At 63.0% G+C, this 450959-nt stretch carries 429 protein-coding genes, 8 tRNA genes and 1 pseudogene (2 of these 438 cut by a window edge); 231 read left to right on the forward strand and 207 right to left on the reverse strand.

Annotated elements, in window-relative coordinates; all coding sequences use genetic code 11:
• Together ASD76_RS03015 and ASD76_RS03020 are read right to left on the reverse strand one after the other, a co-directional pair.
• A protein-coding gene (locus ASD76_RS03015; RefSeq protein ID WP_055918290.1) for a hypothetical protein crosses the window boundary here: on the reverse strand, positions 1-205 show its 5' portion. 152 nt of this gene lie to the left of the window's left edge; 205 of the gene's 357 nt are visible here — the first part of the coding sequence; it begins with the start codon at positions 203-205; its stop codon lies off the left edge, out of view.
• Positions 202-750 (reverse strand): glycoside hydrolase family 108 protein, encoded by a 549-nt coding sequence (locus ASD76_RS03020; protein WP_055918293.1) that lies wholly within the window; start codon positions 748-750, stop codon positions 202-204. Before ASD76_RS03020 ends, ASD76_RS03015 begins: the two co-directional genes overlap by 4 nt.
• A gap of 118 nt (positions 751-868) precedes the next feature.
• Between ASD76_RS03020 and ASD76_RS03025 the strand changes: the two genes are divergently transcribed.
• On the forward strand, positions 869-1474 hold the full coding sequence (locus ASD76_RS03025) for a helix-turn-helix domain-containing protein (protein WP_156457523.1): 606 nt from the start codon (positions 869-871) through the stop codon (positions 1472-1474).
• 68 nt (positions 1475-1542) lie between these two features.
• On the opposite strand, the gene ASD76_RS03030 is transcribed toward ASD76_RS03025, so the two are convergent.
• A tRNA-Val gene (locus tag ASD76_RS03030) sits at positions 1543-1617 on the reverse strand.
• Positions 1618-1691: 74 nt separating this feature from the next.
• Positions 1692-2075, reverse strand: a complete 384-nt coding sequence (gene cpdR / locus ASD76_RS03035) for a cell cycle two-component system response regulator CpdR (protein WP_055918299.1) — start codon at positions 2073-2075, stop codon at positions 1692-1694.
• A 129-nt stretch (positions 2076-2204) separates the two neighbouring features.
• Here cpdR and ASD76_RS03040 point away from each other — a divergent pair, with 129 nt between their 5' ends.
• Entirely contained in the window at positions 2205-3137 is a 933-nt protein-coding gene (locus tag ASD76_RS03040; protein WP_055918302.1) for an N-formylglutamate amidohydrolase, read from the forward strand.
• 219 nt (positions 3138-3356) lie between these two features.
• Here ASD76_RS03040 and ASD76_RS03045 read toward each other — a convergent pair whose 3' ends face one another.
• On the reverse strand, positions 3357-4124 hold the full coding sequence (locus tag ASD76_RS03045) for a SapC family protein (RefSeq protein WP_055918305.1): 768 nt from the start codon (positions 4122-4124) through the stop codon (positions 3357-3359).
• An 81-nt stretch (positions 4125-4205) separates the two neighbouring features.
• On the reverse strand, positions 4206-5639 hold the full coding sequence (locus tag ASD76_RS03050) for an FAD-binding oxidoreductase (RefSeq protein ID WP_055922868.1): 1434 nt from the start codon (positions 5637-5639) through the stop codon (positions 4206-4208).
• Between the two features lie 138 nt (positions 5640-5777).
• Between ASD76_RS03050 and ASD76_RS03055 the strand changes: the two genes are divergently transcribed.
• Together ASD76_RS03055 and ASD76_RS03060 are read left to right on the forward strand one after the other, a co-directional pair.
• Positions 5778-6353: a hypothetical protein gene (locus ASD76_RS03055; RefSeq protein WP_055918308.1), complete on the forward strand. Its 576-nt coding sequence runs from the start codon at positions 5778-5780 to the stop codon at positions 6351-6353.
• Positions 6354-6487: 134 nt separating this feature from the next.
• Positions 6488-7912 (forward strand): DEAD/DEAH box helicase, encoded by a 1425-nt coding sequence (locus tag ASD76_RS03060; protein ID WP_055918311.1) that lies wholly within the window; start codon positions 6488-6490, stop codon positions 7910-7912.
• Between the two features lie 42 nt (positions 7913-7954).
• On the opposite strand, the gene ASD76_RS03065 is transcribed toward ASD76_RS03060, so the two are convergent.
• Positions 7955-10255, reverse strand: coding sequence for an ATP-dependent helicase (locus ASD76_RS03065; RefSeq protein ID WP_055922871.1), 2301 nt, complete (start codon positions 10253-10255; stop codon positions 7955-7957).
• A 118-nt stretch (positions 10256-10373) separates the two neighbouring features.
• Here ASD76_RS03065 and ASD76_RS03070 point away from each other — a divergent pair, with 118 nt between their 5' ends.
• Both ASD76_RS03070 and ASD76_RS03075 read left to right on the forward strand, forming a co-directional pair.
• Positions 10374-10649, forward strand: a complete 276-nt coding sequence (locus ASD76_RS03070; RefSeq protein WP_156457524.1) for a hypothetical protein — start codon at positions 10374-10376, stop codon at positions 10647-10649.
• A 66-nt stretch (positions 10650-10715) separates the two neighbouring features.
• The gene (locus ASD76_RS03075; RefSeq protein WP_055918317.1) at positions 10716-11984 is read left to right on the forward strand and encodes an MFS transporter; all 1269 of its coding nucleotides are present in this window, start codon (positions 10716-10718) and stop codon (positions 11982-11984) included.
• On the opposite strand, the gene rsmD is transcribed toward ASD76_RS03075, so the two are convergent.
• Positions 11950-12504 carry a 16S rRNA (guanine(966)-N(2))-methyltransferase RsmD gene (rsmD, locus tag ASD76_RS03080; RefSeq protein ID WP_055918319.1) on the reverse strand — a complete coding sequence of 185 codons (555 nt, stop codon included), beginning with the start codon at positions 12502-12504 and terminating at the stop codon, positions 11950-11952. The two genes, ASD76_RS03075 and rsmD, sit on opposite strands and share 35 nt — an antisense overlap.
• A 161-nt stretch (positions 12505-12665) precedes the next feature.
• Positions 12666-13412, reverse strand: a pseudogene (locus ASD76_RS03085) (pseudouridine synthase); the annotation flags it as partial.
• Positions 13413-13772: 360 nt separating this feature from the next.
• Between ASD76_RS03085 and ASD76_RS03090 the strand changes: the two are divergent.
• Both ASD76_RS03090 and ASD76_RS03095 read left to right on the forward strand, forming a co-directional pair.
• Positions 13773-15065: an AmpG family muropeptide MFS transporter gene (locus ASD76_RS03090; RefSeq protein ID WP_414826687.1), complete on the forward strand. Its 1293-nt coding sequence runs from the start codon at positions 13773-13775 to the stop codon at positions 15063-15065.
• Between the two features lie 42 nt (positions 15066-15107).
• A complete protein-coding gene (locus tag ASD76_RS03095; protein WP_055918325.1) occupies positions 15108-15455 on the forward strand; it encodes a PilZ domain-containing protein in 348 nt (115 codons plus the stop codon).
• Positions 15456-15476: 21 nt separating this feature from the next.
• On the opposite strand, the gene ASD76_RS03100 is transcribed toward ASD76_RS03095, so the two are convergent.
• From ASD76_RS03100 to ASD76_RS18130, 5 genes are read right to left on the reverse strand one after another with little or no spacing between them, the layout of a single operon-like run.
• Positions 15477-16772: a bifunctional folylpolyglutamate synthase/dihydrofolate synthase gene (locus ASD76_RS03100; protein WP_055918328.1), complete on the reverse strand. Its 1296-nt coding sequence runs from the start codon at positions 16770-16772 to the stop codon at positions 15477-15479.
• Between the two features lie 15 nt (positions 16773-16787).
• On the reverse strand, positions 16788-17639 hold the full coding sequence (accD, locus tag ASD76_RS03105; RefSeq protein WP_055918331.1) for an acetyl-CoA carboxylase, carboxyltransferase subunit beta: 852 nt from the start codon (positions 17637-17639) through the stop codon (positions 16788-16790).
• Entirely contained in the window at positions 17636-18430 is a 795-nt protein-coding gene (gene trpA / locus ASD76_RS03110) for a tryptophan synthase subunit alpha (RefSeq protein ID WP_055918334.1), read from the reverse strand. The genes accD and trpA overlap by 4 nt, the downstream gene beginning before the upstream one ends.
• Positions 18427-19641: a tryptophan synthase subunit beta gene (trpB, locus tag ASD76_RS03115; RefSeq protein ID WP_055918337.1), complete on the reverse strand. Its 1215-nt coding sequence runs from the start codon at positions 19639-19641 to the stop codon at positions 18427-18429. The genes trpA and trpB overlap by 4 nt, the downstream gene beginning before the upstream one ends.
• The gene (locus ASD76_RS18130) at positions 19638-19898 is read right to left on the reverse strand and encodes a hypothetical protein (RefSeq protein WP_156457525.1); all 261 of its coding nucleotides are present in this window, start codon (positions 19896-19898) and stop codon (positions 19638-19640) included. The genes trpB and ASD76_RS18130 overlap by 4 nt, the downstream gene beginning before the upstream one ends.
• Here ASD76_RS18130 and ASD76_RS03120 point away from each other — a divergent pair.
• Positions 19887-20333, forward strand: a complete 447-nt coding sequence (locus ASD76_RS03120; RefSeq protein WP_055918340.1) for an outer membrane protein — start codon at positions 19887-19889, stop codon at positions 20331-20333. The two genes, ASD76_RS18130 and ASD76_RS03120, sit on opposite strands and share 12 nt — an antisense overlap.
• Before the next feature lie 55 nt (positions 20334-20388).
• Here the strand turns inward: ASD76_RS03120 and ASD76_RS03125 are convergent, their stop codons facing one another.
• The 4 genes from ASD76_RS03125 to purB all read right to left on the reverse strand — a co-directional run bounded on the left by ASD76_RS03125 (position 20389) and on the right by purB (position 23451).
• Positions 20389-21027 (reverse strand): phosphoribosylanthranilate isomerase, encoded by a 639-nt coding sequence (locus tag ASD76_RS03125; protein ID WP_055918343.1) that lies wholly within the window; start codon positions 21025-21027, stop codon positions 20389-20391.
• Positions 21028-21071: 44 nt separating this feature from the next.
• Entirely contained in the window at positions 21072-21746 is a 675-nt protein-coding gene (pyrF, locus tag ASD76_RS03130) for an orotidine-5'-phosphate decarboxylase (RefSeq protein WP_055918346.1), read from the reverse strand.
• Positions 21743-22075, reverse strand: a complete 333-nt coding sequence (locus ASD76_RS03135) for a DUF1049 domain-containing protein (RefSeq protein ID WP_055918349.1) — start codon at positions 22073-22075, stop codon at positions 21743-21745. Before ASD76_RS03135 ends, pyrF begins: the two co-directional genes overlap by 4 nt.
• 65 nt (positions 22076-22140) lie before the next feature.
• A complete protein-coding gene (gene purB / locus ASD76_RS03140) occupies positions 22141-23451 on the reverse strand; it encodes an adenylosuccinate lyase (protein WP_055918352.1) in 1311 nt (436 codons plus the stop codon).
• Positions 23452-23603: 152 nt separating this feature from the next.
• On the opposite strand from purB, the gene ASD76_RS03145 reads away from it, so the two are divergent.
• The gene (locus ASD76_RS03145) at positions 23604-26384 is read left to right on the forward strand and encodes a DUF3857 domain-containing transglutaminase family protein (protein ID WP_162249634.1); all 2781 of its coding nucleotides are present in this window, start codon (positions 23604-23606) and stop codon (positions 26382-26384) included.
• On the opposite strand, the gene radC is transcribed toward ASD76_RS03145, so the two are convergent.
• Complete coding sequence (gene radC, locus ASD76_RS03150; protein WP_321164416.1) at positions 26381-27067, reverse strand: RadC family protein; 687 nt, start codon at positions 27065-27067, stop codon at positions 26381-26383. The genes ASD76_RS03145 and radC overlap by 4 nt on opposite strands.
• 85 nt (positions 27068-27152) lie before the next feature.
• Here radC and ASD76_RS03155 point away from each other — a divergent pair, with 85 nt between their 5' ends.
• The 9 genes from ASD76_RS03155 (at position 27153) to ASD76_RS03195 (ending at position 35670) form a co-directional block, all read left to right on the forward strand.
• Positions 27153-30365, forward strand: coding sequence for a YdbH domain-containing protein (locus ASD76_RS03155; protein ID WP_055918361.1), 3213 nt, complete (start codon positions 27153-27155; stop codon positions 30363-30365).
• A gap of 47 nt (positions 30366-30412) precedes the next feature.
• The gene (locus ASD76_RS03160; protein ID WP_055918364.1) at positions 30413-30607 is read left to right on the forward strand and encodes a YnbE family lipoprotein; all 195 of its coding nucleotides are present in this window, start codon (positions 30413-30415) and stop codon (positions 30605-30607) included.
• Between the two features lies 1 nt (position 30608).
• On the forward strand, positions 30609-31004 hold the full coding sequence (locus ASD76_RS03165) for a YdbL family protein (protein WP_055918367.1): 396 nt from the start codon (positions 30609-30611) through the stop codon (positions 31002-31004).
• Between the two features lie 102 nt (positions 31005-31106).
• A complete protein-coding gene (locus ASD76_RS03170) occupies positions 31107-32996 on the forward strand; it encodes a PAS domain-containing sensor histidine kinase (RefSeq protein ID WP_055918370.1) in 1890 nt (629 codons plus the stop codon).
• 162 nt (positions 32997-33158) lie between these two features.
• Positions 33159-33476, forward strand: a complete 318-nt coding sequence (locus ASD76_RS03175; RefSeq protein ID WP_055918374.1) for an AtpZ/AtpI family protein — start codon at positions 33159-33161, stop codon at positions 33474-33476.
• A 60-nt stretch (positions 33477-33536) separates the two neighbouring features.
• Positions 33537-34322, forward strand: coding sequence for a F0F1 ATP synthase subunit A (locus tag ASD76_RS03180; RefSeq protein ID WP_055918377.1), 786 nt, complete (start codon positions 33537-33539; stop codon positions 34320-34322).
• Positions 34323-34356: 34 nt separating this feature from the next.
• Entirely contained in the window at positions 34357-34584 is a 228-nt protein-coding gene (locus tag ASD76_RS03185) for a F0F1 ATP synthase subunit C (RefSeq protein WP_055918380.1), read from the forward strand.
• Between the two features lie 35 nt (positions 34585-34619).
• On the forward strand, positions 34620-35114 hold the full coding sequence (locus ASD76_RS03190; RefSeq protein ID WP_055918382.1) for an ATPase: 495 nt from the start codon (positions 34620-34622) through the stop codon (positions 35112-35114).
• Positions 35107-35670 (forward strand): ATP synthase subunit B, encoded by a 564-nt coding sequence (locus ASD76_RS03195; protein WP_055918385.1) that lies wholly within the window; start codon positions 35107-35109, stop codon positions 35668-35670. Before ASD76_RS03190 ends, ASD76_RS03195 begins: the two co-directional genes overlap by 8 nt.
• Positions 35671-36555: 885 nt before the next feature.
• Here the strand turns inward: ASD76_RS03195 and gloB are convergent.
• The 5 genes from gloB to ASD76_RS03220 all read right to left on the reverse strand — a co-directional run bounded on the left by gloB (position 36556) and on the right by ASD76_RS03220 (position 41826).
• On the reverse strand, positions 36556-37314 hold the full coding sequence (gloB, locus tag ASD76_RS03200) for a hydroxyacylglutathione hydrolase (protein ID WP_055918388.1): 759 nt from the start codon (positions 37312-37314) through the stop codon (positions 36556-36558).
• A gap of 5 nt (positions 37315-37319) precedes the next feature.
• Entirely contained in the window at positions 37320-37703 is a 384-nt protein-coding gene (locus ASD76_RS03205; protein WP_055918391.1) for a VOC family protein, read from the reverse strand.
• Entirely contained in the window at positions 37700-38116 is a 417-nt protein-coding gene (locus tag ASD76_RS03210) for a GFA family protein (protein WP_055918395.1), read from the reverse strand. The genes ASD76_RS03205 and ASD76_RS03210 overlap by 4 nt, the downstream gene beginning before the upstream one ends.
• A 92-nt stretch (positions 38117-38208) precedes the next feature.
• Entirely contained in the window at positions 38209-39909 is a 1701-nt protein-coding gene (gene rpsA / locus ASD76_RS03215) for a 30S ribosomal protein S1 (protein ID WP_055918398.1), read from the reverse strand.
• A gap of 363 nt (positions 39910-40272) precedes the next feature.
• Entirely contained in the window at positions 40273-41826 is a 1554-nt protein-coding gene (locus tag ASD76_RS03220) for an alpha/beta hydrolase (protein WP_055918401.1), read from the reverse strand.
• A 186-nt stretch (positions 41827-42012) separates the two neighbouring features.
• Here ASD76_RS03220 and ASD76_RS18725 point away from each other — a divergent pair, with 186 nt between their 5' ends.
• The 4 genes from ASD76_RS18725 (at position 42013) to ASD76_RS03235 (ending at position 45137) form a co-directional block, all read left to right on the forward strand.
• Complete coding sequence (locus ASD76_RS18725; RefSeq protein WP_268760303.1) at positions 42013-42141, forward strand: hypothetical protein; 129 nt, start codon at positions 42013-42015, stop codon at positions 42139-42141.
• A gap of 46 nt (positions 42142-42187) precedes the next feature.
• The gene (locus tag ASD76_RS03225) at positions 42188-43099 is read left to right on the forward strand and encodes a diiron oxygenase (protein ID WP_055918404.1); all 912 of its coding nucleotides are present in this window, start codon (positions 42188-42190) and stop codon (positions 43097-43099) included.
• Positions 43100-43124: 25 nt separating this feature from the next.
• Positions 43125-43682 carry an OsmC family protein gene (locus tag ASD76_RS03230; protein ID WP_055918407.1) on the forward strand — a complete coding sequence of 186 codons (558 nt, stop codon included), beginning with the start codon at positions 43125-43127 and terminating at the stop codon, positions 43680-43682.
• A gap of 117 nt (positions 43683-43799) precedes the next feature.
• Positions 43800-45137, forward strand: a complete 1338-nt coding sequence (locus ASD76_RS03235; protein ID WP_156457526.1) for an adenylate/guanylate cyclase domain-containing protein — start codon at positions 43800-43802, stop codon at positions 45135-45137.
• 3 nt (positions 45138-45140) lie between these two features.
• Here ASD76_RS03235 and ASD76_RS03240 read toward each other — a convergent pair whose 3' ends face one another.
• Together ASD76_RS03240 and ASD76_RS03245 are read right to left on the reverse strand one after the other, a co-directional pair.
• Positions 45141-45770 (reverse strand): (d)CMP kinase, encoded by a 630-nt coding sequence (locus tag ASD76_RS03240; RefSeq protein WP_055918413.1) that lies wholly within the window; start codon positions 45768-45770, stop codon positions 45141-45143.
• The gene (locus ASD76_RS03245; RefSeq protein WP_235506491.1) at positions 45767-46030 is read right to left on the reverse strand and encodes a CBU_0592 family membrane protein; all 264 of its coding nucleotides are present in this window, start codon (positions 46028-46030) and stop codon (positions 45767-45769) included. Before ASD76_RS03245 ends, ASD76_RS03240 begins: the two co-directional genes overlap by 4 nt.
• A gap of 148 nt (positions 46031-46178) precedes the next feature.
• On the opposite strand from ASD76_RS03245, the gene ASD76_RS03250 reads away from it, so the two are divergent.
• Positions 46179-46499, forward strand: coding sequence for a DMT family transporter (locus tag ASD76_RS03250; protein WP_055918416.1), 321 nt, complete (start codon positions 46179-46181; stop codon positions 46497-46499).
• Here ASD76_RS03250 and aroA read toward each other — a convergent pair.
• Positions 46496-47776: a 3-phosphoshikimate 1-carboxyvinyltransferase gene (aroA, locus tag ASD76_RS03255; RefSeq protein ID WP_235506492.1), complete on the reverse strand. Its 1281-nt coding sequence runs from the start codon at positions 47774-47776 to the stop codon at positions 46496-46498. The genes ASD76_RS03250 and aroA overlap by 4 nt on opposite strands.
• Positions 47777-48006: 230 nt before the next feature.
• On the opposite strand from aroA, the gene ASD76_RS03260 reads away from it, so the two are divergent.
• The 6 genes from ASD76_RS03260 to ASD76_RS03285 all read left to right on the forward strand — a co-directional run bounded on the left by ASD76_RS03260 (position 48007) and on the right by ASD76_RS03285 (position 51561).
• On the forward strand, positions 48007-48330 hold the full coding sequence (locus ASD76_RS03260) for an FYDLN acid domain-containing protein (protein ID WP_055922879.1): 324 nt from the start codon (positions 48007-48009) through the stop codon (positions 48328-48330).
• A gap of 98 nt (positions 48331-48428) precedes the next feature.
• A tRNA-Ala gene (locus ASD76_RS03265) sits at positions 48429-48504 on the forward strand.
• 128 nt (positions 48505-48632) lie between these two features.
• On the forward strand, positions 48633-50102 hold the full coding sequence (gene ffh, locus ASD76_RS03270; protein WP_055918422.1) for a signal recognition particle protein: 1470 nt from the start codon (positions 48633-48635) through the stop codon (positions 50100-50102).
• A gap of 34 nt (positions 50103-50136) precedes the next feature.
• On the forward strand, positions 50137-50724 hold the full coding sequence (rpsP, locus tag ASD76_RS03275; protein WP_055918425.1) for a 30S ribosomal protein S16: 588 nt from the start codon (positions 50137-50139) through the stop codon (positions 50722-50724).
• Positions 50725-50727: 3 nt separating this feature from the next.
• On the forward strand, positions 50728-51222 hold the full coding sequence (rimM, locus tag ASD76_RS03280; protein WP_055918428.1) for a ribosome maturation factor RimM: 495 nt from the start codon (positions 50728-50730) through the stop codon (positions 51220-51222).
• 3 nt (positions 51223-51225) lie between these two features.
• On the forward strand, positions 51226-51561 hold the full coding sequence (locus tag ASD76_RS03285) for a hypothetical protein (RefSeq protein WP_055918431.1): 336 nt from the start codon (positions 51226-51228) through the stop codon (positions 51559-51561).
• Here the strand turns inward: ASD76_RS03285 and ASD76_RS03290 are convergent, their stop codons facing one another.
• Positions 51562-52470 carry an NAD(P)/FAD-dependent oxidoreductase gene (locus tag ASD76_RS03290; protein WP_055918434.1) on the reverse strand — a complete coding sequence of 303 codons (909 nt, stop codon included), beginning with the start codon at positions 52468-52470 and terminating at the stop codon, positions 51562-51564.
• Between the two features lie 37 nt (positions 52471-52507).
• On the reverse strand, positions 52508-52822 hold the full coding sequence (locus ASD76_RS03295) for a hypothetical protein (RefSeq protein WP_055918437.1): 315 nt from the start codon (positions 52820-52822) through the stop codon (positions 52508-52510).
• Between the two features lie 100 nt (positions 52823-52922).
• Here ASD76_RS03295 and ASD76_RS03300 point away from each other — a divergent pair, with 100 nt between their 5' ends.
• The 6 genes from ASD76_RS03300 (at position 52923) to ASD76_RS03325 (ending at position 57177) form a co-directional block, all read left to right on the forward strand.
• Positions 52923-53834 carry a LysR substrate-binding domain-containing protein gene (locus tag ASD76_RS03300; protein WP_055918440.1) on the forward strand — a complete coding sequence of 304 codons (912 nt, stop codon included), beginning with the start codon at positions 52923-52925 and terminating at the stop codon, positions 53832-53834.
• Positions 53834-54562 (forward strand): tRNA (guanosine(37)-N1)-methyltransferase TrmD, encoded by a 729-nt coding sequence (trmD, locus tag ASD76_RS03305; RefSeq protein ID WP_055918443.1) that lies wholly within the window; start codon positions 53834-53836, stop codon positions 54560-54562. The genes ASD76_RS03300 and trmD overlap by 1 nt, the downstream gene beginning before the upstream one ends.
• An 11-nt stretch (positions 54563-54573) precedes the next feature.
• Positions 54574-54951 carry a 50S ribosomal protein L19 gene (rplS, locus tag ASD76_RS03310; protein ID WP_055918446.1) on the forward strand — a complete coding sequence of 126 codons (378 nt, stop codon included), beginning with the start codon at positions 54574-54576 and terminating at the stop codon, positions 54949-54951.
• A gap of 95 nt (positions 54952-55046) precedes the next feature.
• Positions 55047-56072: an aspartate-semialdehyde dehydrogenase gene (locus tag ASD76_RS03315; protein ID WP_055918449.1), complete on the forward strand. Its 1026-nt coding sequence runs from the start codon at positions 55047-55049 to the stop codon at positions 56070-56072.
• Between the two features lie 2 nt (positions 56073-56074).
• Positions 56075-56512, forward strand: coding sequence for a GNAT family N-acetyltransferase (locus ASD76_RS03320; RefSeq protein WP_055918452.1), 438 nt, complete (start codon positions 56075-56077; stop codon positions 56510-56512).
• An 80-nt stretch (positions 56513-56592) separates the two neighbouring features.
• A complete protein-coding gene (locus ASD76_RS03325; protein WP_055918455.1) occupies positions 56593-57177 on the forward strand; it encodes a hypothetical protein in 585 nt (194 codons plus the stop codon).
• A gap of 9 nt (positions 57178-57186) precedes the next feature.
• Here ASD76_RS03325 and ASD76_RS03330 read toward each other — a convergent pair whose 3' ends face one another.
• Positions 57187-58776, reverse strand: coding sequence for a DHA2 family efflux MFS transporter permease subunit (locus ASD76_RS03330; RefSeq protein WP_055918458.1), 1590 nt, complete (start codon positions 58774-58776; stop codon positions 57187-57189).
• Positions 58777-58778: 2 nt separating this feature from the next.
• A complete protein-coding gene (locus tag ASD76_RS03335) occupies positions 58779-59837 on the reverse strand; it encodes an HlyD family secretion protein (protein WP_055918461.1) in 1059 nt (352 codons plus the stop codon).
• 101 nt (positions 59838-59938) lie between these two features.
• Here ASD76_RS03335 and ASD76_RS03340 point away from each other — a divergent pair, with 101 nt between their 5' ends.
• From ASD76_RS03340 to ASD76_RS03350, 3 genes are all read left to right on the forward strand, one after another.
• A complete protein-coding gene (locus ASD76_RS03340) occupies positions 59939-60379 on the forward strand; it encodes a GFA family protein (protein ID WP_055918464.1) in 441 nt (146 codons plus the stop codon).
• The gene (locus tag ASD76_RS03345) at positions 60376-61131 is read left to right on the forward strand and encodes an alpha/beta fold hydrolase (RefSeq protein ID WP_055918467.1); all 756 of its coding nucleotides are present in this window, start codon (positions 60376-60378) and stop codon (positions 61129-61131) included. Before ASD76_RS03340 ends, ASD76_RS03345 begins: the two co-directional genes overlap by 4 nt.
• Before the next feature lie 67 nt (positions 61132-61198).
• The gene (locus ASD76_RS03350; protein ID WP_055918469.1) at positions 61199-63049 is read left to right on the forward strand and encodes a M2 family metallopeptidase; all 1851 of its coding nucleotides are present in this window, start codon (positions 61199-61201) and stop codon (positions 63047-63049) included.
• Positions 63050-63226: 177 nt separating this feature from the next.
• Here ASD76_RS03350 and ASD76_RS03355 read toward each other — a convergent pair whose 3' ends face one another.
• Positions 63227-63568 (reverse strand): helix-turn-helix transcriptional regulator, encoded by a 342-nt coding sequence (locus ASD76_RS03355; protein ID WP_055918472.1) that lies wholly within the window; start codon positions 63566-63568, stop codon positions 63227-63229.
• Positions 63569-63579: 11 nt separating this feature from the next.
• Complete coding sequence (locus tag ASD76_RS03360) at positions 63580-63849, reverse strand: type II toxin-antitoxin system RelE family toxin (RefSeq protein ID WP_235506493.1); 270 nt, start codon at positions 63847-63849, stop codon at positions 63580-63582.
• A gap of 344 nt (positions 63850-64193) precedes the next feature.
• Here ASD76_RS03360 and ASD76_RS03365 point away from each other — a divergent pair, with 344 nt between their 5' ends.
• Complete coding sequence (locus tag ASD76_RS03365; RefSeq protein ID WP_055918476.1) at positions 64194-64412, forward strand: DUF5818 domain-containing protein; 219 nt, start codon at positions 64194-64196, stop codon at positions 64410-64412.
• Here the strand turns inward: ASD76_RS03365 and ASD76_RS03370 are convergent.
• From ASD76_RS03370 to rpsF, 5 genes are all read right to left on the reverse strand, one after another.
• The gene (locus ASD76_RS03370) at positions 64409-65212 is read right to left on the reverse strand and encodes a hypothetical protein (protein ID WP_055918479.1); all 804 of its coding nucleotides are present in this window, start codon (positions 65210-65212) and stop codon (positions 64409-64411) included. The genes ASD76_RS03365 and ASD76_RS03370 overlap by 4 nt on opposite strands.
• A gap of 88 nt (positions 65213-65300) precedes the next feature.
• Entirely contained in the window at positions 65301-65597 is a 297-nt protein-coding gene (locus ASD76_RS17800) for a hypothetical protein (RefSeq protein WP_082553577.1), read from the reverse strand.
• Positions 65598-65956: 359 nt separating this feature from the next.
• Positions 65957-66568 carry a 50S ribosomal protein L9 gene (gene rplI / locus ASD76_RS03375; RefSeq protein ID WP_055918481.1) on the reverse strand — a complete coding sequence of 204 codons (612 nt, stop codon included), beginning with the start codon at positions 66566-66568 and terminating at the stop codon, positions 65957-65959.
• Positions 66569-66581: 13 nt separating this feature from the next.
• Entirely contained in the window at positions 66582-66806 is a 225-nt protein-coding gene (rpsR, locus tag ASD76_RS03380; RefSeq protein ID WP_055918484.1) for a 30S ribosomal protein S18, read from the reverse strand.
• A complete protein-coding gene (gene rpsF, locus ASD76_RS03385; protein ID WP_055922885.1) occupies positions 66806-67171 on the reverse strand; it encodes a 30S ribosomal protein S6 in 366 nt (121 codons plus the stop codon). Before rpsF ends, rpsR begins: the two co-directional genes overlap by 1 nt.
• A 246-nt stretch (positions 67172-67417) precedes the next feature.
• Between rpsF and ASD76_RS03390 the strand changes: the two genes are divergently transcribed.
• From ASD76_RS03390 to ASD76_RS03410, 5 genes are all read left to right on the forward strand, one after another.
• Positions 67418-67885 carry a hypothetical protein gene (locus tag ASD76_RS03390; RefSeq protein ID WP_156457528.1) on the forward strand — a complete coding sequence of 156 codons (468 nt, stop codon included), beginning with the start codon at positions 67418-67420 and terminating at the stop codon, positions 67883-67885.
• 33 nt (positions 67886-67918) lie between these two features.
• Positions 67919-68425 carry a TVP38/TMEM64 family protein gene (locus ASD76_RS03395; protein ID WP_055918489.1) on the forward strand — a complete coding sequence of 169 codons (507 nt, stop codon included), beginning with the start codon at positions 67919-67921 and terminating at the stop codon, positions 68423-68425.
• Positions 68426-68496: 71 nt separating this feature from the next.
• Positions 68497-68991 (forward strand): DUF3237 domain-containing protein, encoded by a 495-nt coding sequence (locus tag ASD76_RS03400; protein ID WP_082553578.1) that lies wholly within the window; start codon positions 68497-68499, stop codon positions 68989-68991.
• Positions 68992-69088: 97 nt separating this feature from the next.
• Positions 69089-70261: a BamA/TamA family outer membrane protein gene (locus ASD76_RS03405; RefSeq protein ID WP_082553579.1), complete on the forward strand. Its 1173-nt coding sequence runs from the start codon at positions 69089-69091 to the stop codon at positions 70259-70261.
• 307 nt (positions 70262-70568) lie between these two features.
• Complete coding sequence (locus ASD76_RS03410) at positions 70569-71342, forward strand: hypothetical protein (RefSeq protein WP_055918498.1); 774 nt, start codon at positions 70569-70571, stop codon at positions 71340-71342.
• Between the two features lie 199 nt (positions 71343-71541).
• Here ASD76_RS03410 and ASD76_RS03415 read toward each other — a convergent pair whose 3' ends face one another.
• Positions 71542-72963, reverse strand: coding sequence for a glutamate ligase domain-containing protein (locus ASD76_RS03415; protein WP_055918500.1), 1422 nt, complete (start codon positions 72961-72963; stop codon positions 71542-71544).
• A 178-nt stretch (positions 72964-73141) separates the two neighbouring features.
• Here ASD76_RS03415 and ASD76_RS03420 point away from each other — a divergent pair, with 178 nt between their 5' ends.
• The 5 genes from ASD76_RS03420 (at position 73142) to ASD76_RS03440 (ending at position 77597) form a co-directional block, all read left to right on the forward strand.
• Positions 73142-73969, forward strand: a complete 828-nt coding sequence (locus ASD76_RS03420) for an LD-carboxypeptidase (RefSeq protein WP_055918503.1) — start codon at positions 73142-73144, stop codon at positions 73967-73969.
• Positions 73970-74029: 60 nt separating this feature from the next.
• Positions 74030-74965 (forward strand): ACP S-malonyltransferase, encoded by a 936-nt coding sequence (fabD, locus tag ASD76_RS03425; RefSeq protein WP_055918507.1) that lies wholly within the window; start codon positions 74030-74032, stop codon positions 74963-74965.
• Between the two features lie 2 nt (positions 74966-74967).
• Entirely contained in the window at positions 74968-75720 is a 753-nt protein-coding gene (fabG, locus tag ASD76_RS03430; RefSeq protein ID WP_055918511.1) for a 3-oxoacyl-[acyl-carrier-protein] reductase, read from the forward strand.
• A gap of 386 nt (positions 75721-76106) precedes the next feature.
• Positions 76107-77225 carry a DNA polymerase III subunit beta gene (gene dnaN, locus ASD76_RS03435; protein ID WP_055918514.1) on the forward strand — a complete coding sequence of 373 codons (1119 nt, stop codon included), beginning with the start codon at positions 76107-76109 and terminating at the stop codon, positions 77223-77225.
• A 6-nt stretch (positions 77226-77231) separates the two neighbouring features.
• The gene (locus ASD76_RS03440) at positions 77232-77597 is read left to right on the forward strand and encodes a hypothetical protein (RefSeq protein WP_156457529.1); all 366 of its coding nucleotides are present in this window, start codon (positions 77232-77234) and stop codon (positions 77595-77597) included.
• A gap of 16 nt (positions 77598-77613) precedes the next feature.
• Here the strand turns inward: ASD76_RS03440 and ASD76_RS03445 are convergent, their stop codons facing one another.
• Complete coding sequence (locus ASD76_RS03445) at positions 77614-78930, reverse strand: FAD-dependent oxidoreductase (protein ID WP_055918518.1); 1317 nt, start codon at positions 78928-78930, stop codon at positions 77614-77616.
• A gap of 342 nt (positions 78931-79272) precedes the next feature.
• Here ASD76_RS03445 and ASD76_RS03450 point away from each other — a divergent pair, with 342 nt between their 5' ends.
• The 4 genes from ASD76_RS03450 to ASD76_RS03465 all read left to right on the forward strand — a co-directional run bounded on the left by ASD76_RS03450 (position 79273) and on the right by ASD76_RS03465 (position 88033).
• The gene (locus ASD76_RS03450) at positions 79273-81744 is read left to right on the forward strand and encodes an EAL domain-containing protein (protein ID WP_235506494.1); all 2472 of its coding nucleotides are present in this window, start codon (positions 79273-79275) and stop codon (positions 81742-81744) included.
• A 123-nt stretch (positions 81745-81867) separates the two neighbouring features.
• Positions 81868-84069, forward strand: a complete 2202-nt coding sequence (locus ASD76_RS03455) for an EAL domain-containing protein (protein WP_082553581.1) — start codon at positions 81868-81870, stop codon at positions 84067-84069.
• A 38-nt stretch (positions 84070-84107) separates the two neighbouring features.
• The gene (lepA, locus tag ASD76_RS03460; protein WP_055918523.1) at positions 84108-85928 is read left to right on the forward strand and encodes a translation elongation factor 4; all 1821 of its coding nucleotides are present in this window, start codon (positions 84108-84110) and stop codon (positions 85926-85928) included.
• A gap of 590 nt (positions 85929-86518) precedes the next feature.
• Positions 86519-88033: a transferrin-binding protein-like solute binding protein gene (locus ASD76_RS03465; protein WP_055918526.1), complete on the forward strand. Its 1515-nt coding sequence runs from the start codon at positions 86519-86521 to the stop codon at positions 88031-88033.
• 86 nt (positions 88034-88119) lie between these two features.
• On the opposite strand, the gene ASD76_RS03470 is transcribed toward ASD76_RS03465, so the two are convergent.
• On the reverse strand, positions 88120-88452 hold the full coding sequence (locus ASD76_RS03470) for a hypothetical protein (RefSeq protein ID WP_055918529.1): 333 nt from the start codon (positions 88450-88452) through the stop codon (positions 88120-88122).
• Between the two features lie 104 nt (positions 88453-88556).
• Positions 88557-89339 carry a hypothetical protein gene (locus ASD76_RS03475; protein ID WP_055918532.1) on the reverse strand — a complete coding sequence of 261 codons (783 nt, stop codon included), beginning with the start codon at positions 89337-89339 and terminating at the stop codon, positions 88557-88559.
• A 185-nt stretch (positions 89340-89524) separates the two neighbouring features.
• On the opposite strand from ASD76_RS03475, the gene ASD76_RS03480 reads away from it, so the two are divergent.
• The gene (locus tag ASD76_RS03480) at positions 89525-90481 is read left to right on the forward strand and encodes an HWE histidine kinase domain-containing protein (protein ID WP_162249635.1); all 957 of its coding nucleotides are present in this window, start codon (positions 89525-89527) and stop codon (positions 90479-90481) included.
• Between the two features lie 7 nt (positions 90482-90488).
• On the opposite strand, the gene ASD76_RS03485 is transcribed toward ASD76_RS03480, so the two are convergent.
• Complete coding sequence (locus ASD76_RS03485) at positions 90489-91514, reverse strand: methyltransferase (RefSeq protein ID WP_055918537.1); 1026 nt, start codon at positions 91512-91514, stop codon at positions 90489-90491.
• 191 nt (positions 91515-91705) lie between these two features.
• Between ASD76_RS03485 and ASD76_RS03490 the strand changes: the two genes are divergently transcribed.
• The gene (locus tag ASD76_RS03490) at positions 91706-92572 is read left to right on the forward strand and encodes a hypothetical protein (RefSeq protein ID WP_055918540.1); all 867 of its coding nucleotides are present in this window, start codon (positions 91706-91708) and stop codon (positions 92570-92572) included.
• Between the two features lie 4 nt (positions 92573-92576).
• On the opposite strand, the gene ASD76_RS03495 is transcribed toward ASD76_RS03490, so the two are convergent.
• On the reverse strand, positions 92577-93089 hold the full coding sequence (locus ASD76_RS03495; protein WP_055918543.1) for a hypothetical protein: 513 nt from the start codon (positions 93087-93089) through the stop codon (positions 92577-92579).
• Positions 93090-93230: 141 nt separating this feature from the next.
• On the opposite strand from ASD76_RS03495, the gene ASD76_RS03500 reads away from it, so the two are divergent.
• Both ASD76_RS03500 and ASD76_RS03505 read left to right on the forward strand, forming a co-directional pair.
• A complete protein-coding gene (locus ASD76_RS03500) occupies positions 93231-94163 on the forward strand; it encodes a CmcJ/NvfI family oxidoreductase (RefSeq protein ID WP_055918547.1) in 933 nt (310 codons plus the stop codon).
• A 93-nt stretch (positions 94164-94256) separates the two neighbouring features.
• On the forward strand, positions 94257-95789 hold the full coding sequence (locus ASD76_RS03505; RefSeq protein ID WP_082553583.1) for a PQQ-dependent sugar dehydrogenase: 1533 nt from the start codon (positions 94257-94259) through the stop codon (positions 95787-95789).
• A gap of 7 nt (positions 95790-95796) precedes the next feature.
• Here the strand turns inward: ASD76_RS03505 and ASD76_RS03510 are convergent, their stop codons facing one another.
• The 3 genes from ASD76_RS03510 to ASD76_RS03520 all read right to left on the reverse strand — a co-directional run bounded on the left by ASD76_RS03510 (position 95797) and on the right by ASD76_RS03520 (position 99599).
• Positions 95797-96033: a twin-arginine translocase TatA/TatE family subunit gene (locus tag ASD76_RS03510; protein ID WP_055918551.1), complete on the reverse strand. Its 237-nt coding sequence runs from the start codon at positions 96031-96033 to the stop codon at positions 95797-95799.
• Positions 96034-96091: 58 nt separating this feature from the next.
• Entirely contained in the window at positions 96092-96559 is a 468-nt protein-coding gene (locus ASD76_RS03515; protein ID WP_055922891.1) for a hypothetical protein, read from the reverse strand.
• 100 nt (positions 96560-96659) lie between these two features.
• Positions 96660-99599 carry an EAL domain-containing protein gene (locus ASD76_RS03520; RefSeq protein ID WP_055918554.1) on the reverse strand — a complete coding sequence of 980 codons (2940 nt, stop codon included), beginning with the start codon at positions 99597-99599 and terminating at the stop codon, positions 96660-96662.
• Positions 99600-99753: 154 nt separating this feature from the next.
• On the opposite strand from ASD76_RS03520, the gene ASD76_RS03525 reads away from it, so the two are divergent.
• On the forward strand, positions 99754-100557 hold the full coding sequence (locus tag ASD76_RS03525; protein ID WP_055918557.1) for an outer membrane protein assembly factor BamD: 804 nt from the start codon (positions 99754-99756) through the stop codon (positions 100555-100557).
• Positions 100558-100605: 48 nt separating this feature from the next.
• Here ASD76_RS03525 and ASD76_RS03530 read toward each other — a convergent pair whose 3' ends face one another.
• Positions 100606-100944 (reverse strand): PilZ domain-containing protein, encoded by a 339-nt coding sequence (locus tag ASD76_RS03530; protein ID WP_055918560.1) that lies wholly within the window; start codon positions 100942-100944, stop codon positions 100606-100608.
• Between the two features lie 178 nt (positions 100945-101122).
• On the opposite strand from ASD76_RS03530, the gene recN reads away from it, so the two are divergent.
• The 4 genes from recN to ligA are packed head-to-tail and all read left to right on the forward strand — an operon-like array spanning position 101123 to position 106010.
• Positions 101123-102787 carry a DNA repair protein RecN gene (recN, locus tag ASD76_RS03535; protein ID WP_055918564.1) on the forward strand — a complete coding sequence of 555 codons (1665 nt, stop codon included), beginning with the start codon at positions 101123-101125 and terminating at the stop codon, positions 102785-102787.
• The gene (locus ASD76_RS03540; protein WP_055918567.1) at positions 102784-103461 is read left to right on the forward strand and encodes a GNAT family N-acetyltransferase; all 678 of its coding nucleotides are present in this window, start codon (positions 102784-102786) and stop codon (positions 103459-103461) included. Before recN ends, ASD76_RS03540 begins: the two co-directional genes overlap by 4 nt.
• 21 nt (positions 103462-103482) lie before the next feature.
• Positions 103483-103902 (forward strand): hypothetical protein, encoded by a 420-nt coding sequence (locus ASD76_RS03545; RefSeq protein WP_055918570.1) that lies wholly within the window; start codon positions 103483-103485, stop codon positions 103900-103902.
• A 41-nt stretch (positions 103903-103943) separates the two neighbouring features.
• On the forward strand, positions 103944-106010 hold the full coding sequence (ligA, locus tag ASD76_RS03550; RefSeq protein ID WP_414826688.1) for an NAD-dependent DNA ligase LigA: 2067 nt from the start codon (positions 103944-103946) through the stop codon (positions 106008-106010).
• Positions 106011-106022: 12 nt separating this feature from the next.
• Here the strand turns inward: ligA and ASD76_RS03555 are convergent, their stop codons facing one another.
• The 7 genes from ASD76_RS03555 to ASD76_RS03585 all read right to left on the reverse strand — a co-directional run bounded on the left by ASD76_RS03555 (position 106023) and on the right by ASD76_RS03585 (position 112392).
• Complete coding sequence (locus ASD76_RS03555; RefSeq protein WP_055918576.1) at positions 106023-106430, reverse strand: hypothetical protein; 408 nt, start codon at positions 106428-106430, stop codon at positions 106023-106025.
• A 185-nt stretch (positions 106431-106615) separates the two neighbouring features.
• Positions 106616-107878 carry a hypothetical protein gene (locus tag ASD76_RS03560; RefSeq protein WP_055918579.1) on the reverse strand — a complete coding sequence of 421 codons (1263 nt, stop codon included), beginning with the start codon at positions 107876-107878 and terminating at the stop codon, positions 106616-106618.
• Positions 107879-107995: 117 nt separating this feature from the next.
• Complete coding sequence (locus tag ASD76_RS03565) at positions 107996-109168, reverse strand: Gfo/Idh/MocA family protein (protein WP_156457531.1); 1173 nt, start codon at positions 109166-109168, stop codon at positions 107996-107998.
• 60 nt (positions 109169-109228) lie between these two features.
• Positions 109229-109891 (reverse strand): DUF2459 domain-containing protein, encoded by a 663-nt coding sequence (locus ASD76_RS03570; RefSeq protein ID WP_235506495.1) that lies wholly within the window; start codon positions 109889-109891, stop codon positions 109229-109231.
• Positions 109892-109899: 8 nt separating this feature from the next.
• Positions 109900-110802, reverse strand: coding sequence for a 50S ribosomal protein L11 methyltransferase (locus tag ASD76_RS03575; RefSeq protein ID WP_055918585.1), 903 nt, complete (start codon positions 110800-110802; stop codon positions 109900-109902).
• Positions 110799-111692 carry a subclass B3 metallo-beta-lactamase gene (gene bla, locus ASD76_RS03580; protein WP_235506496.1) on the reverse strand — a complete coding sequence of 298 codons (894 nt, stop codon included), beginning with the start codon at positions 111690-111692 and terminating at the stop codon, positions 110799-110801. Before bla ends, ASD76_RS03575 begins: the two co-directional genes overlap by 4 nt.
• The gene (locus ASD76_RS03585; RefSeq protein ID WP_055918590.1) at positions 111682-112392 is read right to left on the reverse strand and encodes an SDR family NAD(P)-dependent oxidoreductase; all 711 of its coding nucleotides are present in this window, start codon (positions 112390-112392) and stop codon (positions 111682-111684) included. The genes bla and ASD76_RS03585 overlap by 11 nt, the downstream gene beginning before the upstream one ends.
• Before the next feature lie 121 nt (positions 112393-112513).
• Between ASD76_RS03585 and sdhC the strand changes: the two genes are divergently transcribed.
• The 4 genes from sdhC to ASD76_RS03605 all read left to right on the forward strand — a co-directional run bounded on the left by sdhC (position 112514) and on the right by ASD76_RS03605 (position 115905).
• Positions 112514-112894, forward strand: coding sequence for a succinate dehydrogenase, cytochrome b556 subunit (sdhC, locus tag ASD76_RS03590; protein WP_055918593.1), 381 nt, complete (start codon positions 112514-112516; stop codon positions 112892-112894).
• Positions 112895-112902: 8 nt separating this feature from the next.
• Positions 112903-113358, forward strand: coding sequence for a succinate dehydrogenase, hydrophobic membrane anchor protein (sdhD, locus tag ASD76_RS03595; protein WP_082553585.1), 456 nt, complete (start codon positions 112903-112905; stop codon positions 113356-113358).
• Positions 113355-115175, forward strand: a complete 1821-nt coding sequence (gene sdhA / locus ASD76_RS03600) for a succinate dehydrogenase flavoprotein subunit (protein WP_055918595.1) — start codon at positions 113355-113357, stop codon at positions 115173-115175. Before sdhD ends, sdhA begins: the two co-directional genes overlap by 4 nt.
• A 205-nt stretch (positions 115176-115380) precedes the next feature.
• Positions 115381-115905 (forward strand): YqhA family protein, encoded by a 525-nt coding sequence (locus tag ASD76_RS03605; RefSeq protein WP_055918598.1) that lies wholly within the window; start codon positions 115381-115383, stop codon positions 115903-115905.
• A gap of 4 nt (positions 115906-115909) precedes the next feature.
• On the opposite strand, the gene ASD76_RS03610 is transcribed toward ASD76_RS03605, so the two are convergent.
• Positions 115910-116521, reverse strand: a complete 612-nt coding sequence (locus tag ASD76_RS03610; protein WP_055918601.1) for a peptidylprolyl isomerase — start codon at positions 116519-116521, stop codon at positions 115910-115912.
• An 85-nt stretch (positions 116522-116606) separates the two neighbouring features.
• On the opposite strand from ASD76_RS03610, the gene ASD76_RS03615 reads away from it, so the two are divergent.
• On the forward strand, positions 116607-117113 hold the full coding sequence (locus ASD76_RS03615; protein ID WP_235506497.1) for a group III truncated hemoglobin: 507 nt from the start codon (positions 116607-116609) through the stop codon (positions 117111-117113).
• On the opposite strand, the gene ASD76_RS03620 is transcribed toward ASD76_RS03615, so the two are convergent.
• Positions 117110-117760, reverse strand: coding sequence for a TetR/AcrR family transcriptional regulator (locus ASD76_RS03620; RefSeq protein WP_055922898.1), 651 nt, complete (start codon positions 117758-117760; stop codon positions 117110-117112). The two genes, ASD76_RS03615 and ASD76_RS03620, sit on opposite strands and share 4 nt — an antisense overlap.
• A 145-nt stretch (positions 117761-117905) precedes the next feature.
• Between ASD76_RS03620 and ASD76_RS03625 the strand changes: the two genes are divergently transcribed.
• Positions 117906-118628 carry a sterol desaturase family protein gene (locus ASD76_RS03625; RefSeq protein WP_055918605.1) on the forward strand — a complete coding sequence of 241 codons (723 nt, stop codon included), beginning with the start codon at positions 117906-117908 and terminating at the stop codon, positions 118626-118628.
• Between the two features lies 1 nt (position 118629).
• On the opposite strand, the gene ASD76_RS03630 is transcribed toward ASD76_RS03625, so the two are convergent.
• On the reverse strand, positions 118630-119805 hold the full coding sequence (locus tag ASD76_RS03630; RefSeq protein WP_055918609.1) for an alpha-hydroxy acid oxidase: 1176 nt from the start codon (positions 119803-119805) through the stop codon (positions 118630-118632).
• Positions 119806-119917: 112 nt separating this feature from the next.
• On the opposite strand from ASD76_RS03630, the gene ASD76_RS03635 reads away from it, so the two are divergent.
• On the forward strand, positions 119918-120307 hold the full coding sequence (locus ASD76_RS03635; protein ID WP_055918611.1) for a BlaI/MecI/CopY family transcriptional regulator: 390 nt from the start codon (positions 119918-119920) through the stop codon (positions 120305-120307).
• A complete protein-coding gene (locus ASD76_RS03640; RefSeq protein WP_055918613.1) occupies positions 120304-121917 on the forward strand; it encodes a M56 family metallopeptidase in 1614 nt (537 codons plus the stop codon). The genes ASD76_RS03635 and ASD76_RS03640 overlap by 4 nt, the downstream gene beginning before the upstream one ends.
• Positions 121918-121985: 68 nt before the next feature.
• Here ASD76_RS03640 and ASD76_RS03645 read toward each other — a convergent pair whose 3' ends face one another.
• Positions 121986-122861 carry a neutral zinc metallopeptidase gene (locus ASD76_RS03645; protein WP_055918616.1) on the reverse strand — a complete coding sequence of 292 codons (876 nt, stop codon included), beginning with the start codon at positions 122859-122861 and terminating at the stop codon, positions 121986-121988.
• Between the two features lie 94 nt (positions 122862-122955).
• Here ASD76_RS03645 and ASD76_RS03650 point away from each other — a divergent pair, with 94 nt between their 5' ends.
• The 4 genes from ASD76_RS03650 to ASD76_RS03665 all read left to right on the forward strand — a co-directional run bounded on the left by ASD76_RS03650 (position 122956) and on the right by ASD76_RS03665 (position 127013).
• Positions 122956-123711, forward strand: coding sequence for a 3-hydroxybutyrate dehydrogenase (locus tag ASD76_RS03650; protein ID WP_055918619.1), 756 nt, complete (start codon positions 122956-122958; stop codon positions 123709-123711).
• Positions 123712-123813: 102 nt separating this feature from the next.
• Complete coding sequence (guaB, locus tag ASD76_RS03655; protein ID WP_055918622.1) at positions 123814-125265, forward strand: IMP dehydrogenase; 1452 nt, start codon at positions 123814-123816, stop codon at positions 125263-125265.
• A gap of 3 nt (positions 125266-125268) precedes the next feature.
• Positions 125269-126450 (forward strand): RsmB/NOP family class I SAM-dependent RNA methyltransferase, encoded by a 1182-nt coding sequence (locus ASD76_RS03660; protein ID WP_055918625.1) that lies wholly within the window; start codon positions 125269-125271, stop codon positions 126448-126450.
• Between the two features lie 59 nt (positions 126451-126509).
• Entirely contained in the window at positions 126510-127013 is a 504-nt protein-coding gene (locus ASD76_RS03665) for a tetratricopeptide repeat protein (RefSeq protein ID WP_156457532.1), read from the forward strand.
• Here the strand turns inward: ASD76_RS03665 and ASD76_RS03670 are convergent, their stop codons facing one another.
• Entirely contained in the window at positions 127014-127496 is a 483-nt protein-coding gene (locus ASD76_RS03670) for an RNA pyrophosphohydrolase (protein WP_055918631.1), read from the reverse strand.
• A 151-nt stretch (positions 127497-127647) separates the two neighbouring features.
• Here ASD76_RS03670 and ASD76_RS03675 point away from each other — a divergent pair, with 151 nt between their 5' ends.
• From ASD76_RS03675 to ASD76_RS03690, 4 genes are all read left to right on the forward strand, one after another.
• Positions 127648-129627, forward strand: coding sequence for a 2-oxoacid:acceptor oxidoreductase subunit alpha (locus ASD76_RS03675; protein WP_055918634.1), 1980 nt, complete (start codon positions 127648-127650; stop codon positions 129625-129627).
• Entirely contained in the window at positions 129627-130658 is a 1032-nt protein-coding gene (locus ASD76_RS03680) for a 2-oxoacid:ferredoxin oxidoreductase subunit beta (protein ID WP_055918637.1), read from the forward strand. Before ASD76_RS03675 ends, ASD76_RS03680 begins: the two co-directional genes overlap by 1 nt.
• Before the next feature lie 397 nt (positions 130659-131055).
• Entirely contained in the window at positions 131056-132072 is a 1017-nt protein-coding gene (locus ASD76_RS03685; protein ID WP_055918640.1) for a metal-dependent hydrolase, read from the forward strand.
• A 1-nt stretch (position 132073) separates the two neighbouring features.
• Positions 132074-133309, forward strand: coding sequence for an SAM-dependent methyltransferase (locus ASD76_RS03690; protein ID WP_055918643.1), 1236 nt, complete (start codon positions 132074-132076; stop codon positions 133307-133309).
• A 3-nt stretch (positions 133310-133312) separates the two neighbouring features.
• Here ASD76_RS03690 and ASD76_RS03695 read toward each other — a convergent pair whose 3' ends face one another.
• Positions 133313-133657, reverse strand: coding sequence for a PilZ domain-containing protein (locus ASD76_RS03695; RefSeq protein ID WP_055918646.1), 345 nt, complete (start codon positions 133655-133657; stop codon positions 133313-133315).
• A gap of 227 nt (positions 133658-133884) precedes the next feature.
• Complete coding sequence (locus tag ASD76_RS03700; RefSeq protein ID WP_156457533.1) at positions 133885-135654, reverse strand: YadA-like family protein; 1770 nt, start codon at positions 135652-135654, stop codon at positions 133885-133887.
• A 374-nt stretch (positions 135655-136028) separates the two neighbouring features.
• On the opposite strand from ASD76_RS03700, the gene ASD76_RS03705 reads away from it, so the two are divergent.
• Positions 136029-137306 (forward strand): sugar transferase, encoded by a 1278-nt coding sequence (locus ASD76_RS03705; protein ID WP_055918652.1) that lies wholly within the window; start codon positions 136029-136031, stop codon positions 137304-137306.
• A gap of 112 nt (positions 137307-137418) precedes the next feature.
• Entirely contained in the window at positions 137419-138834 is a 1416-nt protein-coding gene (locus ASD76_RS03710) for a hypothetical protein (protein WP_055918655.1), read from the forward strand.
• Between the two features lie 63 nt (positions 138835-138897).
• On the opposite strand, the gene ASD76_RS03715 is transcribed toward ASD76_RS03710, so the two are convergent.
• The 24 genes from ASD76_RS03715 to ASD76_RS03830 all read right to left on the reverse strand — a co-directional run bounded on the left by ASD76_RS03715 (position 138898) and on the right by ASD76_RS03830 (position 167175).
• A complete protein-coding gene (locus ASD76_RS03715; RefSeq protein ID WP_055918658.1) occupies positions 138898-140103 on the reverse strand; it encodes a glycosyltransferase family 4 protein in 1206 nt (401 codons plus the stop codon).
• A gap of 7 nt (positions 140104-140110) precedes the next feature.
• Complete coding sequence (gene wecB, locus ASD76_RS03720) at positions 140111-141241, reverse strand: non-hydrolyzing UDP-N-acetylglucosamine 2-epimerase (protein WP_055918660.1); 1131 nt, start codon at positions 141239-141241, stop codon at positions 140111-140113.
• Positions 141242-141278: 37 nt separating this feature from the next.
• Positions 141279-142388 (reverse strand): UDP-2-acetamido-2,6-beta-L-arabino-hexul-4-ose reductase, encoded by a 1110-nt coding sequence (gene wbjC / locus ASD76_RS03725; RefSeq protein ID WP_055918672.1) that lies wholly within the window; start codon positions 142386-142388, stop codon positions 141279-141281.
• A gap of 2 nt (positions 142389-142390) precedes the next feature.
• Positions 142391-143428 carry a polysaccharide biosynthesis protein gene (locus tag ASD76_RS03730; RefSeq protein ID WP_055918675.1) on the reverse strand — a complete coding sequence of 346 codons (1038 nt, stop codon included), beginning with the start codon at positions 143426-143428 and terminating at the stop codon, positions 142391-142393.
• Positions 143418-144560, reverse strand: coding sequence for a glycosyltransferase family 4 protein (locus ASD76_RS03735; protein WP_156457534.1), 1143 nt, complete (start codon positions 144558-144560; stop codon positions 143418-143420). Before ASD76_RS03735 ends, ASD76_RS03730 begins: the two co-directional genes overlap by 11 nt.
• 130 nt (positions 144561-144690) lie before the next feature.
• Complete coding sequence (locus ASD76_RS03740) at positions 144691-146025, reverse strand: O-antigen polymerase (RefSeq protein WP_055918680.1); 1335 nt, start codon at positions 146023-146025, stop codon at positions 144691-144693.
• Between the two features lie 43 nt (positions 146026-146068).
• A complete protein-coding gene (locus ASD76_RS03745) occupies positions 146069-147538 on the reverse strand; it encodes a lipopolysaccharide biosynthesis protein (RefSeq protein ID WP_082553588.1) in 1470 nt (489 codons plus the stop codon).
• Between the two features lie 30 nt (positions 147539-147568).
• On the reverse strand, positions 147569-149158 hold the full coding sequence (locus ASD76_RS03750; RefSeq protein ID WP_055918685.1) for a hypothetical protein: 1590 nt from the start codon (positions 149156-149158) through the stop codon (positions 147569-147571).
• 214 nt (positions 149159-149372) lie between these two features.
• Positions 149373-150161: an AglZ/HisF2 family acetamidino modification protein gene (locus ASD76_RS03755; RefSeq protein ID WP_055918688.1), complete on the reverse strand. Its 789-nt coding sequence runs from the start codon at positions 150159-150161 to the stop codon at positions 149373-149375.
• The gene (hisH, locus tag ASD76_RS03760; protein ID WP_055918692.1) at positions 150155-150769 is read right to left on the reverse strand and encodes an imidazole glycerol phosphate synthase subunit HisH; all 615 of its coding nucleotides are present in this window, start codon (positions 150767-150769) and stop codon (positions 150155-150157) included. The genes ASD76_RS03755 and hisH overlap by 7 nt, the downstream gene beginning before the upstream one ends.
• The gene (locus tag ASD76_RS03765; RefSeq protein WP_055918695.1) at positions 150766-151950 is read right to left on the reverse strand and encodes an N-acetyl sugar amidotransferase; all 1185 of its coding nucleotides are present in this window, start codon (positions 151948-151950) and stop codon (positions 150766-150768) included. The genes hisH and ASD76_RS03765 overlap by 4 nt, the downstream gene beginning before the upstream one ends.
• Before the next feature lie 10 nt (positions 151951-151960).
• Positions 151961-152935, reverse strand: a complete 975-nt coding sequence (locus tag ASD76_RS03770) for a class I SAM-dependent methyltransferase (protein WP_055918698.1) — start codon at positions 152933-152935, stop codon at positions 151961-151963.
• On the reverse strand, positions 152932-153459 hold the full coding sequence (locus ASD76_RS03775; RefSeq protein WP_200943035.1) for an acyltransferase: 528 nt from the start codon (positions 153457-153459) through the stop codon (positions 152932-152934). The genes ASD76_RS03770 and ASD76_RS03775 overlap by 4 nt, the downstream gene beginning before the upstream one ends.
• Entirely contained in the window at positions 153456-155333 is a 1878-nt protein-coding gene (gene asnB / locus ASD76_RS03780) for an asparagine synthase (glutamine-hydrolyzing) (RefSeq protein ID WP_055918704.1), read from the reverse strand. The genes ASD76_RS03775 and asnB overlap by 4 nt, the downstream gene beginning before the upstream one ends.
• Positions 155334-155357: 24 nt before the next feature.
• Positions 155358-156539, reverse strand: a complete 1182-nt coding sequence (locus tag ASD76_RS03785; RefSeq protein ID WP_200943036.1) for a DegT/DnrJ/EryC1/StrS family aminotransferase — start codon at positions 156537-156539, stop codon at positions 155358-155360.
• 14 nt (positions 156540-156553) lie between these two features.
• The gene (locus tag ASD76_RS03790) at positions 156554-157555 is read right to left on the reverse strand and encodes an NAD-dependent epimerase/dehydratase family protein (RefSeq protein ID WP_055918707.1); all 1002 of its coding nucleotides are present in this window, start codon (positions 157553-157555) and stop codon (positions 156554-156556) included.
• 41 nt (positions 157556-157596) lie between these two features.
• The gene (locus tag ASD76_RS03795) at positions 157597-158709 is read right to left on the reverse strand and encodes a DegT/DnrJ/EryC1/StrS family aminotransferase (RefSeq protein WP_200943037.1); all 1113 of its coding nucleotides are present in this window, start codon (positions 158707-158709) and stop codon (positions 157597-157599) included.
• Positions 158706-159293: an acyltransferase gene (locus ASD76_RS03800; RefSeq protein WP_055918709.1), complete on the reverse strand. Its 588-nt coding sequence runs from the start codon at positions 159291-159293 to the stop codon at positions 158706-158708. The genes ASD76_RS03795 and ASD76_RS03800 overlap by 4 nt, the downstream gene beginning before the upstream one ends.
• Positions 159290-160237 carry a Gfo/Idh/MocA family protein gene (locus ASD76_RS03805; RefSeq protein WP_055918711.1) on the reverse strand — a complete coding sequence of 316 codons (948 nt, stop codon included), beginning with the start codon at positions 160235-160237 and terminating at the stop codon, positions 159290-159292. The genes ASD76_RS03800 and ASD76_RS03805 overlap by 4 nt, the downstream gene beginning before the upstream one ends.
• A gap of 128 nt (positions 160238-160365) precedes the next feature.
• On the reverse strand, positions 160366-161496 hold the full coding sequence (locus tag ASD76_RS03810) for an NAD(P)/FAD-dependent oxidoreductase (protein WP_055918714.1): 1131 nt from the start codon (positions 161494-161496) through the stop codon (positions 160366-160368).
• Between the two features lie 14 nt (positions 161497-161510).
• The gene (locus ASD76_RS03815; protein ID WP_235506498.1) at positions 161511-162641 is read right to left on the reverse strand and encodes a hypothetical protein; all 1131 of its coding nucleotides are present in this window, start codon (positions 162639-162641) and stop codon (positions 161511-161513) included.
• A 121-nt stretch (positions 162642-162762) separates the two neighbouring features.
• Positions 162763-164946: a GumC family protein gene (locus ASD76_RS03820; RefSeq protein ID WP_082553589.1), complete on the reverse strand. Its 2184-nt coding sequence runs from the start codon at positions 164944-164946 to the stop codon at positions 162763-162765.
• 31 nt (positions 164947-164977) lie between these two features.
• On the reverse strand, positions 164978-165739 hold the full coding sequence (locus ASD76_RS03825) for a polysaccharide biosynthesis/export family protein (RefSeq protein ID WP_235506499.1): 762 nt from the start codon (positions 165737-165739) through the stop codon (positions 164978-164980).
• A 17-nt stretch (positions 165740-165756) separates the two neighbouring features.
• Positions 165757-167175 (reverse strand): O-antigen ligase family protein, encoded by a 1419-nt coding sequence (locus tag ASD76_RS03830; RefSeq protein WP_156457536.1) that lies wholly within the window; start codon positions 167173-167175, stop codon positions 165757-165759.
• A gap of 258 nt (positions 167176-167433) precedes the next feature.
• Here ASD76_RS03830 and ASD76_RS03835 point away from each other — a divergent pair, with 258 nt between their 5' ends.
• The gene (locus tag ASD76_RS03835) at positions 167434-168678 is read left to right on the forward strand and encodes a nucleotide sugar dehydrogenase (protein ID WP_235506500.1); all 1245 of its coding nucleotides are present in this window, start codon (positions 167434-167436) and stop codon (positions 168676-168678) included.
• 1 nt (position 168679) lies between these two features.
• Positions 168680-169681: an NAD-dependent epimerase/dehydratase family protein gene (locus ASD76_RS03840; RefSeq protein WP_055918724.1), complete on the forward strand. Its 1002-nt coding sequence runs from the start codon at positions 168680-168682 to the stop codon at positions 169679-169681.
• Between the two features lie 2 nt (positions 169682-169683).
• On the opposite strand, the gene ASD76_RS03845 is transcribed toward ASD76_RS03840, so the two are convergent.
• Complete coding sequence (locus ASD76_RS03845) at positions 169684-170400, reverse strand: SDR family NAD(P)-dependent oxidoreductase (RefSeq protein ID WP_055918726.1); 717 nt, start codon at positions 170398-170400, stop codon at positions 169684-169686.
• The gene (gene purF / locus ASD76_RS03850; RefSeq protein WP_055918728.1) at positions 170400-171872 is read right to left on the reverse strand and encodes an amidophosphoribosyltransferase; all 1473 of its coding nucleotides are present in this window, start codon (positions 171870-171872) and stop codon (positions 170400-170402) included. The genes ASD76_RS03845 and purF overlap by 1 nt, the downstream gene beginning before the upstream one ends.
• A gap of 384 nt (positions 171873-172256) precedes the next feature.
• Between purF and ASD76_RS03855 the strand changes: the two genes are divergently transcribed.
• Positions 172257-174050, forward strand: coding sequence for a YadA-like family protein (locus tag ASD76_RS03855; RefSeq protein ID WP_082553591.1), 1794 nt, complete (start codon positions 172257-172259; stop codon positions 174048-174050).
• A gap of 251 nt (positions 174051-174301) precedes the next feature.
• On the opposite strand, the gene ASD76_RS03860 is transcribed toward ASD76_RS03855, so the two are convergent.
• Positions 174302-174378: transfer RNA gene (locus ASD76_RS03860), tRNA-Pro, on the reverse strand.
• Between the two features lie 102 nt (positions 174379-174480).
• Between ASD76_RS03860 and thyA the strand changes: the two genes are divergently transcribed.
• The 4 genes from thyA (at position 174481) to ASD76_RS03880 (ending at position 179155) form a co-directional block, all read left to right on the forward strand.
• Positions 174481-175425 (forward strand): thymidylate synthase, encoded by a 945-nt coding sequence (gene thyA / locus ASD76_RS03865; protein ID WP_055918734.1) that lies wholly within the window; start codon positions 174481-174483, stop codon positions 175423-175425.
• An 81-nt stretch (positions 175426-175506) separates the two neighbouring features.
• Entirely contained in the window at positions 175507-176787 is a 1281-nt protein-coding gene (locus tag ASD76_RS03870; RefSeq protein WP_055918738.1) for a 3-methyl-2-oxobutanoate dehydrogenase (2-methylpropanoyl-transferring) subunit alpha, read from the forward strand.
• A complete protein-coding gene (locus ASD76_RS03875) occupies positions 176775-177839 on the forward strand; it encodes an alpha-ketoacid dehydrogenase subunit beta (protein WP_055918741.1) in 1065 nt (354 codons plus the stop codon). Before ASD76_RS03870 ends, ASD76_RS03875 begins: the two co-directional genes overlap by 13 nt.
• A gap of 2 nt (positions 177840-177841) precedes the next feature.
• Positions 177842-179155 carry a dihydrolipoamide acetyltransferase family protein gene (locus ASD76_RS03880; protein WP_055918744.1) on the forward strand — a complete coding sequence of 438 codons (1314 nt, stop codon included), beginning with the start codon at positions 177842-177844 and terminating at the stop codon, positions 179153-179155.
• Positions 179156-179161: 6 nt separating this feature from the next.
• Here the strand turns inward: ASD76_RS03880 and ASD76_RS03885 are convergent, their stop codons facing one another.
• Complete coding sequence (locus tag ASD76_RS03885) at positions 179162-179551, reverse strand: hypothetical protein (RefSeq protein ID WP_055918747.1); 390 nt, start codon at positions 179549-179551, stop codon at positions 179162-179164.
• Positions 179552-179743: 192 nt separating this feature from the next.
• Between ASD76_RS03885 and ASD76_RS03890 the strand changes: the two genes are divergently transcribed.
• Positions 179744-179820: transfer RNA gene (locus ASD76_RS03890), tRNA-Asp, on the forward strand.
• Between the two features lie 36 nt (positions 179821-179856).
• Here ASD76_RS03890 and ASD76_RS03895 read toward each other — a convergent pair.
• The 4 genes from ASD76_RS03895 to ASD76_RS03910 all read right to left on the reverse strand — a co-directional run bounded on the left by ASD76_RS03895 (position 179857) and on the right by ASD76_RS03910 (position 181422).
• The gene (locus ASD76_RS03895; RefSeq protein ID WP_055918751.1) at positions 179857-180069 is read right to left on the reverse strand and encodes a DUF2842 domain-containing protein; all 213 of its coding nucleotides are present in this window, start codon (positions 180067-180069) and stop codon (positions 179857-179859) included.
• Entirely contained in the window at positions 180069-180653 is a 585-nt protein-coding gene (locus ASD76_RS03900; RefSeq protein ID WP_055918754.1) for a 5-formyltetrahydrofolate cyclo-ligase, read from the reverse strand. Before ASD76_RS03900 ends, ASD76_RS03895 begins: the two co-directional genes overlap by 1 nt.
• Positions 180654-180913: 260 nt before the next feature.
• Positions 180914-181231: a cell division protein ZapA gene (locus ASD76_RS03905; RefSeq protein ID WP_055918757.1), complete on the reverse strand. Its 318-nt coding sequence runs from the start codon at positions 181229-181231 to the stop codon at positions 180914-180916.
• Positions 181228-181422, reverse strand: a complete 195-nt coding sequence (locus ASD76_RS03910; RefSeq protein ID WP_055918760.1) for a hypothetical protein — start codon at positions 181420-181422, stop codon at positions 181228-181230. Before ASD76_RS03910 ends, ASD76_RS03905 begins: the two co-directional genes overlap by 4 nt.
• Before the next feature lie 197 nt (positions 181423-181619).
• On the opposite strand from ASD76_RS03910, the gene tkt reads away from it, so the two are divergent.
• The 4 genes from tkt to ASD76_RS03930 are packed head-to-tail and all read left to right on the forward strand — an operon-like array spanning position 181620 to position 186347.
• A complete protein-coding gene (gene tkt / locus ASD76_RS03915) occupies positions 181620-183602 on the forward strand; it encodes a transketolase (protein WP_055918763.1) in 1983 nt (660 codons plus the stop codon).
• 14 nt (positions 183603-183616) lie between these two features.
• Positions 183617-184624 (forward strand): type I glyceraldehyde-3-phosphate dehydrogenase, encoded by a 1008-nt coding sequence (gene gap, locus ASD76_RS03920; protein ID WP_055918766.1) that lies wholly within the window; start codon positions 183617-183619, stop codon positions 184622-184624.
• Between the two features lie 59 nt (positions 184625-184683).
• Positions 184684-185145, forward strand: coding sequence for an MOSC domain-containing protein (locus ASD76_RS03925; protein WP_055918769.1), 462 nt, complete (start codon positions 184684-184686; stop codon positions 185143-185145).
• Positions 185145-186347: a phosphoglycerate kinase gene (locus tag ASD76_RS03930; protein ID WP_055918772.1), complete on the forward strand. Its 1203-nt coding sequence runs from the start codon at positions 185145-185147 to the stop codon at positions 186345-186347. Before ASD76_RS03925 ends, ASD76_RS03930 begins: the two co-directional genes overlap by 1 nt.
• Here the strand turns inward: ASD76_RS03930 and ASD76_RS03935 are convergent.
• Positions 186344-186733 (reverse strand): hypothetical protein, encoded by a 390-nt coding sequence (locus ASD76_RS03935; protein ID WP_156457537.1) that lies wholly within the window; start codon positions 186731-186733, stop codon positions 186344-186346. The two genes, ASD76_RS03930 and ASD76_RS03935, sit on opposite strands and share 4 nt — an antisense overlap.
• Positions 186734-186872: 139 nt before the next feature.
• Between ASD76_RS03935 and ASD76_RS03940 the strand changes: the two genes are divergently transcribed.
• The gene (locus ASD76_RS03940) at positions 186873-187790 is read left to right on the forward strand and encodes a fructose bisphosphate aldolase (RefSeq protein WP_055918775.1); all 918 of its coding nucleotides are present in this window, start codon (positions 186873-186875) and stop codon (positions 187788-187790) included.
• Here ASD76_RS03940 and ASD76_RS03945 read toward each other — a convergent pair.
• Positions 187768-188163 (reverse strand): hypothetical protein, encoded by a 396-nt coding sequence (locus ASD76_RS03945; RefSeq protein WP_055918777.1) that lies wholly within the window; start codon positions 188161-188163, stop codon positions 187768-187770. The two genes, ASD76_RS03940 and ASD76_RS03945, sit on opposite strands and share 23 nt — an antisense overlap.
• Positions 188164-188239: 76 nt before the next feature.
• On the opposite strand from ASD76_RS03945, the gene thiE reads away from it, so the two are divergent.
• Together thiE and ASD76_RS03955 are read left to right on the forward strand one after the other, a co-directional pair.
• On the forward strand, positions 188240-188857 hold the full coding sequence (gene thiE / locus ASD76_RS03950) for a thiamine phosphate synthase (protein ID WP_082553592.1): 618 nt from the start codon (positions 188240-188242) through the stop codon (positions 188855-188857).
• 186 nt (positions 188858-189043) lie between these two features.
• Positions 189044-189274, forward strand: a complete 231-nt coding sequence (locus ASD76_RS03955; RefSeq protein WP_055918780.1) for a hypothetical protein — start codon at positions 189044-189046, stop codon at positions 189272-189274.
• Positions 189275-189428: 154 nt separating this feature from the next.
• Here ASD76_RS03955 and ASD76_RS03960 read toward each other — a convergent pair whose 3' ends face one another.
• Positions 189429-189899, reverse strand: coding sequence for a hypothetical protein (locus ASD76_RS03960; RefSeq protein ID WP_156457538.1), 471 nt, complete (start codon positions 189897-189899; stop codon positions 189429-189431).
• Here ASD76_RS03960 and efp point away from each other — a divergent pair.
• From efp to ASD76_RS04010, 10 genes are all read left to right on the forward strand, one after another.
• Entirely contained in the window at positions 189877-190440 is a 564-nt protein-coding gene (efp, locus tag ASD76_RS03965) for an elongation factor P (RefSeq protein ID WP_055918785.1), read from the forward strand. The genes ASD76_RS03960 and efp overlap by 23 nt on opposite strands.
• Before the next feature lies 1 nt (position 190441).
• Positions 190442-190786, forward strand: coding sequence for a hypothetical protein (locus ASD76_RS03970; RefSeq protein WP_055918789.1), 345 nt, complete (start codon positions 190442-190444; stop codon positions 190784-190786).
• Positions 190787-190804: 18 nt separating this feature from the next.
• Positions 190805-191626 carry an inositol monophosphatase family protein gene (locus tag ASD76_RS03975; protein ID WP_055918792.1) on the forward strand — a complete coding sequence of 274 codons (822 nt, stop codon included), beginning with the start codon at positions 190805-190807 and terminating at the stop codon, positions 191624-191626.
• A gap of 58 nt (positions 191627-191684) precedes the next feature.
• A tRNA-Leu gene (locus ASD76_RS03980) sits at positions 191685-191768 on the forward strand.
• A 107-nt stretch (positions 191769-191875) separates the two neighbouring features.
• Entirely contained in the window at positions 191876-192154 is a 279-nt protein-coding gene (locus ASD76_RS03985) for a hypothetical protein (protein ID WP_055918795.1), read from the forward strand.
• 106 nt (positions 192155-192260) lie between these two features.
• Positions 192261-193646, forward strand: a complete 1386-nt coding sequence (locus tag ASD76_RS03990) for a TIGR03013 family XrtA/PEP-CTERM system glycosyltransferase (RefSeq protein ID WP_055918798.1) — start codon at positions 192261-192263, stop codon at positions 193644-193646.
• Positions 193646-195754, forward strand: a complete 2109-nt coding sequence (gene prsK, locus ASD76_RS03995) for an XrtA/PEP-CTERM system histidine kinase PrsK (protein WP_055918800.1) — start codon at positions 193646-193648, stop codon at positions 195752-195754. Before ASD76_RS03990 ends, prsK begins: the two co-directional genes overlap by 1 nt.
• Complete coding sequence (gene prsR / locus ASD76_RS04000; RefSeq protein WP_055918802.1) at positions 195751-197115, forward strand: PEP-CTERM-box response regulator transcription factor; 1365 nt, start codon at positions 195751-195753, stop codon at positions 197113-197115. Before prsK ends, prsR begins: the two co-directional genes overlap by 4 nt.
• On the forward strand, positions 197099-198871 hold the full coding sequence (locus tag ASD76_RS04005; RefSeq protein WP_055918806.1) for a tetratricopeptide repeat protein: 1773 nt from the start codon (positions 197099-197101) through the stop codon (positions 198869-198871). The genes prsR and ASD76_RS04005 overlap by 17 nt, the downstream gene beginning before the upstream one ends.
• Before the next feature lie 53 nt (positions 198872-198924).
• The gene (locus ASD76_RS04010; protein ID WP_055918809.1) at positions 198925-199905 is read left to right on the forward strand and encodes a bile acid:sodium symporter family protein; all 981 of its coding nucleotides are present in this window, start codon (positions 198925-198927) and stop codon (positions 199903-199905) included.
• Here the strand turns inward: ASD76_RS04010 and ASD76_RS04015 are convergent.
• Complete coding sequence (locus ASD76_RS04015; protein ID WP_055918812.1) at positions 199877-200941, reverse strand: DUF475 domain-containing protein; 1065 nt, start codon at positions 200939-200941, stop codon at positions 199877-199879. The two genes, ASD76_RS04010 and ASD76_RS04015, sit on opposite strands and share 29 nt — an antisense overlap.
• Positions 200942-201031: 90 nt before the next feature.
• Positions 201032-201898 carry a 3-methyl-2-oxobutanoate hydroxymethyltransferase gene (gene panB / locus ASD76_RS04020; RefSeq protein ID WP_055918815.1) on the reverse strand — a complete coding sequence of 289 codons (867 nt, stop codon included), beginning with the start codon at positions 201896-201898 and terminating at the stop codon, positions 201032-201034.
• 134 nt (positions 201899-202032) lie between these two features.
• Between panB and ASD76_RS04025 the strand changes: the two genes are divergently transcribed.
• A complete protein-coding gene (locus ASD76_RS04025) occupies positions 202033-203616 on the forward strand; it encodes an amino acid permease (protein WP_055922915.1) in 1584 nt (527 codons plus the stop codon).
• Positions 203617-203658: 42 nt separating this feature from the next.
• On the opposite strand, the gene ASD76_RS04030 is transcribed toward ASD76_RS04025, so the two are convergent.
• A complete protein-coding gene (locus tag ASD76_RS04030; RefSeq protein ID WP_055918818.1) occupies positions 203659-204129 on the reverse strand; it encodes a pyridoxamine 5'-phosphate oxidase family protein in 471 nt (156 codons plus the stop codon).
• Between the two features lie 103 nt (positions 204130-204232).
• Here ASD76_RS04030 and ASD76_RS04035 point away from each other — a divergent pair, with 103 nt between their 5' ends.
• The 5 genes from ASD76_RS04035 to ASD76_RS04055 all read left to right on the forward strand — a co-directional run bounded on the left by ASD76_RS04035 (position 204233) and on the right by ASD76_RS04055 (position 210786).
• Positions 204233-204955: an ImuA family protein gene (locus ASD76_RS04035; protein WP_156457539.1), complete on the forward strand. Its 723-nt coding sequence runs from the start codon at positions 204233-204235 to the stop codon at positions 204953-204955.
• On the forward strand, positions 204858-206435 hold the full coding sequence (locus tag ASD76_RS04040) for a Y-family DNA polymerase (RefSeq protein WP_055918821.1): 1578 nt from the start codon (positions 204858-204860) through the stop codon (positions 206433-206435). The genes ASD76_RS04035 and ASD76_RS04040 overlap by 98 nt, the downstream gene beginning before the upstream one ends.
• A gap of 44 nt (positions 206436-206479) precedes the next feature.
• Positions 206480-206794, forward strand: a complete 315-nt coding sequence (locus tag ASD76_RS04045; RefSeq protein ID WP_055918824.1) for a hypothetical protein — start codon at positions 206480-206482, stop codon at positions 206792-206794.
• A gap of 123 nt (positions 206795-206917) precedes the next feature.
• Positions 206918-210334 carry an error-prone DNA polymerase gene (locus tag ASD76_RS04050; protein ID WP_055918827.1) on the forward strand — a complete coding sequence of 1139 codons (3417 nt, stop codon included), beginning with the start codon at positions 206918-206920 and terminating at the stop codon, positions 210332-210334.
• A 107-nt stretch (positions 210335-210441) separates the two neighbouring features.
• Positions 210442-210786, forward strand: a complete 345-nt coding sequence (locus ASD76_RS04055; protein ID WP_055918830.1) for a RidA family protein — start codon at positions 210442-210444, stop codon at positions 210784-210786.
• Positions 210787-210833: 47 nt separating this feature from the next.
• Here ASD76_RS04055 and ASD76_RS04060 read toward each other — a convergent pair whose 3' ends face one another.
• Positions 210834-211322, reverse strand: a complete 489-nt coding sequence (locus tag ASD76_RS04060; protein WP_235506501.1) for a MarR family winged helix-turn-helix transcriptional regulator — start codon at positions 211320-211322, stop codon at positions 210834-210836.
• 158 nt (positions 211323-211480) lie between these two features.
• Between ASD76_RS04060 and ASD76_RS04065 the strand changes: the two genes are divergently transcribed.
• Positions 211481-214387, forward strand: coding sequence for a TonB-dependent receptor domain-containing protein (locus tag ASD76_RS04065; protein ID WP_082553595.1), 2907 nt, complete (start codon positions 211481-211483; stop codon positions 214385-214387).
• Between the two features lie 65 nt (positions 214388-214452).
• Here ASD76_RS04065 and ASD76_RS04070 read toward each other — a convergent pair whose 3' ends face one another.
• Genes ASD76_RS04070 through ASD76_RS04080 form a run of 3 tightly spaced genes read right to left on the reverse strand, consistent with a single transcriptional unit; the run spans position 214453 to position 218684 of the window.
• Positions 214453-215226, reverse strand: coding sequence for a phosphodiester glycosidase family protein (locus ASD76_RS04070; protein WP_055918839.1), 774 nt, complete (start codon positions 215224-215226; stop codon positions 214453-214455).
• A complete protein-coding gene (locus tag ASD76_RS04075; RefSeq protein ID WP_055918842.1) occupies positions 215223-216728 on the reverse strand; it encodes an anthranilate synthase component I family protein in 1506 nt (501 codons plus the stop codon). The genes ASD76_RS04070 and ASD76_RS04075 overlap by 4 nt, the downstream gene beginning before the upstream one ends.
• Positions 216729-216746: 18 nt before the next feature.
• Positions 216747-218684, reverse strand: coding sequence for a peptidyl-prolyl cis-trans isomerase (locus tag ASD76_RS04080; protein WP_055918845.1), 1938 nt, complete (start codon positions 218682-218684; stop codon positions 216747-216749).
• Positions 218685-218917: 233 nt separating this feature from the next.
• Between ASD76_RS04080 and tpiA the strand changes: the two genes are divergently transcribed.
• The 3 genes from tpiA to ASD76_RS04095 all read left to right on the forward strand — a co-directional run bounded on the left by tpiA (position 218918) and on the right by ASD76_RS04095 (position 221891).
• Positions 218918-219673, forward strand: coding sequence for a triose-phosphate isomerase (gene tpiA / locus ASD76_RS04085; protein WP_055918848.1), 756 nt, complete (start codon positions 218918-218920; stop codon positions 219671-219673).
• Between the two features lie 71 nt (positions 219674-219744).
• Complete coding sequence (gene secG, locus ASD76_RS04090) at positions 219745-220152, forward strand: preprotein translocase subunit SecG (protein WP_200943038.1); 408 nt, start codon at positions 219745-219747, stop codon at positions 220150-220152.
• Between the two features lie 104 nt (positions 220153-220256).
• Positions 220257-221891: a CTP synthase gene (locus ASD76_RS04095; protein WP_055918852.1), complete on the forward strand. Its 1635-nt coding sequence runs from the start codon at positions 220257-220259 to the stop codon at positions 221889-221891.
• A 306-nt stretch (positions 221892-222197) separates the two neighbouring features.
• Here the strand turns inward: ASD76_RS04095 and ASD76_RS04100 are convergent, their stop codons facing one another.
• Positions 222198-222665, reverse strand: coding sequence for an Hsp20 family protein (locus ASD76_RS04100; RefSeq protein WP_055918855.1), 468 nt, complete (start codon positions 222663-222665; stop codon positions 222198-222200).
• Positions 222666-222819: 154 nt separating this feature from the next.
• On the opposite strand from ASD76_RS04100, the gene grxC reads away from it, so the two are divergent.
• The 4 genes from grxC to ASD76_RS04120 all read left to right on the forward strand — a co-directional run bounded on the left by grxC (position 222820) and on the right by ASD76_RS04120 (position 224519).
• The gene (grxC, locus tag ASD76_RS04105; RefSeq protein ID WP_055918858.1) at positions 222820-223083 is read left to right on the forward strand and encodes a glutaredoxin 3; all 264 of its coding nucleotides are present in this window, start codon (positions 222820-222822) and stop codon (positions 223081-223083) included.
• A 21-nt stretch (positions 223084-223104) separates the two neighbouring features.
• The gene (locus ASD76_RS04110) at positions 223105-223932 is read left to right on the forward strand and encodes a carbon-nitrogen hydrolase family protein (protein ID WP_055918861.1); all 828 of its coding nucleotides are present in this window, start codon (positions 223105-223107) and stop codon (positions 223930-223932) included.
• On the forward strand, positions 223929-224393 hold the full coding sequence (locus tag ASD76_RS04115) for a DUF1178 family protein (protein ID WP_055918864.1): 465 nt from the start codon (positions 223929-223931) through the stop codon (positions 224391-224393). The genes ASD76_RS04110 and ASD76_RS04115 overlap by 4 nt, the downstream gene beginning before the upstream one ends.
• A 49-nt stretch (positions 224394-224442) precedes the next feature.
• Positions 224443-224519 (forward strand) — tRNA-Arg (locus ASD76_RS04120).
• Between the two features lie 46 nt (positions 224520-224565).
• Here the strand turns inward: ASD76_RS04120 and ASD76_RS04125 are convergent.
• From ASD76_RS04125 to ASD76_RS04135, 3 genes are read right to left on the reverse strand one after another with little or no spacing between them, the layout of a single operon-like run.
• A complete protein-coding gene (locus ASD76_RS04125) occupies positions 224566-225483 on the reverse strand; it encodes a TIR domain-containing protein (protein WP_055918867.1) in 918 nt (305 codons plus the stop codon).
• 24 nt (positions 225484-225507) lie between these two features.
• On the reverse strand, positions 225508-226104 hold the full coding sequence (locus ASD76_RS04130) for a glutathione S-transferase C-terminal domain-containing protein (protein ID WP_055918870.1): 597 nt from the start codon (positions 226102-226104) through the stop codon (positions 225508-225510).
• Positions 226105-226158: 54 nt separating this feature from the next.
• Entirely contained in the window at positions 226159-227040 is an 882-nt protein-coding gene (locus ASD76_RS04135; RefSeq protein ID WP_055918872.1) for an alpha/beta fold hydrolase, read from the reverse strand.
• Between the two features lie 345 nt (positions 227041-227385).
• Between ASD76_RS04135 and ASD76_RS04140 the strand changes: the two genes are divergently transcribed.
• A complete protein-coding gene (locus ASD76_RS04140; protein WP_082553596.1) occupies positions 227386-228744 on the forward strand; it encodes a metal-dependent hydrolase family protein in 1359 nt (452 codons plus the stop codon).
• A gap of 99 nt (positions 228745-228843) precedes the next feature.
• Here the strand turns inward: ASD76_RS04140 and ASD76_RS04145 are convergent, their stop codons facing one another.
• From ASD76_RS04145 to ASD76_RS04155, 3 genes are all read right to left on the reverse strand, one after another.
• Positions 228844-229833, reverse strand: a complete 990-nt coding sequence (locus ASD76_RS04145) for a zinc-dependent alcohol dehydrogenase family protein (RefSeq protein ID WP_055918878.1) — start codon at positions 229831-229833, stop codon at positions 228844-228846.
• A gap of 190 nt (positions 229834-230023) precedes the next feature.
• Positions 230024-230257, reverse strand: coding sequence for a hypothetical protein (locus tag ASD76_RS04150; protein WP_055918883.1), 234 nt, complete (start codon positions 230255-230257; stop codon positions 230024-230026).
• Between the two features lie 196 nt (positions 230258-230453).
• Entirely contained in the window at positions 230454-233912 is a 3459-nt protein-coding gene (locus ASD76_RS04155; RefSeq protein WP_156457540.1) for a TonB-dependent receptor domain-containing protein, read from the reverse strand.
• Between the two features lie 613 nt (positions 233913-234525).
• Here ASD76_RS04155 and ASD76_RS04160 point away from each other — a divergent pair.
• Complete coding sequence (locus ASD76_RS04160) at positions 234526-235839, forward strand: MarR family winged helix-turn-helix transcriptional regulator (protein ID WP_055918889.1); 1314 nt, start codon at positions 234526-234528, stop codon at positions 235837-235839.
• A 1-nt stretch (position 235840) separates the two neighbouring features.
• Here the strand turns inward: ASD76_RS04160 and ASD76_RS04165 are convergent, their stop codons facing one another.
• On the reverse strand, positions 235841-236389 hold the full coding sequence (locus tag ASD76_RS04165) for a hypothetical protein (RefSeq protein ID WP_055918892.1): 549 nt from the start codon (positions 236387-236389) through the stop codon (positions 235841-235843).
• A gap of 100 nt (positions 236390-236489) precedes the next feature.
• The gene (gene hppD, locus ASD76_RS04170; RefSeq protein WP_055918895.1) at positions 236490-237569 is read right to left on the reverse strand and encodes a 4-hydroxyphenylpyruvate dioxygenase; all 1080 of its coding nucleotides are present in this window, start codon (positions 237567-237569) and stop codon (positions 236490-236492) included.
• 125 nt (positions 237570-237694) lie between these two features.
• On the opposite strand from hppD, the gene ASD76_RS04175 reads away from it, so the two are divergent.
• The 3 genes from ASD76_RS04175 to ASD76_RS04185 all read left to right on the forward strand — a co-directional run bounded on the left by ASD76_RS04175 (position 237695) and on the right by ASD76_RS04185 (position 240627).
• Complete coding sequence (locus ASD76_RS04175; RefSeq protein ID WP_055918898.1) at positions 237695-238024, forward strand: FtsB family cell division protein; 330 nt, start codon at positions 237695-237697, stop codon at positions 238022-238024.
• A gap of 162 nt (positions 238025-238186) precedes the next feature.
• On the forward strand, positions 238187-239263 hold the full coding sequence (gene pdhA / locus ASD76_RS04180; RefSeq protein WP_055918901.1) for a pyruvate dehydrogenase (acetyl-transferring) E1 component subunit alpha: 1077 nt from the start codon (positions 238187-238189) through the stop codon (positions 239261-239263).
• 2 nt (positions 239264-239265) lie between these two features.
• A complete protein-coding gene (locus ASD76_RS04185) occupies positions 239266-240627 on the forward strand; it encodes a pyruvate dehydrogenase complex E1 component subunit beta (protein WP_055918904.1) in 1362 nt (453 codons plus the stop codon).
• A 24-nt stretch (positions 240628-240651) separates the two neighbouring features.
• Here the strand turns inward: ASD76_RS04185 and ASD76_RS04190 are convergent, their stop codons facing one another.
• The 6 genes from ASD76_RS04190 to ASD76_RS04215 all read right to left on the reverse strand — a co-directional run bounded on the left by ASD76_RS04190 (position 240652) and on the right by ASD76_RS04215 (position 247785).
• Entirely contained in the window at positions 240652-241353 is a 702-nt protein-coding gene (locus tag ASD76_RS04190; RefSeq protein ID WP_055918907.1) for a TadE/TadG family type IV pilus assembly protein, read from the reverse strand.
• Positions 241338-241970, reverse strand: coding sequence for a TadE/TadG family type IV pilus assembly protein (locus ASD76_RS04195; RefSeq protein ID WP_055918910.1), 633 nt, complete (start codon positions 241968-241970; stop codon positions 241338-241340). Before ASD76_RS04195 ends, ASD76_RS04190 begins: the two co-directional genes overlap by 16 nt.
• Entirely contained in the window at positions 241967-243958 is a 1992-nt protein-coding gene (locus ASD76_RS04200) for a Tad domain-containing protein (protein ID WP_162249636.1), read from the reverse strand. The genes ASD76_RS04195 and ASD76_RS04200 overlap by 4 nt, the downstream gene beginning before the upstream one ends.
• A gap of 370 nt (positions 243959-244328) precedes the next feature.
• Positions 244329-244976 carry a TadE/TadG family type IV pilus assembly protein gene (locus tag ASD76_RS04205; protein ID WP_235506502.1) on the reverse strand — a complete coding sequence of 216 codons (648 nt, stop codon included), beginning with the start codon at positions 244974-244976 and terminating at the stop codon, positions 244329-244331.
• 8 nt (positions 244977-244984) lie between these two features.
• On the reverse strand, positions 244985-245554 hold the full coding sequence (locus tag ASD76_RS04210) for a TadE/TadG family type IV pilus assembly protein (RefSeq protein ID WP_235506504.1): 570 nt from the start codon (positions 245552-245554) through the stop codon (positions 244985-244987).
• Positions 245555-245607: 53 nt separating this feature from the next.
• Complete coding sequence (locus ASD76_RS04215; RefSeq protein ID WP_055918919.1) at positions 245608-247785, reverse strand: TadE/TadG family type IV pilus assembly protein; 2178 nt, start codon at positions 247783-247785, stop codon at positions 245608-245610.
• A gap of 271 nt (positions 247786-248056) precedes the next feature.
• On the opposite strand from ASD76_RS04215, the gene ASD76_RS04220 reads away from it, so the two are divergent.
• Together ASD76_RS04220 and ASD76_RS04225 are read left to right on the forward strand one after the other, a co-directional pair.
• A complete protein-coding gene (locus ASD76_RS04220) occupies positions 248057-248590 on the forward strand; it encodes a hypothetical protein (RefSeq protein WP_055918922.1) in 534 nt (177 codons plus the stop codon).
• A 28-nt stretch (positions 248591-248618) separates the two neighbouring features.
• Positions 248619-249071, forward strand: coding sequence for a hypothetical protein (locus ASD76_RS04225; protein WP_055918925.1), 453 nt, complete (start codon positions 248619-248621; stop codon positions 249069-249071).
• Between the two features lie 12 nt (positions 249072-249083).
• Here the strand turns inward: ASD76_RS04225 and trmFO are convergent, their stop codons facing one another.
• A complete protein-coding gene (gene trmFO, locus ASD76_RS04230) occupies positions 249084-250415 on the reverse strand; it encodes a methylenetetrahydrofolate--tRNA-(uracil(54)-C(5))-methyltransferase (FADH(2)-oxidizing) TrmFO (RefSeq protein ID WP_055918929.1) in 1332 nt (443 codons plus the stop codon).
• Positions 250416-250460: 45 nt separating this feature from the next.
• Here trmFO and ASD76_RS04235 point away from each other — a divergent pair, with 45 nt between their 5' ends.
• Positions 250461-251147 carry a lysoplasmalogenase family protein gene (locus ASD76_RS04235; RefSeq protein ID WP_055918933.1) on the forward strand — a complete coding sequence of 229 codons (687 nt, stop codon included), beginning with the start codon at positions 250461-250463 and terminating at the stop codon, positions 251145-251147.
• Here ASD76_RS04235 and ASD76_RS04240 read toward each other — a convergent pair.
• On the reverse strand, positions 251144-251917 hold the full coding sequence (locus ASD76_RS04240) for a MerR family transcriptional regulator (protein ID WP_055918936.1): 774 nt from the start codon (positions 251915-251917) through the stop codon (positions 251144-251146). The genes ASD76_RS04235 and ASD76_RS04240 overlap by 4 nt on opposite strands.
• Before the next feature lie 70 nt (positions 251918-251987).
• Complete coding sequence (gyrA, locus tag ASD76_RS04245) at positions 251988-254765, reverse strand: DNA gyrase subunit A (RefSeq protein ID WP_055918938.1); 2778 nt, start codon at positions 254763-254765, stop codon at positions 251988-251990.
• A 311-nt stretch (positions 254766-255076) separates the two neighbouring features.
• On the opposite strand from gyrA, the gene ASD76_RS04250 reads away from it, so the two are divergent.
• A complete protein-coding gene (locus tag ASD76_RS04250; protein WP_055918942.1) occupies positions 255077-256336 on the forward strand; it encodes a hypothetical protein in 1260 nt (419 codons plus the stop codon).
• Between the two features lie 63 nt (positions 256337-256399).
• Here the strand turns inward: ASD76_RS04250 and ychF are convergent, their stop codons facing one another.
• The 7 genes from ychF to ASD76_RS04285 all read right to left on the reverse strand — a co-directional run bounded on the left by ychF (position 256400) and on the right by ASD76_RS04285 (position 262424).
• Entirely contained in the window at positions 256400-257500 is a 1101-nt protein-coding gene (ychF, locus tag ASD76_RS04255; RefSeq protein WP_055918945.1) for a redox-regulated ATPase YchF, read from the reverse strand.
• Between the two features lie 80 nt (positions 257501-257580).
• Complete coding sequence (locus tag ASD76_RS04260; RefSeq protein WP_055918947.1) at positions 257581-258636, reverse strand: magnesium transporter; 1056 nt, start codon at positions 258634-258636, stop codon at positions 257581-257583.
• 72 nt (positions 258637-258708) lie between these two features.
• Positions 258709-259251 carry a hypothetical protein gene (locus tag ASD76_RS04265; protein ID WP_055918951.1) on the reverse strand — a complete coding sequence of 181 codons (543 nt, stop codon included), beginning with the start codon at positions 259249-259251 and terminating at the stop codon, positions 258709-258711.
• A 4-nt stretch (positions 259252-259255) separates the two neighbouring features.
• The gene (gene pth, locus ASD76_RS04270) at positions 259256-259825 is read right to left on the reverse strand and encodes an aminoacyl-tRNA hydrolase (RefSeq protein WP_055918953.1); all 570 of its coding nucleotides are present in this window, start codon (positions 259823-259825) and stop codon (positions 259256-259258) included.
• A gap of 75 nt (positions 259826-259900) precedes the next feature.
• Complete coding sequence (locus ASD76_RS04275) at positions 259901-260548, reverse strand: 50S ribosomal protein L25/general stress protein Ctc (RefSeq protein ID WP_055918956.1); 648 nt, start codon at positions 260546-260548, stop codon at positions 259901-259903.
• 119 nt (positions 260549-260667) lie between these two features.
• Entirely contained in the window at positions 260668-261537 is an 870-nt protein-coding gene (locus ASD76_RS04280; RefSeq protein WP_055918959.1) for a TraB/GumN family protein, read from the reverse strand.
• Positions 261537-262424, reverse strand: a complete 888-nt coding sequence (locus tag ASD76_RS04285; protein ID WP_055918962.1) for a TraB/GumN family protein — start codon at positions 262422-262424, stop codon at positions 261537-261539. Before ASD76_RS04285 ends, ASD76_RS04280 begins: the two co-directional genes overlap by 1 nt.
• A gap of 128 nt (positions 262425-262552) precedes the next feature.
• Here ASD76_RS04285 and ASD76_RS04290 point away from each other — a divergent pair, with 128 nt between their 5' ends.
• Genes ASD76_RS04290 through ppdK form a run of 3 tightly spaced genes read left to right on the forward strand, consistent with a single transcriptional unit; the run spans position 262553 to position 268461 of the window.
• Positions 262553-263452 carry a glycine--tRNA ligase subunit alpha gene (locus tag ASD76_RS04290; RefSeq protein ID WP_055918965.1) on the forward strand — a complete coding sequence of 300 codons (900 nt, stop codon included), beginning with the start codon at positions 262553-262555 and terminating at the stop codon, positions 263450-263452.
• A complete protein-coding gene (gene glyS, locus ASD76_RS04295) occupies positions 263449-265725 on the forward strand; it encodes a glycine--tRNA ligase subunit beta (RefSeq protein WP_055922923.1) in 2277 nt (758 codons plus the stop codon). The genes ASD76_RS04290 and glyS overlap by 4 nt, the downstream gene beginning before the upstream one ends.
• 60 nt (positions 265726-265785) lie before the next feature.
• Positions 265786-268461 carry a pyruvate, phosphate dikinase gene (gene ppdK / locus ASD76_RS04300; RefSeq protein ID WP_055918971.1) on the forward strand — a complete coding sequence of 892 codons (2676 nt, stop codon included), beginning with the start codon at positions 265786-265788 and terminating at the stop codon, positions 268459-268461.
• On the opposite strand, the gene ASD76_RS04305 is transcribed toward ppdK, so the two are convergent.
• Positions 268458-269231 (reverse strand): methyltransferase domain-containing protein, encoded by a 774-nt coding sequence (locus ASD76_RS04305; RefSeq protein WP_055922925.1) that lies wholly within the window; start codon positions 269229-269231, stop codon positions 268458-268460. The two genes, ppdK and ASD76_RS04305, sit on opposite strands and share 4 nt — an antisense overlap.
• Before the next feature lie 47 nt (positions 269232-269278).
• On the opposite strand from ASD76_RS04305, the gene ASD76_RS04310 reads away from it, so the two are divergent.
• The 3 genes from ASD76_RS04310 (at position 269279) to ASD76_RS04320 (ending at position 272509) form a co-directional block, all read left to right on the forward strand.
• Entirely contained in the window at positions 269279-270013 is a 735-nt protein-coding gene (locus ASD76_RS04310; protein ID WP_055918975.1) for a ComF family protein, read from the forward strand.
• A 341-nt stretch (positions 270014-270354) separates the two neighbouring features.
• Complete coding sequence (gene hisI / locus ASD76_RS04315; protein WP_055922926.1) at positions 270355-270735, forward strand: phosphoribosyl-AMP cyclohydrolase; 381 nt, start codon at positions 270355-270357, stop codon at positions 270733-270735.
• 19 nt (positions 270736-270754) lie between these two features.
• Positions 270755-272509, forward strand: coding sequence for an acyl-CoA dehydrogenase C-terminal domain-containing protein (locus ASD76_RS04320; RefSeq protein ID WP_055918979.1), 1755 nt, complete (start codon positions 270755-270757; stop codon positions 272507-272509).
• A 53-nt stretch (positions 272510-272562) separates the two neighbouring features.
• Here ASD76_RS04320 and ASD76_RS04325 read toward each other — a convergent pair whose 3' ends face one another.
• Positions 272563-273261 carry a dienelactone hydrolase family protein gene (locus tag ASD76_RS04325; RefSeq protein WP_055918983.1) on the reverse strand — a complete coding sequence of 233 codons (699 nt, stop codon included), beginning with the start codon at positions 273259-273261 and terminating at the stop codon, positions 272563-272565.
• A gap of 103 nt (positions 273262-273364) precedes the next feature.
• On the opposite strand from ASD76_RS04325, the gene ASD76_RS04330 reads away from it, so the two are divergent.
• Entirely contained in the window at positions 273365-273742 is a 378-nt protein-coding gene (locus tag ASD76_RS04330) for a hypothetical protein (RefSeq protein ID WP_055918986.1), read from the forward strand.
• 9 nt (positions 273743-273751) lie between these two features.
• Here ASD76_RS04330 and cysK read toward each other — a convergent pair whose 3' ends face one another.
• The 4 genes from cysK to tyrS all read right to left on the reverse strand — a co-directional run bounded on the left by cysK (position 273752) and on the right by tyrS (position 277722).
• A complete protein-coding gene (gene cysK / locus ASD76_RS04335) occupies positions 273752-274672 on the reverse strand; it encodes a cysteine synthase A (RefSeq protein WP_055918989.1) in 921 nt (306 codons plus the stop codon).
• Positions 274669-275961 carry an MFS transporter gene (locus ASD76_RS04340; protein ID WP_055918992.1) on the reverse strand — a complete coding sequence of 431 codons (1293 nt, stop codon included), beginning with the start codon at positions 275959-275961 and terminating at the stop codon, positions 274669-274671. The genes cysK and ASD76_RS04340 overlap by 4 nt, the downstream gene beginning before the upstream one ends.
• A gap of 85 nt (positions 275962-276046) precedes the next feature.
• The gene (locus tag ASD76_RS04345) at positions 276047-276397 is read right to left on the reverse strand and encodes a PilZ domain-containing protein (protein ID WP_055918994.1); all 351 of its coding nucleotides are present in this window, start codon (positions 276395-276397) and stop codon (positions 276047-276049) included.
• Between the two features lie 92 nt (positions 276398-276489).
• A complete protein-coding gene (gene tyrS, locus ASD76_RS04350; protein ID WP_055922928.1) occupies positions 276490-277722 on the reverse strand; it encodes a tyrosine--tRNA ligase in 1233 nt (410 codons plus the stop codon).
• 102 nt (positions 277723-277824) lie between these two features.
• On the opposite strand from tyrS, the gene ASD76_RS04355 reads away from it, so the two are divergent.
• Complete coding sequence (locus tag ASD76_RS04355; RefSeq protein ID WP_082553759.1) at positions 277825-278310, forward strand: DOMON-like domain-containing protein; 486 nt, start codon at positions 277825-277827, stop codon at positions 278308-278310.
• On the forward strand, positions 278307-279506 hold the full coding sequence (locus ASD76_RS04360; protein WP_055919001.1) for an exo-beta-N-acetylmuramidase NamZ domain-containing protein: 1200 nt from the start codon (positions 278307-278309) through the stop codon (positions 279504-279506). The genes ASD76_RS04355 and ASD76_RS04360 overlap by 4 nt, the downstream gene beginning before the upstream one ends.
• A gap of 13 nt (positions 279507-279519) precedes the next feature.
• Here the strand turns inward: ASD76_RS04360 and ASD76_RS04365 are convergent, their stop codons facing one another.
• Positions 279520-279846, reverse strand: a complete 327-nt coding sequence (locus ASD76_RS04365; protein WP_055919004.1) for a hypothetical protein — start codon at positions 279844-279846, stop codon at positions 279520-279522.
• Between the two features lie 96 nt (positions 279847-279942).
• On the opposite strand from ASD76_RS04365, the gene ASD76_RS04370 reads away from it, so the two are divergent.
• The 3 genes from ASD76_RS04370 (at position 279943) to ASD76_RS04380 (ending at position 283401) form a co-directional block, all read left to right on the forward strand.
• Positions 279943-280683 (forward strand): glutathione S-transferase family protein, encoded by a 741-nt coding sequence (locus ASD76_RS04370; RefSeq protein WP_055919008.1) that lies wholly within the window; start codon positions 279943-279945, stop codon positions 280681-280683.
• A 58-nt stretch (positions 280684-280741) separates the two neighbouring features.
• Positions 280742-281938 carry a glycosyltransferase family 87 protein gene (locus ASD76_RS04375; protein ID WP_055919011.1) on the forward strand — a complete coding sequence of 399 codons (1197 nt, stop codon included), beginning with the start codon at positions 280742-280744 and terminating at the stop codon, positions 281936-281938.
• 65 nt (positions 281939-282003) lie between these two features.
• A complete protein-coding gene (locus tag ASD76_RS04380) occupies positions 282004-283401 on the forward strand; it encodes a methyl-accepting chemotaxis protein (protein WP_055919014.1) in 1398 nt (465 codons plus the stop codon).
• Here ASD76_RS04380 and ASD76_RS04385 read toward each other — a convergent pair.
• Positions 283389-284258, reverse strand: coding sequence for a DUF817 domain-containing protein (locus ASD76_RS04385; RefSeq protein ID WP_055922930.1), 870 nt, complete (start codon positions 284256-284258; stop codon positions 283389-283391). The two genes, ASD76_RS04380 and ASD76_RS04385, sit on opposite strands and share 13 nt — an antisense overlap.
• A gap of 141 nt (positions 284259-284399) precedes the next feature.
• On the opposite strand from ASD76_RS04385, the gene ASD76_RS04390 reads away from it, so the two are divergent.
• Positions 284400-285806: a methyl-accepting chemotaxis protein gene (locus ASD76_RS04390; RefSeq protein WP_055919018.1), complete on the forward strand. Its 1407-nt coding sequence runs from the start codon at positions 284400-284402 to the stop codon at positions 285804-285806.
• A gap of 8 nt (positions 285807-285814) precedes the next feature.
• Here the strand turns inward: ASD76_RS04390 and parE are convergent, their stop codons facing one another.
• Both parE and ASD76_RS04400 read right to left on the reverse strand, forming a co-directional pair.
• Positions 285815-287791: a DNA topoisomerase IV subunit B gene (parE, locus tag ASD76_RS04395; RefSeq protein WP_055919021.1), complete on the reverse strand. Its 1977-nt coding sequence runs from the start codon at positions 287789-287791 to the stop codon at positions 285815-285817.
• 81 nt (positions 287792-287872) lie between these two features.
• Positions 287873-289012: a penicillin-binding protein activator gene (locus ASD76_RS04400; protein ID WP_082553760.1), complete on the reverse strand. Its 1140-nt coding sequence runs from the start codon at positions 289010-289012 to the stop codon at positions 287873-287875.
• A 47-nt stretch (positions 289013-289059) separates the two neighbouring features.
• On the opposite strand from ASD76_RS04400, the gene rsmI reads away from it, so the two are divergent.
• From rsmI to ASD76_RS04420, 4 genes are all read left to right on the forward strand, one after another.
• Positions 289060-289908 carry a 16S rRNA (cytidine(1402)-2'-O)-methyltransferase gene (gene rsmI / locus ASD76_RS04405; protein ID WP_055922932.1) on the forward strand — a complete coding sequence of 283 codons (849 nt, stop codon included), beginning with the start codon at positions 289060-289062 and terminating at the stop codon, positions 289906-289908.
• A complete protein-coding gene (locus ASD76_RS04410) occupies positions 289905-290255 on the forward strand; it encodes a YraN family protein (protein WP_055919029.1) in 351 nt (116 codons plus the stop codon). The genes rsmI and ASD76_RS04410 overlap by 4 nt, the downstream gene beginning before the upstream one ends.
• 10 nt (positions 290256-290265) lie before the next feature.
• Positions 290266-291216: a glutathione synthase gene (gene gshB / locus ASD76_RS04415; protein WP_055919032.1), complete on the forward strand. Its 951-nt coding sequence runs from the start codon at positions 290266-290268 to the stop codon at positions 291214-291216.
• A gap of 131 nt (positions 291217-291347) precedes the next feature.
• Entirely contained in the window at positions 291348-291953 is a 606-nt protein-coding gene (locus tag ASD76_RS04420) for a DedA family protein (RefSeq protein WP_055919035.1), read from the forward strand.
• On the opposite strand, the gene ASD76_RS04425 is transcribed toward ASD76_RS04420, so the two are convergent.
• The 4 genes from ASD76_RS04425 to rph are packed head-to-tail and all read right to left on the reverse strand — an operon-like array spanning position 291950 to position 295346.
• Complete coding sequence (locus tag ASD76_RS04425) at positions 291950-292846, reverse strand: tyrosine recombinase XerC (RefSeq protein ID WP_055919037.1); 897 nt, start codon at positions 292844-292846, stop codon at positions 291950-291952. The genes ASD76_RS04420 and ASD76_RS04425 overlap by 4 nt on opposite strands.
• The gene (gene hemW, locus ASD76_RS04430) at positions 292843-293994 is read right to left on the reverse strand and encodes a radical SAM family heme chaperone HemW (RefSeq protein ID WP_055919040.1); all 1152 of its coding nucleotides are present in this window, start codon (positions 293992-293994) and stop codon (positions 292843-292845) included. Before hemW ends, ASD76_RS04425 begins: the two co-directional genes overlap by 4 nt.
• 9 nt (positions 293995-294003) lie before the next feature.
• A complete protein-coding gene (gene rdgB, locus ASD76_RS04435; protein WP_055919048.1) occupies positions 294004-294633 on the reverse strand; it encodes an RdgB/HAM1 family non-canonical purine NTP pyrophosphatase in 630 nt (209 codons plus the stop codon).
• Entirely contained in the window at positions 294630-295346 is a 717-nt protein-coding gene (gene rph / locus ASD76_RS04440) for a ribonuclease PH (protein ID WP_055922934.1), read from the reverse strand. Before rph ends, rdgB begins: the two co-directional genes overlap by 4 nt.
• A gap of 66 nt (positions 295347-295412) precedes the next feature.
• Here rph and hrcA point away from each other — a divergent pair, with 66 nt between their 5' ends.
• Positions 295413-296456, forward strand: a complete 1044-nt coding sequence (hrcA, locus tag ASD76_RS04445; RefSeq protein ID WP_055919050.1) for a heat-inducible transcriptional repressor HrcA — start codon at positions 295413-295415, stop codon at positions 296454-296456.
• A gap of 11 nt (positions 296457-296467) precedes the next feature.
• Complete coding sequence (locus ASD76_RS04450) at positions 296468-297061, forward strand: nucleotide exchange factor GrpE (RefSeq protein WP_055919053.1); 594 nt, start codon at positions 296468-296470, stop codon at positions 297059-297061.
• A gap of 12 nt (positions 297062-297073) precedes the next feature.
• Here ASD76_RS04450 and ASD76_RS04455 read toward each other — a convergent pair whose 3' ends face one another.
• The 4 genes from ASD76_RS04455 to ASD76_RS04470 form a co-directional block, all read right to left on the reverse strand.
• Positions 297074-297580 (reverse strand): PH domain-containing protein, encoded by a 507-nt coding sequence (locus ASD76_RS04455; RefSeq protein WP_055919056.1) that lies wholly within the window; start codon positions 297578-297580, stop codon positions 297074-297076.
• Positions 297581-297633: 53 nt separating this feature from the next.
• Complete coding sequence (nhaC, locus tag ASD76_RS04460) at positions 297634-299145, reverse strand: Na+/H+ antiporter NhaC (RefSeq protein WP_055919059.1); 1512 nt, start codon at positions 299143-299145, stop codon at positions 297634-297636.
• Positions 299146-299263: 118 nt separating this feature from the next.
• Entirely contained in the window at positions 299264-299707 is a 444-nt protein-coding gene (locus tag ASD76_RS04465) for a hypothetical protein (RefSeq protein WP_055919064.1), read from the reverse strand.
• Between the two features lie 74 nt (positions 299708-299781).
• On the reverse strand, positions 299782-300249 hold the full coding sequence (locus ASD76_RS04470; protein ID WP_082553600.1) for a copper chaperone PCu(A)C: 468 nt from the start codon (positions 300247-300249) through the stop codon (positions 299782-299784).
• Between the two features lie 170 nt (positions 300250-300419).
• Between ASD76_RS04470 and dnaK the strand changes: the two genes are divergently transcribed.
• The 12 genes from dnaK (at position 300420) to rnr (ending at position 315577) form a co-directional block, all read left to right on the forward strand.
• Positions 300420-302345 carry a molecular chaperone DnaK gene (dnaK, locus tag ASD76_RS04475; RefSeq protein WP_055919070.1) on the forward strand — a complete coding sequence of 642 codons (1926 nt, stop codon included), beginning with the start codon at positions 300420-300422 and terminating at the stop codon, positions 302343-302345.
• An 82-nt stretch (positions 302346-302427) separates the two neighbouring features.
• On the forward strand, positions 302428-303534 hold the full coding sequence (gene dnaJ, locus ASD76_RS04480) for a molecular chaperone DnaJ (protein WP_200943039.1): 1107 nt from the start codon (positions 302428-302430) through the stop codon (positions 303532-303534).
• 49 nt (positions 303535-303583) lie between these two features.
• The gene (locus tag ASD76_RS04485; RefSeq protein ID WP_055919076.1) at positions 303584-304495 is read left to right on the forward strand and encodes an MBL fold metallo-hydrolase; all 912 of its coding nucleotides are present in this window, start codon (positions 303584-303586) and stop codon (positions 304493-304495) included.
• Positions 304496-304551: 56 nt separating this feature from the next.
• The gene (gene radA / locus ASD76_RS04490) at positions 304552-305919 is read left to right on the forward strand and encodes a DNA repair protein RadA (RefSeq protein WP_055919078.1); all 1368 of its coding nucleotides are present in this window, start codon (positions 304552-304554) and stop codon (positions 305917-305919) included.
• An 11-nt stretch (positions 305920-305930) separates the two neighbouring features.
• Positions 305931-306464, forward strand: coding sequence for a CvpA family protein (locus tag ASD76_RS04495; RefSeq protein WP_055919080.1), 534 nt, complete (start codon positions 305931-305933; stop codon positions 306462-306464).
• Between the two features lie 5 nt (positions 306465-306469).
• Positions 306470-306901, forward strand: coding sequence for an iron-sulfur cluster assembly scaffold protein (locus ASD76_RS04500; protein ID WP_055919084.1), 432 nt, complete (start codon positions 306470-306472; stop codon positions 306899-306901).
• A gap of 30 nt (positions 306902-306931) precedes the next feature.
• The gene (locus ASD76_RS04505) at positions 306932-308563 is read left to right on the forward strand and encodes an MFS transporter (protein ID WP_055919087.1); all 1632 of its coding nucleotides are present in this window, start codon (positions 306932-306934) and stop codon (positions 308561-308563) included.
• Positions 308550-309599, forward strand: coding sequence for an alanine racemase (gene alr, locus ASD76_RS04510; RefSeq protein ID WP_055919091.1), 1050 nt, complete (start codon positions 308550-308552; stop codon positions 309597-309599). Before ASD76_RS04505 ends, alr begins: the two co-directional genes overlap by 14 nt.
• 75 nt (positions 309600-309674) lie before the next feature.
• Positions 309675-310250: a polyhydroxyalkanoate synthesis repressor PhaR gene (phaR, locus tag ASD76_RS04515; protein ID WP_055919094.1), complete on the forward strand. Its 576-nt coding sequence runs from the start codon at positions 309675-309677 to the stop codon at positions 310248-310250.
• A 107-nt stretch (positions 310251-310357) separates the two neighbouring features.
• Positions 310358-311899 (forward strand): proline--tRNA ligase, encoded by a 1542-nt coding sequence (gene proS, locus ASD76_RS04520; RefSeq protein ID WP_055919097.1) that lies wholly within the window; start codon positions 310358-310360, stop codon positions 311897-311899.
• Between the two features lie 72 nt (positions 311900-311971).
• A complete protein-coding gene (locus tag ASD76_RS04525; RefSeq protein ID WP_055919099.1) occupies positions 311972-313291 on the forward strand; it encodes a M28 family peptidase in 1320 nt (439 codons plus the stop codon).
• A 21-nt stretch (positions 313292-313312) separates the two neighbouring features.
• Positions 313313-315577 (forward strand): ribonuclease R, encoded by a 2265-nt coding sequence (gene rnr, locus ASD76_RS04530; protein WP_055919101.1) that lies wholly within the window; start codon positions 313313-313315, stop codon positions 315575-315577.
• A 35-nt stretch (positions 315578-315612) separates the two neighbouring features.
• Here rnr and ASD76_RS04535 read toward each other — a convergent pair whose 3' ends face one another.
• The gene (locus ASD76_RS04535) at positions 315613-316065 is read right to left on the reverse strand and encodes a universal stress protein (protein ID WP_055919105.1); all 453 of its coding nucleotides are present in this window, start codon (positions 316063-316065) and stop codon (positions 315613-315615) included.
• A 127-nt stretch (positions 316066-316192) separates the two neighbouring features.
• On the opposite strand from ASD76_RS04535, the gene ASD76_RS04540 reads away from it, so the two are divergent.
• The 4 genes from ASD76_RS04540 to ASD76_RS18135 all read left to right on the forward strand — a co-directional run bounded on the left by ASD76_RS04540 (position 316193) and on the right by ASD76_RS18135 (position 319533).
• The gene (locus ASD76_RS04540; RefSeq protein ID WP_055919109.1) at positions 316193-317452 is read left to right on the forward strand and encodes a pyruvate dehydrogenase complex dihydrolipoamide acetyltransferase; all 1260 of its coding nucleotides are present in this window, start codon (positions 316193-316195) and stop codon (positions 317450-317452) included.
• Positions 317453-317476: 24 nt separating this feature from the next.
• On the forward strand, positions 317477-317848 hold the full coding sequence (locus ASD76_RS04545) for an acyl-CoA thioesterase (protein WP_055919112.1): 372 nt from the start codon (positions 317477-317479) through the stop codon (positions 317846-317848).
• Positions 317849-317860: 12 nt separating this feature from the next.
• Positions 317861-319270, forward strand: a complete 1410-nt coding sequence (gene lpdA, locus ASD76_RS04550; RefSeq protein ID WP_055919114.1) for a dihydrolipoyl dehydrogenase — start codon at positions 317861-317863, stop codon at positions 319268-319270.
• Positions 319271-319356: 86 nt separating this feature from the next.
• Entirely contained in the window at positions 319357-319533 is a 177-nt protein-coding gene (locus ASD76_RS18135) for a hypothetical protein (protein ID WP_156457542.1), read from the forward strand.
• A gap of 5 nt (positions 319534-319538) precedes the next feature.
• Here ASD76_RS18135 and phoB read toward each other — a convergent pair whose 3' ends face one another.
• The 9 genes from phoB to ASD76_RS04595 all read right to left on the reverse strand — a co-directional run bounded on the left by phoB (position 319539) and on the right by ASD76_RS04595 (position 330024).
• Entirely contained in the window at positions 319539-320228 is a 690-nt protein-coding gene (gene phoB, locus ASD76_RS04555; protein WP_055919116.1) for a phosphate regulon transcriptional regulator PhoB, read from the reverse strand.
• A gap of 42 nt (positions 320229-320270) precedes the next feature.
• Positions 320271-320936: a phosphate signaling complex protein PhoU gene (gene phoU / locus ASD76_RS04560; protein WP_055919119.1), complete on the reverse strand. Its 666-nt coding sequence runs from the start codon at positions 320934-320936 to the stop codon at positions 320271-320273.
• Positions 320936-321718 (reverse strand): phosphate ABC transporter ATP-binding protein PstB, encoded by a 783-nt coding sequence (pstB, locus tag ASD76_RS04565; protein ID WP_055919122.1) that lies wholly within the window; start codon positions 321716-321718, stop codon positions 320936-320938. The genes phoU and pstB overlap by 1 nt, the downstream gene beginning before the upstream one ends.
• Positions 321712-322962, reverse strand: a complete 1251-nt coding sequence (gene pstA / locus ASD76_RS04570; protein ID WP_055919125.1) for a phosphate ABC transporter permease PstA — start codon at positions 322960-322962, stop codon at positions 321712-321714. Before pstA ends, pstB begins: the two co-directional genes overlap by 7 nt.
• Complete coding sequence (gene pstC, locus ASD76_RS04575) at positions 322955-324340, reverse strand: phosphate ABC transporter permease subunit PstC (RefSeq protein ID WP_055919128.1); 1386 nt, start codon at positions 324338-324340, stop codon at positions 322955-322957. Before pstC ends, pstA begins: the two co-directional genes overlap by 8 nt.
• A gap of 14 nt (positions 324341-324354) precedes the next feature.
• Complete coding sequence (locus ASD76_RS04580) at positions 324355-325395, reverse strand: substrate-binding domain-containing protein (RefSeq protein ID WP_055919131.1); 1041 nt, start codon at positions 325393-325395, stop codon at positions 324355-324357.
• A 90-nt stretch (positions 325396-325485) separates the two neighbouring features.
• Entirely contained in the window at positions 325486-326871 is a 1386-nt protein-coding gene (locus ASD76_RS04585; protein ID WP_055919134.1) for a porin, read from the reverse strand.
• Between the two features lie 100 nt (positions 326872-326971).
• Positions 326972-328177, reverse strand: coding sequence for a sensor histidine kinase (locus ASD76_RS04590; protein WP_055919137.1), 1206 nt, complete (start codon positions 328175-328177; stop codon positions 326972-326974).
• A 95-nt stretch (positions 328178-328272) separates the two neighbouring features.
• Positions 328273-330024 carry a SulP family inorganic anion transporter gene (locus ASD76_RS04595; RefSeq protein WP_055919139.1) on the reverse strand — a complete coding sequence of 584 codons (1752 nt, stop codon included), beginning with the start codon at positions 330022-330024 and terminating at the stop codon, positions 328273-328275.
• Between the two features lie 216 nt (positions 330025-330240).
• Here ASD76_RS04595 and ppk2 point away from each other — a divergent pair, with 216 nt between their 5' ends.
• Positions 330241-331119, forward strand: coding sequence for a polyphosphate kinase 2 (ppk2, locus tag ASD76_RS04600; RefSeq protein ID WP_082553761.1), 879 nt, complete (start codon positions 330241-330243; stop codon positions 331117-331119).
• On the opposite strand, the gene pflA is transcribed toward ppk2, so the two are convergent.
• From pflA to ASD76_RS04620, 4 genes are read right to left on the reverse strand one after another with little or no spacing between them, the layout of a single operon-like run.
• Positions 331113-331952 carry a pyruvate formate-lyase-activating protein gene (gene pflA, locus ASD76_RS04605; RefSeq protein ID WP_055919142.1) on the reverse strand — a complete coding sequence of 280 codons (840 nt, stop codon included), beginning with the start codon at positions 331950-331952 and terminating at the stop codon, positions 331113-331115. The genes ppk2 and pflA overlap by 7 nt on opposite strands.
• 1 nt (position 331953) lies before the next feature.
• The gene (pflB, locus tag ASD76_RS04610; protein ID WP_055919143.1) at positions 331954-334209 is read right to left on the reverse strand and encodes a formate C-acetyltransferase; all 2256 of its coding nucleotides are present in this window, start codon (positions 334207-334209) and stop codon (positions 331954-331956) included.
• 17 nt (positions 334210-334226) lie between these two features.
• Positions 334227-335525 carry an MFS transporter gene (locus ASD76_RS04615; RefSeq protein WP_055919147.1) on the reverse strand — a complete coding sequence of 433 codons (1299 nt, stop codon included), beginning with the start codon at positions 335523-335525 and terminating at the stop codon, positions 334227-334229.
• Positions 335526-335535: 10 nt separating this feature from the next.
• Complete coding sequence (locus ASD76_RS04620; RefSeq protein WP_055919151.1) at positions 335536-337140, reverse strand: L-serine ammonia-lyase; 1605 nt, start codon at positions 337138-337140, stop codon at positions 335536-335538.
• A 424-nt stretch (positions 337141-337564) separates the two neighbouring features.
• Between ASD76_RS04620 and ASD76_RS04625 the strand changes: the two genes are divergently transcribed.
• From ASD76_RS04625 to ASD76_RS04650, 6 genes are read left to right on the forward strand one after another with little or no spacing between them, the layout of a single operon-like run.
• The gene (locus ASD76_RS04625) at positions 337565-338662 is read left to right on the forward strand and encodes an HlyD family secretion protein (RefSeq protein WP_055919153.1); all 1098 of its coding nucleotides are present in this window, start codon (positions 337565-337567) and stop codon (positions 338660-338662) included.
• A 2-nt stretch (positions 338663-338664) separates the two neighbouring features.
• A complete protein-coding gene (rbbA, locus tag ASD76_RS04630) occupies positions 338665-341427 on the forward strand; it encodes a ribosome-associated ATPase/putative transporter RbbA (RefSeq protein ID WP_082553601.1) in 2763 nt (920 codons plus the stop codon).
• 3 nt (positions 341428-341430) lie between these two features.
• Positions 341431-342558 (forward strand): ABC transporter permease, encoded by a 1128-nt coding sequence (locus tag ASD76_RS04635; RefSeq protein WP_055919156.1) that lies wholly within the window; start codon positions 341431-341433, stop codon positions 342556-342558.
• A gap of 13 nt (positions 342559-342571) precedes the next feature.
• Entirely contained in the window at positions 342572-343996 is a 1425-nt protein-coding gene (locus tag ASD76_RS04640) for an efflux transporter outer membrane subunit (RefSeq protein WP_055919158.1), read from the forward strand.
• Positions 343997-344021: 25 nt separating this feature from the next.
• Positions 344022-344993 carry a phosphate acetyltransferase gene (locus tag ASD76_RS04645; RefSeq protein ID WP_055919160.1) on the forward strand — a complete coding sequence of 324 codons (972 nt, stop codon included), beginning with the start codon at positions 344022-344024 and terminating at the stop codon, positions 344991-344993.
• A 31-nt stretch (positions 344994-345024) separates the two neighbouring features.
• Complete coding sequence (locus ASD76_RS04650; RefSeq protein WP_055919162.1) at positions 345025-346197, forward strand: acetate/propionate family kinase; 1173 nt, start codon at positions 345025-345027, stop codon at positions 346195-346197.
• Between the two features lie 140 nt (positions 346198-346337).
• Here the strand turns inward: ASD76_RS04650 and ASD76_RS04655 are convergent, their stop codons facing one another.
• On the reverse strand, positions 346338-347843 hold the full coding sequence (locus ASD76_RS04655; RefSeq protein WP_055919165.1) for an arylsulfatase: 1506 nt from the start codon (positions 347841-347843) through the stop codon (positions 346338-346340).
• A gap of 158 nt (positions 347844-348001) precedes the next feature.
• Here ASD76_RS04655 and ASD76_RS18730 point away from each other — a divergent pair, with 158 nt between their 5' ends.
• Entirely contained in the window at positions 348002-348136 is a 135-nt protein-coding gene (locus ASD76_RS18730) for a hypothetical protein (protein WP_268760305.1), read from the forward strand.
• Positions 348137-348752: 616 nt separating this feature from the next.
• On the opposite strand, the gene ASD76_RS04660 is transcribed toward ASD76_RS18730, so the two are convergent.
• Positions 348753-349223, reverse strand: coding sequence for a copper chaperone PCu(A)C (locus tag ASD76_RS04660; RefSeq protein WP_082553602.1), 471 nt, complete (start codon positions 349221-349223; stop codon positions 348753-348755).
• Between the two features lie 292 nt (positions 349224-349515).
• On the opposite strand from ASD76_RS04660, the gene ASD76_RS04665 reads away from it, so the two are divergent.
• Genes ASD76_RS04665 through ASD76_RS04685 form a run of 5 tightly spaced genes read left to right on the forward strand, consistent with a single transcriptional unit; the run spans position 349516 to position 353173 of the window.
• The gene (locus ASD76_RS04665) at positions 349516-350580 is read left to right on the forward strand and encodes an ABC transporter substrate-binding protein (protein WP_055919171.1); all 1065 of its coding nucleotides are present in this window, start codon (positions 349516-349518) and stop codon (positions 350578-350580) included.
• Positions 350581-350624: 44 nt separating this feature from the next.
• Entirely contained in the window at positions 350625-351185 is a 561-nt protein-coding gene (locus ASD76_RS04670) for an SCO family protein (protein WP_200943040.1), read from the forward strand.
• Between the two features lie 35 nt (positions 351186-351220).
• Positions 351221-351634: a hypothetical protein gene (locus ASD76_RS04675; protein ID WP_055919173.1), complete on the forward strand. Its 414-nt coding sequence runs from the start codon at positions 351221-351223 to the stop codon at positions 351632-351634.
• A 56-nt stretch (positions 351635-351690) separates the two neighbouring features.
• Positions 351691-352452 carry an ABC transporter permease gene (locus tag ASD76_RS04680; protein ID WP_055919177.1) on the forward strand — a complete coding sequence of 254 codons (762 nt, stop codon included), beginning with the start codon at positions 351691-351693 and terminating at the stop codon, positions 352450-352452.
• Positions 352442-353173 (forward strand): ABC transporter ATP-binding protein, encoded by a 732-nt coding sequence (locus ASD76_RS04685; protein ID WP_055919178.1) that lies wholly within the window; start codon positions 352442-352444, stop codon positions 353171-353173. Before ASD76_RS04680 ends, ASD76_RS04685 begins: the two co-directional genes overlap by 11 nt.
• A 54-nt stretch (positions 353174-353227) precedes the next feature.
• Here the strand turns inward: ASD76_RS04685 and ASD76_RS04690 are convergent, their stop codons facing one another.
• The 3 genes from ASD76_RS04690 to ASD76_RS04700 form a co-directional block, all read right to left on the reverse strand.
• Positions 353228-354244, reverse strand: coding sequence for an alpha/beta fold hydrolase (locus ASD76_RS04690; protein ID WP_055919182.1), 1017 nt, complete (start codon positions 354242-354244; stop codon positions 353228-353230).
• A 48-nt stretch (positions 354245-354292) separates the two neighbouring features.
• Positions 354293-355585: an epoxide hydrolase family protein gene (locus ASD76_RS04695; protein WP_055919184.1), complete on the reverse strand. Its 1293-nt coding sequence runs from the start codon at positions 355583-355585 to the stop codon at positions 354293-354295.
• 413 nt (positions 355586-355998) lie between these two features.
• Positions 355999-356742 carry an SDR family oxidoreductase gene (locus tag ASD76_RS04700; RefSeq protein ID WP_055919185.1) on the reverse strand — a complete coding sequence of 248 codons (744 nt, stop codon included), beginning with the start codon at positions 356740-356742 and terminating at the stop codon, positions 355999-356001.
• Between the two features lie 194 nt (positions 356743-356936).
• On the opposite strand from ASD76_RS04700, the gene ASD76_RS04705 reads away from it, so the two are divergent.
• Positions 356937-358370: an MFS transporter gene (locus tag ASD76_RS04705; protein WP_055919188.1), complete on the forward strand. Its 1434-nt coding sequence runs from the start codon at positions 356937-356939 to the stop codon at positions 358368-358370.
• A gap of 6 nt (positions 358371-358376) precedes the next feature.
• On the opposite strand, the gene ASD76_RS04710 is transcribed toward ASD76_RS04705, so the two are convergent.
• Positions 358377-359327: a PepSY-associated TM helix domain-containing protein gene (locus tag ASD76_RS04710; protein WP_055919191.1), complete on the reverse strand. Its 951-nt coding sequence runs from the start codon at positions 359325-359327 to the stop codon at positions 358377-358379.
• 611 nt (positions 359328-359938) lie between these two features.
• On the opposite strand from ASD76_RS04710, the gene ASD76_RS04715 reads away from it, so the two are divergent.
• On the forward strand, positions 359939-361699 hold the full coding sequence (locus ASD76_RS04715) for an ATP-binding protein (RefSeq protein WP_162249637.1): 1761 nt from the start codon (positions 359939-359941) through the stop codon (positions 361697-361699).
• Positions 361700-361788: 89 nt separating this feature from the next.
• On the opposite strand, the gene ASD76_RS04720 is transcribed toward ASD76_RS04715, so the two are convergent.
• The 4 genes from ASD76_RS04720 to ASD76_RS04730 all read right to left on the reverse strand — a co-directional run bounded on the left by ASD76_RS04720 (position 361789) and on the right by ASD76_RS04730 (position 364904).
• Positions 361789-363225 carry a L,D-transpeptidase family protein gene (locus ASD76_RS04720; protein ID WP_055922942.1) on the reverse strand — a complete coding sequence of 479 codons (1437 nt, stop codon included), beginning with the start codon at positions 363223-363225 and terminating at the stop codon, positions 361789-361791.
• Positions 363226-363350: 125 nt separating this feature from the next.
• Positions 363351-364034, reverse strand: a complete 684-nt coding sequence (locus ASD76_RS04725) for a murein L,D-transpeptidase catalytic domain family protein (protein WP_055919195.1) — start codon at positions 364032-364034, stop codon at positions 363351-363353.
• A gap of 105 nt (positions 364035-364139) precedes the next feature.
• Positions 364140-364292, reverse strand: coding sequence for a hypothetical protein (locus ASD76_RS18140; protein ID WP_156457543.1), 153 nt, complete (start codon positions 364290-364292; stop codon positions 364140-364142).
• A gap of 522 nt (positions 364293-364814) precedes the next feature.
• Positions 364815-364904, reverse strand: a tRNA-Ser gene (locus tag ASD76_RS04730).
• 127 nt (positions 364905-365031) lie between these two features.
• On the opposite strand from ASD76_RS04730, the gene ASD76_RS04735 reads away from it, so the two are divergent.
• The 10 genes from ASD76_RS04735 (at position 365032) to mazG (ending at position 374037) form a co-directional block, all read left to right on the forward strand.
• Positions 365032-365928, forward strand: a complete 897-nt coding sequence (locus tag ASD76_RS04735) for a hypothetical protein (protein WP_055919196.1) — start codon at positions 365032-365034, stop codon at positions 365926-365928.
• Positions 365929-366023: 95 nt separating this feature from the next.
• The gene (locus tag ASD76_RS04740; RefSeq protein ID WP_055919197.1) at positions 366024-367046 is read left to right on the forward strand and encodes a lytic transglycosylase domain-containing protein; all 1023 of its coding nucleotides are present in this window, start codon (positions 366024-366026) and stop codon (positions 367044-367046) included.
• 148 nt (positions 367047-367194) lie between these two features.
• The gene (locus tag ASD76_RS04745) at positions 367195-368382 is read left to right on the forward strand and encodes a D-alanyl-D-alanine carboxypeptidase family protein (RefSeq protein ID WP_235506507.1); all 1188 of its coding nucleotides are present in this window, start codon (positions 367195-367197) and stop codon (positions 368380-368382) included.
• Positions 368379-369017, forward strand: coding sequence for a dTMP kinase (tmk, locus tag ASD76_RS04750; protein WP_055919198.1), 639 nt, complete (start codon positions 368379-368381; stop codon positions 369015-369017). Before ASD76_RS04745 ends, tmk begins: the two co-directional genes overlap by 4 nt.
• A complete protein-coding gene (locus ASD76_RS04755; protein WP_321164417.1) occupies positions 369014-369976 on the forward strand; it encodes a DNA polymerase III subunit delta' in 963 nt (320 codons plus the stop codon). The genes tmk and ASD76_RS04755 overlap by 4 nt, the downstream gene beginning before the upstream one ends.
• A complete protein-coding gene (gene metG / locus ASD76_RS04760) occupies positions 369969-371519 on the forward strand; it encodes a methionine--tRNA ligase (RefSeq protein ID WP_055919205.1) in 1551 nt (516 codons plus the stop codon). Before ASD76_RS04755 ends, metG begins: the two co-directional genes overlap by 8 nt.
• A complete protein-coding gene (locus ASD76_RS04765; RefSeq protein WP_055919208.1) occupies positions 371519-372295 on the forward strand; it encodes a TatD family hydrolase in 777 nt (258 codons plus the stop codon). Before metG ends, ASD76_RS04765 begins: the two co-directional genes overlap by 1 nt.
• Entirely contained in the window at positions 372292-373059 is a 768-nt protein-coding gene (locus ASD76_RS04770; RefSeq protein ID WP_055919211.1) for an MBL fold metallo-hydrolase, read from the forward strand. The genes ASD76_RS04765 and ASD76_RS04770 overlap by 4 nt, the downstream gene beginning before the upstream one ends.
• Entirely contained in the window at positions 373056-373226 is a 171-nt protein-coding gene (locus ASD76_RS18145) for a hypothetical protein (protein WP_156457544.1), read from the forward strand. The genes ASD76_RS04770 and ASD76_RS18145 overlap by 4 nt, the downstream gene beginning before the upstream one ends.
• Positions 373227-373278: 52 nt before the next feature.
• A complete protein-coding gene (gene mazG / locus ASD76_RS04775) occupies positions 373279-374037 on the forward strand; it encodes a nucleoside triphosphate pyrophosphohydrolase (protein ID WP_055919213.1) in 759 nt (252 codons plus the stop codon).
• Here the strand turns inward: mazG and ASD76_RS04780 are convergent.
• From ASD76_RS04780 to dusB, 8 genes are all read right to left on the reverse strand, one after another.
• Positions 374034-374789, reverse strand: coding sequence for a Stf0 family sulfotransferase (locus ASD76_RS04780; protein ID WP_055919216.1), 756 nt, complete (start codon positions 374787-374789; stop codon positions 374034-374036). The genes mazG and ASD76_RS04780 overlap by 4 nt on opposite strands.
• The gene (gene hflX, locus ASD76_RS04785) at positions 374786-376060 is read right to left on the reverse strand and encodes a GTPase HflX (protein WP_082553606.1); all 1275 of its coding nucleotides are present in this window, start codon (positions 376058-376060) and stop codon (positions 374786-374788) included. Before hflX ends, ASD76_RS04780 begins: the two co-directional genes overlap by 4 nt.
• Positions 376061-376135: 75 nt before the next feature.
• On the reverse strand, positions 376136-376699 hold the full coding sequence (gene hfq / locus ASD76_RS04790; RefSeq protein WP_082553607.1) for an RNA chaperone Hfq: 564 nt from the start codon (positions 376697-376699) through the stop codon (positions 376136-376138).
• A gap of 148 nt (positions 376700-376847) precedes the next feature.
• Positions 376848-378230 carry a sigma-54-dependent transcriptional regulator gene (locus ASD76_RS04795; protein WP_055919224.1) on the reverse strand — a complete coding sequence of 461 codons (1383 nt, stop codon included), beginning with the start codon at positions 378228-378230 and terminating at the stop codon, positions 376848-376850.
• A 22-nt stretch (positions 378231-378252) separates the two neighbouring features.
• On the reverse strand, positions 378253-380481 hold the full coding sequence (locus tag ASD76_RS04800) for an ATP-binding protein (protein ID WP_082553608.1): 2229 nt from the start codon (positions 380479-380481) through the stop codon (positions 378253-378255).
• Positions 380482-380543: 62 nt separating this feature from the next.
• Entirely contained in the window at positions 380544-381953 is a 1410-nt protein-coding gene (locus ASD76_RS04805; protein WP_055922946.1) for a sigma-54-dependent transcriptional regulator, read from the reverse strand.
• A gap of 13 nt (positions 381954-381966) precedes the next feature.
• On the reverse strand, positions 381967-383031 hold the full coding sequence (locus ASD76_RS04810) for a two-component system sensor histidine kinase NtrB (protein ID WP_055919229.1): 1065 nt from the start codon (positions 383029-383031) through the stop codon (positions 381967-381969).
• On the reverse strand, positions 383028-384044 hold the full coding sequence (gene dusB, locus ASD76_RS04815; protein ID WP_055919232.1) for a tRNA dihydrouridine synthase DusB: 1017 nt from the start codon (positions 384042-384044) through the stop codon (positions 383028-383030). Before dusB ends, ASD76_RS04810 begins: the two co-directional genes overlap by 4 nt.
• 81 nt (positions 384045-384125) lie before the next feature.
• Here dusB and ASD76_RS04820 point away from each other — a divergent pair, with 81 nt between their 5' ends.
• From ASD76_RS04820 to ASD76_RS04830, 3 genes are read left to right on the forward strand one after another with little or no spacing between them, the layout of a single operon-like run.
• The gene (locus ASD76_RS04820) at positions 384126-385280 is read left to right on the forward strand and encodes a bifunctional 2-C-methyl-D-erythritol 4-phosphate cytidylyltransferase/2-C-methyl-D-erythritol 2,4-cyclodiphosphate synthase (RefSeq protein ID WP_055919234.1); all 1155 of its coding nucleotides are present in this window, start codon (positions 384126-384128) and stop codon (positions 385278-385280) included.
• A gap of 5 nt (positions 385281-385285) precedes the next feature.
• The gene (locus ASD76_RS04825) at positions 385286-385819 is read left to right on the forward strand and encodes a hypothetical protein (RefSeq protein ID WP_055919237.1); all 534 of its coding nucleotides are present in this window, start codon (positions 385286-385288) and stop codon (positions 385817-385819) included.
• The gene (locus tag ASD76_RS04830; RefSeq protein WP_055919239.1) at positions 385816-386313 is read left to right on the forward strand and encodes a CinA family protein; all 498 of its coding nucleotides are present in this window, start codon (positions 385816-385818) and stop codon (positions 386311-386313) included. The genes ASD76_RS04825 and ASD76_RS04830 overlap by 4 nt, the downstream gene beginning before the upstream one ends.
• Here the strand turns inward: ASD76_RS04830 and ASD76_RS04835 are convergent.
• Complete coding sequence (locus ASD76_RS04835) at positions 386274-386735, reverse strand: type II toxin-antitoxin system RatA family toxin (RefSeq protein WP_055919242.1); 462 nt, start codon at positions 386733-386735, stop codon at positions 386274-386276. The genes ASD76_RS04830 and ASD76_RS04835 overlap by 40 nt on opposite strands.
• Positions 386735-387661 carry a lipoyl synthase gene (gene lipA / locus ASD76_RS04840; protein ID WP_055919244.1) on the reverse strand — a complete coding sequence of 309 codons (927 nt, stop codon included), beginning with the start codon at positions 387659-387661 and terminating at the stop codon, positions 386735-386737. The genes ASD76_RS04835 and lipA overlap by 1 nt, the downstream gene beginning before the upstream one ends.
• Positions 387662-387720: 59 nt before the next feature.
• On the opposite strand from lipA, the gene ASD76_RS04845 reads away from it, so the two are divergent.
• A complete protein-coding gene (locus ASD76_RS04845) occupies positions 387721-388368 on the forward strand; it encodes a carbonic anhydrase (RefSeq protein WP_055919247.1) in 648 nt (215 codons plus the stop codon).
• Between the two features lie 36 nt (positions 388369-388404).
• Positions 388405-389121: an NYN domain-containing protein gene (locus ASD76_RS04850; protein ID WP_055919251.1), complete on the forward strand. Its 717-nt coding sequence runs from the start codon at positions 388405-388407 to the stop codon at positions 389119-389121.
• On the opposite strand, the gene ASD76_RS04855 is transcribed toward ASD76_RS04850, so the two are convergent.
• Positions 389118-389621, reverse strand: coding sequence for a hypothetical protein (locus ASD76_RS04855; RefSeq protein WP_156457545.1), 504 nt, complete (start codon positions 389619-389621; stop codon positions 389118-389120). The genes ASD76_RS04850 and ASD76_RS04855 overlap by 4 nt on opposite strands.
• Entirely contained in the window at positions 389621-391420 is a 1800-nt protein-coding gene (gene mutL, locus ASD76_RS04860; protein WP_055919255.1) for a DNA mismatch repair endonuclease MutL, read from the reverse strand. Before mutL ends, ASD76_RS04855 begins: the two co-directional genes overlap by 1 nt.
• Positions 391421-391606: 186 nt before the next feature.
• Here mutL and ASD76_RS04865 point away from each other — a divergent pair, with 186 nt between their 5' ends.
• The 6 genes from ASD76_RS04865 to ASD76_RS04890 all read left to right on the forward strand — a co-directional run bounded on the left by ASD76_RS04865 (position 391607) and on the right by ASD76_RS04890 (position 397461).
• Positions 391607-392656 (forward strand): rod shape-determining protein, encoded by a 1050-nt coding sequence (locus ASD76_RS04865; protein ID WP_055919259.1) that lies wholly within the window; start codon positions 391607-391609, stop codon positions 392654-392656.
• Positions 392657-392688: 32 nt separating this feature from the next.
• The gene (gene mreC / locus ASD76_RS04870; RefSeq protein WP_055922948.1) at positions 392689-393582 is read left to right on the forward strand and encodes a rod shape-determining protein MreC; all 894 of its coding nucleotides are present in this window, start codon (positions 392689-392691) and stop codon (positions 393580-393582) included.
• A complete protein-coding gene (gene mreD, locus ASD76_RS04875; RefSeq protein WP_055919261.1) occupies positions 393582-394136 on the forward strand; it encodes a rod shape-determining protein MreD in 555 nt (184 codons plus the stop codon). The genes mreC and mreD overlap by 1 nt, the downstream gene beginning before the upstream one ends.
• 3 nt (positions 394137-394139) lie before the next feature.
• Complete coding sequence (gene mrdA, locus ASD76_RS04880) at positions 394140-396170, forward strand: penicillin-binding protein 2 (RefSeq protein ID WP_055919263.1); 2031 nt, start codon at positions 394140-394142, stop codon at positions 396168-396170.
• Positions 396167-397285, forward strand: a complete 1119-nt coding sequence (gene rodA, locus ASD76_RS04885) for a rod shape-determining protein RodA (RefSeq protein ID WP_055919265.1) — start codon at positions 396167-396169, stop codon at positions 397283-397285. The genes mrdA and rodA overlap by 4 nt, the downstream gene beginning before the upstream one ends.
• A 100-nt stretch (positions 397286-397385) precedes the next feature.
• Positions 397386-397461: transfer RNA gene (locus ASD76_RS04890), tRNA-Lys, on the forward strand.
• A 76-nt stretch (positions 397462-397537) separates the two neighbouring features.
• Here ASD76_RS04890 and ASD76_RS04895 read toward each other — a convergent pair.
• Positions 397538-399565 carry an elongation factor G gene (locus ASD76_RS04895; RefSeq protein ID WP_055919267.1) on the reverse strand — a complete coding sequence of 676 codons (2028 nt, stop codon included), beginning with the start codon at positions 399563-399565 and terminating at the stop codon, positions 397538-397540.
• A gap of 165 nt (positions 399566-399730) precedes the next feature.
• Between ASD76_RS04895 and ASD76_RS04900 the strand changes: the two genes are divergently transcribed.
• The 3 genes from ASD76_RS04900 to ASD76_RS04910 are packed head-to-tail and all read left to right on the forward strand — an operon-like array spanning position 399731 to position 402586.
• A complete protein-coding gene (locus ASD76_RS04900; RefSeq protein ID WP_055919277.1) occupies positions 399731-400459 on the forward strand; it encodes an SDR family oxidoreductase in 729 nt (242 codons plus the stop codon).
• A 7-nt stretch (positions 400460-400466) separates the two neighbouring features.
• The gene (locus ASD76_RS04905; protein ID WP_055919281.1) at positions 400467-401612 is read left to right on the forward strand and encodes an alpha-hydroxy acid oxidase; all 1146 of its coding nucleotides are present in this window, start codon (positions 400467-400469) and stop codon (positions 401610-401612) included.
• Between the two features lie 8 nt (positions 401613-401620).
• Positions 401621-402586: a M48 family metallopeptidase gene (locus ASD76_RS04910; RefSeq protein ID WP_162249638.1), complete on the forward strand. Its 966-nt coding sequence runs from the start codon at positions 401621-401623 to the stop codon at positions 402584-402586.
• Between the two features lie 180 nt (positions 402587-402766).
• Here the strand turns inward: ASD76_RS04910 and ASD76_RS04915 are convergent, their stop codons facing one another.
• On the reverse strand, positions 402767-403291 hold the full coding sequence (locus ASD76_RS04915; RefSeq protein WP_055919290.1) for a flavin reductase family protein: 525 nt from the start codon (positions 403289-403291) through the stop codon (positions 402767-402769).
• A gap of 192 nt (positions 403292-403483) precedes the next feature.
• Between ASD76_RS04915 and ribB the strand changes: the two genes are divergently transcribed.
• From ribB to ASD76_RS04945, 6 genes are all read left to right on the forward strand, one after another.
• A complete protein-coding gene (ribB, locus tag ASD76_RS04920; RefSeq protein ID WP_055919293.1) occupies positions 403484-404785 on the forward strand; it encodes a 3,4-dihydroxy-2-butanone-4-phosphate synthase in 1302 nt (433 codons plus the stop codon).
• Positions 404782-405306: a hypothetical protein gene (locus tag ASD76_RS04925; protein ID WP_235506509.1), complete on the forward strand. Its 525-nt coding sequence runs from the start codon at positions 404782-404784 to the stop codon at positions 405304-405306. Before ribB ends, ASD76_RS04925 begins: the two co-directional genes overlap by 4 nt.
• Before the next feature lie 2 nt (positions 405307-405308).
• Positions 405309-405728, forward strand: a complete 420-nt coding sequence (ribH, locus tag ASD76_RS04930) for a 6,7-dimethyl-8-ribityllumazine synthase (protein ID WP_055919296.1) — start codon at positions 405309-405311, stop codon at positions 405726-405728.
• Positions 405725-406651 carry an aldo/keto reductase gene (locus ASD76_RS04935; protein WP_055919298.1) on the forward strand — a complete coding sequence of 309 codons (927 nt, stop codon included), beginning with the start codon at positions 405725-405727 and terminating at the stop codon, positions 406649-406651. The genes ribH and ASD76_RS04935 overlap by 4 nt, the downstream gene beginning before the upstream one ends.
• Before the next feature lie 196 nt (positions 406652-406847).
• On the forward strand, positions 406848-407906 hold the full coding sequence (locus ASD76_RS04940) for a DUF47 family protein (RefSeq protein ID WP_055922952.1): 1059 nt from the start codon (positions 406848-406850) through the stop codon (positions 407904-407906).
• A 14-nt stretch (positions 407907-407920) separates the two neighbouring features.
• Positions 407921-408934: an inorganic phosphate transporter gene (locus ASD76_RS04945; RefSeq protein WP_055919301.1), complete on the forward strand. Its 1014-nt coding sequence runs from the start codon at positions 407921-407923 to the stop codon at positions 408932-408934.
• 6 nt (positions 408935-408940) lie between these two features.
• Here the strand turns inward: ASD76_RS04945 and ASD76_RS04950 are convergent, their stop codons facing one another.
• The 4 genes from ASD76_RS04950 to eno form a co-directional block, all read right to left on the reverse strand.
• The gene (locus ASD76_RS04950) at positions 408941-410548 is read right to left on the reverse strand and encodes a phospholipase D family protein (RefSeq protein WP_055922954.1); all 1608 of its coding nucleotides are present in this window, start codon (positions 410546-410548) and stop codon (positions 408941-408943) included.
• Positions 410549-410718: 170 nt separating this feature from the next.
• Positions 410719-412800 (reverse strand): M13 family metallopeptidase, encoded by a 2082-nt coding sequence (locus tag ASD76_RS04955; RefSeq protein WP_055922956.1) that lies wholly within the window; start codon positions 412798-412800, stop codon positions 410719-410721.
• Positions 412801-412921: 121 nt separating this feature from the next.
• Positions 412922-414487, reverse strand: a complete 1566-nt coding sequence (locus ASD76_RS04960; protein WP_055919304.1) for an AbgT family transporter — start codon at positions 414485-414487, stop codon at positions 412922-412924.
• Positions 414488-414545: 58 nt separating this feature from the next.
• Positions 414546-415832, reverse strand: a complete 1287-nt coding sequence (eno, locus tag ASD76_RS04965) for a phosphopyruvate hydratase (protein WP_055919307.1) — start codon at positions 415830-415832, stop codon at positions 414546-414548.
• 188 nt (positions 415833-416020) lie between these two features.
• Here eno and ASD76_RS04970 point away from each other — a divergent pair, with 188 nt between their 5' ends.
• The 5 genes from ASD76_RS04970 to ASD76_RS04990 all read left to right on the forward strand — a co-directional run bounded on the left by ASD76_RS04970 (position 416021) and on the right by ASD76_RS04990 (position 418154).
• The gene (locus ASD76_RS04970) at positions 416021-416554 is read left to right on the forward strand and encodes a DUF883 C-terminal domain-containing protein (RefSeq protein WP_082553609.1); all 534 of its coding nucleotides are present in this window, start codon (positions 416021-416023) and stop codon (positions 416552-416554) included.
• Entirely contained in the window at positions 416551-417000 is a 450-nt protein-coding gene (locus ASD76_RS04975; protein WP_055919312.1) for a hypothetical protein, read from the forward strand. Before ASD76_RS04970 ends, ASD76_RS04975 begins: the two co-directional genes overlap by 4 nt.
• Complete coding sequence (locus ASD76_RS04980) at positions 416997-417329, forward strand: hypothetical protein (RefSeq protein WP_055919315.1); 333 nt, start codon at positions 416997-416999, stop codon at positions 417327-417329. Before ASD76_RS04975 ends, ASD76_RS04980 begins: the two co-directional genes overlap by 4 nt.
• A gap of 28 nt (positions 417330-417357) precedes the next feature.
• Complete coding sequence (locus ASD76_RS04985; protein ID WP_055919318.1) at positions 417358-417855, forward strand: hypothetical protein; 498 nt, start codon at positions 417358-417360, stop codon at positions 417853-417855.
• Between the two features lie 74 nt (positions 417856-417929).
• The gene (locus ASD76_RS04990; protein WP_055919321.1) at positions 417930-418154 is read left to right on the forward strand and encodes a DUF4170 domain-containing protein; all 225 of its coding nucleotides are present in this window, start codon (positions 417930-417932) and stop codon (positions 418152-418154) included.
• 27 nt (positions 418155-418181) lie between these two features.
• Here ASD76_RS04990 and ASD76_RS04995 read toward each other — a convergent pair whose 3' ends face one another.
• From ASD76_RS04995 to carA, 4 genes are all read right to left on the reverse strand, one after another.
• Positions 418182-418820, reverse strand: coding sequence for an FMN-binding negative transcriptional regulator (locus tag ASD76_RS04995; protein WP_055919323.1), 639 nt, complete (start codon positions 418818-418820; stop codon positions 418182-418184).
• A gap of 22 nt (positions 418821-418842) precedes the next feature.
• Complete coding sequence (gene greA / locus ASD76_RS05000; protein WP_055919326.1) at positions 418843-419310, reverse strand: transcription elongation factor GreA; 468 nt, start codon at positions 419308-419310, stop codon at positions 418843-418845.
• Between the two features lie 91 nt (positions 419311-419401).
• Positions 419402-422725: a carbamoyl-phosphate synthase large subunit gene (carB, locus tag ASD76_RS05005; RefSeq protein ID WP_055919329.1), complete on the reverse strand. Its 3324-nt coding sequence runs from the start codon at positions 422723-422725 to the stop codon at positions 419402-419404.
• 58 nt (positions 422726-422783) lie between these two features.
• Entirely contained in the window at positions 422784-423956 is a 1173-nt protein-coding gene (carA, locus tag ASD76_RS05010; protein WP_055919333.1) for a glutamine-hydrolyzing carbamoyl-phosphate synthase small subunit, read from the reverse strand.
• 144 nt (positions 423957-424100) lie between these two features.
• Here carA and ASD76_RS05015 point away from each other — a divergent pair, with 144 nt between their 5' ends.
• The 3 genes from ASD76_RS05015 to rpoD all read left to right on the forward strand — a co-directional run bounded on the left by ASD76_RS05015 (position 424101) and on the right by rpoD (position 428553).
• On the forward strand, positions 424101-424553 hold the full coding sequence (locus ASD76_RS05015) for a GatB/YqeY domain-containing protein (RefSeq protein WP_055919336.1): 453 nt from the start codon (positions 424101-424103) through the stop codon (positions 424551-424553).
• Positions 424554-424627: 74 nt separating this feature from the next.
• Positions 424628-426520, forward strand: coding sequence for a DNA primase (dnaG, locus tag ASD76_RS05020; RefSeq protein ID WP_055919338.1), 1893 nt, complete (start codon positions 424628-424630; stop codon positions 426518-426520).
• An 11-nt stretch (positions 426521-426531) separates the two neighbouring features.
• Positions 426532-428553 carry an RNA polymerase sigma factor RpoD gene (gene rpoD / locus ASD76_RS05025; protein WP_055922958.1) on the forward strand — a complete coding sequence of 674 codons (2022 nt, stop codon included), beginning with the start codon at positions 426532-426534 and terminating at the stop codon, positions 428551-428553.
• Between the two features lie 52 nt (positions 428554-428605).
• Here the strand turns inward: rpoD and ASD76_RS05030 are convergent, their stop codons facing one another.
• Positions 428606-429025, reverse strand: a complete 420-nt coding sequence (locus tag ASD76_RS05030; RefSeq protein ID WP_055919341.1) for a GNAT family acetyltransferase — start codon at positions 429023-429025, stop codon at positions 428606-428608.
• 168 nt (positions 429026-429193) lie between these two features.
• On the reverse strand, positions 429194-429601 hold the full coding sequence (locus tag ASD76_RS05035; protein WP_055919343.1) for a nuclear transport factor 2 family protein: 408 nt from the start codon (positions 429599-429601) through the stop codon (positions 429194-429196).
• 83 nt (positions 429602-429684) lie between these two features.
• On the opposite strand from ASD76_RS05035, the gene rpiB reads away from it, so the two are divergent.
• The 8 genes from rpiB to ASD76_RS17815 all read left to right on the forward strand — a co-directional run bounded on the left by rpiB (position 429685) and on the right by ASD76_RS17815 (position 434287).
• On the forward strand, positions 429685-430128 hold the full coding sequence (gene rpiB, locus ASD76_RS05040) for a ribose 5-phosphate isomerase B (protein ID WP_055922960.1): 444 nt from the start codon (positions 429685-429687) through the stop codon (positions 430126-430128).
• A 3-nt stretch (positions 430129-430131) separates the two neighbouring features.
• Positions 430132-431445, forward strand: a complete 1314-nt coding sequence (gene glyA / locus ASD76_RS05045) for a serine hydroxymethyltransferase (protein ID WP_055919346.1) — start codon at positions 430132-430134, stop codon at positions 431443-431445.
• A gap of 3 nt (positions 431446-431448) precedes the next feature.
• Positions 431449-431673 (forward strand): hypothetical protein, encoded by a 225-nt coding sequence (locus ASD76_RS05050; protein ID WP_055919350.1) that lies wholly within the window; start codon positions 431449-431451, stop codon positions 431671-431673.
• Complete coding sequence (gene nrdR, locus ASD76_RS05055; protein ID WP_055919353.1) at positions 431674-432135, forward strand: transcriptional regulator NrdR; 462 nt, start codon at positions 431674-431676, stop codon at positions 432133-432135.
• Positions 432119-432847, forward strand: a complete 729-nt coding sequence (locus ASD76_RS05060) for an RNA methyltransferase (RefSeq protein ID WP_055919356.1) — start codon at positions 432119-432121, stop codon at positions 432845-432847. Before nrdR ends, ASD76_RS05060 begins: the two co-directional genes overlap by 17 nt.
• A gap of 98 nt (positions 432848-432945) precedes the next feature.
• On the forward strand, positions 432946-433212 hold the full coding sequence (locus ASD76_RS05065; RefSeq protein WP_055919360.1) for a hypothetical protein: 267 nt from the start codon (positions 432946-432948) through the stop codon (positions 433210-433212).
• 164 nt (positions 433213-433376) lie between these two features.
• Positions 433377-433991 carry a 30S ribosomal protein S4 gene (gene rpsD / locus ASD76_RS05070; RefSeq protein WP_055919363.1) on the forward strand — a complete coding sequence of 205 codons (615 nt, stop codon included), beginning with the start codon at positions 433377-433379 and terminating at the stop codon, positions 433989-433991.
• A gap of 116 nt (positions 433992-434107) precedes the next feature.
• Positions 434108-434287, forward strand: a complete 180-nt coding sequence (locus ASD76_RS17815) for a hypothetical protein (protein ID WP_082553610.1) — start codon at positions 434108-434110, stop codon at positions 434285-434287.
• Here the strand turns inward: ASD76_RS17815 and tgt are convergent.
• From tgt to ASD76_RS05125, 11 genes are all read right to left on the reverse strand, one after another.
• A complete protein-coding gene (gene tgt / locus ASD76_RS05075) occupies positions 434272-435408 on the reverse strand; it encodes a tRNA guanosine(34) transglycosylase Tgt (RefSeq protein ID WP_055919366.1) in 1137 nt (378 codons plus the stop codon). The genes ASD76_RS17815 and tgt overlap by 16 nt on opposite strands.
• Positions 435398-436258 carry a YdiY family protein gene (locus tag ASD76_RS05080; RefSeq protein WP_235506511.1) on the reverse strand — a complete coding sequence of 287 codons (861 nt, stop codon included), beginning with the start codon at positions 436256-436258 and terminating at the stop codon, positions 435398-435400. Before ASD76_RS05080 ends, tgt begins: the two co-directional genes overlap by 11 nt.
• 170 nt (positions 436259-436428) lie before the next feature.
• Positions 436429-437358 (reverse strand): YdiY family protein, encoded by a 930-nt coding sequence (locus tag ASD76_RS05085; RefSeq protein WP_055919372.1) that lies wholly within the window; start codon positions 437356-437358, stop codon positions 436429-436431.
• 81 nt (positions 437359-437439) lie between these two features.
• Complete coding sequence (locus ASD76_RS05090; protein WP_055919375.1) at positions 437440-438201, reverse strand: ABC transporter permease; 762 nt, start codon at positions 438199-438201, stop codon at positions 437440-437442.
• A complete protein-coding gene (locus ASD76_RS05095; protein WP_055919378.1) occupies positions 438198-439142 on the reverse strand; it encodes an ABC transporter ATP-binding protein in 945 nt (314 codons plus the stop codon). The genes ASD76_RS05090 and ASD76_RS05095 overlap by 4 nt, the downstream gene beginning before the upstream one ends.
• A gap of 47 nt (positions 439143-439189) precedes the next feature.
• Positions 439190-440227, reverse strand: coding sequence for a tRNA preQ1(34) S-adenosylmethionine ribosyltransferase-isomerase QueA (queA, locus tag ASD76_RS05100; protein ID WP_055919381.1), 1038 nt, complete (start codon positions 440225-440227; stop codon positions 439190-439192).
• A 39-nt stretch (positions 440228-440266) separates the two neighbouring features.
• Positions 440267-440959 carry a peptidylprolyl isomerase gene (locus ASD76_RS05105; protein ID WP_055919384.1) on the reverse strand — a complete coding sequence of 231 codons (693 nt, stop codon included), beginning with the start codon at positions 440957-440959 and terminating at the stop codon, positions 440267-440269.
• A 73-nt stretch (positions 440960-441032) separates the two neighbouring features.
• Positions 441033-441545, reverse strand: coding sequence for a pantetheine-phosphate adenylyltransferase (gene coaD, locus ASD76_RS05110; RefSeq protein WP_055919387.1), 513 nt, complete (start codon positions 441543-441545; stop codon positions 441033-441035).
• Positions 441542-442447: a polyprenyl synthetase family protein gene (locus tag ASD76_RS05115; protein ID WP_055919390.1), complete on the reverse strand. Its 906-nt coding sequence runs from the start codon at positions 442445-442447 to the stop codon at positions 441542-441544. The genes coaD and ASD76_RS05115 overlap by 4 nt, the downstream gene beginning before the upstream one ends.
• Before the next feature lie 14 nt (positions 442448-442461).
• The gene (locus ASD76_RS05120) at positions 442462-442710 is read right to left on the reverse strand and encodes an exodeoxyribonuclease VII small subunit (protein WP_055919393.1); all 249 of its coding nucleotides are present in this window, start codon (positions 442708-442710) and stop codon (positions 442462-442464) included.
• 31 nt (positions 442711-442741) lie between these two features.
• The gene (locus tag ASD76_RS05125) at positions 442742-443212 is read right to left on the reverse strand and encodes a YbjN domain-containing protein (RefSeq protein WP_055919396.1); all 471 of its coding nucleotides are present in this window, start codon (positions 443210-443212) and stop codon (positions 442742-442744) included.
• Between the two features lie 200 nt (positions 443213-443412).
• Here ASD76_RS05125 and purL point away from each other — a divergent pair, with 200 nt between their 5' ends.
• The gene (gene purL / locus ASD76_RS05130; protein WP_055919399.1) at positions 443413-445650 is read left to right on the forward strand and encodes a phosphoribosylformylglycinamidine synthase subunit PurL; all 2238 of its coding nucleotides are present in this window, start codon (positions 443413-443415) and stop codon (positions 445648-445650) included.
• An 83-nt stretch (positions 445651-445733) separates the two neighbouring features.
• Positions 445734-446057, forward strand: a complete 324-nt coding sequence (locus ASD76_RS05135; protein ID WP_200943042.1) for a DUF3052 family protein — start codon at positions 445734-445736, stop codon at positions 446055-446057.
• On the opposite strand, the gene serB is transcribed toward ASD76_RS05135, so the two are convergent.
• On the reverse strand, positions 446054-446938 hold the full coding sequence (serB, locus tag ASD76_RS05140; RefSeq protein WP_055919404.1) for a phosphoserine phosphatase SerB: 885 nt from the start codon (positions 446936-446938) through the stop codon (positions 446054-446056). The two genes, ASD76_RS05135 and serB, sit on opposite strands and share 4 nt — an antisense overlap.
• Between serB and miaA the strand changes: the two genes are divergently transcribed.
• The 4 genes from miaA to ilvC all read left to right on the forward strand — a co-directional run.
• Positions 446931-447890, forward strand: coding sequence for a tRNA (adenosine(37)-N6)-dimethylallyltransferase MiaA (gene miaA, locus ASD76_RS05145; protein WP_055919407.1), 960 nt, complete (start codon positions 446931-446933; stop codon positions 447888-447890). The two genes, serB and miaA, sit on opposite strands and share 8 nt — an antisense overlap.
• A 139-nt stretch (positions 447891-448029) precedes the next feature.
• Positions 448030-449772, forward strand: a complete 1743-nt coding sequence (gene ilvB / locus ASD76_RS05150; protein ID WP_055919410.1) for a biosynthetic-type acetolactate synthase large subunit — start codon at positions 448030-448032, stop codon at positions 449770-449772.
• A gap of 94 nt (positions 449773-449866) precedes the next feature.
• The gene (ilvN, locus tag ASD76_RS05155) at positions 449867-450382 is read left to right on the forward strand and encodes an acetolactate synthase small subunit (protein WP_055919418.1); all 516 of its coding nucleotides are present in this window, start codon (positions 449867-449869) and stop codon (positions 450380-450382) included.
• A 73-nt stretch (positions 450383-450455) separates the two neighbouring features.
• Positions 450456-450959: the 5' portion of a ketol-acid reductoisomerase gene (gene ilvC, locus ASD76_RS05160; RefSeq protein ID WP_268760325.1), read on the forward strand. 555 nt of this gene lie beyond the right edge of the window; only the first 504 of its 1059 coding nucleotides appear in the window; its start codon is at positions 450456-450458; its stop codon lies beyond the right edge, outside the window.

The raw sequence follows: 450959 nt of genomic DNA on the forward strand, positions 1-450959 counted from the left end.
CGAGCGCTTCGACTTGCCGCTGAAGCAGCGCGAAACATTCGCCCATCGCGAGTTCCGGGCGGGTTTCGAACCCGAGGGCGCGGCTGCACCAATCCGGCGCGGCGATGATGCCGATCAGTCGCCAGGCGAAGTAGATCAGCGCGGCGCTGGTCACGGCGACGGCGATGAGGGCCCAGGTGCGGATCATGTTGCGCGGCCCGCTCATGCTGCACCTACCCGGTTGTCGAGCCAGCCGGCCATGAAGTCTTCGAACCGGGCGTTGCCTCGGGCGAGTGCAAAGTAGTGCGCGAACTGCAGGCCGTTGAGCGCCTTGAGCATGAGCTCGCGCGCCTCGGCTTCACCGCGTCGTCGGCGAAGGGCGCGGAAGGCGCCGAGCGTTGCCGGCCCGATGGCCCCGTCCTCGCTGATGTCGGCATAGTCCTGTCCGCGCCGGTTGAGCAGGTTGAGGGCCTGCTGAAACCACAGCTTGGCACGCTTGGGGCCGACGTTCACGCCGCTGTCGATCACCTCTTCGGCGACGTGCGGATCGATCTCGGCGATACCGAGCAGGCCAGGCTTTTCGACGTATTCTCGTCGATAGATATCTCGCGCCAGGGCGATCGGAAAATCGCGCATCGGGCCCGAATAGCCATTCGCCCGGGCGACTCTCTGCGTGATCCCGTACTTCGTCGCGCCGCCGGGATCGGAGGGGTGATCGACGTAGCCGCCTTCGCGCACGAGTGTTCCTTCGATCAACTGATCTATCGTCATGGTTCGGTTCTCTTCGAATGCTGGGGGTGACCTGCATATATGCGCATACGCATATTTTGTCAAGTGAATTATGCGTTAGGGGGTAGCGTTGGAAGGTCGCCGGTATTATGCTGGCGCCATGAGTGGAAGCCTCGCAACCCGTATCAAAGCCATCCGGCAGACTGCCGGGCTGAACCAGACGGAATTCGCCAATCGCCTGGGAACCACCCAGTCGACCGTGGCGCGGTGGGAGAAGGGCGCGGAGCCCAGCGGGCCCATGCTGCACGCCATCGCGAGGGTGGCGAGCACGACGGTTGAGAGGCTGATGGGAACCGACGACCTAGCCTCGGCGGCAGCGGACCAGATCCCGGTCGTCGGCTACGTCGGCGCCGGCGCGGCCGTGACCCCCTTCGACGACTACGCGCCCGGCGACGGCATGGCCTTCGTCGAACGGCCGCCGTTTGTCTCGGGGCGGGCGGTTGCGGTCGAAGTGAAGGGCGACAGCCTGCTACCTGTGGCCGAGGACGGCTGGCGCTTGGTCTACACCGGCGAACAGACGATCGTAGAGGACCAGGTCCTCAACAAGCTCTGCGTCGTCCAGTTGAGCGACGGGAGGCTGCTGGTGAAGCGCCTGATGCGCGGATCGAAGCCCCAGCGCTACCACCTGGTCTCGACCAACGCGCCGATCATGGAGGACATCGAGATCGAATGGGCAGCGCCTGTGCGGGCGATCATCCCGCAGTGAGGGCGGCCTCGGCCTGCATCAGGCAATAAAAAACCCGCCATTACAGCGGGTTTTCTGCCTCGACCGGATGGTGGGCGTAGGAAGGATTGAACTTCCGACCCCTGCGATGTCAACACAGTGCTCTACCACTGAGCTATACGCCCGTACCCATCCGGTCGATCGGCAGGCGGGCCATCTAGCGCCGGGCAATCGTTATGACAAGGGCTGCTTTGGGTCTTCAGGGTCGAAAGGACGCTTCGGTCTTTTCGTCCTCGAAAATGCGTTCGACTTCGAGCACCAGATCCTTGAGGTGGAACGGCTTGGAGAGCATTTTCGCCTTCGGCGCTTCGCGGCTGGCCCGCAAGGTGACCGCGGCAAAGCCGGTGATGAACATCACGCGGGTGCCCGGGCAAATCTCGGCACAACGCTGCGCCAGTTCGATTCCGTCCATTTCCGGCATCACGATGTCGGACAGGAGCAGATCGTATTGCTGCGATTCGAGCAGGGGGATGGCTTCCGTGCCGCGATCGACCGAATCGACCGAGTAGCCGGCCTGTTCGAGCGCCCGCGCCAAGTAGGTGCGCATCGCCTCGTCGTCTTCTGCCAGCAGGATGCGGATCATCAAGGCCCCCTTGTCAGGTCTGTGCGTTGCGATCCCTTATCCGCGACCAATTTAAGAATCTTCTAGATTGTCGCGGCTGCCCAGCTTTGACACATATCGGAAACGCGGTCAGCTTAGAATTTTGCGGAGATGGGCCCAGTGGCACGAGAATCGCGCAACTTGCGCGGCGGAAGCATTCCGGGAACGGCCGCCCATCCGGCGTTTACCCTGACCCAGAGAATTGCGCCCCCGGTTCCGGTCATCATTGCCGTGCCGCATGCGGGCCGAGTCTATCCGGCCGAGTTCGCCGAAAACTTCCGCCATTCTTCACAGGCCAGCTTGAGGCTGGAAGACCGCTTTGCGGACCTGGTGGCAGAGGCCGTCGCGCGGGAGACCGGTGCGTCGCTGCTGGTGGCCCACGCGCCTCGGGCGATGATCGACCTCAACCGCGCGCCCGACGACATCGACTGGGACATGGTCGAAGGCGAAGCTCCGGTTAGCCGTACCCGCCACGCAGCCGGCCGGCGCGCTCGCAGCGGGCTGGGGCTGGTGCCGCGGCGTCTTCCGGGGCTGGGTGAGCTGTGGAAGCAGGGCATGACGTGCGAGGAACTGGCTGCGCGGATCGAGCAAGTGCACCAGCCCTATCATGCGGCTTTGTCGCGCGGGCTTGAGAGCTTGCGCGACCGGTGGGGGGCGGCGTTGCTGATCGACCTCCACTCGATGCCGCCGCTCGGCCCGAAGCGCGGTTCGGATGCCGCAGTCGATTTCGTGATTGGCGACCGATTCGGCGCTTCGGCGAGCAGCAGTCTGTCGGCCGCCGCGTTCGATCACTTTACCTCGATCGGCCGTCGCGCGGCGCATAACCGGCCCTATGCCGGCGGGTACGTGCTCGACAGGCACGCGTCGCCTTCGCGCGGGTTGCACGCGTTGCAGCTTGAAATTTGCCGGGCGACCTATCTCGACAGCGAGCTGCGCGAGCCGGGACCGGGACTCGAAGCGATAACCAACGCTGTGTCGGGGCTGATTCGCCGTCTGTCGGGAGAATTGATTGGCGGCTGGGGTTTACCGCAAGCCGCGGAATAGCCTTCAGCAGGCTCTGCCCATGAAAAAACCACCTCGTGCACAATGGCACGAGGTGGCCAAGGTTCAGGGAGGAGGTACGCCGAGGCGTACCTATCCAGCCGAGCCATGAGGGAAGCGTCGGCCGGACATCGCGTATTTAGACCTTATTGGCTGCGCTTCAAGGGGGTGGCAGATCGAAAGGTTCGATCCGCCTTGAAGCCACCACGTCTAGTCCGCGGATCAGTTGGCTGCGCCGGGACCCTTGCCCTGCTGCACCTGCTTGGCGAAAATGATCCGCATCAGGTCGAGCGAGAACAGGTGGGCAAAGACCAGCGGCAGGAGCCCGATCTCGTTCCACTGCTTGAGCTTCTCGCCATCGAGCGTCCGCAGCTTTTCCTGGTTCACCATCTTGAAGCCCCGATAAATGAAGGGCTGGTCAGGCTTGTCGCCCTGCTGGATCGCCACTTCGCCGTCCATCAACAGGTCGGCCTTGGCCAATTCTTCCATGAAGGCCTGGGTGCGGGCGCCGGCTTCTTCGAACTTCTGGCAGAAGTCGAGCAGGCCCTTGGTGTGGTCGCTCGGCTGGCCGTCTACGAACAGGGCATGGCCCTCTTCGAAATCGCCCATCAGCTCGGCCGACGGGTCGAAGCAGAGGGACATCTCTTCGGCGTTCGGGGTCAGCTTGGCGAGGAGCATCGGATAGCGGCGAATATAAGCCGGGACGTAGACGTCTTCGGCCAGCTGACCGTCGCTGTCGAAATAGACGTTCACACCCTCGTTAAGACCCAGCAGGGCGAGGGGAACGGAGCTGTCGCCCGACGAAAAGACGATCGGAAAATAACGCTGAGCTTGCGCGAATTCGTCCACCGTGAGGGGAATCGCGTGCTGGGTGCCGACCCAAGTGGCTTTGTCCACCGAGCGCGCTTTCCAGGTGCCGTGGTCACGGCTGTTGAGCGGCATCAGGTCATTGTAGAACAGGGGCAATTGAGGTTGCGGCGCGCTGGCCATTATGTCTCTCCGGAATGGCTGGTTATCAAGGCCCGATGCGGGGTCCCGCACTCGAATGGGGGGCTTTAAAGCCGCCGGGCATCAGGTGCAAGGCGGGACGAGTTTGCCGGGATTGAGCAGGTTGGCCGGATCGAGCGCATGCTTGACCGCGCGCATCATCGCAAGCTGCACCGGATCGCCAAGCCGGCCCAGTTCGTCTCGCTTGAGTTGGCCGATGCCATGTTCGGCGCTGATCGAGCCGCCCCATTGGGTCACGAGGTCATGGACGAAGGCGCTGATCGCCTTGCCATCGCCCGCTTCCCACTCGCCACGAACGGCGCCAGCGGGGGCGAGCACGTGAAAATGGACGTTGCCATCGCCCAGGTGGCCGAACGCGACGGCCCGGGTCGAAGGGAACCGTGCCTCGACGTCCGGCACCGCAGCGGAAACGAAATCCGCCATGCGGGCGACCGGGACCGAAATGTCGTGCTGCACTGCCGGGCCCAGGGCGCGCTCGGCCGGAGCGATCTCGTCGCGCAGCAGCCAGAACTGTTCCGCTTGGGCTTCGTTTGCGGCGATGGTCGCATCCTCGACCAGGCCGGCTTCGAACGCCGTTTCGAGCAGCGTCTGCGCGAGAGCAGGCAAGGCGTCCGCCCCGGCCGCATCGGCAGCCAGTTCGATCAGCACATTCCATTCGTGCTGTCCCTGCAGCGGCGAGCGTGAGCCGGGCACATGGGCCAGCACGGCCTCAAGACTGTGACGCGGCATGATCTCGAAGCCCTCGAGCGCGTCGCCGGCGATTGTCTCGCTATGCAGCAGCAAGGCGCGCGCAGCGGTCACCGATTCCAGGCCAGCCCACAGAACGGCACGGTCCGCGAGCGCCGGAAGCAGACGCAGCGTGGCGGCGGTGACGATGCCCAGCGTACCCTCGGACCCAATCAGCAGCTGCTTGAGATCGAACCCGCGATTGTCCTTCTTCAGCGGGACGAGCGCGTCGAACACTTTGCCGTCGGCCAGCACGGCTTCGATGCCGAGCACTTGCGTGCGCATCGAGCCGTGACGCAGGACCTGCGTGCCTCCGGCGTTGGTGGAAATCAGGCCGCCGACAGTCGCCGAGCCCTTGCCGCCCAGGGTCAGCGGGAAGCGCAAGTGTTCCGCCGCCGCTGCCTCGTGAAGGGTCTGCAGGATGACGCCGGCCTCACAGGTGATTTCGCGCGCCGTGGGGTCGAAATGGCGGATTGCGTTCATCCGCCGCAGCGAGAGCAGCATCGCGTGGCCGGTCTCGTCAGGAGTCGCTCCGCCCGACATGCCGCTGTTTCCGCCTTGCGGCACCACCGGCACTCCAAACTCGGCGCACAGCTTCATCAAGGCGGAGACCTCGGCCGTTGAAGCGGGCGATGCGAGGGCCATCGCGCGACCGCTGAAACGGCCGCGCCAATCGGTCAGCCAAGGCTGCAACAGCTCCGGATCGCGGGTCAGGCCGCGCTCGCCCAGAAGCTCACCCGCCGCTGCGAGAAATTGTTCCTGATCGGTCATGATCGGCATTTGCCAGCGCCGAGAGAGCGTTGCAAAGGCCAATTCCTGGGTTAAGCCGGTATTCAATCAGTCGGTCTAGAAGGCTCCGCTAACCGCCGCCCACTTCCGGTAACCCAATACCGAGCACCGCATCCCTTCATGAACAGCTTTGCTTTCCTCCTTGCCCCGCTCGCCTTGCTGTTGCCAGCGGTGGCCGCTGGCCTGCCGGATGCATCGACGCCGCAGAGCGAGACGGCTCGTGCCACGCCCGAAGCCGAAAGTGCGCCTGTAGGCCTTGAGAGCCCCGCTGCAGCGCCATTCCGGGTGCTCGATAACGCTCGGAAGACGCCGACTGAAAACCAGGTCAGAATCGAACAGCGGGTCATCGTCCGAATTGCGCCGAGTTCACCGCGGACGGTTGCCAGGTCGATGGACAGAATCGCGGAAGATACCGACAGGTTCGAGGAAGAGCGGGTCGGCGACTGCGTGCCAATCGGTGCGATCGCCGCGGTGCAACCGGCGAACAACAACCGGCTCTTGTTCTTCATGCGCGACAGGCGAGTGCTTAGCGCCGCGCTGGAGCGATCCTGCAACTCCGAGGACTATTACCTCGGTTTTTACGTCGAACGCAGTGGCGATGGACAGCTTTGCTCGCGGCGCGACAAGCTTCAGTCGCGTGCCGGTGCCAGTTGCCGCTTCACCAAGCTGAGCCGATTGGTCGCCGAACGCGACTGACCTTCCCGTGTCCAGCACGGGGGAATCCTTGACTTTCTCCTTGGGCGCTGCATAGGCGCTGGCCCGGCGGTGCGCTTGCGTGCGCGGCCGATTTTGCGGCGGGATAACCGCCCTGTTCCGGACAATGAACCCCTATGAAGTTCGCCGATCTCGGCCTAACCGATGAATTGCTGAAGGCGGTCGAAGCCGCTGGATACAGCGAACCTACGCCCATCCAGGCGCAGGCGATCCCGCAGGTCCAGATGATGCGCGACATCATCGCCATCGCCCAGACCGGCACCGGCAAGACCGCCAGCTTCGTGCTGCCGATGATAGACATTCTCCATCACGGCCGCCGCCGCGCGCGGATGCCGCGCTCGCTGATCCTGGAACCGACGCGCGAACTCGCGGTGCAGGTGGCGGAGAACTTCGAGAAGTACGGCGTCAACCACGACCTGAAGATGGCGCTGCTGATCGGCGGCGTGCAGATGGGCGACCAGGTTAAGGCGCTCGACGAAGGCGTTGACGTGCTGATCGCCACGCCGGGCCGGCTGATGGACCTGTTCCAGCGCGGGAAGATCCTGCTTACCGGCTGTGAGCTGTTGGTCATCGACGAAGCCGACCGCATGCTCGACATGGGTTTCATCCCCGATATCGAGTTCATCTGCGAAAAGCTGCCGACCACCCGGCAGACCTTGCTGTTCTCGGCGACGATGCCGCCGCCGATCAAGAAGCTGGCCGACCGCTTCCTCAGCAATCCGAAATATATCGAGGTGGCCCGGCCGGCCTCGACCAACACCAACATCGCCCAGCACAAGGTCTTCACCAGCGTCCGCGGCAAGCGCGAGACGCTGCGCGAGCTGCTGCGTACCGATGACGTGCACAGCGCGCTGATCTTCGCCAATCGCAAGACCACCGTGCGGGAGCTCAACAAGAGCCTGCAACGGTACGGCTTCGCTTCGGGCGAGATTCACGGCGACATGGATCAGTCGAGCCGGATTGCGGAACTCGACCGGTTCAAGAGGGGCGATATCAACATCCTCGTCGCCTCTGACGTCGCGGCACGCGGTCTCGACATCAAGGGCGTGAGCCACGTGTTCAACTTCGACACGCCGTGGCACCCCGACGACTACGTCCACCGCGTTGGCCGGACCGGCCGCGCAGGGGCCAAGGGCCGGGCTTTCACGCTCGTCGCGCCCGAGGATGCCGAAGCGATCGCCAACGTCGAGAAGCTGACAGGCGCTGCCTTGCCGGTGTTTGCCCTGGCTGGCGCGAAGGAAGCCCCGGAACCTAGGGAAGCCAAGGAACCCAAGGAACCCAAGGCTGAAAAGGCTCCGCGCGAGAAGTCCGAACGGAGCAGGCCGAAGCGCGAACCGCGCGAGGCCGAGGCCCGCCGGAAGCCCGCTCAGGCAGAACCGCGCGAGGCAGAGCCGCGTGAGGCAGAGGCTCCTCGGAAACCGGCCCAGGCAGAGCCGCGTCGCTCCGAGCGTCGCCGGCCCGATCCGGAAGACGAACGTCCGACCGAACCGGGTGAATGGAACGGTCCGGTTCCGGGCTTCCTCAACCTCTCGGCACTTTAAGGTCTGTTTTCCCCTCTCCCCCTGGGAGAGGGAGGAGCGCCGTCAGGCGGGCTTGACGAAGCTGTCGATCACTCGCTTGCGGCCGCTGGCCTCGAATTCGATCTCCAGCTTGTTGCCTTCCTGATCGACTACCTCGCCGTAACCGAACTTGTCGTGGAACACGCGTGCGCCGATCGCGATGTCGGTGCGCGGCTTGGCGGCAAAGCTCGCGGCGCTGCGGCTGGGTTCCGGCAGGCGCTTGGGCAGACGGTCATAGCCTGTCGATAGGGCACGCTGCCATCCCGGGCCTCGCGCTTGGCTGCGGTCGGGGCGGGCCTCACTGACATGTGCAAAGGGATCATCCTGCTCGCTCCAGTTGGCGCGCCAGAGCGAGGCGCCGCCGGTGAGCGTCGTTTCCTGGGCGATGTGCTCCGCTGGAAGCTCGGCGATGAAGCGCGAGGGGATCGAGCTGGTCCATTGCCCGTAAATACGCCGGTTCGCCGCATGCATGATCGTGCACCGCCGCTTGGCGCGGGTAATGGCGACGTAAGCGAGGCGGCGCTCCTCCTCCAGCGAAGCCAGCCCGCCTTCGTCGAGCGCGCGCTGGCTCGGGAACACACCTTCCTCCCAGCCGGGCAGGAACACGTGGTCGAACTCCAGCCCTTTGGCCGCGTGGATGGTCATGATGGTGACCTTCTCGGTGTCGTCGGCCGCATCGTTGTCCATCACCAGGCTGACGTGTTCGAGGAAGTCGCCGAGCGTGTCGTACTCCTCCATCGCCCGGGCTAGCTCGACAAGGTTGTCCTGCCGCCCGGCGCTTTCCGAGGTGCGCTCCGCCTTGAGCATGGCGTCGTAGCCGCTTTCCTCCAGCACGCGGCGGAGCAGTTCGGCGGGGCTCTCTTGTTCGGCCAGCTCGCGCCAGCGCAGGAACGAGGACATCAGGCCAGCGATCGTCCCCCGAGCGCGAGCGGGCAGCTCGTCGCTGTCGGCGATCTCCAGGGCAGCGGCCGCCAGCGGAATGTCCTGCCGACGGGCATGCTGGTGCATCTTCTCGAGCGCCTTGGCGCCCAAGCCGCGCTTCGGCTGGTTGTGGATGCGTTCGAACGCCAGGTCGTCCGCCGGCTGGGCGATGACCCGGAGGTAAGCCAGCGCATCGCGGATCTCGGCACGTTCGTAGAACCGGAAGCCGCCGACGATGCGGTAGTTGAGGCCGATCTGGATGAAGCGGTCTTCGAACTCGCGGGTCTGGTACTGCGCGCGTACCAGGATCGCCACGCCTTCCAGCGGGGCGCCTTCGCGTTCGAGCCGTTCGATCTCTTCACCGAGGCGGCGCGCTTCCTCTGGCGCGTCCCATACCCCGATCACCCGGACCTTCTCGCCGCCGCCGCGCTCGGTCCACAGCGTCTTGCCGAGGCGTGAGCTGTTGGCCTCGATCAGGCCGCTGGCCGCCGCGAGGATCTGCGGGGTCGAGCGGTAGTTCTGCTCCAGCTTGATAACCGCGGCGCCGGGAAAATCCTTTTCGAACCGCAGGATATTGGCGACTTCTGCGCCGCGCCATGAATAGATCGACTGGTCGTCGTCCCCCACCACGCAGATGTTCTTGCGCGTCTGGGCGAGCAGCCGCAGCCACAAGTACTGAACGGCGTTGGTGTCCTGGTATTCGTCCACCAGCACGTACTTGAACCGCTGCTGGTAGCTCTCGAGAATATCCCGCTCGCGCCGGAACACGTTGAGCATGTGCAGCAGCAAGTCGCCGAAGTCGCAGGCGTTGAGCGCCTTCAGCCGCGCCTGGTAGAGCGCGTACATCTTCTGGCCCTTGCCGTTGGCGTAGGCCTCGTTCTCGACCGCATCGAGGTCTTCGGGGTTGAGGCCGCGGTTCTTCCAGCGGTCGATCAACCCAGCGAGCTGGCGCGCGGGCCAACGCTTTTCGTCGAGGTCGTTTTCCTGGATCAACTGTTTGAGCAAACGTAGCTGATCGTCGGTGTCGATGATGGTGTAGTTGCTCTGTAACCCGACCAGTTCGGCGTGGCGGCGGAGCATCTTCGCGCAGATCGAGTGGAAGGTGCCAAGCCAGGGCATCCCTTCCACTGCATCGCCAATGAGCTGGCCAACGCGGTGGCGCATCTCGCGCGCCGCCTTGTTGGTGAAGGTCACGCAGAGGATCTCGCTCGGCCAGGCGCGGCGAGTGCGGATCAGGTAAGCGAGGCGCGCGGTAAGCGCGGCGGTCTTCCCGGTCCCGGCACCCGCCAGCATCAGCACCGGACCTTCAGTGGTCAGGACGGCCTGTTTCTGCGGCGCGTTCAGCCCATCGAGCCACGCGGGGACTTCGGCAGGTTCAGTGGCGGGGAGGGGGGTATCGGTCACCGCGAACAACTAGGGAACGAAAACGGCGGGCGCAACCCGGCGAAACGCTGTCTTCCAAGGCGGAACTTGATCTATGTTTTGCCGTTGTATCGGCGTCCTGCTGCAGCGGAGGTGGAATATGCGCGCCATACTTGTAGCCAGCACTGTTGTTTTGTCCCTCATCGCCGTCGCCCAGCCGGCGCTCGCGCAAGGTCAATCGACCAAGCCGAAGGCCGAGGTCCTCGAACGCGACGCCCGCGGCAAGGCGACCAAGGTCAAGATCGGTGACACCGTCTACGACGTATGCCGCGAGGGTAAGTACGACAACTGCATCAACCCGCGCGAAGCGGGGCTCGCATTCGGCAACGTCCCGCTCGACCACTGGCCGAAGAACCGTTCGAACCCCCAAAACTGACAGGTCCAATCTTGACTTGATGCCGCTTCCGCCCCAGCCCGCCAGCAGGGGGCAGGGGTAGGAACGTTGACATCACCGCTTAAAACGCATCGCAGGGTGCTCGCTGCCTCGCTCGTCGGCACGGCGGTCGAGTTCTACGATTTCTACGTCTACGCCACCGCGGCGGCACTGGTGTTCGGCCAGCTGTTCTTTCCTGCCGAAAGCACTGCCGCGCAACAGATGTTCAGCTTCATGAGCTTCGGCCTGGCCTTCGTGGCGAGGCCCGTCGGGGCGATTGCGTTCGGGCACTTCGGCGACCGGCTCGGCCGCAAGTCCACGCTGGTGAGCTCGCTCCTGCTCATGGGCATCTCGACCTTGCTCATCGCATTCCTGCCGACTTACGCGATGGTCGGCTGGGTCGCCCCCTTGCTGTTGTGCATCCTGCGGTTCGGGCAGGGCTTTGGCCTCGGCGGCGAGTGGGGCGGGGCAACCTTGCTGGCGGTCGAGAACGCGCCCAAGGGCTGGGAAGCCCGGTTCGGTTCGGCACCGCAACTTGGCGCGCCTGTCGGCTTCCTCGCAGCGAACGGCCTGTTCCTGTTGCTCGGGCTGGGCCTGTCCGACCAGGCCTTCACCGCCTGGGGCTGGCGAGTGCCCTTCCTGCTGAGCGCGCTGCTGGTGGGGATCGGTCTATGGGTGCGGCTGAGCATCGGCGAAACGCCCGCCTTCAAGGAAGCGTTGGAGAAAGCTCCGCCGCCCAAGGTTCCGCTCGGCATGGTGCTGCGATACCACTGGGGATCGGTCCTGGCGGCGAGCGCCGGCGTGGTCTCGGCCTTTGCGATCTTCTACCTCGCGACCGCCTTCACCCTCAGCCACATGACGCTCGAGCGCGGCGCGGAACGCGAGGTCATCCTCGGCCTGCAACTTGGCGCAAACCTGTTCCTGGCGCTCGGCATCGTCCTCGCGGCGGTGGGCTCGGACCGGTTCGGGTCGAGCAAGATGCTCGGCTGGGGCGCCGGAGCGACAATCCTGCTGGGCGCGGTCTTCGGTCAGGTCCTGACCGAGGGATCGCTGCCCGTGCTGTTCGTGACCATCGCCGCGGCCTTGCTGGTGATGGGCTTCGTCTACGGTCCGCTCGGCGGCTGGATGCCGGGGCTGTTCCCGGTGACGGTGCGCTACACCGGGATGTCGATCGCCTTCAACGCCGGGGGCATCGTCGGCGGAGCCGTCGCGCCGATCGCGGCGCAGAACCTGAGCGCGGCGGGAGCCACTCCGTTGATCGGATTGCTGCTGAGCGTCGCCGGCGTAATGACCCTGGCGGGTGTTATCCTTGCGCGGCCGGTAGGCGCAGAAGAGTAAGCTTCGCCTTGCCGACTTTGCGTTCGCTTTCGATCTCGAGCGACTTAACCTGAACCTTTTCGTCTTGCGCTGTTTCGAGCGCGATCCAGGTCGCTTCATTGATCCAGCCATGACGGAACAGCTTGTCGAGCGCCACCGCGCCCGCGCCGCTGCCATAGGGCGGATCGAGCAGTATCAGGTCCACCGGGGCCTTGGCCGGCCCGAGCTGCAACACCGAAGTGGCGCGTACGTCGCATTGCTGCTGAGCCCGCAGCGCCGCAATGTTCGCGCGCAAGGCGCGGATCGCGGCGGGATCGTTCTCGACGAACAGGCAACTCGCTGCACCGCGCGACAAGGCCTCCAGGCCGAGCGCGCCCGACCCTGCGAACAGATCGGCTACCGCCAGGCCCTCGAAGCTGCCGAGCCTGCTGAGCAACATCGCGAACAGCGTTTCCCGTGTGCGGTCTGCGGTAGGGCGAGTGTCATCGCCCGGCGGCGCCTTCAGCAGTCGGCGGCGCCATTCACCAGCGATGATTCTCACTTAGGTCCTCCGCGCGAGGGTGTCCGAGAGGGAGCGCGGGACGGGGATCCGCGTCGCGGCCCGCCTGGTGCGGATGGCCCCCTCGGCTTGCGCGGTGCGTGCGGACGATCGCCGCCGCCCTCTGGCGGACCGCTGCCGCTTTCGCGCTGCGGGGAGGAATGCTTGAGCGAGCTCCGGAACCGCTCCAGCTCTTCCTTGCGAATTTCGACCGTGGCGCCCTTGGCGAGATCGCCGAGCGAGAAGGGGCCATAAGCCGTGCGGATCAGGCGCGAGACCTTGAGGCCGAGGTGTTCGAGCACTCGGCGGACTTCGCGGTTCTTGCCCTCGGTCAGGGTCAGTTCGACCCACTGGTTGCGGCCGGTGCGGCGTTCGAGGTTGGCGTCGATCGGGCCGTAGCGGACGCCCTCGATCTCGATGCCGTCCATCAGGTCTTCGAGTTGAGCTTGCGAGATGTCGCCAAAGGTGCGGGCGCGATAAGTGCGCGGCACGCCGGTTGCTGGGAGCTCCAACTGGCGCTTGAACTCGCCATCGTTGGTCAGCAGCAGCAGGCCCTCGGTGTTGAGGTCGAGCCGCCCGACCGGCATCATTCGCGGCGTCCCCTTGGGGAGCGCGTTGCGCAAGGCGGCGTAGATCGTCGGCCGTCCGGCCGCATCGCGCTCGGCGGTGATCAGGCCTTCGGGCTTGTTGAAGCGGAACAGCCGCGTCGGTTCGGCGCTGGCAACGGGATTGCCGTCAACCGTGACGCCGCGCAGGTGCTCCAGGACGGTTGCGGGGGTTTCGATCACCACCCCGTCCTTGGCGATGCGGCGATCGGCGATCATCCGTTCGATCTCGCGGCGGCTTGCTACGCCCGCACGGGCAAGTAGCTTGGCGATTCTCTCGCCATTGGGGTTCCAGGGGTCGGCCATGGTGGGCCCATAGCTGCGATGGCCGCTGGCTCCAAATCCTCCCTTTGGCGGCGAAGCCGTCACGGGGAGGGGCTGAGGATGGTGCTTCGACAAGCTCAGCACGAACGGAACTTAAGCTCAGCACCAACGGAACCTGGGAAATTCAAACCTCCGTTCGTCCTGAGCTTGTCGAAGGACGCCATCGCTGCGCGACAGTGAGGATTAAGCAGGGGTCCGTCAGAAGCCTGTTTATCACCGGCAGGGCGGGGCTTCCCCTATGCCCAAACCGCGCTACGGTCTGACTGAGTTGAGAGGGAGGCCTTAGTGGCGGAAGCCGTAGACCAATTCGCTGCACCCGAAGGGCGTTCGCTCTGGAAGTCGGTGCTGCCTTACCTGGAGAAGGAATCGCTTGCGGCCTTCTTCCTCGGCATCTCCTCGGGCTTTCCGTTCGCGATGATCGCTGCCACGCTGACCACGCGGTTGGCGCAGAGCGGGATCGACAAGTCCACCATCACTGCCTTCACTCTGGCCTTCCTGGTCTACAACCTGAAGCCGCTGTGGGCTTGGGTTGTCGACGGCGTGCATATCCCGATCCTGGGTCGGCTGGGCCAGCGCGTATCGTGGATGCTGCTTGCAGGCACCGCCGTGATTGCCGCAATCATCAATCTAGCTCTCGTCGATCCTGCCCAGAGCATTGCGGCGACGGCCACTGCGGCGGTCCTTGTGGGACTTGCCGGAGCGACGTTCGACATCGTGATCGACGCCTATCGGATCGAGACGCTGCAGCCTTACCAGCTCGGTGTGGGCTCGGGCATGAGCCAGTACGGCTGGCGCATCGGTTCGGCAGGCGCGGCCTCGCTCGCGCTGGTCGTGGCTGCCCGCTACGGCTGGAGCGCCGCCTATATCGCCTGCGCCGGGCTGGCGCTGCCGGCGATGATAACCGCTTTCGTTTTGGGTGAGCCGAAGCGCCGTCGGGTGCCTGTTGCCCGGAAGGGATTTGCCGAGATCTGGGCCTCGATCATCGGTCCGTTCGTGGAGTTCTTCCAGCGTCGCGGCGCCTTGCTCGTCATTCTGTTCATCCTGCTGCACAAGATTGGCGACACACTCGGCCAGCTCGTCCTGCGCCTGCTGCTCGATGACCTTGGCTACAGCAATGACGAGATCGCGCTCTACGACGTCGGTGTCGGCTTCTGGGCCTATCTGATCGGCATCTTCGTGGGCGGCGTGCTCTACGCCAAGATGGGCATGAAGCGGTCGGTGCTGCTTTCGCTGATCCTCATGGGCGTTTCGAACGCCAGCTACGCCGCGCTCGCGGCCGCCGGACATTCCGGCATTGGCCTGGCGCTTACCCAGGGGTTCGAGAACTTCGCCAGCGGTATCGGCGGTGTCGTCATCGTCGCCTACTTCTCGGCGCTGTGCGACTTGCGCTTTACCGCCGCGCAATATGCGCTGATTTCCGCTGCGACGAGCATCGTGGGCCGGGTGCTGACCGGCACTACCGCCGGCGCCCTGGTGGAATCGATGGGCTATGTGAACTTCTACCTGCTCACCACCGTGGCGGCGCTGCCCGGCATCCTGCTGTTCTGGTGGATGATGCGTGCGGGGCTGGTCGACTCGGCCATCGGCACCGCGGGCTCGGTCGGCGAAGGGGATGCACGCGCCGACGCGGGTTGAGGCTTAACAGGACGATAACCCCCGCATGCGAAAGTGCGAGGCATGGCAAGGCTCAATGTATTCGGAGGCGCGGACCCGCGCCGCACGCACTCGCGTCTCGGGGTGAATTTCGTCGCCCGGTTGAAGACGGTGAGCGGGCTGCAGGATGTCCAACTGCTCGACCTTTCGCGGGGCGGGGCGCACTTTGTCCTGAGCCGGCCTGAGAAGGTTCGCGACGGTATCCTCACCTGGTTGCAGTACGAAGCCTTCGGTGGCGCCGTGTGGCAGAAGGGCGATCGCGTGGGGCTGGAATTCGACCGGCCGCTGCCGCTCCCCTATCTCGTGGAAACTCGCAAATTGGCGCCGTCCGTGGTGCGCGAGGACGCTTTGGGTGAAGCGACCGAAGACTAGAGTTCGGTCGCCAGTCCTGGCCTAGTCCGGGATCTCGTCGTTCGCCGCCAGGACCTTGCCCGCGAGGTAGAGCGACCCTGCAATCAGGACGGGCAGGCCGTCATCCGGCAAGTTCTGCAACGCCGTCGCCACGTCGGGTGCCCAGTCCGCGCGTCCGCCGTAGGCCGCCTCGCCATGGGAATCACTACCGTCGATCGGCACCGCGGTGACGCTTGCCAGCTGCCCTTCGAGCGGATCGATAATCGTCTGCGGGTAGCGGTTGGCGAGCATGCCGATGACGAGGTGCAGGCGTTGCCCGGCGAAGTGCCGGCCGATGGCGAGACCGGCGTCGGCGTTGTGCCCGCCGTCGAGCCAGACCTCACGGTTCGGAGTGAGCGCCGTGAGCGGGCCTTGCGCGAGTAACTGCAAGCGTGCCGGCCAGCGAGCGGAGCGAATGCCCTCCGCCATAGCCTCCGCCGAGACCTCGACCTTGTCCTGATGGCGGATCATCGCGACCGCGAGGGCCGCGTTGTCGCCCTGGTGCTTGCCGGGAAGCTGCGGAAGGGGAAGGGTGAGCGTGCCGCGGTTGTCGCGGTATTCGATGGTGTCGCCGACTTCGGCCGACCACTCGTGGCCGCGCCGGAACAGCGGGGCGCCAGCCAGGTCCGCAATGCGCGCGATCTCGGCTTCGAGCGGCTCGGCATAGCTTTGCGTGACCAGCGGCGATCCAGCGCGGGCGATGCCCGACTTCTCGAACGCGATGCGCACCATTGGTTCGGTGGGCACGCCTTCTTCAGGCACCAGCAGGAAAGCTTCGTGGTCGATGCCCAGCGTGGCGATGCCGCACGCGGCCGGCTGCTCCATGACGTTGGTTGCGTCGAACCGGCCGCCGAGACCGACTTCGATCACGCAGGCGTCCGCCGGATGGCGCGCGAAGGCGAGGAAGGTGGCTGCGGTGGTTACCTCGAAGAAGCTCGGGCCGAGGCCTTCGCCGATGTCGAGCACTTCCTTGAGCAGCGAGGCGAGTTCCTCGTCCGAGACCAGCTGGCCGGCGATGCGGATACGCTCGTTGTAGCGCACCAGGTGCGGCTTGATCGCCGAGTGGACCGTAAGGCCCTGCGCTTCCAAGATCGAGCGCAGATAGGCGCAGGTCGAGCCTTTGCCGTTGGTGCCGGCAACGTGGAACACTGGCGGCAGGCGCTTCTGAGGATCGCCGAGCAGGGCCAGCAGATCGCGGATCACTTCCAGGCCAAGGCGGCCCTGGGGCAGCGAAAGCGCGGCCAGCCGGTCAAGCTGCGCCTGGACCGCCGGATTTTCGGAGGCTGCAAAGTCTTTCATGGGGACGGTTTGGGCTCAGGCGGCGGCTTCGGCCGGCGCCAGGTAGTCGATGAGGTTGGCGAGCGTTGCACGCAACTGGTGACGCGGGACGACCATGTCGACCATGCCGTGCTTGTGCAGGTACTCGGCGCGCTGGAACCCTTCGGGCAGCTGTGCGCGGATCGTGTCCTGGATCACGCGCTGGCCGGCAAAGCCGATCAGGGCGCCCGGCTCGGCAATGTGGACGTCGCCCAGCATGGCATAGCTGGCGGTGACGCCGCCGGTGGTCGGATCGGACAGCACGACGATGTAGGGCAGGCCCGCTTCCTTGAGCCGCCGGGTCATTACCGTGGCCTTGGGCATCTGCATCAGGCTGAGAATGCCTTCCTGCATGCGCGCGCCGCCAGCGGCCGTCACCACGACATAGGCGCAGCGCTCTTGCAGTGCCTTGGCAGCAGCGGCGCAAAAGGCATCGCCCACGGCCATGCCCATCGAACCGGCCATGAAGCCGAAGTCCTGCACCCCGACGACTGCGGGCAAGCCCTCGATCCGTCCATAAGCGGCAGTGAAAGCATCCTCGTGCGGATTGGCCGCGCGCGCCGCCTTGAGGCGGTCTGAATAGCGCTTGGTGTCGCGGAACTTGAGCGGATCCTCGCGCACTTGCGGCGCTGGGAGCAGCTCGTAACCTTCGTCAAGCAACTGGCCGAGCCGCGCATCGGCGCCGATGCGGCCGTGATACTCGCAGCGCGGGCAGACGTAGAGGTTCGCCTCGTATTCCTTGCTGAAGAGCATGTCGTGACAGCGTGGGCATTTGACCCACAGGTTGTCAGGTGTTTCGCGCTTGTTGCTGAAGGGCAGCGCGTTGCGGACACGGGTTAGCCAGCTCATGCGGCCTCCCTTGCAGCCGAATGGACCGCCGCTGCAAGCTCTGATGTCAGTTTACGGATGTGTTCGGGAGCGTTTTCCCCATGCTCGCCGACCAGTTCGACCAGCGCGGAGCCCACGACTACGCCATCTGCCACGCGCGCGATGGCGGCGGCCTGGTCCGGCGTACGGACGCCGAAGCCGACGACTACCGGGAGATCGGTCGCCTGCTTTAGACGGGCCACGTTCTCTTCGATCGAGCCCATCGCCGCCTGCTGTTTGCCGGTGATCCCGGCGACGGACACGTAATAGATGAAGCCCGACGAACCCTCGAGCACCGCCGGCAGCCGCTTGGCGTCGGTCGTTGGCGTAGCGAGGCGGATCGGGGCGATACCCTTTTCACGCAGGGCCGGACCCAACGCATCGTCTTCCTCTGGCGGGATGTCGACGCAGATCACGCCGTCAACGCCGCAGCCGTGCGCCTCGCCGGCGAACCATTCCGGCCCGCGGCGGACCATCGGGTTGGCATAGCCCATCAGCACCAGCGGCACGTCCGGGTGACGTTCGCGGAACTCGTCGGCGATAAGCAGCACTTCGCGCGTGGTCGTGCCCTTGCCGAGGCTGCGCAAGTTGGCCGCCTGGATTGCGGGGCCGTCGGCCATCGGGTCGGTGAACGGCATGCCCAGCTCGATCACGTCCGCGCCGCCTTCGACGAGCGCGTCGAGGTTGGCGGCGGTGTCGCCGTCACCGGCGGTGATGAAGCAGACGAGGGCGGGGCGCCCCTTGGCGAAGGCGGCAGTGAGGCGGCTCGTCACAGCTTCACCCCCAAGTGCTCGGCCACGGTGAAGATGTCCTTGTCTCCTCGGCCAGAGACGTTGACCAGGATCCGCTGATCCTTGCGGTATTCCTTCGCCATCTTGGGCAGCGCGGCGAGGGCGTGGGCGCTTTCGAGGGCGGGGATGATCCCTTCGAGCTTGCAGCATAGCTGGAACGCTTCCAGCGCCTCGTTGTCGGTAATCGGCAGGTACTTCACCCGGCCGCTTTCGTGCAGCCAGGAGTGCTCCGGCCCGATGCCCGGATAGTCGAGACCTGCGCTGATCGAGTGGGCTTCGGTGATCTGGCCGTCCTCGTCCTGCAGCAGGTAGGTCTTGTTGCCGTGGAGGATCCCGGGGGATCCGCCGGTCAGGCTGGCGGCGTGCTGGCCGCTCTCGATTCCGTGGCCCGCGGCTTCGATGCCGAGCATGGCCACATCCGGATCGTCGAGGAACGGGTGGAACAGGCCGATCGCGTTCGATCCGCCACCCACCGCTGCGATCAGCAGGTCAGGCAGGACACCGGTACGCTTGAGCATTTGCTCGCGCGCCTCGCGCCCGATCACGCTCTGGAAGTCGCGCACGAGCTCGGGATAGGGATGGGGGCCGGCGGCGGTGCCGATGATGTAGAACGTGTCGTGGACGTTCGCGACCCAGTCGCGCAGCGCCTCGTTCATCGCGTCCTTGAGCGTCTTGGCTCCGCTTTCAACCGGGATAACCTCAGCGCCGAGCAGCTTCATGCGGAACACGTTGGGCTGCTGCCGGGCGACGTCCGTCGAGCCCATGTAGATCACGCAGGGCAGGCCGAACCGTGCGCAGACCGTGGCCGTGGCCACGCCATGCTGGCCGGCGCCGGTCTCGGCGATGATCCGCGTCTTGCCCATGCGAATGGCGAGCAGGATCTGGCCGATGCAGTTGTTGATCTTGTGTGCGCCGGTGTGGTTCAGCTCTTCGCGCTTGAACCAGATTTCGGCCCCGCCGAAGTGTTCGGTCAGGCGCTCAGCGAAATAGAGCGGGCTCGGACGGCCGACGTAGTGTTCGAGCAAATCCTCGAACTGCGCCTTGAATGCCGGGTCGGCCTTGGCCGCGCGATATTCGCTCTCGAGATCGAGGATCAGCGGCATCAGCGTTTCGGCGACGTAGCGTCCGCCAAACTGGCCGAAGTGCCCGCGCTCGTCAGGCTGGTTGCGGAAGGAGTTGGGTTGATCGGTCATGACTGTCGAGCCGCTTGGCAGAGCCTCGCGGCCTTGTCCAGAAACAGCGTGTTGAACGCTTGTTGGGCAACAATGCCACACTGCTGATGCGCAATGGCAACATATTCTAACAAACTGGAATCGCCTTGGTTTTGTAAATGGCAATCGACGCGCTTGCCGTTAGAGGCCCGCTCCGCCGCCGAGGGGTGCGGCACATCGGCGGCTCGACGCAACAACGCGGCGATCCGCTCGAAGGAGAAAAATAAGTGAAGATTCAAGCTGCCTTGATCGCTGCCGCTTCCGCTCTGGTTGTTGCTACTCCGGCTGCCGCGAATGAATGGCGCCTCGAAGCCCGGGGCGGTGTCGCCTGGGCGAATGGTGTCGAGAAGGCCATTGCCGGTGCCGCGCTCGGATATGACGCTGACCTCGGTGAAACCGCTTTCGCCGGCATCGAGACCTCGATCGACAAGATCCTCGACGGCGATGCCAGCCTGACTTTCGGTGCCACTGCGCGCGCTGGTGCCAAGATCGGCCAGGGCAAGCTCTACGCAACCGGCGGCTACAGCTTCGGTGAAGGCGAGGACACCTGGACCGCGGGCGCCGGATATCAGCACAAGGTTGGTTCGAACGCCTACCTCAAGGCAGAATATCGCCGCTTCTTCTCGGTCGTCGACATTAACGTCGTCGCGGCTGGCGTTGGTGTGGCTTTCTGATCGATTAGATCGAAGTGACTTCGAAGGGGCGGTCCGTTAGCGGGCCGCCCCTTTTTCATGCGTCCAGGGCTGCGCGGCAAAAGGCCGCGATCTTGGCCATATCCTTGATCCCCGGCGCGCTTTCGAGACCGGTAGAGGCATCGACCAAGGGAGCGCCCGTCAGGCGGATGGCTTCTGCCACGTTGTCAGGACCAAGCCCGCCAGCGAGGCCCCACGGCATTTCGTGCTTGAAGCCGCCCAGCAACGACCAGTCGAAGGCCAGGCCCTGTCCACCGGGGAGCTTCTTCGCAGGAGCGTCGTAGAGCACCATGTCGGCCGCATCGCGATAGCGCTGCGCCCGCTCCAGGCTGCCGGCATCGCTGACGCCCACAGCCTTCCACAAGGCCAGGCCACGGCTGTATTGCCGCACCAGTGACAGCCATTCGGGCGCTTCGCGGCCATGGAACTGAATGACATCCGGGCGCACGGCCTGGACCGCCTCGACCAGAGCCTGCGGCTGTGTGTCGACCAGCAGCAGCACCACTTTCATTTCCACGGGCACACGAGCCCGCAGGGCAGCGGCTTGCTGCAGCGTGACGTGGCGTGGGCTCGGTTCGTAATGGACAAGGCCGATGTGCGTCGCACGCGCGGCCACGGCTGCATCGATCGCTTCGGGCGTCGAAAGCCCGCAAATCTTTATCTGAGGTTCGGACATGCACGCGCCCTAAGGCAAGACGGGCGTGTACGAAAGACCCGAGGTTAGAGCGTCGCCGCGATCGCTCTGGCCGCCGCTACCGGATCTTCCGCCCGACTGATCGGGCGCCCGATCACCAGCACGCTCGCGCCGTCATCACGAGCTTGCCGCGGTGTCACCACGCGCTTCTGGTCTCCCGCTCCGCTCCCAGCCGGACGCAGGCCGGGGACGACGAAATAGCCGTCCCGCCATTGCCGATGCACCGCGTCGACCTCGTGGCCGGAGCACACGATGCCATCGAGCCCGGCGACTTCCGCCAGTTCGGCCAGCCGCAGGACCTGGTCGTGCGGCGTTCCGTCGACGCCCATCCGCTTCAGGTCGCGCTCGTCCAGGCTGGTCAGCATGGTCACCGCCACGACTTTGGTATTGGCGGACGCTGCGGCCTTGGCATCTTCCATCATCGACCGCCCGCCACTTGCGTGAATGGTGACGATGGCGGGCTCGAGAACATGGATTGCCTGCATGGCACCCGCAACAGTGTTGGGGATGTCGTGCAGCTTGAGGTCGAGAAAGATCGGCAGGCCGACGTGGGCGATCTCGTGCACGCCGTGGTGGCCATGGGCGCAGAAGAATTCGAGCCCGAGCTTGAGCCCACCGACGTGATCCTTCACCTTTTCGGCCAGCGCACGCGCCGCATCGAGTTGCGGCAGGTCGAGCGCGAGATAAACGGGATTGCTCACGGGGCTAACGACTTGTTCTCGTCTTCGACGATCGGTTCAGCAATCGGGTCGGCAACAGGGGCCGGCGGCGGAGTTGTAGCCATCGCGGCAGTCTTGGCTGCGTTCTCGAGCGAATTGATTCGCCGTTGATAGTTCCAGGTGCTGGCGCGATGAAGCAGCCACATCGGGACGAAGCCGATCAGGAAGGAAACCACCACTAGAGCGGGGATCTTCGTTTCGACGACCAGGTTCTCCCAGATCTTCACGACTATCGGGTCCCAGTTGTTGATCGAGAAGATCAACAGGGCGACTACCAACAAGACCCACACGATCGTGCGAACGATTTTCATGCCCACGCTCCTTCGCTGGCCATTGGCCTAATGCGAATGAGCAAGGAAGGGAAGTCCACGGCCAATCAACCGAACACCCGTTCGAAGATTCTATCGACCTGCTTGAAGTGGTATTCGAGGTCGAACTTCTCTTCGAGCTCGCTGGCGGAAAGCGCGGATGAGACCTCGGGATCGGCCTTGAGCAGTTCGAGCAGCGAAAGCTGGCCGTCCGATTCCCACACCTTCATCGCGTTGCGCTGGACCAGGCGGTAGGCGTCGTCACGGCTGAGGCCAGCCTGAGTCAGGGCCAGCAATACGCGCTGCGAGTGGACCAGGCCGCCCATGCGGTCGAGGTTCTTCTGCATCCGTTCCGGATAGACCAACAGCTTGTCGACCACGCTGGTGAGGCGGGCGAGGGCGAAGTCGAGCGTGATCGTGGCGTCGGGCCCGATGAAGCGCTCGACCGAAGAATGCGAAATGTCCCGCTCGTGCCACAACGCGACGTTCTCCATCGCCGGGGTGACGGCGCTGCGGACCACGCGGGCGAGGCCGGTGAGGTTCTCGGTCAGGACCGGATTGCGCTTGTGCGGCATTGCGCTCGAACCCTTCTGCCCGGGCGAGAAGTATTCCTCCGCCTCGAGCACTTCGGTGCGCTGCAGGTGACGGACTTCGATCGAAACCCGCTCGATCGAGCTGGCGATGACGCCGAGGGTAGCGAAGTACATCGCGTGCCGATCGCGCGGGATGACCTGGGTCGAGATCGGCTCCGGTGCGAGGCCGAGGCGTTCGGCGACATGCTCTTCCACTTCGGGGGCGATATTGGCGAAAGTGCCAACCGCGCCGCTCACCGCGCAAGTCGCGATCTCGGTCCGCGCCGCTTCGAGGCGGGTGCGGCAGCGGCTGAATTCGGCGTAGGCCTGTGCGAGCTTGAGACCGAAAGTCACCGGCTCTGCGTGAATGCCGTGGCTGCGGCCGATGGTCGGGGTGTACTTGTGCTCTTCGGCGCGGCGCTTGAGCGCGGCCAGGAGCAGGTCGATATCTTCGAGCAGAATGTCGGAGGCGCGGGCCAGCTGAACTGCCAGCGTCGTGTCGAGCACGTCCGAGCTGGTCATGCCCTGGTGCATGAAGCGGGCTTCCGGCCCGACTTGCTCGGCCACCCAGTCGAGGAACGCGATCACGTCGTGCTTGAGGATCGCTTCTTTGGCGTCGATCGCTTCGACGTCGATCTTCGGGTTGGTCTTCCACCAATCCCACAGCGCGGTGGCTGCGCTTTCCGGCACCACACCGAGCTCGCCGAGCTTTTCGGTCGCATGAGCCTCGATCTCGAACCAGATGCGGTAGCGGGCTTCGGGCTCCCAGATCGCGGTCATGGCGGGGCGGGCGTAGCGGGGGACCATCTTCAACTCCGAATACTAGCTTTGCGGCGCGGCTAAGCCGCGACTGAAGGAATGGCAAGGGTAAGGGGCCACCCCAATTGCATTCGGGTCGGCGTCATGGTGATATCTTCACGAATCCGTCCTCCAAGGGGGCGAAGGGGGAAATGCGGCACGTGACTGGGCGAAGTGTAGCTGGCTTGCTGGTAGTGACGGCCTTGGCGTGGGCAAATCCCGCGCTTGCCGGACAAGAAGTACTCTATCAGCCGGCGCCTGACTGGGTCGTTGAAGCCAGCCTGCCCGATGTTCGGCCGGGTCCGCCGCTGTTGATCTTCGACGACCAGCGGCGGATCGACGAGGGTCGGCTGTGGACTTACGCCGACCGTGCGGTCCGGATCGACAATCCGCAGATGCTTACGGCTCTTGGTACGGTCCAGGCCGGATGGCTGCCGGACAAGGGCGATCTCATTGTCCATCGCGTTTCCATCATTCGCGACGGGCAGGTGATCGACCTGCTTGGCCAGGGCACCAAGTTTGAGATCCTGCGGCGTGAACGCCAGCTCGAACAGCGGATGATCGACGGTTCGCGAACCGCCACTCTGGCCGTGCCGGGCTTGCGGGTGGGTGACGTGCTGCGAGTCAGTTACACCGTGAGCCTCTCGGACCAGGCGCTCGACAAGGAGGTCCAGGCGACGGCGGTGTTGCCCTCTGCGCCGTCCGAGGCGAAGTTTGGACGCGTCAGGATATCCTGGCCCGCCGATGCGGACATAAAGTGGGGCGCGACCAAGAGCGTTGCCGTATCTGAACCCGTGGTGCGTGACGGGTTTGCCACCCTGGAACTGAAAGTGCCGCTGGCCGAGGCGCCTCCGATGCCGGAAGACGCTCCGCTCCGTTATCGCATGCCGCCGTTGCTCCAGGTCGGCACTTTCGCGGACTGGCCAGAGGTGAGCCGGGTCATGGCGCCGCTGTTCGCGACCGAGGGCACGATCGCTGCTGGCAGTCCGATCGCGCGTGAGGTCGAACGGATCGAAGCGGCCCATAGACAGCCCCTGGAGCGCGCCGTGGCCGCCTTGCGGCTGGTCCAGGACGAGATCGCTTACATGCTCAACGGCATGGAAGGCGGCAACTACATCCCGCAATCGCCCCAGCAGACCTGGGACATGCGCTACGGCGACTGCAAGGCGAAGACCCTGCTGTTGCTCGCCATGCTGCGCGAGATGGGGATCGAGGCGGAGGCGGTGACGGTCTCGTCTTCGATCGGCGATGCTGTTCCCGGCATGCTGCCGATGCCCGGCGCATTCGATCACGTGATCGTCCACGCCGTGATCGACGGCGAGGATTTCTGGCTCGACGGCACCAGCTACGGCGCCAGCATGGATGTCGTGCGCGAGGTTCCTCCGTTCCACTACGCCTTGCCCTTGCGGCTGGCTGGAGCTGACCTGATGCCGATGGCGCAGCGGCCTCAGCAATCCTTTGACCAGATGGGCAAGATTACCTTCGATCATCGCGCCGGCCTCGACGTGCCGGCGTTGTTCGATGCCGAATGGACTCTCACCGGCGCCTACGCTGCGCGGTATCGGGCGGTAATTGGCCAGACGGCCGAAGACCAGTTGCAAGACTACATCCAGGACTTCGCCACCGGAGAGCTGGGTGACGGTCAGGTCTATGACGGCCAGCTAACCTATGACGAAGGCAGCAACACGGCGACGCTGAAGGTGAAGGGCTTGATGACCTCGCCGTGGCAGTGGGACCGCGGCGTTGGTACCCGCCTGTTCAGCTTGCCGACCCAATCGGTCCAGTTCCGTCCGGACCGCGCCCGCGCAGCCTGGCGCGACATCCCTGTGGCGGTGCCGGGGCCCTATTCCGAAGATAGCGAGATAACCGTCCTGCTGCCGGAAAGCGCCCAGCCTTACGCGTTGGAGGGCAAGTCGGCATTCGACGCCGAGATTGCGAAGATACGCCTACACCGCGCCGCGGCGCTCTCGGGCGGCCGGTTGACCATTTCGGACCAGACATCGTGGCCGGGCGGCGAGATCGCTCCCGCGGAAGTGGCGGCTGAACGCCAGAAGGCGGCGCGATTTGGAAACTCGCAACTGGTGTTGCGGGCACCTGCCGACGCACGGCGCCGCTATGAAGCCGCCTCCCGGCAGGACCGCAAGCGCTTCGCCCCGATCGAGGCGGCCTATGCCAAGTTGATCGAACGCGATCCCGACGATCTCGACATCTACCGCGGCAGGGCCCAATTCCGCGCGGCGACCTGGGACTGGCAAGGCGCGATGACGGACCTCGACACGGTGATCGACCGCGAAGGCAGTGCCGACGATTACCTCATGCGCGCAGCGTTGCGGACCGAGGTGGGAACACTCGAAGACGCGCTCGCCGACGCCGAAAAGGCGTGGGAACTCGAACCGTCGCTATCGGCGGCGATCGCGCTGGCCGACATCCTCCCCTATTTCGACCGCGTGGACGAGGCGATCTCGCTGCTGGAGGAACAGGCCGGCAATGCCGAGCAGCAGCGTGCCATCGCCATCAGCGAATTGGAAGCCCAGGCGGGCCGCAAGGAAGAAGGGCTCGAACGCATCGACGGCCTTCTGGCCCAGCGCCCCAACGACCCCGACATGCTCAACGCCAAGTGCTGGTACCAGGCGACCTGGAATTTCCGCGCCGAGGAACTGGCGGATTTGTGCACGCAAGCCGTCGAGAAGGCGGTGTTCTCGCCCCCGGTGCTCGATAGCCGCGCCATGGGCTACTACCGCCTGGGTCGCTTCACCGACGCGCTCAAGGATCTCGAGGCGGCGCTATCGGTCAATCCGGAGCTGACGCCGGCCCTGTTCATGCGCGGCGTGGTCAAGCGCGAGCTGGGCGATCGCGGCGGTGAAAAGGACATTCGCGAAGCCCTCGCACGGCAGCCCTCGCTTGAACGCCATTACGCGCGTTACGGGATCAAGGCCGACTAGATCAGCCCTTTGGCGCGCAGCGAAGCGTGGCCGTCGCGTCCGATGATCAGGTGATCGTGGACGACGATACCGAGATGGCGGCCTGCCTCGGCGATCTTCTGCGTTAGCAGGATGTCCGCCCGGCTTGGTTCCGGATTGCCGCTCGGGTGGTTGTGGACGAGGATCAGGGCCGCGGCCCCGATATCGAGCCCACGCCGGATGACTTCGCGTGGATGAACCGAGGCTTCGTCGAGCGAACCGTCGCCGACATGGTGATCGAGGATCAGCCGGTTCTGCGTGTTGAGATAGAGCACCCGGACTCGCTCGACCGTCAGGTGCGCCATGTCGATGGTCAGGTAATCGAGCAACGCCTGCCAGCTTCCAAGAACCGGTTTCTCCCTCACTTCGCTACGAGCCATGCGCCGGGCTATCAGTGCGGCAATCTTGAGCGCCCCGGCACCGGCATCGCTGATGCCCTTGACCTGCTTGAGGGCATTCGGCTCCGCATCCAGCACACCGGCCAGCGAGCCGAACCGGGCCAGCAGGTCCTTGGCCATCGGCTTGGTATCGACGCGGGGAATCGCGGTGGCCAGGAGGTATTCGAGAACTTCGTAATCGGCGAGCGCCTCGGCCCCGCCTTCCAGCAGCCGCTGCCGCAAACGCGCACGATGGCCGGCGCTGTCTTTAGGCGCTTTCGGCTTCAAATCAGTCTCTTCGCCGGACAACTGCAACCCTCATGCAAGCTTCCTGCATTGCCTTTACGGAGCCTAGCGCGCAAGTGTGCCGGCAATGGCGACGCAAGCCGAGACTGAAGACCCGATACCCGAGCGCCCGCGTCGCCGCGTCGGCCGTTGGGTGCTGCTCGTCGTCGTGGCCCTCCTGGCTCTGGGCGTTTCGATCGTCTGGATTAGCCGGGAAGAGCTGGCTGACAGCCTGATCTCAAGCGAACTGGCCAAGCGCGGAATCCAGGCAAGCTACGAGATAGAGAGCATCGGCGGACACCGCGAAGTGCTTCGCAACGTGGTGGTCGGTGATCCGAAACGTCCGGACCTGACGATTGAGCGTGCGGAAGTGACGATCGGATACGGGCTTTGGCTTCCCCGTATCGAGAGCATTCGGCTGGTTCGCCCGCGCCTGTTCGGCACTTACATCGACGGCAAGCTCAGCTTCGGTGCGCTCGATCCGTTGCTGTTCGAAGGCGAAAAACGCGCGTTCGAGTTTCCCGACATGCGGCTCACCTTGGTTGACGGGCGTGCGCTGGTCGAAGGTGACTACGGCCCGGTCGGGGTCAAGATCGATGGCAAGGGCCACCTGCAGGACGGCTTCAAAGGTGAACTGGCCGCCATTGCTCCCCGGCTCGCCGTTCCGGGTTGCCAGCCTATGCGGGCTACGGTCTACGGAAGTGTGGCGATCAAAGGTCGGCGCCCTGGGTTCGCTGGGCCACTTCGCCTGGGTGCGATTTCGTGCCCGGACCAACAGGTGCAAATGGCGCGGGCGGCTTTCCAGGTCGACGCCCGGGCTGACGAAGCGCTCAAGGTTTTCGAGGGTGAGCTTGGCGTCGATGTCGACACGATGCGCCTTACAGGCACGCAGCTTGCGGGTCTTGCCGGAGCCACCCGCTTTACCTGGCGCGACAACGGGCTGACCGCTCGTTACGAGCTTGCCGGAACCGATCTCACCACGAACCAGGTTGTCGCCGCGCGCCTCGCTCTTGACGGGTCGCTGCGGGCCCGGCGGAATTTCGAGCGCGTCGAGATCGATACCAAGGTTGATGGCACTGGCGTGGGCTTGGGTAGCGGGCTCGACGGGGTTCTGGCCGATGCCGCAAAATCCACCGGCGATACGTTGCTTGGCCCGATTCTCACGCAGATCCGGCGCCAACTCGAAGGCCAACAGGACGGCAACCGGCTTGTGGCCGATGTCACGCTCCGCCGCACCGGGGAGCGTACCAGCCTAGTGGTTCCCGACGCCTTCTTGCGTGGGCGAAACGGGGCGACCTTGCTGGCGCTGTCGCGTTTCCGGTTCGCTACTGGCGGAACCGAAGCCGCGGGGCTGTCGGGGAACTTTTCAACCGGTGGCGATGGGCTTCCCCGCATTGCCGGCCGGATCGAGCAGAGCGCGGACCGCGCGTTGCAGGTGCGCTTCAGCATGGCCGAATACGCCGTGGCATCGTCGCGACTGGAGATCCCCGAACTTGCCTTGGTCCGCCGGAGCGACGGGTTGCTCGGCTTTGCCGGCCAGATCAGGGCGAGTGGCGCGCTTCCCGGTGGACGGGCGGAGAACTTGTTGTTGCCGGTTTCAGGCAACTGGAGCCCCTCGACGGGTCTCGCGCTATGGCGTGATTGCACCGAGCTACGGTTCGATGCCCTGCAGGTCGCCAATCTCTCGTTCGGCCGCCATCGCCTCACCCTGTGTCCGGCTCGTGGGTCACCGATCGTTCGGTTCGGCAGCAACGGGTTGCGCGTAGCCGCAGGTGCGCCGTCTCTGCAGCTTGTGGGGCACCTGGGTGAAACGCCAATCGCGCTTCGCACCGGGGCCATCGGTTTTGCCTATCCTGGCGCTGTTTCCGCCAAGCAGGTGCTGGTTTCGCTTGGGCCGCCCGACACTGCCTCGACATTCGCGATCAGCGATCTTTCGGCGCAAGTAAGTGATGACATCGCCGGGAAGTTCACTGGCGCCGATATTCGGCTCAGCGCTGTCCAGCTCGACCTTATCGGAGCAGAAGGCGACTGGCGCTATGCCGATGGCCGCATGACCATCGGTCATGCCCGGTTCCAACTCGTGGATCGAATTGATCCCGCTCGGTTCGAGCCTCTGTCGGCCGAAGACGCGGGTCTGGCGCTAATCGACAACCGCATCACTGCCGAGGCCCTTCTCCGCGAACCGAAGAGCGGCCGCGAAGTGGCCCGGGTGGATATCGTTCACAACCTCACCTCGGGCCGTGGCAATGCCGAATTGGCGGTCGCGAGACTCGTGTTCGACAGCACCCTGCAACCGCTCGATCTGACGCGCCGTGCCGAAGGCGTCATCGCTCTCGCCAAGGGCACTGTCGTCGGGACCGGGCGGATCGACTGGGACGAGCAGGGCATAACCAGCAGTGGTCGTTTCTCGAGCGAATCCCTCGATTTCGCGGCGGCATTTGGTCCGGTGAAGGGGGCTTCCGGCACGGTCGTATTCACCGACCTGCTTGGCCTTACCACGGCGCCCAACCAGAGCCTGAAGCTCGCCTCGATCAATCCGGGTATTGAAATCAACGACGGAGAAATCCGGTTCGCAATCCGCAACGGGGAAGTCCTCGCCGTGGAAGGCGGGTCATGGCCGTTCCTGGGTGGAATCTTGAGACTGCAGCCGGTCGAGATCCGGTTCGGGGTTCCCGAGGAGCGGCGCTATGTCCTTGAGATCGAAGGCCTCGATGCCGGGCGCTTTGTCGAGCGCATGGAGCTCAACAACATGGCGGCCACCGGCATCTTCGACGGCACGGTACCGCTGGTGTTCGATACCCTGGGCAATGGCCGGGTAGAGGGCGGATTGCTGACCTCGCGGCCGCCGGGCGGGAATGTCTCTTATGTCGGCGAGCTCACTTACGAGGACCTCGGCGCGGTGGCGAACCTCGCCTTCGATGCGCTGCGTTCGCTCGATTATCGCCAGATGCGGGTGCAGATGGATGGCTCCCTGACCGGCGAAATAGTCACTCGCGTGCGGCTCGACGGGGTCAGCCAGGGCGTGGGAGCCAAGAAAAATCTCATTACCAACGCCATCGCCGGATTGCCGGTGAGGGTGGACGTCAACATTCGCGCGCCGTTCTACCAACTGATCGGGGTGTCGCGCTCTCTCTACGACCCAGCGGCCATTCGCGACCCGCGGGAAATCGGCCTGATCGATGACCAGGGCAATCCGATCATCCCCAAGACAGGCGGTACGCCGTCCGTCCCGGCACCGTCGAAAGACCCAATCGCAGATGAAGCCGTCATTCAGCGCCGCGAAAGCGAGGAAATGCCATGAGAATTGCGAAATTGACCAAGCCCGCTGGCGCGGCGCATAAGCCCCCGATGACGGGGAAGCGCAGGGCAATAGCGGGTGTGGTGGCGGTGCTGGGTTCGGCGCTGGCTGGAGGGTGCATCACAGTCGATGCGCCCGACAAGCCGATCGTGATCGAACTCAACATCAACATCACGCAGGAAGTGATTTACCGGCTGGCGACTGACGTCCAGCAGAACATTGACGATAACCCGGAGATTTTCTGACATGGCCTCCTATCCGCAAACCCTCGCCAAGACGCTGTTGGCAGGCCTGCTCGCGGCCGGTCTTGCCTTGCCGGCCCCGGCCTTCGCCCAGCGCGATCCCGCTTACGAGGCCGCGCGCCAGGCAGGCCAGGTGGGCGAAAAGACCGACGGTTATCTCGGCGTGGTCGGTGATCAGCCGGCGGCGATCCAGAAGATGGTCGCGGACCTCAACATCAAGCGCCGCGCGAACTATGCAGAGCGGGCCCAGGCCCAGAACGCCACGCTGGAGGCCTATGCGCTGACCCAGGGATGCGTCCTCATCAGCCGCACTCAGCCCGGCGAAAAGTATCAGGCGCCTAGCGGGGCTTGGCAAACGCGGGGTGCGGGCCCTCCTGAACGCGATCCGCGCTGTCCGTAAGGTTCCGCCCCCAACGGGGCGTACCTGAATTTGCGCGACCTTTCGAAGGAACGATCCGTTAACTGAGGCTTTCTGCTCCCGTAAGGGGGCGGTGGGCTAAGAATGTCAGTTAAATCATTAAATTCGGGTCGCGCCGATCTCCTGGTCCAGAGCATTACGGACTACGCGATATACATGCTCGATCCTTCGGGCATTGTGAGCAGCTGGAATGCTGGCGCCGAACGGCTCAAGGGCTATCGTCCGTCTGAAATCATCGGACAGCACTTCGCGCAGTTCTACACCGAGGAAGACCTCGCCAGCGGCATCCCCGCGAAAGCCTTGAAGACCTCGCTCGAGGAAGGCCGCTTCGAAGCTGAAGGCTGGCGACTTCGCAAGGACGGGTCGCGCTTTTGGGCCAATGTCGTCATCGACCCGATCCGCGACGAGCAAGGCACACACGTCGGTTTCGCCAAGATCACCCGCGACTTGACGGAGCACAGAGCGTCCGAAGAAGCGCTACGCCAGAGCGAGGAGCGTTTTCGGCTGCTGGTCCAGTCGGTCACCGACTACGCGATCTACATGCTCGACCCCGACGGCAAAGTGTCGAGCTGGAATGCGGGTGCCCAGCGCTTCAAGGGCTATCAAGAGTGCGAAATCATTGGCGAGCATTTCTCGCGCTTCTATCTGCCGGAAGACCGCGCCGCGGGCATACCTGATCGCGCTCTCAAGACCGCCGCGGGCGAAGGGCGATTCGAAGCCGAAGGCTGGCGCTTGCGAAAGGACGGCTCGCGTTTCTGGGCCCATGTCGTGATCGATCCGATCCACGATGGCGGAGCGACATTGATCGGCTTCACCAAGATCACTCGCGACCTGACCGAACGGAAGCGCGCTCAGGAGGCTCTGCAGAAGTCGCAGGAACAGTTCTTCCAGGCCCAGAAGATGGAAGCCATCGGCAAGCTGACCGGGGGCGTGGCGCATGACTTCAACAATATCCTCGCCGCGATCCTGGGGAGCCTCAGCCTGGCAAAACGGCGACTTGCGGATGGCGCTGACATCGACCGCTTCCTCGAGAACGCGATGACTGCTGCCGAACGGGGCGCTACTTTGAGCCAGCGGATGCTTGCCTTTGCGCGCAAGCAGGAGCTCTCGCTGGAGGCGGTCGACCTTCAAGACGCCGTCCGCAGCATGGCGGAGATTTTACAACGGACGATCGGGCCGGGGATCACCATCAGGACCGACTTTCCCCTGAGCCTGCCTCCGGCGCTGGCCGATCGCACGCAGCTCGAACTGGCGGTGATGAACCTCGTCGTCAACGCGCGCGACGCCTTGCCCGAAGGGGGTGAGGTGATCATTTCGGCTGAGGAAGCGTTTCTGCCCGACACTGTCGGTGCCTACGTCCGTCTGTCGGTTATCGATCCGGGCGATGGCATGAGTGCGGGCACCTTGGCTCGCGCAACCGAGCCGTTCTTCACCACCAAGGGAGTGGGGAAGGGCACCGGTCTGGGCCTGTCGATGGTCCAGGGCATGGTGGAACAATGTGGCGGTCGGCTGCTCATTGAGAGCGTCCCGGGCAAGGGCACGAAGGTCGAGATTCTGTTGCCGGTCGCTGAAGTTTCCGCGGCAACCGCGGTTACGCCCGAGGCGGATGGGGAACAGGCCTCTCCAACCGGGGCGCTGCGAATCCTGGCGGTCGACGATGACGAGATCGTGCTCCTCAATACCGCGACCATGTTGTCTGACATGGGGCATCAGGTCCTGCAGGCCGATTCCGGGCCGAGCGCCCTGAGGGTCATTGCCAGCGAGGATCTCGATCTCATGGTCACCGATTACGCCATGCCCGACATGTCCGGCGGCGAACTGGTGGAAAAAGCGCGCGAGATTCGGCCCGATCTCAAGGTCATCGTCGTTTCGGGCTTTGCGGATCTGCCCGATGGCGAGGAGCTCGGCCTTCCGCGTTTGTCCAAGCCGTTTACGGAGGTCGAGCTGGCCAAGACGATCTCACAGATTGCTTGAATCGTTAGGAGATTCCTTCCTCTGACGGTGGGGAGGTTCACGAGGCGGGGCGCTAGATGACTTCCATCGGTTGACTCGGGCGGACCCCCTTTCTAAAGGGGCGGCGCCCTCGGCGGGCAGGTCTTTGCCTGTGTCGGAAACTCCATATTAGCGGAGCCCAGCATGAGCGACGAAACGCCCGAACGGGACCCCATCGGCGAGGATGCGCGGATCGACGCGCTCGGGGAGCGGCTGAAAGCTGCACGCGAGCGGGAAAATCAGCGCAACCGGCCGCAAGTGCAGGGCGCGGACGCCAGCTATAAGCTGGGCAACCGCGTGCTGGCGGAATTGCTGGGGGGGATGCTCGGTGGTGCGGTGATTGGTTGGGTAATCGACCATTTCGCCGGTACATCGCCTTGGGGTCTGTTGGTAATGCTGTTCCTCGGGATAGTCGTTGCCTTCAGGAACATAATCCGGATTTCCAGCCGGCGTCCCGACTGATCCTGCAATTGGGTCGGCCAGTGGGCGCCGCGTTCGCAATGTTAAGGGACACGTAGACAAGTGGCAGCCGAAGCCAAAGTCGATCCGATGCACCAGTTCACCATCGAGCCGCTGTTCGGCTCGGGGCACTGGGAAGTTGCGGGCTACAACATTGCCTTCACCAACAGCGCGTTGTGGATGGCGATTTCGGCTGTCGCACTGTGGATCTTCGTTGCCGGCGGCATGAAGCGTCAACTGGTGCCGGGCCGCTGGCAGATGGCTGTCGAGACCTTCACCGGCTTCATCGACGACCTGCTCGCCGCCAACGTCGGCAAGGCCGGCAAGAAGTACGTCCCGTACATCTTCTCGCTGTTCATGTTCATCCTGTTCGCGAACATGCTCGGCCTCTTGCCGCTGGGCGTGGTCGGGCTGCACGCCTTCACCTTCACCAGCCACTTCACCGTGACCGGTATCCTGGCGATCATCAGCTTCGCGATCGTGCTGATCGTCGGCTTTTGGCGCCACGGCCTGCACTTCTTCTCGCTGTTCGTGCCGCACGGCACGCCGATCTGGCTGCTGTGGCTGATCCCGGTGATCGAGCTGATCTCGTTCATGGTTCGCCCGTTCAGCCTCGGCCTGCGACTGTTCGTGGCTATGATGGCCGGGCACGTGCTGCTCGAAGTGCTGTCGAGCTTCGTCATCGACAGCAGCAATGCCGGCGCCGGTTGGGGCGTGTTCATCGGCATCCCGAGTTTCATCCTGATGGTGGCGATCTGCGCACTCGAAGTGCTGGTCGCGGGCATCCAGGCTTACGTCTTCGCGTTGTTGACCTCGCTGTACATCAACGATGCCGAAAATCTTCACTGAGTGATTTCAACGAGTTTCGAAAAGGAGTTTTGACATGGACATGGAAGCAGCCAAGCTGGTCGGCGCCGGCCTCGCGGCAATCGGTGCGGGCATGGCCGCCATCGGTGTGGGTAACGTCTTCGGATCGTTCCTCGAAGGCGCGCTGCGCAACCCCGGCGCTGCCGACGGCCAGCAGGGCCGCCTCTTCATCGGTTTCGCCGCGGCGGAACTGCTGGGCCTGCTCGCGTTCGTCGTCTCGATGATCCTGATCTTCGTCGCCTGACAAACAGACGACCTGACTGACTGCCGGAAGCTCCGATGCCACAGATAGCGCAACTTGCCGAAACCTACTCCAGCCAGATCTTCTGGTTGCTGATCATCTTCGGCCTGGTGTTCTTCATCGTGGGTCGGGGCATGGTGCCCAAAGTGATGGACACCGTCGCTCAACGCGACCGGCAGATTTCGGACGACCTCGCCGCGGCGCAAGCCTCGCGCGATGCGGCCGACGAACAGGAAGCGGCCTGGCGTCAACGCGAGAATGAAAATCGCGCCGAAGCTCAGGCTCTGGTCGCCAAGGCCAAGGCCGAGGCGGCTGCCAAGACTGAAAAGAAGCTGGCGACTGCGCAGAACAAGATCGACGCGCGGCTGGCCGAGGCTGATGAGCGGATTTCCGCCGCTCGCAGCGCGGCTACTGCCGAGATCGAAGCTGTCGCCAGCGAAGCGGCGCAGGACATCGTTACCCGTCTTGCCGGAGTGAAGGTCACCAAGACCTCCGCCTCCGCCGCTGTTAAGAAGGCCCTTGCCAATGGCTAATCCCTCGGCCGAGCACGAACTCAACGCCACTGTCGAGCACGATGCCGGCGGTCATGGCGGCGAGCATGTCGAACCCGTTGCTTTCGGGTTCGTCGGTCCCGGCGCCTGGGTCAGCCTAGCGATGCTGGTGTTCATCGGCATTCTCGTCTGGAAGGGCGTGCCCAAGCTGATCACCGGTGGGCTCGATGCCAAGATCGCCGCCATTCGCGAACAGCTCGACGAAGCGAAGAAGCTTCGTGCCGAAGCTGAGGCGCTGCGCGGTGAATATGCCGCCAAGATCGCCAATGCCGAGAAGGACGCGGCGGCGATGATCGAGCATGCGAAGACTGAGTCCGAGGCGATCGTCGCCAAGGCCGAAGCCGACGCCAAGGCCGTGATCGGTCGGCGCGAGCGCATGGCCGAAGACAAGATCGCCGGTGCCGAGCGCGCTGCGGTCGACGAAGTTCGCGCCAAGGCAGCTCTTGCAGCTACCGAAGCTGCGCGCGGGCTGATTGCTGCGAAGCACGATGCCGACGCCGACCGCAAGCTGGTCGACGAGGCGATTTCCTCCCTGTGATTTGATCCCGCGGCTTGGCCGTGGGATTTCCTCAAATTCTCGCGATCCTCCCTGTGAGCGTAGCTCATGGGGAGGGGGACCGTCCGCGAAGCGGATGGTGGAGGGGCTGGCGCCACGCCCCTAGCCCCTCCGTCAGCCGCCTGACGGCGTCTGCCACCTCCCCATCGCTGCGCGACAGGGAGGATTTTTGGTCACGCAAAGGCGCAAAGCCGCGAAGATCAAACTCCACCCTTCGTCATCCCCGCGAACGCGGGGACCCAGTCGGCTCTCTGGCGCTGTTCCGCCCTAGGTTCCCGCGTTCGCGGGAATGACGAATAGGGGAGAGGTGTTGAGGTACGTCTTTGCGTCTTTGCGCCTTTGCGTGAGATCCTATGTGCCGCAGGCACACCCCATCACCCGCTGGCGAGCGCGGGTCTAACGCCGGAATGAAAAACGCGGACGGGCAAAGGCCGGCGCGTCCTGGGCGTCACAGGATTGCCTTGCGCGAGCATGGCTGCGAACGGCGGCGAGGGCTGCGACCAAAACTCGCTGCTCGGCCCTGTCGGATAGGAGGCGCTGGCGGTTAGGGCTCGCAGGTCCCGCCAACGGTTGTCATCCTCGTATCCTACGCTGGACACCCTCTGACGATGTCGGAAGGGCGCCGGCCTTAGCTGCGGGAGAGGGCTCGCAGGTCCCGCCAACGGTTGTCATCCTCGTATCCTACGCTGGACACCCTCTGACGATGTCGGAAGGGCGCCGGCCTTAGCTGCGGGAGTGAAAGCGAAGCGCTACACGCTCCCGCACCCGTCGCTTGTCAGGTGTCAACTGACGGCGGGGCATATAACCTATTTGGTTATAAATGTCAATAGCGGGCAGTTTGGGATGGGCCATCCGTCCCGATGTCGCTCAGAAGCTGTCCTTGGCCGCACGCAGGCGGGCAAACGTCTCGACCGGATCGAGACCGCCCCAGCGGTTGCGCATGTCCTCCGCATCGGCCCGCAGGAACGGGTTGGTAGCCAATTCCCGCGTCAGTTGCGTCGGCACGGTCGGCTCTCCGCGGGAGCGACGTTCGTCGATTTCGCGGGCATAGAGTTGCAGCTCTACGTTGTCCGGATCGGCATGGAGTGCGAAGCGGGCGTTGGACTGAGTGTACTCGTGAGCGCAGTAGAGCGCAGTCTCCGGCGGCAAGTCCTTGAGGCGCGAGAGGCTCGTCCAGAATTGCTGAGGTGTGCCTTCGAACATCCGCCCGCAGCCAAGCGCGAACAGCGAATCTCCGACGAAAGCGACCCCTGCTTCCGGCAGATGGTAGGCGATATGGCCGAGTGTGTGGCCGCCAACGTCGATGACTTTGGCGACCCACTTGCCGAGTTCGACCTTGTCGCCGTTCGCCACAGTGCGATCGACCCCGGCAATCTTGGACGCATCAACGCGAGGCGCGACGATGGTGCAATCCGTGGCCGCCTTGATCGCCTCGTTGCCGCCAGCGTGGTCCGGGTGCCAATGAGTGTTCCAGATCTGCGTGATCCGCCAACCTTTCGCCGCTGCCTCGCGCAGATAGGCCTCGGCGTCCGGCGTATCGATGCACGCGGTTTCGCCGCTCTCTGGATCGTGCAGGAGGAAGCCGTAGTTGTCGGAGAGGCAGGGGAACTGGTGGATTTCGAGCATGGGTCTCACTTCAGGTTCAATTGCCAACTCACCCCAAATCGGTCGGCGAGCCAGGTGAACAGGCTGCTGAAGCCGTAATTGCCGATTGGCATCATGACGCCACCGCCTTCGCCCAGCGTTTCTGCAAGGGCGCGCAATTGGGCTTCATCGTCGCACTCGATGAAGATGGAGGTGGCGGGGGTGAATGTGAAGGCGTGCACCGGCGGGCTGTCGTAAAGCATGATCTCGAGCCCCCCGACGCGGATGCGGGCCATCGCAACCTGGCCGGCTTGCGGACCTTCGGGGTGTTCTTGCAGCAACAGTTCTTCGAAGTCAGCGAAGGCCGCGCGGTAGAGAGCCAGCGCGCCCGCCGCGTCACCCTGGAACATCAGGAAAGGAGTCGCCTTCATCGGCTTCGTTCTCCGTCGCGTCCGCGGGCGAAGCCCGGCATGGTCTCGGGCAGGGCCAACCAGCCATGGCGGCTCTGCTCATAGACCGAGCGGGCAGGGGGCGGGAACGCAGGGTCGGCGATAGTGCCGACAGTTACGCCGGTTATCCCGGGATACTTGCTGGCGCGGCCGTAGAGAGTGCTGCCGCAGGCCGGGCAGAAGCCTGTGGTGAAGCTATTCCCCTCGTCGGTCGGGCGTGAGTATTCGCGCGCCTCGCCGGTCACCGTCACGTTTGCGTCGGGGAAGTAGGCCATCACGCCAAAGGGCGATCCGCTGCGTTTCTGGCACTCGCGGCAATGGCACAGCACGGTCATCGGCTCGGCGCCGTCATCGATCGTGGCGCTCAGGTTTCCGCATTGGCAGCTGGCTTCCATCGGGCGAGTCTAGAAACCCCGGCCCAAATAGGAAAGGCCCGCCCGCTCGGTTGAGCGGACGGGCCTTTCTCAAAGGCTATTGCCGTTGAAGCTTACTGCTTCTTCAGCGCTTCGCCGAGGATGTCGCCGAGCGAAGCACCCGAGTCCGACGAACCGTACTGTTCGACAGCCTGCTTCTCTTCGGCGATCTGGCGCGCCTTGACCGAGAAGTTTGGCTTCTTCGAACGGTCGAAGCCGATGACCATGGCATCGAGCTTCTGGCCGGTCTGGAAGCGATCCGGACGCTGCTCGTCACGGTCGCGGCCGAGGTCCGAACGCTTGATGAAGCCAGTCGCGCCATCGTCGCCAGCCTGCACTTCGAGGCCACCATCGCGGACTTCGAGCACGGTCACGGTGACCACGTCGTTCTTCTTCAGGCCACCACCGGTGCTGACACCGCCGGCTGCCGGAGCGCCCTTTTCGAGCTGCTTCATGCCGAGGCTGATGCGCTCCTTCTCGACGTCGACGTCGAGAACGATCGCGTTAACCTGCTCGCCCTTGCGGTGCAGAGCCAGCGCGTCTTCGCCCGAGATGCCCCAAGCGATGTCCGACATGTGGACCATGCCGTCGACGTCGCCCGGAAGGCCGATGAACAGGCCGAACTCGGTGGCGTTCTTGACTTCGCCTTCGACGGTCGAGCCAACCGGGTGCTTGTCGGCGAACTCTTCCCACGGATTGCCCTGAGCCTGCTTGAGGCCGAGCGAGATGCGGCGCTTGTCGGAATCGACTTCGAGCACGACAACTTCGACTTCCTGGCTGGTCGAGACGATCTTGCCCGGGTGGACGTTCTTCTTGGTCCAGCTCATTTCCGAAACGTGGACCAGGCCTTCGATGCCGGCTTCGAGCTCAACGAACGCACCGTATTCGGTGATGTTCGTGACCACGCCCGAAACCTTGGCGCCGACCGGGTACTTGGCGGCAACGCCTTCCCACGGATCGCTCTCGAGCTGCTTCATGCCGAGGCTGATGCGCTGCGTGTCGGCGTTGATGCGGATGATCTGCACCTTCACCGTGTCGCCAATGGCGATCACTTCGCTCGGGTGGTTGACGCGCTTGTAGCTCATGTCGGTGACATGGAGCAGGCCGTCGATGCCGCCGAGGTCGACGAACGCACCGTAGTCGGTGATGTTCTTGACCACGCCGTCGATCACCTGGCCTTCGGCCAGACGGTCGATCAGCTCGCTGCGCTGTTCGGCGCGGGTCTCTTCGAGAACCGCACGGCGCGAGACGACGATGTTGCCGCGGCGGCGGTCCATCTTGAGGATCTGGAACGGCTGCGGCATGTCCATCAGCGGGGTCACATCGCGCACCGGGCGGATGTCGACCTGGCTGCCCGGAAGGAAGGCCACGGCGCCGTCGAGGTCGACAGTGAAGCCACCCTTGACGCGGCCGAAGATGCGGCCTTCGACGCGCTTGCCTTCGCCAAATTCGCTTTCCAGCTTGTCCCACGCGGCTTCGCGGCGAGCGCGGTCGCGGCTCAGCATCGCTTCGCCTTCGGAATTTTCTACGCGGTCAACGAAGACTTCGACTTCGTCACCGACGTTGAGGGACTGGTCGTCTTCGCCACGGGCGAATTCGCGCAGCGAGACGCGGCCTTCGCTCTTCAGGCCGACGTCGATCACGGCCATGCCGTTTTCGATGGCGGTGATGGTGCCCTTGACCACGCGGCCTTCAAAGCCGCCTTCGGCACCGCCGAGTTGTTCATCGAGGAGTTTCGCGAAATCGTCGCGAGTCGGATTGGCGGTAGATGCCATATCGATCAGTATCCTAGTTCACGTTTTTTCCGGCCAGGCGGTTGTATCCGCCGGTCTTGATGGCCGAACCGCCTGCGAGGCCGAATGCCAGCGCAAGCATCTTCCGAAGCTTCCTCCGGTCCGCGAGTGAAAAGCGGGACAGTGGCGAGGCTTGCCCGCCGCCGTTCGTTCCGCCTGTCTTGAGGAGCCGTCTGCTGCGGCCCTGCACCCGCGACCGGGCTGAAAAGCCCCGTCGGACGGGCGCGCGGATAGGCGAGCGAGGCGCAAATGGCAAGCAAAAGCGTCGCTTGCCTGAACGACGGAGTGACGGGGTAAAGCGTCAACTTGGAAGGCCGTCACTCCCCTCAGTCGTTGCGCCGCCGCCTAGGCGTGGGGGTTCGCCAGGAATTCCCTGATGTGCGCAATCATCTCCGGCCAGGCGGGTTCCTGGGCTAGGACCAAGTGGTTGGAGCTGTCTAGCGGCACGAACCGGGCGCCCTCGATGAAGCGAGCAAGGATGCGGCCGGCTTCGAAGGGGACCACGGAATCGTTGCGGCTATGCAGGATCAAGGTCGGCACCTTGACCTTGCGGAGGAGGTGACGGACGTCGATCACGCCCAGGGCGCGCTGCAACCGCTGGGCGCCTTCTGGTGAGGCGGAGATGCGTTGCAGTTCATTGAACCACTGTGCCTGCTCGTCGGTCGCTTCGGGGAAGTAGAGCGTGGTGAACATCTGGCGAAAGGCCGGGTTGCCCTGGCCCCAGCCAACCCCGGTCAAGGTCACCATCGCCTCCCGCCGGGCGAGTTCCTCCGGATCGTTGCGCGACTTCCAGCCTTGCGAGTAGCCGCCATAGAGGATCATCGAGCGCACCCGCTCCGGGTGGCGCACCGCATAGGCGATCGAGACGGCGCAGCCTTGCGAAATACCCAAGAGGTCGAACTGGTCGACGCCCGCTGCGTCGACCACCGTTTCCAGATCCTGGACGAAGGCTTCGAACGACAAGTCCGCGACTTTCCAGTCGGACAGGCCGTTGCCGCGCTCGTCATAGCGAACCAGCCTGTGATCGCGCGAGAGCGCCTCGATCCAATGGCTCCAGATCGGGCTTTCCCATTCGAACTCGAGGTGGTTGAGCCAGTTGGCGGTCTTGACCAGCGGGGGCCCATTTCCGACGCAGCTATAAGCAAGGCCAGTGCCGTCTGGAGCGGTGCAGAACTCGACGCGCTGGCGGATGACGGGCTTGCCCTGTTCGTGCGGCACGGAAGGAGTCGCGGCGGCAGGTGTGGGCTTGACCGGCCGGGCGAGGGCCATCTCTGCTCCAATTCCAGCAGCCTCCAGGGTGCGGATCGCTACCCCGCGCTGGGCCTCTGCTTCGTCACCTCGCCCGGAGGCGGAAAGCAGCGTGACCAGCGTAACCCAGCCATCCTCGCCCAGCGGGTCCGCCTCGACAACGCTGCGGGCAAACGGCAGCGCTCGCTCGGGCTCGCCTTCCAGTAAGCCGATCAGCTTGCGCCAAACCTGCAACTGGCGCTGGCGCACGTCCTCGCGCGTGGCGAGCAGCCAGGATTCGAACTCCTCGCAGCCCCGCAAATTGAGGCCTGGGGCGAACTCGCCGCGAATTGACGCGGCCGTTTCAAGCGTGCCGATATCGTCGCTGGCCGCGGCCTCTTCAATCCGGGCAAAGTCGCAGTTCGACCCCGTCATCTCTAGGCGGACAGTCTCCCGGTCGGCGACGAGATGCTGCGTGTCGGGCTCGTCCACGGCCTGGCGCAGTTTGCTCAGGCTCCAGCGCAAGGCGCCCTTGGGGTCGTCGGGCACGTTCCAGAATAGCGAACAGAGCGCGTCGCGGCGATGCTCCTTGCCGGTGACCGCCAGATAGGCGAGCAGGGCGCGCGTCTTCGCCGACGCCGGCAGGGCGACCTCTTGCGCGTCACGGCGCACGGCGATCTCGCCGATGAGCGAGAGATTAAGCAGCCCCGCCTCCTTTGGAGAAGCGACCCACCGTGGAAACTACGGTGCGGGCCGCGCAGCGTCAAATTCCACGGTTCTTCCCACGCTCGCTCTCACGTTGCGGTTCCATTGGGCCGCCAGCGCCGCACGACGCGACGCGCAATTGAGGAAGAGACGATGAAGACGACGAGCCCATCGCGGCCCCAGTCAGCTTTTGCCGGTCTTGCCGCGGCGTTCGCCTGCAGCGGCCTCTGGCTCGGCTTCGGGCTGTTCATGTTTGCCATGCAGGGCGGGACGGTCACCTGACCTCCCTCCCAGGCACAATTCCATCTGACCCCCCAAGGAATTCGACATGTTTCAAGAGTTCAATTTCGCTAGCGTGCTTTCCGCCTCCGCCCGTGCGGCCTGGCAAATCGAGGACGTCCTGCCCGAAGGCGCGGCGCTCGATTTCTCCCGCCCGTTCATGCCCGAGAACCTCGCCCGAACCGACGTGCCAGAGGGCCTGTCGGAGGCGGAGCGGCGCGTTCTCAACCAGGTCCGCGGCCACGAGTACCTCGTGATCTTCGGTCTGGTCGAAGAGTTCATTCTTCCGTTCGTGCTCGATCACGCCCGGCCGCAGCTGAACGGCAACGATGCCCGAGTGCGGGCTCTGCTCAACTTCGCGGGCGAGGAAGCCAAGCACATTGAACTGTTCAAGCGCTTCCATGCCACGTTCGTGCGCGATTTCGGTAGCGAGTGCGCCGTGATCGGCCCACCCGAGGCGATAGGCGCCGAAGTCCTGCGCCATGATCCGCTCGCGGTGGCGCTGGCCATCCTGCAGATCGAATGGATGACGCAGCGGCACTATGTCGACAGCGTCCGCGACGACAGCGGCTTAGATCCGCTGTTCAAGAGCCTGCTCAAGCACCACTGGATGGAAGAGGCGCAGCACGCCAAGCTCGACACACTCATGGTCGAGGCACTGGCCGAAGGCCGCGACGAGGCTTCGATCCAAAGCGCCCTCGACGAGTATCTCGAGATCGGGATGTTCCTCGACGGTGGGCTGAAGACGCAGGCCGAGCTCAACCTCGATGCCTTCGAGAAGGCCGTCGGCCGCCAGCTCGGTGAAGACGAACGCGGCGCGCTGATAGCTCAGCAGCACCAGGCGCTGCGCTGGACCTACCTCGGCTCCGGCATGACCCACCCCAAGTTCGTGGCCACGCTGGCCGCGATTTCCCCCGCCGCCCGCGACCGCATCGCCGAAGTCGCACCGGCCTTTTGCTGACCCCCCACGACAAAGGAGATTTGAAATGCTCGATATTGCTCAGAAGAATACCGTCAACGGCATCGATCTCGACGCGCTTACCGAAGCCACCGAAGCGATCAAGCAGGATCCGGCCAATGGCATGGTCGCCTTCCGCGTCCGCACCGAATGGACCGGCCAAACCCGCTCCGAGACTACCGTCGACAGCGTCACCATGGGCGGCGAACGCATCGCCCGGCGCCACAAGATTGTCGCCGACGAGCCTTACGAACTGCTCGGCACCGATAGCGCCCCCAATCCGCAGGAACTGCTGATGAGCGCGATCAATGCCTGCATGACCGTGGGCTACGTGGCCCAGGCCGCGGTCCGCGGGATCACGCTTTCAGCGTGCCGCATCGAAATGGCCGGCGAACTGGACTTGCGCGGCTTCCTCGGCCTCGATGCGAGCGTTCCCAACGGTTACCGCAAGCTCGACTACGTCGTCACGCTCGAGGGCGACGGTACGCGCGAGCAATACGAAGAGATTCACCAGGCGGTGAAGGCAACCTCACCCAACTTCTACAACATCAATCGGGCGATCGAAATGAACGGCCGCCTGGCCTGACCCCCCGCATCCGCCCCGGCCACCTCCGGACCCCCCGCCCGCCGGGGCGGATGCATACCTCCGATACTGCTTGTACCCGTGAGTAACCGAGTGCAGGGCCTCGACACTGGGGTTTTCATGAAGGTAGACGGGATGCGGGCCTGGGTTTCCAGGATGGGGTGGGGTGTGCAGCAGCCAGGCGTATTCAGCCGGTTCGCCGACAGTGAGACCGAAGAACGCTACAGCGCCACGGCGCGGGCGCTGCGGATGCCGTTCGTGCGGCTCTACTGCGTGATCTTCATGATCGTGTCGCTCGCCTACCTGATCACCAATCCCAACCTCGTGTCGCAGGCGCAGAACGCCGAACTCGCGATTTATCTCGGCGCAAGCCTGGCGGTCGCGGGCGGCTATATCTGCGTGACCTTCTGGGACGCCTATGTGCGTCACCCGATCATCGACTTCATCGCCTTGCTGCTGCTCTCGCTGCTGGTTGGGCGAGCGAACTATGTGCTGTTCGAATACCTCGCCGGCGCGGACGCCGGTCTGCACGTGGTGGCGGTCATCAACCGACTGGTCCTCGCCGCCTTTGCCGCAGTCACCCTGGCCGGCAGGCCGCGCCTGTTCGTGATCTGGCTGGTGGCGGACATGCTGGCTTGGTTCGGCTCGGCCCTGAACGACCTTGACCAGCCAGCCTTCATCTTTGCCGCGCTCAGCTACTTCGGCGGCTCGGCAGTGATGTTCGCGATTTGCCTCGCGGTGGGCCGCACGAGCCGCTCCGCATTCATCCTCGCCGACGGGCTCGACAACGAGCGGCGCAAGAACGAGGAGCTGGTGCACAACATGCTCCCGCCAGCGGCAGTCCAGCGCATCCGCGACGGGCGGGTGGTGGCAGACTCCTATGCCGACGCGAGCGTGATCTTCATCGACATGGTCGGCTTCTCGATGCTGGCGCGGCGGATCTCGCCCGGACACCTGGTCGAGCTGCTCAACAGCTTCTTCAACCAGGCCGACAACCTCGCCGCCGTGCATCACATCGAAAAGGTCAAGACGGTCGGCGATTCCTACCTCGCCATCGCGGGCGGCAACATTGAGAGCGTCAACAGCGCGGATTCGGCGATTGCCTTTGCTCGCGCCGTGATCGGTTGCGTCCACGAACTGCGCCAGGTCGCGGGCGTTGACACGGTGGGCCTGCGCGTCGGCATCCATAGCGGCCCTGTGGTGGGCGGTGTGATCGGCGCGACGCGGATGGCCTACGACTATTGGGGTGACACGGTGAACATCGCGGCGCGGCTGCAAGGCGCTGCGCCATTCAACGGTATCGCCATTTCGGAAAGCACCTGGCTGCGGGCCAGGTCGCGGGACGATTTCGGCACGCCGGAAACGATGACGCTGAAGGGCGTGGGCGACTTGACGGTCTACCATGCCAGCATCGGTCCGGGAGAGGGCGAAGCGACCGTGGAGCCGGTCGCCGCCTGAGCCTCAACGCTGAAGGGCCAGCTGCCTTTCGACCAGTGCGATAGCGGCTGCGATAGCTTCGTCTCGGCCCAGATCCGAGGTATCGAGCACCACCGCATCGTCAGCGGCGCGCAGTGGGGCTTCGGCTCGGTTGCGGTCGCGTTCGTCGCGGAGGCGGAGGTCCTCTTCGATCTCGGCCAGGGTCCGGTCGTTCCCGCGTTCCTGCATTTCTTTCCACCGACGCAGCGCGCGAGCTTCGACGCTGGCGACGACGAACAGCTTCACCTCCGCTTCGGGTGCGATCACCGTGCCGACGTCGCGCCCGTCGAGTACTGCGCCGCCCGGCTGCAGCGCGAAACTGCGCTGACGTTCGAACAGTGCCTCGCGCACCGAGCGGTGGACCGAGACGCGACTGGCTAGGCCCCCAGTATCTTCGGTACGCAGTTCAGGATCGAGCAGCAGGCCATCCGGAAAGGCGCAGCCGCTCAGCGCGTCACCGGCACTGTCCGGATCACCGCCATCGAGAAATACCTGCCGCCCCACCGCGCGATAGAGCAGGCCGGTGTCGAGGTGCGGAAGGCGGTAGTGCTGGGCGAGCGCCTTGGCGATGGTGCCCTTGCCCGAAGCGGTCGGGCCGTCGACGGCGATGATCATTCGGGCTTCTTCCGCATTTTTACGCGGATCGCCATGACGAGGCCCGCTGCCGCGATCAAGCCCCACGCTGTCTCCAGCACGAAAGCCGCGAGGTTGAAGTTCACAGACAGCGAAATAAGCAGCAGGATCGAGCCAATCATGTTGGCCAGGTTGAACCCCAACTTGTTCAGCGTCTTGGTCAGGTTGGCGTAGGCAAAGGCGCCGATGAACAGCGCGCTGCCGATGAGGCCGATGACGTCGGCTGTGAAGGAGTCGATCACGGCGTCATTCCCTAGTCGGCAATTGCAACCTTGAGAACCGCAATCGAAATCCCTATCTGGCCCCCGGCGAAGGCCACGTCCTTTGTGTTCCAAGTGAACGTTCAAGACCGGGACGGCCCGGCAGCTAACCCTTTCTTAGGAGGCTGCTGTGGCGTGGGTTATTCTGTTCGTTGCCGGTATTCTTGAAGTCGTGTGGGCTTACTCGATGAAGCTGTCGGACGGCTTCTCGAAGCTTGGCCCGTCAGCCGTGACTCTAGGCGCGATGTTTCTCAGCTTTGGCTTGCTGGCGGTGGCGATGAAGTCGCTGCCGCTCGGAACGGCCTATACCGTGTGGACGGGCATCGGCGCTGTGGGCGCGTTCGTGGTCGGCATTGTCGTGCTTGGCGAGACTGTCAGCGCGATGCGGATCTTCGCCGCTCTGCTGATCGTCTCGGGCCTGGTGCTGATGAAGGTGTCGAGCCCGGCCTAAACTGCACTCGCGCCGTCGAGCAGGGCTTCGAACACAGGGAAGCTAGTTGCGATCGGCCTGGTGTCGTCGACTTCGACGCCATCGCGGCTGGCGTGACCGGCGACGGCCATCGACATGGCGATGCGATGGTCGAGGTGGGTGGCGATCGGGCCGCCCCCGGTAAGCGGATCGCCGCCGGTGCCTTCGATCACCAGACCATCCTCGCGTTCCTCGATCCGCGCGCCTGCACTCCGCAGCGCCTCGGCCATGACCGCGAGCCGGTCGCTCTCCTTGACCCGCAATTCATCGAGCCCGCTGGTGACCGTGCGGCCTTGCGCCAGCGAGGCGGCGACGAACAGGACGGGGAATTCGTCGATCATGCTCGGCGCGATGGCCGGGTCGACCTCGATGCCGGTGAGCACCGAATGGCGCACGCGTAAGTCCGCCACCGGCTCACCACCGACGAGGCGTCTGTCCAATTCCTCGATCGAGCCGCCCATCTGGCGCAGCACTTCGAACAGGCCGGCGCGAGTGGGATTGAGGCCGACGTTCTCGATGACCAAGTCGCTGCCCGGCACGACCAGCGCCGCCACGGCGAAAAACGCCGCGGAGGAGGGATCACCCGGCACCTCGATAGTCTGGGGCCGCAGTTCGGCCTCGCCACGCAGGCGAATCACGCGATGGCCGGCTTCTTCCTCGACCCACAGCTCTGCGCCGAAGCCCTTGAGCATACGCTCGGTATGATCGCGCGTCGGCACCGGCTCGATCACGCTGGTTATGCCGGCAGTGTTGAGTGCCGCGAGCAGCACCGCGCTCTTCACCTGAGCGCTGGCGACAGGGAGGCGGTAAGTGATCGGCACGGCGGGGCTCAGGCCTCGCTCCATCAACGGCAGGGTGCCGCCGGGGCTGGCCGTGAAGTCCGCGCCCATCAGGGAGAGCGGCTCGATCACCCGGCCCATCGGGCGCTTGGACAAGCTGGCATCGCCGGTGAAGGTGGCCACGATCGGATGGCTGGCGACCAGGCCCATCAGCAGGCGCGTCGAGGTGCCGGAGTTGCCCATGTCGAGCGCGCTCTCGGGCTGCAACAGCCCGCCGACGCCCACTCCATGGATCGACCAGGTGCCTTCGTCCTCGCGCACGATCGTCGCGCCCATCGCCCGCAGCGCGGCAGCCGTGGCCATGACGTCCTCGCCCTCGAGCAGGCCAGTCACGCGCGTCTCGCCCACGGCCAAAGCACCGAACATCAACGAGCGGTGGCTGATCGACTTGTCGCCCGGCACACGGATCCTGCCGGTCAAAGGCCCCGCGGAAACGAAGCGGCGTGGGCGGGGGGCAGTGTCAGGGTTGACGGACAAGAGGCTATCTCAGCTATGGGCAGTGGGAACGCGCGGGCTTTTGACAGCGCTGGGGGGCTGTGGCAAGGCGCCCCCCGCTCTTGATGCTGGCTCTTGATTATGGTCGGGGCCGCTACCATCAAGTCACAGTAATTCAGGCCTGCTGCGGCAGCGGGCAGACTAAGGACACATTCATGGTCAAGCCAGAGTGGGGCGCCAAGCGTAGCTGCCCCAAATGCGGTGAACGCTTCTACGATCTCCAGAAGGACGAACCGGTCGTCTGCATCGAATGCGGCAACCAGTGGTATCCCGAGCCGGTGCTCAAGTCGAAGCAGCCGATTCCGTTCGAGGAAGTGGCGAAGGTCGAAAAGGTCGAGGAAGCCGATTCGGATCTCGCTGACGAGGATCTGGAAGATATCGACGAGGGCGAGGACTCGCCGGACAACGATGTCGACCTTGGCGGCGACGACGATCTCGGCGTTCCCGGCGCTGGTGATGGCGAAGACGACGAAAACTGATAAATTGGGGCTTGCGAAGCGGAGGAGTCGCTCATAAAGGGCCCTCCTCCCGCAAGGGATGGCGCACCACCCAGGATGCGCTAAAGACGAAATGGCACGGGGCCTTAGCTCAGCTGGGAGAGCGCTACAATGGCATTGTAGAGGTCAGCGGTTCGATCCCGCTAGGCTCCACCATTCGTCGCTAAAGTATTGAAATAGGCCATGCCTTTTGCATGGTTCCAGTACCTGATTTGCACGCTGGCTGACGAGGTTTCGTCCGCCGGCGTTTTTGGCTTTCGGGCCAGTTTGGAGTGAAGCTAGGCATGTTCGACACACTGTCAGATCGCCTGACTGGAGTCTTCGATCGCCTGCGCGGTCGCGGCGCTCTGAACGAAGCCGACGTGCGCGAAGCGATGCGCGAAGTTCGCATCGCCCTGCTCGAAGCCGACGTCGCCCTGCCCGTAGCGCGCAAGTTCATCGACGCGGTGACCGAGAAGGCCGTTGGCCATCAGGTGCTGCGTTCGGTCACGCCGGGCCAGCAAGTGGTCAAGATCGTCAATGACGAGCTGGTCGCGATGCTCGGCGGGGAAGAGTCCTCGCCGCTCACGCTCGAAGCCAAGCCGCCGGTCGTGATCATGATGGTCGGTCTCCAGGGCTCGGGTAAGACCACTACGACTGCCAAGCTCGCCAAGCTGCTCAAGGAAAAGCACGGCAAGAAGGCGCTGATGGCGTCGCTCGACGTCAACCGCCCGGCCGCGCAGGAACAGCTCAAGGTGCTCGGCGATCAGGTCGATGTCCTGACGCTCCCGATCATCACCGGCCAGCAGCCGGTCGACATCGCCCGCCGCGCGCTCGAATCGGCCAGGCTGCAGGCGATTGACGTGCTGCTGCTCGATACCGCGGGCCGCCTCCACGTCGACGAAGCGCTGATGGCCGAGATGAAAGCCGTCGCCGGCGTCGCGACGCCGACCGAGGTTCTCCTCGTGGTCGACTCGCTGACCGGCCAGGACGCGGTCAACGTCGCGCAGAGCTTCTCCGACGAAGTGCCGCTGACCGGCGTTATCCTTACCCGCATGGACGGCGATGCCCGCGGCGGTGCGGCGCTGTCGATGCGTGCGGTCACCGGCAAGCCGATCAAGTTTGCCGGCACGGGCGAAAAGCTCGACGCGATCGAGCCGTTCCATCCGGGCCGCGTGGCCGGGCGCATCCTCGGCATGGGCGACATCGTCTCGATCGTCGAGAAGGCCGCCCAGGTCATCGACAAGGAAGATGCCGACAAGCTCGCCGAGCGCATGCTCAAGGGCCAGTTCGACATGAACGACCTGCGCACCCAACTGCGGCAGATGCAGCAGATGGGCGGCCTTGGCATGCTCGCCGGCATGATGCCGGGCATGAAGAAGGCCAAGCAGGCGATGGCCGCCAGCGGCATGGACGACAAGCTGCTGGTCCACATGGATGCGATCATCGGCTCGATGACGCAGAAGGAACGCCAGCGCCCGGAGCTGCTCAACGCCAAGCGCAAGAAGCGCGTCGCGGCCGGTTCGGGGACAGAGGTTCAGGACGTCAACAAGCTGCTCAAGATGCACCAGGAGATGGGCCGCGCGATGAAGCAGATCAAAAAGATGGGCGGGCTCAAGGGCCTCGGCGCGCTGTTCGGTGGTGGCGGCGGGATGGGTGGTCCCGGCGGTGCCGGAGCGGCTGCCCTCGGCGGCCCTGGCGGCGGATTACCGGGTCTTGGTGGAGGGGCGGGTCAACTGCCCTCCAACCTGCAGGACCTGCTCAAGAAGAATTGAAATTCAACAGTTTGAATCAGAAAGGTAAGTAACCATGGCAGTAGCACTGAGGCTCTCGCGGGGCGGCAACAAGAAGCGCCCCTACTATCGTATCGTCGTTGCCGACACGCGCAGCTCGCGCGACGGCAAGTACCTCGAGCAGGTCGGCACCTACAACCCGCTGCTCGCCAAGGACGACGCCAACCGCGTGGTCCTGAACGAGGATCGCGCCCGCTACTGGCTGGGCGTCGGCGCCCAGGCGACCGACCGCGTTGCTCGCTTCCTCGATGCCGCCGGCATCAAGGAGCGCGCTGCTCGCAACAACCCGAACAAGGCCGAGCCGGGCGAAAAGGCCAAGGAACGCGTTGAAGAGCGCGCTGCCAAGGCTGCTGCCGCCGAGGAAGCCGCCAAGGCTGCCAAGGAAGAAGCCGCTGCTCCGGCCGCCGAGGAAGTGACCGAGGAAGTCGCTGCCGAAGCTCCGGCTGAAGAGGTTGTTGCTGCTGAAGCGCCGGCTGAAGAAGCTGCCGCCGAGGAAGCTCCGGCTGCTGAAGAAGCTCCGGTTGCCGAAGAAGCCCCGGCTGAAGAAGCTGCCGCTGAAGAGGCTCCGGCCGCTGAAGCGGGCGAGGAAAAGGCTGAGGGCTGATCCTTGGCTGAAGACAAACCCGTCACGCTCGCCGCCATCACCGGCGCGCACGGCGTGACGGGTGAAGTCCGTCTCAAGTTGTTTGGCGAAGGGCTCGGGGGTTTCTCCGCCCATCGCCAATTCAACGACGGCGCGCTGACGCTCAAGAAGCTGCGCGACGATGGCAAGGGCGGCGCTATCGCCCGCTTTGCCGAGGTGGACGACCGGACCGCAGCCGAGAAACTGCGCGGCACCACTCTGAGCGTTCCGCGCTCGGCGCTCCCCGCCCTCGATGAGGGCGAATACTACCATGCGGATCTGATCGGCCTTCCGGCCATGTCCGAGGCTGGTGAGCCGCTCGGTACGGTGATCGCGGTCGAGAACTACGGTGCGACCGATGTGCTCGAAGTCGAGCGACCTGACGGCAAGCGCTTCATGGTACCGATGCGGATCGAAGCCGTGCCGGCGTGGAATGACCAGAGGCTTGTTGTCAGTATGGATTTCGTCGATCAGGCTTGATCGATGCAGATCATCTACAGCGTATGGATAATACTCGTCGTTGCCGTCGGTCTTAACGGGTTCGCGGCGGGCGTAGCGGCGGCCTTGTCTGTCTGGGGCCCCGCTTGGAAGCGTCCTTCCAGGATATTAGTTGCGGCGGCCTCTGCGGGCTTTCTTCCCTTCGGAGTCTTGATCCCGGCCACCTTTTTAGAGTTGAGCTCGGGCATGAAGGAATCGACTTACCTCGCTCTCGGGTTTGGTGTGATGTTTGTGATCGCAACGGTGGTTTCATTGCCGGGTGCGATCGTAGTATCGCGGAAGCTCGAAAGGCCGAGCGACGATTTTCTAGCCTTCGAATGACTAACGCCTCAGAGGCTCCAACTCAGCCAGATAATTCCTGATCGCCGTCGCAGCGACACCGCCTTCGCCCATGGCGTGGCTTATCTGGTCGAGCCCTTTCACCACGTCACCCGCCGCGAACAGGCCGGGAATGCTGGTGCTTTGATGGGGATCGACCACCAGGCAGCCATCCTTGCTGATCTGCGCCCCGACTTCGGCTGCGAGGTCCGAGCGCACTCGCGAGCCTAGCGCGGGATAGACGCTGTCGAACTGCATTCTTCCGTGGGTGGTGTCGAATGCCAGGAGGTCACCCTCAATCGCGTAGTTGCCGCAGGGGCCATCTATTCGGGTGACGCCGGCGCGATCGAGTTCGGCGGCGCAGCTTGGATCGAGATCATGTTCGGCGTCGGGTGAAATCAAGGTCACATCTGCGGTATAGCCGCGCAGGAAGAGCGCTTCAGCGGTGCCGTGGCTACCGGTGCCGATGACGGCGATGCGTTTGTCGGTCACTTCGTAGCCGTCGCAGATTGGGCAATAGCGCAGCAGGCCTTCTGCGAGCGCCTGGGTGTGAAGCGCATCGTCGATCCCTGAGGGGCGATTGTTGACCACTCCGGTCGCCATGAGCACGGTTCGGGCGCGGAAGTCGCGTCCCTCGACGCTCACGGTGAAGCTCTCGCCTTCGGGTGAGATCTTGGTCACCCGCGCCAGTTCACGCTCGGCGCCAAATCGCTCGGCCTGCTCCGCCATGCGCCGCAGTAACTCGAGGCCGGAGACGCCTTCGGGAAAGCCGGCGTGGTTATGGGTGCAGGGGATCAGTGCCGCGCGGCTGGTGCCGCAGTCGAACAGCCGGATCGAGAGGTGGAAGCGCGCGAGATAGATCGCCGCTGTGAGTCCAGCCGGGCCAGCGCCGACGATGATGCAATCTTCCATCGGCGCTGCAACCCGGATGGGCTGGGTATGGTTCCGCTCATGCGAGTTCGGGAGCGGTCACTTCAGCTTGGACCAGACCTGGAAAGACAGGCTGAGGCGCAGTTACGGTAGCCACGCCGCCGGTGAAGATCACCGCCGTGATGACGGCCGCCGCTAGTCCACTCAGCAAGGCCTGTGTCGTTTGCGAGGTCTGGTGATCGCGCCGGGCAGGCGACCTTCTTGCATAAGCGGTGTCTATTGTGGTCGGGCGCCGGGCAAAGCGCTCGCGGATGCGGGCAACCAACCGGTCAACGCCTTGCGATAGGGCCATGTGGTGCTCGTTCCACTGGCGCATGTAAGCTTCGTCTTGCATTTCATTTCCCCTTCGATTGCTTGGTGAAATGCACCCGCTGGCCTCCCAATTCCAACAAAAGGGTTGGGTTAGACTATAAGGCTGGTTTATAGAGTTGGGCATGGACAGGCTTCCCTCCCTCCCGGCCATCCGCGCCTTCGAGGCCGCGGGCCGGCACGAAAACTTCTCTCGCGCCGGGGAGGAACTGGGGATGAGCCAGGCAGCGATCAGCTATCAGATCCGCCATCTCGAAGACTGGGTCGGGCGTCAGTTGTTCGTGCGGGAAAAAGGCAGGGTACGGCTGACGGACACGGGGAAGCGGCTCTTGCCGGCGGTGTCTTCCAGCTTTGCCAGCATGATTGATGCCTTTGCCGGCGTGCGGGAAGAGGACGAGGACGTCCTTGAGATCAACACGGCAGTATCGTTCGGCGGCACCTGGCTCAGCTCGCGGATTGGGCGCTTCCAGGTGCGGTACCCTGATTTGGCGGTCCGCATCTCGCTGTCGAACGAAGTCGTCGACCTCGCGCGCGGAGGCATCGACGCGGCTATTCGTGGCGGAGACGGTCGGTGGGAGGGATTGCGCAGCGATTTCCTCGTGCGGACGCACTTCACGCCGATCTGCACCCCCGCTTTCCTCCGGGAAAACAACATCACCAAGCCCGAAGACCTGCTGCACGTCGAACGCTTCGCACCTAACGATTCGCTGTGGGCTGGGTGGTTCGCGAAAGCCGGTATCGGCGCTCCGCCGCCCATGCAGGGCCTCGTGCTCGACAGCCAGCTTCAGGAGGCGACGGCCATGTTCGGCGGCTCGGGCATCTCGATGATGACGCCGATGTTCTGGAAAGCCGACCTCGACAGCGGACGGCTGGTGCAGCCGTTCGACATCATCTACCTGTCCGGCTCTTCGCACTGGCTGGTCCATCCGGCCAATCGCGTGGGGGTGCGCAAGATCGAGCGGTTCCGCGAATGGCTCCAAGAGGAGCTGGCGGCTGACCGCGACGGGAGCCTGCCGGAAATCTGGGAACCGCTTTGATGACTTTCGCCGCCACCGTCCTGACGCTTTACCCGGAGATGTTCCCCGGGCCGCTTGGCGTGTCCCTTGCGGGTCGCGCCTTGGCTGAAGGAGGTTGGTCGCTGGAGACGGTGCAGATCCGTGACTTCGCCACCGACAAGCACCGCACGGTCGACGATACGCCGGCCGGAGGTGGAGCAGGGATGGTGCTCAAGGCGGACGTGCTCGCTGCCGCGATCGACCACGGGCGGTCGCTCCAGCCCGCATGCCCGGTGTTGGCGATGACCCCCCGTGGAAAGCCGATTACACAAGAGCGCATTCGCGAGTTGGCAGCAGGTCCTGGCGTGACGATCTTGTGCGGACGGTTCGAAGGATTTGACGAGCGGATTTTCGAGGGCAGGGAGGTCGAAGAGGTCAGCCTCGCCGACATCGTGCTGTCCGGTGGAGAGCCCGCCGCGCTGGCCATTCTCGACGCTTGCATTCGCCTGCTTCCCGGCGTAATGGGCGCGGCCTCAAGTGGGGCCGAGGAATCCTTCGAGGAAGGGTTGCTCGAATATCCGCAATATACCCGACCTGTTGAATGGGAAGGGCGCACGATCCCTGAAGTGCTGCGATCGGGGGATCATGCGAAGATCGCTGCATGGCGCAAGGCCATGAGCGAATCTGATACACGGTTACGCAGGCCGGACCTTTGGGAGCGCCACGGTGGTGCTCGGGCCCAGTCTGCCTCTGGCGCGCGCAAAGATTAGAGGAACCCAACATGGGTCTGATCCAAGAGCTCGAGGCTGAGGCCATCGCAGCATTCAACGAGGGGAAGACGATCCCCGAATTCCGCCCCGGCGATACGCTGCGCGTTGGCGTGCGCGTCGTTGAAGGCGAACGCACCCGCGTTCAGAACTACGAAGGCGTGTGCATCGCCCGTTCGAACCGCGGCATCAACAGCAATTTCACCGTCCGCAAGATGAGCTTCGGCGAAGGCGTAGAGCGCGTTTTCCCGCTGTACTCGCCGAACATCGACAGCATCGAAGTGGTGCGTCGCGGTGTCGTGCGTCGTGCGAAGCTGTACTACCTGCGCGGCCGGACCGGCAAACGGGCTCGTATTGCGGAGCGCAAGCAGACCGTAAGCCAGGAGGGCTGAGGCCCTACCGCCGAAACAAACAAGTTTCACAAAGGCGTCCTGGCTCTACAGCCAGGGCGCCTTTTTCTTGAGCGATTTGATCGAAGGTAAGTCAGATGGGTTATCGGGTAGTTGTAGTTGGTGCGACGGGGAATGTCGGGCGCGAGATGCTCGCGATCCTCGCCGAACGAGATTTTCCGATGGACGAAGTGGCGGCTGTCGCCAGCTCGCGCTCGCAGGGCCTCGAAGTCGAGGTCGGCGACACCGGCAAGATGATCAAGTGCCAGAACATCGAGCATTTCGACTGGTCGGGCTGGGACATCGCCCTGTTCGCGGCCGGCTCCGGCCCGGCGCAGGAATATGCCCCGAAGGCCGCGGCTGCGGGTTGCGTCGTGATCGACAACTCGTCGCTCTACCGCATGGACCCCGACGTGCCGCTGATCGTGCCCGAGGTGAACCCCGACGCGATCGACGGCTACAAGAAGCGCAACATCATCGCCAACCCGAACTGCTCGACTGCGCAGCTGGTCGTGGCGCTCAAGCCGCTGCACGATGCGGCTACGATCAAGCGCGTGGTGGTCAGCACCTACCAGTCGGTTTCCGGCGCTGGCAAAGCGGGCATGGATGAGCTGTTCGAACAGAGCCGCGGAATCTTTGTCGGCGACCAGGTGACCGTCAACAAGTTCACCAAGCAGATCGCCTTCAACGTGATCCCGCACATCGACGTGTTTCTCGACGATGGGTCCACAAAGGAAGAGTGGAAGATGGTGGTCGAGACCAAGAAGATCCTCGACCCGAAGATCAAGCTCAACGCCACTTGCGTGCGCGTGCCGGTGTTCGTCGGCCACTCCGAAGCGATCAACATCGAGTTCGAGAACGAAATCACGGCCGAACAGGCTCAGGATATCCTGCGCGAGGCGCCGGGCGTCATGCTCGTCGACAAGCGTGAGGACGGTGGATACGTCACCCCGATCGAGTGCGCCGGCGACGGCGCGACTTACGTCAGTCGCGTGCGCGAGGACCCGACGGTCGAAAACGGCCTGACGATCTGGTGCGTGTCCGACAACCTGCGCAAGGGCGCTGCACTCAACGCGGTGCAAATCGCCGAACTGCTCGGCCGGCGTCACCTGAAGAAGGGCTGACCTTGGCCGCTGGTCTCCGTTTTGCCCCGCTCGAACCGGATCCGATCCTGTTCGATCCGGAGCAAACCGGAGACTTCGCCAAGGAGCTCGCCGAAGAGGCTTCCAAGGAACAAGTCCCGCCCTGGTGCAGCTGGATCGGCTGGCTCGGTGGCACTCCGGTGACGATGGGCGGCTTCACCGGGCCGCCGACCGAGGATGGGACCGTCGAAATAGGCTATCTCACCTTCGCTACCCAGCAAGGGCAGGGCCATGCCACGGCACTGGCCGGTTTCCTGGTCGCCACGGCACGAGAAGCCGGTGTCTCCTCGATCATCGCCCACACCCTGCCAGAACCCAACGCGTCGACGCGCGTGCTGGAGAAGAACGGCTTCGTTCGTGATGGTGAGGCTCATGATCCCGATGCCGGCGTGGTATGGCGCTGGCGCGCAGCTAACGGCTGATCGACGGGAACCAGGTAGCGAGGTGGATTGACCACTACCTCCCCGCTGTCGCACAATCCCGGCTAGCCAGGGAGTGAACGATGTCCGGTGAAGGCCACATCGAGTTCTACCTCCATATCCGGGTTCTGATCAGCCTCGTGCTGGGCCTGGGGCTGACGCGCCTGCTCACCGGGATATCGAAGCTGATCCAGCACCCTGATCGGCAGAAGATCTATCCGACGCACCTGATCTGGGTGGCGATCCTCATCCTCACCATCATGAACTTCTGGTGGTGGGAGTTCGCGCTTATCCGGCTCAACTGGAACTTCGCGCTGTTCGCGTTCGTGCTGCTCTACGCGTTTCTGTTCTTCCTGCTAGCCAGCCTGCTGTTTCCCGAAGACATGACGGACTACTCCGGCTTCGAGGACTATTTCCTTTCACGCCGGCGCTGGTTCTTCGGGCTCCTGGGCCTGACTCTGGTCGCCGACTTCATCGACACGGCGGTCAAGGGAGGCCCGTACCTGGAGGCGCTTGGCATCGAGTACATGGTCCGGATCCCGGTCGCGATCATACTGTGCGTCACCGCAGCGGTGATCGAGAATCGCCGCTTCCAGCTGGCCTTTGCGTTGCTTTACCTCGCCTACACGATCAGTTGGATCGTTCGCGTCTATTGGCAGGTCAACTGAGCCGGGATGTCAGTGTGACGGCGGCTCGGGTCGAGCGGCCGGGCCGGAGCTGCGCCGCATCAGTAGCACCAATGGCACCGAGGCAAGGCTCAGCCACATCATCAGCCAGTAATCGTTGACGTAGGCGATCATCGCCGCCTGGCGCGTGACTTCGGCATCGAGCACCCCAAGCGCGGCCTCTCCGTACTGGTGGAAGCGCTCTAGTGACGAGAGGTCGATCATGCCGGTGACCGCGGGGGTAATGTGCGCAGCAAGATCGCTGTGACTGGTCTGCGCGTTGTGCGTCAGCAGCGTCACCATGACCGAGATACCGATCGACGAGCCGACCGAACGGGTCAGGTTGAGCAAGCTCGATCCGTCGGTGCGCAAGCGGGGTGAGAGCGTGGCGAAAGCGGTCGCCTGCAAGGGAATGAACACGAGGCCGATGCCGAGGCCCTGGAGCAGCCCCGAAAGCACGATGTGGTAGCGATCGACGCCGAGCGACCAACCCGCCATCTGGTAGAGTGACCAGGCGCCGATCATGAAGCCGATCGAGACCATCCACCTAGCGTCTACGCCCTTGCGCATGAGCAGGCCCGACAATTGCATCGAGATCAGCACGCCGACACCGCGCGGCATCAGGACCATGCCGGTATCGACCACGTCGTAACCGAACAGGCCCTGCAGCATCGGCGGCAATAGAGCCATGGTCGCGAACATGACCGCGCCGATAACCACCATGAAGACCAGGGCGACGACGAAGTTGACGTTGGCGAACAGCTGACGGTCGAACAGCGGCTGCTCCGCCGTGGCGAAGTGGATCACGGCGATCCAAGAGCAGGACACGATCAGGAACAGGTAGATCCAGCTTTCGAGCGATGAAAACCAGTCGAGCTGGGCTCCGCGGTCGAGCAATAGCTGGAGTGAGCTCAAGGTCAGCGCGATCATGGCAAAGCCGAACAAGTCGAAGCGCCGCTTGACCACTTCGCGCGAAGGCAATTGCGCCAGCAGGATAACCAGGCACAGCACGCCGACCGGGACGTTGACGTAGAACACCCAGCGCCAGCTCCAGTTCTCGGTGATCCATCCACCGAGGACCGGGCCCAGGATCGGGCCGATCATCACTCCCATGCCCCAAAGGGCAATCATCTGGGACTGACGGCTAGGCTTGGTCGTGTCGAGCAGCGAGCTCTGGCTGAGTGGGGCGATGAAGGCACCCGCGACGCCCTGTAGCGCGCGGAAGATGACCATCTCTTCGAGGTTCTGCGCCATCCCGCACAACATCGAGGCAACCACGAAGCCAGCGACCGACCAGATGAACAGCCGCCGCGATCCGACGCGGTCGGCGAGCCAGCCGGTAATCGGCATGGCGACCGCTGAGGCGATGATATAGCTCGTCAGCACCCAGGTGACGGTGTCGGGCGTTGCCCCGAGCGAGGATTGCATGTGCGGGATCGCGACGTTGGCGATCGTCGTGTCGAGCACCTGGATCAGCGAGGCCGTCATGATGCCGATGACCAGCAGGAACTGGTTCTCGACCGGAAGATGCGCGACGTCGTCGATCTGCTCGGGGGAGGCGCCTTGGCCTCCAGCAGGGGCACGAGCGGCCTTGGTGGCCATCGTTAGCGGTTACGGCCGGTGTGGACCGTCACTTCGGCAGAGAGGCCGGCAATCAGCGGACGCGGGCTCTTGTCGTCGAGCCTGATACGGACCGGGACGCGCTGGGTCACCTTGACCCAGTTGCCGGTGGCGTTCTGCGCCGGCAGCACCGAGAACTCCGAGCCGGTTCCGGCGCCGATCGAGGCGACATGGCCTTTAAGGGTGAGATCCGGATAGGCATCGAAGCGGACTTCCGCGACCTGCCCGACGCTCATCCGGTTGAGGTCGGTCTCTTTGAAGTTCGCCTCAACGTAAGAGCTGGTGTCGGCCACGATGGTGAGCATCGGCAGGCTGGTGACGGCCTGTTGGCCGATCTGCAGCCTGTCGGCCTGCGCTACGCGGCCGGCAATCGGTGCGCGAATTTCGGTCCGGCGCAAAGCGAGGTCGGATTCGGCGCGCCGAGCCTCGGCAGCGGCGATTTGCGGGTTCTGACCTGGAACGGCCGGACCCTGGGCCAGCTTGGCCCGCGCCTCGCGCTGATTCGCCTCAGCCAGGCGCAGCTGTTCGCGGGCTTGGGCCACAGCGTGCTGCGCGGCTTCGTAATCGGCCTTGGTGGTGAAGCCGCGCTGCCACAGCGCTTCCTGACGATCGAGCGTGGCTTGTGCGAAAGCAATGTTCTCGCGGGCGGCAGCGATGTCGGCGCCGGAGAATTCGCTGGCATTCGCGAGGGCCGTGACGTTGGCTTGAGCCGTGGCAATCGAAGCTTCGGCTTCGGCCATCTGCAGGCGGTACGGCTCCGGATCGACGCGGAACAGCAAGTCGCCCGCCTTGACCTCCTGGCCTTCCTTCACCGCCACTTCGACGATCTTGCCGACGATTTCGGCGCTGACACCGACCATATCCTGCTTGAGGTAGGCGTTGTCAGTGGTGACCTTGCCCTGCAGGCCCTGCCAATAGACGAATGCACCGATCAGGAAAGCGAGCGGTACCACAATCATTAGGGCAATCTTGCCCCATCGCCGACGCGGCTTGGCGCTTTCGACGAGATCGCTCTCTAGTAATTGCGGATCAGCTTCCGCCATCGGCTTTCAACTCGCGTGTAATCGTTCGAAACGGTCAGATAGGCTAACAGGCTTTGCCTAACAACTGACAGACAGGCAAATTATTGGCAAAGGACGTCAAAATGCGTGAACAGACAGGCGGTTGCCAGTGCGGACGCGTGCGTTACGCAGTCAAAGTCCACAGTGACGAGGCCTACCTGTGCCATTGCCGCATGTGCCAACGGGCGACCGGTGGCGTGTCGATCGCCTTCAAGAACGTCGCCCAGGCCGACATCGTGTGGGAGCATGAACCGGACTGGTATGCTTCGTCTCCCATGGCGCGGCGTCCGTTCTGTCGGGAATGCGGCACACCGCTCGGCTTTACCTACAACGAAAGCGAAAAGATGGACCTGACGGTTGGGTCGTTCGACGACCCCACGCATTTCTACCCGACCAGCAACTTCGGCGTCGAAAGCAAGCATGCCGCCTGGGAGGACACCAGCCACCTGCCGGGCGTGAAGGTCACCGAATACGCTCCCGCGGTGAAGCGGTGGGCCGACGCCGGGCTCGAGGTGCCGGAGTGAGCGACGTCCGTACCGAGATGGTCGAAAGTTTCGACGGCGCGCCGCTGGCGGTTCACAGGCTGGGGGCGGGCAGGCCGGTGCTCATGCTGCACGGCCTGTTTTCCAGCGCGCAGATGAACTGGATTCGCTTCGGCCACGCCGCGCGGCTGGCAGAGGCGGGGTTCGAGGCGATCATGCCGGACTTGCGCGCCCACGGCCAAAGCGCTGCGCCGCACGAGCCCTCATCTTTTCCTCGTGACGTGCTGGTGCGGGATGTCAGGGCGGTGGTCGACGCTGCCGGCCTCGAAGACTTCGACCTCGTCGGCTTCTCGCTCGGTGCAAGGACTGCGGCCCGGGCCGTGATCTCGGGCCTGGCGCCGCGCAAGCTGGTGCTCGCGGGCATGGGGCTGGAAGGCCTCGCCGGGTGGGAAGGGCGCGCGGCCTTCTTCATCGACGCCATCGACCGCTTTGCCGAGGTCAAGCAGGGCGATCCCGCCTACATGGCGGTGCAGTTCATGAAGACCATGAAGATCGACCGGGTCGCCGCCCGATTGCTGCTCCAGTCCGTCGACGACACGAGCAAGGAGGACCTCGTCGCGATCACCATGCCGACCCTGGTCCTGTGCGGAGACAAGGACCGCGACAACGGCTCTCCACAAAAGTTGGCAGAGGCCTTGCCGAACGGTCGCTTCGAGGAGATTCCCGGCACGCACATGGGCTCGGTGACCGAACCCGATCTCGGCCTGGCGATTACGCGCTATCTGGCGGGTTGATTTGACCGCATAGCCAGTCCAGACCGGTTCCCATTGAAACTGGTTCCAGGGAATGAGGTTGGTCCGAATGAAGTTCAAGGTTCTCGCATCCGCTGCCGCACTGGCGCTCGCCACCGGCCTGGCTGTCCCCGCCGTGGCGCAGGACGCTCCGGCGGGCCAGGCCGTCGCCGCTTTCCCGAAGACCCCGCAGGGCGCGGCGGACTTCCTCAAGGCGGTTGAGAAGGATCTGTTCGACTACTCGGTCGACGCGGGCCGGATGAACTGGGTCAACGCCACGTTCGTGAACTTCGACACCGACACGCTGACCGCGGCGATCAACGCGGTCGGGACGGAGAAGTCGGTCCGCTACGCGCTCGAAGCGGCGCAGTTTGCCCAGGTTCCGGGCCTCGATCCCGTGGTCGAACGCAAGCTGACCATCCTGCGCACCGGCATCGTGCTACCGGCACCGACCCGCGAAGGCGCGGCGACCGAGCTCAACGAGATCGCCACCGACCTCTCCTCGCAATATGCCAGGGGCAAGGGCACCCTGAATGGCCAGCCGATCTCGGGCTCCGATATCGAGGCCGAGATGGGCAACCTCGAGCGCACTCCGGCCGAATTCGCCGAGATGTGGACCAGCTGGCATGACAACGTCGGCGCCCCGATGCGCGACGACTACGCCCGCATGGTCACCATCGCCAACGAAGGCGCGGAAGAGCTCGGCTTTGCCGACACCGGCGCGATGTGGCGCTCCAACTACGACATGCCGCCCGCTGAGTTCGCCGCGCTGACCGACAAGATCTGGGGCGACCTCAAGCCGCTCTACCTGGCGCTGCACACTTACGTCCGCACCAAGCTCAGTGAGAAGTACGGCGAGGCGGTGCAACCCGCCAAGGGCCCGATCCGTGCCGACCTGCTCGGCAATATGTGGGCGCAGGAGTGGGGCAACATCTACCCGATCGTGGCCCCTGCGGGTGCCGGCGACCTCGGCTATGACCTGACCAAGCTCATCGAAGCCAAGGGCATGAACGAGCTCGACATGGTCCGCGCGGGCGAGAACTTCTTCTCCTCGCTCGGCTTCGCTGCTCTGCCGGAAACGTTCTGGGAACGCTCGCTGTTCGTGAAGCCGGCCGACCGCGAGGTGCAGTGCCACGCCAGCGCCTGGAACATCGACAACAAGGACGACCTGCGCATCAAGATGTGCATCAAGCGCAATGGGGACGACTTCAAGGTCATCCACCACGAGCTGGGCCACAACTACTACCAGCGCGCCTACAACCAGCACGACTACCTGCACCTCAACGGCGCCAACGACGGCTTCCACGAAGCGATCGGCGACATGGTCGCGCTCTCGATCACGCCGGAATACCTGGTGCAGATCGGCCTGCTCGACCGGGCGGATGTGCCGAGCGCGGACAAGGACATCGGCTTGCTGCTGCGCGAGGCGCTCGACAAGGTGGCGTTCCTGCCGTTCGGCCTGCTGGTCGACAAGTGGCGCTGGGGCGTGTTCGACGGCTCGATCCAGCCGGCCGACTACAACAAGGCTTGGGTCGACCTGAAGCGCGAGTACCAGGGCATTACCCCGCCGGGCGAACGGCCCGCCAACGCCTTCGATCCGGGCGCCAAGTACCATGTCCCGGGCAACACGCCGTACATGCGCTACTTCCTCGCCCGGGTGCTGCAGTTCCAGTTCTACAAGGCTGCCTGCGACGAAGCCGGCTGGAAGGGCCCGCTGCATCGCTGCAGCTTCTACGGCAACAAGGAAGTCGGCAAGAACCTCAACGCCATGCTGGAAATGGGCGCGAGCAAGCCCTGGCCCGACGCGCTCGAGGCCTTCACCGGCACCCGCGAGATGAGCGGCAAGGCGATGGCCGAGTACTTCGCCCCGCTCAAGGCGTGGCTGGATCAGCAGAACAAGGGCAAGACTGCGGGTTGGTAGGGCTTGGCCGGAATTCAATAACTTATTGAATTTGAGGAAAAGTTAGATAATCCTGCGGCAGCAGCGTTTCTTTCACTGACCGCCTTTCTAAGATAGAGCCCCCAATCGCTGCTACGGTTGGGGGCTCACATCATTTTGGGTTACAATGCACCCTTAACGCCCGCAATTCGATGACGATCAGACCGCAAGGTCGTCGAGAGAAGTGTCCAAGGCGTTCGCGAGTTTCGCCAGTGTGGCGATGGAGCCGCTTCGACGGCCAGCCTCGATATCTGCGATCTGCACACGGTTGACGCCCGAGACTTCGGCGAGGCGCATCTGGGTGAGGCCGCGCAGGCCGCGATAGACGCGCACAGGGTTTTCCCCGGCAAACAGCCGATCGGCAAAAGCAGCGGGGATCAACTCGTCCTCGCCGGATTCGATGCGCTGCATCGCTCGGTCATAGGCGCGCAACTCGTCCAGTTCCTCAGCCGCTTCAATCAAGCGGTCATACTCGGCGCGATCGATAGTCACGGTAGCCATACGTTTCACCCTTACTCGTAAACCGAGCCTCTCGGCCCGATCTCCAGAACAGCCAGCACATTCCCGTCATCATCCATGATGACACGCCAGTCCCCGACCCGCAGACGAACGCCCCGACGGCCCTTGAGTGCCCTCACGTTGTTAGCCTGTGAAACGGGGTTCTCAGCATACTGCTCTATCTTGGACCTAATCAGCACCGCCACATTCGAGGGCATCCGGCGCAAGACCCGAATGGCCGAACGGGAATAGCTGATCTGCCTCACGTTTGTGATGTAGCTCATAGCTACAGTGTAGTCAATCGCTACATTCTCGGAGGCCGACACTCCAAAGTGGAGCTAAACCCGTTGCCCCCGGCAACGCTTCGCCCCATAACCGCCCACGGAGCCGCCACGCACGGCTCTGGGGCTTAGTAACCCCGAAACGGATCGGTTGGACTGCACGATGCAGTCCCCACATCCTTGACCCTATGGTCGGGGAGCCTGCGACGTATGTCCAGGGCTCACCAGCCTAAAGGTCGCAGGGGCCGTTATTCGTTTCGGTTTACTAACTCCCCGATCACCAGGGATCATGGTGTGAAGTCGTAGCGGGGGCGCACCGCCATCGACTTTGCGGGAGGGACGCGAAGATGGCGATGGGCGATAAGCACATCGAGACTGGAACCTTGCAGCTCGGGCACTGGGGCTTTTCGCTTGCGCTGGACGATGGCGGCGTCTGGCAGCTGGACATGGCGGTGTGGGGCGCCAGGAAATACCTGGGCCAGCGCGTCACTATCGAAGGCTTCCGGTCGGAGTTTGACCTGATCGACGTCTATCGCATCAGGCCCGGCGTAGAGCGACTAGCCTAGAAGCTGACCCGCTGCATCGCGATGCGTGAGCCCCGCAGCGGCGGGAACACGGTTTCGAGCGGCTTCTTGTCCGGCAGGACGTAGACGATGCCGCCGGTCTTCTCGAAGATCGGCTGGACGCTCTGGGCGTAGAAGTGCGCCGGCACGTTGATGCAACCGTAAGTGATGCGGTTGTCGCTCGTGGTGGGCGAGAGCAGCCTTTCCAGGCGCCGTTCCTTCTTATTGCCCGTCACCACCGCATGCAGAGCCACCGAGGTGTCGTAATCGACCCACAGGACTTTCTGGCCGGTGCTGGCCGGGCCGATACGAGCGACGAAGCGGCCGGCTGGGGTAGTCTTTTCGGCTGGGCCAAGCTCCGCGAGGGTCTTGCTGCCGACGCCGGGGGTGGAGTCGTCGCCATCGGTGATCCCGAGCAACGCCGGCGTCTCGCCGAGCGACTTGCCCTTGGCATCGTAGACGAACACCGTCGCGGCCTTCTTGTCGATGATGATGAAGGGTAGCGAGCCGTTGTCGTTGGTGTCGATGACCCAGCGCGCAACGCGCGTGGTCGCGGCCGACGTTTCGGTCGGTGCGAAGACGGCGACCGGAGGGGTCGCGGGCTGGTTGGTGCTCGGGGTGCGCGACCTGGTCGTGGTCGAGTTGCTCCCGCTTGCTGTCGTACCCGGCTTGCTGGCCTGCGACGGCGGTTGCGGCCGCGAGGTCGCGCGTTCTGGGCCGCGCGGTTGAGCAAGGAGAGCCGGGGGAAGCGTCAGGCTTCCGGCAACGAGGACAGGCAGGATCAATCGAAAAATTTGGCGCATCAGACAGTCATTGAAAGAGACCCGACCGGTTTTACCCGGTCGGGCCCTTGATCTTAGAATTTAGGCATAAACTGCCGCTGAACAAGTATCAGTTCCGCGGAGCTCTGGGCGGCGGAGGCGGCGGGGGCGGCGCATTGAGGCGTGCCTCAACCGCGTCGAGACGCCGGTTCGCGTTCTGTGCGGAGGTATTGGCGGCTTGCGCTTGGGAAAGCGCGGTGTTCGCCGTGTTTTCAGTTTGGACCAGTCTCGACTCCACTCCGTCGATGCGCTGGTTCACCGTCGCGATTTGTTGGTCCACATATTCCGTGGTGGCGCAACCGCCCACACCTGATGCGGACACAACAATAAGGGCGGCGGTGGCTAGTTTACCCTTCAGGTTAGTCATTTAACTATTCCCCTGCTGGAGCTTTCACCTATCACGACTCCGGAAGAGCTTATCGGTTCCCCGATTTGCTCACGGCGGTGGCGCGACTTGCACATTTCGCTTGTTAAGAATTCTAGGGAATAGGGGGAAACCCGAAGTTTGACGGGGAAATTCTGTGGTTCGTTCAGAAATAGGGATTAAGCGAGCCAATCACGGCCAATCGAGCAAATTGGACGACGAATTTCGTCTCATTTGATCTTGGCCGACCAGAAAAACCCCTGAACCGATCGCGCTGCCGGTTCTTTTCTCGGAGCAGAAAAGGAGAAGGGCGCGGTCCTTTCGAACCGCGCCCTTCACTTTGTTCTTTTATTTGAAGGCGATCAGCCCTCGGTAGCTTCGTCGCCGGCTTCCGCGTCTTCGACCGGGGGAAGTTCACCCGGTTCGAGGCTCGGATCGAGGGCTTCGGTGAAGCCTTCGGTCTCGCTGCGGTCGTCTTCGGCGATCTGGCCGATCACGTCGACGCCCTGGCGCTGCAGTTCGGCCTCGTCGTCCGAGCGGGCCACATTGGCCTTCACGGTGACTTGGACTTCCGGGTGCAGAGCGACGCGGACGTCGAACAGGCCGATCGTCTTGATCGGACGCTCGAGGATGATCTGCGCCTTGTTGACGTTGTGGCCGAGAGCCTTGAGCGCATCAGCGACGTCGCGAACGCTGACCGAGCCGTAAAGCTGGCCGGAGTTCGACGAGGCGCGGATCAGCACGAATTCGGCGCCGTCAACGGTCGCACCCGACTTGGCGGCTTCGTCGCGACGTTGGGCGTTCTCGGTTTCGAGACGCTCGCGGTTGGCTTCGAAAACCTTGCGGTTGCCTTCGTTGGCGCGGAGCGCCTTCTTGTTCGGCAGCAGGAAGTTGCGGGCGTAGCCGTCCTTGACGGTTACGACGTCGCCGATCGTGCCGAGCTTCTCGATACGTTCGAGCAGGATGATTTGCATCGGTCTGCCCTCCTTACTTCACGATGTAGGGAAGAAGGCCGAGGTGACGCGCGCGCTTGATCGCACGGGCCAGCTCACGCTGCTTCTTGCCGGAAACGGCGGTGATGCGGCTCGGGACAATCTTGCCACGCTCGGACATGAAGCCCTGCAGCAGACGCGTGTCCTTGAAGTCGATGACCGGAGCATCCTTGACCGAGAACGGGCAGGACTTGCGGCGGCGGAAAAACGGACGTGCCATCAGATGCGCTCCCCATCACGTTCGCGACGCTTACGATCGCGCTCGTTCTTGCGCATCTGCGCAGACGGACCTTCTTCATGCTTGTCGACGGAGACGGTGAGCCAACGGATCACGTCTTCGTTGATGCGGTTCTGGCGCTCGAGCTCGGCCACGACGGGGCCCGGGCACTCGAGGTTCAGGAGCACGAAGTGCGCCTTGCGGTTGCGATCAATCTTGTAGGCGAGGCTCTTGAGGCCCCAGGTTTCGGTCTTGGAAACCTTGCCGCCGCCCTGTTCCACGATTTCCGTGATGTTGGCGGCGAGCGCGTCAACCTGAGCTTGGCTCAAGTCCTGGCGCGCGAGAAAGACATGCTCGTACAGCGGCATGTTCGCGTTCCTTTCATTTCTGCCGATCGCTGGCTTGTCCACCCGAATGGTGGGGCCCCTCCGGCTTTCTTGGGGTTTCCTGGCAGTCACGACCGCCGAGGAAGGCGGGCACATACAGCTTTACGGCTGGAATGCAAGCGATCGGAGGGCGGTGGGGGACATCTTCGCGAAAATTGCCCGTGTCGTTGATTGGGGCTTTACAGATGCGAATGGTTCGCAATAGCATGCGATCAGAAGGAGCCTGACGTGTCCCAAGCACCAGCGATCGGCCCAGTGATCTTCGTCCGCCAGTTCCGCCTGTGGGCGGCTGCCCGTGCGAAGGGAGAGCACCCCTTGCCGCACATGCAGTCTGCGGTGAGCTTGTTCGAGACCGCACCCGAGTTGTCGGTCGCCTGCGCCAGCTTGTTCGACCTGGTCGAAGCTCAGCTGGAAAGGCCCCTCACGCCAGAATGCTGCTGCAGCCCGGCGTTTTCACGCGACGAGCGGGCCTTGCTCGGGATCCTGCGCCATGCTCCCGAGGCGGGGCAGCCGCTGACGAGTTCCGCGGTTCCGCATGGCTTGCCGGGTGCGATCTGCTGGGCGGCCTTCGCCATCCGCCGCGCGCTGGCGGAGACATTCGCCGATCAGTTCGGCACGCCTGAGCCTGGAGCCGGCCAGCCCTCGGCCTGTCCGTTCTCGCAGGAGACCAGACCGATTCTCGTCGCGGTCGCCTAACGCTGCAACGCTTCGTCGCATCGTCAGGAACGAATGGCCCCGTTCCTCGTCCACAGCTTCGTGGATGTTATGACACCGATTATCGGGCAACTCGGCATGCTCGGCCCGCTGCTACAGAGCGAGGTCCTTTTGGGCCTCGCTTTCGTCGTGCTTACCGCGACCTTGATCGGTTCCGGGGTTCCCGGAGTGTTAATGCCGATCTCGTTTTCGTCGGGCGCCTTGCTTGGCGGATGGCTCGGCATCGCTGTGGTCGTTTTGGGCGCGGTTCTTGGAAGCCATGGGCTGTTCCTGCTCGCGCGGCGATCGTTTTCCGAGCGCCTTCGAAAACGCTGGGGCCCTAGGCTGGAGCGGTTCGATCGGGACATCTCCCAGCGCGGCTTCTTCTACCTCCTGGGCCTCAGGCTGCTTGGAATGCCGCATATGCTGGTGACGGCAGCCTGCGCGCTGTCGCCTCTGCGCGCGAGGAGCTTTGCCCTGGCGACCTTGCTTGGTTTCCTCCCGGCGGTGACGCTGGCTGCCATGGCGGGTTCGGCCGTCTAACCGCAATTCCGGGTTGTCCCTACGATCACGGCTGATAGCCTCTTCCCAAACGATAACTCGGGGAGGGGCAGATGAAAGTAACACTGGCATTGGCGGGCCTTGCCTGCGGATTGGTGGCCGTATCGGCCTCGGCGCAGGAAGCGCCGACGCTTGAGTTCGCGTTCGAGGAAATCGTCACTCTCGGCGAGGTCACGGTCCCGGGCGACACGGCGCAGGGCGGCCGCATCATCATTCCGATTACCGGCGGCACCTTTGAAGGACCCGCGATCAAGGGGACGATCGTACCGGGTGGCTGGGACTATCAGCTGCGCCGGGCCGACGGCTGCAACGAGGTCAAGGCCGACTACTTCCTCAAGACCGACGATGGCGTGGTCATCAATGTCGTGAACACCGGGGTCATTTGCATGGAGGGCGGGGCGATGAAGCCGGTCCGCACCCACCCTGTGTTCGAGGCGCCGCGCGGTAAGTACGAGTGGCTCTCGCAAGTGGCGTTCGTCGGCACGCTGGAACCCGCTCCCCCTTCGGCCGGGTCCGCGGTGAAGATTCGCTTTTATCGAGTTCGGTAGAAAGCGGGCCTTACCGCCCGAAAACTCGGGTAACTCCCTATGGCGGCCTGATCTGGCAGGATTAGCGTGGCGGCGCAGCAACCGGCCAAGGTGAGCCATGCCCCGATCATGCCGGCATTCCAAAGCCCTGGCGGTGACCTTCGCGGCCTCCTGTCTCTACGCCCATCCGGCGCTGGCGCAGGTCGAGACCGAATCCGGGCCCCCTGCCGACGCGGCCACATCGGAAGAACTGCCGCCGGAGACGGAGAAGAAAGAGAAGGACGTCGACCTGCTGTTCGCGCCGGTTCCGTTCTCGACCCCGACCACCGGGGCGGGCATCGCCGGCGGGGTGGTGGCGTTCTACAATCCCAATGGCTCGCCCAACCAATGGATGACGGGCGGCGGCATCGTGTGGACCACCCGCGGCAGCAAGGGGATCGGCGCGTTTCACAAGATGTCGTCGGGCGATGACGGCTTCCGCCTCACCGCCAGCGCTTCGTATTTCGACCAGTTCAACAAGTTCTTCGGCATTGGCGCGGACGATGGTGACCGAGGCGATGACCTGATGCTGCGCGACCAGCAGTTCAACATCAAGGCGACCGCCACCCGCCGGGTGTTTCCGCATGGCTATCTCGGTGTGCGCTATCAGCTGGGAACCCATAGCGCGGCGCCGCACGAGGACGAGGACGACGATCAGCCGCCCTCGCTGACCCCACCGCCGCCGGTCGATCAGATGGAGAGCACCCTGTCGGTCGTCGGCCCGGTGTTTCAGTACGACACCACGGACAGCCACACCCAGCCAACCAAAGGCGTGCAGGCCCTCGCGATCTGGGTGTTCGGCTTCGACTGGCTCGGCTCGACCTTCAAGCACAACAAGCTGACGGTCGAGGGGAGCACGTACATGCGTACGGACGACAGCACGGTCGTTGCCGCCAGCGCTATGGTCTGTTCGGCGAACGGAGACGTGCCTTACTACAACCTGTGCCTGTTCGGCGCCGGATCGGACCTGCGCGGCTATGTGACCGGGCGCTACCGTGACCGTGCGGCCTGGTCGATCCAGGGCGAAGTCCGCCACCAGTTCACCACGCGCTGGGGCGGGGTGGCGTTCATGGGGATCGGCGGCATCTCCACCTCGGTTGGCGACCTGTTCAGCGACAGCAATTTCTTGCCCGCCACCGGCCTCGGCGTGCGCTACCTGCCGTTCAAGAACAACGACGTGCACCTGCGGCTCGACCTCGCAGTCGGCAAGAATGACCACGGCGTCTACCTGGGGATTGGCGAGGCGTTTTAGGGTCAGAACCCATACCCAGCGCCTTCGAGGCGGCAGAATGGCGAACATATCGGACGGAAAGGGCTGCCGGGAAGGCTGGATGCCTTTCCAAGGCCGTTTCTGTTCGAGATGGAAGCCATTCTGCCGTCCCTTCGGGATTTGATCAAAATGGCCCATTGCTGCGTCAGGAAGACTGGAAATATCGACATATTCCTGCGCCTTCCTTCCTGGCACTGAGCCATTTTGCTTCAAACCTCGAAGGCGCTGGGTATGGGTTTTGACCCTGATTTGGCCTAACTGACCGGGAGAGAGATTCCCGGGAGTAGGTATGCGTTCGAATTCACTGAAGTGTTTGTGGCTGGCCGCGGCCTTGTCCGGCGTGGCGGCCTCACCGGCCTTGGCGCAGGAAGCTGCCGGCCGGGCGACAGACTACACCGAAGTTACCTCGTGGCCGGACTGGAGCGGCATCTGGTCGCCCGGCGTCTCGGCCGCCTCCCGCACCACCGCCACGCCGCCCAAGCTCACGCCTGAAGGGCAGAAGCTGGTCGATGCCTTTAACGCGGGTAAGGAGCGGGGCGAAAACCTGCAGACCCAGGCTGCGAATTGCGTACCCAACGGCATGCCGGGGATCATGCGGCTGCCCTATCCGATCGAGTTCACTTACTCGCCGGGCCGGGTGAACATCCTGATCGAGACTTACAGCCAGGTTCGCCGTGTTTATGTCGATGGGCGTCCGCTGCCCGAGGATCCGGATCCGGCGTTCAACGGTCACTCGGTCGGTCATTGGGACGGCGACACATTGGTGATCGACACGATCGGGGTGAACCCGGCCGTCAGCGTAGTGTCCGGCATTCATGCGACCGAGAACACTCGCTTCCGCGAACGCATCACTCGCACCGCGCCGGACCACCTGGTCGACGAGATCACCATCACCGATCCCGCGATTTTCGCCGAGCCCTATGTGATGGTGCAGAACTACAAGCTCGAGCCCACCTGGGAGATGCGCGAGTACGTCTGCCAGGAGAACAACCGCGACGGCGCCGATGCTGAAGGGCGGCCGGTCATGGACCTGGGCGATCCGTTCGAAGGGTTGGAGGAGTAATAAATCCTCCCCGAGCTTGCTCGGGGAGGGGGCCACGTCCTTCGACAAACTCAGGACGAACGGACGTTAGAATACATCTGACCCCCTAAACTCCATTCGTGGTGAGCTTGTCGAACCACAGGCGTGCGTCCGCCTACCCCTCCGTCACGCGTCTTCGACGCGCGCCACCTCCCCGAGGTAAGCTCGGGGAGGATCTAAGCTAAGCGAGCCTCGCCAGCACATCCTTCGCGAACACCGTCAGCGTGTCGTCGCGCGCACCCATCACGACGATCCTGTCCCCCGGTCGCGCAATCTCGACGATCCGCGCCCCGCAATCCTCACGGGAGGGGATGTGTTCGGCGCGGCCACCGGCTTCCTCGATCAGCCTGACAATCCGCTCGCTACCTTCCGAGCGATCCACCGTGCCCCCGAAGTAGACCGGGTCGCACAGGATCGTGACATCCTCCGGCCCGAGCTCTTCGGCGAAAGTTTCGGCCAGCTCGTGCCCCATCTGGCGCAACGGACCGTAACCGTGCGGCTGGAAGAATGCGATCACCCGGCCCGGATGCGTTTTTAGCGTGCGCAGGGTCGCGCGGCATTTCTCCGGATTGTGGCCGAAGTCGTCGATCACCGTGATTCCAGAGGCGCTCGTCCCGATGATGTCGAACCGGCGCGCCAGGCCCTTGAAGCTGGCCAGCGCGTTCACGGCATCCTGCACCGCCACGCCCGCAGCGGCCGCTCCGGCAATCGCGGCGAGCGCGTTGGCAAGGTTGTGTCGGCCGGGCATGGCGAAGCTCAGCTGATGGGCCTCGTCGCTTCGGCGATCGACCACGAGTGCGGCGATGCTGGTCGGCGTATCCTCGATCGAACCCGGTTCGATGCCGAGATCGGCCTCTTCATCGTCGATGGCGAACGAGATCAGGTGTTGCGCCCGGTCGGTCAGGAGCCGAGCTTCCTCGTTGTCGATATTGACCGCAGCATGCGGCGCGGTGGCCAGGAAGTCGCCGAACAGGGTGCGCAGTTCCTCGAGGCTCTTGTGGTCGAGGCTGACATTGAGCAGCACCGCTACCTCGGGTCGGTAGAGCGCAATCGAGCCATCGCTTTCGTCGACCTCCGAAACGAAGGCTGGACCGGCGCCCACGCGGGCGCTGGCGAACGGCACGGCGTCGGAGACGAAGTTCTTCATCACCGCGCCATTCATGATGGTCGGGTCGCGGCCCGCTACTTCCATGATCCAGCCGAGCATGCCGGTGACGGTCGATTTCCCGCTGGTGCCGCCGACCGCGATCCCTTGCGGTGCGGCGTTGAACAAGGTCGCGAGCAACTCGGCGCGAGTCATGCGCGGGCAACCTAGCGCGGTGGCACGAACGACCTCGGGCACCGTGTCCTCGATCGCAGCGGAGGCGACGAGGATCTGCTCCGCGCTCGTCACCCCGCTGCCGTCTTGCGGGAACAGCTCGAACCCCTGGCTTTGCAGCCAGGCGCGTTTTTCGGGCGTGCGTCCCTGATCGAAGCTGCGGTCCGAACCGGCGACATGCGCACCGTGGCCGCGCAGGATCGTGGCGAGGGGAAGCATTCCCGATCCGCCGATGCCGCAAAAGAACCAGGGATGGGCGGTGAGATTGGTGGGACTGGAGGTCATTGGCGTGAGTGGCTATTGCGTTGCTCGCGCCTTGGCAACCGTGGCGCGCCCGTCCGTCCTTCGACAAGCTCAGGACGAACGGGGGAGGGGTAGTGCCAGTTCACGCATCGTAATGAGATGGGTGGATTCCAACCTCTCCGTTCGTCCTGAGCTTGTCGAAGGACGAGTCGCGCAACGCATGACCCGCATCGCCATCTGTGCGCCCTCGACGCCGATAACGCCCGACGTGGCGGAGCGCGTGACCACGCTGGCGGCCAGGGAGTTCCCCGGGCTCAAACTGCAGTTCCACGAACAGTGCTTTGTCGAGGACGGGCATTTCGCCGGGCCTGACGCAGTGCGGCTCGCGGCCCTGCTCGATTGCGCCAACGATCCGCAGGTCGATGCCGTGTGGTTCGCCAAGGGCGGGTACGGCGCCAACCGGATTGCGGTGCAGGCGCTGGCTTCGATGAACGGCTCGGCGCGGGAGAAGGTCTACCTCGGTTACTCCGATACCGGTTATCTGCTCGCGGGGCTCTATCGCGCCGGCATTGGGCTGCCGGTTCATGCTCCGATGCCGGTCGATATCCGGCGTGACGGGGGCGAAGACGCGGTCGAGCGGACGCTCACCTGGCTCGCGCACGATACCAGAGGCCTCGAACCCTCGCTCGTCGGCGAACCTTCGGTCGCGTTCAACCTGATGACGCTGGCGATGCTCTGCGGGACCGAGCTGATGCCCGATCTCACCGACCACGTGGTCATGGTCGAGGAAGTAGCCGAGTACCTCTATTCGGTCGACCGCCTGTTCTTCCACGTGACGCAGCACTTGCGCGGCATCGCCGGGCTCAGGCTCGGGCGGATCAGCGCGGTGCCGGAAAACGACCGTCCGTTCGGCACCGGGGCGGAGGAAATCGCCCGTGATTGGTGTGCTCGCGCGGGCATTCCGTTCCTCGGCACGGCCGACATCGGGCATGACGCTGCCAACAGGATCGTGCCCTTCGGGCTTGCCCGGACGCCCGCGCGCTCATAACCGGCGCGCGATACTTCGACACGCCGCCTTGCGGCTGCTGAGTACGATCGGAGATTTGAAGTGACCGCATTCGTATTTCCCGGCCAGGGAAGCCAGAAAGTCGGCATGGGCGTAGAGCTCGCCGAAGCCAGTCTCGCCGCGCGCGAGGTGTTTCAGGAAGTGGACGAGGCGCTCGGCCAGAACCTCTCGCGGATCATGCGCGAAGGGCCCGAGGATGCGCTGACCCTGACCGAGAACGCCCAGCCGGCGATCATGGCCAACGCCATCGCGGTGCTGCGAGTGCTCGAGAAGGAAGCGGGCCTGTCGCTTGCGGCTAAGGGCGAATGTGTCGCGGGCCACTCGCTGGGCGAATATACGGCGCTTTGTGCAGCCGGCGCTTTCTCGCTCGCCGACACGGCGCGGCTGTTGAAGCTGCGCGGGCAGGCCATGCAGGCGGCGGTTCCCGTGGGTGTGGGCGCGATGTGCGCGCTACTCGGCGCTGATCTTGAGAAGGCCCAGGCGCTCGCCGATGCGGCGGCCGAGGGCGAGGTCTGCCAGGTCGCCAACGACAACGACCCCGGCCAGGTGGTCCTCTCGGGCCATCGCGGCGCGATCGAGCGGGCCGTGGCGTTGGCCAAGGACCACGGCATCAAGCGCGGCGTGATCCTCCCGGTCTCGGCGCCGTTCCACTGCTCGCTGATGCAGCCCGCGGCCGATGCCATGGCCGAAGCGCTCGGCAAGACGCCTCCGGGCGCGCTGCGCCTGCCGATCTACGCCAACGTCACCGCCGCCCTGGTCGGCGATGCCGCGACCGAGCAGGACCTGCTCGTCCAGCAAGTCACCGGCCGCGTGCGCTGGCGTGAAAGCGTGCTCGCGATGAAGGATGCGGGTATCGAGCGTTACGTTGAGCTGGGCGGCAAGGTGCTCGGCCCGATGATCGGGCGGACGGTGCAGGATGTGACCGTGACAAGCGTGGTGACGATGGCCGACATCGAAGCCTTGGTTAAGGAGCTTTGAGAATGTTCGACCTAACCGGAATGACCGCCCTCGTGACCGGCGCCAGCGGCGGGATCGGGTCTTCGATCGCTCGCTGTCTCGCTAGGCAGGGCGCGCGGCTGGCGCTGTCGGGTTCGAACAGCTCGAAGCTGCGCTCTTTCCGTGAGGAGCTCGTTGCCGAGTTCGGTCACGATCACGTGGAGATCACCTGCGACCTTTCCGACACCAAGCAAGTCGAGGAGCTGATCCCGGCGACGCTCGATACGCTCGGCCAGATCGACATCCTGGTGAACAACGCCGGCATCACCCGCGACAACCTCGCCATGCGCATGAAGGACGAGGAGTGGGAGCAGGTGATCCGCATCAACCTCGAATCGACCTTCCGCCTGATGCGCGCTGCGGCCAAGCCGATGATGAAGGCGCGCTTCGGGCGCATCATCACCGTGACCAGCGTGGTCGGTGCGACGGGTAATCCGGGGCAGGTGAACTACGCAGCGGCCAAGGCCGGGCTTGTCGGCATGACCAAGAGCTATGCCCAGGAAGTCGCCACGCGCGGAATCACCGCCAACTGTGTCGCGCCGGGCTTCATCCGCACGGCGATGACCGACGTTCTGCCCGAAGCGCAGAAGGAAGCGCTCAACCAGCGCATCCCGATGGGCCGCATGGGCGAGGGCGAGGATATCGGTGCGGCGGTCGCGTTCCTGGCGTCGAAGGAAGCCGGCTACGTCACCGGGCAGACGCTGCACGTGAATGGCGGGATGGCGATGTTCGCCTGAGCGGACAGGCTTCGCGAAAGATATCTCACGCAAAGGCGCAAAGCCGTGAAGAGGGTCTCTCCCTTGATTTCGTCATCCCCGCGAACGCGGGGACCCAGTCGGCCCTTTGCGCTACATCGCCCTGGGTTCCCGCGTTCGCGGGAATGACGAAGGTAGGTGTTGTGCCTCTTCGCGGCTGTGCGCCGTTGCGTGAGATAATTTCGCTTCACCACCTCGGCATCACCGGCCTGACTACCGAGTTTTCCCCAAGCCAATCGGCCTCGGCCCGCATTCTTTCTTGCCGCAAACCGTCGCCCCGCTAAGGGTATTGGGACATATTCCGGCGCTTGCGGGCGATTCCGGCCCCATCCCGAACCGGGACGGCGCGTTAGGGGGTTTGAGTAGCGATGAAGGCCACCATCGAACGCGCAAAATTGCTGCGTTGCCTGTCACACGTCCAGTCGGTGGTTGAACGCCGCAACACGATTCCGATTCTGTCGAACGTGCTGATCGAAGCCTCGGCCGACGGTCGGGTGCGGATCATGGCGACCGACCTCGATCTCCAGGTGGTCGAGAACCTCGAAACGGTTTCTGTCGAGGCTGCCGGTGCGATCACCGTCTCGGCCCACCTGCTGTTCGACATCGCGCGCAAGCTGCCCGACGGGAGCCAGGTGAGCCTGGAGACCGCCGACAACCGCATGACGGTCAAGGCCGGCCGCAGCCGGTTCCAGCTGCCGACTCTGCCGCGGGACGATTTCCCGATGATCGTCGAGGGCGACCTGCCGACCAGCTTCGAACTGCCGGCGCGCCTGTTGGCCGAAATGGTCGACCGCACCCGGTTCGCGATCTCGACCGAAGAAACGCGCTACTACCTCAACGGCATCTTCCTCCACGTCACCGATGGTGACTTGAAGGCCGCGGCGACGGATGGCCACCGCCTGGCTCGCTTCACCTTGGCAAAGCCCGAGGGTGCGGACGGTATGCCCGACGTGATCGTGCCGCGTAAGGCTGTCGCCGAACTGCGCAAGCTGCTCGAAGAAGCGCTCGACGGGAATGTCGAGATCGACCTGTCGGCCAGCAAGATCCGCTTCACCCTCGGCGGTGAGGGCGGGGTGGTGCTGACCAGCAAGCTGATCGACGGTACCTTCCCCGATTATTCGCGCGTCATTCCAACGGGTAACGACAAGCTGTTGAGACTCGATCCGAAGTCCTTCTACGAAGGCGTGGACCGCGTGGCGACGATCGCCACCGAGAAGACCCGCGCGGTGAAGATGGGGCTGGAGACCGACAAGGTCACGCTTTCGGTCACGAGCCCGGACAATGGCACCGCGGCCGAAGAAGTGCCGGCGGACTACTCTTCCGACGCCTTCGAGATCGGCTTTAACGCCAATTACCTGAAGGACATTCTCGGCCAGATCGACGGCGATACCGTTGAACTGCACCTCGCTGATCCCGGCGCGCCGACCTTGATCCGGCAGGACGAGAAGAGCCCGGCGCTCTACGTGCTGATGCCGATGCGGGTCTAGGCCCGCATGCGTCACTTCATTGCGATCGCCGCGTTGGCGGTTTCAACTCCGCTGGCTGCGCAAGCTCCCGCGCCCATTTCCCCTGAGGCAGAGCGCGAGCTGGAATGTGCGATGTGGGCCGCGGTCGTCAGCGGATCGGTGGACGACCCCGACCTCAAGTCGGCATTTGGCTTTGCCCTGTCGTATTGGGTCGGACGCTTCGAGGGGCGGACGGGTAAGAACTTCGATGATTTCGCGACCGTCGAGTTCGTGACCAGCCTGGAACCCAAGGTTGAAGCCCTGAGGCAGCGTTGCGTCCCGGAAATGGAAGCGATGGGCAAGCGCATGCAGGACTGGGGCCAGCGGATGCAGGATACGCCCGCGCCGCAGTAACGGTCAGCCGAGGCTCCTAGCCCTTGGCCCTGATCATCGCTTCGACATCGACGAACTTCTCCCGCGGCGCACCTTCGCGCGCCGCTTTCTCCTCCGCCTCTTCGATCCGCTTCCAGTCGCGGAAGGTCACGACGTCGAGGTCGCGTTCCGCCGCCAGTTCGTCGAAGCCGGCGCGGCCTTGCTTGCGGGCGGGGCCTAGCGTGCCTTCGGCAATGTCCGCGCCGATCAGTTCCACCACGGCGTATCCATCGGGACGGTTGGTGCCGATGGTTCCGGTTGGGCCGCGCCGCGCCCAGCCGACGCAGTAGAGGCCGGGCAGGATCCGCCCCTCATCATTGGCAAACCGACCCTGGCGCTCGTCGAACGGGACGCCGGGAATTGGCGAAGTGCGATAGCCGATGCAGGCGACGACCAGATCGGCAGGGATCCGTTCGATCTCTCCCGTACCCACGGCGCGGCCATGTTCGAGCCGAGTCTTCTCGACCTCAATCGCTTCAACCTTATCATTTCCAATCAAGGCGCTGGGCGATGACATGAAGACGAATTCTATCGCCTTGGGCTTCTCGGCCCGGATGTGTTCGGGCGTGGCCGCGAAAGCGCGCAAGTGGCTCACCGACTTGCGCAAGCCTGGCTCGAGGATCGCGTCGTCGCCCAACTCGGGCAGGTCCGCGTTGGCGACATGGGGAGAGGCACGCTCGAGTTCGCCCAGCTCTCCGAGCTCCTTGGGCGTCATCATGATCTGGTGCGGACCGCGCCGGCCGAGGATCACGATGCGTTCGATCTTTGAGCCTTCGAGGGCCTGCAAGGCGTGGGTGACGATGTCGCTGCCTACGAACTCGCCACGGGTCTTGGAAAGGATTCGCGCGACGTCGAGCGCGACGTTGCCCATGCCGATGACCACCGCGGTCTTGCCCGAAAGGTCCGGAGCCAGGTCGGCGAATTGCGGGTGGCCGTTATACCAGCCGACAAACGCCGCACTGCCAAAGACATTGCCCAGATCTTCGCCAGGGATGCCGAGGTCGCGGTCCTTCGGCGCACCAGTAGCCAGGACAACGGCATCGTAGAGGCCCTGCAACTCCGCGATCGACACGTCCTTGCCGATCATGACGTTGCCGACGAAGCGCACGTTGTCCGACAGGGCCACCTTCTCGTACCGGCGGGACACACCCTTGATCGACTGGTGATCGGGCGCGACGCCGCTTCGGATCAGGCCGTAGGGGACCGGAAGCGTATCGAAAATATCGATCCGGACGTCTTCGCCGAGCGCTTTTTGCGCTGCTTCGGCGGTGTAATATCCGGCCGGTCCTGAGCCGATGATCGCGACATGCCGCATGAATCTGCGCCCTTAGCCACTAACTCTCCGAAACAACCTTAGCCGCGCAATAGCGCTTGGCCACAATCCTACAGGTGCGAAAACTGCGGGTAACTTAACGGTTTCTCAAATTGGCGAGTGCATTGCTGCTTCATGTCGCAGGCCCGCCGTGCACGTTCGACCGCTACTAAGCGCGCCGCAAGGTCCGAGCCTGTGGTGCTGGAGGCCGTCAACCAGCCTGGAGAGCAGCGGCGGGGTTCGCGGCGCAAGCCGCAAACCGACAGGTCCCGGTCGGTACGACCTGGCACTGTCATTTCCGCGCGCAACTGGCTCCCGAACCGTTGGCCCTATTTGATCCTGTCGATGATCGCAGCCATCGGCGCCTGCAGCTTCTGGGTGGGCAGTGCGCCGCACGTCACCGAGGCGATCATGCTGGCGTTGTCGGTCTTCGGGGCGGCTGGCGTTGGGATTGTGCATTCGCTGATCGCGGGCCGCAGGCGTGAGGTCAAAGTGGCAGGCGTGCTCGCCGTGGTGGTCGCGCCGATGTTTCTATTCGGCCTCGCGATTACGCGCTGGAGCGTGTCGGGCCAATTGCCATGGGATTTCGCCATCGCTTCGCTCCTGTGCGTTGCCGGGGCCTCTTCTGCCTACCTCCGCCAGCATCCGGTCGTGTTCTTTGCGGCGAAGTTGTCGATCTGGGCCGCCGCTGTCGCCGCCAACGCCTCACTCGCCGGTGCCTTGACCGTCCTTGCGGCGCTTATCGGCGCGATCCTCGTGAGCCGTGAACTGATGCGCGAACAACGGACCGAGGACGAGCGGATGAGAGCTCGCGAGAGAGTTCAGACCCGCGCCGGAGATATCCTAGCCGACTATGAACAGACCCGGCAGGGCTGGTTCTGGGAGACCGATCGCCGCGGCCAGCTGACCTATGTGTCGGCGCCCGTAGCCGAAGCCGTGGGATGCACGGCCGAGGAACTCGTGGGCCTGCCGCTGGTCACGCTGTTCGACTTGGACGACACGAGCCAGGAAAGTGAGCGCACGCTCCTGTTCCACCTCAACGCCCGCTCGGCTTTTCAGGAACTGACCGTACGGGCTGCGATCAAGGACGAGGAACGGTGGTGGTCGGTCAGCGGCCGTCCGATCCATAACGAGTACGGCAACTTCGTCGGGTTTCGCGGTTCGGGCGTTGATCTAACGGCGAAGAAGCTCAGCGAAGACCATGCCTCGCGGTTGGCGCATTACGATTCCCTCACTGGCCTCGCCAACCGGTTCCAGATGTCCCAGGCGCTCGAAAAGACGCTGACTTCACGGCAGCGGGCCAACAGGGCGTGCTCGGTCATGCTGATCGACCTCGACCGGTTCAAGCAGGTCAACGACACGATGGGCCACCCGGCCGGCGATGCCTTGCTCAAGCAGGTCGCCCGCAGGTTGGAAGCCGCGGTCGACAAGATGGGGCAGGTGGGGCGTCTTGGCGGCGACGAGTTCCAGGTGATCGTGCCCGGCCGCATCGCTCGCAACGATGTCTCCGAACTGGCCTCGCACATCATCCATTCGCTGTCTCAGCCCTATTCGATCGAGGGCCAGCGCGTGGTCATCGGCGCGTCGATCGGGATCGCGGTATCGCCCGAAGATGGCGTGACCAATGACGAAGTGATCCGCAATGCCGACCTGGCGCTCTATGCCGCCAAGGATCTCGGCCGCGGTCGGTTCCACTTCTACGCCAACGACTTGCACGCCGAAGCCGAAGCCCGCTCTCAACTCGAACAGGATTTGCGCGACGCCATCACCGAGGGCCAGCTGCAGCTCTACTACCAACCGGTCGTCTCTTCGGCGACGGAGAAGCTGACCGGTTTCGAGGCGCTGCTGCGGTGGGAGCATCCGCAAAGGGGCTGGGTGCCGACCGACAAGTTCGTCAAGATTGCCGAAGACACCGGCCTGATCGCGCAGATCGGCGAGTGGGCCTTGCGCACGGCCTGTCACGAGCTTGCGCGGTGGCCGGAAGAGGTACGCGTCGCGGTCAATATCTCGCCGCTGCAGTTTGCCAACCCGCAGCTCCCCAGCCTTGTCGCCAATGCCATCGCGCAGGCCGGCGTTCACCCGTCGCGCCTGGAGCTCGAGATCACCGAAAGCGTGTTCCTGAACGACGATACCTGCACGGACACCATGTTCGCGGCGCTAAAGGGCCTTGGGGTCCGTCTGGCGCTCGACGACTTCGGCACCGGCTACTCTTCGCTTGGCTATTTGAAGAAGGCGCCGTTCGACAAGATCAAGATCGACCAGAGCTTCGTGCGCGGCGCCACGCTGCCGGGCAGCCGGAATGGCGCGATCATCGCTTCGATTACGAGCCTGGCGCACGCGCTGGGCATGGATACCACGGCGGAAGGGGTTGAGACGCTCGATGAGCTGGAGCTCGTGCGCATGCATGGTTGCAGCCACATCCAAGGCTTCATCTACGGCAGGCCGCTGAGCGCCACCGATGCCACGGAGCGGGTCAAGGATGGCCTGACAGTCGAGGCGAAGGGCCCGCGGGCGTCGCGCGCGCCCCGCCAGACCATGTTGCGCAAAGTCGTGCTCGATCACGATGGGCAGGTCTACCAGGGCAAGATCCGCAACGTCTCCGACACCGGGGCCCTGATCGAAGGTCTGTGGCATGTTCCGCCGGGAACCACCTTCACGATCGAGATGTCGGACTCGCAAACGGTCAGGGCCACCTCGAAATGGTCGGCAGAGGATCGCATGGGCGTCGAATTCGCGGTGCCGCTGGCGAAGAATTCAAGTCGGGCAAAAGGCGCAAAGAAGGGCCGCCAAGCCCGCTCGGCAGCGGTGTCCTACTAAGTCGGTGTTTGGTTTGAGCGGACCGTCTTAGCGGTTCGGTAAGCCTGTTGCGCTATTGAGAAGCCAATAACCAAATAATCGGGCTGCGCAGTCTCTGGTTTTCGGGGTTGAGTTAACGTGGTCATGCGCAACATGCTGCGGGGTTTGGGTGGCAAGGGAGCCGGTGGTTCTCGTGCGTCCAGTGACGGCGCGCTCCAGGTGCTGGACGCCGCGCAACGCCTGGCGATGCTCGAAGCCTTCGAAGAGGCCGAGATCGGTTGGTTCTGGGCCACCGACAGCGACAATCACCTGATCTACCTGTCCGCTTCTGCGGTGCGCAAATTCGGCGACCAGGCGCAGGTCATCGGAAAGCCGCTGGCATCGCTGGCCGAAGCCGTGACCGCCGATGGTGAGGAACGGTCCGAGCGCCCGCTGTCCTACGTTCTCGGCGCGCGCAGCAACATCAACGGGGTCACCGTCAAGGTCGACGCACCGGATGGGCCGCTGTTCTGGTTGCTCAGCGGCAAGGCCCAATTCGACGAGGCGGGCCGCTTCCAAGGCTATCGCGGCAGTGCGCGGGACGTCTCCGGGCTACGCGAACAGCAACGCGACGCCTCTCGGCTGGCGCAGTTCGATTCGCTTACGGGGCTCGCCAATCGTCACCGGATGATCACCCGGCTGGCGACGATGTTGACGGCGTTCAAGGCGGCAAAGCGCAGCTGCGCCTTGCTGATGCTGGACCTCGACAGGTTCAAGCAGGTCAACGACACCCTTGGCCATCCGGCTGGCGACGAGCTGTTGAAGCAAGTGGCCCAGCGCCTGCAGCGCATTGTCGGCGCACCCGGGGAAATCGGCCGCCTGGGTGGCGACGAGTTCCAGATCATCATCCCTGACATGGACGACCGTGGGCAGCTTGGGGAGATGGCCCAGCGGATCATCCAGATGGTCTCGCAGCCCTATTCGCTCGAGGGGCGGCGGGCGGTTATCGGCACATCGCTCGGCATCGCGATCGCGCCGTACGACGGCATCGAGCCCGAAGAGCTGATCAAGAGCGCCGACCTGGCGCTCTATGCGGCGAAGGGCGGGGGGCGCGGGCAGTACCGCTTCTATTCCAACGACCTCAAGGACTCCGCGCACCAGCGCCGTGAGACGGAAGAGGATCTGCGCGACGCGCTGGCTCGCGGCGAGCTCGAGCTGCACTACCAGCCGGTCGTTCGCACCTCGGATAACATCGTCACCGGGTTCGAGGCGCTGATGCGCTGGAACCATCCGGAGCGGGGGCCGATCAGCCCCGCGGTGTTCATTCCGATCGCCGAGGAATCGAACCTCATCGTCACCCTTGGGGAATGGGCGATCCGGCAGGCCTGCGCGAACGCGGCGAAGTGGCCGGGGGAATTGCGCGTTGCGGTCAACGTTTCGGCGCACCAGTTCACGACCGAGAGCCTGCCGACCACCATCACCAGCGCTCTCGCATCGAGCGGCCTCAAGCCCGAACAGCTCGAGCTGGAGATCACCGAGACCGTCTTCATGGGCGACGTCGAGGCGGTCGAGCAGATGTTCAAGCGGCTCAAGAAGATCGGCGTGAAGCTCTCGCTCGATGACTTCGGGACGGGCTATTCGTCGCTCGGCTATCTGCGCAAGGCGCCGTTCGACAAGATCAAGATCGACCAGAGCTTCGTCCGCGGGTGCACCGAGAAGGACAACACCAACTTCGCCATCATCACCGCCATCGTCAGCTTGGCCACCGCGCTCAAGATGGAGACCACGGCCGAAGGCGTGGAGGCGATGGACGAGCTGGGGCTGATCCGCACCCTCTCGGCCACCAACGTGCAAGGCTTCATTTACTCCCGCGCGGTGCCGCAGGAGCAGGTGCTCGAAAAGCTCGCGACCGGGGACCTGACCTACAAGCCGATGGGCCCGGCCAAGCATCGCGCCGACCGCCGGACCCTGTTCCGCATGGTCGGAATCATCCACGAGGATCACCGCTACGACGCCATGTTGCGCAACATCTCGCGCACCGGGGCGATGATCGAGGGCATGCTCGACGTGCCGGTGGGGACCGACCTCGTGCTCGACCTAGGCGAGGGGCAGCTGGTGGTGGGGACCGTCAGGCGCTCGCAGGACGCGACGCAGGGGCTCGAGTTCGAGACCCCGCTGATCAGCGACGGCGCCGAAGGATTGTGCACTCGCCACCGCGTCTCGCCTTACGCATTGGCCGCCGCCGGCATGCCGCTGCGCGCGCTGCCTCCGGGGAGTTATGGCATGCCCGGCATGTCCCTTAGCGACGGAAGCCGGCCGCGGTTCATGCAGGTTGATCTCTCGGCGCTGTCCTCGCGCGCGGCCTAGCCCTTCCATCCCAACAGGACAGGCTCTAAGGGCGCGGGATGACTGACCTCGCGCGTATCCGCAATTTCTCGATCATCGCCCACATCGACCACGGGAAGAGCACGCTCGCCGACCGGCTGATCCAGGCCACCGGCGGCCTGACCGACCGCGAGATGAGCGAGCAGGTGCTCGACAACATGGATATCGAGCGCGAACGCGGGATCACCATCAAGGCGCAGACCGTGCGCCTGACCTACACCGCCAGCGACGGGCTCGCCTACGAGCTCAACCTGATGGACACCCCCGGCCACGTCGACTTCGCCTACGAAGTCAGCCGCAGCCTGGCCGCCTGCGAAGGCGCGCTGCTCGTCGTCGATGCGGCGCAGGGGGTCGAGGCGCAGACGCTCGCCAACGTCTACCAGTCGATCGAGCACGACCACGAGATCGTCCCGGTCATCAACAAGATCGACCTCCCCGCCGCAGAGCCGGAGAAGGTCCGCCACGAGATCGAGGACGTGATCGGCCTCGACGCCAGCCAGGCAGTGCTAACGAGCGCCAAGTCCGGCATCGGCATTCAGGACGTGCTCGAAGCCGTCGTCGCCCGCATCCCCCCGCCCAAGGGCGACCGCACCGCGCCGCTCAAGGCCATGCTGGTCGATAGCTGGTACGATCCCTACCTCGGCGTGGTGATCCTCGTCCGCGTGATCGACGGGGTCATCAAGAAGGGCCTCAACGTCAAGTTCATGCAGGGTGGCACCGAGCACCTGATCGACCGCGTCGGCTGCTTCACCCCCAAGCGCATCGAGCTGCCCGAGCTCGGTCCGGGCGAGATCGGCTTCATCACCGCGCAGATCAAGGAAGTCGAGCAGGCCAAGGTCGGCGACACCGTGACCACGGTCAAGAACGGCGCCGCCCAGGCGCTCCCCGGCTACAAGGAAGTGCAGCCGGTGGTGTTCTGCGGCCTGTTCCCAGTCGACGCCGCCGACTTCGAGAAGCTGCGCGAATCCATCGCCCGCCTGCGCCTCAACGATGCCAGCTTCTCGTTCGAGACCGAATCCAGCGCCGCGCTCGGCTTCGGCTTTCGCTGCGGCTTCCTCGGCCTGCTGCACCTGGAGATCATCCAGGAACGCCTCACCCGCGAGTTCGACCTCGACCTCATCACCACCGCGCCGAGCGTGGTCTACCGCATCCAGCTCCGCGCCAGCAAAACCGACGACGCGCGCGAGATCATGCTCCACAACCCGGCCGACTACCCCGATCCGAGCCGCATCGAACAGATCGATGAGCCGTGGATCAAGGCGACGATCTATACGCCCGACGAATACCTCGGCTCGATCCTCAAGCTGTGCCAGGATCGGCGCGGCATCCAGACCGGCCTCACCTATGTCGGCGGCCGCGCGCAAGTGCAGTACGAGCTGCCGCTCAACGAAGTGGTGTTCGATTTCTACGACCGCCTGAAATCGATCAGCCGCGGCTATGCCAGCTTCGACTACGAGCAGATCGGCCTGCGCGAAGGCGACCTCGTCAAGATGAGCATCCTGGTCAACAACGAGCCGGTCGACGCCCTCTCCATGATCGTCCACCGCGGCGTAGCCGAGGCCCGCGGCCGCCACATGTGCGAGCGCCTGAAGGACCTGATCCCGCGCCATTTGTTCAAGATCCCGGTCCAGGCCGCGATCGGCGGCAAAGTCATCGCCCGCGAAACCATCGCCGCGATGCGCAAGGACGTGACCGCCAAGTGCTATGGCGGCGACATCAGCCGCAAGAAGAAGCTGCTGGAAAAGCAGAAGAAGGGTAAGGCCAAGATGCGGGAATACGGCAACGTGTCGATCCCGCAGGAGGCGTTTATTGCGGCGCTGCGGATGGGGGATGAGGGGTAGGGCTTCGGCCTAGCCTGGCACACCTCTCTCATCGTCATTGTGAGAACCGAAGGCCCGCGGCATCCAGAGCTTCTCGGGATACGCCCTGGCGTTCTCGCTACGCTCGCAGGGGGACGCATCTCGGTACGAGCTGAGAATAGGGAGAAGTACGTGTCGACGTAGTTCTGCTTCACGGCCAAGGCTCTCGTTCGTCGAGGCGAAGGACGATCGCTGAACGTCCTTCAAATCCTTTGATTGTTTGCTGTCGATCCATTCGGTGGTTGGGGGTTTTCATTATGACTAAGCGTGCTTCCGCCGCGCGGGCTTCGGTCTGCGCCATCGCCTTTGTTCTCGCCGGTTGCGGCGGCGGTGGCGGTGGGGGTGTGAACGGTGCCCCTAACCCGTTGCCTTCTCCCAGCCCCTCACCATCGCCTAGTCCAACTCCCGCGCCTAGTCCGACTCCCGCGCCTAGTCCGACTCCGGCGCCCGCTCCCGTGCCCGCGAGCGGTGTGTCCAGTCGTCCCACGGTCAGCACTACTTTCGCCGCGCAAGCCACTTCCACTAGTGTGAAATTTGACGTTGGGCGGGCGCAGCGTGCCGAAGGTGGTAGAATGGCTGGCGCCACTCTCGAGTATGACTTGCCGAGCGATAGTTATATCATCCGCCTAGGAACGGAGACGTTTGAATTCGGTCCTGGGGATGCAACTAGCGATGCCTGGGGTTTTCTGGCCTTTGAGAAGGAGGTCGGAGAGAGCACGACCAAGCTCGATTTCGAGTGGCGCTACGATACGCCTTGGCTCACGAACACCGAGTATGTCAGGCTTGCACAACTCGTCACTTCTGAGGCCAACATACCCGAAGGCACCAAGACTTTTCGCGCTATTGATCTGGTTTTCGGTGTTCCCAGCGACGCAGCCAACGTGCCGAAGGCTGGAAGCGCAACCTTCGGTCTGTCGCTGTTGGGAAGTCGATCCTCGAATGTGACTGATAGCCCGCTCACCATGTCTGGAGCGGGCAGTGCATTGGTTGATTTCGCTTCAGGACAATTGAACTTCACCGGGGTCACGCACGATTACAATCAGGACCGTCAAGGCGCCTCCAATTGGGGCAGCGAGCTGACCGGCAACGCCGCGCTTACTGCCGGCAAGAATGTCTTTACAGGAACCTTCACCTCTAAAACCGGGACATCAGAGATATACGAAGGCGGCATCACGGGGTCGTTCTACGGTCCTGAGGCGGAAGAAATAGGCGGCACCTTCTACGGGACGTCGGGCCCGCTATACTACAGTTTGGCATTTGCCGGTCTTGAACAGCCGCATATCGCTTCACGGGACACGCTTGCTTCCCTCACCGGTACGAACCGTCTGGACAGCGTGCAGCGGGTTATCCCGCTGCCGGATAGCGATCCCTACTTTGCCGAGTATCCCTTTGGGGAGCACGTCATCTACGACGCGCAAACGAAAACCTATGAGATATCCAGGGTCTCGGCCGGAGCATTCGGGGCGGCCAATCGCACGCCTGCGAAAGACCAGGCGGACATAGTGTCTTACGGGGCTGCCGTCGCTTGGGTCGATGGAAAAATCTCGTACGACATCGGCCGGTTCGATGGCGAAACTGATGGCATGGAATTGACCTACGCGAGCTTCTTTCGCGTCGTCAAAACCCTGACTGATCTCGATGACAAGGTGTTGGAAAAGGAAGTCACCTATCTCGCCTTCGGCAACGCCACGCCCGCTGACCAACTGCCACGGACGGGCACTGCGAGCTATGAGGGCCGGCTGTTCGGTGACGTTAACGACGGAACCAACTTGCTCTCACCTCTTAGAGGCACTGCCGCGCTCAACGTCAATTTCGGTACGCAGGCCTTGGCGGCCAGCCTCTCGCCGCGGGCGACCAATCTAAACGGCGGCGTGGAGAATTTTGGCACATTCAACTTCGCTGGCTCGCTCGACAGCTTTCGCGGTTATTTCGAAGCGTTGCGGATAGGTGGAGGAGATGGCAATTTGGCCGGGCGCTTCTTCGGCGACCGGGCGCAGGAATTCGGCGCAACGTTTGGGATCAACCTCGCCGATCGAGGGCTGATGCTCGAAGGCGTTGCTGTCGGCAAGCAAGTCACCACGCCCTAGCAAAAGAGGGCCCGGCTTTGCGCCGGGCCCTCGTCCGCTGACTGGAATATCTCGACGGCGATTTGTGTTTTCCGGTCCTTAGAAGTTTATCCGTGTGCGTCTGATCTTGCCGCCTCCTCCGGCGCAGGCAGTCCGAGCGTTGCCTCATCACCGCCTCCCTCCTCCTCATCCCAATCCCCCGCCTCCACCGCGGCCTTCAAATCCCTCACCCACTCGGCGTGTTGCGCCTCATACCCCGGCCACTCGCTCCGCACCTGCTCGATGAACTCCGGCAGCAGTTCCGCCGCTCTCGCCGCGAACTCCGGATAAGCCAGCCCCGGGCGCCAGCCGGCGGCTTGGTCGGCGCGGGCCTGGGCGCTGGCGGTTAGCTCGTGCTCGAAAGCGGCGGGGCTGCGGCGGGCGAGGACTTGGGCCTTCATCGCCTTGACCTTGCGTTCGATGCTGGCGTGGATCTCGGCGGCGGGGCGGGCCTGGGCGGCGCGCTCGGACCCCTATTCCGCACACCAAAACAGGTTGGGAGATTTTACCACCCTTCATCCTTCAATGTCCGCACCCTCGGCCCCGCCTCAGGCTCCTCACCCTCATCCCCCGATCCCGCCGGCAGCAGCGCAACCGCACCACCGCCGCTCACCCCCTCATCCTCCTCCCAATCCTCATCCTCCACCATCCAGCCGGTGCCGTCTTCCTTGTCGATCCGCGCGGCTTCATCGTAAGCGGCGCGGGCGCGGGGGCTCATGTTGGCGCGGCGGTTTTGGCGCATGTCGTCGAGGAAACGGTCGATGCTCTCGAAGGTCTCCTGCTCCTCCTCCTGGTCGAGTACGAAGCGTTCGCGCTCCCACTCCTCGCGCCATTCCTTCTTCAGGCGATTGAGCGTCGTCTTGTCGGCGGCGTTGAGGGCGCGGGCGCGGCCGCCGGTGAAGCGGGCGGGGGAGCGGTTCCGGAGCATGAACATCAGCAGGCCGTCGTTGAACTTGATGCGGGTGCCGACGAGCTTGCCGTAGGAATAGACCGGCTCCTCCACGCCGTTGATCGCGCGGTCCATGGCGACGTCCTCGATCTTCTGCACGCCGATATCGAGCGCGGCCTGCCAGGCCTGGCGAAACTCCTCAGCCTCGGGGTGGCGGCGCAGGAGGTAAGCCCCGTGATCTGCCCGGCCGACGCGGCGGCAGGCAGAGATGACGCTGCCGGTCTCTGCCAACGCCTCGATGAAGGCGCGCTGGACTTCGGGGCTCCAGCCGTTGTGGCGCACTTTCTGGCGCGGGACGGGGGTGAAGGCGGGGAGAGTGGTCTTCGGCTTGTCCTGCATGAGTGGTCGGTCCTCTGCGGCTGATTTGCTTTTGCGGGCGAGTCGTGCGACCTTGGAACAAATGGAGAACTGTAGGAAAGTTGTTTCTCAACGGTTTGGCTCAAATCCTTAGCCTTCACGCAGTTTTACCGCGACGATAGGGGCGGATCGGGGTATGCTGCAGCGCGGTCGTAACAGGGGACGTGGTGGAACGAATTCCTGCCATCAGGCGGGCCATCCTTGCGGACATTCCGTTCGGGAAGGCGCTGCTCTGGAGCGCGGTGGCCATTGCCGCGCCTACCGGTTTGCGCTGGGTTATCGACCGGGGCGAAGCGGGGATTCCGTTCGTTACCTACTACCCGTTTGTCGTGGGGGCGGCGCTGCTGCTCGGATGGCGCTGGGGGGCGGCGGTGGCGCTGGTCTCTACGGTGATTGCGAACCGGTTGTTCCGGGCCGAGCCGCTGCTGGATTCGCTCGATGCGAGCAACTGGGCCCTCGGGGTGTTGTTCGTGCTGTCGTGTACGGCGCTGGTGTGGCTGGGTGACGCGGCGCGGCGGCTGGTGCGGGAACAGGAGGCGGCCGAGGCGCGCGAGCGGCATTTGAACCAGGAGCTGATGCACCGGGTCAAGAACATGATGGCCACCGTGAATGCGCTGGTCATGCTGACTTCGCGGCACAGCGATCCGGGCAATTTTACTCAGGCGCTGGCGGGGCGGATGAAGGCGCTCGACCGGGCGACGGGGATGCTCGGGGTCGATGCGGATCGGCAGTGCGACCTGGGCAAGCTGGTCGAAGGGGCGATCGAGCCGTTCAAGGGGGAGGGCAACTTCGTGGCCTCGGGTCCCGCGTGCAGCTTGCCGCGGCAGTCGTGCGTGCCGCTGTCGCTGGCGTTGCATGAGCTTTGTACCAATGCGGCGCGGCATGGGGCGCTGTCGGCTCCCGGCGGGAAGGTGGAGCTGCTGTGGACCTTGCGCGAGGTTGAGGGCGAGGGGGTGCTGACGCTCTACTGGCGCGAGCAGGATGGGCCGCCGGTGGCGCGGGAGCGGCGCACGGGGATGGGCACGCAGCTGCTGCGTGTCCAGGCGGGGATCGACGAGTGCGACCTCGAGTTCGCGCCCGAAGGGGTGAAGTGCCGGATCGCGATCGAGGGGGTCGAGCTCTAGGGCCGGGCTAGGGCTTGGTGGCGCTGACCAGCGAGTAGTAGCCGCCGCCGGTGCGGACCGCCTGCACGTCGGTAAACCCGGCGCTCTCGAGGATCTCGCGAAACTCGGCGAGCGAGTACTGCTTGCCGAGCGTTCCTACGAGCATCAGCAGGCTGAACGATGCGGCATGCCAGGGCCCGGCGCCATCGTCGTCCATCAGGATCTCGTTGAGGAAAATCCGCCCCCCACTAGGCAGCGCGGCAAAGCTCTTGCGGGCGAGGAGCTTGTTGGTCTCGACCGACCAGTCATGAAAAACATTGGAGAAGAAGTGAGCATCGGGTCCGACCGGCCACTCCTCCGTGAACATGTTGACCGCAGCAGTGGAGACCCGCCCCGTAACGCCCTCGCGTTCAACGTAGTGCTCGGCCTCTTCGGCCATTGCTGCGAGGTCGAGTAGGACGACCTCAAGCCGCGGGTGGGCCTTGGCGATCTCGATCCCGTAGACGCCCGAGCCGCAGCCGACGTCCATCAGCTGGTCGACGTCGTTGAACACCCCCTGCGCCGCTGCTCCTCGGGCAGGAGCCATCGAGTGGGCGTGCATGAAGGCGGCAATGCGCTGGGCGGCCTCGGCGCTCATCTCGCCGCGTTCCCACTCCGGGGCGCCCGAGTTGAAGCCTTCGGGCCGCTTGCCGGTCTTCATCGCCTCGAGCAGCTGGGCATGGAGCGGATTGCTCTCGCGGAAACGGTAGAGGAAGCCGCCCCAATATCCCTCGGCATCCGGGTGGAGCCAGGTGCGGGCAGGAGGCAAGGCGCGCCACTTCCCTTCGCGCTTCTCAAGCAGGCCGGAGGAGGCCAGCGCGCCCAGCAGTATGCCCAGCGCATGGGGCGCCAGATCGAGGCGTGCGGCAAGCTCGTCTGTGGTCAGAGGCTCGTTGCCAAGCAGGCGGAACACGCCGGTCTCGTCAGCCACCGTGGCCGCGGGAAGGCGGAACTGTGATTCCCACATGTCCCAGATCACGCGATCGTCGTTAGTCGGCGGCAATTGACCGGTCATGCTTTGCCCTCCCTGTCCGTTTATCGTTCTTGGGCCGAGAGCATAGCCGGCTCCGGGCGGATGTCGACGCCGAGTTCGGCTCGAAAGCGTCAGACCTCCCGATGTTTCCGGTAGCGGAACCGGGGTTCGCCCCGATGGCGCGATTGGCGAAGAGCGGCTGATATCCTCCGGTCTCGCGGGAGGTCACAAGCATGGAGGAACTGGTGGGCCTCAACGCAGCCGAGCGACTGTTCCTGCTCATACCGGTCTACGTCTTCGTGTTCGGCCTATTCGTGCTGCTGATCCTCTCGGCGGTCGGCGGCATTTGGCTCCGGCGGCGCTTCTCCGGGAAGGACGGGACGGGCGGCACGGGCTTCGAGGGCGAGGGTTATGTCGTCACCGCCGCCTCGGGTCTGCTCGCCCTCCTGCTCGGCTTCACCTTTGCCATGGCAGTCGACCGCTTCGACGAGCGCCGCATGCTGGTGATCGACGAGGCGAACGGCATCTATTCGACATACCTCATGGCCCAGACCTTTCCCGAGCCCGACAGCGGCCGCATCAGCGCGACGCTCCTCGCCTACCTCGATCATCGGCTGACGGTGTCTCGCAAGTCGCCGATCGATCAGAAGCCTGGAACGTTGCAGCTCGACCGACAACTGAAAGCTCAGCTCTGGCGTGAATCGCTCGAGGCCACCCGCAACCTGCGTGACGACGTATCCTCGTCCTATCTTCAGTCCGCCGCGCAAACGCTCGAAGTAGGCGCGACCCGGGAAGCGATCAGGTTGGCGCGCATTCCCCCGCTCATCCATGCAGTCCTGTGGATCTTCTCCGCGATTACCGTGATGGCGTTCGGCTTCAGCTACTATGGACGAGCCCGATGGTTGGGCCTTTGCGTGATCGTCGTGCTTCAGACGCTCGCCCTGGCGCTGATCCTCGACCTTGATCGGCCCACGTCAGGGATCATCCGGGAATCGCAATGGGCTATGGAAGACGTGAAGCGGCGCCTTCATGACGCAAGGCCCGCCGATTCCGTTTTGCAGGAGCAGACCTCAACTCAGCAGTCCCCTGGACAACCGTAACCCGTTAGTTCGAGGCGACGGCCCTCTGGGCGCAAGTGCTCAGCCGGGAGACCGCATTCCGCACGCCACCGAGGTCGTAAGCGACGACTAGCTTGCCCTTGTCCATGAACCCCACGCTCCGGCTGGCCGACAGGTCGGCGAGGATCTGCCGCACGTTCCGTTCGCCGCTGAAGCTCGTGGTAAAGCGATAGGCCTGGCCTTCACGCGTGTAGCTGAGCTGGCGTGAACCCCAGGCGTCGTCGAATTTCTCCCCGTTATTGTCGAGGAATACGATCAACCAATCGAGCGAGCCCGAGCCGGGAAGCGTTGTGTCGATCGAATTTGTCGTGGCGAGAGTGACCAGCTGGCGCGAGGCGTCGTAGCTCACTTCCATCGTCGTCGACCCGAATTCGGGATGCGTAAACGTCTGGCGCATGCTGCACGAGCCATCGGTGGTATGGACCGGCCAGGGTCCCGCCTGCGCGTGAGCTGCGCTTGCGGAAACCAGCAAAGCCGAAAGCGCCAAAACTTTTTTCATGCCAACAACTCCCCCAATTCCTCGACGGCAGCTTATCGCAAATACGGAGCGTGTCCCAGCCTCACGTTGGGCACCTGCTTGCACCACCTCCGCAAGAAAGGCATTGTAACGGACGATAGAATTAGTGGAGAGGCGATAAAAATGGCGACAGCCGCACGCAATCTGGGCGCTTCGGCCGAATTTGACGGGGTGGAGGAGAGCGCTCGCCAGGCCGAGACCTCGATCCGATTTGTCGATCCGGGCGATTTCGTCACCCGACGCTACGTTCGCGCCGGAGCTGAAATCAACACCGGGACCTACTCGGACCACCGGGTCACCGTGCGCGACGCCATGCCGATCCGCGACCATTTCCAGCTCGACGTTCACGGCTTCCGCATCGCAACCCAGCCGACCGCGGTTAAGGACTTCCATGACAAGGACGAAGTCGATCGCGTTTATGAGCGGGAAGTCGAGGAGCATATCCGGCAGCTTACCGGGGCCGACAAGGTCGTAGCTCGCGGATGGATGCTGCGCACCAGCGCGGACCTGACCAGCCGTGCCCAGGAAAAGACCGAGAACTACCAGCACACCGGCGGCATCCAGCCCCCCGCGGGCGAGGCGCACGTCGATCTCAACACCGCTACCGCGCACCGCATGGCCGAGTTCACCTACAAGAAGAACTTTCCCGACGGCCCCGGCTACAAGCGCTTCCTCATCTCCAGCTACTGGCGCACCTTTTCGCCGCCGCCGCAGGATGTGCCGCTGGCCCTGTGCGATGGCCGCTCCAGCTTTGCTGGCGAGGAGAAATCGAACACGCTGTTCGTGGTCGACGAATTCCCCGTGGGCGACGCGCTGACGGCGCCGGTCGAGGGTGAGGAGGTCATGATGGCCGCCTCGATCTTCAGCCACTCGCCAGCGATGCGCTGGTGGTACTTCTCGAACATGACACGCGACGATGCGTTGCTGTTCAAGTTCCACGACAGCGATCACTCGCACACCTGGCGCTGTCCGCACACTGCGTTCCACGATCCCAGCTTCCCCGATGCAAACGTTCGCGAGAGCATCGAGGTGCGCTCGGTCGCTTTCTGGGAATAACCTGCCCGGCGGTGCCCACCGCCGGTTCTTTTGCCTTCGCTCTCACGGTACGGTGGCCAGACCTCATGCAAGAGGAGGCCACCGGCTGAGCCTATGAGACAGGCAGCACTGCGTGTGATCCCGTTGTCGCTTGGCGCGATCCTGGCGGCTTGTGGCGGCGGGGGAGGAAGCGGGGGTGGCGGTGGTGGTACCGCCAATTCAGCGCCAGCGTTCACTTCCGCGGGGACGGCCTCTGTGGCCGAGAACAGCGCCGGTACGGTCTACACTGCCACGGCGAGCGACGCTAACGGCGACGCCGTCACCTTCTCGATCTCGGGCGGGGCCGACGCGGCCTTATTCCAAGTGACTGGAGCAGGCGCGCTGTCGTTCCGCGTGCCACCTGATTTCGAGGCGCCCACGGACGCCAACGGTGACAACGTCTACGAAGTCACGCTCGCGGCCAGCGACGGGCGAGCGAGTTCGTCGCTCGCACTGCGGATCACGGTGACCGACGCCACCACCGGCAGCTTCGTTGTCCGACGCGTGGGCACGGGCTTTGCCGGGCCGGTGTTTGTGACGGCCATGCCCGACAACAGTGGGCGTGTGATCGTCGTCGAGCGGGGCGGGCGCATTCTGCTCCTCAATCCCTCTACCGGTGCAATTGCCGCAACCCCGATGCTCGATATCAGCGGCCAAGTTTCGACCGACGGGGAAAGGGGGCTGCTGGCGGTAGCGCTTGCTCCCGACTATGCCACGAGCGGGCGAGCCTATGTCTATCTCACCGCACTCGACGGTTCGATCCAAGTGCGCCGCTACACCTCATCGGCAGGCAATCGCGATGTGCTCGACAGCGCCAGCGGCGACGTCCTGCTGTCGATCCCTCATCCGAGGAACAACCACAACGGTGGCTGGCTAGGCTTTGGCGCCGACGGGTTGCTCTACGTGGCGACCGGGGATGGCGGGGGTGCCAACGATCCCGACGGCAACGGTCAGAACCGCTCGACTTTGCTCGGCAAGATGCTGCGCATAGATGTTTCGCGGGACGATTTCCCGAATGACACTGCGCGCGACTACGGAATTCCAGCCGCCAATCCTTTTGCCGCAGGCGGAGGTGCGGGAGAAGTCTGGCTCTACGGTCTCCGCAATCCGTTCCGAAACAGTTTCGATCGCGCCACCGGCGAGCTCTGGATTGCCGACGTGGGCCAAGGCGCAGTCGAGGAAGTGGACCGCGTCCGAACCAGCCAATCGGGCCTCAACATGGGATGGCCCCTGTTCGAGGGAAGCCAGCCCCTGTTGGGTTCCAATCCCGCCGGGCTCACCATGCCCGTCACGGAGTATGGCCACGGCAGCGGCCCGGCCCAGGGCAATTCGATCACCGGAGGCTTCGTCTATCGCGGGCCGGTGGAGCCGCTACAGGGCCTCTATGTGTTTGCCGACTTCGTCAGCAACAACATCTGGACCGTACCCATAGCGGGCCTCACCCCCGGCACCACTACGCCCAGCACCGCCTTCACCAATCGCAATGCCGCCTTCGTCCCCAATGCAGGGAGCCTGGCGGGCATTGTCGGTTTTGGCGAGGATCAGGCTGGCAACCTCTATATCGTCAGCATCAACGGATCGATCTTCGCGATCCTGCCTTCGATCTGAGGCGGGATCAGGCTTCGCGCGATTCCGGTGCCTTGGCGGCCGAGTCCTGGCCGACTGCGGGCGGGGCGATCTGCGAGGGCGGCGCAGGGGGCGGTGTCGGACGATCTTCTTCCGCCATGCCCTTGCGGAAGCTCTTGATACCCTTGCCGAAGTCACCCATCGTTTCGGAAATCTTGCCACGCCCGAACAGCACCAGAACCACCAGTGCGACCACGATCCAGTGCGTGATGGTAAAAGAACCCATCGTAATTCTCCTTGTCCCCGCACAGATAGCAGCGGGTGATGACAGATAAAAGCGCTGCTCAGACCTTAAAGTAGGTTTGCAGCGCCGCGATGCTCTGCCTGGCGCTCTTGTGATGAACGAAGATGCCGCCGACCTCTTCCCACAAGTGCCGATGCCGGTCCTGGTCGTCGACGAGCACGTCTCCTTCCTTGGCATGGTCGCGCTTGTCTCGGGCCATGGTGGTGATGATGCGGGTTCCGGGGAAATACTTGGCTGCCCAGCGCACCTTCTGATCGGCCGCCCAGTTACCGACCGGCAAGCCGGTGAGGATGATCGGTTCGAGGTGGCGAACCGCGTCGAACAACTCCATCGCATCATCCATCAACGGCAGACCGAAGTAGAAGTCCGGCGCCTGGGTCAGCTTCTGCCAAAAGCGACCGAGCCCGTGGCGCTCCTCGAACGCTTTTGGCGGCAGGCCGAGTATTGCGGTGGCGCCCTTGTTGAAATCGGCGAGCACACCGTCACAGTCCAGATAGAGCTGTCTCATGCCTTGATCGCCATCGGCCACAGGTCCTTCAACGCCAACTGGCGCTCGTTTCAGTTCTGCGTCAATAACTTGAAGCGGGAAGCCGATGCTCCTGAGCCGTTCAATCTCGGTTCGCGACCAGGCGCAAATCCCGCCCCCGGATAGCTCCGGTCGGCACGACTGGCTGCAGGAAGCATCCCGCCACAAGCGTCGGCACGCGACCTGCCGGAACAGCGCGGCTGAACAAGTAGCCCTGACCGAAGTCGCACGAGAGCTCGATAAGACGGCGAGCCTGGCCTTGGCTTTCGATGCCTTCGGCCACGACTTTGATGCCCAGGCTTCGACCGAGGTTGATCACAGCACGAATGATCGCCTCGTCACCGGGATCTTCCATCATGTCGCGGACGAAGCTCTGGTCGATCTTGATCGTATCGACCGGGAACTGCTTGAGATGCCGCAACGAGGCGTAGCCGGTGCCGAAGTCGTCGAGGGCGATCTTTACCCCGCGCAGGCTCAGCAGGGCGAGGGCACGATGAACGTATTCGGCGCCGCGGCCGAGGAACACGGTTTCGGTCACTTCGAGCTGGAAACAGCGCGTCGGGACTTCTGCCCGTTGCAGTTGCTCGAGCAGCCGCTCGGCGAAATTGTCGCGCCGGAACTCGGCGGCGGACGCGTTGACGGCGACGTGACGAAATTCGACACCCCGGTCGAGCCAGGAGCGGACGTCCCTGATCACCCGGTCGATCATCCGATCACTGATCTGCGCCGCGACTTCGGCATCTTCGAAAGCCGCCTCGAGCGCTGCGGGATGGCCGATCCGTCCGTTCGGCATGCGCCAGCGGAGCAAAGCCTCGAACCCGACGAGGGCGCCGGTCGCGAGGTCCAGCTTTGGTTGGTAGTAGGGAATGACCCGGTCCGTACTGAGTGCGTTGCGGGCCAGGTCGACCATCGAATTGCGGCGTTTGACGTCCTCGCCCATCTGCGGCTCGAACACCTTGACGATGCCGCGGCCTGCGGCCTTCGCGGCGTAGAGCGCGAGGTCCGCGTTCTTGAGCAAGGCGTCGGGCGTCCGGCCATGATCGGGGAACAGGCTGGCACCGATGCTGACTCGGCAATCGATGATCCGTCCGGTGTGAATGAACGGTTCGCGCAGGCGCTGCTGGATCGCGCGAGCAACGTGCAGCAGCGTGTGCTCTCCGTCCAGTTCGGGCATCACCACCGCGAACTCATCGCCACCGAAGCGCGCCACGGTATCGCAATGCCGGACCACGCCGCGCAGGCGCTTGGCAAACATCTTGAGCAGCATGTCGCCGACGTCGTGACCAAGCGAGTCGTTGATCTGCTTGAAATGGTCCATGTCGAGCAGCAGCAAGCCGACCGCGCGACCGCTGGCTGACGCGCTCTGGATGGCCGCGTCGAGCTTCTCCTGGAACAGGCTTCGGTTGGCGAGACGGGTGAGGGCGTCGTGGCTGGCACTCCAGCGCACGCGTTCCTCGGCGGTCTTTTCCTCGGTGACATCGCGCACGGTCATGATGATCCGGCGCAGGCCCTGGTCGGCCTTGCTCGTGCGCCAACCGTTGATGGCGATCCACCGCTCGGCTCGATCGGACGCACGGCGGATGCGGAAGGACTCTTCGAACCGGTTCGCCTGGCCGCTGCGCAGCGCTTCGACGTGTTCGCGGAATTTTGCCTGGTCGCCCGGATGGACGCATTTCTCCGCCGCGGCGAACCCGGGCTGGACGCCTTCTCCAAGGCCGAAGATCTCGCGCAGTCGCTCGGACCATTCTCGCTTGTGAAGCGAGGCGTCGTAGTCCCACACCCCGAGGCCAGCGGCCTCCGCGGCGAGGCGGAAGCGCTCTTCGCTTTCGCGCAGGGCTTCTTCGACCAGCTTGCGCTCGGTGATGTCTAGATGCGCGCCGATGCTGGAGACGGTTTTTCCCGAAGCGTCGCGGTGCCGTTTGGTGCGGCTATAGATCCAGCGGACCTCGCCGTTGTCGGGCCGCACGATGCGATATTCGCACTGCACGGTATCGTCCCGATAGACGGTTTCCTTGATCATCTGGCCGAACAGCTCGCGGTCGGCGGGGTGGACGATCTCCATCCAATCGGCAGCGCTGAGGGATTTTGTTCCCGCCGGGAGGCCAGCCTGTTTGACGAAGTACTCGGACATCCGGGAGATCATGCCCGGAGTCGTTTCGAAATCTGCGAGGCCGGTGGCCTCTTGCACTAGCCGAAGCCGTTCCTCGCTGTGCACGAGCGCGTCCAGGGTCTGCTGTCGCTCGTTGACGTCGCGCGAGATGCACATGTGCACCTTGGACCCGTCGGGCATCAGGAACGGCACGGCGTGAGCTTCGACATGCCGCCGGCGCCCGAGCAATCCGATGACCTCGTAAGTCCACACCACCGATTCGCCGGCCATGACACGCCGATGCACATCGAGGCAGGACTCGAAATATTCCGGGGGGACCGGGATGTAGCCGGGCGTAGTGAGGCTGGCGAGGTCGGGTGCCTGGAGCAGTTCCAGGCCTCTCGGGTTGATGTGGATCAGCTGAGCGGATTCGTCGAAGATCTTCACGCAGTCCGGCATCGCGTCGAAGATGGCCTTCAACCTGGCCTCGCTGTCGCGAAGCGCACTTTGCACTTCGACCAGGGCCGTGATGTCCTCGCAGGTGGTCACCGAAAGGCCTTGCTCGGTGTCGCGGTTCTTGATCGCGTAGGTCTTGTCGCCGCGAGTCATCGTGCCGAACGGATAGCTACCCGATCGAAGCTGTTCGCGAATGTCGGCCCGAATTTGTTCGACGGACTTTCCGGCCGGGTAATGGCCGGCTTCGATCCCGAGTGCGATCAACTCGGTGCTTGTCATCCCCGGACGAAGCGAACCGGCGGGGACATGCAGAATTTCAGAGTAACGCCGGTTGAGGAGGGTGATGCGGCCCTCTGCATCGAACATGCAAAGTCCCTGGTGCATGTGCTCCAGCGCGTCGCGGTGCAGCGCCAGCTGCTCCTCGAGCCATGCATTGCGTTCTTCAAGCTCGGCCAGGCTTCGGGCCTGCTCTGACATATTGACTGATCCCACCCTCGAATGGGTGGTTTGCCAGAGAGTTGATAACGCAAACAAAGGGGTGGCTAAGGGATCGCGCGTAGTGCGCATATGGCTGGGAGCAACCATGGCGACTTCACTTGGCGTTCACGAACCCGCTGGCTATAGGCTGGGCATGACTGCTCGCTCACCCCGCAAAATCGCCCTCATTGCCGCTGCCTGCGCGGTGGTCCCGCTCACTGCGGGTTGCTCCATGTTCAGCGGAAAGGGCGGAGATCGGGATACGGCCTACATCGCGCGCGACGTCGAATCGCTCTACGCCGCCGCAAAGGACCGGCTCGACAGGGGCGATGTCAGGGTAGCGGCGGCTCTGTTTGACGAAGTCGAGCGGCAGCATCCCTACTCGCCCTGGGCCCGTCGCGCGCAGTTGATGAGCGCGTTCTCCTATTACCTGATGCAGGACTACACCAAGGCGATCGACTCGGCTCAGCGGTTCCTGTCGATCCACCCGGGTAACAAGGACGCGCCCTACGCCTATTACCTGATCGCGCTCAGCTACTACGAGCAGATCAGCGACGTCGACCGCGACCAGTCGATCACGCAGCAGGCCCTCACGGCACTCACCGACATCCAGCGGCGCTATCCCAACAGCGAATATGCCGCCGATGCCCGGCTGAAGGTCGACCTCGTGTACGATCACCTTGCCGGCAAAGAGATGCAGATTGGCCGCTTCTACGAGAAGACCGGCCAGTGGCTTGCGGCGCAGATGCGGTTCCAGAACGTGGTCGAGACCTATCAGACCACAAGTCATGCGGCCGAGGCGCTCTACCGTCTGACTGAGACTAGCCTCGCGCTCGGGCTACCCGGCGAAGCGAAAAAGTACGCCGCCGTGCTGGGGGCAAACTACCCCGGCAGCGAGTGGTACGAGAAGGCTTTCGCGCTGATGCAGGAAAACGCACCGCAGCAAGCCGGCGGCTGAGTTTCACAGAGTTTCGGGTACTTTCCGGAACTCTGACCAGTCGGCTAGCTAGCCTGAGGTGCCGTAGCGGCGGGTTTCGCCTGGGCCTTCACCGCGGCAATGGGCGATCAGTCCGCTAAGTTCACCGTTGAACAGAGCCTGGTCGAATCGCACGCCAGCGATTCCGTCATGGAACCAGCGAATGTGGCCATTGAGGCGCTGTTCGTTGACTTCCAGGGAGACCGCTTCGCCGACGACAAAGCCCGCGCGGCCGAGGCTGCTAATGCGGCACCCTTCCGACGACAGCTCGATCATGAGCCCGTCGACAGGCTTTTGGCCCGCCTTCGCGAGCTGCATTAATTGGCGTACAGCATGGCGCTTGTATGAGCGGATCGCCAGCACGGTCATCGAACCAACCCCCCATCTCAAATCGGTCAATTCGAAGTAAACAATATCTTTATTAACAAATTCTTCCACAGGTATTTTTGCGTAGCTATTTTGCCGCCTGTTTTGCGGGCAATTCCGTGGGCAGGTGCGGGCTCGCCGTTGCGCGGTGGTATGGGCTACCTTAAGACCTGAACGCGCTATGCTGACCTCGCTCGCGATCCGAAATATCGTCCTGATCGAGGCGTTAGATCTCGCCTTCGGACCGGGTCTTGGCGTGCTCACGGGCGAGACCGGGGCGGGCAAGTCGATCCTGCTCGACGCGCTCGGATTGGTACTCGGCAATCGGGCTGAGACCGGACTGGTGCGAAGCGGCGAAGATCAGGCAAGCGTTACCGCAACGTTTGAATTCGCCGAGCTTCCCGATGCGATCCGCCTGACTTTGGCTGAGGCTGAGGTGGAGCTCGAACCGGGAGAGCCCCTGATCCTGAGGCGCCGGGTTAAGACTGACGGCGCGTCCAAGGCCTGGATCAACGATCAACCAGTCGGTGCTGCCCTGCTGCGGGACCTGGCCCCCGCGCTAGTCGAACTGCACGGCCAGCACGATGATCGCGGACTGGTTAACCCACGCGGGCATCGTGCCCTGCTTGATCGCTACGCCGGCGGCGATGTCGCTGGGGTTGAGGACGCGTGGGCAAAGTGGCGGGCGGCCGAAGCGCGGCTCGATGCTGCGCGGGCTGCGATTGCCCAGGCCAGCGCCGACCAGGACTTGCTGCTCGCACATCTCGCGGAACTGGCCGGCATCGCGCCGGAAGAAGGTGAGGAAGAGCGCTTGGCGCTGTCGCGGGCGGACATGCAGAAGGGGGAGAAGCTCTCGGGGGATCTCGAAGCGCTGCGGTTGGTGTGGGACGGATCGGATTCTGCGCTAGCCCAGTTGCGTGGCGCAGCGCGGCGGCTTGATCGGATCGGCAGCGAACACCCGCTCCTGGCCGAAGCGCTTGCTTCCCTCGATCGCGCGGTGATCGAAGCGGGGGAGGCCGAAGCCAAACTTGAGGCGGCGGCAGAGGCACTGACATTCGATCCTGCCGAACTCGACCGGATCGAGACGCGCCTGTTCGAACTTCGCGCGCTGGCCCGCAAACACAATTGCCAGCCCGACGATCTACCGGCCGCGATGCGCGATCTTCGCTCGAAGCTGGACGCGATTGAGGCGGGCGATGCCGAGATCGGTGAATTGGAGCGCGCTGCGCAGGAAGCTGCCCAAGTCTATCGCGCCCGTGCCGAAGCTCTGCACGCCACGCGCGTCGCGGCCGCGGTGCGGCTCGATGGGGCCGTGGCGGGCGAATTGGCTCCGCTCAAGCTCGACGCCGCCCGGTTCAAGACTTCGGTCAGCGAATTGCCGGAGGAGCGGTGGGGACCCCAGGGCCTCGATGCGGTCGAGTTCCTCATCGCCACCAATCCCGGCGCCCCCTTCGCCCCGCTCAACAAGATCGCCAGCGGCGGCGAACTCTCACGCTTCATCCTGGCGCTGAAGGTCGCCCTGGCCGAGCAAGGCGGGGCGGCGACGGTGATCTTCGACGAGATCGATCGCGGCGTCGGCGGCGCGGTGGCCAGCGCGATCGGCGAACGTCTCGCGCGATTGGCCGAGGGTGGGCAATTGCTGGCGGTGACCCATTCTCCGCAAGTGGCGGCGAGGGGCGGTATGCACTACCTTATCGCCAAGTCGAGCGAAGGCACGGTCACGCGGACCTCTGTGTCGTTGCTGGACCAGGCTGGGCGGCAAGAGGAGATCGCTCGGATGCTCTCGGGTGCGGAGATTACCAACGAGGCCAGGGCGCAGGCGGATCGGCTGCTGGAGGGCGTGTGACCCATCCACTCGACCGCCCAATCTGGAATGCCCTGACCACGCGGCAGGCGGATCTCGCGGCCGTTAGCGGGGCTGCGGTCCGCATTGATCCCGCCTACGGCCCTTTTGCCGCAGCACGCGACACGAGCGACGAAGCGCAAGCGGCGCTCGTCGCCACCCTGCGCGGACCGGACGATCGGATCGGCGTTGTCGAGCGCGAGGCCTGGCCGGCTCCACCTGGCACGCAAGTCCTTGGCGGGGGTGACCTTGTGCAGATGGTGTTCGAAGGCTCTGCGCCCGAGATCGATCCGCGCATCGAACTGCTCACTGATGCCGACGCGCAGCAGATGGCTGAACTGGCTTTCGCGACCGAACCGGGGCCTTGGGCCGAAGCAACCCACCGCTACGGCGACTACTTCGGCATTCGAATCGACGGCCGCCTCGCGGCGATGGCTGGCGAACGCCTGCGGGTGCCGGGGATGGCGGAACTTAGCGGCGTTTCGACCTGGCCCGAGTTCAGGGGGCAGGGCCTGGCAGGAGCGCTGGTGCGCCGGGTCGTGCGCGGCTTCCTCGACCGTGGCGATACGCCTTTCCTGCATTGCTACGCCGCCAACGCCGGGGCGATCGGGCTCTACGAGGCGCTCGGCTTCCGTACGCGGGCGCAGCTGACCTTCACGATACTGGCGCTCGCCTGACGAGGCGCTAGGAAGAAGTCGATGTTCCGCTGGGTTCCCTTGTTCGCGGTCGCGCCACTTGCCGCTTGCGTTTCGGCCGCCGGCCCCTTGCCAAAGTTGTCGGGCGATATCGAGCAGCCGGAATTGGCGTTGTTCGAGCACGTTCTGACGGGACACTTTGCCGGGGCATCGGGCGGACCTCGCACTTGCGCTGCTCTGCTGCCCAAGCCGCTGACGGCGAAGCAGGAGAAGGCACTCGTCGAACGGTTCGTGCGACTGGCACCAGCCTCTCAATGCGGCGAGGGCGAGGGGGTGGTGCAGGTCTACGAGTTCGCCTGTGCGAGCGAGGGCGTTTGCAGCGGTTGGGTGGCCCGACCCGGCGCGCCGGCGACGCGCTATACGATGCGGTTCGACGGCGGTAGCTGGCGGTTTGACGGGGATTTGCGGGTGATTGCCAAGTGAGCGTGGATGCCATTTCCGAGGCCGAAGCCGCCAACGAGTTGATGCGGCTGGCAAAGGCGATTGCGCACCACAACCGCCTCTATCACGCCGAGGATTCGCCGGAGGTCTCCGACGCGGAGTACGATGCTCTGGTGCGTCGGAATGCCGAACTCGAGACGGCGTTTCCGCACCTGATCCGTCCTGACAGTCCGTCGCAGAAAGTCGGGCACGAGGTCTCGGCCTCGCCGCTATCCAAGGTCACCCACGAGGTTCGTATGATGAGCCTCGACAATGCCTTCTCCGATGAGGAGGTCGCAGATTTCGTGGGGCGCGTGCGGCGCTACCTGAACCTGCCCGAGAACGAGCCCGTCGCGATCACCGCCGAGGACAAGATCGACGGCCTCTCGTGCTCGCTGCGTTACGAGAACGGCGTGCTGGTCCGCGCGGCTACCCGGGGTGACGGACAGGTAGGCGAGGACGTGACCGCCAACGTCGCGCACATCTCCGATATCCCGCAGAAGCTGCGCGGAGAGGCTCCGGCCCTGTTTGAAGTTCGCGGCGAAGTTTATATGGGGAAACAGGCTTTTGCCGCGCTCAATTCGCGCTTGATGGACGAAGCGAAGGCACGGGCTGAATCAAAGGGGGAGGTGTTCGATCCCTCGACCGTTCGCCAGTTCGCCAACCCGCGCAATGCCGCGGCGGGCTCTTTGCGGCAGAAGGATCCGGCTGTCACCGCCTCGCGCCCGCTGCGGTTTTGGGCGCACGGTTGGGGAGCGGCAAGCGACGTCCCCGGGGCGACACAGCACGAGGTCATGCGGCGCATCGCCGACTGGGGCCTGCCGATTTCTCCCGAACTCAAGCTGTGCCGATCGGTGGAGGACATGCTGGCGGCCTATCGCGCGATCGCGGCCGGTCGTGCGGCGCTTCCCTACGAGATCGACGGGGTGGTCTACAAAGTGGACCGGCTCGACTGGCAGCAACGGCTCGGCTTTGTCGCCAAGGCCCCGCGTTGGGGCATGGCGCACAAATTCCCGGCCGAGCGGGCTGAGACGGTGCTGGAAGCGATCGACATTCAGGTCGGCCGCACCGGCAAGCTAACCCCGGTCGGGCGGCTCAAGCCGGTCCTTGTCGGCGGCGTCACCGTGACCAATGTGACACTTCACAACCGGGACGAGATCGCCCGGCTGGGCCTCAGGGTCGGGGACCACGTGGTTCTCCAGCGGGCGGGAGACGTGATCCCGCAAGTGGTCGAGAACCTGACGCGCGAGGAACCGCGCGAGGCCTTCGTCTTTCCGGATCATTGCCCGGTCTGCAGCAGCGAGGCCGTAGCGGAAGAGGGCGAGGTCGACATTCGCTGCACCGGCGGACTGGTCTGCCGCGCGCAACAGTTCGAACGCCTGCGCCACTTCGCCAGCCGGGCGGCGCTCGACATCGAGGGGTTGGGTGAAAAGTCGATAGCCGAGTTCATGGAACTGGGCTGGCTCACCCATGGGCCGGCTGACATCTTTCGGCTCCATCGCCGTCGCGGCGACTTGGTCGGGCGCGAGGGGTGGCAGGACAAGTCGGTGGATAACCTGTTGGCTTCGATCGAGGCCAAGCGCAGCCCTGACGCTGCGCGGTTGCTGTTCGGCCTCGGCATTCGCCACGTCGGTGCGGTGACTGCGCGCGATCTGCTGAAGCACTTCCACACCCTTCCGGCTTTGCGGGAAACGGCAGAACGAGCGCACTCCGGCGATGTCGAGGCTGTGGGCGAGTTGACTGCCATCGACGGTGTCGGCCCGGTGGTGGTCGAGGCCTTGGGCGACTTCTTCCATGAAGAGCACAATCGCGCCGTGTGGGACGACCTGCTCAGTGAACTCGACGTGCCGCGATACGAGGTGGAGACCAAGGCCAGTGCCGTTTCGGGCAAGACCGTGGTGTTCACCGGCAAGCTCGAAACCATGAGCCGCGACGAGGCCAAGGCGCAGGCCGAACGGTTGGGTGCCAAGGCAGCAGGTTCGGTCAGCCCAAAGACCGACCTCCTGGTCGCTGGGCCCGGTGCAGGGAGCAAGCTCAAGAAGGCTGCCGAACTGGGTATCGAAGTAATTGACGAGGCCGCCTGGGCGGAGATCGTCAAAGCGGCCGGCTGATCCCGCGCGGTATCAGCCCTCGTGCAACTTGCGGCCGACCCACCATGTGGTGAGAGCTCCAGCCGCTCCACAAAGCGCATAGGGCAGGATCGTGTGCGTCATGAGATGCGCGCGGACCTGATCGGTAGTCGGATTTGTCAGCAGCAGGAGGGTGGCGGTGAAGATGAAGCCGAGGGCCGCCGCACCGGCTGGACCCTCCTGGTCGAGCTTGCACAGGATCATCCAGACCGGCACGCAGATCGCGGCGATGGCGGCCCCGTAGAACACCATGACCACTAGCAGGCCGCCAAACACCAGAGGTTCGCCGAACGCGCTGTAGACATAGGCTGACGCCAACAAGGCCCCGCAAGCGACGCCCGCGGCGAGAGCCAGCAGGTTGCGCCAGAGCGCTCCTGCGACGCGCGCTTTTTCGAGTGGCATCCGACCAGAATATGGTCTCGCCGGATCGGCGGCAAGCGCACCACCCTTGCATCTGCGGCGGGCCGACGCGGCGCGAAGCCGGACCGTCAGAGTCGTGCGGGTTCTGCGGTAACCGGTTCGATTTGCGCCACGCTTTGACGGGGTCGAGCGCGCTTTAGCGGGTCCTTGAACGGCAACATGCTGGTTTACGGCGCGGCGAAGCGAGCCTCGTGTTCGAAGAACTCCTCGTAGCCCGGCCAGGGGATGTGTCCCTCGGTGTGCTGGTACCAGCCGAGCTTGTACTTCGCGTCGTCGTCGGTTCCGGGCTTGGGCATTGCGGCGGTCGGCACGGTCGAGCCGAACACGAGCCACGCGGGCTGCGCCGCCCGCTCCGCCTGCCACATGCCGGTGGGATCGACCCAGGCATCGCCTTTCTCGGCCACGCCGCTGGTGATGAAGAGTGGACGCGGAGCTCGCAGCGCGATCAACGTATGCGCGTCGATCGGCAGGTTGGCCGTTGTCCGGTCACCCCGGGCGTAGTCCATGATGTTGGGCGTGAACCAGTGGAACGCGCCCGAGCTTGCCATGTTCTCCCACCGTTCGCCGAAATCGCGCCGCATCAGCTTGGCGCCGCCCGCGCCCGAGCTGGAGACGTTGGCGTCGGCGAAGGCGTGATCGAAGGCAGCTGCTACGAGCACGCCCTTGCCGAAGCGCGAGTGGCCCTGGAGCGAGATACGCTCGCCGTTGATGCGGGGGTCGCGGGCCATTTCCTCGCGTAGCTGGCTCGCACCCCAGGCCCAGGCGCGCAACGCGCCCCAGTCGGTCTTCTCGCGCGGCCAGCGGGCGAGGCCAATGACACCCTGCTGCATTTGCGCGGCGCTATCGGCCTGGAGCATCTGCGGCCGAAAAGCGACGTGGGTAAAACCGCGCGACAAGGCCATCGCCACGCCGTCGGGCGGGGGAGGGCCGCCGAAGTTGGGAGTGCGTCCGCCGGGCCAGATGTAGGTGTAGTCGATCAGGGCGGGGGTGTTCGCGGCTTTCGCGGGAAAGGTCAGGATCGCATCGATCGTCGGGCCCATGCGTCCATCAGGCGCGATAACCTGGCCGATCCATTGTTCGGCCGTCGCGCCACGTCGGCCTTCGACCTGTTCCTTGCGCCAGACAATTTTGAATTGCGACACGACCTCGGGGATCCGCCCGACCCAATTGTCCTCGACCAATCGGACGAGTTCCGCGCGGCGCTGTCCCCATTGTTCCGGGGTGGGGGGCGTCGAGCCGGCGAACAGCGGCGGGAGCGCGAACTGGCCGACTTTGGCCTCTTCGGAGTTGGCCGCGTTGGCATCGGTCGGCGTACCGCTCGCCCCACGACGCAGTTCACCAAAGCCGAAGCGGGAGCGTTCGGAAGCGTGGACGTCCTCAGCTGTCTGAGCTGATGCCGCCGTACCTGAAACAAGTGCCAGCAGAGCCATTGCCCCGGCAAGACATCGAAACATCGAGAAACCCCCAACCCATCGTGCGCAACCCGATCCCGCGGGTTTTCGACCTGACTTCAATCCTCTAGCGGCACATTACGTCCACACTATGGCCTAGACCTTTACGACCGCTCCCCCGGCGTCGGCGCTGCGGTACATAGCCTCGATCAGACGCAAGTCGCGCAAGCCCATCTCACCAGTTGTCCGGTGAGGAGTGTTGGCGCGCGCGGCGTCGGAGAAGCCATCGATCTGCGCCGCGAACTGCCCGAGCGGGTTGCCCGCGCCGACATCGATGCGGGCATTGCCCTGCAGGATGAGGTTGTTGTCGTCATAGGTCGTGGCCGGCTGCATCTCGATCGAGGCTTGCGAGCCGAAGTATCGCTGCCGCGAGATGTAGGGGCTGTAGCAATACGAGCTGGAGCCCTGCACGCTGATCCCGCTGGCCAGGCGCAGGCGCCAGTCGATCCCGCCTTCGACTTCCGCAAAGCGGGTATCGTCGCGCGGATAAGAGTAGACCGCGGAGACTTCGACAGGCGCATCCCCTTCCGTCATCATCAGGGAGGTGTTGAGCCCGTAGATGCCGATGTCGAACATCGATCCTCCGCCGGCGAGCGCCTTCTCCAGCCGCCACTTGTGGGGCGGGAATTGCGGGTTGGCGTTGAAGCCGTGGTCGCACTGGACATGGCGCATGGTGCCGAGTTCACCCGCCTTGATACGGCGCTGAGCTTCGAGATTGGTCGGTTCGAAATGGACCCGGTAAGCAACGCCGAGTTGGCGGTTATTGGCCTTGGCCGCCGCGACCATCGCCTCGCATTCCGCCGACGTCGAGGCCATCGGTTTCTCGCACAGAACGTGCTTGCCGGCCTTGAGAGCGCGTATCGTGTACTCGGCGTGAAGCCCGACCGGCAGCACGATGTAGACGCAGTCGATTTCCTCGTTCCGCGCGATCTCGTCGAAGTTGTCGTAGCCGTAGAACTTTGAGACGCCGAACCTTGCGCCGAGGTCGCGTGCCTTGTCGGGGTTGCCGGAGACGAACGCCGTCATGCGCGAACGCTGGGCGTCACCGAAGCCGGGGATGACCTGGCCGATGGCGAAGCTGCCGAGCCCGACTATGGCCCAGCGCATCTGGTTGGCCGGCGGTTCCGGCAGCACTGCGCCTTGCGGGAGCGGTTGGCCGCGCGATTCCTGCGCGAAGGCCCGGCCTGCGCTGAAAGCGAGCGGGGCAAGTCCTGCTGCGACCAGCAGCTTGCGGCGGTCGAGGTCGGTTTCGTTTTCGGAATGGCTCATGGCGCTCTCTCCCATCCGTTCTTTGACGGTAGCGCTAACATGCATGAAATCGAAGCTATGTCACGTCCCGGCTTCGGGCACCCATTTGGTCACGCCCCCAGCAAACGGTGTCCACCAACCGGTGCGCACGCCGGCCTTGGCGAGCATGTCGCTGGTCCATTGGTTGCAGGTGTTCGAGGCCGTGTATTCTCCAGGCGCGTCGTAGAACACGTCCTGCGGACCATAGCCGTCGTGTCGAACCTTCTGGCCTTGAGGCAGCGACTGCTCGATGGCCGCTACAAGGCGGCGATACTCCTCGCGGCTTATGGTGAGCGGACGGACATATTCGGAGGGCGCGGGCCGAACGTAATGCGCCACATGCAGCAGACCTTCGCCGCCCACGCCGATGATACGCAGGACAGTTCCCGGCGAAAGATCCCACCAGGTGGGCGTGTTTAAGAAGACCTCGCGCTCACCCCAGCTGATCGAGACGTGGGTGTAGGGTTCGCCCGATTGAGCAACATCGCTCACCGGGAAATCGACGCGCCAGTCCTTCTCAGGCGTCACGAGTGGCAGGATCAACGCGGTGTGGACGCCGTTGGTCTCGACCATGATCTCGACGCCGTCGTCCGGTTCCACCCACCCAGAGTTGCGGGGGATCGAGGAGCCGATCCAACCAGCCACAGCAAAGAGCAAGATAGCTAAAATGACGCCAAGCAGCAGCGCCGCGAGGGCGCGGCCCATGTGCCTCGTCAAATGGGCCGCCGTCGCAGCCACAGGATCGACCAATCGCCGTTCACCAGGCGCGCGGCCAGTCGGAAACCGGCCGTGCGATAGGCGGCCCGGACAGCTGGCTCCTGCGTCTCCAGTAGGCCTGCCAGCAGAACGCTGCCGTGCGGCGCGACAGCATCGCCGAAATCGCCGGCAAGCTCGATCAAAGGACCGGCGAGAATGTTGGCGATGACGAGGTCATAGGGCGCGCGGCCCGCCAATAGGGCGTCATCCATGCCTTCCGCCACGACCATAGCCAGAGTGCCCGGCGCCGTTCCGAGCGGTACGGAGTTCAACAGGGCGTTCTCGACGACCACCGGTTCGCAGATCGGGTCAACGTCGCTGGCGATGGCCTTGGCGCCTGGCCACAGCGCCATAGCGGCAAAGGCCAGCAGTCCCGTGCCGGTACCGATGTCCGCCAGGTTGCGCACCACGACGCCGCGCCGTTTCATGGCGTCGAGCATTTCGAGGCAGCCCGCCGTGGTGGAGTGTTGGCCGGTGCCGAACGCCTGTGCCGCTGGAATCGAGAAGTCGATCACGTCCTCCGACCAATCGGGCTCGTGATCGGGCGTGTGGACATAGAACCGGCCGGCGCGGATCGGTTCGATCTGCTTTTGGGTTTCGGAAACCCAATCGGTGTCAGGTAGCTCTTCTGCGACGAGCTTGGGCGCACCATCGGCGAACAGGCCCGCGATCAACGTCAGATCAGCCTTGCGCGGCTTGTGTTCGAAATAGGCTTCCAGCACCCAATCGTTGGGCCGCTCGTCGGTTATTTCGCCGCCGGTGATGATTACTTCGGGATCCCACTCGTCGATCGCCTCATGCGTGGCGAGGGCCGCCTGGACTATGGGCTTGGGGGCGAAGGCGACTAACTTCCAACTCATCGGTTCTGCTCTGATTTGAGCCGGGCATCGAGACGTTCGCGTCCGAAGTCGGCATAGTTGCGGCAGGCGCCGGGGAGCACCAATGGAGCATCGCCCGCGAGGCGTTCGTAAAGTGTGCTGGCGGCGGGATGCGGGGTAATCAGTATATCGCAATCGAGCGCAGCGATCTTGTCGAGCGAACTGCGGAACGCGGCGACGTACTCCGGGTGGTCGGAGAAGCGATAGCTGTCGGATGAGACGGCGCTGATGCTGTCGGCAAAGACAACCGCGCGGCAGTCGCTTCCTTCACATGAGCGCCAGGACCAACTAGTCGAACCCGGCGCATGGCCGGGCGTGGCGTGCAAGGTCAGGGCAAGATTGCCGAGCGTGAGCTTTTCGCCGTCAGCCATGATCCTGTCGACGTGAGCGGGCGGGAGTGGATCGAGCGCGCCTGCCTGTGGATCGCCTGCGCCGATCTTGCCGGATTCGAGCGCGAAACGTTGTTCTTCGCGCACCGCGAGCTTTGCACCGGTGAGCTTCTGCAATTCCGCCACTCCACCGGCGTGGTCGAAATGCTCGTGGCTGACTACGATCCACTTTACCTCGTCGAGCTTGAACCCGAGCCGCTGAATGTTCGCGGCGATCAGCGGCGCGGCCTCGCTCGTCGCTCCGTCGAGCAGGACGTGTCCTTCGCTTCCGACGACCAGCAGCGAGACGATCCCACAGGTCCCGACATCGTAGACGTTGCCGAAGAGCCGAACTGGCGGCGCGGGATCGCTCCAGCCGTCCTTGTCCTGACATTGGGCCAGGAATTGCTCGATCGTAACGCCTTCAGGACGCGGAGAGTCGGCCGAGGCCGGTGCGCAGGAAGCCACAAGCACTGCCGCGAGCGCGGCCATTCTAACGAACATAACTGGCTCCGTTGGCGTCGATCACCGCACCCGTCATGCTCGCGGGCGCGTCGAGCGCGCAGAAAGTGGCGATGCGGGCGATTTCCTCGGGCTCGGCCACGCGGCCGAGCGGAATGTCGGCGAGGAGGCCAGCGCCGCCCCGGCTGGCGAGATAGTCGTCCGCCATCGATGTGTCGGTGAACCCAGGCGCGATGGCGAAACTCAGAATGCCCTGGCTGGCGTAGGCCCGGGCAATGGTCTTGTGCATGGCCAGCATACCGCCCTTCGAGGCAGCGTAATGCCAATGAGCTGGCGAATCTCCGCGATGGCCGGCCCGGCTGGCGATGTGGACGAGTCGGCCTTCACGCCCGCTGTCGAGCCAGTGCCGCACCGCGAACCGGCTCAACTGCGCTGCTGCTGTGAGGTTGATCCGCAGAGTGTCCTCCCAGGCATCAAGCCAAGCGATGTCGGACGAATCGATTGAATTAGCAACGAAAATTCCCGCATTGTTGATCAATGCGTCGATCCGGCCACCGGCGCGATCGAGGGCTTCTTCCCAGACCAATTGCGGCGCGGGCGGATCGGCGAAGTCGGCTGCGATGGTGTCGGCGTCCCGCGCCGCCGTCGCCTGCCCGATTACGCGAACGCCCCGCGCCTGGAGGGCTTCGCAGGTTGCCTGGCCGATTCCGCGGCTCGAGCCGGTGACGAGGATCGTTGGCATCGGGAATCCCTAGCCGCCACAGAGGCGTTGGGGAAGCATGGGGGGAAGCGCGCGGCACCCGGCTTGCCTCACGGGCCGCATCCGCTAAGGGAGACCCACACTCACGATTACCGGATTTGCCATGGCCGAACGCCCGCTTTCTCCGCACCTGTCGATCTGGAAATGGGGGCCGGCCATGCTCGTCTCCATTCTGCACCGCGCCACTGGGGACGCGATGGCTCTTATCGGCCTTCCGATCCTGCTCTGGTGGCTGGCGGCGCTAGCGAGCGGTCCGGAAGCCTATGGCTTTTTCGCGAATCTCGCCGACTCCTGGGTTGGCTATATCGTCCTCGTCGGCATCAGCTGGTCGTTCTTCAACCACTTCGCTTCGGGCATCCGCCACTTCGTGATGGATATCGGCGCGGGGTACGAGGTCGATTCCAACAATCGCTGGTCGGTGGTCACCACTGTCAGCGGACTTGTCCTTACCGCGGCCTTCTGGGCCGTGATCGTGCTGCGATAGGATCTGACATGGGCAACGGAACTCCCATCGGACGCGTGCGGGGCCACGGCTCGGCGCATCATGGCGCCGCGCATTGGCTGCAGCAGCGCTATACCGCGGCGGGCAACCTGATCGTCGTCGGATACCTGGTCTTCTCGATCTTGCTGTTGCCGGACATGTCTTACGCCACTTTGCGTGAGTGGATGTCGGGCCTGGTGCCGCCGGTCATGATCGCGCTGCTGATCGTCAGCGTGTTCTGGCATGCCCGGCTGGGGCTGCAGGTGCTCGTCGAGGATTACCTCCATCACCGCGGTGCTCGTTTCGGGGCGCTCCTCACTTTGAACCTCGCGGCCTTTTCGGGAGCCGCATTTGGGCTGTTCTGCCTCGCACGGATTGTCATGAGCATTGAGACCGAAGGCGCGCTTCAAGCGGCCATGGCGGCGGCCGCCGCCGCATCTGCCGCAGCCCAGGGAGGCGGGATGTGAGCGACGCTTCCACTCAGGCCGCCTACAAGATCGTCGACCACACTTATGACGTCATCGTGGTTGGAGCCGGCGGCTCCGGCCTGCGCGCCACGATGGGCAGCGCCGAGGCGGGCCTCAAGACGGCTTGCATCACCAAGGTCTTCCCGACCCGCAGCCACACCGTGGCCGCGCAGGGCGGCATCGCCGCGAGCCTCGGCAACAACTCGCCCGACCACTGGACCTGGCACATGTACGACACCGTCAAGGGGTCGGACTGGCTGGGAGACCAGGACGCGATCGAATACATGGTGCGCGAAGCGCCGAACGCGGTCTACGAGCTGGAGCACGCCGGCGTGCCTTTCAGCCGCAATGCCAACGGCACGATCTACCAGCGCCCGTTCGGCGGCCACATGCAGAACATGGGCGAAGGCCCGCCGGTCCAGCGCACCGCCGCCGCGGCCGACCGCACCGGTCACGCGATGCTTCATGCGCTCTACCAGCAGAGCCTGAAGTACGACGCGGACTTCTTCATCGAATACTTCGCCATCGACCTGATCATGAGCGGCGGCAAATGCGTCGGCGTGATCGCGCTGTGCCTCGACGATGGCTCGATCCACCGCTTCCGCGCCCAGGCCGTGGTGCTGGCGACGGGCGGCTATGGCCGCTGCTACTTCACCGCGACCAGCGCCCACACCTGCACCGGCGACGGTGGCGGCATGGTGCTGCGCGCGGGCCTGCCGCTGCAGGACATGGAGTTCGTCCAGTTCCACCCGACCGGCATCTACGGCGCCGGCGTGCTCATCACCGAGGGCGCGCGGGGCGAGGGCGGGTACCTGACCAACTCCGAAGGCGAGCGCTTCATGGAACGCTACGCCCCGAGCGCGAAGGACCTCGCCAGCCGCGACGTCGTCTCCCGCTCGATGGCGCTGGAGATCCGCGAGGGACGCGGCGTGGGCCCGAACAAGGACCACATCTACCTCCACCTCGATCACATCGACCCGAAGGTGCTGGCCGAACGGCTGCCGGGGATCACCGAGAGCGGCAAGATTTTCGCCGGCGTCGATCTGACCCGCCAGCCGCTGCCGGTGGTGCCGACCGTGCACTACAACATGGGCGGCATCCCGACGAACTACCACGGCGAAGTCATGACCATCGACGCGGCCGGCAATCCCGAAGCGGTCGTACCGGGTCTATTCGCCGTCGGTGAAGCAGCGTGCGTTTCGGTCCACGGCGCGAACCGCCTCGGCTCGAACTCGCTGATCGACCTTGTGGTGTTCGGCCGTGCCACCGGGCATCGGCTCAAGGAACTGCTCAAGCCGAATGCTGCGCAGGACGAGTTGCCGAAGGACAGCGCCGACTTGGCCCTGACCCGCCTCGACCACTTCCGCAACGCCAAGGGCAGCACCCCGACCGCGGCGATCCGCACCGACATGCAGCGCTGCATGAGCCAGCACGCCGCGGTGTTCCGCACCGACGAACTGATGGCAGAGGGCAAGGCGCAGCTCGGCGAGATCTACCAGCGGATGCAGGACGTTTCGGTCACCGACCGTTCGCTGATCTGGAACTCGGACCTCGTCGAGACGCTCGAGCTCGACAACCTGATCAGCCAGGCGACCGTGACGCTGCACGGCGCGCACAACCGCAAGGAAAGCCGCGGCGCCCATGCGCACGAGGACTTCCCGGAGCGCGACGACAAGAACTGGATGAAACACACGGCCGCGTGGTTCGACGGTTGGGGCGGCAAGGGCGGCGCGGTGAAGATCGATTACCGCCCGGTCCACGAATACACGCTCACCGACGACGTCGAATACATCAAGCCGAAGAAGCGGGTGTACTAAGCGCGGCGGCGCCCACTTTCATGTGGGCGCGCCGTCGGCATCGATTTCAGCGCAGACTTGCGTTCGCATTCATGCGTTCGTGTGGAGAGCTGAGAGCAAGCCGCGCTAGTCGCTTGTCTCCTGCCTGAGGGAGGGGAAATCCCGATGTGCGCCCCTGGGGGACGCTGATAGCCAACCTACGGGTAACACCGGGGGACGGCGCCTGATGGAAAAGTTCGAACATGCCTTCGAAAAGACCCTGTTCGCGGCTCGATGGCTGGCGGCGCCGATCTATGTCGGGCTGATCTTCTGCCTCCTCATGCTGCTGGTGGTCCTGGTCAAATATCTGTGGCTGATCTCCACCCGCCTGCTGACGATCACCGTCCATGATGCCGTTGTGGCGACGCTGTCGTTCATCGACCTGGCGCTGATCGCGAACCTGATCCTGATCGTGCTCTACACCGGCTACGTGAGCTTCGTTTCGCGGATCAACCTCGATGAACACACCGACCGGCCGGCCTGGTTGGGCAAGGTCGATTTCAACGGGCTCAAGATCAAGCTTTTCGCCTCGATCGTGGCCATCACCGGGATCGAGTTGCTCAAGGCCTTCATGGACTTGCGCGAGACCGGCCACGTCAACGAGGCCGCCCTCCGTTGGCTCGTGATAATCCACGCCGTCTTCCTGGTGACGACGGTTGCGTCTGCCCTGAGCCAACTCCTGTCGGAGAAGGCCGAGCACGGGTCCGACTAAGCCGTTACTGGGTAGCGGCTTCCACGCGCCGAGCCGAGATGATCTTCACCGGTTGGGCGATCATCTGGCCCTTCATCCAGCCTTGGCCTTTCTCTGGATCGAGCGGGGCGTTGTAGATGGCGAGGACGACATCCATCCCTTGCGTGACATGGCCGAAGGCGGCGTAGCCTTCGCGGAAGGTCTCGTCCTCGCTGGCTGGATCGGCGTCGAGGCCGTGCTGCGGGGTGACCATGATCGAGAAGTCCCCGGTGGCCGTGCCGGGCTCGTAGCGCGCCATGGAGATCGCGCCGATCGTGTGCTTCACACCGGTGGCGCTGGTGCGTTCGTGGGCGATCGGGGGCAGGATGCGTTCCGGATCGAACTGTGTGCCGCCCTGGATAAGGCCGTCGGGCTCGTCCTTGCTGAGCCGCATCGAGCGGTAGAACACCGTCCCGTCGAGCCGCTTTTCGTCGACGTAGCGGAGGAAGTTGGCCGCCGTGATCGGGGCGCGTTCGGTTTCAAGCGCGATGACGATGTCGCCCTGATCGGTAGTCAGAACGATGTCTGTGGTGGCCTGGGCGAAAGCGGAAACCGGGGTGAGGGCCAGGGCAGTGGCCATGACGAATCGATGCAACATGAGCGGACTATCGGCACAAGCGACAGCGCTTGCCAGCCAAGAAAAATTCGCGGGTTATCCGCGCGGGAATACTTATCTTGCGGGCATGGCTAACTCAGCGAACAACGAGCAGCAGGTCCCCAGCGCCGCCGAACGGCGTGCTCACATCGAGGCGCTGCGCGAACGCAAACGGACAGAGGCCGAAGCGATCGGCGTCGATGCCGAGTACATCTCGAGCTTCGTCGAACGGTTCTACGGCAAGATCCGCAAGGACGAACTGCTCGGGCCGATCTTCGCCGAGCGGATCGGAGACTGGGCGAAGCATCTTGATCGGATGAAGGGCTTCTGGCGCTCGGTCCTCCATGCCAGCGGCGAGTTCGCCGGCAATCCCATGATCAAGCACATCGCCATCCCAGGATTGGAAGAGCGCCACTTCGCCCATTGGCTACAGCTGTTCTACGCCACCTTGCGCGAGGAAGAGCCGCAAACCGAAGCGACGCAGGAAGTGGCGAACCGGGCGCGGATGATTGCCGACAGCCTGCTCACTGGGATCGCCACGCAGCGCAAAGGTCTCGCCGGTGCGCGGGCAGGCGAGAAACTGCCTAAGCTCTAGGCGACGCCGTAAGTCGTCTTGACCATGTCGCGGAACAATCGGAGCTGACGCCCCATCAGCGCGCGGTCGTCGAGCGCCTTGGCGAGCACGATGGCGCCTTCGACAATGGCGCTGAGGGCATCGGCCAGCGCCAGGCGGTCCAAGGGCGTGACCGGCTGATGCTTGCGGTCGATCGCTTCGAGCCAGGCCAGGAATCGCTCGCGCCACCGCATGACGGCCTCGCTGTTCAGCCGGCGGACCTCGGCGTCGAACACCTGTTCCTGATAGACCACCGCCGCCACCAGGCATCCCGGATGGAGCGCGTCCATCTCGTCGACCAGCTCGGCATAGAGGTTGAGGAACAGCAGGAACTGCTGGAGCGGATCGTCCACGAGCTGTTCGGCGCGCGCCTTGAGGCTGTCGATGACCGCGTCGTCTTCGGCCAGGAAGCGTACGAGCAGCTGGCGCGCGAGGTCGCTCTTGTCGCGGAAGTGATAGAAGAACCCGCTCTTGGTAATGCCGGTCGCTTCGACCAGTTCGTCGATCGAGGTGCCGGCGAAGCCCTTCTGGATGATCGAGTCATAGGCCGCGTCCAGGATGCGCGCTTTGGTGCGCTCTCCCTTGCTGGAAGCCGGTGACTGTACTTGTGGTACGGTTTCGAGATTCATCGCCAACCCCTGCGGCATTCAAAGCCACGCCAACCCGCAGAAATCCTATACTCTCGGGGGCAAAATGAAAACCGACCGCGTTGCTCCTATTCGGGTGAGGGGGAGGGGAGTAAACAGGCACCAATTCCATTGGGGGAATTGAACGATGCTCGGTACCTATCACCTGATCGCCGCCGCCATGTTCGTAACCTTCATCGCACTCGACATGATCGGGCGAGCGCGCAGCTTCCCGGACGTGCCTTACTGGCGGGCCAAAGGCATCTTCTTCACCCTGGCCTACTTCGCGGTGGCGACATACTCGCCGCTGCTGTGGGATACCTTCCTCGGCCAGTACCAGCTCCTGAATGGATCGGCCTGGCCCTTCGCCGTGCAAGTGGCGGTCGGGTTCCTGTTCTACGAGTTCCTGATCTACGCCTGGCATCGCACGATGCACAACGTTCAGCCGTTGTGGCGCTGGCTCCACCAGATGCACCATAGCGCCGAGCGCGTGGACATCTGGGGCGCGTTCTTCTTCCACCCGTTCGACATGATCGGCTGGGCCCTGCTCGGTAGCTTCGCGCTGGTGCTCGGTATCGGTTTGTCACCGGAAGCCACGCTGGTGGTGGTGGTCGCAGCGACCTTCTGCACCATGTTCCAGCACACCAACGTCCGCACCCCGCGCTGGATCGGGTACTTCGTCACCCGGCCGGAGAGCCACTCGGTCCACCACCAGCGCGGAGTGCACGCCTACAACTACGGAGACATCCCGATCTTCGACATCCTGTTCGGCACCTTCCGCAACCCGCGCGAATGGCAGGAAGAGGCGGGCTTCTTCGACGGTTCCTCGCGCAAGATGGGCGCGATGCTGGTGGGCAAGGAGATCGCCTGAGCTAGCGGCGCGGGCGCAGGTTCTCGCGATTGAGCTGGTCGATCCGGGTCACGCCCATCAGCTTCATGTCGCGGACGATCTCGGCTTCGAGCAGGCCGAGCGCGCGTTCGACGCCCGCCTGGCCCGCTGCCGCAAGCGCGTAGAGGTAGAGGCGACCACCCGACACCGCCGTCGCACCTAGGCTCAGCGCCTTGAGAACGTGGCTACCGCGCCGGACGCCGCCGTCGAGGATGACCTCCATCCTGTCGCCAACAGCGTCGACGATTTCGGCAAGCTGATCGAACGGCGCGCGGCTACCGTCGAGTTGGCGGCCGCCGTGGTTCGAGATCATGATCGCGTCGACGCCCATGTTCGCCGCTCGACGAGCGTCGGCGACCGACATTACGCCCTTGAGGCAGAACTTCCCGCCCCACTCGTCGCGCAGCTTCTCGGCCGCCGCCCAGTCCATCGTCTGGTCGAGCATCGAGTTGAAATACTCCGCGACCGATAGCGCGAAGTTGCTGCCTTCCTTCACGTGGTCCTTGAGATTGGAGAGTTCGAACTTCTCGCGGAACAGATAGTCGAGTGTCCAGCGCGGCTTGGCCGCATAGGACAAGGCACTCGCGGCGGTGATGCGCGGAGGGCTGGTGAAGCCGGTGCGCAGGCAGCGCTCGCGATTGCCGCCGACGATCGTGTCGACCGTAAGCGTGATCGCGTCGAACTTGGCCGCGCGCGCCTTCTCCAGCAGAGCCGCGTTCAGCCCCTTGTCCTTGTGGTAGTAATACTGGAGCATCTTGGGGCCGGTGTAGTTGGCCCCGATCTCCCCGATGCCGACGCTGGCGAGGCTCGAGATGCCGAACCACAGCCCGAACTTCTCCGCCGCCGCGGCTACCGCCCGCTCACCCTGCCAGTGAAACAGACGCTGGAGCGCGGTGGGGGAGAGCATTAGCGGCAGGCGCGAGGTCTTGCCGAGCACGGTCACCGAAGGATCGACCTGCTCCACCCCGGCAAGGACGTTGGGCACCAGGTCCACGTCTTCGAATGCGGCGGTGTTGCGGTCCTTGGTCCGCTCGTCGTCGGCGGCCCCGTCGATGTAGTGGAACACCGGGAAGGGCAGTCTGCGCTTCGCCAGGGTGCGGAAATCGTCGATCTTGTGGCAGTCCGACAGGCGGCGGACCCCGTAGCGCAAATCACTCATGGGCGCGGACCCTAGCGTCCGCCGCTTTCCTTTCAAGTTGTTCATCTACGCTTCATGTTTACAGACGTAGTCGATGCGTCTACAAAGGTGATCGTTCAACAGGGAGAGCGATGTGACCGAAGCCAGTGAACCAACTGCCGAACGGATCAGCGACGCCGAACACGCGGTGATGGAAGCGTTGTGGGAAAAGAGCCCGCAGACCGCCGTCGAAGTGTGCGATTCCGTTTGCGAACAGCGCGGTTGGACAATGCCCACGGTTAAGACGCTGCTGTCGCGGCTGGTCGTCAAGGGCGCCGTCGCCACCGAGCCTGATGGCCGCCGGTTCCTCTACACTCCATTGATAGAACGCGCCGAATATGTCGGCGGTGAATCGCGCCGCCTGGTGGATCGCCTGTTCGGCGGCCGCGCGGCGCCGCTGTTTGCGCAACTGGCGGAAGCCGAAGCGCTGTCCGATGACGATATCAACGAGATCGAGCGACTCCTGAAGGAGATGCGGAAATGAGTGGCTGGTTGATCGACACCCTCATCTACACTGGGCTCCTGATAGCCCTGGTGCTCGTCTTGCGGCGTCCGGTGGGACGGACGTTCGGGCCGCAGCTCGCCTATTGCCTGTGGGCCTTGCCATTCCTGCGGCTGCTTCTCCCACCGATCGTGCTGCCCGCCAGCTTCCGGCCCGAGGTCGAGGCAGTGCCCGTTCCCGCCGCCGACGTGCAGTGGGTCGACTACGTGCAGTCGGTCGAGGTCGTGACCCTGCCAGCGCCTGTCACCGAGGTTGTGCCATCCGCGCCGGTTGCGGTGGTGTGGGAATGGCCGACGCTTGGCGAAGCCGTCCTGGCGGTCTGGCTCGGCGGAGCGCTCGCTTTCCTCGCCTGGCGGATCGTGATGTACCGCAAGATGCGGCGCGAGGTGCTGGCGGATGCGCGTCCAGTGGGTGAGATCGGCAAGATCAGGCTCATCGAAACGCCGATGATCACGGCTCCGGTTGCATTCGGTGTGCTCGACAAGGTTATCGCGCTTCCGCCGTTGTTCATGGCCCAGCCTGACCTGCCGGCCCGCGACCTGGCGATCGAGCACGAGCTTTCGCACCATCGCGCCAATGACCTCCTGGCCAATTTCGCGGCCCAGGCGTTGCTGGCGATGCACTGGTTCAACCCGCTTGCCTGGCTTGGCTGGCGTGCGATGCGCCGCGATCAAGAAGCGGCTTGCGATGCCCGTGTACTCAACGGCCGTGGTCGCGAAGAACGTGTGCTCTATGCCGCGCTCATTGCCGACATCGCCGCCGGACCGAGGCTGGCGCTGGCCGCGCCGATGGCCTGCCCGGTACTTGGCGAACGGTCGATCGTTCACCGGCTGCGGAGCCTCTCGATGGGCGATATCAGCGAGCGGCGGCGTTGGCTTGGGCGCGGGTTGATCGCGACCAGCGCACTTGCTCTGCCGCTGACTGCCTCGTTCAGCTACGCCGCCGGTGCGCAAGAACCTGAGGCGCCTGTTCCGCCTGAGGCTCCCGCGGCCGTCGAACCACCCGTTCCACCTGAAGCGCCGGTCGCGCCAGACGCCCCCCTACCGCCTGAAGCACCGCAAGCTGGTCAGGCGCAAGTCCAGCACTTTGAGCTTCGCCGCGAGGGCCCCGACGGTACGCCCCAGGTGCAACAGTTCACCTTGCGCCGCGGGCCAGGCCCCCAGGGTAACCTACCCGACATGCCGCAGATGCCGCGCGCGGAATTCCACGCCTGGGGCAACCCGACCGATCCTGACTTCGGCGCCAAGATGGAAGCCTGGGGCAAGGAAATGGAAAAGTGGGGCGAGGAATGGGGCGAGAAGTACGCCGAGCAGATGGAGAAGCAGGCAGAGCAATGGGCTGAAGCCGGCCGCCGCGCCGAGCCTGAAGTCGTCGAGAGCTGCAATCCTAACGAACGCCGCCGGACCACAACTTCGGATGGTCGGCAGCGGATCGTAATCTGCGAGCGCGATTACCAGGTGGCTGCTGCATCAGGCCTGCGCCAGGCGCGTGCGTCGATCGCCCGGAACCCACAGATCAGCGAAGAGGTGCGGCGCGAAGTGCTGGAGGATCTCGACGACGAGATCCGTCGCATCGAAAGCGGGCGGGAGTAATCCTGCCCTCGGCTTGAGCCGGGATCGTCGGGCTGCTCCCTGCGCGATCCCGGCTCAAGCGTTTCTTCTCAAGTCCGTTGCATGATCTTGTCGCACTGGACGTCGTCGCCGGATTCCAGTCCCAGACGCAACGCCTGCATTCGCTGCGCGCTGCTGCCGTGAGTGAAGTTCTCCGGGGACACTCTCTGCCCCGCACCACGCATCAGCGCGTCGTCACCGATGGCGCTGGCCGCGGTCATCCCTTCCTCGAAATCGCCGGGATCGATCGCGTTGCGGTTCTTGCCGGCCCAGGCGCCCGCGTAACAGTCGGCCTGTAGTTCCATGAGGACCTGTAGCTGGTTCGCCGCACCGGGGTTCTGCTGCTGAGCGCTGCGGACCTGGTTCGCGATCCCGGTCAGAGCCTGGATGTGATGGCCGTATTCGTGCGCGATCACGTAGTAGCGCGCGAAGTCGCCCGCAGCGCCGAGTTCGCGGTCGAGCTGATCATAGAAGCTGGTGTCGATGTAGATCGTCTGATCTGCAGGACAGTAGAACGGCCCCATCGCACTCGAAGCTTGACCGCAGCCGGTGCTCTCCACGCCACCCGAAAGAAACTCCAGCGTCGGCTGCTGGAACTCGATGCCCGCTTGCTGAAAAGCCGGCTCCCAAGTCTGGTTGAGCGAGGCGAGTGCGTTGCACGCCTCCGTCGCGTAGGCACTGTCATCGCAGATCTCGGCCGCTGTCTCACCGCCGGGTTGCTGTTGTTGCTGCGGCGATTGGGTCTGCTGCAGATCGTCCATCGTGCCGAGCATCTGACCGGGATCGACGCCGAACACCACGGCCGCGATCAATGCAATTACGATGGCGCCGCAGCCGAGCCGCCCTCCGCCGCCACCGGGGAAACCGCCACCGCCTCCGCCGCGACGAACGTTGATGCTGTCAGGATTGAATGGATTGAGCCTCATCCGGCCTCCCTGCTGCACGTGCGAAATAAGGCTGGACCTGCCTCGCTGTTCGCGCTTTGACTGTCCTTCAACTGGCAATCACAGGGAAGCCCATATGTTCCTGCAGGGCAAGCGTGCACTCGTTACCGGATCGACCTCGGGCATCGGCCTCGCGATCGCTCGATCGTTGTCTGAAGCCGGGGCGAAGGTCGTGCTCAACGGCTTCGGCGCGGCAGAGGAAATCGACCGGCTCTGTGGCGAACTGGGCGCTCTTTACGTTGCCGCCGACCTCACGACCACAGCAGGCGTGACCGAATTGATGGAAGGCGCCGGGCCGGTCGACATCCTCGTCAACAACGCCGGAATGCAGCACGTCGCGCCGGTCGAGGATTTCCCGCCCGAAAAGTGGGATGCGATCATCGCCCTCAACCTTTCGGCCGCTTTCCACACCTCGCGCCTCGCCGTGCCGCACATGAAGGAGCAGGGCTGGGGGCGGATCATCTCCACCGCCAGCGCCCACTCGCTTGCGGCGAGCCCGTTCAAGAGCGCTTACGTCGCGGCCAAGCACGGCATTGCCGGATTGACCAAGGTTCTCGCCCTGGAACTGGCCGAACACGGCGTTACCGCCAATTGCATCAGCCCGGGCTACGTCTGGACGCCGCTGGTCGAAAACCAGATCCCCGATACGATGGCCGCGCGCGGCATGACGCGGGAGCAGGTGCTGAACGATGTGCTGCTGGCCAAGCAGCCGACCCGGAAGTTCGTTCAGCCCGAGGAAGTGGCCGCGCTCGCAGTGTTTCTGTGCCGCAACGAGGCGCAGAACATCAACGGCGCGAACTACACGATCGATGGCGGATGGACGGCGGAATAGGGCGCGCACGATCGTTCGGATTGAACGCCCCCTAGCGATTGTCGCAAACCGCGTTTACATGGGCCGCCACGAATCGCTCCGCGCAAGGTAAAAGTGGCACTCATGGAAATTCAAACCGGCCTCACATTCGACGACGTCCTCCTGAGGCCGGCTGAGAGCGATATTCTGCCTTCGCAGACCAACACGAGAACGCGCCTCACGCGCGAAATCGGGTTGAACATTCCGATCATCTCCTCGGCGATGGACACCGTGACCGAAGCGCAGATGGCGATCGTCCTGGCGCAGCTCGGCGGCATTGGCGTGCTCCACCGCAACCTGACGATCGAGGAACAGTGCGACGCCGTCCGCACCGTCAAGCGCTTCGAAAGCGGGATGGTGATCAACCCAATCACGATTTCGCCTGAGGCCACGCTGGGCGAAGCGCAGGCGCTCATGCTGCACAACCGCATCAGCGGCATTCCGGTTACGGACGCCGCTGGCAAACTCTGCGGCATCCTGACCAACCGCGACGTTCGTTTTGCCGCCAATCCGCAGCAGCCCGTGCGCGAACTGATGACGCATGAGAACCTCGCCACGGTGAGCGAAGGCGTCAGCCAGGAAGAAGCGCGCAAGCTGCTTCATCACCGGCGGATCGAAAAGCTGCTGGTGGTCGACGACGCCTATCGCTGCATTGGCCTCATCACCGTGAAGGATATGGAAAAGGCGGTCCTCAACCCCGACGCCACCAAGGATGAAGGCGGTCGCTTGCGCGTCGCGGCGGCGACCACCGTGGGCGACAAGGGTTTCGAACGGACCGAGGCGCTGGTCGATGCCGGGTGCGACGTGATCATCATCGACACCGCGCACGGTCACAACAAGGAAGTCTCGCGCGCGGTTGAGCGGGTGAAGCGGCTTTCGAACGCGGTCCAGGTCGTCGCCGGCAACGTCGCTACGGCGGAAGCGACCAAGGCTTTGGTCGATGCGGGCGCGGATGCGGTCAAGGTCGGTATCGGACCGGGCTCGATCTGCACCACGCGCATCGTCGCTGGTGTCGGCGTGCCGCAGCTGACCGCGATCATGGAAGCCGTGAGCGCCGCGGGCGACGTGCCGATCATCGCCGATGGCGGACTGCGCACTTCGGGTGACGCGGCCAAGGCGCTTGCCGCCGGGGCCTCGACCGTGATGATCGGTTCGCTTCTGGCGGGAACCGAGGAAGCGCCTGGCGAAACGTTCCTCTACCAGGGGCGCGCCTACAAGGCCTATCGCGGCATGGGTTCGGTCGGCGCGATGGCGCGCGGATCGGCCGACCGTTACTTCCAGCAGGACATCAAGGACCAGATGAAGCTGGTTCCCGAAGGGATCGAAGGCCAGGTGCCCTACAAGGGTCCGGCCAGGGACGTGATCCACCAGCTGGTCGGCGGCATCAAGGCGGCGATGGGCTATACCGGGGCGGCGACGATCGCCGACTTGCGCACTCGCGGAAAGTTCATCCGCATCACCAACGCGGGTCTCTCCGAAAGCCATGTCCACGACGTCTCGATCACTCGCGAGGCGCCGAACTATCCCACACGCTAGGCCATGACACCCGCCGCACGAGTTCAGGCGGCGATCGGGCTGCTCGACCAGATCATTACCGCCGCGCGTGCCAAGGGCGCGCCGGCAGACCGGATCCTGGCGGACTGGTTCCGCATCAGCCGGTTCGCCGGATCAAAGGACCGGCGGGCGATCCGCGAACTGGTCTATGCCGCGATCCGGGCTTGCGGGCCGATCCCTCAGTCGGGGCGGGCAGCCATGCTGACCCTCGCCGAAGCCGATCCTGCGCTGCTGCAGCAATTCGATGGCTCGGGCTATGGTCCTCCTCTCGTAGAGGAAGGGGAAGTCGCGGCCGAACGCGGTATCGCGCCTGCCTGGCTCGCAGCGCGACTGGCGGCGTCGGATATCGCCGGAGCCGAAGCGGAGGCGCTGCTCGCGCGCGCTCCGCTGGACATCCGTATCAACGCGCTCAAGGCCGATCGGGCCTCGCTGGAGCTGCCTGAGCAGGGCGAGCTCCTGCCGACCGCGCAGGGTTTGCGGTTACCGTTCGGCACCCAAGTCGAACAATGGCCTGAGTATCGCGAAGGCCTGATCGAAGTGCAGGACTGCGGGAGCCAGCTCGCATGCGAGGCGGTCATGGCCCAGCCGGGCGAGACCGTGATCGACTTGTGCGCCGGCGCCGGCGGCAAGACGCTAGCCCTCGCTGCCGCGATGCGCGGCGAAGGCACGCTGATCGCGGCGGACGTCGACCGGGGACGCCTGTCGCGGCTCGGGCCGCGCGCGGAGCGGGCGGGGGCCTTGGTCAGCCAGACAGTGCTGCTCAACCCCGGTCGCGAGGTGGAGATGCTGTCGGACTGGCATGGCAAGGCCGATGTGGTCCTGATCGATGCGCCGTGTTCCGGCACCGGCACATGGCGGCGTAATCCCGAAGCGCGTTGGCGACTCGATGAGAGCAGTCTCGCACGCTTGGTGACGCTGCAGCGCCAGATTCTCGGTGTCGCGTCCGGCCTCGTGCGGCCTGGCGGTAGGCTGATCTACGTCACCTGCTCGCTGCTCGACGAGGAAGGGGCGGGACAGATCGAAAACTTCCTTGGCACGCATGGAGAATGGAATGCCGATCCACTCTCGCTATCACTGGGTGCATCGCGGGGGCCGGGAATCCGGCTCACACCGCACCAGGACGGGACGGACGGATTTTTCATCGCACGTCTAGGAAAGAGATGTTAGCTATTGCGTTTATGGCTGACGGACCCTCTCCTCGCCGACCCGCGCTCAAGGAGTTTGTGATGCGCTATACCCCTGTCGCTGCTGCCCTTTCTTTGCTGGTCATGGTTACGGCCAGTGTGAGTTACGGGGCCGGGCGAGAGGCGGACCCTCGTGCCGCCGCGCTGATTGCCGAAGGCCGGAGTGAGCTGGCATCGGGTCAAGTGCAGTCGGCGATCGACAGCTTTGAAGCGGCCCTGGCAATCGATCCGGGCTACACTCCAATCTACATCGACCTCGCCGATGCGGCTCGCAAGGACGGCCTTCAGGGCAAGGCGATCCACTACTACCGCGAGGCGCTGAAGCGCGAGCCGGAAAACCTTGCCGCCATCTCGGGCGAGGGCGAAGCGCTGCTTGAAAAGGGCGCGGTCGAGAAGGCCCGTCGCAACCTTGCGCGGCTTGAGTCGATGTGTGGTGGTGAATGCAACGAAGCCCGGGAGCTCTCGGCAGCGATCCAGCGCGGACCGCAGCCGCAAGTGCTCACGGCCGAGGCGGTGACGCCTGAGACCGTGGTCACCAAGAACTAATCAGACCTGACCCCGAAACCCCGCGACGATCGTGGCGTAAACCTCGCGTTTGAACGGCACGATCAGTTCGGGCAGCAGTTCGGGGTCGACCCACCTCCACTCGCAGAACTCGGGGTGCTTGTCGGCTTCCAGGTCGATGTCGTCGTCGGTCCCGGTGAACCGGACGAGGTACCAGGTTTGGCGCTGGCCCTTGTATTTGCCGCCCCATAGCTTGCCCTGCAGCTCTTCTGGCAAGTCGTAGAACAGCTCCTGCGGCAGGCGCCCGGCGATCTCGACATGGCGCGCCTTCACGCCGATCTCCTCGCCGAGTTCGCGCAGCATGGCCGCGTCGAGGTCTTCACCCTCGTCGACGCCGCCTTGCGGCATTTGCCACCAGTCGCCTTCACGGTTGTCGATACGCTTGCCAACGAAGGCCAGGCCTTCGGCGTTAATGAGCATGACGCCCACGCACGGGCGATACTTTCGGGGTTCTGCTGCGTTCATGTTGTAGGGAATAGGGAAGGACAGTGGGTAATTCCATCCGCGCCGTTGATCGCGCGACAGAAAAACTTGATTGCGGGCACGCGGGCAGGAACCTAGGTCGCAGCCCCATACTGGCAGGATAGCAGTGCTGACTGCACAACAGGATTTGACCATGGCAACCCAGGCGGCCGATCGTCCGGCCCAAACCCCGCTCGAGACGGGGACACCCGAAGCAGTCGTAGTCCGTTTCGCGGGCGATAGCGGCGATGGCATGCAGCTTACCGGCGGCCAGTTTACGCTGTCCACCGCGCTCGCCGGCAATGACCTCGCCACTTTCCCGGACTTCCCGGCCGAAATCCGCGCGCCGCAAGGTACGCTGTTCGGCGTCTCGGCATTCCAAATTAACTTCGGCTCGACCCAGATCGAAACAGCGGGTGATGCGCCTGACGTGCTCGTGGCGATGAACCCGGCGGCGTTGAAGGTGAACCTGGCCGCGCTCAAGCCCGGCGGCCTGATCATCGCCGACACCGGCGAGTTCAATAAGCGCAACCTCGAAAAGGCGAAGTACGAGACCAATCCGCTCGAGGATGGCTCGCTCGCCAAGTGGGACCTGCTGGCGTTCGACATCAGCGCGCTGACGATTGAAGCGGTGAAGCCCTTCGGTCTCGGCAACAAGGATGCGCTGCGGTCCAAGAACATGTGGACCCTCGGCCTGGCGCTGTGGATGTTCGACCGTGACCGCCAGCCGATCGTCGATTGGCTCAAGGGCAAGTTCAAGGGCAAGCCCGAGATCGCCGACGCGAACATCGCCGCGCTCAATGCCGGCCATGCCTATGGCGAAACGGCCGAGCTTTCGGGTCCGCTGAAGAAGCTGACTATTGCCCCTGTCGAAAGCGAACCAGGGCTTTACCGCACTATTACGGGTGCAGAGGCCGTAAGCCTTGGTCTCGTAGCCGGTGCTCAGTTGGCCGACTTGCCGATGTTCTTCGGCGGCTATCCGATCACCCCGGCTTCCGCGATCCTGCATTACCTGGCGCGGATGAAGGAATTCGGCGTCACCACTTTCCAGGCAGAAGACGAGATCGCCGCGGTCTGCGCCGCGATCGGCGCGTCCTATGCCGGACAGCTTGGCGTCACCAGCTCTTCGGGACCGGGCATTGCGCTCAAGGGTGAAGCGATGGGCCTGGCGATCATGACCGAGCTGCCGCTGGTCATCGTCAACAGCCAGCGCGGCGGTCCGTCCACGGGCCTGCCGACCAAGACTGAGCAGAGCGATCTCTACCAGGCCGTCTATGGCCGCAACGGCGATGCGCCGATGCCGGTGATCTCCGCCCGCAGCCCGGCCGACGCGTTCGAAGTCGCGATCGAGGCCTGCCGCATCGCGGTGCAGTACATGACCCCGGTCATGCTGCTGACTGACGGCTATATCGCGAACGCCGCCGAACCGTGGAAAGTGCCGGACCCGGCGGGCTACGCGCCGTTCCCGGCCAAGTTCCTCGAAGAGAAGAACGACGGCGACAGGCTGCTGCCCTACAAGCGCGACGAAAAGGGCGCGCGTCCCTGGATCAAGCCGGGCACGCCGGGCCTGATGCACCGCATCGGCGGCATCGAAAAGCACGTCGACACGGGCAACATCGATTACTCGCCGGCCAACCACCAGGCGATGACCGACGCCCGCAAGGCCAAGATCGACAACATCGCCGTGCCCGACCAGGAGGTGGCGCTGGGTGACACCACTGGCCGCCTCGCCGTGGTCGGCTGGGGCAGCACCTTTGGTCCGATCCACCAGGCTGTACGCCGTGCGCGCAAGAACGGTCTGTCGGTCAGCCACATCCACGTCCGCCACGTATGGCCTTTGCCGCAGAACCTCGGCGAGTTGCTCGGTGGCTTCGACCAGGTGCTGGTGCCGGAAATGAACACCGGCCAGTTCAAGACCGTGCTGCGCGACCAGTTGTTCATCGATGCGAAGAGCCTGACCAAGACCAGCGGTCAGCCGTTCTCGATCGCCGAACTCGAAGCAGCCATCGGCAAGTTCTTCTACAGCACGCCGGGCGACGAGGGCGGCGAAGTGCTGCCCAACGTTGGCCAGTTGCCAGAGCCGGAGTCCGGTTATGACGATGGCTCTCGCAAGCGCCCGAAGGGGGTGAACTGATGAACGACATGACCCCCATCCAGACCACGCTCAAGGACTGGGAAAGCGACCAGGAGGTACGCTGGTGCCCGGGTTGCGGCGACTACGCGATCCTCAAGGCCGTGCAGCGCACTTTGCCGCAGCTCGGAGCGGATCCCAAGAACACCGTGTTCGTCAGCGGCATCGGCTGCTCGAGCCGGTTCCCGTATTACGTCGAGAGCTACGGCTTCCACACGATCCACGGCCGTGCGCCGGCGTTCGCGACCGGCATCAAGCTCGCCAATCCGAACCTCGACGTGTGGATGGTGACGGGTGATGGCGATGGCCTGTCCATCGGCGGCAACCACCTGATGCACATCCTGCGCAGGAACGTGAACCTGCAGATCCTGCTGTTCAACAACGAGATCTATGGCCTCACCAAGGGCCAGGCCTCGCCGACCAGCCGGATCGGTACGACCACCCCCTCGACTCCGATGGGATCGGTTGACCGCCCGGCTGCGCCCTGCGCTTTCGCGCTCGGTTCGGGCGCGCGCTTCGTTGCCCGTGGGTTCGACGTCTCGAAGAACCTGCCTGACGTGCTGATGGCCGCACACCGCCACCAGGGCGCGGCGTTCATCGAGATCTTCCAGAACTGCATCGTCTACAACAAGGACGTGTTCAACGACTTCGCCGCGCCCAAGGGTGCGGAAGAGCGCCAGCTGTGGCTGACCGATGGCGAGCCGATGTTGTTTGCCAATGGCACCAAGGGCATCAAGCTCGATATCGACACGCTCTCGCTGCAAGTCGTCGACGTGGTCGATGGTGACTGGCAGTCGGCCGGAGTGATCGTTCACAACGTCAAGAACCGTGCCGTCGCCCACATGCTGGTCGAGCTGCCGTTCGGCCCGTTCCCGATGGCGCTCGGCGTGCTCTACGACGATCCGCGCCCGACTTTCGAGAGCGCGGTGATCGAACAGAATGCCAAGGCCAGCGAAGGCCGCGAGGCGAACCTCGCCAAGCTGCTGGCCAAGGGCCAGACCTGGACGGTCGAAGCTCCGGCAGACCCGGCCTAAGTTGAGATCCTCCCCGAGCTTGCTCGGGGAGGGGGACCATCCGCAAAGCGGACGGTGGAGGGGTGTAGCGCTTTTCCGCCTACCGCTCCGTCACGCGCCTGCAGCGCGCGTCACCTCCCCGAGACAAGCTCGGGGAGGATTGAAGCAGGGGCTTCTCCAGCACCTCCGCCCATCTCCCTGAAATCACTTTCCTACATCGCCCTGACCTGCTTTTGTAAGTGAACAGGGCGTCGCCGATGCCCGTTCACATTGGCGTGAGAGGGGAGAAAGTCGACGTGAACGGAAGGCTGCACTCAGGCCAGGCGAAGGGTGCCGCAAACCCTCGGTTTTCTGAGCGAAAGCCTTCAAGGCCGCAGTTCTTCAAAACCCCGAGTTGCGTCACCCATGAGGGTCACAAATGGACAACCTGACGCATAGCCTCGTTGGCTGGGCGCTTGGCCAGGCGGGGCTCAAACGCAAGACCCGCAAGGGCCTCGCGGCGTTGATCCTGGGCGCCAACATGCCCGACATCGACGTGTTCTTCGGTTGGGTGCCCTGGGTCCCGCTCGCGACCCATCGCGGTTTTACTCATGGTCTGCTCGGCGGTGTGCTCCTGATGCCGCCGATGCTGGCCGGCCTGCTGTGGCTGCTCGACCGATGGCAAGTCAGGCGAGGGACCTCGTTCATCAGCGGGCTCGAGATGCGCTTCGGCTGGCTGCTTGCCCTGAGTTACCTCGGCGCGTTGACGCATCCGTTGCTCGATTGGCAGACCGTCTATGCCATCCAGCTGCTCTCGCCGTTCAACAACCACTGGTACCACACCGACGGGCTGTTCATCATCGACCTGTGGATCCTGCTGACGCTTGGCGGAGCGATTGCACTGTCGATCCGGCGCGAGAACCGTGAGCTGCCCAACTGGCGCCGACCGCCCATCGTCGCGCTTGCGGTTGTCGCTGTCTACATCGTCGTGAACGCGGGCATCAGCGTGGCCGCCAAGCGAGCGCTCGCCTCGAATCCTCCGTACCCACGAGCCGATGTCGCCGTGGCGAGCCCGCCGCCGGTGTTCTTCTGGCGACGCGAATTGGTCTGGAGGGAAGAGCGTAACATTGCCCGTGGGGCTTACGATCCGGCCCTTTCCCTCGCGCATCTGCAGAGCCAGACCGCGCCAGTACCTGACGGAATGGACCACCCACTCGCGAGACGGGCCCTCACCGCGACGCCGGAAGTGGTCCGCTTCATGCGCTGGTCGATCCTGCCGATGGCTCAGGTCAAGGTTGAGGGATGCCAGGCCCAGGTGAATTACAACGACGCCCGATTTTCCGATGGCCTCTCGCGCAATAGGTTCTGGATTTCCGCGACCATTCCAACCGGAGATCCGGCTTGCACTTCAGCATCCGGCTTGAACGATGAACCTCATCGTCCCATAAAGTTATGACATGAAGGGGGAGAGTGCACAGCGGGGTGGAGTGCTGCTCGATGCGGGGCAGCGGTTCGGCTTTTCGCCGGGCTTTTTCGCGCGGCTGTTTGCGCCCGGATTTCACAAGCTGCTCGACCTCATCGATCGTGGGATCGAGCACGGTGTCATTATCGGGCGCCTGCCGGATGGCGCCACGCGCACGCTTGGTGGCCGCAACCCTGGCTTCGAGGGTGAAGTCCATATTCGCGATTGGCGCGCACTCCTGCGCCTCGCCACGGGCGGATCGGTGGGCTGGTACCAGGCCTGGGAAGCCGGCGAGTGGTTCAGTTCCGATCCGGTTTCGCTGTTCGCCGTGTTCATGGCCAACTCTCACAAGCTCGGCGATATCGGCCGGGCCAAGGGGCCGTGGCGCTGGGGGGTGAGGGCGCTTCACTGGCTCAACCGCAACACTCGCGAACAGGCCGAGAAGAACATTCACGCGCACTACGATCTCGGCAACGACTTCTACGGTGCCTGGCTCGATCCGACGATGAGCTATTCGAGCGCCTACCGGCTCAAACGCGACGGGCTGGAGGCCGGCCAAAAGCGGAAGTGGGACAGGCTATCGGAGCGGCTTGGTGAGCCAAAGACCCTGCTCGAAATCGGGTGCGGGTGGGGCGCCCTGGCGAACCACTTCGCCACCCGCGGCAGCCAGGTTACTGCGATCAGCCTGTCGGATGAGCAGCTTGCCTGGGCGCGAGAGCGCCACACCGACGTCGAATTTCTCAAGCAGGACTATCGCGACACCAGCGGGCAATTCGACGGGATCGTGAGCGTCGAGATGGTTGAGGCGCTGGGGCGCGAATACTGGCCTGAATTCATGGACTGCGTTGCCCGAAACCTCCGGCCGGGCGGGAGAGCAGCGATCCAGTACATCGCCATGCGCGACGAGCTGTTCGACGCCTATGCCGGCAATGCCGATTTCATTCAGGCGTACATCTTCCCCGGCGGGCTGCTGATCAAGGCCAGCGAGTTCCGCCGCCTGGCCGCCGAACGCGGTCTTTCATGGGAAGATCAGGAAGACTTCGGGTTCGACTATGCCGAAACCCTCAAGGCGTGGCGGACAACCTTTGACGAAGCGGCTGCAAAGGGCGGCCTCCCGGACGGTTTTGACCACCAGTTCTGCGATCTGTGGCGCTTTTACCTGATGTATTGCGAGGGCGGGTTCCGCAGCGGCGCGATTACCGTCAGCCAGGTTACTCTAGTCAAATCCTGACGGTCAGGCGCCCGGATTGCCCTGATGATACCGGCTCAGGATGTTGTCGTGCACAATCGGGCTGAGCAGGTTGGTAAAAGCGCAGCCGCACAGGTTGTTTTCCCACCACACCACTTCGGCCTGCAAGGATTCGAGACCGGGTAGGGTCAGCCAGCAGACCGATCCGGGGTGCATCCGAGTGATCGCGGTGGCGGAAAAGCCGGACAGCGAAAGATCGTTCACGACCGTCTGAAACGCTCGTGCACCCGACGCGCGCAACTGTGCGGGAATCGCGATTTTGGTGCGGATTGCAGACCGGTCTTCCTGGGCGGCAATATGATAGCGCCCGAGCGTGTTCTGGAGGCTCATCGGTGCTTATCCTCGATTCGCGCGATGCCGTGGGGACATTACTTGGCGAATATGAGGCGGGGGTGGTTACCAGGACCTATGCAAAGATGATTAATGCCTGGGACCGCCGTGCAGTTGGGCAACGGCGCGGAACGGCTGCCGCGCAGACCAACTTGGAACGCTCCTAGAACTTCGCAGGGGCTTTCCGAATCCCGGCTAATAGAGCAGCGGTCGAGCTCGGATTTGGTCTAAAATTCGCCGGCGACACCAGCTCGTAACGCCGTGTTCTTGCCTCCTCCGTAGCTGATTGAGGCCGAGACTGCGAAGTCACGGTCAAAGCGATGCATCAGTCCTGCCGAAACACCAACCTGCCCCCGATAGTAGCCAATGTTAGACGCGTAACTGGTCTTTCCGATCTCGCTCGGGAAATGAGGCTGAGCGAGTGCTGTCACTGTTGCGATGCCCTGTCGTGTTTCCTTCTGTTGAGACGCTGCGACATCGAAAAGCTCATCTACCTGTCCCGCGATTCCATCAACGCGACCGCTAAGTTCGTCAAACTGAGTGTCGGAAATAGCCAGCGCTCCGATCATTGATGCGCTGACAGCGTTGAACTGGACGGTGGTGACAACTGATTGCCTTCCCAGCGTGCCACTGTCGTCAACAGTGACCACCTCCACCGGCCCAACCTGTGCCGCAGTGGATGCTTCGAGATCTCCGATGCGGACAGACGTGCCGGCGCCGCCAAGTGCAACTTCGTTTTCCGCGGTAGTCTTCGCGCCGGCTCCAATCGCCGTAGAGCCTTGGTGGAGCGCCCGCGAGTTTGCACCGATCGCCGTCGCGTTGCTTGCAACTGCCGAGGCCTGGTATCCGGCAACTGTCGCGGCTTCGCCCTCAGCCAAAGATCCTGCGCCCAGGGCCAGGCCGTTCTTGCGGATAGCATTAGCTGCTTCGCCGACTGCCACTGCAGATTGAGTAGTCGACACACTTCGAGAGCCCAGAGCAATGGCACCCTCACCGGATGCTACTGTGGCGTCGCCGAGCGAGATCGCGGACGTACCGTTCGCTCGCGCTCCATTGCCGATGGATAAGGCATTGCTTCCGGTCGCCGTGGTGTCGTTACCGATGGCGGTGGAATTGGCGCTCGTCGATCTCGAACCGGCTCCAAGCGCGAGGGAGTTGGGGCCCGCCGCACTTCCGAACATCGCTGCAATCCCTGCCAGGTTGGCACTTATGGCTGCGGGTTGCCCAATGATCTGATCCGCTCCCACGAACAGTCTGCCCGAAACATGGACGTCGCCGTTACCTTGCACAGAGAACTTCACGCTTCCGGAGCCCGCGCCGGATGAACCTGCAAATAGGTAGTCCGCTGCAGTCTCACCGGTTGTGTGCGTTCTCAGCGCATAGCTGGGTCCCTGCGCCGCGCGAGCGGCGATGATGACGCCCCATTCGTTCTCGTTGGTGTTGACGAATAACTTCGGGGAACCAAGCGTTGCCGGCCCGCTATACCTTGTGCCATCGAGTGCCCCTATTTCCAGCATGCCATTCGACCTGAGTTCCATTGGGAAAAACACATCGCCTCCGTTGGAAACTGCGAACCGCATTTTGGACGTGGGGAGGCTGCCGTTGTTGAAGGGAGACAGGCCGTCCACGACCATGTCGAGAGATCCGGCATTCCAGAATTGTGTTCCGGAATATCCTCGGAAGTCGATGTAACCGAGTTGAGTGCCCGGAGTGATAACCCTCGGTGCCGACGGGGTGCCGAGATACCTTCTAAATGCAATGCCGGGCGGAAAGTTGGATCCGCTATCGATCGTGATCGCATCTGCGCTTTGAACTGTGTTGCCAATATAGATTTGTCCAATGTCAGCTGGAACGGGGTGTCCGTCCAGATTTGTATCGACGGATTGGGTGGCTGTACTGCCGACGATCACTGTGTTCACGGGCCCGACTGTCTGTGCAAAGGCAGGTGTCAATCCGAGAATAAGCACCAAAGCTGGAATGGGGGTGAATCTGTTCATGTTCAATTCCTTAGGCAAGCCAAGCGGAATGAACGTGCCAAGCTGCCGGGCAGTTTGGAGGCTCGGTCGCGTTGTCGCGTGGCGTGGCCTTTAACTCGAACATGGTGCGAGCGGCTGACGGCAGCCCCGCACATTTTCAACGACTTCAGGGGCAAAGTGTGCCGCAGACTCATGTGGTTGGGCTGATAGTTGGCTCGGTTCAGCAACCAAATTGGTGCAATTGCGTTTGAAGATCGTCATCTCGACCTTAAGCTAGCTTCACGGGCTGCCGGTTCGGTTGGGCGTAATGTGAGATTGCGATGGCTCGCAGTTCGGGATAGCTGCTATCGCGCGACTTGAGGCATTTCCGACTTGGGTGAGGGCGCCGGAATTCAATGGTTTTTTCGAATTTTCGCCTGCGGAGCTCAAGCCCCTGGCTGAGCATCTGGTGGATTTACGCAGGCGCGATCCTGGTTTGTGTTGGCCTGCCTTACATCGTCATGGTGCTTCTAAATCGCACGGTTTCTCAAGCTGAGGAGTTGACGAACTCAGCTATTGCTGGTGCGGTCGCAGTCACTTTTGGCGCTTGGCTATATCGCAACGTGACCTCGCTCCCCGGGGTTCGCAGTCATGCCGGCATTTTGCCAAGCTTTGCTCTTTCCTTTGCAACCGTGGCGTTGGTCATTCTGCTGTGGAGGATAGGTTACTCTCGTAGTCTATTCTTCATTTGTATGTTTCTTACTATGATCTGGCATTACATATTCTATTTCGTCGCGCAGAAGCGGATCAGGTTGACCATCGGTATCGTCGAAGGGGGGCGCGCGGCGGAACTCGAAGGGAACGTACGTTACGACGTGCGCCGCCTGTCGTTGGAAGAGGACCCCATCGACTGCCACGTAATCGCTGCTGATCTCCGCTTCGATCACTCTCCGGCGTGGGAAGCACGGCTGGCAGACTACGTGCTCAAGGGCTATCCAGTCTATCATTGCAAAGATCTGTTGGAATCCCTGTCCGGTCGAACCGACCTTGAACATATGTCGGAGAACACGTTCGGGAAGCTCGGACCGATACCTGCCTTTCAAGTCATCAAATCAATCGTAGATCGGCTGATGGCCTTGCCGGCCTTCATAATCCTGTTCCCCTTTCTTGTGATTATCGGAGTTGCGATCAGGCTTGATTCGGCTGGGCCGGCCCTGTTCTGGCAGCGACGGATCGGTTACCGGGGCAAGGAATTCGAAGTAGTGAAGTTCCGCACCATGCGAGTACGGAACCACGATGTCGTTTTTGATGAGCGTCGCGACCTGATCACTCAGGAGGATGACGAGCGAATAACCAAGTTGGGGCGGTTTCTGCGCCGTTCGCGCATCGACGAGTTGCCTCAAATCTATAACATCCTAGCCGGGCAGATGAGCTGGATCGGGCCACGGCCAGAGGTGCGCGCCCTGTCAGAGTGGTATGAGAAAGAGCTTCCGTTCTACAGATATCGGCACGTTGTCGTGCCCGGCATTACCGGGTGGGCACAGGTCAACCAAGGGCACGTCGCCGAAATCGAGCAGGTTCGGGAGAAGCTGCAGTTCGATTTCTACTACATCCGCAATTTCTCTTTCTGGTTGGATTTGCTGATCATCCTAAGAACGATAAGGACGATGCTTACCGGATTTGGGTCACGTTAAGTCGGGTGGACAAAGTTCGAGCGAGTGGTGAAAGGTACCATCTGATGGACAAGAGGGTCGCAGGCCGATGACAATCTCCCGGCGCGATCTTGCCAGAGGAAGTATCCCCCTGATGGCTGGCTTCGGCGGTGGGTACGGCTTTGCCGCGGTGCTAGATGGCCCTGCAGTCTCCGGCCCGCGGCCTTCGGGCAATAGGCTCGAATTCCAGACCTTTGAAGACTTTGGTGCGGTTGGCGATTTCGACATGTCATCAGGTCGGGGCACCGACGACACGGCAGCCATTCAACGCGCGATTGACTGGGCATACGGAGAAGGCAAGTCCGCTGCACGAGCGATCCTGATGTCGCCCAAGCTATTCCTTTGTGGCCCAATCACGACTTATCCCACGACGACGATAGTGGGGACTGGCCGACAAACCTCAGCCTTCTGCTGTCGTGATGGAACCGTAGGCGCCTGGTGGAGTGATCGCGGGAAGGGGGCACAGAAGCTCATGCTCTCGGGCATCACTTGGTATGGGCGCCATCAACCGGGGCTCACCCATATCTGTGTTTTCGGAAAGGATGGCGTCCAATTCGGGACTGAGGGCATCTTGCAGGGCCTATGGACGCGGGATGCGCCAAACGCCGTAGGTTTGTGGATCAACGGCAACGTCGGCATCGTTCGAGACTTGACCACACAGCGCTGTGCCACGGGAATCGAGGTCCTTGGAAACGCTAACCATCTGGAGAACATCTTCGTGATGGAGTGTTCCCAGGGTGCTCGGCTTCACGGGTGTTTCGTGCGAGGGTTGCATATAGAAGCCACGGATTCCGGGGGGCTTCCGTTATGGTTGTACGGCGACAGTCACGTTACCGATCTGCTTCAGTCGAATGCCAAGGAGACTGAGTTCGACGAACTCATCGTCGTTGATACGGGAACCTACGATGAGTGGTCCTTATCCAACGTCCAGTTTCTCGGGCGCAACTATCGCGTGAAACGCGGCCTAATTCGGATCGGAGACCGCTTTGTCGGCGGTACCGAACCGCGTGCCTTGTCCGGTGCGACGTTTCTGCCTGCGCTCCACTTGCCTCGCAACAAGCTAACGATGGGCGGACAAAGATGGCATAGCTTCGCGGTTGAATTGCGCATGGGGCCGAGTGGATTGGTGCATCGGATCGGTGCGAGTGGGGATCCGGGCCTACCGTCTGGATCGGCCCCCGATATGCGGTCTGCGTCCTCGGAATACCAACTGACTGGAGTTACAGAGTCGCTGGAACTCGAGCAGTCAACCTCGTTGAAGCTTGTTGGCCGCGACCAATCGTCCGTTCTCTTCAACCTTCCTATGTCGGGCGATCCGTCTACGCAGGCAGTGACCTGCGCGGTTGCTCGCAACAGTTCCGGCGTTCCAGTGGTAGCTTGGGCGAAGGTATCGCAATCAGGCCTTCTTCTGATCGAGTTGTCACAGCAGGGAACGGGAGACCCGTTTTCGCCGCGAGACATGCGAGTAGGTTCGACTTTGGTGATTACAGTCGCTGGCTGGGCAGGGTAGCGAGAGGCCGGTACTGGCGGCTCGCCCGTTCCGGATTGACCGGAGCAGGCAGGCTCTATTTGCTCAAGGTCGCCGGGAAGCTCGTTGTAACGCTTCTTCGATCTGATGTGCGGCTGTCTTGGCCGTAAACATGCGGGCAGCAAGGTCTCTACATCGGACCGGCAGGCCCGGATCCTGGATGCACTGGTCAACCAAAGAAAGGGCAAGCGATCGCAGATCCGATCCATCGCTGCTCGTCGAAACCTCACCGACCTCTTCTTCGTTGATCAGTTTGGCAAGATCATTGCCTGGATTGATCGTCGCCAGAACAGGTAGGCCTGCGTGCATGTAGGAAATGAACTTCCCCGGGATGTTATGCGTCTTATGTTCGTGGGCCAGGGACACCAGCCCAACGTGAGCTTGCGCATAAACTGCAGGGATTTCGTCAGGCTCGATCTCATCAAAGAAGGCGACGTTTTCAAGAGATAATCGTTTCGCTTCCTCATGCAGGCTATTCATATACAAGCCACGACCTATGAAGACAAAGCCGATACGAGAATTGTGCTGCAGGTCGATAGCCAGGTTAAGCAACTTCTCGATGCCTTGGGCCACCCCCATGTTGCCTGCGTATACGAAAATGATCCTACCAACCAAGCCGGTTTCGGAAAGGTTGATCGAGCATTGCGACGCGGTTGGAGGGCAAAGCCAGTTTTGAAGAACTTCGACGTCCTTATTTTCGGCCTCAATACTCTCTTTGAAGAAGACAAGATTGGCCGGAGTCTGAACACCAATCACATCCGCGGCCGCGTACTGGCGATTTGCGACTAACGTGAGTAGACGAAATCGAAGTCCCTTATTCAACAGGCCAACATCAAGTGCCCATTGAGGAAAGATATCACGCAGTATCAAGTATGCCGGGCACTGACTTCGTTTTTTCAGATACCTGACAATCGGACCCAAGAATATTGTCGGCGAATACCAGACGATACCGTCGAATTTTCGCGAGTTGACGGGTGACTTACGAAGATGCCTGATCATGTGGAATGGCATCGCCAACTCGCTGAACGCCCTGAGAACATAGCTCCGGTCGCGCGACGGCGATGCTCTCAGGCGAAGGACTTCGACGCCGTCAAAGTCCTCGAGCACCCATGGCTGAGATTGGGCGTGGCCCGGCACGATCATAGTGACTTCATGGCCCTGTCGCACCAACTCGCGAGTCAAGTCCCGCATCTGGACGGCGCCCGAAGAACGCATGGGCGAAAATACATCAGCGATAAGGGCCAGCTTCATCTGCGACCTAGTAGTTCTTCCACACGGTCCGGTTCACATAGTCGGTGTAGCTATGGACTATGCGGACGATCTTATCCGACACGTTGGGCATCGAATAGTCGCTGGGCAAGCGGATGAGGCGCTCTTCCCCTCGCGGCTGATCAGCAAGAATTGCCAAGCCCTGGAGGATTCGCTCGAGGTTAAAGCCGACCAGCATCACGGCTCCCTCTTCCATGCCCTCGGGTCTCTCGTGGGCCTCACGAAGATTAAGTGCCGGAAAGTTAAGAATAGATGCCTCTTCGTTGATCGTTCCGCTGTCGGAGAGCACTGCCTTGGCATGCAGCTGAAGCTTGTTGTAGTCAGTGAAGCTGAGTGGTTTTAATAGCCTCACCCTCTCCGACAAGGTAACCCCAGCCTGATCAATTCGTTTCTTAGTTCTCGGATGTGTTGAGACCACAATCGGTATCTCGTACGTATTTGCGACTGCGTTCAACACCTCTACCAGGCGATGAAAGCTATCGTCTGGTTCTATGTTTTCTTCCCTGTGAGTGCTTACAAGAAAGTACTTTTTGGAATCCAGTCCGAGAGAATCGAGGATCGTGGAGGATGCAATTGATTCTCCATAATGCTCTAGAACTTCGAACATGGGGCTTCCAGTTTTGATAATCAGATCCGGAGGCAGCCCTTCACACAAAAGATATTCCCGTGCGATATCGCTGTAGGTCAAATTGATGTCGGCAGTATGATCAACTATACGTCGATTGATTTCTTCAGGGACTCGTTGATCGAAACAGCGATTGCCGGCCTCCATGTGAAAAGTCGGGATCTTTCTGCGCTTGGCGGGAAGTACGGCCATGCAGCTATTTGTATCGCCCAGTACGAGCAACGCGTCTGGGGAACTTTCCGCCAAGAGACGATCGACTTCCAAGATCACCCTGCCGATGGTCTCCGATCCCGTTGCCCCAGCAGCGCCGAGGTAGTGATCGGGATGACGAACGCCTAGATCCTGAAAAAATATCTCGTTGAGTTCGAAATCATAGTTTTGCCCGGTGTGGACAAGAGTGTGATCGCAGTACTCATCAAGCTTCGATATGACTCTGGATAAGCGAATAATTTCCGGTCGTGTTCCCAACACGGTCATTATTTTTAGCTTGCGCACTTAGGTCAATTCCTTGCAGGTAGTCAGCCGACGCAGTCTAAGGTTGAAGTGCGACAGTGTCCGGCTTTTGTTTGTCAAAGATCTCATTGGCCCACAACATTACAATGAGCTCTTCATCGCCAACATTGGTGATATCGTGACTCCAGCCGGGCGAAGTATCCACAATCCTCGGCTCTTCGCTCGAAGTCACAAGCTCGTAAAAGTCGTTCGTCACGATGTTGCGAAACTTAAATCTGGCCTTTCCCTTCACTACGAGGAACTTCTCAGTTTTCGTGTGATGGTAATGCCCGCCTCTAGTGACTCCTGGGTGGGCGGTAAAAAAAGCCACTTGTCCAGAATCGCGAGTACGTAACATCTCTATGAAGGTGCCGCGCGAATCTGAGTGCTGGACAAGTGGATAGGAAAATTGGTCAGGCTGAAGGTAGCTCACATAAGTTGCATAGAGCGCTCTAGTTAATCCCGTTCCAACATCTCGAACGGTCAAATCGTGAGGAATGTGGGCATAAGACTGAATTTCTTCTGCGAGTTGACCAACCGTTGTCGTGTAGGTGGGCTCCACTGACCTCCAGAGAATTTCTTCCGAATGATTGGTCGTATTTAGCCAATCCACGATTTCCGCCACAACATCGTCAATGTAGACCAGATTGAGCGAATGGGTGGGATCCTGAACTGGAAGTTCCAACCCGCGAGTAGCATTGTAACAGAAGGTGGCGACGACTGAATTGTATGCTGGCCGGCACCACTTTCCGAAAATATTTGGGAAGCGATAGATCGCGCAAGGATTTCCGCGATCGGCCAATTCCCGTATTGCCTCTTCGCCCTTGCGCTTGCTAACCCCATAGGCGTTGTCCCGATCTGCCTGAATGGACGACGCAAAAAGAAGCGGAATCTCCCGCCCGCTTTCAGCGATCCAACTGACGAGATTCTCGGTAAACCCCCGATTTACGTCGTCAAATTCTTGCTCGACAACCGGCCGATTAGCTCCCGCAAGGTGAACAATCCGATCAGCCGCAGCGACACGTTGGCCAAGCGTGGCAATGTCATCGCTTCGGCCGAACGGATCGACTTCGAAGTTGCCAAGCTCTCCGAGGCGCACGGTCAGGTTCTTTCCAACGAAGCCGTAAGCGCCTGTCACTAGCACGCGCATATCTATTGACCGACTGCCTCGGTCTCTTGACCGCTCAGTTCCCGGATCAACTCAAGGCGAAGCAGAAGCTCCTCCAGTTCATCGCGATTAAGCCTATGAGTGTTGTGAGAGTTGTAGTCTTCGGCCCGCGATATTTGAACTTCGCCTTGCTCAACGAACTTGCCGTAGTTCAAATCCCTGAGATCAGGAGGTACTCTGTAGTACATGCCCAGGTCTTCAGCGGCAGTCATTTCCTCACGGCTTAGCAGGACCTCGAACAGCTTCTCACCATGGCGAGTACCGATTTCCCGGATCGGGTGGTCCGGCTTTCCCGCGAGGCGACAAATTGATTGGGCCAACTCACCGACGGTTGCGGCTGGGGCCTTCTGAACAAAAATGTCACCCGGCTGTGCATTTTCGAACGCGTACAGCACTAGGTTAACCGCGTCCTCGAGCGTCATCATGAAGCGGGTCATTTTCGGGTCGGTTACGGTGATCGGTTTGCCCGCCAGAACTTGGTCTATGAACAGCGGGATTACGGATCCGCGAGAGGCCATGACGTTGCCGTAGCGCGTCACACAGATGCTGGTCTGCGCCGCATTGCGCGACTTTGCGACCGCCACTTTCTCCATCATTGCTTTGGAGATTCCCATGGCGTTGATCGGGTAAACGGCCTTGTCGGTGCTGAGGCAGACGACTCTTTCAACCGAGTTTGCGATTGCGGCATCGAGAACGTTTGCAGTTCCAAGTATGTTTGTTTGCACAGCTTCAAGCGGGTGGAATTCGCAAGAAGGCACTTGTTTCAGCGCCGCTGCGTGAAATACAAAATCCACACCCCGCAAAGCTTCATGTATCGATGAATGGTTGCGAACGTCTCCGATATAGAACTTGAGCTTTTCGTTCTGATAGCGGTTCCGCATATCGTCCTGTTTCTTTTCGTCCCTGCTGAAGATACGTATCTCTTTCAGCTGGGAATGCAGAAACTTTTCTAAAACGGCGTTTCCGAAAGATCCGGTTCCGCCAGTAATTAGTAATGTTCGACCAGAAAACTCAGATGTCATGCCTAATCTCTACGGTCTGTGCCAAGTTGTATAGAGCTCGCCAAGTTGACTCAGCAGTAACTGCCCAGTTGTATCTTTGGCTACGTTCCTTGCTAGCTAACGCCAGTTTTGCGGCATAGGCTTGGTCAGTCAGTACCTGCTGCAGTTGGGGCCGAAGGGTTTCTGGCTCGTACGGTGAGAAGTAGGCGATGTCTAGGCCGCCGAATTCCGGCATCGGCATCACGTTGGAGGCCAGGAGCGGGCGTCCTGATCCCATGGCCTCAAGCATGATGTTGGGGCAGTTTTCGCAAGAGGAGGCGAAAACGATGGCCCTCGCATTTCGGTAAAAGGCGGGGAGTCGATCGTAAGAGATCTTTCCTGTGAAGATGACTCGATCGGTGAGCCCCTTGGCTGCTACGAACTCGATCGCCTGGCTCCCTTCTGCATAGTCGTTTTCGCCGACCAGCAGGAGTTTCACCTCGCGTTGGAGGTTTGCCGGGAGCATGCCGTAAGCCTCAATAACCTCCCGGTGATGTTTGTAGGCCTCGAAACGTGAAACATAGAGAATGTAATCCCCACCTGCCGTCTCCGCAGGACGCTCGATCTCCTGATCGTGAGTTAGGAACTGTTCCGGTATGCCGTGAGGAATTGTCTCCGAGTTCGGCACCGCCGTGCGGGCTTGAATGAACTCGCGCGCGTAGTCGGAGATGAAGATCGTTAGATCGGCCTTGCGCATGCTGCGAAGCATGAGGTGGCGCAGGATCAGGTTTCTCAGCTTTTGCAGGCCCCAGGGTAACCGTTTCAGTGCTTTCCGGTCGAAAGGCAGCATGTTGCGAAACATTGTTGCGGACCTGCAGCCGGGTGGAGGATTGATCGAGACTAGACCTCCGGGGCAGAAGAGCACATTGATGCTGTTCTGCTTAAGATATGGCCGCAGAACAATGCGTTCCCAAGCGGCACGCGCGATGGGATTGGCTACTGGCCACGCTGTCTGCATCCGGCTGATCCGACTATCCGGCTTGAAGGGAAGATCCGGCGGCGCAAAAAGCCGGATATCAAGGCTTGGATCGTCAGGAAGATTGCTCAACAGATTGGTAAGGTAGGTTCTTCCGCCTCCGAGGCGAGCGGCGAAGGCGTTTACGACAATCTTCACGTTACCAATCCACGCATGAGCGACGGGCTGCGAGTGTGGGAAGCGCAGTCACCGATTGACGCATGCCTCCGAAGGGTTTCGGGCCCCGGCGGTATTGACCCAAGCCGCGAAGGGAACTCATTCAGGCAGTTCATTGGCGCGTGAAGCTGGATGTCATTGAGCCTGGAAACGGAGTGGCCGACCGAGTTCCTCCGCCCTTTTGCCGCTCCACATAAAGCAGCACAAAACGGAGCGCCAAGAGTGGTAGGAGCTGTGTCAGCACGTGACCGAGCACTACGTTCGTTAGCTCACCTGGCATGAGTCCAACGGTCATCCAGAGAACGTGCACGTATATTGCCAAATCCAACGCAAATTTCAGGTCCCTGGGGCGGTCTGGATTTCGCAGTAGCCGCACGTACCATCGGCCCATCGAATGGAGCAGCAATCCATAGCTCAAGAAGAACCCTATGATCCCAACAACCCAGCCAAAGTTGATGATCCACTCTCCGAGGAAGGTTGGAGTAAGGTTGGAGTATCCTTCCCAGGCATTTCCCGCGTAATGTTTGGTGAGAAACACGCCGCCAGTATCGGGCTTGTCAGGATAGATAGAACGAGGGATCGAGTTCGTTAGCAGTGAAAGAAACGTACTTCCGTGTGCCAGATCCAACTTCGGCATGGCTGCAATCAATGAAAGCGGTTCGATGCCGTAGAAGAAGGAGTTGAAGCTGAAACTCTCTGCGGAGGTGGCGTAACCGGTGGTCAATTCGCCATTGTTCAGTTTGAAGCCACTCCGCGCCACCCCCAGAACTGAGGACGCGCCAACCAGAGCTAACACCATCAGAAAAGCTGGCAGTAACCTGACGTTGCGGCGTTGATAGTGGAAGCAAAGCAGCAAGAGGGCGAAAATGTTGAGCAGTCCGCTGCGCGAGCCGGATAGCAGTCCGATCAGTAGGACAAACGCGAAATGCAGTGCAAAGATGCCCCACCAGATGACGTCGCGCTTCTTCAGCAGGCCAACGGCGAAAAAGGCGACGTTGAGGGGGGTGGTCGTCAAGATCAGAACGCGCGCCCAGCCAAAGCCACTCCAGTCGGCCACCCGGGTATTCACTGACGCGATATAGCCATCCAGCCCGCCGAGCTCCCGAATCATGTAGAGTTGGCTCAAAAGGGCCGGCATTGTCATTAGCCATAGCACCAGAGGGACGGTGTAATCCGTGCGCGCCGCGCCGCGAACAGGCTTGATCAATTCCGTTGTGGCCGGCTTATACTGGGTGGCGACAGCTTCGTTGACGACGAGGAGTAGGCCCAGCGCGAGCGGGATAGCGATGAGGCCCAGGACGATTGGCTGCGGCGGATCGTACACGGCACCCACGTGGAAGATGACATAGAAGGCGAGCAGGAACTTTGCCGGCGAAAACGTATCCGAGTTCGAGGTCACCGCAATTATGCCGCCGATCAACAGAAACAGGGCTATTAGTGCGAGCATAGGAACTTTCGCGGAGTGTTGGTTTGGCGGTTGGTCGGATCAATTATTGCGGCGACTGGTCACTCGCGAATCTGCTACGCACGGACCGACCTAGGTCGGCAAATTCGGTCATCATGGCGGCCCGACGTGCCGCTGAAATACCGAATATGGCGAGGGAAACAAGCCCAACCAAAAGTCCGATCACTAACAAGGGGTCCGGCCAAAGGGTCTCGCCGAAGGAAGGGCGAAGGTAGGCCAGAGCACCAACTGCAAGTGTCACGATTGCTGATACCGAAAGCAATCGCCAGGAGAATCCCACATTGAAATGATGGTTGCTGAACCATGCGCCTGCGAAGGCCCCGACGATCGTGCTGAGCAAGAGTGCCAATGCCGTCACCTCAACCCCAAGGCGCTGCGAAAGCAGCGCGAGCAATGCGAGATGAGCAGACGCCGCAAGAACGTATACGTAGGTCAGTCGGGAGGTCACCCGCGCTCCGTGTATCCCGATTGTGGTAACCATCCCCACACCAAGCCAAAAATGCATCAGGACAAATGCCGGTACAAGGCCTGTCGCTTCCCGATATTCTGCAGGGGCAAAGATTGCGACTGTCAGGGGTGAGGCCAAGATTGCGGCGCCCGCTGTCACGAATAGTCCCAGGACCGATAGCTCAAGCATTCGCGCGTACCTGCTTCGATCCCCTTCGTCGCCGTCGAGAAGTCGGAAAGCTTGCGGTTCCCATGCAAGCCGGAAACTGTAGACAACCAGACCGAACAGCGATGCGGCTCGGATGCCGACGCCTCCGATTGCAACTGCTCCGATTGGTAAGAAAAAGGCCCAAATCACCCGGGTGCCGATGGTTTGTAACCAGTTCAGTATCACTGCCGGCATCGTGGGTAGGGAATAGGCCAGCATTCCACGCATCCGCCGTAGTCCTCCGATCGGCGATGGCTCACTGCCGAAACTCACCGGCCAAGCAGCAACGACCGTAAGTAGTTTGCCGGTCGCCAGTCCCGCGAGGGCTCCTGAGATGCCCCAGTTCAGAAAGACGATAAAGTAGACACTTGATAGTGTTGTAGCGATAAAGTCTGAAAGGCTAAGTACGCTATATAGCAATGGTCTCCCGCTGAAACGAATAAAGACAAGTTGAACTCCTAGAAGGTGTGTGGGCAAGCTGAGAGCCAGCAAATATGGCAAATAGTGACCGACATTATTTGGCGCAGTCCAGGCCGCATGAGCCGCTACCACTAAAAGCGCCGTCACCGCGGTGCCAAGAGCAACGATCCAGATGGCGCCCCAAACAAGCTCCGGCAGCCAATTTTGTTCGTTGGCCCGGTAGTAGTCTCGAGCTACTGCTGACTCGCCCTGAAGACCGATCATGAGCACTAGCAACATGTGGACGGCCAATAGTATCTCTAATTGCCCGTATTCAGGAACTGAAAGAGATCGCGTGTAGATTGGGACCAACAATAGGGCAGCTAGTCGGCTAACCGCGCCAGTCACCCCGTAAATAAAGAATTGCTTCCCAAAACTCACGGTTCAATAACCTTGCCAATATAACATCGACTATTCGCCAGCCCAGTTAAGCGATAGCACCGTCAGGCCTGGGGAGGCATAGACGAGATTGATGGAGTGCAAGTCACTCGGGCGTTCTTCGAATAGAGTATCGAATTGACTGCGATCAAGAACTACGGTGTTTATTCGGTAGTCTATCGCTATTTTCTCGACGGCCTTCTTGGTGAGGTGCGGAAATCGACTGAATGCTTCCGATATTGCCATACCGCAATAATCTTCACCAACTGCTATACAGTAAGAAAATTGCCATTCGTTTTTGAGAAATAACTTAGTTAGATGTTCGTTGTTGGAGCAGATGCGTACCTTCTTGTGCCCCTTTAGTTGGATTGCGTCCTCCGCTGCATCGATGTTGATCGGGCTGGATGCTGTGTGGCGCTGGAGCATGGATGAGATGCAAAGTTGGCAAATGTTCAATGCTGCGAATACGCAGATCAAAATCCAAAATGTGCTCAAACCGAATGTTAGGGCCGCGTAGAGGCCTCCCGCGATCACGCACCACGGTGTTACTGCCTCGACGTATCTCTCTGGCTCGCCCAAAAATCGAGTCAAACGCAGTGACGTGAGCAACATCGCCAGCACCCCAGCGATTGCTAGATCGCATGCGATGTCGACTGCGTGCCAGCGACCATAGTACTCGCTAAACCGAAAGGCCGCGGAAGCGACGGACAAGGGATTGAGTAAGATGGAGATGAGCACCGAATTTTCGTAGGCGTAGCGAAAGCCATTCTCGGGCGAGCGAACAAGGCGCACCCAAATATCCCATACCAGATCCCGCCAGATGCTCGCGCGGCGGCCCAGAATGTAGATCGGAGCGAGTTCGTGAGCGTAAGCGCGGATGAAACGGAGCGTGTGACCGAGATATGCGAGCGAATAGCGGGGATGAATGGCCACGAAGACCACAAGTCCACTGGCAATACCTCCCCAATGGGCAAAGCGGATTGAAACGAGCGAGAGTATTGCCGAGAGGATGAAAAGCGCCTGCATCGCAAAGGTGTTGAATGCAAAAATTAGATAAGCGCTCAAAATCATGGCGACCCACCCCAGCCATGACGGGCCCATCGAGGCTGCAACCCAGACAAAGCCCGCATAGAAAGCCGTTAGCAGCATCAAGCCGATCCCGCGCGAACTGAGACCAAAGTTCCGTGCGCTGAGGGCGTGGAAGAACTGGGGAGTGAGGGCATAAATCGCCGCCATCGGGAATGCCAATTGGCCCTCGAACCCTGCAGACTTCAATATTAACATCGCGATTGCTGCGACGAGCAGTACGTGGATCAAGTTTATGAGTGGGTTAAGCCAAGCCTCGACTAGCGGGACGAAGCGTGCGGGAAGTTTCGAAAACAACCAATGGAGATAGAGAGGAAGTGCGCCGCACCCCGGATTATTCAACAAAGACGGGATACGAGTAAATAGTCGCCCATTGTTGTTCCGAATTTGACGAATGAGAAAGTCATGGACGGCCCGATCCGTCCCAACTCTCAGCCCCATGCGCACTTGCACGAGTGAAAGTCCGAACGCGATTGCGACGCCTAAAAGGGAAAAGGCCTGTAGTTCCACGGTCAATATGCCATTGAAGTTGGGCATTGAGCGCCTTCATTGGCGCGGTTTTGTCGAATGGTCCGTCCAGAAATGTTCGCGACAAATACCGAAATGCCGACATCACGCCAGTTAACAGGCATGCGATTGGGGCATTTCCCAGGCCTTTTCTTTTCGGAGTAGGTTTGGGCGGAGGCGCCTCTGTGCGAAGTGATTAGGGCGGCGCAGTATTTGGTTGCAGCGCATTCGATGCTGGACGGATTCATATTTGCTCGTCTCTCGACCTCACCAGGTTGAAGGCCTGTTCCAAGGTGGATTGCTCGGGGAAGTTGACCAACACGCCGAAGCCTTTCTTTTGAAACACGACCATGGCGCCAACCGCGACTGACGAGGCACCACCCTCGCGAACGGCTTCCACTAGGTCCGGTACGCCGCCTGCTCCGCCCTGTGCAATCACAGGAATATCGACATTCGCCGACACCCGCTTGGTCAGATCGAGATCGAAGCCCTGCCATGTCCCTTCTCTGTCGACGGAGGTGAGCAGGATCTCCCCCGCACCGCGGCGCTCCATCTCCATGGCCCAAGACTCCGGGTTCGGCGCTTGTACTCTCCGCCCGCCATGGGACACGACGCGCTCGCGGCCCAATAGATTGCGTTTCACATCGATCGAGACCACGACGGCTTGAGTGCCGTACACTCGGGCGATTTCTGAGATGAATTCGGGCCTTTCGTAGGCGTAACTGTTGATGACGACCTTCTCGAAGCCGATATCGAACACCCGCTTCACATCATCCAGGCGGCACAAGCCTCCACCGTATGATAGAGGCATGAAACACTCCGAGGCGATTTCAGCCAGAAGCTCGAAATTTGGGCCGCGCCTCGCGCGGGTGGCCGTTATGTCGAGAAACGCGAGTTCATCGACCTCGAGCTCGTTGAAGATTCTCACGGTGTTCGCAGGATCGCCAATGTAACGGAAGCGCCGAAAGCGTTCGGTTTTTACCAAACTTTGTTCATGCAGCAGCAGGGCCGGAATGATGCGGGTCCTCAGCATGGCATCTGCGCGAATGATCTGAGCAAGGCCATGCCATACTTGTGGCTCTTCTCCGGATGGAATTGCGCGCCGAAGACGTTTTCCTTCTGAATAGCGGCATCGAAGCGCACGCCGTACTCAGCAGTCAGAATGCTGTGGCGCGGATCATTCACCTGCACATGATAGCTGTGTACGAAATAGAAACGGCTCCCAGGGTCTAGCTGGGCGGTCAGTTCGCTTGGAGTGGACTTCTGGACCACGTTCCAACCCATGTGTGGCACTTTCAACCCTGCGATACGGGGAAACCTGTGGGCGCGAGCTGGGATAATGCCGAGCCCTGGCAAGTTTCCTTCCTCACTGCCGTCGGTAAGAAGCTGCATGCCCAGGCATATTCCCAGAATGGGGACGCCGGCATCGGCCCGTCCGCGGATCGCATCTGCCAAATCAAGGTTGTTGATGCATTCCATAGCCGCGTCGAACGCGCCGACGCCTGGCAGGAGCAGCTTACCCGCTCGCTCGATGGAGCCCGCGTCGGCGGCGACGGAAATGTCCGCACCGACGCGGCGGAACATGTTCCGCAAGGAGCCTATGTTCCCCATTCCGTAGTCTATGATGACGATGGGTTTCATGCGTCGACCGTCTTCGAGGGGAAACAGTATTTTAGATAGAACGATCGGGTCACGAGATTCGCGTCTGCCAGCAATCGAAACAGCGGGCGGAAACGCTCGAAACGCTTCTTGTACGTCGGGAATTCCCACCAGGATCGAGGTGGAGCTTCCATGATGGCCTGATATTCGTTCTCGGAAAGGTCGAGGCGCTTCTGGAAATAGCTGACAAGCTCATCTTCGACATGCGGTGGCTCGTTGTAGCGGCGCCAGGCCTCATCTCGCGACAGCTCACCTTGGCGAACCAGGGCAGAAAGCGTGTTGTTGCGGAAGTCGCTGTCGAATTTCTTCGGTGCGTACACGCTGTGGAAGAAGGCAGTCATCCGGTTCTCGAGATGATGGCCCCCATAATACTCCCACCCATACTCGCGCTCGAGCAGCTCTCTGGCTGCTTCTTTCGAATAGGCCATGTACCAGAACGGTCGGATCTTCCGAATCCGGGCAGCCACGCTCCAGAACAGCATCCGCTCGAAGGTCATCAGCGGATATGACGACATCTTGCGCTGGCCGTAGCGCCGATGGATCGACCGGATGTACTGCCCGTCGAAGTAGTTTCTCCCGACCGGGGTGATCCCCTCGGTCACGAAGCTGTGACCCTCGATCACGTAGCGCACACCATGTTTGAATGCGGCGCGGTTCATCACTTCGGCGAGTGCAAGATCGGTTGCTGCTTCTATTTCCGCCACGCCCGCGCGGAAGAAGGCGAGGAAGATATCGTCGATCTCCGTGTTATCGACGACGTGGGTGTAGAGGTCCACGTTGAGCGCAGTGAGGACGCGTCGAATGTTCTGCGTCGCGACGGCGGTATTCCAGGTATTGTCGTAGTGAACGGCAAGCGGCCGAAGGCCCCACTCCTTCACGGCGAGGTGGACAAGATAGCTGCTGTCCGTCCCCCCGCTCACGCCGATGACGCAATCGTATTTCTTGCCCTTGCCGGCGGCTTTGATCTGTTCGATCAGCCTGGCGAGCTCAACTTCGCCGGCTGGCGATCCGGTGCCGTACTGTTCGACCAGCGAGTCAACCTGCCGACAGTAATTGCAGACCCCCTGCTCGTCGAACGTGATACTCGCCACGCGCTCATCGTAGATGCAGCGCGAACAGACTTTCAAAGCCGTATCGGACAGAAGGGAAGGGGAGCCTTGCACTGGAATTCGCTTACCGCTGGTGCAGGAAGCGACCGGAATGCGCCGCTTCCTCCGAGTGGAAATGCACCACCATCATGCGGTTTGCACTGACGATATCGTGCACTTCGTCGCTGCTGAACCGGCGGGCGTTGCTCGGGCTATACCAATCAAAGTTGGTCACCACCGATGTGTCGTGCCCGAGGCTTTCGTTCCAGAAACACTTCAGGAAATTCCAGTAGATGAACCGCTGAATGTCCATCTGGCCGCCCTTGATGCCCAATAGCGGAATCTCGGGCACGTCGATGCTAACCTGTAACTCACTCAGGCGTTTGCCCAGGTCGGTCAGCTGTTCCGACATTTCCCACAGCTGCTCGGTTGTCACCTCCTTGCAGTGAATGCGGAAATAGTCGTCGAGCAGCTCGCGGGGCAGGGCCTTCTTCGCGTAGAAGTAGCAGGCAAACTGGCCATTCGCGGGCTCGGTAATTCTCGCGAGCTCTGCAAACGTCGCCAACGGGTCTTCGGTATGCATGATGACCTGATCGCAGCTGACATAGTCGACCGCACCGTCGCGAAACGGAGTCTTGGCTATGTCTCCTCGGATGAAGACCAGGTTTTCGATATTGGCAAAGAGCTCGGCGGCTTGCGCGGCGGCCGCGGAAAAATCCATTCCCACGACAAGCGCGTGCGGTGCCAGCTTGGCGAACCACGCCGCCTTGTAACCCAAGCCACAACCGGCATCGAGAATGACCCTGCAACTGGCCAAATGCTGGCGCAAGGCGTCTTCGTCCGCAAAGCCGTAGAGCTTGAGGTACCAATCCCTCTGGAACTGGTAGAACGTCTCAAGCTCGTCGGTAGAGGCGTATCTGTCCCACTTTTCCGAGAAAATCTCGTTCGTCTGCTGCTGGTTCTCAGCCTGCGACGTCTCATCGATCGCAGTGTATCCGTTTACGAAAGCAAGATCCTTGGTGAATACTTGGGCCACCAGTTCGGCTGAAGGTCGGGTCATTCGCGGTCGTGGTCCTTAGAGCTTGCGGGTCGGGCAGGGGACCCAAAAACGGTCACGCCTGAAGGAATGTCATTGAGAACAAGGCTATTTGCACCGACGATGGCGCCATCACCGATCGTCACTCCTTTGGCAATCACGGAGTTCGGTCCGATGTAGCAGTTATTCCCGATCGTGGTGGCCGCGTAGACGTATGACTCCTTGCCGCCCGAGGTCGCCCAGGCCACCGTGTCATGCGAGTAGATTTGCACCCCGGCGGAAATCGAGCAATGGTCACCTACGAGCAGCCCTCCCGTACCATCCAGTATGGTGAACGGGCCGATCCAGGTGTTGCTGCCCACCCGCACGTCGCCGAAGACGTGCGCGCTATCGTAGATTGACGTGCCTTCACCGAAGCCAAGGCTTTGCGCCTTTTCCCAGCGGTCGGAGACATAATCTCCAAAAGGAAGCGTGCGGTTGAAGCTCGCTGAGACCTCTTGCCTTCGTAAGCTGAGAAAGTCCCTCAAAGCTTCCAACAACGATGTCACAGCACCTGCTCCATCCATTCGTTGACGTTGAGCAGCGACCAAATCAGGAGCCGGCGATTTTCCTTGCCGTCGAGATGCTCTGAAATCAGCTCCTGCGTGGCCGACCTGTCCAGCACGTCGTAAATGCGGGCTCCGTTGCTGCAAAGCCGATTGCGCACGAAATCGATGCTCTCTCCCTTGAACCAGCTGGCGTCCGGCGACGAGAAGCCCTGTTTCTGCGCCTTGGTGATTTCCTCCGGGATGTAGTGCGCCATCATGTCGCGCAGTATCTGTTTGCCGTCGTTGGTCTTCTGGAAGTATGCACCCTGCTTGTCGCCCGGCTCATTCTCATTGATCCGGATTACATCCTGCAGGCGGTTAAGTTTGAGCGAAACCGGGCACTGCATGGCGAAGTCCACGAGATCGTTGTCCATGAACGGCACGCGCGTTTCCAGGCCGTGTGCCATGGACAGCTTATCTTCGACCACAAACAGTCCGTGCAAGAAGGTCTTTGCCTCCAGATACAGAGAGTGGTTGATGTAATCTTCCGGTCGTTCGAGCTGGTTGGCATGACTATCGAACACATCGCGGAAGATATCCCGGGTCCAGATTCCTTCCACCTTGTCCGCCACCGGCGCAAACATGCGCTTCAGCCAGCTGTTGTCTACCAAGCGCTGCCAATAGCCGTAGTATTGGTCGATATAGTGCTCAAAATCGTCGCTCACGGCGGCACGATAATAGCGCCAAGGGTATCCGCCAAACAGCTCGTCGCCTCCGGCGCCTGACAGGACGACCTTGACGAAGCGGCTGGCCAACTGCGCCGCGTAGTAGTTGGGGTAGCTCTGCCCAACGCGCGGTTCTTCCAGGTGGAATGCGAGTTGGGGCAGGCAGCGTTCCATGTCGCCCGCCTTAAGCACCATCTCATAGTGCTCAGTCTTGAAACGCGCCGACATCGCTTCTGCCTTCACGCGTTCGTCGAATGAGAGCTCGATGCCGGAAGCTGAGCTTAGATCGAATCCACAGGTAAAGGTCTTCAGGTTTGGAAAGTGGGTGGCAGCAATCGCCGTGATGGATCCAGAATCCATCCCGCCCGAAAGATAGCTACCGAGCTCGACGTCGCTGACAAGCTGGCGCTTCACGGCCTGGCTGAAAAGGCGATCCAACTCCTCCCGATACTCCGCGTCGGTGGCACGCGTGTCAGGTTCGCGGAACCGGTAATCCCAGTATTGCGTCTTCTTTAGGTCAAAGCCGTCTTGGCGAAGGTCCAGCGTTGCGAAATGGCCCGCCGGAAAAAGCTCCATGTCCTTTAGAAGGGTCTTGGACGTAAACAGGTTCTGGAATGTGAAGTATTCCAGCAGCGCGCCTTCGTCGAGATGACGGCGAAAGTCGGGATTTGCGAGAATGCCCTTTTGTTCTGAGCTGAAGTAGAACCGTCCGCCTTGGTGCGCGACATAGAGCGGCTTGATCCCATAGCGATCGCGCGCCAGGAGCAGCGTCTTCTCCTTGCGATCCCAAAGGGCGAATGCGAACATTCCATTCAGGCGCTGGAGGGCTTCGGTGCCCCAATGCGCGAGCGCGACCAACAACACTTCAGTGTCGCTATCCGAGCGGAACCAGTACCCCGCCTGTTCCAGTTCGCGGCGGAGTTCACGGAAGTTATAGATCTCGCCATTGTAAACGAGCACGTACCGGTGCTCGAGACTGACCATCGGCTGGGCGGCCTGTGGGCTAAGATCGATGATCGCTAACCGGCGGTGTCCCAGCCCCACCGGGCCCTCGGTCCAGTAGCCTTCTCCGTCCGGACCCCGATGGGCGATGGCGTCAGCCATTCGAGTGACTTCGTGTGAAGTCGCCGCGGCGCCATCAAGATTTATGTAACCAACAATTCCGCACATGGCATTACTCGCACTCTGGGGGCCTCACGCCGGCGGTTGCCGGACGAGAGCTATCACGTGCTCTTGTTCGGCTTCGGTCATGCCGTGGAACAAGGGAAGCGAAACTGAACAGTCGTTTGCCGCCCTTGCGCGCGGAAATGCATCCTTCGCCAAAGCGTACTTCTCGGCGTAGAAACTGAGCATATGCACGGCATGGGTGGCCGGCCGGGTCGAGACACCGTTCTGCTGCAGGAAATCCATCCAATTGTTGCGTCGCTCGTTCACGAAGGCGATTTCACCCTTGGCAACCTGTTCGGGCATGAACAGGCACGCATAGCTCTGATAGCCATGTTCGAAGCCATCTGGCGAGGCCGGCGGGCGGAGCCACTCGATGTCGGAAAGGGCCTGATCGTAACGCGCTGCCAAGCGGCGGCGCTCTTGGATTATGGCGTCCGCGCGATCCATCTGCGCCGAACCTAAGGCGGCTTGGATATCGGTCATGCGCTGATTGAAGCCCGCGAGGGTGTGGTCGGCCAGCAGATAGGGGCGGGGGCCGTGGTGCCGCTGAAGGTCGGAAATCACCGCGCCGTGATCACGTAGACGTCGAACCGTTTCCGCCAAGTCTGCGTCATTCGTGGTGACCATGCCGCCCTCGCCGGTGGTAATCGCTTTACGAGGGTGAAAGCTGAACACGCCGGCATCTCCCAAGGTCCCCACATGGGAGCCCTTGTACTTCGCGCCAAAGCCGCATGCCGCATCTTCGATAACCCATAGGCCATGACTGCGCGCAATCGCGCTAATTTCGTCCATGTTCGCCGCCAGGCCGAAAAGATGCACCGGGACCACGCCGCGGGTCCGCTCGGTGATCGCAGCTTCGAAGGCGACCGGATCGATATTGAAGGTCTCTAGATCAATGTCGCAGAACACGACTTTGGCCTGCTGGTGCTCGACGATGTTTGCCGTGGCGATCCAGGTGAAAGCCGGAACAATGACCTCGTCTCCAGGCTTCAGGCCCAACGCGACTGCAGCAAGGTGCAGCCCCGTGGTGCAGGAAGTGACGGCGAGCGAATGGTCTGCGCCGGTGAAACGAGACCACTTTTCCTCGAACTCACGGACCTTCGGACCCTGCACGAGCCAGCCGCTTTCAAGCGGGCCGAGGACGCTGTTGATCTCAGCCTCGGTCAGTGAAGTTCGAGCAATGGGCACATTCATGATGGGATCGGTCATTCTTCCAGCTCTTGTTACTTGGTCAGACCCACCGCGAGGCGGCGCGCGTCGACTTCGGCTTTGTGCTGCGCACGCCACTCGATCAGCCTTCGTAGACCTTCGTCTAGGTCGAGAGTGGCGGCATATTGGATATCATTCTTCGCTTTTTCCGGGCTGCCGATCCGATTCCGGACAAGCGTGGCCTGGCTCCGCGGCGCGTACTGGATTTCCTTGTTGCAGCCCGTCAAATTGAGCAGGCGCTCCGCCAGCTCCTTGAGGCTCGTCCGAATGCCGGTTCCGACATTGTAGAAATCATCGGTTGCGCTGGCCTGCATCGCGCAAACGTTGGCTCGTGCGCAATCCTCCACGGCAACGAAATCGAAGGCCTCGGAGCCATCGCCCAGGATCGTTGGAGCCTCGCCGCGATCAATGGCATCGAGCATCTTCATGATCACCGCGATGTAGGCGCCATGATAGTCCTGCCGCGGGCCGTAGACGTTCATGTAGCGCAGACCGACATAGTCCAGACCGTAGCGATGGTGATAAGCGCGCAGCATCGCCTCTCCGCAGATCTTCGTCGCGCCGTAGAAGTTCTGGTTGTTGAAGGGGTGATCCTCTTCCATGGGCTCCGTCACGGCATCTCCGTAGACCGAAGCGGAGGAGGAATAGACCAAGCGGCTCACGCCATTGCGAACACAGGCGTCCATCACGTTGAAGGTGCCCCCAACGTTCACGTTAAATGCGGTCCGGGGATATTCGTGGCATTGTAGTAGCCACAGAGCAGCAAAGTGGAAGACGCCGTCCATTCCCTTCATCGCATCGTCAAGGACGTCAGCCTGAAGAATGTCACCGCCGGCTTCGAAGATCTTCGCCCGCGGATCGCTCAGCGCGTTGTCGAGGTTCTCACGACGACCCCGGGCGAAATTGTCGTAGATCACTACTTGCGCGACATCATGCCCCAAGAGGTTGTCGACGGTGTGTGAGCCGATCAGTCCGGCGCCGCCGATCACGAGCAATTTCTTGCCTTGCAAATCCATCTAAAAAGTCTCCGATTTGGCCAGATGAGCCAGGACGTAATTCAAACAGCCGGTTCGACCGCGGCTATAGCGGCCGCAACGCTCGAGGCTACTCGCTCTACGTCGGGCTTAGTCATGTAAGGATGCATGGGAAGGCTGAGCACTTCCCTGGCGGCGCTCGAGCTGTGCGGCAATGCTGCACTATCGGGATCCGCAACCGCGGGTTGTTGAGCGAGCGGCAAGGGGTAGTGGACAGCCGTTGGAATGCCTGCTGCTGTTAGTGCTGCCTGCACCGCCTCGCGCTGCGGAACGCGGATCGTGTATTGCGCCCACGCGCTGGAATTGCCTTCAATGACGTGCGGCAGCGCCAACACGCCGGCGCCGGCAAGGGCCCTCGCGTAAAGCCCTGCAACCTCCTCGCGGCGTTCGATTTCGTCGTTCAAGATTTCGAGCTTTGGGAGGAGAATGGCCGCCTGGAGCGTGTCCAATCGGCTGTTCACGCCAATTCGAATGTGATGATATCGACGATCCTGCCCGTGGCGCGCAATCTGCCGCATGCGGGTTGCGAGTTCGGGATCCGAGCAAAAGATCGCGCCGCCGTCTCCGTAACAGCCGAGGGGCTTGGACGGAAAGAAGCTGGTGCAACCCACTGTAGTGAGGGAACCTGAGCGTCGACCGCGATAATGAGCGCCAAAACTCTGCGCCCCGTCCTCGATTACAGGTATCCCGTGCCTTTTGGCGATCGCATTGATCGGATCGAAATCCGCGCACTGGCCGTAGAGCGATACCGGAATGATGGCTTTCGTACGGTCCGTGATGACTGCTTCGAGCTTCGCCGGATCAAGGTTGTACGTCAGCGGATCGATGTCGACATAAACAGGGCGCGCGCCAAGCAGGGCTGCAGCTTCGGCCGTAGCGATATAGCTGAAGCTAGGCATGACGACTTCATCGCCTGCGCCGACCTCAAGAGCCATAAGCGCGATCTGCAGCGCATCGGTGCCGTTGGCGCAGGAGATGCAGAACGGCACGCCGGAGAATTCTGCCAGCCTCTCTTCGAGCTCGCCGACCTCTGGGCCGAGGATGTACTTGCCGTGGGCAAGAACCCGGTTGATGGCTCCCTCGATCTCGGTGCGTATCCGGTCCTGCTGGGCCGCAAGGTCAACGAACGGCATCATCGTTCGAGCACCATCCTTACTTCGTCATTTTCGAGCACGTATTCTTCGCCGGAAGCGGGGCAAATCGCGGATCCAGAGCCCGACATTGGGAGGTCGAGCCGCGTCCCATGCGCGCTCATCCATCCGATCGGCCGCGCCGGCACTCCCGCAACCAGGCAGTAATCGGGAACGTCTCGCGTCACCACGGCACCGGCCGCGACGAACGCGTAACGACCAATCGTGACGCCGCAGACGATGGTGCAGTTGGCGCCAAGGCTGGCCCCCTCGCGCACCAGGGTATCCCGGTACTCGTTCTTTCGTTCGACACGGGCGCGTGGGTTATGCACGTTGGTGAAGACAGCGCTCGGCCCACAGAAGACCCCGTCTTCGAGTGTCACGTTATCGTAGACCGAGACGTTGTTCTGAACCTTGCAGCCGTCGCCGATGCTCACCCGGTTCCCCACATAGACGCCTTGGCCCAGTGAAACGTCGCGTCCGATCTTGGCGCCTGCGCATACATGGACAAAATGCCATATCCGTGACCCGGAGCCAATCTGGGCCCCTTCATCGACTATCGCGCTTGGGTGTATGGTTAGGTCGTTCATCTAAGGGCTATCGCCGGATGCCGCTCGCCATTTCCTGGCTGTGGCGTCGCGTTTCGGATGCCTGAAACGATTTCTATAGCGCACCGATTGTCTTCCAGACCGAAACCGCGCCCCGCCAGGATTTCCTCGTAACTGCGCGTATGCAGATCCGTGAACCCGCCTGAAAACTCGATTTCCTTCCCGTCACATGTGATCGAGCGATAGGTTCGGGCTCCCTTGGTTCGCTCGGCAACGGGTACGTCCTCGACGTCAAGTGAGAGAAACCAGCGGACACGCGCGTGCTCAAATTCCAGATAGCCGGCGGCCTTGTCTGGTTCTGAAACGTGCACGATGTTCTGTTGCACTGCTCCAAACAGGTGATGGAGCATGTCGAAGAAATGCACCCCGATGTTCGTGGCAATTCCTCCAGACTTGCGTTCGTCCCCCTTCCAGCTCTGCTGATACCAACGGCCTCGTGATGTGACATATGTCAGGTCGATTTCATGCTTCGTGGCACTCGGCTGAGAGGTGACGTTTTCCCGCAACGCAACGATCGCAGGATGCAATCGAAGTTGCAGGATCGTGTGGGTCTTGCGGCCGCAATCACGCTCTACTTCTGAGAGGGCGTCGATGTTCCAGGGGTTGAGAACGAGAGGCTTTTCGCAGATCGCATCTGCCCCGGAACGCAAGGCGAACCTTATGTGGGAGTCGTGAAGATAGTTCGGAGAACATATCGAGACAAACTCGATCTGCTCCCGAGCCGCCGAGCGTCGGAGTTTATCGACGTATCTGTCGAAGCGCTCAAACTCGGTGAAAAAGTGAGCGTTCGGGAAATAGCTGTCGATGATCCCAACCGAATCGTTGGGGTCGAGCGCGGCGTCCAGGCGGTTTCCCGTGTCCCGGATGGCGGCCATGTGCCTGGGGGCGATGTAGCCGGCAGCGCCGATCAGTGCGAAGTTAGTCATGCTGGGTGGGTCAATGTCTATGATTTGTCGAGCGAAGCATGGCAGCGTGGAGCACATACAGGCGAAGAATGGGAGTGAAAAGTCTCACTAGGCCTGGCCTTCGTGGCCAGAAATCGGAAGTGCCACGGTCACGACTTGCATGCCAGCGGTTGCGACAGCTTCTCGACCGCCAACTCCGCCAGCGAGAGTGATGCCGTGAGCCCTGGGCTTTCGATACCGTAGAAATTGACCAGGTCGGGAACTCCATGATCGGCGGGGCCTTCCACCACGAAATCAGCAGCCGTTCCGCCAGGCGGCGACAGTTTCGGGCGGATTCCGGCGTATCCTGGCTCCAATCGATCAGGGTCTACGCCTGGCCAGAATTGGGCCACGCGCTCGGCGAACTGCGTCTTAGCTTCAGGGGCCACGTCGTAGTTGAGTTCTTCGATCCATTCGACGTCCGGCCCGAAGCGGGCCGAATTTGCGAGATCGAGGGTAAGATGGGTCCCAAGACCGCCGGGTTCGGGAATTGGGTAGATTAGGCGCCGGAACGACGTCGCTCCTGAATAGCTGAAATAGCTTCCTTTCGCATAATGCACCTGCAGTACACGCTCCGTTGGATAGCCTTCGATTTGTTGGGAGACGTGGCCGGCCCAAAGGCCTGCAGCATTCACAATGGCTCTGGCGTTCAGGACCGGCTCGCGATCTCCCCTGATGCAAACGCTCCATCCGTTGTGTCCCGGAAAGATCGAGCCCACTTCCGTTCGCGCTACGAACTGGGTCCCTTGCGTCTCGGCCGCACCCAACAACGCCAGCATGTATTCGTGGGAATCGATAATGCCTGTCGAAGGGGAAAGCAGACCGCCGGCTGCACGGATGTCTGGCTCCAAATTGGCGATCTCCGCGGATGACAAGCGAACCAAGTCATCCACTCCAGACATGCGAGCATTCTGTTGAATCTTATCGAGTTCGTGCAACTGGTCATGTCCAGTTGCGACGATGAGTTTTCCGCATTTGCGGAACGGAACCTCGTTTTCCAGGCAGAAGGCGTAGAGCTTTTCCCGGCCATCGACGCAAGTGACAGCCTTCAGCGAGCCTGGGGGATAGTAGATCCCCGCGTGGATGACCTCGCTGTTTCGGGAGCTGGTTTCACTACCGAACTTGTCGTTGCGCTCGGCGAGCAGGACCTTCATTCCGGCTTGAGAAGCTTTGTAAGCAACGGCAAGCCCAACTACGCCAGCGCCAATTACCAATAGGTCGAAATCGGGCGAGTCTGACAAGCGCAGAGAGCCGATTAGTTTGCGCGGGTTAGGGCAAACTGATCGATCACAATCTCGAAGCCTCGCGTGGAATCGCCGCCATAGACTTGCAGTTCCAGCACTTGCGCCTTGCAGTCGGCAGGGATCAGGGGGCCAGGGGCGGAGCGAACCGTGTACGCGAGTTGCTTGGGGCCAGACCAGATCAAGCGACGGCCGTTCTTGTCATCCGGGCAATAGAGATTCCATTGGGCGGATGCGCGGTCGGCCGCGATTGCCAATTGCCGGGTTTCATTCAGGGTGTACCGGCCAGGCTTCAAAAATAGCGTCCGGTGCAAGGCGACGCCTCGTTCACTTTGACCGGCGTAGACCGTGGCCGTCATCCGCCCGTTCTCGCCAACGTCGAGATCGGCGCCAAGCGAAGCGTTTGTCGAGGGCGTCCAGCCGAGCCATCCTAGATCTTTGTTGGCAGTCGCTGCATCGAACGTGGCCAGTTGGGACAAGTCCTTGCCCGTACCCCGAGTGCGATCGTAAGTACGGCGAAGCAGGTCATACTCACCGTATGTAGCCAGCATTCCCAGCAGGTCGCCGCCAATCTTCTTTTGAATATCGGCGGTATTCTTCGGATCTGCGCGAAGCACGAGCTGAGCTGCTGCTCGGGGTCCCTCAGCTCCATCGCTAACCAAATGCCCGAGGAACCCAGGCATCCACAGGACATCGTCACGCACGTAGGGTTGCAACATGTCGAGAAATATCTGCTGCCGTGTCATTTGGCTCATCGCGGCAAAGATCTGCTGCCGCCCGGAGGCTGTCGTTGAAAGCGCCGTGTTCAAATGCTCCATTGTGCGATCGGCGTCGCCCGCCTGGGCCGCCGCGCCTGCAAGCAGTAGCTGAATGGGGCGGTCACGCCGGGTCGCCTCTCCGCCGAGCTGGGCAAATTGCACCGCCTTCTTGGGATTCTTGAGGGCGTCGTAGTGGAGTGCCAACGCTCTAAGGGCCACCGCGTCGAGGGGATTCCTTCGAAGTGCCTTGCGGGCATCGTTGACGATCTCAGTGTCCCTGAGCTCCTTGGGGTCGGACAGACCCAGCTGAACTTGAAGCTTCAGCTTTGTGGTCTCGTCGCCCATCCGGATGGCGATGGGAGGATTGCTGTCCCGCGCGACGAACAACAGCGCTTGCACTGCTGCCTGCCACGCAATGACAACGCCAATCAAGATGATCAGCGCGGCGACCCACCAAGGCCGCCCGCCAAATAGACGGCCCCAGTTTGCGCGGCCCTTTTGCGCCCGCTTAGGCTTCGGTTTGATTGCCGTAGCCATAGCCATATCCGTATCCGTATCCGTATCCCGCGCTCTTGTGATCCAGCTTCGTCACGATCGCTCCGTAGATGCGTGCATTTGCCTGCCGCAGGCGATTTACAGCCGAACGTAGCCCGCGCACTGCGACGCCTTCGGCTTCGATGACAAATGCGCACCCTTCGACGGCGCGGGAAATGAGCGGCGCGTCGGCGAGCCCGAGGATCGGGGGGCTATCAACCACCACATGATCGAATTCAGTCAACGCCTTCTGCACCAAGTCTTTCAGGCGATCGCCAGTGTAGAGTTCAGCTGCGCTCGGCGGCGTCGGACCTGCCGTCATGAGGCTGAGGCCTCGCAGATCGGTCGGTAGGACTAGGGCCGACCAATCTTCAGATCCGGTCAGGAAGTTGCTGAGGCCGGCGTCGTTCGGGAGTTCGAAGTACTGATGGCACGATGGGGACCGCATGTCCGCATCGATGAGCAGAACGCGCTTGCCGGTCCGGCCGATTGCCGCAGCCAGGGCGACGCTCGAGGTGGTCTTGCCCTCGGCCGGACGGGAACTCGTCAACATGAGCGACCTCGGGAATCCGTGATCGGTGGCGAACGACAAGTTCGATTGCACGCTGAAGTACGCTTCCGAAAGCTCCGACTTGACGTCCTTCAAAGCCTCTTCCGCTTCGACATCGTCCATCCTTGGCACGCTGCCGAGAAGGGCGACGTCGAGCTCGCGGCCAATTTGCGAAGGATCGCGCACGCCTTCGTCGATCTGCTCGAGGCCGAGCACGACAAGGAAGGCAAGGCCAAGTCCGGCTATCGATGCGAGGGCAAGGTTGAGCAGCAGGTCCGGCGAGGTCGGGGAATCTGGAACTTGAGCCCCATCCACGATCGCAATGTTGCTGATGGACACGCCTGCGACGCCGATTTCCTTGTAGCGCTGGAGGAGGCTGTCGTAGAGTTGGCGGTTGGTATCCGCTTCGCGCTGATAGATGTTGTACTGGATCGAAGCTCTTTGCTGCGTGTTCAGCTGAGCTTTCAGGTCAGCCACGCGCCGGCGAAGATCGCTCTCGCGAGTGGCGACATTGCGGAACTCGGCGGTACGGCTGTTGACGATCCGGGCGTCTTCGCGAGCGATGGCGCTATCCAAAGATGCAATCTGCTCCTGCAGAGCCTGTGCCGCGGGATAGCCAGGTTCGAACTGCACCATCAGCTTGGCGTAATCGGCAGCAGCCTGCGCGCGCCTGTCGCGCAAGGCCACGATCGTCGGATTGGTAATGCTCAGTTCCGACGGTCCCGCGGTGCGGGCACGGCTTTCGGCGGCAACTCGTTCGGCAGTCGCTTGGGCGAGGGCCGTGTTCAGCGCTTCCAGGTCCGACGAGGTCAGCGTCCGATCCACGAGAGTGCGGCCGTCGGGCGTGATCGTACGGCCAAGGAGAACGATGTCGTTGCGGGCAGCATAGTTGACGGCAAGCCGCTCCGATTCCTCGAGCCGCTGTGCGAGCTCGGCGAGCCTTCCTTCGAGGAACTTTCGGGCGTCTGCGGTGGAGGAGAAGCGACGATCAAGGCTGGAAGCAACGAATTGCTGGGCCCACGTATTGGCAATGGTCGCCGAGAGATCGGCAGATCCGCTGGTGTAGCCGATGTCGACAAGCCGAGAGCGCGTAATCGGGGAGATCGTGACGTGCGAAAGGAGCAAGTCGACAGCCAGCTTTTCTCGTCCGGCGCGGTCTTCCGAAGATGAAGCGGCCGAGCTGTCGTCCAATTCTTCGAAATCGAAGCCATGAGCTGCGAAAAACGTGGGGCTGCTCGCAAGGCGAAGCTCTCGGGCGACGCGCTCGGCTAGCGAGCGTGCTTCGAGGTTGGAATATTGGGTTTGATAGAACTCGTCGTCCTGGCTGGCCTGCGGAGACTCGATGCCCTGGACGTTGGCGATGTTCTGCTGTTCGCGGCTAATTTCGATCCGCGCGGTGGCCGTGTATTGTGGGGTCGTGAGAAGGGTGACGACTAAGCCAACCGCGATTGCCGCCACGATTACCGACGCGATGACCCACTTCCAGCGCAGCAGCGTGGTCCAGTACTGCAACAGAATTGGCGGCTCGGCGGCTCGAACGCCTTCATGGCCCTGTACAGGGCCAAGGTCCGACGCCTGGTTGGTAAGGCCGATAACTTGCTGATTCATAATAATTCCAAGTGTCGCGCTACGCCTAGCGTCAAATAATGGTAACGAGGAGCGGCGCAAGAATCGCCGGCGCCGCGCCGATCAGGTCGCGCATAAGGCGCCGTTGAGGTGAATCGCCCACCACTACAATGTCGTTCGCGTAGATCTCAGGATCGTCATAGTTGCCGCGCTCAATGCCGCGAAGGTCGTAAATGGCGGCCATCTTTTGACCGCCTACATCGCGGAACACAATCACCTCGGTGACCTTCGCAAAATCATCCATACCTCGCGCGGTGGCGACGGCCTGCTGCAAAGTCATTTTGCCTACAACTGGATAGAGACCCGGTTGGACTACCTGACCGGAAACAGTGACCACCTGGCTGACCGTTTCCGCCAGGTTGACCGTGACCTGCGGGTCCCGAATGAAGCGTCCACGCAGGCGATTGGCAATTTCCTGCTCGAGCTCTGCGGGGGTTAACCCGGCGGCTTCAACTGTGCCGGCAAGTGGGAACGAGACCCGGCCGCTCGCGTCGGCCCGGTATTCCCTGCGCTGGAGGTCTTCAACGCCAAAGACGCTTATTTCCAGGCGATCGAAAGGCCCAATCCGGTAGGGACGATAGCCCCTAAACAGATCAACTTCCGTAGGTGGTGGAAGTTGGGTTCCGTAGACAAGTTGTACGTTTGAAGTCGGCCCGGAAGTGGTTTGGAGGGGGCCATACGGACCAGTTGAGCCGCATCCCGCCAGGATGGAGCAGCCAGCCAACAGAATCAAAACGTTACGCATGAAGTTCATTTCCTTGCCGATGTGATGCACCGGCCAATGGTCAGCGGCTAACGGAAAGCTTGGGGAACTTCCAGCCTATTTGAAACCTCTGCCTCGCTTTGTCGAATCCCGCTTTTTAGCCACACTGCGGCGAGAATAAGCAGACAAGCCAGGGAAGGCGTGCGGACGGGGTAATCGACGGTGCTTGCGAGAAGAAACTGACCGATGATTACAAAGCCCATGCGAGCGATCCTCGTGTCATCGGAACCGGTCTTGAATGGGCGCCAAACGCGCAGCCCGGCAATCAGCCAAGCTGCGATCGCAACTGCCAGCAGGAGTAGTGCCAGCACTCCACCCGTAAGTGCGATCTCCATGAAGTCATTGTGCGCGTGATTGAAGTATTCCGGCTTCAGAAGTGAAGCAGGCTCATCGCGTTGATAAGCTTCGACGAAACTGCCCAGTCCCGATCCGAACGGAAAGTAGCGCCAGGCCATATCCAACATCGGCATGAACGCCTGGAAGCGTAGATCTTCCGCCTGTTCCGAACCAGTGATCCGCGTCAGGGCTTCGGCGCGCGAAAAAAGTAGAGCCAGGAGCGCCACGAGAGTCACGCCTGCGATCCCAAGGACAACGGGAACGATGGGAAAAGCGGCAGCCTTGCGACGCTGGGGGTCGTCAGTTGCAGGGCGACGAAACAGAAACGGAACTGAGGCGAGGCCGATCAGCCCCAGAACCAGCCCCGCGCGAGAGCCCGTTACCAGCAACAACGGCACAAGCACGGCACCTGCAGCGGCGCAGACCATCGCGCGCAGCCTGAACCGCTGTGTCGTCCGGACCTGTAGCGAGGCATAGACCGCCAGCATCGGGAAGAGCGAAGCAAGGAGCATCGCCTGATGATTTCGGTTGGAAAATAGGCCCACAGCAGCACGGTCGTTGTGAATGGAATAGAAGTAGAGCGGGCTACCTTCGCCACCCGTGATCTGCAGAAGGCCAACGAATCCGGACAGCAATCCGATGCAGATCACGGGCAAAAGCAAAGCCCGCAACTGGCCTCGATCGAAGCGCGCCAGCAGGAGGAACACGGAAAGGGGCACGAACAGGGAAAACAACGCATTCCACGTCCGTTGCGGGGCGATCGTAAGGGGGCGCCAGACATCGGCCAGGCCAGTGGCGCCATCTATTTCGACGATCAGGTCGCGATGTGGCAGCATCTGCCAAACCGCCGGAGGAAGTGGGAGAAGGTGAGCCAGAATCAGCAGGAACGTCGCCGCGATCAGAGCAGCAATCGTACGATATCTAACCAGGTCTTCCGCACGCAAATGCAGGATCGCGAGCGCGCATACCACAACTGATATCGGACGCAGGATGACGAGGGACTGAATGTCGTCTCTCGAACCTCCCCCGGTCAAGAATATGAAGCCAATGTAGGCCACGACGAGCCACCAACCGGCCGTGACGTGCGCCGAGGTACGATGCGCTGTCGTCAACTAACTTTCCCCTCGATGACCCGTTGTCTCTGGTCTTTTCCAAAACGATCCGGACCGGTCGCCTCCTAGCAAAATGCGATTGGTGTTCAAGTGGCTATGCGGCGGCTTGGAAGTGGGCTGCCGCAAACCGAACTACCCGATCTGCCAGTTGATCGGCGCAGAGAGCATTATATAGAGGCCCGCTCGCTCTGCGATCCACTCCAGCAACCTTGCACAAGGTCTTCCACAATCGTGACTAAATCACTTCCGCAAGTAACCGTGATCGGCCTGGGCTATGTGGGACTGCCGCTCGCGGTCGCGCTCGCTGGAAAGTTTCCCACAACTGGCTTCGACATCGACGTGAAGCGAATTTCGGAATTGCAGAACGGAACCGATCGTACCGGCGAAGTGGAATACGAAAGGCTGCGGAGCAGCAGTCTCCTTACCACGAGCAGTGCGGAAGATTGCCCGGCCTCGGACTTCTACATCGTGACCGTTCCGACACCGATCGACGAGCGGAATAAACCGGACCTTTCGATCGTGGAGGCCGCGTCGCGCACCGTTGCACGGATGTTGAAGTCGGCTCTGAAGGAAGGACGTCGGCCCATCGTCATCTACGAAAGCACGGTCTATCCGGGCGTGACGGAAGAGATTTGCGGGCCGATCCTGGAGGACGGATCCAATGCCGTATGTGGAAAGGACTTCTTCCTCGCGTACAGTCCTGAACGGATCAATCCCGGCGACCGAGAGCATACGATCGACAAGATCACGAAAGTCGTTTCCGGGCAGACTCTTGAGGTACTGGATAAGGTTTCGGCCCTGTACGAGGCGGTGACCACTGGCGGAGTCTACCGTGCCGCGTCGATTAGGACTGCAGAGGCGGCCAAGGTCATCGAAAACGCCCAACGCGACATCAATATCGCTTTCATGAATGAGATCGCGCAGATCTTTCGAAAGATGGACATTTCCATTTGGGACGTCCTGGCCGCGGCCGGCACCAAGTGGAACTTTCTCCCTTTTGCGCCGGGTCTTGTGGGTGGTCACTGCATTGGGGTGGACCCGTACTATTTGTCGCATCGCGCGGAGCAGCTCGGACACGACCCGCGGGTGATCCTGGCGGGACGCGGCGTGAACGATGGGATGGCGCCCTGGCTCGCTGAGGAACTGCACAAGGTACTGGACGGACCCGGCAAGCGGGTTCTCGTTCTCGGCCTCACGTTCAAGGAAAACGTGCCCGACTTGCGCAATAGCAAGGTGGCCGACCTTGTTTCCGCATTGAGCGGCCTCGGACACGATGTCGTAGTCCACGACCCACTAGCCGACGCGGAAGAAGCGTTGCATGAGTACGGGGTCGTATTGGATGCAGACGCGCTCGACAGGCGCTATGACTTGGTCGTGCTGGCAGTGCCTCACAGGGCCTATTTGGAAAAAGGACGTGAGGAGTTGCGCGCTATGATCGCGGAAGGTGGAATTCTCGCTGACCTGAAGGGCGCGCTCGGTTCGGCCGCGGATTGGACGCTCTGAGATGGCGCGCGTTTTGATTACCGGCGCCGCCGGATTTATCGGATCCACGTTGGCTCATCGCCTCATTCAAAGGGGCGACAGCGTTGTCGGCGTCGATAATCTGAACGATTACTATCCTGTCTCGCTGAAGGAGGATCGGATAGCGCGCTTGAACCAGTACGGGAGTGAACGCTTCCATCTGGTCCGGCAGGATTTCTCCGACACGGCGGCACTCGAAACTGCGCTCGTAAAGGACGATTTCGACAGTATCGTTCATCTCGGGGCCCAGGCGGGAGTTCGCTACTCGATCGAGAATCCGCACGCGTACGTTCAGGCTAATCTCGTCGGTCATTTGAACATGTTGGAGATCGCCCGGCACCGTGGCGTGCAGCACATGGTCTACGCCAGCTCGAGTTCGGTTTATGGCGGCAATACCAAGCTGCCCTTCGCCGTCGAAGATCGAGTGGACCATCCACTATCTTTGTACGCAGCGACGAAAAAGGCCGATGAATTGATGAGCGAGACGTATGCTCATCTCTATCGTTTACCGCTAACGGGACTCCGCTTTTTCACGGTCTATGGGCCTTGGGGGCGCCCGGACATGATGATGTGGATCTTCACGAAGAAGATCCTCGCCGGTGAAGCGATACCGGTTTTCAATCATGGGGAAATGTGGCGAGATTTTACCTATGTCGACGACATAGTTTCTGGCGTCGTCGCTTGTCTTGATCGAGCGCCCAAGGACGATGCTGCCGAAAAGTCGGGCGGAAGCCATGCCCCGCACGCGTTGTACAACATCGGCAACCACCGCTCAGAGCATCTGATGAAAGTCATCGGGATTCTCGAACAGGAATGTGGACGCGAGGCAAAGATCGAAATGCTGCCAATGCAGGATGGGGATGTGCCGCGGACTTATGCCGATATCGCGGCCCTTCAGCGGGATGTCGGCTATCAGCCGAGCACTCCGGTTGAGATTGGGATTCCGCAGTTCGTCCGTTGGTACCGCGAATACCACGGCCTCTAATTTCAGGGGGAAATTCGTTCCCGGTGCGAAGTCAGGAAATCCGCGGTAAGCAGTTCCCGGATGCGCTCACCCACTACTTCAGGCGCCTTCACAGTCTGCGGATCTTCGCCCGGATAGGCTCTGGCGCGCATCTGGGTTCGCGAGGCGCCAGGGTCCAGGATGGCGACGCGGGTCTCGGAGATCCGCTCCACTTCCTGAGCGTAGCAGGATAGCAGCGTGTCGAACGCCGCCTTCGTCGCGCCATAGGCACCCCAGTAGGCGCGCGGCTCGGCGCCGACACTGCTGGTGAGGCCAATTACTCGTCCCCTGCCGCTACGCTTCAGCAGGGGGTCGAAGGATGCAAGCAGGACTTGCGTCGCGAGAACGTTCAGAGTGAGCGCCTGATTGAACGCCTTCTGTTCGATTTGCGTCACTGGCGAGAGCTGCGGCAGGATCGCCGCATTTATCACCAAGATATCTAGCTTGTCCCACCTTTCGGTCACGGCCGTGGCGAGACGAGCGATGGAATCGCTTTCAGTCAGGTCCATCGGCGCGATCGTGGCTGCGCCACCGGCTTGGTGGATGGCTTCTTCGACGTCCTCCAGATCGCGTGCTTTGCGAGCTGTTATGACAACGTGCGCGCCGGCTGCGGCGAGGGCCTTGGCGGTTGCGGCGCCGATACCGCGGCTCGCGCCAGTGACGAGCGCGACGCGCCCGGCGAGCGGCTTTTCTGCGGACATCAGGCTACCTTGTCGACTTGCAGCGGGAGCTGGGTGTCGTCGTGATGACGTTCGGCGAGGTCGGTCAGCCGCGTGGGGTAGTCCCCGGTGAAGCAGGCATCGCAATACTGCGGTCTGTTGGCATTCCGGGCTTCGTGTCCGACCGCGCGATAGAGGCCATTGATCGACACGAACGCCAGGCTGTCGGCCTGAATGAAGTCGCACATCGCGGCGACATCCATCCGCCCGGCAAGCAGCTTCGAGCGCTCCGGAGTGTCCACGCCGTAATAACAGCCATGCCCGGTCGGCGGGCTGGCGACGCGGAAGTGAACTTCCTTGGCGCCGGCATCGCGCATGATCTGCACGATCTTGAGCGACGTCGTGCCGCGCACGATCGAATCGTCGATCAGGACGATGCGCTTGCCTTCGACGAGCTTGCGGTTGGCGTTGTGCTTGCGCTTGACGCTCGCATGGCGCGCGCCGTCCGAGGGTTGGATGAAGGTCCGCCCGACGTAGTGCGAACGAATGATGCCGAGCTCGAACGGGATGCCCGATTGCTGCGAATAGCCGATCGCCGCCGGCACGCCGCTGTCCGGCACCGGAACTACCAAGTCGGCCTCTACGGGCGCTTCCTTGGCCAGCTCGACGCCGATTTGCTTGCGGGATTCATAGACCGAGCGGTCATTGAACACCGAATCCGGCCGGCTGAAATAGACGTGTTCAAAAATGCAGGGGCGGGCCTGGACGTCGCCGAATGGCTTGTGACTGCGGATCGTCCCATCGAAATCCACTTCGACGAACTCGCCGGGCTCGACCTGGCGGACGAACTCCGCGCCCACGACATCGAGTGCCACTGTCTCACTGGCGAAGACCACAGCGTCACCGAGCTTGCCCATAACGAGCGGACGAATGCCGAGCGGATCGCGGCAAGCCGCCATGCCGCGCGGAGTCATCACGATCAGCGAGTAGGCCCCTTCCACCAGGCGAAGCGCATCGACCAGCTTGTCGAGCATCGACTTGAAGCGGCTCGTCGCGACGAGGTGGATGATGACCTCGGTGTCGGATGTCGACTGGAAGATCGCACCGCGCTGCACGAGATCGCGCTTGAGGTGTCCCGCGTTCGAGATGTTGCCGTTGTGCGCCACGGCAAAGCCGCCACTCGCCAGATCGGCATAGAGCGGCTGGACGTTGCGCAAGCCGGCGCCCCCGGTCGTCGAATAGCGCACGTGCCCGCCGGCCATCATGCCGGGGAGCTCGGCAATCGATTCGCCGCTCGAGAAGTTGTCCGCCACGTGGCCGAGCCCGCGTCGAGTGAAGAACTCGGCGCCGTCAAAGCTGGTGATGCCAACGGCCTCTTGGCCGCGATGCTGCAGAGCGTGAAGGCCAAGTGCGCAAACGGCCGCCGCGTCGGTTGCACCGATCACGCCAAAGATGCCGCATTCTTCGCGCAGCTTGTCGCCGTGCTCGTCAAGGTATGGATGGGTAAGGTTCATGTATCCCACAAAGGGTCGTCAACCGCGGGGTTCCCAATGGCGACGTCGCGGCTCGATTACAAGTCGTTTGGCCACTTTGCTCCCCTAATATGAAGCGTCGGCGGGAAACCGACGGGATCTTCCCGGCGAAGTTGGTCGACGCGCGCCTTGATGGACCCCTGCAGGAGCAACGCCACCTTCCCAACTCCCAGGCGCGGCTGATCGATTCGCTCGCTCATCGAGCCCTTCGGAGCGGGACGTATGACGGGTGCCGGTACCTGGTCGTGACCTCGTCACAGCACCTGAAGGGCGTCCCAGCTTCATGGCCCGCCAGCGCTAGGCACCGATTTGACTCCCCCAGGCCCGTCGTCAATCGGGTCAAATCAGAATCAGACGGAGGGTTTAATGAGGAATATCAGGGTCGCAGCTGTGTTCTTGCTTGCTGGATCGGGGCCGCTCGCGGCCGAAACCACCACCGCGCCTGTCGAAGAGCTCGTTATCGGCAACACCGATACACAGGGTATCGCTACCAACCTTGACGGGTCGCCGGTTCCGGCCGACATCGGACAAATCTACATCGGCAACACGACACAGAGCGCCGACGCCATCACCATCGATAGCGGGGCGAACTTTCCGCCAGGAGTCGCCTTCCGCAGATATCTGGGCGATTCGACCGCTCCGACAGTTGTGATGCCCGGCACTCAGCTCGGGTATCTTGATTTCCGGGGATATTCTGGAAACCAGTTCTGGAATGCCGCCTCGCTCGACGTTGTCGTTGATGGCGCAATCCCCTTCAGCGACGGATCACTGCCCCCGACAAAAATGCGCTTCGCGGTTTCTGACGGTAGCCGAGTGTATAGCGCGATGGAACTCACAGCCGATGGCCGGCTTGAGATCGGGGCCAACAACGGCTCGACGTACACCGGACCCGGTCTGCTCGGCAGCCCAAACCTTTACGTCAACGCCGACGACAACAAGTGGGGCGCGATCTTCTCGGCGAGTTCCACGTCGGGCGCGAGCTACGCGATGCGGGTCCACACTGGTGGCGAAACGGTCGACGACTACCTGATCGGTGCCTCATCGGGCGTGGGCACCGGCTCGTTCAAGTTCTCCGTCCGGGGGAACGGCGACACTTACGTCGGCGGCAAACTTTACGTCGGCACGACTGACATTGGCGCGAAGATCATCAGCATGGATGCCGATATCGCGACGATTTATTCGATGCTCGGCACCTCGGCCGGATCTGGCGCCATTGCATTTGGCGTAGGCTCGCAAGCGACCAGCCCCAATTCAACCGTCATAGGAAACAACGCAACGTCCACTGGGGCTAACGCCATTGCGATCGGCAGCGGAGCGCGCGGCAACGGTGTCTCAGCGATCTCGGTCGGGGACGCGACGGTGGCGTCGGGGGCGGGCGCCATTGCGGTCGGGTCCAGTAGCGTCGCGACGACGCAGTCCGCAGTCGCGGTGGGCTTCAAGGCCAACGCCCTTCGGACAAACAGCCTGGCGTTAGGCTCAGGCGCGTTGGCCGAGGGCGAGTCCGCTACGGTCATTGGCTATAATGCCGTCGCGACAGCCGCGAACGCGACGGCGATCGGCACGAACTCCCGAGCCTTGCATGCGGGTTCGACGGCAGTGGGCGCCGGTGCAGTGACGACTGCAGCGAACCAGGTAGCTCTTGGCGGTGCAGGCACAGCCGTGAAGGTTGGGGATATTGCAGCTTCTACCGCGGCCCAGGTAGGGCCGGTCGATGTTGTCACGGTCGACAAGAACGGCACGCTCGGCCGCCAGCAAGTGGTGACCACCGCGCAACTTGAGATGGCCACCGCGACCATGATGCAGGCCGTAAGCTCGGGCCATATCGGCGCTGTCGCTGTGTCCGACGTCCAGTTCAGCGAGTTGCAGGGCCGGGTCGAAGGGATCGAGGGGCAGGTTAGCAAGCTCTTCGATCTTGCTGCGTTGCAGTCGAAAGAAACAAAGCGCGGCATCGCGGCGGTCACTGCGCTCGCGCAGCCGCATTTCCCGAGCGAAGCGGGTAAGACCAGCTATGCGTCGAATATCGGCTACTACCGCGGCGAGGTGGGTGTTTCCGCCGGCGCCATGCATCGGTTCGAGGGCGACTTCGGCGTGCTGGCCGGGATCTCGTATTCTGGCGGCAAGAACACCGCGGCCCGAGTTGGCGTGGCGGGCGAGTTCTGATTTGAGCGATCGGCGTGCGGGCAATCAGCTCGCGCGCCGGGAGCAACTAGGCGGCGTGCTGGCGCCCAGCCTACCGGAAAAGCTCGACGCCCCGCCTCGACGCCCCATGTAGGTAGTTCCTGAGGTGGGGCGCGAAATCCCCTTTGGCTTTTGGGCCTCGACGAGCCAGCCAGGCACTGTGCCGGAAGACCAAACCGGGGCGTAAGCCCCGCCTGACCTGGCGAAAGGTGGCTGATACTCAAAGCGTAAAATGGTCGGGGAGAGAGGATTCGAACCTCCGGCCCCTGCCTCCCGAAGACAGTGCTCTACCAGGCTGAGCTACTCCCCGACCGGCGCTCCGGATCGAAACCCGGGGCGAGGCAGAGGCGGCCCTATAGGCAGGAGGTCTCGGGCTGGCAAGCGGGCATTTCGGGTGGTAGCGAATGAAGTGATGAACACCATGGCTCCTCCCGAAAACCGCCATTGGGAATGGCAATATCTCGATCTCATGCGGCGTATCTGGGAACGAGGAGACGAACGGATCGACCGTACGGGAATCGGTACGCGTTCGATCTTCGGGCCGCAGTTGCGCTTCGATCTAAGCGGTGGCCATGTTCCGCTGCTGACCACGAAGCGAGTCTTCTGGAAGGCCGCCGCGCGCGAAATGCTGTGGTTCCTTACCGGGGAGACCAACATTCGCCCGCTGCTTCAGCAGGGCGTGACCATCTGGAGTGACTGGCCGCTCGCAAAATACCGCAAGGCGACCGGCACGGACATCTCGCAGGAAGCGTTCGAGGCGCGAATCGTCGAAGACGAGGGCTTCGCTGCAATTTGGGGCGACCTAGGCCCGGTCTACGGCAAGCAATGGGTCGACTGGCCGACATTTGAACCGGCGGGTGAGGGGCTCTATCGCTCGGGACCGGGAATCAACCAAGTCGCGCAATTGATCGAAGGCCTGAAGAACAATCCTGGCGGCCGGCGCCACATCGTCGAGGGTTGGAACGTCGCTGAGCTCGATCGGATGGCCCTGCCGCCGTGCCACAAGACCTACCAGTTCCATGTCTCGGGCGATCGGCTCAACTGCCAGCTTTACCAGCGCAGCTGCGACGTGGCGCTGGGCCTGCCGTTCAACCTGTTCGGGGCCGCGCTGCTGACGCGCATGGTCGCTGCCCAAGCTGGTTTTGAACCGGGCGAGCTGATCTGGACCGGTGGCGACACGCACCTCTATCTCAATCACGAGGAACTGGTGACCGAGCAATTGGTACGGATTCCAGAAGGGCAGCCTCGGCTGGTCATCGCTCGCAAACCGGATTCGATCTTCGATTACCGGTTCGAGGATTTTGAGGTTGTCGACTACGCGCCGCAAGGACGACTGAGCGCCCCCGTAGCCGTCTGATGCACCGTTGACCGATCGAGCGCGGAATAATAAAGTGTCTCTGTAGTGGAATAAAGTTACGCGACGTCACCGGAGGTGAGGATGGTTAGGAAGAGGGCAGATGCCGGAGCCAACCGCCCCCGCTTGTCGCTGCACGTGCCTGAGCCGAAATTCCGACCGGGCGACGCGGTAAACTATTCCCATCTCACGATTCCCGAAGCCGGCGCGCAGCCGCGTCCTGACGAGACCGGACCGGCGTCGGACACTTACGCACTTTGCAACGACATGATCCGCGTGCTGGGGAGCGACAATAAGGCCCACGGTCCGTGGGATCCGCGCCTCTCGCCCGACGCAGTGCGGCAGATTCTCCGCGACATGGCGCTGGTGCGGACGTTCGACAATCGGATGTACCGCGCCCAGCGGCAGGGCAAGACCAGCTTCTATCTCAAGTGCACGGGTGAGGAGGCGACGTCGGTCGCGGCCACTCGCGCGCTCGACTACGAAGACATGATCTTTCCCTCGTATCGCCAGCAAGGCTGCCTGATCGCCCGCGACTATCCGATCCTGGAGATGGTCAACCAGATCTACTCCAACCGCGCCGACCGGTTGAAAGGGCGGCAGCTGCCGATTCTCTATTCGGCGCGTTCGGCGAACTTCTTCACCATCTCGGGCAATCTCGCGACCCAGCTTCCGCAAGCGACCGGCTTTGCCATGGCCAGTGCGATCAAGGGCGACAGCAAGATCGCGGCCGGCTGGGTGGGGGAGGGCTCCACGGCCGAAGGGGACTTCCATTCCGCGCTGACTTTCGCCGCGGTCTACAATGCGCCGGTGATCTTCAATGTGATCAACAACCAGTGGGCGATCTCGAGCTTCTCGGGCATCGCCGGGGCCGAGCGCGCGACCTTTGCGGCACGGGCCATCGGCTATGGCATCGCCGGCCTTCGAGTGGACGGAAATGACGCCTTGGCGGTCTACGCAGCCGAGCGTTGGGCCGCCGACCGGGCCCGATCGAACGCCGGTCCGACACTGATCGAGTTCTTCACCTATCGCGGGGAGGGGCATTCGACCTCCGACGATCCCAATGTCTACCGCAGCGCGCACGAGCGTGAGCAATGGCCGCTTGGCGATCCCATCGAGCGATTGAAGGCTCACCTCATTGCCATTGGCGAGTGGTCGGACGAACAGAACGACGCGCTTGAGCGCGAGCTCGACGAGGAGGTCAAGGTAGCCCAGCGCGAGGCCGAGAAGAACGGCATCCTCGGCCACGGCCTCCACCATCCGTTCCACACCATGTTCGAGGACGTGTTCGAGGAACTGCCCTGGCATCTCGAAGAGCAGGCCGAACAGGCGATCAAGGAAAGGCAGATCAAATGGCCCGACTGACCGTCCACGACGAACCTGTCACCTTGTCCGAGGCCCCCGCCCGCAGCCTGACCATGATCGAGGCGATCAACGACGCGCTCGACACCATGCTCGAGCGCGATCCCGACGTGATCCTGATGGGCGAGGACATCGGTTACTTCGGCGGCGTGTTCCGTTGCACCGCGGGCCTGCAGGAGAAGTACGGGCACACGCGGGTGTTCGATACGCCGATCAGCGAATGCGGCATTATCGGCGTGGCGGTAGGGATGGGGGCCTATGGCTTGCGGCCGGTGCCGGAGATCCAGTTCGCCGACTACATCTATCCGGGCCTCGACCAGTTGATCAGCGAAGCCGCCCGGCTGCGCTATCGTTCGGCCGGTGAGTTCATTGCTCCCCTGACTGTGCGCAGCCCCTTTGGCGGCGGTATCTTCGGGGGGCAGACGCATAGCCAGAGCCCGGAGGCGCTGTTCACGCACGTCGCAGGGCTCAAGACAGTGGTGCCGAGCACGCCGCACGACGCCAAGGGTCTGCTGATTGCGGCGATCGAGGATAACGACCCGGTCGTCTTCTTCGAGCCCAAGCGGATCTACAACGGTCCCTTCGATGGCTACTACGACCGTCCGACGCGGCCGTGGAAGGATCATCCGGACGCGCGGGTGCCCGAAGGCTATTACTCGATCCCGCTCGGCAAGGCCCGGATCGTACGCGAAGGTTCGGCGCTGACGGTGCTGGCTTATGGCACGATGGTTCACGTGGCTGAGGGGGTCTGCCGCGAGAAGGGCGTCGATGCCGAAATCATCGACTTGCGGACCCTGGTTCCGCTCGACATCGAGGCTGTGGAAAACTCAGTGGAAAAGACCGGCAAATGCCTCGTGTTGCACGAGGCCACGCGCACCTCGGGCTTCGGCGCCGAACTGGCTGCACTGGTGCAGGAGCGGTGCTTCTATCACCTCGAAGCGCCGGTCGAGCGCGTGACCGGGTTCGACACGCCGTATCCGCATAGCCTTGAGTGGGCCTACTTCCCCGGGCCGATCCGCGTGGGCGAAGCAATCGACAAGTTGTTGGAGGCGTAAGGATGGGGCGCTTCACTTTCAGGCTGCCGGATATCGGCGAGGGCATTGCCGAGGCCGAGATCGTCGCCTGGCACGTCAAAGTCGGCGACCGTGTCGAAGAGGATGGGCGCCTGGCCGATCTGATGACCGACAAGGCGACCGTCGAGATGGAGAGCCCGCGCGCGGGTGTCGTGCTCGAAGTCGCGGGGGAAGTTGGCGATGTGATCGCGATTGGTTCGCCTCTGGTGGTGCTGGAGGTCGAAGGCGAGGTTGATGAGCGTCCTTCGACAGGCTCAGGACGGACGGAGGCAGTGGCTGTCGTTGCCCCACCACCGCCACCGCCACCGCCTTCGCCTACAGCATCTCCGTCGCCGCCTCCCGCTCCTCCCGAACCCGTTCGTGCTGAGCCTGTCGAAGGACCCGCACCAAGCCGGGCGCCTGTAAGCAAAGCAACCAAGGCAGCCGCCAAAGTCCTCGCCAGCCCGGCCGTTCGCGCTCGCGCCAAGGAACTCGGCATAGAACTCTCCGAGGTCCGCCCGGCCGAAGGCGAGCGGATCCGGCACGCCGATCTCGACGCCTTCATCGCCTATGGCGGCGCCAGCGGCTACGCACCGGCCGGGGTTGCCGGGCAGGACCAGGTAATCAAGATCGTCGGCCTGCGCCGCCGCATCGCCGAGAACATGGCCGCCTCGAAGCGCAACATCCCGCACTTCACTTACGTTGAGGAATGCGATGTCACAGCGCTCGAGAAGGTGCGCAGTGATCTGAACGACAATCGTGGCGCCAGGCCCAAGCTCACGCTGCTGCCGCTGCTGATCGTCGCAGTCTGCCGCGCGCTACCGAAGTTCCCGATGCTCAATGCCCGCTATGACGACGAGGCGGGCGTGGTTACCCGGCATGGCGCGGTGCACTTGGGCATGGCGACGATGACCGAGGCTGGCCTGATGGTCCCGATCATTCTTGACGCTCAGGCGCTGAACCTGTGGCAACTCGCCGGCGAGATCGTGCGCTTGTCCGAAGCGGCAAGGGACGGGAAGGCCAAGTCGGACGAGCTCTCGGGTTCGACCTTTACGCTGACCTCGCTCGGTCCGCTTGGGGGGATTGCTTCGACGCCGGTGATCAATCGACCCGAAGTGGCGATCCTCGCGCCGAACCGCATCGTCGAGCGGCCGATGTTCGTGGCCGACGGGATGGGTGGCGAGCGCGTCGAGAAGCGCAAGCTGATGAACCTGTCGATCAGCTGCGATCACCGGGTGGTGGACGGCTACGACGCGGCGGCCTTCGTGCAGGAAGTGAAGCGCCTGATCGAAACGCCCGTGCTCCTGCTGGCTAACTAGGCGGCGTTAGCGGACCACCGAACGGTAGCTAAGCCGGCCCCCGCTGCCTTCCAGGCGCCAGCGCAAGTGGGTGATCCCTGCCGGAATGTGCTGCGGATCGGCCAGTCGCTGCCATGAGCGGCCGCCATCGCTGGATATCTCGACATTTGGATGACTGGCGCTCTGCACCGTCAAGCCGGCGGGTACCGGGCTGACGACCGTGTACGATCCGTCCTGCGGCGCGTCCCAGCTGAGAATCGTCACCACGCGGTCTCCGCGCAGCAGTTGCGTGGCGGGCTCGACCTGCATCGCACCGCCGACCGAGCGTTCGCGGTAGACCGAGCGGTCGATCGCGATTCGTTGCGCGCTAAGAGGAGTTGCGGCGACCAGAGCCGCCATCGCTATCGCCCAACGCATGGTGGTCCCCACTCTCCCACGCGGCAGTCGCCGCAACGGCGGGGAGTTGGTCCTCAAGTCGCAAAAATATGGTTAACGAGGACGCAATTTGTGCGGTCCGCGCCAAGCTCGCGATATGTTTGCGTCGGGCTGTTGACAGCCCCGAAGCGCTTCTCTAGTGGCGCGGCTCCCAAGCGGTGCAAGCCCAAATACGCGGGTGTAGCTCAGTTGGTTAGAGCGCCGGCCTGTCACGCCGGAGGTCGCGGGTTCAAGTCCCGTCACTCGCGCCACTTGGGACTTTTCGGCAATGCGATTGAGTGGGCTTTTCAGCCCCAGCGGCCGGTTTCCATCCAGATCAGGAAGCGCCTCAACGGCAGCAGCCAGATGAGACCCAGCGTCAGGTAGACCGCGGCCTGCAGCAGCGTATGCATCTGCTCGATCCATTGCGAGGCCCAGACGACAGCCGCGGCATAGAGCGCCAGGCAGAATGTCAGGCCCAACACGCCGAGCGGGATTCGCAAGGTGGGCTTGTCACGCATCAGAACGGCCCCAAGACCCGCGTGGGGGTGACGATCGCGCTCAACCGCATGTCGTGCAGTTCGATCGGCAACTCCGGCAACTCCTGCACGTCCCACGCCATGCCGATGGCGATGGTCTGGGGGTGGGCAGCAAGGTAGCGGTCGTAATAGCCCCCACCTTGGCCCAGGCGGTCGCCCTCGGCGGTGAAGCCGACCAGCGGCATGAACAGCACTTCGGGCACGACCACTGGCGCATCCAGGCCTGGCTGGCGCAGGCCCCAGACGCCGCTTTCGAGGTCGTTTTCCTCGTAGGGATCGGTGTGCAGGCGAAATTCCATCGGTTTGTCGAGGGTGGTCACCCGCGGCAGCGCGATTCGATTGCCGCGCTCGAAGAAGAACCGGATGTAGCCGCGCGAGGGCGCTTCGCCGATGTCCGAGCGATAGAGCCCGATCGTCGCACCCTCCGGCACGAACTCAAGCACTTGTCCCGGTGGGCGGTTGAACACCAGTGCGCTGACCTCAGGTGGGAGGGCTTCCGCGTGTTCACGGCGCTTGCGGCGGAGCTCGGTCCGCAGCTGCTTCTTCAGATCGATGACGTCGGACATGGGCCCGACTCTGCCGTTCGTTCATGGCAGAGTCGAGAAACGAAGAGTTTGCCCGAGAGAAGCGGGCGGGCGGGGGAAGTGACGGAACCACCATGGGTCGTTGCCGAGAAATCCTCTGACGCCTCAACGTCAGGTGGGCGCCATGTGCACCGAACCCCGGGACGAACCCGTGATCCGGGCAGGGACAGCTCCCATGGATTGCTTATAGCCTCAGGGATTTTCAATAACGGCTCGTGCCGGGCAGTCCCGCCGATCCCTACTTAGGCGTTCGGCGTGGCGTTCTCAAGGCGTTCCGCAAGTCCTTCGAGTTTTTCGGCCAGAGTTTCCAACGCCTCGGCAGTTTGCGCGTCATTCGCCGGCGCTGCAGCGGGCGCACCCGGCTGCAATTCGTGCAGTTCATCCGCCAGCAGCAAGGCCGCGAACAAAAGCGTGCGGGACTCGGCCTGCCCGGCGAGGTTGGGAATGTCCTTGAGCTTGCTGTCGATCGAACGGGCGAGCCGGCTGATGTGCCCTTCCTGGCCCGGATCGCACGCGACGGTGTAGCTACGTCCGGCGATGGAGACAGTGACGTTGCTCATGTCTCCAGCGTCCCGATCAGGCGATCGAGTTCAGCCAGCGCACCATTGGCTTCGCTACGGAGCGCGTCATACTTTCTCTGAAGGTCCGGATCGCCGCCGCTTCCGCCCGCCGAACTTCGCACCGCGGCCTCTATCCGAATTGCCGCGGCGTCGATTCGGGCCAGTGCTTGCGCAATGCGATCTCCCGCCATGCTTGCCGATTTAGTGGAAAGTCCCTTTAGGGGCAAAGCGTTGCCCGCAAGACCTGTGAATAAACCTAGGCAGCGCCACACAGGTCGGGCGGGAGGGGCCGCGCTTGACCGGGGGCGGGGCGTATCCCAATGAGCGCGGCAATCGAGTCGGGGGTCGAATCGGACCCTTGGTTCCCACGTTTGTCCGGAGCACCTGAATGAGCCTTGATTCCGCCCGTCTCGCGCCGATGGCGAACGCCATCCGTGCTCTTTCGATGGACGCGGTCCAGGCGGCCAACATCGGTCACCCGGGCATGCCTATGGGTATGGCCGACGTCGCCACCGTGCTGTGGTCGGAGTTTCTCAGTTTCGATCCGGCCGATCCGCACTGGCCGGATCGTGACCGTTTCGTGCTTTCGGCCGGACACGGCTCGATGCTGATCTACGCGCTGCTTCACCTCACCGGGTACGAGCGGCCGACGATGGACGACATCCGCAACTTCCGTCAGCTCGGCAGCCCTTGCGCCGGCCACCCGGAAAACTTCCTCATCGACGGCGTCGAAGCGACCACTGGTCCGCTGGGCCAGGGCCTGGCCATGGGTGTCGGCATGGCTATTGCCGAACGTCACCTCAACGCGAAGTTCGGCAACGAGCTGGTCGACCACTATACCTGGGTGATCGCCGGTGACGGTTGCCTGATGGAAGGCATCAACCACGAGGCGATCGGCCTTGCCGGGCACCTGGGCCTTGGCCACCTGATCGTGCTGTGGGACGACAACGACGTCACCATCGACGGTCACACCGACCTTTCGACCAGCGAAGACATTCCCGCCCGTTATCGCGCCACCGGCTGGCACACCGTCGCCTGCGACGGTCACGATCCGGCCGATATTCGCCGCGCCCTGGCCGAAGCCAAGGCCGATCCGCGTCCGTCGCTGGTCGCCTGCAAGACGGTGATCGGCAAGGGTGCCCCCAACAAGCAGGGCACATCGGCTGTCCACGGCAACCCACTGGGCGCCGACGAGATCGCCGCGGCGCGCGTCTACCTCGGTTGGGATGCTCCGGCGTTCGAGATTCCGGCCGACATCATGGCCGACTGGCGCTCGCTTGGTGCCAAGGGCGCCGAAGCCAACCGCGCCTGGCAGGGCCGCCTCGGCAGCAGCGCAAGCAAGGGCGAATTCGAAGCCCAGTTCAGCGAAGTCGCAAGCCTCGCCGGACCGATCCTCGAACCGCACATTGCCGCGCTCGCCAAGGATCCGCCCAAGGTCGCCTCGCGCAAGGCTTCGGAGATGGCGCTTGAGCCGTTGACCCAGCAGCTGCCGCAGCTGATCGGCGGCTCGGCTGACCTCACCGGTTCGAACAACACCAAAACTTCGGCAACCAAGCCGTTCTCAAAGAACGATTATTCGGGCCGCTACCTCTATTACGGCATTCGCGAATTCGGCATGGCCGCGGCGATGAACGGCATGGCGCTGCACGGCGGCGTGGTGCCTTACGGCGGTACCTTCCTGGTGTTCTCCGACTATTGCCGCAACGCGATCCGCCTCTCGGCACTCCAGCAGGTGCGCGTGGTCTATGTCCTGACCCACGATTCGATCGGCCTCGGCGAAGACGGCCCGACCCACCAGCCGGTCGAGCATGTGATGAGCCTGCGCCTGATCCCGAACCTCAACGTGTTCCGCCCGGCGGACGCGATCGAGACGGCCGAGTGCTGGGCCCTGGCGCTCGGTACGCCCAAGACGCCGTCGGTGCTCTCGCTGACCCGCCAGAACCTGCCCCCGGTACGCGACGACGCTGGCGCCGAGAACCGCTCTGCGCGCGGCGCCTACCGCCTTCGGGCCGCAACGGCCGAGCGCAAGGTCGTACTCGTTGCCACCGGCTCTGAAGTTCACGTCGCTGTGGCCTGTGCCGAGCAGCTCGAAAGCGAAGGCATCGGTGCGGACGTGGTCTCGATGCCATGCATGGAACTGTTCCAGGCGCAGGACGAAGCCTATCGCCGCGACGTGTTGCCCGCCGACGTCCTCAAGGTTTCGGTCGAAGCCGGCGTGACGCTGGGCTGGGAACGCTTCATCGGTAATGACGGCCTTGCGATCGGGCTCGACCGCTTCGGCGCCTCGGCCCCGGCTGAAGTGCTGTTCCGCCATTTCGGCTTCTCGGCAGAAGCCATCGTCCCTAAAATCAAAGCGAAGTTAACAGCTTAACAGGAGTATTTGGCATGGCGACTAAGGTTGCGATCAACGGTTTCGGGCGCATTGGACGGCTGGTTGCCCGCGCCATTCTCGAGCGCACCGACCACGATCTCGACCTGGTCGCGATCAACGACCTGGCCGACGCCAAGGCCAATGCCCTCCTGTTTGCGCACGATTCCACTCATGGCCGCTTTCCCGGCACGGTGACATCGGACGGTGACAGCATCACCGTGAACGGCAAGCGCATCGCGGTCACCAAGGAACGCGACCCGGGCAAGCTGCCGCACAAGGAAATGGGCGTTGAGCTGGTGCTCGAATGCACCGGCTTCTTCCAGTCCGACGAAGCGAGCCGTCCGCATCTGGCCGCTGGTGCCAAGCGCGTGCTGATCTCGGCCCCGGCGACGGGTGTGTCCAAGACCATCGTGTACGGCGTCAACCAGGACACCCTGACCGCTGACGACGTGATCGTCTCGAACGCCAGCTGCACCACCAACTGCCTGGCGCCGGTCGCCAAGGTGCTCAACGACTTGGTCGGTATCGAACGCGGCTTCATGACCACGGTCCACAGCTACACCAACGACCAGCGCATGCTCGACCAGATCCACTCGGACTTGCGCCGCGCGCGGGCCGGGGCGGTGAACATGATCCCGACCACCACCGGCGCTGCTCGTGCAGTTGGCCTGGTGCTGCCGGAGCTCAAGGGCAAGCTCGACGGGTCTTCGGTCCGCGTGCCGACGCCCAACGTCAGCCTGATCGACCTCGTGTTCACGCCGGGTCGCGATACCACGGTGGAAGAGATCAACGCCGCGCTCAAGGCGGCGGCCGAGGGTCCGATGAAGGGCGTGCTCGACTATACCGACCTGCCGCTCGTCAGCAGCGACTTCAACCACCAGCCGGCCAGCTCGACGGTCGACAGCCTTGAGACCGCGGTTCTCGAGGGCAAACTCGCTCGCGTTGTTTCGTGGTACGACAACGAATGGGGCTTCTCGAACCGGATGATCGACACCGCTGGGGTGATGATCAAGTTCCTGTGATCCCGATCTCGTCATCCCCGCATAGCCAGGGATGACGAATACGGCTGAGGTGGCGTGCGATGACGACGGGTAAACTCGCAGGAATCGCGCGCCACGCGCAGCCCAAGGGGCCGATGGAAACGCTCGGCTCGGTTTCGGTGACCATATCTGAGGGCTTGCAAGGGGACAGCCGGAGTGCGCGCGCAACCTTGAAGCCTGGACGTGAGCGTCAGGTCTCGTTGATCGAAACGGCTTGCTGGCGATCGGCGTTGGCCGAAGCGGCTGCCTCGGTCGATTGGTGGCAGTCCCGCCGCAATCTGCTCGTCGATGGCCTGCGCATTCCGCGAGAGCTCGGCGCCAGGGTGCAAATCGGCCAATCGCTAGTGCTCGAAGTGACGGCCGAATGCGATCCGTGTCTCCGGATGGACGCGCTTCATGAAGGTCTGAAAGCGGCGATGATGCCGGATTGGCGCGGTGGTTTCCTGGCCCGCGTTATCGAAGATGGTGAGGTCGCGGTCGGCGACGAGGTAAGGATTTTCTGATGGCTACATTCCGCACGCTCGACGATCTCGGCGACGTCAACGGCAAGGTCGCGCTCGTTCGCGTCGATCTTAACCTGCCGATGAGCGATGGACGCGCCACTGATCTTACGCGGGCTCGTGCCGTGGCCCCGACAATCCTTGAACTCGCTGACGCCGGTGCGAAAGTGCTGCTGCTCGCCCATTTCGGACGGCCGAAGGGCGAACGCCATTCGACCCTGTCGACCAGCCTGATCCAGGGCGCCCTTGGAGGGGTGCTGGGGCGTGAGATCATGTTCATCCCGGAAGTGGCCGGGCCAGTCGTGGCGCAATCGGTCGGCATCCTGCGGCCGGGCGACATCGGCCTGCTCGAGAACACCCGCTTCTGGCCGGGTGAAGAGAAGAACGATCGCGAGTTCGCGCAGGCCATTGCCGACAACGGCGATTTCTACGTCAACGACGCCTTCTCCGCCTCGCACCGCGCTCACGCTACGACAGAGGGCCTGGCGCATCTGCTGCCGGCCTACGCGGGCCGCGCGATGCAGGCAGAGCTCGAAGCGCTCGGGAAGGCGCTGGGCAGCCCTGAGAAGCCCGTGGCGGCGGTTGTCGGTGGGGCCAAGGTCTCGACCAAGCTCGCCGTGCTGGAACACCTCGTCAGCCGCGTCGATCACCTGATCATCGGTGGCGGCATGGCCAACACCTTCCTGGCAGCGCGCGGGATCGATGTGGGCAAGAGCCTGTGCGAACATGACCTCGCCGCCAAGGCTGAGGCGATCCTCGAGGCGGCCGATGCGGCCGGCTGCACGGTGCATCTGCCCTATGACGTCGTGGTGGCGAAGGAGTTTGCCGCCAATCCGCCGAGCTTGCGCATCTGCAATGTCCATGAGGTCGCGCCGGACGAGATGATCCTCGATGTCGGGCCGCAGGCTGTCGAAGCTTTGGGCGATGCGTTGAAGACCTGCCGCACCCTGGTGTGGAACGGACCGCTCGGTGCGTTCGAGACGCCGCCGTTCGACGCTGCGACCGTGTCGCTGGCGAAGACCGCTGCGGCGCTTACGCGGGAGGGGTCGCTGATCTCGGTCGCCGGCGGTGGGGACACCGTGGCGGCACTCAATCACGCCGGCGTGGCGGAGCAGTTCACCTATGTCTCCACGGCAGGCGGGGCCTTCCTCGAATGGATGGAAGGTCGCGACCTGCCAGGCGTGGCGGCGCTCGAGAGGGCTTAGAGCCCTCCGGCGAACCTGAAGCCGAAGCGATAGGGCTTTTGCGGCCCGGCCTGTTCGCCCGCCATAAGGTCGGGCTGCACTTCGACCAGCGAGAGCTGCCCGTCGGCCACCTGGACCGGCTTGTCGGTCGATAGCTCGTGCGTTTCGCTGCGTGAACCGAGGTCGACCCTGACCGATAGCCGCGTCCTTCCCGCCCAGATGCAACGCGCGTTCATCGGGCAGCGGCTGTCTTCCAGCACCGCGAGCGGGGTGACGTAGGGCCCGTCGACATAGACCCGTTCGTTGAGCCCGGCGCGAGCGATGCCGTCCTGCGGATCGGCGGGGGCGGACGCGGTGGCGCACGCCGTCAGGGCAAGGGGGGCGGCGAGGGTAAGTACAAGCTTCATCGGTCAATTTTCCTCCGCCGCAACTGAACCGCTCCGGAACCGTCTGTAAGGCTTGCCCTTCCTACAGCGCGGCAACTGTGTCAGCTTCCCTGCAGTCATGCCGAACGCCTGAGTACGTCACTAGCTCCGGGGGCCCGCTATGAACCGAGAGGAAATGTCCGCCAGGATCGCCGCAGGGCATGGCTTCATCGCCGCGCTCGACCAGTCCGGCGGTTCGACGCCCAAGGCGTTGCGGGCCTACGGAATCGCCGACAGCGAGTGGAACGGCGACGACGAAATGTTCGCCTTAATCCACGAGATGCGCAGCCGGATAATTCGCTCCCCGGCCTTTTCAGGGTCCAAAGTCGTCGGAGCGATCCTGTTCGAGAAGACCATGAACGGTTCCGTTGATGGCACGCCGGTACCCGCGGCTCTCATCGCCAAGGGCGTGGTGCCGTTCCTCAAGATCGACAGGGGTCTGGAGGACGAGGTCGACGGAGCTCAACTCATGAAACCCATCCCCGAGCTGGGCGACCTGCTCGAGCGGGCAAAGGCCTTGGGTGTGTTCGGAACCAAGGAGCGGTCGGTGATCAACTCGGCGAATGTGTCGGGCATCGCTGGTGTGGTGCGGCAACAGTTCGAGTTGGCAGCGCAAGTGCTCAGTCACGGCATGATGCCGATTCTCGAACCGGAATACTCGATCAAAGCTGCGGATCGCGCTGAGGGAGAAGCGATCCTTCGCGAGGAAATCCTGCATGGCCTGGATGCGCTTCCGGCCGGGGAGCAAGTCATGCTCAAGCTGTCGCTGCCGGTGACGGCCAATTTCTACCGAGCGCTCGTCGAGCATCCCAAAGTGCTGAAAGTCGTCGCCTTGTCGGGAGGCTATTCCCGCGATGAGGCCTGCGCAGCGCTCGAAAGGAACGACGGCATGATCGCAAGCTTCAGCCGCGCGCTGCTGGACGGATTGCGCGCATCTATGAGCGAGACTGAGTTCGACGCCGAGTTGGGCGAGGCGATCGACGCAATCGATCGGGCCAGCACCATGAAAACCGCGCCTAGTGCGTCCTCGGCACCGTGAAGCGGAAAGTGAAGCGGTAATCCGAGCCTACGGGACGCACGCCTTCGACCGGCTGCGGGCGCGCTTCCTCCAATATCAGCGTTCCCCCGCTCACGAGCTCCGGTCGTCCGAGGACAAGCGTTCGCTGGTGCGGGCCCTGGGGCGGCTGGACCGTCACTCTGACGCGGAGTTGACCGGGCGAGGCGCACTGCGTTCCCGCCGGGCACCGGCTATCCTCGATCAGCTGCAGCGGGACCACGCGAATGGTCCCGAGGGCCGCAGACTGACCGATGCCGACGCGTGCGACGTTCGAGTTCGGTGCCATCGACCCGACGCAGGCGCCGAGCAGAAGTGGCACGCCGATGGCGGCGGCCGGTTTGATGAGCGATCGCATGTCTTTATCCTGCCGGGATGATTCCGGCTCGTCCAGAGTCTTGGCGCGCGGCGATGGCGAGGGTAGGGCGTTGCGGATGTCTGATTGCCAACTCTACCTAATCTCCCCGCTCGACGTTTCAGCAGGCTTTCCTCAGCGGCTTGAACGCGCGCTCGACGCCGGACCGGTCGCGGCGTTTCAGTTTCGCGTGAAGGGTGTCGATCAACACCAAGCGGCCCGCCTGGCCGAACCGCTCCTGGCCATTTGCCGTGCGCGGGATGTCGCGTTCATCGTCAACGACAGTGTTTCGTTGGCCAAGCGCCTGGGCGCGGATGGGGTGCACCTTGGACAGGGTGACGGATACATTCGCGAAGCGAGGGATGTATTGGGCCGCGACGCGCAGATCGGCATCACCTGCCATGCGAGCAGGCACCTGGCGATGGAAGCGGGAGATGCCGGGGCCGACTATGTTGCCTTCGGATCGTTCTATCCCAGCACGACCAAATCGACTGAGGATCGGCCCGAACTTGAGATCCTCTCCTGGTGGCAGAACCTGTTCGAGATCCCCTGCGTGGCGATTGGCGGGATTACCCCGAGCAACTGCAGCCCCTTGATTGAGGCAGGAGCGGATTTCCTCGCCGTAAGCGGCGCCGTCTGGAATGGCGATGAATTTCAGGCGGTAGAGGAGTTCGCCAAGATTATCCGGGCTCAATAGGCCACTTGTTGCCAACGGTTTCAGGCCTCTCGGGAACCTTGACCAGAGTTGTTCGTATTATCCAGCTACGAGGCAATTTGGGTCAGGGTTTTCCCGCATAAGGCACTGTCAATATGTCTAAACCCGCATTGTCCTCGTATTGAAGCTGTGACAAAAAGGGTTCGAATCAGTGAAGGGGTTCAGGTTATGAAGTTGAGTAAAGCTCTGGTTGCTGCGGTGGCGACATCGCTCATCACTGCACCAATTGCCGCCCAGGCTGCTACTTCGCCGTTCGGCGCGGCCCGTGACGGTTCAGAAATCGAGGGTGAAGCGCTCGGCGGCGGCGGATTTATCATTCCGCTGCTCGCAGCTGTTGCGGTAATCCTCGGCATTGTGGCCGCTACCGGTGGCAGCAACGACCGTCCGACCAGCCCCTAACCGGAGCTAGCACAGCCGGCCAAATACCCGGACGGGTGGCTGGCAGTGCGGTCCATATGGTAGTCTGCGACCGTGTGCTTTACGCGCACGGTCGTTTTCGTTTGTCAGTGCGATGAATCCGTTCGGCTTGATTGATGGGCCGAATCGCGAGGCGTCAACGGCTTGAGCGGACGCAGCGCAGCCGCCCAGGCTTTCCGTCCTCGGCCAAGCGCATGAAATTCGGGCTAAGGATGATGAAGCTTTCGCCTTGGCGGGGGCCACTGGTGAAAGTCAGGACATCGCCCCGACGAAGGTAAGCGCCGCGCCCCTTTTGGGTGGAATAGCGCGAAGCACTTTTGATCGTGAAGTTCAGATCCGGTTGGGCGATGCCTGCGCTGCTTGAAGCATCGCCCGGGAGTTCACATACATATTTGCCCCGTTGAACTACGCCGATGGCACCCTGCGCATGGGCTGGCGCGGTGATAATCGCCGCCAGGGCGATCAAAGCAGGGACGAATTTCATCGCAGCGCGCCTACCGCGAAACGGCTTGCATTGCCATGAACGCGGTAAATCGCTAGGGGCCGCCCACATTTTCCCATTCCCGTTTGAAAGCTTACCTGCGATGAAGATCAGCGGCGTGGACATCCGTCCCGGCAACATTCTCGAATACGAACGCGGTATCTGGAAAGTTGCCAAGATTCAACATACCCAGCCCGGCAAGGGTGGGGCCTATATGCAGGTCGAAATGAAGAACCTGCAGGATGGCCGTAAGACGAACGTGCGTTTCCGCAGTGCGGATACCATCGAACGTGTTCGTCTCGACACGAAGGACTTCCAGTATCTCTATGCCGAGGGCGATATGCTCGTCTTCATGGACAAGGATACTTACGACCAGATCCAGCTTCCCGCCGATTTGATCGGCGATGCGGCGGCGTTCCTTGAGGACGGCATGGAAGTCATGCTGGAACTGTGGGAAGAACGCCCCATCAGCGTCCAGCTGCCGGACCAGGTAGAAGCCACGATCGTTGAGGCCGACGCTGTGGTAAAGGGCCAGACGGCTTCATCCAGCTACAAGCCCGCCGTTCTAGAAAATGGCGTACGCGTGATGGTGCCACCGCATATTGAAAGTGGTACGCGGATCGTCGTGGATGTTTACGAACGGACTTATGTTGGCAAAGCTGGATGATATGAGCGGCATCAGCGATCCACGTTTCAATGGCATCGATTTCGAGAACAGCTATCTCACGGGCGTCATCTATGACGACGAGTCGCTGACCCTCGAAATGGATTTCAACTTGTCGGAGAAGCATCCGCAATTCGCGCTGCCGCAGGACGGTGACGACAGTTGCTACCGCGGCGGTTATATCCGCTTCGCCGACATTGAAGATTTGCAGATCGAGAAGGCGCCTGAGCAGGCCGACGATTACTCGATCGTATACTCCGTCTCCGGGGATGGACGGCGCTTCGAATTCTCCAGCGGATGGGGCCAGGTCAAAGTGACCGCAGGCTCGGTCCGTCTCGCGCTCGACTGACCACGAAGGAACGAAAAATTGGCCGCAGTTTCCGGATTAATCCGCGTGATGGAGCGCGCCGCTCGTAAGGCGGGCAGCCGCTTGCGGCGCGACTTTGGCGAGATCGAACATCTTCAGGTCAGCCGCAAGGGCCCCTCGGACTTCGTGTCCAAGGCGGACCAGGCTGCTGAACGCACCCTGTGGGACGAACTACGTCAGGCGCGCCCTGATTGGGGCTTCGTGCTGGAGGAAGGCGGAATTATCGAAGGTGCGCCGGACAAGCCGCGCTGGATCGTCGATCCGCTCGATGGGACCAGCAACTTCCTCCACGGCATCCCGCACTTCGCCATTTCCATTGCCGTGCAAGAGCCCAAGCTCGACGGGAGCGGCTGGGGGGACGTGGTTGCTGGCGTGGTATACCAGCCCGTCACCGACGAGACCTATTGGGCCGAAAAGACCCGCGGCGCCTGGCTACAGGATGCGCGCCTGCGCGTATCCTCTCGCCGGAGTCTGTCCGATGCGCTCGTCGCCACGGGCATTCCCTACCAGGGCCATGGCGACTTCGGCGAATGGATCAACATCCTCAAGGCCGTGGGACCGCAAGTGGCCGGCATCCGCCGGTTCGGTTCGGCCGCGCTCGATCTCGCGTGGGTGGCCGCGGGCCGCTACGATGCGTTCTGGGAGAGCGATCTCAGTCCTTGGGATACAGCGGCAGGTTGTCTGCTGGTGCGAGAAGCCGGCGGTTTCGTCACCGACTATCGCGGCCGTTCGCTTCCGGTCTGTGACCAGCAGATCATCGCCGGTAACGACACGGTTCACTCGCGCCTGCACAAGCTTATTGCGGCAGCGATAAAGGCCTGACACGAGTATCGGCCTTGAACCCATTCGATTGCGCGGCTAACCCGCGCGCCTGATGGGAGCCCCTGTGGCGGAATGGTAGACGCGATCGACTCAAAATCGATTGTCGAGAGACGTGCCCGTTCGAGTCGGGCCAGGGGCACCAACCGCATTTATCGGCTGATCGCAGCCTGATCCCCTTCACGCCGTTCCCGTTGCGGAACCCTCGTTTCCCGCGACCGTTCATTCGGCCATGGTGAAGGAGGCAAAACCATGGCTGAAGAACGCATTACTCAAGTAGATAGTCCCTCGGGAACCACTCACACCACCGTCATAAGCGATGGCGCTCGCGGCGGTGGTGGCGGTGCCCTGTGGGTGATCGTGTTGCTGCTGGTTCTCCTGGCGGGTGCAGCAATCTGGTTCCTTGCCGGCGCGAACAGTTCTGAGGTTGCGAAGGACAACGCCGTGGCCGAAGCGGCCGGCGATGTCGGCAATGCCGCCAGCCAAGTCGGCGACGCGGCGCAGAAGGCTGCTGACAAGGTCGGCAACTGATAGCGACCTTGCGTCGATCCACGAGTGTAAAGTTTACCGACATTTCACTTCTCGTCGCTAACCGGTCGTAGTCCACCAAATTGCGTGGACGCGGCCGGTTGGAACGATGGTTCGTCTCTTCAAGCATTATGTACCGCATGCCGTCCTGCTTCTGGGCTTGATCGACTGCGGACTCTTGCTGCTTTCGGCAAATTTGGCCTGGTCGCTGCGGGCGACGCAGATCGGGATGGACCCAGGCCTACTCGCCGATCGGCTCGCCATGCTCGCCGGCTTCACGTTCGTCGTGATGGCCGCGATGATCTCGGTTGGCGTTTACGGCAGCGATGCGTTGCGCTCGTTCCGTTTTGCCGCCGCCCGATTGCTGGTCGCGGTCAGCCTGGGTCTGATCGCCCTCGCGCTGCTCGACTTCGTGTTGCCGGGTCACACCTTCTGGCGATCCACCCTTCTCTACGCGATGGGCCTGTCGATCCTGTTCCTCATGCTCAACCGCGTCGTCGTTGGCGGCATACTCGGGGCAAGCGCCTTTCGCCGGCGGGTCCTGGTGTTGGGGGCAGGGGTCAGGGCAGGACGTCTCAAGGCACTAAGTGAAGACCCGGGTAGCGGCCTCAGCATCGTCGGCTATGTCGACATGAACGAGGGGCGGCCCTTGATAGCAGAGGCGGTCGCCCGATCGGCGATCTCGGATCTCTCTGCCTTCGTGGCCAATCTCGGCGCCAGCGAAGTGGTCCTTGCGCTAGAGGAGCGACGCAATGCCCTGCCGCTCAAGGACTTGCTTCGGATCAAGACGGCGGGTGTCCATGTGAATGACTTTTCGAGCTTCATGGAGCGCGAGACGGGCCGGGTGGATCTCGATACGCTCAATCCCAGCTGGTTGATCTTCTCCGATGGGTTCTCGGCAGGGCGTGCGGTTTCAAGCGCGGCCAAGCGTCTGTTCGACATTGGGGCTAGCAGTTTGCTTCTGGCCTTGTCGTTTCCGGTGGTGGCGCTGTTCGCCTTGCTCGTGAAGCTCGACAGCAGAGGACCCGCGCTGTTCAGGCAGACCCGTGTTGGGTTGTACGGTCAGCCGTTCACTATCCTCAAGCTACGTTCGATGCGTATCGATGCCGAAGCGGGCGGTGCGAAATGGGCGGAGAAGGACGATCCGCGTGTCACCCGCGTCGGGCGCCTGATCCGCAAGATTCGTGTCGACGAACTGCCGCAAGTCTGGACGGTTTTGACCGGCAAGATGAGCTTCGTCGGACCGCGGCCTGAGGTGCCGACGTTCGTCGACGATCTTGAGGACCGGCTACCGTTCTACGCCGAACGGCACATGGTGAAGCCCGGCATCACCGGTTGGGCCCAGATCAACTATCCCTACGGCGCATCGATCGAAGATGCGCGGCGCAAGCTCGAGTACGATCTGTACTACGCGAAGAACTACACGCCCTTCCTCGATCTGCTGATCCTGCTGCAGACCCTGCGCGTGGTCATCTGGCCGGAGGGCTCACGCTAATGCACACGCTGTGGTCCTTCATCGCGCTGTTGCTGTACCTGCTTTGCGCCGGCTCGGCGCTGGCGCTTGCGGGCTGGCTGCTGACGCCACGCAAGGATCGTGGTCCTGCCGCACGAGCAGAGGCCACGGCCCTGATCCTGACGGCTGGCTGGGCCTTGAGCTTCATCGGTCTCGGCACTTCCGCAACCGGCACGGCTGTACTGCTTAGTTTCGCCAACATTGCCTGGTTCTGGGGGCTCTATCGGTTCTTCGCGCATGACGGGCGCGATCGGATCGGTGCAATTCGGTCCGTGCTGCTGGTGCTGGCGTTTGTCGAGCTTCTCCAGATCGCACTGCTGGCGCTGCAATTGCCCTATTCGGGAAGCGCGTCGATCGCCCAGAGTTTCCTGGGGTTTGAGGCGACGCTGCGAGCCTTGGCCAGCATTGGCGGCCTCGTCCTCGTCCACAATCTTTACGCCGGCGCGTCCAATGCTGCGCGCGAGCCGCTTCGATGGCCCGCGGCCGGTTTGACGGTCCTGTGGCTCTACGATCTCAACACGGCGACTGTTACCTATCTCAGTGGGACCCACCCGGACACTTTGCAGATGCTGCGGGTGGTGCCGGCGATCGCGACGACGGCGCTATTGGCGATCGGTTCATTGCGGGACGGCGCCAATCTGAGGTTCGGCCCTTCGCGCTACGTTGCATTCCGGTCGTTCTCGCTGCTGATCATCGGCGGGTATCTGCTCGCAATGGTGCTGGTGGCCCAGGGGCTTGCCTACGCCGGCGGAGAGTTCGCACGGCTGATGCAGTTGGGCTTTATCGCGCTGGCAGCCGCGGCGGCACTGCTGGTGATGCCATCAAGCCGGCTTCGCGGCTGGTTGCGCGTGATCCTTTCCAAGCACTTGTTCCAGCATCGCTACGACTACCGGGCCGAGTGGCTTCGGTTCACCGACACCATGGGACGTGCCGGTCCCGGGGCTTTGCCGCTGCGCGAACGTATCGTTCAGGCGGTGGCCGACGTAACCGACAGCCCCTCGGGCCTGCTGCTCGTTCCGCGCGAGGACGGAGGGCTCACGCTCGACACCCGCTGGCAGTGGTCCCAGGTCGAGGTCCCGACCGAAGCCCTTTCGACCGCCGGAGTGCGCTTTTTCGAAGCCAGCCGGTTCATAATCGACCTCGATGACTTGCGCGCCGGCCGCGTGGAGGCGATCCCGGCAGCTGCCCATCCGTCGTGGCTGATGGACGAGCTTTCCGCGTGGGCGATGGTGCCGCTGGTCCACTACGACAGGCTTGTCGGCATCGTCGTGCTGGCCAGGCCGCCCATCACCCGGCGGCTCGACTGGGAAGACTTCGATTTGCTTGGCGTCGTTGGCCGTCAGCTGGCGAGCTATCTTGCCGAACAGGCCAGCCAGGACGCACTCGGCGAGGCGCTGCGGTTCGACGAGTTCAACCGCCGCATCGCCTTCGTGATGCATGACATCAAAAACCTGGCGAGCCAGCTGTCGCTGTTGGCGCGCAATACGGAAAGACATGCCGACAAGCCGGAGTTCCGGGCCGACATGCTGATTACCCTGCGCAACAGCGCGGACAAATTGCAGGCTCTGCTCGCGCGCCTGGGTCGCTATGGCGCGCAAGGCAACGAGGCGCTGCAGACGATCGCTATCGAAGATGTCATCGCCCGACTGGCCGAGCGTTATCGCGGCCAGCACGAGGTTGCCCTTATCGACCTGACGCCGTGCATGGTGCGAGTTGACCGGGAAGGCCTGGAGCAGGCGCTTGTCCATCTGGTCCAGAATGCCATTGAGGCCAGCGACGAACTCTCCCCGGTCATCCTGCGTCAAAGCTGCGAGGAAGGCCGTGCCGTGCTGGAGATCATCGATTCCGGTTGCGGGATGAGCGCCGAATTCGTCCGTACCCGGCTGTTCAAGCCGTTCCACTCGTCCAAGCCTGGGGGCTTCGGCATCGGCGCGTTCGAGGCCCGAGAGCTCATTCGCGGCATGGGCGGGCAGCTCGATGTCGAATCTCGCGAGGGATTGGGCACCCGTTTCCGCATCGTGTTGCCCCTGGCCGGGACGGTCGAGCAACTCCGTTCACTCAAGACAACCAAGACTGAGGTGGCACAATGACCGTCACGAAACCCAAGCTCCTGATCGTCGAGGACGATCAGGGCCTGCAGGCCCAGCTCAAATGGGCGTACGAGGATTTCGAGGTGGTGATCGCGGGCGACCGCGCCAGCGCCATCGCGGCGTTGCGAGCGGACGAACCCGCCGTCGTGACGCTCGACCTCGGATTGCCGCCAGATCCCGATGGAACCACCGAAGGGTTTGCCGTGCTCAACGAGATCATGGCGCTTAAGCCTGACACCAAAGTCATCGTCGCTACCGGCCACGGCGCTCGCGAAAGCGCGCTCAATGCCATCGAATGCGGGGCCTACGATTTCTACCAGAAGCCGGTGGACATCGAGCAGCTCGGCCTGATCGTTCGGCGCGCGCTCAACCTGCATCGGATCGAAGCCGAAAACCGCGCGCTGGCCGAGCGGGCTGGCGATGAAAACACTGTTCTGGGCGGCCTTATCACCGCTGCTCCCGAGATGGTTCGCGTGGCCCGCACGATCGAGCGCGTCGCCAATGCCAATGTCTCGGTCATGCTGCTCGGTGCCAGCGGTACCGGCAAGGAACTCTTGGCGAAGGGCCTGCACCAGGTCAGTGACCGGAAAAGCGGCGCGTTCGTCGCCATCAATTGCGCGGCGATTCCCGAGAACCTGCTCGAGAGCGAGCTGTTCGGGCACGAGAAGGGAGCCTTCACCGGCGCGGTCAAGACGACCGAGGGCAAGATCGAGCTCGCCAATGGCGGCACACTGTTCCTCGACGAAGTGGGCGACATCCCGCTGCCGCTTCAGGTGAAACTGCTGCGGTTCCTGCAAGAGCGCCAGATCGAGCGCGTCGGCGGCCGCAAGGCGATCGATGTCGACACCCGTATCGTCTGCGCCACGCACCAGGACCTCGAGGCGATGATTGCCGATGGGCGCTTCCGCGAGGACTTGTTCTACCGCCTGGCAGAGGTGGTGGTGAAAATACCGTCGCTGGCCGAACGGCCCGGCGATGCCGCGCTGCTGGCAAAAGCTTTTCTCAAGCGCTTCGCGCGCGAGATGAACCCTCAGATCAGCGGTTTCTCGCCCGACGCGCTGGCGGCCATCGATGCCTGGGGCTGGCCAGGCAACGTGCGGGAGTTGGAGAACCGGGTGAAGCGGGCGGTCATCATGGCCGACGGCAAGCTCGTCACCGCTGGCGATCTCGATCTGCAGCAGGGTGGGGAGGACGATCCCGATGTCCTCAACCTCAAGAGCGCTCGCGAGCGGGCGGACCGTAAGGTCATTCGCCACGCGCTGGCGCGGAGCGAGGGCAATATCTCCAGCACGGCGCGCCTGCTCGGGATCAGCCGGCCAACCCTCTATGACTTGCTGAAGCAGTATGGGCTGCAGGCCTAACCTGCGTGTCTGCCTGATCGCTGCGGTTGTTCTCGCAGCCAGCCCGGCGGCGGTAGCCGCTCCGGGGCGCGATCTCGTATCCGAAGCGGAGGCCGCCCTCGATCGGGGTGACGGTATCGCGGCGGAACTCGCAGCGAAGCGCGCGCTCGATGCGGGTGTATCGAGCGCGCAGATTTCCGCCGTCGCGGGAGAAGCAGAGTTGCTGCAGGGCGATCTGGCAGCGGCCCGCAAGTGGCTGGGAACCGAGAACTTCTCGGACGCCACGCAAGAGCGGGGCTTGCGAGCGCTCGCTCGGCTGGAGATCGAAGAAGGCGACTTCAGTGCTGCTACGCGGGCCTATGACCGCGCCCTGGCGGATGGTCATGGGTCGGCACAGCTTTGGGTCGATGTCGGACGGTTCCGCTATCGGTCAGGACAACACCACATGGCGCTCGAGGCGGCCAGAACGGCCCTTGAGGCCGACGGGAATGATCCCCGTGCTCTCGAATTCCGCGGACAGCTGGCGCGCGACGCCGTCGGCCCGGTCGCCGCGCTGCCGTGGTTCGAGAAGGGCCTGGAACGGGCGCCGGACGACCTCTCCCAACTCGGTGAGTATGCTGCGACTTTGGCGGAGGCCGGGCGCAACGTGGATATGCTGCGCGTGGCTCGCCGAATGGTGGCGATCGATCCGCGCGATCCGCGCGCGTATTTCCTCCAGGCCGTGCTGGCGGCAAGAGCCGGGCACGCGGGGCTTGCGCGTAGGCTGCTGGATCGAACCAACGGGGCCTATGACGACACGCCTGCCGCGCAGCTTCTTTCCGGAATACTCGAACTGCGCAATGGGAGTGCCAAGCTCGCCGCCGAGCAGCTTGAGACGCTGACACAAGCCCAGCCCGACAACGGCAACGCGGCGATGCTGCTCGCAAGGGCGTTGCTTTCCAGCGGCGACGCCGAGGGGGTTGTGGCGCGCTTTCGCGCAGCTGCCGACCGTCCGGATGCCTCGCCGTACCTGCTGACCATGGTTGGACGGGCCTATGAGCAAATGGGCCTGCGTCTGGAAGCGGCGCGCTACCTCGATCGCGCCGCGCGCCCAAGGCCGGCGATGATGGCGGTGCTTCCCGTTACTGCGGGTAGTTCGAGCGGGCCGGAGGCTCAGTCAGCCGTACGGCTATTGCGGCAGATGCTGGCGCAGGGACGCAGGGCGGAAGCGATCGCGACGGCCAACCGGGTAGGTCTCGAATATGCCGGTTCGGCCGACGTGGAGATCCTTGGAGGCGACGTGGCCCTGCTGGCGGGCAATCCCCGGGCAGCGCTCGGTGTCTATTCGCGGGCGGCGCAAGTCCGCCGGGATTTCTCGCTGGTCGAGCGAATGGTGGCGGCGCAGCGAATGATGGGGCGGGAACAGGACGCCAGGCGATTGCTGGCAGAGTATCTCACCCACAACCCGCGATCCGTCCCTGCGGCGGCGCTGCTGGGCAGGATAGAAGGGCAGGGAGGCAACCTGTCGGAAGCCGTGGCGCTGCTCGGCTTTGCCAATGACTCTACCGGCCGACAGGATCCGCTCTTGCTGGCCGATCTGTCCGAGATTGGCGCCCGACGAGGTGACCTGGCGACTGAGACGGCGCAACGCGCCTATCAGTTGCAGCGAAGCAACCCGCGCATCGCAGCGACGCTTGCGAGGCTGTTAGAGGCCGATGGCGCCGGCGGAACCCAGGCGAACGCGCTTCTCGCCAAAGTGCAGCGGACTGCGAGCGGGACCTTACTCGCCCAGCAGTAGCGAAACGCGCCGGCCATCTGGACAGCGGGGCCTGGTACGGGCAGTTCGCGAGCATGGCACTAGCCCGTATTGCAGGCGGCATCGACCCGCTCGTTCGCCTCCTGTTGCTGGCGATTCTGCTCGCCACCTTCCTGCCCGTGTCTGCCGAGTACCGGCCGCTTGCCCAAGGGGTCTCCAACGGGGCGATCTTCGTCCTGTTCCTGCTCAACGGACTGCGTCTCCCGCGGGCAGAAGTGCTGCGCGGGATGCGGCATCTCCGGCTGTTGTTGCCGCTGGCGATCTGGTGCTTTGCGGTGATGGGCCTCGCAGGATGGGGCCTGGCGAAGGCGGGTGCCGCACTGGCCCTGCCACCGCAGGTCGCGCTGGGCTTGTTGTTCCTCGGCGTCTTGCCTTCGACAGTGCAGTCGGCGACGGCCTACTCATCGCTCGCCGGCGGCAATGTCGCCGTTTCTGTCGTGGCTGCGGCGTTCCTCAACATCCTCGGCGTGTTCCTGAGCGCGCCGCTGTTCTCTCTCGTGGCGGGGAGCAAGGCTGCTGGCTTCGACATCGACTCGCTTGAACGGGTGGCCCTGATCCTGCTCGTCCCCTTCATCATCGGCCAGATCGCGCAAGGCAGGGTCGGGCACCTGGTGAAGGAGCATCGCCAGCTCGCGACGTGGATGGATCGCACCTCGATCGCGATTGCCGTCTATGTGGCGTTCTCAGGGGCCGTGGAGCAGGGTCTGTGGCAAAAGGTCGACCTGGCCGCCTGGGCCTCGCTCATCGCGCTGGTTGGCCTGTTTCTGGTCATCGGCTTTGCCGGATCCTGGCTGCTTGGTGGGGCGATCAAGCTGAGACGGGACGATCGCATCGCGTTCCTGTTCGCCGGAGCGCAGAAGAGCATCGCCCTGGGCGCCCCGTTGGCGAGCCTGCTGTTCCCTCCGGCTGTGGCGGGGCTGCTGCTCTTGCCGGTGCTGACTTACCACCTGCTACAGCTGGTGATCTCGGCCCCGCTGGCCAACCGGTTCAGTCGCCGCGCAGAGCTTCCTCGATAGGATCGGGATGGCTCCGGTTGTGGCGGACGGACCACCACAGCGAAATACCGATCAGCGTGGCGCCGATCAGGCCGGTGATGGTCTCCGGAATGTGGAAGTGGGCCGACAGCAGCATGATCGCGCCCAGGGCAATGATCGCCCAGAACGCCCCGTGCTCGAGATAGCGGTACTCCGAGAGGGTTCCCTTCTGCACCAGCATAATCGTCATCGAACGGACGAACATCGCGCCGATCGAAAGCCCGAGGGCGATCACGATCATGTTGTTGGACAGGGCGAAGGCGCCGATCACGCCGTCGAAGCTGAACGAGGCGTCGAGCACGTTGAGGTAGATGAACCCGCCGAGGCCCGATCGCACGACCACGCCCGTTGCCGCACGAGCTTCCTCTTTGAGCTCGAGGATCTTACCCACGGCCTCGACGCCAATGAAAGTGACCAGGCCGAGCAGGCCGGCGGTGAGGAACGTCAACGCGTCCTCTTCGGGCAGCAGCAGCGAAATGAAGTAGAGCGTGACCAGCAGGAACGCGATCTCAACCGCTTCGATGCGCGAGAACTTAGCCAGCTTTTCCTCGACGACCGAAATCCAGTGCACGTCTTTATCAGCGTCGAAGAAGAACTTCAGGCCCACCATGGCCAGGAACGCGCCGCCGAACCCGGCGATGCCGACGTGAGCGCTCGACACGATTTCCTCGTAGCGCACCGGGTCGTTTAGTGAGAGATGGATAGTCTCTAGCGGGCCGAGACCCGCGGCTATTGCGACGATCGCCAGCGGAAAGACGATCCGCATGCCGAACACCGCGAAGACCATGCCCCAGGTAAGGAACCGGCGCTGCCAGACCTTGTCCATCTCGTCGAGGACGGTGGCGTTGACCACCGCGTTGTCGAACGAGAGCGAGATCTCCAGCACCGAGAGCACGATCACGATCCACAGCATCGAAAGCGTGCCCGATGCCGTCCCTGTCAGCTCCCAGCCGTACCACACCGCCAGGGCGAGGCAGACCAGAGTGAAGACGATCGATCCCTTGTAGTAGCGCAGCACGTCGGTTTCCTATCGGACTTGCGCGCGCCATAGCGGGCGCGGCATTGAACGCAAGCGACCCTCGTTCATGATCTCCACCGGTCGAACCTGCTAGCCGGGCTGATAGGTCTGCGCTTCGCCCGGAAAGGTCCGGGCTTTCACTTCCGCGGCGTAGGCCTCTGCAGCGGCCGAGATGCGGCTGGCGAGGTCGTCATAGCGCTTCACGAACCGCGGCACCCGCTCGAACATGCCGAGCATGTCGTCGGTCACCAGGACCTGGCCGTCGCACTGGGCGGAGCCGCCGATGCCGATGACGGGGCAGGGCACCGCCTTGGTAACCTCGACCGCCAGAGGTTCGACCACGCCTTCGACCACGATGGCAAAAGCGCCGGCGTTGGCGAGGCTCCGCGCGTCGCTGATGATCTTTCCGGCCTCGACATCGCCTCGTCCGCGCGCGCCGTAGCCGCCGAGGACGTTGACCGCCTGCGGCGTCAGGCCGACGTGGCCCATTACCGGGATGCCGCGCTTGATCAGGAATTCGACCGTCTCGGCCATGGCTTCGCCGCCTTCGAGCTTGACCGCTGCGGCCCCGCTCGCCTTGAGCAGGTAGGAAGCGCTTTCGAAGGCCTGTGCGGGCGAGGCTTCGTAGGAGCCGAACGGCATGTCGACTACCACCACCGCGTGATAGCTGCCGCGCACCACCGCAGCGGTGTGATTGGCCATCATCTCCTGCGTGACCGGAACGGTGGACTCCAGCCCGTAAATTACCTGGCCAAGGGAATCGCCCACCAGCAGCACATCGCAATGGGCATCGAGTAACTGCGCCTGCCGCGCCGTGTAGGCGGTGAGCATGACGATAGGCTCGGCCGTAACGCCATCCTGCTTGCGCTTGCGGATGGCCGGGACGGTCAGGCGCCGCATCGGCTGCGGTGTCGGATGAGCGCGGCTGGTCGAGGTGTCGAGCTGGAACGTGGACATGAACGGCTTGTAGAGCCCTTGCGGTCGCTGTGCAAAGGACCAGCAACGCGCTTGCCTTGCGCACGAATGCGGTTAGCTTCGCAACCAATCGAGGGGTCGGTGCCGTTCCAAGTGTGCCGAAGTGGGAGAACCGCATGTTCGGTCGTGTCAAACCGTTGGACGCCATTTTGGCGACGGCAGAAAAGAAATCGCTGCATCGCTCGCTTGGCTGGTTCCAGCTGACGCTGTTTGGCATCGGCTCGGTTATCGGTACCGGGATCTTCGTGCTCACTGCGGCCGGAGCTCAGAAGGCAGGGCCAGGCTTGATGCTGGCCTTCGCCATCGCTGGTCTGGTCTGCATTGTTGCGGCGCTCTGCTACGCCGAGATCGCGTCGATGATCCCCGTCGCCGGAAGCGCCTATACCTACAGCTACGCCACGATTGGCGAGATCCTGGCCTGGACAGTCGGCTGGGCCCTGATCATGGAATACGCGATTGCCGCAGCTGCGGTGTCGGTCGGATGGTCGGGTTACTTTTCCGGGACCATACTCCATCAATTTTTCGGCATAAGTCTGCCACCATGGCTCGCAGCGGGTCCGCTCGCCCTAGGCGGCGCTGAGGGCGGGTTTATCAACTTCCCGGCGTTTGTGATTGCCTTGCTTGTAACCGGCCTGCTGATTGTCGGCACGAGTGAGAGCGCCAAGTTCAACGCCGTGCTGGTTGCCATCAAGGTCGTGGCTCTGACGATCTTCATCGCCTTGACCTTTACCAGTCCCGAATTCGACACCGCCAAGTTCAACCCTTTCCTGCCGGCCGGAGTGTTCGGAGGATTTGGTACCGGTGTCGGTGCGGTGGGTGCGGCAGCGACAATCTTCTTCGCCTATGTCGGCTTCGATTCGGTCTCGACCGCCGCCGAGGAGACCAAGAATCCGCAGCGCAACGTCCCGATCGGGCTGATCGGATCGCTGCTGTTCTGCACGGTATTCTACATTCTCGTCGCGGCCGGCGCGATCGGTACGCTCGGCGGCCAACCGATCATGGGGCCGAACGGCATTCCGTTCCCCGCCGGTTCGGAGGAACTGGCCCGCCAGTGCGCACTGGCACAGTACGCGCAGGAACTGGTTTGCTCTGACGAGGCGCTGGCCCACGTGCTTCGGTCGATCGGCTTCTCGACCGTCGGCAACATGCTCGGCGTCGCGGCGTTCCTTGCGCTACCTTCGGTTATTCTCGTGCTGCTGTTCGGTCAGACGCGCATCTTCTTCGTGATGAGCCGTGACGGATTGCTGCCCGAAAAGCTCAGCAAGGTGCATCCGAAGTTCCGTACGCCTTATGTCGTGACGGCTCTTACCGGCGGCGCCGTGGCGATTGCTGCCGCGTTCTTCCCGGTGGGGCAGTTGGCCGACATTTCCAACGCGGGAACGCTTTACGCCTTCCTCATGGTCGCCATCGCAGTCTTGGTGCTGCGAAAGAAGGATGCCGGTCGCAAGCGCCATTTCAGGGTTCCCGGCGTATGGATCGTTGCGCCGGTGACGATGCTGGGCTGCACGTTCCTTTTCTTCAACCTGCCAGTTCAAGCCATGCTTTTCCTGCCGATCTGGGGCGCGCTCGGACTGGTGATCTATTTCTTCTACGGCCGCTCGCACAGCCACTTGGGTCGCGGCATCGTGGAAGTACACGAGCCTGAAATCGCCGATATCGAACCCGATATCCCGGGCGTTCCCGATCGCGGACGTCCCTGACGTACAAAGGGCCGCTTTCCTCCTGGAGAGCGGCCTTTTCCGTTATAGCTTAGTCTGGACGTGCTGGCCGGCCGCGGTTTCGCGGATGTCGTAACCGAGCATCATCTTGGCGGTGTTGATCAAACCATAGTCGAGGTTCCAGATCTCGGCGTCCTCGATCTCCATGCGCAGCATCAGCAGATTGGGATCGTCCTTCCCGCCGGGAAACCAGGCCTGGACCGCGGGACTCCATTCCAGATCGAAGCGGGCAGCGTCGGTTTCCTCGATCAGGGTGCCGGAGAAGCGGGCGAACAGGTCGTGGCCTTTACCGGTGAACGTCGCCGTGGCTTTGCCACCTTGAGCGAAGGGGCCTCTACGGCTGGTGAAGAACCAGATCGTGCTGTGAGCCTCGCTGTCGAGCTGCGCCATCATCGGCACTGCGGTTTGGGGATCGTCACCGACCTGCAGGAACACGAACGGGCTATCCGCAAGCGTGGTCCAGAATTTGTGCTTGAGGGTCGTGGCCTTGTCCATGCGAGTTTCTCCGCTTTTCCGAACAACCCCGCAAGGCCGGGCACAGTTCCGTTGCCATTCCCTCCAAGTGGGAACATAAAGTGAACATTGGAGTCGATTCGCCGTGAACTTGTCCGCCTTCCCAACTGCCGCGCAGTTATCACTGCCGGGCGAACGCGCTTCCCGCTGGCGGGAGGGCTTGCCCTGCGCGCCGCATAGCGAGGTTTTCGCCAATGGGGACGAAGGTAGCGGGACGGCCGCGGCGCTGGCCCTGGCGCTCGATGGATTGCGCGGACAGGGCGGGGAGGGGCGCAGCTTGCTGTGGGTGCAGGACAACGCCTCGCTTCGCCTCAATGGGCGGCCTTATCGCGCAGGCTTGCCGCCTGCGCTGCGTAGCCGGGTGATCCATGTCCTCGCTCCCAAACCGGAAGACGCGCTGTTCGCGCTGGAGGAAGGAATACGCTGCCGCGACATGGCCTGCGTGATCGGAGAGATCGTGGGTAATCCCAAGGTGCTCGACTTCACGGCCTCGCGACGTCTGACGCTGGCGGCCGAACGGTACGGCGTTCCGTTGTTCCTGGTCCGTCACGACGCGCAGCAGGACCTGTCTTCGGCACGGATGCGTTGGCAGGTTCGCTCGGCCGCGTCGCTGCCACCGCAATGGAATGTTGCTGCTCCCGGCACACCCGCCTGGCATGCCGAGCTGTTTCGCGCCCGCAATCTTGCCACCGGAGAATGGATATTGCGCGATGACGGAAAAGGTCTCGCCGCCGAACGCCCTTCCGCCGCGCCGGATCATGGCGATCTGGCTGCCGCGGCTGGCGGTCGATCGCTGGCGGCAAGCTGAAGGCTGCGGCCGGGGGCAGGGCGCGGATGCCGAACCCTACGCGCTGATCGCCGAAACCGCCCACGGACTCCGTATCGAAGCGGTCAACGACACCGGCCTCGCCGCCGGCGCGCGGCCGGGCATGGCGGTAGCCGATGCCCGGGCCGTGTGTCCGGCGCTCAAGGTTGCGCCTTCGGACCCGCTGGGCGACCTCGCGTTTCTCGAACGCCTGGCGGCTTGGGCGCATCGCTGGGGGCCGTGGGCGGCGCTCGATCCGCCTGACGGTTTGCTGGTCGACATCAGCGCCGTTGCTCACCTGTTCGGTGGAGAGGAGCAGTTGCTGGCCGAGGTGCAAACCCGCTTTGCCGCGCAAGGCCTTGCTGCACGTGCAGCCATCGCGCCGACGGCCGGGGCGGCTTGGGCGATTGCCCATTATGGAAACGGCTCGCTGATCCTTACGCCCCAGGACAGTACCGAAGCTCTCGCCGGGCTGCCGGTGGCGGCCTTGAGGCTCGACGGCGAAGTGTTGCTGGTGCTGCGGCGGCTGGGGCTCAAACGCATCGGCGATCTGGCCGGGGTCGGGCGCGACGCGCTCAAGCGCCGGTTTCGGCATCGGTCACCGGCCGCCAATCCTTTGCTGAGGATGGACCAGTTGCTGGGCCGAGCACCGGAGCCCTTACTGCCGGTGGTTCCCGTGAGCACGGCCCTGGTCCAGCGCGGATTGCTCGAACCGATCCGCCACAGCGAGTTGCTCGCTCGCGTCGTGGCGGACCTTGCCGCCGACATGGCGCGCGAACTCGAAGCACGGGGGGAGGGCGCGCGGCGGCTCGAGCTCGGGCTGTGGCGAGTGGATGGCGACGTGGTGCAGCGCTCGCTCGAACTGGCCGCGGCCACGCGCGAAGCAGCGCACATCGCTCGCCTGTTTGCCGGTCGGCTCGACGATATCGATGCCGGTTTCGGGATCGAGCTGGTGCGGATGCGCGCGCTCTGGGTAGAGCCGCTCGCGGTGGTCCAAAGGGGCCTTGGCGCCCAGGCCGAGGATGCCGGCACTTCGCTGGCGGCCTGCATCGACCGGCTGACCATGCGGCTCGGCACGTCCGCCGTCCGCCGTCCCGTTCCTTATGCGAGCCACATTCCCGAGCGCGCGCAGCGTTGGCAGCCCCCGCTCGAACCCGAACCGGTCTCGCAGGAGGAATTGACGTTCCATGCCCGTCCGCTGAAGCTGCTCGACCGGGCGGAGCCGATAGCCGTGCTCTATGCGACGCCCGATGGTCATCCCCGTCAGTTCCGCTGGCGCGGTGGCTTGCATGAGGTCGTGCGCGTTGAAGGGCCCGAACGGATCGCACCCGAATGGTGGCGCGAAAGGGGCGGTACGCGGCTGAGGGACTATTACCGCATCGAGGACAGCGAAGGTCGCCGCTACTGGATTTACCGCGCGGGTCTGGCGGGAGACGGACGTGGCGGTGCGCCCGATTGGTTTCTTCAGGGGCTGTACAGCTAAACCATGGCTGGACGCGGCAATCCGAACCAACCTAGGGGCCTTCGATGCAAGCAGTGATCGAATCTCTCGTCACCGGTTATCGGTCGGCAAAGCAATATCTGTCGACCGTCACCGGTGCTTCCGAGGACCTGCTGCACGTTCACACCGGACTGCTGATCTTTGTCCTGGCTGCCCTGATCCTGCGCAAAAAGATGCGCTCTCCGATACCCCTCGCTCTGGTCGTCTTCTTTGCCACGCTGAATGAAGTGGTGGATTGGTATTCAGGCACTCCGCAAGCGCCCTTCGAACACTACATCGATTTTGCCAACACGGTGTTCTGGCCGACCGTGCTGTTCCTGCTCGCGCGGCGCTGGCGCTAGGCCAGCCGACCGAAAAAGAGCCGAGGGTTAAGACCGGGGTCTTGAAAGGAACAAATAGCGAACATAAATATGGATCGTAGCGATCTTTGCCTGCGCGTTTGAAAGCCAGACGGCTAAGGTGCCATGCCCGAATCCTCACTCACTCCCGGCAAGCGCCGGACCCAGGTCGATCCCGACACGATAACCCCGCCCCCACGGGCGGCGTTCGTCGAACTCGGGCTCATTTCCTGCTTTTCGTTTCTGCGCGGGGCATCGGACGCGGTCGACCTGGTGAATGCCGCCTCGGCGCTGGGTTACGATGCGGTCGGTATTGCCGATGTCAATTCGATGGCCGGGGTGGTGCGTATCCACACAGAGGCCCGAACCTTGAAGCTCAGGCCCCTCATCGGTTGCCGGATCGAGACGGTCGAAGGTCTCGCCTTCCTCGCCTACCCGACTGACCGAGCCGCCTATGGCCGCTTGTGCCGGCTGATCTCGGCCGGGCGGATGAGCACGCTTGAGGGGGAATGGCAGGAGAAGGGCGTCTGCGATATCTCGTTGCGGCTGCTGGCTGAGCACGCCGAGGGCGTGCAGCTGATCCTATTGCCGCCTCGGGATATCGATGCCGAACTCACCGTAGAGATCGAAAGCAACGTCATCCCCCTACCGCTTGCGGGAGGGGCTGAAACGTCACCTGAGCAGGACCGCAGTTCGCTAACTGCTCGGTTTCTCGAGATCCTTCCCCATCTCGCCCAACAACTCCCCACGCTGCGTCACCTCGCCGCGAGCTATCTCTATCGGGGTGACGACGTGGCCCGGATCGACCGGCTCGACACCTTGGCCAAGGTGAACGGCCTGGCTCTCCTCGCCACCAACGACGTTCATTACCACGCGCCCGACCGCCGGCCGCTGCATGATGTGATGACGGCAATCCGGCACAAGACCACTGTCGCCAAGGCGGGGCACCGGCTCCACGCCAATGCGGAACGGCATCTCAAGAGCCCCGACGACATGCTCGCACTGTTCGCGCGATGGCCGCACGCCATCGTGGCGTCGCGCGAAGTGGCCGATGCCTGCCAGTTCAGCCTCGACGAGTTGAAATACGAGTACCCGAAGAAGGCCTATCCTGATGGCATGACGTCACAGGAGTATCTCGAACAGCAGACGTGGGAAGGCACTAAATGGCGTTATCCCAAGGGCTTGTCTGACACTATCAAGAAAACACTTGAGCGTGAGCTGGAATTGATCCGCAAGCTTCGGCTTGCGCCCTATTTCCTGACCATCAAGGAGATCGTCGACTACGCCCGCAGCCGGGAACCGCCGATCCTGTGCCAGGGCCGCGGCTCGGCAGCCAATTCGGCGGTCTGCTTCTGCCTCGGGATCACCTCGGTCGATCCGGCCGAGCACCAGTTGCTGTTCGACCGCTTCATTTCCGAAGAGCGGAGCGAACCGCCCGATATCGATGTCGATTTCGAACACGAACGGCGCGAGGAGGTGATCCAGCACATCTACGAAGAATACGGCCGCTCTCACGCCGGGCTTTGCGCCACGGTGATCCACTACCGCCCGCGCATGGCGATCCGCGAAGTCGGTAAGGTCATGGGGCTGTCCGAGGACGTAACCTCGTCGCTCGCCCGCACAGTCTGGGGTGGCCATGGGAATGAGATCGACGAAGACCATGTCCTGAGGGAAACGGGCCTCGACTTGTCCGATCCGCACTTGAGACGGGTTCTGAAGTTGACCCAGCAAATGATCGGCATGCCCCGGCATCTGAGCCAGCACGTCGGAGGCTTCATCCTCACCGACAGCCTGCTGACCGAGACCGTGCCGATCGGGAATGGCGCGATGCCCGAGCGGAGCTTCATCGAATGGGACAAGGACGACATCGACGACCTCGGCATCTTCAAGGTCGACGTTCTCGCACTCGGCATGCTGACGTGTATCAGGAAGGGCTTCGATCTCCTTGAAAAACATCATGATCGCAGCCTGACTCTCGCGACTTTGCCCCAGGAAGATCCGGCAGTTTACGACATGCTCTGCAAGGGGGACTCACTCGGGGTCTTCCAGGTGGAGAGCCGGGCGCAGATGAACATGCTCCCACGCCTCAGGCCGCGTCGGTTCTACGATCTGGTGGTCGAAGTGGCGATCGTGCGTCCGGGGCCGATCCAGGGGGACATGGTCCATCCCTACCTCAAGCAGCGCAAGGCGGAGCGCGAAGGGAAGACCAGCTTCCACCTGCCAGGCCCCGCACCGGAACATGGCCCCGCCGATGAGCTGTCCTCAATTCTCGGGCGCACTTACGGCGTGCCGATCTTCCAGGAGCAGGCAATGAAGATCGCGCTCGATGCAGCAAAGTTCACGCCGGCCGAAGCGAACCGGCTGCGCAAGGCCATGGCGACGTTCCGTTCGCGCGGTATGGTTCATGAGCTGGAGGACCTCATGGTCGGCCGCATGGTCGGGCGCGGCTACGATCCGGAGTTCGCCCAGCGCTGCTTCAACCAGATCAAGGGATTCGGCGAGTACGGCTTTCCCGAAAGCCACGCGGCGAGCTTTGCGCACCTGGTCTATGTCTCGAGCTGGCTGAAATGCCACTACCCGGCCGCCTTTGCCGCCGCGTTGCTCAATTCCCAGCCGATGGGCTTCTATGCCCCCGCGCAGATCGTCCGCGACGCGGCGGAGCACGGGGTCACGGTCCTGCCAATCGACGTTAATCATTCGGACTGGGATTGCACCTTGGAGGAGCGAGGGCACGGCGTCGCGCTCCGCCTTGGCCTGCGGCAGGTCGATGGGCTCCCCGAACATGTCGCAGCGAAACTGGTGGCAAGGCGGCAGGCGGCAGGGCCTTATCGCGACGTGACCGAACTGCGCGACCTGGCCAAGGTCCCGCCCGCTCATATCGAGCGCCTCGCCTCGGCCGATTGTTTCGGTTCGCTCGCCCTGCCGCGGCGGCAGGCCTTGTGGGATGCGCGGAGCCTGACGGCGGGATCTGAGCTGCCGCTGTTCCGCTATGCCGAGGAACGCGAAGAGGGGGCGGAGCGCGCGATCACGAGCTTGCCCGCTATGCCTCTGTCGGAGGAGGTGATCGCCGACTACCAGACCCACCGCCTATCGCTGAAAGCCCATCCGATGAGCTTCCTGCGCGCTTCTCTGACCGAGCGCGGCTTTCTGCGGGCCAGTGACTTGCGCAGCCGCAAGCACCGCGCGATGGTCAATGTCGCCGGCGTCGTGCTGATCCGCCAGCGGCCGGGTTCGGCCAAGGGCGTGGTGTTCATCACGCTCGAGGACGAGACCGGGGTCGCCAACCTGGTCGTGTGGCCGGACACGATGGAGCGATATCGCAAGGTGGTGATGGGCGCGCGGCTGATCGAGGTCCGCGGCCGTGTCGAATATGACGAGGACGTGATCCACGTGATCGCCGCGCATCTCACCGACGCGACGGAACAACTGCACCGCTTGTCCGACGACATGCTCAAGCCGGCCCTGGCCTATGGCGACCACGGCGGAAACCATCGTCACCCGCGCAATGTCAGGGTCATTCCCAAGTCACGGGACTTCCACTGACGAGGTACCTGCGCCGGAATACCGGCGCTTTCCGTCGAACGCAGCTTTGCCTGCACAGTTCGTCGCCCTAGGACAGTGGACTACGAATCCACCAAAGAGAGGAAATCATGAGCATTCGTCGCATCGAACCGGGCCCGCGGATGAGCCAGGCAGCAGTTCACAACGGTATCGCCTACCTTGCCGGACAAGTCGGTGCGCCGGGTGAAAGTGTCGCCACCCAGACCACCGCGGTCCTGGCGCAGATCGACAGGCTGCTGGCCGAGGCGGGCTCCGACAAGTCGCGCATCCTCACCGCCACGATCTGGCTCGCCGACATGGCCGACTTCGCGGAAATGAACTCGGTCTGGGACGTGTGGGTCGACAAGGACAACCCGCCCGCCCGCGCCACCGGCGAAGCGAAGCTTGCTACCCCGGACTACCGGGTCGAGATCATCATCACTGCGGTTTGCTGATGAAGCGTTGTGGGTGGGGGACGGGTCGCTCCTCACCTACCGTGCGACTAATCCAAACGGTCGAGCAAGCGTGATAGCAGGCCGGCAAAGGTCTGCATCTCTTCCTCGGAGAAGCCCTCCAGCACCGCCTTTCGGGTTGGATCGACCACCGGCTGAACCCGGGCCAGGACCTGCGATCCGGCGTTTGTGATCTCTATCAGCCGCGACCGGCGGTCGTCCGGGTTTTCGTTCCGCACGATCAAGCCGTCGGCCTCGAGCGAGTTCAATGTCCGGACCAGCGCGGGCCATTTTACGCCCATCCGCTCGGCGAGCTCGATGGTTGTCGCCCGGCCACCCTGGAAAGCGATGGCGAACAAGGTTTGCCATTGCGGTCGTGCGTAGCCGGTGGACTTGCTGACCTTGCTGTCGATCAACGCCATCCAACGGCGAGATGACAGAATGAGCAGGCGTGACAGGCGGAACTCCAGGTTGGATCGACTGCCCTTCGGATAGAAGCGCCCGAACTCCGTTGCCCAGCGGCCAAAATCGTCGCCCAAGATCTGCCCCTCCCCGTATTTCGCCCCACTGATCGGTAGGCCGGCGCCCGTCATTTGCCAAGCGATCGGGCGATGCCTTGACATATATGTAACAAGGTACGTACCAATATACGCAAGAAAGCCGCGTCATAACAGCGGCTTGGAACTGGGAGAGAGACATGGCCTCTACGGCTTGGCGCGTGCGTTGCGCGATTGGACTGGCAACTGCGTTGACGCCGATTTCGATCGCAAGCGCGCAGGACGCGACGACCGATCAGATCTCGAACCCAGTAGAGGCTTCGACTGAGACCGAGCCTGCCGAAGGCGAAATTGTCGTCACCGGTTCACGCCTCGGTTCCGGCCTCAGCAGCGGCTTCACTTCGCCGACTCCGGTCACGGTGCTCGACAGCCAGCGGGTAGAAGCGCTGGCCATCACCAACGTGGGCGATGCGCTCAACCAGTTGCCGAGCTTTCGCGCCACGAGCGGACCGGCGACCCAAGCTAACCAGGGTGGCAATATCGGCGCCCGCGTGCTCGATCTTCGCGGGCTAGGTTCGCCCCGAACTCTGGTCCTGGTCGACGGCCATCGCTTCGTTCCCAGCACGTCGCAGGGCACGGTCGACGTAAACCTCATCCCTTCGGCTTTGGTGAGCCGGACTGAGGTCGTGACTGGCGGCGCCTCTGCAGCCTATGGCTCCGACGCCGTCGCGGGGGTGGTGAACTTCATCCTCAATCGCCGCTTCGAAGGCATCCGAGCCGAGGCAATCGGCGGTATATCCCAGCTGGGCGACGATGAGAGCCAATACCTCAGCCTCACGGCCGGCAGCCGCATCGGCGACCGGCTGCACGTCGCCATTTCGGGGGAGTACGAGAACAACGAAGGCCTCGGCACATGCTATTCTCGATCCTGGTGCGCGACTGAGACGCTGATCTTCGGCAATACCCCAGCAGGAACGGGCGGTCTTCCCGGCAACCTCATCATCGGCAACGTGCACACTTCGACTGTGGCGCCCGGGGGCCTCATCAACCGTTCCTACGATGCTGCGGGCAGCCCCATCGGCACCATGGCCGGCGATCCGCTGCGCGGTACCACCTTTACTCCCGACGGAACCCCGCGCGCCTTCGAATATGGCTCGTCGGTGGGGTCGCTGTTCATGGTCGGGGGGGAGGGCTACGGCCGCAATTCGTTCTTCTACCCGCTGCTGCTCAAGGTGCCGGTCGAGCGCTATTCGCTCTACGGCATCGCCACACTCGACGTGACCGACACCATCCGCGCGAGCCTCGACGTTTCGTACGGCAAGGTCAGCGGCACAGTGGTGTCGAACGTACTGCGCGATCCCAGCGGCTCGCTGATGGGGCGCATCCAGCGCGACAATCCGTTCATTCCACGGGCGATCGCGGAACAGATGGATGCGAATGGCGTCGCGGCCATTCAACTCGGCAAGGCGGACTTCAGCCTCGGACCCGCTTACGCCACCTCAGATACCGAAACCTGGCGAACGGTTGCCGGACTGGAGGGCGAGTTCGGCGCAGGTTGGACCTGGGATGTCGGCTATCAGTACGGGCGCACCCATTTTCGTCAGAACACCTACAACGCGATCAATCTCGTCAACCTGCAGCGCGCCGTCGATGCCGTTGAGGGACCGCAGGGTGCGATCGTTTGCCGGGTCAATGCCGACGCCGATCCGGCCAATGACGATCCAGCCTGTGCGCCTTACAATCCCTTTGGCGAGGGGCTCTTTTCGCAAGCCGCCGACGGCTACATCACCGGCAACGGCTTTCAGGATACGATCAACGATCAGCATATGGTCGCCGCGAACTTGCGTGGCAGCCTGTTCGATCTGCCGGCAGGGTCGGTGGCCCTGGCCATCGGTGCTGATTATCGGCGCGACGAAATCGAGGGGACTACCGATCCGGTCTCGATGCAGAACGGCTTCTGGACGCTGAACGGCTCGGCCCTTTCCGGGGCAGTCGAGGTGAAAGAGGCTTATGCCGAGTTAGCGGTGCCGGTCTTCGAGGACTCCGCGCTTGGCTACGCGCTCGATCTCAACGGCGCGCTCCGTCGCACCGACTATAGCACGACGGGGGCGGTCACGACTTGGAAGGCCGGTGTGGTCTATCAGCCCGTGGATGGGATCCGGCTGCGCGCCACCCGATCGCGCGATATCCGGGCGCCCAACCTGGTCGAACTGGTTGGCCCTCGAACCAAGCGGTCGATCGGCTTCACAGATCCAGACACCGGACAGCAATCCAGCCCCACAGTGATCACGGGCTCCAATCCCGATCTTCGCGTCGAGCGAGCGGACAGCTGGACCATCGGCGGGGTGATTTCGCCGACCGGCAGCGGACCGCTCAGCCGCCTGCGTCTTTCGGTCGACTACTACGATATCAGCGTGAAGGATGCGATCGGCATACTAGGCGCGCAGACCCTGGCCAATCGCTGTTCGGAAGGTGTCAGTGAATTCTGCGCGCTCATTACGCGCGATCCTCAAACCAATGCGATCGTGCAGATCGATGATCTGTTCCTCAATTCCAACGAGCTGCGAGCGCGAGGGTTCGACATCGAGTTCCGATATCGCCAGCCCCTCGGCACAGCCGGTGACCTCGACTTGTCGGTGCTGGCGAACATCGCTTCGGAACTTACCACGGTCGATGTTGCCGGGGCGATCGACCGGGCTGGGCAGACGGGCTGGCGGACCGGCACCGTGCCGGGCGTGCCGGACTACGCGATCGACGGCATGGCGACGTGGACGCTCGACCAGTTCCAGCTCACTGCCCATGGCCGATACATCCCTTCGGGCATCTTCTGGACCAATTTCGTCGGGCCGGACCAGGAAGGCTATTCGATCACTTTGCCGAACAGCGTCGACAACAACCGTGTCCAGAGCCGCTTCTATCTCGACCTTGCGTTTCAGTGGCGTGTGGAAGCCGGCGATCGGGAGTTCGAATTTTTCACCGCAGTGAACAACGTGTTCGATCGCGATCCTCCCATTGCACCTGGCAGCATGGGGACGACCAACCAGCTGCTGTTTGAGCCTGTAGGGAGGGCGTTTCGCGCGGGTGTGCGTGTCCGCCTCGGCGCCTGAGGGCGGTCGCCTCGCACGATTCAGGTCTGCACGGATACTCTTGGCCGCATCATTGCGGGCGTCGGCTAACGCTTCCCAACCGACGCGGGGTCCACTTGTCTTTCGATCAGGATAAAGGGACCAAGCGGTACGCCTTCGTCCATTCGGTGATGCCCAGGATCCCAGAGCTGCGATACGCTGCCGTCCAGGAACAGGGCATTGGGCGTCTTCAACCGGTCCCGGAAATAGCGGGCGAGCTTGCCGAAGCTGACCGGCGTCTCGCTGATCACGAAATGGGCGCGGCCCTGTGCGTCGATGCCAACGGCGTTGCGGATCTTCCTCGATTGGCCGTTTTCATCGAAGCCGGGATGAAGCTTGCCGCCGATGACTAGCATCGGGCCGGATTGGGTGGCGAACTCCGGTCGATCGCTGACATTGGCGGCGAAATCGTCCGTGCTGCGTATCTGCCAGACGCCGCCGGAGCCGTAGAACACGCCATTTGGCTTCAGGTGGAAGTTGCCCGCACCATCGTTGCGGTTGAGCGTGTGCCGCCGCTCTCCGTGCTCGACATAGTAGCCGATCGGATTGCCGTCTTCATCGTACATCCCGGCGTTCATCGCGAACGCAAGCTGTCCGGGGTCTGGCAGACTTTCCGCGAGTACGGCGAAGGAGCGCGCCGGCTTGCCATCCCGTCCGTCGAGGGCCGTGCGGATGACGTGCTTCGTCGGATCGGCAATGCAGTGGGTGAGGGCGGCGTCCTCGAAGATGACCGCTGCACAATCCCGTTGCGGTTCAGCTTGAGGCTCTTCCGCCCCGCATGCGGCAATGGCGAACGCAAGCAGCGCCGCCGCGCGCTTCACTGTCCGAACCCTGCCTCGCCTGCAACCCGTGCCGCTTCCTTCGCCGCAGCGATAAGAGCGCCGGCCTTGTGGCGGCACTCGGCGGCCTCGTAGGCGGGGTCGCTATCGGCGACGATCCCGGCGCCGGCTTGGACGTGCATCACGCCGTCCTTCACCACCGCGGTCCGCAGGACGATGCAGGAGTCGACCGATCCGTCGGGCGCGAAGTAGCCAACGCCGCCGGCGTAAGGGCCGCGTGTTTCGGGTTCTAGCTCGGCGATCACCTGGCAAGCGCGGATCTTGGGTGCGCCCGAGACTGTGCCGGCAGGGAAGCCCGCGAACAACGCGTCCAGGGCGTCCTTCGAAGGATCGAGACGGCCCACCACGTTGCTGACGATGTGCATCACGTGGCTGTAGCGTTCGATGGTGAAGCTCGCGGTGACCTTGACGCTATCGGCGGCCGCGACCCGACCCACGTCATTGCGGCCGAGATCGAGCAGCATCAGGTGTTCGGCGCATTCCTTGGGATCGGCCAGGAGGCTGCGTTCGGCCTCGATATCGTCTTCCTCGGTCGTGCCGCGCGGGCGGGTGCCGGCGATCGGCCTGATGGTGACTTCGCCGTTGCGGACGCGCACCAGGATCTCGGGGCTCGAACCAACAACGGCAAAGCCGGGGAGGTCGAGGAAGTAGAGGAACGGTGACGGGTTAACTCGCCGCAGCGCGCGATAGAGCGCGAATGGCGGCAGCGGAAACGGACAAGTGAAGCGCTGCGCCAGCACGACCTGGAAGATGTCGCCCGCGGTGATGTATTCCTTCGCCTTGAGGACCATCGCCTCATAGTCTTCGGCGGGCATGACCGGTTCGAGCGCCATCTCGGGTAGGCCGAGATCGCGATGAGGTGCAGGCGAGGCCGCACTGAGGCGGGCGAGGGCGGCGTCGATCCGCTCACCGGCGAGTTCGACGGCGCGCTGTGGTTCGCTGCCGTCGGCCCACAGCGGCGCGATGGCGAACAGAGCGTCGCTGAGCCCGTCGAACACGAGGATCAGGGTCGGCCGCGCGAACAGCACGTCGGGGACCGCCAGCTCGCTTTGCGGAGCCCTCGGCAGGTTTTCGACCAGGCCGATCGTCTCGTAGCCGAAATAGCCCACCAGGCAGGCGAGGGCCGGGGGAAGGCCTTTGGGCACGTCGATCCGGCAGCTGTCGGCAAGCTGGCGCAGTTCGGCCAGGCTATCGCCCGGCAGCGGCTCGAAAGCTTCGCGGTCGAGCTTCCAACTACGGTTCACTTCGCACGAATGGCCAGTGGCGCGGAAGACGAGGTCCGGGTCGAGGCCGAGCAGGCTGTAGCGCCCGCGAACCTCGCCGCCTTCGACCGATTCCAGCAGGAAGTCCCCGCGACCGGGCTCGATCAGCTTGAGCGCCGCGCCGACCGGTGTTTCGGTATCGGCGACGAGCTGGCGCCAGACGAGTGCCGGCTCACCAGCGGCAAGCCGGGAGCGAGCCGCCTCGGCGTTCTCGGGGAGCATGGCTGGCAAGGCCGCGCCTCAGTCGGCTTGGGTGCCGGTGAGGGACGCCACCACGGCATCGATCGCCGTCTGGTTGCGTTCCACGCCCACGTCGTCTTGCGCTGCGTTGACGAACTGCTCGACGTATTCCTCCGCGGTGATGCGGCCCAGCTGGTTCAGCGTCGTGGTAAGGATCGGGTCGTTGGCCGGCACTGCGCCTGCCTCGATCTTGTCGAGCTTGACGATGAACCAACCCTCGTCCTGCGGAGCCTCGAGCTTCTTCACCGTGCCTGCGGCCATGCTGAAAAACAGCGCGAGCGACGACGGGACACGGCCGATGCGGGCCATTTCCTGGCGGTCGATGTTGAGTGTTTGCGGTGCGGGGATGGCCTTCTTTTCGGCAGCCACGGCGGCCGCGAGATCAGTCCCTTGAGCGAGGCGCTGCATCACACGTTCAGACGCTGCCTTGGCGGCCTTGGAGCCCTCGTCGCGGCGCCAAAGGGCGATCACGTCAGGCTTGATCTCGGCCAAAGGCGCCGTGGCCGAAGGGGTGATCTCGGTGACCTCGTAGACCAGGACGGTTTGACCCGCGACGATCTCCGTCAGCTGTGGCTGTCCTTCCTCCATGTCGAACGCGACCTTGAGCACTGGGGCCAGCATTTGCGGCAGGGTCTCGGTAGGATTGCCATAGAGCCGGCCGTCGGCCGTTGCCGGAGCGGTGGTGGCGAGCGTGAGCTTGAGTTCCTGGGCCACTTCGCCAAGGCTGCGGCCACCTTCAATCTCTTCTTCGATGCGCGCAGTCATATCGGCAAACGCCGTGCGACGCTGCTCTTCGGCGAGCTCGGCGACGATTTCGCCGCGAGCCTGTTCGAGAGTCCGGCCGGGCACGCGGTCGATCTGGTCGACACGCAGCACGTACCAGCCAAGGCCGCCGCGAGCCGGGGCTGCGAGAGCGCCACGCTCAGTCGCAAAGGCCGCCTGGGCGACTGAGGGCGAGGCCGAAGCGGCGAATTCTGCGCGGGTCGACGGGCCGATGGAGGCCGTGGCCAGGCCCTTCGACCGGGCGGCGGCATCGAGCGCCTTGCCACCTTGGACCTCGGCGACGAGGGCATTGGCGGCGGCCTGCGTCGGGACGATGACCTGAGTAAAGGTGCGGCGCTCTGTCGGTGCGAATTTGGCCTGGTCGCGCTTGAAGCGAGCGGCAATCTGCGCCTCGGTGGGCGCCGGGCGGTTACCCAATGCCTCTTCGCCGAACGTGGCGTAACGGATCACTCGGCGTTCCGGACGCACGAAATTGTTGCGGTTCGCGGTGTAGAATGCCTGCAGTTGGGCTGCCGTCGGATCGCCTTGCGGGGCGAAGGCCGCGCTGGGGATCAAGGCAACGGTGCCATGGCGCCGCTCGCGCAGCAGCGATGCATACTGCTGCACCGCGCTGTGGGGCATGACTGGGCTGAATGTGATCGGCGTGATCAGCTGGCGTGCGAGCAGGCCCATCCCGAGGTCGTTCCGAACCATCGTTTCGCTGAGGCCCTGCTGCGCGATGGCAGCGCGGAATGCGTTTTCGTCAAAGCTTCCGTCGGCGCCCTGGAAGGCTGCGATCTGCACGATCTGGCTGTCGACGAGTCGGTTCCCCGCGCGCATGCCGTGATTCTCTCCGAACACGGCGAGCGAAGTGCGCTGCAGCAACTGCTTCAGCGTCGATTCGAGCCCGCCTGCATTCAGGAACGTCTGCATCGTGAGTGTCGGCTGCTGCTGGCGCTCCCGTTCGAGCGAGGCCGTCAGGTTTTCCTTCAAGTCGGCAGCATCTATCCGCCGGTCGCCCACAACGGCGACGCGATCACCCCCGGAGACTCCGCCGAACACACTGGTGTTCGCGACGTCAGAGCTGGCGAATGCGAGGGCGATCAGGGCGAGAAAGCCCAGCGTGACGACGACGCCGATCTTCGATTTGAAGAAGTTGCGGAAGAACTGGAGCATGAAGAGAGGGGTTTCTCGGCTGATTGCGGTGTTGGCGTAAGACCAAGGAGATAGGGCCCACGCGTTCGAAGGGCGGCTTTATCCCGCATGCGATTTTGCCGCAACAGTCGAACGGGGGTTTCCAGCAGCTGTCAAAAGCTGTTTTGACAACTGAGGCTCGCCGGACTAGCGCGCAGCCGATTCCGGCGCCTGTCGCACCGGGAAAATTCACTTGATATTTAACAGGACCCTTGATGGCCCAGCGCCCTTATATCGTCGGCAATTGGAAGATGCATGGCACGCGTGCCATGCTGTCGGAAGCGCGTGCGATCGATCGTGCCGCCGAACGGCTCTTGAAAGCCGAAGTTGCGATCGCCCCGCCGTTCACCCTCATCCATGCTTCGCGCAAGGAAGCCTCGTTGATCGGTATCGGCGCGCAGGACTGCCATGCGGCCGAAGGCGGCGCGCACACCGGCGACATTTCCGCGGCCATGCTCAAGGATTCGGGCGCAGGTTTCGTGATCGTCGGCCATAGCGAGCGCCGTGCCGACCACGGAGAAACTGACGCTGCGGTAAAGGCGAAGGCTGAAGCGGGTCTCGCCGCAGGCCTGAGCGTGATCGTTTGTGTCGGCGAAACCGAAGCGCAGCGCGACAGCGGCGAGGCTGAAGCTGTCGTAGCTACGCAGCTCGATGGCTCGCTCCCGCGTGGCGAAGGCGTGGCCGAACGCGTCACAGTGGCTTACGAGCCGGTCTGGGCCATCGGCACGGGCCGTACCCCGACGATCGAAGACATCGCCGCCATGCACCGCTCGATCCGCGCTCGCCTCGGCGAGATCTACGGCGAGGCCGGTGCTCAGGTGCGGATCCTCTACGGCGGATCGGTCAAGCCGGAGAACGCCTCGGAAATCCTGGCCACTGAAGAAGTCGGCGGTGCCCTTGTCGGTGGCGCCAGCCTTACAGCGGAGAGCTTCGTCGGCATCATCGTCGCCGCGACAGAACGCGCCGAGTAAGTCCCGCGCTGCCCTTGCGCCCATGTACGGGCGCGCCTAAATGGCCGCGCACGCTAGATTGAGATTTTTCCATGTCGCTGTTCCTCTTCCTCACAGTTATCCAGGCGATCATCGCCGCGGCGCTCGTCGGCATCGTGCTGATGCAGCGTTCCGAAGGCGGCGGCCTCGGTATCGGTGGGGGCGGTAGCCCGGGCGGGCTGATGAACGCGCGCGGCGCGGCTGACTTCATGACTCGCGCCACCAAGTGGCTCGCGATTTGTTTTGTGACTCTGGCGATCGTTCTTGCGGCCCTTGCTGTCGACACGACGACGGGCCGTGACATCGACACTTCGCTCGATCGTAGCGTTGCCCCGGTCCAGGATCCCCTGGCACCGGTGACTCAGACCGGACCGGGGCTCGACCAGCCCGTTGGCGGTGCAGCGACTCCGGCCCAAACGGCGCCGGCGACCAAGGATCCGCTCGCCGGTACGGCCGAGTAACTTCACTTCTCACGCCAACTTGCGGGCATTTGGCCCGTAACCTGTTAAATTCCCCCAGTCGGCCCTTGCGCCGAGTGCATGGGGGCGCTTAAGGCTCGTCTCCCATGGCGCGGTATATTTTCATCACCGGCGGCGTGGTCTCATCGCTTGGTAAGGGACTGATGGCGGCAAGCCTTGCTGCCCTCCTGCAAGCGCGCGGCTACAAGGTCCGCATTCGTAAGTTCGACCCCTATCTAAATGTCGATCCGGGCACGATGAGTCCGTATCAGCATGGTGAGGTCTACGTCACCGATGACGGGGCGGAGACCGACCTCGATCTCGGGCATTACGAACGCTTCACCGGCGTATCCGCGCGACAGAGCGACAACGTCACTTCGGGGCGCATCTATCAGCAGATCATCGCTCGGGAACGGCGCGGGGATTATCTGGGCGCGACCGTCCAGGTCATTCCGCACGTGACCGACGCGATCAAGGAATTCGCGCTCGCGGAAACCGACGACCTCGATTTCGTGCTGTGCGAGATCGGCGGAACCGTCGGCGACATCGAAAGCTTGCCGTTCATCGAGGCGATTCGCCAACTGCGCAACGAGCTTGGGCGCGATAACACCTGCGTGGTCCATGTGACCCTGGTGCCGTACATCTCTGCCGCCGGCGAACTGAAGACCAAGCCTACCCAGCATTCGGTCCGCGAGCTCACCAGCCTGGGCGTCCAGCCTGATTTGCTGCTGTGCCGTTGCGAACACCCCCTGCCGCCGAGCGAACGGGCCAAGATCGCGCTGTTCTGCAACGTCCGCCCGGAAGCGGTGATCCAGGCGCTCGACGCCTCGAGCATCTATGCCGTGCCGCTGCAGTACCACGCCGAAGGCCTCGACGAGCAGGTGCTCAGCCATTTCAGCCTTGAGACTTCGGCTCCAAACCTGTCGCGCTGGACTGACATTGTCGACCGGTACGAGAATCCTGAAGGCGAAGTGACCATCGCGGTGGTCGGCAAATACGTTGGCCTTCCTGACGCTTACAAATCGCTCAACGAAGCCCTGGTGCATGGCGGAATGGCCAACCGGGTACGGGTGAAGATCAAGTGGATCGACGCCGAGATTTTCGAGCAAGCCGATTCGGACATCGCCGCTCAGCTCGAGCCGATGCACGCGATCCTTGTGCCTGGCGGGTTCGGGACACGGGGCTCCGAGGGCAAGATCGCCAGCGTGCGGTTCGCGCGTGAGCGCAATGTGCCGTTCTTCGGTATCTGTCTCGGCATGCAAATGGCCTGCATCGAAGGCGCCCGAAACACTGCCGGGATCTCCGATGCGTCGTCGACCGAATTCGGCGAAACCTCGGAACCCGTCGTTGGCATCATTACCGAATGGATGGGTGCCGAAGGGCTGCAGACACGGTCCGCGGAAGGCGACATGGGCGGAACCATGCGCCTCGGGGCTTATGAGGCGGTTCTTGCCGGGAACAGTCACGTTTCAACGATTTACGGTGGAACGACCAATATCTCCGAACGCCATCGCCACAGGTACGAAGTGAACTCGGCTTACAAGGAACCGCTCGAGAAGGGCGGCTTGGTCTTTTCAGGAATGTCGCCCGACGGGCTGCTGCCGGAGATCGTGGAACGGCCGGATCATCCGTGGTTCGTTGGCGTCCAGTTCCATCCGGAACTCAAGAGTAAGCCGTTCGACCCGCACCCGCTGTTTGCCGGCTTCATTGCCGCCGCGGTGCGCCAGTCCCGACTCGTGTAACTGTCCCGCAACGCAACATAGTTAAAAAACCGATTGCTCATCCTGCCCGATGAGGCGTAGATTGTTGCATGGGGAAGCAGGCTGCCAAACGGGGGTTTTGGTGGCCACTATTACGTACACGGCTGCCCACAAACCAGAACGGCCTTCAGGGCTTGGTCGTTTCTGCACGGTTTAGTCTTGCCCGATGGTTTGGCCGTCTTTTGCGACCCGGACGGTCATTTCGAAAGGCAGGTCGGCGCCTAAGCGTCGAGGGGGCGGACACCACTAGGTTCCGCCCCCAACTCTTTTCCAATCGATATTTAGGGATCAGGCCGCGTCGGCTTGCTTGCCGTCCTTGACCACTTCGAGGTTCGGTTGACCGCCAATGGCGATCTTCTTCGGCTTCATCGCATCGGGCACTTCACGCACCAGATCGATCACCAGCAGGCCGTCGGCCAGGTCGGCGCGCTCGACGCGGACGTAGTCGGCCAGTTCGAACCGGCGTTCGAAGCCGCGATTGGCGATACCGACGTGAAGCATGTCCGCTTCGACATTCTCGTCGCGCTTGCGGCCTTGGACCACCAGCAGATTCTGTTCGGCCGTTATGTCGAGGTCTCCCGGGCGGAAGCCCGCGATCGCCAGTGTAATGCGATAGCTGTCCTCACTGCGGCGTTCGATATTGAAAGGGGGGTAGTTGTCGCCAGCGGTGTTGCGAGCCTGGCTTTCAAGCAAGTTGAACAACCGGTCGAAACCGACTGTGGACCGGCGGTAAGGGGTAAGATCAAAACGATTCATCGAAACAAATCCTCCAAAGAGCAATTTGACTGACGGGGCCCGCTGCCGCGGCACCCCTCTGCCGATCACCCTCGCGGCGTGATACGGCAGGTGTTAGATACGTTCGCCTTGCCCCTGTTCAAGGGGCGCAGGGCGGCATTGCAAGGGGTGACGCGTGAGCCAACCAACTGTCGAGATCTATACCAAGGCCTTTTGCGGATACTGCTTTCGCGCCAAGCGGTTGCTCGAAAGCAAAGGTGTCGAATTTACCGAATACGACATTACCTTTGGCGGCGAAAAGAAGGCCGAGATGCTTGAGCGTAAGCCCGACGCCAGCACCGTGCCGCAGATATTCATCGGCGGTGCGGCCGTGGGCGGCTCCGACGATCTCGCGAGGCTGGACCAGGAAGGCAAGCTTGACGCCTTGCTTGGGCTCTAAGAACCGCTAGGCGACCAATCCATGACCCGTATCGCGATCCTGCAAATGACGTCGGGCATCGACCCGGACGAAAATGCCGCAACGCTCGTTCAGGCCGTGACCGAGGCCGCGCAAGGCGGGGCAGCCATGTTATTCACGCCAGAGATGTCGGGCCTGCTCGATCGCGATCGCGAGCGCGCTGGCCCGCACATTGTCAGCGAGCAGGAAAATCCTGTGCTGGCCGCGGTTCGTTCGGCAGCAGCGGCGCATGGTATCTGGGTTGCGCTCGGCTCGCTCGCCATTTTGCGCGAGGATCGTCGGTGGGCGAACCGCTCGTTTTTGCTCGGGCCCGACGGCGAGGTCGTTGCTCAATACGACAAAATCCACATGTTCGACGTCGAACTCGCCAGTGGCGAGACGTGGCGCGAATCCGCCGCCTATGCGCCTGGCGAAACGGTGGTGAGCGCGGAGACTCCGGTAGGTAAACTCGGCCTCGCGATATGCTACGATGTGCGCTTCCCGGCCTTGTTCGAGGCGCTCGGGCAACTGCGCTGCGACGTGATCGCCGTTCCCGCCGCGTTTACCGTCCCGACTGGCAAGGCCCACTGGCACCTTCTGCAGCGGGCCCGAGCGGTGGAAGCCAGCGCCTATATCGTTGCCGCGGCGCAGGTCGGTGAGCACGCCGATGGGCGGCGGACATACGGTCATTCGCTGGTGATCGACCCCTGGGGAGAGATCGCGCTCGACATGGGGGGCGATGCGCCCGGCATCGGTTTCGCGGAGATAGATCCGAAGCGGATCAAGGAGGTTCGACAGCAGCTGCCGAGCCTTGCTAACCGCCGCCACTTGCCTACATCGAATACGATATGATCGTGTTCGACCTCACCTGCGACGGCGGCCATCGTTTCGAAGGCTGGTTCGGCTCGTCAGAAGATTTTTCCGGGCAAATGGCCCGCGGCCTCGTCACTTGTCCGCAGTGCGGGTCTGATGCGGTCGAAAAGGCGCCGATGGCACCAGCGGTGTCGAAGAAGGGGAATCAGCGCTCTCCTGACCAAGGCGATGCGAAGAAGGTGCTGACACACGGCCCACTTCCCGTGGAAGTCACTGAAGCACTGGGGAAACTGGCCGAGGCTCAGGCTCAGGCACTCGCCAGTTCTCGTTGGGTAGGCGACGGTTTCGCCGAACATTCGCGGGCGATGCATTATGGCGAGCGCGATGCAGAAGCGATCCACGGCCGCGCGTCGGCCGAAGAGGCGAGGGCGTTGATCGACGAAGGTATTCCGGTGGCCCCGCTGCCTTTCCCGGTGGCTCCTCCAGAAGAGCTCAACTGATTTCAGGACATTGCCTTGCCGCGCCGGGCCACCTAAACGACCTCGGCGTGCGCCCGTAGCTCAGCAGGATAGAGCATCAGATTCCTAATCTGGGGGCCACAGGTTCGAATCCTGTCGGGCGCACCAAAAACAAGCACTTAGGTGACAATCTTACGGCGCCACCACGTTGCGCTCAGGCGTTTACGACACCTCTCCAGTCGCGCAGCCGTTCGGCGAGCAGTCTTGCGCGCTGTTCGTCGTTACCGTCGTCCAGGATGCGAATGTCATCAGCATCGGCGCGCACGTAGACCCCGGCGGTGCGGGCATTTACCTCAGGCTGAGTGTCGGAACGGGTGGTGAAATAGCCTGACGCGCGGTCGGCTGATTCCAGACGGATCTCTCCCGTGCCATGGAGTTGGGGTGCGTCGGCAGACAGAGGCCGCTCGCCCTTCCAATAGTAGAAAAGGCCGGCGGGTTCGCGCTTCTCTTTCGCTGCCTCGCTCCAGTACCTCGCAGAGAGTTTCCCATCCTCTCGCCAGGAATTGCCCGTCAGTTCCAGTGCACCGTCGCGGCCCCGCGAAATCCGCAGCAGGCCTAAGGCCGAGGGCTCCCGTTCGGTGCGTTCGGTAAGGGAATATTGCCACCAGCCCCCTTGCATCCGCGATAGGTGCCCTTCGCTCTCGATCGCCTGCCGGAGCTTCTGGTTGATGTTTCTGGTCTCCGCCGGAGTTATGACGTCCTCGTATCGTACGCAGGTGAGGCCAAGCAGATCTGTCGGTAGCTTCGAACCGCGCGCGTGAAGGATAAATGTCCGGCGCATGCCAAGTACCCCGCCGAACAGGCCGGCTTCGAAGACGACATTGTCCCTCGGAGAAGCCTGGCCACTTTCAGGCTCTACAGCAGTGCTCGTCCAATCGTCCTGGGCGAAAATGAACGCGGCGAAATCGACCTCGCGAGTTAGTTCGATGAGGCGCTCAAGGGTCGTCGTTCCTGGGCTGAAACTGGTTGTCCAGGGCTCGACTTGCGCCACGTCTTCGAGGCCGCGGGTCAATGCCGCGAGCAATTTGGCCTGTTTGCCCGACGAACCCAAGAATAGACGCGGTTTGCCCATTCAAATCCTCCCATTCGCCGGCGATCAATCGTTCAGAGCAGGCTCCGCCTCTTCGGCCAAGGCCTGCTGGACCGCGCTCCGCTCGGAGACCAGCTCGAACGCGTTTAGCAGGCGGGGCGGGATGGTTAGACCAAAGGCCTGGGCCCAGCGGAGCATGACGAAGAGATAAGCGTCAGCCACTGTGAAATCCGAACCGAACAGATAGGGTTCGACAATGCGGCTTTCGAGCAAATCCAAGCGTTTGGCCACCGCCTCAGCGGCTTCGCGCCTCTCCGTCCCACCGGCTGCATGCCAGAATGGCTTGAAGGCGATGTGCAACTCGGTCGAGAGGAAGGATAGCATCTCGATCAGACGCGTGCGCCCCAACGGGCCTCCGACACCCAGCTTCGGTTCGCGATTGGCGATGAGATCGAGAACGGCGACGTTTTCTGTGATCGCTGCGCCATCGTCGAGCACGAGCATAGGAACCGAGCCGGCGGGATTTATCGCGGTGTAGTCGCGCCCTGTTTCGGTGATCTTGGCCCTGAGGTCGACGCGCTCGAACTCGGCCGCGATCCCGGCTTCGTGCAGCGAAATGCGGGTGGCGAGGCTGCAGGCACCCGGAGAATAATAGAGTTTCATCGACCTACTCCTTGGGACTGGCCCGGCCAGTGGGGCCGGGCCAGCAATTCGACCTCAACCAGCCACAGGCTGTGCGTCCGCCTCCTGTCGCTCGGCTTGTAGGTCTTCGCCACGGAGGAAGGCCAGGATATCCGCGTTCACGATCTCGGGATGGGTTTGGCACAGCCCGTGAGGCAGGTCCTTGTAGGTCTTGAGCGTGCCGTTCTTCAGCAGCTTTACCGTAAGGGGTGCCGAGTCCGCGTAGGGCACGATCTGATCGTCCTCGCTGTGAATGACCAATACGGGCACATCGATCACCTTGAGATCCTCGGTGAAGTCGGTTTCGGAAAAGGCCTTGATGCATTCGTATCCGGCCTTGGCGCTACCCATCATCCCCTGGCGCCACCAGTTGCGAATGAGCCCTTCGGAGACTTTCGCGCCCGGCCTGTTGAAGCCGTAAAACGGGCCGGTCGGGATATCGAGGTAGAGCTGCGCGCGGTTGGCTGCGAGCGCGGCCCGGAAGCCATCGAACACTTCGATCGGCGTGCCGCCCGGGTTCGTGTCCTTCTTGACCATCACCGGTGGGACCGCGTCGATCAGGATAGCCTTGGCGACACGTCCCGGTTCGGCGCCCGCGACGTAGCGCGTTACTTCGCCGCCACCCGTCGAATGGCCAATGTGGATCGCATTGCGGAGATCGAGTTCGGCGACCAGCGTGGCGACGTCGGAGGCGTAAGTATCCATGTCGTTGCCTTCGCTCGTCTGGCTCGACCGACCATGGCCGCGGCGATCGTGGGCGATCACGCGATAGCCTAACGCACCAAAGAACAGCATCTGATTGTCCCAGTCGTCGGCACTAAGCGGCCAGCCATGGTGAAACACGATCGGCTGTGCATCTCTCGGCCCCCAGTCCTTGTAGAAAATGCGGGTGCCATCAGAGGTCGTGACATGAGTCATGGGAGAAGATCCCTTACCAAAATGCCGGCCTGCAGGACCGGCGCTGCTGAACCGAGATCGAGACCTCGGGCAATGGAGACACGATCCAGGTCGGGTCGAATCTGACGGAAAGAGTCCGGGCTGCAAGCACTAGTATCAATCGGGGTTAAACCCGAGCGCACGGCGACCTGTCGCTCAGCAGCCTCTTCTCGCCAGCGCGGGAACCACGTGACCCACGAGAGAGTTTAGGCTTCTGGGGGATTGTTCTGCTTGTCACTCATCGAGCCTTGAAAACAAGAATGCGGAGCGGATCACGCTTCGCGCAAAACTGCCTGCACCGGAGATCGAACATCAGGGAGTAGCTCTATGAAAGTGTTGTTTCGACCGTATGTACTGGCGACGCTTCTGGCTCTTGCGGCGGCGCCATTGCCAAGTGCTCACGCACAAGATCCTGCACCGGTAAGCGACACCACGTTATTCCAGAATGTCCGCATTTTTGACGGCACCGGCTCGTCACTATCTGGCCCGTCCAACGTCCTCGTCCGGGGCCACACAATCGAGCGCATCTCTACCGGAGCCATCGAGGCCGAGCCGGGGGCCACGGTGATCGACGGCGGAGGGCGAACCTTGATGCCGGGCCTGATCGACGCCCATTGGCATACGATGCTGATCCGGGGGAACCCGATCCAGATGATGGCCGACGACGTCGGCTACACCAATATCGTCGCGGCCGACGAGGCGACGGATACCCTGATGCGCGGCTTTACGACTGTGCGCGATGTCGGCGGCCCGGCCTTCTCACTCAAGCGCGCCATTGACGAAGGACTCATCGACGGTCCGCGCATCTATCCATCGGGTGCCATGATCACGGTCACCAGCGGTCATGGCGACTTCCGCCAGCTAGTCGACCTGCCGCGCGTGCCCGGCAAGCTCTCCAGGATCGAAGAAATTGGCGGTGCCGCGATCGTCGATAGCCCGGACGAAATGCGGATGCGGGTGCGTGAACAGCTGATGCGGGGCGCATCCCAGATCAAACTTACTGCTGGAGGTGGCGTGTCGTCACCATTCAGTCCGGTGGACGTTTCGACGTTCACTGAAGCGGAGATACGTGCTGCGACTGAGGCGGCAACCAACTGGGGGACCTACGTCACCGCGCATGCATTTACCGATGATGCCATCAGGACGTCGATCAACGCAGGCGTCAAAGTGATCGAGCATGGCTTCCTGATGACTGAACCAACGGCGCAACTCATTGCGCAAAAGGGCATTTGGCTGAGTTTGCAGCCGCTACCAGAGGCGCTTCGCGAGGGATTTCCCGTCGGATCCGTCCAGCGGCAGGGAGCTGACGAGGTCTGGCCTGGAATCGATAAGACCTACCAGTTGGCCAGAAAGTACCATCTCAAGGTCGCCTGGGGCACCGACGTGTTGTTCTCGCGCGCGCTCGCGCAGCAGCAAGGGGCGATCCTGGCCTCACTGACCCGCTGGTATACCCCGGCCGAGGCGCTTGCGATGGCGACGGGCACGAACGCTGAGCTCCTGCAGCTGTCTGGCAGGCGCAATCCCTATCCCGGTAAGCTAGGCGTCGTGGAGCAGGGGGCGTTTGCGGACCTACTGCTGGTGGATGGCAATCCACTGGAGAACATCAACCTGATCGCCGATCCGGAGCGCAATTTCCTGATCATCATGAAAGACGGCAAGATCTACAAGAACACTCTTGCCCACTGAGGCTTCGCCGTGGTCACAATGGGCGGCCGTCAAAGCCGCCTATTGATGTCCTGAGTCCGCACGGATTGCCAAGTTTGTGCGGTAAATGATTATTCCAGATTAGAATTTCACGACGACTTTGCCGACCTGCTGGTTCGACTCCAGGAACTCGTTCGCGGCTAAGATCTGGTCGAGCCCGTGGAATTCCTTGGCGATAACGGGCTTTAGGTGACCGCTCGCAAGGCCGGTAAGGATCTTCTCCTGTGCCGTCTTGTAGCGATGTGGGTGGTTCCAGATCTCGCTCGCGACCCATCCACGTACCGAGAGGCCTTTGTAGGCGCACGGCCAGTGGGGGTAGGGCGTGGCTTCGCCACTCAGGCCGCCATAGATGAAAAGGATCCCACGTGGGGCGAGCGCATTTGCCAGCGTTTCGACGTAGGGGCCGCCCACTGGATCGAAAGCGGTGCGGGCACCTTTCCCGCCGGTGATCTCCATCACCCGAGCGACCAGGTCCTCCTCATCGGTTGCAACTACGTGCGCGGCGCCCTGATCGAGCAGAGCCTGGGCCTTGTCTGAAGTCCGAGTACAGGCGATCGAGATCGAGCCCGCCCAGTTGGCCAGTTGGATGGCCGCGATGCCGACACTTGAGGAGGCGGCGCGGATGATCACACCATCACCGATGCCAATCTCGGCCACCTCGATAAGGGCGTAGGCGGTCATATACTGCATCCAAATCGATGCGGCTTCGCTGGGTGTTAGGCCCGGAGGCGCGGGCAGGAGAATGCGGGTCGGAACGATCGCCTCCTCCGCCCAGATGCCGTATTGTCCCTGATGGATCATCGGCAGGACGCAAACCCGATCGCCGACCTTGAAGTCATCCACATCCGGACCGAGTTGTTCGATCACACCAACACCTTCGTAGCCGATAAGGCTGGGCAGTTTTGGTGCGATTGGATAGCGGCCGGCGCGATACATGGCTTCTGCGCGATTTAAGCCGACGGCCTCTACCCGGATGCGGACTTCGCCAGCTCCGGGCGTACCGATATCGAAGTCCTCGATCTTCAGGACCTCAGGGCCACCGAGGCTGTGGATACGAACGACCTTTGACATCTCGCTATTCTCCCTCTTTGCGATCGAAAGTGGGCCAGCGTGCCAACGGTTGTCCAGCGCTAACGACTTGTCGCCGGACAAATAAAAAGGACCCTCCCGCAAAGGAGGGTCCCGGGTTTTGGCTGTTGCCGCTTCGACTAGAAATGGGCTTTGGCAGCCGGGAAGAAGCGGGCATTGCTAGATGGAAGCCTCAGCAGCCTCCTGGGCCGGCATACTGATAGAACAAAATGCCGTACTGCACGCCCCATGAATAACATAGGTTGCCGCCGTCACCGTAGAAGGCGCCACCTACGTTCGTTCCGCCGACATAGTCGGACCAATAGGTCACGTAATAGCCTGCCTGGGCTGGAGTGGCTGCCGCCATTGACAGTGCGCCAATGCTCGCGGCCGCTAGAACCTTTCGTGCGAGTTTGAACTTGAACATAGTCCTCTCCTATCGGTCGTGAGCGAGTTGCTCACCGTCGTAAGGTCTAGCTCTGCGTTATCACGGTCAATTGTGTGAGAACCGTATGTCGTTGTTTGACATACGGCTTTTTGCTGCGCCGCCTCAGAGGCCCGCACAAATAAAAAGGGCCCTCCTGTGAGGGAGGGCCCTAGAGTTTCGGCTGTTGCCGTTTCGATTAGAAGCGGGCGTTGGCGCCCAGGTAGAAGCGACGGCCGTTGGTGTCGTGTGCACCAAGGAAGCTGCCGCCCTGAAGCGTGCCGTTGGTGGCCGCAGTCGCGTCCGTCACGGCAGTGTTGATGTTCCCAAGCGGCGGACGCTTGTTGAACAGGTTGTCGATACCAAAGCGGAGACCGATGTCGTCCGTCAGCTGGTAGCTCGTGTTCAGGCTGAACAGGTTGTAGCTCGGCCAGCCACTCTGGTTCGGAGTGCCGCCCGGAACAGTGGCTTCGCCACCGTCCTCGAGACCCGGGTAGTACTGCCACTGCAGGGCAACCCGTGCCGGACCCCAGCTGTATCCGACCGTCGTGAAGATACGGTACTCGAACACGTTGGGGTTCAGACCGTTCTCACCCGAGCCCGTCGTGCCGACATAGTCGACAAGCGGGAGAGCCGGGTAGAGAGCGGAGCTCTCGAAGTCCATCTGGTAGTTGAACACGGTGTTCAGCGTGAAGGTACCCGGACCGATGTCGTAGCCCCAGTCGAGCTGAGCATCGATACCCGAGAGATGCACCCGACCATCGTTGGTGTAGGTGATCTTCACGTTGCCGAGCTGACCGGTGCCGTTGCGCGGTACCAGTTGGCAGAACGCGTTGTTGGCAGCAGCGTTGGCAGCCGTCGTGGAGGCCGAAGCACCAGTGACGAGCGGGTTGAACTGCGGATCGAAGCACTGTTGCAGCACTGCGCCCACCGTCTGAGCACCGATCGCGTCCTTCACGGTGATGTCATACCAGTCGACCGAAAGGCGCAGACGCGACAGGAGTCCGCTGTCCATCGGAGACTGGATAACCAAACCGGCAGTCCACGTGTCGGCCGTTTCCGGGCTCAGGTTCGGGTTACCGATCAGAGTCGGGAACGCGAAGCCGAAGCTGCCGGGTGCCTGGTTCGTGGTCGGCGTCTGGCCGAGCGCAACACCGCCACCGTAGTAAAGCGCCGCTGCGTCAGGACCAGCCTGGGCCATCAGTGCACGGCAGACTGCTTCGACGTCCAAAGCGCCCGCCGCACCACCGGAGTTACCGGCACCGTTAATGGGGTTCGAGCCATTGTTAGCCGAGAACGCGTTCGGGTTCGCAGTCGAGCAGACGTCACCACGGTTGTTGATGCCGAAAGTCTGCTGGGCCGAGAGGAACAGCTCGCCAATGTTCGGCGCACGTTCAGCGCGGTTGTAGCCGCCACGGAAACGCAGCCAGTCGTTGACCGACCAGTCAGCCAGCAGCTTGTACGTCCAGCTGGTGCCAGTGGTGTTGTAGTTCGACATACGGCCGCCGAGTTCCAGGTTGAACGCCTGGATGAACGGAATGTCGGCCAGAACCGGAACCAGCAACTCGCCGTAGACTTCACGGACGTTGATGCTGCCGAAGGCGTCACCGCTCGGGTAGATGCCGAGAGCCTGGTCGAGGAACGAACGGCCCTGGGTGGTCAGCGTGTCGTTGATGAATTCGTATTCCATCTCACGATAGCTGGCACCGATAGCGCCGCGGAGTTCACCAGCCGGAAGGTTGATGAGCGAGCCCTGGGCGTTAACTTCGGCAATCGTCTGGCGGAACTTCGAACGGTTCTTCAGGTCCGCACGCATGGCTTCGAGGCAGTCCTCGCTGAAGCCACCCGACGGCGGGCTGAAGAAGTTCAGGCCGGTGGTGCACTTACCGGTCGAGGCGCCGAAGAAGTTCGACTCCGAGTTACCGGTGGAGCTGAAGCCCTGACCAAAGTTCGGCGAGCTCAGGACCGTCTGAACGCGTTCGAGCGAGTAGATGCCGGTCTGACGGGCGAAGGTGTGCGATTCGCCGTGGCTGACGAAAGCTTCCCAGGTCCAATCGGTGTCCGGCACGGAGCCCTGAAGGCCGGTCGTCATGTTGTAAGTCAGGACGTCCGTGAAGGTCTCACGATCGTCCGGCATGTAGGTAGCGAGCTGGAACGGTGCGTTCGGATTCGAACGGTTGTTCAGCAGCGTCTGCAGATCAGCCGGCAAGAACTGGCCGGTCACCTGGTTGTTGGTACAACCGCCAATGGCCTGCGTGGCGCACGCAAACTGGTTGCGATAGAGCGCAGTGAACGCCGGGTTGGTCGGGTTGTCCGCCAGGTTGTTCGGTGTCGCGTCAATATACGGCGTGAAACCGTTCAACTGACCGTTCAGGATGACCGAGCTGATGTTGCCGGTGCCCAGAACCTGGCCGTTGCTCTGCGGAGCCTGGCTGCCAACGTACACGCCGGTACCGTAAGGAATGAACGCGTCCCAGCCGTTGGTGATCGGGCCCGGTTCGTTACGGGTGTAGGTGCTGACCGAGCTGAAGTTAGCCTGGCCGAACACACCGATCCAGTCGTTGATCTCGTAGTTGCCGCGAGCGAGCGCGTTGTAACGAGTCAGCGGCAGGATCAGGTACAGGTTGGTGTTGTTGAAGCCGATGTTGCCAGCGGCCGTCTGCTTCCAGGGTTGGCCGTCAAGCGCACCAGAGTTGAAGCCCTGCGTACCGCGACGCTGGGCAAAGTTGTTGCCGGTCCAGGCGGAGCCGTCCGGGTTGAAGAAGATGTTGTAGCCTGCGCCGCCGAGAGCCGGTCCGACGGAAGCATCCGGGAACAGCGTGTTGTTCACGAAGGCTTGGCCGCCCGCAGTAAGCGGATTGCCGAACGACAGGATCACGCCCGGCGACGGGTTGAAGAACGCCGAGCCAGGAACCTGCGGGTTGTTGTACAGGTCCGAGTACCAATCGCGGTCGCGCTGGTAGTTGGCTTCGCGAGTGTTCATCGAGAGCGCGAGGCTGATGTTGCCGCGGCCGTCTTCGAAGTCGGTGCCCATGATGCCCGACAGCTGGTATTCGAAGCCGTCACCTTCCTGGGTGATGCCGGCCTGAGCGTCGAGTTCGAGGCCCTGGACGTTCTTCTTCAGGATGAAGTTGGTGACACCGGCGACGGCGTCAGCGCCGTAAGTCGCCGAAGCACCGCCCGAGATGATTTCGACGCGTTCAATGGCGGCCGACGGGATGGTGCTGATGTCGGTGACGCCCGAAGCGTTCGACGGGGTCGAACGACGGCCGTCGACGAGGACGAGCGTGCGGTTCGAACCGATACCACGGAGCGACACGGTCGCGGCGCCCGGGGTGTTGGTCGCGGTCGGCTGAATGTCGCCGCCCAGAGTCGGGGTCTGCGCCGGAACGAACTGCGGCAGCTTGTTCAGGTTCGATTCCACCGCGGTGGTCGAGGAGTTCTGCAGCAGCGCTTCGTCAGCGGTGATGGTCGGGCTGGTCGACTCGAAGTCCTGGCGCTGAATGCGCGAACCCGTGACGATGATCGCGTCGTTGGCGACAGCGCAAGCCGGATTGTCCGGAGTGGCATCGCAATCAACGTCTTGCGCGTAGGCTGGCATCGCCAGCGAAACGGTACCCGCGCATCCTGCCAATAGCAGGGCCTTATATACCCCCATGTTTTGTAGACTCCTCACGTCGTGCTCCCTTCACAAAGATGGCCCGAGCTGTTGAGCCTGGGCCGGTGTTCGAATTTATAGTTGGGGGTGTGCAAATGCGCCGGCAGCCGAAAGCATCGGCGAGCCAGAGGCGCGTGTCTGCAAAAATGTCGTGGACATTGTCACCTCCCCTTGTGCGGCCTCGCTCTTCGGAATCGGCAAGAGGTCCGCTTACGGGGAACACATATTGACAGGTATCGGCGGTGTCTAGCGAAGGAATCCCCCAACGCCGCTGAAAGTGTCTCAATTCCGGGACTTCGGGCAGCATTGTTGCGCAGGGTCGGGGAAATCCCCGAGAGGCCGATGATTAGCTAAGTCAACGTTTTTGGCGGATTTCTGCTGTTTTTGAGCCGTTCTGGCTCCTTGCTCGAACGGCATGTGTTGCCAAGGTGCATCGCTTCTCAACTCGATGTCCGAGGGACAGTTTTCAGGGGGATAGCAAGGTTAATCGCTTCGGCCGGGCTGGCGTCGCCGGCAATCGAATCCGCAACTCGAGCGGGTCGTCTGTTCATTCCCGGAATAACGGTTATACGTTCCAATCTAAGGGAAGAAACGGTCGGGAGAGACCGCACTAATGGACACGCGGCACGCGCCGCCGGAAGGCACTTTCGTGAACAGCGGGCTCGATGGGCCGATCGTAGAGGCGGCTGATTGGCGGTTGCTTCTGCGCTCCCATGCCGAAGCCGTTTGGCGGGCCGGGACCGGAAAGGCACCGATTGGCAAGATCGGACACTCTGTCCTGGCGCGGGCAATTGGGCCCTCGGTCGACGATGCACTCAGAGTGGTCGAGGCTTACGCCACGGGAGCCCGGCAATGGGCTCGGCCGGAGAATACTCCAGCACGATTTTCAAGCGGCCTCGATCTGATCATCAAGGGGATCGAAGTTGCCACGCGCGCGTCGGTCCCGTCCGCTGCGGCGGACGTGGGCGCTCAGCCTCACGTTATTCAGAGTGAGCTGTGGCAGGTCCTGCATAAGGTCCGTGAAAGCGCTGAACTCTCTTACTCTCGCGAACAGTATCTGATCGAACTCGACAGGAGACTGCTTTTCCTGCTGCAGAGCGCTGGCGCGTTGGTGCCGGCGGACATCTCCAGTGCTGTCGGAGTCGATAAAGCGCAGGTCAGCCGCTCGGTGAAGCGGCTGCTTGAAATGCGGCTCGTCGAAAGAGAGCAGATCCGTGCGCCGCTTCGTCTGACGCGCGATGGCGAGCGGCTTGGAAAACGCCTTTCGCGAATGGCGGAACTGCGCAATCGCGAACTGACCATAGACATTTCCGAGGCTGAACTTTCGGAGTTCTTCGAGGCCATCGAGATCCTGCTCGACCGCGCGATCGCACTCTATGATCAGGAGCGGGCGTTGGTGCAGGGCGGAAAGCCGGCCGATTCTACTGACCGAGAGGATGAGGAGAGGCAGGTCGAAAAGGTCGTGATCGACCGTTCGCGCATCATCTCGCCGCTGATGACGCTAAGTGCGTACTTCAGTCGTAGCGGCGCCCTGGCATTCAAGCGACTTACTGGACTTTCGACTTTCGAGGCGTTCGTGCTCTCTGAGATCGGCATGAATCCGCCGATCGAATGGAGCGCTCTCGTGGCGGCCCTGGCGCGGGACCACAGCCAGGCCGCGCGGACGGTCAACGCGCTTGTCGAGCGAGGCCTCGTCGCACGCGAAGGGAAGCCCGGCCGTCGGCACGGCCGCTTCTATCCGAGCGCCGAAGGGCAAGAGCTCGTCGAGGTGATCCAGGAAGCGGGCCGGCAGCGCAGCACCTTCCTGCTCGCGCCTTTGGAACCGGGCCACAGGGCCAGGTTCCTCGCGACTTTCGACAAGGTGCGCCGAAACGCAGTCGCTCAGCTCGCCCGCGAACGGGCCTTTGCCGAGATCGACCGGGCCTAGCTTAGCGCATGCGCCGGACGGGGACCGGTTTCTGGCCCTCAATGCGCATTAGGTAACCGCCCATCGCTCCGCGCTCGATCTCGATCGTCTGTCCGCGTCTCGGCGGACGGTAGGCGTAATCAACACCCTCAGAAAAGAGCCACTGTGCGCCGTCAGACAAGGTGACCAGATAGACTCCCGGTTCACGCTGCACCGCCGCGCTGACGGTTGCGGAGACCTGCTGTTGGGATGGAGCCACCGGGGTGAAACGCTCTTCGCGCTGCTTTACGCTCTCAAAGCCGAAACCCTGGGGTCCTGGCTGAGCGGCCGGCGCACCACCGCCAACTCCCGCTCTGGTCGAGGGCGGCGGCATCGGCGCGCCCGGATCGATATTGCGGACGTTGTTGTCATAGCAGGCGAGACGAGCCGTAGGATCGCCGATCTTGGAGCATTCGACCATGATGTTGGCCGCGGTGCGTTGATCAATCTGGGCCAAGGCAGGACCGCTTGCCACTACCAGCGATCCGGCCGCAGCAGCCATGATCGTTGCGCGGTACCTGATGATCAACATTGAAACTCCCCTCTCATTCCTTGCCGCGCTTAGTGGCGGGAACCCGGATAGCGCGCAATAGGCTTGCGCCTGACTGAACGGGGAAAACCTCGCCAAGGCGCTAGTCTGAGCCCAAGACGCCTCGCTCAAGCTGGTCGTCTTCCATCGACTTGAACAGCGCGCTGATGTTGCCTTCGCCAAAACCTTCGTCGCCCTTGCGCTGGATAAATTCGAAGAAGACCGGGCCGATCATCAGCCGGCTGAAGATCTGCATCAACAGCCGAGGGTCCCCTCCTTCAGTCGTGCCATCGACAAGGATGCCGCGTTTCCGGAGCTCATCGAGGGGCTCCCCATGGCTGGGCAAGCGTCCATCGAGTTGGCGATAGTAGGCCTCGGGAGGTGGAGGGGCGAACGCCATTTCGCGCAAGGCAAGGTTGTCGAGCGAGGCATAGAGATCGTCGCTGGCCAACGCGATGTGCTGGATGCCTTCGCCATTATAGGCACGAAGGTATTCGGCAATCTGGCCTTTGCCGCCGGCGCCACCTTCCTCGTTGAGCGGAATGCGGATCTTGCCGTCCGGTGCCATCATGACCTTGGTGTTCAGCCCGGAATACTCACCGGTCACGTCGAATTGGCGGAACTCGCGGAAGCCGAAGATGCGCGAGTAGAAGTCCTCCCAGTGGCTGGCTCTGCCGCTGTAAACATTGTGCGTCAGGTGATCGATAGTGTGAAAGCCTGCGCCGATCGGATAGCGTTCGACGCCTTCCAGATAGGTAAAGTCGATATCGTAGATGTTCAGGTCGTCGTCGTAGCGATCGATGAGATAGATCAGAGAACGCCCGATGCCCCTGATTGCAGGGATGTTGAGCTCCATCGCGCCGGTTTTGACCTCGGCCGGCTCGGCCCCTCGCTCGACAGCCAAGGCATAAGCGCGGCCAGCATCTCGTACCCGGAAACCCATGCCACAGGCCGATGGGCCGTGCTCGGCCGCAAAGTAGGCCGCGGGGCTGCGCGGTTCGTAATTGGCGATGAGGTTGATATGCCCCTGGCGCCAGAGCTGCACATCCTTGCTGCGATGGCGTGCGACCTGGCTGAAGCCCATGCGTTCAAACGCCGGTTCCAGCACGCCCTTTTGTGGTGCCGAGAACTCGAGGAATTCGAAGCCATCGAGGCCGAGCGGATTATCGAACAAGTCTGACATGGTTGCGACTGTAACCGCTTTGGGGCGACCGGACAATGACACTCAGCGGGGGGGCGGTTGCGGATAAGTCGAAGAATCCGACGAAAGCGCTTGAAATGCGGAGGTGACTGTGATTCTCTCAACTCATGAATTCGGTGGTAACCAAGCGCGAAATTGTCAGGGAGAAGGTCGCCCGGTTCGGTGCACTGGGTGTGCTGCTTGTGCTTGGCGCTCTCACCTTCGTCGGTCCCTACGGTGTGCTGGCCTGGGGGGAGAACTTGGCTTTGCTCCAGCAGAGGCAGGAGCGGATCGCTAAGCTTCAGGCCGAACGAGACGAGCTTGAAAACCTGGTGGATCGGCTCGATCCCAACCACGTCGATCCGGATTTGGCGACGGAATTGCTGCGCAAGAATCTCAACGTCGCGCATCCTGACGAATACGTCGTCGAACTCGACAAGGCCGATCAGGTCAACTGAGAGGCGTAGCCTCCGGCTACTGCAAAAATAGCGACAATCGGGGCGTTGCCAGCGACGCGATCTATTGCCTATAGGCGAGGCTCATCCTGCGCCATCACGGCGCCATCAGGGGAAGAGGCCTTGGCACGAGCCGCCAGTTCAAGTTCCGGCAAGACCAAACGAGTGCCGGCAAAGAAGCCCGCTGCAGAAGCCGCTGCAAATGCCGGAAATTCGGGCGATAATTTCGCCTTGCACAGCCTTCAGGAAACCTTCGAAGGGGACCGGCGCTTTCACGCGACCACCGAAGAGCTCCTGACGTTTTACGAAAGAATGCTGCTGATCCGCCGCTTCGAGGAAAAGGCCGGCCAGCTTTACGGCCTGGGCCTGATCGGCGGCTTCTGTCACCTCTACATCGGTCAGGAAGCTGTCGCTGTCGGTCTGCAGGACGCTCTGCAGGGCGGTAAGGACAGCGTCATCACCGGCTATCGCGATCATGGACACATGCTCGCCTATGGCATCGACCCCAAGATAATCATGGCCGAACTGACCGGGCGCCAGGCTGGTATCAGCCATGGCAAGGGCGGTTCGATGCACATGTTCTCGACCGAGCACGCCTTCTACGGCGGGCACGGCATTGTCGGCGCGCAGGTGCCGCTGGGTGCAGGTCTGGCCTTTGCGCACAAATATCGTGGCGACGGCGGGGTCTGCATGGCCTATTTCGGCGACGGCGCGTCGAACCAGGGGCAGGTCTACGAGACCTTCAACATGGCCAGCTTGTGGAAGCTGCCGATCGTGTTCGTCATCGAAAACAACCAGTACGCCATGGGCACTTCGGTCAAGCGCAGCTCGGCCGAGACCGAATTCTATCGCCGCGGGACGGCGTTTCGCATTCCGGGCATGAAAGTGAACGGCATGGACGTACTCGAAGTCCGCAAGGCCGCAGAGATCGCCGTCGCCCACGTGCGCGAAGGCAATGGGCCGGTACTGATGGAGCTCAACACCTATCGCTATCGCGGCCATTCGATGTCGGACCCGGCCAAGTACCGCACTCGTGAAGAGGTGCAGGGCGTGCGCGACCACAGCGATCCGATCGAGGGCGCCAAGGCGGACCTGATCAAGATGGGCATGGACGAAGAAAAGCTGAAGGACCTCGACAAGCGCATTCGCGCGCAAGTGGCTGAGGCGGCCGATTTCGCGGAAAGCTCTCCCGAACCTGCGCCCGCTGAGCTCTATACCGACGTCCTGGTGGAGACTTACTGACCATGGCGATCGAGTTGAAAATGCCAGCCCTTTCACCGACGATGGAAGAGGGCACCCTTGCCAAGTGGTTGGTCAAGGAAGGTGATTCTGTTTCCGCTGGCGACGTGCTCGCGGAAATCGAAACTGACAAGGCGACGATGGAATTTGAATCGATCGATGAGGGAACTGTCGGCAAGATCCTCGTGCCTGAAGGTACTGAAAACGTTGCAGTAGGGACTGTGATTGCGGTTCTGGCGGGCGAGGGTGAAGACGCTATGGTGTCGGCACCGGCTCCCACCGCGCCAGAGCCCAAGGTCGAAGCTCCGGTCGTGGCCGCGGCCGTCGATCGGCCGGTTGCCAAGTCGCAACCCGCTGCCGATCCGGACATTCCCGCGGGCACCAATATGGTCAAGCTGACCGTGCGCGAGGCTCTGCGCGATGCCATGGCGGAAGAGATGCGCCTGGACGATCGCGTGTTCGTGATGGGCGAAGAAGTCGCCGAGTATCAGGGTGCCTACAAGGTCACCCAGGGATTGCTCGAAGAGTTCGGCCCGCAACGGGTGATCGATACCCCGATCACCGAATATGGCTTCGCCGGCATTGGTACGGGCGCTGCAATGGGCGGCCTGAGGCCGGTCGTCGAGTTCATGACGTTCAACTTCGCCATGCAGGCGATCGACCACATCATCAACTCGGCTGCCAAGACCAACTACATGTCGGGCGGGCAAATGCGCTGTCCGATCGTGTTCCGCGGCCCGAACGGCGCCGCGAGCCGTGTCGGTGCTCAGCACAGCCAGAACTACGCACCGTGGTACGCCAGCGTGCCCGGCTTGATCGTGATCGCGCCGTATGATTCCTCCGATGCCAAAGGCCTGATGAAGGCGGCGATCCGGTGCGAGGACCCAGTAGTCTTCCTCGAAAACGAGCTGGTCTACGGGCGGAGCTTCGAGGTCGCTCAACTCGATGACCACGTCTTGCCGATCGGCAAGGCCCGCGTGGTCCGCGAGGGAAGCGACGTGACGATTGTGTCTTACTCGATTGCCGTCGGACTGGCGCTAGAGGCGGCTGACGCGCTGGCAGCCGAAGGCATCGAAGCCGAAGTGATCGACCTGCGCACCCTGCGTCCGCTCGACAAGGAAACCGTCTTGGCGAGCCTCGCCAAGACCAATCGCCTTATCGTCGCGGAAGAAGGCTGGCCGGGTTGCTCGATCGCCTCGGAGATCATCGCGATCTGCATGGAAGAAGGCTTCGACGATCTCGACGCCCCGGTTCTGCGGGTCTGCAACGAGGACGTGCCGCTGCCTTACGCGGCCAATCTCGAAGCACTGGCGCTGATTAACACCGACAAGATCGCTGTCGCCGTTCGGTCGATCGTCGGCCGCTAACGGCCGACGTCCGCCTTCAGGGGCTTAGAACGTCGAGTCCAGCTTGTTGCAGGTTGAGGCCGAAGCCGTCGGCGAGGGATTGTAGATCTGTGTCAGATCGCGATCGTCGCGGACGTAGAAGGCCGCTTCGCGACGTAGACGGATCTTGCCAAGCACCCAGTCGCCGAAGACAGGCTTATAGTCATAGCTGACTTCGGCGAAGATAATGGCGCTGTTCGCTTCCGCTTGAACACGGTTGGAACCGGCGCCCATACCTTGGAAACCAGAGGTCCCGGACGAAGGTTGCGTGGCGCCCTGCGCCCCGTAGCTTGAAGGGGCGTTTAGCTTACCTTTGCAGCGCTGCCAGGTGATTGTCTGCAGGCCGGAGGCATTCCGCTGCAGGCTCGAGACAACGATCCGGCCCTTCTCGAGGATCTCCAAGCTACCGCCACCTTGAATCCGCGCACCGAGCAGTGCGTCGTTGATGTCGACTTCGCGAAGCTGGGGCAGGCCGAGTGGTACCGACTGCTTGGCGCGAGACAGGTTGTCGGCGACGGTCATGGCGATCTGGTTCACGCGCATGTTGGCGATAGCTAGGCCTGCCACTTCCACGCCCGTGAAGCCGAGCGCCATGAAGATGGGCAATGCGAAGCCGAATTCGATGAAGGCCATGCCTTCCTCGTCGCCTTTAAGGCGGCCGAGAAATGCGCGCGTCTCCTTGATGGCGGTGGTTATGTTGCCGGACATATCTTGACCCCCACCCGAGCGGCTTGAGCGGAAAATGGCTGGTTGCGAAGGTAGGTCGACGCCATGATCGTATGGGTCTGTGAATCACCCAGCATCGCCCAAAGCGGGAAGATCCGCGTGTAGGTTACCTGGGCGCTGATCGAGAGGACGTCCTGCGCACCACCGCGCCCGGCCATGCCGACGTCGGTGTCATAGGTTCCGTTGCCATTTCGGTCGACGAAACACTCGTTCGCATCCCACTGGTTATTGCTATTCTTGTCGGTGAAATCTTCCGGCAGCATGATGTCGTTGTAGTTGGCATAGTACTGCGGATCGAACGTGAACTGGATATCCGTCGATGCATCACCGACCGGAAGAACGGCCACGACCTGACTATTCACGCGTTTCTTGATGGAGCTCCATTCGGTATTCTCCAGTGACGCCGAACGTGCGCCTTCCTCGACCGCGCCCTGGAGCACCGCTTTGGCGTAAATGAGAAAGCCAAAGTCGAAGACGGCCATCAGCATCAACAGGAAGACCGGGGCGAGGATCGCGAACTCGATGATTGTCGAGCCGGTTTCGTCGGTCAGGACCTTCCGCAAGGTTTTGAGGCTTGCTCTCGTAAAGCGCTCGATCATTGGACAAGCCTCAGGTCTGCGACTTCCTGCGCAATGCTCCTGAAAGCGTTGCGGAGTTCGGTCGTGTTGTTGGCCTGGTAGGCGCGTCCGGGATCGGCGCAGCTCGACAGGTTGCCGCCCACCGCCGTTCCGAAGGCGATCGCCCAGATGCTGACCGCGCCGCGCTGCGCATCGCACAAGGCCTGGAACCGGCGAGCGTGCAGAGTCGCAAGCCCCGTGCCCGTGGTACCCGCAACGCGCTTGGAGACATCCTCGACACCGTATGCGGTATAGGAGGATGAAGCTTCCGCCGGTTCACCATCGGTCAGGAAGATGATGTGACGGCTGATTTGACCGCCATTCGGGCCGGTAAGGTTGCGGCTCGCGAACATCCCTTGCGGGTTGATCAGGCGAAGGCCCCAGATCATGCCGACGTCGAGATAGGTGTTACCGCCCGGAGACAGCCCGTCGATGTAGGTATCGAACTCGGTCTTGGTCATGACATTGAGGTTGCGGATCCGCGCCGTCGGGCAGGTGTATCCTGGGTTGGGATAATTGCTCAGATCGCTGGTGTTGACCGTGCGCTGAGCCGTTTGCTTCCGATTCCACGTGATGTCGCGCAGGACCGGACGCCACCTGAGCGTGTCGCTTGTGCCACCATCGACGTAGTTCAGGTCCTTCGCGGCAGCCGGAATGGGCGCGAAGGTGGACACCGCCGTTGTCGTGCGTTCTTCGATGCAACCATCCCAAGTTGTGCTCTTGCCCGTAAGACCCGCCAGCTGACGCAGGGCGACCATGTCGAACGATCCAGCCGTGTCGACACTGAAATCAGTGGGCAGAGTGCTCGGGTCAGAGAGGTAGTTGATCGCCGTTCCTGACTTGAACGCAGATACGTCAAGATTCAACGGCTTCAACGTCCAGTTCGTGAGTTTATATTTGGTCTGCTTGATGTACTTTGTTTTCGTTACCTGCCTCGTGCAGCTATATTTGTTCCCATCGCTCCAGGGATTTGTAACGCGCGAGAAGGTCAATTTGTAGTAGTAGGCAGACGCGTCAGTGGGCTCGCTGGTTAGCCAGCTTCCCGAGCCGTCCTTCTGGTAGAGAACGGAATCCCCCTGGGCCTCCCCGCCCGGCCAGGACGTGCGCGGATACAGCCACACGTTAGGGGAGCTATCGATCGTGAAGCTGAGGTTGGACCCGTACTGATCGCAGTCATAGGTCGAGACATTCGACCCGGTCCCACTCTGCGCCAGGAACGGCTCTTTCGTCGCGGCGGTATCTTTGTTGAAGATCTGCGTGAGTGTTGTCGGCGTTGAACTCGAATCCGGAGCCCATTCGGTCACGGCCGTATTGAAGTTCGCAACACGGGATTCGACTTCCATGCTGTCGATCAGATTGCTGAGCGGAGCCTCGCCCTTCAAAGTGTTGGGGCTGCTCTTGAACAGGTCCTTCACGTTCACGGCCTGGCTATATGGCACGAACCCATATCGCAGCTGCGACTGGGTATTGCCGACCATCGCGGTTTGCAGCGTGGTGTAGAAGTCCTTCGCGGCAGACTTCAGCGCGTCGATCTTCTTCGTCCCACTGATCGACTCGTCCATCGAACCGGTAACGTCGAGCACCAGCACGACGTCGATGTTCGGGACCTGGACGTCGGCGCTGCAGTTGACCGTAAGTTTGTACGGCTTTGCCCCGAACATTCCCATGATAACCATTGGAAGCGTGGTCTTGGCCGTTCCGCTGACCTTGCCCGCGACATCCGCAGAGGTCACGAAACTCGTGGTGTTGGTTCCGTAGTCTGCGTCTTGGAAGTTGAAGTTGAACATGCTTCTGGCGCGGGCCTTCGCCGCGTCGGTGTATATGGCCGCGGGCATAGCCTTGCGGCCCGCCAGAACAGCTGAGTCACATGCAGCCTGAATGCGGCTCTTCGTGAGATATACACGGCTGATGTCGACCGCGCCGCCGATCACGGCAAGCATGGGCAGCGTGGCGGCAGCAGTCAAAGCCATGATGTTACCGGCTTCGTTGCGCAATAGCTGCTGGAGCACGCCTTTTCGGCTGCTCCTGCTAGGATTCCGCGATGCGTTTTGCTTGGCATCAAGCATGGAACTGACCCCGAATAACTCGACCCAGTTCCAGCCATTACAGTTTTACGGTGACCGGACCCTCAAAGAGGAGGGTTAACAATGTGTTTCGAGACCCCTGTCCAGAATCCACGGCCTGACATCTGCCGGGGAAAGGCATCATGACGCTTTATCACCTTATAAATCAATGATTTATAGAGTGTTGAAATTAGTCGGCGCAGCAGCGGTCCGATCTCCGCTGGGTTGCGTTACCTCGGGTGCATCAACCCATGCTGTGGCCAACGATCGTACCGCGCTAATCGCACTTGGAAGGCGTTGCGTTCAGCGTTGGGGGTTCTGTCAGGTCGCGATCGTCCCGGATGTTGAACGCGGCGAATTCCCTGATTTCGCCGAGGGGCAGGCCCATGACCGGCATCAGCCGTTGGTATCGATAGACGACCTCTACGACCATCACCGCGGTGTTGGGTGCCGCGGTCACTTCGGCTCCGGCCGGTCCCATTCCGCTCGCGATCGTGGCCCCTTCCACGCCGTAAGCCGATGCATCATCCTGTTCGCCGAAACAGCGCTGCCAGACTATCTTTTGACTGCCGTCGTCGTCTCGTTGCAGGCTCGACAGGATGATGCGCGCGTTCTTGTCGATGTCGAGAGGGCCGGCTTGCAGATCCGCGCCGATGAACACGTCGTTGATGTCGGCTTCGCTGATGGGTTTGTTTCTGAGCCCAGATTGTGATCCCATGCGTGAGGCGTTGTCGGACACCATAGCGGCCAATTCACCGATCTGCTTGGTGGCGATCACGTAGTTGGCAAGCTCAAGTCCCGATCCCATGAGAATTAGGAGTAGCGGCAACGACAGCGCGAATTCGACGAAAGCCACGCCCCGCTGGTCTCGGCGCAGTTGCCCATAGGAGTGCAGCCTGCGGAATTTCGCAAATGGTGCGATCAAAGCGGTCCTCACGACGAGCAATGCAATTCTTGAGGTTCGGCCTGCGTGCCGAACGGCTGATTGCGAAGGATCGTGCTAGCCGTGAGCCTCGCTTGCGGATTCCAGCCAAGCAGGCCGGCGAGTGGGAACCAACGGTTGTAGGTGAGGTTCGCCGTGTAGATCACGACGTCATTGGCGTTTCCACCACCTCTTACTCCGGCATCCGCATCCCACTGACCGTTGCCGTTTGCGTCGATATACAGTTCATTATTGTCGCAGACGCCGTTGCCGCTCGAAGCGCCGCCGCCTGTGTCATTGAAGGCTTCGGCCCGGTTCTGGGCACCCCCATAGGATCTGTAGGCGATGTACGTAAACTCCAGGTCCCCATTGGGGACGATCCTTTGGACCTGGCTCTCGATACGGGCATCCATTGCCGCACGGGTCGCATCAGTCGCGGTTTCAAGCGTCGAGGAACGCCCCGCCGCGTTGATTTCCCCTGCAAGGACCGAGCGAACGTAGAGATAGTGCCCGAGGTCGAACACAAACATCAGCATTCCCAGAAAGATCGGTACGACAAGGGCGAATTCGACGACGGTCACACCCCGACAGTCATGCAACAGGCGCCGAACCGATCGAAGCAAGCCGGAGCTCTTCATCCGGTGATCCGTAGGGCGGCGATCTGCGAGGCGATGTCGGCGAAGGTCTTGTTCAACGCGGCAGCATTTTTGGCCGGATAATACCGGCCGGTCGAAGCGCAATCTCCAAGCATTTTAAGGGTGGCATTGTTCTTGAGGACTTCGTCGCCGAAGGCGATGGTCCACACCGTGATGTTCATGCCGCCCTTCGCCTGCGCGCATAGTTCACCCAGGCGTGCTTCAGTGACCTCATTGTCGAGAGCATTGTTAGTGAACGCGGAATCCTTCTTGATGCGCAGCCGGTCCATCGCGGACACACCCCAGGCGGTGTAGGCGCCGAATTTCGTCTGGATTTCTCCGTCTGTCATGAAGATCAGATGGCGGTTGACCCGGCCATTTGCCTCCGCGAGTTCATGTTCGGTCTTGAAAAGCCCGATTGGTGACATGAGGCGCAGGCCCCACATGAACCCGATGTCGTGATAGGTGTAGCCTTCCATGCGCAGCGCATCGACATAGGCCTTAACCGCGGCGACATCTTCTTCTCCCGAGGTGAACTTGCGCGCGGGGCTCGGGCACGAGACGTACAGCGCATCTGGCGCGTAACGGAATGCGTCATTAGTAGTCCGATTCCTCGGATCATTCGGATCGTCAGTGTAATTCCATGAACTGGGGTTCGATTGCGCGGGACTTGCAAAGCGGGCGAAAACGAGCCTTGGAAGGTAAGGCTTCCACTGGGTCTTGGGATCCGAAGTGGGTATCAGGTTAACGTCCATGTCATACCTGATCCCGCTTTCGCCTGGGCGAAGCGTGGCGCGCTCTTCGATGCATCCCGAGGTCGGGTCATCAACAGGCTGGTCTCCGGCCCTCGCGCCAGGCTTCTGTATCCACCAAAAGGATTCGGCCACCGTGTCGTTGCGCGAGGTTGTCGGAGTGTCTCTAAACTTAGCGTAACTCAGAGTATTTATGTCTATTTTGCCGCCCGCTGTCCCACCTCTTCCGTCAGGCTTCTTCAAGCCGTCGATGGAAAAGGGGATCTTTCCGTAATTGTAGAAATATGAATAAACATCAACTTCAGTTTCCGGATAAAATTCCGTCTGTCCGGCTTTGGGATGTCTAGAAATTTCATAGAAATATGTGACTACAAGATTTTTGAATTCAGTTTTTAATATTTCACACTTACCATTAACCATTCGGCTTCCGTAGTAATAGCCATCTCTTGTAATGACTCTCTGAAATCTACGCGGGAGTGCAGGTGCTGCTGGCACTGGATCAGTTGACTTGTCCGTAGTGACATCGGTATTTTTGTAGCCAGAAGGAACTGTGCAATCTTCTGGATTTCCGTAACCTACGATTACGGGATTCAATGCTTCGCCGGTAGATGTCTGTCCCAAGAGATTTTGGACCGTCAAGGCCTCGGGATAAGTGTAGCTGCCTCCGCCGCTTTTGACCTTCTGCTTCGTCGCCTCGTAGGTCATGCGGGAATTGTATTCAGGCTTGTCCTGGATCCATTCCGGCTTGAGCAGTCTTCCGACGTTGACTGTGGATGAATAGGGTACAAAGCCATACCGGATCGTGCTGCCGTCGGGCTTCACATCTTCCAGCGTGTCGATGAACGATTTGACCGCCTCCTTCATGGCCCTTTCACGAGATGTGCTTTCACCCGGATCGGTCTGGGTCATCGACAATGTCGTATCGAGCACGAACATCACGTCGGTATTGGGTAAGTGCAGGTCAGCCGTACACGTAACGGCCACGTCACTTTCTTTGACGTCGAACATCGCCATCAGAGTCATCGGCACAGGAACACTGGCAGTGCCTTTAACTGCACCGCTGTCCTTGCTTTCCTTAGCCTTACCGAAATTGAATTCGATGGTGCCAGTCCCGTACCGACCCTCGGGGAAGTTGGCCTTGAAGAACTGGTTCGCGATCGCTTCGCTGTCTTTTGTCCAGGTTACCCCGTTCATCGATTTGCGCGCCGCCAGCGCGCCGGCGTCGCAGGCCTGCTGGAGGCGGGTCTTGGTCAGGTAGATGCGGCTTAGGTCGACACCCCCGCCCACCAGAGCGATCAGAGGAACGAGAGCCGCCGCCGTGATGGCAATGACGTTGCCGCTCTCGCTATAACGCAGCCGGCGCAACAGGCCGCGGTTGCCATCGGCTTTCGGCTTCTGCAGTTGACGCGGAGTGGTGTCATGCATGGAGAGGTTCCCGGGATTGCCCGACCGATCCCCACCGAGGCACCTTAACGAAGATAAACTTTTCGAAGGGCGGAGCGGCAATGGTCAAGTCTCGATCGAAGTTCAGATTCTTGCCGCCCGGACGCCAGCCTTTCCCCAGTAGGAAGGCGTAATGATGGCGGCTGAGGCGACTTTGCTTGACGGTCTACTAGAACCAGAAAGGCTCGCTTTTCACTACGTAGATGGCCGTAGTCGCAAGGAGTGGTTAACCATATTGGCGCTCGACCAGCGCATGACCGCGATCCTTCGTTTGCGCCGTGAACCGCTCATGGCGCAGGTCCGCCTGGCCTGGTGGCGAGAGACGCTCGGGCGCGATCCAGCGCGGTGGCCGCTGGGCGAACCGGTGCTCGAGGCGTTGCGCGAATGGCGTGATCCCTCCGGCCTCGCGGCGCTGGCTTCGGGCTGGGAGGCGCTGCTTTCGGAAGACCTCACATCCGACGTAATCGCTGAATTCATCGCGGGGCGGGGGGCGGCGTTTACCTGCCTTGCGCGCGAGTTGGGAGTGGAGGCGACCGAGGACGCGCGTGCGGCCGCCGAAGTGTGGGCGCTGGCGGACTTGGCGGCCAACATCTCGAACGATGCGGAGCGGGCCCGAGTGGTGGGCTACCGAAAGGACCTGAGCGTCCCGCGCTTGCCGCGCTCGCTTCGGCCGCTGGCTGTGCTGGCGGGATTGGGAGCGGCAGCGCTGCGGAAGGGAGGGGCGCCCCTGCTCTCCGGCAGGGCAAGTGCGCTTCTGGTCTTGCGGATCGGGCTTATCGGGCGGTAGTTAAGTCCCTGAAATTAAAGGGGGCTCTGTGAATCGCATTGTGCTGGGCGCGTTTGGCGCGCTCGTGTTCGCCGGCATCGGCTTGTTCTGGCTACAGGGCAGGGCGGAGGTGGAAAAGGCCGCGCCGCCACCCACCGTCCCGGAGGCGGCTCCGACGGGGCTTCCCAGCGCCGACATCGCCGGACTGAAAGGTCCGGCCCCGCCTGAAGCGAGCGAGCTCAACCAGGAGCAGCGTCGGTTCTTCCGCTACGATCGCAACCGCGACCTGGCGATCACCCGCGAGGAAATGCTCTCGACCCGCACCGGGGCCTTTCGCGACCTGGACGTCGACGGGAACAACCTGCTGACGTTCGAGGAGTGGGCCGTGACCACCGTGAAGCGCTTCGAAAGCGCGGATGCGGATGGCAACCGCTCGCTCACCCAGAAGGAGTTTGCAGCGACGGCGCCCAAGCCAACAAGCACCCCGCGTTGTAGCTGTTGAGGCCCCAGCCCGTCAGGCGGGGACCTTTTCGGTGGAAGCGAGCCATTCGCCAAAGTCGGCCTTGGCGCGTTCGGTGTAGGCTTCTTTCCGCTGCTTCTTCTTCACGTCGTGCAGCGGTGGGAAAAGGCCGAAGTTCACGTTCATCGGCTGGTAGTTTTCAGCCTCGGCATCTCCGGTGATATGCGCGAGGAGGGCGCCCATCGCGCTCGTACGGGGAGGGGAGGTCCAATCGTGCCCAGCCACTTCCGCCGCGGTCATCAAGCCGGTGAGGAGACCGACCGCCGAGCTTTCGACATAGCCCTCGCAGCCGGTGATCTGCCCGGCGAAGCGAATGTGCGGAGCGCTTTTCAGGCGCAGCTGGCGGTCGAGCAGGGTGGGGGAGTTCAGGAACGTGTTGCGATGGAGCCCGCCGAGCCGGGCGAATTCGGCATTCTCCAGGCCCGGGATCGTGCGGAACAGCCGGACTTGTTCGGCATGGCGGAGCTTGGTCTGGAACCCGACCATGTTCCACAAGGTGCCGAGCTTGTTGTCCTGCCGCAGCTGCACCACGGCATAAGGCCAGCGGCCGGTGCGGGGATCGTCGAGCCCGACCGGCTTCATAGGTCCATAGCGCAGTGTGTCGACGCCGCGCTCGGCCATGACTTCGATCGGCATGCAGCCTTCGAAGTAGGGAGTGTTCTCCTCCCACTCCTTGAAGGTGGTCTTCTCGCCGTCGATCAGGCCCTGGTGGAAGGCTAGGTACTGCTCCTTGTCCATCGGGCAGTTGATGTAATCCTTGCCGTCGCCCTTGTTCCACCGCGACTGCATCCAGCACACCGACATGTCGACGCTCTCGTGGTGGACGATGGGCGCGATGGCATCGAAGAAGGCCAGGCTGTCGCTACCGGTGGCGCGACCGATGCTCTCGGCGAGCGAGGCTGCGGTCAGGGGGCCGGTGGAGCAGATGGTCAGGCCGCTTTCGGGGAGTGCGTCGACCTTTTCGCGCACGATCTCGATGTTCGGATGGCTCTCGAGGGCTTTCTGGACTTCCCCCGAGAACACGTCGCGGTCGACGGCCAGAGCCGAACCTGCGGGTACACGCGCGACTTCGCCAGCGCGCATGATGAGCGAGTCCAGGCGCCGCATCTCGTGATGAAGCAGGCCGACGGCGTTGCGCTCATCGTCGTCGGAGCGGAAGCTGTTCGAGCAGACGAGCTCGGCCAGCCCGTCGGTCTGGTGAGCGGGCGTCGACCCGCCGCCGCCGCGCATTTCCGAAAGCCGAACTTTTACGCCGCGACGGGCGAGTTGCCACGCGGCTTCGCTGCCGGCGAGGCCGCCGCCGATGATATGGACCTGGTACGTCATGCAACGGGCGCTTGCTCCCGGGCGCCCGCCGCGTCAAGGAAAGGCATGTCCCGACGCGCGCTAGCCGAGAAACGTCCGCTCATCCTGGCCAGCATCGTCGCGGCCCTGGCGTTCTACTACTTGCGTTGGGGGCCATTGCCCGAACTCTACCTCATCCCGATCAAAGGCGCGGCCGTCGGGTTGCTCGCCGCGTACCTGTGGCTGCGTCATTCAAGTCCCGACGCGAGGCTGATGGCCTGGGCCTTTGGGGCAGCTGCGCTTGGTGACGTGGCGTTGGAGGTTAGCGCGGAACGGACGATCGGCGGGCTGCTGTTCTTTGCCTACCACGTGATGGCGATGGGCGTTTACCTGCGAAACCGGCGCGAAGAACTTTCGCCGAGCCAGAAGGCCGCGGTCGTGGCGATGTTGATCCTCACGCCACTGATCGCCTGGATGATGCCTGCGGATCGCGCCCAGGCGTTGAACATGGGCCTATATGGCCTGGCACTCGGCGCCATGTGCGCCAGCGCCTGGGCCAGCGATTTCCCCCGCTATCGGGTTGGGGCGGGGGCAGCGCTGTTCCTGGTCTCCGACTTGCTGCTGTTCGCCGAGATGGGGCCGTTGCAGGGCAGCGTGGTGCCGCTCGTGCTTGTCTGGCCGGTCTACTACCTCGGGCAACTCCTGATCGCGACCGGGCTCGTAAGCACGTTGCGCAAGCGCGATCCGGAGCTGCGCCTGGTCAAGAACGGCTAGGCTTCGAGTCGAGAGGCATGCGTCTTCATCGCGGTTGCCAGCCACTCGGTGAACCCATTGCCGTGCGCCTCATATCGGGCGCGAAAGCCCGGGTGCGAGAGGTATAGGTCAGCGAGACCTCCATAGGCTTGGGGCGGACATTCACGACCCCACATCGTCGAAACCCAATCGCGGTGACGGTTCAATGCCGGAGAGAGACTGGCATCGACTGCAGGGGCGCCCGCGCGGAAGCGTTCCACCAGCGCCATTTCCGCGGCATCGCCTTCCTCCAAGGCTGCACGCATCTTCTCTGGTCCGGCTTCGCCCCAGTGCGCTTTGCTGGCTTCGATCCCCTTGCGGGCGTCTTGGCCTAAGTGGTCGACTAGTTGCGCCTCGTAGTCCGCTTGTTTTTCCGGCGCGAAGCCGTGGTAGAGGTCTTTGTCTTTCATCGTGCCTTCTCCGTTCAGTTCCGCGATCGTGCGGTCGATCGTGCGGAGGAGTTGGCGAGAACGCTCGACCCGGTTGGCCAGAATGGACCGGTGTTCCGAGAGAATGGCTACGCGGTTGCGCCCTTCGCTTGCCAGGAGCCGTGCGATTTCCTGCAGCGGCACGCCTAGCTCACGATGGAACAGGATGTCCTGCAGGCGCAGCAGTTCCTCGCGCCCGTAGTAGCGATAGCGGTTCTCGCCGATGAACGCCGGCCGGAGCAGCCCGATTTCGTCGTAGTGATGAAGCGTGCGCACCGAGACTCCGGAGAGCCTGGCGAGCTGCTTGACGGTGTAAGTGCCCATGTCGTCGTCCTTCCGCAGGGCGACTCAATAGTCCCTCACGCCACGTGAGGGTCAAGGCCGAAGAGTGCGATTACTCTTCGGCCCCGTTTTCGTCTCCGTCGGGTGTCGGTTCGGGTGCGGGTTCGGAGCTATCCACTTCGACCCCGTCCTCAGCCACCAACTCTTCCACGTCCTCGTCCGGCTCGTCGAGGCGAACGGCGCTGACCACGTGCTCGTCGTCGGCGACGTTGAACAGTCGCACGCCCGCCGAGCCACGCCCGATCACGCGCAAGGACTCGAGCCCGATGCGGATCAGCTTGGCCTGGTCGGTCACCAGCATGAGCTGGTCGGCCTTGGTCGCGGTGAAGCTCGCCACCACCGCGCCATTGCGGGCGATGTTGTCGATGTTGGTGATGCCCTGGCCACCGCGGCCGGTGCGACGGTACTCGTAAGCCGAGGACAGCTTGCCGTAGCCGTTGGCGCAGACCGTGAGGATGAACTGTTCCCTTTCAGCCAATTCCGCAAAGCGGTCGGCAGACAAGTTCGGTTCGCCTTCCTTTTCGGCCTTCCAGGGTGCGAAGCGCAGATAGTCGTCACGCTCGTCCTGGTCCCTCACGCCGACGCGGTGGAGGATCGAGAGCGAGACGACTTCGTCCTTGCCCTTCAGGTTCATGCCGCGAACGCCAGTCGACGTACGCGACTGGAACTCACGAATGTCGTCGGCAGCGAAGCGGATCGCCTTGCCGTCGCTGCTCGCCAAGAGCACGTCATCGCCGGAATCGAGCAATGCGACCCCGATCAGGCGATCGTCGCTTCCATCCTCGAAGCGCATGGCGAACTTGCCGTTCGTTGGAATGTTCGCAAACGCGTCCATCGAGTTGCGCCGGACGTTGCCCTTGGCCGTAGCGAAGACGACGCTGAGGGCGCCCCAGCTATCCTCATCCTCAGGCAATGGAAGAACGGCGGCGATGGCTTCGCCCTGGTCCAGCGCCGGCAACAGGTTGACGATCGGACGTCCGCGCGTGGCCGGGCCGCCTTCGGGCAGCTTCCAGACCTTGAGGCGGTAGACCTTGCCGGCGGTGGAGAAGAACAGCACCGGGTTATGGGTGCTGGTGACGAACATCTCCGAAACCGCATCCTCTTCCTTCGTCGCCATGCCGGCGCGGCCTTTGCCGCCGCGGTTCTGGGCGCGGAAGGTGGAGAGGGGCGTGCGCTTGATGTAGCCGTCGAGCGTGACGGTCACGACCATCTCGCCGCGTTCGATCAAGTCCTCGTCGTCGATGCCGTCCCAGGCCGGTGCGATCTCGCTGACGCGTGGCGTGGCGTACTGTTCGTGAATCTCGGTCAGTTCCTGCCGCATGACTTCGTAGAGTCGACGGCGGTCGCCGAGAATCGAGAGGTATTCCTCGATCGCAATCGCGAGCTCCTTGAGCTCGTCGCCGATTTCGTCGCGGCCAAGCGCGGTCAGGCGATGCAGGCGCAAATCGAGGATCGCCTTCACCTGCATTTCCGACAGACGATAAGTACCATCGGCCCCACCCAGGTCGGGCTCGACCGCCTCTACCAGCGTCAGGTACTGGGTGATCTCAGCAGTCGGCCATTCCTTGGCCAGCAACTTGGTGCGCGCGTCTGCCGGGTTCGAAGATCCGCGGATCAACGCCACGACTTCATCGAGGTGCGACACCGCGACAACCAGGCCGAGCAACAAGTGCGCCCTGTCGCGCGCCTTGTTCAGTTCGAACTTGGTGCGCCGAGTGATGACTTGTTCGCGGAACTGGATGAACGCGTGAATGATTTCGCGCAGCGCCAGCGTTTCGGGACGCCCACCGCGGATCGCCAGCATGTTCGCCGGGAAGCTCGACTGCGCGGGGGTGTGGCGCCACAGCTGGTTGAGTACGACATCTGCGGTCGCGTCGCGCTTGAGGTCGATGACCACGCGCACGCCCTGGCGGTTGGATTCGTCGCGGATGTCCGAAATGCCTTCGATCCGCTTGTCCTTGGCGGCCTCGGCGATCTTTTCGACCAGTCCGGCCTTGCCGACCTGGTAGGGCATGCTCGTCAGCACTATCGATTGCCTGTCGCCGCGGCCCTCTTCGATCGAGTGACGGCAACGCTGGAGGATGGAGCCGCGGCCGGTGGTATAGGCAGCTCGGCTGCCTGCGCTGCCGAGAATAAGCGGGGCGGTCGGGAAATCGGGGCCGGGGATGTATTCGATCAGTTCCTCGGTCGTGATGCCGGGATTTTCGATCATCGCCAGGCAGCCGTCGATCACTTCGCCCAGGTTGTGCGGCGGGATGTTGGTTGCCATGCCGACCGCGATGCCGCCCGTGCCGTTGACCAGCAAGTTCGGGAAGCGCGCCGGAAGCACCGAAGGCTCGTTGCGCGAGGCGTCATAGTTGGGAACGAAATCAACGGTATCCTTGTCGAGATCGTCGAGCAGCGCGTTCGCCACCCGTGCCAGGCGCGATTCCGTGTAACGCATCGCCGCCGGCGGATCCGGGTCCATCGAGCCGAAGTTGCCCTGGCCGTCGATCAGCGGCACGCGCAGCGACCACGGCTGCACCATGCGGGCGAGCGCGTCGTAGATCGCGCTGTCGCCGTGCGGGTGGTACTTACCCATCACGTCACCGACGATGTTGGCCGATTTGCGATAGGGACGTCCGGCGACGTAGCCGCCTTCCTGGGCGGCGTAGAGAATACGGCGGTGAACCGGCTTGAGGCCGTCGCGCACGTCGGGCAGCGCACGGCTGACGATCACGCTCATCGCGTAATCGAGGTATGAAGTCTTCATCTCATCGACGATGTCGATGCGTTCGAAGTCACCCGGTTGGGACACCGGTGGCTCGGGGGTATCGGTAATGTCGTTCACCTGCGCGGTTAGCCCGTCTTGCTGTCGTTTCGTCTTGTCTCAAAGGCCCTAGGCCAAAGGGCACTATCAGGCCAGTCGAAGGGTATAGGGTGCATGGCAGTCTGGCTCTTTATCCACACTTGCCGCCGCTACTGGAGTGAACCTCTGAACGGACTGTCCGGAGGGGAGGTCTGCAAGTGGTTAAATGGGCGTTCATACCGCGATTCCTAGGATGAATTGCAAATTTCGGAGTTTCCCGGCAGTAGCGCGCGCACTATTTGCTATGGCCCGCCACGAACCGGTTCAAGCCCCCCAAAGGAGAGTTTCGAAACATGTTCCCCAAGACAGGTAATGCATGCCGCAAGTCTCGCGGCGGACTGAGTTCCGCCCTTGCGCTGGCGCTCGCCCTGACGGGCGGTGCCGTCGTCGGCACGGCAATGACTGCGTCCCCCGCATTTGCGCAGAATTCGAAAGGTTTTGCCGCAGCTTACAAGCCGGTGGCGGACATCACGAACGCGCCCGGTGGTGATCTTGCAGCAGCCAAGGCGCAGCTTCCCGGCGTCATCGCTGCGGCTGAGACCCCGGACGATAAGAACATCGCCGGCAATCTCTCGCTGATCCTGGGCAACAAGCTCAACGATCCCGTGTTGCAGCGGCAGGGCCTCGAGTTGATGCTCGCCAGCGGCAAGGTCGATCCGGCCCAGGTCGGCGAACTCCAATTCCTCGTCGGCAACCTGGCCTATAACGCCAAGGATTTCCCGGCCGCGCGCACAGCTCTTCTGGCGGCTGTTGCTGCGGGTCGTACCGCGGACAATCCTGAAGGCCTGATTGCCGAGTCCTATTTCGGTGAAGGGCAGAACGCCCAAGGGCTCGATTATCTACAGAGCCAGATCGAAAAGCGCGTCGCCGCCGGCCAGCCCGTTCCCGACCAGTGGCTGGTGCGCGGTCTGCAGGTTGCCTACAACGCCAAGCTCGACGACAAGACGCTTGAGTGGTCGACCCTGCTCGTGACTCATGGCACGTCCGACAAGAAGTGGCTCCAGGCCCTCCAGGTGGTCAACTCGCTGACCACGACGGATAAGCAGGCCCAACTCGACTTGCTGCGTCTCATGGCGCTGACCAACGCGATGAGCGACCGGCGCGAATACGTCACCTACATCGAGACGGCCGATCCGCGCGTCATGTCTAACGAAGTCGGGCGCGTGCTCGATGCAGCCGTTCAGGCCGGCGTGATGACGACGGGCGACCAGTACTACAGTGAAGTCAAGCGCGTGGTCGATGAGCGCGCGGCAGCCGACCGCAAGGATGCGCCGCAGCTTGCCGCCGATGCCCGCAAGTCGGGTTCCGGCCGCGACGCGCAGGTCGCTGGCGACGTGTTCCTCTCGATCGGCTCCTATGCCGAGGCCGAAGAGATGTTCAAGCTGGCGTTGGAGAAGGGCGGCGTCGATCGCGACCAGACTCTGACCCGGCTCGGCATCGCGCAAGTGCACCAGAACAGGTACAGCGACGCCCAGGCGACATTTGGCCAGGTGACCGGCGCCCGTGCGACGGTGGCCCGGATGTGGGCGGCCTACGCAGACTCCCGCGCCTGATAGCGCGGCAAAGCTGGCAAGAAATGCGGCGCGGAGGGCAAGGCCTTCCGCGCCGTTTTCGTATCAGACGTTGAACTTGAACAGCATGACGTCGCCGTCTTGCACCACGTATTCCTTGCCTTCCTGGCGCAGCTTGCCGGCCTCACGAGCGCGAGCCTCCCCGCCGAGCGTGACGAAATCGTCGAACGCAATCGTCTCGGCGCGGATGAAGCCCTTTTCGAAGTCGGTGTGGATTTCACCTGCCGCCTGCGGGGCTTTGGCTCCGTTGTGGAACGTCCAGGCGCGCGCTTCCTTGGGGCCGGCGGTGAAGAAGGTCTTGAGGCCGAGCAGATCGTAACCAGCGCGGATGACGCGGGCGAGCCCGGTTTCCTTGAGCCCCAGCTCGCTTAGGAATTCACCGCGGTCTTCGGGATCCATGGCGACCAGTTCAGCCTCGATGGCTGCTGAAACCACGACGGCCTGCGCGCCTTCGGCCTTGGCCTTGGCGAAGACCTGTTCGGACAAGGCGTTACCGCTCGCGGCGTCCGCTTCGGCGACGTTGCACACGTAGAGGACCGGCTTGGCGGTGAGGAGCTGGGCCTGGGCGAAGACGCGAGCTTCTTCCTCGTCCTTCGGCTCGGTCAGCCGGGCGGGCTTGCCTTCGCGCAGCAGGTCCAGCGCCTGGCCGAGCACGCTGGCGGCGAGCTTGCTTTCCTTGTCGCCGCTCGTGGCGCGCTTCTGTGCAGCGGGAACCCGCTTTTCGAGGCTCTCAAGGTCCGACAGCATCAACTCGGTTTCGACCACTTCGGCGTCGGTCAGCGGATCGATCTTGTTCGCGACGTGCTGGATGTCGTCGTCCTCGAAGCAGCGCAGCACGTGGACGATCGCGTCCACTTCGCGGATGTTGCCGAGGAACTGGTTGCCGAGACCTTCGCCCTTGCTCGCACCTTTCACGAGGCCGGCGATGTCGACGAAAGCCAACTGCGTCGGCACGATCTTGGCCGAACCGGCGATCGCAGCGATCTTGTCGAGCCGTTCGTCAGGCACGGAGACCTGGCCGACATTCGGTTCGATCGTGCAGAACGGATAGTTGGCCGCCTGGGCAGCCTGCGTTTCGGTAAGCGCGTTGAACAGGGTCGATTTGCCCACGTTGGGCAGGCCGACGATCCCGCAGCGGAATCCCATGAAAAGTGTCCTCTGGTCTGGTGTGCGGCGCGCCTTAGCGGGGCTTGACCCGAAAGGCCAGCCAAGCGCTGCTCAGAGCGCTAGGTCAGCAGAACCGTAGCCAGCGAAAGGAAGATGCCCATGCTCGCCACATCGCTCGCGGTGGTAAGGAAGATGCTTGAGGCGGTGGCCGGATCGGCACCCAGCTTCTTCAGCGTCAACGGGATCAGCGCGCCCGCGATACTGGCGACCGTACAGGCGACGATCATCGACACGGCTACGACAGACCCAAGGACCCAGGGCTCGGCTTCTCCCTGCATGGTGGCGTAAATGATCATGCCAATGCCTGCGGTCGCCCCGACGAGTAGGCCGTTGCAGAAGCCGAGCGTGCCTTCCTTGATTACCAGGCTTCGCTCCGACCCCGGCTTGAGGTCGCCGAGCGTCATGCCCCGCAGTGTGACCGCCAGGGCCTGACAGCCCGTGTTGCCGGTCTGTCCGGCCATGACCGGCAGGAACACGGCGAGGATCACGAGTTTGCTCAGGGTGCCTTCGAAGATGCCGACGACCGCGGCGGCAACGAAGGCCGTGAGCAGGTTGATCTGCAGCCAGGGATGGCGGAGCATCAGACTGCGCCGGAGCGGTGTTTCGAGGCGTTCTTCCTTCTCGACACCGACCATGCTTCCCGCCTGGCCGCTGATGGCGATGGCCCGGTTGGCGAACAGCGTTTCGCCGCGCACCAGTCCAGCCAGCGTGCCGTTGGCGTCGATCACCGGATAGACCGGATAGTGCCGCACGAGCGCGGACTTCAGCGCTTCGTCTAGCGGCATGTCTTCCTGCAGCGTGAAGGGATCGCGCAGCATGATGTCGGACAGCTTGTCTTCGGGCTTGGCCAACAGCATGTCGCGCATGACCACCAGGCCTTCGAGGCGGTTGTCCTCGTCGGTGATGTAGCAATAGGTGATGAAGGCGGTGCGGGTGGCTTCCCTCAGCGCTTCGGTCGTTTCCGCCACCGTGGCGTTGCCGCGATAGACGCCGACGGGCGGCGCCATGATGTCGCGTACGCGCGCGTTGCGCTCCTGCGCCTTGGCTGAGATTACGGCTGCGGGCGGTACCGGCGCCTTGCTGGAAACGGTCTCTTCCGTAAGAACCTGGTCCATGAGCCCCCCAGATCTGTGTTGCCCGAGGATAAGTGCGAACTGCCGATCGGCAAAGCACAATATCGGGGAAGACTAGTTCTTGCGAGGTAGTGCCGGATTCCAGGAGTCCATCGTTTCAGTGCTTTGCACCAGCCAGTCCCGAGCTTCGCGTGGACTGCGGAGTGCTATCACCGGGACGCCGGATTCTGCGATCCTCGCCGCCCGCCGTGGTTCCACGTCGATGCGGTAGCGCCAGGTATAACGCCAGAACTCCAGGTCGAAGCGCTCGTCGCAGCCGGGAGCCACGTCTGGGCGGGTGCGGCCCCAGTTCTTGAGCAAGCGCCAGATCATCCGGGGGAAGAACACCCGGCGCGGATAGTCGAGGTTCACAACCAGGTCCGCGCGTTGCAGCCGGCGCGCCAGCGAACTGCCGTAGTTGCCGTCCATGACCCAGCGCGGTCGGGCAATCAGCTCCTCGACTTTGGCCTCCCATTCCTCGCGCGGCGGCTCGATCCAGCCCGCTCGCCAGTATTCAGCATCGAGATGGATGACCGGCAGGTCGAGGCGCTTGCCAAGCTCGGCGGCCAGGGTGCTCTTGCCTGCGCCACAAGGGCCGAGCACCAGGATCCGATCCATCGCCTCAGTCCTGTTGGCGTAGTGCCACGTCGTTCATGAACCGCACTTCGTCTTCCTGTGCGAGCCATTCCGCCTCGGAGCCGATCGCCCCAAGCATGCCTGCGAGCGGGTCCATTTCGGTCTTCGTGTAGTTGCCGAGGACGTAGCCCGTGACGCGGTCCTTGTGACCCGGGTGGCCGATGCCGATCCGCACGCGCCGGAAATCGGGGCCGAGGTGCTGGTCGATCGAGCGCAGCCCATTGTGCCCAGCGGTGCCGCCGCCGTGCTTCACCTTGACCTTGAAGGGGGCGAGGTCGAGCTCGTCATGGAATACGGTCAGGGCACTGATATCGAGCTTGTAGAAGCGCAGCGCCTCGCCAACCGCGCGGCCGCTTTCGTTCATGAAGGTGGCCGGCTTGAGCAGGAGGACGCGAATGCCCGCGATCCTTCCTTCCTGGAGCCAACCCTGGAATTTCTTCTGCACCGGACCGAACGAATGCATGTCGGCCAGCACGTCGAGCGCCATGAAGCCGACGTTGTGCCGCTGCATCGCGTATTGTGGACCGGGATTTCCGAGGCCAACCCAGAGCTGCATCGCGGTTCCCTAAAAGCAAAACGCCGGCCTTGCTAGGCAAGGCCGGCGCTTCGTAGTTCGTTTCGTCGGGCTGGATCAGCCTTCGGAAGCTTCCTCGGCGGCTTCGCCAGCTTCCTCTGCGCCTTCTTCAGCAGCAGCGGCTGCGCTCTGCTTCAGGGCCGACGGAGCAACGATCGTGGCGATCGTGAAATCACGGTCGGTGATCGCGCTTTCCGAACCTTGCGGCAGGGCGACGTTGCTGATGTGGATCGAATCGCCAATGTCGAGCCCGGTCACGTCCAGCTGGACTTCGCTCGGGATCTTGTCGGCTTCGCAGACCAGTTCGAGGTCGTGACGAACGACGTTGAGCACACCGCCCTTCTTGAGGCCGGGGCTGGCGTCTTCGTTCACGAACACGACCGGGACCGCGACTTCGACCTTGGCGTTCTTCGTCAGGCGGAAGAAGTCGACGTGCAGCGGACGGTCGGAGACCGGGTGAAGCGCAACGTCCTTGGGCAGGGTGCGCACGGTCTTGCCGCCGATCTCGAGCATGACGATCGAGTTCATGAAGTGACCGGTGTTGAGCTGGCGGGAAAGCACCCGCTCTTCAACGTGAATTGCAATGGGTTCGTCCTTGCCGCCGTAGATCACAGCGGGGACACGACCGTCGCGACGCAGTGCACGGGAGGCTCCCTTGCCAGCCCGTTCGCGTAGCTCGGCCGGCAGGGTCAGAGCATCGCTCATGTCATTTGCCTTTCGAAAGCGTTTGATACAACTTCCCGCCACGCCTCCAGGGATGACCATGGCCAGGAAGGGCGCGCCCTTACGGGCAAAGGCCCCGCGATGCAAGCGGAAGCGGCTCGCTACTGGATCCGTTTGACCTCGTACCCACGCTTGGCAAGCAGCGCCGGCAGTCCGTCCGAACGCAGCATGTGCGCCGCGCCTACGGCCACGAACGGCTTGCGGCCCTGTTCGAGCGTGGCCGCGACTTTGGCCGCGAACAGGTGGTTGCGGTCGGTCAGCAGCGCTTTTCGCAGCGCGGGGCTCATCAGGTAGCCTTGGTTCATCTGGGTTTCGAGGGCGGCGATGTCGCCCGTGAGCCAGGCCTCGATCCGCTCGTCGGTCTGGTCCTGCGCGGCCTCGTGGGCGATCCCGGCGAGCAGGTCGCGCTGTTGCAGCGGGCTGAGGCCATCGAACCGGCCGAACTGACCCGAAAAGGTCTCGAGCCCTTCGACGGGTTTCCCGGCCTCGAGCAACGCTCGGTCGACCCCATTGCCCGCCTCGCTATCGCGGACGGCGTTGGCCAGCATTAGCGCGGCGGCCCAGGTTTTCACGTCCCAGAAGTCGTCGTCCGACATCCCGGCCCGCTGCATGAGCGCGGCGAGGGCAGCTTGGTCGGCCGCGGCGACCCGAGTGCTGAGCTTGGGTTGCGGAGAGGTCTTGGCGAAGGCCTGGAAGGCATCGGCTGCCTCCTGCGCGTCACCGAGGTTGCCGATTTCGACCACGAGCAAGTCGGACTCGGCAAAGGCTTTCTCGAACGCGGGCGTCCGCCATTCGGCGCCATCAGGCAAGGCGTGGATCGTGCCGAACAGCCAGGCCTGCTCGCCATTCCGGCCGGTCACATGCCACAGTGCAGGCGAGGGGGAGGGCCACTCGCGGGCGGGCTTCGGGGGCTCGCTCTGGCACCCGGCCAGTGCGAGTGCACCGAGCACCGCCAACAGGAAACGCAGCATCACCAGATACGCCGGACCTTGAGTCCGCGCTTGCGCAACTGGTCCTGCACGCTGCCTTTGCCGGCGAGGTGTCCAGCGCCGACGGCGATGAACACCGTTCCCGGCTGCTCAAGACGCTGCACGATCCAGCCCGCCCAGTTGGCGTTGCGCGAAGTCAGCAGCCGCTCGTAAAGCGCCGGATCGCTCATCTCTGAATTCATCAGCGCCGCGAGTTGCTTGGCATCGCCTTCGAGCCATTCGGCCACCATCGCATCGAGCGAGTTGGTCGAGCTCGGCACGGCTTCGACCGTCTGGTCGAGGAACGCCAGCTGCGCTTCGAGCGGCATGCCGTCGAACAAGGCGATCTGCTGGTCGATTGTTTCAAGCGCGTCGCGCTTCTTGCTCTCGCCGGCGAAGCCACCCAGCGCCTTCTCGACCCCCGCTTCGGTATCGTATCCGGAGCGCAGGACGGGCAGCAGCGAAAGCGTCATCGCGGCGAACCAGGGCTCAATCTTGTCGAGCGCCTCGACCGGTAGGCCGAGCGATACCAGGGCCGCTTCGTACTCCTGGCGATTCTCCGGCGTCATCATGTCGCGCAGGGACTTGCCTTCGGGCAGCATTCCCGCGGCCTGGAGCGCGCTGGTCGAGCCCGAAACGTCAGTCAGGTCGACTTCGGTTACCAGTTCGTCCGATGCGTTGAACGCTTTCTCGATACGCCCATCGAACCAGTTCTTGTCTTTTGGCAAGGCGTGCACGGTGCCGAACAGGTAGATCGTCGTATCGGCATCCGAGACGGCCCACAGCGCCGGACCCGGCACTGCGCCGGACGGCGGAGTCTCGACAGTCGCGCAGCCGGATAGTCCGAGCGCAAGGGCGGCAACGCTGGCAACGAGACGTTTGAACGACATTGGGATGAAGGCCCCTGGAAATTCAGCCTCATTTAGAGACTCGCCCGCGCGTTCGCCACTAGTTCCCTCATTCTTCTAAGCGGGTGTGATATTGACGCTACTGTGACCGTCCGCCATGGCCGCGCGCAATGAACCGCGACCCGTCCAAGAGCTTCCAGGACATGATCCTCGCGCTCCACGATTTCTGGAGTGCCCAGGGCTGCCTGATCCTGCAACCCTACGACATGCGCATGGGGGCAGGCACTTTCCACACCGCGACGACGCTGCGCGCGCTAGGGCCGGAGCCGTGGAACGCCGCCTTCGTGCAGCCCTGCCGCCGTCCCACCGACGGGCGCTACGGCGAAAATCCCAACCGGCTGCAGCACTATTACCAGTACCAGGTGATCCTCAAGCCGAGCCCGCCGGACCTGCAGGAGCTCTACCTCAAGAGCCTCGAGGTCATCGGCATCGACCCGCTCAAGCACGATATCCGCTTTGTGGAAGACGATTGGGAAAGTCCGACACTCGGCGCCTGGGGCTTGGGCTGGGAAGTCTGGTGCGACGGGATGGAAGTGACGCAGTTCACTTACTTCCAGCAAATGGGCGGCTTCGACTGCAAGCCGGTCTCGGGCGAGCTGACTTACGGTCTCGAGCGCCTGGCGATGTATATCCAGAACAAGGACAACGTGTTCGACCTGGACTTCAACGGTCGCGGCGTGACGTATGGTGACGTGTTCCTGGAGAACGAGAAGCAGATGTCGAAGTGGAACTTCGAGGTCGCTAACACGGATGCACTGTTCGACTTGTTCGCCAAGGCGGAGGCTGAGTGCCGCAACGCTCTGGCGAATGGCGTTCCGATCGCTGCTTATGAACAGGCGGTCGAGGCGAGCCATGTGTTCAACCTGCTCCAGGCGCGCGGCGTGATCAGCGTGCAGGAGCGGGCTAGCTACATGGGCCGGGTGCGTGATCTCGCGCGTGGGTCCTGCGAGGCGCACATGGCCAAGGAAGCGGACCGTTGGGCCCGCGACTACGCGGGGTGGACGGCATGACCGACTTCCTGCTCGAACTTCGCTGCGAGGAAATCCCCGCCCGGATGCAAGCCGGCGCACGCGCCGATCTCGAGAAGCTGTTCCGCAAGGAGCTGGAAACGGCGGGTGTCACCCCTGGCCAGATCACAGTGTGGTCGACGCCGCGGCGCCTGGCGCTGATCGCGCGTGACTTGCCCGAAGCGACCGAGGCCGTGCGTGAGGAGACCAAGGGGCCCCGCGTCGGTGCGCCGCCTCAGGCCCTCGAAGGCTTCCTGCGCAAGAGCGGCTTGACGCAGGATCGGCTCGAAGAGCGTGACGGCGTGTTGTTCGCGGTGGTCGAGAAGCCGGGCAGGGCGGTCAAGGTCGTGCTGGCCGACGCCATTCCCGTCATCGCGCGCGCTTTCCCGTGGCCCAAGTCGATGCGTTGGGGTGCAGCTTCGCTCACCACCGACAGCCCGCGCTGGGTGCGTCCGCTTTCGGGCATCGTGGCGATCTTCGGCGAGGACCTGGTCGAGTGCTCCGTCGGCGATGTCGCCAGCGGCTACATGACGCTCGGCCATCGTTTCCATCACGCCGGCCCGATCACCATCGGCGGCGCGGCGGACTACCAGGAAAAGCTGCGCGCCTGCCACGTAATCGTCGATCACGAGGAGCGGCAGAACCTTATCCGTTCCGGCGCAGCTAAGGCTGCGGCCGATGCCGGGCTGGCGTTGATCGAGGATGAGGGCCTGGTGATCGAGAACGCCGGCCTCACCGAATGGCCGGTGCCCTTGCTCGGCCGGTTCGATGAGGCGTTTCTTGAGGTTCCGCCTGAGGTCATCCAGCTAACCGCCCGTATCAACCAGAAGTATTTCGTCTGCGAGCAAGGCGGCAAGCTCGCCAATGCCTTCGTCTGCACCGCCAATATCGAGGCGAAAGACGGCGGCGCGGCGATTGTCGATGGCAACCGCAAGGTCCTGGCCGCGCGCCTGAGCGATGCGCGGTTCTTCTGGCAGCAGGATCGTAAGACCCCACTGGTCGAGCAGGCGAAGAAGCTCTCGCGGATCACCTTCCACGAGAAGCTTGGCACTGTGGCCGACAAGGTCGAGCGGGTGGCCAAGCTGGCCGAGTGGCTGGCGGCTGAGGGCATCGTCCCGAACTGCGATCCGAAGCTGGCGCGCCAGGCTGCGGAACTGTGCAAGGCAGACCTCGTCACCGACATGGTCGGCGAGTTCCCCGAACTGCAAGGCCTGATGGGCGGCTACTACGCCCGCGCCGAGGGGCTGCCGGATGCCGTCGCTGATGCCATCCGCGATCACTACAAGCCGGTCGGGCAGGGTGACGAAGTACCCACCGCGCCGGTGACCGTGGCGGTGAGCTTGGCGGACAAGCTCGATACGCTCGGGTGTTTTTGGGCCGCTGACGAGAAGCCCACCGGTTCTAAGGATCCGTTCGCATTGCGTCGCGCGGCACTGGCAGTTCAGAGTTTGATTCTGAGGAACGGGCTGCGGCTCGGACTTATTCCGACGCTCGATAAGGCAACCCAAGCGGGTGGTGTCGCTATGAAGGCGGCCCAAGATGCAGCAGTTCGTAGGAAGATGGAGGCGCTAAGAGCTGACGGCATCGGGAGCGAGGCCGTCATGAGCATGCTCGGTGTGGGCCTAAAGCCCTTTGGGGCATACTCCGCCAGCTTTGACGTCAGGGCACACGATCTCCTCGAGTTCTTTGCCGACCGCCTCAAAGTCCAGCAACGCGAGGCCGGCGTCCGTCACGATCTGATCGACGCGGTGTTCGCGCTCGGCAGCGAAGACGACCTCGTCCGCCTGCTCGCCCGTGTCCGCGCCCTCCAATCCTTCGTCGGCACCGAGGACGGCACCAACCTGCTCGCCGGCTACAAACGCGCCGCCAACATCCTCAAGAAGGAAGACTGGCGCGGGATCGAGGGTGAGATTGCCCGCACTGGCGAGGAAGATCCCCTGGCGTTGGTCGACGATCCCGACCTTGCCCCGGTGATCGCCGCCAAAATGGCCGAGCGGCATGGCAAAGAACTCTCCTACACGCCTGAACCCGCGGAAAAGGCCCTGATCGACGCGCTCGACCTAGCCGAGCCCAAGGCCAGCGCCGCCATTGATGCCGAGGCGTTCGAAGGCGCCATGGCCGCGCTCGCTTCGCTCCGCGCACCGATCGACCGGTTCTTTGACGAGGTGACGGTGAACGACGAGAATTCAGACAAGCGCGCCGCCCGTCTGGACCTGCTTGCACGGTTCCGTGGTGCGGTGCACAACGTGGCGGATTTCTCGCGCATCGAAGGGTAAGTTTACAATTCGGGGTACCGTGTCACCCCGTCACCCCCAGACAGAAAACCGGGAGTTAAGATGAGCAAGACGGTCTATACCTTTGGCGGCGGCGCGGTTCACGAGGACCCGCGGGCCAAGGACAAGACCGTCACCGGCGGCAAGGGTGCTAACCTCGCCGAGATGGCCGGGATCGGTCTGCCGGTCCCTCCGGGTTTCACCATCACCACCGAGGAATGCCTCGCCTACAACGCTGGCGGGCAGACCTTGCAAGCCACGCTTTCGGACGAGATCCGGACCGGCATCGCTCACATCGAACAAGCCACCGGCTGTCGCTTCGGCGTTCCGGGTTCGGGCGTGCCGCTGCTGGTCTCGGTCCGCTCGGGCGCCCGGGTCTCGATGCCGGGCATGATGGACACTGTGCTCAACCTCGGCCTCGACGAGCAGGCTGTGGAGAGCCTTGCACGGTCGAGCGGCGACGAGCGCTTCGCCTGGGATAGCTACCGCCGCTTCATCCAGATGTACGCTGACGTTGTCATGGGCGCCGATCACGGCCTGTTCGAAGAAGCGCTCGAGATCGCCAAGGAAGACCAGGGCGTCCTGCTCGATACCGAACTCGGCGTTGCAGACCTCAAGGCGCTGACCCAGCGCTACAAGGCCATCGTTCGCGAAGAGAGCGGGCGCGAGTTTCCCGACGATCCGTGGGACCAGCTCCACGGCGCCATCGCCGCGGTGTTCGACAGCTGGGAGTCCGACCGCGCCAAAGTCTACCGGCGCCTCAACGACATTCCGGGCGATTGGGGCACGGCGGTCAATGTTCAGGCGATGGTGTTCGGCAACATGGGCGAGACCAGCGCGACCGGCGTCGCGTTCACTCGCGATCCTTCGACTGGCGAGCGGGCCTACTACGGCGAATGGCTGGTCAACGCCCAGGGCGAGGACGTCGTCGCCGGCATCCGCACGCCGCAGTACCTGACCAAGTCTGCCCGCGAACGCGCCGGAGCTTCGGCGCTGTCGATGGAAGAGGCGATGCCCGAGGCCTATGCCGAACTCTCCCGCGTGTTCGATCTGCTCGAGCGGCACTACCGCGACATGCAGGACATCGAGTTCACCGTGCAGCAGGGCAAGCTGTGGATGCTCCAGACCCGCAGCGGCAAGCGCACAGCCAAGGCGGCGCTCAAGATGGCGGTCGACATGGTCGATGAGGGCCTGATCGACGAGAAGACCGCGATCCTGCGCGTCGACCCGATGGCGCTCGACCAGCTGCTCCACCCGACGCTTGATCCCGATGCGCCGCGCGACGTGCTGACCAAGGGCTTGCCTGCCAGCCCCGGCGCCGCGAGCGGCAAGATCGTGCTCGATGCCGATACAGCCGAGGCGTGGCGCGCCCGCGGTGAGAAAGTCATCCTCGCCCGTGTCGAAACCAGCCCGGAAGACATCCACGGGATGCACGCGGCCCAAGGCGTACTGACCGCTCGCGGGGGCATGACCAGCCACGCGGCTGTGGTGGCGCGCGGAATGGGCAGGCCGTGCGTCTCCGGCGCGTCGGCGGTGTCGATCGACCTGGCAAACCGCAAGCTGCGCATCGGCAGCCGCGAGTTGGTGGAGGGCGACACGCTCACCATCGATGGCGCGACTGGTGAGGTCATGGCCGGCGAAGTGGCGACGATCGAGCCTGAACTGGCGGGCGACTTTGGCACCTTGATGGAATGGGCCGACCGTCACCGTCGGATGAAGGTCCGCACCAACGCCGAAACGCCACTCGATTGCCGCATGGCGCGCCAGTTCGGTGCCGAGGGCATTGGCCTGTGCCGTACGGAACACATGTTCTTCGATGCCGACCGCATCAGCGCCGTCAGGCAGATGATCCTCGCAGACGACGAAGCCGGCCGCCGCCGCGCCCTGGCCAAGCTGCTGCCTGAACAGCGGGCCGACTTCACCAAGATATTCCAGTCGATGGCGGGCCTGCCGTGCACGATCCGCCTGCTCGATCCGCCGCTGCACGAGTTCTTGCCGCAGGAAGAGCACGACTTTGCCGACCTCGCCGAAGCGACCGGCATCGGCATCGACCACCTCAAGCGCCGGGCCGAGGAACTGCATGAGTTCAACCCGATGCTTGGCCATCGTGGCTGCCGGCTCGGCATCACGTTCCCCGAGATCTACGAAATGCAGGCGCGGGCGATCTTCGAGGCGGCCTGTGAGGTCGCCGAAGCAAGCGGCGAAGCTGTGGTGCCTGAGGTGATGATCCCGCTGGTGGCCACGAAGAAGGAACTGGCGATCCTCAAGGCACTGGTCGACGAGACGGCCGCCAAGGTCTTCGCCGAGAAGAGCCGTACGCTTGACTACACGGTCGGCACGATGATCGAGCTGCCGCGCGCCGCACTCATGGCGGGCGAGATTGCGGAGGAAGCGAAGTTCTTCTCGTTCGGCACCAACGACCTGACCCAGACCACGCTGGGTGTCAGTCGCGACGATGCTGGGCGGTTCCTCGAGGTCTACGTGGCGCAAGGCATCTATCCGCGCGATCCGTTCGTTAGCCTTGATGTCGAAGGGGTAGGGGAACTGGTGAAGCTGGCTGCCGAACGAGGTAGGGCGACCCGACCCGACCTCAAGCTCGGCATTTGCGGCGAGCACGGTGGCGATCCGGCCAGCATCGCCTTTTGCGAAGCCGTCGGCCTCGATTACGTCAGCGCTTCGCCATACCGGGTGCCGATTGCGCGGCTTGCCGCTGCGCAGGCTGCTCTGAAAGGCAGCTAGTCGGGGTTCTTCGAAGGATGCCGGCCGCTGAGCGTGACGATTTCAAAGGTCTCGACCACGCGGCCACGCTCGTCCATCGCGGCTGTGAAGGCCGCACGAGCCCGCTCCAGCCCGGCCTTGCCCAAAGGTGGCGTGCGCGACGCAAGGACATTGCCGAGACCCTGCGCCCGCAGGTCAGCGGCCAATTGTTCGAGCGAGCGATAGGACACGGCCAGCGTTCGACTGTCGGCCACGGGATCCGCCCAACCGGCACGCTGGAGCAATTGCGCCCCTGCGCGCACATCGACTTGTGGATGAAGCCGCGCCGCCGGCCGGTCGCCGTCGGCCCTCAGCATGATCTGGCGAAGCGCGGGCAAGCTGCCCGCTCCAACAAAGCTGGCGATGGCCCGGCCGCCAGGGGCCAACGCTTTGCGGATGTGGATCAGGGCGCCGGGGAGGTCGTTCACCGTGTCGAGCGACGAGACACTCGCTACGAAATCGAAGCTTCCTGCGGCGAAGGGCTGTTCTTCATCGAAGCCATCGGCAGCGTCGGCCTCGTGAACCTCGGCACGCTGCTGCCGAAGGCAGCGCGCCAGTTCACCGGTCCAGTCCCCAACCACAAGCGCCTGCTTGGGCCCATGCCGCAGGAAGGCAAGCCGCTCCAGCATGTCGCTGACGATATCCTCGACCACGAAGCGCGCCGCGTTCGTCCGCCGCTGCAATTGGGGGATGCGACGGCGCGCCGCGATCCGCCGAGTGGTCGAGAAGATGGTCGGCGGCGCGCTGGACATGTGCGGCTCCTGCATTGCGCGGCCGCATCGCGCAAGGCCAGGCGCGGATGAAGCTTGCCGAGGCCCTAAGCCCGCTCGTGGATCTGATCTATCCGCCAAGGTGTCCTTCGTGCGGAGATGGGATCACCCGGCAAGACGGCCTGTGCCCTAACTGCTGGGGTGAACTCGTGATACCCGGAGAGCCTGGCTGCACCATGTGTCAGCGCCCCTTCGACATCGGTACGGTGGTGGTCGGCTCGGTCTGCGCCCCGTGTCTGGCGCAGCCGCCTCGTCACGACGGCATTGCCGCCGGTGCTTTGTACAACGATGCCTCGCGCAAGTTGGTGCTGGCCTTCAAGCACGGGCGGCGGATCGCCTTGGCATCGATGCTGGCGCGCATGGCGGCCGCGCGGCTTCCTGAGCTTGACGGCGCCTGGCAGGTCATCCCGGTTCCGCTGCATCGTTGGCGGCTGTGGCGGCGCGGTTTCAATCAATCCGCACTACTGGCGCGGGAAGTCGCTCGCCTGCGTGATCAGGAGCTCGTCGTGGACGGTTTGGTGCGCCGAAAGCCCACGCCTTCGCTAGGCGGGCTTGGACGTGGCGCAAGAGCGCGAGCTTTGTCGGGTGCCATCGCGGTCAACGCCAGTCGCCAGGCCCGCTTGAAGGGCGCAAATGTGGTGCTCGTCGACGATGTGATCACCAGTGGTGCCACAACCGACGCCTGCGTCCGCACGCTCAAGCGAGCCGGCGCCGACAAGGTGATCATCGCGTGCTTTGCGAGGGTGCTCAACGAAGCGCTTTAGCCATACGCAAAACGCCCGGGGGTTAGCCCCGGGCGTTCGCGTGACGAAGTTCGCTGGACCGGTTCCCGCATCGCCCCCCAGCGGATGCGTCGGTCCAATCCCTCATGTTCTCGGCCCGCCCTTCGGGCTGTTGCCGAGACCCCCCTTCCTTGGCCCGTTTCACCGGCCTCCGGTCGGTTGCGGCCCGTCAAAGCCGCGGCGACATTCATCCCATCGAAAGGTTCTGATACAAAGGGCCATCGCGGCGCAGCATGGATTTTGGGCCACGTCTGTGGTTATCGTGCAACAAGGGTCGTGGGCACGTGCCAGTTTTTTCCCTTAAGGTCAGAAGGATAGGTCCGATTTCGAAGTCAGATAACGCCACCGACATTGAACAGGGGAGTGTCTTCCAGCCCAAGTTTGACGCGAATGGTCTGTTGAGCGCCATCGTCCAGGACGCCGCAAGCGGGGAAATCCTCATGTTTGCCTTCATGGATCGCGAGGCGCTTGAGCAAACCCGCGTGACTGGGAAGGCTCACTTTCATTCGCGCAGCCGCGGGCGGCTATGGATGAAGGGCGAATCGTCGGGCCATATCCTCAGTGTCGAAGCGATTCTGGTCGACTGCGACCAGGATGCATTGGTGCTCAAGGTGCGTCCTGCTGGCCCGGCATGCCACACTGGTGCGCGGAGTTGTTTCTATCGAACGCTCGAGGGTGAAAGCCTGACTCGCATCGCAGACTGACCGGCGCTAGGCGGCACTCATGTCCAGCTACACACCGCCCATCCGCGACGTCCGTTTCGTCCTCACCAACCTCCTCGACATCGAGAGCTACTCTTCACTGCCGGCCTTTGCGGCAGTTGACGGAGACCTGATCGATTCGATCATCGAAGAAGCCGGTCGCTTCTGCGCAGAGGTCATCGCGCCGATTAACGAGGTGGGCGATCGCGAGGGTTGTACGCGGCATCCGGACGGTACCGTGACTACGCCGCAAGGATTCCCCGATGCCTATGCCCAGTATCGCGACGCAGGTTGGGGGGCGCTGGCGATGCCGGAGGAATTCGGCGGGCAGGGTCTGCCGCATGTCCTTGGCACAGCCGTAGAGGAGTTCCTCAACTCCTCTTGCCATGCTTTCAACATGTACACCGGTTCGATCATCGGTGCGGTGTTGACGCTGGCGGCAAAGGGCTCCGACGAGATCAAGGCCGAATGGCTGCCCAAGATCGTGTCGGGTGAATGGCTGGCGACGATGGCCCTGACCGAGGCACAGGCTGGCACAGACCTCGGCCTGCTCCGCACGAAGGCGGAGCGGTGCGACGATGACACCTTTGCCATTACCGGCGAGAAGATCTTCTGTTCAGGCGGAGAGCACGACCTGACGGACAACATCGTCCACTTGGTTCTCGCCAAGTTGCCGGACGCTCCGGAAGGATCGCGTGGGATCTCGCTGTTCCTGGTCCCGAAAGTGATGCCAGACGGCTCACGCAATTCGCTGAGTTGCGGAGCCATCGAACACAAGATGGGCATCCGCGCCAGCGCGACATGCGTCATGAACTTCGATGGCGCCAAGGGCTGGTTGGTCGGGGCGGAGAACGAAGGTCTGGCGGCCATGTTCATCATGATGAACGCCACTCGCCTTAGCTGCGGCAACCAGGGCCTCGGTCACGCGGAACATGCCTATCAGAAGGCGGCGAGCTATGCGCTTGAGCGCAAGCAGGGCCGGGCGCCCGGGAGCCGAGCAATCGCGGACCCGCTAGTGGTTCACCCAGATGTGCGCCGCATGCTGATGGATGCCCGAGCTTTTACCGAGGGCTTCAGGGCGCTGGTGTTATGGACGGCCCTGCAGATCGACCTTTCGCACGGCGCGGCCACCGAAACCGAACGGGGAGAGGCCGACGCGTTGGTCGGGCTGCTTACGCCGGTCATCAAGGCATTCGGCACCGACCGGGGCTTCGAGACGGCCGTGGCGATGCAGCAGATCTTCGGTGGTCACGGCTATATCGCTGAGTGGGGCATCGAACAGATCGTCCGGGATGCCCGCGTCGCGATGCTTTATGAGGGCGCGAATGGTGTTCAGGCGCTCGATCTCGCCGGCCGCAAGGTCGTGCGCGATGGGGGCGCTGTCCTCGAGCAGTTTCTCGCGATGGTCGAGAGCGATTGTGGTGATGCTGACGAGGCGCTGGCCTTCATCTCGGCGCCGCTGAGCGAAGGGGCTCGGGAAGTTCGGGAGGCCGCTCGCACGATGATGGCGATGGCCAAGGCTGACCCGAACAATCTCGGCGCAGGATCCTACGCGTTTCTCCAGATGATGGGTGTGACTGCAATCGGATGGATGTGGCTGCGACTGGCGAAAGCGGCCTTGCCGGATCGGGATGAGGCCTTTTGCGCCGCGAAACTCGTTACCGCACGGCACTATGCGCTGCACGCGTTGCCGCAAGTTGCGATGTTGCGCCAAAAGGTCGAGGCCGGCGCTGAGGTACTTATGGCACTTCTTGCCGAGGAATTCTTGCGAGGCTAATCCGGCGCTGCTGCCGTCCTAATGCTCGAAGGTGGGCGCCCACGCGCGCCCTGCTAATCGAATACCTCGTCAAATAGCTCCAACATGGCAGCCCAGCTCTGCCGGTCGGCGCTGGCGTCGTAGGCCGTGGCGGGGTTGTCGTTAGGGGCAGGGTTGGTGAACCCGTGCTTCACACCGCTGTAGGAATGGAAATGCCAGTTGGCCTGGGCATGATCCATCTCCTCCCAGAATGCGATTACCTGACTGCGCGGAACCATTGGGTCGGCATCACCGTGGCAAACCAGGATACGCGCGCTGATCCCGCCCGGTTCGGCCGGGAGCCCGGTGTCGAGCAGGCCGTGAAAGCTCACCGCCGCCCTCAGTGGGGCCCCGTCGCGCGCGAGTTCCAGCGCCGCCTGGCCGCCCATGCAAAAGCCAATGCCGGCAAGCGGAAGTCCGCGAGCCTCGGGCTGCGTAGCAAGCGCCTTCAAGCCGGCTTTGAGGCGGCGGCGATAAGTGAGGGGGTCAGGACGAATCTCCGCCGCTGCGGACCGCGCCTCGTCGAAGTTCCTTGGTTGCCTGCCGTAGAAGTCGGCGATCAGCGCGAGGTAGCCGGCTTCAGCCAAAGCTACTGCCTTCGCTTCCACTGCGGGCGTCGAATTCATGATTGTCGGGAAGACGAGAATGGCAGCCCGCGGCGTCGCGGCGGGGTGGACGACACAGCCCGCAAGCTGCGTCGTGCCATCGAAGTACGTGAAGGGTTCAAGGCTCATCGTTAACCAATAGCCAGAGAGTAATAGCGGCGGAAGGCCGGATAGCGCGCCCGCTTAGATCAGAACATTTGTTGGAGGGCGAGAGATTTGGTAGACTAACCCGATGCAAATCACGGGCCTTCTAACTCTGGCCGCGGCTGCTGCGACCTCGATTGTATCTTCGCCGTCGATGGACCGAACCGGCGAGTGGTGGATTCGGTTTTCTGCGCCGGTGATCGAGTTGAGTGAAGGCGCCTCAGAATCAGTCGCCAAGATCCCGCTCAATCTCGAAGCATTCCCCGGCTCCTCCTTGATCCTTTGCTCGACGAAGTCTGTGGCTGATCTCGGGGAGGCACGCCGGGCAGAGGTCTCTGACGCCCTTGCCACGGCTGGTGTGCCTCGGGCGCAAATTCACGACGCCGGAGATTGCGGATTCGAAGGCGATTCTCGGTCGTTCGACAACGCCGAGTCGGTGCTGATCATCATGCAACGCGTCGGCTAAGGCCGAGCTTTACTCTGTAGGCAGGAAGTCCGGCACCGAGAGGTAGCGCTCGCCTGTGTCGTAGTTGAAGCCGAGCACCCGCGTTCCTGCGGGATACTCGGCCAGCTTCTGCTGGATAGCCGCCAGCGTAGCGCCAGAGCTGATCCCGACGAGGAGGCCTTCCTCCCGCGCGCACCTGCGGGCCATTTCCTTGGCGTCCTCCGGCTCGACCTGAATCGCACCGTCAATCGCCTGAGTGTGGAGGTTGGCCGGGATGAAGCCGGCCCCGATGCCCTGGATGGGGTGCGGACCGGGCTGGCCGCCCGAGATGACCGGTGAAAGTGTCGGTTCGACCGCGTAGGCTTTGAGCTCCGGCCAGGCTTTCTTGAGTTGCTCGGCGCAGGCGGTGAGATGGCCACCGGTGCCAACGCCGGTGATGACGAGCGCGGGTGGGGTATCGGCAAAGTCCCTGAGAATTTCCTGTGCCGTCGTCTCGGCGTGAACTTTGACGTTCGCAGGGTTCTCGAACTGTTGCGGCATCCACGCGCCAGGTGTTTCGTCGACGATCTGTTGCGCCCGCTCGAGCGCGCCCTTCATGCCCTTTTCCTTGGGCGTGAGATCGAACTTCGCGCCATAGGCCAGCATCAGCCGCCGCCGTTCGAGCGACATCGATTCGGGCATGACCAGGATCAACTTGTAGCCCTTGACCGCGGCCACCATGGCGAGGCCGATGCCGGTGTTGCCGCTGGTCGGCTCGACGATCGTACCGTCGGGCTGCAAGGCGCCTGACTTCTCGGCATCTTCGACCATGGCGAGGGCGATGCGATCCTTGATAGACCCACCGGGATTGGCCCGTTCGCTCTTCACCCAGACTTCGTGGTCCGGGAACAGCCGCAAGAGGCGGATGTGCGGGGTGTTGCCGATGGTTGCGAGGACGTTGTCTGCTTTCATGTGGCGGGTTCCTTGCCGGTCTCTTCGTGCAGAAATGTTGGGGCGAACGTCCTTGCTTTACGCAGCTCAGGAAAGATCCAGGCCCAGATTACGGTAATTACTATCGCACCGACACCGCCAAAGGCAACCGCGCCGGCGGCACCAAGGACTGCGGCGGCCAAGCCCGACTGCAACTCGCCCAGTTCGTTGCTGGCGGACACCGCCAGGCCGGAAATGGCCGAGACCCGACCACGCATGGTGTCGGGCGTGTTGAGTTGGACCAGTGAGTTGCGGATGAACACGGAGATCATGTCCGCCGCACCGAGCACCGCGAGGATGCCCATCGAAAGTAAGAAATTACGCGACAGAGCGAACGCGATCGTCGCGGCGCCGAATACGACCACCGCCCAGAGCATCTTGACGCCAACGTTGTTCGCCAACGGCCGCCACGAGAGCCAGGCTGCCACCAAGGCCGCTCCAACAGCCGGTGCCCCGCGCATCAGGCCAAGCCCTTCGGGTCCGACATGAAGAATATCGCGCGCGAACACGGGTAGCATCGCTGTCGCACCACCCAGCAGGACGGCGAACAAGTCCAGCGTGATGCAGCCGAGCAAGAACCGCTCGCGACGTACAAACGCGAAGCCATCGAGAATTTGGCGCAGCGGGTGGGCCGGCGGTCCCTGGTGCACTGCGCGAACTGGGCGAACGCTCGAAATGAGCAAGCCCGAGATCAGGAGCAGTCCGGCGGCGATAAAGTACGGCAGGGCAGGCGTATGAGCGAACAGGAAGCCGCCCACTGCGGGCCCGGCCACTGTCGCGACTTGCCAGGCAATCGAGCTCAGCGCGATGGCTTTCGGCAGCAGGGCCGGTGGAACGATGTTTGGCGCGATCGCGCTCAGTGCCGGTCCGTTGAACACTCGGGCAGATCCGTGCGCGGCCGCAAGCCCGAACAACAGCGGCAGGCTCAGGGCATCAGCGGCCGTCGAGAGAGCAAGGGTTATGGCAATGCCGCAGTCGATCACGTTGGCAAACAGGACCACGCGGCGTCGGTCGAAGCGGTCGGCCGCCACGCCGGCGACCGGGGTCAGGAGGAACAGCGGCACGAACTGCGCTGCACCCAGCAAGCCAAGCATGAACGCCGCATCGCGGACGCTCATTCCATAGTCGGCGCGGGCAACGTCGTAAGTCTGGTAGCCAATCAGGACCACCATCGACAGGGTGGCGAAGACGGCGAGAAAGCGGGCCATCCAGAAGCGCCGATAGTCGGCGATCTGAAGCGGAGAGGTGGGCTCGACGAGAGAAGCGGTCACTCGCGCCCCATGACAGGTGAGCGCGAGGGCGCCAAGATATTAGCTCTTATCAGCGCTCAAGCGGTCGTTGCCCCGCAGAGACGGCTCAGCCGCGGCGGCGAAGGCGCGAGTTGGGTTGGATCTGTTCGATCATGCCTACGAAATCGTCGAGCCGCAGAATGCGCTCGAACTGGAATCCCGCGCGATCTTCAGTGCGCCAGATGCAGTAGGCTTCGATTCGCCCGATTAGGGGCAGCCGCACGATAACGCGGTCGCCGCGGACCGGCGGGGCGGTGTCAGTCTCGATCGCATCGACCATGAAGCCATGAGCCGAAACGTTGCTGATGTGCAGCTTTATGTCGCCAACGGTCCGATGCTCTCCGATCGTTGGAAAATCGACCGGATGGCGCGCCGCGCGACGCATCTCTGGAACAGAAAGCTGGGCTCCGCCTGCCATACCGCTCACTAACCCCTCAATCAGTTGCAACCCCAAGGAAGCAAATGCCAGCAAATGCTGGACAAAGGGTAAAGGCGGAGTGCGAGAGTTGCCTAGGCGCCCCGCAGGATGGCGTGGCGCTTGCGTCCGAGACTGAGTTTGCGCTCCTCGCCCGCGGCCAGTTCGATCAGCAGGCCCGGATCGGATTGCGCGACGTCGTCGAGTCGCACGGCACCCTCAGCGATCTTGCGCTTCGCCTCGCCGTTAGACGCGGTGAAGCCGAGCGCAGTGCAGGCTGCGCCGAGGCGAATGCCCTCTGAAGTGACTTCGAGAACTGGTAAGTCCTGCCCCAGTCCACCGCCGGCGAAGGTCTCCGCTGCGGTCGCTTCGGCCGTGTTCGCGGCGTTTTCACCTCGGACAAGCTTTGTCACTTCGTTGGCGAGGACGATCTTGGCCTGATTGATCTCAGCCCCTTCCAGAGCCTCAAGTCGGGTAATTTCATCCAGCGGCAGGTCGGTGAAAAGACGCAGGAACCGACCGACATCGCGATCGTCAGCGTTGCGCCAGTACTGCCAGAAATCGTAGCTCGGCAGTTGGTCCTCGTTGAGCCAGACGGCACCTGCCGCGCTCTTGCCCATTTTCGCACCATCGGCGGTGGTCAGCAGCGGAGTGGTGATTCCGAACACCTCAATGCCGTCCATGCGGCGGGTGAGTTCCACGCCGTTGACGATGTTGCCCCACTGGTCAGAGCCGCCCATCTGCAGGCGCACCGCCTGATCCTTGCACAAGTGGCGGAAGTCGTAGCCTTGCAGGATCATGTAGTTGAATTCGAGGAAGGTCATCGGCTGCTCGCGCTCGAGCCGCAGACGGACCGAATCGAAGCTGAGCATGCGGTTGACGGTGAAGTGCGTGCCGACTTCCTGCAGCAGCTGGATGTAGCCGAGCTGGCCGAGCCAATCGTGGTTGTTGACCATGATCGCGTCGGTCGGGCCGTCGCCGAACCTGAGCAGCTTGGCAAAGACGGTGCGGATCGAGGCGATGTTCTCCTCAATGGTCGCGTCGCTCAGCATCTTGCGGCTCTCGTCACGCCCGGTCGGATCGCCGATACGGGTGGTGCCACCGCCCATGAGGACGACGGGCTTGTGTCCAGCCTGCTGCAGGCGCCGCAGCATCATGATCTGCACCAGGCTGCCGATATGGAGCGATGGCGCTGTGGCGTCGAAGCCGATATAGCCCGGGACGACCTGCTTCGCCGCGAGGGCATCGAGCGCCTCCGCGTCCGTCATCTGGTGGATGTAGCCACGCTCGTCGAGCAGGCGGAGAAGGTCGGACTTGTACTGGCTCATAGCGCTTCCTTGATCGGGGCGGGCGCGTAGCACGGGGTTGAACGCTTGCAAACGCATCTGCTGACCCCGCATCTTGATCATCCTGCTTCAGAAGTGAGCCGTATTGAGGCTCGCGTGATAGGTTCCGACGCCAACTGGCTTCGCGTGCGCTGGCGTATCGAGGGCTCCCAACAGCTCGTGGTGCCGCCTTTCGGAGGGAAGGGCAGGGCGGACGGGTTGTGGGAAACCACCTGCTTCGAACTGTTCCTCAAGCCTGAGGGGCACAGCGCTTACGTCGAACTGAACCTCTCGCCTTCCGAACGCTGGAATGCCTACGACTTCGAAGCTTATCGCTGGGGCATGACGGAGCGCCCGTTCCCGCGCGAGCCTGAATGCACCATGCGCCAGGGAAGCAGCTTCGCCATTTTCGACGCCGCGATCCCCATCGGCGGTCTTCCCCTCGTCGATTGCGCCATGGGAATGAGCGCCGTCCTCGAAGAACAAGGCGGCGTGAAGAGCTACTGGGCGCTCGCTCATCCCGACGGGGCACCCGACTTCCACTCACCCGCTTGCTTCACCGCCACGCTTCCGGCACCGGGAGCGGCATGAAATTCGGGATCGACCGCCTGCTCGCGGAGCAGGAACTGAGAGCACCTCTGGAAGGCAAGCGAGTCGCGTTGGTCGCGCATCCTGCCTCGGTGACCGCCAACCTGACCCATTCGCTCGACGCGCTTGTCGCGGCCGGGATCAACGTGACCGCGGCCTTTGGCCCGCAGCACGGGATCAAGGGCGACAAGCAGGACAACATGGTCGAGAGCGTAGACGAAACCGACGCCCGCTACGGCATCCCATTGTTCAGCCTCTACGGTGAGGTTCGCCGCCCGACCGAGCTGATGATGAGCTCTGCCGACGTGTTCCTGTTCGACCTGCAGGACCTCGGCTGCCGCATCTACACCTTCTGCACCACGCTGCTCTACCTGCTCGAAGAGGCTGCGAGGTACGGCAAGGAAGTCTGGGTGCTCGACCGCCCGAACCCAGCGGGCCGGCCGGTCGAAGGTACGCTGCTCATTCCCGGGCACGAGAGCTTCGTCGGCGCCGGCCCCATGCCGATGCGCCACGGGCTGACCATGGGTGAGATGGGGCATTGGTTCATCCATAGCTTCGGCCTCGACGTGGCCTATCGCGTGATCGAGATGCACGACTGGCTCCCCGAAGCAGGCCCGGGCTTCGGCTGGCCGGAAAGCCGCATCTGGATCAACCCGAGCCCCAACGCGGCCAGCCTCAACATGGCGCGGGCCTATGCGGGCACGGTCATGCTCGAAGGCACGACGCTGAGCGAGGGCCGCGGCACCACCCGTCCGCTCGAAGTGCTGTTCGGCGCACCGGATGTCGACGCTGGGGCCGTGCTGGCAGAGATGCACCGCGTGGCGCCGGATTGGCTGGCTGGCTGCGCGATCCGCGAATGCTGGTTCACGCCGACCTTCCACAAGTACGCAGGAGAGCTTTGCAACGCCTTGATGATCCACGCCGAAGGCGGGTTCTACAAGCACGAGGCGTTCCGGCCGTGGCGGCTGCAGGCCTTGGCCTTCAAGGCCATTCGCAACCTTTATTCCGACTACGAGATCTGGCGGGACTTTCCCTACGAGTACGAGTTCGAGCGCCTGGCGATCGACGTGATCAACGGCGGTGATGTGCTAAGGGAATGGGTTGATGATGCTGCGGCCAAGCCGGGCGATCTCGACACGCTGACGAGCGCGGACGAGACCGAATGGCGCGAGGATGTGAAAGACCTGCTGCTCTATTGAGCGGCAACCTGGTCTAACGAAGCGGGCGTACCTGCGCCGGTTCGTCGATCGTCGGCACCGGACGGATGTCGCTGGTGTCGTTGCGCATGACCAGGACCGAACAGCCGTCGACTTTATGGTCGACCGCGGCGATCAGCAGCCCTTCTTCGGTCTTGGCGTCCCGCTGGAGCGCTGGTTGGCCCCGTTCCTGACGGACCAGTTCTATACGGCCAATGCAACTATCGGCCTTTGTGATGGCCAGGGCGTGCTTAGCGCCGGGCGCCGGCGCCAGCGGGACTTCCTGCGGCGCGGTGGCGCCGGTGGTGAGTGCAAGTGCGATAAGGGCAATGGCAGTACGCAACAGGTCCTCTCCTTTTGACCGCCTTGTATCACGATTCCACCATCTTCAAAATCCCGCACCCGCTGCTAAGCCTTGGCCAAACACAAGGAGAGACGGATGCTCAAGCTGTACAGCTTCGGACCAGGTGCAAACTCGCTGAAGCCCATGCTCACGCTGTTCGAGAAGGGCCTCGAGTATGAGCAGCACCAGCTCAACCCGGCGAAGTTTGAGCACCATTCGGACTGGTACAAGGCGGTCAATCCGCGCGGGCAGGTCCCGGCGCTCGACGACAATGGGCGCATCGTCACCGAAAGCACGGTGATCTGCGAGTATCTCGAAGACGCGCACCCGACCGCGGTGAAACTGCGTCCTGACGATCCCTATGACCGCGCCCAGATGCGTGTCTGGACCAAGTGGGTCGACGAATACTTCTGCTGGTGCGTCTCCACCATCGGCTGGCACCGCGGCGTAAGGTTCATGGCCCAGCAACTGTCCGATGCCGAGTTCGAGGAGCACCTGAAGAAGATCCCGATCCCCGAGCAGCAGGTAAAATGGCGCCGGGCACGCGAGGGCTTTCCGCAGGACCTTCTGGACGAGGAAATGCGCAAGATCGGGGTCTCGGTGCGCAAGCTTGACGACCACCTGGCCGACAACGAATGGCTCGCCGGCGGCATGTTTTCGCTCGCGGATATCTGCAACTTCGCCATCGCCAATGGAATGGAGGTCGGTTTCGCCGACCAGGTGAACAAGCAGGACACGCCGCACCTCGTCCGCTGGATCGAGCAGATCAACGCCCGCCCGAAAGTGCAGGAGATGTTCGCGGCGGTGCCTCGCGAACGGTTGGGCCCGCCGAAGTAGAGCTGAGGGCCGTCCCGCGGTAACGGAGTGGCAAGGGCTTCGTGGTTAATGGCTAGCCATGAAGTGGGACTTCTTCCGCAAGGCAGACTGGCTGGATAGGTCGCGGGCTACCGTTTACCTGGGCCTCTTCGCGGCGATCAACATCGCATCGCTGGTGGTGTTGGTGGCGACGTCGCACGGGGGCGTCGATCGCAACGGCTCCTTGCTGGGTTCCGATTTTCTGAGCTTCTGGGCGGCGGGGCAGATGCTCCACCACGGCGCGCCGGTTTACGATGCGGCCGCCCACATTGCCGCACAGCGGGCGTTCTACGCACCGGAAGAGGGCTACATGGCCTTCTTCTACCCTCCGTCGTTCCTGCCGTTCTGCTGGCCACTGGGGCTCCTTGGCTATTTTCCGGCACTTGTTGGCTGGCTGGTGGCGACGGGCACGTTCTATGTTTTCGTAGTGCGTAAATGGCTCGATGAGCTGGAGGTCGATCGATCGATCTGGCTTCTCCTCGCAGCATCTCCTCCAGTCCTGCTGACCATCACGCACGGACAGACCTCGTTCTTGCTGGCCGGAATGCTCGGCCTTGGCGCAATTCTGGTGCCTCGGGCGCCGATACTGGCCGGAGCGTTGTTCGGCTTGGCGACGATCAAGCCGCAGTTCGGGCTGCTCCTTCCCTTGGCCTTGCTCATGACTCGCGAATGGCGCGTCATCATGGCCGCCGGGGTTACTGCCTTGGCTCTGGCCGCAATCAGCACCCTGGTGTTCGGCTTGAACATCTGGGGCGATTGGTACCTGGCGAGCGATCGGGCTCAATCGGCGCTGGTTGCGGGCGAAGTAGCCTACGCCAAGATGATGAGCCCGTTGGCGGCTTTGAAGCTGCTGGGAGCGCCGAATAGCGTGGCCTTCGCGGTGCAAGGCATCGTTGCACTCTCCGTGGCGGGTGCCGTGGCATGGGCTGCCTGGGGCAAGCGCTGGAATATCGGACTTGCAGCCCTGGTCCTGGCAGGTGCGCCGTTGGCCACCCCATTTGTGCTCGACTACGACATGGTCCTGCTGGCGTTTCCTTTGATCTACCTGGCCGCCACCGGATTTCGCGATTGGGAAAGACTGGCCCTGGCATTCGGCTTTGTTGGAGCGGCGATCGCACGGCCCCTGGCCTTGCATGCAGGCGTGCCGGTTATGACGTTGATTACTGGATTGCTCTTCGTGGTCCTGACTCGCCGGATGCTTGTTGGAGCCCCTGTCCCTTTGAGGGCGGCCAAATAGCCTTAACGTCTCGCTAACCAAACTAATGGTACCGCTAACTCCACAAGATAAGGGTGGGGGTTAGAATGCTGCAAGAGTCCATTCGCGTTCCCGATGGGGACGCGATTGAAGGCATTTCGGAGGCGTGTGGCGAGGTCACCGTTGGCTGTTCCGACGTTTCCGGCCTGATCCAATCGGTCATCGCCTCGTCCGAACGGCTGCGTGCCGAACATTCCGCGCTGCTCGGCACGGTCGAGACTCTCAACTCCGATCAGGATCAAGTTGCACAGGCCTGCGATGAATCGCGCCTGCTGTCGCAGCGAGCCATCGACCAGTTGGGCGAAGGCACCGGTCACATCCGCTCGTCGCTGGCCGAGATCGGCAACCTGCTTCAGCTCGTCGACAAACTCACCCATCACGTGACCGGTTTTGCGGCGGCGATGGAGCAGGTGCGTCGCTGTTCACAGGACATCGACAAGCTCGCCCAGACCACCAACATTCTCGCGCTCAACGCGACGATCGAAGCAGCTCGCGCCGGTGCGGCCGGCCGCACTTTTGCGGTTGTCGCGGGTGAGGTGAAGAGCCTGGCAAACGATACGCGCCTTGCTACCGACGAGATCATGCGCACGATCGACGCCCTTGGTGTCGAAGCCGAGCAAGTCATCGTCGAAATCGAGAAGGGTGTGAAGGTTCGCGACGGTGCCCGCAATTCGGTCGCTCGGATCGAGGACACGCTGATCAGTGTCAGCGAAGTCGTGACCGAGGTCGATCGGCAGAACGACCAGATTTCGCGCGCCACCGGCGCCATTAGCGGCCATGTCGAGCAGCTCCAGCAAGTGCTGGCGTCGTTCAACGAGGCGGCGAAGGACAACGAGGGCAAGCTGAGCAGTGCGCAGCATTGCATGGGCGATCTCGAGGAAATGGCGAGCGTGATGTTCGACCGGATCGTCCACGCGGGCCTTGCCCCGAAGGACAGCGAGATGGTCGAGCGTGCCCAGGCCGCTGCCGACGAAGTTGTCACTCTCGCCAAGGAAGCGATCTCGAGTGGCAAGCTCAGCGAAGCCGCCTTGTTCGACGACAACTACGTCGAGGTTGTCGGGACCAACCCGCAGCTCTTCCGCAACAAGTTCTGCGATTGGGCCGATGCCAACTGGCGTCCCGTGCTCGATCGGATCAAGGCCTCCGACACGCGCATCGTTGCCACAGTCTGCGACGACCGCAACGGCTTCCTGCCGACGCATCTGTCGGACCGTTCGCGCAAGCCGACGGGCGATTACCAGCACGATCTGCAGTTCTGCCGCAACGGCCGCATCATCTTCAACGCCATCGACAGGCGCATCAAGAAGAGCGCCGCGAGCTTCTCGATGGCGGTCTATCGCTACGAAGGCGACGGCAAGCAGTACCGCGTCGTCCGCCTGGCCAGCGTGCCGATCGTGATCAACGGCCGGCGCTGGGGCGACTACGAGATATCTTACGCGCTTTGATCGACGGGTTCGGGTCGCGGCTCCTTGCGGTGCAAGGTCGCGACCAGGACGTACGAGATGTACATCAGCAGATACCAGGCGCCGAGCTTCGCGGGCGAAACCATGGACCAACCGTCTTTCTGATCGGGATAGGCCCAGGCGCGGGCGAGCGTGCCCAGGTTCTCCGCAAACCAGATGAACAGCGCGATCAGGAACCAACCGACGAGCAATGGCATCCAGCGCTGTTCGCGCCATACGGTGAAATAGGCCCGCGTGCGCCAGAACAGCAGGCCCATCGCGACAAACAGGACGAGGCGGATGTCGGGCAGCCAGTGGTGGGCAAAGAAATTGACGTAGACGGCAACGGCCAGAAGCTGCGTCCATAAGGTTCGAGGATAGGGTTCGAAGCGCATGTCGAAGATGCGCCAGATACGCGCGAGATAGCTACCGACGGCGGCGTACATGAACCCTGAGAACAGCGGCACCTCGCCAATCCGCAGCAGCGCGGGTTCGGGATAAATCCATGAGCCCGCCGAGGTCTTGAACAGTTCCATCGCGGTTCCGACCACGTGGAAGGCGAAGATGACCTTGGCCTCTTCGAGAGTCTCGAGCCTGAGAGCCAGCATCGCCAATTGGATCGCTAAGGCTGCGAGTGTCAGGAAGTCGTAACGCGCCAAGGGAGCGGTAGCGGGATAGAAGAGGTGGGTCGCCAGGAGCAGCCCGAGCATCAGGCCGCCGAACAGGCAGGCCCATCCTTGCTTGAACCCGAACAAGCCGAATTCGTAGAGCCAACTCGGCCAACCTGGGGGTGGGGAGTAAGCCTCGAGGCGGGACCTGACGCGCGCGAAGCGGGTATGCGACCTGTCAATCTGCGGCATCTGGTCCCCCTCCACCATGCTTGTCGGGGAAGGTGACTTTCACCGCGATGAACTGCAAGCGGCCAGGCGTTCAACCTTTGATTTCTGCGTTGCAGCATTGTTGTTGCAATGCACGATATCGTGCGGCATCGTCTGTGTCCTATGGGGGAATTAGCAGTTTCGATCCGACCTGAGATCGAGGATCTTCTCGCGCAGCTGGGCGAGCAGGCCGGGGACATTTCGGTCCAATGCAGCGACACCGGCGGTATCGTCGGCAAGCTCAATCGCCAGATCTCGGCTGAAGCTGTCCGGCTGGACCAACTCGTCGAGGCGATGGCCTCGCTTAACGCCAGCCAGGCGGAAAGCCGCGGGGCGACCGAGGAACTGCTGCAGACTGCCACCGTCGCATTCGACGTGCTCGAGCGCGGCAACAAGGTCGCGCAGGTCTCTCTCAACGAAGTTTCGAAGCTGGTGAGCGATGTCACCGGCATCGACGGCCAGCTCCAGGGCTTCCTCGAAACGCTGGGCACGATCGGCGACGTGACGCGGACGCTCAACCAGTTGGCCGAGCAGACCGAACTGCTCAGCTTCAACGCCCGGATCGAGGCGGCGCGGGGCGGGGAAGCGACGCGGCCGTTCGAGGTCCTGGCGACGGAGATACGCCGACTGGCGCACACCACTTCGGACTCCTCGACCCAAGTGGGACGCAGCATCACCCGGCTGGAACAATCCGCCGGGACATTGATCGGCTCGCTGAAGGCCAATATCGCCAGCGGCCGGGAAACGACCCGTCATATTGAGGCGCTGAGCGATTCCCTGTCCGAGATGGCAGCACTGGTGCACCAGTTTCGCGACCGCTCGCTGGCGATCGCGGCCAGCAACAAACGCGCCGAGGTCGACGTTGCGACGCTTGACGCAGGGCTCGTCGAATTCGGTGAGGTCGCGGCGGAAAGCACGCTCAAGGCCAAGCAAGCAGGCGAACAGCTCGATGACCTGGAAACCCGGGCCAACGACATGCTCAACCAGGTCGCCCATGGCGGCATCGAGACGCGCAACACACCGCTGATCGAGTTTGCACTGGAGGGCGCGCGCGAGGTCACTTCGTTGATCGAACGACACCTTGGGGGCCCGGAGTTGCGCGAAGCCGCGCTGTTCGACACCAACTACATTCCCCGGCCTGGCACCGATCCGGTCCAGTACGATAACGCCTTCGCCGACTTCGCCGACAAGCACATTCGGCCTTTGCTCGACAATCACACTCGGCTCCAGCGCGCGGTGGTCGGCTGCTGCCTGATCGACATGAACGGCTACCTGCCGACCCACATTACCGAGCGCAGCCAGGGCCAGATTCCGGGCCAGCGCCTGCGCAACCTGGAGTTCGCCCGCAACCGCCAGATCTTCATGGACAACCAGACGCGTCGCGCGCTCGATGGGGAGGGGGAGTTCTTCCTGTTCGCCTATCGCCAGGACCTGGGCGATGGACGGTTTCGCGCGTTGCGCAGCGTGTTCGTGCCGCTTACCTTCGCGGGACATCGCTGGGGTCTCTACGAGGTCGGCTTCCTGCTCTAGGCGCCTGCTCAGGCGTCAATCATGTCGCGGTCCAGTTCGCCGGCGCGGTTCTGGATGAAGTTGAAGCGATGCTCCGGATTGCGGCCCATCAGCTGGTCGACGAGCTCTTTCACCGCAAAGCGCTGCTCGTGCTCGGCCGGCAGGGTGATGCGCGTCATCGTGCGCGTCTCCACGCTCATGGTCGTCTCGCGCAGCTGCTGCGGGTTCATCTCGCCGAGCCCCTTGAAGCGGCTGACCTCGATCTTTCTGCCCTTGAACACGGTCTCCTCCAGCTCTTTCCGATGGGCGTCATCGCGGGCGTAGCGGCTCTCCTTGCCGGCCGTGAGGCGGTAGAGCGGAGGCTGGGCCAGGAACAGGTGACCGTTCTTCACGATCTCGGTCATTTCCTGGAAGAAGAAGGTCATCAGCAGTGTGGCGATGTGCGCACCGTCGACGTCGGCGTCAGTCATGATGACGACCCGGTCATAGCGCAGCTGGTCCGGGTTGCAGTCCTTGCGCACGCCGCAGCCGAGGGCGAGGATCAGGTCGGCGATTTCGCTATTGGCGCGGATCTTGTCGGCCGTGGCGCTCGCCACGTTGAGGATCTTGCCGCGGATCGGCAGGATCGCCTGGGTCTTGCGATCGCGCGCCTGCTTGGCGCTGCCACCGGCGGAATCGCCTTCGACGATGAATATCTCGGTTTCGGCATCGCCTTCGCCCGAACAGTCGGTGAGCTTGCCCGGCAGGCGCAGCTTGCGGGCGTTGGTCGCAGTCTTGCGCTTGATTTCGCGCTCAGCCTTGCGGCGCAGGCGCTCGTCCATCCGCTCCATCACCGAACCGAGCAGCGCGCGCCCGCGCTCCATGTTGTCGGCAAGGAAATGGTCGAAGTGATCGCGCACTGCGTTCTCGACCAGGCGCGCGGCCTCGGGGCTGGTCAGGCGGTCCTTGGTCTGGCTCTGGAACTGCGGCTCACGGATGAACACCGAAAGCATGATCTCGCTGCCGGTGATGATGTCATCGGCCGAGATGTCCTTGGCCTTCTTTTGCCCGACCAGCTCGCCGAATGCGCGAATGCCCTTGGCGAGAGCCGAACGCAGGCCCTGTTCGTGCGTCCCGCCATCGGGGGTGGGAACGGTGTTGCAATACCAGCTGGTTGAGCCGTCCGACCACAGCGGCCAGGCGACAGCCCATTCGACGCGGCCCTGTTCTTCGGGGAAGTCCTGCCGCCCGGTGAAGAACTCGCTGGTGACGCACTCGCGCGTGCCGACCTGTTCGGTGAGGTGGTCGGCGAGACCGCCGGGGAACTGGAACACCGCCTCCTCGGGAACGCCGTCAACGGCGAGCGAGGGATCGCAATTCCAGCGGATCTCGACCCCGGCGTAGAGGTAGGCCTTCGACCGCGCGAGCTTGAACAGGCGCATCGGCTTGAACTGCCGGTCGCCAAAGATCTCCTGATCGGGAGTGAAGGCTACGGTCGTGCCGCGCCGGTTGGGCGTGCTGCCGATACGCGTGAGCGGGCCCGTGGGGTGCCCTCGCGAGAACTCTTGCGCGAAGACTTCCTTGTTGCGCGCAACTTCGACCCGCACGTTTTCGCTCAGCGCATTGACCACGCTCACGCCAACGCCGTGCAGGCCGCCGCTCGTCGCATAGGCCTTGCCCGAAAACTTGCCGCCCGAGTGAAGCGTGGTGAGGATCACCTCCAGCGCCGACTTGCCGGGAAATTTCGGATGCTCGTCGATCGGCATGCCGCGACCGTTGTCACTGATCGTCAGCCGGTTGCCGACATCGAGCGTGACCTCGATACGGTTGGCGTGGCCCGCCACCGCTTCGTCCATCGAGTTGTCGAGCACTTCGGCGGCGAGATGGTGCAGCGCGCGCTCGTCCGTGCCGCCGATGTACATGCCGGGACGGCGACGTACCGGTTCCAGCCCTTCGAGGACTTCGATCGCGGAGGAGTCATAATCCCCGCCACCGGCGGGCAACTTGTCGAACAGGTCTTCGGACATGATCAGGCTATAGGGTGCCGCTTTGCGCGGGTTCAAGCGACAGGCGAGAAGTTATCCGCTCCCGCCTGTCGCAAAAGGTCTTCAGAACCGAGTCGGAGCGGGATCGAGGACAGAAACCGTCCCATTCCCGACCTGCCGCACTTCCATGGCCCGTTCGCCGATGCCGGTGCTCCGGAAGCGGAATGGTCCGTCGAGGCCGAGGAAACCGTCGTCGCCGAGCATTTGCCCGGTCGGGAAAGGACGGCCAGGTTGCCAGTCGCGGGCAATGCGCAAGGTCAGCAGCACCGCGTCATAACCCAGCGTAGCTACGCGGAAGGGCTGCTCGCCAAAGCGCGTTTGATAGCTGGTGGCGAACTGGCGGTAGCGGGTGTCGGACACCGAAGAGTACCAGGCGCCGCGCATCGCCGGTGCGTTGGCAATGCTGGCTTCGCTGCTCCACAGCTCGGTGCCCAGCAAGCGGAGGGCGCCCCCATCCTTCAGCGCATCTGCAGCCATGATCGAAAGCCGGGCGCCCTCGGCAATGAGCACCGCGTCAAACCCACCGCGAGCCTTCAGCCGCTCTGCAGCGCTGACAATCGAGGTATTTCCGCGATCGAAGCGCTCCGTGGCGACAACCGTGCCCCCTGCGGCCTGGACTGCCGCAGTCAAAGCTTCGCCGGAGCGACGCCCGTAGTCGCCATTAGGCAGCAAGGCCGCGAAATTGCGGACACCTTGAGCTCGTGCGTAAGCGATTGTGCGAGCAATCGACTGCTCGGGAACATGTCCCATCACGAACACGTCGGGCTGCGCCACGGAGGTGTCGTTCGAAAACGAGACCAACGGCACGTTGGCCGGGCGAGCGCGGGCGAGTACCGGCTCCACGTCCTCGCGCAGCAAGGGCCCAAGGATGAGCTTGTTGCCGTCGCGAATGGCGTTGGCCGCAGCCGAGCCGGCCCCGGTGGCCGTATCGTACGTGGTGATGCGCAGGTTCTGGGCGCTGGTGTCGAGCAGAGCCATGGTCGTCGCGTTGGCGATCGACCGGCCGACAGCTGCGTTTTCCCCGGACAAGGGCACGAGCAACGCAACGCGATGGCGCGCCGTGTCGGTGGGAAGAACATCCTCGCTCGGTCCCGGTGCCGTAGTCGGCCCAGGCGCCGGCCCAGGACGGCCGCTGTCCGGCACGACCTTACAGGCTGCGAGGAGAACGGTGAGCAAACCAACGGCGAGAACTCGCCTGGTCATTGCCAACATGCTTGCGGCTCCAACTTGAACTGGGCCACAAGCATCGTGTGAACGATACCGACCGACCCGAACCTCTCTCGCACGGCCTCTATATTGTTGCCACCCCGATTGGCAATCTCGGTGACATTACCTTGAGGGCAAAGGACACTCTAGCGCGCTGCGATGCCGTGGCGTGCGAGGATACCCGTGTCACGGGCAAGCTCCTGCATCACCTCGAGATATCGAAACCCCTGTGGCGATATGACGATCATGCCGGGGAGCGGGACCGAATGCGCCTCCTCGAAGCCATGCGCACGCAGGCTGTCGTCCTGGTCAGCGACGCGGGGACGCCCTTGATCTCAGATCCGGGCTATCGCCTGGTCAGCGAGGCAAGAGCGGCGGGCATTCCGGTCACCAGCCTTCCAGGGCCCAGTGCGCCCATCATGGCGCTTACGTTGTCCGGGCTCCCTAGCGACCGGTTCCTGTTCGCGGGCTTCCTTCCGAATAAGGAGAAGGCTCGCCGCGACGTGCTGGAGGAACTGGCGGCAGTTCGGACCACGCTGGTGTTCTTCGAGACAGCCCCGCGACTGGGCAAGGCGCTGGAGGCGATCGGAGAGGTGCTGCCCGGCCGCGAAGTGGCGGTCGCGCGTGAGCTCACCAAGCTTTACGAGGAGTGCCGCGTGGGCAGTCCGGCCGAGCTAGCACTGCACTATGAGACAAACCCGCCGCGCGGCGAGATCGTGCTTCTGGTTGGTCCTCCAGCGGCCGAAGTGGTAAGCGAGGCCGATGCCGACGCTCTCCTTCGCGAGGCGCTGGAGACGCTGAAGACATCACAGGCGGCGGCGCAGGTGGCGAAGCTGACCGGCCTCGACCGCAAGGCGCTCTATGCGCGGGCGATGGAACTGCGCGGCGAGTGAAGCGTGAGATTGCCGAGCGGAAGGGCCGGCGCGGCGAAGGCTTTGCCGCGTGGTGGTTGCGTCTCCAGGGCTGGCGTATCGTCGGTCGCCGCGTGAAGACGCCACGGGGCGAAATCGACCTCATCGCCAGGCGAGGTCGCACTGTGGCTTTTGTCGAAGTCAAATGGCGCGCAGGCGACGTGGGCCTCGCAACCGCTATCGATGGCTACCGCCTGAAACGGGTCGCGGCCGCCGCCGAAGCCGTTGCGCACAGATATTCTTCTCCGGGAGAGAATATTCGCATCGACGTGCTCCTGCTTGCGCCGCGCCGCTGGCCGCGCCACATCGTCAACGCCTGGCAGCCCTGAGGGGGATCAAATGAGTTTGCGTGTCGCGGTCCAGATGGATCCGCTTGAGAGCATCAACATTGCGGGAGATTCGAGTTTCGCGCTGATGCTCGCGGCGCAGGCGCGCGGGCATCGGTTGTGGCACTACGACGTGCGCTCGCTCGCGTGGGAAAACGGCAGGGTCACTGCCTGGGCGCGTCAGGTGCGGGTCCAACGCGTCGAAGGGCAGCACTTCGGATTCGAAGGCGACGAGGCCAAGATCGACCTCGGGTCCGATATCGATGTGGTCCTGATGCGCCAGGATCCACCATTTGACCTTGGCTACATCAGCGCGGCCTTGCTGCTAGACCGGCTCAAGGGCGAAACGCTGGTGGTCAACGACCCGAGCAGCGTGATCAACGCGCCCGAGAAGATGTTCGTGCTCGACTATGCCCGCTTTATGCCGCCGACGCTCGTCGCGCGGCGGATCGAGGACGTGCGGGCCTTCCAGCAGCAGCACGGCGCGGTCGTAGTGAAACCGCTTCATGGCAATGGCGGCAAGGCGATCTTCAAGCTCGAGGCCGATGGGACCAATCTTTCGGCCATCACCGAGCTGTTCGGCCAGGTTTGGCCCGAGCCCTTTATGGTCCAACCCTTCCTCCCCGAAGTGGCCGACGGCGACAAGCGCATCGTCCTGGTCGATGGCGAGTTCGCGGGGGCCATCAATCGCAAGCCTGGCGAGGGCGAGTTCCGCTCGAACCTTGCCCAGGGCGGCTACGCCGAGGCTACCGAACTGACTGCGCGGGAAGAGGAAATCTGCGCTGCAATGGGGCCGGAGCTCAAGCGGCGCGGCCTGGTCTTCGTCGGGATCGACGTGATCGGCGGCAAGTGGCTGACCGAGATCAACGTCACATCACCGACCGGGATCGTTGCTATCGACAAGTTCAACGGCACCGATACTGCGGCCTTGATCTGGGATGCGATCGAGGCGCGGTTGCGCTGAAGTCCTTCGACAGGCTCAGGACGAACGGTTCTTGGGCTATGGGTCCGGTTATCTAACTCAAATCCGTTCGTGCTGAGCTTGTCGAAGCACCGCTCCGAACCCATCCCTTAAGTTCGAACATTGTAAGCCCCATGCACGAATTCATCATCGATGCCATCGCGTTAGGTGGATACTGGGGGATCGCCTTGCTGATGGCGATCGAGAACATTTTCCCGCCCATCCCGTCCGAAGTGATCATGGGCATTGGCGGCCTGCTGGTCGGGCGGGGGGAGATGGAGTTCTGGCCCCTGCTTATCGCCGGGACCGTGGGCTCTACCGCCGGCAACTACGTGTGGTTCTGGCTCGGCGACAAATGGGGCTATCGCCGCCTTGCCCCGCTGATCGAGAGGTATGGCCGCTGGCTGACCCTCGAATGGGAAGACATTGAGAACGCCACCCGCTTCTTCCAGCGGCACGGACAATGGATCGTGCTGGTCCTGCGCTTCTCGCCGTTCCTGCGTACGATGATTTCGCTGCCGGCCGGACTGTCGCACATGAAGGCGTGGAAGTTCCTGCTGTTCACCTTCATCGGGGCCGGAATCTGGAACGTGCTGCTGATCTACGGCGGCCAGTGGCTCGGCCGCTACTTCGAGGAGTCGCAGGACGTGCTGGCGTGGATCGTGCTCGGGGCCTTCGGTCTGGCGATCGTGGCCTATGCCTGGCGGGTATTCACCTGGAAGCCGCGCTCGGAACGCTAGGCCTTTTCCCGCGGGTGGGCTGAGCGGTAGGCCTCGAGCATCGTTGCCGCGTCGACCCGGGTGTAGATCTGCGTCGATCCCAGGCTCGCATGTCCGAGCAGTTCCTGCAGGCTGCGCAAGTCCGCGCCGGCCCCGAGCAGGTGTGTCGCAAAGCTATGCCGTAGGGCGTGAGGGGTTGCCGTGGCGGGCAGGCCAAGCGCGATGCGTGCCCGAGCCATGGCCTTCTGCACCATGCCTTGGCTCAACTGTCCGCCCTTCGCTCCACGGAACAGGGGCTGCGAGGACTCCAGCGGGAAGGGGCAGCGCTTCACGTAGTCCGCCACCGCCGCTCGGACCAAGGGCAGGATCGGCACGACGCGCTGCTTGTTGCCCTTGCCCGTCACCACCAGCGTTTCGCTCAAGGGAGCATCCGAACCCTTGAGCGACAGCGCCTCGGCGATCCGTAGCCCGGCGCCATAGAGCAACAACAACACCGCCCGATCACGCGCACCGATCCAGTCTTCGGCTGAGGTTTCCTTCACCGTCTCGGCAAGGTTCGCCGCCTCGTCGGGAGTGACCGGGCGCGGCAGGCCCTTCTTGATCCGTGGACCGCGGAGCCGGGGAGGGGCGGCGTCCACGAACCCGGCTTGCTCCCTGGCATAGGCGAGAAATGCCTTCAGCGCCGACAACTCGCGGGCGGCGGAAACGTTGCTCAGTCCTTCGGCGCGCCGCAGGGCCAGCTGCATCCGCAAGTCCGCCGGACCTAGCCGGGCAAGCGTTCCCCAATCGGCCGCGTCGATCCGCTCCAGCCAGCGTTCTGCAGTTGCGACGTAAGCCCGGACAGTGTGCGGTGACCGCCGTCGCCCCATCGCGAGGTGCTCCCGCCATTGGTTGAGGAGCACGCCTTCACTCATGCGGCAGCCAGACTCCCCGGCACCAATTCGCCCAGGAGCGCATCGAGCACTGGCATCCCTTGCCCGGTCACACCGGCCCGCCCGTCGGCGCTCCACACGAGGCCGAGCGTCTCGATGAACACCAGCTTCTTCCGGTCGAGCAGTTCGGCCTCGGCTAAGCCAAAGCGCTTCGCCAAGTCCGCGATGCCTATGCCCTCGCGCAGCCTGAGCCCCATGAGCAGCGCCTCAGCTGCCTGCTCACGCGGATCGAGCAGGCGCTCCTCTACGAGCCCGTGACCGTTGCGCTCCACTGCGGCGAGGAAGTTCTCCGGCTTCTTGTGCCGCTGTGTTGCCATGCCCGATCGCCGGCCGTGGGCGCCTGGACCGATCCCGGCGTAGTCGTTGTAGCGCCAGTAAGTGAGGTTATGGCGACTCTCCTCGCCGGGACGAGCATGGTTGCTGACCTCGTAGGCCGGAAGTCCCGCCGCCTCGGTAAGCTCCCGCGTGAGCGCGAACAGGTCCGCTGCCGGGTCGTCTTCCATCGGCTCGAATATTCCCCGACGGACGTCGGTGGCGAAGCGCGTGTTGGCCTCGATCGTCAGCTGGTAGAGCGAGAGATGCCCGGTGCCAAAACCGAGCGCTCGCTCCAGTTCCGCACGCCATTGCTCCGGCGTTTGCCCGGGACGCGCGTAGATCAAATCGAAACTGACCCGCCCGAAGTGCCGCTGGGCGACTTCGAGCGCCGCGAGGCTCTCTTCGACGTTGTGGAGGCGTCCAAGAAATTGCAGCGTTTCGTCATCGAGGGCCTGCAAGCCGAGCGATACCCGGTTCACGCCCACCGTCGCCAGCGAAGCAAAGTTCGCCGCCTCAACGGAGGAGGGATTGGCCTCAAGGGTGATTTCGATCTCCGGCCCGAAGCCCCACAGCCGTTCGGCTTCCTCAAGCAGAGCGCCCACAAGTGCAGGCGGCATGAGCGAGGGTGTCCCCCCACCGAAGAAGATCGACTCGAGCGGCTCTCCTGCGGCGAGTTCGGCTTCGTGGCGCATGTCCGCCAGCAACGCCGCGCGCCAGGCGTCGTTTTCCACCTGCTCCCGGACATGCGAGTTGAAGTCGCAATAGGGGCACTTCTTCAGGCAGAAGGGCCAATGAATGTAGAGCGCGCGAGCCACGCGGCTATCCTACTGGGCGAACTGGTCCGCGACCAGCTTGGCAAACGCATCCGCGCGGTGGCTGATGCGGTGTTTCTCTGCCGGATCGAGTTCGGCGAATGTCACGTCGTAGCCGTTCGGCACGAAGACCGGGTCATATCCGAACCCCATTGTCCCGCGCGGCGGCCAGGTCAGGGTGCCGTTGGCGCGGCCTTCGTAGACCACGTGGTCGCCGTCGGGCCAGGCGAGGGCGAGAACGCAGGAGAACCAAGCCTCGCGATTGGCCTCGGGACCCTTGGCCTGAACCATGCCCTCGAGTTTACCCATCGCCATGTACCAATCCCGGCCCGGCTCGCCTTCGAACCACTGGCGTTCGGCCCAGTCCGCGGTGTAGACCCCAGGCCGTCCGTCGAGAGCCGCCGCCGACAGCCCGCTGTCATCGGCCAGCGCGACGAGGCCGGAGCTCTCCGCCGCCGCACGGGCCTTGATCAGCGCGTTGTCGACAAACGTCCGCCCGGTCTCGTCCGGCTCCGGCAGGCCGAGGGAGCCCGCCGAGATGCATTCGAGCCCATAGGGCGCGAGCAACGCGGCGATTTCCTTCAACTTGCCCGCGTTATGCGTGGCAATGACCAGCTTGCCGGAGCCGAGCTTTCTGCTCACCGGCCGACAGCAGCCGCCTGCGCGGCAAAGATCTGCTCACAGCCGATACGAGCGAGGCGGAGAAGGCGCAGCAGGCCTTCCTCGTCATAGCAGGCACCTTCGGCCGTGGCCTGGGCCTCGGCGATCTTGCCGCCTTCGAGCAGCACGAAGTTGGCGTCGGCATCGGCCGAGCTGTCTTCGAGATAATCGAGATCGAGAACCGGCGTACCTTCGTGGATACCGCAGCTCACCGCGGCGACCTTGTGGAGGATCGGGTCCTCGCTGATCGCTCCGGATGCGAGCAGCTTGTCGACTGCAATGCGCAGGGCCACCCACGCGCCGGAAATGGCGGCGGTGCGGGTGCCGCCATCGGCCTGGATCACGTCGCAATCGAGCACGATCTGGCGCTCGCCAAGCTTCTTGAGATCTACCACCGCGCGCAAGGAACGCCCGATAAGACGCTGGATTTCCTGCGTCCGGCCGCTCTGCTTGCCCTTGGCGGCTTCACGGCTGCCACGAGTGTGGGTTGCGCGGGGAAGCATCGAGTACTCGGCGGTGACCCAACCCTGGCCCTTGTTGCGCAGGAACGGCGGCACCTTGTCTTCGACGCTCGCGGTGACGAGCACGCGGGTGTCACCGAAGGAAACCAGCACCGAACCTTCGGCGTGTTTGGTGAATCCAGTCTGGATGTCGATAACGCGCATTTCGTCGGGCGCGCGGCCGGAAGGTCGCATGAGATACTCCATTGCCGGGGGTTCGGCTTTTCTGCAGCCGCCGTAGCGACTAGATAGCCGCCTGTCATGCCCACACCCCCGCTTACCGAACTCAGCGAACGCGCACGGGAAATCTTCCGCCTGGTGGTGGAGGGTTACCTGGAAAGCGGCATTCCTGTCGGGTCGAGAACCCTGGCGAGCGAGGGGGTGCTCAATCTCTCACCCGCGTCGATCCGTTCGGTCCTGAGCGAGCTCGAGGCGAGGGGCCTGTTGGCTGCTCCTCATACCAGCGCCGGGCGCATGCCCACGGAAACGGGGCTGCGGCTGTTTGTCGACGGCATGATGCAAGTTGCACAGCCTAGCGCGGAAGAACGGGCCGCGATCGAGCGCCGCTTGGCACAGCCCGGCCCCATCGAGGCGGCAATCGAGGCGACCAGCGCGGTGCTCTCGGAGATTTCCGGCGCCGCCGGCATGGTCATGGTCCCGCGGCGCGATTCCCGGTTGGCGCAGATGAACCTGGTGGCTCTCGATCAAGGGCGTGCGCTGGCGGTGCTGGTGGGACAGGACGGTTCGGTTGAGAACCGCCTCCTGCACTTGCCCGCCGGAACCGGAGCGTCCTCGCTCCAGGAGGCGTCGAATTACATTTCCGCCCACCTGGTTGGTCGTACCTTGTCGGAGGCGGCGCTGGGGATGAAGACCGAGATCGCCTCGGGCCGGTCGGCGCTCGATTCTGCCAGCCGCGACCTTGTTGAGCGCGGCCTGGCGATCTGGAGCGAAGATGCGGCGCGGCGCCCAGTGTTGATCGTGCGCGGGCAAGCAAAGCTGCTCGATGATACGGCGCTGGGGGATATCGACCGGGTCCGATCGCTGATCGACGATTTGGAGAACAAGCAGTCGGTCGCCGAACTTCTCGACAGTGCGCGCGAGGCGGAAGCGACTCGGATATTCATCGGCAGCGAGAATCGGCTGTTCGCTTTGTCGGGCTCGTCGGTAATCGCTGCGCCATATCGCGATCGCGACGGTCGGGTCGTCGGTGTGCTCGGTGTGATCGGCCCCACGCGGTTGAATTACGCGCGTATCGTGCCCATGGTGGATTTCACTGCCCGATCTCTGGGCAGACGCATTGGCTGAAACCGGAAATTATGACGAACGAAAACGAAAATCCGCGCGATGAGGCGGTCGAGAAGGAATTGGCCGGGGTGCCTGACGCACTGCTCGATAAGGGCGCTGAAGGGGCCGACGAAGGCCAGGCCGGTCATTCGCTTGAGAACGCTCTCTCTTCGCTGAGAGGCGATCTAGAACAGGCGCAGCAGGACATGCTCTACGCCCGTGCGGAAGTGCAGAACGTGCGCCGGCGGATGGAGAAGGACGTCCAGGACGCGCGTGCCTACGCTGCGACGGGCTTTGCCCGGGACATCCTTTCCGTGGCGGACAACCTCGCCCGCGCCATCGACCATTTCCCTGCCGAAATGCGCGAAGACGAGAAGCTCAAGAACTTCTTCGCCGGCATTGAAGCCACCCAGCGCGAGCTCGACAAGGTGTTCGGCGTGCACGGCATTACCCGCATCGCGTCGAAGGGCTTGCCGCTCGATCCGAACCAGCACCAGGCGATGCTGGAGATTCCCACCAACGATGCCGAGCCCGGCACGGTCGTGCAGGAAATGCAGGCCGGTTACATGATCAAGGACCGCTTGCTGCGGCCCGCGATGGTTGGGGTGGCGAAGAAGCCGGACTAAGTCCGGCTCACCTCACAGATCTTCGTGAACCATGTCGATTTCGCGCACGCCGCGCTGGCGGCGTGCCGAATCGACCAGGCGGCGCAGGTTCTCGCGCCGCGCCTGAGCTTCGCCGATGTGGCGCATCTTCAGTTCGTTGATTCGGGTGGTCTCATCGCTTGAGGTGATGGTGACCGTGCCGATGCCGACCCACTGGTTGAGCAGGGTGAAATCGATCCGCACGTCCTTGATGCGGTAGAGCTCGATCTCGTCGATGCTCTTGAAGATGATCCCGCGGCGGACGATCAGCCGCTCGCTGGTCAGTTCGTACTTAGCCGCCATGGTCTGCAGCCACTTGGCGAAGACGATCACCAACGCAAGAAGCGTCAGCAACAGCGGCCAGGCGCCCCAGTTGCCGGCCTTGGCGATCAGGATGGCAAATCCCGCGATGCCAAGGAGGATCGTCCCGAGACCGACAGCCGTGCCTCTTAGCCAACCGCTCAGCGAAGAGCGGTAGCTGTCGAGCAACGGTTCGGTCATGGCCTCATCCCCCAAAAGTCAGGGCCGAATTGTTAGCAGGCTTTCGCTGTCGCTCAAACGTCGCCGGGTGAGATATCAGCCGTCTGCGCGGCCTCCTCCTCGGTGATCCTTGCGATCTTGAAGCCGGTGAAACCGTAGAGCATGTCGATCAGCGGGCTCATGTAATTGAAGATCGCATAGGGCAAATAAGCGAAGGTCGGGACGCCGAGTACGGCAGCCATATAGGCACCGCACGAGTTCCACGGCACCAGCGGCGCGGTAACGATACCGCCGTTGGACACCGCGCGGGACAGGTTGGTGCTGGCGAGGCCGCGCTTCTGGAACTCGACCCTGAACAGGCGCGTCGGGAGAACCACGGCGACGTACTGGTCCGCGGTGATCACGTTGAGGCCGATCGCGGTCCCGACCGAAGTGGCGATCAGGCTGCCGGTCTGCTTGGCGCGGGTCAGCAACGGGGTCACCAACTTTGAAAGGAAGCCGAACTCATCGAGGATTGAGCCGAAGGCCAGGGCGGCTACAATCAGCCAGATGGTGAGCAGCATGCTGGCCATGCCCCCGCGCGAGAGCAGGTCGTCTACCGGGCCGATGCCGCTGTTTGCCTGATAACCGGTGGCAATTACCTGCCAGACAGCTTTGATATTGCCTTCCAAGGTTCCGACAAGGTCCGGGTCCATCATCATCTGCACGGCTTGCGGCTGGGTGAAGCAGGCCAGCACTCCGGCAAACAGGGACGACCAAGTGAGCGCCAGTGAAGCAGGAACCTTGCGGAGCGACATGATGATCAGGAGCAACAGCGGCAGCAAGTTGATCGGCGTGATCCAGAACAATTGGTCGAGCGCGCCCAGCTCCGAGTTGATAAGCGCTTCACCTGCAGCGGGCGTAGGTGCGGCAAAGCCGAGCACGGAGAGCCCGATCGCTGCTACGAGAAAGGCCGGGACGCTTACCCACGCCTGGTGCCTGAGGTGCACGTAGAGATCATTGTTGGTCAGCTGGGCGGCTAGGATGGTTGTCTCCGACAGCGGGGACAGCTTGTCTCCGGTATAGGCCCCAGAGACGATCGCCCCCGCGGTGATCACCGGGGAGACGCCCGCCAACCATGCCAGTCCCATCAGGCCCACGCCGATCGTACCGACAGTGGTCCACGAACTTCCAATCCCGAGCGAAATCAAGGCGCAGACTATGAGGCTGGCGGCGTAGAACCAGTTCGGATCGATGATGGCGAGGCCGTAATAGACCAGCGTCGGAATCGTCCCGGCCATGTTCCAGGTGCCGATCAGTCCGCCGACGGCCAGCAGGATGAAGATCGCGCTGACCACCGACCCGACGCCTCGACGGCTGGCATCCGATACGGCTTCCCAGGAATGCCCCTTGCGCAGGACGATGATCGCGGCGGTCATGCCCGACAGCAGCATGGCCACCTGCAGCGGCCCCTCCATGGCGTCGAGCCCGAACAAGGCCACCGATCCGCCAACGAGGATGGTCAGCACGATAAGCGGCAGCACCGCTTCGAAATACGAGGGTTGTTTGTCCGGAGGGACGGTCGCGGCGACGTCGGCAACGCTCATGGCCGCAGTATCCTGCGCGGAAGTTGGGGGTCGGTCTTCAAAAGGACCATTTGCGCCATCGCTCTCCTTGGCAAGGAGCATATGCGAAGGCCGCTACGCCGCTAATTGGGATAAACCCTCAAGCCAGCGATGAACCACCTGAGCCCGTAGGCTTAGAGAACGGCAAGGTTCGCTCTAACTGGGCCAGATCAACGACCCCGGTCGGCCTCACGCTATGTCGCTGGAGAAAGGCGTGACGCACGATCTCCGCCTGCTGCTCGATTCCATAGCGGTCGAAGGAACGGGCCGGATCGAAGGTGTATGCGTATCGGCAGAACGGATGCCGCATTAGCGGCAGGTACCATTTGCCCTTTCGCTGGGCCTGCCACACGTGAGTCATCTCGTGGACGAACAGCCCCTGAAGGCCGAGGTGAGCGTGGGAGTAGTCGTCGCTCCAGTTCGGGCTTTGCGGATGGACCCAGATATGGCCATCGGGCGCCATGACGATCCGCTTGGGTTGGAACGGCCACCACTTGCGCCGGTGGATGCGGACCGCATCATAGTCGATCGCGCTGCCGAACATGCTTGAGGCGAGGGCGACCTCCCCGTTTGTTAGCCGACGATTGCCGCCGGCCGGACAGGTCGCCCTCGTTTCCGTCAGCGCTCGTCGCCTGCCGCGCGGATCTCAGCCGGGAAGGTGACCTTGTCGCCACCGACGAAGGTCAGCGTCACATCGGTCTTGGTCCCCGCCTTGGCGGTGTCAGGAAGCCCGTCCACCATCAGGTGGAGGCCGCCGGGTTCGAACTTCACGGTTTCGCCACCCTTGACCATCACCTGCAGCGTTTCCTGCATCGCTCCGTCCTGAGTGACATGCATGGTCGCGCCCTTGGCCCCTTGCACCGAGGCCGCGCGGATCATCCAATCGTGGTCTCCGGCGTTGGTTACATCGAAATAGGCAGCCGCGGGATTGCCCGAGACTGCCGACAGCATGACCCTGCCATTGCCGGCGCTGATTCCTGCCGGCCCGACCGGCTTTGCTTCGGCTTCTGTGGGTTGTTCGCCACACCCAGCCAGCCCGAACGCCATCACTGCCAGAGCCAGCGCGGCCCAAACTCTTCTTTTCATTTCGCTCTCCCCCTCATGAACCCCTTTGAGGAAGCTATACCCGCGGCGCTCTTGTGCCAAGCCAAACCCCACCTATATCCGCCGCGTAATCGAGCTGCCGAGTGGCCTCGCCCAGAACCGGGGAGGCCGATGGGCGGCGTCCAAGTCTTAAGAGGATGTGGGGAACATCTATGGCCAAAGTAATCGGTATCGACCTCGGCACGACCAACAGCTGCGTTGCAGTGATGGATGGCGGCAAGCCCAAGGTAATTGAAAATGCAGAAGGCGCGCGGACCACTCCGTCGATCGTCGCCTTCACCAAGGATGGGGAACGTCTGATCGGTCAGCCGGCCAAGCGCCAGGCAGTGACCAACCCCGACAACACGATTTTCGCGGTGAAGCGCCTGATCGGCCGCCGCTACGACGACCCGGTGACCAAGAAGGACACCGAGCTGGTCCCGTACACCATTGCCAAGGGCAAGAACGGCGACGCCTGGGTCAAGGCCGGCGGCGAAGACTATTCGCCCAGTCAGATCTCTGCGTTCATCCTGCAAAAGATGAAGGAAACCGCCGAGAGCTATCTCGGTGAGACCGTCACGCAGGCCGTCATCACGGTCCCGGCCTACTTCAACGACGCCCAGCGCCAGGCGACCAAGGACGCCGGCCAGATCGCGGGCCTCGAAGTCCTGCGCATCATCAACGAGCCGACTGCGGCTGCGCTGGCCTATGGCCTCGAGAAGAACGACGGCAAGACCATCGCGGTTTATGACCTTGGCGGCGGCACCTTCGACGTCTCGATCCTCGAGATCGGCGACGGCGTGTTCGAGGTGAAGTCGACCAACGGCGACACCTTCCTCGGCGGTGAAGACTTTGACTCCAAGCTGGTCGAATGGCTGGCCGACAGGTTCAAAGCCAAGGAAAACATGGACCTGAAGACCGACAAGCTCGCTCTTCAGCGCCTGAAGGAAGCGGCTGAGAAGGCCAAGATCGAGCTTTCGAGCACGGCCACGACCGAAATCAACCTGCCCTTCATCACCGCTCGCATGGAAGGCGGCAGCACCACTCCGCTGCACCTCGTCGAAACGGTGACCCGTGCCGACCTCGAAAAGATGGTCGCTGGGCTGATCGAGCGCACCAAGGAACCGATGAAGAAGGCGCTCGCCGACGCCGGCCTCAAGGCCAGCGACATCGACGATGTGGTCATGGTCGGCGGCATGACGCGCATGCCCAAGGTTCGCGAGACGGTGAAGGAATTCTTCGGCAAGGAACCGCATGTCGGCGTGAACCCGGACGAAGTCGTGGCCATGGGCGCCGCGATCCAGGCCGGCGTGCTTCAAGGCGACGTCAAGGACGTGCTGCTGCTCGACGTGACCCCGCTTTCGCTGGGTATCGAAACGCTGGGCGGCATCATGACCAAGATGATCGACCGCAACACCACGATCCCGACCAAGAAGAGCCAGGTCTACTCGACTGCCGAGGACAACCAGCAGGCGGTGACGATCCGCGTGTTCCAGGGCGAGCGCGAGATGGCGGGCGACAACAAGTTGCTCGGCCAGTTTGACCTCGTCGGCATTCCTTCGGCCCCGCGTGGCGTGCCGCAGATCGAAGTCACGTTCGACATCGACGCCAACGGCATCGTCAACGTCAGTGCCAAGGACAAGGGCACCGGCAAGGAACAGCAGATCCGCATCCAGGCTTCGGGCGGTCTCAGCGATTCCGACATCGACCAGATGGTCCAGGACGCGGAGAAGTTCGCCGAAGAGGACAAGAAGCGGCGCGAATCGGCGGAAGCCAAGAACAACGCCGACAGCCTGGTTCACGCAACCGAGAAGCAGCTTGAGGAACACGGCGACAAGATCGACGGTGGCCTCAAGTCAGAGATCGAGGCGGCACTCGCCGAAACCAAGACGGCCATCGATGGTGGTGACGTCGAGGCCATCAAGGCCAAGGCTCAAGCGCTGACCGATCTAGCAATGAAGATGGGACAGCAGATCTACGAGAAGGAGCAGGCTTCCGCAGCCTCTCCGTCGGCAGACGCTCCGAGTGACGGCGATGCCGGCGGCGAGGAAGTTGTGGACGCCGAGTTCTCGGAAGTAGACGAAGACAACAAGGGCTGATGTCCTGATGGACGCCTCATTCGCCACCGACGCACTCCGCGCCGGTGGCGGATAAGGCCTGGGGGTTTTGGACGTGCCTTCGATGGAAGTCGATTATTACGAAGTGCTTGGCGTCAGCCGTGACGCGGACGATCGCACGATCAAGTCCGCCTACCGGCGGTTGGCCATGGAATTCCACCCGGACCGTAATGGCGGGTGCAAGGACAACGAAGCCAAATTCAAGTCGATCAGCGTCGCTTACGACTGCCTCAAGGATCCGCAGAAGCGGGCGGCCTACGACAAGTATGGCCACGCCGCGTTCCAGCAGGGCATGGGCGGCGGTGGTCCGCAGGCGGACTTCGGCGATCTTGGCGATATTTTCGAGACGATCTTCGGGAGCGCCTTCGGCGGCGGCGGACGCACTCGGCCGCGTCGCGGCGCGGACCTGCGCTTTGATCTTGAGGTAAACCTCGAAGACGCATTTCACGGCAAGACGACCGAGATCAAGATGGAAGTCTCGGTCACTTGCGAGCCGTGCAAAGGCTCGGGCGCTGCCCCGGGCACCGCGCGGCGCGGCTGCGAATTATGCGCCGGACGGGGCAAGGTCCGCGCGCACCAGGGCCTGTTCGTGATCGAACGCCCGTGCCCCAACTGCCATGGCAGCGGCGAAGTCATCGAAAGCCCTTGCCGCGAATGCCGCGGCGAAGGACGGGTCGACAAGGTTCAAGCGCTTGCGGTGGAAGTCCCACCTGGCGTCGACAACGGCACCCGCATCCGCCTTACCGGCAAAGGCGAGGCCGGGCCAATGGGCGCGCCTCCGGGCGATCTCTACATCTTCGTGCACATCAAGCCGCACGCCGTGTTTGAGCGCGAAGGAACCGCACTGTTCACCCGCGCGCCCATCAGCTTCTCAACCGCGGCGCTCGGCGGCACGATCGATATTCCGGGCCTCGACGGAGAGGTCCACGCGATCGAAATCCCCGCCGGTATCCAGTCCACCCGCCAGTTGCGTAAGCGCGGCGCGGGCATGCCGGTGCTGCAAGGGCGGGGCCGGGGTGACCTGGTCGTGGAAATTCAAGTCGAGACTCCGACCAAGCTCAGCGCTCGTCAAAAGGAGCTGCTGCGCGAGTTCCAGGAGACCGAGACCGGCGAGGAATGTCCTGAAAGCGCAGGCTTCTTTGCCAAGCTGAAGAGCGCCCTGAAGGGCTGATCGACAGGCGCCCCCCTTTCCGGTTACGATCGGGCAAGGGGGACTCGCCATGAACTACCGGCCGATTGTCTTCATTTCCGCTATCGCGCTGTCGCTGGCGGGCGCCGCCATTGCGCAGCAACAGGAGCCTGACTGGGACGCGATCCAGGTCGCGGCGATCCCGATCAAGCCCGGCATCGCCGTGATCACCGGCAACGGCGGCAATATCGGCGTGAGCTATGGTGAAGACGGCACGATCATCGTCGATGACCAGTTTGCGCCGCTGACCGAGAAGATTCAGGCCACCATCGCGGGGCTCGGCGCAACGCCGGTCCGATACCTGGTCAACACGCACTGGCATTTCGACCACGCAGGTGGGAATGAGAACTTCGGCAAGGCCGGGGCGCTGATCGTCGCGCAAAACAACGTGCGGACGCGTCTCGCCGCCGGAGGTCTGGTGGCAGGCAACACCTCGCCCCCTGCGCCGAAAGCGGCCTTGCCGGTCGTGACTTACGATCGCGGGCTGACCTTCCACCTCAATGGCGACACGATCGACGTGTTCCACACCGGCGGCGGGCATACTGACGGCGATAGCGTGATCTATTGGCGCAAGGCCAACGTGCTCCACACTGGCGACATGATGATGAATGGCGCGGGCTTTCCGTTCATCGACCTGAGCTCGGGCGGAAATGCGCTGAACTTGGTCCGCTCGCTCGATCAGGCGATCGCCATTACTAACGCCGACACGGTTATCATTCCCGGACACGGACCATTGGCCAGGAAGGACGATCTGATTGCCTGGCGGGGAATGATTGCAACCTCCATCGATCGGGTCAAAGGGCTGAAGGAAGCCGGCCGATCGCTTGAGGATGCCAAGGCCGCAAAGCCGCTGGCGGGCCTCTCCAACAACCCCAACGGGTTCGTCGCGGAAGATGCCTTTGTCGAGTCGATCTGGCGAAGCCTTGAGGCGCAGCGCACCTGAGGGACAAGTTCCAGGGGACACTTGCGTTCCCTTTACGTTCCCCTTAGACGAGGGCCATGGCCAAGCCCAAACGCCGTTATGTTTGCACCGAATGCGGCAGTGTCGCGACACGCTGGCAGGGCCAGTGCGTCGACTGCTCGCAATGGAACACCCTGGTTGAAGAAGTGCCCGGAACCGTCTTCTCGGTGAGGCATGATCTGTCGACAGGTGGGCGGCCGGTCGTGCTCGAATCGCTCAACGCTCCGTCGGAGCCGTTAGTTAGGCGGACCACTGGCCTGGCGGAGTTCGATCGGGCGCTTGGCGGCGGGATTGTTCCTGGCTCGGCGATTTTGATGGGCGGCGAACCGGGGATCGGTAAGTCGACGTTGCTGCTCCAGGCGGCCGCCGCGATGGCCCAGTCTGGTGCTCCGACCGTCTACATCAGCGGAGAGGAAGCGACGGGGCAGGTGCGGTTGCGCGCGGCGCGACTGGGTCTGGCTGGCGCACCGCTCGGCCTCGCCGCTGCCACTTCGGTGCGTGACATCCTGACGACACTCAACTCGGCGCCGCCACCGGCGTTGCTGGTCGTCGATTCGATCCAGACGATGCACTCGGACACGATCGAAGGAGCCCCAGGTTCGGTGAGCCAGGTGCGGGCCAGCGCGTTCGAGCTGATCCGTTATGCCAAGGAAAACGGTGTCGCGCTGGTGCTCGTCGGTCATGTCACCAAGGACGGCACGATCGCGGGTCCGCGCGTGCTCGAACACATGGTCGACGTCGTCATGAGTTTTGAGGGTGAGCGCAGCCACCAGTACCGTATCCTGCGCGCGCTCAAGAACCGCTTCGGCGCGGTCGAGGAAATCGGCGTGTTCGCGATGGAAGGGCAAGGGCTCGCCGAGGTATCGAACCCCTCGATGCTGTTTCTGTCGGGACGGGAACAGCCGCTGGCGGGAAGTTCGGTCTTTCCGGCGCTGGAGGGGACGAGGCCGGTTCTTGTCGAAGTCCAGGCGCTCATCGTTCGGCTGCAATCGGGCGCTACACCGCGGCGTGCAGTGGTCGGGTGGGACAGCGGCCGACTTGCCATGCTGCTTGCCGTGCTAGAGGCGCGCTGCGGGTTGAGTTTTTCGTCGGCCGAGGTCTACCTCAACGTCGCTGGCGGTTATCGCCTGACCGATCCCGCGGCCGACCTTGCGGTCGCGGCGGCGCTCGTCTCCGCCCTTGCCGACAAGCCGCTGCCCTTGCGCGCGATCTGGTTCGGCGAAGTATCGCTTTCCGGAGAGGTTCGCCCGGTCGCGCATGCCGGTCTGCGCCTGCGTGAAGCGGCCAAGCTGGGATTCGATACCGGCTGCGGACCGGCGGACGGCCTTAAGGACCTCGCGGGATTGCGCTATTTCGGGTTGGAAAGCCTGCCCAAGCTCGTTGACCGAATACTCGCCTCGGCCTAGATTTCGAACCGATGACGGGTTTCGATATTTTGGTCCTGCTGATCGTTGGCGTGGGGGCGGTTGGCGGCTTCATGCGCGGCTTCGTGCAGGAAGTCCTTTCGCTTGGGGCGTGGATCCTGGCAGTGATTGCCATCCGCTTCCTTCATACCGACCTTACGAGTGCGCTCTACGGGTTCATCGGCACGCCTTCGGGTGCGGCGGTCCTGGCGTTCGTGCTCTTGCTGCTTGTCCCCTATACCGTAGTCCGGCTCATCGCCGGGCGGATCGGCCGGGCGAGCCGGAATTCGGTACTGGGGCCATTCGATCGTGTGCTCGGTTTCGGGTTCGGAGCGGTGAAGGGCGTGGTGATCGTGATCATGGCGTTCTCGCTTCTTGTCCTAGGCTACGATTCGATCTGGGGCGTCGCCGGCCGGCCAACATGGATGACCACTGCCCGAACTTATCCCTTCGTCAGTGCTAGCGCGGATGCGATGGTAAAACTGATCCAGGAGCGCGAGGAAGCACTCCTCGGGTCCGGGCACGACGTGGAGGAAAGCCGGGATTGAGCGCCATGAGTTCCGTGCGCCTCTATACGCCCGAGTTGCTGGCCCTTGCTGTCGAGTTGAGCACCTGGCCTCCCCTGGAAAACGCCGCGTTGCACGGTGAGGCGAGGTCGCCGACCTGCGGAAGCACGCTCGCGATGGATGTCTCGCTCGACGGTAACGGCGCGATTGGCCGGCTAGGGATGCGCGTTCGGGCCTGCGCCATAGGCCAGGCTTCCGCCGCCATTTTTGCCCGCCATGCTCCAGGCCGTGACGCTGATCGCCTGACCACAGATCTTCGTCTGCTCGAGGCTTGGGTTGAAGGCGAAGGCGCCGAGCCCGAATGGCCCGACCTCGCCCTGATTGACGCGGCGCGGGCCTATCCCGCCCGGCATGGGGCGATCTTGCTGCCGTGGAGGGCTGCCCTGGCTGCCCTTTCCAGCACTCCAGACGCAGGCTAACAAACCCCTCGGGAGTAGGTAGGGGTAGTAATGGCCAGTATTTCGGCAGCGTCGCCGGTCGTAGAACCAGACCGTAGGGAAATGCATCTCGTCATCGGTGCTTCGTCAATCGGCACTGTGTTCGAGTGGTACGACTTCTTCATCTACGGCACGCTTGCGGCCTACATCAGCCATGCGTTCTTTCCCGCCGATAACGAGACCTTGTCGCTCCTGCTCACCTGGGCCGGATTTGCCGTAGGGTTCGGTTTCAGGCCGCTCGGGGCGATTCTGTTCGGTTATCTCGGGGACAAGCTCGGCCGGAAGTACACCTTCCTGGTTACTGTGACGCTCATGGGTGTGGCCACGGCGGGCGTTGGCATGGTGCCGAGCGCCGAGACGATCGGGCTCGCAGCTCCACTTATCGTGCTGTTCCTGCGCATTCTCCAGGGCTTGGCCCTGGGTGGCGAATACGGTGGCGCGGCCATCTATGTCGCCGAGCATTCGCCTCCGGGGCGTCGGGGTTTCTTTACCAGCTTCATCCAGGCGAGCGTGATCGGTGGCTTCGTGCTGAGCCTGCTCGTGGTGCTCGCCTGCCGCTTTCTGATCCCCGAGGACGCGTTCAAGGAATGGGGCTGGCGAGTGCCTTTCCTGCTCTCGATCGCCCTGCTCGCCGTTTCGCTGTGGATGCGTCTGAAGCTCAATGAGAGCCCGGTGTTCAAGGCGATGAAGGCCGAGGGCAAGACTTCGCGCAACCCCTTCATCGAGAGCTTCACCTACCCCGGTAACAAAAAGCGCATCTTCGTGGCGCTATTCGGCGTGGCCTGCGGGCTGACGATCATCTTCTACACCGCGCTGTTCTCGGCGCTGTCGTTCCTCAAGGGGCCAATGCGGGTGGACGATACCGTCGCGGAACTCCTGGTCGGCACGGCCTCGCTCGTGGCGGTGGTGTTCTTCGTCTATTTCGGATGGCTGTCGGACAAGGTCGGGCGCAAGAAGCCGATCGTGTGGGGCTACTTCGTTACCCTGATTGCCCTGTTCCCGGCGTTCTGGGGTATCGCCGCCCTGGCCAATCCGCAACTAGCCGAAAGCGCGCGCTACGCCCCGGTGGTCATCTCCGGCCCGCAGTGCGACTTCAATCCTTTCGCCTCCAAGCAAGCCACCCAGTGCGGCCAGTTGCTTGAGGATCTGACTGCGATCGGCATCGCCTATGACGTGGTCGCCGCGCCAAACCTACAGCTGTCGGCCGGCCAGTCGGTCTTCGCGCTCGACCAGGAGAACTGGTCCGACCGAGACGCGCGCCGCGGCGCCATGCGCGAGTGGCTGACGCAGAACGGCTACAACCTGGAAAAGCAGGTGCCGCCCATGATGAACATGATCGGCATCTGGGTGATTCTCGTGGGACTGGGATCGCTCTCCGGGGCGACGTTCGGTCCGGTTGCCTCGTTGCTGTCGGAGATGTTCCCTCCGCAGATCCGCTACAGCTCGATGTCGATCCCTTACCATATCGGCACTGGCTACTTCGGCGGTTTCCTGCCCTTGATCGCCGGATCGATCGTGGCGCTCACCGGGAATATCTTTTCCGGGCTTTGGTACACTTGGGTCTTGCTGGTAGTCGCGCTAGTGGTCGCTGCATGGGGTCTCCCTTCCGGTCCACCACGCGATTTTTCCGATGAACTCACCTGACCTGCCGCCTCCGACACTTCGCCTCCAACTCGACAGCGATGCCCTGACCGCCAATTGGCGCGCCCTGGACAAGCTCTCCGGCTCCGCAAGGGCCGGGGCGGCGGTCAAGGCCAATGCCTATGGTTTGGGAGTCGACAAGGTCGCTCCTGTTCTACGTGAGGCTGGTGCGGCCGACTTCTTCGTCGCCCACTGGAGCGAAGTACCGGAGGTGCTGCGCCACGTCTCGCCGGGCTCGGTCGCCGTGCTGCATGGGCCGATCCGTTCTGAAGATGCCCGGTTCGCTCGCGCGACCGGGGTTCGCCCCGTAATCAACAGCCTTCACCAGGCGCGACTGTGGATCGACAGCGGTGGCGGCGCCTGCGACCTGATGGTCGACACCGGCATCAACCGGCTCGGACTGCCGCTTGAAGCTCTTGCAGAGCCCTTGGTGGCGCAGCTGGAGGTCAATGCACTACTGTCGCACCTCGCTTCGGCCGACGAGGACGTGGCACAGAACGCCCGCCAGCTCGCCGCATTCGAAGAGGTCTCAAGGCATATCCCCGCCAAGTCGCGTAGCCTCGCCAACAGTGCTGGGATCGCCCTTGGAAACGACTACGCGTTTGACCTGACCCGTCCCGGAATCGCCCTTTACGGCGGCATTCCGCGACCCGAACTCGACGGCGTGATCAGGCAGGTGGTGCATCCGCAGGCGGCAGTGTTGCAGGTGCGTGATCTCTCCGCCGGGGACAGCGTCGGCTACAACGCCACCTTCACCGCGAACGAACCGATGCGGGTGGCGACCGTATCTCTCGGTTATGCTGATGGATTCTTGCGCTGCTGGTCCGGTCGCGGCCGCTTGCGCTTCCAGGGCTCGGACCTGCCATTGCTTGGCCGGGTATCGATGGACATGGTCGTGGTCGATTGCCGCACTGCACCTAATATTTGTGAAGGTGACTGGCTGGACGTCCCATTTAGTCTTCCCGAAGCGTCAGCGATCACGGGACTTTCGCAATATGAATTACTTACGACGCTGGGCCGCCGCTACCTGCGCGAATAATTATGGGTAGTCCCGTTGCACAATTCTTGTTGCAAGTGCAAACTGCCATGATCGGGGGCAGAATGGAGAAGATTGATGGACGAAGCGGCGGCCGGCGCAGAACCCGTCATTATCAAGAAGTATGCCAACAGGCGGCTCTACAATACCCAGTCATCGAGCTACATTACGCTTGACGACCTCTCGCGGATGACGCGCAACGGCATCGATTTTCAGGTGCTCGACGCAAAGACAGGCGCAGACATCACGCACGCGATCCTGACTCAGATCATCATGGAAGAAGAAGCTAGCGGAGAGCAAATGCTCCCCATCAGCTTCCTGCGCCAGTTGATCGCGATGTACGGCAATTCCATGCAGTCGTTGATGCCGCACTATCTCGAAGCGACGATGGACAACTTCCGCAATAACCAGCGCAAGATCCAGGAAACCTGGACCACCAGCATGGGGCCTGATGCACTGGCCAAGCTCGCCGAGAGCAACATGGCGATGTTCAAGGCCGCGGCCGGAGCATTCATACCAGGCAACAACGCCGGTGCTGCCCCTGCGCAACCGCAGGCGGCACCCAAGCCCGCTGCAACCTCCGGTGACGAGTTGGAGGCGTTGAAGGCGCAGATGGCGGCGATGCAGAAGAAGCTCGACGAACTGGGCAAATAGTCGCTCAACTCAAGTGGCGATTACCGGCGGTCCACTGCCGCCGAAAGCTTCCATCCTGGCGGGATAGGCTCTAGGGGCCGGGCGAACATTCCACTGCAGGTAGTCCCATGTCCGCCATTCGCCACGCCCTGACCATCAAGCGCGAAGACGATTTCGCCCAGTGGTACCAGGAAGTCATTTCAGCCGCCGACATGGCCGAGGAATCGGGCGTGCGTGGATGCATGGTGATCAAGCCCTGGGGCTACGGCATCTGGGAGCGGATGCAGCGCCTGCTCGATGACCGGATCAAGGCGGCCGGGGTGCAGAACGCCTATTTCCCGCTGTTCATTCCGCTCGGCAATTTCGTGCGAGAAGCCGCGCATGTCGAAGGGTTCGCCAAGGAAATGGCGGTCGTCACTCATCACCGTCTGATCTCGGACGGAAAGGGTGGCCTGATTCCAGATCCCGAAGCCAAGCTCGAAGAGCCGCTCGTGGTCCGGCCGACTTCGGAGACGATCATCGGCGATGCCATGAGCCGCTGGATCCAGTCCTGGCGCGACCTGCCGCTGCTGCTCAACCAATGGGCCAACGTCGTCCGCTGGGAGATGCGCACTCGCATGTTCCTGCGCACCAGCGAGTTCCTCTGGCAGGAGGGGCACACGGCCCACGAAAGTCGCGAGGATGCCAAGCGCGAAACGATGCGCGCGCTGGAGATGTACCGCGAGTTCGCCGAGCAGCAGCTGGCCCTGCCCGTGATTGCGGGTGAAAAGCCGGAGAACGAACGTTTCCCGGGCGCGGTCGAGACATGGTCGATCGAGGCCATGATGCAGGACGGCAAGGCGCTGCAGGCCGGTACCTCGCACTATCTCGGCACCAGCTTCGCCGATGCGGCCAACATTCGCTTCCAGGACCGTGAAGGTGGGCAGCAGCTCGCCCACACCACCAGCTGGGGCGTTTCGACCCGCATGATTGGCGGCGTGATCATGACGCATGGCGACGATGACGGGCTGCGTGTGCCGCCGGCGATCGCGCCGTTCCAGGTCGTGATCCTGCCGATGCTGCGCGACAATGAAGGTGACGCGGCCCTGCTCGACTATTGCGATGCCTTGCGCGCTTCGATCGCGTCGCAGAACGCGCTCGACGAAAAGATCCGCGTCCAGCTCGATTCTCGCCCCGGCAAAGCCGCGGCCAAGCGGTGGGACTGGGTGCGCAAGGGCGCCCCGGTAATCATCGAGGTAGGCCCGCGTGACATGGAAGCCGAGACGGTGAGCCTGCTGCGCCGCGATGCCCTGTGGGGCGCGGACGGCAAGCCGGCGTTCCAGGCACCGTCCAGGGATGCCGTTGGAGAGGCGATTGGCGGCTTGCTCGAGGAAATCCAGCAAGCCTTGCTGGCCGAGGCGACCGAACGGCGCGAGGCGAATATCGTCCGCGACGTCGAAAGCTTCGAGGCCCTTGCTGCGTACTTCGGTGAAGACCGTAAGTACCCCGGGTGGGTCGAAGTCCAATGGTCCAAACCGACGGGCGAAGCGCTCGACAAAGCTGTCGAGCGGCTCAAGGCCTTGAAGTTGACGTTCCGCAACGTTCCGCTCGATGCCGCGCCAGCGAACGGCAAGTGCCTGTTTACCGGCGAATCTGCGGTTGAACGGATCTACGTCGCTCGCTCCTATTAAACGCGCCCAGGAGTCTGTGGGCTCGCGGCACTTTCTCTTGCCGCGCGGGCGGTAGGCCGGAATAAGAGGCGGATGCGTCTTCTCGTCCTGCTTTCCGCCGCCGCCGTTCTCGCAGTTCCCGCCCAGGCCCAAGAGGAGGCGGTGTCGGAAGCGCGCCTGCGCTCGGATGTTGAGGCGCTGGTCGGGTTCGGAACGCGGCATACGCTCTCGGTGCAGGACGATCCCAAGCGAGGGATCGGGGCAGCCCGTCGCTGGGGTGAGCAACAGTTTCGCGAGGCGAGCAAGGCTTGCGACGATTGCCTCGAGGTCGTGCTGCCCGAGCGCATGGTGACGGGGACGCGGGTGCCTGAGCCAACCCGGCTCGTAAACGTCGTGGCTATCCAGCGCGGCACCGAGCGTCCCAACGAGGTGGTCATTGTACAGGGCCATATCGACAGCCGCGTGACCGACGTGATGGACGCCGCGAGCGATGCTCCTGGGGCGAACGATGACGGATCAGGAACGGCGCTGGTGATCGAAGCAGCGCGGGTTCTGTCGCGGCACAAGTATCCCACGACGATCGTCTACGCGCTGCTCTCAGGCGAGGAGCAGGGCCTCTACGGCGGGCAACTGCTGGCGGACTATGCGGCGGAGCAGGGTTGGACCGTGAAGGCGGTGCTCAACAACGATATCGTCGGCGGCTCGTGCGGATCGGATGGCTTTTGTGACGCGGCGCATGTTCGCGTGTTCTCCGAAGGCCCGCGCGGCGATGTGAACCAAGAGACGCTCGATGCCATGGCTCGCTTCGGTGGCGAGAACGATAGCCCTGGGCGCAATCTATCGCGCTACATTGCCGGTCTCGCCGAAGGAAACGACCTGGCGGTCCGGCAGGTTTGGCGCACCGACCGGATGGGACGGGGCGGCGACCAGCTGCCGTTCCTGGATAAAGGCTATCCAGCAGTCCGCTTTTCGGTTGCGGTCGAAGACTACGATCACCAGCACCAGGACCTGCGGGTCGAGAACGGCGTGACTTATGGTGACACCATCGACGAGATGGATTTTCCCTATCTCGCCAAGGTCACGCGCCTCAACGTGCGCACGTTGGACGCACTCGCCAAGGCGCCGCTCCCCCCTTCTTCGACGGCCGAGGCGGCAGTGCAGACATTTACCACTGTGCGTTGGAAGCCAGTGTCTGGGGCGGTTTCGTATAATATCTGGCGTCGGCGGACGGATGCACCAAGTTGGGAAGCGGAGCCTGTCGTTGCTCGCACTACGCAGAGCGAAGCCAAGCTTGAAGGCATTCGTGGCGATGACTGGCTCTTCGGGGTCAGTTCGATCGCCCCTGACGGTTCGGAAAGCCCGATTGCGAGCGCTGTCCCCGGCGGCGCGTTCGCTCCGCTTGTGGGTAGCTGAGGCTACGCCCATATAGCGGCGATGCCGCGCAAAATTGTCCCCGGCTTGCCTTCGCGCGAGCAGATCCTCGAATTCATCCAAACGTCCGATACTCCGGCGGGTAAGCGGGAGATCGGCAAGGCCTTTGGTCTCAAGGGCCAGGAGCGGATCGCGCTCAAGCGCCTGCTCAAGGATATGGCCGAAGATGGCCTGATCGATGGCAAGAAGACCGCGTTTCACCGCATGGGCGGGGTGCCCAAGGTAACCGTGCTGCGCGTGGTCGATGTCGACGATGGGGAGGCGATTGCCGTTCCCGATGCCTGGCATCCAGACGATGCCACCCCACCGCCGCGTTTGCGAGTGATCGAAGGCAAGAAACAGGCCGCGCTCAAGGTCGGCGACCGCGTTCTTGCCCGGACTGAAGAAACCGGCAGCGGTTGGACTGCCCATTCGATGAAGAAGCTGCCCGCCCGCGACGATGCGATCCTCGGGGTGGTCGAGCTCGATGGGTCGGGCAAGGGCTGGCTCGCGCCAGTGGACAAGCGGGTACGTAACTCCTCGCCGATCGCTGACCTCGGTGGAGCGGAAGCTGGTCAGCTCGTGCTGGCTGAAGCCGCCGGTCGGTCACCGCGCGCGGGTGTCAAAGTGGTGGAAGTGCTGGGCGATCCGCTCGCGCCGCGTTCTTACAGCCTGATCGCGATCCACAAGTACGGGATCCCGCACACCTTCCGCGAAGAAGCGCTGGCCGAGGCCGAAGTGGCGGCCAAGTTGCCGTTTAGCGAGGAACAGCGCGAGGACCTGCGGCACTTGCCGATCGTCGCCATCGACCCCGCTGACGCGCGCGACCACGATGACGCGATCTGGGCCGAGCCCGACGGGGAGGGTGGGTTCAACGCCGTCGTCGCGATCGCCGATGTGAGCTTCTACGTGCGCCCTGGCGGCATGGTGGATCGCGAGGCGCGCAGGCGCGGCAATTCAGCCTATTTCCCCGACCGCGTCGTGCCGATGCTGCCTGAAGTGCTCAGCGCGGACGTTTGTTCGCTCAAGGAAGGCGCCGACCGCGCCGCGATGGCTTGCCACCTGCATATCGATTCACATGGCCGGGTGAAGGACTGGCGCTTTACCCGCGCGCTGGTGCGCATTTCAGAGGTCATGGCTTACGAGGATGCCCAGGCCCGGATCGATTCCGGAGAGGCTGGCGAAAACCTGCGGAATCTCTGGGCCGCCTGGCGTGTGCTGTTCAAGGCCCGTGAGGCGCGCGATCCGCTTGAGCTTGAACTGCCCGAACGCCGTGTCATCCTAGACGAGAGGGGACGCATCGCCGAGATCGCCATTCGCGAGCGGCTCGACGCGCACCGCGTGGTCGAGGATTTCATGATCGCCGCCAACGTCGCCGCCGCCAAGGCGCTCGAGAGCAAGGCTTCGCCTGTGGTCTATCGCGTCCACGAGCCACCGAGCCGCGAAAAGCTGATCGCGCTACGGGACTACTTCGCCAGCATCGGCAAGAAGCTCGCGCTCGGCCAGGTCATTACGCCCAGCCTGTTCAACCGCATGATCAAGGACATCGCGGACGAAGGCGAAAAAGCGTTGGTGATGGAAGCTGTGCTGCGGAGCCAGACCCAGGCCTACTATGGCCCCCAGAATGCCGGGCACTTCGGCTTGTCGCTGGGCAGCTACGCCCACTTCACCTCGCCGATCCGCCGCTATGCCGACTTGCTGGTACACCGTGCACTGGTCGATTCTTTCCACCTCGAGCAGCCTAAGCCGAAGGGCAATCTGCCGCCGGCCAGTGGGCTTTCCGAAAAGGACCGCGAGGACCTTTCCAAGGTCACCGAAGCGATCAGCCAGACCGAACGACGGGCGATGGAGGCCGAACGCGACACGATCGACCGATATGTCGCTGCCTGGTTGTCAGGACGGGTAGGCGAGACGTTCAAGACGCGGATCACGGGCGTGCAGAGCTTCGGCTTCTTCGCCACGATCGTCGGCCTTGGCGGCGATGGACTGGTCCCGGTTTCGTCGCTGGGACGCGAGTATTTCCGCTACGACGAAGCGGCGAGGGCGCTTGTCGGAGAAGACACAGGCACCCGCTTCGCTGTTGGCGACATGATCGAACTTCGTCTGGGAGAGGCCAATCCTCTGACCGGCGCACTCAAGTTCGAGCGCATCGACGGCGAGGGCGGTCAGCGGATCGAACCGCGCGGCGCGAGGCCTGAGGCGAAGAAGAAGCCACCCTTCAAGAAACCGCAAGGGCCGCGCGGCCGTCCGGGTAATATCCGTCACCAGGGCAGGGGGCGGAAGAAGTGAGCGAAAGCCCTCTCCCACAGGAAGAGGGGTAAGTTTCAGCTCAGGCGGTCGATTTCTTCTTCGCTGAGCCCGCCGGGCACGATGAATAGCGGGCAGGTCAGATTTCCGGCTCCGGCGGAGAAGTGCGCCACCAACGGCCCCGGCCCACCTTCCGCGGCTGCACCCAGCACCAGCGCGGCTACCTCCGGATGCTCCTGGAGGTACTGGTTGATAACCGTGGTCGCATCGCCGACCCGTACGGCGATTTGCGGCATGATGCCGCTTTCGCTCATCAATTCGCCGCCGGCGCTGTTCGCCAGTACCTCGGCGCGGTCGCGCGCTTCTTCCTCGATCGTCGCCTGGACCTGACCGAAAGCACTGAATTCCTGCTTGGGAACGAGGGCGAGCAAGTGCACGGTGCCATTGGTGTCGGCCGCGCGCCGCGCCGCGAAACGCAACGCGCTGTGCGCTTCCTGCGTGTCGTCAATGATCACCAGATAGACGCGCATTGCCTTACATCCCCCTGCGGCGCGATATCCGATGAAACCCCTGACCGCGCAAGGTCCTTGCTCCCGCCACACAAATTGGCTTTAGACGAAATCGCTTTAGCCCTCCGGAAGGATACCGCGAACCGCCATGCCGATCGCCATCAAGATGCCCGCCCTCTCGCCAACCATGGAAGAGGGCACGCTCGCCAAGTGGCTGGTCAAAGTTGGCGATAAAGTCAGCTCCGGCGACATCATGGCCGAAATCGAGACCGACAAGGCCACGATGGAATTCGAGGCCGTCGATGAAGGCATCATCGCGGAGATATCTGTGCCCGAGGGTACCGAGGGCGTGAAGGTCGGAACCGTGATCGCCACCTTGGCCGAAGAAGGCGAGGACCTGTCGAAAGCCAAGGCGCCTGCTGCTGAGGTAGCCAAAACGGCTCCAGCTCCGGTGGCGGCCCCAGCGCCAGCTAGTACACCCGCTCCTGCAAAGGCCGCTCCGGCGACCGTTGCCAAGAGTGCGGGTGATCGCGTGATCGCGTCCCCACTCGCCAAGCGCATCGCCGCGGAGAGGGGTGTCGACCTCGCGGGCATCAAGGGCTCAGGCCCGAACGGACGCATCGTCAGGGCGGACGTCGAAGGCGCCAAGCCTGGTGCTGTGCCCGCGGGCGCTTCGGCTGTGGCAGCACATGCTCCGGCTGCGGCTCAGGACTTCGGCATTCCGCACGTCGAGGAAAAGCTCAGCGGCATGCGCAAGACCATCGCGCGCCGTCTGACCGAATCGAAGCAGCAGGTTCCGCACATCTACCTGACGGTGGACATCCGTCTCGATGCGCTGCTCAAGCTGCGCGCCGAACTCAATTCCGCGCTCGAGGCGCGTGGCGTGAAGCTCTCGGTCAACGACATGCTGATCAAGGCGCTGGCCCAGGCGCTGCTTCAGGTCCCCAGCTGCAACGTCCAGTTCACCGGCGACACGCTGCTCAAGTTCAGCCGCGCTGATATCTCGGTTGCGGTCTCGATCCCGGGCGGCCTGATTACGCCGATCGTGGCCGATGCCGGCAACAAGTCCATCAGCACCATCGCCAGTGAGATGAAGGACCTCGCCGCCCGCGCTCGCGAAGGCAAGCTGGCGCCGCACGAATACCAGGGCGGAACCGCCTCGCTCAGCAACATGGGCATGTACGGGATCAAGCAGTTCGAAGCGATCATCAACCCGCCCCAGGCCATGATCATGGCCATCGGTGCGGGCGAAAAGCGGCCCTACGTGATCGACGATTCGCTGCAGATCGCCACCGTGATGAGCGCCACCGGCAGCTTCGACCACCGCGCCATCGACGGCGCCGACGGGGCCGCGTTCATGAAGGCGTTCAAGGAACTGGTCGAAAAGCCGCTCGGGTTGGTTGCCTAAGCGCTGTCTTACGAAAGCCTGGGCATGACCCAACATCGCGATCCCGCCATCCGTGTCACCGCCATGCCAGCGGACACCAACGCCTATGGCGACATCTTTGGCGGGTGGCTGCTCAGCGTAATGGACAGCGCCGCCGGCCTCACCGCCGCGCGCCGGGCCAAGGGCAGGGCAGTCACCGTGGCGATGGACGGCATGGTGTTCCACCAGCCCGTGAAAGTGGGCGACGAGGTCTCGGTCTATACCGAGATCGAACGCGTCGGCCGCACCAGCTTGACCATTGGCGTCGAGGCATGGCGGCGTGAACGAACGGGCGAGGAAGCCATGAAAGTGACGGAGGCGAAGTTCACCTTCGTCGCCATCGACGACAACGGGCACCCGCGCCCGGTAGACGGTTAGGAGCAAGCCGAAGTGGCTGAGAATTACGATGTTATCGTTCTGGGTTCCGGTCCTGGCGGCTATGTCGCAGCGATCCGCGCGGCGCAGCTGGGGCTGAAGACCGCGATCGTCGAGCGCGAACTGCTCGGCGGCATCTGCCTCAACTGGGGCTGCATCCCCACCAAGGCGCTGCTGCGCTCGGCCGAGATCTATCACTACATGCAGCACGCCAAGGATTATGGCCTGGTTGCCAAGGGGATAGAGGCCGACATTGAAGCCGTGGTGAAACGTAGCCGCGGCGTTGCCAAGCAGCTTAATCAGGGCGTCACGCACCTGATGAAGAAGAACAAGATCGCGGTTCACTTCGGCACTGGCAGCTTCAAGAGCGCCAACACGCTGGAAGTGAAGGGTGAGAAGGGCGTCGAAACGCTCACCGCCAAGCACATCATCGTCGCCACTGGCGCACGGGCGCGCGACCTGCCGTTCGCTCCGGCCGACGGCAAGCGCGTGTGGACCTATCGCCACGCGATGACGCCGAGCGAGATGCCGACGAAGCTGCTGGTGATCGGTTCGGGTGCGATCGGGATCGAGTTCGCCAGTTTCTACAACGACATGGGCGCCGAGGTAACGGTCGTCGAAATGCTCGACCGCGTCGTGCCGGTCGAGGATGCTGACGTTTCAGCTTTCCTCGAAAAGTCGCTCACCAAGCAGGGCATGACGATCAAGACCGGCGCTGCGCTGGAAGAGCTCAAGGTCGGCCCGAATGGCGTCTCGGCCAAGGTGAAGGGCAAGGACGGCAAGGTCGAAAGCGGCGAGTACAGCCACGTCATCGTCGCTATCGGGATCGTGCCGAACACCGAGAACATCGGGCTCGACAAGCTGGTCGAGATGGACCGCGGGTTCATCCAGATCGATCCCTATGGCCGGACCAAGACCAAGGGCATCTGGGCGATCGGCGACTGCGCTCCCGGTCCGTGGCTGGCGCACAAGGCGAGCCATGAGGGCGTGACCGCCGTCGAGGCGATTGCGCAGGAACTCGGCAACAAGGACGTCCACCCGCACCCGCTCGATCGCAATGCGATCCCGGGCTGCACTTACTGCCACCCGCAAATCGCCAGTGTCGGCATGACCGAAGCCAAGGCGAAGGAAGCGGGCTACACCGTCAAGGCGGGCACGTTCCCGTTCATCGGCAACGGCAAGGCCATCGCTCTGGGCGAGGCCGAGGGCTTCGTGAAAACCGTGTTCGACGCCAAGACCGGCGAATTGCTCGGCGCGCACATGGTCGGCGCTGAAGTGACCGAGATGATCCAGGGCTACACCATCGGCAAGGTACTAGAGACCACCGAGGCGGAGCTCATGAACACGATCTTCCCGCACCCGACGATCTCGGAGTCGATGCACGAATCCGTGCTCGCAGCTTACGGTCGCGCGGTACACATCTAGGGCGCGGGAAACCGTTCGTCGCATTTGCTTTCTTCACCCGGAACACCCCATTTTGCGGGGCGTTCTCTGGGTGAGGAGAGCACCCGATGGAATACGAGATTGAATCGGAAGAGGGGCTGTTCGATGCCAGCACCAATCCGAGCCTCAGACACGGTCGGCGCGTCCACAAACGCCCGCCGATAGCTCGCCAGGGCGACCCCAAATATAGCTATATGCGTCAGCGCGCTGAGCAGATCCCCGAAGAAGAGGATCAGCTGACCTAGAGCGGCTAGACCGGCTCCATCGCGTAGCCGGCCGAGCGCACTGTCCGGATCGGATCGGCTAGACCTGGAACCGAGACCGCCAGACGCAGACGGCGGATATGCACGTCAACCGTGCGTTCCTCGATGTCGCTGTCGTTACCCCACACTGCATCGAGCAGTTGCCCGCGCGAGAACACCCGTCGCGGGTGCTCCATTAGAAACTTGAGTAGCCGGTATTCGGTCGGCCCCAAACGCAGCTGACGGCCGCGGCGTTCGACGCGGTGGGCGACTGGATCGAGTTGCAGATCGCCAACGCGGATTGTCTCGCCCGCCAGTGCCGGCCGCACCCGCCGCAGGACAGCGGCCACACGGGCCAGGAGTTCGCGGGGGGAGAAGGGTTTGGTGAGATAGTCGTCCGCACCCGTTTCCAGGCCGCGGACCCTGTCGTCCTCGCCCTCGCGGGCGGTGAGCATGATGATCGGTACATGCGCGGTCGATTGTTGGCGCCGCAGGCGGCGGCACACTTCGATGCCGCTCGTCCCTTCGATCATCCAGTCGAGGATCACGAGATCGGGCAAGGCCTCGGACGCCAAGACCAGGGCATCGTCACCGTCTGCGGTCGTGCGGACGTTGTAGCCTTCGGCCTTGAAGCGATATTCGAGGAGTTCTGCGAGGGCGGCATCGTCCTCGACAAGCAGGAGCTTTGGTTCTGACATTGATCCGTCCTAAAGCCCCTCAATATTACCGGCTTATGACAACTATCCCCGATCCGGAGGATAAGTGCCAAGCGCAGCAAAATGCACCATTTCTGCAACATTCGTCGCATGGTCGCCGATCCGTTCGATGTTGCGAGCAACGAACAGGAGTTGGGCGGCCGAACTGATGGTCGATGGGTTTTCGACCATGTAGCTCACGAAGTTGCGGAAGATGCTGTCGTAGAAAGCATCGACCTTGGCGTCGCGCTCGATCACTTCTCGCGCCAGCACCGGGTCGCGGGCGGCAAAGGCGGTCAGCACGTCGTGGACCATCTCCGCGGCGACTTCGTTCATGGCTGGCAGCAGTGTCAGCGGCTCGAAGCGATTGCGACCTTCGATCTTGCCGACCCGCTTGGCAATGTTCTTCGCGTAATCGCCGATCCGCTCGAGCACGCCGGCGATCTTCAGCGCCGCGATGATCTCGCGCAAGTCGTCGGCCATCGGTGCGCGCAAGGCGAGCGTGCGCACCGCCAGGGTATCGACTTCGCTCTCCAGCGCGTCGAGCTTCTGGTCACGTTCAACCACGGCGCGTCCCAGTTCTTCGTCACCGCTGAGGAGAGCCTGCATGGCCTCTGCAATCGCGAGCTCGGCAATTCCGCCCATCTCGGCAATCAAGCCGCGCAAGCGGGTAATGTCGTCGTCGAACGCCTTGACCGTATGCTCTGCCATTAGCCGTACCTACCTGTGATGTAGTCCTTGGTCCGCTCTTCCGTCGGATTGGTGAAGATGTCCGAGGTGTGTCCGTATTCGACCATTCGGCCGAGGTGGAAGAACGCTGTCCGCTGCGAGACGCGCGCGGCCTGCTGCATCGAGTGGGTGACGATTACGATGGCATAGCGGCCGCGCAGTTCGTCGATCAGTTCCTCGATCTTGGCGGTGGCAATCGGGTCGAGCGCTGAACAGGGCTCGTCCATCAGGATCACTTCGGGTTGCACGGCGATCGCTCGGGCGATGCAGAGCCGCTGCTGCTGCCCGCCCGAAAGCGCGGTACCTGACTCTTCGAGCCGATCCTTGACCTCGTCCCACAAGCCGGCGCGGCGAAGGGATTTCTCGACGATCTCCTGGAGCTCGATCTTGCCTTCAGCCAGGCCGTGAATGCGCGGACCGTAGGCGACGTTCTCGAAGATCGACTTCGGGAACGGGTTGGGCTTCTGGAACACCATGCCGACGCGCGCGCGGAGCTGAACCACGTCCATCGAGGAGTGGTAGATGTCCTCCCCGTCTAGCTCGATAATGCCATCGACGCGGGCGCTGGCGATCGTGTCGTTCATGCGATTGAGTGCGCGCAAGAACGTCGACTTGCCGCAACCTGACGGACCGATGAACGCGGTCACGAACTCGGTCGGAACATCGATCGAGACCGAATCCACGGCTTTCTTGTCGCCGTAGAACACGGAGACGTCGCGGGTTCGCATCTTGGGCTCGGTGGAGAGTTTTTCCTGGATCACCATCTCTTCTCGAAGCGATTGCGCAGATAGATGGCGAGGCCATTCATCAGCAGCAGGAACAGCAATAGCACGATAATCGCAGCGCTGGTGCGCTCGACAAATCCGCGGTCGATCTCGTCGGACCAAAGGAAGATCTGCACCGGCAGGACCGTCGCCGGATCGGTGAAGCCGTGCGGCGGTGTAGCAACGAAGGCGCGCATGCCGATCATCAGCAGCGGGGCCGTTTCGCCAAGTGCGCGGGCCATGCCAATGATCGTTCCGGTCATGATACCCGGAAGCGCCAGGGGCAGGACGTGGTGGAACACGACTTGGATCGGCGAGGCACCCAGTGCCATCGCGCCGTCGCGGATCGAGGGTGGCACCGCGGTGATCGCGTTGCGGCCGGAGATGACGATCACCGGCATCGTCATCAGCGCCAGCGTCAGGCCGCCGATCAGCGGCGCGGAACGCATGTTGGGGAACATCGTCAGGAACACCGCGAGACCCAGCAGGCCGAAGATGATCGAGGGCACCGCGGCCAAGTTGTTGATCGATACCTCGATAAGGTCGGTCCAGCGGTTCCGCGGCGCGTATTCCTCAAGGTAGAGGGCTGCCAGAACACCGATCGGAAACGCCACCACGAGCGTGACCAGCATGGTCAGCATCGACCCCTTGAGCGCGGCCCAGATGCCGACTTGCTGCGGGTCGGTGGCGTCTGAGCGGGTCAGGAAACCGATGTCGAAGGCCTTGGTCAAGCTTCCCTCGGCTGCCAGCTTCTTCGCCAACACCTGCATTTCGGGCGAACCTTCGCCGGCAAAGCCTGCGGCGAGGTTCTTGCCTACCGGCAAGGCGAACTCGGCCTTCCTGCTTAACAAGCTTGGATCGGCGACAACACGCTCGGCCACGACGCGCCAGGCATCGTTGCTGACCTGCTTGGCGACATCTTCGCCAAAAGCGTTCTCTGCGCTGAAGCGCACGAGATCGGGCAGCCCCTGGCTTTCGAGTGCGCGGATCGCCGTATTCCGGTCCATCTGCCCCGGCGGCATGCTCAGGCCGACGGTGGTGAAGTCGACCGGCGTCGTCAGCACGGTGCGTTGGAAGCCGCCGATGCCGTTGATCAACATCGATCCCAGCAGGAACACCAGCACGGCCACCGACAATAGGATGGCGCTGAGGCCGGCTAAGCGGAACCGCCGCTCGGCGGCATAGCGCTTCTTCAGCCGTGCCTCGAATGCCGGCGTACGCGTGGGGGAGAGGCGCTCAGTCATAAGCTTCCCGGAACCGCTTCACCACGCGCAGGGCGATGAAGTTGAGGGCCAGCGTAACCATGAACAGCACGAAGCCCAGCGCAAAGGCGCTCAGGGTGGCAGGATGATCGAAACTGCCTTCGCCGGTCAGCATGGCGACGATTTGGAAGGTCACCGTGGTCATAGCCTCGAACGGATTGACCGTGAGGTTTGCTGCGGCGCCCGCGGCCATCACCACGATCATCGTCTCGCCGATCGCGCGGCTGATGGCGAGCATTACGCCGGCGACGATGCCGGGCAGGGCGGCCGGGATCAGGACCCGGCGGATCGTCTCGTTGGTGGTCGCGCCCATGGCCAGACTGCCGTCGCGCATGGCCTGGGGAACTGCGGCAATGGAATCGTCAGCCATCGACGAGACGAAGGGGATAATCATCACCCCCATCACCAGGCCCGCCGCGAGAGCGCTTTCGCTTGAAGCGTTGGCAATGCCCACGGACCGCGCCACGTCGCGCACAAAGGGAGCCACGGTCAGGGCGGCGAAATAGCCGTAGACCACGGTCGGCACGCCAGCGAGCAGCTCCAGCGACGGCTTGAGTACCTTCCTCCACCTGGGAGAGGCGTATTGCGTGAGGTAGACCGCGCACATCATCCCCAGCGGAATGGCCACCAGCATGGCGATGATCGCGCCGATATAGATCGTTCCCCAGAACAGCGGAAGCGCGCCATAGCGTGAGGGGTCGGGATTGGCCGCGCTGCTCATCGGGTCCGGGCCCCAATGGGTTCCGAACAGGAAATCGCCCGGACTTATCATCCCGAAGAAGCGCGTGGTCTCGACGACCAGGCTAAGGAAGATGCCAAACGTGGTCAGGATCGCCACGAGCGAGGCGAGCAATAGGACGACCATGACCATGCGCTCGACCCGGGTGCGGGCGGCGAAGTCAGGTTTCAGTCGGAGGAAGGCCCAGACACCCGTGCCGAATGCAAGGATCAGGGTCACGGCCAGACCGATGAGGTTGTAGCGGGTTAGGGCTTCGCGGAACGGTTCGACCAGGGCGCGAGCACCGGGATTGAACACCGCAGGAGCAGCACCGGAGGCCACGTTGCGTGCCTCTGCCAGCATCGTTTCGCGCTGCATGCCGAACGGCGGCAGATCGGCCGCGGCCGGACTTGCCAGCACCGCCTGGTTGACGAGCTGGGGCGAGGCGACATTCCAGACCAGCGCGAACAGCAGCACCGGCACCACCACCCACAGCGCGACGTACCAGGCGTGATACGAAGGGAGGGCTGCCAACCGGACGCCAGGCTCGGCGCGGCGGAAGCTCCAGGCGCGTGCGCGCGCCGCCAGCCAACCGGCCAGACCAAGCCCGAGGGCCAGGAGGAGCAGGAGGCTGGGCGGCATCGCTGGGTCGAACCTTACTTCAGCTCGGACGGGTTGAGGGCGGTGAACGCCGTGGACGCGGCCTGGCTGCGCGCGGCGACATCGTCAGGGTTGGAAACCAGACCGATCGCCGTCAGCGGACCATCGCGGCCCCATGACTTGGCCCATTCGGCCACGAACTCACGCAAGCCGCGGATCGCATCGAGGTGGGCGTTCTTGACGTAGATGAACAGCGGACGAGCGCCTGGATACTCGAAGCTCGCGATGTTCGCGTAAGTCGGTTCGACACCGTTCATGCGCAGCCCATGGACCTTGTCCAGGTTCTCCTCAAGATATGAGAAGCCGAACACACCGATGGCGTCGGGATTGCCCTCGATCTTCTGCACGATCAGGTTGTCTTGCTCGCCCTGGTCGACATAGGCGCCATCCGAACGCACTTCGGTGCAAAGCTGTTCGTGCTTGTCCTTGTCGCTATCCTTGAGCGCCTTCATCTCGGCGTTGTTGTCGCAACCAGGGATCAGGATCAACTCCTTGAGCGCGTCACGCGTCCCCGAGGTGGAGGGAGGACCGTAAACAAGGATCGGCTTGTCCGGCAGCGACGGATCGACATCGTGCCAGGTGCGCGCCGTCTGTTCCTTGCCGAACGGCTTGGCGGCCAGAGCGCGATAGACGATCTCGGGCGTCAGGTTCATGTCGATGCCACCCTTTGCCGAAGCGAAGGCGAGACCGTCGAGGCCGACCTGGATCTCGGTGATCTCGTTCACGCCATTCGCCTTACAAGTGGCAAACTCGCTGGCCTTCATGCGGCGCGAAGCGTTGGCGATGTCGGGCGTGTTGGCGCCTACGCCGGCGCAGAACAGGCTGATGCCGCCACCAGTGCCGGTGGATTCGATGATCGGCGACTTGAAGTCGGTGTTCGAGCGGGCGAAATTTTCCGCGACCAGCTTGGCGAACGGATAGACGGTCGAGGAACCAACGGCACGGACTGAATCGCGTGTATCGCTCGCCCCGCCGCTACATGCAGCAAGAGAGGCCGCGCACAGAGTGGCGACCGAAAAGCGCCATTTATTCGTCATGATAAGTCCCTTCCAAGATCGGCGGGTGGCTACGGCTTGGGTGTTACAGCTTTAAGACAAGAACCGGTCATATCCCGGACATTTTTGGCGTCAGAAGTCGAACTGCGCACGCATCCCGAAGGTGTCGACCTGGTAGTCCTGATCGGTGCCGGCGGGGATCGCCGCGTCGCTGACCCACAAGTGCCCGTAGTTGAGGATGAAGCGCACATAGTCCTCGGGGATCCAGATCGCCGACAGGCCGGCAGCCTTTTGCAGTCCACCCACGATATCCTCGTCGGTGAGGTCAATCCGGTCATAGCGCGCGTTCACCTGGATCGCGCCGATGCCGCCCTTGGACAACGGATTTACCGGGCGAATGCGATCGTAGATGCCGCCCTTGTAGGCTGTCGTGTCGCCACCCGTCACAAGCATGCCGAGTTCCGCATACCCGCCGCGAAAGGTCGGGTTGCTCAGGTCAGGACGAAGAGCCGTGACTTGGTGGCCTTCGATCGTCGCGTGAAAGGGCCCCTGCACGTAAGCCAGTTCCGCGCCGAAGCTGCGTTCACCGGTGGCGGGGATATTGCCCGTGTCCACCAGGCGTACGTCGGTCGTGTGGAAGAAGGGGCGAGCGCGGTAGCGAACCGATGTCGCCGCGTCGTTGAGGTCGCGGAAGTGCGCCGAGCCGCCGATATGCAGGCGACCCTCACCGATTTTCGGAGCGTAAACGATCCGGCCGTCGAAACTGTAGCTATTGGTCTCGTCGGCAGTGAGGTCCTCGGCATTGGCGGTGAACGCCCCGAGCTGCACCAGAAGGTCTTTGTTCGAATAGGCGCCGCTGAGCCCGATGCGCCGTTCGAAATTGAACGCGGAGTTGAACGCGCCGCGCTCGAGCATCGACGTGAACAGGTCGCTGGTCAGCTCCTCCAGGCCCCAGAAGGCCTTCTGGTGGCCGAGAGTGAAGGTCAGCTTGTCCGTCGGCTTAAAGGTGAGGAACACGTCGGTCAGTTCCACTGACGACGACGCGACGTCGACTTCCATCCGGTATCCAAAGTTGCCGGGCAGAGTGCCCTCAACGCCAAGAAAGGCGCGGCGGACTTCGGTGCCGAAGCCAAGGCCGTCACCAGCATCGACCGATGCAGGCGCGTCGATCACCGCGGTGTCGAGCTGCAGCCGACCGCGCGGCTTGAACGACCAACCGCCGGGTGCCGAAACTTCGGGGCCTCCCTTCCATGAAACGCGCGTCGCATCCGGTGCCGGAGCGGGCGCTGGAGTGGTAGTCGGAGCGGAAGCCTGGGCAGCCTGTGCGGTTTCTGGGGCCGTATCTCGGGTCTGCTCCCGAGCCTGAAGCTCCTCCACCTTTCCGGCAAGGCGAGCGATCTCTGCCTGCATCGCGGCGATCTGCTGCTGAAGGTCGGCGACCTCCTTCGACTGGGCGAGTGCAGGCCCAGGTGCGATTAGGGCGGAACCGGCGAGGAGGACCGGCAGTAATGAGCGCATTGCGGTGAAGTCCGTTTACAAACGTGTCTGTTGCGTAACCGCGCTATGACCGGACTATTACAGTACGATGACACCCCTTATCGTTGTCCACAGCCCTGTATCATTGCGCCTGCGTGGAGTCATTTCCGTCCGCGACGGGCAGTGACACGGTAACCGTCGTCCCCTCGCCGACACGACTGGCGATGTCGAGGCGGCCGCGGTGCCGTTCGACGATATGCTTCACGATTGCCAGCCCAAGGCCCGTGCCGCCGGCAGCTCTGCTGCGGCCTGGGTCGGTTCGGTAAAATCGCCGGGTGAGGTGCGGGATATGTTCAGCCGGGATACCTTCGCCGCGGTCGCGAACAGTCAGCACGGCCATGTCGCGTTCCCCGCGCTCGATGGCTACCGAAACCGGTGTTCCCGCTTCACCGTACTTGAGCGCATTGTCGACGAGGTTGCGGACCAGCTGTTCGAGCTGCTTCTCATCGCCGCGTACGAGGATCTCTCCATCGAGCTCTGCCAGATCGAGGCGCTCAAGACGGTCGTGCCCGGCACCGTCGCGCGCCGAGCGCTGGGCGAGCCCGACGAAATCGAGTTTTTCCCGTGGGTGATCGTGCTTCTCGGCCTCGACTCGTGACAGCGACATGAGGTCGCTGACTAGGCTCTGCAAGCGCTTGGCTTCGCGCAGGACCGTCGCGTGAAACCGGTTGGCCTGTTCCGGCGGAAGATCCGCTCCCTCGTCGACCAGGGTTTCGACGTAGCCGATGATTGAGGCGAGCGGGGTGCGCAGCTCGTGGCTGGCATTGGCCACGAAATCGGTGTGCGCGCGGCTGACATCGATTTCGGCCGTGCGGTTGACCAGTTCGATCAGGGAGTAGCGTCCGTCGATCAATTGACGCGACATCTGCCAACTGCTGCCGGGCCCAGTCAGTCCTTCGATTGTCGCGCTGCCGCCGTTCGGCTCCGACAAGAGCTCCACCGCTGTGGGATGGCGGAACAGTACGCGCGCATCCTGGCCAAGTGTATGCGAACCCACAGCCTCCCTCGCAGCGGCGTTCGCCACGACGATCCGCTCGCCATCGAGCATGAACATGGGCAGGCCCGAGTGCTCGATAAGGTCAGCCATGCCCGTTGCCGTGAGCTGCACGCCTTCGCGTGACTGAGGTATTGCCGTCGGTGGAGGAGTTGCAACCAGCCAGAACGAAGCGATCCAGACAAGCATCGCTGCGAGAACGAGCAGGATATTGGTACCTGCAAAGGCCATGACCGCCCCGGTCAGGAGCGCAATCACTATCCCAGCGACGGGAACGCTTCGACGATCGGTCATTGGCTCCCGCCTTTATCGGCAGGATATGATAGGTACTAGTCGGATTGATGACCGATCGGAGAAATGGCGCACTGGGTGGCCGTCAGTTCGATGGCTCAAATCCCGCTTTCACTTGCCGGCCGCTCCCCGTCCCGCATCGCCTCCGCCGCCATTAGCGCCTCTTCCGGGGTCGTGAAGATGTGATCCAGGCCAACCATCTCGGCCAGGCCCGAACGGTAGAGAATCTCCCGGAAGCGACCGTGTCCTCCACCGATCAGGAGCACGATACCGCGCTCATCAAGCTCCTCGATCAGCGAGGTAAACACGGCCACTGCCATGCTGTCGGCATGCATCATTACCGAGGTGTCGAGGACAAGGTAGCGCGTTCGCGGCGCGGCTTTGAGCGCAAGGCGCACGCGGTCACCGAAGTAGTCCGCGTTGACGAAGAACGGCGAGGACTCGAACAGATAGACCAAGATCTGATCAGATTGCAGCGCCGCCGGATCACGCCGCAACGTAACGAGCGATCGGCTTCCCGGCGCGCGACCCATGACGCTGTCACGCGGGCGGGCCGCCATAATTACCAGGTGCGCTAGCGTGGCCCCAACCGCGATCACCACGCCTTCGAGCACCCCGATCCAGATCACCCCGATTACCGCGACGAGAGCGAGCACCAGTTCATGACGATTGATCCGCGCGAGATCGCGAAAGCCTTGGATATCGACGAGGTCGACCGCGGCCGAAGCGAGGATGGCGGCGAGTGCTGCACTAGGTAGCAGGGCGATCGGGCCAACCAGGAACATCGCGACCAGCCCGACGAATGCGGCCGCCGCCACTCCGACCAGCGCCGACCGACCGCCCGAGCTGACCGCGGCCGCGGTCCGAGAGTCCGAACCGGTGACCACAAAACCCTGGAAGAAGGCCGCCGCCAGATTGGCGACGCCAAATCCGGCGAGTTCCTGGTTGGGCCGGCTGCGAGCCCCGACGTATTCGCCGAACGCCCGAGCGGTGATGATCCCGCTCGAAGCGCTTACAACCATGATCCCCACCGCGGCCTTCACCAAGCCGGTCCAGTTGCCGGGGTTCTCGGGAATGCGGAAGCGGGGGAGTCCGGATGGCACCTCACCGACCAGCGCTACGCCCAGCCGGCCGAAGTCGAACCACCACGAGGCTGCAATGGCGAGAACTAGCACGACAATCGGACCCGGGATCGGCCGAAGGTATCGCTTCACGAGGCGCAGGACCACAAACAGCGCGAGCCCCAAGCCTACGGTCAGCCAGTGAATTTCCGCCGCGCGATTGGCCAACTCTACCAAAGGACGGACCAAACCAGGTGATTCCAGCTCGACGCCCGTCAATGGACTAAGCTGGTCGAACAGCAGTGTCGCGGCAACGCCGGCCAGGTAGCCGAGCAGGACCGGGCGCGAGATCAGCGTGCAGATGAGGCCGAGGCGCGCAAAATAGGCGATGAGGCACATCACCGCTACCATCACAGTCAGTATGGCGATCAGGTCCATTCGGGCATCGGGGCCGACAGCGCGGAAAGCCGTCGCGCTCGCCGCGAGTAGCATGCAGGTAGCGGTATCGGGCCCAACGACCATGAAGCGGGAGGACGGTCCGACAAGGGCGTAGACGAGCGCCGGGACGATGCAGGCATAAAGACCGACTTGCGCTGGCACTCCCATAAGCTGTGCCATCGCCAGGCCGCCGGGCACGGCGATTGCGGCCACGCTCATGCCAACGACGATTTCGGTCGGGATCAGGCTCCGTGGGAGGCTGACAATGCTGGCCAGGCCGGGCGCAAATTTCCAGAGGCGCGATGCATGGCCGCTCGCCCTTTCCGGGCCCTCGGTGTTTCCCGATCCCATCGGTGCAGGAGAAGGCTTCAGCGATGTTCGGGCAATCAAGGGTTCCCCGCAATTCGCCCCGACAAAACCCTAATACGGACCTGGGGGAGGGAGTGCGCCAAACCAACGAGTTGCTGGCGGTAGACACGGATAACCTCAGGGATTCCCGTCGGGATATCTCCTGATACCTTTACGCGTCGCGCCGTGGTCCAGTTCCTTTTCGCCGGAGGGCCGGACATGACAGCGCAAGTGCACAGGCCGTTTGAAGAAAACGCCAAGAACGTCGCCAAGCCGAAGAAGGGCAAGAAGCCTGCCGGGAAAGACAAGGCGAAGCCGGAGAAGCTCTCTCGCAAGGTCTATGAAGACGAACTGACCAAACTGCAGGTCGAGCTATGTCACCTGCAGGAATGGGTCAAAGATCGCGGCGAGCGGGTGATCATCATCCTCGAAGGGCGCGATGCGGCCGGGAAAAGCGGCCTTATCCGAGTGATAAAGGAGCGGGTCAGTCCCCGCGTCTTTCGCGTTGTCGCACTTAGCTCGCCCAAGGACGAGAAGCGGTCCAAACTTTTCTTGCAGCGCTATATCGAACAGTTCCCGGTCTCCGGCGAAGTCGTGATCTACGATCGCAGCTGGTACAACCGGGCGGGCGTGGAGCGGGTGCTGGGTTTCGCCAGCGACAAGCAGGTCAGCCGCTTTCTCATGGACGTCCCGATCTTCGAGCGCTGGGCGACCGATGCCGGTATAATCCTCATCAAACTATGGCTTGAGATCAGCAAGGAAGAGCAGGAACGCCGTTTGCGCCAGCGGATCAACGACCCGCTTCGTCAGTGGAAGTTCAGCCCGTTGGACCTCAAGTCCTTTACGAAATGGTACGATTACTCGCACGCTCGGGATGAGATGTTCGAGGCCAGCGACCTGGAGATAGCGCCGTGGTACGTCCTGCCGAGCGACGATAAGAAGCGCGCTCGCCTGAATGGAATCAGACACATCCTTTCGCGAGTTCCCTACGAGCCGATCAAGCACGAGAAGCCCAAGCTGCCGAAGCGTTCGAACAAGAACCGCTACGACGACAAGCTCGATCCTGAAAAGGTGAGGTTCGTCTCTCAGGTCTATTGAGGGAGGCCGGCGGCCGCGAAGATCGCGGTCGCGTGGTCGATGGACTCTTGAGTGGGCGGCTCGGTGCCTTCGAGCTGGTAGGTGAGACCCAGCCTCTCCCACTTGTATCGGCCGAGCTGGTGGAAGGGCAGGACCTCGGCTCGCTCCACCACGCCAAGCAACGCGGCGAACTCCGCCAGTCGTTTCATCTCCTCGTCGACGTCGGTCAGTCCCGGCACCAGTACATAGCGCAGCCACATCGGTCGCTGCAGCGCCGCGAGGCGGCGGGCGAAGTCCATCACCGGCTCGTTGCTCAAGCCACCCGTCACCCGTTTGTGCTGCTCCAAGGTGAACCCCTTCATGTCGAGGATCACGAGATCGACGTTTGCCCACTCCTCATCGGATAGCCGCTCACCGTAGTAGCCGTTGGTTTCGAGCGCGGTGTGAACACCCATCTGGCTCGTCGCGGCAAGCAGGCGCGAGGCGAACCGGTCTTGCATCAGCGGCTCCCCTCCTGAGAGGGTAAAGCCGCCCCGCATGAGCTTCAGGCTGTTCGCGTATCGCTGGATCTCAGCGATCGCGCGATCGAGCGCGACCGGGATCCCGTTCGCCAAGGTCCAGGTGTCGGGGTTGTGGCAGAACTGGCAGCGGAACATGCAAGCGGTCGTCCACGCGACCAGGCGGATGCCCGGTCCATCCACGGCAGAGCCCGTGGTGAACGAGTGCAGGAAGCCCATGTCGCCGGTCTTGAGGGCAGACCGCACATCCGTTTCCGGCACTTTCTCGCCCAGCTTGACCCGCATCTCGAACGGGTTCTTGGCCTCGAGCGATACGGGCGCGTCGGTCTGCGGCATGTTACTCGCCGTGGAACGTGCGGTTGATCACGTCCATCTGCTGCTCACGCGTCAGCCGCACGAAGTTGACCGCATAGCCCGACACCCGGATCGTTAGGCTCGGGTAGTTCTCCGGATGGTCCATGGCGTCGAGCAGGGTCTCGCGGTTCAGCACGTTGACGTTCATGTGATAGCCGGTGACGCCGAAATAGGCGTCGAGGATCGCGGTGAGATTGGTGATGCGCTCATTCTCGTCCTTGCCGAGACCAGTTGGGACCAGGGTGGTCGTGAGCGAAATGCCGTCTGCCGCGTCGCGGTAGGGTATCTTGGCCACCGAGGCCGCGGAGGCGTGGATGCCATGGCTGTCGCGGCCGTGCATCGGGTTGGCGCCCGGTGCGAAAGGCTCGCCCTTGCGCCTGCCATCGGGGGTGTTCCCGGTCGCCTTGCCGTAGACGACGTTCGAAGTGATCGTCAGCACCGACTGGGTGTGAAGCGCGTTGCGGTAGGTCGGGTACTTGCGCAGCTTCGACATAAACGTGCTGACCAGCCACGTCGCCAGGTGGTCGACCCGGTTGTCGTTGTTGCCGAACTTGGGAAAATCGCCCTCGGTCTCGTAGTCGACGATCAGCCCGGTATCGTCGCGGATGACCTTCACCTTGGCGTATTTGATCGCCGAGAGACTGTCAGCCACGACGGACATGCCGGCGATACCGAAGGCCATGGTGCGCAGTGGCCCGTAGTCGTGCAGCGCCATCTCGATCCGCTCGTAGGCGTACTTGTCGTGCATGTAGTGGATCGCGTTCATTGCGCTGACGTAAGTGCCGGCGAGCCAGTCCATCATCGCTTCAAGGCGTTCAAGCACGTCGTCGAAGTCGAGATAGTCGCCCTGCACCGGATCTGACGGCGGCGCGATCTGCTCCCCGCTGATCTCGTCGCGCCCGCCGTTGATGGCGTAGAGCATGCACTTGGCGATGTTGGAGCGGGCACCGAAGAACTGCATCTGCTTGCCGACGCCCATCGGCGAGACGCAACAGGCGATCGCGCCATCGTCACCCCAGGCGTTGCGCATGATCTCGTCGTTCTCGAACTGGATCGAGCTGGTGTCGATCGCCGCCTTGGCCGTGAACCGGCGAAACGGTTCGGGGAGTAGCGGTGTGTACCAGATGGTCAGGTTAGGTTCGGGCGCGGGTCCGAGGTTGTAGAGCGTCTGCAGGAAGCGGAAGCTGGTCTTGGTGACCAAGGGCCTGAGGTCGTCGCTCATACCCGCTATGGATTCGGTCACCCAGGTGGGATCGCCCGCGAACAGGGCGTCGTATTCCGGGGTGCGCAGGAAGCGCACGATGCGCAGCTTGATCACGAAATCGTCGATGATCTCCTGCGCTTGCTCCTCGGTCAGCAGCCCGGCCTTGAGGTCACGTTCGAAATAGATGTCGAGGAAGGTGGAGACACGCCCGAGCGACATCGCCGCGCCGTTCTGTTCCTTCACGCTCGCGAGATAGGCGAAGTAGAGCCACTGCACGGCCTCGCGGGCTGTGGTCGCCGGGCCAGAGATGTCGAAGCCGTACTTGGCCGCCATCTCCTTGAGTTCGCCGAGAGAGCGGATCTGCTCGCTCAACTCCTCACGGTCGCGGATGATGTCCTGGGTCGTCCACTCGCGGTCGAGTGCGGCCTTTTCCTCCTTCTTGCGGTCAATCAGGCGGTCGACGCCGTAGAGTGCCACCCGGCGGTAGTCGCCGATGATACGGCCGCGTCCGTAGGCATCGGGAAGTCCGGTCAAGACGTGCGAGCGGCGGCAACGGCGGACGTCTTCGGTGTAGGCATCGAACACGCCGTCGTTGTGGGTCTTGCGGTACTTGGTGAAGATCTCGACGACTTGCGGATCGGGCTCGTAGCCGAAGGCCTCAAGCGAGATCGTGACCATCCTCAACCCGCCGTTCGGCATGATCGCACGCCTGAGCGGAGCTTCGGTTTGCAGACCGACGATGATCTCGCGGTCCTTGTCGATGTAGCCGGCCTCGTGGGCGGTGATGGAGCTCGGAATCTGCGAGACGTCGAGCACGCCCTTCTTGCGCTCCTCGACGAACAGGTCCTGGAGTATTTTCCAGATGGCCAGCGTGCGTTCGGTGGGTCCCGCCAGGAAGGATTCATCGCCGTAGTAGGGCGTGAAGTTCTCCTGGATGAAGTCGCGGACGTTGACTTCCTTGGTCCACAATCCTGCGCTGAAGGCCTCCTCGACACCGGCTTTCGCGGCTGCGGGCTCTAGCTCTGTGGTCGACATAAGAACTCCCTAGGGGGTCAGGGTTGGGTTTGCGGGGTCGATGGGGGCGGGGCGGTTGTCGTCGGGCGCGCAGCGGATCCGGTTTCGCGCAGCAGCAGGGTCAGCACGATGGCCAGCGCCACGCCCCAGAGCATCGGCTGGAAAGTCGCCTGGTAGTGCTCAAGCTCGCGCGCTCCGCCCCCGCTGGAACGGATCAACAAGCCGGCGAACACCGGGCCGAGCAGCGCCGAGATCGAGAAGTTGATGAAGTTGATCACACCCGTCGCCGTCCCGCCGTGTTCCGGCCGGTTTGCTTCCTTGATCACGGTGTACGGGATCATCGCCGCGCCCGAAGCAATGCCTGCGATCAGGCCGAGGCTGTAGGCTGGAAGCAAGCCGGGAGGGCCGTAGAGGATCAGCGCCAGGCAAATGAACAGCACGACTGCGGCGCCAGCGATCACGGGCTTGCGTCGACCCAGGCGGTCGGACAGCCAGCCGAGCAGCGGACAGCCGATGATCCACCCAAAAGGCACCGATGCTGATCGGAGCACGGCCATCGAGTAAGGCATGTCATGCGCTTCTTCGAGAAAGCGGACGCCCCAGACCATGTCGAACACGGTCGTCGGAATGAACAGCAAACCTGCGATCACGCCGCACAGGATCGACTGCGGGTTGATGAACACCGTCTTCATCGCGCGGCCCGCTTGCTGGAGGCGCCCCTCTCCGGCCTCGGCCGCGACCGGCTTGGGCGACTGCGAGGGAATGAGCAGGAACAGCACGACCGCCAGAGGCAAGCCTATCAGGCCCATCATCAGCCAGAAGCGGTCCCATTCGAGGCCGCCCGCGATGGCTGGCCCAACCAGGAATTGCCCCGCCGAACCGCCGGCCATGCCAAACATCTGGGTCGCACCGATAAGCGTCGCAGCCCGTGCTGCCGGTAGATAGTTGCTAGCGATCGTGACCGCGCCGATCAGCGCGAAGACGCCGCCCGCGCCTTGGAGGAAGCGCCCAATGCCGGCCAAGGTGGCGTCGCCAGTCGAAAACAGCAAAGCGCCAATGGCGACCGTGGCCGCGCCAAGTGGCACGACTTTGCGTGGGCTGAACTGATCGAGAGCCACGCCCGCGACGAGGCTGAAGGGCGCGTAGGCGTAGTAGAACAGCCCAAGCAGCGAGGCGACGCCGACTGGCGTCAGGCCGAAGCCGAGCGATATCTCCGGCACCATGACCGAAGGCGCCGAACGCAGGATGTACTGGTAGAAGTAGAAGATCGACGTAACGAGCCAGGCCGCGGCGACCATGCCTAGGGCCGTACGGCCCGGCTGCGCGGCCCGGTTCATCTCGCCAGCGTCAGCAGAGTACCAGCGAGACGGCCATGCCGCCTTCGGAGGTCTCTTTGTACTTCGAGTTCATCTCCTTGGCGGTCAGCGCCATCGCCGTGATCACGGTATCGAGGTCGACGCGCCGATTGGCCGGAATCTCATTCTGCGCCATCAGGAACCCAGTCCAAGACTTGACCGCGCCGAACGCGCAACGTTCGATGCAGGGTATCTGCACGAAGCCCGCAACAGGGTCGCAAGTCATGCCGAGGTGATGCTCAAGGGCGGCGCCGGCACCGTTCGCCATGACCTGGTTGGACGTATCCTGGGCCTGGGCGAGCGCAGCAGCGCCCATTGCCGAGGCCACGCCGATCTCGGCCTGGCAACCGCCCTCGGCGGCAGAGAGCGTCGCGTTGTGCTTGCACAGGTATCCGACCAAGCCCGCAGTGAGCAGGGCTTCGCGAATCTTCTGGTCCGATACCTTCGCGCCGTCGGGCCCAAGCGAGTAAACGATGGCCGGCATGACGCCTGCCGATCCACCGGTTGGTGCGGTGATCACCAAGTGGCCTCGAGCATTCTCCTCGGAGCCAGCCAGGGCCGCGGCAGAAACGACACCAATGCCGCGCCGGGCCGGAGACTCCTGCTTGAGCGCGTTCCGGTACACGTCGCCGGCTTTGGTCTTGAGCTTGATCGGTCCCGGCAGCACGGCCGTCGGGGCTTCGAGGCCCGTCTTCACCGTGGCCCGCATCGCCGCGATGATCTTGTCGAGGAAGGCGTTGATCTCGGCTTCGCTGCGACCGGAGATGCTAGTCTCATTGGCCATCATCAGTTGGGCCAGGGTGAGGTTGTCGCGCTCCGCGTGCGCCAGCGCTTCGGCCATCGTGGAATAGGGATACTTGGGCGGATTCTTCTTGGGCGGTTCGTATCCCTTCCATTCGATGAAGCCGCCGCCGACCGAGTAGTATTCCTGCTCCAACAACGGCTTGTCGCCGGCCAGCAAAGCGACCCGCATGGTGTTCGGGTGAGGGAAATCGCCCTTGGTCTCGTCGTAGATGACGTCGGCCAACGAGACGGGAATTTCCTTCGAGCCAAGCTTCACCTTGAAGCTCTGCGTGGGGTCTGCGGCCAGTCCGTCCAGGAACGCCGGATCAGTCGTCGCGGGCTCCATGCCGATGAGGCCGGCCAGCGCGGCGCGTTCGGTGCCGTGACCTTTGCCCGTGGCGCTCAGGCTGCCGAATAGATTGACCCTGAGGGCCGTGGCCTGGTCCAGCTGTGCCTGGGGCAGCTTGCTGGCGCGCTGATAGAAATCATAGGTGATCCGCATCGGACCGATCGTGTGCGAGGAGGACGGTCCGGGACCGACTTTGTAGAACTCGTCGATCAGCGTCATCACCGGCCCCTTCGTTCGTTGAACGACATTGAGGCTGGGATCGACGCCGACATTGACGATCGGGGCCAGTGCCGGGGTCTGAGCGAAAGCCGCCAGCGGCCGGCCGGTCAGCACTACAACCGCGGTCGCCAACGCGCTGCGCATCATGAACGCGCGGCGGTCAGATCCTAGCGGGGGTTCGGAAAAGTCGAGTTCGGGAAGGGCCGACTCGGCACTCCCGTTAACCTCTGGAGTCAGACAATCCATGGCCGAAGCCCTCCTGTCGACCCGCGCCCCGTCAATCGCGACATTGCCGCCTAGTCGGGCACGAGGGAGTGAAGGGAGTCGCGGCCCATGAAACCCTTCTACTTTAGGTATTCCTGTCGGGCTGGTTCAGTGAATAGGGTTAAACCCTCAATCGATGATCTTAAACTTCAATGGGATATTCTCTAGGCTTTCTGGGGATGAGCTCCTTTCTATACAAATAGTTAGCGAAATGATGCGCTGTTACATTTGTGTAAAATCACGAATGTTAATCATTGTGATTCAAGGGGTTACACCCCTTTTAAGGCACTTAAGTAAAAAGTTTCTGAATTCATCAGGATAAGTCCCGATGCAATGCACGCCAGATGAGTCGTAGCCAGACTCGTTGGCTCGGGGGGCCACATCAGCAACTCTCGGAGATGCTTGGATGTCGAAGCGCAACATGCTGCTGGCCGCCGTCGGGATCGTCGTGGTCGGACTCATCGCTTGGCTGTACTTCTCAGGCGACGACGTGCCTGATGGGTTCGCCCGTGGAAACGGAAGGCTCGAGGCCAACGAGATCTACATCTCGGCCAAGTATCCGGGCCGGATCGCCGAGGTCCTCGTCAATGAAGGCGATACGGTGAAGGCGGGGCAAGTGGTCGCCCGGCTCGACACCTCCGAGCTCGAAGCCCAGCTCCGGCAGGCGTTGGCCGTAATGACCGAGGCACAGCAGAGCGAACGAGTCGCTCGCGCCGATGTCGGCACCAAGGCCGCCCTGATCTCGGCACGCCGCGCTGAGATCGACGCCAAGCAAGCCGACTATCAGTTCGCTCAGCAGCAGTTCTCCCGGTCGAAGGACCTGGTCAAGACTGGCGCCGTTAGCGAACAGGAAGCCGAACTCGATGCCTCGCGGATGAACTCGACTCGCGCGCAGGTAGCGGGATCTCGCGCCGACCTCGCTGCAGCGTCGGCTGACCTGACCGGCTCGCAGGCCCTCGTTGGCCGCTCGTCCTCGACCATCGCTGCGGCTGCGGCCGAAGCCGACAGGATCCGCGCGCAGATCAAGGACTCCGTGCTTGTCGCTCCGATCCGCGGACGTGTCGAACGGCGGCTTGCCGAAGTCGGCGAAGTCGTCGGCGCGGGCGGGCGCGTCTTTTCGATGGTCGATCTGAGCGACGTCTACATGTACGTCTTCCTGCCTGAAACTGTGGTCGGCAGGCTCCAGGTCGGGTCCGAAGCGCGGATCGTGCTCGACTCCGCGCCGCAGTACCCCATCAAGGCGATAGTCTCCTACATCTCGCCGACCGCGCAGTTCACGCCGAAGACGGTCGAGACGCAGGAAGAGCGGCACAACCTGACCTTCAGGGTCAAGCTGCAGATCCCGAAGGACCGCTTGCAGCAGTACGAGGCGCTCGTGAAAGCCGGTGTCCCTGGCGTCGGCTATGTGCGGTTCGACAATGGCGCGCAGTGGCCAGCTGAGTTGCAGCCGCCCGCCAAGATGCCAGCGAACCTGTTCCAGGCTCCCGAAAATGCCGGCCGCTGAACGTGGACTCCGCCCAGCTTGAAATTGCCGCGAGCGTTCGCAACGTCACGCACCGATACCGCGATGTAGTCGCGCTCAATAACGTCAGCATCGACATCCCGGCCAACAAGATGATCGGCCTGATCGGACCGGACGGCGTGGGCAAGTCCACGCTGCTCGGCCTGCTCGCCGGGGTGCGCAAGATGCAGGAGGGCGAGGTCAACGTCCTTGGCGGCGACATGGGCGATCCCCGGTTCCGCACGCTAGTGGCCGAGCGCATCGCCTACTTGCCGCAAGGCCTGGGCAAGAACCTCTACCCGACCCTTTCGATCTTCGAGAACGCCGACTTCTTCGGCCGCCTGTTTGGACAGTCGAAGGAAGAGCGCGAATGGCGCATCGCCGACTTGTTCCATAGCACTGACCTTTCGCCCTTCCGCGACAGGCCGGCGGGCAAGCTGTCGGGCGGCATGAAGCAGAAGCTGGGGCTGTGCTGCTCGCTGATCCACGACCCTGACCTGCTGATCCTCGACGAACCGACCACGGGCGTGGACCCGCTCGCGCGGCGACAGTTCTGGGAACTGATCGACCGTATCCGCGAGCGACGCCCGCAGATGAGCGTGCTCGTCGCCACGGCCTACATGGACGAGGCCGAGGGCTTCGACTGGCTGATGGTGATGAACGCGGGCGAGGTGCTGGATACCGGCACGCCCGAAGAGGTGCGGCAGAAGACCAATTCGAGCACACTCGAGGAGGCCTTCATCGCCTTGCTGCCTCCCGAGGCCAAGGCCGGCCATCGCGAACCGGTCATCACCCCGCTCGTGTCATCCGGAGGCCCGCCGGCGATCGAGGCCCATGGCCTGACCCAGCGGTTCGGCGACTTCACTGCCGTCGATCATGTCAACTTCAAGATCGAGAAGGGCGAGATCTTCGGTTTTCTCGGCTCGAACGGCTGCGGCAAGACCACCACCATGAAAATGCTGACCGGCCTGCTCGAGCCCACCGAAGGCAGCGCGCTGTTGTTCGGCAAGGAGATGAAGGGCGGCGACATCGACGCCCGCCGCAAGGTCGGCTTCATGTCGCAGGCCTTTTCGCTCTACACCGAGCTGACCGTCCGTCAGAACCTGATCCTGCACGCCCGACTGTTCGATCTGCCGCCACAGAAGGGCAAGGAGAGAGTCGAGGAACTCATCGGGAAGTTCGGCCTTGGGCCGGTCGCCGATACACTCGCCGAAGACATTCCGCTCGGCATTCGTCAGCGCCTCTCGCTCGCTGTCGCGGTGTTGCACGAACCCGAGGTCCTGATCCTCGACGAGCCGACGTCAGGCGTGGACCCGGTGGCGCGCGACGGGTTCTGGGAGTTGCTCATCAAGCTGTCGCGTGAGGATGGGGTGACGATCTTCCTCTCCACGCACTTCATGAACGAAGCCGCGCGCTGCGATCGCATGTCCATGATGCACCAGGGCAGAGTGCTGGCGCAGGACAAGCCGGCCGAACTGGTGAAGCAACGCCAAGCCCCGAGCCTCGAAGCCGCCTTCATCGGCTATCTCGAAGACGAGGCCGCGGATGCCAAGGCGAGGGTCCAGGCGGAGACCGGAGCCGAGGAGGTTCCCGTCCAGGCTCAGGAGGAGATCGAGTTCGCCAAGCATGGCGCCGAGCCTGGCAAGTTCAGCTGGTCACGTGTCTGGGCCTTTGCCCGCCGCGAGGCGATTGAGCTGCGCCATGACAGCGTGCGCTTGATCTTCGCGATCCTCGGTCCGCTCTTCCTGATGGTGGTTTTCGGCTACGGCATTTCGCTCGACGTTGAAAACCTCACTTATGCCGTGCTCGACAACGACCAGACGGTCGAGAGCCGCGCCTATGCGGATTCCTATCGAGGTTCGATCTACTACGATGAGCGAGCGCCGATCCTGAGCGATCAGGACCTCGACCGGCGCTTGCGCAATGGAGAGTTGCGCTTCGCCCTCGATATCCCAGCGGGCTTCCAGGAAGACGTCGAGCAAGGCCGGCGTCCTGAGGTGGCACTGTACGTCGACGGTGCGGTGCCGTTCAGGGCGGAAACGACCCGCGGCTATGTCGAAACAACGCACAAGGCCTACGAAGCCACGCTTCGCCGGGACAAGGGCACTCCGGCGATCAGGATGCCGGTGAACATCGAGGCCCGGGCGCTTTACAATCAGTCGTTCGAAAGCGTCTACGCCATGGTGCCAGGCGACATCATGCTGCTGCTGATGTTGATCCCGAGCATGCTCACCGCGCTCAGTGTCGTGCGCGAGAAAGAACTCGGTTCGATCGCCAACTTCTACGCCGCCCCAGCGACGAAGGCCGAGTTCCTGTTCGGCAAACAGCTGCCCTACATCGGTGTGGCGCTGATCCAGTTCGTGTCGCTCGTCTTGCTGGCGGTGATTCTGTTCCAGGTTCCGATCAAGGGCAGCGTGCCTGTGCTCCTGATCGGTGGACTGGTCTTCGTTCTGGCGAGCACCGGGTTCGGCCTGTTGATCTCCGTTTTCGCTTCGACACAGACCGCGGCGATCTTTGCTGCCGCGATCATCGCCATCCTGCCGGCCGTGCAGTTCTCCGGCATGTTCGTGCCGTCGTCATCCCTGACCGGAGGGGCCTGGGGGGCATCGCTGATCTTCCCCAGTACCTACTTCCAATCGATCAGCGTCGGCACTTTCACCAAGGCGCTAGGTATCCAGGCGCTCTGGCCCAGCCTGCTGGCGCTGGCGATCATCGCCCTGGTCTATTTCTCGGTCTCTGTGGCCCTGCTCAAGAAGCAGGAGGCCTGAGCCGTGCGCGAAGTCTGGCACATCTTTCACCTCGGCATAAAGGAGCTGATCAGCCTGTCGCGCGATCCGGTGCTGATCTTCCTGATCCTCTATACCTTCACCTTTTCGATCTACACGCCGTCGAAGAGCGCGGTCATGGACGTCGTCAACGCCTCCATCGCCATCGTGGACGAGGACAGCAGCGAAGCTTCGCGGTCCGTCCATGACGCCATGCTGCCGCCACTGTTCCTGCCGCCGCGCCTCATCGACTTCGCCGAGATCAATCCGGACATGGATCGGGGGCGCTATACCTTCGTGATCAACATTCCGCCGGAGTTCCAGGACGAGCTGGCCGAAGACGGCTTCCCCGACGTGCAGATCATCACCGACGCGACGGCGATGAGCCAGGCCGGCCGCGGCCCGGGCTACATCTCGGCCATCATCAACAGCACGGTCGAACCGTACTGGTCGGGACGTGGCAACCCCGACAACCAACCGCTCGTAGGCTTGCAGACACGGGCCCGGTTCAACCCGAACATGCTGCAAGGCTGGTTCGTGGCGATCAACCAGTTGATCAACAACATCTCGGTGCTGGCGATCTTCCTCTGCGGTGCGGCCGTCCTGCGCGAGCGCGAGCATGGCAATATCGAGCACCTCTTGGTCATGCCCTTGCGGCCCTACGAGCTGATGTTCGCCAAGATCTGGGCTAACGGTCTGGTGGTGATCGTCGCGGCGATGGCCTCGCTGTTCCTGGTGGTCAAAGGCTTGATCGGCGTACCGATCTCCGGCTCGATCCCGCTCTTCGCCTTTGGCCTGATGGTCTACCTGTTCTCGGTCACCGCGCTTGGCATCATGCTTTCGACCATGGTCCGCTCGATGCCGCAATTCGGCCTGCTGGCTTTCCCGACCTTCATTGTCATGAGCTTGCTGTCCGGCGGGCAAACTCCGCTCGAGAGCATGCCGGTGCTGCTGCAGAAGGTCATGCAGTTCGTGCCCTCAACCCATTTCGTGAGCTTCTCGCAAGCCGTGCTGTTCCGCGATGCGACGCCCGCGATGGTCTGGCCCTTGCTGGCGAAGATGTTCGTCATAGGCATGGCCTACACATTTTTCACGCTCACCCGGTTCAGGAAGATGCTCGCTGCGATCCAGTGATTTGGAGGCGAATATGCGGATTGTTCATTGGCCACGCCTGGCAGTCGCCCTGGTTCCGCTGATGCTGGCGGGCTGCGTGATGGGGCCCGACTACGCCCGGCCAGATGTGGTGCAACCGGGCGAGTTCCGGTCGCAGATAACGCCGGCCGATGCGAACTCGCTGGCCGACCGTTCCTGGTGGGAGGTGTTCGACGATCCTGCCCTGCAGAATCTGATCTCGCAGACGCTGCAGAACAACAACGACCTGTCGGTCGCCGTCGCCCGCATCGAACAGGCTCGTGCCCAGGTGGGTGTAGCCAAGTCCGAGGGTCTCCCGCAGATCGGCGTCGATGGCTTCGCCGGCGGCCAGGAGAGTTTCCTCCCGACGCCCGACGAGATCGGCACGGCGGAGTTCGCCTCGGTCGGCGGCGTGATCGAAGCCGCGTGGGAGTTCGACATCTGGGGCCGCATCGCCCGTCAGACCGAAGCGGCGCGGGCCAACCTCTACGCCCAGGAAGAAGTCCGGCGGGGGATCATGCTGGCCTTGGTCAGCGACACAGCGAGCGGCTACTTCCGCTTGCTCCAACTCGACCGCGAGCTGGCCATCGCGGAGGAGAGCCAGGCGGTCTTCAAGAAGACTCACGAACTGTTCACGCTACGCTTCGAAGCCGGTCGTGATAGCCGCTTGCCCGTAGAGCGAGCCAAGGCCGCGCTCGATTCCACCGGCGCTCGCATTGCCGACCTCAAGCGCCAGATCGCCGAGCAGGAGAACGCCTTGAGCGTACTTGCCGGCGGGTATCCGCACGCCATCGAACGCGGCCAGCCGCTGACTGCGCAGCGCATGCCGGAAACCCCGGTCGGCCTGACGACTGACCTCGTTCGGCGCCGGCCTGACATCCGACGGGCGGAGCAGGACATGATCCGGGCCAACGCCCAGATCGGCGCGGCGATCGCCGATTTCTATCCGCGCATTGGCCTTTCGACACTGGCGGGCGTCATCGGGGTGAACGGGCAGGGCGGTCTCGATGGCACGTTCGGCCTCTGGCAGGCGGGCATAGGGCTCGCCGGGCCCCTGTTCACCGGCGGCCGGCTTGAATCGATTTACGACGAGCGCAAGGCGTTCTGGGATGAGAGCGTCGCCCAGTACCGGCAGACGATCCTGGTCGCCTTCCGCGAGACCTCGGACGCGCTCACCGCCCAGCAGACTCTCGTCGATCGCCGCGCCTCGCTCGAATCTCAAGTGGCAGCGATGCGCCAGTCAGTCGAACTGGCCGACACCCGCTACCGCGCCGGCCGTGCGAGCTATTTCGAGGTGATCGAAGCGCAGCAACAGCTCTTCCCGGCGGAAGCCGAGCTTGCCCGGGTCCAGCAGGCCCAGCTGGTGGCTGTGGTTAGCCTCTACAAGGCGCTCGGAGGCGGATGGAAGCTGGACGACGCCCAGTGGAACCGACCCGGCTGAGGCTCAGCCCGAGTGGAGACCGATCATGCCGACCCTCGAAGCGAGTTCCTCAACCGCCAGCGACAATCACGAGAAATTCAGGCGACTGGTCGAGCGGGCTCAACGCGAAGGGCCTGCCGTCACCGCCATCGTGCATCCGTGCGACAAGGTCTCGCTGGAGAGTGCCGTGGAAGCGGCGCACCTCAAACTCATCACGCCCATACTTGTCGGCCCACGCGAGAAGATCGAACACGCCGCGAGGGACGCCGGGATCGACACTAGCGGCCTGGAGATTGTCGACGCAGCACACAGCCATGACGCGGCGGCAAAGGCCGTGGAACTCGTGCGCGAAGGGCGTGCCGAAGCCCTGATGAAAGGCAGCCTGCACACCGACGAGTTGATGTCCGCCGTCGTCGCCCGCGAGACTGGCCTGCGGACGGGGCGCCGCATCAGCCATTGCTTCATCATGGACGTTCCAGGCCATCCGGACGCGCTCATCATCACCGACGCGGCGGTTAACATCGCCCCCGATCTCAAGGTGAAGGTCGACATCGTGCAGAATGCGATCGACCTGGCCCACGCCATGGGCGTGGCAGAGCCGCGCGTGGCGATTTTGAGTGCGATGGAAACGATCAATCCCGACGTCGCGTCCACTCTCGAAGCCGCAGCGCTGTGCAAGATGGCTGACCGGGGCCAGATCACCGGCGGAGTCCTCGATGGGCCGCTCGCGCTGGACAACGCCATCAGCATGGAAGCGGCGGCGGTGAAGAAGATCGTCTCACCGGTTGCGGGGCAGGCCAATGTGCTGGTGGTGCCGGACCTCGAGGCCGGGAACATGCTGGCCAAGAGCCTGTCGTTCCTCGCAGGCGCAGACGCAGCCGGGATCGTGCTGGGTGCACGGGTTCCGATCATCCTGACCAGTCGAGCGGACTTGCTTCTGACCCGCCTCGCATCCTGCGCGGTGGCGTTGCTCCTTGTTGCCGCGCGTCGAACGAGTGCCGCCGGAGCAATCCCGTGAAGCCCGCCTTCGCTCATCACGGACGCAAGAAATGAGTGAGCCGATCGCCGTCATCAACGCGGGCTCGTCGAGCATCAAGTTTGCGGTCTACGCCGATGGAGGCGCCGACGAGCTGTTGTTCCGCGGACAGGTTGAGAAACTGGGTACCGCGCCTCGCCTGCGCGTCACTGATGCAGGGGGTGAGGCGCTGCTTGATCGCGATTGGGCACCCGGGGAAATCGACCACCGCGAGGCGGTCAACGTAATCCTGCACTCCTCGCTCGACCTTCTCGGCGGCAGGAAGGTAGCCGGGGTTGGCCATAGAGTGGTTCACGGCGGGACCAGGTACAGCGAACCCGTTCGCGTCGACCCCTCGGTCCTAGGTGAATTGAGGGCGCTCAGTCCGTTGGCGCCCCTGCATCAACCTCACAATCTCGCGGCAATCGAGGCCATTGCGACAGCCGCTCCCGATATGCCGCAGGTGGCGTGCTTCGACACGGCGTTCCACCACACGCAGCCCGAATTGGCCCAGCTCTACGCCTTGCCCAAAGAACTGACCGATGAAGGGATCAGGCGTTACGGATTCCATGGTCTGTCGTACGAACACGTCACCGGTCGGTTACGTGAAGTCGCTCCCTGGCTTGCGAACGGTCGGGCAATCATCGCCCACCTTGGCAATGGATCCAGCCTGTGTGCGATCCGTAAGGGGGAGAGTGTGGCAACGACGATGGGATTCACTGCCGTCGAAGGGCTGATGATGGGGACCCGCTGCGGCTCAATTGACCCCGGTGTCTTGATCTACCTGATGGACCAGCATGGAATGGATGCGCGCGCTCTCGAAGAGTTGGTCTATAAAAAATCCGGCCTTCTGGGCGTGTCAGGTGTCTCATCCGATATGCGCGAGCTTAAAGCATCGACCGAGCCTCGCGCGTCGCTTGCCATCGATCTCTTCATTTATCGCATTGCCCGGGAAATTGGCTCTCTCGTTGCGGCACTGGGAGGACTTGATGGCCTCATATTTGCCGGAGGTATCGGGGAAAACGACGATGATCTTCGACTCCGCGTCGCAAAACGCTGCTCCTGGCTTGGCGTCGACATTGTTCAGTCTGGTGGTGTCGGCGAACGAAGACTCAGTCGCAGCGACGCGGCCGTGGATGTTTGGGTCATCCCAACTGACGAGGAACGAATGATCGCCCGCCATACCCGTGAGGTCCTTTCGGGCTGACCCCGGAACGGTCGACCTGACGCACAATGGGGCCGGAACCCGGCGATCTCCGCCAATCCCATTTGCGCAGCAAGTGAGGCGAGCCCAGGGGCATCCTCCGTTTCCCCCGAGCCCGCTAGGCCTATTCCTGTCCGATGCGCCTAGGAACCGCCGGAAGACGCCTCGGTCATCTTCGCAATCACCTGGTCGAGACTGAAGCTCGCCGCCTTCTGCCGCGGCGGGAACTCCTTGAACGTGGCCAGGAATTCGCCGACGATCGCCTGCGCCGGGACCAGCAGGTAGATGTGGCGGAACATCCAGTCGTAAAACGTGTTCGAGGTGATCTGTGCGCGCTCGTAGGGGTCCATCCGCAGATTGAAGATGTACGGCGTGCGTAGGGTCACGAACGGTTCCTGCCAGATCTTCAGGGTTCCTGGGACACGCTGTTCCATGAACAGCATCTTCCAGTGGTCATAGCGCAGCGCGGCCACGTCGCCTTCATCGGTGAAGTAGATGAAGCCCTTGCGCGGTCCCTTGTCTTCCTTGCCGGTGAGGTAGGGGACAAAGTTGTAGCCATCGAGGTGGACCTTGAAGGTCTTGCTGCCGATCTTGTGGCCCTTCTTGAGCTTCTCGGCGATGTCGGGCTCGCCGGCGATAGCCAGGATGGTGGGGAACCAATCCAGGTGGCTGATAATCTCGTTCGACTCCTTCCCGGCTTCGATCTTGCCGGGGAAGCGAACGACCAGGGGCACGCGATAAGCGCCTTCCCAGCTTGAGTTCTTCTCGTTGCGGAAGGGGGTCGTGCCGGCATCGGGCCAGGTGTTCATATGGGGGCCGTTGTCGGTGCTGTATTGCACGAAAGTGTCGTCAGCGATGCCGAGCTTGTCGATGAAGTCGAGCATCTCGCCGATGCACTTGTCGTGGTCGATCATCACGTCGTGGTATTCGGATTGCCAACGGCCGGACTGGCCTCTGCTCTCGGGCTTCACGTGCGTCCAGGCGTGCATGTGCGTGGTGTTGAACCACACGAAGAACGGCTCGCCGGCGTCGTGCGCAGCTTGGATGAACTTCTTGGCCGCGGCTAGGAACTCGTCGTCGCAGGTCTCCATCCGCTTCCTGGTGAGCGGTCCGGTGTTCTCGATCTTCTGGCCACCCTTGCCGTCGGCCCAGCAGTGCAGCACGCCGCGCGGCCCGAACTTCTTCTTGAAGTTGGGAAAGTCCTTCTCGCTCGGATAGTCTTCTTCCTCGGGCTCTTCCTCGGCGTTGAGGTGGTAGAGGTTGCCGAAGAACTCGTCGAAACCATGCGCGGTCGGCAGGTGCTCGTCACGGTCGCCCAGGTGGTTCTTGCCGAACTGCCCGGTGCGATAGCCGAGCGGCTTGAGCGCCTCGGCAATGGTGATGTCCTCCGCCTTGAGACCTAGCTCGGCGCCCGGAAGACCCACCTTGGTGCAGCCCGTGCGCAGTCCGCACTGTCCTGTGATGAACGAGGCGCGGCCAGCGGTGCAGCTTTGCTCCGCATAGGCGTCGGTGAAGATCATGCCTTCCTTGGCGATGCGGTCGATGTTGGGCGTGCGATAGCCCATCATGCCCTTGCTGTAGCAGCTGAGGTTCGACTGACCGATGTCGTCGCCCCACATGACGAGGATATTGGGTTTACCTTTGGGCATTGGAATTTCCTCTCTGGGTCCGGTTCAGGGGGGACGGTCGCAAATGAGGGATGGAGTCGACATTGGGGTAAACACCGAGATCGGACGATTGGACTTCGAAGTGGGGCGAGTGTTTTCGTACCGTCGGCGATACGGGGGATTTTGCCGAGCGAGGCTCAATGGACGTGGATAATCTCTTCGATGTGCGCGGGAACCGCTTCGCCTTCGGCAGTCCGTTCGGTCTTGAAGCGCGCAACCAGCTGACCCCGCTTCGCCCACGCACCGTTCGCGTTGGCATCGATGTCGCATTCTGAGAGCTCGACGGCATCGGTGGATGCCTACGTGGATTTCCTGTCGGCCGACCTGGAACGCGCCCTGAGCGCTGGGACGGCCAAATAGCCGCGGTCGCCGTAAGTGCGGGTCTTTTCAGATCGCACCGTCTCACGAGAAATTGTGAGGAGCAATCCATTGGTCACGACTCCACCCCAATCGCCCGCCCGCTACGAAGACGGGCCCGTCGGCAACAGCCGTGCCGGTTCGCTATTTCCTCGCCCGGCCCAACTGACACCCGTCACATCCGAGCGTGGTTGCTTGGTGGCAAGTTCATTGCCTTCGGCCAAGAGCGGCTGACCCGGGAAGAACTCCAGCACCTTCGTTCGGGACGGCCCAACACGTCCACCTTGGCACATCGATGTCGCCCGGGGCGACCACCTCGCCACCATCAGCTGTCGCTGCTGGTGGGTCGCCGTACTCGAAAATGGACTGTCGGCTTTTGCTCGCGTAGCGCCGAAAGCGGTCGGTCCGCTGCCGGCCAGATGCTGCCGGTCTGACTCGCGCCCATCTTCGTCGTTGAGCGTCGCGGCGAGTCATTCTGAAAATTGCCGTTCGTTTAGCAAGGAGACCAGCGCCAGTTACGCCTGGAACACCGCCTTACATCGGGATCCCAGACATGGGAGGCGTGGCAGCCGGTTCGATTATGGACACGACGACCTGGTGCTTGCCCGCTTTCTCGAATTCGAGGACCATCGGGAAGGTTTGCCCGGCTTTGAGCGGCTCGTCCAAGTCCGCGAGCCAGACGTGCAGTCCACTTGGATCGAGGCTCACTGGCTTGTCGGCCGGGATGGCGATTTCCTCAAGATATTTCATCTCCATCGCGCCGCCGTCTGAGTGCATTGTCATCAGGTCCGTCCTCCCTGCAATCGGCGTCGAAGCGCCGACGAGCCGGTCGCCGGCCTGCGCGGTGATGGTCATGTACACTGCCGCGGTCGCCTTCGTGCCGGCGGTGTCGCGCGCCCACGCGTCCTTCACCTCGATCTGAGCTTGTGGTGATTGGGATTGTGGTTGCTGCCCGCAGGCGGCGAGCGGAACTAGTAGACATAAAGCGAAGGCCAACTGGCGCATGATAATCTACCCCCCAACGTTGCGGACAGCTGCGATCCGCCTCGCGCTTCGACCAAGCCCTTAAGGATCGTTCGCCAACAACGGCGAAAATCAAGGCTGTTGGACCACATCTATAGTGGGACAAAAAAGCGATGCAAATTATGCGCGTGAACCGCCCGCCTCAAAGAAGCGCTAAGTATCAACATATTACGGTTCGATATTGGTCAAACGTCGCGCTACGTGACTGAGCGGACCTTGTGCGGGTAGGTACCACTTGGTAGCGCTAGCAGGGGGTATGGGGAGCGGGCCCTCAATGGATTCATCTGGTACCGGTTTCGTCCGCAACATTGATCGCCGGCTTCTGCTGCGCGGCGCGCTTGGTGTCGGTGTAGCTGCCGCAGTCGCGCTCCCAGCTCGCAGACTGTTGTCGCCGGCGACGGTCACCGAGCCTCTTACGGTTGGCGGACTGGCGGTGACCTGCAACCTGACACTACCAATCGCCTGCGCAGCCAACGAGGCGGCCAAACCCTTCGGCACGCGTGACGCTGCGCAGCTCGCATTCGGATTCAGTCGATACAGTGGATGGCCCGAGCTGAAGGAATCGCTGATGTCCGGCGACCTCCAGGCCGCCTATATGTTGGCCCCGCTGGTGATGGACCTCGCTGACAAGCAGGTGCCGGTAAAGATTGTGTCGATCGGTCACCGTTCGGGCGCGGTAATCATGGTCCATACCGATTCTCCTTATCGGCGGTTCCGGGATCTTGCTGGGAAGCGCATCGCGATCCCCAGCCGCTTCGCGGTCGACTTCCTGTTCCTGCGCAAGATGCTGGCCAACGAGGGCATGACGCCGCAAGACGTCGAGATCGTCGAGATGGCGCCGGCTGACATGCCCGCCGCGCTCTACGTGAAGGGGGTCGACGCCTACTGCACGGGCGAACCCTTCGGCGCTGCGGCACAGAGCGCCGGCTATGCGCGGGTGCTGCGGATGACCCGAGACGAGTGGCCACGGTACATGTGTTGCGTCCTGACGGTGCGCGAGGAGCTGATCCAGGCGAACCGTCCGTTGGTGCAGAACCTAGTCAATTACGTGCTCGCTGCGGGAGCCTGGCTCGACGGTCAGCGGCAGAACCGGGACAAGGCGGTGGAGATTGCCGCCAAACCTCGCTTCTTCAACCAGGATCCCGAAATCCTCCGCTTCGTGATGGATCGTCCGTCGGATCGCGTGACTTATGGCGACTTGCGCATAATCCCACGGGAGTTCGAGGAACTGATGCAATTGGCCGTAGAGGCCGGAGCGCTGTCCCGCCCGGTTCCCTACGCGAACTATGTGGACGAGAGTTTCGCGCGCGCAGCCCGTCCCGCGTCGATCGCGCTGTGAACGGGCGCTCGCCTCCCAAATTGGTCGGGGTTCTGCTTTTGGCAGTGCTGGCCGCAGGCGCGGCGATGCTTTTCGTGCGGGAGCCCGCCCAACCAGCGCAGATGAGGGCGGGGGCGTTCGATCCACCGCGTCTCGCGCCGGATTTTGCGTTGCGCGGATCAGACGGATCCGAGGTGACGCTGGCGCGCTATCGCGGCAAGGTTGTGCTGTTGACGTTCGGGTTCACCTATTGCGCGGCAGTCTGCCCGACCACGTTGGCGACGCTGGCGCAGGCCCGAAACAGCCTCGGCGGGGCTGCGGATAAGGTGCAGGTGATCTTCGTCACCGTCGACCCCGACCGCGACAATGCCGCCCATATGCGCAAGTACCTCGCGGCGTTCGACGACAGCTTCATCGGCGCGACGGACGCTCCGGAGGTGCTGGCGGCGGTGCGGGAGGACTATGGTGTCACAGCCGAAAGGCAGGGCACGGGCCCGAACTATGCGATGGCCCATACCTCGTCGATCTTCCTGATCGACCAGGCCGGAAGACTACGGGCGATGATGCCTTTTGGACATGACGCGACCGACTTCATCCACGATGTCGCGCTTTTGTTGGAAGGGTAGACCTAAGCTTGCAATCGCCCTCCTCGAAAGGCCCCATGCTCCGACGGCTGCTGTTGGTCGTGCTGGCGTTGCTCCTGCTGGGTGGACTCGGCTGGGCCGCACTGGCGCCGGTCCAAGCGTTTTCACGCGAGAAGCTGTTCGAGATTCCACTCGGCACCTCGGCACGCCGCATCGCCGGCGAGGAGCTCGAGATCCTGCCGCAGACGATCCGGCTCGGCGTCAACGATGTGCTGGTGCTGCGGAACGCCGACGAGGCGCCACACATCTTTGGCCCTACCTTGATCATGCCGGGCCAGGCGTTCCGGCTGCCATTTGCGAAGGCGGCGACTTACAGCTTCCTGTGCACCGCGCATACCGACGGGCAGCTCAACGTAATTGTCGAACCTGCGCCAGCGCGAGGGTGGGCAAGGTTACGCTGGCGTTGGCGCAGCCTCGCGGACAAGATTTGAGGCCTAGCGGGACCGATCTGGCGAAACGAAAGAGGACGAGGGGGACGGTGAGGGACATGGATGGCAAGCTGGCGAGGGTCGTGCCCCCGACGCTTCTAATCGCACTGCTGATCGCAGTCTGGTGGATCGTAGTTGCAAGAGCTGACAGCCCGATCTTTCCGACGCCGGGACAGGTCGCTACCGGGGCCTGGGCGCTCGCGCAGGACGGGACCTTGTGGCAGCATATCGAGGCCTCGTTGTTCCGCGTCGAGATCGGCTTCGGCCTTGCCTTGCTGGTCGCCGTTCCGCTGGGCCTGTGGATGGGGTGGGTCTCGGGCGCGTACTACACTCTGAACCCGCTGTTTCAGATGTTGCGGCCGATTTCGCCCATCGCGTGGATTCCCGTGGCGATCCTGTGGTTTGGCGTCAGCGACTTTTCACCGATCTTCCTCATCTTCATATCCTCGGTGTTCCCGATGATGGTGCAGACCACGGTGGGGGTGCGCACGATCGATCGCCGCTACTTGCGAGCGGCCTCAAACTTCGGCGTCTCGCGCTGGGTGCTCTTTCGTCGAGTGGTGATCCCTGCGGTGCTGCCGGAGATTATCGTCGGCATGCGTATCGGCCTTGGCGTGGCCTGGCTGGTGGTGGTCGCCGCAGAGATGATCGCCCTGAACTCTGGCCTGGGTTACTTGATCATGGATTCGCGCAATGCAGGCAACCGCTACGATTTAGTGATCGCGAGCATGATCATCATCGGCGTGATCGGGCTGCTGCTCGATGGCGCTACACGGCTCCTCGAGCGGCTAGATACGGTGAAATGGCGCTATGTCCGATAAGCAGATCGTCGTCGACGGAATCAGCAAAGGCTTCGGCGCCCTCTCCGTCGTAGATGGCGTGAGCTTTGAGGTCAGCGACGGCGAGTTCGTCGCCATCGTCGGCCCTTCGGGCTGCGGCAAGTCGACCTTGTTGAACATCATCGCCGGCTTCGAGCGGCCGGATCGAGGCAAGATCAGAATCGACGGCGTCGAGGCGACCGGCCCGAGCCGGGTCGGAATCATGATCTCCCAGCACGGGTCGGTGTTCCCCTGGTTGACGGTGCAGGAGAACGTCATGTTCGGCCTGACCGGCGCCAGCCAGAACGATCGGATGGAACTCGCCCACCGCTATATCGAGATGGTCGGCCTCAGAGGTTTCGAGAAGGCCTACCCGCACGAACTGTCCGGCGGCATGCTGAAACGCGCCGAACTGGCCCGTGCCTTCGTGGTGAAACCCGAGATCCTCTACATGGACGAGCCCTTTTCGGCGCTCGACGCGCTGATGAGCCTGAGAATGCAAACCGAATTGCGGCGCATCCTCGATGAAGAGCGCCATACGGTGCTTCTGATCACACACGATGTCGAGGAAGCGATCTATCTGGCCGATCGCATTCTCGTACTGTCCGCCCGACCGACAACAATCCAGACAACTTTCCAGGTGGACTTGTCGCATCCGCGAAAACTGTCGAGCCCGGAGGCGCAAGGTCTTCGCGAAGCCATCTTGAAGGAACTGGGCCTTTAGGAACGACTCCGCCCAAGGCACCTGTGGGTGGGAAGCGGACAATCGGCGGCCGCTTCAAACCAACGCGATCGCCTCGGAGATGGCGTCACTGAAGGCCCTGGGAGCCTCTTGGGGGAGATTGTGGCCGATGCCGCCTTCGATCAGACGGTGGACATAGGGTCCGCGGAACTTCGCGGCGTAACTTGTCGGGTCGGGGTGGGGGGCGCCGTTGGCATCACCCTCGAGTGTGACCGTGGGGACGGTAATGTCCGGCATTTGCGCCAGGCGCTGCTCGTAAGGTTCCAGGCGAGCCTCGCCTTCGGTTAGTCCGAGCCGCCAGCGATAGTTGTCGATCACTATCGCCAGGTGGTCGGGATTGTCGAACGCCTGGGCGGAGCGCTCGAAAGTAATCTCGTCGAAGTTCCATTTCGGCGACGCGGTTTGCCAGATCAACCGCGCGAAATCCTTGCGATTGGCGTCATAACCGCGGCGGCCGCGCTCGGTAGCGAAGTAGAACTGATACCACCATGCCAGTTCGGCGCGAGGTGCCAACGGAGCCTGGTTGGCGGCCTGGCTGCCGATCAGATAGCCGCTGACCGAAACGTGTGCTCGGCACCTGTCCGGCCATAGTGCGGCCACGATGTTCGCCGTCCGCGCACCCCAATCGAACCCGGCTATGACCGCCCGCGAGATTGAGAGCGCATCCATCAGGTCGATCACGTCGAGGGCGAACGCCGCCTGCTGCCCATTGCGCATCGTTTCAGGCGAGCGAAACTGGGTCGTGCCGTAACCACGCAGGAAGGGCACGATTACGCGAAACCCCCGCTGGGCCAGATCCGGAGCGACTTCGGCAAAGCTATGGATGTCGTAGGGCCAGCCGTGCAACAGGATGACCGGAGGTCCTTCGCGGGGACCGAACTCGGCATAACCAACGTCAAGCACCCCGGCGGGAACCTGCTTAAGCGCGGCTAACATCGGGCTTTCCGCGCTTTCCGTTTGGCCGAGCAGAGGCGAACTGACCTGGGCTGCGGCCAGCGCGATGGCGGTCCGGCCGAGGAATTGCCGCCGGTCGCCGACGAAACCCGTTGCCATGTCTCGTGATCCTGTCCTGACGCTCGGCGTGAGCAGGCGGTGCGCGAGTCAGCGTACCGAACGGAATGTATCGCGCAGGTCTTGGCTCAGGGCTTGAGGCTGCTCCCAGGCTGCAAAATGGGTGCCCTTGTCGTGGCGCCTGTAGAACACGAGGTTTGGATAGGCCTTGCGCGTCCAACTCTCCGGCGCCTGATAGATCTCCTCGCGGAAGGCGCTCACGCCGGTCGGCAGCGGCACGCCCTTTGGCGCGAAGAACGGGAGCTTGCTTTCCCGGTAGAGCCGAGCCGACGACACCGCCGTGTTCGTCAGCCAATAGAGCGCGATATTGTCGACAATATCGTCTTTGGTGAGGCCCTCGTCGGCTCCGTCGAATACCCTGGAAATCAGGTTATAGCTCTGGATATCATGGTCGATGATCCAGGCTGCGAGACCGATGGGCGAGTCTGCCAGCGCATAGAGCGTCTGCGGCCTGCCGGCCATTTCCTGCGCATAACCCAGGCCGTTCGAATAGAAATCGACAAGCTGGTCCCAGGCATGTTTCTCCTCGCTGTTCAGGCCTGCGGGCTCGGGCCCGCCGGGAATTAGCGGAGCGATCTCGGCCGGGACCGTGGCCGGCATGTTGGTATGGATCGCCAGCAAGCCGGGCGGCTGCTGAAGCGCCATCTGCTCGGTGACGGCATTACCCCAGTCCCCACCTTGCGCGACGTAACGATCGTAGCCAAGGCGCTGCATCAGTACTGCCCAAGCGCGTGCTATGCGCTGCGGATCCCAGCCATTGACGGTCGGCTTGCCGGAAAAGCCGTAGCCCGGGAGCGAGGGGATCACGACATCGAACGCATCGGCGGCGCTTCCCCCGTGCGCGGTCGGATCGGTCAGCGGGCCGATGATCTTCAGTTGCTCGATGACCGATCCAGGCCAGCCGTGGGTGACAATCACCGGTAGCGCGTTCGGGTGCTTCGATTTCACTTGAATGAAGTGGATGTCCACGCCGTCGATACTGGTGATGAAGTTCGGATAGCCGTTGATCTGTGCTTCGGCCCGGCGCCAGTCATGATGGTTGGCCCAATGATCAGCGAGCTTCTGGATCGTTGCCAAATGCACGCCTTGTGTCGGATCATTCTCGGCCTCGGGCCAATTCGTCTCCAGGATGCGCCGCTTCAAGTTGGCAAGACTTTCGTCGGAAAAATGAACGTGGAACTGGCGAATGGAGCTCGTGTCTGCGCGCCCACTGCTTAGGACTTCCTCTGCCGCTGACGCTGCAGTCTGGCTTAGCAGGGTAGCAGCGCCGGCGGCCGCAGACGCGGCAAGGACGGTGCGTCGGTTGACGATCAAGTCAGTCACGGTCGATCTCCATGTTCAGCCCGAGGCGTGTGATGCTCAGTTGAGAAGTTGTTCGAGGAGGCGCGCTCGATAGACGAGCCGCAGATACGAGCTTTTCGTGCGAGCGCTCATCAGCGCTCAGCGTTAGCGAGAAGTTCGCCCCCTTCGATTGTCGCGGGCATACGTGGCTCCTGTGAAGCTTTTCGAGACAGCAGAGGGTCGCGGCCGGTGCCGTGGGTCAGCGAAGCCTCGCTGAGCCGCATGTGCGAGGCAATCAGGTAAAACCCTGGACGCCATACAGCGCTACACGCTGCAGATTTCAGCCCTGCCTAGCAGTCGCAACGTCCGCAATGGGTCGTTAGCGGACGGTCCGCAAACGGATCGCTGAGTTTCAATTCCTTACTGGAGCACTTGGTCTGACAGTCCCGCGCCGTTCAGAAGCTGCCCAAATGGTCGAGCATTTCGGCCACCGTTCCGTTCCTCTCGGCAAAGCGTAAGGGCAGGACATTTGCGACAAGGTTCTCCTGCGCCTCGGGCTCGCGCTCGAAGTTGGCCATCGTTTCGTCAATATAGGCATCGAGCGGCATGTAGCCTTCGCGTGTTTCCTGCCCCGGCGTGAGCCGGGTCCGAACGGCGGGTGGCGGTATCTCGATCACTTCGACCTGTCCCTTCAGCCGCTGACGCAGCGACAGAGTGTAAGAGTGCACCCCCGCCTTACTCGCGCTATACGCCGGAGCGGCAGGCAGCGGCACGAAGCCGAGACCCGAGGACACCGTACAGATGGCCGCGTTGGGCTTGCCTGCGATCAGCGGAATCAGCGCTTCGGCCGTCCGCATCGTCCCGAGCAAGTTGATGTTGACCACCTCCTCGGCCGTCCCGATATCGCCGCCGCGGCCGAGCTCTTGCCAAGTCATGATCCCTGCGGAGAGGATCGCCGAGTTGAGAGCGGGAAAGTCATGCTTCAGCACGTCTATCGCCGCGGCGACCGAACCATTGTCACCGACATCAAGCGCGAGCGCGTGCATATTTGCGCGGCCCTCGATTGTCTCGCCAAGCCGCTCGACGCCGCGTCCGGCGACGATAACCGTGTTGCCAAGATCGTGAAACCGCCATGCCAGTGCCTGACCAATGCCGGAGCCGCCTCCGGTTACGAGCATCGTGTTGCCGATGAGTTTCATGCCGAACTCCTCATTATTGCTTCGCCAAGCTAGCGCTTCACTGCCTCAACGTTTGAAGCGTCGATTAGCCCAACGACGTCACATTGCCAGTCGGTGCAATTGGTCCGACAAAGCCCATCGGTGCGAAAGGAACGCACGGAGAGGACCTGATAGATGTCCGACTACGGCGATCTTGTTTCTCATGGAGAGTAGAGTTGGCCACTGCGCTTCACGTCGCCTGTGACAAGGGACAGGCCCAGGCTTTCGAGCCCGTTTCTAACGCGAAGCTCGCGCAACACCCACGCTGGACCATCGCGGCGACCATGCTGGCGTCGAGCCTCGCCTTCATCGACGGATCGGTGACGAACCTCGCGCTGCCTGCCATCGGCCAGGAACTGAGAGGCGGCGCCACAGACCTTCCGTGGACCATTAACGCCTATCTCTTGCCGCTATCCGCTCTGTTACTGCTCGGCGGCGCAATGGGTGACCATTTTGGACGCCGACGTATCCTAATAACCGGCGTGTTGATTTTTGCCGTGGGGTCGGTGGGCTGTGCGCTCGCAGCCGATTTCACCATGCTGTTCGCGCTGCGCGCGGTGCAGGGCATCGGCGCGGCGTTGTTGTTGCCAAACAGCCTGGGCATCCTCGGCAGTTCCTTCGAAGGCGAAGAGCGCGGCCGAGCGGTGGGCATTTGGGCCGCGGCCGGTGCAATCGCGAGCGCCATCGGTCCGCCGCTCGGCGGCTGGCTGGTCGACACGGTCGGCTGGCGAGCTATTTTCTATCTCAACCTTCCGATCGCCGGGGCGGCGATCCTCATTGCCTGGCGCTACGTCGATGAGAGTTCGGAGAGCAAAGACGCGCTGGATTGGCAGGGTGCAATTCTTGCGACTGCCGCGCTCGGCGCATTGACCTGGACGCTCACCCTGTGGTCGAGCCAACATCTGGTGACCATCCAAACGTGGCTGGGCCTTGCCACCGGCATCGTTCTGTCCGTTTTGTTCATTGTGACTGAGCGCCATCGGGGTGATCGGGCTATGATGCCGCTTTCCCTGTTTTCATCCCGGCCGTTCGTTGGCCTCTCATTGCTCACCTTCCTGCTCTATGGGGCGCTCGGGGGCTTGCTCATGTTGCTGCCCTATGTGCTGATCGTTGGCGGCGACTATAGCCCGACAAAGGCCGGGCTCGCGTTGTTGCCCTTTTCGATCGTGGTAGCCGCAGTATCGCCGCTTGCAGGCCGGCTGACTGAACGGATTGGGCCACGCTGGCCCCTGACGCTTGGGCCGATCGTTACGGGCCTTGGTTTTGCGCTGCTGATGCGCGCGGATCCGCACGCAAGCTACTGGACAAGCATCCTCCCGGGAATGGCGGTGATCGCTTTGGGAATGTCTGGTGCCGTTGCGCCGCTGACTACTGCCGTCCTGTCCTCGGTCGACGAGCACCATACTGGGACGGCGTCGGGCTTCAACAGCGCTACAGCGCGCACCGGCGGCCTGATTGCAACCGCGCTTTCCGGCGCAGTCATCGCCGAAACGGGCATGGGACTCATCGATGCGTTTCAGACCGCAGCGGTTATTGCGGCGATCCTTGCCGCACTTGCAGGCGTGGCCGCCTATCTGACGCTGGGCAACAAGTCGCAAACGCGCCTGTGACTGCCCTCATGACACGCCGGGCTGCGTCCCTCGCGATCCGCCTCCCGCCAGCGGCCGGTCAGCGGCTGGCCGTGCTCCCGCCTTGACCCGCACTCTGGCCCGGCGGCCGCGCCACCACAGGAGCAGGCCCGATCCGGCAAGAAACACCGGAACGAGCGCGGCGAGGGACCAGAAAACCTTGAAGCTTTCGCCGCACAGGCCCGGGCCACAACCCGGTATCCGGCCGCCGAACCGTCCGAAGTGCAGATAGGCCAACCAGTACGCGACCTTGTCGCCGGTTCTTTCAACCGGGTTCGCCTCGTCGAACGGTTCGAAAAAGTCGACGAGGCTCTCCATGACGCCGGGAAACACCAGGTGGAGTCCGGTGAGCCCCCACATGAACACGAGCGCGGCGGCCCAGATACCGGTGGTCATATGCAGGTAGCGCAGACCGCCAGGCCGCCGCTGGCCCGGCGTCCTGACCGCATCTCGGCCGCGCCGGGGCCTCCAGACCAGCGCACCGGAAAGCGCGAGGAACACAAATGAAAGCGCCAAGGCCCCGTTGGCCAGCCGCCCTGTTTCCCCGCCGACCAGCTCGGTATGAAATTTGAGCAAGGTGCTGGTCACGCGGAATCCGAGCGGAAGCGTGGGGCCGAGCGGACGGCCGGAATAGGGATCGAACAGGTAGTTCCTGATCTGTCCCTCGCTCTCCAGATCAACCTCGACGGCGTGGTTCGGCTGTCGGCCGCGCCAGACCTTCACCGCCGTTTCCGCCGGGAAGGCGCGCCCGGCGCTTTGCAGAATCTCCTCATCGGAAAGGAGCCGCGGGCCGGGGCTGACGACCAGCGGCTGGGGCTCGAATAACCGGTAGAGTTCCGGCCTGTAGACGAGCACGCTTCCAGTGAGGCTGATCAGCGCCACATAGGCCAGCAGGGTTATGCCGACCCACCGGTGAAGTTTGACGATCGCGCGGCGCATCTGTGTATCCCCCAACTTTGTCAGTGCCCGGGCACCTGACCCTGGCAGGCGCGAGATCGACAACTTCTCAATTTCTAGAGGTTATCCCCCGTCTGACAAGGCTCCTGAGGGAGCCCCCTATGTCCTTGCCAACCGCTGCATTTGCTCTGAAAGCAGCCCTGTGTTGGGTGGAAAGCGGTCTTTGTACCTAGACCATCAAGCGATGATCTTGTTCGCACTGAAATAGTGATTTTCGCTCTCATCTATGAAGGTTCCGACGATCTTCATCCCAGCATCGCGGAGAGCCGCGCTATACTCTTCAAAGCCAAGCGACACGGTTGGTCGTCCAGTATGCATGTCCGCTTTCAACCCATTGTGGTCATTAAGCGCTCCGGGGGGCGCTTTCGGAAGCAGAAGGTCCGCGTTGGGGAGCGACGTCTTCCCGCCGAAATGACCGACGTCTCATGGTATCCCCGCCAGCGAAATTCCGGGCAGCACTGCCAACCGTGTTTCTCCCGACGCTGGGTGCAATCGCCCTCCTGGCGCTGATCATCGGGACCGTCCTCCACTACTCCACAAGCCGGTCAGATGACTTGGCCGTCGAGCGACAAAACCGCCTTATCGCGCTTGGCATGCAGCAAGCCATCGCGAAGGTCGCAAACGATCAGGAGGCCTCGACCCGTTGGGACGATGCAGTTCAGCGCCTGCACCAGCGGCCTCTCGACTACCGGTGGATCGACAACAACCTCGGAATCTGGTTCCACTCTTACTACGGACACGATGAAGTCTACCTGCTCGATCCGGCCGACCAGCCTGTCTACGCCATGCAAGGAGGCGCTCGAGCTGATCCCGGAACTTTTCGACGGGTAGCGACCCAGGCTCTGCCGCTGACCGAAGAGCTACGCAGCACTCTTCGGTCACCTTCCCGTCCGCGCACGGCTGGCGAAGGTGAAACTCCCGGTGTGCGGGACATGGCGGTCGTCGCGGACCGACCAGCCATCCTGAGCATCAAGCCAATCGTGCCCGAGACGGGGGAGGGCAGTCAGCAGCCGGGTACGGAATACCTGCACGTCAGCGTGCGTTATCTTGATGGAACTTTGCTCAAACGGCTCTCACGCGACTTCCTGGCCAAGGATGCAAGGTTCAGCTGGAAGCCCGAGGGTGAGGCCTCGCTGCCTGTCCGAAACCGAGCAAGGCAGACCATCGGCTATATTGTCTGGTCGCCGTTCCAGCCTGGCGAGCAGGTCGAGAAGCGGATGATCCCTGCGCTCGCTTTGGCGTTAGCGTTCGTGGCGGCACTGCTCGCCTGGCTTCTCCACCAGGCGCGGTTGCGGGCGCGAGAGGAACGAGAGCTGCTCGAACTCACGTTCGAGAATGTCACCCAAGGCATCCTGCTCACCGATCCCAACTTGCGGCTGATGATCTGGAATCAGCGGTTGTGCGATATGTTCGGCTTTGCACCCGAGACCGTGAAGACCGGCACGGAGTTGCGCGATCTTATCATGATCAATGCCCTGCGCAGCGAAGTGGGGGAGGGAGATCCTGCGGAGATCACCGATAAAATCATCACCTCGATTGCGAAGGGTGAAGAGCAGCGAGCTGAGATGCTTCGCGAGGACGGCCGCATGCTCGAGCTTTTCGGGCGGACAATTTCAGGCGGGCGTTACCTGCTCATTACCCGGGACGTGACCGACGAGCGCAAGGCCGCCCGCTTGAAGGAGGAACTGGTCTCGACTGTCAGCCATGAGCTTCGCACGCCGCTCACCGCGATAGCTGGGTCGCTAGGTCTAATGGTTGGATCGGCGGTGGAGCCTGAAAAGGGAGCCAGGCTAGCGCAAATCGCGTTGCGGAATTGCGAGCGCCTCATAGCGCTTGTGAACGACCTCCTCGACATGGACAAACTGGCGTCGAGAACCGCCGAGTTCGAGTTCAAAGAAGTCGACCTGCGCGACCTGGTACGAGATGCCGTCGAACATAATCAGCCTTACGCAGAGCGCTTAGGTGTGGGGTTGAAGGCCCAACTCACGGCGAGACCGGTTATGGCCCGCGTCGACGCGCTAAGGATCGAACAAGTGCTGGCCAATCTGCTCTCGAACGCTGCCAAGTTTTCGCCCCGCGGCAGCGAAGTCACGGTGAAACTGGAAATTGAGGGCGCCAAGGCTCGGATCAGTGTGATCGACCAGGGGCCGGGCATAGCTCCCGAGTTCAGGAGCCGGCTTTTCACGCGTTTCGCGCAGCAGGACGCCACATCGCAGAGGCAGCAGTCGGGCACCGGGCTAGGTCTCGCGATTACCAAGGCCATCGTGGAGCGGCACGGAGGTCGGATCTGGCTGGACTCCGATGTGACCATCGGCTCGACTTTCCATGTGGAGCTTCCGCTCGCAGGCAGTTAGATCGGCAAATCTCCAAATTGACCCCACTTGATCTCACATTTCCGTGACTCATGTGGCTGAGGCATTCACCACGATGGTGGGCTCAATGACTAGGGCCCGACATCGAAATCGGACGGTCGGAGGCGATAGCTCTTGCTCGCCGAATTTCCGAGTGCGGTGGCAATGCGGTCGTTCCAGCCATAGGGATCTGCCCGGATGACGGGTTCACCTGCTTCGTCGAACAACACGGTTTGGTAAAAGAGCCTGACCGGGATCTCGCGTGGCAGCGGAACGAAGCCTTCCTTTCCCGCCGCGCGGGCGCGTTGCCACTGAGCCCCAATGCCTTCGTCGCGAGCCAGCATTTCGGCGAAGCCCACAGCATCCTCAACCCGAACGCAACCGTGGCTGCGCTGACGCTGGACCTCGCCGAACAGCTGCTTGGCGGGCGTGTCGTGAAGATAGATCTGATGCTCGTTCTTCATATCGAACTTCACGAGTCCGAGTGCATTCTTCGGCCCGGATTGCTGGACGATCCAGCCGTCCTTCCAGGTCATGTTATTACGGCGGAGATAACCGGCTCCTTTTCCCTCGATCTCCTTGCTCTGGATCGAGCGCGGCACGGTCCAGGTCGGATTGGCCACCAAACGGTAAATCGGCGAGCCCAGCTGCGGCGTCTCCGTTTCCGGTTCGCCGACCACCACCTTACGCGTGTCGGCTATCTTGCCGTCCCGCCAGTAGGTGAGCCTCGCGGAAGCAAGATTGACGTCGACACGCGTGGCCGGGGGATTTCGATCGAGCCAGCGCAGACGCTCCATGGCGACTGCGATAGCTCGGGCCTTCTCCGCGTCGGTGAGGTTGAGGATTTCGAGCGTTTCCTTGCCGATGACGCCATCGGGATTGATGCCGTAATCGGCCTGCATATGCTGGACCGCTCGCACGGTCGCCGGATCGTAGCGCTCCCCGAAATCGGTCTGCTGGAGATAGTCTGAAGCGCGCAGTTGGCCCTTGATGGCCGGGAGCCGCTTGTCGCTGGCGCCAGGCTTCAGCGGCTCCGCCATAGGCGGGATGGCGGCCGTGGGAACGCCTTGCTGCTTCCGTAGTGCCAGATAGGTCGCCGAGAGTTTGCGATAGTTGTTGTCTTGCGGTGCGAGGCTATCCAGCCACTCTGCGACGTCGCCGCCTGCCAACGCCTTGGCCAGTCCAGCGCGCAGTTCCGGATTGGGGCGCGGCACCGTGTAGATCGAGAACATCTTGCCTGGATCGATTGCGCCCCGTGCCAGGGCTCCGGCGTAGCGAAGAGCGCTTTGCGTGAGGGCTTGCTGACCGTCAGCATTGTCCACTGAGCCTTCCACGGGGAAGCGCATGCCATCAAGGCCGTGAACCGCTCGCCGGTCGATCGCCTCGCGCAATTCGCGCACTGCCGAGTTGTTCCAGACGAGGCGTAGCTCGCCGGTGCTCGATTGCTGGGATTGCCGGGAGAAGTTGTCGCAGCCGGTGAGTGTGAATGACAGGGCGAGTAGCGAAAGGGCAATCACACTTCGGCGCACAGATATCTCCTTGCAGGATTGAGATAACTCGGCAGCGGGAGCACCGTTCCGAAACGTGATTATCGGCTCCTGCAGGCGCATCGGTGCGATGCGCAATGCAGCATCGGGATCGCAAAGTGGAAAGCTTACGCCCGCGCGGCGTAGATCAGTCTGCCCTGACCAAGGTGCTCGAAGACCTTATCGAGGTCCCTCTCGCCTACGGCGAAACAGCCTTGGCTGCGCCCGAGTTTGCCATGCGAACGAAGCATGTCGGCATTCGCATACCACGCGCCGTGGATCACGATCGCGCGACCTAACGCATTGTCGTTCGTTGAATCCAGGCCCGCAAGCCGCTGCGACCGGCCGTGCTTACCGTCGTAATAGTCGCCGGTCACAAAGGCGCCCTCGCTCGAAGCGTTGGAGCCGAATGCGTTCGAAAAGCGCTGGAGGAAGCCGGTGTGGCTGGGGTCGGACCCCGCACCGTGCGCAACAAGTAGGGACGGGATCTTGCCGCCCTCGATATCAACGAAATGAAATCTCGGCTCGGACGAGGGCGCCGAGAAATCGATGATCGCCATGCGATCTCGCCGCTTGACTTGCGCGGAGTGTTTTTCGAGCGCCGCGAGGGCGCGTTTAAACAGCTCAGGGTCGAGCGAGTTGGGCTGCGCTTTCTCCGGACCGACTTCGGGGACGACGCGCACACGGCTACCCCCGTGATGCTGAGGGGGAAGGAGAAGGCTGGAGGATGACGAGGTGAGCGCACCTGTGGCCATCACTGCGCCTGACAAGATCACGCTCCGCCTGCTGAGGCGGATGGGCTGGTCAGTCATATCGCCTATATAGGCGATTCCAGCGCGTTTTTGAAGGACGGCGAGGAACCGATGGCCGCTCGAAAAGTGGCACTCATCTATGGAGCGCACACTCGACGACGATCATTAGTCGACCATATCGGCGACGAGACGGCGCAATTCCTCGATCGGAATGTTTGAGATGGGTCGGTTACCGGCACGCGGCATGCGGCGGTGGGCCTCCCCAAATGCGGGGAAGGTGCTGGCGCTTTTAATCACGCCGAAAGTCTGAATTGTCATTGTATCCTGGTGGGCGGCCATACGCCGCCGGTTCTTCTGTTGTTGATTGCCCAACGTTGACGCGAAGGTCGGCAGGTTGACTGCGCGTTCGTCAATTTGCGGGGTGAGGACGGATCCGGCTTTCTCGAATCTTTACATCCAAGTCGAATATGGGAGCGAAGGGGCGCTTTTCAAGATCGCACGTTCGACGGAATGAGGTGGATCCTTGGATGACCTTCCGCCCGGGGGTGGGTCAAAGTCTGGGCATCGCAAAACAGTAACCGCCCTAGGTATTACGAAGAGATTTCTTCTTCGTTTGAACTATATTCAAGTTTTAAAGTTCACCCAAAGTTCGCGCCGCTGGGCCAGAAGGCAGTGGCCGACCTAGTCGGGTCAGCCACAGACCCGGAAGGAGATTGGGCCGGACTCCTGCAATAGAGTCGCTTGATACCGAGTAACTTGCTTATCCCCAGAATGAGTTGGGGCATCGGGTATGGCATTACCTAAAATACCCAGATATCCATTTGATATAGTTAAAGGTTGTGGCGGACAGGGTGGGATTCGAACCCACGGTGGGCTTGCACCCACGGCGGTTTTCAAGACCGCTGCCTTAAACCACTCGGCCACCTGTCCAATTGCGTCCGGCTAGCGTCGATTGTTCGATCTGTCACCCCGTGACACTGCTGAATCCATAGGATAGGCTTTGCGCCAAGCTGCCCGGGCTGCTGCCAGGGGCGGGAGAGAGAGGGAGCCCATCATCATGAAACGTATCGTGCTTTGCGCGCTTGGCGCACTTGCCGCCGGAGTTGTCGCCAACCCAGCCTACGCCCAGGCCGGCTGCACTCGGGAGCGTCTGGTAGAAGTCGCCGAACAGTACCGCGCCGCGCAGGCCAGCGGCCAGGCGATCATGCACATGAGGCCGATGGGCGAGTGGGTGAACTACAACGAGAACTTCGAACTCTCGTCGATGACCTACGGCGGCGTGATCGCCACGCCGCAAAAGGTCGACTGGGACCGGGCGTTCTACGACACGACGAGCTGCTCGGTGTACGTCGAGAGCATCATCACCAATCCCGAGCACCCGTACGTGCTGGCTACGATCGTCAACTCCCGCGGCGGAACGATCAATGGCTTCGACGTGATCGTGGCTGACCAGGACGACTGGCTCTTCAACGCGGAAAAGACGCTCTATTACGCTCAGCGCGAGGACTGGAGCGAAATCCCGGAAGCACGGCGCAATACGCGCGAAGAGATCAAGGCGGCCGCTGACGCCTACCTCGACTTGTTCAAGGACAAGACTGCGCAAGTGCCCTGGGGCACGCCCTGTGCTCGCCTGGAAGGTAGCGTCTACACCGGTAAAGGCACGGCCGAGGATACCTGCAACGTCGGCGTTCCCGAGAACATCGACATGACCGAACGACGCTATGTGATCGATCCGGCCTACGGCGCGGTCGCGGTGTTCCTGAAGATGGGGCCGAACAAGCGCCCCGACGCGCACGTGTTCCGCATCGAAGACGGAAAGATCCGCTTCATCCACACGATCACCAACTGCAAGGGTGACAACAATTGCGGGTTCACGCCCTTTGCCGAAATGGTGAAGCGAAATCCCAACATGTGGCCCAACCTTGACCACCTGCCGGTGGTGAAACCGAAATAAGCCAAAGAGGTAAGGTGGCGCCGCGGCGGAACATTCTGTCGCGGCGCTGGCCGTAAGGGATTCCCTTGTCGCCCGGCTCATGCAAAGATGGGCCCATGGTATTGCGTCGCTTTTTTCCCGCCCTGTCCGCCTCATTGGCTCTGCTTATCGCCGCCTTGCCGGCTTGTGCGCAGGACAGTTCGTTCGACTATTACCTCCAGCAGGTTGCTGCCAAAGCCCGTGCCGAAGGTGTCAGTGAGCGGTCGATCGGGATGCTCAACGGGTTGACGCCCAACGAACGGGTCATCGCGCTCGATCGCGATAACGTTTCGGGCGGGACGACTAGCAACACGTTCCCAGCGCTTGCGCCCTACATCCGCGACCACAATACGCCGGCGCGGATCGCAGGCGGCCGCCGAGCCTATGCTCGCCTCTATCCTTACGCTGCTGACGTGACGGCCCGGTACGGCGTTCCCGAGCCGATCGTGATCGCCATCTGGGGTCACGAAACCAGCTATGGCGCCGTGCGCGGAAGCTTCGATCTGGTGCGTTCGCTGGCCACGCTGGCCTGGGAAGGACGACGGCGCGAGCTCTTCGAGCGCGAGTTGATCGATGTTCTCAAGATCGCCGACACTGGGGTGCCGCGTTCGACATTGGTCGGCAGCTGGGCCGGAGCGTTCGGTAATCCGCAGTTCCTGCCGAGCGTCTACTTACGCCTCGCAGTGGACGGCGATGGTGACGGCGATCGGGACATCTGGACCAGCGAAGTCGACACCCTCCACTCGATCGCAAATTATTTCCGCGATGCCGGTTGGCGCCCGGGAGAACCCTGGGCCGTCCGCGCCTATGCTCCGAACAGCGTCGATCGGGCTTCGCTGCAGACCCGCATGGTCTCGCCCATTTGTCCGCGCGTCCATATCCGCCACAGCCAGTGGAAGACGGTGCGAGAGTGGCGTGAGCTGGGCGTCGCTCCGCAGGCCCCGATCGGCGATGACGTCATGGCGGCACTGTTCGAGCCTGATGGTCCGGCGGCGCCGAGCTACCTTATCACTCAGAACTATCGCGTGATCCTCGAGTACAACTGCTCGAATTATTACGCGATGAGCGTGGGGCTCCTGGCCGACGAGATTGCCCGCTGAGGAACCCCGCTGGGGATTCCTTGCTCGCCACTCGTGGAGAAGCCGAAGCCTCGCTCGTCAAGGTTGGGGCCGCGGGTTATAGGAACGCCGAATCTAGACGAGCGGCTGATTGCGCAACGCGCCTGCCGTTCCGGCGGTTGGAGCACATTTGAAACTCTCGACTCTTCGACTGATCGCAAGTGCAGCTTTTGTCTGCACGGCGTTCCCTGCGGCCTCGCTCGGCGAGACGGCCTCGCCTCTGGTACTGACTTCAACGGTCGTCGCGCCGGTGCACGAAGAAATACCCGTCGTCCTGTTAATCGACATGTCGAGCGGCCAAACTCTCTACTCGCGTGAGCCCAACCGGCGCTTCGTCCCCGCCTCGGTCACCAAGGTGATGACAGCCTATACGGCGTTCGGGTTGCTCGCGGAGGGCAAGCTCAACTCGGACACTCCGGTGACAGTGAGCCAGGAAGTGGCCGAGCTGTGGTCGGGCGAAGGCTCTTCGATGTTCCTCAAGGCTGGCGACGTGGTGACGGTGGGCCAGCTGCTGTTGGGCGTGACGACAGTATCGGCAAACGATGGAGCCGTGGTCCTGTCGCTGGCGGCAGCCGGCACCCAGGATGCCTGGCTCAAGATGATGAACGCGAACGCGGCCGAGTTGGGGATGCGCGACACGCATTTCGGTACGCCCAACGGGTGGCCGGATGAAGGGCGCACCTACACCAGCGCGCACGACCTCGCGCTCTTGGCGGAGGCGATGGTCATCCGTTATCCCGGTCTTTATCATCGATATATCGGTCACCGCGGTATGAGCTATCGCGACATCACCCAGGCCAATCACGATCCGATAACCGGGGTGGTCGACGGTGCAGACGGCATCAAGACCGGCTTCACTCGCCAAGCCGGTTACAACTTCCTCGGTTCCGCCCAGCGCGATGGACGGAGGCTGGTCATGGTGATCGCTGGGGCACCGACGCCCAATATTCGTAACACGACCGCTCGAGACCTGATGAACTGGGGCTTCGATGCATTCGAAAGCCGCAAGATCCTTGCCGACAACACGATGGTGGGTGAAGCGCGGGTCCAGAACGGATCGAGCGACGTGGTCGAGCTGAGGACCAAGGGTCCGGTGCTCGCCAGCGTTCCGAACGGTAGCAAGGCGAACGCCACGCTCTCGGTCCGCTATCGTGGGCCTATCGAAGCGCCGATCAAGGCGGGGCAGGAAGTTGCCTGGCTGCGCGTGACGCTTCCCGGTCAGCAACCGCATGATGTGCCGCTGGTTGCCGCAGAAGACGTCGAACAGGCTGGCGTTTTCCGCCGTCTGGTCAATGGAATTGCGGGGCTGGCGACGTGAGGCGCGGCCGCTTCATTGCGTTCGAGGGCGGTGAAGGGGCCGGTAAGTCGACGCAGGCGAAGCTTGTGGCCAACGCTCTGCGGGAACAGGGCCTAGAGGTGATCCAGACACGCGAACCCGGCGGAACTCCGGGGGCAGAGGCCATTCGCGAGATGCTGCTGCATCCGCCCGGAAACGGATGGCAGGCGCGAGCCGAAGCGCTCTTATTCGCGGCCGCGCGGGCCGATCATGTGGAGCAAGTGATCCGCCCGGCGCTCGAAGCGGGCACCTGGGTCGTGTGCGACAGGTTCCTCGATTCCTCGCGAGCCTATCAGGGCGGGGGAGGGGGCTTGCCCGACGCGGATATCCTGGCCCTGCACCGGATCGGCTCGGCCGGACTGCTGCCCGATCTCACGCTGCTGATCGAAGTCCTTCCCGCCGAGGTCGCTGAACGACTGGCCCGCCGAGACTGCGGATTGGCCGATGCCATCGGGGGGCGTGATGCCAGTTTTCACGCCGAAGTGGGCGCTGCCTTTGCCCGGATTGCCGACGCTGAGGCCGAGCGCTTCGCGCGGATCGACGGCAATGGCACGCTTGAAGAGACGCACTGGCAGGTCATGCAGGCTCTCGCGCCGTTGCTGGACGGCAATCCGTGACCCTGGCCGGTCATGAGGAGCCGTGGCGCGAGTGGCGCTCGGCAAGTGCGGGCCCCCGCCTCCATCACGGATGGATATTGGCGGGCCCTCGGGGGCTCGGGAAAGCTGGCTTTGCGCTTCAGGCGGCGCGAGAACTCGTGGCGGAGCCTGGGAGCGCTCAGCCGACGGGAAATCATCCGGACATCATCCTGCTCGAGCCGCTCCCGGCCACTGCCGACGACGAGAAGAAGCGCGACGAGGGCAAGCCCTACCAAACCAAGCGCAACATCTCCGTCGAGCAGATTCGCGGGATGCAGCAGCGGCTGACCACCCGGCCAACGCTCGGCAGCCGGCGAGTAATCATCATCGACCCCGCGGACGAGCTTGAGAAGGGCGCCGCGAACGCTTTGCTCAAAAGTCTCGAGGAACCGCCGGCGGGGAGCTTCTTCATGCTCATCGCGCATCGCCCGGGACGCCTGTTGCCGACAATCCGCTCACGCTGCCGGACGTTGCTCTTTCCCAAGCTCACGAGTGAGCAAGTGGCCTCGATCCTCTCCCGCGAGGCGCCTGAAGCCGATCCGGCAACGCGGGAGGCGGCGGTTGCGGCGTCAGGCGGATCGCCTGGGGCGGCACTCGAATTCGTGCAGTTGGACCTTGGAGCGATGTATCGCCTGATGGGCGAGATCGCCGCCAAGGGCGACGCCAGCTTTGAACGGCGCGGGAAGTTGTCAGAGGCGCTGGGAGCCCGCCCGGACCGCAAGCGGCAATTGGCCGCGATCGATCTTGCTCGCGCGGTCGTCACCGAGGGCATGGCCAACGCGGGCCGGGGCGCAATCCCTCAATTGACCGACGTCCACGCCGAATTGGTGCGCCTCGGCGCTCAGGCTCCAACGTACAATTACGATCCGGGATTGCTGGTGATGGAAATCGGCACCTTGCTCGCCTCTCTCGCCGCCCCTAGTGAGCCAGCCTATGGTTGAGCCCTACTATCTTACTACCGCTATCCACTATCCCAACGGCCGCCCGCACATCGGGCATGCCTACGAAACGATCGCGGCCGATGTCATGGCCCGCTTCCAGCGGCTCCGCGGCCGTGAGGTTCGGTTTCAGACCGGAACCGACGAGCATGGCCTCAAGATGGCGCAGAAGGCGCGCGATCTGGGCGTAACTCCACGCGAACTGGCGGACGAAATGTCCAGCTATTTCCGTGAATTGTTCGACAAGCTTGATATCACTTACGATCGCTTCTTCCGCACCAGCGAGGCCGATCATCACCGCGCGAGCCAGGCCCTGTGGCAGGCGATGGAGGCCAATGGCGATCTCTATCTCGACCGCTATGAAGGTTGGTATTCGGTCCGGGACGAGGCTTACTACGACGAGGGTGAACTGGTCGAAGGGGAGGGGGGCGAAAAGCTCTCACCCCAGGGCACGCCCGTCGAATGGACGGTAGAAGAGAGCTGGTTCTTCCGCCTCTCGCGCTACCAGGAACCGCTGCTCGAGCTTTTTCGCAACGATCCCGAGTTCGTGCGACCAGACACCCGCCGCAACGAAGTGCTGCGCTTCGTTGAGGGTGGGCTACGCGATCTCTCGGTTAGTCGGAGCAGCTTCGATTGGGGGGTCAAGGTTCCCGGGCACGAAGACCACGTGATGTACGTCTGGGTCGATGCCCTGACCAATTACCTCACGGGTATCGGCTATCCCGATGACACCGCAGAGTTTCGCAAGTTCTGGCCGGCCAATCTCCATTTGATCGGCAAGGATATCGTCCGCTTTCACGCGGTCTACTGGCCGGCGTTCCTCATGAGCGCGGGCTTGCCGCTGCCCAAGGCCGTGTTCGCCCATGGCTTCCTGCTCAACCGTGGCGTGAAGGAGTCGAAGACTCTCGGCAACGTGACCGACCCCGGCGAACTGGCCGACCGGTACGGTGTCGATACCTTGCGCTACTTCCTGCTGCGCGAGTTCAGCTTCGGCCAGGACGGGTCGTGGTCGCACGAGGCGATCGTGAACCGCAACAATGCCGAACTGGCGAACAGCTTCGGCAATCTGGCGCAGCGAGTGATGAGCTTCATCGCCAAGAACTGCGACGGTGGCTTTACCGCCGAGGCGCCGGTACTCGAGGCCGATCAGGCGCTGCGGGACAAAGTGGCGCGCGCGTGCTCAGTCGAATTGCCCAAAGCGTTCGAATCCTTGGCATTTGCCGCTGGCCTGGAAGCGTGGATGCAGGCTGTCTTTGCCTGTAACGCCTACGTCGACGAGCAGGCTCCGTGGGCGCTTCGCAAGACCGATCCGGCGCGGATGGAACGCGTTCTGGCCACCCTATGCGGTTGTATTCGCGATCTTGCGGTTGCGATTTCACCGGTGACGCCGCGTGCGGCGACCAAGATGCTCGACGCCCTGTCGATCCCGGCGGACGCTCGCGATTTCGCCGCGCTGGCCAATGATCCGGCGCTCGAAGCGATCCGCGTGGACAATCCCTCGCCGGTGTTCCCCCGGCTCGAGCTGCCAGCAGAGGCTTCGGCTTGATGTTGATCGATAGCCACTGCCACCTCAACTACGAAGGGTTGGTTGAGAACCAAGGGGCTGTTCTCGCCCGTGCGCGAGAGGCGGGTGTGAAGGCGTTTCTCAACATCTCGACACGACGCAAGGAATGGGAAGCCATCGTCGCGACGGCTGAGCGCGAGCCCGACGTCTGGGCGAGCATTGGCATTCACCCGCACGAGGCCGATCAGCACGCAGACTTGGGCGAGGCCGCCCTGCTGGAAGCCGCCGCCCATCCAAGAGTGATCGGGATCGGGGAAAGTGGCCTCGACTACTATTACGACAAATCGGACAGGGCGGTGCAGCAGGCGCTGTTCCGGACGCATATCGCGGTGGCGCGCACGACCGGGCTTCCGATCATCATCCACACTCGCGATGCCGATGACGACACATTCGGGATCCTGGCGGACGAGATGGAGCAGGGGGCGTTTCCGGCGCTGATCCACTGCTTCACCGCGTCGGCCGAGTTTGGGCGCAAGGTGCTTGACCTCGGATTGACCATCTCGATCTCGGGCATAGTGACTTTCAAGAATGCGCGCGAACTACAGGAATTCGCTGCGGAAATTCCTGCGGACCGCCTGCTGGTCGAAACCGACAGCCCGTTCCTGGCGCCGGTCCCGCACCGCGGCAAGACCTGCGAGCCGGCGTATGTCCGCGACACCGCTGAATTTGTGGCCCAGTTGCGCGGAGAGAGCCTCGAGGCACTGGCGGCCAACACCACGCGCAACTTCTACGCCCTGTTCAGCAAGGCCGCGCCATGAAGCTCCTGGTGCTCGGATCCGGGACCTCAACCGGCGTTCCGCGCATCGGCAATGATTGGGGCGAATGCGACCCCAACGAGCCGAGAAACCGGCGGACTCGCGTCTCGATCATGGTCGAAAGCAACGAAGGGGCGCGGTTGCTCGTCGATACCTCGCCTGATCTCCGCCATCAGCTGTTGAACAACAACATCGACAAGGTCGATGCGGTCTTCTGGACGCATGACCATGCTGATCATTGTCACGGGATCGACGACTTGCGTCCGATGCGCTTCCATCGGAGTGCGCCGCTGGCAGGCTTTGCTTCCGCCGACACCGCGCGTCGTCTGCGGCAGCGGTTCGGCTACGTCTTCTCGGGTCGGGACGGCTATCCGACCATCGTTCAACTTGAGACCCTCGATGTAGTGAAGATCCACCAGGGCTTTGCCGTGGGCTCCGTGGAAATGCCGCATGGGCCAATAAAGAGCACCGGATATCGCTTCGAGGCTGACGGAAAATCAATTGGTTATGCGACGGACTTCGCAGAGATTACCGATGAGATGGTCGACTTGTTCTATGACATCGACATCTTGGTAACCGACTGCCTGCGCCGCGAACCTCATCCGACCCATGCGGGCCTCGGGACGGCGCTCAAGTTGATTGAACTGTGCGGTGCCAAAACGGCCGTTCTATCGCATCTCGACAAGAGCATGGACTATGCGGAGCTTTCCCAGGAAGTGCCGCCGGGTGTTCTGGTCGGATATGATGGCATGGAACTGATCGCATGAACGCCTACGCCTGGGTTTCGGTGATAGCGCTGACGGGATGGCTCGTGCTCGCCGCGGGTTCTTATCGTGCGCATCGGATCGGCGCAAAGAAGACCGTGGTCATGGCTTTGGCATGGGGCGCGATCTTCCTGCTGATCGCCGGGTTCTTCTCGGCGATAGGGCATTGATGCCATGACCATCCGTAATCTCATTTAACATAATATATATTATCATCCTGGCATGTCAGATCAGCTCAACCGCCTCCTCTCGATAATGGCCCGCCTCCGCGATCCGCAGCGCGGCTGCGAATGGGATGTCGCTCAGACCTTTTCGACGATCGCGCCTTATACGATTGAAGAGGCGTACGAAGTGGCCGACGCAATCGCCCGCGACGACATGGCGGAACTGCCAGGCGAACTCGGTGACCTCCTGTTGCAGGTCGTGTTTCACGCTCGCATGGCCGAGGAAGCCGGCCTGTTTGCTTTCGAGGATGTCGCGCGGGCCATCTCCGACAAGATGGAGGCCCGCCATCCACATGTGTTCGGCGATCCTGAGACTGATGGAGGTCGTCCTGGCTGGGAGGCGCTGAAGGCCGCAGAGCGTACCCACAAGGGAGCCGACAGCGCGCTCGATGGCGTTGCGCTGGCCTTGCCGGCGCTGCTGCGTGCCGAGAAGTTGCAGAAGCGAGCCGCTACGCAGGGTTTCGACTGGCCGGACACGGAAGGCCCCACTGCGAAACTCCACGAAGAGATTGAGGAGCTGAGGGACGCTCCGACAGACAAGCAGGTGGAAGAAGCGGGCGACCTGCTCTTTGCCGCGGTCAACCTGGTGCGCGCCTATGGCATTTCCGCAGAAGAAGCCTTGCGCGAGGCCAATGCGAAGTTCGAGCGCCGTTATCGAGCGATGGAGCAGCTATCCGAAGGCAAGTTTGCCGAGCTGGATCTCGATCGCCAGGAAGCGCTCTGGCAACAAGTGAAGCTGGGCGAGACTAACCGCTAGGCTCCGGAGTGCCGTTCGGCCCAGGTCTTGGCGCCTTGCTGCGATTGCCGACCTATTTCCGGCACTTCGATCGCCGCCGATGGATCTAGTCCCACGCCCAGATAGGCAGCGACTGCCTCCACCGCGGCGCTCGGATCAGCAACCACGTCCTCGTACCAAAGCTCTAGGGGTGTGATGCCAAGATCTGCGAGCATCGCGGCCCAAGCCCCTTCGGCATCTTCAATAAGTTGCGTCGCCCGCTCGATGGCGATCGACGAATACTCAGGCTCAGCTCTGCCCATGGCCTCCTGCTCCTTGCGCCACACACCGGACAGGATTGCCCGGGCGTAGGAGATCGCGTGAGCGGTTGTGTCGCGACGGTGGAGCCAAATCACCCGACTTGCCGGGCGTGAGGGGAAGATGCCTCGCATGACGTCCCCAAGGAGCCTTTGGTTGGAACTGTGCAGGGCGGCAAACTGCATGGGAAATCCCTTGAGGCCGAACACGCCGTTTGGCGATGTTCTACCCCGCAAGGCAGCCTGCCACAGGTTGATCTGTTCGACAGAAGACTCGCTGGCGTGCCCATAAGGACCGGTAGGGTCGAAATTGAGATATTCGAGCGGCGCGCCCAAACAGCCGGTCTGCCACAGGAGGTGGCTGAGATAAGTGCTTCCCGAACGCGGGACTGTGGCCAGTAGATAGGAAACCCGCGGCGATCCCTCCCACTCGGGAAAGTCGAATTTTGCTTCGTATCCGTTGTCGGCCGGAATCACGCCCGTTCGCGCGCCTTGAAGCGATCCATGTCGCCTGGTGAAAGCCGAACTTCGTACCACGCACGATCGCCCTCGATCCCGTGTTCGAGCACCTCACCGTTTTGATGAAGCCACGCTGCACCGGCACCGTCCGACAACGGCAGCTCAAGGCGGTATCGACGGTGCCCTTCAGTTAGCAGCGAGGCCACCCGCGCCTCTAGCGCTTCCACACCTTCTCCCGTGTGCGCCGAGATCAGCACCACGTCGGGATTTTCCTCCGCCGCATCGAGCAGATCTTCGCGCTGGTTTGGGTCGAGCAGGTCGAGCTTGTTCCACGCTTCGAGAATGGGAATGCTGCCCCCCTCCCCGCTTTCTTCGGCGCCTACAACGCCCAGGTCCTCGAGCACATGGAGGACCTGGCCTTTCTGCGCGGAGTTGTCCGGATTGGCCATGTCGCGGACGTGCACGATCAGGTCGGCGGCGGTGACTTCCTCGAGCGTGGCGCGAAACGCGGCGACGAGCTGCGTCGGCAAGTCGGAGATAAAGCCCACTGTGTCTGACAGGATGGCCTTGTCGATACCGGGCAGCCGTACCGCCCGCATGGCAGGGTCCAAGGTGGCGAAGAGCAGATCTTCCGCCATGACGTCAGCCCCGGTCATCCGGTTGAAAAGTGTGGACTTTCCGGCGTTGGTGTAACCGACAAGCGCGATCACCGGCCAAGGCGCTCTCCCTCGCCGCTCGCGATGGAGCGCTCGGGTCTTGCGCACTTGCTCAAGGTCGCGGCGTAGTTTGCCCATGCGGGCGCGGATCAGACGACGGTCGGCTTCGATCTGCGTTTCGCCCGGGCCGCCGAGGAAGCCAAAACCGCCGCGTTGGCGTTCGAGGTGGGTCCAACTGCGGACCAGCCGGCTTTGCTGGTAGTCGAGGTGCGCCAGTTCCACCTGCAAGCGGCCTTCGGCAGTCGCCGCGCGCTCGCCGAAGATCTCGAGTATCAACCCGGTTCGGTCGATGACCTTCCGCTTGAGCTTCTCCTCGAGATTGCGCTGCTGGATCGCGGAAAGTGCGCCGTCGATGATGACCAGCTCGGCCTGATCTTGTTCGCAGGCTGTGGCGATGCGTTCGATCTGGCCTTCGCCGAACAGGGTAGCGGCCCGCACGTCGCGTACCGGGATGATGAAAGCCTCGGCGACGACGATACCGATCGCCATCGCCAGGCCTTTCGCCTCTTCCAGGCGAGCTTCCGGGTCTTCGGCCTGCCGCCCCTTGCGGCGAATGTCTGGGCAAACGACCAAGGCCCGCGCCCCGCGGGTTACTTCGCCTTCGAACTCGTCATCGACAATCAGTGGGTGGGTCCCAGGCCGTGAGGCCTAGGCCTCCGAGTCTTCGTCGCCGTCAAAATCGGTCGTGAGATCGACCGGCGCCGCGGGTTGAATGGTGGAAACTGCGTGCTTGTACGCGAGCTGCACGTAGCCTTCGCGCTCGAGCAGCATGCAGAACAGATCGTAAGCAGCGATCCGTCCCTGCAGCATCACGCCGTTCACCAGGAACATCGTGACCTGCACGCCGGCATCGCGGACACGCGACAGGAACACGTCCTGCAGCAGGCGCTGCTTGCGCGAACCATCGCCCGAGGATTCGAACTGGGAAGCGTCGACCGGCTGACCGGGCATGATCGTCGAGATCGCGTGCTTGTAGACCAGCTGCGACTGACCATCGCGGCGGAGCAGGATCGAGAAGTTATCGAACCAGGTCACGATGCCTTGCAGCTTCACGCCCTTGACCAGGAACATGGTCACAGGCGTCTTTTCACGCCGGAGGTTGTTGAGGAACTGGTCCTGAAGATTGGCCGGCCTCATTCCGCTTGATGCTGCTGGTGCGGGCGCCGGCTCCGGTACGGCACGGGGACGCGCGCTCAGCTTTTCCTTGGCCATTCAACTGACTCCGTTTTGTTGGTGGCCGTTTTGCGGTCCACGTTCTGGCCCCACTCGTATGACGAGAAGACGGCCGACAAGTTTCAATCAACCTAGGCGGGACTTTGGCATCCCGTAAATACCAACTTTCACCTAGTGGAGCTTATTTTCACTCGTTTTCAATTTCATGACGTTCGCTCATTCCGAGCAGCTTGAGTTTGCGGTGAAGCGCCGAACGCTCCATGCCGATGAAACCCGCGGTCTTGGAGATGTTACCCGAGAAGCGACGGATCTGAATACGAAGGTACTCCCGCTCGAAGCTCTCGCGCGCCTCGCGCAAGGGAACGCCCATCAGCGTCGAGATACCCGAGCCGTTGTCGGCCGAGCCGCCCGTGATCTCTCCCGGAAGCATGTCAGGCTCGATCCGTTCCATCCGGTCGCGCGGGGCGAGGATGACGGTGCGTTCGACGACGTTGCGAAGCTGGCGCACGTTGCCTGGCCAGTCATAGGCCTGCAGCCCTGCCATGGCCTCGGTGGAGATCGCGGGGACTTGCAGGCCCTGTTCGCGGGCGTAGCGGGTGAAGAAGTGCTCGGCGAGCACCGGTATGTCCTCCCGCCGCTCAGACAGCGAGGGAACGCCGACCGGCACCACGTTGAGGCGATAGAACAAGTCTTCCCGGAAGCGCTTCTCGGCGATTTCCTTCTCCAGGTCGCGAGCGGTCGACGAAACCACGCGCACGTCGACCCTGATCTGGCGATTCCCCCCGGCCCTGACGAAACTCTGCTCGGTCAGCACGCGCAGGATTCGGGCCTGCGTGCTCATCGGCATGTCGGCCACTTCATCAAGATAGAGCGTGCCGCCGTCCGCCATCTCCAGCAATCCGGCACGGACCAACTTTCCGTCGGCCTCTTCACCGAACAGCTCCTGCTCGAAGCGCTCGGGCGTGATGCGGGCGGAGTTGACGGTGACGAAGGCCTTGTCGGCGCGCGGACTCCAGGCATGGAGCAACCGGGCAGCCACCTCCTTGCCCGAGCCAGCGGGGCCCGTGATGAGGACGCGGCTACCGGTGTTGGCAACGCGCTTCAACGTAGCACGGACCTGGTTGATTGCGCTGGAATTGCCGGTGAACTCTTCGGCCAGCGCAATCCCTTCGCGCAGGCGGGCGTTCTCTCGTTGCAGCCGCTCGGTCTCGGTGGCGCGAGCCACCAGAAGCAGTAGGCGCTCAGCCTCAAACGGCTTTTCGATGAAGTCCACCGCCCCGCGGCCAATCGCGGACACAGCGGTGTCGATGTTACCGTGGCCGGAGAAGATGATCACGGGCAGTTGCGGTTCGCGCGCCTTGATCGCGTCGAGCACCTCGAGGCCGTCCATGGGGCTGCCGTGGAGCCAGACATCGAGCAGGACCAGGCTTGGCCGCAGCTCGTCCACCATGCGCAGCGCGGTGGTGCTGTCACCGGCCGTTCGACAACCATATCCTTCATCGGTCAGCACGCCCGCGACGAGTTCGCGAATATCCTGTTCGTCATCCACTACGAGGATGTCGAGCGCCATTAGCTTATCTCCATTTGCATGCTCATTCTGCGGCCTCGTTTCTGGCGCCAGCCGCCATCGGGTCGCGCGCGAAGCGAAGTGTCGCGCAGGTTCCTCCATCGGACGCGGAGGAGAAGTTCAATTCGCCCCCGTGTTCCTCGACGATCTTCTTGACGATCGCGAGGCCGAGCCCAGTGCCCTTCTCGCGCGTCGTGACATAAGGCTCCATGATCCGCTCACCGCCTTGGGGCAGCCCGATACCGTTGTCGCTGACGCGGACCGTCACCTGCTGCTCGCCATTCTCGACGGCTACGGCAATTCGGCCGCGATAATCGGGTCCGGCATCGCGCGCTTTCGCTTCGATCGCTTCGGCGGCGTTCTTGAGCACGTTGGTCATCGCCTGGCCGAACTGGTGCCTGTCGCAGGCGATCGGCGGAACCTCGTCGGGCATCGAGAACGCGTAATCGATCTCCGGGTGACCGACTTCCTGCAGGAACATCGCCTGGCGGACGAGATCCACCGCATCCTCTTGCCGGAAAACCGGCTTGGGCAGGCGGGCAAAGGACGAGAACTCGTCCACCATCCGGCGGAGCTCGCCGACCTGGCGAATGATCGTGCCGGTCAACTCTTCGAACAGTTCACCATCTTGTTCGATCTGCTTGCGATAGCGCCGCTTGATGCGTTCGGTGGCGAGCTGAATTGGGGTAAGCGGGTTTTTGATCTCGTGCGCGATGCGGCGCGCGACATCGGACCAGGCCGCCTGACGCTGGTCGATCAACTGGCGCGTGATGTCCTCGAAGGTGATCACGTGGCCGTCTGACGTCGGGGCAATCTTGACCGCGAGCGTCAGCAGTTCCCCACCCTTGCGATATTGCACGACCCCGCTGGTGGCCCCGCTGCGCAGGAGCGTGGCTATCTGCGGCGCGACATCGGCGAGTTTTACGCCGAGCGGCATCGGTCCGACGTGATCGAGCAGAAGCGCTTGCGCCGAATTGTTCATCAGGGCGACTTGCCCTTCGGCATCGACCGAGATGATCCCTGCCGTGATCGACTGGATCACCGCTTCCGTAAAGGCGCGCCGTTCGGCGAGCTGGCGGTTCACGCCCATCAGGGCCGTTGTCTGCCGTTCGATCTGCTCGGTCATCCGGTTGAAGGCGCGGTTGAGCAGGCCGATCTCGTCGGGCCCCGTGCGGCCGGCGACACGCAACGAATAGTTGCCGCCGCCGACTTCACGGGCTGCCGCCACCAGTTGGGTGAGCGGTTTGACCTGTCGATCGGCAAAGCGAAGCGCGAACCACACCGCCAGGCCAACAAGCGCCAGCGACATGCCGAACAAGGCAAGATTGAACTGGATCTGCAGCACGCGGGCGCGGCGTGTGAAATCCTCGTAATTCCTGAGAACGGTCCGAGCCTGTTGCCACTGGCTCATAGCATCGGCCCGTAAGTTCCTCTCGGCATAGAGGAATATTCCCGCCTTGAGGTCGACCGGGGCAACCGCTTCGATGCTGTCCTGGCGGGCCGTTACCACGACCGGTTCGCCGCCCGACAGCCGCTTCAAGGCTTCTGGGGAGATGCGTTGGCGGGCGCTGTCTTCATCAGGATCCGCAATCACTTCGGTGATCAGCTCGCCATTGGGCTGCAGCCGCAAGATGGCGCTTTCGTTCAGTTCGCGCGCCAGGACCTGGAGGTAGAACTGCTCTACGAAATCGTCGCTACTGAAAGCGACCCGGCCGAGCACGTACCGAAGATCCTCGGTCATCGCGACCGTGGTCTTGCCGATCTCTTCCTGGTTCTGTTCGTAATAGCCGCGCGCCAGGCGGTTGGCGTTCTCGAGCATTCCGCGTGAATCGTCGGAAAACCAGAAACCCACTCCGGACTGGAACAGGACGCTCGCGAAAACGGCAACGAACAGCGTCGGTAACGCCGCCACCAACGAGAAGAAGAAGACCAGGTTGACGTGCAACCGCGCGGTCGTGTCACCCGCCCGGCGGAGCGCCAGGCGCCGCCCGAGCAAGACCAGCAGGGCCATTGCCGGGATCAGCGAACCGACCAGCATCGCCGCGGCCTGCGCCGAGGGAACGAGTCGATCCTGGTTTGCATTGCTGAGCGCCAGCCAGGAGCTTGCCAGCATGACCACGAGCGTCGCGCCGAAAACGATTTCAAGCCAAAGGTAAACGTTTACCCGCCGCGCATGAACCATTCCTCGCCGCCACCAGCGGGGGACGCGAATGGGCTTCTCGGAGCCCGCTGCAGGACCGGGGGGGTCGTCCATCGTTGCAGAGTTACAACGGTCCTGTTGCAAAAATGCAAGGGGTTTTTCGCCGAAGCGAGGGTCTATCCCCGGCGGGAGAAACGCTCAGGATCGATCTGCAAGTCGTCGAGCCGTTTGCGGAGCGTGTTTCGGTTGATGCCTAGCAGCTGAGCCGCCCGTAGTTGGTTGCCACCCGTTTCCAACAGCGCGTGTTCGAACAGCGGTACTTCAAAGGCCGCCAGGGCCTCGTGGTAGAGCGAGCCCGGGGCCGGTTTGCCCTGACTTAGCCATGATGCGAGGGCGCTATCGAAGCTGGCCTCCTTGGAGGGTTCGGGCGCTGGCCGGTCTGCCAGGAGCTGGCGGACAATGGCCGTGTCGAGCTCTTCTTCCCGCGACAGCAGTGCGGCACGGAACACGAAATTGCGTAGCTCGCGCACATTGCCGCGCCAGGGTTGTACCTCGAGAAGGTTGGACGCCTCCTTTGAAAGTCGCCGTGCCGGAAGGCCCTCTTCCGCCGCCTGACGCAGGAAGTGGCGAGCCAACGGCTCCACGTCACCCTTCCGCTCGCGCAGAGGCGGGAGGTCGATGGGCACGACGTTGAGGCGATAGTACAGATCCTCGCGAAAGCTGCCCGCCGAGATCATCGGCCCGAGGTCGCGATTGGTCGCCGAGATGATACGGACGTCGATCGCGATCTCTTCGCGTCCGCCCACGCGGCGGATCCGACCGGACTGGAGCGCGCGAAGCAAACGGGTCTGTGCTTCGGGCGGCATGTCGCCGATCTCGTCGAGGAACAGGGTGCCACCGTTTGCCTGCTCGAACTTGCCAATCGAGCGGCTGACAGCGCCGGTGAAGGCGCCCTTCTCGTGACCGAACAACTCGCTTTCGATCAGCTCGCGCGGAATGGCGGCGGTGTTCACCGCCACGAACGGACCGGTTCTGCGAGAGCCGAGCTCGTGGATCGCCTCTGCCACGAGTTCCTTGCCAGTGCCGGACTCGCCGAGGATGAGCACGGTCAGGTCGTTCCGCAGAACGCGGGTGATCATGCGATAGACGTCCTGCATCGCCTGGCTGCGGCCGATCAGGGGCAAGCCCTCCCCGGCCTCGTCGCCGCCGGCGCCGCTGCTCACTCGGGCATCGGCCGCCTGGCAAGCGGCGCGGATCAGTTCGTCCAGGTCGAACGGCTTGGGGAAGTACTCGAACGCGCCCGTATCGGTGGCGCGAACAGCAGTATCGAGCGTGTTTTGTGCCGAGAGGATAATCACCGGCATCTCAGGAAAGGCTTTGTGAACCTCGCCCAGCGTTTCGATCCCGTCGCCGTCGGTCAGGACGACATCGGTCAGCATCACCTCGTAGCTGCCCTTGCTGAGCAGCCTGTCGCGTCCGGCGATGCTATCGCAACGGTCCACGGTGAAGGCTTCGGCCTCAAGCGCAGCGGTAATGACCGTCGCAATCGATCCGTCGTCTTCGACCAACAGGGCGCGTCTTGCCATGCCCACCCCTTCCCTACTTCCCCATCGGCAGGTGCACGCGGAAATGCGTCCAGCCGCCGGTGGCGTCACGTTCGTGACCAATGCGTCCGTCCATGTCGCGGACCAGCTTGTTGACCAACGCCAGGCCGAGGCCCTGGCCGTTCTTCTTGCTCGATACGAACGGTTCGAAAATATGATCGCGCAGCGCCGGATCGATGCCGGGCCCGTTGTCGCTGACCTGGACTTCGATCGGCAGCTTTACCGGCCGGCCAAGTCGCATGACGTTGCGTGCCAACCCGCTAACGAACCGCGTGCGGATCACGATCTCCGGTGTCTTCTGTCCCTGGCAGGCATCCCGCGCGTTGCCGATCAGGTTGATCAGCACCTGCACCAGGGCGCCCTCGTTAGCGAGGACTGGCGGTAGCGAGGGATCGAACTCCTCGCGGATGCGGATTTCCTGGTCGCTGGCGGCGCTCACGGTATCGCACGCTCGCCGAACCGCGGCATGCAGATTGAACGGCGCTACCGGCTCGGGCTGCTCGCGGCCGAGGCGCTGCATGCGGTCGATAAGCTGGGCGATGCGGTCGACCTCGTCGGTGATGAGGTCGGTCAGCTTGCGGTCGCCTTCCTCAAGCTTGCGCGCGACGAGCTGGGCCGCGCCGCGAATGGCGGAGAGCGGGTTCTTGATCTCGTGTGCCAATACCGCAGGACCACGCAGGGCCACGGCGCGATCTTCTTCGCCCATGCGCTCTTCCTGCCCTGCATCGGAAAGCGTCACCACGCGCCAGCCAGGATGCGCCGGCAATGCCGAAACGGTCAGGTTTGTCAGCGCCGACCGCCCGTCAAAATTGATGGGCACGCCTCGGGCCACGAGCTGCGCCTCTTCGCCGCGCAGCCGCTCCCCGATCTGGCTGTCGGGAAACGAGAGAATGTCGAGCAGTGGCACGCCCACCAACCTGCGCGCGCTGCGGCCAATCAGGTTTTCGCCGCCGGGGTTGACCTGCGCGATGGTCAGATCGGGCGCCAGCAGCAGCAGGCCGAAAGTCAGGCCCGCGATCTGTTCTCTGGAATCGGGCGTGCCCGGATCGCCTTGGTTCACGCGGCTTCCCGGCGCAGAAAAGGGTCGTAGAAACGGGCGATTTCACCAAGCACTTGTTCGTGATCGTCGATGAAGTTCACGTAGTTTCTGAACTCCGCCGAACCCGGCAGGCCTTTGGTGTACCAGCCCAGGTGCTTGCGGGCGATCTTGACGCCGGTCTCTGCCCCGTAGTGATCGAGCATCGATCGGTAGTGTTCCACGAGCAGTGCATATTGCTCGTCGATGCCGGGCGTCGGTACCGCCTCTCCGGTACGCCACCAGTGCATGACCTGCCCAAGCAGCCACGGCTTCCCATAGGCGCCGCGCCCGATCATGACCCCGTCGGCACCCGATTGCTCAAGTGCACGGGCGCTGTCCTCGACCCCGCAAATGTCGCCATTAACGATGACGGGAAGCGAAACCGCGTCCTTCACCTTGCGGACGAACGCCCAGTCGGCTTCGCCCTTGTACATCTGGTTGCGCGTGCGGCCGTGCACGGTGATCAGCTTGGCGCCGAGGTCCTCGGCAATCCGGGCCAACTCGGGTGCGTTGAGGCTCGTGTGATCCCAGCCCATGCGCATCTTGACCGTGACCGGAACCGACACCGCCTTGACGGTCGCCTCGATCAGGCTCGCGGCCAGCGGCAAGTCACGCATCAGGGCGCTTCCGGCCTCTCCATTGACGACCTTCTTCACCGGGCAGCCCATGTTGATGTCGATGATCGCTGCCCCGCGATCCTCGTTGAGCTTGGCGGCTTCGGCCATCTCCGTCGGGCTGCAGCCTGCGAGTTGGAGCGAGACCGGTGTCTCGATCGGATGCCAGGCGGCCTTCTGCAGGCTCTGCCGGGTTTCGCGGATCATCGCCGGACTGGCGATCATCTCGGTCACGTTGAGGCCCGAGCCATAGCGGCGCACGAGCGTACGGAAGGGCATGTCGGTGACGCCCGTCATCGGGGCGAGAATCACCGGACAGTCGATCCGCACCGGGCCGATATCGATCGGCTTGAGTGCCGGAGGAGTGGGTAGAGTCGTCATTGCGGGAGTGTGTGCCTAAAAATCAGGCAGCGCATAGTGGATTGCGAGGGGTGCCGCAACCCGCTAGCGGCCCGCCCTACGATGGGCACCCCCACGACAGCACGGTTCGCCGCGGTCATTGTCGCCGCTGGCCAGGGCCTTCGCGCCGGTCAGCCGGTGCCCAAGCAGTTCGCCTTGTGGCGGGGCAAGCCCTTGGTGCGTCATTCCGCCGAGGCCTTGCTTGCGGCGGGAGCCAGGCCAGTCGTCGTGGCGATCGCGGCTGGCCATGAGGAAATGGCGGCGCAAGCGCTCGCAGGTTTACCGGACATCCACTTGGTCACGGGCGGAGCGACTCGACAGGATTCGGTGAGGTCTGCGCTGGAAGTGTTGGCCTCGGATGCACCTGAGGCCGTCTTGATTCACGACGCAGCGCGGCCCGACTGCCCTTCGGAAGTCGTCGAGCGGCTTCTTGTTGCGCTGGATGGCCAGCCGGGTGCGATACCCGTCCTTCCAGTTGTCGATAGCCTGGCGGTCGACGCCAGCGGCCTGATGGCGGGCAGCGCTCCCCGTGAGCAATTACGCCGGGTGCAAACGCCCCAGGCCTTTCGCTATTCCGATATTCTCTCCGCGCACCGGGCCTGGCAGGGCGCGACGACGGCCGGTGACGACGCCCAGGTCGCGCGGGCCGCGGGGCTTGCGGTAGCGTTGGTCGAAGGCGACGAGCGGCTGCGCAAGCTGACATTTGCCGAGGATTTCATGACCACCCTTCCTTATCCTCGCACCGGTACCGGCTTCGACGTCCATCGCCTCGTCGAAGGCGAAGAGCTTTGGCTCTGCGGTATTCGTATCGAACACACCCACGGCCTTGCCGGACATAGCGACGCGGACGTGGCTCTCCATGCCGTGGTCGACGCCGTTCTCGGTGCGGTCGGTGCGGGGGACATCGGGATGCATTTCCCGCCGAGCGACCCGCAATGGCGAGGTGCGCCTTCGAGCCGGTTTGTCGAACACGCGGTCGACCTGGCCCTTCGCGCAGGGTTCCAGATTGGCAATGTCGACGTCACCCTGATTTGCGAAGCTCCCAAAGTGGGACCGCACCGTGACGCCATGCGAGCACGGCTTGCCGAATTGCTCGGGGTCGGCATAGGGGCGGTTAGCGTGAAAGCCACGACGACCGAGCGACTGGGTTTCACCGGCCGCGGCGAAGGCATTGCGGCCCAGGCGGTCGCAACGCTGGTCCCGCTGGAAAGGATTTGAGGTAAATGTTTGCTGGAAAGAGGCTGGCAGCCGTGGCTGCTGCGGCCGCGCTGGCGGTTCAGCCTACGCTCGCAAGCGCGCAGCAAGCCTGCGTGACCCAGGCGGAAGTCGGCGCGATCGCGATCTACAGCACGCCCAACGTGTTGCAGGCCGTGCGCCTCAAGTGCGGAAGCGAGCTGTCCCAGCGGGGCTACCTCGCCCGCAGCGGGGACGCCCTAGGTCGGCGTTACACCGCGCTCCAGACGCGCGTATGGCCCAAGGCGAAGTCCGGCATCATCAAATGGCTCGGCGGACGCCAGGGCTCGGCCCAGGGCCTCGACACCCTCGCTAACCTGCCCGATGACGCCGTACGCCCGCTGGTCGACGCCCTGATCGTGCAGGAAGTCTCGGCGAAAATCGACACCAGGAACTGTAGCCGCATTGAGTGGGTAATAGAGGCAATGGCACCGATCGATCCTGAAGTCGCAGGCGGCGTGCTTGGCGCCGTGGTTGGCCTGGTCGATCCCGTTCAGCTGCCTGTGTGTCCGCGCCTGTCATGAGCGAGTTCCTCCTCCCCGATGAGATCACCGCCCTCGCCCGCCGAGTGGTCGAAGAAAACGCCGCGCTCGGGCGCACGGTCGCCGTGGCGGAAAGCTGCACCGGCGGCCTCGTCGCTGCGGCGATCACCGAGATTCCGGGATCGTCCAAGGTGCTCGATCGCGGCTTTGTGACCTATTCGAATGAAGCCAAGCAGCAATCGCTTGGCGTCGCGAGCGACATCATCGACGCGTTCGGCGCCGTTTCGGTCGCGTGCGTCTTTGCAATGGCGAGGGGTGCGCTCGAGCGGAGCAATGCCGACGTGGCGGTCGCAATCAGCGGCATCGCCGGCCCTGATGGCGGCACCGCGCAGAAGCCGGTCGGGACCGTCGTGTTCGCTCGCGCCGTTCGCGGGAACGACACGCCCGACGCCGAATCACAATTCTACGAGAACCAGGACCGCGGCGGGGTCCGGCTTCAGGCGACGCTTTGCGCGCTTGAGTTGCTGCTGCCGTAAAGCTCGGCCGCGCGCGTTTCGAACGCGGCCACCATCTTGCGGAAAGCGCGATCGAAATACTGCCCGGCCAGCATCTCGAACATCCTGTTCTTGAAGCTGAAATCGACACAGAAATCGAGCTCGCAGCCCCCGTCGGGCGTCGAGCGGAAGTGCCAGACGTTGTCGAGATCGCGCATCGGCCCGTCGACGTAGATCACTTCCAGGCGACCGGGCCGGTCCTTGATCACGCGCGAGGTGAACTTCTCGCGCAGGGCTTTGAAGCCGACCAGCATGTCGGCGACCATTTCCTTGCCGTCATCCGATCGCACGCGAGTCGCTACGACCCACGGCAGGAACTCCGGATAGTTGGCCACGTCGGCCACCAGGTCGAACATCTGCTCCGCGCTGTAAGGCAGCGTGCGGGTTTCGCGGATACCGGGCATCAGGCTTTTCGTGCAGCCAGCTTGGCCTCGCGGGCCGCCTTCATCTGCGCAAAGTCGTCCCCGGCGTGATAGCTTGATCGCGTGAGAGGGCTGGACGCCACCTGGAGGAAGCCCTTGGCCCGCGCGATGGCGCCGTAGGCGTCGAATACCTGTGGCGTCACGAAGTCAGCCACCTTGGCATGCTTGGGCGTGGGCTGAAGGTATTGGCCCATAGTCAGGAAATCGACCTCGGCGCAGCGCATGTCATCCATCACCTGGTGCACTTCGAGCCGCTCTTCCCCAAGGCCGAGCATGATACCCGACTTGGTGAAGATCATCGGATCGTGGCGCTTCACTTCTTCGAGCAGGCGGAGCGAGGCGTAGTACCGCGCACCGGGGCGGATCGTCGGGTAAAGACGTGGCACCGTTTCGAGGTTGTGGTTGTAAACATCGGGTCCAGCGGCACAAATTGCCTCGACCGCCGGCCGCATCTTGCCACGGAAGTCGGGAGTAAGGATCTCGATCGTGGTCGACGGGGTGTTGCGGCGCAACGCTTCAATCACCTTGACGAACTGCCCCGCCCCGCCGTCGGGCAAGTCATCCCGATCGACCGAGGTGACCACGATATGCTCGAGTCCGAGCCTCGCCGCCGCCACCGCGACGTGCTCTGGTTCGAGCGGGTCGACCTTGCGCGGCATGCCGGTCTTGACGTTGCAGAAGGCGCAGGCCCGCGTGCAGACGTCGCCGAGGATCATCACCGTCGCGTGCTTCTTGGTCCAGCACTCGCCGATGTTAGGACAGGCGGCTTCCTCGCACACGGTGTTGAGGTTGAGTTCCCGCATGAGAGTGCGCGTCTCATGGTAGCCCTTGCTGACTGGGGCCTTGACCCGGATCCAGTCGGGCTTGCGCTGACGTTCCGGGCGGGGGGCTGCGGAAAGGTCGTTCATAGAGTGCGCACTTAGGCATGTGCCTTGCCAGTGGCAATGGCGCGCGGCATGGGGCGAGCATGATCGTGCCGACAACCGAACTCGCCGAGCTCCTCCAGGGCTATCGCCGCTTCCGGGAACACGGCTGGAAGCCTGAGCGAGAACGCTGGGCGACTCTGCGTGAGAGCCAGTCCCCCAGGGTCATGGTGATCGCCTGTTCCGACAGCCGAGTCGATCCGTCGCAAATCTTCGACGTGAACCCCGGCGAGATCTTTGTCGTGCGCAACGTCGCCGCGCTGGTCCCGCCGTTCGAGACGGCTCCGGGCCACCACGGTGTATCGGCCGCGCTCGAATTCGCGGTGCAGGTGCTCAAGGTGCGTGAGATCGTGGTCATGGGACACGGTATGTGCGGCGGCTGCAAGGTCGCCCTGACGCAAGAACTGCGCGGCTCCGAGCCCGGCAAAGGCGGCTTCATCGCCGACTGGATCGAGCTGCTCGACGAGGCGCGCGATCCGATTGCCAAAGAGTTCGGTACTGAAGGCCGCGAGGCCGAACGGGCCATGGAACAGGCTGCGGTCAAGGTCAGCCTTGAGAACCTGCGCACCTTTGCCTGTGTGCGCGAGAAGGAGAAGCGCCACGACCTGACTCTGCGCGGCGCCTTCTTCGCCATCTCCGACGGCGTCCTGCACTTGCTCGACGAGCGCAGCGGCAAGTTCTCTCCGGCCTGACTTGCGCGCCGTAGCCGGTGGGCTCATTAACGCGCCATGCTGGACACGCCGCTCAAGAACATCGCCCTGCTGATCGACGCCGACAACGCGAGCCACGCGGGCATTGATCCCGTTCTCACCGTCCTGGCCGAGCTAGGGCAAGTGAACATCCGCCGCGCTTACGGCAATTGGGCCAAGCCGGCGCTGGCCAAGTGGAACCAGATCACCCATCGTTACGGTCTGCAGCCGATGCAGCAGTTCGACCTCACCAAGGGCAAGAACGCCACCGACATGGCGATGACTATCGACGCGGTCGACTTGCTCTATCGCGGCAAAGTCGACGGCTTTGGCATCATGAGCTCCGACAGCGACTTCACCCCGCTGGTCACGCGGCTGCGTCAAGACGGGCTGCTGGTCTACGGGTTCGGCAGTGACAAGGCACCCGAGGCGTTCAAGACAGCCTGCACCCGCTACATCGACGTCGATCAGCTGATCCGTACGCAAGAGCACGAAGACGATACGCCACCGGCAGAAAGCCGGCAGATCGATCGGGACCTGATCGAATTGCTCGGCGATGCCTGGAAGGCGGCGAGCCGGGACGAGAACGGCTTTGCGCGGCTGCAAGAAGTTGGCCAGATCGCCGGAAACCGTTCAAGCTTCGACGTGCGCAACCATGGGTTCAAGCGGCTTTCGGATCTGATGAAGGCGGCCAGCGACAACTTCAAGCTCGAGCGGCGCGACGACAACCACCTCTACGTCAAACGAACGCGCTAGCCGCCGCACTGGGCCAGGCCGGTCCCTTCATAGACTGGCCGTCCGTGGGGATCGCGCAAGGTCACCGTGCCTTCGTAGTTCTCCTTGCCATCGGCAGTCGCCTCGCCCTCGCCTTTGATCTCCAGCTGCAGCGAGAATTCCTTGCCGTTGTAGAGCGTGCGCGTGCCAAGCGGCAGTTCGCGAGAGCCGGGGTCGGCCGCAAACCGTTGAACCTCGCCATCGATCTTGACGAAAGCGTCGGCCTCCCGGGCGACAACTCGTGTCCCAAGGCTCGTACCCGGTGCATAGTTGCAGGCAGCGCCATAGAGATCGTAGCGCTCCAGGTCGGGCAGCAGGATTGGCTCGGGGGTTACGAGTTGGAGGGGCGGTTCGGATTTGTTCGCAGCTTCGACCATCGCCACATCGCGAGCATCTTCCAGCGCCTGTTCTTCGGGAGTGGAGCTGCTTCCACACCCGGCAAGCAGCATCGCTGCCGCTCCAATCGCCAATCCGCCCCGCATCAATGTCTCCCGAACAGCTTTTCGACATCCCCCATCGATAGCTTGACCCAAGTCGGGCGACCATGATTGCACTGTCCCGAACGAGGCGTCCGCTCCATTTCCCTGAGCAGCGCGTTCATTTCCGGAACCGACAAGGTCCGACCGGCCCGAACCGAACCGTGGCAAGCCATCGTGGCCAGCACGTGCTCGATCCTTTCCCCTAATAGCAAACTTTCGCCATGCTGGGCCAGATCATCGGCGAGGTCTTGCAGCAATGCCGCGGGATCGGCCTTGGCGAGGATCGCCGGTACAGCACGCACGAGCATGGCCCCGGGTCCGAACCTTTCGATCGACAAGCCCAGCTCGGCGAAATCGCTCGCCTTGTCCTCAAGCCGGTCGCAAGCCGGTTCGTCGAGCTCGACGACTTCGGGCATCAGCAGCGCCTGGCTTGCGCCGGCGCCTGCACCGCGAGCGGCCCGAAGGCGTTCCAGCACAAGGCGTTCGTGTGCGGCGTGCTGGTCGACGATCACCAAACCATCTGCGGCTTCGGCAACGATGTAGGTCTGCGCCACCTGCCCTCGAGCAACGCCAAGCGGAAAGTCTTCGGTTTCCGGAGGCAGGGGTTCGGCGATCTCGGCTCGGCCCTGCGGTGCATCGAAGATCTCGGTGACATGCGCGTTCCAAGGGCTCGATGGCTGCCGAACCGACGAATTCGGCGCGGACCAATCTCGTCCGGCAAAGATGGAGCCTAAGCTAGGCGCCGGCCCTGGCGCAGACGGCTCCACTTGCCACTTTGACATCGCGGAAGCGTCGGGCGCCTGGGCGCTGCGCTTGTCGCCAGTCGACAAGGCTTCGCGCAAGCCCGAGACGATGAACCCGCGAACCGAAGGCGCGTCACGGAAGCGCACCTCGGTCTTCGCCGGGTGCACGTTGACGTCGAGGTCTTCGGGCTCGAGGTCCAGGAACAGGGCCAGCACCGCGTGCCGATCGTGAGCCAGCATACCCGAATAGGCGCCCCGAACCGCGCCGATGAGCAGGCGGTCCTTCACTGGACGCCCGTTGACGAACAGATACTGGTGGTCGGCCACGCCGCGGTTAAACGTCGGCAGGCCCGCCAGGCCGCGCAACCGCATGGTCCCGCGTTCGAGTTCGATCGTCACTCCATTGTCGGCCAGCGCGCGGTCGACGATCTGCGCGACGCGCGCCTCGAGCCCTTCCCCGCCCTGCAAACCGAGAATTCGTCGGCCGCCCTGTTCGAGCGTAAAGCCGATATCCGGCCGGGCCATCGCCAGCCGCCGGACAACATCGAGGCAAGCGGCATACTCGCTGCGGGCCGAGCGCAGGAACTTGCGGCGCGCCGGGACTTTGCCGAACAACTGTTCGACGCGAACGCGTGTACCTGGAGGCAAGGCGGCGGGACCTTCCTCGACGAGCGCCCCGTGATCGACCACGCGCTTCCAACCCTGCTCCACCCCCCGCACCCGGCTTTCGAGCGTGAGGCGGGCAACGCTGGCGATCGAGGGCAGCGCCTCTCCGCGGAAGCCGAGCGTCGCGACTTGTTCGATGGCCTCGTCTGGCAGCTTGGACGTGGCATGGCGTTCTAGCGCGAGGGCCATCTCATCTGGCCCCATGCCGCACCCATCGTCGGTCACCTCGAGCAAGGCCAGGCCGCCCTCCTCGATCCTGACGGAAACGCGTGTCGCGCCGGCGTCGATGGCGTTTTCGACCAGTTCCTTGAGTGCAGACGCCGGCCGCTCGACCACCTCACCGGCGGCGATACGGTTGATCAGCGCTTCAGGTAGGCGGCGGATCGTCGGCATTTATGGGCCAGTAACGCCGAACTGGAGGCAATTCGAGCCAAGCAGTGCAAAACCGCGTGGGTAACGCCACAAATTTTTGGCCTTTGCTTTTACTTCGAGCTAAGCACGCGGCACTTCCGGTTGGCACTAACCGCCCCGCCCGCCGGTTCAGTCATTTCCCTCTAGCGGCAAGGCACGGGTTTTTCGATGGGATCGTTCTTTTCCAGGTTGTTCAAATTCGGCTCTCAGAACATGGCAATCGACCTCGGGACCGCGAACACGCTGGTCTACGTGCAGGATCGCGGCATCGTCCTGAATGAACCGTCGGTGGTCGCGATCGAGACGATCAACGGCGTCAAGCGGGTCAAGGCCGTCGGTGACGATGCCAAGCTGATGATGGGCAAGACCCCCGACAGCATCGAGGCGATCCGCCCGCTGCGCGACGGTGTCATCGCCGACATCGAGATCGCCGAGGAGATGATCAAACACTTCATCCGCAAGGTGACGGGCAAGCGCACCAGCATGTTCAGCCCGCCGGAGATCGTGATCTGCGTTCCCTCGGGCTCGACTTCGGTCGAACGCCGCGCGATCCGTGACGCGGCTTCGAACGCCGGCGCCTCGGAAGTCTTCCTCATCCTCGAACCGATGGCTGCTGCTATCGGCGCCGATATGCCGGTGACCGAGCCGGTCGGCTCGATGGTCGTCGATATCGGCGGCGGCACCACGGAAGTCGCAGTGCTCAGCCTGCGCGGCCTGGCCTACACCACTTCGGTCCGCACTGGCGGTGACAAGATGGACGAGGCGATCGTCTCCTACGTCCGCCGACACCACAACCTGCTGATCGGCGAAGCGACGGCCGAGCGGATCAAGAAGGACTACGGCATCGCCACGGTGCCCGAAGACGGCGTGGGCGAGCAGATCACGCTCAAGGGCCGCGATCTGGTGAACGGCGTGCCGAAGGAAATCACGATCAACCAGGCCAACATCGCCGAAGCGCTCAGCGAGCCAATCGGGGCGATCGTCGAAGGCGTGCGGATCGCGCTCGAGAACACGGCGCCGGAACTCGCGGCCGATATCGTCGACCAGGGCATTGTCCTGACCGGCGGCGGCGCGCTGATCCGCGGGCTTGACGATCACCTTCGCGAAGAGACCGGGTTGCCGGTCAGTGTCGCGGAAGATCCGCTTTCTTGCGTCGCCCTGGGTACTGGCCGCGCGATGGAAGACCCGGTCTATCGTGGCGTGTTGATGACCGCCTGATCGTTACTGCGAACTAGAGGGGTATGGCGGCAATGGCACCGCCCTCAAGCCGCCGTTCCGGAAGCAACAAGAAGGCCCAGCTCGGCCTGTTCACGGGCTATGTCCTGGCGGGCGTCGGCATCCTTGTGGGTGCCGCGCTCCTGGCCATTTCCTTGCTTCGTCCGGAGACGTTCAACGGGCTGCGCTCGATGGCTTCCGACGCTGCCGCACCTGTGGGTGAGGTCGGCGCGGCGGGCCGCACCGGCGGCAAGAACGTGTTCGAGGCGGTCGCCGGCTATTACCGCGCAGGCAGCCGCAACGCGAAGCTCGAGGAAGAAGCCAAGATCGCCCGGGTCAAGCTGGCCGAGGCCGAGGCGCTGCGGCAGGAGAATGTCCGCCTTAAGGCCGCGCTGCGCATGGCCGAAGGCGATATCAAGCCCGTCGCAACTGCGCGCCTGATTGGCTCCACTTCCTCCAGCGCCCGGCGGATCGCCTATATCTCGGCCGGCACCAGCGATGGGGTTCAACCGGGCATGCCGGTCACTTCGCCGATGGGGTTGGTCGGCCGGGTCGTCGAAGCCGGTACCATGAGCTCGCGGGTGCTCTTGCTCACCGACAGTGAAAGCATGGTGCCTGTCCGCCGCGCGACGGATAACGTGGTCGCCTTCGCCGAAGGTCGTTCCGATGGATCGCTGCGCCTGCGCCTGGTCAACCTGGGCGTAAACCCGATCAAGAAGGGCGATGTCTTCGTTACCTCGGGCGCCGGTGGACTCTTCCGGCCTGGAATCGCCGTCGCCCTGGCGACCGAGATCACCCGCGATGGGGCGATCGCCCAGCTGCTCAGCAACCCCGCGGCCACCGACGTCGTGTTGGTCGAACCGGTCTGGCAGCAGAAGGCGATCGAAGCTGCGGACCGTTTGGAGGAAAAGGCGGCTCGGGAGGATTGATGGAAACCCTCAATCCCAAATCGCGGCGCGATCCTTTCGGAAGCCGCATCAATCGGGATCAGTCGCCCCTGCTTGCTTACGGCTTGCCTTGGGCTTCGATCCTGCTTGGATCGCTGACCCCTTGGTTGCCGGTGATTTCCGCCGCCCCGGTCCTGCCGCCGCTCGGCCTTATGATGCTGCTCGCCTGGCGCCTGATCCGGCCCGGCCTGTTGCCGTTGTGGGCCGGCTTTCCGCTCGGGTTGTTCGACGATCTCTATTCCGGCCAGCCATTCGGCAGCGGGATCCTGCTCTTCTCGCTGGCACTGTTCGTTATCGAGCTGATCGAGATCCGCTTCCCCTGGCGCAACTTTTGGCTCGATTGGCTAACCGCGACGGCGATCATCGTGCCATACCTTGCCATCTCGGCGCTTGTTTCCGGGGCCAAGCTGACAATGGTACAACTCACAGTCATCGCCCCCCAACTACTGATCTCGATCATGCTGTTCCCCGTCGTTGCCCGATTAGTCGCCCTGCTGGATCGTCTGCGCCTGATGCGCGTGCGGCGTATTGCCTGAGGTATGCGCCCCAAGTTCTCATCACGATTGCTAGCCGAATCCTTCCACCGCCGGACCTTTGTCCTCGGCGCGGTGCAGGGAGGCGTGGGCCTGCTGCTGGCGGCGCGGATGGGCTACATAGCCGTCGCCGAGAACGAGAAGTACGAGATGGAGGCGGAGAGCAATCGGGTGAACCTCACCCTGATTCCGCCGCGCCGGGGCTGGATCCTCGACCGCAACGGCTCCCCCCTCGCCTCCAACCGGGCCGACTTCCGCGTCGACATCATCCCGGATCGGCTCAAGGACGCCGACGCCGAGATCACCACGCTTGGCCAGCTGCTCAACTTCACCCCGGTCGAGCTGCAGGACTTGCGCGACAAGATCGACAAGGCCGCCGGCTTCCAACCGGTGCAGGTTGCTGACGGGCTCGACTATGACACGTTCGCTGCGGTCAGCGTGCGATTGCCGGAACTGCCGGGCGTAGTGCCCCAGCGTGGCTTTTCTCGCTTCTACCCAACCGGGCCATCCGTTGGCCACTTGATCGGGTATGTCGGGACCGCCTCACGGGAAGAATACGAAAAGGAGCCGGTGCCGCTGCTGGTGACGCCGGGCTTCAAGCTCGGCAAGGACGGTCTCGAAAAGCAGTTTGAGCAAGTCCTGCGCGGGGAACCCGGCGCTCGCCGCGTCGAAGTCACCGCCTCGGGACGTATCGTCCGGGACCTCGACACGCGCGAGGATGTCCAGGGCAAGCCGATCCAGCTGACAATCGACGGCCCGTTGCAGGACTATGCTGCGCGCCGCCTCGGGCTCGAGAGCGGTTCGGTCGTGGTGATCGACTGTGCGAGCGGCGACCTCCTGTGCATGGCCTCGATGCCCAGTTTCGACCCCAACAGCTTTTCCGACGGGATCGGCCGCGTCGAGTACCAGATGCTCAGCGAGAACGAGCGCGTTCCGCTGCGTAACAAGGTGCTCAAGGGGCTCTATCCGCCTGGCTCCACGGTCAAGCCTATGGTGGCAATGTCCTTCCTTGAGGCCGGCCTGGATCCGAACGAGACAGTCGGCTGTGGCGGCGGGTTGCGTGTGGGCAATCGCGTGTTCCACTGCTGGAACCGCCGCGGGCATGGCACGGTCAACATGTCCAAGGGCATCTACCAGTCTTGCGACGTCTATTTCTATCACTTCGCCCAGAAGCTCGGCATGGACGTGATCGCGCCGATGGCCAAGCGCCTGGGGATGGGCCAGGAATTCCAGCTGCCGGTCGCCAGCCAATTCTTCGGCACGGTTCCCGACCCGGCCTGGAAGCTCAAGAAATACGGTAAGCCCTGGCAGTCGTACGACACCGTCAACGCGACCATTGGCCAGGGCTACATGCTCGCCAATCCCTTGCAGCTGGCGATCATGGCTTCGCGCCTGGCGACGGGTAACAAGATCATGCCGCGCCTGATCCTAGACGGTAAGACCCCGCACTTCGACAGCATGGGTTTCCACGGCGACCACGTGCAGATCATCCAGAAAGCGATGAGCGACGTGGTCAACGGCCCCGGCACTGCTGGACGGGCCAGGCTGCCGATCGAGAACGTGCTGATGGCCGGCAAGACCGGTACGGCGCAGGTCGTCGGCCTAAACGTCGGCAGCGGCAAGGGCGGGATCTGGAAGCACCGCGACCACGGCCTGTTCATCTTCTTCGCCCCGTTCGACAAGCCGCGGTATGCGGGGGCAGTGGTCATCGAACACGGCGGCGGCTCCGGCTCGGCCTACCCTATCGCGCGCGACGTGATGACCTTTCTGTTCGATCCGGCGAAGGGGCTCGAGGCGCTGCACGCGATGGAGCAGCAGTGGGGCGGCACGGCCAAGGAACGGTTCGATGCCGAATACGCCCGCCGTGCAGCCGCTGCCGGGATAGACGTACCGCCGGTTCCCGAAGACCAGGCGACGATCGCCCGGCTCGTCGATGCCGAAGCCCGAGCGGCTGCGGCCCAGCCCGCCGGGGTTGCGACCGAGGCCGTGGCGCCGCGTCCTGAACCCGACGTTCTTACCGGGCCGGAGCCACGATGAAGCTCGCCGTCCTTCCCGAGCCGCTCGCCGGCATCCCATGGCGGGTCATCCTCCCGCTGGTCATCCTCGTCTGCTTCGGGGCCACCGTGCTGCACTCGGCGGCCGGAGGGTCGTTCCAGCCTTTCGCGACCTCGCACCTTATCCGCTTCGGCGTGTTCCTCACGATGGCCCTGATCATCCGGCTGATGCCGCGAGAACTGGTCGTGATGGCGGCCTATCCGGCCTACGTCGGCGTCTTGCTGCTGCTGATCCTGGTCGAATTGCTCGGCGCGATTGGCGGGGGCAGCCAGCGGTGGCTCGATCTCGGCTTCATCGTCTTGCAGCCGTCGGAGTTCATGAAACCGGTGATCGTGCTGACGCTGGCGACATTCTATGGCGCGCTCCCGCCGGGCATGACCGGTTCCTGGCGAGCCCTGGTGCCCGCCGGGGTGCTGGTCGGTCTGCCGATGGGCCTGGTGCTGCTACAGCCCGACCTCGGTACGGCGCTCGCCATTGGCTTTGGCGCGGGGGTCCTGCTGTTCCTCGCAGGATTGCCGTGGAAGTGGTTTGCGGGAGCTGGCGCTGCAGCGCTGGTCATTGCGCCGATCGCCTACTTCTTCGCTCTGCATGATTACCAGCGCGCCCGGGTGACCACTTTCCTCGATCCGGAAAGCGATCCCCTCGGCACTGGCTACCACATCACCCAATCGAAGATCGCGATCGGTTCCGGCGGAATCACCGGCAAGGGCTTTGGCGAAGGTTCGCAGAGTCACCTCAATTACCTGCCTGAGCCCCACACCGACTTCGTCTTCGCCACCATGGCCGAAGAATGGGGTCTGGTTGGCGGCCTGCTGGTGCTGCTGATCTTCGGCATTATCCTGCGCTGGGGCCTGACGGTCGCTCGCAACGCGCCCGATCGCTTCTCCCAGCTCCTGGCGGGCGGCATGACGGCGACGATCTTCTTCTACGTGGCGATCAATCTGCTGATGGTCATGGGCCTTGCTCCCGTGGTCGGAATCCCCCTGCCGTTCATGAGCCATGGCGGCTCGTCGATGCTCACGAACATGATCTGCATCGGTACTTTGATGATGATCGACCGGTGGAGTCAGCGCTCGCGAGGCACGAGTTTCACCTAAGTCCAAACACGCCCTTTTCACGGCGACGACAATCGCTATATGGGCGTCTCCCGCGATTCGCGGGGCCACCGCGGTCCGGGTTTCCCGGCGCTTCGGGAGTGGACGCATAGCTCAGTTGGTAGAGCAGCTGACTCTTAATCAGCGGGTCCTTGGTTCGAGCCCAAGTGCGTCCACCACCCCCTCCCCTCAGGCAGTCGAATAGCTGAAAAGCGAGGGCGGCGGCCTGTGCCGGCCGCCCGCTCCCATTTCCGCTCAGGCTGGTTCGCTGGCCCTCTGGACGATCGCTTCGGCCAGCCTTCCGTTCACCTCCTCCAAGTGATCGAAGTGCGCATCGTAGGTCGCCATGCCTTGGCTCAGGGCGCGGATGTCCTTGTGTAGCGCCGCCAGTTCCGCCTCGGGCACCATGGCCTCGATCGTGTCCCAGCGTGACCAGCCTTCGCGCGGGGTCATCCCGAGCACTCGAGCACGGTGGCTGGCGAGCGCCGAGGTGATGCGCGAAGTGGCGCTGCCGGGCGTGGCGATGGTCACCTGGTCGATCGGTTCGAGCAGGTAAGGTGCCGAGGCCGCGAGGGCTTCGGACATCGCGATCCGTCCAGCCATGCGGAACGCCAGCTCGGAACTATCGACGCTGTGGTACGAGCCATCCAGCAAGGTCACGGCCACGTCGACCACAGGATGTCCGAGCGGCCCCTTGAGCATGGCATCGCGCACGCCGTGCTCGACTGCCGGAATCCATTGCTTGGGGACCACGCCGCCGGAGATCTTCTCCTCGAAGCGGAAGCCCTCGCCCCTCGGTTGTGGGCGCACTTCGATCACCACGTCGCCGTATTGGCCGTGCCCGCCGGACTGCTTCTTGTGCCGTCCGCGCTGGGTCGCGCTCTTGCGGATCGTTTCGCGGATCACGACCGCGGCCTGCTTGGCATCGATAGGCAGGCCGTAGCGGCGTTTCAGGCGATCGAGCGCCAGGGCGAGGTGCTCCTCGTTGATTCCGCGCAGGAGGGTTTCATGGGTTTCCTCATTGGTCTCGCAGGAGAGGCCCAGGTCTTCCTCGAGCAGCTTCGCCAGGGCGGTCGAGAGGCGGACCTCGTCCTTGTGGTCCTTGACCCCGATCGAGAGCGCGGAGTTGGCGGTGCGTCTGGCGCGTTGCTCAGGCGCCGTGGGCGCGGCGCCTTCGGACAGGCGGTGCCCGGCATGGACCGCGTCGGCCTTGGCGATCCCGACGACGTCGCCCGGTTCGCCCTTCTTGAGCCTGATCGTGCTCCCGCCGTGGATGCCGAACAAGGCCCCTGCCCGATGGCCGTCGCCGGCCGACGAGTTGAGCTCGGTGCCTTCGTTGAGCGGCTTGCCGAAGATGCGGGCGAGCGAGAGGCGGCCGACCGCGGTTTCGTTGGAGACCTTGAACACCTCGACCACCGGCCCGTCGATCAGCAGACGTTCGGCTGTCGCGCTGGCGGACGGCGTGTCGTGCCGCAGAGCCTTGAGCAGGCGGCGCACGCCGAAACCATTGATCGCCGAGCCGAACATGACGGGGACCACCAGTCCCTCGGCGGTCTCGCGCTTGAGGTCGCCGAACACGGTCGCGAGGTCGGGCGTTTCATCGGACAGCAGTTGTTCGAGCAGGACATCGTCATGGTCCGCGAGCTGTTCGAGCATGTGGAACCGCGCCTTGCCTTCGGCCTCTTCGAGCTCGGGCGGCAGCGGGACCAGCTCTGAAGCCTGGCCGGCGCGGTATTTGTAGGCGCGGTCGAGTGCGAGGTCGACGAAGCCGATCACCTCCTCGCCCTTGCGGATCGGGATCTGGCGGGCGACCAGGGCGGCCTTGCTTACCGGTTCGAGTGATTGCAGGAGATCTTCGAGCGTCCCGTGGGCCTTGTCGATCTTGTTGACGAAGATCGCGTGCGGCACGCCTCTGGCCTCGATGTCGCGCAGCAAGGGTTCGGCGAGGGCCGCGCGTTCGGGTTCGGGGGGCAGCACCACCAAAGCGAGGTCGGCGATATCGAGCGCCGCTTCGACTTCGGCCGCGAAGCCGACCGAGCCGGGCGCGTCGAGGATGATGTAGTCGTCCCCCGCCCAACTGAAACGCATCAGATTGAGCTCAGTCGATCCGCCGCGCGCTCGGGCCTCGGCGCTGGCGTCGCCCAGCGAGGTACCGGCCTCCACCGAACCGAGCCGGGGCATGGCGCCCGCCGCGTGCAACAGAGCCTCTGCCAGGCTGGTCTTTCCAGCGCTTGCGGGGCCGACGAGCGCGATGACTCTCGCACCGCTGCCGATGGCATCCATGATCCTCTCCTCGGTTGCCTCCCGTCGCGAAGCCCAAGGTGATCCCGTGCTGCGAAGATTGACTCAAGCGGCCCGGAACGCAAGCTAGATTCGAATTGGTGGTTCCGCTGGCGCCTCAGCTTGGTTAAGCGGTCCGACCAAAGACACGCATGAAGGGGATGGCTGTTGAGCATTCTGCAGGGCCGGGTCGCGGTCGTGACCGGCGCCAGTTCGGGAATCGGTGAAGCCTGCGCGGTTTCGTTCGTTGAGAAGGGCGCCAAAGTCGTGCTCGCCGCCCGCCGGGTCGAGCGCCTGGCCGCGCTTGTCGAGCGCATCGAGGCGATGGGCGGCGAAGCGCTCGCCGTCGCCACCGACGTCACCAGCGAAGCCGCGGTCGATAACCTCTTCGCCCAGGCGGTCGAGCGCTTCGGCACGGTCGACGTGGTGATCAACAACGCCGGCATCGCCGACAGCACCCCGGTCGACGAGATGTCGCTCGAAACCTGGGAGCAGGTGCTCTCCACCAACCTAACCTCGGCGTTCCTGTGCAGCCGCGCGGCGTTCCGCGTGATGAAGGGCAAGGGCCGTGGGCGGATTCTCAACATTGGCTCGATCTCGGCCCGCGTGCCGCGGCCGCACAGCCCGGCCTATGCCGCGAGCAAGTGGGGCCTTGATGGCCTCACCCGCTCGCTCGCCATCGACGGGCGCGAGCACAACATCGCCGCCTCGATCTTCCACCCCGGCATCGTCGCCACCGAGATCGCGCCGGGCGCGGTCAAGCTGCCGGAGAACTTCGCGGCCTCGCCCAAGGACATCGCCGACGTGATCGTCCACATGTGCGACATCCCCGACCACCTCAACTTCTACGAAGGCATGGTCGTGCAGATCGACTTGCCGTTCTTCGGGCGCGGCTGACGCTAGGGTGAAAGCCGACCTCGCCTGCTACAACATCGCGGACTTGCGCAAGCGTGCCCGGCGCCGCTTGCCGCACGGCATCTGGGAATACCTCGAGCGCGGGGTCGAGGATGAAGCCGGCATGGCGCGCAACCAGGCCGCGTTCGAGCAGGTGACCTTCCGCCCGCGCGTGCTGCGCGGGGTGCAGGCGATCGACACGAGTGCGCAGATCTTCGGGCAGAGCACCCCCCTGCCCCTCGCGCTCGCGCCGACCGGAGCGGCCGGGCTGATGTGGTATCAGGGTGACCTCGCCCTCGCCCAGGCAGCGGCCAAAGCTGGGTTGCCTTTCACGATCTCCAGCGCCAGCACGATGGACCTTGAGCAAATCGCGGTCGCCGGTGGGCGGCTGTGGTTCCAGCTGTACTTCTGGGAAAACCGCTCGCTGTCGTTCGACGTGGTCCAGCGCGCGCATGAACTTGGGTGCGAGGCGCTGTTCGTCACGCTCGATCTGCCGGTTCCGCCAAACCGCGAGTACATCCACCGCAACGGCTTCGGCACCCCGTTCCAGCTCAACGCGCGCAACACGCTCGACGTGCTGACCCATCCCCGTTGGCTGGCGGGCGTGATGGGCCGCTACACCGTGAGTGGCGGCATCCCGACCCAAGCCAACCTCCCCGACCGGTTGCGGGCCAAAGTCACCAAGGGCGCGCCTCCGGGGGCGCTGTTCAAGCAGGACGATCTCGACTGGGATGGGATCAAGGAACTGCGCGACCGCTGGCCCGGGAAATTCATCCTCAAGGGTGTGCTGCACCCCGAGGACGCCCGCCAGGCGCTCGCGCTCGGGGCTGATGGCGTGGTGGTTTCCAACCACGGTGGCCGCGCGCTCGATTCCTCGATTGCCTCGATCGAGGCCCTGCCCGAGATCGTCTCCGCCGTTGGTGGGAAGATGACGGTGTTCCTCGATAGTGGCGTTCGGCGCGGGAGCGATATCGTCAAGGCCGTCGCGCTTGGGGCCGATGCCGTGCTGGTCGGGCGTGCGCCGCTCTACGGCTTGGCGGCTGCCGGGGAGGCAGGCGTCTTGCGGGCGCTCGACTTGTTCAGGGCGGAGACCACGCGGACGATGGCCATGCTAGGCGCGCGATCGCTCGACGAAGTCAGGGCGCTGCTCGATTGATGCCCATCATGCGCAAATTGCTGATCGCCGCCGCCGCGCTTGCCTGTGGTTCGCAAGCCGTGGCGCAGGAGGGCGGCTCGCTCGATGCGCTTCTGCAGCAGGACGTTCGGCTCGCGACGATTGCCGAGCGGCTGATGGGTGCCAACCATGAGCTTTGCCGACAGCAGATGCCGCTGACCGGCCTGATCATGCACAGCCGCGACCAGTACCCCAAAGGCGGCCAAGACTCGGCCTTTGTGAACGGGGCGATTGCGGTGTCGGCCTTGGTCCCGGGTTCTCCGGCGGCCGCCGTCCTTGAGCCGCGCGACGGATTGGCAGTCATCGGTGCGGTGCCCACTTCCGGGCTGAAAGCGGAAGGTAAGTCGCCCGTGCGCGACGCCGCGTTTGAGGCTCTGGCCGATCAGCCTCCCCAAGGTCCCATGCAGCTGAAGATCGTGCGCCAGGGGCAGGAGCAGGCCGTGTCGCTCGGAGCCAGGCCCGGATGCCGCGTACTGGTGGAGATCAGGGTTGCGGATGGACTCAACGGCCAGTCAGACGGCCGGGTCATCCAGGTCAATTACGGCCTGGCGACGGTCGCCACCAATGATGAACTGGCCGTCGTGTTTGCCCACGAACTTGCCCATGTCGTGCTCGAACACCGCCGCCGCCTCAAAGCGGCGGGAGTCGACAAGGGCTTCTTCGGTGAGTTCGGGCGCAATCAGCAGCTCAACCGGCAAGTTGAGGTCGAAGCCGACCGAATGGCGGTGCATCTGCTCGCCAACGCGGGCTACGATCCCAGCATCGCACCGAAATTCTGGCGTTCGAGCCTTGGGCAGCGCACCTCGGGTGGGTTGACGCGCAGCCGGGTCTATCCCTCGCCAGAGGCGCGGGCGGAGCTAATCGAGCGTGAGATCGCCGACTATCTCGGCGGCGGTACGGGACCGAGTTATCCGGGGCACTTGCTGGTGCGGCGGGATCAGCCGTTCGAGAATTAGGCGTCGCGCTGAGGTCCTTCGACAAGCTCAGGACGAACGGAGCAGAGGGGGGGCACCAGATCCGAACATGGTGAGCCTGTCGAACCACAAGCTCACCACTAACGGGGGTGGAGCTTTCCTATCTTTCCGTTCGTCCTGAGCTTGTCGAAGCACGCCGAGCGCACCCCCCGCCCTTCAAACTCAGCTCTGAGCGCAGCCGCGCCCCGGCGCCTGGCTGATGTCGATGTACTGACGGTCGTAATAAGTCAGCGGCGTCGCGTCTTCGCGATGGGTTGCCGCAAGCAGCTCACCGATGAAGATCGAATGCGTGCCGAAGTCGTGGCAATGGACCCGGCGGCAGACGATGCTCGACTGCGCGGTGGCGAGGACCGGAACGCCATAAGCCTCCTCCCACGCACCGACCGCGAACCGATCCAGAGCACGATCCTTCATGAAATGCTCGGCCACGTCGCGATTGCCGAGCCCGAGCACGTTGACGCAAAACGTCTCCGCCGTGGCCAGCGGCGCATGCAGCGAAGCGGTGCGATTGACGCAGACCAATAGCGAGGGCGGATCGAAGCTCAGCGAACTTACCGCCGTCGCCAGAATGCCATAGCGGTCGCCCCCATGTCCGGTCGTCACCGCATAAACGGTCGCGGCCACGTGCCGCATCGCGGAACGAAAGGAATCGAGGAGGTCCTCGCGGTTCTGGCTGGCTTCAGTCACTCAAGCTCCATGCGGCGCCAACTGCGTTCACGCAAGTGCGTGCCGATGGCCGAGCACGTCCTCGCATCTCTCGAGTATCTGCGCATTTCCCTCGAGTTTGATCGAGTCATTTCTCGCATTTGAGCGCCAATTCTCCGCTTTCGATGTGATCGACTGGATTGCCATCACATCGCAATGTGATATACCGAGTCGATGAACGCTTCAATCATCGATCGAGTCCGCGACCTGGTCAGCCAGGGCCGGATGACGCGGGCGGGCCTCGCTCGGGCCGCTGGCCTCCACGCCAACACCCTGCGCGACTGCACCGAGCCGACCTGGAACCCGACTGCCGACACGCTCGGCAAGCTGGACCGCTTCCTCTCGGCCAACGACGACACCCCAATCCTGGTGCCGATCGAACAGATCATCGACGAAGCGCGCAACGGCCGCATGTTCATCCTGGTCGATGACGAGGACCGCGAGAACGAGGGCGATCTGATCATCCCGGCGCAGATGGCGACGCCCGATGCGATCAACTTCATGGCCACTCACGGCCGCGGGTTGATCTGCCTCGCGCTCGGACAGCCGCGGGTCGAGACTCTGGGCTTGCAGCCGATGAGCCGCACCAACCGCAGCCGCATGGAAACCGCCTTCACCACCTCGATCGAGGCGCGCGAAGGCGTCACTACCGGCATCAGCGCGGCCGATCGGGCGCGGACCATCTCCGTCGCCATCGACGCCAGCAAGGGCTCGGATGACATAGTCAGCCCCGGCCACGTGTTCCCGCTCGTCGCTCGCGAAGGTGGCGTGCTGGTGCGGGCCGGCCATACCGAAGCAGCCGTCGACATCTCGCGCCTCGCCGGGCTCAATCCCTCGGGCGTGATCTGCGAGATCATGGCCGAGGACGGCACGATGGCGCGGCTCGACGACCTGATGCGCTTCGGCCGCATGCACGGCATCAAGATCGGCACAATCCGCGATCTGATCGCCTATCGTCGGCGTCACGACCACCTGGTCGAAAAGCGCGCGGAGAGCCGCTTCACCAGCCTGTGGGGCGGCGATTGGCGCGCGATCAGCTTTTACAACAAGGCGACCAAGGGCGAGACCATGGCGCTGGTCAAAGGCCATATCGACCCGGCGAAGCCCACGCTCGTGCGGATGCACGCGCTGTCGGTGTTCGACGATGTCTTCGCTCACGATACCGAGCGCCAGGGCATGCTCGAAGGCGCGATGCGGATCATTGGCGAGGAAGGCGCGGGCGTGGTCGTCCTGATCAACCGCCCCTCCCCCGGTCACGCAAGCAGCGCTATCCGGGCGCTCGACCGCGACCGTTCCGATCCAGCAGATGATGCCGACATGCCTTCTGAGCAGCGCGATTACGGCGTCGGTGCGCAGATCCTGGCCGAACTGGGCGTGCACGACATGGTCCTGCTGACCAACACCCGGCATTCGCTGGTCGGCCTCGAGGGCTACGACTTGTCGATCGTCGGCGAGCGGCCCATCGGTCCGGCGTGATCGTCAACCGCGGCCTCGATACCGAACTGGGCGATCCCAAGTACGCCCGGCCTGAACTCGAACGCCGTTGGCTGGTCGACCAAGCGGATCGGCCAAACCTCGAAGGGCTGGACTTCACGCTCATCGAGGACCGCTACATCGAGGGCACCCGTATGCGGTTGCGGCGGATGACACGACGTGGCGAGACCGCCCTCAAGCTGACCAAGAAGTACGAGACCGAACGGCCAGAGACACGGCCGATCGTCACAGCCTATCTCACCGAAGCCGAACATGCCCTGCTCGCCTCTTTGCCGGCCTTTGCGATGCGGAAGCGCCGTTTCCATCTGCCCGTCGATGGCCGGTACTGGAGCCTCGATTTGTTCGAAGGGCCGCTGGCGAGACTAGAGCTGGTCGAGGCTGAAGCCGCCGACGAAGCGGCGCTCGACGCGCTTGTGCCGCCAGCTTGGGCGACTAAGGAGGTGACGCACGATCCGCGCTACCAATGCGGCTCGTTGGCGCAGACTCTTTCAATTCCGGAGTAACAATGGCCCGCTTCCTGATCGTCGAAGCCCGCTTTTACGAGCACCTCAACGACATGCTGATCGCCGGCGCGCGGACTGCGCTTGAGGATGCCGGGCACCAGGTCGATGTCCTGACCGTCCCTGGCGCGCTTGAGGTTCCCGGCGCGATTGCCTCGGCCGCCGAGAGCGGTCGCTACGAGGGATTCGTCGGGATCGGCGTGGTCATCCGGGGCGAGACTTATCACTTCGAGATCGTCGCCGGGGAAAGCGCCCGCGGTATCATGGCGCTGACCATGGACGGCCTCGCCGTAGGCAACGGCATCCTCACGGTGGAGAACGAAGCGCAGGCGATTGTCCGCGCCGATCCCGCCCAGCTCAACAAGGGAGCTGGCGCTGCCGAAGCGGCCCTGGCCCTGCTCGCAATCCGGGAGAAGTTCGCATGACAAGCCATTGGTCGATTGACGGAATCTCGCTGGTTCTGGGCGGCAATGTGTTTGGCTGGACCTCGGATGAGAACTCCAGCTTCGCGGTGCTCGACCGGTTCTACGAGGCAGGCGGGCGCATGGTCGATACCGCCCAGGGCTATTCGGTGTGGGCACCGGGCCATGTCGGGGGCGAAAGTGAGACGGTCATCGGCAACTGGCTCAAGAGTCGGGGCGTTCGTGCTGAGATGCGCATTGCCACCAAGACCGGCATGTTCGGGAAGCCGGGCGATCTGGAACCGGCGAAAGTGGCCGAGGAGCTGAACAAGTCGCTCGAGCGGCTGCAAACCGACTACGTCGACCTCTACTACGCCCACCGTGACGAGACCGCGACATCGCAGGAAGAAGTCGCCACTGGCTTTGACGCGCTGGTCAAGCAAGGCCTCGTCCGCGAACTCGGCGCCTCGAACTTCAACGCCGAACGCCTCCGCGAGATAACCGACCTCACACATTCCAATGGGATGACCGGCTTCACCGTCCTACAAAACGAATACAACCTCGTAATGCGCGAAGAATATCCCCAGGAACTGCAGCGCCTCTGCCTCGATCGCGGAATCGCCATGCTCCCCTGGTTCGGCCTCGCCGCCGGGTTTCTGACCGGCAAGTACCGCACCCGCGAGGACCTCGAGCGTCACAATCGCGGATCGAGCATCGAGCGCTTTTTCGACAAGGGCCTGACGGTCCTGCCGACGCTCGACGCCGTCGTCGCCGAGACCGGGGCCAGCCACGGCGCCGTCGCCCTCGCCTGGTTGCTCAAGCAACCCGGCATCGCCGCGCCCATCGCCAGCGCTCGTGAGCCGGGGCAGCTCGACGTACAGTTCGAAGCGCTCAAGCTCGAGCTGACTCAGGACCAACTCGACCGATTGACTGCCGCGACTGGGTGAATCGTCGCCGACTGCGAACAAATTGGCGCGAACAGGCGTCATCGAACCGTGGAAATGATGCTCCTGCGCCCCTCGCCGAGTTGATGTGACAGCTGTGTGTCACTAAGCGCTCGGCAACAGGAGACCAGAACCCATTCGCCAAATTGCAGCCTTGCCTTACCTCATCGAGGGACCGGCGGCGGATTCGCCTGTCCGCCTGATGCTGGTGACGACGCGCGGCGCGCGCGGACGCTGGGTCATACCCAAGGGTAATTCCGACGCTAGTCCGCCCCATGTGAGCGCGGCCAAGGAAGCGGAAGACGAAGCCGGGGTCCGGGGCGCCGCGTGCCCGACGCCGCTCGGCAGCTATCGCTACCGCAAGCGGCAGCGCAATGGCGCGACGCTGATGCTCGACGTCGACGTCTTTCCCCTGGCGGTGACCGAGGAACTGGTGAGCTGGAAGGAACAGGGCGAGCGCGAGCGGCGCTGGTTCAGCCTCAGCGAAGCCGCCGAAGTCGTCGAGGAAGAAGACCTTCGCAACCTCATCCGCTCATTCGCTCCGGCCGAATTCAAGGCCGCCGCGCGGCGAGCAACCCTGCTCGATACCGTAGTCCGTAAATCAAGGATGGATGCCATGTTTGGCTGGTTCCAACGCCTGCTCCCGAAGACGGGTAATTTCTTCGAGATGTTCGAAGCCCACGCGGCGATCATCCTTGCCGCTGCGGACGCGACATCGCGCTTGCTCGACAACCCGACCGAGCCCGACCACATCCGCGAGATCAACGAACGCGAACACGATGCGGACGAGCTCAACCGCGAAGTCCTGCAAACGGTGCGCCAGACCTTCCTGACCCCATTCGACCGTGGCTCGATCGCCTCGCTGATCAGCGCGATGGACGACACGGTGGACGAGATGCAGGCCACCGCCAATGCAATCGGCCTCTACGAAGTGACGGTGATCCCGCAGGAAATGAAGGACATGGTCGCCATCATCGTCGATGCCGCGCGCGTCACGGCAGAGGCCATCCCACTGCTGCGCGATGTCGGCAGGAACGCCGGCCGCCTGCACGAGCTGACCGAACGCCTGGTGCGCATGGAAAGCCATGCCGACGCTATCCATGCCGCTGGCCTCAAGCGAGCCCTGCGCGAGCACGGCGCCAATAATACCCTGCAGTTCGTGACCGATCGCGAGGTCTACAAGCACCTCGAGCGGATCACCGATGCCTTTGAGGACGTGGCCGACGAGATCGACGGCATCGTGATCGAACACGCCTGACAGGCTGACACGCCATGCACGAACTGGCTTTTCCGCTCCTCGTCGGCCTTATCCTGATCGCGCTGGCGTTCGACTTCCTCAACGGGTTGCACGATGCCGCGAACTCGATCGCGACCGTGGTGGCAACGCGGTTGCTTTCGCCGGTCAGGGCGGTGCTGTTTGCGGCCTTCTTCAACTTCGCCGCCTACTTCCTCACCATCGCCATTCCCAGCTTGCATGCGGTGGCAGAAACCATCGGCAAAGGACTGATAGACAAGGATGTCGTTACCCCGGCGGTGATCTTCGGCGCGCTGGTCGGGGCGATGTTCTGGAACATTGTCACGTGGCTTAAGGGTATCCCCTCTTCGAGCAGCCACGCGCTCGTGGGCGGCCTGGTGGGTGCCGGCGTGGCGCATGCCGGGATCGAAGGGATCCAGTGGTCGGGCCTCAACAAGACCCTGCTCGCCATCGTGCTTTCGCCAACGATCGGCATGTTCCTGGCCATGTTCGTCATGCTCGTCAGCAGCTGGAGCTTGCAAAAGGCCACCGCCGTCAACGCCGAGCGGACCTTCCGCGCGCTGCACTTGGTGTCGTCGGCCGCCTATTCGCTCAGCCATGGCTTGAACGATGCCCAGAAGACGATGGGTATCATCACCGTGCTGCTCTATTCGACCGGCAACCTGCACGGCGAATTCGAGGTGCCGCATTGGGTGGCGATTTCTTGCTACATAGCCATCGCGCTCGGCACGATGACTGGCGGTTGGAAGATCATCGAGACGATGGGCTCGCGCATCACCAAGCTGTCACAGCATCAGGGCTTCAGTGCCTCGCTGGCTGGGTCGATCGTGGTGTTCTCCGCCTCCACACTCGGCATTCCGGTATCGACAACGCATACCATCACCGGTTCGATCATCGGCGCCGGCGTGGCCCGGCGCGCTTCCTCGGTCCGCTGGGGTATCGCGCGCAACGTCATGATCGCCTGGCTCATCACGATCCCCGCCTCAGGCCTGGTCGGAGCGCTATTCTACCTCCTCACCCGGTTGTTCTGAGCCGACTTACAGTAGCCATTCGATCGGAAGGTGGGACAAGAGCCAGATCCCACCACGCTGGAACGGCGTTGTGCCCGGCTCTGTCTGGTGGACGATCGTGACGCCGTCACGGCGTTCGATCCAATTGAGCTCGCCGTCCTTCCCGAGCACGACCTCGTAGGCGTTGGTCGGAATCAGGCTGTCGAATGAATCCGACACCGCCGCTGCGAGCACCGGGCTTTCGATCACGAAACCCTGCTCGGTGTTGAGATGCATCGAGCGGGGATCGAAGTTGAACGAGCCGATGAACAGCTTCTGCCGGTCGATCGCGAAAGTCTTGGCATGGAGCGTCGTCGCGGAGGACCGCAGGACCGGCCCCCCGTCAGAACGGCGCCCGCTGCCCGAACCCATTGAGGTCAGGCGGCGTCTGCGGTCGTCGATCCCGTCCACCGCGCTAGCCCGCATTTCAAACACGCGGACGCCCTTTTCCAGCATCTCCCGCCGGTAATGGGCATATCCCGCATGAACGATCCACACGTCGCTGGCTTCAAAAGCGTTGGTGAAGACCGCGGTGTCGACGCCGCGCTCGGCCAGGCGGCCCAATTCGTCGGCGCCAGCTTGGGTTGGCACAAAATATCCCGAGATGATCCGCAGCTCCTTGCTCGGATCGCCGACTGCCTTGTGCAGCGTGTTCATCAGGAGACCGTCTCCCTTGCCCCTCCCCACGCCTTTGGCGGGGTCGTCACTGAGCATGCGCACTGGCGCCCATGCGAACGGGAGCGTGCCGTCTAGGACCTGAGCGATGAACGGCAGTTCCTTTATCGCCGCGACGTATTCGCGCGCCGCCGCGCTGGTTTCGACCAGTGAAGCGTCACGGTGGATGACGTCGGTGTCGTTCTCCGATGGTGCAGGCAGGATGCGCTCCGCAGGGTAAGCCGACTGGCTGGCCCAGTAACGGTCGAAATCGGCCGAGACGTGGTCCACCACCGGTCCGATGGCCAGCACGTCAAGGTCCGCGAACAGCCCGCCTTCACTCGCCGAGAAGTACTCATCGCCGACATTGCGCCCACCGATCACCGCCGCCTGGTTGTCGGCTATGATCCCCTTGTTGTGCATGCGCCGGTTGAGACGGAAGAAATCGGTGGCGTAGCCGACCATCTTCGGGTGGCGGATAACGAAGGGATTGAACAGCCGAACCTCGATGTTCGGATGGCGATCGAGCGCGGCGAGCACGTGGTCCATGCCGGCGATGCCGTTGTCGTCGAGCAGCATGCGCACCCGCACGCCCCGCTCGGCCGCATCGAGCATGGCTTCGAGCATCAGCGTGCCCGAGAGGTCCTTGTGCCAGATGTAGTACTGCACATCGAGCGTGCGCGTCGCCGCGCGGGCCAGCATCACTCGGGCGGCGAAGGCATCGTAGCCGTCGATCAGCATGTGGACGCCAGAGTCCTCGCCATGCCCGGCACGGATGCCGGCGACACCCTGGCCCAGTGGGGTGTCAGCGGTCTCGGTGAACTGACGCGATGCCGGTCGCGGTTCCAGCGGCGGTAGGGGATTGGCGAGACGGATGATCAGGACGCCCAGGGCGAAGACTGCGGCGCTCGCAGCGACCCATTGTGCAATCAACCACAGCATCGGTCGCTTCGGCTTGCCTTTCAACGGCCCTGTCCGCCTTGCAGCCCGTTATGGGTAGCAGAAGGACAGGGCCGGAGGAACAGGCAGAGCGCCATTGTGGTTCGACAAGCTCACCACGAACGGAGTTTGGAAATAAACCCAGACCGTTCATCCTGAGCTTGTCGAAGGACTTACCAGATACGGACGCGCTGCTCCGGCGGCAGGTAAAGCTTGTCGCCCGGCTTGACGCCGAACGCATCGTACCAGGCGTCAAGGTTGCGGACGGTCAGCGCACGATACTGGCCCGGCGCATGGCCATCGGTGGCGATACGCTGGCGCAGCGCCGCTTCGCGCATCTTGGTCGCCCAGGCCTGGGCATAGGCGATGAAGAACCGCTGGTCGCCGGTGAAGCCGTCGATCTCGGCAGCGGGCTTGCCCGCGAGCGAGGCACGGTAGGCGTCAAACGCCGCGGCCAGGCCAGCCACGTCGGCGATGTTCTCGCCCAACGTCAGATCGCCGCGGACATGCAGGCCCGGGAACGGCTCATAGAGATCGAACTGGTCCGACAGCGTCTTGCCCGCCTTGTCGAACTGCGCGCGGTCGGCATCGGTCCACCAGTTGCGCATAGCGCCGGTGGAGTCGAATTCCGCCCCGTTATTGTCGAAGCTATGGCTGATCTCGTGCCCGATCACCGCGCCGATTGCGCCGTAGTTGAACGCCGGGTCAGCCTTGGGATCGAAGAACGGCCGCTGCAGGATCGCCGCTGGGAAGTTGAGCGAGTTCTGCACCGGCAGGTTGACGGCGTTGACCAGCTGCGGGTTCATCCACCACTCGCGCTTGTCGAGCGGCTTGCCGATCTTGGCCAGCTGCTGCTGGTAGCGCAGCTTCTCGGCCGCCTGCTTGTTGGCGTAAGCGGTAGCGGGATCGAGCTTCAGCGAGGAGTAATCGGCCCAGGTGTCGGGATAGCCGACGCCGACTTCCATCGATTCCACCTTGGCCTTGGCTTCGGCCTTGGTTTCCGGCGCCATCCACTCGATCGCGTCGATCCGCTTGGAGAACGCGGTCTTGATGTTCTCGACCATCGCCTGGATCTCGGCCTTGGCGGAGGCCGGGAAATACTTGTCGGTATAGAGCTTGCCCAGCGCATCGCCGATGTTGGTGTTGACCGCGGAGAGTGCCCGCTTCTCACGCGGACGAGCCTGCTCGGCGCCGGTCAGCTGTGTGCCGTAGAAGGCGAAGTTCAGCTGGTCGAGCTCGCTCGGCAGCACGGAGGTGTTCTGGTTGATCTGATGGAAGGTCAGCCAGTCCTTCCACGCGTCGAGCGATTCCGAGCCGACCAGCGCCGCGATCTTGGGGATGGCGTTCGCGTGGTAGGCGTTGAACTTCTGTTGGCTGCCAAGCTGCGCCGCATCGAAGAACGTGTTCCAGTCGAGACCCGGCGCCTTCTTGGCGAAGTCGGCCGGAGTCCAGACGGCCTTGGCCACCTGCCAATCGTCGCTTTCCTCGCGGGTGGAATGAGCGCGGGCGATCTTGACCTCGAGGTCGTAGATCCGCTGCGCCTTGGCGCCGGCGTCGGCGATTCCGGCCGCCGTGAGCACGTCGGCGATGTATTTGCGGTAAGCCGCCTGGTTGGCCTTCATGTCCGGCTCGGACGACAGGTAGTATTCACGCTCCGGCATGCCGAGGCCGCCCTGCAAGATGTAGGGCATGACTTCCCCACCAACGAGCGCGTGGGTCACGAACACGCCGAACAGGTTCTCGGTGGCGAAGTCGGTGGCGTTGAGCGGGTCGACGTCGGCCCGCACATTGTCGCCCATGATGCGGGCAAGCGCCGTCTTGTCCTTGATCGCGGCGATGCGCTGCAAGTCGGACTGGACCGGCGCCATGCCGAGCTTGTCGATGGTCGCGGTATCGAGGAACGCGTCGTAGTACGCCTTCACGCGCGCGGCGTCCGTTCCGGCTTCCGGTTCCGATTTCTCGAGGTCCGCCAACAGCACTTCTAGGTTCTTCTCGGTCTGCTGGTCGGCCACCCAGAACGCGCCGATGCCCGAACGGTCTGCGGGAATCTCGTTCGCCTTCATCCAGCCTTCGTTGGCATAGCCGTAGAAGTCGTCGCCTGGCTTGATCGCTGTGTTCATCGCCATGAGGTTGATGCCAACCTCGGTCCCCGGACTGACCGCTTCGGTCCCGCCTTCAACCATATTGCAGGCGACCGGGCCGAGCGTGAGGGTGGCAACGCCCAGCATGAGGGCGGCAGCGAGACGAGTTTTCATGAAGTGCATTCCCGTGAAGCGCGACCGAAGCGCACATTAGTTTCTAATGGAACTGCATAGAGTCCCTGGGCGACTGCCGCAAGAAACGTCCGTCGACCCCGATGGGTCCTTGGTCGATGGCTCAACCGGCCGAAGAGAGCTCGAACCCGACGCGAGTGCCGGGGCCGAGCGGTAAGTCAAACGCCACCCATCCAGCCACGATCAACGACCCTGCCAGGTAGAAAGCGATGGCAAAGGGCAAGGTGGCCGACAGCAGCGTGCCGAGGCGCATCTTCGGGTTCCAGCGCTGGCAGTAGATCAGCACCAGCACGAAGTACGGATTGAGCGGTGAGATCAGGTTGGTCACGGTGTCGCCCACGCGATAGGCAGCCGTCGTCATCTCGGGCGAGATATCGAGCAGCATGAGCATCGGCACCGCGACCGGTGCCATGGCGGTCCACTTGGCAGAGCCCGAGGCGATCAGGAAATCGAGCCAGGCCGATGCCGTGGTCAGCAGCGGCAGCAGCAGCGCCGGCGGCGCGTTGAGCGAGCGCAGGAACTCTGCTCCGTTGATGGCGGTGATTGGGGCCAGGTTTGACCAGCCAAACATCGCCACGAAGTGCGCGGCAAAGAATGCGATCACCAGGTAAGGCATCATGCCTTCGAGGCCCTCGGCCATGAAGCGAATGACGTCCCGATGGCCCTTGATCGTCCCTGCCCCCTTTCCGAACGCCCAACCACAACTGAGCAGCAGGAAGAAAAGGATCGCTGCAATCGAGCGGTAGAATGGGACGATCCGCTCGCCAGGCGCGGCCGTTGCGTCATAAAGCGGGGTAAATCCCGGCGTGAACACCAGCGCGGCGGCGGCCATTGCCACCAATAGCGCAGTCCATCCGGCCGCGCGCAGACCCTTGCGCTCCTCGGCCGTGAGTTCCGGCGGTGCCGGCTGCACGTCGCCTTCCTCGCCGGTCCACGCGTCTAGCCGTGGGCCCACGATCTTGGCGGCGATAAGCCAACCAAGGCCGACGAAGGCCACCGCAATCGCGATCAGGAACCACCAGTTGCCGAGCGGATTCATCGCCCAGCTAGGCTCAAGCAACGTCGCTCCGGTTTGCGTAATCCCGAGGATCAGAACATCGTACTGTCCGGGCAACAGGTTACCTGCAAGGCCCGTGGCACACCCCACGAAGCCGAGCACCAGGCCGAGTACGGGGTTGCGACCAGCATTGGCGAACACGACTCCCGCTAGCGGGATATAGACCAGGTACCCGGCATCGACCGCGTGAACTGTGAGCATGCCAAGTAGGATCACCGAGGGTGACAGCAGCCGGTCGGGAATGCCCTGCACCGCCTTGCGGATCAGGGCCGAGAGCAAACCCGACTTCTCCGCCACGCCCGCACCGAGCATGATCGTCAGCACCAGCCCCAAAGGCGGGAAGCTGGTGAAGGTCCGCGGCATTTCCGTCAGCAACTGGCGGACCAGTTCCTCGGACAGCAGGCTCTTGGCGGCCAAAGTCTCGCCAGTCGCGGGATTGACCGCCGTCCAGCCCATGCCAGCGCCGACCGCCGAGACCGCAACCAAGACCACAATGATGAACACGAAGATCGCCACCGGATCGGGCAGCGAGTTGCCGAAGCGTTCAACCGTGTCGAGAAAGCGATCCCCGCGGGTGCGAGGCACAAGTCCGGTCGAAGCAGTTGACGCCATACGTCAAATCCCCCCGCGTCCCGGGGAGACTAGACGTCAAGCGCGCCCGCTTGGCAAGTTAAACGGCAAGCCTCCCGAAGCACCCCGCTCCGGCATAGACCGCGCTCTCGCCCAGCTCTTCCTCGATACGGATGAGCTGGTTGTACTTGGCGAGCCGGTCCGAGCGGGCCAGCGAGCCGGTCTTGATCTGGCCGCAGTTGGTCGCGACCGCGAGATCGGCAATGGTCGAGTCCTCGGTTTCGCCCGAACGGTGGCTCATCACCGCCGTGTATCCGGCACGGTGCGCGATATCGACGGCCTGCAGCGTCTCGGTCAGCGTGCCGATCTGGTTGACCTTGACCAGAAGCGAGTTCGCCAGCCCCTTGCCGATACCCATGCGCAGCCGCTCCGGGTTGGTTACGAACAAGTCGTCACCGACCAGTTGCACGCGATCGCCGACCTTGTCGGTCAGCACCTTCCAGCCTTCGAAGTCGTCTTCGCTCATGCCGTCTTCGATCGAGCGGATCGGATAGGCCTTGGTGAGGTCTGCGAGGTAGTCGGCGAACTCGGTCGGCGAAAGGCTCAGCCCTTCCCCACTGATCTCGTACTTGCCGTTCTTGAAGAATTCGGTCGAGGCGCAGTCGAGCGCCAGCACCACGTCGCTACCTGGCTTGAACCCGGCCTGCTCAACCGAGGCCATGATGAAGTCGAGCGCATCGCGGGTGCTCGCGAGGTTCGGCGCGAAGCCGCCTTCGTCACCGACCGCCGTTGCCAGGCCCTTCTGGTGCAGACCCTTCTTGAGCGTGTGGAAGATCTCAGACCCCCAGCGGACCGCTTCGGCCAGCGTCGGGGCGCCCACCGGCATGACCATGAATTCCTGAAAATCGATCGGATTGTCCGCGTGCTCGCCGCCGTTGATGATGTTCATCATCGGCACCGGCAGGACATGGGCCGAGACTCCGCCGACATAGGCCCACAGCGGCATCCCCCGCGAACTGGCCGCAGCCTTGGCGGCGGCGAGGCTCGTGCCGAGGATCGCATTGGCGCCGAGGCGGCTCTTGTTCGGGGTGCCGTCGAGCTCGAGCATGGCCAGATCGAGGTCGCGCTGGTCTTCGGCATCGAATCCCAGCAGCGCTTCGGCGATCTCGCCATTCACTGCCGCGACGGCCTTGGTGACGCCCTTGCCGAGGTACCGGCCTTTGTCGCCGTCACGCAGCTCCACCGCCTCGTGCGCGCCGGTCGATGCGCCGGAAGGAACCGCTGCACGGCCGAAGCTGCCGTCCTCAAGCCAGATGTCCACCTCGACCGTCGGATTACCGCGGCTATCGAGGATTTCACGGGCGTGGATGTCGAGGATGGCGGTCATTCGAAACTCCGTAGCGGCGGGTGTTGCATTTCCATAAGACACCCCCAATATCGAGGAGGTCGAGGCGTCCTATGCGGCGGAACCAAGAGGTGCAAGCCGCGTTCGATTCCGGAGTTGGCGGGGATCGCAAACCTGCCAAGAATTGGATAAGAGTTGCCCGGTATTCTGGGCGAACGGAAAGGGAAACCATGGCCGAGACTGCTGCCAACACCGCCAAGCCGCGCAAGAGCTCGGCCAAGAAAACCGAAACAAACGGCACGGCTCTCGCTGCCTCCAACACTGAGGAAGCCAAGTCGCGCTTCAATGCGGCGCTGGAAGAAGCCCGCGCCGGCGCCATCGCCTTGGGCAACGAAGCCCGGGAACGCGCGTCCGCCTATCGCAGCCAGGCCTCCACTACTGGCGGCGATTGGGCGGCCGACGCGAAGACCAAGGCGACGGAGCTCGCAAACGATGGCAAGAAGGGCGCCAGCGGGGCTTTGACCAGCCTTAGCCGTCTGGTCGCCGACAATGCCGGTACGATCGAAGAAAACCTCGGCGCGAAGTACGGCGACTATGCCCGTACGGCGTCCCAGAAACTGCAGGAAACCGGCAAGGCTCTTGATGAGAAGAGCCTCGACCAACTGGGCGAAGATGCGCGCGAGTTCGTACGCAAGAGCCCCGGCGTCGCCATCGGCATAGCCGCGGGCGTGGGCTTCTTGCTGGCACGTCTGTTTCGGCGGTGAACCTACCGGGGGGTGGGGAAGAACTCGTCCCGATCGATCGGGACGAGGACGCGTCGCTGGCCATTGACGATGAGGCGCAAGACAGCGCGGTTGGAGAGCCGGATGACCGGTCGCTGCGCGAAGACGTCGAAGCGCTGATCGAAGACGGGAGGACGTACCTCGAAGCCGAACTGGTCTTTCAGAAGACCCGCGCTGCCTATGTCGCGGACAAGGCGAAAGGCGCGGTCATTTTCGGCGCTGTCGCCATCCTGCTCGCCTGCCTGGCTTTGGTCGGTCTCACAGTGGGCCTCATCATCGCGCTCACGCCGCTTCTCACTGCCTGGGGAGCAAGCGCCGTGGTCGTTGTGACTCTGGTCCTCGCCGCCGTGCTTTGTGTGCGAATGGCTGCGAAAAGCTGGGGCAAGCTCATGGCGGCTATTCAGGGCCCAGATGGGGGTGATGGATGAGCGACGTAGAGCGCCGCCTTGAGGAAGACCGCATGCTGCGCGACGCGGCGCTGGGCTTGTTCAAGGCCGATCTCGCGTTGATCCGCGCCGACATCGCCGAACGAGGCGTCGGCGCGCGGATCAAGAACCGCATCGGTGAAGGCACCGCAGACATGCTCGAAGACGCCGTCGACTATGCCGAGGAAAACCGTGGCAAAATCGCCGCCGCCGTTGCGGCGGTGGTGTTGTGGTTTGCCCGCGGCCCGATCATAGACGCGCTCGGACGCCTGTTCGACGATGGCGATGAGGAAGCGGTGGAACCTGTCGAGCCAGACAGCCGTTCCGCCTAAGACCAGAATTCACGGGGAGTTGCAGACAATGACCGATGCCAAGCGCCAGACCCTCAAGCAGAAGGTCGCCACCGGACAGGCGCGCGTCAAACAGCGGACCAAGGGCGAGAACACCACGACCATCGTCGACCGTGCAGGCGAGAAGGCGATCGAGGCCAAGGACAAGGTGTTCAGCTTCGCCAAGGAGCATCCGATTGCAACGGTGGCCGGCGCAGTGGTCGTGGGCGCTTTGGTGAGCACCTTGTTCAAGCGCTCGCCGACGCGCCAGGTCGCGACCAAGGCAGCAGGCCGGGCCTCGGGCCTGGCGGTGGTCGGGGCGCAACTGGCGCTGACCCTGGCCCAACAGGCGATGTCAGCGGCCGGTCAGGCGGCCAAGGCCGGGGCAGAAAGGTTCGACGGCGCAGGTGATGGCGCACTCGACCTCGGACGTAACGCGGCCGGGAAAGCCGGCAAGATCGGTGAAAGTGCCGCCATGGCGGCTCGCGATGCCGGAAAGCGGCTGACCCAGGCGTGGCGCGACAGATAGACTGAGCGGGTTGCGGTGCCCCCTCGCCCTAAGTAACGCGTGAAACCGACTCACATGGGCGAAAGGGTATTTTGATGGGGAAGCAACTTCTACACCTGGTCATGGGCGGCCGAGTGGTCGATCCGCAAGGTGTCGAGTTCCAGAACCTCAATGAACTGGATGTCGTGGGGATCTACCCCAACTACGCCGCGGCTGAGGAAGCCTGGCGGGCCTGCGCCCAGCGCACGGTCGACGATGCGGAAATGAAGTACGTGATCGTCCACTTGCACCGACTGCTCGAACCCGAACTGCCGGAGTAAGCCCCGGCCCTCTACGCAAGAGGGGGCTCAACCGGCGATGTGCTGCCTTACCAGGTTCGCCATCGCGGCTGACTCATCGTCACCCTTGCCTAACAGTCCGGCAACCACGCCAAGCTTATCGGCCTCTGCGCGGTTTTGGCTGGTCTTCCACTTGCCTTCGATCCGCGAAATCGGGATTTCGACCCCGACGATGGCGCCAACCATCTTGTCGATGAAATCGGCGGGTGCATCCTCAAGCGCCCAGGGCACGTCCTGTCCGGTTTCTTGAAGCTCGGTCAATTGCCCAAGATGCTCGTAGAGCCACTCCCGCTCCTCAATGAAGCGAGGGCGCCCGTGGACCGTAACCACCGTGTAGTTCCAAGTCGGCACCGCTTTGCCGTGCTCGCGCTTGCTGGGATACCACGAAGGCGTGATGTAGGTCTGCGGACCGCGAAAGGTCACCACGCCGGGCGGCGTGCCTGCAACGCCTTTCCAGACCGGATTGGCGCGCGCGACGTGCCCGCGCAGGGTGCCGAATTCCCCGCTTCCGGTATCGAGCACGAAAGGCAGGTGATTGACGACAAGTTCATCCGCCCCAGCCTCGACCCATGTGCCGAGGGGGTGAGCGCGGATCAGCGCGTGAAGAACGTCGGGCCGGGTCTCTTCATGTATCTTCGGAAGGTACATGCGCGCTCCAGCCCGCGTGAACTCAGACGAACTCGATCTTTTCGACCATGTAGAAGCGGTCACCCGAAGGCACCGTCACTTCGATGTCGTCACCGACCTGCTTGCCGATCAGCGCGCGGCCGAGCGGAGAATCGTACGAAATACGACCCTGGCGCACGTCGGCTTCGGTCTGGCCCACGATCTGGTAGCGCTGCGGCTTGTCGTCGTCGTCGAGGACGGTAACGGTCGCGCCGAACACAATCCGGTCACCCGAAAGGGTCGATGGATCGATGATTTGTGCGCGCGAAACGCGATCCTCGATCTCGGCGATCTGCGCCTCGACCTGGCCTTGGCGTTCCTTGGCGGCGTGATACTCGGCGTTTTCCGAAAGGTCGCCGTGCGCGCGGGCTTCCTCGATCGCATCGACGATCTTCGGCCGTTCCTGCCGCAAAACCTGGAGGTCGGCGGTCAGCTTTTCATAGCCTTCCGCCAGCATCGGCACTCTTTCCATGGTCTTCCCTGTCCGTCCAATTTGTCCCGTCAAAGGAACCCTGCCCCGCACCGTCGGCGGTTCGGCAGCGTTCAAATGTTGGGAAAACGTGTCAGCTATAATAGTCTTGGAGTGAGCGTACTTCAAGATCGCTGACCCTAACCGACGTGATGGCCTGGGCCACCGCGGCGGAAGCGGCTGCGGTTGTGTAGTATGGAACCTTCGCTCCGAGCGCTGAAGCGCGGATCGAATGGCTGTCCTTGTGGCTCTGCCAGCCCTCGGTGGTATTGAAGATCAAAGCGATACCGCCATCGATGATCTTGTCGACGATATGCGGGCGTCCCTCGGCCACTTTGTTGACGCGAGTGACCGGCACTCCCGCTTCTGCCAGGTACTGGGCGGTGCCGCCGGTGGCGACGATGTCGAAGCCCTTCTCGACCAGCTGCTTTATCGGACCAAGGATGTGCGGCTTGTCGCTGTCTTTGACCGAGACGAACAGTGTTCCGGACTCGGGCAACCAGGTGCCTTCGCCGAGCTGCGACTTGATGTAAGCGGTCGGAAAATCCCGATCGATTCCCATGACTTCGCCGGTAGACTTCATCTCCGGCGAGAGGACCGGATCGGAGCCGGGGAAGCGCGCAAACGGGAACACCGCTTCCTTCACGGTCATGTAGTCGATCCGCCAGTCGATCGGCGGCAGGTCGGCAAGCTTTTCGCCCGCCATGACGCGCGAGGCCAGCTTGGCGATGGGCACGCCGATCGCCTTGGCGACGAACGGCACGGTGCGGCTCGCGCGCGGGTTCACCTCGATCAGATAGACCACGCCGTCCTTTACCGCGAACTGGACGTTCATCAGGCCTATGACGCCCAGCGCAAGCGCCAGCGCTTCGGCCTGGCGTTCCATCTCGTCGACGATCTCGTTCGACAAGCTGTAAGGCGGCAAGGTCGCGGCGCTGTCGCCCGAGTGGACGCCAGCTTCCTCGATGTGTTGCATGACACCGGCGACGACGACCTTCTCGCCATCGCACAGCGCGTCGACGTCGCATTCGATCGCGTCGCGCAAGTACTGGTCGATCAGGACTGGGCTATCCCCCGAGACGTTCACCGCCGTGGCGATGTAGGAATCGAGTTGAGCCTCGGAATCGACGATCTCCATCGCTCGCCCGCCGAGTACGTAGCTCGGGCGCAGTAGCACGGGATATCCGATCCGAGCGGCCACTGCTGCCGCTTCGTCGCGGCTCCGCGCGATACCGTTCATCGGTTGCTTGAGGCCGAGCTTGTCGACGAGCTGCGCGAAACGCTCGCGGTCCTCAGCCAGGTCGATCGCGTCAGGCGAGGTGCCGAGGATCGGGATGCCTGCGGCCTCCAGCGTATCAGCCAGCTTGAGCGGGGTCTGCCCGCCGAACTGCACGATCACGCCGACCAGTTCGCCCTTCGACTGCTCGACCCGCAGGATCTCCAGCACGTCTTCAGCCGTCAGCGGCTCGAAGTAGAGACGGTCCGAGGTGTCGTAGTCGGTTGAGACCGTCTCCGGGTTGCAGTTGATCATGATCGTCTCGAACCCGGCCTCGCTCAGCGCGAAGCAGGCGTGGACGCAGCAATAGTCGAACTCGATCCCCTGCCCGATGCGGTTCGGACCGCCGCCGAGGATGACGATCTTGCGCCGGTCGCTGGGATCAGCCTCGTCTTCCGCCTCGCCGAAGCTCGGGGCCTCGTAAGTCGAGTACATGTAGGGTGTGATCGCCTCGAACTCGGCCGCGCAGCTGTCGATGCGCTTGAACACCGGCAACACGCCGAGCCTGTGCCGAAGCGCGCGCACTTCGTCCTCGCTGGTAGCGCCGGCCATGGCAACGAGTGCGTCGTGCAGGAGGCCGGAGCGCCGTGCCTGAGTCTCGGCCAATCCACCGGCGACGCCAACCGAACGAACGGCCAGCGTGGCAAGGCGCTTGTCGGAGAAGCCCATGGCCTTGAGGCGGCGCAGGCCGTCTGCGTCGTTTGGCAGGCCTTCGCGGCTGATGATCGCCTCTTCAGCGATGATCTCGCAGATATGGCGCAGGAACCACGGATCGTAGTGCGTGATCGCCTGGATTTCCTCGACGGTGAAGCCCTCGCGGAAAGCTTGGCCTACCCGAAGCAGCCGGTCCGGCGTCTGCTGAGCTAGCGCCGCGACGATTTCCTCGCGGCCGGCGCCTTCGAGCTCGAGCACGCGGTTGAAACCATCCAGTCCGGTTTCAAGGCCGCGGAGCGCCTTCTGGAGGCTCTCCTTGAAGTTGCGGCCGATCGCCATGACTTCGCCGACCGACTTCATCGCCGTCGAAAGCTCGGCCTTGGCGCCCTTGAACTTCTCGAAGGCGAAACGGGGGATCTTGGTCACGACGTAGTCGATCGTCGGCTCAAAGGCCGCCGGGGTCGCGCCGGTGATCTCGTTGGTGATCTCGTCGAGAGTGTAGCCGACCGCCAGCTTGGCGGCGACGCGCGCGATCGGGAAGCCGGTGGCCTTCGAAGCGAGCGCTGATGACCGCGATACGCGCGGGTTCATCTCGATCACGATCAGGCGGCCATCCTTCGGATTGACTGCGAACTGTACGTTCGAACCGCCTGTTTCGACGCCGATTTCCCGCAGCACGGCAAGGCTCGCGCTGCGCATGATCTGGTATTCTTTGTCGGTCAGCGTCAGCGCCGGCGCTACAGTGATCGAGTCGCCGGTGTGGACGCCCATCGGATCGACGTTCTCGATCGAACAGATGATGATGGCGTTGTCGTGCCGGTCGCGCACGACTTCCATCTCGTATTCTTTCCACCCGAGCAGCGATTCTTCGATCAGCACTTCGGTGGTCGGGCTCGCGTCGAGGCCAGAGCGGACGATCGCTTCAAACTCGGAACGATTGTAAGCGACACCGCCGCCGGTGCCGCCAAGCGTGAAACTCGGACGGATGATCGAAGGCAGCCCAGTGCGTTCGAGCACCGCGAACGCCTCGTCGACGGTGTTCGCCACGCCTGAGCGAGCGCTTTCGAGCCCGATCTTGTCCATCGCCTCGCGGAAGCGCTGGCGGTTCTCGGCCTTGTCGATCGCGTCGGCATTGGCGCCGATCATGGTCACACCGAATTTGTCGAGCGTGCCATCGTTGTAGAGCGCCAGCGCGCAGTTGAGCGCGGTCTGTCCACCCATCGTCGGCAGCAGCGCGTCGGGGCGCTCCTTCTCGATGATCTTGGCGACGATCTCGGGCGTGATCGGCTCGACATACGTCGCGTCGGCGAATTCCGGATCGGTCATGATCGTCGCCGGGTTGGAGTTGACGAGGACCACGCGGTAGCCCTCCTCCTTCAACGCCTTGATCGCCTGGGTGCCGGAGTAGTCGAACTCGCAGGCCTGGCCGATAATGATCGGGCCAGCGCCGATGACGAGGATCGAGGAGATGTCGGTGCGTTTGGGCATTAGGGCTGCTTCGATCCAATCTTGGGGGTTTTAGGGGCAGAGTTTCCGACGTTCGCCATCATGCTTGCCTCTCCAACATCCCCACGAACTTTTCGAACAAGTAGAAGCTGTCGTGCGGCCCCGGGCTTGCCTCGGGGTGATACTGCACCCCGAACGCCTTCTTACCCTTGATCGAAATGCCGCAGTTGGAGCCGTCGAAGAGGGAGACGTGGGTTTCCTCCACATTCGCCGGCAGCGATTGGTTATCGACCGCGAAGCCGTGGTTCATGCTGGTAATCTCGACCACGCCATCCGCGATCCGCTTGACCGGATGGTTCGCGCCGCGGTGGCCCTGGTGCATCTTGCTGGTCGAGGCCCCCGCCGCGATGCCGAGCATCTGATGGCCGAGGCAAATGCCGAAGATCGGCATGTCCTGGTCGAGCAGCCCGCGGATCGTCGGCACGGCGTATTCGCCGGTCGCCGCCGGGTCGCCTGGGCCGTTCGAGAGGAACACGCCGTCAGGCTTGAGCTCGAGAATGCTTGCGAGCGCGGTTTCAGCCGGCACCACAGTCACTCTCGCTCCCGCCTTCACAAGGTTGCGGAAGATGTTGTCTTTGGAACCGTAGTCGATGGCTACGACGTGAGGCTGGCCCTCATCGGCCGCGGCACCGTAGCCCTTACCCAGCTCCCACGATCCGCCTTCCCAACCTTGGCTGATTTCCCGGCTGACGATCTTGGCGAGGTCCATGCCCTCGAGGCCCGGCCACTCCTGCGCACGCTTGATGAGCGCGGGAATGTCAAATTTCCCGTTCGGATCATTGGCGATTACCGCGTTGGGAGCGCCGTTCAGGCGAATACGGCGAGTGAGCGCACGGGTATCGACCCCCGAAAGGCCAATCTTGCCGTGGTCGGCCATCCATTCGACGAACTCGCGCTCGGCGCGGAAGTTCGAGTGGCGGGTGACCTCTTCGCGCACCACACACCCGACCGCACCTTCGACCACCGATTCGATGTCCTCGGGGTTGGCGCCGACATTGCCGATATGCGGGAAAGTGAACGTGACGATCTGTGCCGCGTAGGAGGGATCGGTCATCACCTCCTGGTACCCGGTCATCGCAGTATTGAAGCAGACTTCGCCAACCGCGATTCCGGTGGCGCCGAAGCCTTTGCCCCAGATCACCGTTCCATCGGCGAGGACAAGGACTCCAGTCGCGCCTTTCGGTTGCGCATGCGAAGGGGCGGACTGGGCCATGGGCTCTCCGAGTTCAGTTTGTTCCGGCAGTAAGTGCTAAGTCGTGGCCGCTAGACCCCACCCCCCTCCGCGTCAACCTGTGCAGAGACGAAATATGTCGCTAATCGGCCCTGACATTGTTTCTTGCACTGGAAAGACCCGATCATGCTCCGCGACGATCTCAAGCAGGCCCAGATTTCGGCAATGAAGGCCGGCGAGAAGGACCGCCTCGCTGCTGTCCGCCTGATCCTGGCCAAGATCAAGGACCGCGACATCGAACAGCGTACGGCCGCCAAGCCGATGGAAGATGACGCTCTTGTGATCGACACCCTCCAGAAGATGGCCAAACAACGGCGCGAATCGATTCAGATGTTCGAGCAGGGCGGCCGCGAGGAACTCGCCGCCATCGAACGGGGCGAACTGGTGGTAATCGAGGAGTTCCTGCCCAAGCAGATGGACGAAGCGGAGACCAAGGCCGCGATCGAGGCGATCAAGGCCGAGCTCGGCGCCACGGGCATGAAGGACATGGGCGGCGTCATGGCCGAGCTGAAGGCGCGGCATGGCACGGTGCTGGACATGGGCCGGGCGAGTGGTTGGGTGAAAGAGAGCCTGTCCTAATCCCCCGAATCCACAGGCAGCGTCGGGAGCGCCCGCTGGCGAGAATCGCCTGTCGGGCGTAGGCTGTAGGTCTCATGGCGCTCTCACCCCAATGGCTCGACGAACTGCGGTCGCGCGTCACGCTGTCCAGCGTGGTCATGCGCACGACCAAATTGCAGAAGGCCGGGCGCGAGTGGAAAGCCTGCTGCCCGTTCCATAACGAGAAGTCGCCGAGCTTCACCGTCAGCGACGAGAAGGGCTTCTACCACTGCTTCGGCTGCGGGGCGCACGGTGATGTGATCCGCTGGATGACCGACCAGCGCGGCCTGTCGTTCATGGACGCGGTCAAGGAACTGGCCTCCGGCGCCGGGATGGAAGTCCCCCGCCTCGACCCGCGCGAGGCGCAGCGGGCCGAAGAGCGCGCCGGTCTACATGACGTCATGGCGGCAGCGCAGGAATGGTTCGTACAGAACCTGAGCGCTCCCGTCGGGGCCAAGGCGCGGGAATATCTGAAAACGCGCGGCTTCAATGAGCGGACGATCGAACGCTTCGGCTTCGGCTATGCGCCCGACAGCCGGACGGCGATGAAGCAGGCCCTGTCGCAATTCGACGATGCCATGCTGATCGAAGCGGGCCTGCGCATCCTGGTCGACGACAAGGATCCCTACGACCGGTTCCGAGACCGCCTGATGCTGCCGATCCAGGATGCTCGCGGGCGGGTTATCGCGTTCGGCGGGCGCATTCTCGACAAGGAGAAGAAGGACGCTCCGAAGTACCTGAACTCTCCCGATACGCCGCTCTTCGACAAGGGGCGCACGCTCTACAACCTGAACCGCGCCGGCCCCGCCTCGCGCCAATCGAGCCGGATCGTGGTGGTCGAAGGCTACATGGACGTGATCGCCCTCGCCGCCGCCGGGATCGAGGATGCCGTTGCGCCGATGGGTACCGCACTGACCGAGCAGCAGATCGAACTGCTCTGGCGCCTGGAGGAAAAGCCGGTGCTGTGTTTCGACGGCGACGCCGCCGGCAAGCGCGCGGCGATGCGAGCGGCCACGCGCGCCCTTCCGATGCTGCGCCCCGGTCATTCGTTGCAGTTCGTCGGCTTGCCGGGCGGCATGGACCCAGACGACCTGCTGAAAGCCAAGGGCCGCGCCGCAATGGACAGCCTGCTCGCCGAACCCACCGGCCTGCTCGACACGTTGTGGGCGCATGAACGCGATGCCAGTCCCCTCACCTCGCCCGAGGACAAGGCCGGCCTTAAGGCACGGTTGATCGAGCATACCGAAGCGATCCAGGACACCGACATCCGGTCGCTCTATCGGAGAGACCTGATGGACCGGTTCTCCGCTTTCGCTTTTCCGCGCCGCGAGCCGGCCAAGCGCGAATATGGAAACCGCAACAAGCCCTTCGGCCGGAACCCTGCCATACCTTCGCGTGAAGGCGCATCCGAGGAACTTCGCCGCACGGCCAAGTCCAATCGACGAGACACCTTGGCCCAGGCCGTCGTCGCAGGCCTTGTCCGCCATCCAGACCAGATTGCCCGCCATGCCGAGGCCCTTCTCGGCCTCTCGTCACATGAGCCGAAGCTAGCCGGCGCGATCGAGACGCTGATCGAACTGTCGGACACGCTTGAAGCCGGGCGCAGCCGCACTATATCCGCCTCCGGCATCCAGACGCCGCCGCCGGACGCACCTTACTCCTTCCTCGTGGAAGGCACCGATCCGCAGGCCGCGCGCGAGGAACTCGCCGAAGCTGTTGCACTGCTGGTGGAGAAGCCGGCGCTAGAAGCTGCGATCGCCGCAGCGACGGCCCGATTCGATGCCGATCCGGAAGGTGCCTTTGCCGAGCAGCAGCGGCTACGTGAACGAAAGCTGGAAATCGAATCGCGACTCGGGCACATGGCCCGGAAACGCGCCGCCGCAGCGGCGTTACAGGATCAGGCGTCAGGAACGGATTCGACCGGGCCGGACGAGAAAGAAATGGGTTGAAGCTGGAAACTATGTCGTCTGAAGACACCTCCACGAACACCGATGACGCACCGCTGATCGACCTCAACGAGGCCTCGATCAAGAAGCTCATCGGTAAGGCCAAGCGCCGCGGCTACATCACCGTAGACGAGCTGAACGAGGCCTTGCCGCAGGACCAGATGTCCAGCGAGCAGATCGAGGACGTGATGTCCGCCATCTCCGAGATGGGCGTGAACATCGTCGAGAACGACGATGACGCGGCCGAGGAAGACGGCAACTCAGAAGAAGCCAACGCAGCCGATGATGAGGACGATGCCGAGGATGATTCCTCCGGCCACGTTCCCGAAAAGAAGAAAGCCGCGACCACTGAGCGCACCGACGATCCGGTGCGCATGTACTTGCGCGAAATGGGCGCGGTCGAACTGCTCAGCCGCGAAGGCGAAATCGCCATCGCCAAGCGGATCGAGGCCGGTCGCGACACGATGATCATGGGCCTGTGCGAAAGCCCGATCACCTTCCACGCCATCATCACCTGGTCAGAAGCGCTCAACAACGGCGAAATGCAGCTGCGCGAGATCCTCGATCTCGATGCCATGTTGTCCAAGGAACCTCCCGTCGAGAAGATGGAAGAGGAGAACGAGGACGATAGCGGCGAGATCAGCGAAGAGACCGCCGGCCCGACCTACAAGGAAGAAGAAGAGGTCGAGGAAGAAGAGGAAGAAAGCGACGTCGACGAAGACGGCGAGCCGCGCCAGCGCCGCCGTGAAGAGGAAGACGAGGAAGACAACACCCTCAGCCTCGCGCAGATGGAAGCTGCCCTCAAGCCGGAAGCGCTCGAGCGGTTTGGCCGAATCACCGACTTGTTCAAGAAGTTCGAGAAGATCCAGGCAGAGCGCGTCGACGTGCTCGGTCGCGGTGAAGAGTTCCCGAAGGCCAAGGAAAAGAAGTACGAGGAACTGCGCGAGCAGCTCACGGCCGAGGTCGAGAGTGTGCAGTTCCACGCCACCAAGATCGAATTCCTGGTCGACAACCTCTATGCCTTCAATCGCCGCCTGACCACGCTCGGCGGTCAGATGCTGCGCCTTGCAGAACGCCATAAGGTCAAGCGCGCCGACTTCCTCAGCGAGTATGTCGGCCACGAGCTCGACGAGAGCTGGCTGCAGACGATGGCCAAGAAGGACAAGAAGTGGGCCGCCTTCGTCGAAACGGAAGCTGATCCGGTCGAGCGCATTCGCGCGGAAATCGCCGATATCGCCAGCCAGACCGGCATGAGCCTCAACGAGTTCCGCCGGATCGTGAACATGGTCCAGAAGGGCGAGCGTGAGGCGCGCATCGCCAAGAAGGAGATGGTCGAGGCCAACCTCCGCCTCGTGATCTCGATCGCCAAGAAGTACACCAACCGCGGTTTGCAGTTCCTGGACTTGATCCAGGAAGGGAACATCGGCCTGATGAAGGCGGTCGACAAGTTCGAGTACCGCCGCGGCTACAAGTTCTCGACTTACGCTACTTGGTGGATCCGGCAGGCGATCACCCGCTCGATCGCTGACCAGGCGCGTACGATCCGTATTCCGGTCCACATGATCGAGACGATCAACAAGCTGGTGCGTACTTCACGCCAGTTCCTCCACGAGCAGGGCCGTGAGCCCACGCCCGAGGAAATGGCCGAGCGTCTGTCGATGCCGCTCGAAAAGGTCCGCAAGGTGATGAAGATCGCCAAGGAGCCGATCTCCCTCGAAACGCCGATCGGCGACGAGGAAGACAGCCACCTGGGCGACTTCATCGAAGACAAGAACGCCGTGATCCCGGTCGATGCCGCGATCCAGGCGAACCTCAAGGAAACGGTCACCCGCGTCCTCGCCAGCCTCACCCCGCGTGAAGAGCGCGTGCTGCGCATGCGCTTCGGCATCGGCATGAACACCGATCACACGCTGGAAGAAGTCGGCCAGCAGTTCTCGGTCACCCGCGAACGCATCCGTCAGATCGAGGCCAAGGCGCTGAGAAAGCTCAAGCACCCGAGCCGATCGCGCAAGATGCGGTCGTTCCTGGACCAGTAAGATCGAAAGCCCCGCTTCGGCGGGGTTTTCTTTTGGGGGCGACGTGGCGGGTTCAGTTGGTCAGGCGCTTGCCCATGCTGACGCGCTCTTCCATCTCGTAGCCATGGCGGCGGTAAAAGGCCGTCACGGCCTCGTTCCCTGCCCTCACCTGCAGATTGATCTTGCCGCAGCCGAGGTCCGCCAGGCGGCGCTCTGCCTCTCCGAGCATTTGAGATCCGACCCCCTGACGCTGCTGCGAAGGTTTGACGGCGACTGAATAGAGCCACCCGCGGTGGCCGTCGTAGCCTGCCATGACGGTGCCGATTACCGTATCGCCGATTGTCGCAACCAGGAGCAGCTCTGGCTGCACAGCGAGCTTCTCTGGAAGCGCCCGCTCCGCCCGGTTCCACGGCGGATCGTTGGGGAACACTTCTTCCCACAATTCTCGCACTCCGTCGAACTGCTCACTGCGATATTGGGCGATCTGAAGCACTGGAATCCCTCGGTAAAAAATTTGTCAGGGGTGGGAACCGTTCCCAGAAACGGCCGTTGAATGTCTCACCAGTTGATGTGAAATCAACTGATGATGATGAAGCTCCTTCATTAAGTTGAAGAAGCCATCAGGAGCCCCGACGCCGGCAAGGCGCCGGGGCTTTGATTTTCAGGCCGCAGGAATCCAGACCGCGCCCTTGATGAAACGGATCAGCCCGGACGGGGCGAGTTGATAGAGAATCAGGAATTCGACATCGACCGAGACTCCGGCCGGGACGGGGGTCATCCCGGAATAACCCTTCTCCGCCAACAGCGCCGGCGAGAGGTCTTTCAGGCCAGTGAAGCGGATGACTACGTTCGAAACGAATCCGTCCTTGCCTGGATAGAACCCTTTGAAGATCACCTCTTCGCGGCAATACTCGTGGAAGAACGCGTAGAACTCACGGAACGCCTTCTTGCCCTCCACGCGGAAGCCGGCGTTCTCCAGCGCGAAGTCGTCGGTGAAAAAGGTCTCCAGCGCTGAATAATCCCGCGCGTTGAAGGCCTTGATGTAGCGATGATAGTCGTCCTCGGTCATTCGCGAGTGACTATAGCAGCGCTGGATGGGGAGAAAGCGGATTTGCGGTGGAACGGCGGGCGGGCACGCACTATGTGCCACCCATGAAAATCGCCCTCGCCTCCGATCACGCCGCTTTCGAACTGAAGGCGGAACTCGCAGCCTGGCTGGCCGAACAGGGCCACGAGGTAACCGACCTCGGTACCAACAGCGCGGATTCGGTCGACTATCCGGACTACGGATACAAACTCGCCGAACACGTCGCGGCCGGTAAATCGGAGCGTGGCATTGCCCTCTGCGGCAGCGGTATCGGCATCTCGATTGCCGCCAACCGCCATCCTGCCATCCGTTGTGCGCTTGTCTCGGAGCCGGTCTCTGCCGGTTTCTCCCGCACCCATAATGACGCCAACGTGATCGCCCTCGGTGCTCGCCTGATCGGGATCGAGATGGCCAAGGCCTGCGTCACCGCCTTCCTCACCGCCCCCTTCGCCGGCGACCGCCATGTTCGGCGTGTCGAAAAACTCTCGCACTTGCCGCAGGACGCCTGATCTATGAGTTCCGCTACCAACGCCGCCAATGCCGACCCGCTGTACCGGTTCTGGCATGACAGCCTTGAGCAAGCCGACCCCGAAGTCGCCGCAATCATCGGCCGCGAGCTCGGTCGCCAGCGCGATCGGATCGAGCTGATCGCGAGCGAGAACATCGCCAGCCCGGCAGTGCTCGAAGCAACCGGTTCGGTGTTCACGAACAAGTACGCCGAAGGCTATCCAGGCCGCCGCTACTACGGCGGTTGCGAATACGCGGACCAGGTCGAAACCCTCGCGATCGAGCGCGCCAAGGCGCTGTTTGGCTGTCAGTTCGCCAACGTGCAGCCCAACTCGGGCAGCCAGATGAACCAGGCGGTGTTCCTGGCGCTGCTGACGCCGGGCGACACCTTCATGGGTCTGGACCTTGCCGCGGGTGGCCATCTCACCCACGGTTCGCCGGTCAACATGAGCGGCAAGTGGTTCAACGCCGTGCCCTACGGCGTCCGCCGTGAGGACCAGCGGCTCGACATGGACGAAGTTCGTCGCCTCGCTCACGAACACAAACCGAAGCTCATCATCGCCGGCGCGACCGCCTATCCGCGCCATTGGGACTTCGCCGCTTTCCGCGAGATCGCCGACGAAGTGGGTGCCTACCTGCTGGTCGACATGTCGCACTTCTCCGGTCTCGTCGCCGGCGGTGCGCACCCCACGCCCTTCCCGCACGCGCATGTCGTGACCACGACCACGCACAAGAGCCTGCGCGGCCCGCGTTCTGGCGTCATCCTCACCAATGACGAGGCGCTGGCCAAGAAGTTCAATACCGCGGTGTTCCCGGGAATGCAGGGTGGACCGCTGGTCCATGTGATCGCGGCCAAGGCCGTCGCCTTTGGCGAAGCCCTGCGGCCTGAGTTCAAGATCTATGCCCGCTCGGTGGTGGAGAACGCCAAGGCACTCGCCGCGAGCCTCGAAGAGCATGGTCTGAACATCGTTTCCGGCGGCACCGACAACCACCTGATGCTGGTGGACCTCAGCCCCAAGGAAGTTACCGGCAAGGCTGCCGAAACCGGCCTCGACCGCGCATTCCTGACTTGCAACAAGAACGCCATCCCGTTCGATCCGCTGCCGCCGACGAAGACTTCGGGCGTTCGCCTGGGTACTCCGGCCGGCACGACCCGCGGCTTTGGTCCGGCGGAGTTCCGCAAGGTCGGCGCCCTGATCGCCGAAGTCCTTGAAGGTATGCGTCGGAATGGCGATGTAGGTGATGCGCAGGTGGAAGAAAGCGTCCGCCGCCGCGTGAACGAACTTTGTGAGGCATTCCCTGTCTATCCCGGGAGGTAAGTAATGACCGATCCCAATGAGCCACGCCGCGGTGAAGACCTGATTTCTGACGCAACTGCCGAGATCAAGGCCATGGCCAAGGAAGGCGCAGCGCATCCTTCGACCAAGCCGGTCGTGGTCGGTGCCGCGATTGGTGCGGTGGCCGGCGGGCTCCTTCCGGTGGTGACCTGGCCCCTGGGCCTGATCGCGGGTGCCGGCTTCATGCTTTACAAGAGGCTTCGACCGTAATTGCGTTGCCCCTTCTGCGCGCATGACGACAGCCAGGTAAAGGATTCGCGCCCCACCGAAGACAACACGGCGATCCGCCGCCGCCGCCAGTGCGACAGCTGCGGTGGCCGTTTCACGACGTTCGAACGCGTGCAACTGCGCGAGGTCATGGTGATCAAAAGCGAAGGCAAGCGCGAACCCTTCGACCGCAGCAAGGTCGAACAATCAGTCGCGCTCGCCTGCCGCAAGCGCAGCGTCGAACAGGAGCGGATCGACCAACTCGTTTCAGGCATCCAGCGCCAGGTCGAAACCGCTGGGGAGACCGAAATCCCCTCGTCCCTGATCGGCGAAATGGTCATGGAGGGGTTAAGGCAGCTCGACTCCGTCGCCTACATTCGCTTCGCCTCCGTCTATCGCGACTTCTCCGAAGCTCGCGATTTCGAGGAATTTGCCAGTAGCGTGCGTGATGTCGGGACAGTCTGAACCCCCGATCATCGTCCTCGTAAGGCCGCAACTGGGCGAGAACATCGGCAAGGCTGCGCGGGCGATGCTCAACTTCGGCCTGACCGAAATGCGCCTTGTCTCTCCACGTGATGGCTGGCCAAATCCTTCGGCCGGTCCCGCGGCCTCGGGAGCAGACGTCGTACTCGCCGGAGCTCAGGTGTTTGAGAGCGTGTCGGAGGCGGTCTCGGACTGCGCCCACGTCTACGCGACGACAGTGCGCAAGCGCGGCGTCACCAAGCCCGTCCTCACGCCTCATGAGGCCGCTGGGGAGATGCACGTCAACCAGGGACGTAGCGCGATCCTTTTCGGCCCTGAGCGCTCCGGATTGGAAACTGACGACGTTGCGGTTGCACGAGCGATCATCACCGTTCCGATCAATCCCGAATTCGGCTCCTTGAACCTGGCACAGGCCGTGATCCTGTGCGCTTATGAATGGTCACGCGGATGCGAGCTGGCACAGCCGCCCATGGAAGAGCTCCTTCCCCCTGCCCCGCAGGAAGAGCTCGAGGGCCTCATCGCCCATTTCGAAGCCCTGCTCGAACCGCGCAGCTACTTCTTCCCGGCAGGCCGAGCCGATGCCAATCGCCGCAATTTGCGTAACGTCCTTACCAAGCCGGGTTGGAACCACCTTGAAGTTCGCACCTTGCGTGGGGTTCTGTCGACGATCGAGAGATCGATTCGAAACGATTGAAAGACGCCTGCTGACCACGGGGCGTTGCCAGAAAGTCCAAAATCGTTATCCCTGTGCATGAAGGGAAAACACCTCACATTCGGGATTGGGATTTTTTGATGAAGGGTTTCTGGATATCCGCCGGGGCGCTGGTCGCTCTGGCAGGCGTTTCTGCCTCTGCCCAAGAGCAGCAGGCTGAGCCGGCTAAGGACGAAAAAAAGATCTGCCGCACCGAAAGGGTGACTGGCTCGCTCACTCGCTCATCGCGTATCTGCCTGACGGCTGCTCAATGGCGCGAGCTGTCCGTGCGGACGAAGAAGGGCGTCGACGAGATGCAGGGTGGTGCCGCCGGCGGGACTGCCGTCCAGAACAACGTCGGCCTGTAAGCCGTATCGGTTGACAATTCTTGAGCGAGCGGCCAAGGGCGCCGCTCGCGATTGGCCCCGCATCCCGGTGAAGCGGCGGCCGCGGCAGGCAACTGGCCTGTCGGTGCGATACCGGGTTGAAACGCTGCCACTGGGGTAGCGAAAGCAAATTGGAGTACGACTGAATGTCGAAGCGCAAAAGCGCCAAGCATAAACTTGACCGTCGCATGGGCGAGAACATCTGGGGCCGCCCGTCGTCCCCGGTGAACCGCCGCTCGTACGGCCCTGGCCAGCACGGCCAGCGCCGCAAGGGCAAGATGAGCGACTTCGGTCTGCAGCTGCGCGCCAAGCAGAAGCTCAAGGGCTACTACGGCGACGTCACCGAAAAGCAGTTCAAGGCGACCTACAAGAAGGCCGCTGCGATGAAGGGCGACACCGGTCAGAACCTGATCGGCCTGCTCGAGCAGCGCCTGGACATGATCGTCTACCGCGCCAAGTTCGCGCCGACGATCTTCGCAGCTCGCCAGATCGTCAGCCATGGCCACATTCGCGTGAACGGCGTGAAGTGCAACATCGCCAGCCGTAAGGTCCTGGCGGGCGACGTCATCAGCCTGGGCTCCAAGGCCAAGGAAATGGCGCTGATCATCGAAGCGCAGAGCCTTCCTGAGCGTGACATCCCCGACTACGTCGCGCCCGACGGCACCGACAAGGTGACCTTCACCCGCGTGCCGAAGCTCGACGAAGTGCCCTACCCGGTCACGATGGAACCGAACCTGGTCGTCGAGTTCTACTCGCGCTAATCGGTTTCCGGTTACGGAACACCAGAAGGGCGGTCCTGCGGGGCCGCCCTTTTCGTATGTGCTTGATATTAGTCAGTTATGGAACCCGAACAGCTGCTGTCCGTTGAGATGGTACCATGACTAAGTTCCGTTTCATTACCCCCCACCGCATCGGCAAATGGTACAACGACCTGCATCTCGCTCAGCGTTTCGCCAGTGCTATCGGCGCTGGCTTTCTCGACACGCGCAGCGGCCGCTTCGTCGCCTATCCGGGCACTCGCCTGGAAATGGCAGGACCCTCTCAGCTTGAAAGATAGTCGCGCCTGAAGTCGGCCGCAAAGTCGGCGAACCGGCCCCCACTAATCGCCTCGCGCATTCCGACCATCAGCTGCTGGTAGAAGCTCAGGTTGTGCTCGGTCACCAGCATGGCACCTAGGATCTCTCCCGACTTCTGCAGGTGATGCAGATAGGCCCGCGAATAAGTGGCGCAGGTGGGGCAAGTGCATTGCTCGTCTAGTGGCCCCGTGTCTTCGGCATGCTTGGCATTGCGCAAGTTGAGTGGACCGAACCAGGTGAACGCCTGGCCGTTGCGGCCCGACCGGGTCGGCAGGACGCAATCGAACATGTCGACCCCGCGCTCGACAGCGCCGACCAGGTCATCGGGCTTGCCAACGCCCATCAGGTAGCGCGGAGCATTTTCTGGCAGCTGGCCTGGAGCGAACTCGAGCGTGGCGAACATCGCCTCCTGACCTTCACCCACAGCCAGGCCGCCGATGGCGTAACCGTCGAAGCCGATCGCCTGGAGGGCGTCGGCACTGCGTCGGCGCAGTTCCTCATCCAGGGCGCCCTGCTGGATCCCAAACAAGGCCGCGCCCTCGGCGTGCGCTCCGCCAGCATCGAAGGCGTCGCGGCTGCGCTGCGCCCAGCGCATCGAGAGTTCCATCGAAGCGGCAATCTCATCGCGTGGGCGATCAGTCTTCGGACATTCGTCGAAACACATCACGATGTCCGACCCCAGCAGTCGCTGGATCTCCATCGACCGCTCGGGGCTCAGCATGTGCTTCGAGCCGTCGAGATGGCTTCGGAACTCGACGCCTTCTTCGGTAAGCTTGCGCAGGTCCGACAGGCTCATCACCTGGTATCCACCGCTGTCCGTCAGGATCGGCCGGTGCCAGTTCATAAACTTGTGCAGCCCGCCCAGCTTGGCCACCCGCTCGGCGCCCGGACGCAGCATCAGGTGATAGGTGTTGCCAAGGATCACGTCCGCTCCGGTCGCTCGGACCGCTTCGGGCTTCATCGCCTTGACCGTCGCCGCCGTGCCCACCGGCATGAAGGCCGGAGTGCGGATCTCACCCCGGCGCATCTCGATGCGACCGGTGCGGGCCTTTCCGTCGCGCGCCTCGACGGTGAATGCGAAACGCGCGGGTTCAGAAGCCATAGACGAGCGTGAAGCGCGAGAGGGTATCGGTCGACACGGAGCCAGGCGCAGGGTCGCTATTGTAGTCGACCGCATAGGAGAACCGCGTGCTCAATCTGTTGCTGACCTTGGCATCGATCCCGGTGACGAGGTTCACGCTGGTGTTCGACGAACTGATGAAAACCGCCGCGCCCGTTCCAGATTCGGCCACTGCATTCGCGTCCTGGGTCAGCTTGAGGCGGTCGGTGATCTTCCAGTCGAAGTCGAGCCCGGCGAGGGCTGCAAGGCTGTCTTCATTGCCGCCCAGGACATATTCCGTTCGCCGATAGGCCGGGCCAGCCTTCAAGGACAAGTTCACGCCGCCGCTGTTGATGACATGGTAACCGAGCCCGCCCGACACAGAGTAGCGGCCGTAGAAGCCCTGGAACTGGTCGCGTTCGTACTGCGCGAGGCCATAGCTAAAAAGCCCGTCGCTGATCTGGAAGCGCGGCTCGTACGAAGCAAAGAACTGTTCCCGCGTCGTCTGGCCGTTGGACTGCTGGTAATCGGCGGTGCCGCGCAGCCGATGCGTCCAGTCGACGCCCTTTCGGTCGAGCGTGATGGCCAGCGACAAGCCGAGGTTATCGGTATTGCCCGAGGACCGGAAAGCTCCGATTTCGCCGCGGCCGCTCCACCTTTCAAGCGGGCTCGCACTGCGGATCGCGGCCTGCTCGGCTTCGGCCTTGGTTGCCCGAGCGGCAGCAAGGTCGGCCTTGTAGGCGGTCTCGACAGCCTCGATCTCGGTGACGTCGTCGGGGTTGGTCTGCTTGGCAAGGGCAATGACAGTCGCCGCCGTCTGCTCGTTGCCTGACGCGATGGCAGCATCGATCATGGCGCGAACCGACGGTTGCAACTCGGCGCTGGCCGGTGAAGCGGCACATGCAAGGACAAGTGCGACGGGGAGTAAAGCACGCGTGCTCATGCGCTGCCTGCTAACGCCTCAAACGCGCAGGGGCTAGCCCGTACGGACGAAAGAGCGTGCAAGGTCGATGAAGCGCTGGGTCAGAAGTCGTACAGCAGGGTGAAGCGCGACAGGGTATCGACGTCCTTCACGTTGTTGGGCAGCGCCGTGTCATATTCGAAGCTGTACGAAAGCCGCGCCTTCAAGCCCTTACCTACGCCGGTCTCAAGCCCGGTGTGCGAATAGAAAGTCTGATTGCCGGCCTGGACATAGGCACCCGTCGTCTCGGTGAACTTGAGGTTGGATGCGATTTGCCATTCGAAATCGGCGGCCACGTGGATGGCAAAGTGTGAATTGCCTCCGTCGGGGATGTAATTGATCTCTCGCCACGCCGGCCCCGCCTTTAGTTCGACGCGCAAGTCGGGCCGCTCAAAGGGACGATAGCCCAGCCCGCCCGACACCGAATATCTCGATGAGAAGCTCTGGATCGGGTCGCGCTCGTATTGGGCCAGCGCGTAGAGGAACAGGTCGTTACCGATCTCGTAGCTGGGTTGGTAAGCCAGGAAGTAGTTCTCGGTCGTGGTATCGCCATCCGTGCTCTCGAACTCGGCTCGAGCGGTCAGCTTGTGCCGCCAGGTCAGGCCGGTGCGGCGCAAGAGCAGAGATGCCGTCAGCCCCACCTCGTCGCTGTTGCCGGTTGAATGTTTGGCCCCGATCTCACCCCGCCCATCCCAGTGCGTGAAAAAGCCTGACTCAGACGTTTCCTGCCTTGCCTGCAGCCGCTTTTCCTCGGCGGCCGAGACGACTCTCGCCTTGCCCTGCTGCTCCATCAGGTCGAGCTCATCCTTGAGCTCCGGATAGGCGGCGCGGACCATCTCGTAGACCGTCTTGGCCTTCGCCGGGTCTCCGCTCGCTTCGGCGGCTGAAATCACCTTGCGGACGGCTTCAGGCACTTCGGCGCGCGCTGAACTGCCGAAAGCCAACACGGCGCCGACGACAGTCGCGCGAAGGAGAAACCCCCTGAAGCCCATGCCCCCTGCTAGGCCGGGCGCCAGTCTCAGGACATCAGGCGTAACCCGAACACGGCTAGCTGAAAATCAGTAGCCTCGAACTCACCCGCGCAGGCGCCAACCGGTACGGAAGATGAAACCGATCACCGCAATGCACAGCGCCACAAAGCCCAAGGTTGCCGTGAGGGCCAGCCCGATGGGCACGTCTGACTCGCCGGTAAAGGTCCAGCGCAGGCCGTTGATTAGATAGAAGATCGGATTGAACTGCGCGACGGTGTGCCAGGGCTCGCTCAGCATCTCGATCGAATAGAACGTGCCGCCGAGGAAAGTCAGCGGCGTCAGGATCAGCATGGGCACGATCTGCAGGCGCTCGAATCCGTCGGCCCAAATTCCGAGGATGAAGCCGAACAAAGAAAAGGCCGCGGCGACCAGGATCACGTAGCCCACCGCGTAGATCGGATGGACGATCGTGTAATCGACGAACAGCAGCGCTGTCAGCAGGATGATCCCGGCGATGATAAGTGACTTCATCGCGGCCGCACCGACGAAGCCGAGCAAGGTCTCGGCAACGCCCACCGGCGCGCTGAGCAGCTCGTAGATCGCGCCGGTGAAGCGCGGCATGTAGATGCCGAAGCTGGCGTTCGAGGTACTTTCGCTCAGCAGTGTGAGCATCAGCAGGCCGGGAACGATGAAGGCGCCGTAGGGCACGCCGTTGATCTCTTTGATCTGGCTGCCCATCGCCGCGCCGAAGACGATGAAATAGAGCGACGTCGTCAGGACCGGCGAGACGATCGAGCCGAAAGCCGTGCGGAAGAACCGCAGCAGCTCATTGTGGAAGATTGCGAAGGCTCCGCGCGCGTTCATGCCGGCACCTCCCCTCGTTCGACCAGGTCGACGAAGATGTCCTCCAGGCTGGACTCGCGCGTTTCAATGCCTTCGAAGGCAATGCCTTGCGTCACCAGTGAACTGACGAGCTCTGCCACTTCGCGCTTGCCCTTCCCCGTGCCATCGCCGCCGCGGTAGACCAGGGTGCGGCCATCGTTCTCAAGCGAGAGCGGATAGCTGGCCAGCGCTTGGGGAATGACGTCGAGCGCCTGGGAGAGGCTGATGCGGGCCTCGGTGCTGCCCAGCTTGGCCATGATCGCGGCCTTTTCGTCCACCAGCAGCAGACGGCCCTTGTTGATGACCCCGACACGGTCGGCCATTTCCTGGGCTTCTTCGATGTAGTGGGTCGTCAGGATGACAGTCGTTCCGCGATCGCGCAGGGCACCGATCTGCTTCCACATATCGCGCCGCAGCTCGACATCGACACCGGCGGTGGGTTCGTCGAGAAACAGGAGTTCGGGATCGTGGCTCAGCGCCTTCGCGATCATCACCCGGCGCTTCATCCCGCCGGAGAGTTCGCGGATCTTGGCAGAGCGCTTGTCCCACAAGCTGAGCGAACGCAGGACCTCCTCGATATGGGCATCGTTGCGCGGGGAGCCGAACAGTCCCTGCGAATACTGCACCGAGTGATCGACCTGGGCGAACATGTCGAATGCCAGCTCCTGCGGCACCAGACCGATGCGCCGGCGAACGTCGCGCCAATAGCGGGCGGCGTCCTTGCCGAAGGCCTCGATGGTTCCGCTGGTGGGGCGCAACAGGCCGCAGACCGCACCGATCAGGGTGGTCTTTCCCGCCCCGTTCGGCCCGAGGAGCGCGAATATCTCTCCCTTGCGGATCTGCAGGTCCACGCCCGCAAGCGCGGTCGTGCCGCCCTTGTAGGTCTTGGATAAGTTCCGGATATCGAGAATCGGGTTGTCCAAAGCCCGGCGAAGATGGCGCGCCGGTTACTTTTTACAACCCAAACTTCCTAATCTTCGCCGGGAAGTAGCAGGCTTGCATCACCATAGCTGTAGAACCGGTACTCGTCCGCGATCGCGTGCCCGTAGGCGGCCTTCATCCGCTCCAGCCCCATCAACGCGCTGACCAACATGAACAGGGTCGAGCGCGGCAGGTGGAAGTTGGTCATCAGGCCATCGATCGCGCGGAAGCGATAGCCGGGCGTGATGAAGATGGCCGTGTCACCCTCGAACGGCATGATCGTCCCGTCTTCGGCGGCAGCGCTCTCGATCAGGCGCAAGCTGGTGGTGCCGACCGCGATAAGCCGCCCTCCAGATTTCCGCGCGGCATTGAGGCGCTCGGCAGTGGCGGCATCGATCCGGCCCCACTCGGAATGCATCGCGTGAGCCTCGGTATCCTCCGCCTTTACCGGGAGGAAGGTGCCGGCACCGACATGCAGCGTCAGGGTCTCGCGCGCCACGCCGGCTTCATCCAGCGCGGCCAAGAGCTCGGGCGTAAAGTGGAGCGCTGCCGTGGGGGCGGCAACGGCTCCGGCCTCGCGCGCGAAGATCGTCTGGTAGTCCTCAAGGTCCGCTTCGTCGGTCGGGCGCTTACCGGCGATGTAGGGTGGGAGCGGCATCTGTCCGGCTCGCTCGAGCAAGATTTCGACGGGCTCTTCCCCGCCGAATGCCAGAGTCCAGCTGCCGTCAGGAAAGCGCTCTTCGGCCGTGGCCGTCACACCGGCAACGAATTCCACGGTATCGCCCTCGCGCAGCCGCTTGGCGTTGCGGACGAAGGCCTGCCAGCGTCTGAGGTCGAGCCGCTTGTGCAGCGTAGCGCCGATCCGAGCATCGCCGCGACGGCCTTCGAGCTGCGCCGGGATCACGCGAGTGTCGTTGAAGACCAGCACGTCGCCCGCCCGCAGGAGCCGGGGCAGATCGCGTACGCTCAGGTTGCCAAGTGTGCCCTGTCCTGGAATGACGAGCATTCGCGCCGCGTCCCGCGGCCGGGCCGGACGCAAGGCGATCCGCTCCGGCGGAAGCTCGAAATCGAACAGGTCAACACGCATGCCGGGCGCCCTAACCGGGCGGTCGCGGACCGTCGAGGCTTAGTTCGAAACCGGGTTGCGCAGATCGAGCTGGTTCAAGTCGGGCGCGAGCGGCTCGACTTGCGAGGCCGGAGCAAACTTCGGCGGCTTGTTGTCCGCTGCGATCGAGGCCTGGACGATGTAAGTCGGATGCTCGGGCGGCTCGCCCCGCTCGATCGCGTCCACCGCGTCCATTCCGGCGATCACGCGGCCGAAGTTGGTGTAGGTCTTGTCGAGCGAGAAGCGCGGGTAGAACACGATGAAGAACTGGCTGTTGGCGCTGTCCTTGTCCTGCGCGCGGGCCATCGACACCGTTCCGCGGACGTGCGGCAAGCGGTTGAATTCGGCCGGCAGGTTAGGAAGGTCAGACCCGCCCTGGCCGGTCCCGGTCGGGTCACCAGTCTGCGCCATGAAGCCGTCGATCACGCGGTGGAAGATGATTCCGTCGTAGAAACCTTGCCGCGTCAGCTGCTTGATACGCTCGACATGGTGAGGCGCCCATTCCGGCACCAGGCGGATCGCCACGCGCTGGTTGTTCGACAGGTCGAGGTAGAGGATGTTCTCCTTATCCACCGACTGATCGAGGTTCACCGTAAGCGGAAACGACTGGATCGGAGCCGGCACAGCAGGCGCGGCTTGATCCTGGGCAAGCACCGAAACGGGGACAGACGCGGCCATTAAAGCGAGCGCCGCAGCAAGAAGGCGATTTGTCATTTGTTCCGACAATTCCTGAAGATTGGGCAGCGTCTAGCCATAAGCCGCTGACAGTTCAATGAACGGCTGTGGGTTAGAACTCACCCCTGCGGCCGAGCTTCTCAACCCGAGCGTTCACCAATTCGCGCACCGCGTGGCTCACGAATGGGGCGATGTCTCCGCCGAACAGAGCGATTTCCTTGACCAGCCTGGAAGCGATCGGCTGCAGCGACACATCGGCCATCAGGAAGACGGTTTCGATCCTGTCGTTGAGCTGCTGGTTCATGCCGGCCATCTGGTATTCGTATTCGAAGTCGGCGACGGCACGCAGGCCGCGGATGATCAGATCCGCGCCCTCATGTTCGGCAAACTTCATCAGCAGGGCATTGAAACCCTTCACCTCGACATTGGCGAGGCCCTGCCGCGCAACCTCAGCGCGGACCATCTCGATCCGCTCTTCGGGCGTGAACATCGGATCCTTGCTTGGATTGGTGGTGACGCCGATGATCAGCCGGTCGACCAACTTGGCCCCGCGGCGGATGATGTCCGTATGGCCCAGCGTTACCGGGTCGAACGTTCCGGGATAGAGGCCGACTCGACCCGTCACCGATCCCGCTCCACCACGAAACGCGCCAGTTCGCGCAGCAAGTCGGCTTCCAGGCCATGGCTGGCGAGATGGCCGACCGCCTGCTCGCTCAGCGCCTTGGCCTGCTGGCGGGCCTGGTCCGCCCCCATCAACGAGACGAATGTCGCCTTGCCCTGCCCTTCGTCCTTGCGCAGCGCCTTGCCGGCCTTGGCCTCGTCACCTTCGTGGTCGAGGAGGTCGTCGGCGATCTGGAAGGCGAGGCCGATATCGCGGGCATAAGCGCGTAGGTGTGCCCTGCCCTCTTCCGGCACCTTACCGAGTATCGCGCCCATCTCGACCGCGGCGCTCAAAAGCGCGCCGGTCTTGAGCTGCTGCAAACGGGTGACCGTGCGCAGATCGAAGTCTGCGCCGTCGGCCGACATGTCCATCATCTGCCCGCCGGCCATGCCGTTGTGTCCGCTGGCGATAGCTAGCGCGTGGACCAGCTCAGCCCGCGTGAAGGGATCGTTGCTCGTTGCCGGGTCGCCAAGAATTTCGAACGCCAGCGCATGGAGCGCATCTCCGGCCAGTACAGCAGTCGCCACGCCGAACGCCTTGTGCACCGTGGGCTTGCCGTGGCGCATGTCGTCATTGTCCATGCAGGGTAGGTCGTCGTGCACCAGCGAATAGGCGTGGATTGCCTCGATCGCGCAGCCCGCGCGCACTGCCACTGTCCTGGAGACGCCGTACATCTCCGCCGTGGTCATCAGCAGGAAGGGGCGCACGCGTTTGCCACCGCCGATCACGGCATAACGCATCGCCTCTACCAGTCGCGCGCGATTGTCCTCTGGGATCGGGAGTAGTCCATCAAACACCCCATCGACGTTAGCCTGGACCCGCTCGAGCTCCTGCTTGAGCAAGCTGTCTGCAAGTACGAGTCCCACGGGTCTGACCGGCCTCAACCGGCGTCGAACGGCACGGTACCGGTGGCCTTGCCGTCCGGACCCGCCACGATCTTCTCGATCCGCACCTGCGCCGCGTCGAGGCGGGCCTGGCAATGCCGCCGCAACTGCTCTCCGCGCTCGTAGAGGCTGATCGATTCTTCGAGCGGAACATCGCCCGTCTCAAGCCTACGCACCACGTCTTCGAGCGCGCGCAGCGCGTCTTCAAAGCTCATTGCGCCGATTTCGGGTCCCTGCTCCTCCATTCCTCGTGTTTGGCGGCGATGGAGCCTAGGGTCAAGAACCCCAGACCTGTCCTTCGAAATCGCCCATCACCGAAGCCCAGAACTCGACATTGTCCTCGAACAGCTTCTGGCTCAGTCCACCATCGTCGAGATCGACGTCCATTTCGACTCGCGCCACGCCCTTGCTGTCGAGATAGGCGCGTCCAAAGCGGTGCTCTGCATTCCACTTGTTGAAGGACTCCAGGGTCATGGCAGGTTCTTGATACCCACTATGAAACTGGACCGTCCGACAATCGCGATTGTCGGTGCAGCCGTAAAAGAAGATCTCGAAGTCGCTGCCATTCGCGGCGCTGCGGATCATGGGGTCCCCAGAGCTGTCCGTTGTGAGTTGGGCTTTGTAGCCCCCCTGCTGCAAGGCCGAGACGACCGTGGCGGGGTCCTGCGCCCGGACCTCAGCCGCGATCGCCGGGATAGCCAAGCCAAGGGCAGCAAAGCTTGCCAGCGCAGCCGAGAATTTCCTCATCGTTTTCTCCGTCTCAGCACTTAAGTGGCTGATAAATATAACAGTGTGCAAATCTTAATCGGGCGGCGTCGGGACGGCAACTCGGTTTTAGACCTATTGACAGTGTCTTACGTGGACGCGCGTCAGTTTCTGACTGCTTGTGCAAGGCAATATGGTGTTCGGACTAGCATCGCCGAGGCTCCGACGCTAACGGGCCAACCATGTCAAAGATCACCCCCGAAATCGTCGAACAGCATGGCCTCAACTCCGAAGAGTACGAGCACGTCCTGAAGGCAATGGGCCGCGAGCCCAACCTGGTCGAGCTCGGCATCTTCTCCGTCATGTGGAGCGAGCATTGCTCGTACAAGAGCTCGCGCTTCCACCTGAAGAAGCTGCCGACCAGCGCGCCGTGGGTGATTTGCGGTCCGGGCGAGAACGCGGGCATCATCGACATCGGCGATGGGCAGGCGGCGATCTTCAAGATGGAGAGCCACAACCACCCGAGCTACATCGAGCCTTACCAGGGCGCCGCAACCGGCGTCGGTGGCATCCTGCGCGACGTGTTCACCATGGGTGCCCGCCCGGTCGCCAACTTGAACGCGCTGCGCTTCGGCCGCCCCGATCATCCGAAGATGAAGCACCTGGTCCAGGGCGTCGTCGCGGGCATCGGCGGCTATGGCAACTGCGTCGGCGTGCCGACCGTCGGCGGGGAGACCAACTTCCACCCGGCCTATGACGGCAACATCCTGGTCAACGCGATGACCGTGGGCGTCGCCGATACCGACAAGATCTTCTATTCGGCCGCGACCGGCATCGGCAATCCGATCGTCTATGTCGGCTCCAAGACCGGACGCGACGGTATCCACGGCGCGACCATGGCGAGCGCGGACTTTGCCGAGGATTCGGATGCCAAGCGCCCCACCGTGCAAGTCGGCGATCCGTTCACCGAAAAGCTGCTGATTGAAGCGTGCCTCGAACTCATGGGCACCGACGCGATCGTCGCCATCCAGGACATGGGCGCGGCGGGCCTCACCTCCTCTTCGGTGGAAATGGCCAGCAAGGGCGGCGCGGGCATCAAGCTCGACATGAACAAGGTGCCGTGCCGCGAAACCGGCATGACGCCCTACGAAATGATGCTGAGCGAAAGCCAGGAGCGCATGCTCATGGTGCTCAAGCCCGGACGCGAAGCCGAGGCAGAGGCGATCTTCCACAAGTGGGAACTCGACTTCGCGGTGATCGGCGAAGTGACCGACACCGGCCACATGGTTCTCGAGTGGAACGGCGAGGTCGTGTGCGACATTCCGCTCGCGCCACTCGCCGACGAGGCGCCGCTCTACGAGCGTCCCTATGTCAGCCCCGAAGAATACAAGGCTTGGGCCAAGGTCAAGCCACTCGGCGAAGTGCCGGAAAGCACGGACATTGGCGCAGACCTGCTCAAGCTGATGGCCTGCCCCGACCTCGCCAGCCGGCGCTGGATCTACGAGCAGTACGATAGCCAGGTCGGCGCGGACACGCTGCAGAAGTCAGGTGGCGACGCTGCCGTGGTGCGCGTGCACGACTCCAGGAAGGCGCTGGCGATCAGCACCGACTGCACGCCGCGCTATTGCTATGCCGACCCTTACGAAGGCGGCAAGCAAGCGGTGGCGGAGACCTATCGCAACATTTCGGCCGTGGGCGGCAAGCCGCTGGCGATCACCAACTGCCTCAACTTCGCCAACCCGCAACGCCCGGAGATCATGGCGCAGATCGTCGGCTGCCTCGAAGGCATGGCCGCGGCCTGCCAGGTGCTCGACTATCCGATCGTGAGCGGCAACGTCTCGCTCTACAACGAGAGCAAGGCCACCGGTGGCGGCAGCGCGATCCTGCCGACTCCGGCGATCGGTGGCGTGGGTCTGCTGCCCGACTACGACAAGTCGGCGACCATCGCCTTCAAGGCGCAGGGCGAGGCGATCTACCTCATGGGCCGGGAAACCTGGGCCGCTCCGAACCCGGACCGCGGTCACCTCGGCCAGTCGCTATGGCTCCGCGAAATTCACGGCCGTGAGGACGGTGACGCTCCGCCGGTCGACCTTACGCTGGAAAAGCACTCGGGCGAGTTCATCCGTGAACTGATCGAGGCCGGGCTGGTCAGCGCGGTGCATGACGTTTCGGATGGTGGCATCGCCGTGGCCCTCGCAGAGATGGCCCTTGCCGGCGGTCATGGCGCGGAAGTCGAGGCCCACCCCGACTATTCGCCGACCGCCTGGTGGTTCGGCGAGGATCAGGGGCGCTATCTGCTGACCGTGCCTGATGTGGCCGCCTTCCAGGCTCAGCTAGCCAAGGGCACGCGCGATGCCGATACGGCTTCCTCCGGGGTCCGCCACATTGGCACCGTCACCGGCGACAGCCTGTTCGGCGTGCCGCTGGCCAAGCTGCGTGACGCCAATGAGAGCTTCTTCCGGGATTGGATGGAAGTCTGACCGTGCCGCCAGCGGGTTACTCGGGAACTCCGCTGGGTAAGAAGCTCGGTTTGGTGGCAGGCAGCTCAGCATGGTTCCATGCCATGCCCGAAAGCGTACGCCGCGAGATCGGTGATACCGGCGTCGTCGAATGCAATGAACTGCAGCAGGGCATCAAGGCGGTGCACTTGTTCACGGTCGAGCGCCTTGAGCTGGAAGCCCTGCTAGTTCACCTTCGCGATACGATCGCGCCCGACGGCATGGTGTGGGTGAGCTGGCCAAAGAAAGCCGCCAAGGTTCCCACCGACGTCGACGAGAACGTGATCCGCGAAGTAGCCCTGCCTTTGGGCTTCGTCGATGTTAAGGTCTGCGCCGTCGATGCTGTCTGGTCTGGCCTGAAACTCGTGATCCGCAAGGGACTGCGTTAGCCGGCCTGCCAATCGCGCTCGTGGATATCCAGCAGCTTGAGGATGCTGGTCAAGTCGCCGCGGTCGATCCAGCCATTCGCCGCTTCGCGGGCCTTGGGCTTGGCGTGGTAGGCGACACCGTACGTCGCGGCCTGCAGCATCGGAATGTCATTCGCACCGTCTCCCGTTCCCAGGCTGACGGCATTGTCGCCCAGACGCGACATCTCTTCCTCGAGCACGCGTGCTTTGACCGAAGAATCGGTGATACCGCCAACGAGCTGCCCGGACAGCTTGTCCTGCGACACCGCAAGCCGGTTCGCCACTACGCGCTCAAACCCGAGGTCCTCGGCGACGGGATCGGCAAAGTGGTGGAACCCACCGGTAACCAGCACCGTCCGGGAACCATAATGCTTGAGCGTCGCGACCAATGTCCGCGCCCCAGGCATCGGCACGATCCGCTCTGCCAGGCATGTCGATATCGCCGACTCGTCGAGCCCGGCCAGAAGCCCAACCCGCTCACGCAGCGCGCTCTCAAAGTCGAGCTCACCTTGCATGGCGCGCTCGGTGATGGCGGAGATCTGCTCCTTGAGCCCGGCGAAGTCGGCCAGTTCGTCGATGCACTCCTGGCCGATCATGGTCGAATCCATGTCCGACACGAACAGATGCGGGATGCGGAACTCGTCGCGGGCGATGATCGCATCGGACTGCGCAAAGTGGGCATCGAGCGTTTCGCGCAGCGCCGAAGCATCGTCTCCCGGCAGCATCAACTCCAGCACGTCGCTGCAGGCATCGAGCATTCGCGCCTCGGCCACGGCCACGCCTTTTGCCGCTAATGCAGCAGTTGCTGCATCGAGGCTTGCTTCAAGGGTGGCGGGGTCTGCTATCAGCCTCGCAATGAGCAACGGACAATCTCCGGATAGAAAAGCGGTCGCGCTCATTGCAGGGCCGACCGCCAGCGGCAAGAGCGATCTGGCCGTGGAGCTTGCGCTCGAGCTCGAAAGACGGGGCAGCCGTGGTGTCGTGATCAATGCCGACAGCGCCCAAGTCTACCGCGACCTCAGGGTTCTGAGCGCCCGGCCCTCACCGGAAGAAATGCGCGGCGTCGAACACCGCCTGTTCGGAACGCGCGACGGTGCAAAGCCGTACTCCGCCGCGGACTGGGCCGCCGATGCGAAACGCGAAATCGCGGCCGCCCATCGCGAAGGAGCAGTACCGATCCTCGTTGGCGGGACCGGCCTTTACATCCGCACGCTGCTCGACGGCATCGCGCCGGTTCCTCCAATCGATCCGGCGGTGCGCGAAGAGGTCCGCGCCCTCCCCGTCGCCGGTGCATATGCCGCATTGCAGGCCGAGGATCCGGATCGCGCCGCCATGCTTAACGCTGGAGACACCACCCGTGTCGCCCGAGCCCTGGAGGTCGTTCGCTCAACCGGTCAGCCGCTCGCCTATTGGCAGGGCCGGCGCGAAGGCGGGATTGGCGACGCGATCCAATTATTCCCGCTTATCCTGTTGCCCGACCGCGAGCGGCTCTACTCACGCTGCGACGAGCGCTTCACGCGGATGATCGATGGCGGCGCTATCGAAGAAGTCGAGGCGCTTCTCGCCCGCGCCGTGCATCCGCTTAGTCCCGTGATGCGCGCGATAGGTGTCCCGGAAATCGCCGGTCATCTGAGTGGCGAGTTATCTCTGGAACAATCCATCGCCCAGGGCCGTCAGGCGACGCGTAACTACGCCAAGCGCCAATACACCTGGTTCCGCAACCAGCCTCCGGAACAATGGCCAAGGATCGCGAATGAAAGTTCCCAGACTGAGGGCTTATTTGAAACATTATTCCGATATTCGGGGTTGACATGACATTTAATGTCTCCTAGCAGCCCTGTCCGACGAGGGTAGTTGCCCTCACAGATTTCGAGAGGAGCGGCCCGGCGCGAGGCAATCGCGCCGGGTCCGTTTTTTGAGGAAGGGCCACCAAGGCCCAAGGAAGGAAAGTACCGTGTCCGAAGAACGCAGCGGCGCTGCGATATTGATCGAAAGCCTGGTCCGTCAGGGCGTCGAATTCGTGTTCGGCTATCCGGGTGGCGCGGTCCTGCCGATCTATGACGAGCTGTTCTCCGACAACCGCATCCGCCACATTCTCGTGCGGCATGAAGCCGGCGCGGCCCACGCGGCCGAAGGCTATGCCCGCTCGACCGGCAAGCCCGGCGTGGTTCTCGTCACCTCGGGCCCGGGCGCGACCAACGCGATCACCGGCATTGCCGATGCGTTCATGGATTCGATCCCCTTGGTGGTCATCACCGGGCAGGTTGCCACCAACCTGATCGGCACCGACGCGTTCCAGGAAGCCGACACCATCGGCCTCACGCGCCACTGCACCAAGCACAACTACCTGGTGAAGGATCCCTCGGAACTCGCCGCCACGATCGACGAGGCGTTCGAGATCGCCACCACCGGCCGTCCCGGTCCGGTCGTGATCGACATCCCCAAGAACGTCCAGGTCGCCACCGCGCCGCTCAGCGATGCTCCGCCGCAGCGCCCGAAGCGCTATTCGCCGCGCACGGTTGCCGCGGCGGACGAGATCGCCGAAGCCATCGAACTGATCTCCAAGGCCGAGCGCCCGATCCTCTACACCGGCGGCGGAGTGATCAATTCCGGCCCGCGTGCCACCGAACTGCTGCGAGAGTTCCAGAGGCTCACTGGCGCCCCGGTGACCTCGACCCTGATGGGTCTCGGCGCTTTCCCGGCCGATCACGCGGACTGGCTCGGAATGCTCGGCATGCACGGCACCTATGAAGCCAACCTGGCGATGAACCAGTGCGACGTCATGGTGAACATCGGCGCCCGCTTCGACGACCGCGTCACCGGCCGTCTCGACGCCTTTTCGCCGGACTCGACAAAGATCCACATCGATATCGACCGCGCCTCGATCAACAAAGTTATCCCGGTTGATCTGGGCATCGTCGGCGACTGCGCGACCGTGCTCGAGCAGCTCATCGCCGCCTGGAGCTCGCGCAAGCCGCGCGACCTGGGCGAATGGAAGGCGCGCATCACCGGTTGGAGAGGCCGCGACAGCCTCGCTTATCCCAAGCGCTCGGACGAGATCATGCCGCAGCACGCGATCGAGCGGTTGTTCGCCCTCACCCGCGACAAGGATCCGATAATCACCACCGAAGTCGGCCAGCACCAGATGTGGGCGGCGCAGTACTTCGGCTTCTTCGGACCGAACAAGTGGCTCACCAGCGGCGGCCTCGGCACGATGGGCTACGGCCTGCCGGCAGCTATCGGGGCCCAGCTCGGCAATCCGGATTCGCTGGTGATCGACATCGCCGGCGAGGCTTCGATCCAGATGAACATCCAGGAACTCGGCACCGCCAGCCAGTTCCGCCTGCCGGTCAAGGTGTTCATCCTCAACAACGAATACATGGGCATGGTCCGCCAATGGCAGGAACTGACCTATGAGAGCCGCTATTCGAACTCGTATTCGGACAGCCTGCCCGACTTCGTGAAGCTCGCCGAAAGCTATGGCTGGAAGGGCATCCGCATCTCGCAGGAGAGCGAGCTCGACGAAGGCATCAAGGCGATGATGGCTCACGATGGCCCGGTCATGGTCGACTGCCAGGTGTCGAAGGGAGCCAACTGCTTCCCGATGATCCCGAGCGGCGCGGCCCACACTGAAATGCTGCTCTACGGCGACATGGTCGCCGGCACGATGGACGATGAAGCGAAGGCGCTCGTTTGATGTGCTTCGACAAGCTCAGCATGATCGGCTTCAGCCACGCCAACCCAATCCCGTTCGTCCTGAGCTTGTCGAAGGACGCGTCCGAGAGAGACGAATGAAAATTCACCACCGCGATACCGAGCGTCACGTCCTCACCATCACCGTCGATAACGAGGCCGGTATCCTGGCCAAGATCGCCGGGCTGTTCACAGCCCGCGGGTACAATATCGACAGCCTGACCGTGGCCGACATCAGCGAAGACCACGCGCTCAGCCGCATCACCATCGTCACCAGCGGTCCGCCGCCGGTAATCGACCAGATCATGGCCCAGCTCGAACGCCTGGTGCCGGTGCACAAGGTCACCGACCTGACCGAAGCTGGCCCGCACGTCGAGCGCGAGCTGGCACTGATCAAGGTCGCCGGCAAAGGTGACAACCGCGTCGAGGCACTACGCCTCGCCGATGTGTTCCGCGCCAAGGTGGTCGATACCACGACCTCGAGCTTTATCTTCGAGCTGACCGGCGATCCGAGCAAGATCGACACGTTCGTCTCGCTAATGCGCGAACTGGGCCTGGTCGAAGTCGGCCGCACCGGCATCGTGGGCATGATGCGGGGTGCCGAAGGCGCTTGAGCCGACCGTAGAAAATTTCCGTCGCTCCCGCGTCAGTGGGAGCCTATCCGCCGTCCCATCGGACGCATTGCTAATTTGGCCCCGGTTACGCCGGGGTGACGAGGGAACGAAAATGAAGGTTTATTACGACGCCGACGCCGACCTGAACCTGGTCACGGACAAGAAGATCGCCATCATCGGTTATGGCAGCCAGGGCCACGCCCACGCGCAGAACCTGCGTGACAGCGGCGTGAAGGAAGTCGCCATCGCGCTCCGCCCGGGTTCGGCCACGGCCAAGAAGGCCGAAGCCGCCGGCTTCAAGGTGCTGACTAACAAGGAAGCGGCCGGTTGGGCCGATATCCTCATGATCCTCGCTCCGGACGAGCATCAGGCGGCGATCTGGGAGAACGATCTCAAGGGCAACATGAAGAAGGGCGCTGCCCTCGCCTTCGCCCACGGGCTCAACATTCACTTCGGTCTGATCGAAGCCCCGGAAGACATCGACGTGATCATGATCGCGCCGAAGGGCCCGGGCCACACCGTGCGTGGCGAGTACAAGAAGGGCGGCGGCGTGCCCTGCTTGATCGCGGTTCACCAG

Origin of the sequence: Altererythrobacter sp. Root672, assembly GCF_001427865.1 — a bacterium.
GTDB lineage: Bacteria > Pseudomonadota > Alphaproteobacteria > Sphingomonadales > Sphingomonadaceae > Croceibacterium_A.

Excerpts from the sequence above, each read along its gene's own strand:
- pth (WP_055918953.1), bottom strand. The coding sequence starts at position 259,825 with ATGCAGCTCTGGGTTGGCCTCGGAAATCCCGGTCCACAATACGCGATG.
- ASD76_RS03785 (WP_200943036.1), bottom strand. The coding sequence starts at position 156,539 with ATGACCGATCCCATCATGAATGTGCCCATTGCTCGAACTTCACTGACC.
- ASD76_RS03515 (WP_055922891.1), bottom strand. The coding sequence starts at position 96,559 with ATGAGACAGCTCTATCTGGACTGTGACGGTGTGCTCGCCGATTTCAAC.
- ASD76_RS03205 (WP_055918391.1), bottom strand. The coding sequence starts at position 37,703 with ATGAAGGCGACTCCTTTCCTGATGTTCCAGGGTGACGCGGCGGGCGCG.
- ASD76_RS03490 (WP_055918540.1), top strand. The coding sequence starts at position 91,706 with ATGGAGGAACTGGTGGGCCTCAACGCAGCCGAGCGACTGTTCCTGCTC.
- ASD76_RS03525 (WP_055918557.1), top strand. The coding sequence starts at position 99,754 with ATGACTGCTCGCTCACCCCGCAAAATCGCCCTCATTGCCGCTGCCTGC.
- thyA (WP_055918734.1), top strand. The coding sequence starts at position 174,481 with ATGAACACCATGGCTCCTCCCGAAAACCGCCATTGGGAATGGCAATAT.
- bla (WP_235506496.1), bottom strand. The coding sequence starts at position 111,692 with ATGTTCGTTAGAATGGCCGCGCTCGCGGCAGTGCTTGTGGCTTCCTGC.
- ASD76_RS03670 (WP_055918631.1), bottom strand. The coding sequence starts at position 127,496 with ATGAACGCAGCAGAACCCCGAAAGTATCGCCCGTGCGTGGGCGTCATG.
- parE (WP_055919021.1), bottom strand. The coding sequence starts at position 287,791 with ATGTCCGAAGACCTGTTCGACAAGTTGCCCGCCGGTGGCGGGGATTAT.
- queA (WP_055919381.1), bottom strand. The coding sequence starts at position 440,227 with ATGCGTGTTGACCTGTTCGATTTCGAGCTTCCGCCGGAGCGGATCGCC.
- ASD76_RS03500 (WP_055918547.1), top strand. The coding sequence starts at position 93,231 with ATGGCGACAGCCGCACGCAATCTGGGCGCTTCGGCCGAATTTGACGGG.
- ASD76_RS03475 (WP_055918532.1), bottom strand. The coding sequence starts at position 89,339 with ATGCAGGACAAGCCGAAGACCACTCTCCCCGCCTTCACCCCCGTCCCG.
- ASD76_RS04495 (WP_055919080.1), top strand. The coding sequence starts at position 305,931 with ATGACGGGTTTCGATATTTTGGTCCTGCTGATCGTTGGCGTGGGGGCG.
- ASD76_RS03230 (WP_055918407.1), top strand. The coding sequence starts at position 43,125 with ATGCTCGATATTGCTCAGAAGAATACCGTCAACGGCATCGATCTCGAC.
- ASD76_RS03605 (WP_055918598.1), top strand. The coding sequence starts at position 115,381 with ATGGAAAAGTTCGAACATGCCTTCGAAAAGACCCTGTTCGCGGCTCGA.
- ASD76_RS03615 (WP_235506497.1), top strand. The coding sequence starts at position 116,607 with ATGGCTAACTCAGCGAACAACGAGCAGCAGGTCCCCAGCGCCGCCGAA.
- radA (WP_055919078.1), top strand. The coding sequence starts at position 304,552 with ATGGCCAAGCCCAAACGCCGTTATGTTTGCACCGAATGCGGCAGTGTC.
- ASD76_RS03985 (WP_055918795.1), top strand. The coding sequence starts at position 191,876 with ATGGCTGAAGAACGCATTACTCAAGTAGATAGTCCCTCGGGAACCACT.
- ASD76_RS03370 (WP_055918479.1), bottom strand. The coding sequence starts at position 65,212 with ATGCGCCAAATTTTTCGATTGATCCTGCCTGTCCTCGTTGCCGGAAGC.
- alr (WP_055919091.1), top strand. The coding sequence starts at position 308,550 with ATGAACTCACCTGACCTGCCGCCTCCGACACTTCGCCTCCAACTCGAC.
- ASD76_RS04050 (WP_055918827.1), top strand. The coding sequence starts at position 206,918 with ATGCCCGAATCCTCACTCACTCCCGGCAAGCGCCGGACCCAGGTCGAT.
- ASD76_RS04310 (WP_055918975.1), top strand. The coding sequence starts at position 269,279 with ATGAAGCTTGCCGAGGCCCTAAGCCCGCTCGTGGATCTGATCTATCCG.
- wbjC (WP_055918672.1), bottom strand. The coding sequence starts at position 142,388 with ATGCGCGTGCTAGTGACAGGCGCTTACGGCTTCGTTGGAAAGAACCTG.
- ASD76_RS04485 (WP_055919076.1), top strand. The coding sequence starts at position 303,584 with ATGAACTACCGGCCGATTGTCTTCATTTCCGCTATCGCGCTGTCGCTG.
- ASD76_RS03445 (WP_055918518.1), bottom strand. The coding sequence starts at position 78,930 with ATGCGGCATGTCGCGATCATCGGCTCAGGACCGGCCGGATATTACACC.
- gap (WP_055918766.1), top strand. The coding sequence starts at position 183,617 with ATGGCGACTAAGGTTGCGATCAACGGTTTCGGGCGCATTGGACGGCTG.
- ASD76_RS04700 (WP_055919185.1), bottom strand. The coding sequence starts at position 356,742 with ATGAAACTCATCGGCAACACGATGCTCGTAACCGGAGGCGGCTCCGGC.
- ASD76_RS17800 (WP_082553577.1), bottom strand. The coding sequence starts at position 65,597 with ATGACTAACCTGAAGGGTAAACTAGCCACCGCCGCCCTTATTGTTGTG.
- ASD76_RS04250 (WP_055918942.1), top strand. The coding sequence starts at position 255,077 with ATGTTCCCCAAGACAGGTAATGCATGCCGCAAGTCTCGCGGCGGACTG.
- ASD76_RS04795 (WP_055919224.1), bottom strand. The coding sequence starts at position 378,230 with ATGGCGCTCGACATCCTCGTAGTGGATGACGAACAGGATATTCGCGAA.
- rpsD (WP_055919363.1), top strand. The coding sequence starts at position 433,377 with ATGTCGAAGCGCAAAAGCGCCAAGCATAAACTTGACCGTCGCATGGGC.
- ASD76_RS04830 (WP_055919239.1), top strand. The coding sequence starts at position 385,816 with ATGAGCGAGTTCCTCCTCCCCGATGAGATCACCGCCCTCGCCCGCCGA.
- ASD76_RS04370 (WP_055919008.1), top strand. The coding sequence starts at position 279,943 with ATGCTCAAGCTGTACAGCTTCGGACCAGGTGCAAACTCGCTGAAGCCC.
- ASD76_RS03885 (WP_055918747.1), bottom strand. The coding sequence starts at position 179,551 with ATGCGTTGGGCGATAGCGATGGCGGCTCTGGTCGCCGCAACTCCTCTT.
- ASD76_RS04765 (WP_055919208.1), top strand. The coding sequence starts at position 371,519 with ATGTTGATCGATAGCCACTGCCACCTCAACTACGAAGGGTTGGTTGAG.
- trpB (WP_055918337.1), bottom strand. The coding sequence starts at position 19,641 with ATGACCGATCAACCCAACTCCTTCCGCAACCAGCCTGACGAGCGCGGG.
- ASD76_RS03695 (WP_055918646.1), bottom strand. The coding sequence starts at position 133,657 with ATGAGCCTCCAGAACACGCTCGGGCGCTATCATATTGCCGCCCAGGAA.
- cpdR (WP_055918299.1), bottom strand. The coding sequence starts at position 2,075 with ATGATCCGCATCCTGCTGGCAGAAGACGACGAGGCGATGCGCACCTAC.
- pstA (WP_055919125.1), bottom strand. The coding sequence starts at position 322,962 with ATGACTGAGCGCCTCTCCCCCACGCGTACGCCGGCATTCGAGGCACGG.
- carB (WP_055919329.1), bottom strand. The coding sequence starts at position 422,725 with ATGCCCAAACGCACCGACATCTCCTCGATCCTCGTCATCGGCGCTGGC.
- ASD76_RS03195 (WP_055918385.1), top strand. The coding sequence starts at position 35,107 with ATGGCTAATCCCTCGGCCGAGCACGAACTCAACGCCACTGTCGAGCAC.
- ASD76_RS03315 (WP_055918449.1), top strand. The coding sequence starts at position 55,047 with ATGGGTTATCGGGTAGTTGTAGTTGGTGCGACGGGGAATGTCGGGCGC.
- ASD76_RS04650 (WP_055919162.1), top strand. The coding sequence starts at position 345,025 with ATGAGTGAGCCGATCGCCGTCATCAACGCGGGCTCGTCGAGCATCAAG.
- efp (WP_055918785.1), top strand. The coding sequence starts at position 189,877 with ATGAAGATCAGCGGCGTGGACATCCGTCCCGGCAACATTCTCGAATAC.
- rplS (WP_055918446.1), top strand. The coding sequence starts at position 54,574 with ATGGGTCTGATCCAAGAGCTCGAGGCTGAGGCCATCGCAGCATTCAAC.
- ASD76_RS04615 (WP_055919147.1), bottom strand. The coding sequence starts at position 335,525 with ATGAACCGGGCCGCGCAGCCGGGCCGTACGGCCCTAGGCATGGTCGCC.
- ASD76_RS05125 (WP_055919396.1), bottom strand. The coding sequence starts at position 443,212 with ATGAGGAAATTCTCGGCTGCGCTGGCAAGCTTTGCTGCCCTTGGCTTG.
- ASD76_RS03630 (WP_055918609.1), bottom strand. The coding sequence starts at position 119,805 with ATGAGTGATTTGCGCTACGGGGTCCGCCGCCTGTCGGACTGCCACAAG.
- ASD76_RS03750 (WP_055918685.1), bottom strand. The coding sequence starts at position 149,158 with ATGCCCAACTTCAATGGCATATTGACCGTGGAACTACAGGCCTTTTCC.
- ASD76_RS04590 (WP_055919137.1), bottom strand. The coding sequence starts at position 328,177 with ATGACCGATCGTCGAAGCGTTCCCGTCGCTGGGATAGTGATTGCGCTC.
- ASD76_RS04595 (WP_055919139.1), bottom strand. The coding sequence starts at position 330,024 with ATGGGATCGGGAAACACCGAGGGCCCGGAAAGGGCGAGCGGCCATGCA.
- ASD76_RS03910 (WP_055918760.1), bottom strand. The coding sequence starts at position 181,422 with ATGGCGGGAGATCGCATTGCGCAAGCACTGGCCCGAATCGACGCCGCG.
- ASD76_RS03575 (WP_055918585.1), bottom strand. The coding sequence starts at position 110,802 with ATGAGTTGGAAGTTAGTCGCCTTCGCCCCCAAGCCCATAGTCCAGGCG.
- ASD76_RS04420 (WP_055919035.1), top strand. The coding sequence starts at position 291,348 with ATGCACGAATTCATCATCGATGCCATCGCGTTAGGTGGATACTGGGGG.
- ASD76_RS03800 (WP_055918709.1), bottom strand. The coding sequence starts at position 159,293 with ATGAACGACCTAACCATACACCCAAGCGCGATAGTCGATGAAGGGGCC.
- ASD76_RS03955 (WP_055918780.1), top strand. The coding sequence starts at position 189,044 with ATGAAGTTGAGTAAAGCTCTGGTTGCTGCGGTGGCGACATCGCTCATC.
- ASD76_RS03400 (WP_082553578.1), top strand. The coding sequence starts at position 68,497 with ATGAAAGTAACACTGGCATTGGCGGGCCTTGCCTGCGGATTGGTGGCC.
- ASD76_RS05050 (WP_055919350.1), top strand. The coding sequence starts at position 431,449 with ATGACCGATCCCAATGAGCCACGCCGCGGTGAAGACCTGATTTCTGAC.
- ASD76_RS03485 (WP_055918537.1), bottom strand. The coding sequence starts at position 91,514 with ATGACCGGTCAATTGCCGCCGACTAACGACGATCGCGTGATCTGGGAC.
- pflA (WP_055919142.1), bottom strand. The coding sequence starts at position 331,952 with ATGCCGCAGACCGACGCGCCCGTATCGCTCGAGGCCAAGAACCCGTTC.
- ASD76_RS05060 (WP_055919356.1), top strand. The coding sequence starts at position 432,119 with ATGTCGGGACAGTCTGAACCCCCGATCATCGTCCTCGTAAGGCCGCAA.
- ilvN (WP_055919418.1), top strand. The coding sequence starts at position 449,867 with ATGAAAATTCACCACCGCGATACCGAGCGTCACGTCCTCACCATCACC.
- ASD76_RS05090 (WP_055919375.1), bottom strand. The coding sequence starts at position 438,201 with ATGAACGCGCGCGGAGCCTTCGCAATCTTCCACAATGAGCTGCTGCGG.
- ASD76_RS03175 (WP_055918374.1), top strand. The coding sequence starts at position 33,159 with ATGAGCGACGAAACGCCCGAACGGGACCCCATCGGCGAGGATGCGCGG.
- hppD (WP_055918895.1), bottom strand. The coding sequence starts at position 237,569 with ATGTCAGACTTGTTCGATAATCCGCTCGGCCTCGATGGCTTCGAATTC.
- ASD76_RS03070 (WP_156457524.1), top strand. The coding sequence starts at position 10,374 with ATGCGCGCCATACTTGTAGCCAGCACTGTTGTTTTGTCCCTCATCGCC.
- ASD76_RS04240 (WP_055918936.1), bottom strand. The coding sequence starts at position 251,917 with ATGGGCACTTACACCGTCAAGCAGCTCGCCAGGCTCTCCGGAGTCTCG.
- ASD76_RS03680 (WP_055918637.1), top strand. The coding sequence starts at position 129,627 with ATGAACGACATGACCCCCATCCAGACCACGCTCAAGGACTGGGAAAGC.
- ASD76_RS04685 (WP_055919178.1), top strand. The coding sequence starts at position 352,442 with ATGTCCGATAAGCAGATCGTCGTCGACGGAATCAGCAAAGGCTTCGGC.
- rnr (WP_055919101.1), top strand. The coding sequence starts at position 313,313 with ATGCCGCGCAAAATTGTCCCCGGCTTGCCTTCGCGCGAGCAGATCCTC.
- miaA (WP_055919407.1), top strand. The coding sequence starts at position 446,931 with ATGAGCAACGGACAATCTCCGGATAGAAAAGCGGTCGCGCTCATTGCA.
- ASD76_RS03530 (WP_055918560.1), bottom strand. The coding sequence starts at position 100,944 with ATGACCGTGCTGGCGATCCGCTCATACAAGCGCCATGCTGTACGCCAA.
- thiE (WP_082553592.1), top strand. The coding sequence starts at position 188,240 with ATGTCTGATTGCCAACTCTACCTAATCTCCCCGCTCGACGTTTCAGCA.
- ASD76_RS04655 (WP_055919165.1), bottom strand. The coding sequence starts at position 347,843 with ATGCCCAAAGGTAAACCCAATATCCTCGTCATGTGGGGCGACGACATC.
- ASD76_RS04330 (WP_055918986.1), top strand. The coding sequence starts at position 273,365 with ATGCAAATCACGGGCCTTCTAACTCTGGCCGCGGCTGCTGCGACCTCG.
- ASD76_RS03795 (WP_200943037.1), bottom strand. The coding sequence starts at position 158,709 with ATGATGCCGTTCGTTGACCTTGCGGCCCAGCAGGACCGGATACGCACC.
- ASD76_RS04305 (WP_055922925.1), bottom strand. The coding sequence starts at position 269,231 with ATGTCCAGCGCGCCGCCGACCATCTTCTCGACCACTCGGCGGATCGCG.
- ASD76_RS04820 (WP_055919234.1), top strand. The coding sequence starts at position 384,126 with ATGGGCACCCCCACGACAGCACGGTTCGCCGCGGTCATTGTCGCCGCT.
- metG (WP_055919205.1), top strand. The coding sequence starts at position 369,969 with ATGGTTGAGCCCTACTATCTTACTACCGCTATCCACTATCCCAACGGC.
- ASD76_RS04265 (WP_055918951.1), bottom strand. The coding sequence starts at position 259,251 with ATGGATCGGATCCTGGTGCTCGGCCCTTGTGGCGCAGGCAAGAGCACC.
- ASD76_RS04800 (WP_082553608.1), bottom strand. The coding sequence starts at position 380,481 with ATGGACGACCCCCCCGGTCCTGCAGCGGGCTCCGAGAAGCCCATTCGC.
- ASD76_RS04450 (WP_055919053.1), top strand. The coding sequence starts at position 296,468 with ATGACGAACGAAAACGAAAATCCGCGCGATGAGGCGGTCGAGAAGGAA.
- rpiB (WP_055922960.1), top strand. The coding sequence starts at position 429,685 with ATGAAAATCGCCCTCGCCTCCGATCACGCCGCTTTCGAACTGAAGGCG.
- ASD76_RS18725 (WP_268760303.1), top strand. The coding sequence starts at position 42,013 with ATGAAGACGACGAGCCCATCGCGGCCCCAGTCAGCTTTTGCCGGTCTT.
- ASD76_RS03945 (WP_055918777.1), bottom strand. The coding sequence starts at position 188,163 with ATGCGATCGCTCATCAAACCGGCCGCCGCCATCGGCGTGCCACTTCTG.
- ASD76_RS04260 (WP_055918947.1), bottom strand. The coding sequence starts at position 258,636 with ATGGACCAGGTTCTTACGGAAGAGACCGTTTCCAGCAAGGCGCCGGTA.
- ASD76_RS03050 (WP_055922868.1), bottom strand. The coding sequence starts at position 5,639 with ATGACCGATCAGGAACAATTTCTCGCAGCGGCGGGTGAGCTTCTGGGC.
- rpsP (WP_055918425.1), top strand. The coding sequence starts at position 50,137 with ATGGCAGTAGCACTGAGGCTCTCGCGGGGCGGCAACAAGAAGCGCCCC.
- rodA (WP_055919265.1), top strand. The coding sequence starts at position 396,167 with ATGAAGCTCGCCGTCCTTCCCGAGCCGCTCGCCGGCATCCCATGGCGG.
- ASD76_RS04855 (WP_156457545.1), bottom strand. The coding sequence starts at position 389,621 with ATGCGGGGCGGATTGGCGATTGGAGCGGCAGCGATGCTGCTTGCCGGG.
- ASD76_RS03905 (WP_055918757.1), bottom strand. The coding sequence starts at position 181,231 with ATGAGCAACGTCACTGTCTCCATCGCCGGACGTAGCTACACCGTCGCG.
- accD (WP_055918331.1), bottom strand. The coding sequence starts at position 17,639 with ATGAGCTGGCTAACCCGTGTCCGCAACGCGCTGCCCTTCAGCAACAAG.
- ribB (WP_055919293.1), top strand. The coding sequence starts at position 403,484 with ATGAACGCTTCAATCATCGATCGAGTCCGCGACCTGGTCAGCCAGGGC.
- ASD76_RS03805 (WP_055918711.1), bottom strand. The coding sequence starts at position 160,237 with ATGACTAACTTCGCACTGATCGGCGCTGCCGGCTACATCGCCCCCAGG.
- ASD76_RS04680 (WP_055919177.1), top strand. The coding sequence starts at position 351,691 with ATGGATGGCAAGCTGGCGAGGGTCGTGCCCCCGACGCTTCTAATCGCA.
- ASD76_RS03565 (WP_156457531.1), bottom strand. The coding sequence starts at position 109,168 with ATGAGCCATTCCGAAAACGAAACCGACCTCGACCGCCGCAAGCTGCTG.
- ASD76_RS03060 (WP_055918311.1), top strand. The coding sequence starts at position 6,488 with ATGAAGTTCGCCGATCTCGGCCTAACCGATGAATTGCTGAAGGCGGTC.
- eno (WP_055919307.1), bottom strand. The coding sequence starts at position 415,832 with ATGACCGCCATCCTCGACATCCACGCCCGTGAAATCCTCGATAGCCGC.
- ASD76_RS05085 (WP_055919372.1), bottom strand. The coding sequence starts at position 437,358 with ATGGGCTTCAGGGGGTTTCTCCTTCGCGCGACTGTCGTCGGCGCCGTG.
- ASD76_RS04540 (WP_055919109.1), top strand. The coding sequence starts at position 316,193 with ATGCCGATCGCCATCAAGATGCCCGCCCTCTCGCCAACCATGGAAGAG.
- ASD76_RS03875 (WP_055918741.1), top strand. The coding sequence starts at position 176,775 with ATGGCCCGACTGACCGTCCACGACGAACCTGTCACCTTGTCCGAGGCC.
- ASD76_RS04400 (WP_082553760.1), bottom strand. The coding sequence starts at position 289,012 with ATGACCAGGCGAGTTCTCGCCGTTGGTTTGCTCACCGTTCTCCTCGCA.
- ASD76_RS03880 (WP_055918744.1), top strand. The coding sequence starts at position 177,842 with ATGGGGCGCTTCACTTTCAGGCTGCCGGATATCGGCGAGGGCATTGCC.
- ASD76_RS03650 (WP_055918619.1), top strand. The coding sequence starts at position 122,956 with ATGTTCCTGCAGGGCAAGCGTGCACTCGTTACCGGATCGACCTCGGGC.
- mreD (WP_055919261.1), top strand. The coding sequence starts at position 393,582 with ATGGAAACCCTCAATCCCAAATCGCGGCGCGATCCTTTCGGAAGCCGC.
- ASD76_RS04110 (WP_055918861.1), top strand. The coding sequence starts at position 223,105 with ATGACCCGTATCGCGATCCTGCAAATGACGTCGGGCATCGACCCGGAC.
- lipA (WP_055919244.1), bottom strand. The coding sequence starts at position 387,661 with ATGAACGACCTTTCCGCAGCCCCCCGCCCGGAACGTCAGCGCAAGCCC.
- ASD76_RS03935 (WP_156457537.1), bottom strand. The coding sequence starts at position 186,733 with ATGAAGCTTGTACTTACCCTCGCCGCCCCCCTTGCCCTGACGGCGTGC.
- ASD76_RS03520 (WP_055918554.1), bottom strand. The coding sequence starts at position 99,599 with ATGTCAGAGCAGGCCCGAAGCCTGGCCGAGCTTGAAGAACGCAATGCA.
- rpoD (WP_055922958.1), top strand. The coding sequence starts at position 426,532 with ATGTCGTCTGAAGACACCTCCACGAACACCGATGACGCACCGCTGATC.
- ASD76_RS04505 (WP_055919087.1), top strand. The coding sequence starts at position 306,932 with ATGGCCAGTATTTCGGCAGCGTCGCCGGTCGTAGAACCAGACCGTAGG.
- ASD76_RS04525 (WP_055919099.1), top strand. The coding sequence starts at position 311,972 with ATGCGTCTTCTCGTCCTGCTTTCCGCCGCCGCCGTTCTCGCAGTTCCC.
- ASD76_RS03335 (WP_055918461.1), bottom strand. The coding sequence starts at position 59,837 with ATGGCGGAAGCTGATCCGCAATTACTAGAGAGCGATCTCGTCGAAAGC.
- ASD76_RS04115 (WP_055918864.1), top strand. The coding sequence starts at position 223,929 with ATGATCGTGTTCGACCTCACCTGCGACGGCGGCCATCGTTTCGAAGGC.
- ASD76_RS04465 (WP_055919064.1), bottom strand. The coding sequence starts at position 299,707 with ATGTTCGGCAGCGCGATCGACTATGATGCGGTCCGCATCCACCGGCGC.
- ASD76_RS04200 (WP_162249636.1), bottom strand. The coding sequence starts at position 243,958 with ATGGCTTTGACTGCTGCCGCCACGCTGCCCATGCTTGCCGTGATCGGC.
- ASD76_RS04990 (WP_055919321.1), top strand. The coding sequence starts at position 417,930 with ATGGGGAAGCAACTTCTACACCTGGTCATGGGCGGCCGAGTGGTCGAT.
- ASD76_RS03620 (WP_055922898.1), bottom strand. The coding sequence starts at position 117,760 with ATGAATCTCGAAACCGTACCACAAGTACAGTCACCGGCTTCCAGCAAG.
- ASD76_RS03350 (WP_055918469.1), top strand. The coding sequence starts at position 61,199 with ATGAAGTTCAAGGTTCTCGCATCCGCTGCCGCACTGGCGCTCGCCACC.
- ASD76_RS04970 (WP_082553609.1), top strand. The coding sequence starts at position 416,021 with ATGGCCGAGACTGCTGCCAACACCGCCAAGCCGCGCAAGAGCTCGGCC.
- ASD76_RS04835 (WP_055919242.1), bottom strand. The coding sequence starts at position 386,735 with ATGCCCGGTATCCGCGAAACCCGCACGCTGCCTTACAGCGCGGAGCAG.
- ribH (WP_055919296.1), top strand. The coding sequence starts at position 405,309 with ATGGCCCGCTTCCTGATCGTCGAAGCCCGCTTTTACGAGCACCTCAAC.
- ASD76_RS04735 (WP_055919196.1), top strand. The coding sequence starts at position 365,032 with ATGAAACGTATCGTGCTTTGCGCGCTTGGCGCACTTGCCGCCGGAGTT.
- ASD76_RS03190 (WP_055918382.1), top strand. The coding sequence starts at position 34,620 with ATGCCACAGATAGCGCAACTTGCCGAAACCTACTCCAGCCAGATCTTC.
- ASD76_RS03025 (WP_156457523.1), top strand. The coding sequence starts at position 869 with ATGAGTGGAAGCCTCGCAACCCGTATCAAAGCCATCCGGCAGACTGCC.
- ASD76_RS04805 (WP_055922946.1), bottom strand. The coding sequence starts at position 381,953 with ATGGCAAGACGCGCCCTGTTGGTCGAAGACGACGGATCGATTGCGACG.
- ASD76_RS04145 (WP_055918878.1), bottom strand. The coding sequence starts at position 229,833 with ATGTCAAAGGTCGTTCGTATCCACAGCCTCGGTGGCCCTGAGGTCCTG.
- ASD76_RS03555 (WP_055918576.1), bottom strand. The coding sequence starts at position 106,430 with ATGCCACTCGAAAAAGCGCGCGTCGCAGGAGCGCTCTGGCGCAACCTG.
- ASD76_RS03285 (WP_055918431.1), top strand. The coding sequence starts at position 51,226 with ATGCAGATCATCTACAGCGTATGGATAATACTCGTCGTTGCCGTCGGT.
- hrcA (WP_055919050.1), top strand. The coding sequence starts at position 295,413 with ATGCCCACACCCCCGCTTACCGAACTCAGCGAACGCGCACGGGAAATC.
- ASD76_RS03895 (WP_055918751.1), bottom strand. The coding sequence starts at position 180,069 with ATGCGTGACAAGCCCACCTTGCGAATCCCGCTCGGCGTGTTGGGCCTG.
- ASD76_RS03185 (WP_055918380.1), top strand. The coding sequence starts at position 34,357 with ATGGACATGGAAGCAGCCAAGCTGGTCGGCGCCGGCCTCGCGGCAATC.
- ASD76_RS03855 (WP_082553591.1), top strand. The coding sequence starts at position 172,257 with ATGAGGAATATCAGGGTCGCAGCTGTGTTCTTGCTTGCTGGATCGGGG.
- ASD76_RS03495 (WP_055918543.1), bottom strand. The coding sequence starts at position 93,089 with ATGAAAAAAGTTTTGGCGCTTTCGGCTTTGCTGGTTTCCGCAAGCGCA.
- ASD76_RS04850 (WP_055919251.1), top strand. The coding sequence starts at position 388,405 with ATGCTGGACACGCCGCTCAAGAACATCGCCCTGCTGATCGACGCCGAC.
- guaB (WP_055918622.1), top strand. The coding sequence starts at position 123,814 with ATGGAAATTCAAACCGGCCTCACATTCGACGACGTCCTCCTGAGGCCG.
- ASD76_RS04895 (WP_055919267.1), bottom strand. The coding sequence starts at position 399,565 with ATGGATGCCATCGGCAGCGGTGCGAGAGTCATCGCGCTCGTCGGCCCC.
- ASD76_RS03395 (WP_055918489.1), top strand. The coding sequence starts at position 67,919 with ATGGCCCCGTTCCTCGTCCACAGCTTCGTGGATGTTATGACACCGATT.
- ASD76_RS04135 (WP_055918872.1), bottom strand. The coding sequence starts at position 227,040 with ATGACTCATGTCACGACCTCTGATGGCACCCGCATTTTCTACAAGGAC.
- ASD76_RS04845 (WP_055919247.1), top strand. The coding sequence starts at position 387,721 with ATGATCGTGCCGACAACCGAACTCGCCGAGCTCCTCCAGGGCTATCGC.
- ASD76_RS03870 (WP_055918738.1), top strand. The coding sequence starts at position 175,507 with ATGGTTAGGAAGAGGGCAGATGCCGGAGCCAACCGCCCCCGCTTGTCG.
- ASD76_RS04360 (WP_055919001.1), top strand. The coding sequence starts at position 278,307 with ATGAAATTCGGGATCGACCGCCTGCTCGCGGAGCAGGAACTGAGAGCA.
- ASD76_RS04040 (WP_055918821.1), top strand. The coding sequence starts at position 204,858 with ATGACGGAAAAGGTCTCGCCGCCGAACGCCCTTCCGCCGCGCCGGATC.
- ASD76_RS03715 (WP_055918658.1), bottom strand. The coding sequence starts at position 140,103 with ATGAAGCTGGCCCTTATCGCTGATGTATTTTCGCCCATGCGTTCTTCG.
- ASD76_RS05120 (WP_055919393.1), bottom strand. The coding sequence starts at position 442,710 with ATGGAGGAGCAGGGACCCGAAATCGGCGCAATGAGCTTTGAAGACGCG.
- ASD76_RS03455 (WP_082553581.1), top strand. The coding sequence starts at position 81,868 with ATGCGCAACATGCTGCGGGGTTTGGGTGGCAAGGGAGCCGGTGGTTCT.
- ASD76_RS03360 (WP_235506493.1), bottom strand. The coding sequence starts at position 63,849 with ATGAGCTACATCACAAACGTGAGGCAGATCAGCTATTCCCGTTCGGCC.
- ASD76_RS04500 (WP_055919084.1), top strand. The coding sequence starts at position 306,470 with ATGAGTTCCGTGCGCCTCTATACGCCCGAGTTGCTGGCCCTTGCTGTC.
- ASD76_RS04470 (WP_082553600.1), bottom strand. The coding sequence starts at position 300,249 with ATGAAAAGAAGAGTTTGGGCCGCGCTGGCTCTGGCAGTGATGGCGTTC.
- ASD76_RS03410 (WP_055918498.1), top strand. The coding sequence starts at position 70,569 with ATGCGTTCGAATTCACTGAAGTGTTTGTGGCTGGCCGCGGCCTTGTCC.
- ASD76_RS04275 (WP_055918956.1), bottom strand. The coding sequence starts at position 260,548 with ATGAGCGATGCTCTGACCCTGCCGGCCGAGCTACGCGAACGGGCTGGC.
- ASD76_RS04385 (WP_055922930.1), bottom strand. The coding sequence starts at position 284,258 with ATGCCGCAGATTGACAGGTCGCATACCCGCTTCGCGCGCGTCAGGTCC.
- ASD76_RS18145 (WP_156457544.1), top strand. The coding sequence starts at position 373,056 with ATGAACGCCTACGCCTGGGTTTCGGTGATAGCGCTGACGGGATGGCTC.
- ASD76_RS04175 (WP_055918898.1), top strand. The coding sequence starts at position 237,695 with ATGAATTCGGTGGTAACCAAGCGCGAAATTGTCAGGGAGAAGGTCGCC.
- ASD76_RS17815 (WP_082553610.1), top strand. The coding sequence starts at position 434,108 with ATGACTAAGTTCCGTTTCATTACCCCCCACCGCATCGGCAAATGGTAC.
- ffh (WP_055918422.1), top strand. The coding sequence starts at position 48,633 with ATGTTCGACACACTGTCAGATCGCCTGACTGGAGTCTTCGATCGCCTG.
- ASD76_RS04160 (WP_055918889.1), top strand. The coding sequence starts at position 234,526 with ATGGACACGCGGCACGCGCCGCCGGAAGGCACTTTCGTGAACAGCGGG.
- sdhC (WP_055918593.1), top strand. The coding sequence starts at position 112,514 with ATGGCCGAACGCCCGCTTTCTCCGCACCTGTCGATCTGGAAATGGGGG.
- ASD76_RS05135 (WP_200943042.1), top strand. The coding sequence starts at position 445,734 with ATGCCCGAAAGCGTACGCCGCGAGATCGGTGATACCGGCGTCGTCGAA.
- ASD76_RS03450 (WP_235506494.1), top strand. The coding sequence starts at position 79,273 with ATGATCGCAGCCATCGGCGCCTGCAGCTTCTGGGTGGGCAGTGCGCCG.
- ASD76_RS04545 (WP_055919112.1), top strand. The coding sequence starts at position 317,477 with ATGACCCAACATCGCGATCCCGCCATCCGTGTCACCGCCATGCCAGCG.
- ASD76_RS04585 (WP_055919134.1), bottom strand. The coding sequence starts at position 326,871 with ATGCGCTCATTACTGCCGGTCCTCCTCGCCGGTTCCGCCCTAATCGCA.
- ASD76_RS04675 (WP_055919173.1), top strand. The coding sequence starts at position 351,221 with ATGCTCCGACGGCTGCTGTTGGTCGTGCTGGCGTTGCTCCTGCTGGGT.
- mutL (WP_055919255.1), bottom strand. The coding sequence starts at position 391,420 with ATGCCGACGATCCGCCGCCTACCTGAAGCGCTGATCAACCGTATCGCC.
- ASD76_RS04865 (WP_055919259.1), top strand. The coding sequence starts at position 391,607 with ATGGGATCGTTCTTTTCCAGGTTGTTCAAATTCGGCTCTCAGAACATG.
- ASD76_RS03470 (WP_055918529.1), bottom strand. The coding sequence starts at position 88,452 with ATGAAGGCCCAAGTCCTCGCCCGCCGCAGCCCCGCCGCTTTCGAGCAC.
- ASD76_RS04625 (WP_055919153.1), top strand. The coding sequence starts at position 337,565 with ATGTCGAAGCGCAACATGCTGCTGGCCGCCGTCGGGATCGTCGTGGTC.
- tpiA (WP_055918848.1), top strand. The coding sequence starts at position 218,918 with ATGGCCCAGCGCCCTTATATCGTCGGCAATTGGAAGATGCATGGCACG.
- ASD76_RS05015 (WP_055919336.1), top strand. The coding sequence starts at position 424,101 with ATGCTCCGCGACGATCTCAAGCAGGCCCAGATTTCGGCAATGAAGGCC.
- ASD76_RS04690 (WP_055919182.1), bottom strand. The coding sequence starts at position 354,244 with ATGGCAACGGGTTTCGTCGGCGACCGGCGGCAATTCCTCGGCCGGACC.
- ASD76_RS04985 (WP_055919318.1), top strand. The coding sequence starts at position 417,358 with ATGACCGATGCCAAGCGCCAGACCCTCAAGCAGAAGGTCGCCACCGGA.
- ASD76_RS03740 (WP_055918680.1), bottom strand. The coding sequence starts at position 146,025 with ATGCTCGCACTAATAGCCCTGTTTCTGTTGATCGGCGGCATAATTGCG.
- rpsR (WP_055918484.1), bottom strand. The coding sequence starts at position 66,806 with ATGGCACGTCCGTTTTTCCGCCGCCGCAAGTCCTGCCCGTTCTCGGTC.
- ASD76_RS04290 (WP_055918965.1), top strand. The coding sequence starts at position 262,553 with ATGAACCGCGACCCGTCCAAGAGCTTCCAGGACATGATCCTCGCGCTC.
- ASD76_RS03585 (WP_055918590.1), bottom strand. The coding sequence starts at position 112,392 with ATGCCAACGATCCTCGTCACCGGCTCGAGCCGCGGAATCGGCCAGGCA.
- ASD76_RS03155 (WP_055918361.1), top strand. The coding sequence starts at position 27,153 with ATGGCGACGCAAGCCGAGACTGAAGACCCGATACCCGAGCGCCCGCGT.
- ASD76_RS04980 (WP_055919315.1), top strand. The coding sequence starts at position 416,997 with ATGAGCGACGTAGAGCGCCGCCTTGAGGAAGACCGCATGCTGCGCGAC.
- ASD76_RS03125 (WP_055918343.1), bottom strand. The coding sequence starts at position 21,027 with ATGTCCGAACCTCAGATAAAGATTTGCGGGCTTTCGACGCCCGAAGCG.
- ppdK (WP_055918971.1), top strand. The coding sequence starts at position 265,786 with ATGAGCAAGACGGTCTATACCTTTGGCGGCGGCGCGGTTCACGAGGAC.
- proS (WP_055919097.1), top strand. The coding sequence starts at position 310,358 with ATGTCCGCCATTCGCCACGCCCTGACCATCAAGCGCGAAGACGATTTC.
- fabG (WP_055918511.1), top strand. The coding sequence starts at position 74,968 with ATGTTCGACCTAACCGGAATGACCGCCCTCGTGACCGGCGCCAGCGGC.
- ASD76_RS03210 (WP_055918395.1), bottom strand. The coding sequence starts at position 38,116 with ATGGAAGCCAGCTGCCAATGCGGAAACCTGAGCGCCACGATCGATGAC.
- purF (WP_055918728.1), bottom strand. The coding sequence starts at position 171,872 with ATGAACCTTACCCATCCATACCTTGACGAGCACGGCGACAAGCTGCGC.
- ASD76_RS05080 (WP_235506511.1), bottom strand. The coding sequence starts at position 436,258 with ATGATCGATGCTGCCATCGCGTCAGGCAACGAGCAGACGGCGGCGACT.
- ASD76_RS05035 (WP_055919343.1), bottom strand. The coding sequence starts at position 429,601 with ATGACCGAGGACGACTATCATCGCTACATCAAGGCCTTCAACGCGCGG.
- ASD76_RS03505 (WP_082553583.1), top strand. The coding sequence starts at position 94,257 with ATGAGACAGGCAGCACTGCGTGTGATCCCGTTGTCGCTTGGCGCGATC.
- pflB (WP_055919143.1), bottom strand. The coding sequence starts at position 334,209 with ATGTCGACCACAGAGCTAGAGCCCGCAGCCGCGAAAGCCGGTGTCGAG.
- ASD76_RS04535 (WP_055919105.1), bottom strand. The coding sequence starts at position 316,065 with ATGCGCGTCTATCTGGTGATCATTGACGACACGCAGGAAGCGCACAGC.
- greA (WP_055919326.1), bottom strand. The coding sequence starts at position 419,310 with ATGGAAAGAGTGCCGATGCTGGCGGAAGGCTATGAAAAGCTGACCGCC.
- tyrS (WP_055922928.1), bottom strand. The coding sequence starts at position 277,722 with ATGAGCCAGTACAAGTCCGACCTTCTCCGCCTGCTCGACGAGCGTGGC.
- ASD76_RS03840 (WP_055918724.1), top strand. The coding sequence starts at position 168,680 with ATGGCGCGCGTTTTGATTACCGGCGCCGCCGGATTTATCGGATCCACG.
- ASD76_RS03645 (WP_055918616.1), bottom strand. The coding sequence starts at position 122,861 with ATGAGGCTCAATCCATTCAATCCTGACAGCATCAACGTTCGTCGCGGC.
- ychF (WP_055918945.1), bottom strand. The coding sequence starts at position 257,500 with ATGGGATTCCGCTGCGGGATCGTCGGCCTGCCCAACGTGGGCAAATCG.
- ASD76_RS03700 (WP_156457533.1), bottom strand. The coding sequence starts at position 135,654 with ATGAACAGATTCACCCCCATTCCAGCTTTGGTGCTTATTCTCGGATTG.
- ASD76_RS04055 (WP_055918830.1), top strand. The coding sequence starts at position 210,442 with ATGAGCATTCGTCGCATCGAACCGGGCCCGCGGATGAGCCAGGCAGCA.
- trmD (WP_055918443.1), top strand. The coding sequence starts at position 53,834 with ATGACTTTCGCCGCCACCGTCCTGACGCTTTACCCGGAGATGTTCCCC.
- ASD76_RS04235 (WP_055918933.1), top strand. The coding sequence starts at position 250,461 with ATGTCCCGACGCGCGCTAGCCGAGAAACGTCCGCTCATCCTGGCCAGC.
- dnaJ (WP_200943039.1), top strand. The coding sequence starts at position 302,428 with ATGGAAGTCGATTATTACGAAGTGCTTGGCGTCAGCCGTGACGCGGAC.
- ASD76_RS03095 (WP_055918325.1), top strand. The coding sequence starts at position 15,108 with ATGGCAAGGCTCAATGTATTCGGAGGCGCGGACCCGCGCCGCACGCAC.
- phoB (WP_055919116.1), bottom strand. The coding sequence starts at position 320,228 with ATGTCAGAACCAAAGCTCCTGCTTGTCGAGGACGATGCCGCCCTCGCA.
- ASD76_RS03710 (WP_055918655.1), top strand. The coding sequence starts at position 137,419 with ATGGCTGGCTTCGGCGGTGGGTACGGCTTTGCCGCGGTGCTAGATGGC.
- purB (WP_055918352.1), bottom strand. The coding sequence starts at position 23,451 with ATGGTCCCCCGCTACGCCCGCCCCGCCATGACCGCGATCTGGGAGCCC.
- ASD76_RS03570 (WP_235506495.1), bottom strand. The coding sequence starts at position 109,891 with ATGGGCCGCGCCCTCGCGGCGCTGCTGCTTGGCGTCATTTTAGCTATC.
- lepA (WP_055918523.1), top strand. The coding sequence starts at position 84,108 with ATGACTGACCTCGCGCGTATCCGCAATTTCTCGATCATCGCCCACATC.
- ASD76_RS04380 (WP_055919014.1), top strand. The coding sequence starts at position 282,004 with ATGCTGCAAGAGTCCATTCGCGTTCCCGATGGGGACGCGATTGAAGGC.
- panB (WP_055918815.1), bottom strand. The coding sequence starts at position 201,898 with ATGTCCACGTTCCAGCTCGACACCTCGACCAGCCGCGCTCATCCGACA.
- ASD76_RS04080 (WP_055918845.1), bottom strand. The coding sequence starts at position 218,684 with ATGCTCCAGTTCTTCCGCAACTTCTTCAAATCGAAGATCGGCGTCGTC.
- ASD76_RS04280 (WP_055918959.1), bottom strand. The coding sequence starts at position 261,537 with ATGCTGCGTTTCCTGTTGGCGGTGCTCGGTGCACTCGCACTGGCCGGG.
- ASD76_RS03610 (WP_055918601.1), bottom strand. The coding sequence starts at position 116,521 with ATGTTGCATCGATTCGTCATGGCCACTGCCCTGGCCCTCACCCCGGTT.
- dnaK (WP_055919070.1), top strand. The coding sequence starts at position 300,420 with ATGGCCAAAGTAATCGGTATCGACCTCGGCACGACCAACAGCTGCGTT.
- ASD76_RS18135 (WP_156457542.1), top strand. The coding sequence starts at position 319,357 with ATGGAATACGAGATTGAATCGGAAGAGGGGCTGTTCGATGCCAGCACC.
- ASD76_RS03990 (WP_055918798.1), top strand. The coding sequence starts at position 192,261 with ATGGTTCGTCTCTTCAAGCATTATGTACCGCATGCCGTCCTGCTTCTG.
- ASD76_RS03165 (WP_055918367.1), top strand. The coding sequence starts at position 30,609 with ATGGCCTCCTATCCGCAAACCCTCGCCAAGACGCTGTTGGCAGGCCTG.
- mrdA (WP_055919263.1), top strand. The coding sequence starts at position 394,140 with ATGCGCCCCAAGTTCTCATCACGATTGCTAGCCGAATCCTTCCACCGC.
- ASD76_RS04155 (WP_156457540.1), bottom strand. The coding sequence starts at position 233,912 with ATGGGGGTATATAAGGCCCTGCTATTGGCAGGATGCGCGGGTACCGTT.
- ASD76_RS05065 (WP_055919360.1), top strand. The coding sequence starts at position 432,946 with ATGAAGGGTTTCTGGATATCCGCCGGGGCGCTGGTCGCTCTGGCAGGC.
- ASD76_RS03420 (WP_055918503.1), top strand. The coding sequence starts at position 73,142 with ATGACCCGCATCGCCATCTGTGCGCCCTCGACGCCGATAACGCCCGAC.
- ASD76_RS04130 (WP_055918870.1), bottom strand. The coding sequence starts at position 226,104 with ATGAAACTCTATTATTCTCCGGGTGCCTGCAGCCTCGCCACCCGCATT.
- ASD76_RS04320 (WP_055918979.1), top strand. The coding sequence starts at position 270,755 with ATGTCCAGCTACACACCGCCCATCCGCGACGTCCGTTTCGTCCTCACC.
- ASD76_RS03770 (WP_055918698.1), bottom strand. The coding sequence starts at position 152,935 with ATGACCCGACCTTCAGCCGAACTGGTGGCCCAAGTATTCACCAAGGAT.
- ASD76_RS03295 (WP_055918437.1), bottom strand. The coding sequence starts at position 52,822 with ATGCAAGACGAAGCTTACATGCGCCAGTGGAACGAGCACCACATGGCC.
- ASD76_RS03705 (WP_055918652.1), top strand. The coding sequence starts at position 136,029 with ATGGTTTTTTCGAATTTTCGCCTGCGGAGCTCAAGCCCCTGGCTGAGC.
- ASD76_RS03225 (WP_055918404.1), top strand. The coding sequence starts at position 42,188 with ATGTTTCAAGAGTTCAATTTCGCTAGCGTGCTTTCCGCCTCCGCCCGT.
- carA (WP_055919333.1), bottom strand. The coding sequence starts at position 423,956 with ATGGCCCAGTCCGCCCCTTCGCATGCGCAACCGAAAGGCGCGACTGGA.
- ASD76_RS04220 (WP_055918922.1), top strand. The coding sequence starts at position 248,057 with ATGACCGCGATCCTTCGTTTGCGCCGTGAACCGCTCATGGCGCAGGTC.
- recN (WP_055918564.1), top strand. The coding sequence starts at position 101,123 with ATGCTGACCTCGCTCGCGATCCGAAATATCGTCCTGATCGAGGCGTTA.
- ASD76_RS04390 (WP_055919018.1), top strand. The coding sequence starts at position 284,400 with ATGGGGGAATTAGCAGTTTCGATCCGACCTGAGATCGAGGATCTTCTC.
- ASD76_RS04140 (WP_082553596.1), top strand. The coding sequence starts at position 227,386 with ATGAAAGTGTTGTTTCGACCGTATGTACTGGCGACGCTTCTGGCTCTT.
- ASD76_RS03820 (WP_082553589.1), bottom strand. The coding sequence starts at position 164,946 with ATGAATCAGCAAGTTATCGGCCTTACCAACCAGGCGTCGGACCTTGGC.
- ASD76_RS04945 (WP_055919301.1), top strand. The coding sequence starts at position 407,921 with ATGCACGAACTGGCTTTTCCGCTCCTCGTCGGCCTTATCCTGATCGCG.
- ASD76_RS04285 (WP_055918962.1), bottom strand. The coding sequence starts at position 262,424 with ATGTCGTTCAAACGTCTCGTTGCCAGCGTTGCCGCCCTTGCGCTCGGA.
- ASD76_RS04955 (WP_055922956.1), bottom strand. The coding sequence starts at position 412,800 with ATGAAAACTCGTCTCGCTGCCGCCCTCATGCTGGGCGTTGCCACCCTC.
- hisH (WP_055918692.1), bottom strand. The coding sequence starts at position 150,769 with ATGAAACCCATCGTCATCATAGACTACGGAATGGGGAACATAGGCTCC.
- ASD76_RS04065 (WP_082553595.1), top strand. The coding sequence starts at position 211,481 with ATGGCCTCTACGGCTTGGCGCGTGCGTTGCGCGATTGGACTGGCAACT.
- ASD76_RS18730 (WP_268760305.1), top strand. The coding sequence starts at position 348,002 with ATGGACGTGGATAATCTCTTCGATGTGCGCGGGAACCGCTTCGCCTTC.
- ASD76_RS03240 (WP_055918413.1), bottom strand. The coding sequence starts at position 45,770 with ATGATCATCGCCGTCGACGGCCCGACCGCTTCGGGCAAGGGCACCATC.
- ASD76_RS04215 (WP_055918919.1), bottom strand. The coding sequence starts at position 247,785 with ATGCATGACACCACTCCGCGTCAACTGCAGAAGCCGAAAGCCGATGGC.
- ASD76_RS03100 (WP_055918328.1), bottom strand. The coding sequence starts at position 16,772 with ATGAAAGACTTTGCAGCCTCCGAAAATCCGGCGGTCCAGGCGCAGCTT.
- ASD76_RS03290 (WP_055918434.1), bottom strand. The coding sequence starts at position 52,470 with ATGGAAGATTGCATCATCGTCGGCGCTGGCCCGGCTGGACTCACAGCG.
- gloB (WP_055918388.1), bottom strand. The coding sequence starts at position 37,314 with ATGCTCGAAATCCACCAGTTCCCCTGCCTCTCCGACAACTACGGCTTC.
- ASD76_RS03925 (WP_055918769.1), top strand. The coding sequence starts at position 184,684 with ATGACGACGGGTAAACTCGCAGGAATCGCGCGCCACGCGCAGCCCAAG.
- asnB (WP_055918704.1), bottom strand. The coding sequence starts at position 155,333 with ATGTGCGGAATTGTTGGTTACATAAATCTTGATGGCGCCGCGGCGACT.
- ASD76_RS03675 (WP_055918634.1), top strand. The coding sequence starts at position 127,648 with ATGGCAACCCAGGCGGCCGATCGTCCGGCCCAAACCCCGCTCGAGACG.
- ASD76_RS03940 (WP_055918775.1), top strand. The coding sequence starts at position 186,873 with ATGAACCGAGAGGAAATGTCCGCCAGGATCGCCGCAGGGCATGGCTTC.
- ASD76_RS04580 (WP_055919131.1), bottom strand. The coding sequence starts at position 325,395 with ATGACGAATAAATGGCGCTTTTCGGTCGCCACTCTGTGCGCGGCCTCT.
- ASD76_RS04095 (WP_055918852.1), top strand. The coding sequence starts at position 220,257 with ATGGCGCGGTATATTTTCATCACCGGCGGCGTGGTCTCATCGCTTGGT.
- ASD76_RS04345 (WP_055918994.1), bottom strand. The coding sequence starts at position 276,397 with ATGGCAGGCGGAGCCCAGCTTTCTGTTCCAGAGATGCGTCGCGCGGCG.
- ASD76_RS04645 (WP_055919160.1), top strand. The coding sequence starts at position 344,022 with ATGCCGACCCTCGAAGCGAGTTCCTCAACCGCCAGCGACAATCACGAG.
- ASD76_RS04770 (WP_055919211.1), top strand. The coding sequence starts at position 372,292 with ATGAAGCTCCTGGTGCTCGGATCCGGGACCTCAACCGGCGTTCCGCGC.
- ASD76_RS03055 (WP_055918308.1), top strand. The coding sequence starts at position 5,778 with ATGAACAGCTTTGCTTTCCTCCTTGCCCCGCTCGCCTTGCTGTTGCCA.
- pstB (WP_055919122.1), bottom strand. The coding sequence starts at position 321,718 with ATGGTGATCCAGGAAAAACTCTCCACCGAGCCCAAGATGCGAACCCGC.
- ASD76_RS03330 (WP_055918458.1), bottom strand. The coding sequence starts at position 58,776 with ATGGCCACCAAGGCCGCTCGTGCCCCTGCTGGAGGCCAAGGCGCCTCC.
- ASD76_RS04010 (WP_055918809.1), top strand. The coding sequence starts at position 198,925 with ATGGCACTAGCCCGTATTGCAGGCGGCATCGACCCGCTCGTTCGCCTC.
- ASD76_RS04960 (WP_055919304.1), bottom strand. The coding sequence starts at position 414,487 with ATGGCGTCAACTGCTTCGACCGGACTTGTGCCTCGCACCCGCGGGGAT.
- ASD76_RS04025 (WP_055922915.1), top strand. The coding sequence starts at position 202,033 with ATGTTCGGTCGTGTCAAACCGTTGGACGCCATTTTGGCGACGGCAGAA.
- ASD76_RS04640 (WP_055919158.1), top strand. The coding sequence starts at position 342,572 with ATGCGGATTGTTCATTGGCCACGCCTGGCAGTCGCCCTGGTTCCGCTG.
- ASD76_RS04425 (WP_055919037.1), bottom strand. The coding sequence starts at position 292,846 with ATGAGTGAAGGCGTGCTCCTCAACCAATGGCGGGAGCACCTCGCGATG.
- tkt (WP_055918763.1), top strand. The coding sequence starts at position 181,620 with ATGAGCCTTGATTCCGCCCGTCTCGCGCCGATGGCGAACGCCATCCGT.
- ASD76_RS04950 (WP_055922954.1), bottom strand. The coding sequence starts at position 410,548 with ATGCTGTGGTTGATTGCACAATGGGTCGCTGCGAGCGCCGCAGTCTTC.
- glyS (WP_055922923.1), top strand. The coding sequence starts at position 263,449 with ATGACCGACTTCCTGCTCGAACTTCGCTGCGAGGAAATCCCCGCCCGG.
- ASD76_RS03900 (WP_055918754.1), bottom strand. The coding sequence starts at position 180,653 with ATGTCCGACGTCATCGATCTGAAGAAGCAGCTGCGGACCGAGCTCCGC.
- ASD76_RS03640 (WP_055918613.1), top strand. The coding sequence starts at position 120,304 with ATGAGTGGCTGGTTGATCGACACCCTCATCTACACTGGGCTCCTGATA.
- ASD76_RS04165 (WP_055918892.1), bottom strand. The coding sequence starts at position 236,389 with ATGTTGATCATCAGGTACCGCGCAACGATCATGGCTGCTGCGGCCGGA.
- ASD76_RS04150 (WP_055918883.1), bottom strand. The coding sequence starts at position 230,257 with ATGTTCAAGTTCAAACTCGCACGAAAGGTTCTAGCGGCCGCGAGCATT.
- ASD76_RS04660 (WP_082553602.1), bottom strand. The coding sequence starts at position 349,223 with ATGCGCCAGTTGGCCTTCGCTTTATGTCTACTAGTTCCGCTCGCCGCC.
- ASD76_RS03135 (WP_055918349.1), bottom strand. The coding sequence starts at position 22,075 with ATGAAAATCGTTCGCACGATCGTGTGGGTCTTGTTGGTAGTCGCCCTG.
- ASD76_RS04075 (WP_055918842.1), bottom strand. The coding sequence starts at position 216,728 with ATGCTCCCCGAGAACGCCGAGGCGGCTCGCTCCCGGCTTGCCGCTGGT.
- ASD76_RS03730 (WP_055918675.1), bottom strand. The coding sequence starts at position 143,428 with ATGACATCTGAGTTTTCTGGTCGAACATTACTAATTACTGGCGGAACC.
- ASD76_RS03235 (WP_156457526.1), top strand. The coding sequence starts at position 43,800 with ATGAAGGTAGACGGGATGCGGGCCTGGGTTTCCAGGATGGGGTGGGGT.
- ASD76_RS03960 (WP_156457538.1), bottom strand. The coding sequence starts at position 189,899 with ATGTCCACGCCGCTGATCTTCATCGCAGGTAAGCTTTCAAACGGGAAT.
- ASD76_RS04740 (WP_055919197.1), top strand. The coding sequence starts at position 366,024 with ATGGTATTGCGTCGCTTTTTTCCCGCCCTGTCCGCCTCATTGGCTCTG.
- ASD76_RS03510 (WP_055918551.1), bottom strand. The coding sequence starts at position 96,033 with ATGGGTTCTTTTACCATCACGCACTGGATCGTGGTCGCACTGGTGGTT.
- ASD76_RS04935 (WP_055919298.1), top strand. The coding sequence starts at position 405,725 with ATGACAAGCCATTGGTCGATTGACGGAATCTCGCTGGTTCTGGGCGGC.
- ASD76_RS03170 (WP_055918370.1), top strand. The coding sequence starts at position 31,107 with ATGTCAGTTAAATCATTAAATTCGGGTCGCGCCGATCTCCTGGTCCAG.
- ASD76_RS03365 (WP_055918476.1), top strand. The coding sequence starts at position 64,194 with ATGGCGATGGGCGATAAGCACATCGAGACTGGAACCTTGCAGCTCGGG.
- ASD76_RS03045 (WP_055918305.1), bottom strand. The coding sequence starts at position 4,124 with ATGGCCAGCGCGCCGCAACCTCAATTGCCCCTGTTCTACAATGACCTG.
- ASD76_RS03415 (WP_055918500.1), bottom strand. The coding sequence starts at position 72,963 with ATGACCTCCAGTCCCACCAATCTCACCGCCCATCCCTGGTTCTTTTGC.
- ASD76_RS03685 (WP_055918640.1), top strand. The coding sequence starts at position 131,056 with ATGGACAACCTGACGCATAGCCTCGTTGGCTGGGCGCTTGGCCAGGCG.
- tgt (WP_055919366.1), bottom strand. The coding sequence starts at position 435,408 with ATGGCTTCTGAACCCGCGCGTTTCGCATTCACCGTCGAGGCGCGCGAC.
- ASD76_RS03405 (WP_082553579.1), top strand. The coding sequence starts at position 69,089 with ATGCCCCGATCATGCCGGCATTCCAAAGCCCTGGCGGTGACCTTCGCG.
- secG (WP_200943038.1), top strand. The coding sequence starts at position 219,745 with ATGTCGCTGTTCCTCTTCCTCACAGTTATCCAGGCGATCATCGCCGCG.
- cysK (WP_055918989.1), bottom strand. The coding sequence starts at position 274,672 with ATGAAAGCAGACAACGTCCTCGCAACCATCGGCAACACCCCGCACATC.
- ASD76_RS04710 (WP_055919191.1), bottom strand. The coding sequence starts at position 359,327 with ATGCGCCGCGCGATCGTCAAACTTCACCGGTGGGTCGGCATAACCCTG.
- dusB (WP_055919232.1), bottom strand. The coding sequence starts at position 384,044 with ATGACGACTCTACCCACTCCTCCGGCACTCAAGCCGATCGATATCGGC.
- ASD76_RS03625 (WP_055918605.1), top strand. The coding sequence starts at position 117,906 with ATGCTCGGTACCTATCACCTGATCGCCGCCGCCATGTTCGTAACCTTC.
- ASD76_RS04325 (WP_055918983.1), bottom strand. The coding sequence starts at position 273,261 with ATGAGCCTTGAACCCTTCACGTACTTCGATGGCACGACGCAGCTTGCG.
- ASD76_RS04825 (WP_055919237.1), top strand. The coding sequence starts at position 385,286 with ATGTTTGCTGGAAAGAGGCTGGCAGCCGTGGCTGCTGCGGCCGCGCTG.
- ASD76_RS03690 (WP_055918643.1), top strand. The coding sequence starts at position 132,074 with ATGAAGGGGGAGAGTGCACAGCGGGGTGGAGTGCTGCTCGATGCGGGG.
- ASD76_RS18140 (WP_156457543.1), bottom strand. The coding sequence starts at position 364,292 with ATGACAATTCAGACTTTCGGCGTGATTAAAAGCGCCAGCACCTTCCCC.
- ASD76_RS03560 (WP_055918579.1), bottom strand. The coding sequence starts at position 107,878 with ATGGCTCTGCTGGCACTTGTTTCAGGTACGGCGGCATCAGCTCAGACA.
- ASD76_RS04375 (WP_055919011.1), top strand. The coding sequence starts at position 280,742 with ATGAAGTGGGACTTCTTCCGCAAGGCAGACTGGCTGGATAGGTCGCGG.
- ASD76_RS04715 (WP_162249637.1), top strand. The coding sequence starts at position 359,939 with ATGCAGCAAGCCATCGCGAAGGTCGCAAACGATCAGGAGGCCTCGACC.
- prsR (WP_055918802.1), top strand. The coding sequence starts at position 195,751 with ATGACCGTCACGAAACCCAAGCTCCTGATCGTCGAGGACGATCAGGGC.
- ASD76_RS03755 (WP_055918688.1), bottom strand. The coding sequence starts at position 150,161 with ATGCTGAGGACCCGCATCATTCCGGCCCTGCTGCTGCATGAACAAAGT.
- mreC (WP_055922948.1), top strand. The coding sequence starts at position 392,689 with ATGGCACCGCCCTCAAGCCGCCGTTCCGGAAGCAACAAGAAGGCCCAG.
- ASD76_RS04995 (WP_055919323.1), bottom strand. The coding sequence starts at position 418,820 with ATGTACCTTCCGAAGATACATGAAGAGACCCGGCCCGACGTTCTTCAC.
- ASD76_RS03160 (WP_055918364.1), top strand. The coding sequence starts at position 30,413 with ATGACGGGGAAGCGCAGGGCAATAGCGGGTGTGGTGGCGGTGCTGGGT.
- mazG (WP_055919213.1), top strand. The coding sequence starts at position 373,279 with ATGTCAGATCAGCTCAACCGCCTCCTCTCGATAATGGCCCGCCTCCGC.
- glyA (WP_055919346.1), top strand. The coding sequence starts at position 430,132 with ATGAGTTCCGCTACCAACGCCGCCAATGCCGACCCGCTGTACCGGTTC.
- purL (WP_055919399.1), top strand. The coding sequence starts at position 443,413 with ATGTCAAAGATCACCCCCGAAATCGTCGAACAGCATGGCCTCAACTCC.
- ASD76_RS03440 (WP_156457529.1), top strand. The coding sequence starts at position 77,232 with ATGCGTCACTTCATTGCGATCGCCGCGTTGGCGGTTTCAACTCCGCTG.
- ligA (WP_414826688.1), top strand. The coding sequence starts at position 103,944 with ATGCGGCTGGCAAAGGCGATTGCGCACCACAACCGCCTCTATCACGCC.
- ASD76_RS03660 (WP_055918625.1), top strand. The coding sequence starts at position 125,269 with ATGACACCCGCCGCACGAGTTCAGGCGGCGATCGGGCTGCTCGACCAG.
- ASD76_RS03325 (WP_055918455.1), top strand. The coding sequence starts at position 56,593 with ATGTCCGGTGAAGGCCACATCGAGTTCTACCTCCATATCCGGGTTCTG.
- ASD76_RS03040 (WP_055918302.1), top strand. The coding sequence starts at position 2,205 with ATGGGCCCAGTGGCACGAGAATCGCGCAACTTGCGCGGCGGAAGCATT.
- ASD76_RS04005 (WP_055918806.1), top strand. The coding sequence starts at position 197,099 with ATGGGCTGCAGGCCTAACCTGCGTGTCTGCCTGATCGCTGCGGTTGTT.
- ASD76_RS04725 (WP_055919195.1), bottom strand. The coding sequence starts at position 364,034 with ATGACTGACCAGCCCATCCGCCTCAGCAGGCGGAGCGTGATCTTGTCA.
- ASD76_RS03665 (WP_156457532.1), top strand. The coding sequence starts at position 126,510 with ATGCGCTATACCCCTGTCGCTGCTGCCCTTTCTTTGCTGGTCATGGTT.
- rplI (WP_055918481.1), bottom strand. The coding sequence starts at position 66,568 with ATGCAAATCATCCTGCTCGAACGTATCGAGAAGCTCGGCACGATCGGC.
- ASD76_RS04455 (WP_055919056.1), bottom strand. The coding sequence starts at position 297,580 with ATGACCGAACCGTTGCTCGACAGCTACCGCTCTTCGCTGAGCGGTTGG.
- gshB (WP_055919032.1), top strand. The coding sequence starts at position 290,266 with ATGAGTTTGCGTGTCGCGGTCCAGATGGATCCGCTTGAGAGCATCAAC.
- ASD76_RS04185 (WP_055918904.1), top strand. The coding sequence starts at position 239,266 with ATGGCGATCGAGTTGAAAATGCCAGCCCTTTCACCGACGATGGAAGAG.
- ASD76_RS03300 (WP_055918440.1), top strand. The coding sequence starts at position 52,923 with ATGGACAGGCTTCCCTCCCTCCCGGCCATCCGCGCCTTCGAGGCCGCG.
- ASD76_RS04195 (WP_055918910.1), bottom strand. The coding sequence starts at position 241,970 with ATGATCGAGCGCTTTACGAGAGCAAGCCTCAAAACCTTGCGGAAGGTC.
- ASD76_RS03545 (WP_055918570.1), top strand. The coding sequence starts at position 103,483 with ATGTTCCGCTGGGTTCCCTTGTTCGCGGTCGCGCCACTTGCCGCTTGC.
- ASD76_RS03355 (WP_055918472.1), bottom strand. The coding sequence starts at position 63,568 with ATGGCTACCGTGACTATCGATCGCGCCGAGTATGACCGCTTGATTGAA.
- ASD76_RS03930 (WP_055918772.1), top strand. The coding sequence starts at position 185,145 with ATGGCTACATTCCGCACGCTCGACGATCTCGGCGACGTCAACGGCAAG.
- ASD76_RS04030 (WP_055918818.1), bottom strand. The coding sequence starts at position 204,129 with ATGGACAAGGCCACGACCCTCAAGCACAAATTCTGGACCACGCTTGCG.
- ASD76_RS04045 (WP_055918824.1), top strand. The coding sequence starts at position 206,480 with ATGCAAGCAGTGATCGAATCTCTCGTCACCGGTTATCGGTCGGCAAAG.
- trmFO (WP_055918929.1), bottom strand. The coding sequence starts at position 250,415 with ATGACGTACCAGGTCCATATCATCGGCGGCGGCCTCGCCGGCAGCGAA.
- ASD76_RS04665 (WP_055919171.1), top strand. The coding sequence starts at position 349,516 with ATGGATTCATCTGGTACCGGTTTCGTCCGCAACATTGATCGCCGGCTT.
- ASD76_RS03020 (WP_055918293.1), bottom strand. The coding sequence starts at position 750 with ATGACGATAGATCAGTTGATCGAAGGAACACTCGTGCGCGAAGGCGGC.
- ppk2 (WP_082553761.1), top strand. The coding sequence starts at position 330,241 with ATGACAGCGCAAGTGCACAGGCCGTTTGAAGAAAACGCCAAGAACGTC.
- hfq (WP_082553607.1), bottom strand. The coding sequence starts at position 376,699 with ATGGCCAAGGAAAAGCTGAGCGCGCGTCCCCGTGCCGTACCGGAGCCG.
- nhaC (WP_055919059.1), bottom strand. The coding sequence starts at position 299,145 with ATGAGCGTTGCCGACGTCGCCGCGACCGTCCCTCCGGACAAACAACCC.
- ASD76_RS04125 (WP_055918867.1), bottom strand. The coding sequence starts at position 225,483 with ATGGGCAAACCGCGTCTATTCTTGGGTTCGTCGGGCAAACAGGCCAAA.
- sdhD (WP_082553585.1), top strand. The coding sequence starts at position 112,903 with ATGGGCAACGGAACTCCCATCGGACGCGTGCGGGGCCACGGCTCGGCG.
- ASD76_RS03465 (WP_055918526.1), top strand. The coding sequence starts at position 86,519 with ATGGCTGGCGCCACTCTCGAGTATGACTTGCCGAGCGATAGTTATATC.
- ASD76_RS03845 (WP_055918726.1), bottom strand. The coding sequence starts at position 170,400 with ATGTCCGCAGAAAAGCCGCTCGCCGGGCGCGTCGCGCTCGTCACTGGC.
- ASD76_RS03970 (WP_055918789.1), top strand. The coding sequence starts at position 190,442 with ATGAGCGGCATCAGCGATCCACGTTTCAATGGCATCGATTTCGAGAAC.
- rpsF (WP_055922885.1), bottom strand. The coding sequence starts at position 67,171 with ATGCCGCTGTACGAGCATGTCTTTCTCGCGCGCCAGGACTTGAGCCAA.
- dnaN (WP_055918514.1), top strand. The coding sequence starts at position 76,107 with ATGAAGGCCACCATCGAACGCGCAAAATTGCTGCGTTGCCTGTCACAC.
- ASD76_RS03790 (WP_055918707.1), bottom strand. The coding sequence starts at position 157,555 with ATGGATTTGCAAGGCAAGAAATTGCTCGTGATCGGCGGCGCCGGACTG.
- pstC (WP_055919128.1), bottom strand. The coding sequence starts at position 324,340 with ATGCCGCCCAGCCTCCTGCTCCTCCTGGCCCTCGGGCTTGGTCTGGCC.
- dnaG (WP_055919338.1), top strand. The coding sequence starts at position 424,628 with ATGGCGCTCTCACCCCAATGGCTCGACGAACTGCGGTCGCGCGTCACG.
- ASD76_RS04100 (WP_055918855.1), bottom strand. The coding sequence starts at position 222,665 with ATGAATCGTTTTGATCTTACCCCTTACCGCCGGTCCACAGTCGGTTTC.
- prsK (WP_055918800.1), top strand. The coding sequence starts at position 193,646 with ATGCACACGCTGTGGTCCTTCATCGCGCTGTTGCTGTACCTGCTTTGC.
- ASD76_RS04620 (WP_055919151.1), bottom strand. The coding sequence starts at position 337,140 with ATGGATTGTCTGACTCCAGAGGTTAACGGGAGTGCCGAGTCGGCCCTT.
- ASD76_RS04910 (WP_162249638.1), top strand. The coding sequence starts at position 401,621 with ATGCGCAAATTGCTGATCGCCGCCGCCGCGCTTGCCTGTGGTTCGCAA.
- phaR (WP_055919094.1), top strand. The coding sequence starts at position 309,675 with ATGGACGAAGCGGCGGCCGGCGCAGAACCCGTCATTATCAAGAAGTAT.
- rph (WP_055922934.1), bottom strand. The coding sequence starts at position 295,346 with ATGCGACCTTCCGGCCGCGCGCCCGACGAAATGCGCGTTATCGACATC.
- ASD76_RS04190 (WP_055918907.1), bottom strand. The coding sequence starts at position 241,353 with ATGTCCGGCAACATAACCACCGCCATCAAGGAGACGCGCGCATTTCTC.
- rpsA (WP_055918398.1), bottom strand. The coding sequence starts at position 39,909 with ATGGCATCTACCGCCAATCCGACTCGCGACGATTTCGCGAAACTCCTC.
- ASD76_RS03340 (WP_055918464.1), top strand. The coding sequence starts at position 59,939 with ATGCGTGAACAGACAGGCGGTTGCCAGTGCGGACGCGTGCGTTACGCA.
- ASD76_RS05105 (WP_055919384.1), bottom strand. The coding sequence starts at position 440,959 with ATGACAAATCGCCTTCTTGCTGCGGCGCTCGCTTTAATGGCCGCGTCT.
- ASD76_RS03260 (WP_055922879.1), top strand. The coding sequence starts at position 48,007 with ATGGTCAAGCCAGAGTGGGGCGCCAAGCGTAGCTGCCCCAAATGCGGT.
- phoU (WP_055919119.1), bottom strand. The coding sequence starts at position 320,936 with ATGGCAGAGCATACGGTCAAGGCGTTCGACGACGACATTACCCGCTTG.